The organism is Devosia sp. YR412 (assembly GCF_900110945.1).
GTDB lineage: Bacteria > Pseudomonadota > Alphaproteobacteria > Rhizobiales > Devosiaceae > Devosia.
In genome coordinates, this window is sequence record NZ_FOFL01000002.1 from 395,546 (window position 1) to 849,807 (window position 454,262).

The window sequence follows — 454,262 nt, forward strand, 5'->3', positions numbered from 1 at the left end:
CGACCGCGGCGTCAGCGTCGCCGTCCCGTCGGTCAACACCACCGTGGCCGTAGCGTCCGACGCAACACCCACCGTCCAATGCCCCTCTGGCAGGCGCGCCACTACCGGCTCGGTGCGGCGGTTGAACCAGACCAGCACTTCGTCGTCCTTGTTGCGCAAATGCATGCCCAGCACCGAGGCGGTCCAGTCGTTCCAGTCGCCCTCGGTCATCTCGCGACCATCGGGATGCAGCCAGACCACATCCCGCACGCCATTCTTGTCCTGGCCGGTGAGAAAGTGGTCATGCGTCAGCGCCGAATGATCCTTGCGGAATTTTGCCATGGCGGCGACGAAATCCACCATGTCGCCATCGGCATTTTCCCAGTCCAGCCAGGTGATCTCATTGTCCTGCGCATAGGCATTGTTATTGCCCTGCTGGGTGCGGAACATTTCGTCGCCCTGCTGCAGCAGCGGCACGCCACGCGACAGGAACAGTGTCGCCAGCAGCGCCCGCACGTCGCGCTTGCGCGCTGCGACAATACCCTCGTCGTCCGTATCGCCCTCGACGCCGCAATTCCACGAGGCATTATGGCCGTGGCCGTCGCGATTGCCTTCGCCATTGGCCTCATTGTGCTTGTCGACATAGCTGACCAGGTCGCGCAGCGTAAAACCGTCATGCACCGCCAGCATGTTGACGCCATGGCTCGGCTTGCGGCCCGAATTGTCGAAAATCTCCGCCGACCCAGCCACCTTGCCGGCCAGCGCACCGATCTTGCCGTTCTCACCGCGCCAGAATTCGCGGATCTCGTCGCGATAGGTGTCGTTATGTTCGCGGAATTCCTTGCCGAACTGCCCCAGCGCATAGCCGCCCGGGCCGGGATCCCATGGTTCGGCCACGAGGATGCACTGGCTCAGCACCGGGTCGGCCTTGATCTTCTGCAGCATTTCCGCATTGGCATTGAAGCCCGGATCGCGCCCCAGCACTGTCGCCAGGTCGAAACGGAAACCGGACACGCCCATTTCCTCGACCCAATAGCGCAGCGACTCGATCACGAGCCGCTGTACCGCCGGATGATCACAGCGCAGCGTATTGCCGGTGCCGGTATCATTGACCAGCACCTGCTTGCCGTCGATCTCGGCGAAGCGATAATAGGTCCGCGCATCGAGCCCCATCAGGCTCAGCATCGGCCCATTGTGATCGCTTTCGCCGGTGTGGTTATAGACCACATCGAGGATCACCGAGATGCCGTTCTTGCGATAGAGATCGGTCATGTTCCGCAATTCCTGCGGTCCACGCGGGGCGAGGCGCGGATCGATCGCCGAATAGGCCACCGGATTATAGCCCCAGGCATTGGTCAGCCCGAGCACCGGCAGATGACCCTCGTCGATCCAGGCCGCCGTCGGCATCAGCTGCAGCGTATCGACACCGATAAATTTGAGATGATCGATCACCCGCTGCGTGGTCAGCGCCGCAATCGTGCCGCGCAACGGCCCCTGCACGCTGGGATGGCGCATGGTGTAACCGCGCACATTCATCTCGTAGAACAGTCCCGGCGCCTTCTTGCGCGGCAGGATGTTCTCGGCGCTGTCGCTGGTGACGATCGCCTTGGGGATCAACGGCGCTGTATCCACCGCCTCGGCCCGGTCCAGCCGCAGCCGTGGCGAACGTACGAACACGCGGTCGAGCCGCTTGGCATAGGGGTCAACGAGCAGTTTCATCGGGTCGAAGAAATAGCCCTGGTCGGGGTCATACGGGCCATCCGCCCGCAGCCCATAGCGCGCGCCGGCCGCCAAGCCCGCAACCAGCCCGGCCCGGATGTGCTCGCGATGTACATCCAGCTCGAACCGATCGGTCTCCTGGTCCTGCTCGTCAAAGATCGACACCCAGATCGCGGTGGCGCTTTCCGAATAGACCGCAAAGTTCACGCCTTCCTCGGTCACGGTTGCGCCGAGCTTTTCGATACTGCCCCCATTGGGGACCAGCGTAACAGTCATAGGCGTTCCGATATCAGAGCGTTTTCAGGAAAAGTAGGCACCGGTTTTCCGTCCGGAAACGCGTCACTGCCTTAAGTGATGACGCTGGGTTCTGTGCGGCCGGTGCGCTGCTTGATGCCAGCCAACTGGTCGGCCAGTTCGATCAGCGGCTGCAGCGCCGATTGCGTTTCGAGATCATGGCTGCCACCCGCCGCCTCATAGCGTTCCAAGTACAGCCGCAGCGTTGCGCCCACCGTGCCGGTGCCGGAAAGGCGCAGCACAATCCGCGACCCATCGGTAAAGCCGATCCGGATGCCCTGCTTGGCGCTGGTCGAGCCGTCCACCGGGTCGTGATAGGTGAAATCATCGGCATAGGCGACCTGCAGGTCCTCGCCGAAATTCTGTCCCGGCAGCGCCGGCAATTGGGCCCGCAGGTCCTCTACCAGCTTGCCGGCAATCGCCGCATCGACCTCTTCATAGTCGTGGCGGGTATAATAGTTCCGCCCATAGGTCGCCCAATGCTCGCGCACGATCTGGTCGACGCTCTGCTTGCGCACGGCCAGGATGTTGAGCCAGAGCAAGACAGCCCAGAGACCATCCTTCTCGCGCACATGGTCCGAACCCGTTCCAGCGCTCTCTTCGCCGCAGATCGTCACCCGGCCCGCATCGAGCAGATTGCCGAAGAATTTCCAGCCAGTCGGCGTTTCGTGCATCTCGATGCCGAGCTTTTCCGCCACCCGGTCCGCCGCCGCACTGGTCGGCATCGACCGCGCAATGCCGGCGATGCCCTTCTTATAGCCCGGCGCCAGATGCGCATTGGCCGCCAGCAGCGCCAGCGAATCCGATGGCGTCACGAAGCGCCCCTTGCCGATGATCAGGTTGCGATCGCCATCGCCATCCGAAGCCGCGCCGAAATCCGGCCCGGCCTCCGTCATCAGCAGCTCGTACATATCCTTGCAATAGACCAGGTTTGGATCGGGATGCCCGTCATTGAAGGTCGGCGACGGCTCGCCATTCTTGACCGTCCCCTTGGGCGCGCCCAAAATGCCTTCGAGGATCGCATGGGCATAAGGCCCGGTTACCGCCGACATGGCATCGAAGGTCATGCTGAAGCCGCCGGCGAACAGCGCCTTGATGGCATCGAAGTCGAACAGCGTCTGCATCAGCGCCGCATAGTCGGTGACCGGATCGATCACCTCCACCACCATGTCGCCAACCGTCTGCATGCCGATGGCGCCCAAGTCGATATCGGCCGCATCGACCGTCTTGTAGCTGTCGATCACCTTGGTGCGTTCGAACACCGCATCGGTGTTCTTCTCCGGCGCCGGTCCACCATTGCCGATATTATACTTGATGCCGAAATCGCCCTCCGGCCCGCCCGGATTATGGCTCGCCGACAGCACCAGGCCACCAAACGCCTTGTAGTGCCGAATGACATGGCTGGCGGCCGGCGTCGACAGAATGCCACCTTGCCCGACCAGCACCTTGCCAAAGCCATTGGCCGCCGCAATGCGGATCGCCTTCTGGATGGCCACATCATTGTAGAAGCGCCCGTCGCCGCCGATCACCAGCGTCTGTCCCTCGAACCCTTCCAGGCTATCGAAGATCGCCTGGATATAGTTCTCGACATAATTGGGCTGGCTATAGACGGTCACCCGCTTGCGCAGGCCCGAGGTGCCGGGTTTCTGGTCGCCGTATGGCGTCGTCTTAATGGTCTGGATCGTCATTGGTCTTCAGCCCGGTAATGGTGGCGTAGAGATCGGCATAGCGCGCGGCGCTCGTCTCCCAGGAGACGTCCGATTTCATTCCCCGCCGTTGGATTTTTTTCCAGAGTTTTTCGTCGCTATAGAGCCGAACCGTCTTGCGGATCGCCTCGTAAACCGCATGCGCGCTATTGGCGTCGAACACCACGCCGGTCGCCACTTCCGCCGCGATCGCCGCCGGATTGGCATCGATCACCGTATCCGCCAGCCCGCCGATGCGGCTCACCACCGGCACGCAGCCATAGCGCAGCCCATAGAGCTGGGTCAGCCCGCAAGGCTCGAAGCGTGACGGAATGATGATGGCGTCACAGCCGCCCTGCATCAGATGGCTCAGCGCCTCGTTATAGCCATTGGCAATGGACACCTTGCCAGGATGCTTGGCCGCGACATGGCGGAACCCGTCTTCCAGGTAGGCCTCGCCCGAACCCAGCACCGCCAGCCGGCCACCCAGATCGACCAGCCCGTCGACGGCCTGCAACAACAGGTCCATGCCCTTCTGGTCGGTCAGCCGGCTGACCACGCAGAACAGCGGCCCATCCGTGCCATCCAGCTCGAATTTATCCACCACCGCCTGCTTGTTGGCCGCACGGCCCTGCATCGTATTGGCGGTGAAGGTCTTGGCCAGCGCCGGATCGGTTGCCGGGTCCCAGGCATCGGTGTCGATGCCATTGAGGATGCCCACCACCGTATCGGCGCGGCCGTTGAGCAGCCCTTCCAGCCCCATGCCGAATTCCGGCGTGCGGATTTCGTCGGCATAATTGGGGCTGACCGTCGTGACATAATCGGCGCATTCCATGCCCGACTTGAGATAGGAAATCCCGCCAAAATATTCGACGCCACCCACGCCAAAGGCATGCGGCGGGAGGCGCAATTGCCCGAAGATTTCCGCGCCGAAAAAGCCCTTGAAGGCCATGTTGTGGACGGTCATCACCGTCTTCACATGGGCCACCGGGCCAAACTTCAGATAGGCCGGTGCCAGCCCCGCCTGCCAGTCATGCGCATGGATCACCTGCGGATGATAGCCATCCACCAGCCCCATGCCCAGTTCCGCCGCCACCCAGCCCAACGCCGCAAAGCGCTTCCAATTGTCCGGCCAGTCCCAGCCATCCGGGCTGACATAGGGATTGCCCGGCCGGTCATAGAGCACCGGCGCATCGATCACGATGACATCCAGCCCCTCGACACGCGCCGCGATCAGCTTGGCCTGTATGCCGAACAGATCGTCGAGCTCCTTGACCACGCGGCCACCAGTCAGCTTGCCCATCACCGACGGATAGCCCGGCACCAGCGTCCGCATGGTCACGCCATGCGAACTCAATGCGCCCGGCAGGGCGCCCGCCACGTCGGCGAGCCCCCCGGTCTTGATCAGCGGATAGACCTCGGATGCAACCGAGAGAACTTCGATCATCGGCCTGCCAGATACTTGTTGATCATTGCCTGGGTGATCAGCGTCACCCCCTCGTCGCTGCGGCGGAACCACTTCGCGTCGAATTCTGGATCCTCGCCAACGACGAGCCCTTCTGGAATATTCACGCCGCGGTCGATCACCACTTTCTTCAGCCGCGCATTCCGCCCGATATCGCAATAGGGCAGTACCACCGCCTCATCCAGCACCGAATAGCTATGCACTCGCGAGCCGGTCGACAGCAGCGTCTTCTGCAGATGCCCGCCCGAAATGATGCAGTCGCCCGAGACCAGCGAATTCACCGCCGAGCCGCGCCGACCGTCGAAATCATGCACGAACTTGGCCGGCGGGGTGATCTCGGCATAGGTCCAGATCGGCCAGTCGCGATCATAAAGATCGAGCTGCGGCTTGATGTCGGTCAGATCAATGGAAGCTTTCCAATAAGCATCGATCGTGCCGACGTCGCGCCAATAGCTGACCTCTTCATTGCTCGAACGAACACACGAGCGTGGGAAACGATGCGCCCAGGCCGTGCCGTTCTTGACGATATAGGGAATGATGTCCTTGCCGAAGTCGCGGCTCGAGCCTTCGGTCGCTGCGTCGCGGCGCAGCTGTTCCATCAGGAAGCGCGTCTCGAACACATAAATACCCATCGAGGCCAAAGCCATTTCTGGCTTGTCCGGAATGCCCGGCGGATCCTTTGGCTTCTCGACGAAATCGACCACCCGGTCGCGCCCGTCGACATGCATCACTCCAAAGCCGGTGGCTTCCATGCGCGGCACTTCGAGGCACCCGATGGTCACATCGGCCCCGGTGTCCACATGCTGGCGCAGCATGATTTCATAGTCCATCTTGTAGATATGGTCGCCCGCCAGGATGACGATATAGCGCGCGCCCGAATCCTCGATGATGTCCATGTTCTGGTACACGGCGTCGGCCGTGCCGGCATACCACATGTCCTCACGCACGCGCTGCGAAGCGGGCAGCACGTCGAAACTTTCGTTACGCTCCGGCCGCAGGAAGTTCCAGCCGCGCGACAGGTGGCGGATCAGCGAATGCGCCTGGTATTGCGTCGCCACGGAAATGCGGCGAATGCCCGAATTGATGGCGTTGCTCAGCGCAAAGTCGATGATGCGCGACTTGCCGCCAAAATACACCGCCGGCTTGGCGCGGCGATCGGTCAATTCCATCAGGCGCGTACCGCGCCCACCGGCCAGCACATAAGCCATGGCCTCGCGGGCCAGCGGCGATGGTACTCTGTAGTCTGCCATTATTCTAACCCTCCACTACGCCCGTTGCCCGGGACTGATGCACCCTTCCGGCTCACGCCGGCTCATATTTCAAATACAGCGTCGATAGCGGCGGCAGATACAGCTCTGCCTCCGCCGGCCAATGCCCGCCCTCGATGGCATAGGCCGTCACGGCACCCTGGTTTCCGGTATTGGAACCGGCATACCAGCCCGCATCGGTATTGATGCGTTCCACCCATTTGCCGGCCAGCGGCATGGGGATCTTGTAGCCAGAGCGTGGCACTGGCGTGAAATTGGTGACCACCAGGATTGGATCGCTGCCCGGCGCCTTGCGCAGCCAGGCAAACACCGAATTGGCGTGATCATTGCCGATCACCCATTCGAACCCATCCGGCTCATTGTCCCGCGCATGCAGCGCCGGCAATTCGCGATAGGCGAGGTTGAGGTCTGCCACGAGGCGCCGCGTGCCCTCATGCATGCCGGCATCGAGCAGATACCAGTCCAGCGACTTGGCCTCGGCCCATTCCTCGCGCTGGGCAAATTCTTGGCCCATGAACAGCAGCTTCTTGCCGGGGAAACCCCACATGAAGGCGTAATAGGCCCGCAGGTTGGCAAATTTCTGCCAGTCGTCGCCCGGCATTTTTTCCACCAGCGACTTCTTGCCATGCACCACTTCGTCATGGCTCAGCGGCAGCACGAAATTCTCGCTGAAGGCGTAGACCGCGCCAAAGGTCATGTCATTGTGGTGATACTTGCGATGCACGGCCTCGCGGCTCATGAACCGCAAAGTGTCGTTCATGAAGCCCATGTTCCACTTGAAGCCGAAGCCCAGGCCACCCGCATCGGTGGGCGCGCTGACGCCCGGCCAGGATGTGGATTCCTCGGCAATCATGAAGGTGCCGGGATGCAGGCGATAGGTCTCGGAATTGACCCGCTTCAGAAACTCCACTGCTTCCAGGTTCTGGTTACCGCCGAATTTGTTGGGCACCCATTCGCCCTGCTGGCGCGAATAATCGAGGTAGAGCATCGAGGCCACGGCATCGACGCGCAGCCCGTCGATATGGAATTTCTCCAGCCAGTACAGCGCATTGTTGACGAGAAAGCTCACCACTTCCTTGCGCCCGAAATTGTATATCGCCGTGTTCCAGTCGGGGTGATAGCCCTGCCGCGGATCGGCGTGTTCATAGAGCGCTGTGCCGTCGAAATTGGATAGCCCATGCGCATCTGTCGGAAAATGCGCCGGTACCCAGTCGAGGATCACCCCAAGCCCGGCCTCATGTGCCGCATCGACAAATCGCGCGAATGCCGCCGGATCGCCATGCCGCGCCGTCGGCGCATACATGCCGGTCGGCTGATAGCCCCAGCTCGGATCAAACGGATGCTCGGTGATCGGCAGTAGCTCGATATGGGTATAGCCCATGTCCGCCGCATAGGGCACCAGCTGCTCGGCCAACTGGTCATAGCTCAAAAACCCGCCATCCGGCCGGCGCCGCCAGCTACCCAGATGCACTTCATAGATCGACATCGGCGTACGGCGCCAATCGCGCGTCGCGCGCTCCTCGATATACTTCTCGTCTGTCCAGACGAAGGGTGTCGGATCAGGCACCACCGATGCCGTCTTGGGCCGCATTTCCGCCTGCCTTGCAAACGGGTCGGCCTTCAGCGGTTGGACCACGCCATCGGGTCCAACGATCTCATATTTATACAGCGTTCCCGTGCCCAGCACCGGGATGAACACTTCCCAGATGCCGTTCTCGAAGCGGTTGCGCATCGGATTGCGCCGGCCGTCCCATTCGTTGAACGGCCCGACCACGCTGACGCGCTGCGCATTGGGCGCCCACACCGCAAAATGCGTGCCGTGGATGCCTTCGAATTCCATCTCATGGGCGCCGAGCTTGTCGAACAGCCGCAGGTGATTGCCTTCGCCGATGTAATAATCGTCCATCGGTCCCAGCACCGGGCCAAACGAATAGGCGTCATAGACATCCCATTCGCCGCCCGGATTTTTGGCGCGATAGCGGATCGGCTGGCGGCCAGAGATCGTGACCTTGCCTTCGAAGAACCCACCGGCATGACGCGGGATCAGGTGACCCAGTTCGACGCCATCCAGCGTGAAGGCGCTGACGCTGTCGGCATGCGGAATGAAGGCCCGCAGCACCCACTGCGCGCCAACCTCATGCAGGCCAAGAAAGGCGAATGGATTGGCATGGCGGCCATTGACCACCGCTTCCACTTCCCGCGAGTCTGCTTGCCAGTCTTCCTTGCTCACAGGCACGTCCCCCCGAAAGCGACACCGGCACTATGGCCGTGTCGCTTGAACCATAAAATACGCAGGGGACCGGTCTTGTGTGCCGATTGCCGCCCCCTGCCCGTCATCATTTGGCAGCTGTCGGTACGCCCCAGATTTCCTGGGCATATTGCCGGATCGTGCGATCCGACGAGAAGAACCCGACGCGCGCCGTATTGCGGATCGCCGTGGCGTTCCAGCGCTTCTTGTCGCGCCAGATCGCATCGACCTCGGCCTGTGCCGCGGCATAGGCATCGAAATCGCGCGCCACCATGAACCAGTCGTGGTCATATAGACCACCGATCAGGTCGCGATAGCGGTTCGGATCATCCGGCGAGAACACACCCGACGAAATGGACTCCAGCGCTTCCTTGAGCGCGGGCGAGTCTTCGATTGCCGAGAGCGGCACTTCGCTCTTGGCGCGCTTTTCGCCGACTTCTTCCGTGGTCAGGCCGAAGATCACGATGTTTTCCGGCCCCACTTCCTTGTGCATCTCGACATTGGCGCCATCCATCGTGCCGATGGTGATCGCGCCATTGGCCATGAACTTCATGTTGCCGGTGCCGGATGCTTCCATGCCGGCCGTCGAAATCTGCTCGCTGAGGTCGGCGGCGGGTACGATCACTTCGGCTAGGCTCACATTGTAATTGGGCAGGAACACCACCTTGAGCAGGCCACGCACCGCCGGGTCATTGTTGATGACCTTGGCGACGTCATTGATCAACTTGATGATGAGCTTGGCGTTCCAGTAGCCCGGAGCCGCCTTGCCTGCAAAAATCTTAACGCGCGGCACGTAATCGCGTTCCGGGTGGGCGCGAATTTCATCATACAGCGCAACGGCTTGGATAATGTTCAATAACTGGCGCTTGTACTCGTGGATGCGCTTGATCTGCACGTCGAACATGGCGTCCGCCGAGACCGTGATCCCCAGCCGGTCCTTGATCAGCTTGGCCAGCTTCTGCTTGTTGGCCTGCTTGACCGCCGCGAACTGACCCTGGAAGGTCGGGTCATCGGCATGGGCATCCAGCCCCTTGAGCAGATCGATATTATCGAGAAATTCCGGCCCGATCCGCTCGCTGATCAGCTTGGTCAGCTCGGGATTGCACTGCATCAGCCAGCGCCGCGGCGTAATGCCATTGGTCTTGTTGTTGATGCGATCCGGATAGAGCTTGTGCAGGTCGGAAAACACCGTCTGCTTCATAAGCTCGGTATGCAGCGCCGACACGCCATTGATCGAATGCGAACCGACGAACGCCAGCTGCCCCATGCGCACCCGGCGCCCGGCATTCTCGTCGATCAGCGACACATTGGCGATCTGCGCATCGGTGAACTTGGCCCGCACCCGCGCGTCGGTCAGCACCTCGGCATTGATCTGGTAAATGATCTGCATATGCCGCGGCAGCAGCCGCTCCATCAGCGACACCGGCCAGCTTTCCAAAGCCTCGGGCAGCAGCGTGTGATTGGTATATCCGAACGTGCCGCGGGTCAGCTTCCACGCCTCGGCCCAGGTCAGCCCATTGTCATCAACCAGGATGCGCATCAGCTCGGCGATGGAAATCGCCGGATGGGTATCATTGAGCTGGATCGCCACCTTGTCGGGCAGCGAGCCCAGGTCGCCATAGGCCTGCAGATGCCGGCGCACGATGTCCTGCAGCGAGGCCGACGAGAAGAAGAACTCTTGCCGCAAACGCAATTCCTGGCCCGCCGCCGTCGAATCCGCCGGATACAGCACCCGGGTAATCGCTTCCGCCCGCGAGCTTTCCTCCAGCGCGCCGATATGGTCGCCCGAGTTGAACTTGTCCAACAAGATCGGATCGATCGGCTGCGCGCTCCACAGCCGCAACGTGTTCACCCGCGCCCCGCGCCAGCCGACGATCGGCGTATCATAGGCCACCGCCAGCAGATGATCGTTCGGCCGCCATTCCTGCCGGCTCGTCCCGTCGGGATCGATCACCGGCTCGACATGGCCGCCAAAGCCGATTTCATAGGCACTTTCGCGCCGCTCGAATTCCCACGGATTGCCGTGCGCCAGCCATTCTTCCGGCAGTTCGACCTGCCAGCCCTCGCTCATTTCCTGGCGGAACAGGCCATGCACATAGCGAATGCCATAGCCATAGGCCGGGATCTGCACCGAGGACATGGATTCAAGGAAGCACGCCGCGAGGCGCCCCAGACCGCCATTGCCCAGCGCCGCATCGGGCTCGAGGTTGATCAGGTCGCCAAGGTCGACATTGAGGTTTTTTAGCGCCGCGCGCACCGGCTCCATCAGCCCGACATTGCTCATAGCGTCGCGCATCAGCCGGCCGATGAGGAATTCGAGGCTCAGGTAATAGACCCGCTTGCCCGAAGACCGCCACGTCTCGCGTGAGCTCTCCATCCAGCGGTCCATGACCCGGTCGCGCACGGCCAGAATGGTCGCCGCGAGCCAGTCATGCTGGCGGGCGACAATCGGGTCCTTGCCGACGGAATAGATCAGCCTCTCCAGGATTTCGGCCTGGATGGCCTCAACGGTGGTGGCGCGTGGCTCCGGCGTAGGGGCGTCGTAAACGATCGGCTGTTGCGGCATATCGCAATCCAGATTTCATGACGATGTATTCCCCTCGGAGATTTCAGTCTGGCACTTAATTCCACCAGACGAAAGCCCCTATGAGAGGCGTGACTAGGCAGGCTGCTTGGCTTGAGTACTCTTGGTTACCGCTTCCTCGACCGCCGCCTCGGGCAGGCTCACGCCACCCTCGCGCGCCTGTTCTTCGGCATTGCTGATCAGCAGGTGGCGGCCAGCAATCATCTTGTTGTCGCCTACCATCTGCAGGTCGAACCGCTGCTGGTCGCGATCCCGTACGCCCTCCACCACCTCTTCGGCCTCTTCGGCCGAGGCACCCAGGATCTGGATCACCTGGCCGCCAAATGTCAGCGCGGATTCGAACACTTCGCGCATCTGGTAATCGACGCCGGCCCGGATCAGCTCGATGGCATGCCCGCGGTCGAAGGCGCGCGCCATCACTCGCGCCAGCGGGAACTCGTCGCGCACCAACTCGGCAATCCGCGTCGTCTGCTCCTTCTTGTCGGTGCAGACCAGGATAATGTCGGCCTTGTCGGCCCCGGCAGCCCGCAGGATATCGAGCCGCGTGCCGTCACCGTAATAGACCTTGAAGCCGATCTGCGCCGCCGCACGGATCATGTCCGTGTCATTGTCGATGATCGACACCGAATGATGCATCGCCAGCAACGGTTGCGACGCGATCTGCCCGAACCGGCCGAAGCCGATCAGCAGCACCTTGGCCGACAGGTCCGCGACCTCTTCCACCCCGTCCATCGACTGCTCTTCCTTCTTGGGCAGCACGAAGCGCAGCCCGATGATGAAGAACGGCGTCAGCACCATCGAAACGATCACCGTGGCGGTGAAGATGGCATTGGTCGGCCCGTCGATGATCCCGGCCGATACGGCGGTGGTATAGAGCACGAAGGCGAATTCGCCGCCCTGCCCCATCAGTACCGCCCGCTCCAGCGCCTCGCGATGCGATGACTTCAGCAGCCGCGCAATGAGATAGATCGCCCCGGCCTTCACCAGCATATAGGCCACGACGCTCATCGCGATGATCTGCCAGTTCGCCCCGACGATCGTCAGGTCCAGCGACATGCCGACGGCGAGGAAAAACAGCCCCAGCAAGATGCCGCGGAACGGCTCCACATCCGCCTCCAGCTGATGCCGGAAGGTCGAAGTCGACAGCAGCACACCGGCGAGAAACGCGCCCATGGCCATCGACAAGCCGCTGGCCTGGAACAGCAGAGCGGCGCCCAGCACCACCAGCAGCGCCGCCGCCGTCATCACTTCGCGCAACTTCGTCGACGCCAGCAGCGCAAACAGCGGGTTCATGATCCGCCGCCCGACAAAGATCAACAGCAGCACCGCGCCGATCGGTATCAGCAGGCTGACCACCCGCGTGACCATATCCATATCCTCGCCCGAGGACGGCGCAAGGATCGCCACCACCGCCAAGAGCGGCACGATGGCCAGATCTTCCAGCAACAGGATCGACACCATGCGCTGCCCGCTATCGGTGGAGAGTTCGCCGCGCTCGCCCAGGATCTGCATGACGATAGCCGTCGAGGTCAAAACGAAGCCCATGCCGAAGATAAACGCTACCACCGGCGCAAAGCCCAGCAGCACGCCCACGCCCGTCAGCAAGGCGCCGGACGCCCCAACCTGGATGACGCCGAGCCCGAAAATCTGCTTGCGCAAGGCCCAGAGCTTGGCCGGCTCCATCTCGAGACCAATGATAAAGAGGAACATCACGACGCCCAGCTCGGCCGTGGTCAGCACCGATTCGGGATCATTGATCAGCCCGATGCCGGATGGCCCGAGCAGCAGTCCCGCCGCCAGATAGCCCAGCACCGAGCCCAGTCCCAGCCGTTTGAACAGCGGCACGCCAATGACGGCAGCCCCCAGCAGCGCCACAATCGGCACCAGGTCCACCCCATGCGCAGCCGCCTCAGCCGCATGTCCAACCACTTCACCCGCCACCAGAAACCCCGCACTCAAATCAAGCACGGAGTCTTTCGCCCCAACGTGACAGCGTCAAGTCACTCTCGCTGCAGGTCTACCCTACGAGCCTTTCTTCTCCCTCCTCCTTGTGGGGAGGGTTGCCCCGAAGGGGTCCGCTGGGGGTGGTTTTGCGCAAGACAGCAGCGAACCGCACTACGCGGTCTCCACACCACTTGGCGCGGTGCCTTCTGGAGGCTGCAATCTTTCCTCTTTGCGCTTCTCGTTCGGCTCTTTTTCCAGTTCCGCCTGCTCGCGAATGGCCTTAGCCGTATTCGCCAGCAATTCCTGCGCCGCCGTCATATTGCGTGTCCGCCGCACCGGCCGGCTCGGCACCATTGGCTTGCTCGGCAGCGCATGCGCCATGATCGAGGTCGCGATCAGCAGCGTCGGCACCGCCACCAGCCCGCCCATCGGACCCCAGGCCCACAGCCAGAAGGTAATCGACAGGAAAATGATGAACGGGTTGAGCGTCATCGTCCGGCCGATGAAATGCGGCGTGACGATCTGCCCCTCAATGAAATTGATGGCCACATAGCAGCCGACCGGCAGCAGGATATTTTCCAGCCCGGTTTGCGTGCCCAGCCCCACGGCGAGCAGCACCAGCACCATGACGCCTTGCCCAACATAGGGAATATAATTCAGCACAGCCGCCAGCGCGCCCCAGAGGATTGGCGACGGCATGCCGATCGCCCACATTGCCAGCGATACCGCACAGCCGACGCAGGCATTGATGAAGGTGATCGAGAGAAGAAACCGCGAAACCTTGGCCTCTACGTCCCGGAACACATGCGCCGTGCGCCAGCGCATCCGCCGGCTGACACAAAGCGACAGCACCGAAATGCGGATATGGTCGCGCGTCGCGAGGAAGAAATAGAGACTGGCAAGAAAGATCAGCACCTGCGCCAGGAACGCCGGCGCCAGCATGGCGACGCTGATCATCTGCCCGCCGTCTTCGACCGTAACCGCCATGGCATTGGTACTGCCAAAGATAGAGCTCAGCTGCGCTTGGAACGAACTGACCGCCTCAAGCGGCCCCTGCAGAGTGGCCAGCTGCACCTGCAGCTTTTCCCAGATCGTTGGCGCCCGCGCCACCCATTCGCTGAGCGGCACCGCAAACAGCGTGATCGCCGCCGCAATCAACCCGATCAGCATAAGCACCACGACGCCCGCCGACAGCGCTGGCGGTACGCCAAAGCGCTCCACCCGGTCCGCCACCGGACCGAACATCAGTCCGATGACGATGGCGAGGGTAATCGGCGCCAGGAAAACCTGGCCTTCCTTGAGCGCCACCAGAAGTGCCAGAAATCCGACGAAAACCAGCGCGATCCGGGCCGCATTGCCCATCACGCGCTCGAACTGGCTTTCGCTCATGTCGTCAGCTGCCGCCAGCTTGCTTACCGCGCGTGCCATGTCGATTCCGTGGTTGAGACCCCTCGCGGACCGGTAACGTGGAGCCAGTGCAAACGTTCCGTTACCGAAGTCTTCTGCGCCCCGTCGACCGCCCTCAAGTCCCCCGCTAGTCTGCCCACCAGAATCGCCCCTCCTGTTCAAGGCCCCTTCATGTCCCGCAAGATCATCATCGACACCGACCCCGGCCAGGACGACGCCGTCGCCATCCTACTGGCCCTCGCCTCCCCCGAAGAGCTGGACGTGCTGGGTGTCGTCGCCGTGGCCGGCAATATCGGCCTGCACCACAATGCCAATAATGCCCGCAAGATCGTCGAACTGGCCGGCAAGCGCGATGTGCCAGTCTATGCCGGCTGCGCCCGCCCGATGCGCCGTCACCTCGTCACCGCCGAGCACGTCCACGGCGATACCGGCATGAACGGCCCCGACTTGCCCGATCCTACCATTCCGCTACAGGCCCAGCACGGCGTCGATTACATCATCGACACGCTGATGGCCGCCGAGCCGGGCACCATCACTCTCTGCACCCTCGGGCCGCTGACCAATATCGGCATGGCGCTGATCAAGCAGCCGGCCATCGCCGAGCGCATCCAGGAAATCGTCATGATGGGCGGCGCCTATTTCGAGGTTGGCAACATCACGCCGGCCGCCGAATTCAACATCTATGTCGATCCCGAAGCCGCCGATGTCGTGCTGCGCTCGGGCGTGCCGATCACCATGCTGCCGCTCGACGTCACCCACCAGATCCAGTCGACCCCCGAACGCCTCGCCGCCATCAGGGCCATCGGCAACAAATCGGGCCAGGCGGTCTATGACATGCTGACCTTCTCCGAGAGCTTCGACCTCCAGAAATACGGCTGGGCCGGCGCCCCCCTGCACGATCCCACCGTCATCGCCTATCTGCTGCAGCCTGACCTGTTCGAAGGCCGCCACTGCAATGTCACCGTCGAAACCGCGAGCGAACTCACCGTCGGCATGACTGTTGCCGACTACTGGCACGTCACCGGCAAAGTCAAAAATGCCACCTACCTCCGCAACGGCAACGCCGAAGGGTTTTTCAAACTGCTGACGGAGCGTCTGGCGCGCCTGCCGTAAGACGCACCGCCGTCACCCTCGGGCCTGATCCGAAGGGTTTCATACTTGTCCGCTGGATGCCGCCCCGCCCACTGTGTCACCCCGGCCTTGAGCCGGGGCCCATCCTGAGATCTCGCAACACACCGCTAGATCGAACACCTTGCGGCCGTGGCATCATCTGGAGATGGATCCCGGCTCCAGGCCTGGATGACATCGCACCTGTGGCATGCGAGGGCGATCGTCTCTCACCACCGCATCCCCCTGCCGCATAAGCGAAAACCAAAATCTATCCACGCCCCTTCCACCTGCGCGCATACTCCACCCATTCCCGTCATCACGCGGCCCCGACGCAGGGCCGGGCGGGGAGGCTGAAGACGGGGGCGCCCGTTTGGCCGGGCAGAAAGTCGGCGACCACGTTTGCAATACTAGCGTTGGTCGAGTTCCGGACCCGGTGAGGAAACTTCAGATCGTGATGGGCGGCCTTTGGCTCGTTCTTGACTAGTCGTTTCGGGGCCAAAGGCCGCCCATTACTCGTGACAACCGCATACAGGCGGCGCTTCGGCGCGTCCCCACCTTGGCAAACCCCACCCGCAAGCCTAGTGTCCGCCTCCCAAACTGAAATGGCCGTCATGGAACCCTTCACCCTCCTCACCTTCACCATTGCCTATGCCATCGCGGTGCTGGTCCCCGGCCCCGGCGTTGCCGCGGTGGTGGCGCGCGCCCTGGGCGGCGGCTTCAAGGGCGCCTTCCCCATGGTGCTGGGCATTCTCGCCGGTGATCTGGTGTATTTCGTCTTCGCAGTGTTCGGCCTTGCCGCCATTGCCACTTGGTTCGGCCCGGTCTTCGTCTTGATCCGCTGGGCCGGCGCCGCCTACCTGCTCTACATTGCCTATAAGTTCTGGACCGCCAAGCCGGGCTCGGAACAGATGAAGCCCAAGAACGAAGGCTGGCTCAAAACCTTCCTTGCCGGCTTTTCCCTCACCATGGGCAATCCCAAGACCATTGTCTTCTACCTCGCCATCCTGCCGACGGTGATCCCGCTCGACCAGATGAACCCCATCGCCTTTGCCGAACTGACCTTCATCGTGGTGGTCGTCCTGCTCATCATCGGCTGCGGCTATGCCTGGCTGGCCTCGGCCGCTCGCGAGATGTTCAAGAGCCCGAAGGCCCTTGGCCGCCTCAACAAGACCGCCGGCGTCATGATGGCCACCGCCGCCGGCCTCGTCGTCTGGCAGCACTAGCGCGGGGCGTAAGCCTCCAGCAGCCAGGCGATGATCTTTGTCCGATCCAGCAACTCCGGCGCCTCGACCGGCCGCGCAAAGCCATGCCGCCCCAGCGCCGCCGTCAGCGCCAGCAGCCGGTTCTGGGGATTGACCAGCACCAGCGTGCGGTCGGCAATCTCGGCGGCCAATGTCTTCGACATGTATTTGGTCACGATTGCGCACCGGGAACATGGAGGGATGGTAGGCGCGTCCGGACTTGAACCGGAAACCAGTCCGTTATGAGCGGACGGCTCTAACCAATTGAGCTACACGCCCTCACCTGCCTCTTACCAGCCTCTGTGCCGCTGACAAGAGGGATGTCGTCCGGGCGCCCGGCGATTTTTGTTCGCAAGCCGCCCAGCCTGCGCTACACCGCTGCAGCGGGGGAGCCAGCATGCGTGAAGGCGATATCATCAACGGCCTGGTCAAGGGCCTCTCGGTCATCGAGTGTTTCGACGAGGAACACGCCAGCCAGTCGATCACCGACGTCGCCAATCGCACCGGCCTCGAACGCGCCACCGCTCGCCGCTGCCTCCTCACCCTCACCCACCTCGGCTACGCCAGCTACGACGGCAAATTCTTCCGCCTGACGCCGCGCGTCCTCAATCTCGGCCACTCATACCTCGCCGCCACGCCACTGCCGCGCCTGATCCAGCCCTTCCTCGAGGAACTCTCCGGCCAGATCAACGAAAGCTCCTCGGCCGCCGTGCTCGACAATACCGAAATCCTTTACATCGCCCGTGCCTCCTATCGCCGGGTGATGTCGATCAATCTCGGCGCCGGGGCCCGCATGCCGGCCTATTGCACCTCGATGGGCCGCATCCTCCTCGCCGCCATGCCCGCACCAACCGCCCGCGATATTCTCGACCGCTCCGACCTCGTCGCCTATACCGCCAAGACCAAGGCCGACCTCGCTTCGATCACCACCGAACTGGCCGTCGTCGCCGCCCAAGGCTTTGCCGTGATCGACGAAGAACTCGAACTCGGACTTTGCTCAATCGCCGTGCCGCTGTTCAATGCCCAGGGCCACACGGTCGCGGCCCTCAATATCGGTGCCCAGTCCGCCCGCGCCTCCACCTCGCAGATGATTGCCAATTTCCTCCCGCTGATGCGCAAGATCCAGGCCGAAGTCCGCCCACTGCTGCGCTAAGCGGCCAATGATGCACGCCTGTCATAATCGACCACTAAAGTCGCCTCAGACCCATTGAGTCCTAGCGCTGAGCCATTCGCGCCCGCCAACTGGATTCCGTACGAGCGATGTCACACAACGTGTCACATTCACCTTCGCGCAGGCACTTGTTCCAAAAATTATTTAGCTAAAACAGCGCATTAACCTGTCACAAACCCGTCACGCAATCGCAATAAAACTGTCGCGCAGCCCCCATATGGTCCCCCTCGTCAAAGGCGGGACCGGGGCAAGAAAACCCGAACGGCCAGCCAGGTTTGAACGAATTCGTAAAAGGGAACTCCCCATGAAGACCGCACTTTTCGCCAGCGCTGCCGTGATCGCGCTAGCCGCCTTCGGCACCACTGCTGCTTTCGCCCAGTCGCGCGACACCATCCAGATCGCCGGCTCGTCGACCGTCCTCCCCTTCGCTTCGATCGTTGCCGAAGAATTCAGCGCCGTATTCCCCGAATTCAACACGCCGGTCGTTGGCTCGGGCGGCACCGGTGGTGGCCTCAAGCAGTTCTGTGAAGGTGTTGGCGACAACACCATCGATATCGCCAACGCTTCGCGCAAGATCAAGGATAGCGAGCTCGAGGCTTGCACCGCCGCTGGCGTCACCGACGTCCGCGAAATCCAGTTCGGCTTCGACGGCATCGTCTTCGCTTCGGCTGCTGCCGGCCCAGACTTCGCCCTGACCCCGGTTCAGGTCTACAAGGCCATCGCTGCCAAGGTTCCAGTTGACGGCGTTCTCGTCGACAACCCCTACACCAAGTGGTCCGAGATCGACGCATCGCTGCCAGATCAGGCCATCTCGCTCGCCATCCCCGGCACCAACCATGGCACCCGTGAAGTATTCCAGCTTGAAGTGATCGATGCTGGCGCTGAAGAAGCCGGTCTACCCGAAGGCCTGAGCGAAGAAGAGCACACCGCCGCCCTGACCACCTTCCGTCAGGACGTCGTCATCGAGATCTCGGGCGACTACACCGAGACCCTGGCTCGCCTCACCTCGAACCCTGACACCGTCGGCGTGTTCGGTCTGTCGTTCTACGACCAGAACAAGGACACCCTCAAGGTTGCAACCGTGAACGGCGTTGTTCCTTCGAACGACACCGTCGCCGCTGGCGAATACCCCGTCTCGCGCCCGCTGTTCTTCTACGTCAAGGGCCAGCACATCGGCGTCGTCCCGGGCATCGAAGAATACGTCCAGTTCTTCCTGTCCGAGCAGATCTCGGGTGCCGGTGGCACTCTGGAAGCCGCTGGCCTGATCCCGCAGCCGGAAGCCACCACCGCTGAAGTCCTGGCTGCTTTCGAAGCCAAGTAAATCGACCCGGGCCGCGCCATCAAGGCGCGGCCCATCTTCTTTTTCCTGCGGGGCCGTTTCCCATGAATGCCTTGATCGTAGCCGCATTGCTTTTGGTGCTGCTGGGTGTTGCCTACCAGTCTGGCTGGTCTCGCAGCCGCAACCTCGTGACTGCCGAAGGCGTCAAGGTTCATTCCCGCCCGCAATACCACGGCTCCTACGTAGCCATCTGGGCCATGCTGCCCGCGCTGGTGATCCTGGGCCTCTGGGCCTGGTTCGGCGGCGGCATCACCCACAATTACACGGTCTCACAGATCCCGCAGGATACCCTGCTGGCGCTCGACCAGGTGCAGCTCAACGCCACCGTCAGCCGCATCAACGCCATCGCTTCAGGCTATGGAATCGCCGGCGAGATCCAGCCCTTCGAACAGTCCGCCGGCGATGCCCTGCGCTCGTTCCAGATGCTGACCTTCCTGGGCATGCTGCTGGCTGCCGCCGTCGCTGGCGGCGCTGCATTGCTCTATGCTCGCAGCCGCGTCACTGCCCGCCTCCGGGCCCGCAATGCGGTCGAGCGCTTCGTCAATATCGCGCTGCTCGCCTGCTCGGCGGTCGCCATCCTGACCACGGTCGGCATTGTCGCCTCGCTGGTCACCGAAGCCTACAAGTTCTTCACCTTCATCAACCCGCTCGACTTCTTCTTCGGCACCGTCTGGAACCCCAACAACGCTGGCACCGCCGGCAATTGGGGCAGCTACGGCCTGCTGCCGCTGCTCGTCGGCACGCTGATGATCACTGCTATCGCCATGCTGGTGGCCGTGCCGGTCGGCCTGATGGCCGCCATCTACCTCAGCCAATATGCACCGCGCCAGCTGCGCGCCGTCGCCAAGCCGCTGATCGAAATCCTCGCCGGCATCCCGACCATCGTCTTCGGCTTCTTCGCCCTGGTGACGGTCGGCCCCTTCCTGCGCGATGTCGGCGGCTTCTTCGGCCTCTCGATCAATGCCACCAGCGCGCTGACCGCCGGTGTGGTCATGGGCATCATGATCATCCCCTTCGTCTCCTCGCTCTCCGATGACATTCTCAACCAGGTGCCGCGCACACTGCGTGACGGTGCCTACGGCCTGGGTGCCACCAAGTCCGAGACCATCCGAAACGTGCTGCTGCCAGCCGCCCTGCCCGGCATCGTCGGCGCATTCCTCCTGGCCGTCAGCCGTGCCGTCGGCGAAACCATGATCGTGGTGCTCGCAGCTGGTAACAGTCCCGTGTTGCGCGGCAATCCCTTCGAGCCCGTCGCCACCATCACCGTGTCGATCGTCAACCAGCTCACCGGCGATACCGATTTCGCCGGTCCCCAGTCGCTGGTCGGCTTCGCCCTCGGCCTGACGCTCTTCGTCATCACCCTCTGCCTCAACGTCGTCGCCCTCTACATCGTCCGTCGCTTCCGGGAGCAGTACGAATAATCATGACCGATACGCTCTCCAACACGCACTCCGCGTCGCTCGAACGCACCAAGCTCATCCGTGCCGGCCTTCGTCGCCGCCACATGAGCGAGGCCATTTTCCGCGGCCTCGGCCTCGCCGCCATCATCCTGGCACTGGGCTTCGTTGCCCTGCTGTTCACCGACGTGTTCCGCAAGGGCATCCCGGCCTTCACGCAGTCCAACCTGCATCTGGCCGTGACATTCGATCCCACCGTGATCGACGTTGGCCCCGCCCCTGCCCGCGCCGACTTCACCTCGGAAGCCGAATACAACGCCGCCAGCCTCAAATGGCAGCGTGACGTCGCCCTGCTCAACTGGAACACCATCATCGAGCAGTCGATGCGCGCCGCAGCGCCCGCCGGCTACGAGATCGACACCCGTGCCCTGTTGACCATTCCCGAGACCGACGCCCGTCACCGCGTCCGCGCCATGTTCGTCGAAAATCCGGCCCTGCTTGGCCAGACCGTCGACGTCGACGTGCTCGCTTCGGCCAATGCCACCAACTGGATCAAGGGCAATATCAACCGCGACCTGAGCGATGCCCAGCAGCAGCTGAGCCCGCAGGCCCGTACGCTGATCGACACTTTTGAAGCCAATGGCACCGTCTCCAACGGCTTTGCCTGGTCGATCTTCACCAATGTAGATAGCCGTGCCGCTCCCGCTTCGGCCGGCCTGCTCGGCGCCTTCGTCGGCACCCTTTGGATGATGCTGATCGTCGTCATCCTGGCCGTACCGATCGGCGTCGCGGCCGCCGTCTACCTCGAAGAGTTTGCCCCCAAGTCGCGGCTGACCGACTTCATCGAGGTCAATATCAACAACCTCGCCGCCGTGCCCTCAATCGTCTTCGGTCTGCTCGGCGCCGCAGCCTTCATCAACTACATGCACCTGCCGATTTCGGCCCCCATCGTCGGTGGTCTGGTGCTGACCCTGATGACGCTGCCCACCATCATCATCGCCACCCGCGGTGCCCTGCTCGGCGTTTCCCCGGCTCTGCGCCAGGCCGCCCTCGGCATGGGTGCTTCCAAGACGCAGATGGTGTTCCACCACGTGCTGCCGGTGACCTTCCCCTCGATCCTGACCGCCACCATTCTCGGTGTCGCTCACGCCCTGGGTGAAACCGCACCGCTCCTGCTCATCGGCATGAAGGCCTTCGTCGCCTCCGTTCCTACAACGCCGTTCGATCAGGCCACCGCTCTCCCCGTCCAGATCTATCTCTGGCAGGGCAATGAAAACCGCAATTTCTTTGAACCCCGCACCGCCGCCGCCATCATGGTCCTTCTCGCCGTGATGATCCTGCTCAACGGCGTCGCCATCTACCTGCGCTCGCGCCTCGAAAAGCGCGCATAGCTAGGAAAAGGATGCTCCAAATGGATATGGTCGCCGGCAAGGTTAAGATGACTCAGCAATCAGTGAACTCCGCAATGAACCCGACCGACATGCTTGAACGCCCGATCCGCCTGACGGCCAAGGACGTTACCGTCCACTATGGCCAGAAGCAGGCCCTGCACGGCATCTCGATCCAGATCCCTGATCGGGCCGTCACCTCCTTCATCGGACCCTCGGGCTGTGGCAAGTCGACCTTCCTGCGCTGCATCAACCGCATGAACGACACGATCGAAGGCGCCAAGGTCGGCGGCACGATCAAGCTCGACGGCGAGGACATCTATGATCCCGCTCTCGACGTGGTCGAGCTGCGCGCCCGTATCGGCATGGTCTTCCAGAAGCCGAACCCCTTCCCCAAGTCGATCTATGAAAACGTCGCCTATGGTCCCAAGATCCATGGCCTGGCCCGTTCCAAGACCGACCTCGACGAAATCGTCGTCTCCTCGCTGCGCAAGGCTGGCCTCTTCGAAGAGGTAAAGGATCGCCTCAACGAGCCCGGCACCGGCCTCTCGGGCGGCCAGCAGCAGCGCCTCTGCATCGCCCGCGCCATCGCCGTCGGCCCTGAAGTCATCCTGATGGACGAGCCCTGCTCGGCTCTCGACCCTATCGCCACCGCCATCATCGAAGAGCTGATCGACGAGCTGCGCGAGAACTATACCATCGTCATCGTCACCCACTCGATGCAGCAGGCCGCCCGTGTCTCCCAGAAGACGGCCTTCTTCCACCTCGGCAACCTGATCGAAGAAGGCGTCACCGAAGACATCTTCACCAATCCGGTCAGCAAGCAGACCCAGGACTACATCATGGGCCGCATCGGTTAAGGCAGGCAAACATCATGGCAACTGAACATATCGTCTCGTCCTACAATGACGAACTCGTCGCCCTCGCCCAGCTGATCGCCGAAATGGGCGGTCAGGTCGAGGTCGCAATCGACAACGGCACCAAGAGCCTGCTCAAGCTCGACCGCGAACTGGCCGACCTTACCATCATCGCCGACCAGCGTATCGATGACATGCAGCGCCGCATCGACGACGTCGCCGTCTCGATGATCGCCCGCCGCCAGCCCATGGCCTCCGACCTCCGCGCCATCATCACGTCGATCCACGTCGCCTCCGACCTCGAGCGCGTTGGGGACATGGCCAAACAACTGGCCCGCCGCTCGCTCAAGCTCGAAGGCATGACGCTGCAACCCACCTTCTACAATGGCGTCAAAAACATGACAGCCCTGGTGCTGCGCCAGATCAAGGACGCGCTGGATGCCTATTCCAGCCGCAATGCTGCTGCCGCCGTCGAAGTCTGCAACCGCGACGACGAAGTCGACGCCATGCACACCTCGCTGTTCCGCGAACTCCTCACCTATATGATGGAAGATCCGCGCAACATCACCGCCTGCACCCACCTGCTGTTCTGTGCCAAGAGCCTGGAACGCATCGGCGACCATGCCACCAACATCGCCGAACGTGCCTATTACCTGCAGACCGGCAAGCAGCTCACCAGCGACGAGCAGGACCTGCACCGCACCCAGATCAAGGCTTAGGCCACTGGACTTTGACGACCCACGCTTGGCCATCGTCCCCCTCATGGGGCAACTGAAGGGGATGATGGCAATTCCGAAGCACTGACGGCAGCTTGCGGCTGCCGATCCACGGAGCACGCCTATGCCCGCGACCATTCTCGTTGTCGAAGACGAGGGCGATATCGCCATCCTGCTGCGCTACAATCTCGAAGCCGAAGGCTTCCGCGTCGTCACCGCCGAGACCGGCGACGAGGCCCAGCATGCCATCCAGGAAAAACTGCCGGACCTGATCCTGCTTGACTGGATGCTGCCCGAAATCTCCGGCATCGAACTGTGCCGCCGCTTGCGCGCCCGCGAGGAAACCGCCCGCGTGCCGATCATCATGCTTACCGCTCGCGGTGAGGAAGAAGAGCGCGTCCGTGGCCTGTCGACCGGCGCCGACGACTATATCGTCAAGCCCTTCTCGGTCCCCGAGCTGGTCGCCCGCATCCACGCCCTGCTGCGCCGCGCCAATCCTAATCTCGTCACCGCCGCCCTCAAGGTCGGCGATCTCGAGCTCGACCGCACCACCCACCGCGTCCGCCGCGCTGCCCGCGACGTGCATCTCGGCCCCACCGAATACCGCCTGCTCGAATATCTGATGCGCCACCCAGGTCGCGTCTATTCGCGAGAGCAGCTGCTTGATGGCGTCTGGGGAAATGACGTCTATGTCGACGAACGCACTGTCGACGTCCACATCGGCCGCCTCCGCCGCGCCATCAATCGCGGCAAGGAATCCGACCCCATCCGCACCGTCCGCGGCGCCGGCTACGCCTTCGACGAACGCTTCGCGGCAGTCGCCTAGGTTACCTTTCACAACCACAGAACTGAGGACTGGTCGAGATTCAGCTCAGGCTGAGCCGAAAGTGGCGGGCTTCGAGAACCGGAGCGCAGTGTACGTTTGGGTACGTGAGCACCGGAAGCGCAGAAAACCGGCATTTGCAGGCCAGCATCAGCTGAATATCGGCCGGTCCTAGACCTCTGGCACATCCCTGAGCGGCGTGTCGTCGCTCAGCGGTACCGTCTGCCGCTCGATCATCCGGTGCACCAAGGGCGGGTTGTCGCCACGATGCAGGGCGCGCAACTGCTCGGTATTGTCCGCATCTGCCTTGGTGCGCCGCAAATTGTGCCGCACATAATCGATCCAGGTCGGCACGTGATAGGTCTCGGTCCAGGTCTGCGGATGTTCGAGATCGCGCAACAATCCCCATTGCCGCGCCCCGTCGCGCAATCGGATGCGCCGCCGGTCCGCCATCAGCGCCAGGAATTTTGGAATGTCGGCATGGTCGATCTGGTAGTCGACCATCACCATGATCGGCCCGCTGCGCGGCCGCAGGTCGAGCTTCAGCACCGGTTCGTTGAACGTATTGAGCGGATTGAGATCGCGCGCATTGAACTCGGGTAGCGGCAGGCGAAACCCGACCAGCGCACAGGCCAGCATGGTCACTCCCGCCAGCGCCAGCACCTTGTCCGGTCCGATCACGTCGGCTGAAAGACCCCAGACCCAGCTGCCCAGCGCCATGCCGCCAAAGGTTGCCGTCTGATAGAGCGACAGGGCGCGCCCCACCACCCAACGCGGCGACGACAGCTGAATCGATACATTGAACAGTGACAGCGCCAGCACCCAGCAGGCGCCCGCGGGGATCAGCGCAAAATGACTCAGCAGCGGATCGCGGCTATAGCCCAGTGCCACGCTGCTGGCCGCAAAACCGATACAGGCCAGCCGCACGATTACTTCATTGCTGTAGCGCTCGCGAATCCGACCGTTAAGGAAGGCTCCGCCGATCGCCCCAAAGCCAAAGCAGCCCAGCAGCGTTCCATAAGCGAGCGCGCCACCGCCGACATAATCGGCCGCGACGGATGGCAATAGCGCCAGGATCGCCGTGGCCGAAAAGCCGAACAGGAAGCCGCGAAACAGCACGGTGGTGAGATTGGGCGAGATCGACACATAGCGAATGCCCGCCCACATGGCGCTGCCGAAATTCTCGCGCGGCAGCCGCGCCGGCGCCCGCTCCGGCTTCCACCGGCTCAACGCATAGATGAGCGGCAGGTATGACACCGCATTGACCGCGAACGCCGCCGCGGCCCCTGCCAGCGCCACGATTAACCCGCCGATCGCCGGGCCAACGCTGCGCATCATGTTGAAGCCCATTGAATTGAGCGTCACCGCCCCCGGCAGGTCGCTGCGCGGCACGATATCGCCCATCGACGCCTGCCAGGACGGGTTGAACAGCGCCGTCCCGCAGCCGATCAGGAAGGTGAATGTCAGCAGCAGCCATGGGTTGAGCAGGCCCAGCAGCGCCAGCACCGCAAGGGTAATCGACACCACCACCATGCCGATCTGCGCGATCAGCATGACCACGCGGCGATCAAAATTATCCGCCAGTGCACCCGCAGCAATGGAAAACACCATGATCGGCAGCGTCGTCGACGCCTGCACCAAGGCGACCATATTGTGTGACGGGGTCAGCGTGGTCATCATCCAGCCGGCACCTACCGACTGCACCAGACCACCAAGGTTCGACACCAGCGTCGCCAGCCACAACAGCCGGAATGTCTCATGCCGGAATGGCGCCAGCACTGACGGTCGCTCGCTCATCACACACCTTTTCGCTACTCGGTCTGTCTAGAACTCGATACCAGCCAAGGCAAGGGCACGATTGGGCACCAGCCGCGCACAAAAATGCCCCCGACGAACACATCGCGGGGGCATCATTTTGGATAACGAAATTCAGCGCGTGTTGTTGGCGATCAGCGCGCCAGCTGCAGCGCCGCCGGCGCCACCCACAATGGCGCCACCATAGCCACCGACGGCGCCGCCAACCAAGGCGCCACCTGCGCCGCCGATAGCCGCGCCGGAAACAGTGCGCTGTGTTGTCGTGCAAGCGGTCATCGAAAGCGCGCCGACCAAGACCAGCGCGACGGATGCAAATTTCTTCATTGTCGTCCTCCAGATTGAAATGGCTGAACGTATCAAAGCCCTGGCAGTTCCAAACGAAAACACCCCCGGGTCGGGACCCGAGGGTGTCGATCTTTTCGGCGCAGGAACAGCTTAGCCGGCTGCGGTATAGGCCGTCTTCACCACGGTGAAGAATTCGGCTGCATACTTGCCCTGCTCGCGCGAGCCATAGGACGAACCCTTGCGACCGCCAAACGGCACGTGGAAGTCGACGCCCGCGGTCGGCACATTGACCATTACCATGCCGGCTTCGGCATTGCGCTTGAAGTGAGTCGCATACTTGAGCGAGGTGGTGACGATACCGGCCGAGAGACCGAAGTCGGTGTCATTGGCGGTCGCGAGAGCTTCCTCATAGTCCTTGACGCGAATGACAGAGGCCACCGGCCCGAAGATCTCTTCACGGCTGATGCGCATCTGGTTTGTTGCTTCGGTAAACAGCGTCGGCTGCAGGAAGTAGCCTTCCGTTCCGGTTTTGACGCGTTCGCCACCGGCCACCAGCTTGGCGCCCTCTGCCTTGCCGATCTCGATATAGTCGGTGTCCTGCTTGAGCTGGCTCGGATCGACCACCGGGCCGATTTCCGTGTTCTTGTCCAGCGCATCGCCGACACGCAGGTTGCGAGTGCGCTCGGCCAGGGCCTCGACGAAAGCGTCGTGGATGCCTTCGGTCACGATCACGCGGCTCGACGCCGTGCAGCGCTGGCCGGTCGAGAAGAAGGCCGACTGGGCAACCGATTCAACAGCGACCTTGAGGTCGGCGTCGTCGAGCACGACGGTCGGGTTCTTGCCGCCCATTTCGAGCTGGAACTTGCGGCCGACTTCGATCGAGGCGGTAGCAACGCGCTTGCCGGTACCCACCGAGCCGGTGAACGAAATGGCGTTGACGTCCTTGCTGTCCAGCATGGTCTGGCCAACCACCGAACCCTTGCCCATGACCAGGTTCAGCACGCCCTTGGGCAGGCCGGCACGCACCAGAATATCAACGATCGCCCAGGTCGAGCCCGGCACCAGATCGGCCGGCTTGATCACGACGGTATTGCCATAGGCCAGAGCCGGAGCAATCTTCCAGCTCGGTATGGCGATCGGGAAGTTCCACGGCGTGATGATGCCGATGACGCCGATCGGCTCGCGGGTAATTTCGACGCCGACGCCCGGACGCACCGACGGCAGCACTTCGCCGGCCAGGCGCAGCACTTCACCGGCAAAGAAGTCGAAAATCTGCGCGGCGCGGGTCACTTCGCCAATGCCCTCGGGCAGGGTCTTGCCCTCTTCACGGCTCAGCAGCTCGCCGAGTTCAGCCTTGCGCGCCAGGATTTCCTGGCTGGTCTTGGACAGGATGGCATGGCGCTCGAGAATGCCCGAGCGCGACCAGGCCGGAAAGGCAGCCTTGGCAGCAGCAATCGCTAGCTTGGTTTCTTCAGCCGTGGCGCGGGCATAAACGCCCACCACTTCGGCGGTATTGGACGGGTTAATATTCTCGACCCCATCCGAGCCCACCCATTCCCCGTTGATGAGGTTCTTGTGCAGTTCAGCCATGTTGGAATGCCTTTCAGATGGGAAATTAAAGAAGGTCGGCCCGGGCCAGGTCACGCAGCAGGTGGCTGACGCCATAGGTCCAGGGCGGACATTGGGTAGAGAGGTTCACCCTGTTAGATAGGGTGCCAAGCTCGGATGTCGATATCGCGACCATATCGCCGAGCTTGTGGGTAAAGCCTTTGCCGGCGCCGTCGCGATCCTTCACCGGCGCAAACATGGTGCCGAGATAAAGTACCAGACCATCGGGGTATTGGTGATGTCCGCCAATCGTCGCAGCGACCAGCGATTCCGGCGTGCGGGAAATCTGATTCATCGAGGAGTGTCCCTCGAGCACGAAACCGTCTTGCCCTTCGACGCGCAACGACAGCTCGGACTGCTTGACGGTCTCCAGCGTAAAGTCGCCATGGAACAGCCGGATGAACGGCCCCAGCGATGCCGAAGCATTATTGTCCTTGGCCTTGCCCAAGAGCAGCGCCGAGCGGCCCTCGACGTCGCGCAGGTTGACGTCATTGCCTAGCGTGGCGCCAATGATCGCGCCTTGCGATGTCACCAGCAGCGCCACTTCCGGCTCGGGATTGTTCCAGCTCGACACCGGATGTAGGCCCACTTCGGCACCATAGCCCACCGAACTCATCGGCTGGCCCTTGGTGAAAATTTCCGCATCCGGGCCGATACCGACCTCGAGATACTGGCTCCACACGCCCTTCTCGATCAGCGCCGCCTTGACCTTCATGGCATTGTCGGAACCTGGCACCAGCTCGGACAGATCCGTGCCGATCAGCTGCAGAATCTCGCCACGCAGCGCATCGGCCCGCGACTTGTCGCCACGCGCCTGTTCCTCGATCACCCGCTCCAGCAGCGACACCACAAAGGTCACGCCCGACGCTTTGATCGCCTGCAGGTCGATCGGCGACAGCAGGCTCGGCTTGGAAAGATCGATATCCGCCGCAGCGGAATTGGCCAGCACCGCATCGGCATCGCCAAGGCTGACGCCCGGCGCCGTTCGCACATGCTCGGCTGCTTTGCCGCTCTCGGCAATGTCGCGCACGGTGGCAAAGCCGGCTGCGGTAATGTCGGTAATCTCGCCGTCCCGAACCGTGACGATGCGCGGGTGGTCAAAGCCCGCAACGCGGGCGCGGCCGAGCAAGATGCCGTCGGGATAATGCCTGTCGCCCATGGTCCGCCCCAGAATTGCTGAGGCAGTGAGTACCCCACCGGCGCCCCGCTGTGCAACCCTCAAAAGTCATACTTATGTCGATGAACCGATCTCCACAGCGCCGTTCAACTCCGGTTCATGCGCGCCGCAATACTGACGCAATGGATGGGGAGTAGTCCCCCACGAACTCAGGAGTATCTCATGCGTCGCTTTGCTGCCGCCCTTCCCTTCGCCCTTCTCGCCACCCTGGCCGTTCCGGCCTATGCTGGCTCGATCACCATCGAAGGCCACGGCGAAGTTCTGGCTGCGCCGGACATGGCGCAGATCAATTCCGGCGTCACCACCCAGGGCGCGACCGCCCGCGAAGCTCTCGACGCCAATTCCGCCGCCATGGCCGAGCTGATCGCCGAACTCAAGGCCTCGGGCATCGAAGCGCGCGACATCCAGACCTCGGGTTTCTCGGTCAATCCGAACTATGTCTATTCCGACGAGCGCGACGCCAATGGCTATTCGCTGCCGCCCAAGATCAACGGCTATCAGGTCGCCAACACCGTGACCGTCACCGTGCGCGCCCTCGATACGCTCGGCGCCATTCTCGACAAGTCGGTGACCATCGGCGCCAATACCGTCAATGGCGTGACCTTCTCGGTGGCCGATCCGTCGGCGCTCTATGATGAAGCCCGCAAGGCCGCTTTCGCCGATGCCCGCACCAAGGCTGAGCTCTATGCCACTGCCGCCGGCGGCACGCTGGAAGAAATCAACTCGATTTCCGAAAGCCAGTCCTTCAATTCGCCACAGCCCGTAGCCATGTACTCGATGCGCGCTGAAGCTGCTGCCGATGTTCCCGTGGAGGGCGGCGAGCTGGCCTTTGCCATCAACGTCAACGTCCAGTGGGAACTGGAAACCGGCGCAAAATAATACCCATACCCCTTTTTGAGGGGGCTTGGGCGGTGGGGGCGGACGGAAAACCGTAGTCACCCGTCCCCACCAACCAAATTCGAAAGCCCTCGCCAACGCGAGGGCTTTTGTTTCTTGCTTAGCCGAACAACACCTTCCACAGCATGTTCAGACCGACCGCCACGAGGAACGCAGCAAAGACGTACTTCAGCGTCTTCTGGTCGAGCTTATGGGCCAGCGCCGCGCCCAGCGGGGCAAACACCGCCGCCAGTACGGCCACCAGGACCAAAGCCACCAGATTGATATAGCCGAGGCTCAGCGGCGGCAGCCCGACGACGCCCCAGCCCGAGATCAAGAAGCCCAGCGTGCCTGAGATGGCGATGGCAACGCCAACGGCGGCCGACGTACCCACGGCCGAATGCATGGTTGCGCCAAACGCCACCAGCGTCGGCACGGTCAGCGACCCACCACCGATGCCCATCAGCGAGGAAATATAGCCCACCACCAGCGCCGAGATACGGTGCGTCAGTGACGAGCCATTGAGATGGCCCATCACCTTGGTCTGCCAGGCAAAGACGATATTGGCGGCGATCAGGAAGGCCATGACCGCAAACACAATGCGCAGCACGTCGCCCGAGAACATCCCGGCCATCAGCCCGCCAACAAAGGTGCCAACCACGATGAACGGCGCCCAGAGCTTCAGCACCCGCATGTCGAGCGAACCACGCTTGTAATGCGCCCGTGCGCTCATGAAGCCGGTGGGAATGATGATGGCCAGCGAGGTGCCGACCGCCACATGCTGTACCACATCGCTGTCATAGCCGAGCAGCGACAGCGCCGTGCTCAGCGCCGGCACTATGATGGCACCGCCACCAATGCCCAACAGCCCGGCCGCAATGCCCGACATCACGCCAGTCACCATCAACCCCAGCACAAAGGGCCAATAGCCCAGCAGTGTAGCCCAATCCATCAACGTTCCCCGATAATGTGCAGCACCACCTCGCGCCGATGTGGTTTGCGGCGGTGCTCGAAAAGATAAAGTCCCTGCCAGGTGCCCAGAACCGGCGCACCGTCAACCACTGGTATACCAATCGAGGTTTGCGTCAAAGCCGACTTGATATGCGCCGGCATGTCATCTGGCCCCTCGGTCGTATGCTCGAGCCAGTCCATGCCGTCGGGCACTAGGCGATTGAAGAAGCCGCCGAGGTCCGTCTGCACATCCGCGTCGGCATTTTCCTGGATCAGCAGCGAGCACGAGGTGTGCCGCACGAAAACCGTCACCAGGCCCGTCGAGATATCTGCCGTGGTGACGAAGTCCCGCAAGGCCCGGGTGAATTCATAGAACCCCTGCCCCTTGGTCGAAATACTCAGTGTCTCGATGGCCTGTTGCATGCCTCGGGCCTAGCATGATCGCCCCGGTCCGACCAGAGCGGGGACCGGCCCGATCGGTCCACTCGCCGCATTGGCGCCATCTTCTCTTTTCACCTGTCGCAGGCCGCGCGCACTGGAACCAACCAAGAGTCCGGGCGTTGCTGGGCTTGCGGGGAGAAAGCATCACCAAATGGCGTTCAGAATCCGTTCAGTCTCCGTTCAGACTGGCGCCGCGATGCTTGGCTCAAGTGTCAACCGACATAAAAGGAAAATAACAATGCGCCTTAGAAATTGGCTTCTGACCGGTACCAGTATCGGTCTCATGGCCCTGCTGCCCATGACCGTGCGCGCCCAGGATGGCGATCTGGTCGCAGCCTATCAGGCCTATGCCGCAGCGCAGGCGTCCGGCGACGCAGCAGCCCTCGAGGCTGCCCAGAGCGCCCTGACCGAGCTTTGCATCGTCAACGGTTACGCCAGCATCGACGAATGCATCGCGGCCGCCACCGGCGCAGCTGCTGCCCCAGCCGCCCCCGTCGAGCCCCCAGCCCCGGTCGCTGACCCACAGGCCGAAGCCGCTGCTGCCGCCGCAGCAGAAGCAGAAGCTCAGGCCGCTGCTGATGCCGAGGCAAAGGCAGCCGCTGACGCGCAGGCCGCAGCTGATGCACAAGCCGCTGCCGACGCACAGGCTGCAGCAGACGCCGCTGCTGCCGAGCAGGCAGCCACCGACGCTCAGGCCGCATCAGAGGCCCAGGCGGCCGCTGAGGCACAAGCTGCCGCCGATGCCCAGGCCGCTGCCGACGCCCAGGCCGCAACTGACGCCGCTGCCGCCCAGTCCGCTGCCGATGCAGAGGCTCAGGCTGCAGCAGCTGCTGCAGAAGCAGAAGCCGCCGCAGCAGCACAGGCCGCACCCGCCGCTCCGGCTGCTCCTGAAGCCGTTGCGCCAGCCGCACCACCTCCAGCCGCGTCCGCCGACATCTCGGCCGATCTGCAGACTCAGATCGACATCTACAACGGCGCCATTGCCGACATGATGTCCGGTGGCGACGCTGCCGCAGCCCAGGCCCAGCTTGCAGCCGCCCAGGCCCAGATCGATGCGCTCTGCGTTGGCGCCGGCTTTGCCGATACCGCCAGCTGCCTAGCCCAGTATGGCCTGAGCCTGCCCGCAGTTCCCACCCTGCCCGGCGCACCCGCTGCTCCGGTCGCCGTTGACCCTGCAGCCCCCGCTGCTCCAGTGGCCGTCGATCCTGCGGCACCCGTCGCCGATCCCGCCGCACCCGCTGCAGATGTCCCGGTGGAAATCATCGAAGAGCTGCCGGCTGGCATCACCCAGGAGCAGATCGCTCCGGTCTTCGACAGTGCCAAGGACTTTGACGCTGCTCCGCCAGCTGCGCCAGTTGATGGTGCCGCGGCAGTCCAGGTCGCTCCCGAGGCTCCTGCTGCTCCACCACCGGAAAGCGATGAGGCCGCCCAGTCGTCCGAAGTGTTCCGCGCTTTCGCTGCCGAGCCAGTGGTTTCTGCCGCTGCCGAAGAAGGCACGCAGGTCACGGCCACTGAAAACACCACCGTCAACCAGACGGTCAACAACACCTATATCAACAACATCACCAACATCACCAACAACACGACGACCACCAACAACACGCAGAACAACATCGGCCAGCAGAACAATGTCACTGTTGTCGAGCAAGCACCTGTTCAGCCTGCGAACGCTGGCGATGTCATCACGCAGGTTATCCTGCAGGTAGGCACCCAGCTGATCGTCAATTCGATCGGCCAGGATACCGACCGCTTCTACAATCCGCAGCAGGATGAGATCTTCTACGAAAATCTCAGCAATGGCCGCACCCGCGAAGTGATCACGCGTCCCGACGGCAGCCAGATCGTCACCGTGCGCAACCGCAATGGCGATATCCTCCGTCGTTCGCGCTTCGACCCATCGGGCCGCGAATATGTGCTGGCCACCTTCGATGATCGTTACGACGAGGATCTGGTGGTCTGGCGCGATCCGGGCCAGGACCTTCCGCCGCTGCGCCTCAATATCCCGGTGCAGGATTACGTCCTCGACGCCTCCTATGCCGACGAGGACGAGGTTGGCACCTTCTTCCGCCAGCCACCGGTGGAACAGGTCGCCCGCATCTATTCGATCGACGAGGTCAAGCGGTCGTCGCGTGTGCGTGACAGCGTGCGCAAGCTCGAGATCGGTGGCCTGACCTTCGATACGGGTGCCGCAACCATCAGCCGCGACCAGGTCGCTTCGCTCTCCAATGTTGCCAATGGCATGCTGCAGCTCCTGGCCAACAATCCAGGCGAAACCTTCCTGATCGAAGGTCATACCGATGCCGTGGGTTCGGACATCTCCAACCTACGCCTGTCGGACCTGCGTGCCGCTACCGTGGCCCGCATCCTGACCGACTTCTATAACGTGCCGCCGGAAAACCTGGCCACCCAGGGCTATGGCGAGCGTTACCTTAAGATCCGTACCGAAGCCGGCGAGCGCGAAAACCGTCGCGTCACCATCCGCCGCATCACGCCGCTGATCACCGTCGCGGCGAACTGATCGCCGCAAACACCGAACCGAGAAAGGCCGGGCCCAGTGCCCGGCCTTTCTTTTTGCCGCACCTGCTTTGCGGTCTGGCGCCTTGTCAGCCGCGCAGAACTTGCTATCTGACGCTCACTGAATGCTGGAGCACCCCATGAAGCGCCTGGAAATCTTTGTTGAAAGCGTCATCCTGGCGTCGCGCTGGCTGCTCGTGGTCTTCTACATCGGCCTCGGGCTGGCCCTGGCGCTCTACGCACTGAGCTTCGGCTTCAAGCTGTGGGATTTCGCCAGCCACCTCATCGGCATGGACGAGACCGAGACCATCCTCAAGATTCTCGGCCTGATCGACGCCGCCCTGATCGCCAGCCTCGTCGTCATGGTTATCATCTCGGGCTACGAAAATTTCGTCTCCCGCTTTGACAATGATGACGATGTTCATTGGCTCGGCCAGATCGATGCCGGCTCGCTCAAGATCAAGGTGGCCTCCACCATCGTGGCCATCTCCTCGATCCACCTGCTGCAGATCTTCCTCAATGTGCCGAAATACACCGACCAGCAGATCATGTGGTATACGATCCTGCATGTGACCTTCATCGCCTCGGCGCTTTTCCTCGCCCTGATCGACAAGATTTCCAAAAAACCGGGCAAGGACACAGCGCCCGACCTCTAGTTTTTTCGTCAAGGCGCCTGCGTCGTCGATTTTTCCTAACGGTCACGCCCCGCGCAATGGCTTGAATCAAAACGCAGAATTCACGCCGCTTCAATTTGCGAATAGCGTGATCACGCATTCGGGAACGAAAACAAAAAGCCCGCGTTTCTTTGTCATACGGTGAAACAAAGGAGCGAAATCATGGCTATCCCTGAACGCGATACCGTCTATACCAACGATGGCAACCGCACTGTCTATACGCGCGAAAGCAGCGGCACAGGCTGGTTCGTCGGCATTATTGTTGCCCTGGCCCTGCTGGCCATCGGCTACCTCGTTTTCTCGGCCAATTCTGGCCCATCGACTACGGTTGATGTGAACGCTGCCCCTGCTGGCATCGAAGCACCGGCTGATCCGGCTATTGCCCCGGCTCCGATGACGGAAGCTCCGGCCGCTCCAGCTGATGCGGCCCCAATGACCTCGGCTCCGGCGGTTGATGCAGCTCCCGCTGTGGAAGCCCCAGCTGTTGAGGCTCCGGCCGCTACGCCGGCTCCTGCTGCTGAACCAGCCGCCCCGGTTGCTCAGTAACAAGACTAGCCTGCCGATATCGTCAGCCCTCCCTCTGACGATATCGTTGAAGACCCCGGCCATCGCGCCGGGGTCTTTGCTTTGGTCGCGGCATTCCGCCACGCGCCTTGCGCTGGCCATAGTCGCTCCCCATTTCCAAAGCCAACAATAAAGGGAGCTCCCATGTTCAATATCGATCAGATCGTCAAAGCCCTCCAGACCGATAAGGGCACCCAGCGGAGCGCCATGACGGGCGCTGCCGGGCTCGCTGCAGGCATGCTGCTCAGCGGCGGTGGATTGGGCAAGCTGGCCGGCAATGCAGTCAAGGTTGGCGCCGTGGCTGCCGTGGGCGGTCTCGCCTATACCGCCTGGCAGAATTACCAGAAGAACCAGCAGGGTGCTCCCGCCAATGCCCCGCAGCAGGATGCCTTCATTCCCGCGCCAACCGATACCCACGCACAGGAAGAACTGGGCAAGACCCTGGTCCGCGCCATGATCGCCGCCGCCAAAGCCGACGGCCGCATCGACGCCGACGAAAAGGAAGCTATTTTCGGCAAACTCGAAACCATGAACCTTTCCTCCGAGGAAAAGGCTTGGGTGTTCGAAGAGCTTTCCACGCCGCTCGACATCAATGCTGTCGTCGCCCGCGCTGACACGCCCGAGCACGCCACTGAAATCTACGCCGCGTCGCTGGTCGCCATCACCGCCGATACGGCCGCGGAACGCGCCTATCTCGATGCCCTGGCTTCCAAGCTACGGCTCGATCCCGCCTTGGTCAGCGAAATCCACAAGGCCGCCGGCGAAAAGGCTCCCGAGCCGACGCCAGCGCCCGCACCATTCGCCTACACCCCATCCGGCAGCAACGTCTGATTGTGACCAACCGCGCGCCCAACAGGAGCGCGGTTACACCCATGTGCGTTCTTGATCGCATGGACCCTGCAAGCCATCTGTGAGCCAACAAGGAGCTTGCCAGATGGAACTTGGACTTTATTCCTTCGCCGAAAACGCCCCAGACGCGCTCAATGGCGGAGCGCTGCAAAGCCCCGCCGAACGGCTGCGCGACCTGCTTGAAGAGATCGAGCTGGCCGATCAACTGGGCCTCAGCTTCTACGGTCTGGGCGAACACCACCGCCCGGACTACGTTGCCTCGGCGCCCGTCACTATTCTTGCCGCCGCCTCTGCGCGCACCAAAAACATCCGCCTCTCCACCGCCGTCACCGTGCTGAGCTCGGAAGACCCGATCCGCGTCTGGCAGCAGTTTGCCACCGTAGACCTGCTCAGCAATGGCCGCGCCGAGATCATGGCCGGCCGCGGCTCCTTCATCGAGAGCTTCCCGCTGTTCGGATATGATCTGGAAGACTACGACACGCTGTTCGAGGAAAAGCTCGAACTGCTGCTCAAAATCCGCGAAGGGGGCAAGGTTGCCTGGCCCGGCAGCGCCAACACCAAGCCCATCCCCGGCATCGAGATTTTCTCCAAGCCGGTACAGAGCCCATTGCCCGTTTGGATCGCGGTGGGCGGCACGCCGAACTCGGTCGCCCGCGCCGCCTACTACGGCCTGCCATTGATGCTGGCCATCATCGGTGGCCAGCCGCGCCAGTTTGCGCCGCTTGTGGAATTCTATCGCGAAACCGCCATCAAGGTCGGCCGCGATCCCAAGTCATTGCCGGTTGGCGTCAGCTCGCACGGCTTCATCGCCGCCGATAGCCAGGACGCCCGCGACATCGCCTTCCCCGCCCATAGCGAAGCCATGAGCCGCATCGGCAAGGAACGCGGCTGGCCGCCAACGACGCGCGCCCAGTTCGAGGCCGGCGCAACGCCAAACGGCGCCTATTTCATGGGTTCGCCGCAAGAGATCGTGGACAAGATCCTAATGCAGCACGAATGGTTCAAGCACGATCGCTTCGGCCTGCAGCTCAGCGTCGGCACCCTGCCCCACGACAAGGTCATGCAGGCCATCGAGCTCTATGGCACGCTGGTCAAGCCGGCCGTGGACAAGGCGCTGGGGACTACTTCCCCGAGCGCTTGATCGTCTTGATCTGCAGGGGCGGCAGGCCGGATTTTTCCGAAATGGCACGATCCTGGTCCATGATGGCGGTGCGCGCAGGCTCATCGCCATCGAGACCACCCAGCAGATTGGCTTCGACCTTGCGGTTGGAGCGCTGGCTGCCGTCTTCATAGATCACGTCGAAAAATACATATTCGCTACGGGCGGTTGGCTTCTTGGCCATGGGGCTTCTCCTGTGCGGCAGGCCGGTCTCGCAGGACATTGGTCCGCGAGCCCGGCTGGCCAGAATTATTGGGTCGAGGCTTAGCGGAAAATCGCTTCGCCCTGCTCGTCGATGATCTGCTTGCCCTTGGACAATGCCAGGGCGATCAGGTCGTCGCGGGACGTCATGCGGTCGGCGCGCACGAAACGATAGGTCTTGAGCTCGCCGGCAATCTCTTTTTCAATTGTACCAGCCAGCTGCAGCTCGCTGCCGGCCTTCATCTCGATCGCCTTGATCAGAAAGCCCTTGTGGCTTTCCTCACCCAGCACCTTGTCACCGGCAGGCTCGGCATTCGACGAACCGCCACCGAACAAATTCTTCCAGAACGACATGGCTCGTCTCCTTAAGTTTGTGCCGAGCCGCGCAAGCGCCGCACCGGCAGGGGCAAGACCAGCTCGCCGCGTTTTTCCATTTCCTCGCGCAGCCAGGCCGCCGAGATATCGAAGTGGTTCGGCCAGGTCGGCACGCCGTTCTTGAGCTCAACAGAACCGAAGAACCGCCGGTCTCGCAGCGGCTCGGTGCCCTCGCCCCGCTCCCCGATCATCGACGCGGCATCGAATGTGCCGCTTGATCCATCGTTGAACGTCACCACCAGCTTGAACGGTACAATGGCTCGGACAGCGGTGAGCTTGAGGCGCTTCGGGGTATCCGCCATGTTGCAAACTCCCCAAAACGATCATCCCCGCTCTCGCGGGGATAACCCATTATCTAGTTATCCAGGAAGCTCCGCAGCTTCCGGCTTCGGCTCGGATGCTTGAGCTTGCGCAGGGCCTTGGCCTCGATCTGGCGAATACGCTCGCGCGTCACCGAGAACTGCTGGCCCACCTCTTCGAGCGTATGATCGGTGTTCATGCCGATGCCGAAGCGCATGCGCAGCACACGTTCCTCGCGCGGCGTCAGCGACGCCAGCACGCGGGTGGTGGTTTCGCGCAGGTTGGACTGGATCGCCGCATCAATCGGCTGGATCGCATTCACGTCCTGGATGAAATCGCCGAGGTTGGAATCTTCCTCGTCGCCGATCGGCGTTTCGAGCGAGATCGGCTCCTTGGCGATCTTGAGCACCTTGCGGACCTTGTCCAAAGGCATCTGCAGCTTTTCGCTGAGCTCCTCGGGGGTCGGTTCGCGGCCAATCTCATGCAGCATCTGGCGCGATGTGCGGACGATCTTGTTGATCGTTTCGATCATATGCACCGGAATACGAATGGTGCGTGCCTGGTCGGCGATCGAGCGCGTGATCGCCTGGCGAATCCACCAGGTCGCATAGGTCGAGAACTTGTAGCCGCGGCGATATTCGAACTTATCGACGGCCTTCATCAGGCCGATATTGCCTTCCTGGATCAGATCGAGGAACTGCAGACCGCGGTTAGTGTACTTCTTGGCAATGGAAATCACGAGGCGAAGGTTGGCTTCCACCATTTCCTTCTTGGCGATCGCAGCTTCGCGCTCGCCCTTCTGCACCTTGTGCACAATGCGGCGATATTCGCCGATGTTGAGGCCCGCTTCTGTCGCCAGGGTCGACACATCACCACGGATTTCGTGGATCGTATCGCCTTCGCGCTTGGCAAATTCCGCCCAGCCCTTGCCATCGAACGTTTCGAGCGAGGCTTCCCAGGTCGGATCGACCTCACGGCCATAATAGCTCTCGAGGAACTTCTCGCGCTTGACGCCATAGCTTTCGGCCAGGCGCAGCAGGCGCCCTTCCAGCTTCACCAGGCGCTTGTTGATGTCGTAGAGCTGCTCGACCAGATTTTCGATACGGCCGTTGTTGAGCGACAGCGACTTGACGTCCGCGATCACCTCGACGCGGAACGCCTCGATCTTCTTGCGGTCGCTCTCGGACACCGACGCCGAACGATCTTCGGCATGCTTGTCCTGCATTTCGCGCATCTGCCCATAGGCATTGGCGATGCGATCGAAGGTTTCCACGACCTGCGGCTTGAGCTCGGCTTCCATCGCCGACAGCGACAAAGCATTCTCGTATTCGTCGTCGTCCTCATCGGGCGCCGGGTCCTGCGGAGCTTGGGGCTCTTCGGGAACGTAATCGTCGTCCTCGCCGCCGGCAGCACGCTTCGGCGCGGGAGCAGCCTTGGGTTTTTCGGCGACAGCATCGACGCGCGGCGCCTGATAGGCGGCCGACATGTCGGGCGCTGCCTGCTTGGCATCGGGCCCGGCATAGGTGGCTTCGAGATCGATAATGTCGCGCAGCAGGATTTCACCCTGCGCCAGCTGGTCGCGCCAGATGATGATGGCCTGGAAGGTCAGCGGGCTTTCGCACAGGCCTTCGATCATGGTCTCGCGACCGGCCTCGATGCGCTTGGCGATGGCGATTTCGCCTTCGCGCGACAGCAGTTCGACCGAGCCCATTTCGCGCAGATACATCCGCACCGGGTCATCGGTACGATCCGAGCCCGACTTGGTATTGGAGGTCGACGCCACGGCGGTGCCTGTGGCCGGAGCTACTTCCTGGCCCTGGTCTTCCTCGTCCTTTTCGACTTCGGTCTCTTCAACCTCGTCTTCATCGACGACATTGATGCCCATGTCCGAGAACATGGACATGAAATCCTCGATCTGCTCGGACGAAACTTCGTCCGAAGGCATAACCGCGTTCAGCTCTTCATAGGTGACATAGCCACGCTTCTTGGCGACCTTGATGAGCTTTTTTACGGCGGCATCGGAAAGGTCGAGCAGCGGGGAGTCATTCGTCGCCTCGGGGGCGCCGGCTTCCGGCTTCTCGGTTTCCTTGGTGGTCTTGGGTGCTGCCTTGGTGGCCATCTGGTACTCCGTCGGATCCCGTGCGCCCGGGCCCGAATAAGGCTTTAAGTGGTGACACCTCAAGGCAAGGTAAAGGATGTGTCACTCAAGCGTTAACGCGTGAGCAGCTACCCGGTTCGCTTCGGATTAGTTTCGCATATCACCATATGCAAAATCGCGCGTACTCGCGGCTTTTCGGAGAAACACCCCTACAAGCTACGTGTCGCGCGTCCCGATAACGAACCAAATCCTTCGATCAATGCCTCTGTGCCATCGACAGTGGTAATCTGGTTCTTGATGTCCCGCAGCCTTTCAAAGGTTTCTTCGCTTGGGTCTTCGCCCAGCGCCGCTTCGGCTGCTTTGAGTTCCCTATTTAGTTGAACTTTCTTATTATGCAAGGCCAGTGCGTGACTCAATCCGATCTCGGCATCGGGCAGCGCGATCTCGGTGGCGATCTGCCACACGCCCTGACGCAGCAAAACATCGGCCATCCGGTCCAGCGTCGGCCCATGTCCGCGCACGCCCAATGCTGATTTCAAATCATCGGCCGAAATATCGTGATGCCGCACGCAAAGGCTGAGAATTTCGCTCATCACCTTTTGTGACAGCGGCGTATCGAAATCCAACGCCGCCAAAAGCTCGAACTTGTCTTCGACCAGTGCAGGGTGATTGACGAGACTGAGGATAATCGTCGCCTCGCGCGGCGTCGCCTCGGCCATCGAGCCAGGCTTCAACAATCGCGAATTGCGCAAAGTGTCCGAAACCACCAGCCGTGGCGTGCCACCCCGCGGATAGCCATAGGCCCCACTCTGACCATAGCGCTGCTGCCCGCCGCGCGGCTCGAAACGGTTCTGTCGCATCGGCGCCAGAAACGCCCGCAGCTTCTCATCGAACGCCTGCGAATAGTGAAACCGCACCGAACTGTCCTGAATGCCATTGGACCGCTCGCGCAGCCGCGCCTGTAGCGCCGCACGCGCCTCCGGCGTCTCGGGCACCAGCCCGCCCGTCTCCATGCTCCAGATCACATCCGACAGCGACCGCGCCCGGTCGATCACATCGGCAAAAGCGCCCCTGCCCTGGGCCTTGATCAGATCATCGGGATCAAGCCCATCGGGCAGCGTCGCGATCCGCACCGTATAGCCGGGTTTCAGATGCGGCATGACCAGATCCGCCGTCCGCTCGGCAGCCTTGAGGCCGGCCTTGTCGCCGTCAAAGCACAGCACCGGGTCCGGCGTCATTTGCCACAGCATCTGCAGATGCTCTTCGGTCATCGCCGTGCCCAGCGGCGCGACGGCCCCCTCGAAACCCGCCGAAACCGCCGCAATCACATCGAGATAGCCCTCAACCACGATAACCGTGCTGCCATCGCGCGCCGCCTGCCGCGCCGTCTGCCCGTTGTAGAGCGTCCGCCGCTTGCTGAAGAGTTCGGTCTCCGGCGAATTGAGATATTTTGCCGGCACATCCGCCGATAGGGCGCGACCGCCAAAGGCAATCACCCGGCCACGGAAATCCATGATCGGGAACATCACGCGATTGCGGAACCGGTCATAAGTCAGCGCATCGCCATCGCGGCTGGCGACTAGGCCGGTATCGACCATGTCCTGCGCCGAAACACCATTGCCGGCCAAGTGTTCCTTTAGCCCATTGCGACTATCCGGCGCAAAGCCGATGCGAAACCGCGTCTGGCTCTGTGAAGACACCCCGCGCTCGAGCAGATAGCCACGGGCCCGCGCCCCGATATTGTGCTGCAGCGCCGCCTCGAAATATTTTGTCGCCAGCTCCATGACGTCGATCAGGCTCTTGCGCTCAGCCTCGCGCTTTTCCTGCCGCTCATCGCGCGCCGGCATCGGTACGCCGGCCATGCCCGCCAGCTTTTCGACCGCCTCGGGAAAGCTCATCCCGGCCTTCTCAGTCATGAAGCGAAAGTGATCACCCGACACACCGCAGCCAAAGCAATGATAGATGCCGCGCCGGTCATCGGCGTGAAAGCTCGGGCTCTTCTCGCCATGAAACGGGCAGCATGCCCACATGTCGCCCTTGCCCGGCTGGCTCTTGCGCTTGTCCCAGATGACATGCTCACCCACCACCTGCGTGATCGACAGGCGTTGGCGGATCTCATCGAGAAACTGATCGGAAAAGCGCATGAGGTGCTAAGTAAGCACTCTGAGCCCCCGAGTCATCAACAGACGACTTATCCACAGCAGGTCTACACGTGTCCAAAATCCACAAATTCCCGCTCTCCACATTCCTGCTGCTGACCATTGTGCCGGCAATCCTCGTAGGAGCGGGCCTTTGGTACCTGTCCGGGCTGGCGCCGACCTGCTCCACCGAGATCGCCACCCGCCTCACCAGTCCCGACGGCCAGTTCGACCTCGTTACCTTCTCGCGCAGCTGCGGCGACGGAACCGGCCCCAATAGCCAGGCAGCGCTCATTCCGGCCGGCGAAGACCTGCCGGACGATGCCGCCAGCTTTGCGTCAGTGGCCGCTGAGACGAACCTCGATCCGCGCTGGGACGGTTTCGGCAATATCGAGCTCACCCTGCCGCAAGGCGCCGAAATCTATCGCCAGGACGAAACCGTCGCCGGCATAGCCGTGATCTATCGCTAGCCCCGCAACTTCGCAGCCTGCCCTGGCGTTGAGCGGCATGACCGACACTCTGCTGCGCGCCGCCACACAGCCTCTGCCCAAAACCCATCGCCGCCGCTGGTTCCGCGTCCTCTGGCGCACCGTCCGCGCCATGACGCAGATGGACACCTCCATGCGCTGCGCCGGCGTCGCCTATTTCGGCTTTCTATCGCTGTTCCCGGCCGTCACCAGCGCGGTGCTGCTGGTCGGTCTCTTTGCCAAACCGACTTTCCTCGCCGACATGGTCGATCGCATGGAAGGCCTCGTGCCCGAAGTCGCCCGCCAGACCCTCGCCAGCCAATTGGTCACCCTGCTGGAACAGCCCCGCACCGGCCTCGGTATCGGCCTCTTCATCGCTCTGACCATTGCCGCCTGGAGCGCGTCGCGCGGTGTCGCGGCGCTGATGTATGCCACTTCGCGAACCCATGCCGAGCCCGACAAGCGCAATTTCATCGCCGCCATTGCCATGTCGGTCTGGGTCACCTTCCTCTCCGGCATCGGCATGATCGTCGTGCTGACCCTTGTGGCCCTGGTCCCGGCCTATTTCGCCGCCCTGCCCTGGCTCGGCTCATGGCAAGTCCTGGTGCTCTGGCTGCGCTGGCCGATCCTTCTCGGCATGGGCGTGCTGGCCATCGCCGCCTTCTATCGCTTTGCCCCAGATCGCCGCTCCAAGAAAGCGCGCTGGATCTGGCCCGGCGCCATCATCGCCACCGTGCTCTGGCTGCTGACTTGCCTCGCCTTTTCATTCTATGTCGAGCGTCTGGGCCAGTTCGAGGCCACCTTCGGTTCGCTGGCCACCGCCATCGTCCTGCTGCTCTGGATGTATAATTCCGCGCTGATCGTCGTGCTCGGCGCCACCATCAACGCTGAGCTGCAACGCGAAAGTCTTCAGCACAAGGCTCAGACAGCCTTGCTGCGCTGATACAGCCGCCACGCCCAGCCAAACAGGCCAAAGGCAAAGACAATCAGCAGCACGCCACCAAAGATCACGCCAATGGAAGCGCTGAGCAGCGGGAAGAACAGGAACACCAGCCCGAGCAATATGTAGGAAATGCCCGAAAGCACCACCGGCCAGATGCGGGCATAGTGCTCGCGCTCACGGGTGATGACGACAATCTGCATTACGCCCACCACCAGCGCTGCAATACCAACGAGGCTGGCGAGGAAGGTCACTGTGAGAATGGTCGCCAGCAGCGGGCTGAGCAGGATGAGCACGCCGAGGATGAGCGACAGCGCGTTCGACACCACATCGAACCAGTAATTGCCGCTTTTGCCGCCGCCAAAGGTCAGGCTCCACAGTCCCAGCGCGCCGTCGATCACCAGCAATATGCCGCCCGCCAGCACCGCCACGGTCAGCGCATCTGCCGGCCAGATCACCGCATAGAGCCCCGCCAGCAGCATGAACACGCCGCGCAGCGCCGTCGCCAGTGCAAACCGCCTCTTCGTCTCAGCCGAAACCGCCATCTTCTGCCTCCAGTCAGCGCCAATCCGCCGATACGTCAGTCTATCGCAATCGCCGAAACTGCCAAGCGCCCACGGGTTTAGAATTTCTATAGCGCTGACCGTGATTTGTTGATTGCCACCACCTTCAGCCCATGGTTTGAGACCGCTTCAACCGGGTCCCGCCCTTGGCGGTTTGCTGTCATGTCGCTTCCGCTCATCGCACTTTTTCTCGCCGCCTTTGCCTTTGGCACCGCCGAATTCGTCATCGCCGGCGTCCTGCCCGATGTGGCGCTCGGACTGGGCGTATCGATCCCGGTGGCCGGCTATCTGGTCAGCGGCTATGCCGTCGGCATTGCCATCGGCGGGCCGCTTCTGGCGGTCGCCACCAAGAAAATGAGCCGCAAGACCCTGATCCTGCTGCTCGGCGGCGTCTTCACCCTCGGCCAGGTGCTCTGCGCCATGGCGCCCAATTTCGAACTGCTGATGGCCGCCCGCGTGCTGGTCGCTGTCGTGCACGGCACCTATTTCGGCATTGCCGCCATCGTCGCCGTCAATCTGGCCCCCGCCGACAAGCGCGGCTTTGCGGTGGCATTGATTCTCTCGGGCCTCACCGTTTCCAATATTCTGGGCGTCCCCGGCGGCACCGCCATCGGCAATGCGCTCGGCTGGCGCGCCACCTTCTGGGCCGTTGGCGCGCTGGGGCTAATCTCGACGCTCGCTGTTGCCCTGTTCCTGCCCGCCGCCACCGGCCAGTCGAGCACCAGCGGCAGCTTCCTGCGCGAATTCAAGGCGCTGGCTCGCCAGCAGATCGTCACCTCGCTGGCCATCGCCATTTTGGTGATGATCGGCCAATACAGCCTTTTCACCTATATCGCCCCGCTGCTGCTTGAAGTCAGCAACCTCGACGTCAACATCCTGCCCTGGGTGCTGCTGCTTTACGGCGTCGGCGCCACCATTGGCGTCTTCATCGGCGGCCGGCTCGCCGACTGGAAGCTGATGCCCTCGCTGATCGCCATCCTCTCCAGCCAGGCTCTGGCTTTCTTTGCGCTGTATCTGGCCGCGCCCTACCCGCTGATCATGGCTGTCGTCGTGGTCATCTGGGGCGGCGTCAACTTCGCCTTCGGCTCGCCATTGCAGTCCCGCATCCTCGCCTGGGCCGGCGACGCGCCCAATCTGGCTTCGGCACTGATTCCCACCGGCTTCAATGTTGGCATCGCCCTTGGCGCCGTGCTCGGTGCCAGCCTGCTCGACAGCGGCTTCGGCTATCGCAACCTGCCGCTGATCGGCACGGCAGCCCTGATCATCGCTGTTTTCATCGCCATTTTTTCCTACTGGCTTGAGCAACATAGCGACGACATCCTGCCCAGGCCGGCCGAATAGAAGCCAAGCCTTTGGCTAGGCTAACGGTTTGGTCATCTTCTCCGACTTCAATGCACTCGGGAACAAAGCCGCTCGCCGAGCGGTCGATTTTGCACGAGTGGACCGGGCGATGATCGACAATGCAACGCTGTTGATTGCCATTGCCTTTTCTAGCGCCGCCCTGATGGTCGCGCTGCTGATCGGCTGGCTGAATGCCAGGCGCGAGACCTATCTGGCCTATGGCTCGAGCGGCATCGGGTTTGTCGTCATTGCCATGACGGTCCTCGGCCTGCGCAATGGCTCGCTCGATTTCTGGCTGCTGTTTACCCCCTATGCCCTGCTGCTGACCGGCTTTGGCCTGATCTATGCCGCCTCGCGGCTGTTCCGCGACCGCTCCAACACCGTCTGGCCTGCCGCCGTGGTCTGGGCCCTCGCCATGTTGGCTCTAACGCTGCCACTGGCCTTCGGGCTGACCGGCGTTGGCGTCTTCAACCTCAATGCCGTCAGCGCCATCTTCATGCTCCTCTGCGCCTGGGAATATTGGCTGGGCCGCCGGGAATCGCCGGTCGCGCTGATCGCCAATGCCGTGCTCTACGTCCTGAGCGCCGCCTCCTTCGTCGCCTGCTGCGTGATGATCGCCATAGATGGCCAGCTGGTGCTCACCGCCATGCCGAACAATTGGGCAGAGCGCTTCAATTCCATCATGTCACTGGTCGGCCTGACCGGCATCGGCGCCATCACGCTGACACTGCACCATTCGCGCGCCGCCCGCATGCACCGGCTCGAAGCCAATACCGATTCCATGACCGGCCTGCTCAACCGCCGCGCCCTCTTCGACCGTTTCGAACGCCGCGAGCTGCCGCTCGGCACTGCGGTGCTGATGTTCGACATCGACCATTTCAAGCAGATCAACGACCGCCACGGCCATGCCATCGGCGACGCGGTGATCAGCCATCTCGGCGCTGTGCTACGCTCCAACATGCGCGACCAGGATGCCGTGGCCCGTATTGGCGGCGAGGAATTCTGCGCCGTGCTCCAGCCCATGTCGGTCGATCAGGCCAAGATCATCGCCGAGCGCATTCGCGGCGACTTCGAGCTGAGCCCCGCCCGGCTGGTGTCAGGGACTTTCCCGGCCACCGTCAGCGTCGGCGTCGCCACCAGCGGCACCGGAGAATCCTTCTCCTCGGTCCTCAACCGCGCCGACAACGCGCTCTATCGCGCCAAGGATGACGGCCGCAACCGCGTCACGACCGCCACCCTGCGCCTGATCGCCTAGCCAGCCGCCAGCAGCGCCCGTACCTTGCCGCTCGCCTTGCCGAAGTCGATCCGGCCCGGATAGTCCTGCTTGAGCTGGGCGATCACCTTGCCCATGTCCTTGGCGCCCTCGGCACCGCTGGTGACGATGGCGGCGCGAATGGCAGCCTCGACCTCTTCCTCGGTCAGCCCCTTGGGCAGGAACTCGTTGAGGATGTCGATCTCTTCCTTTTCCACCGTGGCGAGGTCGGCGCGGCCGGCCTGCGCATAGATGGCAAAGCTCTCTTCGCGCTGCTTCACCATCTTCTGGATGATGGTGAGGATTTCCTCATTGGTCGCCGGTCCGCGATTCTCCTGGCGGATCGCGATATCCTTGTCCTTGATAGCCGAGGTGATGGCCCGCAGCGTGCCGGTGCGCCGCTGATCACGGGCCTTGAGGGCCGTCTTGAGGCCTTCGCTGAACTGTTCGCGCATGGGTTTTCATCCTCTTGCTATGCATTTTCTTGGCCCCATATAGGCACAAACAGCTGTGCGCGCTACTTGCGCCGCTGCTTTGGGCCTTCTATGAGAAGCCCTCAACCGACATAACCCGAACCTTGGAGGCCCACCGTGACCGGCTGGCAGCAATCCCCCGCGACCGCCCTTCTGATCCTTGCAGACGGTACGCGCCTGGAAGGCCGCGGCATCGGCGCCATCGGCCATGCGGCCGGCGAAGTGTGCTTCAACACGGCGATGACCGGCTACCAGGAGGTGCTCACCGATCCGTCCTATGCCGGGCAGATCGTCACCTTCACCTTCCCCCATATCGGCAATGTCGGCACCAATGACGAGGATATCGAGACGGTCAACATGGCCGCCTTGTCCGGCGTCCGCGGTGTCGTGCTCAAGGCCGACATTACCAACCCGTCCAATTATCGCGCCGCTGAAAAGCTCGATGCCTGGCTCAAGAAGCGCAACATTGTCGGCATCACCGGCGTGGACACGCGCGCCCTGACCGCGCTGATCCGCGAAAACGGCATGCCCAATGGCGTGGTCGCCCATGAGCCGACCGGCCAGTTCGACGACGCCTCCATCAAGGCCGAGCTCAATGCCTTCCCAGGCCTTGAGGGTCTCGACCTCGCCAAGGAAGTCACCACCGCCCAGACCTATCACTGGGACCAGACCGGCTGGGCCTGGGACAAGGGCTATGCAACGGTCTACAAGCCCGATTTCCACATTGTTGCCATCGACTATGGCGCCAAGCGCAATATCCTGCGCTGCCTGTCCGACCAGGGCGCCCGCGTCACAGTCGTCCCGGCAACCGCGACCGCCGAGGAAGTGCTGTCGCACAATCCCGATGGCGTCTTCCTGTCTAACGGCCCCGGCGATCCGGCCGCGACCGGCAAATATGCCGTACCGACCATCCAGAAGCTGATGGAAACCGGCAAGCCGCTGTTCGGCATCTGCCTCGGCCACCAGCTGCTGGGCCTGTCGCTCGGTGCGACGACCTCCAAGATGCATCAGGGCCACCACGGCGCCAACCATCCGGTCAAGGACCTGACCACCGGCAAGGTGGAAATCACTTCGATGAACCACGGCTTTGCAGTCGATAAGGCGAGCCTCCCCGCCGGCGTCACCGAGACCCATATCTCGCTGTTCGACCAGTCCAACGCCGGTCTCTCCGTCGATGGCAAGCCGATCTTTTCGGTTCAGTACCACCCTGAAGCCAGCCCCGGCCCGCGCGACAGCCATTATCTGTTCACCCGCTTTCTCAACCATGTCCGCAAGCAGAAGGGCATGGAAGAACGTCCCGAGCATGCAGCGCCTGCAGCATAAACGCTGTTCGGCCAGCGGGGATAAGTCCCGCATCTGGAATACGAAAAGGCCCGGATCGCTCCGGGCCTTTTTTCACTGCCAATGCCGCGGGGCCTTAGGCCTTAAATATTGCCGCTGAACGTATCGCATTCACCCGGATCGCCGGACGTATAGCCACGCTCGAACCAGGTCTTGCGCTGCGCCGAAGTGCCATGATTGAAGGTCTTCGGCACGGCAAAGCCCTGCATGCGCTCCTGCAGCGTATCGTCGCCAATCTGCTCGGCGGCGTTCAGCGCCTCCTCGATATCGCCATTGTCGAGCAGGTCTTCCTGGCCGGCATAATTGGCCCACACGCCCGCATAGCAATCAGCCTGCAACTCGACGCGCACCGAATAGGCATTGGCCTCTTCCGTGCTCATCGACTGGCGACGCTGGTTGAACTCGGGCAAGACGCCGGTAATGTTCTGAATGTGGTGGCCCACTTCATGCGCCAGCACATAGGCCTGGGCGAAATCGCCCGGCGCGCCAAACTGGTCGCGTAGCTGGTCATAAAAGCTCAGGTCGATATAGACCTTCTCGTCGCCCGGGCAATAAAACGGCCCGGTGCTGGAATCTGCCGCGCCGCAGGCAGTATCGACGCCGCCCGAAAACAGCACCACGGTCGGTTCGGGATAGTCCTGCCCGCCCGATTGCTGGAACACGTCGGTCCACAGGTCCTCGGTTTCCTTGACCACCACGCCAACGAAATCGCGCAACTCTTCCTGGTCGCCGCTGGTCGGCACCTGGCTCGATGAATTGGCCGTCTGCGTGCTGCTGCCCGTACCGCTGGTCAGGATATCGATGGGATTGGTGCCGGTGACGGCCCAGATGATGCCCAGCACCACGACGATACCGATAATGCTGCCGATGCCGCCGCGCGAGCCACCACCACCACCGCCGGTCGGAATGCGGAAACCGCCGCCACCACCACGACCGAACGGGCTGCCGCCCAATCCGCCACCGCCCTGGCTCCGACGATCTTCGATATTCGAGCTCTGCTCGCGGCCGCGCCATTTCATCAGTGGATTCTCCGAATTGTCCCCAGCCTAGCGATAAGCCATGCCGATGCAATCGGTTCCGGCGGAGCATTACCGTCCTGCCATTCGGGCACAGCCCTCATGGCCTTCTCACCTAAAAGCGCGCCACCGGCGCGTTTTTGCGCTTCGCGCCGGTTCGAAGTTTGACCATCTAGTCAAACTTCCCTAGCCTGATCACGCCGTCGTCATCCCAGCGTCACCTGCGGGCGGCAAGACCATCGCGTTCCGGGTCAGCGGAGCGTGACGCAGCGGGCTTTGATCGCCCGTGTCCGGGAGCGCGGCGCCCCCGGCCTTTCGTTAGCCGATGAACAATCCAGGGAGAGACTGATGAATTTCCTGCCCAAGATTTCTCGACGCACATTCCTCGCGGGTTCCGCGAGCGTAGGAGCCATGGCCGCAATGCATCCCTTTGCCGCGATGGCACAGGCCAACCAGGCGCATCTGCGCATCCTAGAGACCACCGACCTGCACGTGGCTGTGTTCGGTTACGACTATTATGCCGATGCCCCCAATGACACCATGGGCCTGGCCCGTACCGCCTCGCTGATCGAAACCATCCGCGCCGAAGCCGGCAATTCCATGCTGGTCGACAATGGCGACATCATCCAGGGCAATCCGATGGGCGACTATATCGCCTATGAAAAGGGTCTCGACGGCAACGTCCACCCGGTGATCGCCGCGATGAACACGCTGGGCTATGAGGCCGCGACGCTCGGCAATCACGAATTCAACTATGGCCTCGACTATCTCGACAAGGCCCTGGCCGGCGCCGATTTCCCCTTCGTTTCGGCCAATCTGGTCAAGGGCGAACTGGCCGCCGATGTGCTGGGCGACACCACCTATATCCAGCCCTATCTGATCGTTGAAAAGCAGCTGACCGACGGTTCCGGCGCAACCAAGACCATCAAGATCGGCATGATCGGCTTCCTTCCGCCCCAGATCATGACCTGGGACGCAACGCACCTGACCGGCAAGGTCAATACGCGCGATATCGTCGAGACGGCTGAGGCCTATGTGCCCAAGATGAAAGAAGAAGGCGCCGACCTGATCGTCGCGCTCTGCCATTCCGGCATTGCCGTGGACCAGCCGACCGGCGGCGAAAACATGGCGTTGCAGCTGGCCGGCGTCGAGGGGATCGACGTGGTACTCTCCGGACACCAGCATCTGGTCTTCCCCGGCCCCGATTACGAGGGTGTCGAAGGCGCCGATATCGAGGCCGGCACGCTCAATGGCAAGCCTGCCGTCATGGCCGGCTTCTGGGGCTCGCATATGGGTCTGATCGACCTGCTGCTGGAGCAGAACGCCGACGGCAAGTGGGTCGTTGTTTCCCACACCGCCGAAGCCCGCCCGATCTTCGAGCGCGTCGATGGCAAGGTGAACGCCCTGGTCGAGGACGAAGCCGAGGTCGCCGCTGCGGCTGAAGAAGACCACAAAGAAACCCTCGACTATATCCGCCGTCCGGTGGGCGAGACCTCGGCGCCGCTCTATTCCTACTTCGCCCTTGTCGCCGATGATCCGTCGGTGCAGATCGTGAGCCAGGCCCAGACCTGGTATATCGAGCAGATGATGAAGGGCACCGAATGGGAAGCCCTGCCGATCCTGTCGGCAGCAGCTCCCTTCAAGGCCGGCGGCCGTGGCGGCCCGGACTATTACACCGACGTGCCCGTCGGTCCGGTCGCCATCAAGAACGTGGCTGACCTCTACCTCTATCCCAACACCATCCAGGCGGTGAAAATCACCGGCGCCGATGTGAAGAACTGGCTGGAACGCTCGGCCGGCATCTTCAACCAGGTCGAGGCTGGCGCCACGGATGCCGAACTGATCAACCCGGATTTCCCGTCCTATAATTACGACGTGATCGACGGGGTGACCTACAAGATCGATCTCACCCAGCCGTCGAAATATTCTTCGGACGGCAAGGAAGAGACCAATCCCGACGCCAATCGCATCGTCGAACTGATGTATGACGGCAAGCCGATCGATCCGGCGCAGGAATTCGTTGTGGCCACCAACAACTACCGCGCCGGCGGCGGCGGCACCTTCCCAGGCATCGGGGCCGACAAGATCATCTTCAAGGGTCCCGATACCAACCGCGACATCATCGTCCGCTTCATCGTCGAGAATGGCACGATCAGCCCATCCGCCGATGGCAACTGGTCGCTGGCCCCGATCGACGGCACCACGGTGCTGTTCACCACCGGCCCAAAGGCGGCCGACTTCGTCGACGAAGTCTCGGCCATCAAGATCGAGGCGACCGGCGAGACCAATGCAGACGGTTTCGGCGTCTATCGCATCACGCTATGAGTTTGCGGGGCGGCTCCAACGGGCCGCCCCGTTCATCTCCGGGGGATCTCATGCGTCTCGCTGCCACCGCCGCACTGCTGGCCCTGCTCGCCACGCCAGCCTTCGCTCAGCAGCGCACGCAATATGTACTGGCCATCAGCTGGCAGCCGGCCTTCTGCGAAACGCGACCCGACCGCTCCGAATGCACCTCGCAGACGCCCGACCGCTTCGACGCCGGCAATTTCTCGCTACATGGCCTCTGGCCACAGCCGCGCTCGCGCGACTATTGCGGCGTGGATGCCGAGACGGTGGCGCTCGACGAGGCCGGCGACTGGGACCTGCTGCCCGAACCCGATATTTCCGGCGCCTTGCGCGACGAACTGCTGGTGATGATGCCCGGCACCCAATCCGGGCTCGACCGCCACGAATGGATCACCCATGGCACTTGCTATGACGGCGATGCCGAAGCCTACTTCGGCGACTCGCTCGACCTGCTCGATGCCGTCAACGAAAGCGCCGTCGGCACCTTGTTCGCCAATTCCATCGGCAAACGTCTGACCCAGCGCCAGGTCCGCGAGGCGTTCGACCGCTCATTCGGCCCCGGCGCCGGCGACCGCGTGCGGCTCTCCTGCGTCAATGATGGCAATCGCCGGCTGATCGATGAGCTGACCATTGGCCTGACGGGGCGTCCGGAAGGTCCGGACAGTTTTGACAACCTCATCCTTGCAGCCCGACCGACCGATGGCGGGTGTGATGGTGGCGTCGTGGATACAGTGGGATTGCAGTAGCCCCTACTCCGCCGCATCCAGCCTTTCCCGCAACAGATGCAGCGCCTCACGGAGGCGCGCGCCATCTTCCGGCCTACCCCCTAGCGCCTTGCCAACCTCGAGCGGAATCGCCAGCGCCTCTTCGCGCAAGGCTCTTCCCGTATCCGTCAGGAAGACGCGCACCAGCCGCTCGTCCTCGGTGTCACGCTGGCGTCGCACCAATGCGCGAGCCTCCAGTCGCTTGATCAGCGGCGTGATGGTGCCGGAATCGAGGAACAATTTGTCCCCCAGCGCCTTTACCGTCAGACCATCCTGCTCCCAGAGCACGAGGAAGGCCAGATATTGCGGATAGGTCAGGCCCAGCGCGTCCAGTCGCGGCTTGTAGAAACGCGTGAAGGCATGGCCCGCCGCATAGACGGCGAAGCACAGCATGGAATCGAGCTGCAGCGGATCGGCGGATTTTGCCATTGGGCCATCCTCGTCAGAACCAGATCACGATAACATAGAATTATTCGATTGCACACAATCAAATTGCGCGCTATCAATCATCACATCAGATCACCTCAACCCCGACCAAGGAGCTTCCAATGTCTTCCATCAAGTCAGCCGTTTACACTGCCCACGCCCACACCACCGGTGGCCGCACCGGCACCAGCGCGACCGATGACGGCCGCCTGTCGGTCACCCTCGACACGCCTGCTGCCATGGGCGGCAATGACGGCCCGGGCACCAATCCTGAGCAGCTGTTTGCTGCCGGCTATTCGGCGTGCTTCCTCGGCGCCATCAAGGCCGTCGCCCGCGGCGAAAAGATCAAGGTGCCGGACGAAACCACTATCGACGCTTCGGTGTCCTTCGGTGAAAACGCCAACGAAGGCGCCAAGGGCTTCAATATCGCTGTCGAACTGAAGGTCACCCTGCCCGGCTTCTCCAAGGAAGACGCCGAAGCCCTGGTGCACAAAGCCCACGAAGTCTGCCCCTATTCCAACGCCACCCGCGGCAATGTCGACGTGAAGCTTTCCGTCGCCTGAGACTTGGGTCGTTACAAGCAAAGAGGGCGGGCACCTCGGTACCCGCCCATTTTGTATCTATTCAGCCGGTTGTGGCACGACGTCCAGCGGCTGCCAACGGCTCTGACGCTTGTCGAGCAGCGCCGAAATCACGAACAGCACCAGTCCGCCCAGCGCTAGCACCGCGCCGACGGGTCCTGTGGATGCCGGCCCCCAGCCCGCGCCAATCGCCATGCCGCCCAGCAGCGCACCCAGCGCATTGGCCGTGTTGAAAGCCGCATGCATCAGCGTTGCCGCCAGCGTCTGGCCGTCGGCTGCCACATCCATCAGCCGCGTCTGCAAGGCCGTGCCGATCGCCACGGTGAACCCGACCAGAAACACGCTCAGCGCAGCGGTGAGCCAGAGCTGCGCCGTCCAGGGAATGACGGCAAGACTGATGACATTGAACGCCAGCATGCCGCCAATGGTCGGCATCAGCGCCTTGTCGGCCATCGCTGCCCCCAAAATATTGCCCAGGGTCATACCAACGCCGAACAGCGCCAGCACCAGCGGCACCCAGACCTGCGGAATATGCGCCACATCGATCAGTAGCGGATCGACATAGGTGAACACCGAGAACATCCCTCCGCAGCCCACCGCGCAAATGCCCAACGTCAGCCACACCTGCGGGCGACGCAGGGCGCTGAGTTCGGTCAGCGGGCTCGCACCCTCGGCCAGCTTCAGGTCCGGCACAAAACGGAAAATCATCAGCACGGCCAAAGCGCCGACTACACCAACGCCGGCAAAGGTCGGGCGCCAGCCCATATATTGGCCCAGCCAGGTTGCCAGCGGCATGCCGATCAGCGTTGCAATGGTCAGGCCCAGCATAACGCGGCCCACGGCACGGGCGCGATAGCCAGTGTCGACCATCGAGGCGGCCACCAGTGCCGCAATGCCGAAATAAGCGCCATGTGGCAGACCGGACAGGAAGCGCAGGCCGAGCAGGGACCAATAATCCGGCGCCAGCGCGCTACCGATATTGCCGATCACGAAGAGGCCCATCAGCCAGATCATTAGCGGCTTGCGCGGCGTGCGGGCAAACAGGATCGCGAACAGCGGCGCGCCGACCACCACGCCCAGCGCATAGGCGCTGATGACATGCCCGGCGTCCTGAATGGAAATCTGCAGATCGCCGGCCAGGTTGCGCAGCAGGCCCATGATGGCGAATTCGCCGGTGCCGATGCCAAAGGAGCCGATGGCCATGGCCAGAATGGCCAGCTTGGTCTTGCTGTCGCCGAGGCCGGAAACGGGGGATGGGGTGGTCATGGTCGGCTCCGGGCACGAATCCGGCCGCCGGCCGCAGGGGCCGGTCAGCGGATGGCAATGTGGGATACCCCACTCGGGAGGAGTCTGGGCCGCTCAACCTAAAATGTCAGTCCCCGTTCGGGCAATTGCCCATTCTGCACGGCCGCCCTGCGCAAAAGTGAGCCTGATCAAAATCTTAACGCTTTCGATTCACCCGCGGGAAAGGCTGCCGGCCTAGTCTCGCCCAGCCGAATTCCGCCGGAGCGACGTCATGACCGTCCCTGCCCTCGCCGTCTCGCATCTCACCAAGAGCTTCGACCGCCCGGTGGTGCAGGACCTCGACCTCACCATCCGCGCCGGTGAATTCTACGCTTTGCTCGGCCCCAATGGCGCTGGCAAGACCACCATCCTGCGCATGGTGGCCGGCCTCTTGCAGCCCGATGCCGGCGATATTTCCATCTTCGGCGTGGACGCGCGGCGCGATCCCATCGCCGCCAAGCGCATGGTCGCCTGGGTCTCCGACGAGCCCATGGTCTATGACCGGCTGACCCCTTTGGAATATCTCGAATTCGTCGCCGGTCTCTGGCAGGTCGAGCCGAAACGCGCCCAGGCTCATGCTAATGAGCTGATCGACTGGCTCGGCCTCAGCCCGCATGCCAACCAGCTCTGCGGCGGCTTCTCCAAAGGCATGCTGCAAAAAGTCGCTTTGGCCGGCGCCCTGGTGCATGATCCCAAACTCATCATCCTCGACGAGCCGCTGACCGGCCTCGATGCCGGCTCGGCTCGCACCGTCAAGGACGTGCTGCTCGGCAAGGTGCGCGATGGCGTCACCGTCATCATGACCACCCACATCCTCGAAGTCGCCGAACGCATGGCCGAGCGCATCGGCGTCATCACCCAGGGCAAGCTGATCGCCGAGGGCACCTTGGCCGAACTACGCACCCGCATCGGCCGCGAATCCAGCCTCGAGGACATTTTCCTCGATCTCGTGGCGCAGGACAGCGAGGCCGCATGAGCGCCGCCCCCGCCTCGATCGGCTGGTTCGCCAGGCATGAGCTGAAGCTCGGCTGGCGCGACTGGGTCGCCATGATGACCGGTGGCCGCCGCTCGCGCAGCGTGGGCATCGTCGTCTTCCTCGCCGTGGTGACCGTCCTGTTGCACCTGATGGCCTATGGCTTGGTCAGCCGCTGGGCGGCCAATGGCGTGGCCGACAATGAAGCCACGCTGGTCATGCTGACCGGCACCGGCATCCTGTTCTGGACCATCATGCTGTCGCAGGCGCTCGAAGCCGTGACCCGCGTCTATTACGGCCGCTCCGACCTCGATCTGGTGCTCTCCTCCCCCGCCTCCTCGCGGCGCCTCTTCGCCGTCCGCACCGGCGCCGTGGCCCTCACCTCCATGCTGCTGCCCTCGCTCCTCGCCGGCCCTTTGATCAACATGCTGGCGCTGATCGATGGCCCACGCTGGCTCTATGCCTATTGCGTGGTGATCGCCATGGGCGCCATATCCACCGCCATTTCCGTGCTGATCACCCTGGCCCTGTTCCGCACCGTCGGCCCCAAGCAAACCCGCCTGATCGCCCAGATCGTTGCCGCCGTGGTCGGCGCCGGCTTCGTCATCGGCATCCAGGCCGCCGCCATCCTCTATTACGGCGACATGTCGCGCTTTGCCCTGTTCCAGTCACAGGCCCTGATCGATGCAGCGCCGGCGATCGACAGCACTTTCTGGCTCCCCGCCAAGGCCGCCATGGGCGACATCCCGGCATTGCTAATCATGTTGGGCATCGGCTTTGCCGCCCTCGTCCTGACCATCTTGCTTGCCGCCCCGAGCTATGGCCAGCACGCCACATCGGCTGCCGGCCTTACCCACATTCGCAGCCAGCGCCGCCCTGCCACTCGGGACTTCCATCTCGTCTCGCAACGCCACGCCCTGCGTCTCAAGGAATGGCGCCTGCTGCAGCGCGATCCTTGGCTGCTATCGCAAACGCTGATGCAGATCCTCTACCTGCTGCCGCCCGCCCTGTTGCTCTGGCTCAATTTCGGCCATGACGCCGGCGCCTTCGTGGTGGTCGTGCCAGTGCTGATCATGGCGGCCGGGCAACTGGCAGGCGGTCTCGCCTGGCTGGCCATCTCAGGCGAGGATGCGCATGACCTGGTGGTCACCGGCCCGGTCTCGCCGCGCACCGTACTCATTGCCAAGATCGAGGCGGTGCTCACCGTCATCGCATTGGTGATGGCACCGCTGCTCCTGCTTATGGCCCTGTCATCCCCGCAGATGGCGCTGATCACCGCATTCGGCGTCCTGCTCTCGGCCGGCTCGGCCACCGCCATCCAGCTGTGGTTCCGCGTCATCGGCAAGCGCTCGATGTTCCGCCGCCGCCAGACCGCCTCCCGCGCCGCCACATTGAGCGAGGCTTTCGCCTCGATCATGTGGGCCGGCATGGGCGCCCTGCTGGCCGGCGGCTCTCGACTGGCCATCGCGCCGGCCATCGTCGCACTTGTCGTCCTGGGCCTCGCCAAACTGCTCAGCCCGCGCCGCAGCTAGCCCATGCGAGCCAGGCTATCCTGCGGCGTGCGCTTCAGCAGCGCCGAGACGGCAATACCCAGCAGCGACAGCGCCGGAAACACTGCCCCGACCCAGCCGAGATCGCTCGGCGTACCATATTGCAGCACTAGACCACCGATCAGCGACCCGCTGGCAATGCCCAGATACAACGCCGAAGCATTGAGCGACAGCACCAGCGGCGCATTGCTCGGCGACAGGCTGAGCAGATAGCTCGACTGCGCTGGCGGAAAGGCCCAGCTGGTGCCGCCCCAGATAATGACGATTAGGAAGAACACCGGGATCACTGCTGCCGTTGGCAGATGCGCCGCCAGCGAAATCGCCAGCAGCATCACGCCATTCAGCACCGCCGCGCCGATCACCGTAGGCCGCGCCCCGATCCGGTCGGCCAACTGCCCGCCCACCGCATTGCCAAACGCCGCGCCGATACCAAAGGCCAGCAGCACGGCCGGTACCAGCTCGCGCGCCAGCCCGATCGACTGCGTCGTGATCACAGCGAGATAGATGATGACCGTGAAGGCCCCAGCCAAGTTGAACAAAGTGGTCAGCAGCGCACCGGGCACGCCCGGCAAAGCCACAGCCCCAATACGCTGCCGCAGGGTCAATGGCGCCCCACGCAGGCCCGATGGCAGCAGCAGCCAGATCGACAGCGCCGCAACCACGCCAAAGCCGGCCACCATGAAATAGCTACCGCGCCAGCTGACCAGACCTGCCACCAGCGCACCGAGCGGCGCGCCAAAGGCCACCGCCATCGTGGTGCCGCCGACGATCACCGAAATCGCCCGCGCCCGATGATCCACCGACGAAATCGCCACGCCCGTCGCCTGTGCCGTGGCCGTATAGAGCCCCGCCGCAAAGGCCATCAAAATACGCGCCGCCATCAGGTCGGCATAGCCCTGCGAAAAGCCGGCCCAGATCGCACCGGCCGAAAACACCAGCGCGGCAGTGGTCAGCGTGCGCCGGCGATCGGCGGTTCCGGTCAGCGCCGCCAGCACCGGCGAGCCAAAGGCATTGGCCAAAGCAAAGGCCAGCACCAGATAGCCGGCCTGGGTCAGCGATACCCCGGTCGACTCGGCGATCTGCGGTAGCAGGCTCGAAATGGCAAAGCTCTCGACGCCGATGGCGAAAGTCCCAACCGCCAGCCAGAGGAGACGGATATCCATGAAAATAGTCCTTGTTCAAAATTCATTGGACAATTGAACCCGACACACTGGCAAGTCAACCACCTTGTCCAACACTTATTGAACTAAGCCGCGAAAACCGCTAGATAGCAGCCATGACCCTACCGCATCCCGACACCGACCAGATCACCCTGCCCAATGTGCTCGCCGCACTCGGCGACGACACGCGCCTCGCCATCATCGGCTGCCTGGCGCGTACCGATCCGCTGGAAGGCCTGGTCTGCGGGCAGTTTTGCGGCCTGACCTCCAAGACCAACCTGACCTATCACGTCGCCAAGCTGCGCGAGGCCGGCGTGGTCAAGGTGCGCCCCGAAGGCACCAAGCGCCGCGTCACCCTGCGCCGCGAAGACCTCGACCGCCGCTTCCCCGGCTTTCTCGATACCGTCATCGCCACGGCGGTCGAACTGCCTCAGGTCGAAGCCACATTGCGCCAGCTGCATGAAGAGACCGCCTAAAGCATGACCCAGCTGACCTATCGCGACGCCACGCCCGCTGACATTCCCACCATGCTGCAGCTCAGCCACGCCGGCGACGCCCGCGGCAAGGAAACGCCGCCGCTCGATCCGGCCACGCTGGATGATCCGCGCTATCGCGCCGCCTTCGACGAAATTGCTGCGGACCCCAACCACCGCCTGATCGTCGCCGAGCGCCATGGCGAAGTCGTCGGCACGCTACAGCTGAGCTTCCTGCCCGGAATGCCCAATTTCGGCATGAAACGCGGCCTCCTGGAAAACGTCCACATCCGCGCCGACCAGCGCGGTTCGGGGCTGGGCACCGACATGGTCAAATGGGCCGTGGAACGCTGCCGCGAAGCCGGCTGCGGCCTCGTTCAGCTGACCTCCAACAAAGTCCGCCTCGACGCCCACCGCTTCTATGTCAAACTCGGCTTCCAGCAGAGCCACGAAGGCTTCAAGCTCAAGCTGTGATAGACTGAAGGCATCTTCTCGCCCCGGAGGCGAACATGGCCGATAGTGATACCAAAAACCGCACCGATACATCCTTGAAGACGGCCAAGCCGCCGCTCTACAAGGTCATCCTGCTCAATGATGACTATACGCCACGCGAATTCGTGGTGCGGCTGCTCAAGGCCGAATTCCGCGTGCCGGAAGCCCAGGCCGGGGTAATCATGCTGACCGCCCATACCAAGGGCGCCTGCGTCGTCGCCGTCTTCACCAAGGAAATCGCCGAGGAAAAGGCCACCCGTGCCACCGACTTCGCTCGCGACAATGGCTTTCCGCTACTCTTCACCACCGAGCCGGAAGAATAATCACCCGAACCGCAGCTTGCTCCGCTCGCGCTTCTTCTCCGCCTCTTCCTCACGATCCTTGGGCGGCGCGTGGGTTTCGAGCGACTTGAGCAGCTTGCGCACCACCTTCTCGATATCCTCCACCGCCTCGTGGAACGCCGCCTCATTGGCCTGCGAAGGCGTATTGTAGCCGGAAATCTTGCGCACGAATTGCAGCGCCGCATCATGCATTTCGTTGCGCGTGGCAGGCGGCTCGAAATTGAACAGCGGCTTGATATTACGGCACATGGCAGGTCCTCCGATCCGGCAAAGCTATACCGGGGCGCGCTTTCCCGCCAAGACTGCCTGACCCTTTCGTTAGCCAGCGAAAAGCTCTATCGCTGCGCCATGAGTGAACCTGCGCCCTTTGAAATCTACCTCGTCGCCACGCCCGGCCTCGAAGCCCCGCTATGTGAAGAGGCGATCGAGGCCGGCTTTGCCGAGGCCAAAGTGGTCGACGGTGGCGTCTCCTTCATGGGCACTTGGCCCGATGTCTGGCGCGCTAACCTGACCCTGCGCGGCGCCACGCGTGTGCTTGCCCGCGTTGCCAGCTTCCGCGCCATGCATCTGGCCCAGCTCGACAAGCGCGCCCGCAAGGTCGAATGGAGCACGCTCCTGCGCAAGGACGTGCCGGTTACCGTCGAGGCCAGCTGCAAGCGTTCGCGCATCTATCATGCCGGCGCCGCCAGCCAGCGCGTCGCCAAGGCCATCGAGGAGGAGTTCGGCGCTCCCGTCGCCGAGGATGCGGCTCTCCGCGTCATGCTGCGCATCGAGGACGATCTCGTCACCATCAGCCTCGATACCACCGGCGCCTCCCTGCACAAGCGCGGCTTCAAGGAAGGCGTCGCCAAGGCGCCAATGCGCGAGACCATGGCGGCGATGTTCCTGCGCCAATGCGGCTATGACGGCACCCAACCCGTGCTCGACCCGATGTGCGGCTCGGGCACTTTCGTGCTAGAGGCCGCGGAAATCGCGCTCGGTCTGAAACCCGGTCGTGAACGCGACTTTGCCTTCGAACAGCTTCCGAGCTTCGACCCGAAGGCCTGGGACAAGCTGCGTACCCCTGTCCCGACAAACACACCGGCCGTCCGCTTCTACGGCTCCGACCGCGACCCCGGCGCCATTCGCATGGCCACCGAAAATGCCGCACGGGCTGGCGTTTCCGACTGGGTCAGCTTCGAGCAGCAAAGCGTTGAAAAACTCGAGCCGCCCGAAGGCCCACCCGGCATCATCATCGTCAATCCACCCTATGGCACGCGCATCGGCAACAAGGCACCGCTGGTTGGGCTCTATCGCTCCCTGGGCACTGTCATTCGCGCCAAGTTCCCCGGCTGGCGCGTTGGCATCATCACCAGCGACAAGGATCTCGCCCGCGCCACCGGCCTCAACCTCGAACTGGTCGAGCCCACCGTCCTGCATGGCGGGCTGCGCGTCGGCCTGTGGCGGAGCAAGATCGTAAACAAGCCTTAAATTAGGTGTTCAGATCGACTTAAGGCTCTGGCATTACCCTTGGGCTTGAGGAGAGTGCCATGCAACCCGCCAGCGTCCTGGAAAGCATCCCGCAAATCGGTGACGAAGGCCGCCTTGCCGCACTCGACCGCTACGACATTCTCGACACCGGCCAGGAAGAAGCTTTCGACCGCATTTCCCGGCTGATCCGGCTGACGCTGAATGTCGATATCGGCCTTGTCTCGCTGATGGATGCCCATCGCCAATGGTACAAGTCGATCGAGGGACTCGACGGCGCGGAAGTGCCGCTCAATGTCGCCTTTTGCCGCTATATGCTTGATGACGGGCAGCCCTTCATCGTGCCCGATGCCGAGCAGGACCCGCGCTTTTCCGACAATCCCTTCGTCACCGGTCCGGCCCATATCCGCTCCTACGCCGGCGCCCCCCTGCGCACCCCAGATGGTTTCGTCATCGGCTCGGTCTGCGCCGTCGGCTCCACCGCGCGCGACTTTTCGCCGCGCGAACAGGCGATCCTCGCCGAACTCGCCGGTATCGCCATGGATCAGATCGAACTGCGCCAGATCGCCGCGGTCGATAGCCTGACCGGCATCTCCACCCGTCGCGCCTTCAAGGATGACGCCCAGAAATTCGTCACCCTGGCCAAGCGCCACCGCAGCGCTCTCAGTTGCGTCAGCTTCGATATCGACCACTTCAAATCCGTCAACGACGCCTATGGCCATGCCGGCGGCGACCAGGTGCTGAGCGCCGTCGCCAGGGCCGCCGCTGCGCAATTGCGCCAGAGCGACCTGCTCGGCCGATTGGGCGGCGAGGAGTTTGCCGTGCTGCTGCCCCATACCGATGGCGCGCGGGCTCTCGAAGTAGCCGACAAGCTGCGCTTGCTGTTCCGCAGCCTGACCTTTCCGGGCAGCCATCCGCCGATCTCGATCAGCGCCAGTTTCGGCGTCGCCATGCTCGACCCCAATAGCGACGACATCGACAGCCTGCTGCAAAAGGCCGACGAAGCCCTCTATGAAGCCAAGCGCTCCGGCCGCAACAAATGCACCGTCTGGCGCCCATCTGGCCGCCAACCCGAAGGCGACCGCCGCCGCGTGCTCAAGGCCGGCCAGATCATCTTCAACGACCGCCACTCCACCATGGACTGCACCATTCGCGCCCTCGGCGAAACCAGCGCCGAATTCACCGTGCCCGACGCCCACAATGTCCCAGAGACGTTCACCCTGCGCATCGTCTCCGACGGCCTCGAATGGCCCTGCCGCGTCACCGGCCGGACCGAGCAGCGCGTGACCGTCGCCTTCGGCTGACATAGCCCACATGCCAGACATGTGCCCTATCCGCTTTCCGCCCTTCCCATCGCGCGACTCTTCGGTTAGACAGCCCACCTAACCACCATGTCCGGTCTACTACCCCGTGCCGCAGCGCTCAGTTGCCGCGCGGGTTTCGCGCGGACAGGTGTGCCCGGGCGATTCTTCCCCTCGCTCGGTCCTGTAGAAAACAGTTGAGCGAGCGCCATGCCAAAACGTACCGACATCAAATCGATCCTCATCATCGGTGCGGGTCCGATCATCATCGGGCAGGCCTGCGAGTTCGACTATTCCGGCACCCAGGCGTGCAAGGCGCTCAAGGAAGAGGGCTACCGGATCATCCTGGTGAACTCCAATCCGGCGACGATCATGACCGATCCGGACCTGGCCGACGCCACCTATATGGAGCCGATCACCCCCGAAGTGGTCGCCCGCATCATCGAAAAGGAACGCCCCGACGCGCTGCTCCCTACCATGGGCGGCCAGACCGCGCTCAACTGCGCGCTCTCGCTGCGCAAGATGGGCGTGCTTGAAAAATTCGGCGTAGAGATGATCGGCGCCACCGCCGAGGCCATCGACAAGGCCGAGGACCGCGAGCTGTTCCGCGACGCCATGAAAAAGATTGGGCTGGAAACCCCGCGCTCCATGCTGGCGCACAACACCATCGAGGCGCTGCAGGCGCTCGAAGTCATCGGCCTGCCCTGCATCATCCGCCCCAGCTTTACCCTGGGCGGCACCGGCGGCGGCATTGCTTACAATCGCGAGGAATACCTCGCCATCGTCGAGAGCGGCGTCGATGCCTCCCCGACCAATGAAGTGCTGGTCGAGGAAAGCGTCCTTGGCTGGAAAGAATACGAAATGGAAGTTGTCCGCGACAAGAAGGACAACTGCATCATCGTCTGCTCGATCGAAAACATCGACCCGATGGGCGTCCATACCGGCGACAGCATCACCGTCGCCCCGGCCCTGACGCTGACCGACAAGGAATACCAGATCATGCGCGACGCCTCGCTGGCGGTGCTGCGCGAGATCGGCGTCGAGACCGGTGGCTCCAACGTGCAGTTCGGCATCAATCCCGCCGACGGCCGCATGGTGGTGATCGAGATGAACCCGCGCGTTTCGCGCTCCTCGGCCCTGGCGTCGAAGGCCACCGGCTTCCCCATCGCCAAGGTCGCGGCGCGCCTCGCCGTCGGCTATACGCTGGACGAGCTCGACAATGACATCACCGGCGGCATGACCCCGGCGTCGTTCGAGCCGACCATCGATTATGTCGTGGTGAAGATCCCGCGCTTTGCCTTCGAAAAATTCCCCGGCGCCGACAACCGCCTGACCACGTCCATGAAGTCGGTCGGCGAAGCCATGGCCATCGGCCGCACCTTCCAGGAGTCGCTGCAGAAGGCGCTCCGCTCGCTCGAAACCGGCCTCACCGGTCTCAACGAGATCGGCATTCCCGGCCTCGGCGAAGGCGAAGACAAGAATGCCATCAAGGCCGCGCTCGGCACCCCGACGCCCGACCGCCTGCTGCATGTCGCCGAAGCCATGCGCCTCGGCATGAGCCTCGAGGACATCCACGAGGCCTGCAAGATCGACCCCTGGTTCCTCGAGCAAATGCAGGGCATCGTCGACATGGAAGCCAAGGTCAAGCAGTTCGGCCTGCCGCAGGACGCCGAAAACCTGCGTGCCCTCAAGGCCATGGGCTTTTCCGACAAGCGCCTCGCCCAGCTCGCCAATCTCAAGCCGTCTGATGTGCGCAAGCTGCGTCATTCGCTCAGCGTCCGCCCGGTGTTCAAGCGCATCGATACGTCCGCGGCTGAATTCGCTTCGCCCACCGCCTATATGTACTCGACCTACGAGACGCCCTTCGCCGGCGCCGTGGCCGACGAAGCCCGCCCCTCCGACCGCAAGAAGGTCGTCATCCTCGGCGGCGGTCCCAACCGCATCGGCCAGGGCATCGAGTTCGACTATTGCTGCTGCCATGCCGCCTTCGCCCTGAGCGATGCCGGCTATGAAACCATCATGGTCAACTGCAATCCTGAGACCGTCTCCACCGACTATGACACCTCGGATCGCCTCTATTTCGAGCCGCTGACCGAAGAAGACGTCATCGAAATCCTCGAGACCGAAAAGCAGAACGGCACCCTGCATGGCGTCATCGTCCAGTTTGGCGGCCAGACCCCGCTGAACCTGGCCGAAGCCGTGCTCAAGGCCGGCGTGCCGATCCTGGGCACCCAGCCAGACGCTATCGACCTGGCCGAAGACCGTGACCTGTTCTCGAAACTCCTCAACAAGCTCGAACTGACTCAGCCCAAGAATGGCATTGCCTATTCGCTGGAGCAGGCGCGCCTTGTCGCCGAGCGCCTGGGCTATCCGCTGGTCATCCGCCCGTCCTACGTGCTGGGTGGGCGCGCCATGGCCATCGTTCACTCGGCCAATGAATTCGAGCGCTATGTGCAGGACACCCTGACCGGCCTCGTGCCGCCCGATATCCTGCAGCGCTACCCAAATGACAAGACCGGCCAGATCAACTCGGTCCTCTCCGACAATCCGCTGCTCTTCGACGGCTACCTGTCGGGCGCCATCGAGATCGACGTTGATGCCCTTTGCGACGGCAAGACGGTCTTCGTCGCCGGCATCATGGAGCATATCGAAGAGGCAGGCATTCATTCCGGCGACTCGGCCTGCTCGCTGCCGCCGCGCAACCTCTCCCCCGAGATCATCGCCGAGCTCAAGCGCCAGACCACCGAACTGGCCTTTGCCCTCAAGGTCGGCGGCTTGATGAACGTGCAATATGCCCTCAAGGATGGCGTGATCTACCTGCTCGAAGTCAATCCGCGCGCTTCGCGCACGGTCCCCTTCGTCGCCAAGGTGATCGGCGAGCCGATCGCCAAGATCGCCTCGCGCATCATGGCCGGCGAAAGCCTTGAGAGCTTTGGCCTCACCGAGCACAGCTACAAGCATATCGCGGTCAAGGAAGCCGTCTTCCCCTTCAACCGCTTCCCGGGCGTCGACACGGTGCTGGGGCCGGAAATGAAGTCGACCGGCGAGGTCATCGGCCTCGACGTCGATTTCGCCATGGCCTTCGCCAAGTCGCAGATGGGCGCCGGCCAGAAGGTCCCGACCTCCGGCAAGGCCTTCATCTCGGTGCGTGACGACGACAAGCAGTATATCGCCGACATGGCCCGCCATCTCGTCGAAGCCGGCTTCGAGATCCTCGCCACCGGCGGCACGCAGAAATACCTGGTCGAAAACGGCATCCCTGCCACCAAGATCAACAAGGTGCTCGAAGGCCGTCCGCATATCGTCGACAGCATGAAGAACGGCGGCGTGCAGCTGGTGATCAACACCACCGATGGCATGAAGTCGATTTCGGACAGCCGCGACATCCGCCGCACGGCCCTGCTTGCCAAGATCCCCTACTACACCACCATCGACGGCGCCCTGGCCGCCGTGGAAGGCATCGTCGCCCTCAAGAAGGGCAGCCTGACAGTACGCTCGCTGCAGAGCTATTTCGCAGCCTGATCGGTAGTTCATCGCATGAAGGCGGCCCGCGGATCCTATCCGCGGGCCGTCTTGTTTTGATCAGAACATGCCCGCGACCGGCGGCTGGTCCAGCATTGACAGTTCGGGCGGCGTCCGCATAATCGGCGGCACCATGATGATCCAGTCTCACAAGTTCGCCGTGTTCCTCGGCGCCTGAGGGCGCCCTTCCGGGCACACACCAAGCGGCACTGACTGCTTGCCCCCAGCCGCTGAAGCGGCTTCGCGAACTCATGGAATTTCAACATGCCTGGCACTTTGCCCGCGCTCTCTGCAGCGCAGATCGACCAATTCATCACCCAAGGCTTCGTCCGCCTCGACAATGCCTTCTCCGCCGACCTCGCCGAACGGGCCCGCGCTATCCTCTGGGCGGCCACCGGCTGCAATCAGAATGACCGCAGCACCTGGACCCGGCCTGTCGTCTGGCTCGGCGAATTCTCCCAGCCGCCCTTCCGCGAGGCGGCCAATACGCCGCTCCTGCAATCAGCCTATGACCAGCTGGTCGGCGAAAACCGCTGGCTGCCCCGCGGCGGGCTTGGCACCTTCCCGGTGCGCTTCCCCATCCCGCAGGACAATGGCGATACCGGCTGGCATGTTGATGCCAGCTTCGGTCACGACGCACCGGACTTCCTAGACTGGCGCGTCAATGTCAGCTCCAAAGGCCGGGCGCTGCTGATTCTGTTCCTCTTCTCCGACGTCGGCGAAGACGATGCCCCCACCCGCATCCGCGTCGGCTCACATCTTGAGGTCGCCCGCTACCTCGTCCCGGCCGGCGACGCAGGCAAGTCGCTGCGCGATATCCTCACCGAACGGCCAGACTGGTTCGACACCGGCAAGGAAGCGCTGGCGACGGGCAAAGCCGGCACGGTCTATCTGTGCCACCCGTTCCTGGTCCACGCCGCCCAGGTGCATCGGGGGCAGTCGGTCAAATTCATGGCCCAGCCCCCGCTACTCCCGCGCGTGCCATTGCAGATTGATCGGACTGACGGCGATTATTCGCCGGTGGAACTGGCGATCAGGGTGGGCCTCGATAGCCAGTAACGTCTAAACGGGCGGAAGAAATTCCGCCCGTCTTTTGTCAGCCGAAAAACGCCCTCACCGCCTCCAGCGCCCCATCCACCGCAGCATCATCCACATCCAGATGCGTTACCCAGCGCTGCTTGCCATAACTACCGGTGATCCCAACACCCTTGTCCGCCAGAAATGCCGTGAACCGCTCCTCCAGCCCCCGCTCCATCCCGACAAACACGATATTCGTATCCGGCGCGGTCACCGTCAGCCCGTCAAACCCCGCCAGCCCCTCGGCCAGCCGCTTCGCCCGAGCATGATCCTCCGCCAGCCGCGCCACATTATGCTCCAGCGCATAAAGCCCCGCCGCCGCCAGAATGCCGGACTGGCGCAGCCCGCCACCCAGCATCTTGCGATGCCGCCGCGCCGTGTCGATCAGATCCTGCCGCCCTATGAGAACTGACCCCACCGGCGCACCGAGCCCCTTGGAGAGGCAGATCGACACGCTGTCGAAAGGCGCTGTGAAACTCTTGATATCCGTGCCCAGCGCGGCGCAGGCATTGAAGGCCCGCGCACCATCGAGATGCAGGCCCAGTTCATGCCGCCTGGCGATCTCCGACACCGCCAGCATGTATTCGACCGGCAACACCTTGCCGCCAAAGGTATTTTCCAGCGCGATCACCGTGGTTCGCGCATAGTGATTATCGTCCGGCTTGATCGCCGCCTCGATCTCGCCGAGGTCCATTGTGCCATCGGCCTGATGGGCGATCGGCTGCGGCTGAATGGAACCCAGCACCGCCGCGCCGCCAGCCTCGTTGACATAGAGATGCGCCTTCTGGCCGGCGATGAATTCGTCGCCGCGCCCGCAATGGCTCATCAAAGCGAGCAGATTGGACTGCGTGCCCGAGGGCACGAAGATCGCGGCGTCCTTGCCCAGCAGCGCCGCCATGCGCTGTTCCAGCCGATTGACGGTGGGGTCGTCGCCGAACACGTCATCGCCCACCTCGGCCTCGGCCATGGCCTGGCGCATGCCGGCGCTTGGCCGCGTGACGGTATCGGAGCGGAAGTCATAGCGGATGGTGTTCATGGGTCACTCGGGAGTTGGTGCTCCCTTGTGCCAAGTCACGCCGGCTTTGCCTAGTCAGGCCGCGACATCGCCGCCGGTGCAGTCGCCGTCATTGGCGGCGCAGAGGTCCAGGAGCGGCTTGCGCACCACGATCAGCATGCCGGTGATCGGCGCGCCGCGGTCCTGGCGCAGGATCGCCGTCTCGAAGCGCAGGATGTCCAACCCCGCCAGCAGCAGCGCCGCGCGCGTCGCCTCGACGCCATGCGCATAGCGCAGCGACGGGCGCAGGAACAGGGATTCGGGACCGTCATGCGCCTCGAGCGAAAACGCTGCCAGGCCGCCCGGCTGCAAGGCCGGCAGCAGCGCGGTCAGGATCGGCTGGATTGCGCCGCAATAGATGAAAACGTCAGCTGCCGTCACCAGGTCCACATCGGCCCGGCGCGCATTGAGCACCGCAACCAGCTCGGCCTTTTGCAGCGCGTCGTAAATGCCCTTGCGAGCGGTCTCGGCGATCATCGCCGCCGAAATATCAACGCCTTCAAGATGCTCGCTCTTGGCCCGTAGCCGCTCGCCCATCAGCCCGGTGCCACAGCCGAGGTCCAGCGCCTTGGCAAAGCCGGTAATGCCCAGCCGCGCCATCTCCTCATTGACCATGGCGTCGAGCATATCGGGCACGCGATAACCCAGCTTGTCGACCAGCGCATGCTCGAACTGCGGCGCATATTGATCGAACAGCGCCTCGACATAGCTGACCGCCGTGCCGCTGGCGGCAACGCCCGCACCATGCGCGGCCAGTTTCAGTCCGGCGCCAAATACGCCCTCGTCGTCCAGCGCTTCGAGATGCCGCCAGGCCGAGATCGCCCCGGAAATATCGCCGGCCTTTTCGGCATAATTGCCGAGCAGGTCCCAGCCGGCTGCCCAGTCGGGGGTGATTTCGAGCGCCTGGCTCATCAGGTCGGCGGCAGCCGCATGCTCGCCGCCCTCCGCCAGCATTTTCGCATAGCCCGCACGACGGTCGGCGATCACGTCGCCGGAAGAGTGAAACGCCTTGGTCAAGACGATGGATCTCGGAGGGTCACCAGACCATTCGTCTGGCCGGCGGGATGTGACGCAAATCGCTGCAAAAAGCAAGCAGGCAGGCTTCAAACAGCAAGCAAGATGCCACGTTTCTTGCTGTTTGCTTGCGGCCAATTTGCGCTACTCTCACCCCATCGCGTTCGGCACTCCCTGCCGCTTCGCGATGCGGCGCAGCTTATTTTGCGTCAGCACCAGACCTTCACGGACTGGAGCAAATACTTGACGATGCTCTATTTTTTCCTGGCAGAACTGCTGTTCTCGCCGGGCGCTTTGTCATGGGTAAACAGATATTGAACAGGTGATTTTTTCGCGCTACGCTCCCCTGATCGAATATTGCGGCCGACCGATCTGATCCTGCGAATTCCATTCGCGCCTGCTGACGTCACTATCCGATATTTCGATTTATCAAGTCTTGGCCAATAGTGGCCCGGACTGCCTACAGCAGCGACTGCACGAGGGAACGCGCATCATGGCAACTGGCACCGTCAAATGGTTCAACGGTCAAAAGGGCTACGGCTTTATCCAGCCGGACGAAGGTGGAGCGGACGTTTTCGTCCATATCTCCGCCGTCCAACGCTCGGGCCTCAATGGTCTCGATGAGGGCCAGAAGGTCAATTACGAGATCGTCAAGGACAAGCGGACGGGCAAGTCCGCCGCGGATAATCTGACCGCCTCCTGATCGCATAGGGATCGACAAAAGAAGGGCGCGTCCACGAGGGGTGAGCGCGCCCTTTTCTTTTGCACGGCGCTCAGGCCGGATTTGACAATCCATATGTTGCCGCGGGCGGAATCAGCGTCTAATGAACGCAGTAACTTCCGGCGGATTTACCGAACAGATGGCGTGTCTCCTGTGAACCAGATGGTCGAAGCGCGCTCGGCAGATTTGCGTCGTGTCAATGATTTGGCGCGCGCCCGGAGACTCGTGGACGAGCAAGACTTCCAGTCGGCTGCTTTAATTTACCAGGACCTGCTGCTGTCCGAGCTGCCCGCCGACCTCCGCGTCGAAGTCCAGACCAATCTTGCGGCCGCTCTCTGTGCGGCAGGCCAGGATGAACTGGTGCCGAAGGACAAGGCAATCAGCCTGCTCGACGCCGCCCGCGTCGTGCTGGTGGATTTGCTGCAGCATTACAAGATCGGCGAGGAGCCAGCCTCCTGGGCCTCGGGCCGGGCCAATCTGGCGCTGGTGCATCTTGCCCGCTACCGGTTGACCGATGGCGACCAGGATGTGCTGTTTGCTCATCTGGCGCTCGACGGCACCGAAGAGGCGCTGCGTCGTGCCGGCGATCTGGAAATGCTCGGCTGGATTCAGTCGATCCGCGACTATCTGGTCGAATTGCGCGACCGTCGCAGCAGCAGCCGCTAGCCGCGACCTAACTCTTCGCTGCGCAGCCGAGCGGCCTCGACAGTGCGACCGACCAATTCGGTCAAACTATTGTCAGCCATCAAGACCGCAAGACCAGCCGCCGTCGTGCCATTGGGCGAGGTCACATTCTGGCGCAACACGGCCGGCGTTGCCGGGTCCGCTTCCAGCAGCGCGGCGGAACCGATAACCGTCTGACGCGCCAATTGCTCGGCAATGGCATCGGGCAGGCCCTGCGCCTTGGCCGCAGCGGCAAGCGCCTCGACCAGATGGAACACATAGGCGGGGCCGGAGCCAGACACGGCGGTCACCGCATCGAGCTGGCTTTCAGCATCGAGCCAAACCACCGGCCCGGCTGCCAAAAGCAGGGCTTCGGCAATCGCACGACCCTCGGCGCTCACATCGGGACCGGCCACCATGCCGGTGATGCCCTTGCCAATCTGGGCGGGCGTATTGGGCATGGTGCGAACAATCCGGCCCATACCAAGACCACGCGCCAAACGAGCAATGTCGATGCCGGCGGCGATGGAAATGGCCAGAGTCTGCGGCCCGATGACCGGCTGCAGGCTTTCCAGCACGCCATCGATGATCTGCGGTTTTACGGCCAGCACCAGCACGTTAGGCAAGAGCCCCACGGCCTCGGAACTGATGGTCAGCTCATAGTCTTCGGCAAGCTGCCTGGCAGCACCGCCCGGATTGGGATCGACGAGCACGAGATTGCTTGGCGGAAGGCCGGCATCGAGCCAGCCCTTGGCCAGCGCGAGCCCCATCTTGCCGGCACCAACCAGCATGACCGGGCCGATATCGCGCAGCGCCATGCTCATGCTTCGCCGACCGTCTCGAACATCACATGGCTCAGCGCATCGGCGGCGGTCTTGCCGGCCCATACGACGAACTGAAAGGCCTGGTAGTAGAGATCGCAGCTATCGGTGGCCGAGCGCAACAGCGCTTCGCATTGCTGCGGCGACACGTCGGCGCCGCCGGTCAGCAGGTGCGAATTGCGGAACAGGACAACGCCTTCCTTGTTCCAGATGTCGAAATGACCGATCCACAATTGCTCATTGATCAGCGAAATCAACTGCTTGATCTCGTTGCGACGGCCTTCGGGAACCTTCAGGTCGAAAGCCGAGGCAATATGCAGGCTTTCCAGGTCTTCCATCCAGTTAAAGGAGACATGGTAATCGCTCCAGCCGCCGCGGACCGAGATGGAAATCTCGTCGGTGTCCTGGCGCTCGAATGTCCAGTCATTGATCGAGGCGATGTGCTCGATAATGTCCACAGGATGGACATTGCGATCGGGCTCGACGTGCATAAGAGACATAGACGGTTCCGTCCGTTAACCGGCTGATTTTGGATACTCAGGAAACTGGCCGCACGCACAAGGGCTTACGAATCGTCCTGTTGATTGAACCTACACCCCCCATCTGATTCAGGGGACGCAGCAGAGGTCCGGGACGGCATTCTCTTGTGGATGAAGGTTGGCGCGCTTCGCGTTAACAGACTGTTAACATTGAGCCGGGGTTAACAGCGAATTCGTCTCAAAACAGGGCAGCCAAGAGGCGTCAGCGCAAGCTTTCCGGGCCGACCCAGCCACCGGTGAGCGAGGCCGCCCATTGTGGAAAACCATTACCCGCCGCCAGCCGCGCCGCCTCCTCGTGATCATAGGGCACCGACAGCAGCATGGTGTGCCAGCCGCCAGCGCGTCGCTCCATGATGGCATAGCGGGCATCGGGCGAGCCCTGCACCAATTGCATGCCGACGGCGCCTGGATTGACGATCAGCCGGCCATCGGCGAGGCGCACCGAACGGGGCACATGGGTATGGCCGCAGAGGAGGAGTTCGTAATCAAGCGAGCCGGTAGCCTCGGTGACTTCGGCCTCGCCAGGCAATGTGGTGCTGCGGCCGTTGTAGAATTCGTCTAGCCAGGGAGTTTCATCGTCAGCCGGCGTGCCATGGCAGAGGAAGACCTCGTCGCCGTAGGCGGCAGTGGCGGGCAAGGCGGCGAGCCAGGCGAGCTGGGTCTCATTAAGGGTCGAGCGGGCGAAGGCGTCGATCTTGCCGGAGCCCTTGACGGACAGGTCAACCGTCCAGCGATCGTGATTGCCGGCGATGCAGGTCGCGCTAAGGCCGATCAGCCGATCCAGCGCGCCGGATGGATCGACCGGACCGCTGACATGATCGCCAAGGCACAACACCGCCTCGACACCCTGCCGGGCAATATCGTCCAGCACCGCGTCGAGCGCCGGTAGATTGCCGTGGACGTCGGAAATGACGGCGACGCGCAAGCTCAGTTGGCCTTGGCGCCCTTGAGGGCGGCGAGTTCCTTGCGCAGCGTGTCGATTTCTTCGCCCTGCACCTGCACCAGCTCGCGCAGCGCATCGAAGTCTTCGCGCTTGACGAGGTCCATGTCGACCGCGAGGCGCTGGGCCTGCGACTTGACCACGGTCTCGACTTCGCGGCGCACACCATCGGCTACGCCGGCAGCTTCATTCATCAAACGGCCCAGATCGTCGAAGATCCTGTTGTTCTGGCTCATCGCATACCCACTTGGTTTGGCCTCTTCATCCAACTATCTAGGTCAAGCCACCCGACTTGACCAGAGAGGCCGAAGCGGCAATGGTCCGGCCGATTGCCGCAGGAGCCCTCTTTGCCCTTCCCCAATATCGATCCCATCGCCTTCGCCATCGGCCCCTTTGCGGTGCGCTGGTATGCCCTGGGCTATCTGTTCGGCGTGGGTCTCGGCGCCGGCTATGGCTACCTGCTGCTGGCCAATAGCCGCCTGTGGCACAAGGGCGAGCCGCCCTTTGCCGCCAAGGACATCTGGGATTTCGCCTTCTGGACTATGTTGGCCATCGTGATCGGTGGCCGCGTCGGCTATGTGCTGTTCTACAACCTGCCCTATTACCTGGCCAATCCGACCGAGATCATCAATACGCTCGACGGCGGCATGAGCTATCACGGCGGCATGCTGGGCCTTATGCTGGCCGTCGTGCTGTTCACCTGGAAGAAGGGCACCGGAAACTGGCTCAGTGGCCTCGACATGATCGCCTCGGTCGCCACTATCGGCATTTTCCTGGTCCGCATTGCCAATTTCATCAATGCCGAACTCTATGGCGCGCCGACCACCCTGCCCTGGGGCGTGATCTTCCCGACCGACGAGCTGGGCGTGCCGCGCCACCCCAGCCAGCTGTATGAAGCAGCGCTCGAAGGCTTCCTGCTGTTTGTCGTCATCCGCATCTTCACCCATGTCTTCTACGCACTGCGCCGCCCAGGCATGGTCGCGGGCATTTTCGGCATCGGCTATGGGTTGAGCCGCATCGCGGTGGAATTCGTCCGACTGCCAGATAGCCAGATTGGCTACCTTATGGGGACGACATGGCTCACCATGGGCATGGTGCTGTCGGTGCCGCTGGTGGTGGCTGGGCTGGGCCTGGTGATCTGGGCGATGACGCGCAAACAAAGCCTGTTGCGGACGCCAGCATGACTGAAACCACCCCCACCCTGCCCGAACTGATCGACATGCAGATCCGAACCAGCGGACCAATGTCGATCGCCTTCTATATGGGCCTCTGCCTGACCCACCCGTCCAAGGGTTATTACAAGGTGGCCGATCCCCTCGGCAAAGCCGGCGACTTCGTCACCGCGCCGGAAATCAGCCAGATGTTCGGCGAACTGGTCGGCTTCTTCCTGGTCAATCTCTGGCAGCAGATGGGCAGCCCCAAGGATTTCACCCTGCTCGAGCTCGGCCCCGGCCGCGGCACGCTGATGGCCGACGTGTTGCGCGTCGCCTGCCGTGCCGAAGGCCTTCGCGAAGGACTGGACCTGCGGCTGTTCGAAACCAATCCCGCGCTGATCGCCGAGCAGAATGCGCGGCTGGAAGCCTATGGCGCCAAGTGGATCGACAGTTTCGAAAAGGTCGGCCCCGGCCCGCTGGTCGTCATCTCCAATGAATTCTTCGATGCCCTGCCGATCCGCCAGTTCGTTCGGATGGGCGACGGCTGGCACGAGCGCATGGTCGGGCTGTCCGATGGCAAGCGCAGCTTCGGGCTCAATCCGACGCCGATCCCAACCAGCGCCATGCCGGAAGCCGTGGCCAAGGCCGAACCCAACAGCGTGTTCGAGATCGGCCTCGCCAGCGGCGAAGTGATGAAGCGGCTGGCCAATGTGGTCTCGACGCAGGGCGGCGCCATTCTCGCGGTGGACTATGGCTATGCCCGCACCCAGACCGGGGAAACCCTGCAGGGCGTGCGCAAGCATGCCTTTGCCGATGTGCTGGATGCGCCGGGCGAAACCGACCTGTCGGCGCATGTCGACTTCGAGGCCTTGGGCAATCTCGCGACCCAGGCCGGTCTGGCCTTGCAGCCGCTTGCAACGCAGGGCGAATGGCTGACGCGGATGGGCATCAATGATCGCGCCAAGGCGCTGAGCGTTGCCAATCCCGGTTCGGCCAGCGATATCGCCGCGGCCAGACAGCGCCTGGTCGATGCGGACCAGATGGGCAAACTGTTCAAGGTGTTCTGCGCCGCCAGCCCCGGCCTCGAGCCCCCCGGATTTGCCTGATGAGCACGCCCCACCTGCAATCTGGTCTTTTCAGCGACACCGGCGTGGTCCGCCACGGCTATTTTGGCCGGCAGGGCGGCGTCTCTGCTGGTGAGTTCGGCAGCCTCAATGTGTCGCTGACCACCGGCGACGACGTTGAAAACGTCACGGCCAACCGCGCCATCGTCGCCGATGCCATGGCCGGCGGACCGCTGGTTATCCTCAAGCAGGTGCATTCCAACCGCGTCGTCACCGTCGAAGCCGGCACCCTGCCCGATGCGAGCATCGAGGCTGACGCACTGGTCACCCGGCGCGCCGATGTGCTGCTGGGTGTGCTGACGGCAGATTGCGCGCCGCTGCTTTTCATCGACCATCATGCCGGCGTCATCGGCGCCGCCCATGCCGGTTGGAAGGGTGCCGTCACCGGCATCGTCGAAAACACCCTGCGCGCCATGGAAGCGCTGGGCGCCCAGTGCCGGCGCATTGCCATGGATATCGGCCCCACCATCAGCGGCGACAAATACGAAGTCGGCCCCGCTTTCATGGCTGAAGCCGTGGCCATCAATCCTGCCGCAGCCGAGGCCTTTTTCACCCCAGAGGGTGGCCGCGAACACTTCGACCTGCCGCGCTTTCTGCTCAATGACGCCCTACGGGCCGGGCTAACCCAGGTCGATATGCGCAAGGCTTGCACCTATGCCGACCCGGACCGTTTCTTCTCGCATCGCTATGCCACCCACCACGCCACGAGGACCGGCCGGCAGGTTGCGGTGATCGGACTGGCATAAAACTTTTACTGTTCATCCAATTGTCGCGTTGCGAGTCCCGAAATGACTCGCTAAAGCTGCCCGCGAAACTGAAGGGTCCCCTCCCCCGGGCCCGTTGAGACAGGATCGCGCCCATGAAGCTGGTGACCGGCAATTCGAACCGGGCCCTTGCCCAGGCTGTGGCCGCCTACCTCGAACTCCCGTTGAGTGATGCCACCGTCAAGCGCTTCGCCGACAAGGAAGTGTTTGTCGAGTTGCATGAGAATGTCCGCGGCGAGGATGTGTTCATCCTGCAGTCGACCAGTTTCCCGGCCAATGACAACCTGATGGAACTGCTGATCCTGACGGACGCGCTGCGTCGCTCCTCGGCCCGCCGCATCACCGCAGTGATCCCCTATTTCGGCTATGCCCGCCAGGATCGTCGCGCCACTGGCCGCACCCCGATCTCGGCCAAGCTGGTGGCCAATCTGATCGCCGAAGCCGGCGTCAACCGCGTCATCACGCTCGACCTGCATGCCGCCCAGATCCAGGGCTTTTTCGATATTCCGACCGACAACCTCTATGCTGCGCCGATCATCACCCGCGACATCCTGGATAACTACAAGCTCGACAACACCATGATCGTCTCGCCCGACGTCGGCGGCGTGGCCCGCGCCCGCGCCGTGGCGCAGCGTCTCGGCACCGATCTGGCCATCGTCGACAAGCGCCGCCCCAAGGCCGGCGTATCCGAAGTGATGAACATCATCGGCGATGTGTCCGGCCAGTCCTGTATCCTGATCGACGACATCGTCGACTCGGGCGGCACGCTGGTCAATGCGGCCGAGGCGCTGCTCAAGGCCGGCGCCAAGCAGGTTTCGGCCTATATCACCCATGGCGTGCTGTCCGAAGGCGCCGCCGAGCGCATCGCGGCAAGCAAGCTCAAGGAACTGGTGGTCACCGACTCGATCGAAGAAACCGCCGCCACTTTGGCAGCGCCGAACATCCGCCGCATCAACATCGCCCCGCTGATCGGCGAAGCGATCGCGCGGACCGCGAGCGAGCAGAGCGTATCAAGCTTATTCGACTAAGGGCCTGTCGAAATTGCCGCCTCTCGCGCGACATAGGGTTGAACCTCTATGTTGCCCTGAAGGAGAGACGCGATGAAATACCTGCTGATGCTCTACGCCGAAGAGAAAGCCGGGCTGGCCATTCCGCCCGAGCAGATGGCTGGCTTCATGGCCAAGATGGCCGCCTATCAAGAGACGCTGGAAAAAGCCGGCGCCTTTGTCGCCACAGCGGCGCTGCAGCCGACCTTCGAGGCCAAGACGATCTCCAATGCGGGTGAACTCAAGGTGCATGACGGCCCCTATGCCGACACGCGCGAGCAGTTCGGCGGCTATTTCATTATCGAAGCAGACGGCATGGACGAGGCAGTGGACTTCGCCGCGCAATGCCCGGCGGCCACCTGGGGCAAGATCGAAATCCGGCCCTATCATCCCGGCTACGCGCCCGGCTGACGAATTCTTTCGACCAAAAGTCGAAAGCCGCACCGGCCCGGCGACATTGCAGCATCGGAGCTAAGGCTCCCCAGCACGCAAGGAGAGCAAGATGCGCTACATGATGATCATCCACCACGATGCCGACGCCCTGGCCAAGGCGCCGCAGCAGGAGCTCTGGGCCGATTACGCCGCCTTCAACCAGGCGCTGGCCAAAGCCGGCGCAGGCTTTTCCAGCGGCTTGCGCCTGCACGAGGCCAAGGGCGCGACGGTGGTGCGCAGTAAGGCCGGCAAGACAGAGGTGCTGGACGGCCCTTATGCGGACACGCGCGAACAGCTCGCCGGCTACTATTTCATCGACGTGCCGACGCTGGAGCAGGCAGTGGAATGGGCCAATCGTTGCCCCAGCGCGAAATATGGTGCGGTGGAAATCCGGCCGATTGTCGAGCAGACCGCGTCGTGACCGCAGACGCCAGACAGGCTGCCGAGCAGGTCGCCCGCGACAGCTATGGGCGCCTGCTGGCCTTTCTCGCTGCCCGCACCCGCGACGTGGCGGGTGCTGAAGACGCGCTGGCGGAAGCCTTTGCCAGCGCGCTCAAATCCTGGCCGGAGACCGGCGTGCCAGCCAATCCCGACGCCTGGCTGCTGACCGTCGCCCGCCGCCGCCAGACCGATACGATCCGGCGCCGGCAGACCCGGGTGGCCGGGGAGGAGCATATCCAGCTGATGAGCGAAGAAATCGAAGCGGCCTCTGCCAGTCCCGATGTCATTCCCGACCGCCGCCTGGCGCTGATGTTCGCCTGCGCCCATCCCGACGTCGAGGCCGGCATGCGGGCGCCGCTGATCCTGCAGACCATTCTCGGCATGACGGCAGTGGACATTGCCGCCGCCTTCCTCATTCCGCCCGCCACCATGGGCCAGCGCCTGGTGCGCGCCAAGGCGCGCATTAGGGACAATGGCATTCCCTTTGCCATTCCCGAGCGCGAAGACCTCGCCGCCCGGCTCGACGCGGTGCTGGAGGCGATCTATGCCGCCTATGCCAAAGGCTGGACCGAGCTGGGCGATACCAGCGCCGACCGCATGGCCGATGAAGCGATCTGGCTTGGCCGGCTGGTCGTCTCGCTGCTGCCCGAGGAGCCCGAGGCCAAGGGCATGCTGGCGCTGATGCTTTATGCCGAAGCCCGCCGCGAGGCGCGTCGCGACCCGACCGGCGCCTATGTGCCGCTAGAAAGCCAGGACATTACGCTGTGGGACGAGCCGCAGATCCTTGCCGCAGAATCGCTGCTGCACCATGCCAATGCCGCCGGCCCGACCGGTCGCTACCAGATCGAAGCCGCCATCCAGTCTGCCCATATCGCCCGTTGCGTCAGCGGAAAGAACAATTGGCAATCGGTGGTCGCGCTCTACGACGTGCTGCTGGCGCTCACCCAATCCCCCGTCGTCACGCTCAACCGCGCTGCGGCTCTGGCCGAAACGCTTGGACCGAAGGCAGCATTGGCCAGCCTCGACAGCATAGCCGACGACAAGCGCATGGCCGACTACCAGCCTTATTGGGCGGCCCGTGGACACCTGGCGGCACGGGCCGGGCGGAAGGAAGACGCCCACGAAGCATTGACGCTGGCCATTGGCCTTTCGACAGACGATGCCGTGCGGCATTATCTGATGGCGCAGCGGGTCCGACTGCAGGACGGTTAGGCCCTTCCCGCTTGCCCCCCGCACGCCTTTCCGCTATAGCCCGCGCCATGAAGCGCTCGTCACCCCTGGAGGACGGGCGCGTATGCTGTTGTAGTGACGCATACACCAACCAGAATGGATATTTCCATGGCTGCGACGACTAAGGTGCTCAGTGCACAGGCGCGTGAAGGGGTAGGCAAGGGGGCCGCTCGTGAACTGCGTCGTCAGGGACTCGTTCCTGCTGTTATCTATGGTGACAAGAAAGAACCCGTCACCATCTCCCTCCCCTACAAGGACATCCACAAGGCGATCTACGCCGGTGGCTTCCTGTCGCACACCATCGAACTCGATGTTGACGGCACCAAGCACAAGGTGATCCCGCGCGATTACCAGCTCGACCCGGTGAAGGATTTCCCGATCCACGTCGACTTCCTGCGCATTGGCAAGGGCTCCAAGATCAACGTCCAGGTTCCGGTTCACTTCGAAAACGAAGAAGCCAGCCCGGGCCTGAAGCGCGGTGGTACGCTCAACATCGTGCACCACACGCTCGACCTGACCGTTTCGGCCGATAACATCCCCGAAGCCATCGTGGTCGACCTGACCGGTCTCGACATCGGCGATAGCGTCCACATCTCGGCGATCAAGCTGCCCAAGGGCACTGCTGATCACAGCCACGAAGACGACCTGACGATCGCAACCATCGTTGCTCCGTCGGCTCTGAAGTCGGCTGGCGATGCCGGTGAAGAAGGCGAAGAAGCCGCTGCTGAGGGCGAAGCCAAGGCCGAGTAATCTCGCCCGCTTGCATGCTAAAGTTTGAGGCGACCTTCGGGTCGCCTCTTTCGTTTCTGGAGATGCGTGATGAAACTGCTTGTGGGCCTGGGCAATCCCGGCGGCCAGTATGAGGGCAATCGCCACAATATCGGCTTCATGGCGCTCGACGCCATCGCCCGCGAATATTCCATTACCCAGTTTCGCGCCAAGCATTCGGGCCTTTTGGCCGAAGGCAGCATTGGCGGCGAGAAGGTGATCCTGCTCAAGCCGCAGACCTTCATGAACCGCTCGGGCGACAGCGTCCAGCAGGTCGCCAAATTCTTCAAGATCGAACCTGCGGACGTGATCGTCCTCTATGACGAGCTCGACCTCGTGGCCGGCAAGGTGCGCGTCAAGGTCGGCGGCGGCAATGGCGGGCACAATGGCCTGCGCTCGATCGATCCGCAGATCGGGCTCAACTACAAGCGCGTCCGCCTCGGCATCGGCCATCCCGGCAAGGAAAACGTCACCCACCATGTGCTGGGCGATTTTGCCAAGGCCGATCAGGTTTGGTTGGCGCCGCTGCTCGATGCGATCGCCAAAAACGTCGGCATGCTGCTGAGCGGCGATGATGCCGGCTTCATGAACAAGCTGGCGCTGGCCACCAAGCCGGAGGCCGAGGAAAAGCCGGCGCCCAAGGCGCAGAGCCATATCCGGCAGGCGCGGTAGACAAGTCCGAAGGTAGAAGTGCCCAAGAGCGGGCCGATGGCGGATATGCTCAAGAAGCTCTTGGGCGGAGAGTAGCGGCCGCGCCGGAGCGCAGCCGCCTGCTCAAATCACGCCGCGCTGACGCGCCACACCGCATCGCCGACATCGTCCACCGCAAGCAGCGCGCCGTCCTTGGCCACCGCAACGCCGACCGGGCGCCCATGTGAGGTCTTTTCATCGGGGGCGAGGAAGCCGCCGAGGATGTCGATCCCCTGCCCGCTAGGCTTGCCGTCGGTGAAGGGCACGAGGATCACCTTGTAGCCAGAGAGCTTGCTGCGGTTCCACGAACCATGCTGGCCGATGACCATGCCGCCGGGCAGGCCGGGGAGCGTTTTCTCGGGCAACCAGCAGAGGCCGAGCGAGGCCGTGTGGCCGCCGAGCGCGTAATCTGGCTGGATGGCCCGTGCCACCAGCGCTGTATCCTGCGGCACGCGATCGTCCACGGTCTGGCCCCAATAGCTGAACGGCCAGCCATAAAAGCCGCCATCCTTGACCGAGGTCAGGTAATCGGGCGGGGTTTCGTCGCCGAGGCCATCGCGCTCGTTGACCACGGTCCAGAGCTCCCTGGTCTGCGGCTGCCAGGCCATGCCGACCGGATTGCGAAGGCCGGTGGCGAAGGGGCGGTTCTGGCCGGTGGCGAGGTCGAGCTCATAAATGGCGGCGCGGCCTTCTTCGGCCTCGAGACCATCGTCGCCGATATTGCTGAGCGAGCCGATGGCGACATAGATCTTGCTGCCGTCTTCGCTGGCGATCAGATTGCGCGTCCAGTGCCCGCCGGGCTTCATATCCATCAGCTTGCGGCCGGGCGCAGTGATCTTGGTCTGGCCCGTCTCATAGGGGAAGGCCACAACGCTGTCGGTATTGCCGATGTAAAGCGTCGAGCCAATGAGCACCATGCCGAAGGGCTGGTTGAGGCCAGACATGAACACTTCGCGCAGCTCCGGCACGCCATCGCCATCGGCGTCGCGCAGGATGGTGATCTGGTTGGCGCTGGGGCGCGTCGCGCCGGCGCGGCTCATCACCCGGTTCATTGCATAGTCGCGAATGGTCGAGACCGTGCCCGGCAGCGAGGCGGATTCAGCGACCAGCACGTCGCCATTGGGCAGCACATAGGCCCAGCGCGGGTGCTTGAGGCCCAAGGCAAAAGGCGTGACCTTGAGGCCAGGTGCGACGGAAGGCTTTTCGCCGTCTTTCCAGCCCATTGCCGTTGGCATTTTCAGCATGGGCATGGCGCCCTGCGGCTTGGCGGCCGGAATGGCCGGCGTGGCGCCGAAGGCCTGGGCAAACGAACCCATGTGGCGGCCGCGATAATAATACCAGGCGGCAGCAGCAGCGGCGACCAGTACGACAAGAACAATAATGACGGCCACAGCGCGCCTCCCAAACACTTGAATGGCAGAGGTAATAGGATGCTGGGGCCCATCCGGCAAGGTGCCCATGCCCCGGCCAGCATTGACATCCGGCCCGATCCGAACCAAGTGGAGGCCAACAGTTTCCGGAGCATCCCCATGGGTTTCAAGATGGGCATTGTCGGCCTGCCGAATGTCGGCAAGTCGACCCTTTTCAACGCACTGACGCGCACCGCCGCGGCAGCAGCAGCCAATTTCCCCTTCTGCACTATCGAGCCCAATGTCGGCGACGTGCCGGTGCCCGATGCGCGGCTGCAAAATCTCGCCACCATCGGCAAGTCGGTCAACGTGCTGCCGGCCCGCATGAGCTTTGTCGATATCGCCGGTCTGGTGAAGGGCGCATCGAAGGGCGAAGGCCTGGGCAACCAATTCCTCGCCAATATCCGCGAATGCGACGCCATCGCCTATGTGCTGCGCTGCTTTGAAGACGGCAATATCATCCACGTCGCCAACAAGGTCGATCCGCTGGCAGATGCCGAAGTGGTCGAGACCGAACTGATGCTGGCCGACCTCGAAAGCCTCGAGAAGCGCCGCACCGGCGTCGAAAAGAAGGCCAAGGGCAATGACAAGGACGCCAAGATCACGCTCGACCTGATCGACCGTTCGCTGGTCCTGCTGCGCGAAGGCAAGTCGGCGCGCTTCGTCGAGCGCTCGGCCGAGGAAGAAAAGAGCTTCCAGGAACTGCAGCTGCTGACGTCGAAGCCCGTGCTCTATGTCTGCAATGTCGACGAAGGCTCGGCCGAAAACGGCAATGCCATGAGCAAGCTGGTCGAGAAATACGCTCACGACAATGGCGCCGGCGTGGTCATTATCTCCGCCGAGATCGAAAGCCAGCTGGCCCAGTTGCCCGATGCCGAACAGGCCGAATATCTTGAAAGCCTCGGCCTGCACGAAGCCGGCCTCAACCGGCTGATCCGCGAGGCCTATGACCTGTTGGGCCTGCAGACCTATTTCACCGTCGGCCCCAAAGAAACCCGCGCCTGGACCATCCACAAGGGCGACAAGGCTCCCGCCGCCGCCGGCGTCATCCACTCCGATTTCGAGCGCGGCTTCATCCGCGCCCAGACCATCGGCTATGAGGACTTCGTGAGCCTGGGTGGTGAAGTCGCCGCCAAGGAAGCCGGCAAGGCCCGCGACGAAGGCAAGGAATATGTCGTCAAGGACGGCGACGTGATGCTGTTCAAGTTTAATACTTAGCGTCGGCGGCCTGTGGCCGCAAATCCGCTCCAGTGGCGCGAATTTAGACCTCAAGGCCCGAAGAGCTATGCTCGCAGGTCCCGGACGTACCGCACACCCGATCTCCCCACCACCTTGCGGCCGTTGCGCAATCTCAAGATGGATCCCGGCTCAAGGCCGGGATGACACCGTGGGTGCGGCACCTTTGTGCCCACAAATATCCTCACCCGCCCTTCGGGCACCCTCTCCCGCAAGGGGAGAGGGGAGAAGCCTAGTGCGGCCCCATTGCCGCTTCCTGCAGCGTGCCACAGGGTCCACCGTCCATGTTGACCGCGATCTCCCGCGCTGCCCCGTCAAAGCTCATGGCTTCGTACCAGTGGCTGATCTCTTTCGTGCTCCCCGGGATATAGTGGAAAATCAGTGAGCGGCGGAAGCGGTCCTGGCTGGTATTGGGCGTCGAACCGTGGATGACGCTGCCGTTGAAGAATAGTACGTCGCCGGCCTTGAGCTGCATCATTTCGGGTTCAAGGCCTTCGGGCGGCTCGACATGTTCGGTGGTGAAGAACAGCGCCGGATCGGCCTGTTCGGGGCAGGCGATGTCGAGCATCGCCGTCTGCGGCACGCACATCATGCCGCCATTCTCCGCATCGGCATCGTCCACCGCGATCCAGGCCGCCATGCAGGTGCCCGGTTTCACCCGCAGGTAGAAATTGTCCTGGTGTAGGTCCTGCCCGCGGGCGCCCGGCGGCTTGAAATAGAACATCGACTGCACGGCAAACGGCTCCTCGCCGAAGAGATCCGCCAGGATGGGACGAAGGCGCGGATCCAGCATGAAGCGCATGGCCAATTGGCCGACCGCTTTGTCGGCATGCTTGTGCGGATGCATCATGCGCGGATAGCGCGCCAGCGGGTCATTGGCGGAGCCGCTCCTTGGCACGTCCGACAGACCGGGCACCGGACCATCGGCCGCTGCCGCCATGTAGGTCGCGCGGATTTCGGCGATCTCCTCGGGCGAGATCAGCCCGCGGATCGCCAGAAATCCGTCGCGCTCGAACTGGCTGGCTTGCGCCTGGTTGAGATAGTCATGTGTCATGTGAAAGCTCCCGTTTGATCGAAAGCTAGGCGGATTGTGGCGGCACGGCCATGGAACAAGCTGCCAAAGATATGTAATATCCTGCTATGCCTGAGATCACCGAAGCTCCGTATCAAGCCCTCCAGCGCCTGCTGACCGGACATTTCCGTGAGACATTGGGCTATCGCGCGCTGCGCAAACAGGGCGTCGACGACTGGCTACTAATTCACACGATCGAAGGCCGCGGCCGCTTCGGGCACCCAAAGGGCGACCTGATCGTCGGGCCGGGCGACTGGGTCCTGCTCAAACCCGGTACGGCGCATGACTATGGCGTCGAGGCCTCGCTTGAACGTTGGGAATTACTCTGGGCGCACTTCCAACCGCGCAGCGACTGGCTCGACTGGTTGAACTGGCCTGCCGTCGCCCCCGGCCTGCTGCATCTGCATATCGCGGACGATGGGGCGCTGGCGCAGCAGTTCGCAACCGTACACGCCCAGCTCAACAGTCCGCATCGTCGGAACGAGGCTTTGGCCATGCATGCGCTGGAAGCTGTGTTGCTGAGCTGCGACCAACACAATCCGCGCGCTGAAATCCGCCAAGGAGACGCTCGCATTCAGAGGGCGCTGGACCATATCGACCGGCACCTGTCGGAAAAACTGTTGATCGACGACATCGCCGCCGCGATCGGCCTCTCGCCGTCGCGGCTGGCGCATCTGTTCCGGGCGGAAACCGGACAGACCGTGCAGAGCCATACAGAAACCCGGCGCATGCAGCTTGCCACCGACCTGCTGCGCCGCACCGGTTTTCCCATCAAGCAGATCGCTGCCCAATGCGGCTTCGAGAGCCAGTTCTACTTCTCGCAGCGCTTCCGGCGTTTTGCCGGACTATCGCCGCTGGCCTTCAGACAGGCGCGAGACTAGCGGCTGGTCCCCGCGAGGATCGCCTCGACCACCTGCGTCAGGGGGCGCCTGGCGTCCACCCGCATTCCGACCGCCGGCGTGTCTTCCCCGCTGGCCTGGACGCGTAGCACGAGAGCCCGCTCTTCCGGCTGCGAGCCCCATTCATCCACCCGGCCGAGCAGCCGCCGTTCGAGCGTTGCAGGATCGACCTCCAGCACGAAGACGTCATCCAGCAGGTCGATGAAGCGGTGGAAATTCCGCGAGCCGCCGCAGAAGAAGGAGACCGGGTGGCTGTGATCGGCGATTACCGCCCTGACCTTGGCCAGGTCCCATATGTGATGCTGCTGCAGAAAGGCGAGGTCCCCGGCATAGCGCTGGGAGGTGTCGTTATCCAGCGGCGCGCCCGTTTCCGGATCGCCCTGATAGGCCAGCACGCGATCGCCATGCACGACATGATAGCCACGCCGTTCAAGCTCCTCGGCCACCGAGGTCTTGCCGGTTCCGGAAACGCCCTCGATGAGATAATTCCTGATCCCCACGCTGCCGCCCCTCCTTAGTCGCCGATCGTATCTCGCCGCATCTGGCTCGGCGTCATGCCATATGCATTGCGGAAGTGCTCGTAGAACTGCGTCTGGCTGACGAATCCGGCCTGGAAGGCCACATTGGCGATCGATAGCGAACCGTCAAACAGCAGCGATCGCGCACGGATCAGCCGCATCCGTGTGACGAATTTCTGCACCGAGATATGCATCACCTTGGTGAAGAGGTTGGTCGCGTAATTGGGATGGAGGCCCACCACTTTGGCGATGTCCTCGGCGCTGAGCGGATCAGTGATATTCTCAACGATGTGGCGCACCATGCGCACCACATAGCGCACCGGCGAGCCGGTTCGGGTGCGGGTCCCGGTCTTTTCCACCCACGCCGGCAGCAGCGTGTCCCAGCCGGTGATGGCGGCGCGGCGAAACATCGTGCCGATTTCGGAGCGCACGATATCGGTGCGCAGCGCATTGCCGCTGCGATAATCCTGGTGCCAGCGCTCCAGCGTTTCGAGACCGATACAGTCCGGATTGAGCTGGATGACGCCACCGCCCATCAGCGTTTCGGTCAACCGGCCCAGTTGTGGCATTTCGAGAAAGGCGTCCATCGGCAGGTAGATATTGATCTGCCGGCCGTCACCAATGTCACTGAGCCCCACGGTCTGATGCGGTATGCCGGCCCAGAAAGCCACCAGGCGGCCGGACCCCATGGTCGCCGGCCCGCCGTCAAACACATAATCCATGCTTCCGTCGGTGAGCCAATTGAACTCGATATGGCCGTGGCTATGCGGCGCCGCCATCAGCTGGGGCGGAAAGGAGCGAATGCCGAAGCGCCCGAAAGCCTTGCCCGACGAATAAAAACTGCGGTCCGGACGCGGCGTCGGGCGCGGCGCTTTTTCGCGCATCGGCAGCGCTATGGGCGCTTTTTCATCAATCATACTTATCCGTCAATTTCTTAGAAAACCGGAATAAGTCTCTATCATCCCGGATTGTATCAAATCTGGCAAGCGATAGGCTTTTGGCTTGAGCACGGGATGAAGCCGGGAGGAGTGTCCGGTTATGGCAAGCAATGCCGGCCCGCTGCCATGGGAGGTTTTATGAAACGACACACTTTTGCCCTTGGCGGGGCAGGATTGATGCTGGGCATTTCGCTGATTGCCGCGCAGGCACAGACCGTAGCGCCCACCACGCCGCCGGCGCCACCACAGTTTGACGCGCAGCAGACGCCGACCTTTGTCGGCATTGCCGACATTCTCGAATTCAAGGCGCTGCCGGAATATCACGAGCCCGATTATGTGAGGGCCTTCGTCGATGCCGGCAAGCTGCCGCCGGTTGCCGAGCGCCTGCCCAAGGAACCGCTGGTCTACAAGACTGGCAACATGCCTGACGGCACTGGCGTCTATGGCGACGTTATCCGCCACGTCATCGGCGGCCGTCCCGAAGGCTGGAACTATAGCGCCGGCCAGACGCAGGGCTGGGGCGGCATCGACATCGGCCTCTCCGAATGCCTGACGCGCACCGGCCCGCTGTTCCAGGTCAAGGCCGAGGAACTGGCGCCGCTGCCGAACCTCGCCAAGAGCTGGGAATGGTCCGAAGACGGCCATGAGCTGACCATGCACCTCATCGAAGGCGCCAAGTGGTCCGACGGCGACCCCTTCGATGCCGAAGACATCATGTTCTACTGGAACGATGTACTGATCGACCCGCAGGTCACCCCGCTCAACGGCGCCTCGCCCGAAACCTTCGGTGAAGGCACCACGCTCGAGCAGGTCGACGCCTACACCATCAAGTGGACCTTCAAGGAAGTCCGCCCGACGCAGTATCTCTACTCCATGGCCTATGGCAATTTCTGCCCCGGTCCGAGCCATATCCTCAAGGCCGAACACCCGGCCTACAAGGATGGCGCCACCTACGACCAGTTCAAGAACGCCTTCCCGCCCGAATATCTGAACATGCCGACCATGGGTGGCTGGGCGCCGGTGGAATATCGCGCCGACGACATCATCGTGCTACGTCGCAATCCCTACTACTGGAAGGTCGACGAGAACGGCAACCAGCTGCCATACCTCGACGAAATGCAGTACCGCCTGTCGACCTGGGCCGATCGTGACGTGCAGGCCGTGGCCGGCTCGGGCGATCTGTCCAACCTCGAACAGCCGGAAAGCTTCGTCGAAGCCCTGCGCCGTTCCGCCGAGGACAGCGCTCCGGCCCGTCTGGCCTTTGGTGCCCGCACTATTTCCTACTCGATCTATCCGAACCTGTCGGCCAATGGCTGGGGTGAGCCCGATGCCCGCGGCCAGGCCGTGCGCGAGCTGAACCGCAATCTCGACTTCCGCAAGGCCATCAGTTACGCGCTGGATCGCCAGTCCCTGGGCGAAGCCCTGGTCCGTGGCCCCTTCACTTCGCCCTATGCCGGCGGCCTGATGGTCCCAACCAGCTATTATGACGACGCATCGACGGTCTACTATCCCTACTCGCTCGAGGACGCCAAGGCGCTGCTCGAACAGGCAGGCCTCGTCGATACCGACGGCAATGGCTTCGTCAACTTCCCGGCCGATGTGCAGGGCGGTGCCGACGTCGAAATCACCATGCTGTCGACCATCGACTACCAGACCGACAAGAGCCTCGCCGAAGGCGTTATCGCCCAGATGGAACGGCTTGGCCTGCGCGTCATCTCGCAGTCCCAGGCGGGCAATCAGCGCGACGCCAATGAACAGGCCGGCAAGTTCGACTGGACCCTGCGCCGCAACGACTCCGAGCTGATCACCGTGGTGCAGAACACCCAGAACCTGGCCCCCACCGGCCCGCAGATCAGCCGTGGCCACCGCGCCGGCACCGACGGGACGCAGGATCTGCTGCCCTTCGAGCAGGAGATGGTCGATACAGTCAATGCCTTCGTCGGAACTGCCGATCCGGCTGAGCGCATCGAACTGATGAAGACCTACCAGCATCTCTTCACCGAGAATGTCTATGGTATCGGCCTGACCCAGTATCCGGGCGCCCTGATCATCAACAAGCGCTTTGCCAACGTTCCTGCCGGCACCCCGATCCTGCAGTTCAACTGGGCGGAAGATGGCCTGATCCGCGAACGTCTCTACGTTCCCGAAGATGCCCAGACCACCAACGAGCTGCATCCGGATACACTGCCGGGCGCACCGGGCAAGGGCAACGGCCCGATCGCCTCGAACTAGTCAAAGCGGCGGGGGACTTCGGTCCCCCGCCACCCCAAGCGACCTCAAGAGCTACATTCGGCGTCCGCCGCGCGGTCGCAGCAGAAGCGAGCCCTTTCTATGATCCGTTTTGTCCTCTCACGCGTGCTGTCAGCGATCCCGATCCTGCTGCTGCTCAGCGTGGTGACCTTTGCCATCATCCAGGCGCCACCCGGCGACTATGGTGACTATATTCGCTCCATGGCCATGAACCAGGGCGGCGCCAGTTTCGAGGCAGCCAACGCCCAGGCCGAGGCCTATCGCGCCGCCAACGGCCTCAACGATCCACTGCCGGTGCAGTATTTCCGCTGGCTCACAGGCATCGTGACGCGATTCGATTTCGGCCATTCGCTGTATTTCAACAAACCGGTCGGCGCGGTCGTCGCCGAGCGCCTGCCCGCCACCATCCTGCTGGCGCTGACCTGCCATATCCTGGCATCGGTCATCGGCATCACCATGGGCATCGTGGCGGCGACCCGCCAGTATTCCTGGGTCGATACGCTGTTCGGCATCATCTCCTTTTTAGGCATGACGATCCCGCGTTTCCTGCTGGCCATCGTCATCCTCTACATTCTGGTCTTCCGCATGGGAGTGCAGGATGTGGGGAATTTCTTCTCCGCCCGCTATGGCGGCGCGCCCTGGAGCTGGGACAAGTTCGTCGACCTGCTCAAGCATGTCTGGCCAGTCATCGCCATCGCGACCTTTGGTGGTCTAGCCTATAATATGCGGGTGATGCGGGCCAACCTCCTCGACGTGCTCAACGCACAATATGTCGAGACCGCCCGCGCCAAGGGCCTCAGCCATAGCGCCGTGGTGATGAAGCATGCCGTGCCCAATGCGCTGCATCCGCTCGTTGCCTATCAGGGCGTGGTGCTGCCCTATATGCTGACGGGTGAAATCGAAGTCGCCATCGTCTTCGGCCTCGCTACCGTCGGTCCGGCCATCACCGGCTCGATGGCCGTTGGCGACGTCTGGGTCACCGCGACCTTCATGCTGGTCCTCGCCACCACGCTGATCATCGGCAATATCATTTCCGACATCATGCTCGCCCTGCTCGATCCCCGTATCCGGTTGGGAGACGCGTGATGCCCCGCGATACCATTGATCAATCCATCCCCCTGCCCGTCGATGCCGGCACTGCCGCCCCGACGCCGTTCACCGAACATCACGACCCTGCGCCGCAGGTCATCAACCCTCGCTTTGCCCACAACGAGAGCTATCTCGGCCTAGTCTGGCGGCGTTTCCGCCGCTCGATCATGGGCATGATCGGCCTGGTGCTGGTCGTGCTGATGCTGGTCGTGGCGATCTTTGGCGACTTCTTCGCGCCGCTCGATCCCAAGCGCGCCGAAGTCGGCTTTGCCCCGCCCGATACCATCAGCTTCAGCCGTCCTGACGGCAGTTTCTCGCTGCTGCCCATCGTCTATCCGCTGAGCGAAGACGGCGAGCTCGACCCGATCACCTTCCAGCCCATCTCCGGGCCGGACTATGACAACCCGACCGAGCTGGGTTTTTTCGTCCAGGGCTATTCCTATCACGTGCTCTGGTTCATCCCGGCCAATGTCCATTTCTTCGGCGCCACCGACCCCACCAAGACGTTCCACCTGCTCGGCACCGACAAGTTTGGCCGCGACATTCTCTCGCGTGGCATCGTCGGCTCGCGCATCTCGCTGACCATCGCGCTGATCGTGACGGCTCTGACGACCATCGTCGGTACGCTGGTCGGCATTACCTCGGGCTATCTGGGCGGGCGCTTCGATCGCTGGACCCAGAAATTCGTCGAATTCGTGCTGGCCTTCCCGCAACTGCCGCTCTACCTGGCGCTGACCTCGCTGATCCCCATCACCGCCCCGTCTAACGTCTTCATCGCCTTCGTTATCGGCGTGATGGCGGTGCTGGGCTGGGCGCAGCTGAGCCGCGAAGTCCGGTCCAAGACGCTGTCGCTGGCCCGTATCGACTATGTGCGTGCCGCGATCGCCGTCGGCGCTGGCGACGGCCGCATCATCACGCGGCATATCCTGCCCAACGTCTTGAGCCACGTCATCGTCGCCGTGACCCTTTCGGTGCCGTCCGTCGTGCTGCTCGAAAGCTTCCTTGGCTTCCTTGGCTTTGCCGTCAAGCCGCCGCTGATCTCCTGGGGCCTGATGCTGCAGGATACCGGCGCCTTCTCCGTCATCGGCTCCTATCCCTGGATCCTCTCCCCTGTCATCTTCGTGCTGATCACCGTCTTTGCCTTCAATGCGCTGGGCGACGGATTGCGCGACGCCATCGACCCCTATTGAGGAGCGCCGCGATGATCTCCAATACCCGCCACGACCATGGCAGCCACAGCCGCGAACTGATCCTCGATGCCCGCAATATCGGGGTCGATTTCAAGGTCGAGGGCGGCGTGGTCAATGCCGTGCACGACGTCTCCTTCCAGCTGCACAAGGGCGAGACCATCGCCTTGGTGGGTGAGTCCGGCTCGGGTAAATCCGTGACGGCCCGCACGCTGATGAAGCTGCTGACCAAGCGCGCGACCATCTCCAAACAGTCCAGCATCACGCTGTCGGGCAAAGACATCATCGCCACCAGCGAAGCCAATATGCGCAAGCTGCGCGGCAATGACATTGCCATGATCTTTCAGGAGCCGATGAGCTCTCTGAACCCGGTCTACACCATCGGCCAGCAGCTCTGCGAAGTGCTGCACCTGCACAATCGCATCTCGCGCAAGGACGCCATGGCCAAGGCCGAGCAATTGCTGGAAGAGGTGCAGATCCCCGATCCCGGCGCCCGCCTGCGCCAGTATCCGCACCAGCTGTCGGGCGGCCAGCGCCAGCGCGTGATGATCGCCATGGCCCTAGCCAACCGGCCGGACGTGTTGATCGCCGACGAACCGACCACCGCGCTCGACGTGACGGTACAGGCCCAGATCCTCAACCTGATCAAGGATCTCAAGGACAAATACGGCATGGCGGTGATCCTGATCACCCATGACCTGACCGTGGTCCGCCAGTTCAGCGAATATGTCTATGTGATGCAGAACGGCCGGGTGCAGGAGCACAATGCCACCGAGGCGCTGTTCGCCAATCCGCAGCATGCTTATACCAAGCATCTCCTCGCCTCTGAGCCCAAGGGCGTCGCCCTGCCGCTCGCCGAAGGCCGCGAGACGGTGCTCGAAGGCCGCAACGTCAAGGTCAGCTTTACGCTGAAGCGTGGCGGTTTCTTCAATCCGGATTTCTTCGAGCTCAATGCCGTCGACAATCTCGACATCAAACTGCAGCGCCACGAAACCCTCGGCATCGTCGGCGAATCCGGCTCGGGCAAGACCACTTTCGGGCAGGCCTTGATCCGGCTGATCAACAACCAAGGCGGCGAGATCTTCTTCGACGGCGAGCCGATCCATGACAAGGATCGCCAGGCCATGCGGCCACTGCGATCCCGCATGCAGATCGTCTTCCAGGACCCGTTTGCGAGCCTTAATCCCCGCATGTCGATCCGCCAGATCATCGAGGAGGGCCTCGTGGTCAATGGCATCGGCGCCAATGGCCGTGAGCGGCTCGGCCGGGTGAAACAGGCGCTCAAGGATGCCGGCATGCCGGAGGGCATTCTCAACCGCTTCCCGCATGAATTTTCCGGCGGCCAGCGCCAGCGCATCGCCATCGCCCGGGCCATTGCGCTCGAGCCCGAATTCATCCTGCTCGACGAGCCCACTTCGGCGCTCGACCTTTCCGTGCAGGCCCAGATCATCGACCTGCTGCGCAAGCTGCAGGACGAAAAGGGCCTCAGCTATCTCTTCATCAGCCACGACCTGAAAGTCGTGCGCGCCCTCTGCCACCGGGTCATGGTCATGCAACATGGCAAGATCGTCGAGCAGGGGCCGGTGGCCGATGTCCTCACCAATCCCCAAACCGAATATACGGCCCGCCTGGTGCGCGCCGCATTCGACATTGCCGCCTAGGAGCATTCAGTTATGGCAAATCCAAAAATCACCTTCATCGGCGCCGGTTCGGCGGTGTTCATGAAGAATATCGTCGGCGACATCCTGCAGCGCCCGGCCCTTTCCGGCGCCACCATCCGGCTGATGGACATCAATCCGACCCGGCTGGAAGAGAGCGAGATCATCGCCAAGAAGCTGATCGCCACGCTTGGCGTTGCGGCGACCGTGGAGACCTTCTCAAACCAGCGCCAGGCGCTGGACGGCACCAATTTCGTCGTCGTCTGCTTCCAGATCGGCGGCTACGAGCCCTCGACGGTGATCGATTTCGACGTGCCGAAAAAGTACAACCTGCGCCAGACCATTGCCGATACGCTGGGCGTCGGCGGCATCATGCGCGGCTTGCGCACCGTGCCGCATCTGTGGAGCATCTGCGAGGACATGCTGCAGGTCGCCCCCGAGGCGATCATGCTGCAGTACGTCAATCCCATGGCGATAAACACCTGGGCCATTTCGGAAAAATACCCGACCATCAAGCAGGTCGGCCTCTGCCACTCGGTGCAGGGCACGGCCATGGAGTTGGCGCATGACCTCGAGATTCCCTACGAGGAAATCCGCTACAAGTCGGCCGGCATCAACCACATGGCCTTTTATCTGAAGTTCGAGCACCGCCAGCCCGACGGCAGCTATAAAGACCTCTATCCGGCCCTGCACCGCGCCTATGCCGAGGGCCGCGCCCCCAAGCCGACCTGGAACCCGCGCTGCCCCAACAAGGTGCGCTACGAGATGATGACGCGTCTGGGCTATTTCGTCACCGAAAGCTCCGAGCACTTCGCCGAATATACGCCCTATTTCATCAAGGAAGGCCGCGAGGACATCATCGAAAAGTTCGGCATCCCGCTGGATGAATATCCCAAGCGCTGCGTCGAGCAGATCGCCAAGTGGAAGAAGACCTCCGAGGACTATCGCAACGCCGACAAGATCGAGGTCAAGCAGTCCAAGGAATATGCCTCCTCCATCGTCAACTCGGTGTGGACCGGCGAGCCTTCGGTGATCTACGGCAACCTCCGCAACAATGGCGTCATCACCAACCTGCCCAACAACGCCGCTGTGGAAGTGGCGTGCCTGGTTGATGAAAACGGCCTTCAGCCGACCTTTGTTGGTGACCTGCCGCCCCAGCTGACCGCGCTGATCCGCACCAATATCAACGTGCAGGAACTGACCGTTGCGGCACTGATGACCGAGAACCGCGAGCATATCTATCATGCCGCGATGATGGACCCCCACACCGCCGCCGAGCTGGATCTGGAGCAGATCTGGAACCTCGTCGACGACCTCACCGAAGCCCATGGCAGCATGCTGCCCGAATGGGCACGCGGCTCCCGGAAGCAGCGCGTGGCGTAAGTTTCGCGGCGCATCGACCTCCCCTGCTTCCAAGGACGGCCCCGGCATCTCCCTGCCGGGGCCGTTTAGGTTTTGGGGCTTCAGCGACCGGGGGCGATGAGCGTCACATCGGGGAAATAGGTGGCGTAGCGCGAGCGATCACGCGTCAGCAGCGGCAGGCTGGCAGCGGCAGCGTGGGCGCCGATGAAGAAGTCCGGCAGGACACCGGTCTTCCGACCGCCTTGGCTTCGATAGCGACGAAAAGCTTGACCGGCCAGAAACAAACATTTGCGCGGCATGTCTTCCAGCGTTTCAGCAAGCTCATCCAGTTGGGCCATCGTATCGTAACGAGGAGCCAGCTCTGCGTAGATCGCTGCATTAATGATGAGCGGGCCCTTTAGCGACGCCTGACGCATCTGCAATTTCGACCAATCGTGCCAGACAGGGTCAGCCGTGACCAGATCGAGGATCACATTGGTGTCGACGAGGATCACTCCTCACCACGCGTCATTGCCATCATCTCATCTGTTGTAAGGCCCGGTCCGGCATGCCCGATCAGCCTGTCAAACCGGTCCGGCGGAAGTTCCTTACCTGCCGGAAGAATGACTATGTTGTTTCCATCCGCGGCAAGACTGAAGGTTACCTTGCTGCCAGGGACCAATGCCCAGATGATCCCTCACGGCCTTTGGAATGGTCACCTGTCCCTTGCTTGTCAGGGTAGCTGTCACAAGAGCCTCGGTATTACCTGCATCATGTAAGGTATTACTTCGATGACACAAGATCAAACAAGAAGGGCGCCCCGTGGGGCGCCCTTAGTCCGGGAGGACTTGCCTGAAATCGTCTAGTGGTGGCCGCCGACCACTTCGCGCAACTCTGCGACCGAGCGGACCTGCTTGCGGGCGGCGCCCTGCCAGTCGCTGGTCTTGACCGTCGACTTCGCCACGCGTTCCTTGGCGGCAGGGATGGCGTCGGCGTACTGCGGCAGCCACTGGGCCTGGGCGACGACCATTTCATCGACCATAGCCCAGACCTCGTCGGGCGTGCAGATGGCGCCGACCAGCGGGTCATGCAGCACGGCGAGCTTGAGCGTATCGAGATTGCCGGTCATCGCGGCTTCGACCGACAGGCGCTGTACCGAAATCGACACCGAGCAGGTGGCCGCAGCCGCGGTCGGCAGGGTGATGCCTTCGATCATATTGATGCCGAAGCGATCGACATAACCGGGGCTTTCGATGATGGCGTCATCGGGCAGATTGGTGATGATGCCATTGTTGCGGCGGTTGAAATGGCCGCGATAGGGCCGGCCGGTCTCGATCGCCTCGATGATGTAGCTGGCATGCTCGCTGGTCCGCTTGTGCTGGCTCAGCGGCTTGGTGGCCTGCTCCTTGAACATCGGGAAGTCGGTCTCGAACCAATTTCGGCGCTCGGTCGAATAGCGCAGATAACCGCCGGTTTCGCCGTGGATCCAGTCGCTCATGTCGATCCAGCGATTGATCTCGTTCGGACGCTTGCGATACCAGGGCAGGTATTCCGAAAGGTGGCCGTTGCTCTCGGTGGAATAGACGCCGAAGCGCTTCAGCACGTCGATGCGGACCTTTTCGGTCTTGGAATAGACCGGATGCGCCTCGAAGCCGGCGATCAGCTCTTCCTTCTCGATCTTCCGGCCTTTGGCGCGGATGTCGATATACCAGGTCTGGTGATTGATGCCCGAGCAGACATAGTCCAGCTCCTCATCCTTGACGCCAAGCACTTCGGCGATCTGATGCGCGCCATGCTGCACGCCATGGCACAGGCCGACGACATTGACGCCGCCGTACATTTCGGCCGCCCAGGTGTTCATCGCCATCGGGTTGGCATAGTTGAGGAACAGCGCGCCGGGCTCGGCCACTTCCTTGATATCCTTGCAGAAATCGAGGATCACCGGGATGTTGCGCTGGCCATAGAGAATGCCGCCGGCACAGATCGTATCGCCGACACACTGGTCGACACCGTATTTCAGCGGGATGGAAATGTCGGTCGAAAAGGCTTCGAGGCCACCGACGCGAACACAGCTCATGATGTAGCGCGCGCCAGTGATGGCCTCGCGGCGATCGGTGGTGGCCGTGACCTTGGCCGGCAGGTTGTTGGTCGAGACAATGGTCTCGATAACCTGTTTCACCATGTCGAGATTATGCGGGTTGATATCGGTCAGCGCGAATTCGCAGCCGACAAATTCGGGTACCTTGAGCAGGTCCGAAATCAGCGTCTTGGTAAAGCCGATCGAGCCTGCGCCGATCACCGTGACTTTGAATGGCATATGTTCCTCCGGGCTTCGCCTAGCGGGCGAATGCGTTAGCACATTGCTAGCGTTGAGCGCTTCGACCTGCTACAGAAAGCTTGTGCCAAACAGGGTAATTTTGTGCTCAACGACCTGCTCGACCACGGCCATGACGTCCGCGTGCTGAACCTGCCCAAGAGCGTCGTGCCGCTGCATTGCATGGCGATCAGCGCCGGCTATGAGCAGCGCAAGAACGAGGTCTATTCCTGGGACGGGCTGCAGCGCGGCATGGCGCCGTTTCTGGTTCTCCAGCATACCCTGGTCGGCGAGGGCCGGCTCGACTTTGCCGGGGTTCAACACCGACTGGTGCCGGGACAGACCATGGTGCTCTCCATGCCGCATGCCCATCGCTACTGGCTGGAGCGCGGCGGGCATTGGGAATATTTCTGGATGGTGCTCAATGGCCGCGAAGCGCTGCGGCTGGCCCGCGAGCTGATCGACGCCAATGGCCCGGTGGCCCGCCTGCCCGAGCCGGTGATCGACCGCATGGCGGCCGCTTGCCTGACGCTGATCGACAAAGCCGACATCACCTCCGGTGAAGCCTCGGCCATGGCCTATGCCACCATGGCGGCGCTGCATGATGGCGTGTTCGGCGTCAATGCGGCACCGGAAGCCAGCCTGCCCGCAGCGCTGGCCCGCGTCATCGCCCATATCGAAACCAACCTCGGCACGCCACTGCAGGTCGAACGTCTCGCCCAGATTGCCGAGATGAGCCGCGGCCATTTCGTTCGCCAGTTCAGCGCCGCCACCGGCACTGCCCCATCCGATTTCGTGCTAGAACGCCGGCTGGAGCGCATCGAGCGCCTATTGCTGGCAACCGATATGAGCGTGGTCACCATCGCCCGCGCCACCGGCTTTGCTGATGCCAACTACTTGGCCAAGGCCTTTCGCAGGAAGCGCGGCGTGGCGCCACTGGAGTTTCGCGCAGCGGGGCGGTTGGCAGCGGGGACGTGATGGCAATCTGCCTTGCCTTCCCCATCCAAAAAGCGCAAAACACCGCCGTTGACGTATAGGGCAAGCTGATGACCAATCCTGTCACCGAAAACCGTCGCCATTTCGAGGATCTTTCGGTCGGCGAGGTGATCGACCTGGGCCATGTCACCGTGAGCAAGGAGATGATCATCACCTTTGCCCGCGAGTTCGACCCATTCCCATTCCATCTCGATGAGGCCGCCGCAAAGGCGAGCCTGCTCGGCGGCCTCGCCTCGAGCGGCTGGCAGACCGGGGCGCTGAGCCTGCGCATGCTGGTCGACAGCTTTCTCAACACCGTCGCCTCGGCCGGCGGACTTGGATTTGAAAATCTCAAGTGGAAGAACCCGGTCATGGTCGGCGACACCATCGGCGGCACGGTCACCATTGCCGAGCTGCGCCGCTCGGGCAGCCATCGCCAATGGGGCATCATGACCCTCGATTTCGAAGTGCGGAACCAGAACAACGCTCCGGTGCTGACCATGCGGCTTGCCAATCTGATCGAGACGAGGGACGCGGCATGACCCGCTGGTTTGAAGACATCGTCCTGGACGAAGTGTTTGCTTTGGGCGACTACACCTTCAACGCCGACGAGATCATCCGTTTCGCCACGCTCTATGACCCGCAATATTTCCACATCGACCCGGAAGCGGCCAAGCACAGCCATTTTGGCGGCCTCGTCGCCAGCGGCTGGCATACGGTCAGCGTAGGCCATCGCAAGATGGTCGATACGCTGTTTGCCGAGGAACAACGCCTGCGCGGTCTCGGCGAGGAGCCCGGCGTTTCGGGCCCCTCCCCCGGCGTCAATTCCATGGCATTCAAGGTGCCGGTGCGGCCCGGCGATACGGTGACCTATGAGCTGGTGGTGACCGACAAGCGCGCCTCCAATTCCATTCCCGGCTGGGGCCTGCTGTTCAACAAGATCACGGCCGTCAATCAGCGCGGCGAGCTGGTCTATCGCGCCGACCTGGTCGGCTTCTCCAAGCGGCGCGACTACAAGATGCCTCTGAAGCTCAAACTGTTGCTTGCCCTCACCAAAGCGCCGCTGATCGGTCCTTTGCTCAAGCGCAGCACTTGAAAGCCCTTCGGCGCACCGGCACTCTCTGCCGCATGCGCCGAATCGCCCTCATAGCTGCAATCACCGCCCTCTCCGCCACGCCGAGCCTTGCTCAGGCCTATTCGGGCAATTGGGCTTGTCGTGACGCCACCACCGCCAAGGCGGGCATCCTGACCATTTATGGCCAGGTCTATGGCTTTGCCTCGACCGTTGTGGGCGACAAGAGCTCGGGCACCGGTACCATTACCCTCTATGATGACGGCGTCGGCTTCAACGATGGCGGGCTCAAAACCACCCGCACCATCCAGGCCGGCCGGCTGATTCCCGATCCCACCTATGGCACCGCGATCCAGTTGGAAACGCCGGATACCATCGTGATGCTCTGCACGCCGCGGTAGGCGATCCAACTTTCATTTCGCGACATTCCGCCGCGCGGGCTTGAACTTTCCGTCGTTTCAGGCATTTTGACCCTGCAGCGCCGGGCCCCTCTGGCGAGGATACCTATTGTCCTCGTGATGTCGGAGCTGCTCCAAACTTCATGGAGAAAGGTCCGGCTGATGGAACAGCTGCTTGCCGCCCTATCGGGCGATTTTTTGGGTACACCCGTCTATTTCTGGGTCGCGTTCATTGCGATCGTGATTGCTCTGCTGGTTTTCGATCTCGGCGTCCTGCACAAGGACGAACACGAGATTGGGGCCAAGGAAAGCCTGATCCTTTACGGCTTCTACGTGCTGATTGCCCTGGCCTTTGGTGGCTGGGTCTGGTGGCAGCGCGGCGCCGAAGCCGGCCTCGAATTCTATACCGGCTACCTGCTCGAACAGTCCCTTGCGATGGACAATATGTTCGTCATCGCCACGATTTTCGGCTTCCTCGCAATTCCGCGCATCTACCAGCACCGCGTGCTGTTCTGGGGCATTCTGGGCGTGATCCTGTTCCGGGCCGTGCTGATCGGTCTCGGCGCAGCACTGGTCAACGAGTTCAACTGGATCCTCTTCGGCTTCGGTGCATTCCTCGTCTTCACCGGCATTCGCATGTTCTCGCACAAGGACGAAGAGCCGAACCTTGAAGACAATAAGGTCTATCAGTTCATCTCCAAGCGCTTCCGGGTCACCAAGGAGCTCAATGGCCGCAATTTCACGGTCAGGGCTCCCGATCCAAAGACCGGCAAGATCGTCACCTGGCTGACCCCGCTGGCCGTGGCGCTGATCATGGTGGAAGTGGTCGACCTGGTGTTTGCCGTCGACTCCGTGCCGGCCGTCTTCGCCGTGACGCAGGACACCTTCATCGTCTACACCTCCAACATCTTCGCCATCCTTGGCCTGCGCTCGCTCTACTTCGCGCTTGCCGCCGCCATGAACCGCTTCCGTTACCTGCAGGTCTCGCTGGCGATCATCCTGGTGCTGGTGGGTATCAAGATCTTCCTCGTGCCGCTGCATATCCATATCGACACGCTGCTGTCGCTGGTCGTGACGCTGTCCATCCTGGCGGGCGGTATCATCTTCTCGCTCTACAAGACGCGCAACGAGCCTGATATCAGCGCTGTGGATCACCCGGAAACAGGGCAACTCGAACCCTGATCGGGAGGAGATCACGGGCCGGCGGAAACGCCGGCCCGTTTTTTATGGCAGAGCTGCTGCCAGACTCTGACAATACAGAGGACTAATCTCCCGCCATCACCAGCGAGGAGCCTTGCCATGTCCCTGACTGCCACCTGCCATTGCGGCGACACCAGCATCACCCTGCCCCACGCGCCCGAGAGTGCCGGCGAATGCAACTGTACCTTCTGCAGCCGCACCGGCGCCGTCTGGGGCTATTTCAAGCCAGGTGAGTTGACCATCACCGCCAAGGACCACGACCGCTTCTATTCAGCGACAGGCATGAACCAGCACCACTTCTGCGCGCAGTGCGGCATGCAGACCTGGGGCGTCTCGCCCGATTGGGCCTCAATGTACAATAGCGATGGCACGCCAAAGAACGGCGATCCCACCGCCATGCCGACGGGCCAGATCTTCGCCGTCAACCTGCGGCTGATCGATGATTTCGATTGGGAGAGTGTCGAGGTGGAGAAGATGGATGGGCGGAATAGTTGGTGAGGCAGCCCGGCTTCTAAAGGGCCCTGCCATCTCAAGAGCTTTCACACCCACGGTGTCATCCCGGCCTTGAGCCGGGATCCATCTCGAGATTTGCCACTACCGCAAGGTGGTTCGAGCGACCGATCTAGCGGCGCCTGGAGCGATCTCAGGATGGGCCCCGGCTCAAGGCCGGGGTGACACCGCGTGTGGGGCTCGTTCGATGCAAGATCCCCAAAGGCAAGCTTCTAAAATCTAGTGCCCCTCGAACGCCATCAGCGCCGACACCGCAATCTTCTCCGCCTTTAGCTTTTCCGCCCCACCCAGATCCGGCAGGTCGATCACAAACGCCGCATCGGCCACTTCCGCACCCGTGCGGCGCAGCAGGCCCACCGCCGCGACGGCCGTGCCCCCGGTGGCAATCAGGTCATCGACCACCAGCACCTTGTCACCGGCTTTGAGCACATCGGCATGAATCTCGATCGTGTCGACGCCATATTCCAGCGCATAATTCTGTCCGATGGTCTCGCCGGGCAGCTTGCCCTTCTTGCGGACCGGAATGAAGCCGACGCCCAGCGCAATGGCGACGCCCGCGCCGAAGATGAAGCCACGCGCTTCGATGCCGGCAACATGGGTAATGCCCTTGCCGCGATATTGGGCGGCGATGCGCTCGACGCTTTCCTTGAACCCTTCCGGGTTCTCGATCAGCGTGGTGATGTCACGAAACAGGATACCCTTCTTGGGATAGTCCGGAATCGTGCGCACGAGGGCCTTGAGGTCGAGCGACATGGCAAACCTTGATCGTCTGAAGAAAAATTAGCGGAGGCGCTTGCCCACCAGGTGCCGGGCGAGGACGCCGGCATTGTAGGCGGCGCTGCGCGTCACGGTGATGGCGGTTTCGCGCGCCCGGGGATTGGCGGCAACGGCCGCAATGCCGGCGCGGACGGCGGGATGACGGCTCATGGTGATGGCGGCGCCGACGACGGTCACGGCAATGCGGATGGCGGACATGACGGTCTCCCTCGACGCGTGATTTGCGCTAGCCGGAATATCGCGGCGCAGGGGGCGAATGGCAAGAGCCTGATGGGGAAGTGACCACACAAAGCGAAAGGGCCCCATGGGGCCCTTTCCTATTCCTGGCATTGAAGCCCGGTCTCTTAGTGCTCAATACCCTGCCAGATGCGGCGCTTGGTCAGGTACATCAGAGCGGAGAAGCCGATGAGGAACAGCAGGACCACGAAACCGGTCTGCTTGCGGCCGGCCAGGTGCGGCTCAGCCATCCACATCATATAGGCAGCAACGTCCTGCGAATACTGGTCCAGCGTCTGCGGCACTTCCGCTTCGCCTTCGGCCGCCACATAGGTCACGAGACCATCCGACAGCGGCGGTGCCATGCCGATGGCGTGGCCGGGGAAGTAGTCGTTGTAATGCTTGCCTTCGGCCAGGTCGAACGGGGTGCCGTCCGAATTGTGCGGTGCACTTTCCGGGACTTCCTCATGGTAGCCGTTGAGCAGCGCATGGATGTAATCCGGGCCGCCTTCCGAATAGCCGGTGAAGTAGTTGAACACCCAGAACGGGAAGGCATCGGTCACGCCGCGGGCCTTGGCCAGCACCGAGAAATCCGGTGGCAGCGCGCCGCCATTGGCGTCACGGGCATCCTGCTCGGTGGCGAAGGGCGACGGCCAGCGATCGGCCGGAACAGCCTTGCGACGGCCGCCATCGGCAGTTGCGTCGTCGACTTCATACTCGGCCGCCAGCGCCTTGACCTGCTCTTCGGAGAACGACGGGCCGCCCTCTTCCTGCAGGTTACGGAAGGCGATCAGGCGCGCACCGTGGCAGCTGGCACAGACTTCGCGGAACACCTGGAAGCCGCGCTGCAGCTGGTTCTGGTCATAGGTGCCGAAAATGCCGGCAAAGCTCCAGCTCTGCTTTTCGATATGCGGCGTCGAATGCGCATCGGCGGCGACGGCAACACCCGAGGTCCCGATAACCAGGGCCAGCGTGGTGAGGATGGTTTTAAAGTTCATCATGATGCTTTCCTCCCCCCTCACGCGTGCTTCTTGCTCAGGACGCTTTCCGAGATGCTGGTCGGCAGCGGCCGGGGCGTCTCGATGCGGCCGAGGATCGGCAGAATGAAGAGGAAGTGGAGGAAATAGTAAGCGGTGCTGATCTTCGCGAGGATCACGTAGATGCCTTCGGCCGGAGCCGCGCCAAGATAGGTCAGCGCGATGAAGTTCACCACGAAGATCCAATAGAACCACTTGAACATCGGGCGGAAGTTGCCCGAGCGGGTCTTTGCCGTATCCAGCCAAGGCAGGAAGAACAGGATGACGATCGAGCCGCCGAAGAAGATCACACCACCGAGCTTGGAGTCGATGAACAGGATGTTGAAGTCGATGGCGCGCAGGATCGCGTAGAACGGCAGGAAGTACCATTCCGGAACGATATGGGCCGGCGTTACCTGGCTGTTGAACTGGATGTAGTTATCCGGGTGACCCAGGATGTCCGGTGCAAAGAAGGCGAACCAGCAGAACGGGATCAGGAACAGCACCATGCCGAACGCGTCCTTCATCGTGTAATACGGATGGAAGGGAAGCGTATCGCGGCTGTCCTTGACGTCGACGCCGACCGGATTGTTGTTGCCCGGCACATGCAGGGCCCAGATGTGCAGCGCAACGACGGCCGCGATCACGAAGGGCAGCAGGTAATGCAGCGAGAAGAAGCGGTTGAGCGTCGGATTGCCGACCGAGAAACCGCCGCGCAGCAGCTCGAGCAGCGGGGTACCGATAACCGGGATGGCCGCGAAGATATTGGTGATCACGGTGGCAGCCCAGCCAGACATCTGGCCCCATGGCAGCACATAGCCCATGAAGGCGGTTGCCATCATCAGCACAAAGATCAGCACGCCGAGGATCCACAGGATCTCGCGTGGCGCCTTGTAGGAGCCGAAATACATGCCACGGAAAATGTGGATGTAGACGGCGGCAAAGAACATTGAAGCGCCCACGGCGTGGAACGACTGGATCATGCGGCCGCCATTGACGTCGCGGCGGATATGCTCGACCGAGTCGAAGGCCATGGCGACGTTTGGCGTATAATGCATCGCCAGGATCACGCCGGTGACGATCTGGATACCCAGGCACATCACGAGGATGGCGCCGAAAGTCCACCAGTAGTTGAGGTTCTTCGGCGTCGGGAAGTCCATCAGGTGCTCTTTGGAGAACCGGATGATCGGCAGGCGTTCATCGAGCCACTTCTCGATGCCAGTGCCGGGCGTATAAGTCGAATGTTCTGACATTGGTGCCCCCACTAACCGATCTGGACCAGCGTATCGCTGAGGAATTCATAAGGCGGCAGCACCAGATTGGCCGGTGCTGGCCCGCGACGGATGCGGCCGGCACTATCGTAGTGCGAGCCATGGCAGGGGCAGAACCAGCCGTCGAAATCACCCGAATCGCCCACCGGCACACAGCCGAGGTGGGTGCAGTTGGCGATCATGATCAGCCACTGGGCGTGGCCTTCCTTGGTGCGCTGCTCGTCCGTTGCCGGATCCTTGAGCTCGCTGAGCGGAACCGCCCGCGCCTCGTCGATCTCGGCCTGGGTGCGGTGACGCACGAAGACCGGCAGACCGCGCCAGGTAATGGTCACCGACTGCCCCTCGGGAATATTCGCGAGGTTGAATTCGATGCTGGCGAGTGCCAGCGTCGAAGCGTCGGGATTAAGCTGGTTGATCAGTGGCCAGACCGTTGCGGCAGCGCCGACGGCGGCCACAGAGCCAGTTGCGACGAAGATAAAATCCCGCCGAGTCGTTGAATGGTGAGCTTGCGTGGCCAAGGTCCGTATCCCCGTACAATCACATTTGACGCGGCCGGCAGCGGCTAAACCAAATCACGCATACGCAGAATCGGCAGCCGTCCGCCCTCAAGCGGCCCGTCAGTTGGGCTCTTTTTGCACTGTCCCAGACACTTGTCCAGTGCGCCTAAGAATGACACCGATCAACTGCGACACTATACCCGCACTATCGCGCACGCCGGCCCCGCCAGCCGCCCGCCAATGCTCTGTTTTGGGAAATTCGCAATGCCGGTCGACCTCGCCCTCTATCAACCCGATATTGCCAACAATACCGGCACGCTGATCCGCCTCGGCGCCTGTCTCGGCACCACGATCCACCTGATCCACCCGACCGGATTTCCCTTTTCGCCCAAGGCGCTGGCTCGGGCGGGGATGGATTATGTCGATCATGCCGCGGTGCAGGAGCATGTCAGCTGGACGGCCTTTGATCAGTGGCGGCGGGAGCAGGGCCGGCGGCTGGTGCTGTTGACCACCAAGGCGGAGACCTCGGCCTATGGCGTGGCTTACGAGGACCAAGATATCCTGATGGTCGGCCGCGAAAGCGCCGGCGTACCCGATACCGTGGCCGACCTATGCGACCTCAAAGTGCGCATTCCGATGCGGGACGGTTTGCGCTCGATCAATGTGGCGCTGGCCGCAACGCTTATCCTGGGCGAAGCAAAAAGGCAGACCGACGGGTTTACAGGGCTCACATGACGGTTCATTTCACACAAGACCGTTTGCAAACTCTGCTGCGACGGCCATCTGACGGCGCCTTCTGCGCTTCCGGTGCTCACGTACTCATGTACGCTCCGCTCCGGTTCTCGAACGCACCGTCATCTGACTCGTCACAGCGAGTTATCAAACGATCTTGGATACCATGACACTTCCACACGACATCGAGGCCAAGAAGGCCACAGCCCAGGCCTGGTTCCGCAGCCTGCGCGACCGGATCACCGCCGCTTTCGAGCAGATCGAGGCCGACGTCCAGGGCCCCAATGCCGATATGACGCCCGGCAAATTCGAAATTTCCCCCTGGGATCGCGCGGCCGGTGGCGGCGGCGAAATGGGCATGATCCATGGCCGGGTTTTCCAGAAAGCTGGCGTCCATATTTCCACGGTGCATGGCGAGTTTTCGGCGGACTTTGCCAAGCAGATGCCGGGCACCGAGGAAGGCGCCAAATTCTGGAGCTCGGGCATTTCGCTGATCGTGCATCCTTGGAACCCCAATGTTCCGGCCGTGCATATGAACACGCGCATGATCGTCACCGGCAAGCAGTGGTTCGGCGGCGGCGCCGACCTGACCCCGGTGCTGGATCGCCGCCGCACGCAGGATGACCAGGACACCGTGGATTTCCACGCCGCCATGAAGGCCGCCTGCGACCAGAACCTCGGCGTCGACTACCAGCGCTACAAGGCTTGGTGCGACGAGTATTTCTTCCTGCCACACCGCAACGAGCAACGCGGCACCGGCGGAATTTTCTACGACCACCACAACTCCGGCGACTGGGATGCCGACTTCGCATTCACCCAGAGCGTCGGCCAGGCCTTCCTCGGCATCTATCCCGAACTGGTCCGCCGCAATTTCGAGACACCCTGGACCGACGCCGACCGCCACGAACAGTTGGTGCGCCGCGGCCGTTACGTCGAGTTCAACCTGCTCTATGATCGCGGCACCACCTTCGGCCTCAAGACCGGTGGCAATGTGAATTCGATTCTCTCATCCATGCCGCCGGAAGTGCGCTGGCCCTGACATGACCCTCTCCGCCGTCGAGATCATCGGCTACCGTTCCGTCCGCAAGATCCGGTTTCCGGTGCGGCAGCTGACGGTGCTGGTCGGCGGCAATGGCGTGGGCAAGACTAATCTGTATCGGTCGCTGGAGCTGCTGCAGGCCGCAGCGCGCGGCACGCTGGCTCAGGAAATCGCTGCCGAGGGCGGGCTGGCTTCGATCTTCTGGGCCGGCGGCAAGAACCTTTCGCCCGACGGCAGCTTCGATCCGATGTACCGCACCGACGGCTATCGTAAGCACGAGGGCAATAGCCTCCGCCTCTCGGCCGACTTTGCCGATCTGGGCGATGGCAGTTTCGATCCGACCTATGCGCTAGAGGTCAGTTTTGCACCCGCCAAGGGCGTGGCCGCCTTTCCCAACGAGGCGCAGATCAAATCCGAAAGCCTCGACTGGCGCCAGCGCGGCAAAGCGGTCAGCCTGCTCGATCGCAAGGGCGGTTCAGCCTGGGCCCGCGATGCATCCGGGCGGCGCGAACTGGCCAATGACGACCTGCTGGCCAGCGAAACGGCCCTGGCGGTCTTATCCGGTCGCTCGGAAATCGCCCTGGTACGAGATTCCCTGATCGCCTGGCGCTTCTTTCACGGCTTCCGCACCGATGCCGAGTCGGCGCTGCGCAAGCCATCGCGGGCGGTGACCTCACCTATCCTCGCGTCGGATGGCAGCAATCTGGGCGCGGTCTTTGCCACCCTGCGCTATATCCGCGGCGACACGATCGACCTCGATCGCACCGTTGAGGATGCCTTTCCTGGCGCCGAACTGGTGATCCCGGAGGTCGGCGAATTTGCCAGTTTCGGCATGCGCTATGCCGAAATGCCCAAGCGGGTTTTCGGTCCGCATGAACTGTCCGACGGCACGCTGCAATTCCTGGCACTGGCCGGTGCCCTGCTCTCCTATCGCCTGCCGCCCTTCATCGCGCTCAACGAGCCCGAAAACAGCCTGCATCCGAGCCTTCTGCCCATGCTGGCGCGGCTGATCGTCAAGGCGGCCGAACGCAGCCAAGTCTGGGTCGTCACCCATGCCCGCGAGCTGGCCGATGCCATTGCCGCTGAAAGCGGTGTGCTGCCCCGCGAGGTCATCCGCAATGACGACGGCACCTGGATCGAAGGGCTCGGCCAGTTCGGCGACTTCACCGACGACTAAACTCGGAACCCCTGCCCCGCGAGCACGTTTCTCCCAACCCTAGAAAACGGGAGATGAGACAATGAAACGCTTTGAATCTGGCTCGCTGATCCCTGGTGCCACCTGGCACGCGGAGGCTGAAAGCGAAGCCGAAGTGGTTCGCCGCGCCGTGGAAAACCTGCGCGCCTATCATGGTGAGTCCGAAATCCGCCCCGACATGATCGAGCGGATCAAGGAACGCATCGTCGATACAGACGAAGGTCCCAAGACCAAGCACTAGACGCGGACCAGCGTCAGCAGTTCGGCCTTCCCCAGCGTAAAATCGCTGTCGATCCACAGCCGCTCAAGACGCGCCAGTTCCACACCCAGAGCCGGTCCCGGCGCCATGCCGAGGCCGGTCAAGTCATGTCCGCTGAGCGGAAACGGCGGTACGACCAATTTGGCCAGCACCCGCGCCGCCTCCGACAGTCGCGCCATGCCCCAATGGCCGAGGGAGGCCGCTGCCGCAAGCCCCTCCACTGCCGCTTCGCCATGGCGATAGGCGGCTTCGGCGAGTTTGTCGTCTGCCAGCAGAGACGCCGCTGCCATGACCGATTTGGCAACGCTAATCGTCTCATTGGACAGCCGCCAGGCGTCCTGCAGCGCATCGGTATCCTGTCCCGCCAACAGCGCCAGCCGCGTCGGTGACGCCTGCCCGCCAAGGCTCTCATACGCCACTAACGCGCGCAGGGCTTCGTCGCTCAACGGCAGCAGGCGGATTTCCGACATCACTGCCAGCGACAGCGCTACCTTGGGCAGCGCCAGCATGCGCATGACCTCATGGCCGACGCGCTCGCGCGACAGGTGATCGAGCCTGCCAACCGCTGCTGCACAGGCCGTCAGCCCATCGGGATCGAGTCGCTGTTCGCCATGGCTCGCCGAAAGACGGAAGAAGCGATAGGCGCGCAGCCCGTCCTCGGCGATGCGCTGGCTGGCATCGCCAATGAAGCGGACGACGCCGTTGCGGGCATCTTCGACACCGCCCAGCGGGTCATACAGGGTGCCGTCGGCTGCGCAGTACAGGGCGTTCAGCGTGAAATCGCGACGTTTGGCGTCCTCCACCCAATCGGTGCCGAAAGCCACCACGGCGTGTCGGCCATCGGTCTCGACGTCCTGGCGCAGAGTGGTGACCTCGGCCAGCACCTCGCCGAGTTTCAGCGTCACCGTGCCGTGGTCGATACCGGTCGGATAGACGGAAATACCCGCTGCCTTGGCCCGCGCCATCACCTCGTCTGGGACCAGCTCGGTCGCCATGTCGATATCGCCGCCATGCGCCCGGCCCATGATCGTATCGCGCACCACGCCGCCAACAGCGCGGGTGCGGCGCTTGTGGCCGTCCAGCGCGGCAAAGATCGCCTGGATTTCGGGACGATGCAGCCACCCCGCTTGCTCCAAGTCGTTCATGTGGCCGCCTCACTCATCGCCAGGTCGCGGAAGCGGCGGGTCAGGTTGGCGGTAATGCCCCAGATGCGATGGCCGTCATGATCGATCTGCCAGGTGCGATGTTCCTTGCCGTCGCGCCTGATGGAAAACTCGCCATAGGCCTCGGGCAGCATTATGCGCTGTAGCGGCACCTCGAACACCGAATGTACCTCGCCCGGATTGGGCACGAAGGGGCCACTCGGCTCGACCGTCGCGACGACGGGGGTGATGAGATAATTGGTGCCGGTGAAATAGGTCGGCATAAAGCCGATCACCGTCGCATCCGCCCGCTCCATGCCGACCTCCTCGAAGGCCTCGCGTAGAGCAGCCGCGGCAACATCCTCGTCCTCGGCATCGACCTTGCCACCCGGAAAAGCCACCTGCCCCGAATGGGCCCGCAGGTCCGGCGAGCGCTCGGTATAGAGCACGGTATGACCCTCGGGCCGCCGCACCAGCGCGATCAGCACCGCCGCCGGCACCGGCGGCCGGCTGAACGGCTTTTGCGGCGCCCAATCCGGCACCAGCGTCTCCGCAGCCGGCAAGGGCGGCGGCGCAGCAAGCAGGCGGGAAGCCAGGCGGGAGATGATGGTGTCGTCGGACGACAAGGGGATACCGGAAAATGAGTCTTGGAAGCGGGAGCTTAGTGCAGATGGAGGGATCGGAGTACCCCCACCTAACCTCCCCTTGATAGGAGGAGGAATCCGCGCTGTGGATTTGGCAAGATATTGCCCCAGACTGGATCAGTCCCTCCCCCTATCAGGGGGAGGCTAGGTGGGGGTATCCAACGAAAACTCCGTCTTCGCCGCTTATTCCTGCCAGGCCGCGATCGGCCCGCTCAGCGTCGTCGCCAGGCTCTTGTCCTCGGCATAGACCAGCACGCGGCTCGGATCGACCGGGCCGGGGAAGGCGATATTGCCCAAGGTGGTCGGCTCCCAGCCGAGCGGGCAATAATAATCGCGGTCACCAACCAGCATGACGAACTGGCCATCGCCGCGCGCCAAAGCGCGTTTGGTGACTTCGCGGGCCAGCAGCTTGCCGGCGCCGAGCTTGCGGAAATTGGGGTGGGTGGCCAGCGGGCCCAGCATCCAGCCGTTGAGGCCGCCGATGGAAATCGGCGTCATCCACACCGAACCGCAGGCCTCGCCTTCGACTTCGGCAATAAGGCTCAGGCTGGTGTCGATCTTGAAGCGCTCGCGAATGCGATAGGCCGTCTTGGCAAAGCGGCCCGGACCGAAGGCAATCGCCTGCAGCTCGTCGACAAAGGCGTCATCGGCCTCGGTGGCGTAACGAACAGTGGGAATGCGAGCGGGCGAAGCGGAGACAGCAGCAGGTGCAGCCGAGGGCGCGGAAGGGGTCATGACAATGATCCAGAATGGGGATGCGTAGGACAAACCGGGCACCCCTTGGGGCGCCACTTCAAAGACCGCTTACGGTCGTCGTGTGTCTCGCAAAACCTTTACCATCCTGGGCGCCTCCGACGCCTGATTTCGCATTAGCACCATGGGGGCCTCGCGTAAAACAAAAATCATGGCCAAAGGTCCATTTTCAAGAACTGCAGGGCGTCTGTGTTCAAAATGCACAACACTTCGTTATGGCAGAGCCGCCTTATCGCTCTCACGGCCCTGCTCTATGTGTCAGGCAATGCAAATCAATGCGCGGGATCAGACCCGCACATCGCGTCGACAACATGACGGAAAGGGCTTGATCGTGGGACAATTGATCGACGGAAAGTGGTCCACCCAGTGGTACGACACCAAGGCGACCGGTGGCGAGTTCAAGCGCAGCCAGGCCGGCTTCCGCAATTGGGTCACCGCCGACGGCAGCGCCGGCCCCTCCGGCGAGGGGGGCTTCAAGGCCGAGGCGGGCCGCTATCACCTCTATGTCTCGCTCGCCTGCCCCTGGGCGCATCGCACGCTGATCTTCCGCAAGCTGAAAAATCTGGAAGATCTGATCTCGGTTTCGGTGGTTTCCCCAAAGATGCCCGATGAAACCGGCTGGAGCTTCGACACAGCCACCGGCTCAACCGGAGATGCGCTGTTCGGCAAGGATACGCTCTGGCAGGTCTATACCAAGGCCCAGGCCGACTATACGGGCCGCGTCACCGTGCCGGTGCTATGGGATAAAAAGACCGGGACGATCGTTTCCAACGAGAGCTCGGAAATCATCCGCATGTTCAACTCGGCCTTTGACGAGCTGACCGGCAATACCGACGATTTCTATCCCGAAGAGCTGCGCGGCAAGATCGATGCGATCAATGCCCGCGTCTATGACGACATCAACAATGGCGTCTACAAGGCCGGCTTCGCCACCACGCAGGAGGCCTATGAAGGTGCCTTCGACAAGCTGTTCGCGGCGCTCGATTGGGTCGAAGGCCTGCTGGGCGAAACCGCCTACCTGACCGGCGACACCATCACCGAAGCCGACTGGCGCCTGTTCACCACTCTGGTGCGCTTCGATGCCGTCTATGTCGGCCACTTCAAGTGCAACCGCCAGCGCATCGCCGACTACGAGAATATCTCGCATTATCTAAAGGCACTCTACGAACAGCCCGGCGTCAAGGAAACGGTCGATCTCGACCACATAAAGACGCATTACTACTGGAGCCACATCACCATCAACCCGACCCGGGTGGTGCCAAAGGGTCCGGAGCTGGAATTCCTGAAGTAGACTAGTAGCCCCACTCGTCGCGGCGCGGCGCATTGTCGAAATATTCGTCGATGCGCTGCGACGTGGCCGGCGTCACCTTCTCGGGCAGCGCATGGCGGTCGAACCAGGCCACCTCGGCAATCTCCCGGTCGGGCCGCTTGTCGTGGTCCTTCTCGAAGGCCTTCGCCACATAGAAAACCACATGGTCGCGGTTCGTCACCGGGCTGGTATTGTGATAGATGCCGAAGAGCTGCATGGAACCGATCACGCGGTAGCCGGTTTCTTCCAGCGTCTCCCGAGCCCCAGCATGTTCCAGCGTTTCACCCGGACTGACCCCGCCACCGGGGAACTGCCATCCCGGCACATGCTGATGCCGGATCAGCAGCACCCGATCGCCATCGACCAGCATGACGCGCGACCCCATGGTCAGCCGATGCCACAGCCCCTTGGCGGTCAGAAACACCTTGGCGACAAGCTGCTGTGTGCGCGTCATCTGCATGAATGCTCTCCTAGCTCCGTCACCGGTAGCAGAGGTTTGATGACGACAAAATCGGTCCGTTGGGCGATTGACCGTTTTCTTGCCCCTCCCCTTCTGGCATTACGGCCGCGATGATTACTCTCGCTCATATTTCCGACATCCACCTGTCTCCCATGCCCGACGTGGTTTGGCGCGACCTATTGGGCAAGCGGCTCACCGGCTTCCTCAACTGGAAGCTCAAGCGCCATGGCGAGCTCAACAGCGCCACGCTGACCGATCTGGTCACGCATATGCAGGCACAGAATGCCGATTTCACGGCAGTGACTGGCGATCTGGTCAACCTGGCGCTGAAATTCGAAGTCGAGCGCGCCGGCGATTGGCTGAAAGCTCTCGGCCCGACCGACAAGGTGGCCGTCTGCCCCGGCAATCACGATGCCTATGTGCCCGGCGCACTGGAATCCGCGCAGGATATCTGGGGCGATTATATGAGCGGCGAAACGCTGGACGAGGCTATCTTCCCCTTCGTGCGCCGCGTCGGCGATGAACTGGCCATCATCTCCTGCTCCAGCGCCGTGCCGACGAGGCCATTCCTCGCCATTGGCCGCTTTGACGAAAAGCAGGCCGAGCGGCTGGGGCGCATTCTCAAGGTGATGGGAGAAGCCGGCTATTTCCGCACCGTGCTGATCCACCATCCGCCCAATCCGGAATTGCAGCACCCGTCGTTTGGCTTAAAGGGCCACAAGCTGTTCCGCCAGGTGATTGCCGAGCATGGCGCCGAACTTGTGCTGCACGGCCATACCCACCGCTCCTCGATCCATTCGATTCCCGGCAAGGGCAAGGAAGTCCCGGTGGTCGGCGTCGCCGCCGCCAGCGCCGCCCAAGGCGGCACGCTGGACGATCCGGCCCGCTACAACCTCTTCCGCATCGAACGCGTCGGCGAAGGCTGGACCTGCACGATGCGGGAGTACGGCTTTCAGCGGCTGGGGACGGATATTGTGATGCGGTTGCAGATGCGGATCTGCTGAGCGTGCCGCAGGCAAAATCGCGCCAGCGGCGCGATTTTAGCGATGCAGGCCCGAAGAGCTACGCTCGCAGGGCCCAGATGTGCCGCACACTCGATCTGCAACCAAATGCTGGCCCCGTGCGCAAACCTACCCCACTCGCCCCTTCGGGGCCACCCTCCCCACAAAGTGGAGGGATGAGAAGAGCCGCTAGCGCGGAGCGATGGCTTCCCTCCCCTGAATGGGGAGGGATTGAGGGTGGGGTGATGATTAGCCACAATAGCTCAACGCCCCGCCTTCTCCTTCTCCGCCACGCGCGCATGCACCGCCTCGGCCTCGGCCGTCATCACCTCGGCAAAATCACTCATCTCAAACACCGGCCGGATCTCGATCTCCGAATACCCCGGCATCGGGTTCGGGCAGCGTTTCACCCATTCCACCGCGTGATCCATGTCCCGCACCTCCCAAATCCAGAACCCGGCCACCAGTTCCTTGGTCTCGGCGAATGGCCCGTCGATCACTGTCCTGCCGACCCCATCGAAGCCAATCCGCTTGCCGGCCGATGACGGTTTCAGCCCGTCACCACCCTTCATGATGCCGGCATCGACCAGTTCCTCATTGTAGCGGCCCATTGCCTCGAGCAGTTCGCCCGGCGGGAGGACGCCCGCTTCGCTATCGGCCGTAGCCTTCACAAAAACCATGACACGCATTGCACTCTCCTCTGTTGCTATCGTGACGACGAATGAGTTTTGGCGATTTCGACAGGCAAACTGCCCCACTCCCGCCACGCCCGCAAATCACCTATATGGGGATGGAGCAACGAGTATCCGCCTTGACCGAACACTTCCGCATCGACCGCCCCACCTTCGATCCCGCCACTGGCCTGGCCAGCTTTGGCTACGCCTTGGGCGATCTGCATTTCGTGGAGAAACTCAGTTTTCCGGCCGGCGCCGATGCCGCTGCGGCCGAACGTGCCTCTTTCCGCAAGCTGCTCGACCTCACCGCCGTCGTCCTCGGCGTCAGCTATTTTAAGCTGCGCGCGCCCTTCGAAATCCATGCGCCGGAGATCGCGCTGAGCGAGGCCGAGCGTGCCTTTGCCATCGACGTCTATGAAAACGGCCTCGGCGAATTCTATGCCCGCAACAATCTGCAGCGCTTCGGCAAGCTGAGCATTCATGCCCCGCTCGACGCCGAAGCCACCCGCCCCGCCGTCACCCTGCCGAACCGCGCCCTGCTGCCAATCGGTGGTGGCAAGGATTCGCTGGTCAGCGTTGACCTCTTGACCCACACCGGCGTCGAGTTTTCGCCCTTCGCGGTCAATCCCAAGGGCCCGATCCTGACCTCGGTGGACAAGATCGGCACAGCCCCGGTCTATATCACCCGTACGCTGGATGCCGAGATGATCCGCCTCGGCAAGGAGCCCGGCTTTTACAATGGCCACGTGCCCTCCACCGCGATCAATTCCATGATCGCGGCGCTCTGCGCCCTGCTCTATGGCTATAACCAGATCGTGCTCAGCAACGAGCGCTCGGCCAGCGAGGGCAATGTCACCTTCGATGGCCGCGAGACCAATCACCAATATTCGAAATCGCTCGGCTTCGAACTGCTGATCGCCGCCATCCTCTCCGATGCCACCGGCGGATCGCTGAAATATTTCTCGCTGCTGCGCCCCTATTCCGAAGCCCGCATCGCCTCGCTCTTCACCCAGGAGAGCAAGTTCGACCGCGTCTTTTCGAGCTGCAATCGCAACTTCCGGCTGGCCGGGCATCAGGGCGACCTGTGGTGCGGCGAATGCCCGAAATGCCACTTCGTCTTCCTGATCTTCGCCCCCTTCATGGCCAAGGATCGTCTGCTGTCGATCTTTGGCAAGAATCTGCTCGACAATCCGGCCAATGAAGCCTCAGTCCGCGAGCTGGCGGGCCTGGCCGGGCAAAAGCCCTGGGAATGCGTCGGCGAAATCCTCGAGGCCGCGGCCTGCCTCTATACGCTGACCCGTCATGCCGATTGGCACGACGCGGCTGTGGTGAAAGCCGTCAAGGCGGACCTCCTTGCGCAATATGGCGAGCCGAAACTGCAGCTGGCCATGGCCGAATGCCTGACCGATGGCCACGACCACCACATTCCGCCGGCGCTCGCCGCCAAGGTGGCCGCCTATGCGGTTTGAAGAACCGGTCCTGCTCTATGGCGCCGGGCGCGAGGCACTTTCGACGCGGGCTTTCCTAAAGGCCCGCCAGCCGGACCTCCAGGTCTTCGTCACCGTCGATAGCGGCGCGGCCGATATTCCCGACACCGAGGTCATCACTCCAGACGACCTGCCCGAGGCCATTCGCGCGCATCGCTTTGGCCTGATCGTCAAGAGCCCCGGCGTCTCGCGCTACAAGCCGATTTTCGACATCGCCCGCGATGCCGGCATTCCCACCTCGTCCAATCTCAACCTCTGGGGTTCGGCCTACCGGCATGGCCGCACCGTCATTGCGATCACAGGCACCAAGGGCAAGTCCACGACGGCCACCCTCGTCCACCTGATGCTGACCCGCTCCGGCGTCGATGCGGGCCTCGCCGGCAATGTCGGCCTCGCGCCGCTAGAAATCGGCGACAAGCATGCCGTGGTGATCTTCGAGCTCTCGAGTTACCAGACTGCCGACATGAGCTTCCTGCCCGATATCGCGGCGGTGACCAATCTCTACCCCGAGCATGTCGACTGGCATGGCTCGGTGCAACGCTACTACAAGGACAAGCTGCATCTGATCGACCGCGACGGCGGCTTTCCGGTGGCGCTCGGCGCGGCAGCTGAGGGAAATGCCCTCGTCGCCATGGCGGTCCGCGACCACCGCCGGCTGATCCGCGACCTGGCGCCGGACGAACTCAGCGCGGTCGACAAGGCCGTCACCGGCTCGCGCCTCAAGGGCGCGCATAATCTCGACAACGCGCACCTGGCCGCCCGCATTGCTTTGGCCGCTGGCGCCAGGCTCGACGGCATCATTCGTGGCATTGCGGCTTTCGTCCCCTTGCCACACCGGCTGGAAGAACACCGCGTCGGCGGCACGCTGTTCATCAATGATTCCATCTCGACCACGCCCGAAGCCACCAAGGCGGCGCTCGCCGCCTATCGCGGTTATCGCCTGGCGCTGATCGGCGGCGGCCATGAGCGTGCGCAGGACTATACCGAACTGGCTGGTCTCCTCGCCGGCTATGGCGTCACCACGCTGGCCTGCCTGCCGGTCACCGGTGCGCGCCTTGCCGCCGCCACCCGCGCCGCGGCGCCGCATATCACCGTGCTGGCCGAGCGCGATCTCGAAGCGGCCATGCAGGCGCTCTACCGGCATCGCCACCAATTCGATGCGCTGGTGCTGTCGCCCGGCGCGCCCTCCTACAATCAGTTCAAGAATTTCGAGGAACGCGGCCGACGCTTTGTCGCGCTTGCCGAAGCGATCTTTGCCCCGGAGCGACCATGAACGGCTTTGCCTACCTGGCGATCGCCATTATCGGCGAAGTCATCGCCACCTCATTCCTGCGCGCCTCGGCCGGCTTTACCCAGCTCATTCCCACAATCGTCGTGGTGGTCGGCTATGGCATAACCTTCTACTTCTTCTCGCTGGCGCTGCAGACCATTCCGGTCGGCATCGGCTATGCCATCTGGTCAGGCGTCGGCATCGTCATCGTCTCGATCATCGCCTATTTCGCCTATGGCCAGACGCTCGACCTGCCGGCGCTGCTCGGCATCGGCCTGATCCTTGCGGGCGTGCTGGTGATCAACCTCTTCTCGCACTCATCGGCGCATTAGAACGGCCGCGTCAGCGTCGCCCAGGGCACACCGGCGCTGGATAGCGCCGTGCGGATGTCTTCGACCAGCCCATCGTCGCTGATCCGCTCGCGCAATCGCGGCAGCACACCCTTGGCATGGAAAGCTGGCGCCTCAAGCACCTGTGGCAGGTAGCGATTGACCACGGCGCTGTCGCCGGCCCGCTGAGCCGCCATGATGGCGAGGATTGGCCCCAGCTCCCGATCGGCCTGTGCATAAAGCTCGGCACTCTCGACCGCCCTGGCGAAATCACCATCGCGCAGCGCCAATAGCGCTGGCACGCCGAAATACCACGGCGGTGGGGCCGGCGAGCGCTCGGCTGCATCGCGCGCCATCTGCTCGGCCTCGTGCAAGCCGCCGGCCAGCGCCAGCAGCCGGGCGAAAGCTGCCAAGGCATCGGCATTGGCCGGATTGAGCTGCACGGCCGAGGCATAATCGGCCCGGGCCATATTGAGATCGCCCTGCCCCTCATGCAGCCGCGCCTGCTGCTCCCAGATGAAACCGCCGATCGGGTCTAGCCCGATGGCGTTGGCCATGTTGACCTCAGCGAGGCGGAAGCGCTCGGCCGCGCTGGCATCGTCGGGCGCCGGTGAACCGCCCTGCTCCGCGATCAGGCTGGCATTGGCCGCCAGCGCAAGCGCACTCTGCTTGTCGATTTCCGGCAAGGTGCCTAAGCAGGCGCCCGCCTCAGCCGCATCTGCGCTGGCCCCGGTTTCGCGATAGCGATCAAACATTACGCGGCAGAGATAGAGATTGGCATCCGCGCTACCCAGCGTGCCTGCCGCCAGCAATTGCCGCGCCGGCGCATGCAGCGGCCCGCGCGGGCTGCCCAGCACGAGGCCAAAGGCTTGCGATACCCGGTCGAGCACGCCGGGCGTCGCCGCCTCGCCCGCCGGCACCGACAGCGTCTGGTTCCACACCACCGTGCCGGTCCGGCTCTCGGTGAGAATGGCGCTATATTGCACCACATCGCCATCGAGCCGCACGATGCCGGTCAGGACGAAGTCATTGACCGGCAGGTCCTCGGTCGGCTGGACCTCGCTGCCGACCCGGTAATGCACATTGATGTTTTCGAACTGTTCCAGATCGGTCACCAGCTCGATGGCGAGGCCCGCCACCTGCGGCGGCGACTGCGTCGCCTGCGCCAGGTTCTGGAACTCGACTACGTTGATCGTGGGCGCCTGCAGCGCCCCAACCGAAGCCGCGGCAATCTGCTGGCGCGGCCCCCACGTACTGAGCGCATAGGCTCCCATGGCGGTGCCCAGGGCAATCACCACAAGAACATACCAGGACACGCCGGGCCGGTTGCGTACGGCGCGTGGCGGTACAATGGGCACACCGACCGGCGTGGCCCCTGCCACCGAGTCTGGCAGAGCTTCGGCATGGGCGGTGACAAATTCGGGAATATAGCGCCCCACCGGCAGACGAATCTGCACCGCGTCGTGTAGACCGGGACCACTATAGTAGTCGTCGAGCAGACTGCGCAGGCGCCGCGCCTGCACCCGAACGATCGGATCGGCCTGCGGATCGAAGTCCGGCGCGCGTCCGAATACATCAACGGCAATCGAATAGGCCTTGATCGACTGTTCCTGCCCGTCCAGCGTGCAGTTGACGATGTATTCGAGGAAGCGCGCAAGCTGAGACGAACGAGCAATTTCAGGCCACTCGAGCAAATGCTCAAGAGCCGCCACGATAATCTCGCGCTGCAGCACCGGGCTGGTCAAAATCCCTCTCCGACAGTAGTTTGGATACTGACGATTTACATGTAAAATACAAGGCCGGGTTACGCGACTTTACCCCGCATTGCCTAGCAGGAGTGAAACTTCTGCAGCATAGGCCGGTCGTTGCCGTCATCGACGCGACACAGTTCCGGCTCGGCTAGGCCCCGACCGGAACGCTTGACCACCCAGTTTCAGAGTACCGCCTGGCTTTGCACCCGTGCAGAACCCGGCTTGCGTTTCCTCTTGCGGCACTGTCCGGCATGCCACCGGACGTCAGGGTATCGATTGAACGAACATATGGAAAACGCGCCCTTCGTGGCGCTCATCGACGACGACCAGCATTCGGCGCATCTGTTGACGCGCATGCTGCTGGCCGAAGGGTCGCCACGCGTCCAGTGGTATGGCGATGCTGTCCGCGGCCACGCTCGCCTCGTCGATGTGCTGACCGACCCGAGCGCCCATTGGCCGAGCCTCGTCATCGTCGACCTCAAGTCGCATAGCTGCGCCAACATGGATTTCCTCCGCTCGATCCAGCCGCTGCCGCATCAGAAGGGGGTCAGCATGGTCGCCATGGTGCATGCCAGCGAAAGCGACCAGCGCGAGGCGCTCGAGGATTGCGGCGCTGCGGCAATCTTTTTCCGGCATGCCGACCGCGACGCCTATCGGCGCGAAGCGGCAAGCCTTGTCAGTTTCTGGGCGCGCAGTCAGCGTCCGGTTGCGGTTGGCATGTAACGCCTGCGTCCACAGGTTGCATGCCACGGTCTGGAGGGGCGCTGCAGGAAGGATCTTCGGATCGGCCCTGCATTCCCAAGCGTCCCTCCGGCCACTCCAATCTTCGTGCCGTTTGCCCCGGCATAGGAGACGCCGGCTTTCCCAAGAAAGCTGGCTCGGGCGCACGGTCGTGACACCTCCCGGTCGCGATCGCACGGGGGGAGAAGCAGATTGGCAGCGCGCCTTCCCTCGGCGCAGATGCCAGAGTTTCCGCTTCTCCCCGCGGCCTTTTCGGCAATTAGCTTCGCTTCGTCTTGTCCTTCTGCGGATCAATGACATTATGCGCCAGCGCCCGCAGTGCGGCGAGTACGATCACCGCCAGCACCGCGACACCAAAGGCGATGAAATAGTAGCCCAGTGCCGTCGACAGACCCACTGCACCGGCCAGCCACATGCCGGCCCCCGTCGTCAGCCCCTGCACATTGCCGCCTGCGCGAAAGATGGCGCCCGCGCCCAGAAAGGCGATGCCCGCCGTCACCGCCTCGACCGCACGGATCGGATCTGCCTGCGGTCCATTGGCCCCGCCCGGCTCGATGGTATGATAGATTTCAAAGGCCAGGATGGTGAACAGGGCCGCCGCTACCGAGATCAGGATATGCGTTCGCAGCCCCGCCTCTGCCGTATTGAACTCCCGCTCGAAACCGATCATCGCCCCGAGCACCGCCGCGATCAGCAGGCGGATGGCGATGATATGCTGGGGCAGATAGGTCTGCACGAAACCGAATTCGTTACCGACATCCATGGCTGGGATTCCGAGTTGTGACGCTTGTATAACAATCGGAATTGCCCGGAGTTAGTTCCAGTCCGCGACGAGCGGACGCGCCCAGTCGGCAATGAAGTCTGCGGGCGGCAGGATGATCCAGCCGTCGTCATCGCCGACGGTTGTATAGTCATTGCGCGCTACGCCCAGGGCGGTGATGGCACAGACCAGCGCAGCGCTATCGTCGTGATTTGTGACAGTTTCGAAGGACTGCTCTAGCTTCCGTCCTGGTAGATGGTGACCCAACAATCGGTCCAACACGCCATCAGCCACTGCCGCTTCGTAGTAACGATCTGACCGCCTCACTCTCAGCCCCTTCTCGGGATCGGGATGCAGCAGGCCAAGAAAGCTGGTGGGAAAGGCCTCGGCCAACGCCAGTGGATGGATGGCATGTGCATGCGATGCTGCGCGAAGTCGGCCGCTATCGATCACCAGCCGGGCAAACTCATTGGTGTGGTGATTGAGCAGCCGGCCAACCGGACTACGCGACGAACCAGGCTGGCTGATACGCCCTGCGATAGGCTTGACGCTCAACGCCTTTTCGCAGCCGCGATATCTATCGACCACCGCCAAATCGCCGCGCAACGGACCATCCAGCGCCGCAGCGAGGAGAGGGTGAGAGCCGATCACCTCGGCCATCGCCGCCTCCCGCAGTTCGGTCTGTCCGGTGAACCGCCGGATCGTCCATTGCACGCTCTCGCCATCCCAATCCAGCCGGCAGACAGCGCTCGAGCGCTGCTTCAGCGACCAGCCAACATCGACGCCAAGAACCGAACCGCTTTCGGGCAGCATCAAACCGTCTTCAGCCAACCGCCATCCACGAAATAGGTGCTGCCGGTGGAATAGCTCGCCTTGTCCGAACACATGAAGACGAAGAAATTCGCCAGCTCTTCCGGCGTCGCAAACCGCTTCATGCCGCCGGCCTCGTCGGCCACGCCCTGCAGATGCGCCTGCCAGCCGGCCTCGCCGGCAATCTGCTTGGCCGTCTTGATCCAGTCCGGCGTCAGCACCAGGCCCGGATTGACCGTGTTGACGCGGATATTGTCGCCAACCACCTCATTGGCCAAGGTCTTGGAAAACATCATCAGCGCAGCCTTGGTAGTATTATAGATCGGCTCGTACCACAGCGGCTGCACGGCACAGATCGACGCATTGTGCAGCACCACGCCGCCGCCGCGCTTCTTCATGCTCGGCACCAGTCCACGCGCCAGCCGCACGGCGGCCATCACATGCAGCTCCCAGTAATATTGCCACTTGGCGTCGTCTGCCTCGGCAATGGTCTCGTTGGAGCCGGTACCGGCATTATTGATCAATATATCGACTCCACCAAAGCCCTTGGTGGCGCCCTTGATCACCGCATCGCAGCCCTCGGCCGTCGCCACATCGGCGCTGATGCCCATGGCGATGACGCCGAACCTGTCGGCCACCCGCGCCACCTCGTCATCGGTCCGCTCCTTGTTGCGGCCGACCAGCACCAGATTGGCCCCCTCGGCTGCCAGGCCCTCGGCAATGGCGAGGCCAATGCCCACCGTGCCGCCGGTGATGACGGCGACCTTGTCGCGCAGGTTGAGGTCCATGCGTCTCTCCTACTTCGCCACGCGGATCTGCAGCTTCACATCGCTCGGCCGCGCTTCCACCGCCCGGTCGAACGCTGCCTTGGACTCTTCGAAGGCAAAGGTCTCCGAGATCAGCGGCCTGAGGTCCACCTTGCCCGAGGCAATCAGCGCGATGGCGCGGTCATATTGATGGGCATAGCGGAACACATTCTCGATGCGCAATTCCTTGACCGAGGCGCCGGCGATATCCACCGCCACCGGCTCGACCGGCAGGCCGACCACGACGATGGCGCCGCCAGGACGCGGCAGGTCCATGATGGTCTTCCAGGCATGCGGCGAACCCGAACATTCGAACACCACATCAGCGCCCCAGCCATCTGTGAGGCGCGACACTTCCTCGACCACACTCTTGTCGCGGATATTGAGCGGAATGACGCCCTGATACTGCGCCGCGATATCAAGCTTTGGTTGCGCCAGATCGGCGACGATCACCCGGGCACAGCCGCCGGCCAAGGCCGCCAGGGCCACCATGGTGCCGATCGGCCCGGCGCCCAGCACCACGGCGGTATCGCCGGGGGTGATTTTCGCCTTGGTCGCCGCCTGCATGCCCACCGCAAAAGGCTCGACCATGGCGCCTTCGGCAAAGCTCACGTGGTCGGGCAGCTTGAAGGTATAATTGGCCGGATGCACCACTTCGGGCGTCAGCACGCCATGCACCGGCGGCGTCGCCCAGAAGCTGACGGCCGGATCGACATTATACATGCCCAGCCGCGACGCCCGCGAATTGGCATCGGGAATGCCCGGCTCCATGCAAACGCGATCGCCGACCTGCAGATGGGTCACCCCGGCCCCGACCGCGATGACCGTGCCCGCCGCCTCATGCCCCAGCACCATGGGCGCATTGACCACGAAGGGGCCGATCTTGCCATGGGTATAGTAATGCACATCCGAGCCGCAGACGCCGACCGTGTGAATGGCGATCTTGACCATGCCCGGCCCGACCTCCATCGGCAGCTCGATATCGCGCAGGGCCAGCTCATGCTGGCGTTCAAGGACAAGGGCGCGGACTTTGGTCATCTAGGACATCCTGGGCAGTGGGCATTGCGATAGCATCTTGTATCCCAGTGCCCCTGCGTCGCGAAGGTCGGAATAGCGGTTTTGGTACGGCGATCAGGCCGGTGGGGGCATGGCGCCGGTCATAATCGCCACAGCGTCAGACATGGAATAATCCTTGGGTCGGATCACCGCGATGCGCTTGCCCAGCCGGTGGATATGGATGCGATCCGCCACCTCGAAGACATGCGGCATGTTATGCGAGATCAACACGATTGGCATGCCGCGGCGCTTGACGTCCAGCATCAGCTCCAGCACACGCCGGCTTTCCTTGACACCCAGCGCCGCCGTCGGCTCGTCCATGATCACTACTTTGGAGCCAAACGCCGCCGCTCGCGCCACGGCAACACCCTGTCGCTGCCCACCCGACAGCGTTTCCACCGACTGGTTGATATTCTGGATGGTCATCAAGCCCAATTCGCTGAGCTTTTCCCGCGCCAGCCTGTTCATCGCTGACCGATCGAGCAAGCGGAACAGGCTGCCCAGCGGCCCCGGCTTGCGCATCTCGCGGCCGAGAAACAGGTTGTCGGCAATCGACAGCGCCGGCGACAGGGCGAGGTTCTGATACACGGTCTCGATCCCGGCCAGCCGTGCATCCATCGGCGACTTGAAGCTGATCGGCGATCCATCGAGCTTGATGACCCCTGCATCGGGGATCATGGCGCCGCACAGTGCCTTGATGAGACTGGTCTTGCCGGCGCCATTATCGCCAATGACGGCGAGGATTTCGCCCGGCATCAGCTCAAAGTCGGCATTGTCCAGCGCCACCACCTTGCCATAGCGCTTCTGCAATCCGGTGGCCGACAGGATGGGCTGCACACCGGCAATCGGCGTGGCGGTGAGGGCGGCAAATTGATCCAAGCTCATGCCGAAATCTTCCTGATCCACTGGTCAGTGGTGACCGCGATGATGATGAGGGCGCCGACGGCAAATTCCTGCCACAACACGTCAACCCCGGCGAGCGCCAGCCCATTGCGGAACATGCCCACGATCAAGGCGCCGAGCAGCGTGCCAATGATCGAGCCGCGCCCGCCGAACAGCGAAGTGCCGCCGATCACCACGGCGGTGATGGAGTCGAGATTGGCGGTCTGGCTGCCAAGCGGAGAGACGGCGCCAACGCGGCCGATCAGAACCCAGCTCGCCAGCGCACAAATGAAACCGGCCAGCGTATAGACGCCGATCAGCGTCATGGTGGTGTTGATACCGGCCAGCCGCGCCGCTTCCGGATCATCGCCGGTGGCATAGATATGCCGGCCGAAGGCGGTGCGGTTGAGGATGTACCAGACCGAGGCGGCGATCAGGATCATCACCATCGAGCCGGCTGTGAGGATCGCCCCGCCGCCCAGCGCCACGCGGGCCCCCATCCATTGCAGCATGGGGGCAATGGCCGCGATATCCTGGCTGCGGATGGTCTCGGAATTTGAGATGAAGATCACCATGGCGCCATAAATCGACCAGGTGCCCAATGTCACGATAAAGGGCGGCAGCTTCACCAGCGCCACCAGCACGCCATTGATAAAACCGCACAAAATGCCGGTGCCGACACCCAGCACGAAGCTGATTTCCACCGGCACGCCAGCCACCACCGACAGCCTCCCCATGACGATTGACGAGAGGATCATGATGGCGCCGACCGAAAGATCGATGCCGGCGGTGAGGATAATCAGCGTCTGGGCAATGCCCAGCACGCCGATGATGGTCACCTGCTGCAGCACCAGCGACAGGTTGAATGGTGCGAAGAATTTGCTGCCAGCCGCCACCGAAAAGATGGCAATGCCGACGATCAGCACGATGAAGGGAATGGCGGTCGGATAGGTGTGCAGGAAGGCCTGCAAGCGCCGGATCGGGCTGGGCGAATCCTCGTCAAAACTGGCCACGCCATGAGAGCTGCCCGCCAGCCCCTTTTCCGCCGTCGCCGAACCGGCTGCATCATCGCTCATGCAAGAACTCCTCCCAAAGCCCCGTGCCCAACCCCACCCCCACCCTTGATCCCTCCCCACAAGGGGGAGGGAGACGATGAACACGGGCATTGAAGCTGGCGCCTCCCTCCCCTGAATGGGGAGGGATTGAGGGTGGGGTGATGCCCACCCTCTGAATGCTCAATATTGGCTTAGCCCCAGCAGAGCTCGGCGCCCTTAGCAGTGTCGATGGATTCCACCCCAGCCACCGGCTTGTCCGTCACCAGCGCAGCACCGGTGTCGAAGAAGTCCAGCCCTTCGGTCACCGCCGGCTTTTCTCCGGTCTCGGCGAACTTCTTGATCGCTTCCATCGCCATCGAAGCCATCAGCAGCGGATATTGCTGGCTGGTGGCGCCGATCACGCCGTCCTTGACGTTGGCGACGCCCGGGCAGCCGCCATCGACCGAGACGATCAGCACCGAGCCGTCATCGCGGCCGATCGCCTTGAGCGCTTCGTAGGCGCCGGCAGCCGAGGGTTCGTTGATCGTATAGACCACGTTGATATCCGGGCATTTCTGCAGCAGCGTTTCCATGCCGGTACGGCCACCGTCTTCGGCGCCGCCGGTCACTTCATGGCCGCAGATGCGGGCATCGTCTTCGTCGCCATATTTATTGGCATCCTTCACGTCGATGCCGAAGCCTTCCATGAAGCCCTGGTCGCGCAGGTAGTCGACGGTCGGCTGGTTCACCGCGAGGTCGAGGAAGGCGATCTTGGCATTGGCGGCGGCATCGCCCAGCGTGCCCTTGGCCCAGGAGCCGATCAGCCGGCCGGCCTGGCGATTGTCGGTGGCAAAGGTCGCGTCGGCCGCATCGATCGGATCGAGCGGCGTATCGAGCACGATGACCAGCAGCCCGGCGTCGCGCGCCTGCTGGATCGCCGGCACGATGGCGCTGGAATCCGATGGCACGATGGCAAAGCCCTTGGCGCCGGCGGCGGTCAGGTTTTCGATGGCTGCGATCTGGCTGTCATTGTCGCCGTCGAACTTGCCGGCAAAGGTGCGCAGCTCGATGCCGAGCTCGTCGGCCTTGGCCTGGGCGCCCTCGCGCATCTTGACGAAGAACGGATTGCCTTCGGTCTTGGTGATGAGACCGACGACGATCTCCTGCGCATAGGCGGCGGTACCGCACATCAAACCGAGCATCACGGCCGAGGCGGCCGCGACCTTCAAGAACTTACCCATGGATATCTCCTCCGAGATTTCAAATTGCGGATGGGCTGGTTGCCAGTCCTCGCTCCGCTTCAGGACACCGGATGAGTCTCCTCCCACCGGCTCCGTCGCCGCCATATCAGTGCATCATCCGCAGCCTGTCAATAGATCACTCCAATTGATTTATTAATTGACAGGCCTAACCCATTGGCTTTTGCTGCGACGCGGGGTCGCTTGATAAAGCTCTGAAAAGGATTGCCAATCAGCGTTCCATGCCGCCTATGACTGCTTCTGCCAGCAGTTTCATGGCGTTAACGGGGAGTGCCTTATGGTCAGGCGGGGCATGGCGCGCACAGGGCTGGACGATCTGAGCCGCGGCACCAACCAGACCGGCGTGCGGCTTTACAACGAGCGCCTGGTACTGTCGCTTATCCGCCGCCACGGCAGCCTGCCCAAGGCCGATATCGCCCGCCGCACCGGCCTATCGCCGCAGACCATTTCCACAATAGCCAATGGCCTTGAGGCTGACGGCATCATTACAAGGCTCGATCCGCTGCGCGGCAAGGTGGGCCAGCCCCTGGTGCCCTATGCGCTCAATGCGCGCGGGGCGTTTTTCCTCGGCCTCAAGATTGGCCGTCGCAGCTCGGACGTCGTGCTGATGGATTTTGCCGGCGCGGTGCTCGGCCGCATTCACCAGCCGCACCCCTATCCGACCCCTGACATCATCCGCATCCTGGCCAGGCGCGGCATCGACGAACTGACGCCGGTGCTCGATGCCGCCGAGCGCCGCCGCATCGCCGGTTTCGGCATCGCCTCACCCTTCGAACTGTGGAATTGGGAAAGCCAGCTCGGCGCGCCGCCCGATGTGCTCGAAGCCTGGCGCCAAGCCGACATCCGCGCCGATATCGCCGGTATCAGTCCCTGGCCGGTGTATTTCCACAATGACGGCACCGCCGCCTGTGCCGCCGAACTGGTGCTCGGCAATGGCCAGCATGGCGATGACTTCCTCTATATTTTCCTCGGCTCCTTCATCGGCGGCGGAGTGGTGCTCAATGGCCACCTGTTTCCCGGCCGCACCGGCTATGGCGGCGCCATCGGCCCCCTGCCCGTGCCCAATGGAGCCGGCGGCTTCCAGCAGTTGATCCGCAGCGCCTCGATCTACGTGCTGGCCGAAAGGCTTGAAGCCGCGGGCATCGACCCGCAAACCCTCTGGCGCGAGCCCGGCGCCTGGGGCGAACTGGGCCAGCCGCTGCTCGACTGGATCAACGAGGCAGCCCATAGCCTGGCTCTCGCCGCCGTCAGCGCCGTGTCCATCGTCGACTTCCGCAGCGTGGTGATCGATGGCGCCTTCCCCGCCTCGGTGCGCGCTGCACTGGTCGAGGCCACGCAAGCCGCCCTCAACGATTTCGACCTGCAGGGTCTTGCCCCGTTCAGCATCGCCGAGGGCACTATTGGCTTTGGCGCCCGCGAGATCGGCGGCGCCTGTCTGCCCCTGCTCGCCAATTTCACCCAGGACCGCGAAGTACTGTTCAAGGAAAGTCCTTGATCAACTTGGGCATTTTCTGAGTTAGACCCGGTAACTACTCCGCAATGCCCTGCCGCTATGCTCCGTGTACACACGTATGGCAGCGGTATGGGGATGCAGGCCAAAACATCGACGCTTCAGCGCTGGCAATTCTCTGCCGCCGTTCTGCTGCCTGTCGTGCTGGCCCTGGTCATCACGGCCGCGGCGGTGCTCGCCTTCGTGTTCTGGACCACCACCAATATTGACCAGCGCGCCGTCGAGCGGCAGCAGGCCATGTTGCAAGGCGTCATGGCCACCCGGCGCGGCCTGCTGGTGCAGCAATTGGGGACTGTCGCCACCCGCAACGATACCGTCGTCAATGCCGGCGTGATCCTCAACTTCCAGTGGGTCGACGCCAATCTCGGCAAATGGCTGCATGACGTCTATGGCCACGACCTGACCGTGGTTCTCGATGCCGCCGGCCACCCGCTCTACATCATGGAAAACGGCGTCACCGTCGAACAGCCGGCGTTCGAACAGCTGGCTGCACCGCTGCGTGCCTTGATCGACGATGTTCGCGCCATGCCGGTCCAGCCCACGACGGCGGGGCATTTTGCCCCGGCCCGCGCCCTGTCCGATCTCGCCGTGATCGACGGCATGCCCGCCATGATCGGCGTGATGGCCATCTCTTCTGCCACCGGCACCGTGGCGCAAAGCCCGGGCACCCAGACGCTGCTCGCCGGCATAAAACTGCTCGACCAGCAGGCATCGGACTATCTCAGCCGCGAGTTCATGTTCGAAAATGGTCACTTCAGCCTGACCCGGCCCGATGATGAGGCGCGCGCCGTGTTTCCGGTGTTCAGCAACTCGGGTCGCTTCGTCGCCTTCTTCGAATGGGACCGCGACCGGCCCGGCCTGATGATGCTGCGCCACATGGGGCCGGCCCTGCTCGCCGCCTTCATCATCGCCGCCGTGCTGGTTTTCCTGCTGCTGCGCCAGTTGCGGCAATCCTCTGCCGCCATTGAGGCCGGCCGGAAAAACGCTGAATACCAGGCCGCGCATGATCGGCTGACCGGCCTGCCCAATCGCGCCAGCCTCGATGGCGCACTGGCCCGCGCCCTCACCGAGCAGAGCGCCCCGAACAGCTACGTGGCCTTGTTGATGCTCGACCTCGATCGCTTCAAGCAAGTCAATGACACGCTGGGCCACCAGGCCGGCGACGAGCTGATCTGTGCCGTTGGCCGCCGCATCCGCACCATCGTCGGCCCCGATGTGCTGATCGCCCGGCTCGGCGGCGACGAATTCGTCGTGATGATCGAAGCCCAGGAATATGACGTCGACCCCACGGCCGTGGCCTCCCGCATCATCGACACCATCGGCAAGCCCTTCGACCTGCAGCAGTTCAAGGCCCATGTCGGCGCCAGCATCGGCATCGTCAGCGCCGTCGGCGGTAATGCCGAGCCGCGCGAGCTGATGCGCAAGGCCGATATCGCGCTTTACGAGGCCAAGTCCGGCGGCCGCAACCGTGCCGTGGTCTACGAAGAGCATATGAACGAGCTGGTCCAGCTCCAGCACACCATCGAAGGCGAATTGCGCGAAGCCCTGCAGCGCGAAGACCAGTTGAACGTGGTGTTCCAACCGCTGGTCGATCAGCACAGCCGCGAGGTGATCGGCGCCGAAGCCCTGGCCCGCTGGCATCATCCAAAATTCGGCCATATCTCTCCGGCCCGCTTCATTCCCGTCGCCGAGGCTACCGGCCTGATCGATGCCTTGGGCGAATTCGTGCTGCGCCGCGCTTGCGCGCTCGGCGCCACCGCGCCGGGCCGCACCATTGCCGTCAACATCTCGCCGACCCAATTGCGCAATCCGCGCTTTGCCAATCAGGTCTTCGACATCCTGCGCCAGAGCGGCATGCAGCCGGCCGATCTCGAGCTTGAAATCACTGAGTCCATCCTGCTCGACGATGAGCATGTCTCGGCCCAGCACCTCAAGACCTTCCGTGCGGCGGGCATCCACATCGCGCTGGATGACTTCGGCACAGGCTATTCTTCGCTCAGCTATCTCAAGCGCTATCCCGTTGATCGCATCAAGATCGACCGCTCCTTCGTCATGCAGCTCAGCGATGGCCATGTTTCGGTCGCCATCACCCAGGCGATCGTCACCCTGGCCCATGCCATGGACCTCGAAGTCACCGCCGAAGGCGTCGAGACCGAGGAACAGGCTTTCATCCTCAGCCAGCTCGGCTGCAATACCCTCCAGGGCTTCCTGTTCTCTGGCGGCGTGGCCGCTGAACGCATCAGCACGCTGTTTGCGGCGCAGGATACCCCGGCAAAACGCCGCTCAACTACGCATGCCGCGTGAAGACCCGATTAACTCCATTCCACATTGGCAGCGCAAATTCATCACTCGCTAAGGGGCGTTAAGCACACTCGGTGAATCCATCGGGGTATCCGAGCATGCCTGCGCCACGTCAATCGGGATGGGAGTTCTCGCGAAAGGTCCTCGTGCCGGTCGTGGTTGCGATTTTGACGACCATCGCTACGGTCACGGCCTTCATCGCCTGGTCGATCAGCCGCACCGATGCCGAGGCCCTGGCGCGTCAGGCGACTCTGGTCGAGCGCGCCATGCAGGACCAGATCGCCGCCGTGCCGCAGCGCCAGGCCGACCTCGCCATTGGTGACGAAGCGCTGACCGCTATCGCCAGTCACGACACCAACTGGCTCAACGACCATGTCGGCGCTCCCGCCTATGAGAAGCACGGCCAGAACCGTGTCTATCTGCTCGATGCCGATACCAACCCGGTCTATGCCATGCGCGACGGCGACGAGGCACCGGCCGCTTCCTTCGGCACCGTGCGCGCGTCGGTGCTGCCGCTGATCGCCCAGCTGCATTCGCCGGGCAACCTGGCCGTCATCGAGGCCTATAACAGCTTCATCCGCGGCCAGATGCCCTCGGTGGCCGATGTCGCCTTGCTCGACGACCAGCCCGCCATCGTCAGCGTCATGCCCATGCTGCCGGCCATGAGCATGGATTTCCCCCAGCTTGGCCGCGAACCGGTCTATGTCGCCGCCGTGCTGCTCGACCGGCAGATGGCCATGGCGCTGAGCAGCCAATATCTGTTCACCGACGCGCGCTTCGATATCACGCCAACCAACACCGGCTCGGAAGCCGCCCTCGCCATTCGCGGCATGAATGGCCGCCCGGTCGCCTGGTTCATCTGGCAGCCCGACCGCCCCGGCGCCCGCATGCTGGGCGATACCCTGCCCGCCCTGCTCGGCGCGCTGGCCGTCGCCGGCACCATCATCGTCCTTCTGATGCGCAACCTGCAGCGCGCCTCCGACGAATTGCAGGCCGAGCGCGCCGAAGCCCAGCACCGTGCCCTGCATGACCCGCTCACCGGCCTCGGCAATCGCTCGTTGTTCGAGGAGAGGCTAGCCGTGGCGCTGCAGGACCTGCCACGGGGCAAACCGGGCATTGCCGTGCTGGCGCTCGATCTCGACCGTTTCAAACAGGTCAATGACACATTGGGCCATGACGCCGGTGACGAATTGCTGCGCCAGGTCGGCGCCCGCATTACCGCGACATTGCGCGCGACGGATACCTTGGTCCGCTTCGGCGGCGACGAATTCGCCATCATCCAGATCGGCATCAACCTGCATTCCGACGCCGGCCGCCTTGCGCAGCGCGTCATCGACCGGCTGCATACCCCATTCCAGCTCTCCGGCACGCCCGTCGAAATCGGCGTCAGCATCGGCATTGCTACCGCCCCAGACCTCGCCGACAATCAGGCCGATCTGGTCAAGCTCGCCGACGAGGCGCTCTATCTCGCCAAATCCGGCGGGCGAAACCGCTATTGCTTCAATCCCGAAATTGTCCTGCCGGCCGGTCATCCCGTGCAGCTAAACCTCGCCGTGCAGCAGGCCTTCCAGCCGCGCAAAGCCTAGGCCATCGCGGCTAGCACAACGCCGAGCCGCTTCTCCCGCGCCAACAAACCCGCTCGACCATTGCCTGCACCATCCCACAGGGGCTTGAGCTTGCCCTTGTCGAAAAGCTTGAACAGGCAGGGCGCGATATAGCTCTTGCGGCAGATTGCCGGCGTATTGCGCAGCACTTCCGAGACCTGTTTGGCGACCTGAGCCATCTGCCGCCGCCGCGCCGTTTCCGACGTGCCCGGCACCAATTGTGCCAGCACCTCGCCGGCCAGCGAGCTGGCATGCAGCGTACGGAAATCCTTGGCGGAAATATCGACCCCCGCCAGTTCGCGCAGATAGTCATTGATCGCCGAGGTGTTGATCGGCCTCACTTTGCCCGCCTCGTCGCGATAGACCAGCAAGCGCTTGCCGGACAACGTCTTGATCCGCCCTACCGCATCGGCGAGCCGCGCATCTGTCAGGCAATACTCCGCCCGTTTGCCGCCCTTGGCATCGAAGGCCATGCAGACCTCGTCGCCGGCCACCCGCACATCACGCGCATACAGCGTACCCGCGCCGCGCGTGCCGTTGGCATCGAGATATTTCTCACGCCCCACCCGCATCGCCGTCTTGTCGATCAACGCTACGGCAATTGCCATGGCCAGCTCGCGACTGCCGGTTTCGGCGCCCAGCCCTTCGGCAATCTTCTTCCGCACCCGCGGCAAAACCGCCGTCAGCGCCGCCAGCCGCTTCTGCTTCTTGCCGTCGCGACGCAATTCCCAATCGGGATGATAGATATATTGCTCGCGGCCCGCCTCATCCACACCCAGCACCTGGATATGCGCCTTCTCGCTGGCCGCAATGCGCACCGTCTTCCATGCCGGCGGAATGCCCAGGGCCTTGATACGCGCCCGTGTGGCCGCATCGGCAATCAGCACACCCGCCCCATCCCGATAGGAAAAGCCCTTGCCGCTCTTGGCGCGGACAAGGGTCAGATCGCTGCGGTTCACCCGGACCAGGCGCATGATTATGCCGGTGCTGTCTGGGTCATCGAGAAGATCACATAGATGATGGCAAACAGCACCACCACGCCGATCAGCGAGGTGACCAGCACCCGCAGGTTCATCTTGCGCGGATTGGCCTGGCGCACATCGGTGGCACTCTTGTCGGGATCATAGGTGGGTTGGGGCATCGACGCTCTCCTTGCTGCTGTCTGCTCCAACGTAGCCCGCGCCTCGCGGTTCCGCTCGCGTCACCTGCGCCCTTGACGCAGTCCCCCGCACAGCCGACCCTTGCCCATGAGCAAATCGCAGGAAAACCCCATGACCGACGCCGAAACCCTCACCCGCATGATCATGGCCGGACAGGGCAAGGCGCCTGCAGATCTCGTCATCAAGAATGTGCGACTGCTCGATGTCATCGCCGGCGCGGTGACCGAGACCGACATCGCCATTGTCGGCGACAGGATCGTTGGCACCCACGCCAGCTACGACGGCAAGGTGACGATCGACGGCACGGGTCGCTATGCGGTGCCCGGATTTATCGACACCCATCTCCACATCGAATCCTCGCTCGTTACCCCTTACGAATTCGACCGTTGTGTGCTGCCGCATGGCGTCACCACGGTGATCTGCGATCCGCACGAGATCGCCAATGTGCTGGGCGCTGAGGGCATCAGATACTTCCTCGACTGCGCCGAACAGACCGTGATGGACGTGCGCGTCAACCTCTCCTCCTGCGTCCCGGCCACCGCCTTCGAGACCGCCGGTGCGGCATTGGAGATCGAGGATCTCGAACCCTTCCGCGCCCACCCCAAGGTCATCGGCCTCGCCGAAATGATGAATTTCCCTGGCGTGCTGAATGCCGATCCGGGCATCATCGCCAAGCTCGTGGCCTTCCAGACCGGCCATATCGATGGCCATGCGCCGCTGCTGCTCGGCGCGGCACTCAACGGCTACCTCGCCGCCGCCATCCGCACCGACCACGAAGCCACCAGCGCCGCCGAAGCGCGCGAAAAGCTTTCCAAGGGCATGGCCATCCTGATCCGCGAAGGTTCGGTCTCCAAGGACCTCAAGGCGCTGGCCGAGGTGCTGGATGAAAACACCTCGAGCTTCGTCGCCCTCTGCACCGATGACCGCAATCCGCTCGATATCGCCGAGGAGGGCCATCTCGATAGCTCCATCCGCCGCCTCATCGCCATGGGCCGCCCGCTGCACCATGTCTACCGCGCCGCCAGTCACTCGGCTGCCCGCATCTTCGGCCTCGCCGACCGCGGCCTCGTCGCCCCCGGCTGGCGCGCCGATATCGCGCTGCTCAACAGCCTCGAAGATTGCCGCGTCAGCGATGTCATCACCGCCGGCCGCCTCGTCGGCCCCGACCTCTTTGCGGCGCGCAAGCCGGTGGAGCCGGTGGGCCTCACCTCGATGAAAGCCAAGCCGGTCAGCGCCGATGACTTCATCGTCCCGGCGCGAGCCGACCGCAACCAGACCCCGGTGATCGGCGTCAAGCCGGGCCTGATCCTCACCTTCCGCGACAGCGCCACCCTGCCCAGCAGCGAGCGCGGCACGCTGCCTGATCTCGCCAATGACGTGCTCAAAGTCACCGTCATCGAGCGCCATGGCATCAACGGCAATATCGGCCGCGGCTTCGTGCGTGGCTTCGGCCTCAAGCGCGGCGCCATCGCTTCCTCGGTCGGCCACGACAGCCACAATATCACGGTGATCGGCGCCACCGACGAGGACATGGCCGTCGCCGTCAACCGGCTGATTGAGCTGAAAGGCGGCTTCGTTGTCTCCGATGGCGGCAAGGTCACCGCCGAACTGGCACTGCCGATTGCCGGCTTGATGAGCCCCAAGCCCTTCGAAGAGGTGACCCACGATCTCCATGCCCTGCGCGACGCGGCCTATGCGCTCGACTGCGTGCTGCCCGAACCCTTCCTTCAGGTCGCCTTCCTTGCCCTCCCCGTCATCCCGCATCTCAAGATGACCGACCGCGGCCTGTTCGACGTCGATCTGTTCGATTTCGTCGACTAAATTCGGACATTGAAATTCAACTTTGCTTGGGCTCTAGTGCGGCCAGTTTCCGCCCGCCCTATCGAGCCCAAAAATGACCGAAAAAGACTTCCTGCAGCCCGTCGATGATCAGGTCATCCGTCAGGTCAAGACCATTATCCGCACCGCCCGCTATGGCGCCCTCGCCGTGCTCGATCCGGTCAGTGGCGCGCCGCTGGTCAGCCGCGTCGGCATCACCACGGATTTTGACGGCGTGCCGGTCATCCTGATTTCGGGCCTTGCCGCCCATTTCCAGGCCCTGGTCCATGATCCGCGCGCGTCGCTGCTACTGGGCGAGCCCGGCAAGGGCGATCCACTGGCCTATCCGCGCATTTCCATCGCCACCAAAGCGGTGATGATCGAGCGCGACACGCCCGAAGCCGCCCGCATTGGCGCCCGCTACCTGGCGCACCAGCCCAAGGCCAAGCTCTATATCGGCCTCGGCGATTTCCGCCTGTTCCGGCTCGAACCGCAATCGGCAAGCTTCAATGGCGGCTTCGGCAAGGCCTTTGCCATGACCGCGGAGCACCTGCTGTCCAAGGCCGACCCGGCGCTGGCCGCGGCCGAAGCCCATGCCGTCGAACACATGAACGAAGATCACTTCGACGCCGTCAACAACTACGCCCGCCACTATTTGCAGGCCCCGACCGGCAATTGGGCGCTAGCCGGCATCGACGCCGAAGGCATCAACATCGCGCTGGGCGATGATATCCGGCGGATCTTCTTCGACGAGCAGCTCAGTGTGCCGGAAGATATGCACATGACTCTGGTGAAGATGGCCAAGACGGCACGGATGGCGCTGGGGGATTAGCTCAGGGCTCATTGCCCAATCATCACCCCACCCGACCCCTTCGGGGCCACCCTCCCCATTCAGGGGAGGCATGAGCAAGCCCGAATGCCCGTGTTCATCGTCTCCCTCCCCCTTGTGGGGAGGGATTGAGGGTGGGGTTGGGAGCCACAAAGCTTTGAATAGTCTGGTCCGGCCGTCCGGCACTCAATGCTTATCGCGCGCCTTCACCTTCCGCCGCGCCGCATGCAGCAGCGGTTCGGTATACCCGCTCGGCTGGTCCGCCCCATGCAGTGCCAGGTCCAGCGCCGCCTGAAATGCCACCGAGGCAAAATTCTCCGCCATCGGCCGATAGATCGGATCCCCGGCATTCTGCGCATCGACCACCGCGGCCATGCGCTCGAACACCGCCGTCACTTCGTCGCGGCTCACCAGCCCATGCCGCAGCCAGTTCGCCACCGCCTGCGATGAAATCCGGCAAGTGGCACGATCTTCCATCAGCCCGACATTGTTGATGTCCGGCACCTTGGAACAGCCGACGCCCTGCTGCACCCAGCGCACCACATAGCCGAGAATTCCCTGCGCATTGTTTTCCAGCTCGCGCGTGATCTCCTCGCGGCTCAGCGAGAATGGCGCCTGCACCGGCATGGAGAACAGATCGCTCAGCGGCGGTACATCCTGGTTATGCCGGCGTTGCTGCGCGGCAAACACGTCGATCTGGTGATAATGCAAAGCATGCAGCGTGGCTGCCGTCGGCGATGGCACCCAGGCCGTATTGGCGCCTGCGTTCGGATGGCCCGACTTGGCCTCCATCATCGCCGCCATATCGTCCGGCCGCGCCCACATGCCCTTGCCGATCTGCGCCCGGCCAGAGAGGCCACAGGCCAGCCCGATCAGCACATTGCGGTCTTCATAAGAGCTGATCCAGCGCTCGGACTTTATCTCGTCCTTGCACAACACGGCGCCGGCTTCCATGGAAGTATGGATTTCGTCGCCGGTGCGATCGAGGAAGCCGGTGTTGATGAAGAAAACCCGCGCCCGCGCCTCATAGATCGCCGCCTTGAGATTGGCCGAGGTGCGGCGCTCCTCATCCATAATGCCGATCTTGATGGTGTTCGGCGCCAGACCCAGAAACTGTTCCACCGAGGCAAAGATCGCACAGGCGAAGGCGACCTCTTCCGGCCCATGCATCTTCGGCTTGACGATATAGATGGCGCCCGTGGTGCTGTTGACCTTGTCGTGCATGGCGCAGAGCACGGTCAGCGCCGCATCCATCAGGCCCTCGCCGATCGGCTTGCCGTCAAACAGCACAGCATCCGTGGTCATCAGGTGGCCGACATTGCGCACCAGCAGCAGCGAGCGGCCCTTGAGGGTCAGCGGCTGGCCGTTGACGTCCTTGTAGGTCCGGTCCTCGTTGAGCTTGCGCGTAACGCTCTTGCCGCTTTTGTCGAACGTATCTTCCAGCGTGCCGTTCATCAGGCCCAGCCAGTTGCGATAGACGCCGACCTTGTCCTCGGCATCCACCGCCGCGACAGAATCCTCGCAATCCTGGATCGTCGTCAGCGCCGCCTCGACGATCACATCGCTTAAGCCTGCCGCATGCGTGCCGCCGATCACCGAGCCCGGCTCGATGACTAGGATGACATGCAGGCCATGGTGCTTGAGCACCAGTTGCCCGCTTTCCTGAGTGCCGCCATAGCCGACAAAGGCGCCCGGATCACGCAGCCCGGTGCGGCCCGCGGCGGTGTCTACCTGCAGATGCCGCGTTTCGCCATCCTTGACCACGTGATAACCGGTGACCTCGCGATGGCTGCCCGTGGCCAGCGGAAAATTCTCGTCGAGAAACTGCGCCGCCCGCTCGACCACGGCTGCGGCGCGAGAGGTGTTGAAGCCCTTGCCCGGCGCCAGATCGCCGTCGCGCGAAATCACATCGGTGCCATAGAGCGCATCATAGAGGCTGCCCCAGCGCGCATTGGCGGCGTTCAGGGCGTAACGGGCATTGCTGACCGGCACCACCAGCTGCGGCCCGCAGAGCGAGGTAATTTCCGGATCGAGCCCCGTGCTCTCGATGGTGAAATCGCCCGGCTCGGGCACGAGATAGCCGATCTCGCGCAGGAAGAATTCATAGCCCTGCGGATTGTTGGCGACGGGGCCATATTTGTGGTGCCACTCATCGATCTGGCTCTGCAGCGCGTCGCGCTTCTGCAAGAGCCGCGCATTGGTTGGGCCGTGTTCGGCCACCAGCGCGGCAAAGCCGGCCCAGAACTGCTCCGCCGTAACCGACAGCCCTGGGAGCGCTTCCCGTTCGACGAATTCGACCAGCAGTGGGTGAACTGAGAGGGCCGATTTCGTCAGGTAATCGCTCATAACTGCTTCCTTTTTGTGCGGACTGAACAGACTTAAGTCATGCGCAGAACCGTCACAACCCGCCTAAAGTAGACTTCGCCCTTGCACCAGCGACATAGACTTCGGCCACCGAACGGTCGTCGCCCATGGTCTGCAGCAGGAACAATTCCTCGGCCAGGCTGTTCACCGTTGCCATGCGCAGGGCCATGGCCGGCGTCGCCGCAGCATTGAGCACGACAAGGTCCGCCGCATTGCCCGGCGCCACCGCGCCAATGGTCCCGTCGAGTGACAGCGACCGCGCATTGCCCAGCGTCGCCATGTAAAACGAGGCAAATGGATTGAGCCTTTGCCCCCGCAATTGAAGGATCTTGTAGCCCTCGTCCATGGTGCGCAGCATGGAATAGCTGGTTCCCCCGCCGATATCGGTAGCCAGCCCGATCCGCACGCCATGCTTGACCAAGCGCTCGCGATCGAACAGGCCGGACCCGAGGAACAGGTTGGACGTCGGGCAGAACACCGCCACCGATCCGGTTTCCGCCAGGACGCCCGTCTCGCGGTGGTTGAGATGGATGCAGTGACCCAGCAGCGTCTTGGGCCCAAGCAGCCCATAATTCTCATAGATGCCGGTATAGTCCGGCGCGTCCGGATAGAGCTCCATCGAGTAGCTGATCTCGGCGTCATTCTCGCTGAGATGGGTCTGAACATAGGCTTCCGGATGCTCGGCCACCAAAGCCTGCGCCGCTTCCAGCTGCCCCGGCGTCGAGGTGATGGCAAAGCGCGGCGAGATGGCATAGAGCCCGCGGCCGCGACCGTGCCACCGCGCAATCAGCTCTTTCGTATCGTCATAGCTCGACTGCGCCGTATCGCAGAGCGCGTCCGGCGCATTGCGATCCATCATCACCTTGCCGCCCAGCATCAGCATGTTGCGCTGTTCCGCCTCGGCGAAATAGGCATCGACGCTGCGCGGATGGCTCGAGCAATAGGCCACCGCCGTGGTGGTCCCATTGCGGATCAGCTCGTCATAGAAGGCCGATGCCACCGATCCGGCATGGCCCTGCTGGCTGAACTTCTGCTCTTCCACAAAGGTATAGGTATTGAGCCATTCCAGCAGCGAGCCGGCATAGGAGGCGATCATTTGGCTCTGCACATAATGCAGATGCATGTCGATGAAACCCGGCAGGATCAGATGCGGCCGGTGGTCGATATAGTCCGCCCCGAGAGGCGCAATCGCCGACCAGGGCTCAACGGCAATGATCTTGCCATCGAGGATCACCACGCCGCCATCTTCGTAGTAGCGATAGCTGGCGACGTCGTCGATCGCCTGCGGTTCGCTGACGAATGTCAGCACCCGACCGCGCAAAATAGTCTGGCTCATTGTCCCGAACCCTCGCGGAACCATTCGACCAGCAGCGCACGCTCCTCGCTGGTCATTTCGCTGACATTGCCCGGCGGCATGGCATGGGCATAGCCGGCCTGCATGGCAATATCCTTGGCGTGGTTGGCGATGGCGATGTCATTGTCGAGGATGACATTCTTGGGCGGCTCGAAAATACCCGGCCAGGCCGGCTCGGCCGTATGGCACATGGCGCAGCGGGTCTGCACCGCTAGGCTGGCGGCAGGAAAGTGTGCTGCAGCGAGAAAGCTCTCGGCCGCCCGAGACGCCACCGCCTCTCCCGCCGAGCCGGCGAGCTTGGGGCCCGATGACAGCCAGGCGATGATGATGAACAGCACCACCGCGGCCAGCCAGGTCCAGTGCGGATTGCCCTTGCGCGCGTGACGGGTGTTGAAATAGTGCCGGATCACCACGCCGACGAGAAAGATCAGCGAGGCGATGATCCAGTTCCACTGCGTGGCGAAAGCCAGCGGATAGTGGCTGCTCAGCATGAAAAAGATCACCGGCAGCGTCAGGTAGTTGTTATGCAGGCTGCGCTGCTTGGCGATCTTGCCATATTTGGCATCCGGCACCTTGCCGGCCTTGAGGTCGGCGACGACGATCTTCTGGTTGGGGATGATGATCATCGCCACATTGGCCGCCATGATGGTCGCGGTAAACGCGCCCATATGCAGCATGGCCGCCCGGCCGGTGAACAGCTGCGTATAGCCCCAGCTCATCGCCACGAGGATCGCAAACAGCACCAGCATCAGCCCGGTCGTCGAATTGCCGATCGGTGACTTGCAGAGGCTGTCATAGACCACCCAGCCCAGCACAATGGAGCCGATGGAGAGCAGGATGCCCTGCCATTGCACCAGATCGAGCACATTGCGGTCGATCAGATAGATATCCGCGCCGACGTAGTAGATCAGCGCCAGCAGCATGAAGCCGCTTAGCCAGGTCCAATAGCTTTCCCATTTGAACCAAGTCAGGTGCTCGGGCAAAAACTTCGGCGCCACCAGGTATTTCTGGATGTGATAGAAACCGCCGCCATGCACCTGCCACTCTTCGCCATGCGCCAGCGGCGGCAGGCTCGGCGTCTTGCGCAGGCCAAGGTCGAGCGCGATGAAGTAAAACGACGAGCCGATCCAGGCAATAGCCGTGATGACATGCAGCCAGCGCACCGCAAACATCAGCCATTCATAGGCAATCGCATAATCGGGCATCGTCTTCTCCTGCAGTCAAGAAAAAGGGGCGGGCCGAAACCCGCCCCCTCGATTGAAGTCAGTCCAGCTTATGCCGGCGGGTTCACGCCTTCGACATACCAGTCCATGCTCAGCAGCTCGCCATCGGTCAGGGTCACGCCGGCAGCGACGCGCTCGGCGCCGGTGTGGTCGTTGATCGGGCCGGTGAAGATGTTGAACGAGCCATCGATCTGGCCGGCCTTGACGGCTTCGGCAGCAGCGACGACGTCGGCCGGGATCGAGGCGTTATACGGCCCGATCTGCACTTCGCCTTCCTTGAGGCCAGGCCAACGGTCGGCCGAAGCCCAAGTGCCGGCGATCACGGCTTCTGCAGACTCGACATAGGTCGGGCCCCAGTTGTCGATGATCGAGGTCAGCTGTGCCTTGGGGGCGAAAGCCACCATGTCGGCACCCTGGCCGAAGCCGCCGACAATGCCGCGCTCTTCGGCAACCTGCAGCGCAGCCGGACCGTCGGTATGCTGGGCAATGATGTCGATGCCCTGGTCGATCATGGCGCGGGCGGCATCGGCTTCCTTGGCCGGGTCGTTCCAGGTCGAGATATAGACCGGGGTGATTTCGAAGGCCGGGTTGACCTTGCGGGCGGCCAGCACGAAGGAGTTGATGCCGAGCACGACTTCCGGGATCGGGAAGGAGCCGATGTAGCCAGCCTTGCCGGTCTTCGACAGGTGACCGGCAATGGTGCCGCAGACGGCACGGCCTTCATGGAAGCGCGCATTATAGGTCGCGACATTGTCGCTGCGCTGGTAGCCGGTGGCATGCTCGAACTTGACGTCCGGGAACTGCTCGGCAACCTTGATGACATAGTCGCCATAGCCGAAGCTGGTGGCAAAGATCAGCTTGTGGCCGGATTGGGCCAGTTCGCGCAACACGCGCTCGCAATCGGGGCCTTCCGGCACGTTCTCGACAATGGTCGGCTCGGCGACCGCATCGCCCAGCGCTTCCTTCATGAACTTGGCGCCCTGCGCATGGCCGAAATTCCAGCCATTGTCATTGACGGTGCCGATCAGCATGAAGCCGACCTTGAGCGGCTCGGCCTGGGCAAAGGCCTTGCCACCAAGCAGCGGCAGGGCCGCGGCGGCAGCGCCGACCTTGAGGACATTACGACGAGTAAGGGTCATTGCGTTTCTCCTGGATGACTTTTCGTTGTGATCGAGAGGGTCATTGGTGCCCTCTCAATTGGCGGGCAAAAACGGCTTGCCGAGGCAGGCCGGTGCATTGGTTGAGGCGTCGCGCCGGATCGAAATCAACACCAGCACCACGACGGTGGCAAGATAGGGCAAGGCGGCCCAGAGCTCTGATGGAATGGCCGACAGCGGTCCGCCGCCAGCCTTGGCATAGAGCTCCATGGTGACCACGAGGCCGAAGAGATAAGCGCCAGCCAGCAACCGGAACGGCTTCCAGCTGGCGAACACCACCAGCGCCACGGCGATCCAGCCGCGGCCGGCCGTCATCCGCTCGGCCCATTGCGGCGTCAGCAGCAGCGGGAAACAGGCCCCGGCAATGCCGGCCATGGCACCGCCGAACATCACGGCGAGATAGCGCACGCCGATTACAGAATAGCCGATCGAATGGGCCGACAGGTCATTCTCGCCCACCGCGCGCAGGATCAGTCCAGCGCGGGTGCGCTTGAGGAAGAACCACACCGCAACGACCATGATCAGCGCAAAATACACCAGCGCCGAATAGCCGAACAGCACGCGCCACATTGGATGTGTCGCGATCTCGGCCGGGAACAGCGGCCCCAGCAGCGTCACCGGCCGCGCCGAATACCCCTGCCCGGCCAAGGCTGAAAAGCCGGTGCCGAAAATCGTCAGCGCCAAGCCGGTGGCGGTCTGGTTGGCCGAAAGGCTCAGCGTCAGAAAGCCGAAGATCAGCGAGGTGGCGACACCGGCAGCAGCAGCCAGCAGGATCGCCAGATAGTGGTTGCCGGTGACAAAGACGATGACAAAGGCGGTGATCGCCCCGACCAGCATCATGCCCTCGACGCCGAGGTTCAGCACGCCGGATTTTTCGACGATCAACTCGCCCAAAGCGGCGATCAGGATCGGCGTCGAAGCGCCGACCACGGTGACGATGATGGCGACCAGAAGTTCGGGCGTCATGCGCGTGCCTCCACGACCGGAACCACCCGTTTGATGCGGTAGCGGATCAAAATGTCCCCGGCGAGCAGGAAGAACAGCATCATCGCCTGGAACACGCCCGTGGCCGAACTCGACAGGCCAATGGTCGTTTGCGCCACCTCGCCACCGACAAAAGTAATGGCCATCACAATGCCGGCAAAGATCACGCCCAGCGGATTAAGCCGTCCGAGGAAGGCGACGATGATGGCGGTGAAACCGTAATTGGTCGGAAAGCCCGGCACCATGCGCTGGAACGGCCCGGCAACTTCCAGCATGCCCGCCATGCCGGCGAGACCGCCCGAAACCAGCATGGCTAGCCAGATCGTCTTGTTCTCAGAAAATCCGCCATAACGCGCAGCATGCGGCGCCGCGCCAACCACCTTCATCTGGTAGCCGAATACCGAGCGCGACATGACGAACCAGGCAATCAGCGCCACGATAATGGCGATCGGCACGCCGGCATGAACGATTGTGGTGGGGATGATATTGGGCAGCAGTGCATCGGCGGCAAAGCGCCTTGTCTGCGGAAAGCCCATGCCCATCGGGTCCTTCCACGGCGCGCGCACCAGATAATAGATCAACTGCACCGAGGCATAGGTCAGCATCAGCGAGGTCAGGATTTCATTGACGTTGAGCCGCGTCTTGAGCAGCGCCGGAATGGCGGCATAGGCCGCGCCACCCAGCATGCCGGCAACAAACATCAGCGGCAGGATCCACCAGCCGGTCATCGTATAGGTCGCCAGTGCCACGCCGGTGGCCGCCAGCCCACCCATTACATATTGCCCCTCGGCGCCGATGTTCCAGACATTGGCGCGATAGGCGATGGAGAGGCCGACGCCGATGATGATCAGCGGCGCGGCCTTGACCCCGAGGTCCTGCCATTTGAACGAATTGGTCAGCGGCGTCAGGAAGATTTCCCGCACCGCGCCGATGCCATCATAGCCGATCGCCGAAAAGATCACCGCGCCCACCACCATGGTCAGCACCACGGCCGCCACTGGCGTCAGATATGTCATCAGCTTCGATGGCTCGCGCCGTTTCTCAAGCCGGAATTGCATCATGCGCCTCCGCTCCGTGTACGCCGCCCATCAGCAGGCCAATTTCCTCGATCGTCACATCGCCCACCGGCCGCGCCTGCGAGAGATGCCCCATATTGATCACCGCCAGCGTGTCGCACAGCGCGCGCAGCTCATCTAGATCCTGGCTGATCACCACAATGGCCGAACCGGCGGCCGCCAGATCGACCAGCGCCTGGTGGATCGCCGCGGCCGCGCCCGCATCGACGCCCCATGTCGGCTGGCTGACCACCAGCACGCTTGGCTTCTGCAGGATTTCCCGGCCCATGATGTATTTCTGCAGGTTCCCGCCTGACAGCGACCCGGCGGTCGAAGCCGGCCCCAGCGCCTTGACGGCGAAGTCGGCGATCACCTTGCCGGTATAGGTCTTTGCCGCGCCCGAATTGATCAGGCCCATCATCACCATGCCGAGCCGGTCGCGGGCGGTCAGGATCGAATTGTCGCTCAGCGTGAAATCGCCCACCGCCGCATGGCCATTGCGCTCTTCCGGCACGGCACACAGCCCGCGCTTGCGCCGCCCGGTCGTATCCAGCAACCCGATGCCATAGCCATCGATGGTAATGGCATCCTTGTCGTCGCTGCGGATTTCGCCGGACAGCGCATCGAGCAAGGCATTCTGCCCATTGCCCGCCACCCCGGCGATGCCGAAGATTTCGCCCGCCTTGACGGTAAAGCTCACATCATCGACCGGCACATCGAAATGCCCGGCCTTTTCGGTCTTGAGCCGCGACACCACCAGCTTTGGCTTGCCCAGTGCCCTGCCCTCGGCCCGCACGATATCTTTCAGGCCCGCGCCGATCATCTTCTCGGCCATCGAGCGGGAAGTCTCCTGCTTGGGGTCGCAGGTATCGACCAGCTTGCCGCCGCGCAGGATCGTCGCTGTGTCGCACAGCGCCTTGATCTCATGCAGCTTGTGAGAAATGTAGAGAATGGAACAGCCCTGTGCCGCCAGCTTGCGCAGCACCTCGAACAGCTGTTCGACTTCCTGCGGCGTCAGCACCGAGGTTGGCTCGTCCATGATGAGAAGCTTGGGGTCGAGCAGCAGCGCCCGCACGATTTCGATGCGCTGGCGCTCGCCCACCGACAGCGTCGCCACCGTGCGATGCGGATCGAGCAGCAGCCCATATTGCGTCATCACCGCGCGAATGCGGGCTTCGAGCTCGCGCGAGGGGATTTTCGCATCCATGCCCAGCGCGATGTTTTCCAGCACGGTCAGCGCTTCGAACAGCGAAAAATGCTGGAACACCATGCCGACGCCGAGCTTGCGGGCGGCCTTGGGATTGGCAACCGTCACCACTTCGCCATCCCAGGCAATGCTGCCGGCGTCCGGTTGCATGATGCCATAGATCATCTTGACCAGGGTGGATTTGCCGGCGCCGTTTTCGCCGAGAAGCGCGTGAATTTCGCCCGGCTTCACCGAAAAAGAAACATTGTCGTTGGCGAGGACGCCCGGGAAAGCCTTGGTGATACCGGTCAATTCGAGCCGATGCGGCATACTAGCGTCCAATCACCGCCCCCAATTGCTCGGGGGTGCGCGCCTGCCCAGCAATGGCTTCCCGAGACCCAATGTGGACCATAATCTCCGCCGCCGCCAGTGCCGCAATAACCGCCGGACGCTTATCCCCAAGACCAATCTGTCCGATTGGTAAAACCAGCCGCGCCAAGGCCTTGGCGTCGCCGCCCTCGGCTCGATACCAGCTCGAAAACTTCGCCCGTTTTGTCAGGCTGCCAACCATTCCGACATAAGGCGCATCCGCTCGGGCCAGCGCTTCCTGCGCAATCAAAAAGTCCAGCGCATGGTCATGCGTGAGGATCACAAACGAACTCCCCACCGGCGCCGACCGCACCACCGCCTCCGGCATAGCCACCGCGCGGGAGGCAATCTCGGCCGGTAGCAGTTCCAGCTCCTCGCGCCGCGTGTCGATCACCTCCAACTGCACTGGCAAGATCGACAGTATCTGCGCCAGCGCCCGCCCGACATGCCCGGCACCAAAGATGAAAACATGCGGCAGCGCCGCATCTTCGTCGGCCACCAACGCCGCCAGTTCCGCCCGCCTGTCCGCATCGGCATAGGCCAGGCTCACCCCCACCCGGCCACCGCAGCACTGCCCGATCTCCGGCCCCAGGGGCACATCCATGGCTTCCTCGGCCTGCCCATTGGCGATCAGCCGCCGCGCATGCTCGATCACCATATATTCCAGCGCCCCGCCGCCGATGGTGCCGAACAGCGCAGACCGGCCCACCAGCATGAAGGTCCCCTGCTCGCGCGGCGACGAGCCACGGACGGAAGTCAGTTCGCAGACAATGGCGTCGGGTTCGGCCGAAAGGAATGCAGCGATCTCGGCACGCCGGCTGCTCACCCCAGCGCCCCTTGTTTCATCCGCTGAACGCCCATCAACACCCGCTCCGGCGTCACCGGCATATCCATGCGAGGCGCGACCTTATAGTCAGCGACCGATGCCACAGCCATCGACAGCGCTTCCACCACGCTCATCGCCAGCATGAACGGAGGCTCGCCGACTGCCTTCGAGCGCCCGATCGTCGGCTCGCGATTGACCGACCATTCGGCCAGTTTGACGTTGAAGATCGGCGGTACATCGGAAGCCAGCGGGATCTTGTAGGTCGACGGAGCCTTGGTGCGCAGCTGCCCCTTGGCGTCCCAGACCAGCTCTTCCGTAGTCAGCCAGCCCATGCCCTGCACGAAGCCGCCTTCCACCTGGCCGATATCGATGGCCGGATTGAGCGAGCGGCCGACGTCATGCAGGATATCGACCCGGTCGACGGTATATTCTCCGGTCAGCGTATCCACGGTGACCTCCGAAACCGAAGCCCCATAGGCGAAATAATAGAACGGATGCCCACGCCCGGTGGCCCGATCCCAATGAATTTTCGGCGTCTCATAAAAGCCTGCCGCCGACAGCTGCACCCGGTTGAGATAGGCCGAAGCCGCCAGCTCAGCGAATGGCACGAATTTTTGGCCCGCCTGGATGCCACCCGGCACCCATTCCACTTCGGCTTCGCTGACCTGATGCAGCTTGGCGGCATGAACAACCAGCCGCTCCTTGATCTGCCGTGCCGCATCCCAGGCCGCCATGCCATTGAGATCGGAGCCGGACGAGGCTGCCGTCGCCGAGGTGTTCGGCACCTTCCCCGTCGTCGTCGCCATGATCTTGACCACGTCGAGCCCGACGCCGAAGGCATCGGCCAGCACGGCCGCGACCTTGATATAAAGCCCCTGACCCATCTCGGTCCCGCCATGGCTGAGATGGATGGAGCCGTCCTTATAGACATGCACCAGCGCCCCGGCCTGATTGTACCAAGTGGCGGTGAAAGAGATGCCGAACTTGACCGGCGTCAGCGCAATACCCTTCTTGAGCACCGGACTGCCCGCATTGTATTTGAGGATCGCTTCGCGGCGCGCCTGATAGTCGGCCGAGGCCTCCAGCTCATCCACCACGCGATGAATGACATTGTCCTCCACCGTCTGGTGATAGGGCGTTACATTGTCGGTGTCGGTGCCGTAGAAATTAGCTTTGCGGATCTCCAGCGGATCCTTGCCCAGCGCATAGGCGATGTCCTCCACCCAGCGCTCCGCCGCCATCATGCCCTGCGGGCCACCAAAGCCTCGAAACGCCGTGTTGGAGACCGTATTGGTATAAAGCGGCTGCGACTGCACCCGCACCGCCGGATACCAATAGGCATTGTCGGCATGAAACAGCGCCCGGTCGGTGACCGGGCCGGAAAGGTCTGACGAGAAGCCCGCCCGCGCACCATAGGTGGCGTCGACCGCCAGTATCTTGCCGGCATCATCATAGCCGACATCATAATCAACCACGAAGTCGTGCCGCTTGCCGGTGGCCGTCATGTCGTCGTCGCGGTCCGGCCGGATCTTGCAGGCGCGGTTCCATTTCTTGGCCGCCAGCGCCGCCACCGCGGCAAACAGGTTCCCCTGCGTTTCCTTGCCGCCGAAGCCGCCACCCATGCGGCGGATCTGCACCGTCACCGCATGATGGCGGATGCCCAGCACGGCGGCGACCATCAACTGCACCTCACTCGGATGCTGCGTCGACGAGAACACCGTCACATCCTCGTCCTCTCCCGGCACCGCCATGGCGATCTGCCCTTCGAGGTAGAAATGATCCTGCCCGCCGATCTCGACGCTACCCTTGACCCGGCGTGGCGCCGCGGCAAAACCCGCCTCCACATCGCCGCGCTCAAGCTTGAGCGGATCGGTCACCAGCTTGCCGCCCGCCGTCTGCGCATCGCGCACATTGGTGACAAACGGCAGGTCGCGATACTCGACAACTGCCGCATGCGCGGCCCGCCGCGCCTGGTCGCGCGTCTCGGCGATCACCGCAAACAGCGGCTGGCCCCAGAAATGCACCTTGCCAATGGCAAACACCGGCTCGTCATGCTTGTGGCTCGGCGACACATCATTCTCGCCCGGAATATCCTCGGCGGTCAGCACGCCGATCACCCCCGGCGAGGCCTTCACCGCCGCAAAGTCGATGGAAACGATCTCCGCATGCGGCCGCGTCGACAGCGCCAGATAGGCATGCATCGTGCCGGCCGGCTCGATCATGTCGTCGATATACTCGGCCGTGCCCGACACATGCTTGGGCCCGCTGTCATGGCGGGTGGAGGTATGCAGCGAGGCGAGCGGAATGGGAGAGGAATGCTTGTTCACGCCACCTCCCGCCGGAGCCTTTGCCCCTGTCCCGTGGTTTCGAGATAGAACCGCTGCAGAAGGTTCTGCGCCGTCAACAGGCGATAGTCCGCCGAGGCCCGCATATCCGAAATCGGCTGATAATCCTCGCCAAACAGCGCCATCGCCGCTTCCACAGTCTCCTGCGTCCAAGGCTTGCCAACCAGCGCCGCTTCCACAGCCTTCGCGCGCTTCGGCGTTGCCGCCATGCCACCGAAGGCCACCCGCGCCATGCCGACCACGCCGGTATCATTGACGAACACCCGGAAGGCGCCGCACAGCGCCGAAATATCTTCCTCGCGCCGTTTGGAAATCTTGTAGCAGGCGAACTTTTCGCCCGCCGGCAGCAGCGGAATGGTCACGCTCTCGACGAATTCGCCCGGTCGGCGGTCCTGCTTTCCATAGGCGATGAAGTAATCTTCCAGCTTGATCTCACGGCGGTGCTCGCCCCGGCGCAGGCTGAGCTTGGCGCCCAGCGCAATGAAGGGCGGAGGCGTGTCGCCGATCGGCGAGCCATTGGCGATATTGCCGCCGATGGTGCCCATGTTGCGGATCTGCTCGCCGGCAATGCGGTTCCACAGCTCGGCCATGTCGGGGAAGGTCGCTGCCATCACCGGCAGCGCCTCGGAATAGCTCACCCCGGCATAGAAGCGCACTTCGCTGTCATTCTCGGCAATGCGTTTCAGCTCCTGCAGGTGATTGATGAAAATCACCGGCCCGATCGCCCGCATGAATTTGGTGACCCAGAGCCCCACATCGGTCGAGCCATTGACGATGGTCGCCGTCGGATTGGCCTCATACACGGCGGCAAAATCATCGAGGCTCGCCGGCACCACGATGCGTTCGGCGCCCTCGCCGATCTCGACCCGCTTCCCATCGCTGATCGACTTGATCTTGCCCTTGAGCGCAATGCGCTCGGCCCACAGCGGATCGCCCTGCGGCGCGCCATAGCTGGAAATCGCCTTGGCCGCCCGGATGATCGGCGCATAGCCGGTGCAGCGGCACAGGTTTCCCTGCAGCGCCCTTTCGATCGCCGGCTGGCTTGGCTGCGGATCGCGCATCCACAGCCCATAGAGCGACATCACAAAGCCCGGCGTACAAAACCCGCATTGCGACCCATGGTGATCCACCATCGCCTGCTGCACCGGATGCAAAACGCCATCCTTGCCGCGCAGGTGCTCCACCGTCACCACATGCGTACCATGCAGGCTGCCAACGAAACGGATGCAGGCGGTGACCGAGTCATAGATGATCTCGTCGCCCATCAGCCGGCCGACCAGCACGGTGCAGGCGCCGCAATCGCCCTCGGCGCAGCCTTCCTTGGAGCCGCGCAGCCGCCGCTCCAGGCGCAGCCAGTCGAGCAGCGTGGTATCAGGCTTCACATCGGCAAGGCTGATCTCCTCATCATTGAGGATAAAGCGGATGGCGCCCGAAACCTCGACCATGCCCTAGCTCCCCCGATAGGTCGAATAGGCGAAGGGGCTGACCAGCAGCGGCACGTGATAGTGTTTGTCTTCGGAAATGGTGAAGCGGATCGGCACCACGTTGAGGAAGGGCGTTTTGATCTCGACGCCCAGCCGCTCGAAATACTGCCCTACATGAAAGCGGATTTCGAACTCGCCCTTGTCGAACTGCTGTTCGTCGAGCAGCGGATTGTCCACGCGCCCGTCGGCATTGGTATAGCTGTCGGTCACGTGATGCGTGTGATCGCCATGCACATAGTGCAATTCGATCCGCATGCCACGCGCCGGCTTGCCGTGCATCGTGTCCAAAACATGCGTGGTGAGGCGTCCACTACCCGCCATGTGCTGCTCCGTCTATTTCCCCAAGGCCAAGATTATCCCATCGCAAGCGATGCGCAATGCTCATTTTTTACCAACTGGTCCATTTTTGTGCATCTTGTCAGGCGCGACGAGACTCGTGACTATCGCGCCATCCAGAGACGAGAGCACCACAATGCGTTATCCCCGCGACATGCATGGCTATGGCCAGACCCCGCCCCACGCCAACTGGCCCGGCGGCGCCCATGTCGCGGTGCAATTCGTGCTCAATTACGAAGAGGGCGGCGAGAACAATATCCTGCACGGCGACGCCGCTTCGGAAGCCTTTCTTGTCGATGTGCTCGGCTCCGTGCCTTGGCCCGGTCAGCGCCACGCCAATGTCGAGAGCATGTATGAATATGGCGCCCGCGCTGGCTTCTGGCGGCTGCATCGCCTGTTCACCCAGGCCAATCTCCCCGTCACCGTCTATGGCGTTGCCACCGCGCTGATGCGCGCCCCGGCCCAGCTTGCGGCCATGCAGGAGGCCGGCTGGGAAATCGCCAGCCATGGCCTCAAATGGGTGCAGCACAAGGACATGCCGGCGGAGGAAGAGCGCCAGCAGATCGCCGAAGCCATCCGCATCCACACCCTGGCCACCGGCGAGCGGCCCAAGGGCTGGTACACCGGCCGCTCCTCGCTGCAGACCGTGGATCTGGTCTCCGAAGCCGGCGGCTTCGCCTATATTTCCGATACCTATGACGACGACTTGCCCTATTGGCGCGTCTACGAGGGCCAGCCGCACCTCATCATCCCCTATTCGCTCTCGACCAATGACATGCGCTTCGTCACCGGCCCGGGCTTCGACAATGGCGAGGAATATTTCCAGTTTTTGAAGGACACATTAGATGTCCTCTATGCCGAGGGTCAGGCGGGCTCGCCCAAGATGATGTCGCTGGGCCTACACTGCCGGCTGGTCGGCCAGCCCGGCCGCTATCAGGGCCTCAAAAAATTCGTCGATTACATCCAGAGCTTCGACAAGGTCTGGATTCCCACCCGACTCGCCATCGCCGAACATTGGGCGGCCGAGCATCCCTATGTCGCGCCCGAGGTCATCCCCTCGCAGATCGGCCGCGACGAATTCATCACCCGCTACGGCTCGATCTTCGAACATTCCCCCTGGATCGCCGCCCGCGCCTGGGACAACGAAATGGGACCGGCAAATGACACCGCCATTGGCCTCCATTTCGCACTACGCACCCAGTTCCGCCTCGCCACGCCCGAACAGCGCATGGGCGTCCTCCGCGCGCACCCCGACCTCGCCGGCAAGCTGGCCGCTGCCAAGCAACTTACCGAATCCTCCACCGCCGAACAGGCCTCCGCCGGCCTCGACCACCTGACGGACGCCGAGCGCCAGCAGTTCAACGAACTCAACGACGCCTATGTGAAGAAATTCGCCTTCCCCTTCATCATCGCCGTCCGCGACAACACCAAAGCGAGCATTCTGGCGGCGTTTGAGCAGCGTCTTGCCAATAGCGCGGAAGAAGAATTCGCCACGGCGTGTGCACAGGTGGAGCGTATTGCGCTACTCAGGTTGAAGGCACTGCTGCCGTAAGGGCGCACCGGCCGTCACCCTCGGGCTTGACCGAGGGCTCTGCACTTAGGGCATTTCAACCGAGCCTAGGCCATCACCCCACCCTCAATCCCTCCCCATTCAGGGGAGGGAAGCCATGCTTCAGCGGCCTCGATCTTTCTTATCCCTCCCCCTTGTGGGGAGGGTGGCCCCGAAGGGGTCGGGTGGGGGTTGGTTTGGCCACCCCCCTATTTGTAAAACCCCAGCCGAAAATTGAACCCGTGCTCGAGGTAAATTTTCATCGCGCACAGCATTCCCGTCCAGCCTTCGCAATTGAAATAGGACGCCTTTTGCCCCGCCACGGTGTCGCGCCAGCCGCTTTCGGCAATGCTGACCAGCGTTCGTCCGTCCTCAAGACCTGAAAACGTCATCGTCACTGTCGTATCGTAACTGCCGCCCTGCTCCGGCGTGCCATCGGCCGCGGCCCAGCGCAGCACAATCTTTTCATCCTTCACCACTTCCACCACGGTCACCGGGAAAGCGCCGGGAAAATCGTGGAAATCCCAGGTCACTGTCGCGCCGGTTTCGAGCCGCCCCTTGGCGCCACCGGTGGTGAAATAGCCGCTCAGCTTTTGCGGGTCGGCCACCGCCTCGAACACTTCATGCACCGGCTTGGCGATCCGCCCCGACACGCGAAACTCCAGCGCCATCTGCTTTTCCTTGGTCACGACGTCACGCATCTCAACTCTCCTCGCTTGACTGACCATACGATATGTTATAAAAATATAACATGTCAACCGAAGATGAAAACGACCTGATTTTCAAGGCTCTCAGCCATCGCACGCGCCGCCACATCTGCGATCTGCTGCGCGTCGAGCCGCTGACCACCGGCATGCTCTGCGATCGCCTGCCCGAGATCGATCGCTGCACCGTCATGCAGCATCTCAAGGTCCTCGAAGAGGCTGGCCTCGTCGTCACTGAAAAGCGCGGCCGCGAGCGCTGGAACCATCTCGATGCCCTCCCCATCCACGCCATTCACGAGCGCTGGATCGGCCCCTACGCGGCCTATGCCACCAACATGTTGAGCCGCCTCAAGAGCCAGGTCGAAACCCCGGCGTGACATCGGGCTTGCCGAAGCAGTCACGCTCGCCGATGATCGGCGCAACCGTGACCACCCCGGAACCACAATGGCCGATACCACCTATGCCTCGCCTGCCGCCGGACTGCCGCCCCAGACGGCGCTGCACACCGGCCGCGCCACCTTCACCGAGGCCTATGCGCTCATTCCCCATGGCGTGATGCGCGACATCGTCACCAGCTATCTGCCGCATTGGAACCAGACCCGCGCCTGGGTCATCGCCCGGCCGCTCTCCGGCTTTTCCGAGACCTTCAGCCAATATATCGTCGAAGTCATGCCCGGTGGCGGCAGTACCCAGCCCGAGCCCAATCCGGAGGCAGAAGGCGTGCTCTTCGCCGTCGCGGGCGAGGCAAGCGTCAGCATCGAGGGCAAAACCCACCTGCTCAAGCCCGGCGGCTATGCCTTCCTGCCGCCCGGCACGGCCTGGTCCCTGACCAACAAGGGCAATGTCCCCGCCCGCTTCCACTGGGTGCGCAAGCGCTATGAAGCCGCCGCCGGCATCGACCTGCCGACCGCCTTCGTCGCCAATGAGCAGGATGAGCCGATCATCTGGATGCCCGGTACCAACAATACCTGGGGCACCACCCGCTTCGTCGATCCGGCTGACGTCCGCCACGACATGCATGTCAATATCGTCACGCTTGAGCCCGGCGCGGTCATTCCTTTCGAGGAAACCCATGTCATGGAACACGGCCTCTATGTGCTCGAGGGCAAGGCCGTCTATCGCCTAAACCGCGACTGGGTCGAGGTGGAAGCTGGCGATTTCATGTGGCTGCGCGCCTTCTGCCCGCAGGCCTGCTACGCCGGTCCCAACCGCTTCCGCTACCTGCTCTACAAGGACGTCAACCGCCACGCGAAGCTGCCGTTCTGATCATGGGCACGATCATCATCGAGGCTCTGACGGCCGACGCCTTCGCCCCCTTTGGCCAGGTCATCGAGCTCACCGGCGCCCATCACTATCCAATCAATGCCGGCATGACCGAGCGCTACCATGACCTCGCCCGCGTCGAGCTCGGAGGCGTGCATGCCCGTCCGCTGATCTCGATCTTCCGCGGCCAGCCCTATGCCCTGCCGCTCAGCCTCAAACTGGTTGAGCGCCACCCGCTCGGCAGTCAGGCCTTCTATCCGCTGTCGCAAAATCCATGGCTGGCCATTGTGGCCGAAGACGATAGCGGCACCCCCACCCGCCTCCGCGCCTTCCGCCCGTTACCCGGCCAGGGCGTCAATATCGCCATGAATACCTGGCACGGCGTACTGACCCCACTCGAAGTCGAAGCCGATTTCATCGTCGTCGATCGCGGCGGTGACGGCAACAACCTTGAAGAACATCATTTCGATGCGGCCTGGACCATCATCGACCGCTAGGGCAGAAAAATACCATGGATAATGCCGACCTGATCTCCCGCCTGCTTGACGTCATCGAGCGCGACATCGCCCCGGTGACCCGCAAGGGCGTCGCCCTTGGCAACAAGCTGTTCGGCGCCGCCATCCTGCGCAAGTCAGACCTCTCGGTCGTCGTCGCCGAGACCAATAACGAGATCGAAAACCCGCTCTGGCATGGCGAAATGCACGCCATCAAGCGCTTCTTCGAAATCCCGGTCGATCGGCGCCCGGACGTCAAGGACTGCATTTTCCTCGCCACGCACGAGCCCTGCTCGCTCTGCCTCTCCGGCATCACCTGGTGTGGCTTCGACAATTTCTATTATCTGTTCAGCCACGCGGACAGTCGCGACAGCTTCGCCATTCCCCACGATATCCAGATCCTGCAGGCCGTCTACGCCACGCCCGATCCCGACCGGGAGCAGGCTCATGCCGATCGCCCGCTCTACAACCGCACCAATCGCTACTGGACCAGCCACAACCTGTCGCAGATGATTGCTGCCCTCGACCGCAGCCACAAGGAAACGCTGTTGGCCCGCTTCGACCACCTCAACGCCCTCTATGGCGACCTCTCCGAGGTCTACCAGAGTGACAAGGGTAACAAGGGCATTCCGCTGGCTTAGGGCTGGCTGATCGCCACCGGCGCAAACTCGCTGCGCGGCACTTCGGCAAAGGAGGCGGCGAAAGTCAGAAAGCTCAGCGCGAGGGCAAACAGCGCTGTGAGAATGAGCTGGGACATTTTGTTCAGTCCGGACATGGGTGACGCTGTCTCTTCTCTAGTCTCGTGGCTTTGAACGGCTGACCAATGCGCCATTCATAATCCGTTCAGAATAGCCGCCGCCGCATGACAGCCATGTGGCGGCGAACCAAACGCGCCGCGGCGCGTTGCTTCACTGACTCCCAATCCCGGAAGGCTCAGTGATGTCCCAGATCAATGCCGTGCACACCGCCGTCCCCCAGCTTGCCATCTTCACCGATTTCGATGGCACCCTGGTCGAACTGGCGGAGACGCCCGATGCCATTGAAGTGGACGGCACCCTGGCCGACCAGTTGCAGCGCGCTATCACTGAGCTGGACAGCGCCTTCGCCGTGCTGACCGGCCGCGAAATTTCCGACATCGACAAGTATTTGGCGCCATTGCACCTGCCGATCGCCGGTGCCCATGGCACCCAGCGCCGCCGCGCCGATGGCTTCGTCGAAACCGTCGATCCCGCCGCCGTCCTCGGCGCCGAACAGATCGCCCAGGCCGTGCAGCCACTGATCATCGCCCACCCAAGCCTGCTGCTCGAAGCAAAGGAAGGCGCCGTCGCCCTGCACTATCGCCAGGCGCCAGAGCTGGAAGATGCGGTTCGCATCGCCATGGAAGAGGCCGTCCACAACGTGCCCGACTTCACCCTGGTGCCCGGCAAGATGGTGCTCGAAGCCCGTCCACGCGCCGCCAGCAAGGGCGAAGCGCTGCGTGCCTTCATGCGCGAAGAACCCTTCCTCGGCCGTACACCTATCTTTATCGGCGATGACACCACCGACGAAGACGCCTTCATTGCCGCCCAGGATCTCGGTGGCGTCGGCATCAAGCTTGGCGATGGCGACACCGCGGCCCGTATGCGCATTCCCAATGTCGCCTCGGTGCACGCCCTGATCCGCGGCCTCGGCGATATCGTCGCTCGCGACCGCGAAGCATTGCCGCATTGAGTTATTCTAGCCTGATCGGACGGGGGCGTTCATGAGCCGGATTATCGTGGTTTCCAACCGCACGCCGGGCAAGGGTCCGGCGGCGGGCGGCCTTGCTGTTGCCTTGCGCAAAACCCTCGCCGAGCGCGAGGGTTTCTGGTTTGGCTGGTCTGGCAAGCTGGTCGAAAGCCCATCCACAGAAGCGCGTTTCGAGGATATCGATGGCCTGACGGTCGCACAGATCGACCTCAACCGCGAGGATCATCACGCCTATTACGCTGGCTTTTCCAATTCGATCCTCTGGCCCAGCTTCCACCTGCGGCTCGACCTCGCCACCATCGAGGCGCATTGGTACGAGGGCTATCGTCGCGTCAACGCCCAGTTTGCCCGCGCGCTGCTTCCCCAGCTCAAGCCCGATGATGTCATCTGGGTGCATGACTATCACCTGATCCCGCTGGCCAGCGAACTGCGCAATCTCGGCGTGCGCAACCGCATCGGCTTTTACCTGCACATCCCCTTCCCCACCACCGACGCGCTCTATGCCATTCCCCATCATGGCGAGCTGATGCGCGACCTGTCGCGTTATGACCTTGTCGGCATGCAGGCCAACCGCGACGTCGCCGCCTTCACTGAATTCGCCGAACACCAGGCGCCCTCGACGCTATCCGGCTCTCCTCTTCAGTCCGTCGATTTTGGCCGCACCGAAGTCGCCGCCTTCCCGATCGGCTCCGACCCGGATGCATTCGCCAAATTGGCCGTCAGCCCCGCCGCCACCAAGATGGTCAAGCGCATGGAGCGCGCCATGGACGACCAGGCGCTGATCCTCGGCGTCGACCGGCTCGACTATTCCAAGGGCCTGCCGCAGCGCGTCGAAGCCTATGAAAAGCTCCTCGCCAACAATTCCCGCTTCCGCCGGCTGGTGCATATGCTGCAGGTCGCTCCGCCCTCGCGCGACACCATCAAGGAGTATCAGGAAACCAGCGATACGCTCGACGCCATGGTCGGCCGCGTCATGGGTCGCTTCGCCGAACCCGACTGGGCGCCGCTGACCTATGTGAAGCGCGCCTATGGCCAGCCCAGCCTCGCGGGACTCTACCGCCTGGCGCGCGTCGGTCTAGTCACCCCATTGCGCGACGGCATGAACCTCGTCGCCCATGAGTATGTCGGGTCGCAGGACCCGGAAGACCCCGGCGTTTTAGTGCTCTCCCGCTTCGCCGGCGCCGCCGAGATTTTCGACGACGCCATCATGGTCAATCCCTTCGACACCGACGAAACGGCCGAAGCCCTGCGCATGGCTCTCGACATGCCGCTTGACGAACGCAAGGCCCGCTGGCGGAGCCTGATGAGTGCCGCGCAAAAGCACAGCGTCGACAATTGGAGCAAAAGCTTCCTCGACCGCCTGGCCCCAACAGCCGCCAACACCGGCTCTGGCCTGCGGGATATCCTCTATCTGGCCTCGGTGGCGTGACGTCCCCTTACCAAACCGTCACCCACCTATCCCCCTTGTAACGCCCATTTTCTCCCGTCGCGCGTTATCAGACTGTCAGCACGCCAGTCCAACAAGGGGACAGTCCATGACCATGAACCGCCGCGACGCCTTCAAGGCTGTTGCAGTCACCGCCTCGGGCGGGTTGCTGATGAGCCAGCGCGCCTTCGCCCAGGAAGCCGGCGTCAGCGCCAGCCAGACCGCCGCCCTGCTCTCGGGCGCCGATGTCTGCGCCATCATTCCCGAGGTCACCGAAGGCCCATACTATTTCGACCCGGCCATGGAGCGCGTCGATATCACCGAGGGTCGCCCCGGCATCCCGACCCGCATCCGCCTGCAGGTGGTAGATGCCGCCTGCGTGCCCATGCCCGGCGCCCGCGTCGATATCTGGCATTGCGACGCCACGGGCGTCTATTCCGGCTATGCCAACCAGGGCGATGACGGCACCACCGACACCACTGGCGAAACCTTCATGCGCGGCACCCAGTTTGCCGACGACAATGGCATTGCCGAATTCGAAACCGTCTATCCGAGCTGGTATCGCGGCCGCACCACCCATGTGCATTTCAAGATCTTCCTCGACGAGACCAATGTGCTCACCGGCCAGATCTTCTTCCCCGATGCCCTCTCGGAATATATCTACCTCAACGTAGCGCCGTATAACGACCGCACCGCCACCCGCGACACGCTGAACTCCAATGACAGCATTGCCGCCCAGTCGACCCGCGCCGCCTTCGCCTTCATCAAGGAGCTGGAAGAAGAATATCTCGTCGCAATGATCATCGGCGTCGATCCTACGGCCAGCTCGGCCGTCGGCTTCTCCATGGGCGCTCCTGGCGGTGACCGCCCCGAACCACCTGCTGGCGGCATGGGCGGCCCACCGCCCGATGGTGCTCCCGGCGGCCCCACCGGCTCGGCCGATCGCACCACCATGACCCCACCGGTGACTGGGCTTTAGTTAGCTCACCCACGGACTCCCCGACGCCGCCAACAGGGTCACCAGCACCCTGTTCATCGGCGTCGGAATGCCGTGCTTTTCGCCCAGCCGCACGATCACCCCATTGCGTGCATCCACTTCCATCCGGTTGCCCGCCAGCCGGTCGGCATGGATGGAACTGGCCCGCGTCTCATCGGACATGGTGCGCATCATGGTCACCGTGCCCTCCACGACGTCCGCTCCGATCACCGCACCCTCAGCCCGCCCCACCGCCGCACATTCCTCAGCCACGCCGCGCACGATGGCTTCCAGTTCCGCGCTCCACACCGCCCCCGTCGCCCGCAGCGTCAGCGCCGGCACGATCGACCCGCAATTGCCGCACAGCTTGATCCAGGCGCGCGAGATGAAATCCGGCGCGACCACCGCCTCGATGTCGGTCTGATCAAACAACTCAACAAATGCCGCGCCATTGTCCCCGCTTGGCGCCCAGATGAAACCCTTGCGCTGCTGCACCATTCGCCCCGGCGCACTGCGCGCTGCCGGCAGGTTGATGATCACCGGCACCAGCTGCTCGGCCGGCACCAGATGCTCGAACAGCCGCACATGCTCGACGCCATTCTGGACCACCGCCACCCGCGTGCCCTGCCCCACCAATTGCTCGAGCCACGGCTTCGTCGCCTCGACATCATAAGTCTTGGTGCAGACCAGCACCCAGTCCACCACCGGCGCCTGCGCCGGATCGGTCAACACCACCGGCTTCGCGGTGATCGTGCCATCCGGCGTCTCGACAATGATGTCGTCCAGCGGCGTTCGCGCACAGACGGTCACCGTTAGCGCCGGATTCTGCGCCAGCCAGGCCGCCAGCGTGCCGCCGATGGCGCCCGGTCCGATCACCGCGATTGTCGTCATAGCAAAGGCTCCAAACAAAAAGGGCGGCCCGAGGGCCGCCCTTTTCTTATCTGATTCCGTAAGGCTTACGCGCGACCGCGCTGGCGATCCGCATTGGAACGACCGCCCGAACGGACGGCGTCCTTCTGAGACTTGCCCCAACGCTGCTTGGCAGCGGCGGGCTTGGCCGTCATCGGCTTGCCGGTTTCCATGTCGCGACGCACGCCACGCACCGGTGCGGCGCCTTCGGCAGCCGGACGGGTACGCGGAGCCGCATCGGGACGCGTGCGCGGCCCATTGTCGGGACGGGCAGCGCGCGGTGCATCGCCGGCCGGACGGCCACGTGGCGTATCCGAAGGCTGGTGATGCGGCTGGCTCTTGGCCGGACGGGCATCGGTCGAGAATTCGGCAAACGGACGACGCTCGGCCGGCGACCGGCGATCGGCATTGTCCTTGCGCGGGTTCTTGGCCGAACGCGGGCCAGGACGGCCACCGCTTGGCTTCTTGTAGGCCGAACGGGGAGCCTCCACGACACCGAACTCATTGCCGGTGTGCAGGTCGCCACTGGTCGGTAGCGTACGGCGGATCAGGCGTTCCACGTCGCGCAGCTTGCCGCGCTCGGTGCCATCGCACAGCGTGATGGCAATGCCCGAGGCGCCGTTACGGCCGGTGCGGCCGATACGGTGAACATAGTTTTCCGGATCGTCGGGCAGCTCGTAGTTCACCACATGGGTGATCCCGGGCACGTCGATGCCGCGCGCCGCGATATCGGTGGCGACGAGAATGCGCACGTCGCCCGAAGCAAAGCCCTTGAGGGCCGCCTGGCGGGCATTCTGGCTCTTGTTGCCATGGATGGCCGCAGCCTTGTGGCCGTCAATCTCGAGGTTCTTGGCAACGCGATCGGCGCCATGCTTGGTGCGCGAAAAGATGATTACGCGTTCCATATTCTCAGTTTCGCTCAGCAGCAGCTCGTTGAGCACGCCGCGCTTGGCCTTGGCACCGGACAGGATCACGCGCTGGTCGATCTTGACCACGGTGGAGCCGGCAACCGAAGCATCGACACGCACCGGATCATTGAGCAGGCTCTTGGCGAGGTCCGCGACTTCAGGCGCCATGGTAGCCGAGAACATCATGGTGTGACGCTTGATGCCGATGGCCTTGGCCACGGCACGCACCGGCGCGATAAAGCCCATGTCGAGCATCCGGTCGGCCTCGTCCAGCACCAGCCAGCGCGTTTCGTTGAGCTTGATCTTGCCGTCGTCCATCAGGTCCTTGAGGCGACCCGGGGTAGCAACGACCACGTCGACGCCGCGCTCAAGGCGCTTGACCTGATGGTAGCGCGACACGCCGCCGAGCAGCAGCACGGTATCGAGCTTCATCTTGGAGCCGGCGAACTTGCGCAGGTTCTCGTCGATCTGCACGGCCAGTTCACGCGTCGGCGCCAGGATCAGCGCGCGCGTGGTCAGCGGCCGCGGACGGCCGGTGAGAGTCAGGATGCCGGCCAGGATCGGCAGGCCAAAGGCGGCAGTCTTGCCCGAACCGGTCTGGGCAATGCCCATCATGTCCTTGCCTTCAAGCAGCTTCGGAATGGCCTGGGACTGGATCTTGGTCGGCTCGGTGAAGCCGGCAGCGGTCAGGCTGTCGGTCAGGATTTCGGGCAGGCCGAGAGAAATAAAATCGTTCAAGTGAACACGTCTTTCTGCGCCAACAGGCGCTTGCAGGCGCGCAGAACAATGCAGCGCGCATGTCGCCAAACGCACGGGCGTCGGCGGGCTAACAGATGCAATCGGGCGATAGGAGAGAGGTATCGCGCGGGTGCTGGCTCGAACCCGGACAGATTGTTTCCGGGCTGACTTCGCCGCTCACCGCAGGGGATAAGAAGTGAAGTCCGTCACAAAATTTGTGGCGCCAGCGGATCCATCGAAGGTCCATGCGCCAGTGACGATGCCGCTGATATGGGCCAGATACGCTGAAAGTGCAAGATTATTCGGGAAAGCGCGGCGCATGGCGGGGTTGCGTGTCGTCCAACCCTCGCATCGGGGCTCCCATCACCCCACCCTCAATCCCTCCCCATTCAGGGGAGGGAAGCCGACGTTCCGCGGACACGATGCCCCTAATCCCTCCCCCTTGTGGGGAGGGTGGCCCCGCAGGGGGGCCGGTGGGGGTGGGTTTAGGCAGGATGGAAAGAACGTGCCCTAAATCCCGCCGTACCAGTCATACCCCGTATCTTCCCAATAGCCGCCCCGACCCTTGCCGAACGTGCTGAGGTCATCCACCAGCTCGATCGTGTGCAGGTATTTCGGCTGCTTGTAGCCCAGCGCCCGCTCGATCCGCAGCCGCACCGGCGCGCCATTGGCCACCGGCAGCACCTGGTCGTTCAGCCCATAGCTCAGGATCGTCTGCGGGTGGTAGGCGTCGATCAGGTCAGAGCTCGTATAGTACAAGATGTCGCCCGACAGCGTCCGCTGGATATTGTCGAAGCAATGATAGACCGCATAGCGCGCCGTCGGCTTCACCCCGGCCATATCCAGCAGCGGCCCAAGCTGCGTCCCGGTCCACTTGGCGATGCAGCTCCAGCCTTCGACGCAGTCATGCCGCGTGATCTGGCTCCGCGCCGGCATATTGCGCAGCTGGTCGAGCGAAAAGCTCACCTCGCGCTCCACCATGCCCTTGATGGTCAGCCTGTAGCTGGCAAAATTCTGCATCTTGAGGAAAGTGTATTCCGGCGTCGTCGGATCGACCGAGCCATTCGGCCGCTGCCCCTGCCGGATTTCGCTGGCCGCATATTCCCGCGCCAAGGTTTGATCGCCGATCAGCGCCCGCTGCACCTTATAGGTCAGCACATTGGCGCGCTCCATGATCTGCCGGCCCGGCCCCGCCTTGTCGGCCAGGAAATCGAACTGGTTGCACCCAGCCAGAATCAACCCCGAACCAGCCACCGCCGATGAGCGCAGGAAATTGCGCCGCGTGATCAACCCGCTCATGGCTTGTCCTTTTCGGTAACCTGCGTGCCGGGGCTGGCGCGATACCAGCCGGTGATCATCGAGCGCAGCTCGTTGATCGGCCCCGCCGCAAACACCATGACGATGTGGATGACAAAAAAGGCCACAAGCAACAGCATGACGATGAAATGGATCGTCCGCGCCGTCTGCCGACCACCGAACAGGTCGAGCATCCAGGGCGCGATGGAATTCATCCCCGGGCTCATCGTCAGACCAGTCGCCACAATCAGTGGGAACAGCACGAAGAACACACCGAAATAGGCCAGCTTCTGCAGCGGCCCATAGGTCCGTCCATGCTTGAAGCGCAGCGTCGCGTGATCGGCAATGTCCTTCGGCACCCCGGCAATATCGGCCGGCCTTGGCACGATATCGCGCCTTATATGTCCATTGATGAAGCTGGCGACGAACCAGATGAAGATCGTCGCGACGAAGATCCAGCCAAAGAAGAAATGAACCACGCGCCCGGTGCCCAGGTCACGATAGGAGGGAATGGTCACTTCGCCCGGAAAAGCCGTATAGACCGGCCGCTCCGGATTGCCGCTCATCCCCAGCCCCAAGGCGGTGGAGTCAAACGTCTGCCCAAACACCGTGGTCTGTCCGCGAGGCCCGGCGTCGGTATTCACCGCGCCGATCTTGAAGATGGAGTTCTCGAACTCAAAGCCCGACTGCTGGCCGATATAAAGCGCGGGGTGAGCGTTGAAGATCTGCAGCCCCGTTAGCAGCAGAAAAAACAGGCAGATTGCCCAGATCCAGTGCGTCACTCGCGTCCAGATCGACTGGCGATAGATCAGTGGCCCCTTGTGGCCCGGTCCGTCGGCTTGGCTCATCGCATCCCCCTTGTACGAGCAGTAACGGACCCGGCCCGAACTTTGGTTTCATAGCATGTATTCGTTGAGGACCCTGATACGTTACGCTCTCACGCCGAGGTGATCATTGGGTGTAACCTCACACCGCTCCACAACGAATGGATGGGCAATGCAGGCTGACCCGACCGAGACGCGATTGCGAACCCTGATGCTCGCCGCACTCGACGGCGATGCCGCCGCCTATCGCACTTTGCTCGCCGAACTGGGCAAGCACTTGCGTCCCTATTTCACCCGGCGGCTCACCCCCGCCTTTGCGTCGCACGCGGAGGATCTCGTGCAGGAGACCCTTCTGGCCATTCACACCCGCCGCATGACCTATGACCGCAACCGGCCTTTCACCGCCTGGCTGCATGCCATTGCCCACCACAAATTCGTCGATCACGTCCGCCGCCAGTCGATCCGCCTGACCGTGCCGCTGGAAGACGACGCGCCCATCCTTGCCCATGACGACAATGCTGACGCGCTGGCCCGCCGCGACCTCACCACCGTGCTCGACACCATCCCTCCCCGCACCTCCGACCTGATCCGCCGCACCCGCATCGAGGGCGCTTCCGTCGCCGAAGCCGCTGCGGCCCACGGCATTACGGAAACCGCCGCCAAGGTCTCGATCCACCGCGGTCTCAAATCCCTCGCGGCCCGCTTTTCGGGAGGGTCCAAGCCATGACCGACGACCTGATCGCCCGCCTCGCTGCCGATCTCAAACCCGTCCGCCCCATGGCCATGCACCGCCTGCTGATTGGCGCCCTCCTAGCCAGCGGCGTGGTTGCCGTGCTCGCCATGCTGATGCTGCTCGGCATGCGCCCCGACATGGATGCCGCCCGGGTCACCATGATCTACTGGACCAAGTTCAGCTACACGCTGGCGCTGGCCCTGCTCGGCCTCGCCGCCACAACGGTCCTCGCCCGCCCCGGCGGCCGCAGCCGCTGGCCCTGGCTCACCGGCATCGCCCTCCTCGCGCTGCTCCTCGTCCTCGCCATCATCCAGCTCGCTCGCAGCGACGACATGATGCCCATGATCATGGGCTCCTCCATCATCCGCAGCCTGACCTATATCCCGATCTTCTCGCTGCCAGTCCTGCTCGCCGCCATGCTCGCCCTCCGCCGCATGGCCCCCACTCGCCCAGCCTTGGCCGGCTTTGCCGCCGGCATCACCGCCGGCAGCACCGGCGCCTGGATCTACGCCTTCGCCTGCACCGAGACGGGCATGATGTTCGTAGCGCTATGGTACACGCTGGCGATTGTGGTGGTGGGGGCGATAGGCGCGGTGCTGGGGCGGTTCCTGCTACGCTGGTAGTGGACTATTCTTCTCTTGCCGCCCAGTTCATCCCGCGCCGCAAAATCGTAGCCATCTCCAGCACATCGAACTCCTTGGCCTGATGCCCAAGCGTCGAGTGGAACACCCGGCCCTTGCCGTGCTGGCGCTTCCACGCCACCGGCATTTTCACGCCATTGATCCACGGCGCATGCTCGCCGGTAAACGTCGTCGTCGCCAGCACGTGGTTCGACGGATCGACATGCATGTAATATTGCTCGGACGTATAGGGAAACGCCTTGATCCCGGCCATCACCGGGTCGAGCGGATCGGCCACATCCACCGTATAGTCGATAATATTGCCCGGATGGGCCACCCACTGCCCGCCCACCATGAACTGATAGTCCACGGAATCGCGAAACGCGTCGCTCATCCCGCCATGATGGCCGGCCAGGCCCACGCCGCCCTCGACCGCCTTGACCAGGTTCTCCACCTCGGTCTTTTCGATCTTGCTCATGGTGAAGATCGGAATGATCAGGCTAAGATCGTGGATCGAAGGATCGGCGAAAGCGCTGGTCTCGGTCGCCATGCGCACCGAAAACCCATCCTCATGCAGCCATCGGCGATAGATGGCGGCACATTCTTCGGGTTCATGCCCCGACCAGCCGCCATAAACGATCAAAGCGCTCTTCATGCTGCAATTCCCCGCAAATCAAACGGGGCGGAGAATACCTGACTGGCCTGCTATTGAAACCCCGGCCTTACGCCGGAATGGCAAGCTCCAGTCGCGCCCGGGCAAAGGCCCAGCCGCGCAGCACCATGAAATTGACGCCCGAGGTCAGCCCGATCACCAGCACCGATGACAGGTGCGTCGGGAAGGCGAACACGCCATGGATCACATAGGAAAAGAGCGCCGTCAGCAGCACCGCCATGCCCTGCACCGCCATGTAGCGCGGCAATGCTTGCCGGTGTGACGCGTCCGACTGAAACGAAAACCGCCGGTGCAGCAGATAGACCGGCACGATCAGCACCGCATAGCAGGCGGAATTGACCAGCCATTCAGCAGCACCGCTATTGAGCCAAATCATCACCGTCGAGAGCAACACAAAGGCAACCGCACCCGCCCCGCCCACGGCCAGAAACGCGATCAGCCCGGCCAGCAGCGGCGCATCGCGCTGCCCCTCGGGCGCATCTCGCATCAGGCTTTCCAGGGCGGCGCTCATCGTCGCAGCAGTCCTCATTCATCGGATCACGATCTGCGCCCCGCAGCAGGGCCTTTTGCGCCATGCCGTCCACGCGGTGAAGACCCAATCCTGCATGGCGACCATGAAGGAAGCATGATCAGGCGTCAGCCCATTCAAAAGCATGGCTTTTCTCTGTCACAAAAGGCTGGTTAACTCCCTCCATCGCCGTGGCCAGCCACTGCCACGGAGTGGTCTTCCGTCAGAAACCAAAGGATACAGGGAATGAAACACCTTCTTCTCGGCGCTACAGCGCTCACCCTCTGCGCCGGATTTTCCAGCGCGGCGCATGCGGATTTCACGCTCAACATCCTGCACATCAACGATTTCCACTCCCGCTTCGACCCGATCACCGACAGCGATTCCAACTGCGATGCCGAGACCGATGCGGCCGGCGAATGCTTCGGCGGCATTGCCCGCCTCAAGACCATCATCGACGACACCCGCGCCAAATATGCCGACGGCAACTCCTTGCTGCTCTCGGCCGGCGACAATTTCCAGGGCTCGCTTTATTACACGACTTACAAGTCCAAGGTCGTCTCCGACTTCTTCAACCAAATGGGTTTTGACGTCGTCGCCACCGGCAACCACGAATTCGACGACGGTCCGGAAGAATTCCTCAAATTCATCGATGCCGCCGAATTCCCCATCATCGGCGGCAATTTCGACGTTTCCCGTGATCCCGGCCTCGCCGGCAAGATCAAGGGTTCCTATGTCATCGAAGTTGGCGGCGAAAAGATCGGCATCATCGGCGCCACCACCGAAGACACGCCCGACATCGCCTCGCCCGGCCCCAATGTCGAATTCACCGACGTGATACAGTATGTCCGCGGCGCCTCCGAGGCGCTCGATGCCGCCGGCGTCAACAAGATCATCCTGCTCAGCCACATCGGCTACACCATTGACCAGGAAGTTGCCGGAGCCCTGCCGCTGGTTGACGTCATCGTCGGCGGCCACAGCCACACGCTGCTCTCCAACACCGCCGAAGGCGCTGCCGGCCCCTACCCGACCATGGTCAAGAACCCCGACGGCGTGGAAGTGCCGGTGGTCCAGGCCAACCAGTACGGCAAATATCTCGGCGACATCGCCATCACCTGGGACGACAATGGCGTCGTCACCAAGGCCGAAGGCGAACCCTTCCTGATCGACGCCTCGGTCACCGCCAATGACGACTTCAAGACCCAGCTGGCCGAACTTGCTGGCCCGATCCTTGAAACCACCAGCCAGGTCATCGGCACCACCACCGCTCCGCTCGAAGGCTCGCGTGAGATCTGCCGTGCGGCCGAATGCACGATGGGCAACCTGCTTGCTGACGCCATCCTCGACCGCGTTGCCGACCAGGGGGCCACCATCGCCTTCCAGAATGGCGGCGGCATCCGCTCCTCGATCGACGCCGGTGAAATCACCGTCGGCGACGTGCTGACCGTGCTGCCCTTCTCCAACACCCTCGCCACCGTCCAGGTCAGCGGTGCCGATGTCATCGAAGCGCTTGAGAACGGCGTCAGCGATGTCGAAAACGGCGCCGGCCGCTTCTCGCAGGTCGCCGGTCTGAAATACTCGTTTGACCTCAAGCAGCCTGCCGGCAGCCGCGTCAGCGACGTGCTGGTCAAGGGCGAGGGCGACACCTGGGTGCCGATCGACGAAGCCGCCACCTATACCGTCGTCACCAACAACTATGTCCGCGGCGGCGGCGACGGCTTCGGCACCTTCGCCGAAGGCGACAATCCCTACGACTTCGGCCCACCGCTGGAGCAGGTCGTCGCCGAATACATCGCCAAGCTGGGCGGCGAATACACGCCTTACACCGACGGCCGCATCACCGAGATCAAATAGTCGGTCCTCGGCTCGAAAAACGAAGGGCGCCCACTGGGCGCCCTTTTTGTTTCTAGTCATGAAAATTGGATTTGTGACCAAACATCACCCCACCCGACCCCTCCGGGGCCACCCTCCCCATTCAGGGGAGGGATAGGAGAGCTCAGCGGACTCGATGGCTCTCATCCCTCCCCCCTTGTGGGGAGGGTGGCCCCCGAAGGGGGTGGAGTGGGGGTGGGTTGCGCACCGATAACTGAGAGAGAATTAAGCCCGGCGCCGCGCCAGCTGGTTCCAGATCAACAGAATGATCACCGCGCCGATAATCCCGCTGATAAAGCCGACACCCTCGCTCTGCGCGCCGCCGAAAATCTGCTGGCCCAGCCAGGTCGCCAGCACCGAGCCGACAATGCCCAGTACGGTGGTCAGAATGAACCCGCTCGGCTTGTTGTCGCCGGGAGTGATCCACTTGGCGATGAGGCCGGCGAGAAAGCCAATGATGATAGCCCAGATAATACCCATGTTTGACGCTCCATGTTGCATCCGGATAAGTCGGAACCCGTTGTTCGGGTTCCACAATCGCGGCGCCGCTAAACCGGGTCGTCCTTCATCGCCGCCAGAAATTCTGGCGATGCCACCTTCGTCGCCATCGCCCGCAGTTCGGCTCCCGTCCCCTCGCCCAGCACGCTGTCCAGTCGCAGGTTCATCGCCTGCCACAGCACATACATCTGCCGCGTCTGCTTCATGCCCTGCTCGGTGAGCACCGCCCGCTTGGTCCGCCCGTCCTTGGCGTCGGCATGCACTTCCACAACACCGTCGCGCACCAGCGGTCGCAGGGCGTGGGTCAGTGCCGAAATCTGGATCGACAGCCGCTTGGCCAGCGCCTGCAGCGACGGGCCGGTGCCACCCGGCGCGCCGCCCAGCTCATCGAGCCGCGTCACCAGCATGGCCTGCGACGAGGTCAGCCCGGATGGCGCGATCGCATCGTCATAGACCTGCGTCAGCTGCCGCGACGCATGGCGCAGCGCCGTATGCGTGCAATTCAACGGACTATATGGCTCGACATTGTCGACATCGGGCGGAACTTGCCTGGTCATGCTTGATCTCCTGCCCAAAAAATAGTTGAGTACATCACCATTGACAAGGGCAAGGTCCTCCACCAATTAGTTGAGCACTCAACTAAAGGAGCAAATCATGTCCTCATCCAAGACCGCCCTCATCACCGGCGCATCCTCCGGCATCGGCGCCGTCTATGCCCGCCGCCTCGCCGCCCGCGGCTACAATCTCGTCCTCGTCGCCCGCCGCACCGATCGCCTGGCGACCTTGGCCACCGAACTGGCAGCCACTGGCAACATCACGATCGAGACCGTCACCGCCGACCTGACCGCCGATGCCGATATCATCCGCATTGAACAGCTGCTGCGCGACGAGAGCATCGACATGCTGATCAACAATGCCGGCATGGGCCCAGCTGCCAGCACTGCCGACATGTCCGATGCCGACGCCGCTGCCACCCTCGCGCTCAATGTCACCGCGCTGATGCGCCTAACCCGCGCCGCTCTGCCCGGCATGCGCGCCCGCAAGTCCGGCACCGTGGTCAATGTCGGCTCGGTCCTCGCCTTCCACGCCCTGCCCCAGAGCACGCTCTACAGCGCCACCAAGGCTTTCGTCCTAACCTTCAGCCGCGGCATTGCCGACGAGGTCAAGGACGATGGTGTATTGGTCCAGGCCGTGCTGCCGGCCGGCACCGTCACCGAATTCTACGAAAGCGCCGGCATGTCGATCGACAATTTCGATCCGTCCATCTTCATGACCGCCGAACAGCTGGTCGATGCGGGTCTTGCCGGAATGGATCGTGGCGAACAGGTCACCCTACCCTCCGTCCACGACGAAAATCTCTGGACCAGCTACGACGCCGCCCGCGCCCAGCTGATGGGCGGCACCCAGAACGGCTCGCCGGCTGCGCGTTACTTCGAACCGGCCGCAGGCAAAATCACGCCAGTGGCGTGATTTTAGGTGAGAAGGCCATGAGGGCTATGCCCGAATGGCCCAGACGACCCGCATACGCGATGAGATTCCTCCCCCTATCAGGGGGAGGCTAGGTGGGGGTATCCGAACAAAGACCCTTAGGCCGCGTGCAGCTAAACCGAATGTTCCATCCGGTCGCGGTCCGTCGTCGTCGCCAAGTCCAGGACCTTCTGGATATTGGTGGCGTGGCGGAAGCTCGGCTCTTGGTTCTTGCCGGCCCGCACCGCATCGACGAAGCGCATGTAATTGGTCGGCACCACGTCAACCTCGACATCGGTCCAGGTCCCCGTCTCGGCATCGGCGCCAAGGCAGGTGACCAGCTTGCTCCAGTCGTGCCGGTGCTGCACTTCCACCGAACCCAGCTCGCCATAGACGCGCAGCCGTAGCTCGTTGAAATGCCCGGTCGCCCAGCGCGTTGCATGGATCACACCCAAGGCGCCATTTTCCAGCTGTGCGGTCATGGCAAAGCTGTCATTGGCGTCGAGGTCATATTCGCCAATCCTGTTGTTCTCGGCCTTTTCAAAAGTCTCCAGCCGGCAGAACACTTTCGAGAAATCGCTGCCCGCGCCATAGGCCGCAAAGTCCAGGATATGCACGCCGATATCGCCCAGCACGCCGTTGGAGCCGTGCTTCTTCGACAGGCGCCACAGCCACTGGCTCTCGGTGCGCCAGTCGCCCCAGGCCTTCGATACCAGCCAGCTCTGCAGATAGCTCGCCTCGAAATGCTTCACCTTGCCGATGGCGCCGGACTGGACGATTTCGCGCATCTTCTGCAGCTGGCTGACATTGCGATAGGTCAGGTTGACCATGTTCACGAGGCCGGCGGCTTCCGCCGCCTCGGTCATTTCCATCGCCTTGGCGTGGTCGGTGGCCAACGGCTTTTCGCAGAACACATGCTTGCCGGCCTTCAGCGCCGCCATGGTCGTCGGATAATGCACCGAGTCCGGCGTCACATTGGCAATAGCGTCGAATTCGCCCCAGGCGAGTGCCGCATCGAGCGAGCCAAAGCCACGCTCGATATTATGCGTGGTGCAAAACGCTTCCACCCGCGCCGGATCGACGTCGACGCCGCCCGCCAGGGTCACGCCCTCGATCGCCGCAAAATGCTTGGCATGTTGATTGGCCATGCCGCCGGTACCCAGAATAAGGATACGCATATTCATACTTCCTTGTGCGGTGCCCCACCGCCTGCGAGACAATAAAATGCCACCCCGGACTTGCCGGGGTGACAGGGATGGTCGGATTATTCTTTGACTTCGCCCGCGTGATCGGCGGAGCTGAGCTTGGCGCCGCGCTCCTCGATCTTTTCGATCGCCTCGCCCACCGGCGTGTTCGGCGCCTTCATCAGATGCGCATGGCGCGTGCCGTCATAGGCCCAGTTGACTGCATTGCGCAGCACCAGCCCGACATTGGCGTCGTGATAGGTCGGATAGGTTTCGTGACCGGGACGGAAGTAGAAGATATTGCCGGCGCCGCGGCGATAGGTCAGGCCCGAGCGGAACACTTCGCCGCCCTGGAACCACGAAACGAACACCGTTTCCAGGGGCTCCGGCACCGAGAAGGGCTCGCCATACATTTCTTCATATTCGAGCTCGAAATACGGCCCCAGGCCTTTGGCAATCGGGTGACCCGGATTGACCACCCAGAGCCGCTCGCGCTCACCGGCTTCGCGCCAGTGCAGGTTGGCCGGCGCGCCCATCAAGCCCTTGAAGACTTTCGAGTGGTGACCCGAATGCAAGACGATCAGGCCCATGCCCTGCCAGACATGCTCCATGACCTTCTTGACCACGGCATCGTCGACCTTGTCATGCGCCGCGTGGCCCCACCACAGCAGCACGTCGGTCTCGGCCAGCACGGCGTCGGTAAGCCCATGCTCGGGCTCCTGCAGCGTCGTCGTCTTGATCGAGAGATTGCTGTCTTCCGACAGTAGCTTGGCGATCTGGTTGTGCATGCCGTTGGGGTAATTCTCGGCAACAACCTTGTTCTTCTGCTCGTGGACGTTCTCGCCCCAGACCAGGGTACGGATAGCCATTGTAGTCTCCTAAAGGAAAAATGCCCGGCAAGGGGAGGCGCCGGACGTCAGCACATATTGGTAGTCCAAGGTGACGGCTCTGTGGCCGTCACCCATGTCGTGATCGCTCAGCGGATCGGCTTGCCGGCCGCGTCGAAGCGATGAACCTTGTCGGCCATCGGCGAGATTTCCACCGTGTCGCCGCTTTTGTAATTGTTCTGCCCGTCGAGGCGCACCACCACCGGCTCCTCGGTGCCCATCTCGAGATAGACGTAGCTATCAGCGCCCAGGTTTTCCGTATGGATCACCTTGCCGCTCCAGGTACCGCCGCTCGGCACGATAGTAATATGCTCGCCACGGATACCGACGGTATCAGCGTTGAACGGCGCAGCCTTATCGCCGGAGATGAAATTCATCTTGGGCGAACCAATAAACCCGGCGACGAACGTGGAATTGGGGTTTTCATAGAGCTCCATCGGTGTGCCGACCTGCTCCACCAGCCCGTCGCGCAGCACGCAAATGCGGTCTGCCAGCGTCATCGCCTCCACCTGGTCATGCGTCACGTAGATCATCGTGACATTGTCCATCTCCTCATGGAGCTTGGCGATCTCGATGCGCGTCGCCACGCGCAGCGCCGCATCGAGGTTAGACAGCGGCTCGTCGAACAGGAACACCTTGGGATCGCGGGTGATGGCCCGGCCGATGGCGACGCGCTGGCGCTGTCCGCCAGACAATTGCTTGGGCAGGCGATCGAGATACTGCCGGATCTGCAGCATGTCCGCCGCCCGCTCGACGCGCTTGCGGATCTCGTCCTTGCTATTGCCCTTTTCCAGCGTCAGCCCGAAGGCCATGTTCTCATAGACCGTCATATGCGGGTAGAGCGCATAGGACTGGAACACCATGGCGATGCCGCGCTTGCTCGGCGCCAGGGCATTGACCACCTTGCCGTCGAACAGCATTTCGCCCGAGGTAATGTCCTCCAGACCCGAGATCAGCCGCAGCAGCGTGGACTTGCCGCAGCCCGACGGGCCGACGAACACCATGAACTCGCCCTTGCGGACTTCCAGGTCCACACCCTTGATCACTTCCACCGCGCCAAAGGCCTTGCGGATATTGCGAAGCTCGATGCTTGCCATAGTCTTTCTCCCTAACCCTTGACGCCGCCGGCGGTCAGGCCGGACACAATTTTACGTTGGAAAATCAGCACCAGCACGACCAGCGGCACGGTGACGATCACCGATGCAGCCATGATGGCGCCCCACGGAATTTCATATTGCGAGCCGCCCGACAGCAGCGCGATGGCCACCGGAACCGTGCGGGTCATGTTCGATGAGGTAAACGTCAGCGCGAACAGGAACTCGTTCCACGCCCCGATGAAGGCGAGCAGCCCCGTCGTCACCAGCGCCGGCCACATCAGCGGCATGAACACGCGGGTGATGATCACCCAAGGCGTGGCCCCGTCGACAATCGCCGCTTCCTCGATCTCCACCGGCAGGTCGCGCATGAAGGTGGTCAGCACCCACACGGTGAACGGCAGCGTGAAGATCGTATAGCTGAAGATCAGCGCCCAGGGCGTGTTGTAGATGCCCAGGAACCGGATCACTTCGAACAGGCCCGCCAGCACGGCGATCTGCGGGAACATCGAGACCGCGAGGATCGTCATCAGCAGCAGCGAGCGCCCACGGAACCGCACCCGGCTCAGCGCGAAGGATGCGGTGATGGCCATGAACAGCGCCAGGATCACCGTCACCGAGGCGACGAACACCGAGTTGAGCAGGTTGCGCGGGAAGCTGCCGGTGTTGAGCACCGACTGGTAGTTAGCGAGGCTGAACGAGGTCGGCCAATAAGTGATGCGGAACAGGTCCGTACCGGATTTGAAGCTGGTCAGGATCGCGTAGTAGAACGGGAACACGCTCACCACGACAATGAACACCACCAGCGCATAAAACAGCACAGTCTTGGTCAGTTTCCAGAGATTGAATGTCGCGCCCATCAGCGGTCTCCCCCGTCGAAATTGACCTTGCCGAGCCAGATGTAGACGATGGTGAAAATGGCGATGATCAGGAACAGCAGCGTCGCCTGGGTCGAGCCTTCGGCGAAATTGTCGAACTGGAACAGGTTTTCCTGGCTCAACACCGACATGGTCTTGGTCGCATCGCTATTGGGCGTCAGCACATAGATCAGGTCGAAAATGCGCAGCGCATCGAGCACGCGGAAGATGATCGCGACCATGAGCGCCGGGCGCACCAGAGGCAACGTGATCTTGAAGAACTGCTTGATCGGATGCACGCCGTCGATTTCGGCGGCCTCGTAGATATCCTTGGGGATCATCTGCAGGCCGGCGAGGATCAGCAGCGCCATGAAGGGCGTGGTCTTCCAGATATCCACCACCAGCACGGCCTGCATGGCGGTATCGGCGCTAGCCGTCCAGGCCACCTTCTGGCTCAAAAGGCCGAGCCGCAGGCCGAGGTCATTGAGAATGCCGAACTGGTCGTTCAGCATCCAGCTCCACATGCGGGCCGAAACGATGGTCGGGATCGCCCAGGGGATCAGGATGGCGGCGCGCACCAGGCCGCGGCCCTTGAATTCGGCATTGAGCACCAGCGCCACGATCATGCCGAGCACGGTTTCCCACAGCACCGACCAGAAGGCGAAGCGCACCGTGTTCCACACGGCATTCCACCAGCCCGGATCGGCCAGCACACCGCGGTAACGCACCGTGCCGCTCTCCAGCACCGTCCAGCGCAGGTAATTGCCGAAGCCGATCCACTCGGCCCCATAAAGATTGTTCAGCGACGCATCGGTGAACGAAAACCAGATCGAGCGCAGCAGCGGCCATCCGGCCACCACCGCCAAAGCGATCAGCATCGGGAGGAGGAACCACCGCGCGGCGCGCACGCGCTGCTGCATCAGTTCCGATTTGATCTTCGGTCCGGTCACTGTGACCGGGGCCGCCATGGTATCCGTCGCCATTCTCGTCCCCTCCCGTTTTGTTGTGATTTTTTCGCGTGGCGGGCGACGGGAAAGCCCCGTCGTCCGCCGCGCTTGGGTCCTGGGAGGACTTACCAGGCGTCGCCCTTGAGGTCGGTCAGATCGGCCTCGAGCAGTTCGAGGTTTTCGGCAGCGGTGCCGTCACCCGAAAGCGTATTGTGCACGGCGCCCCAGAACAGCGAGGAGACCTCGTTGTAATTGGTCTTGGTCGGAGCAGACGGACGCGGCACGGCGTTCTGGAAGATTTCCTTCCAGTTGGCCATGAAGGGCGATGCGGCGAGAACGTCGGCATCGTCATACAGCGCCTGGATCGTCGGCAGGTTGGACTGCTTGATGGCGCGTTCCTTCTGCACTTCCGGGGAAGCGAGGAATAGGGCCAGCTCGATGGCGGCATCCGGATCCTTGGCATACTTGGACACGGCATAGTTCCAGCCGCCCAGCGTTGCAGCCGAACGCGCATCAGCGCCTTCACCGGCTGGCAGCGGAGCCACGTCGAACTTGCCCTTCACGGCCGAGTCGGCGCCTTCACCCAGTGCATAGGCATAAGGCCAGTTGCGGTGGAACACGGCATTGCCAAGCTGCCAGACGCCACGGCTTTCTTCTTCCATATAGGCCAGGTTGCCTTCCGGAGAGATCGTGCCAATCCAGCTGGCAGCCTGATCGATTGCAGCAGCGGCCTGCGGATTGTTGATCGAGATCGTGCCATCGGCTTCGATGATCTGGCCGCCGCCGAACGACTTGACCCATTCTAGGGCGTTGCAGGTCAGGCCTTCATAGGCATTGCCCTGGAACACGAAGCCCCACATGTCGGGATTACCGGCAGCGCGCTCGCCATCCATGATTTCCTGCGCGGTCGCAGTCAGCTCGGCCCAGGTGGTCGGCACTTCCTTGTTGTACTTTTCCAGAAGGTCCTTGCGGTAGAATAGGGCTGGCGCGTCGGTGAAGGCCGGCACGGCAACCAGCTTGCCGTCAACCGTCTGCGATTCAATGATCGACGGGAAATGCTGACCCACCACGTCCTTGGCCGCTTCGGTCAGGTCGAGGAACTGGTCGGCGAGCTGTGGCGCCCAGATCACGTCGGTGGTGTAGACGTCGATGTCGGTATTGCCGGCAGCGAGCCACAGGCGATACTGGCCGAACTGGTCGGTGGTCGAAGATGGCATTGGCACCACGGTCACGGTGTGGCCGGTCTGCGCTTCGAACTTGTCGAGCTGTTCCTGCAGGAATGCCAGGCCGTTGCCGGTGTCGCCCGACACCACGGACAGCTCGGCTGCCTGGGCTGCGCCCGCAATCAGCGTGACGCTCGTCAAAAGGCCTGCGAGCAGCGTGTTGAGTTTCATTAGATTTCCTCCCGAATGAAGCAACAGTCAGGGAGGCGCACATGTCCAGCAGGCGCAAAAGCGCCCTCGCCAGACAAACTCCTCCCAAAAGCACCGGCTTCGGCGGCTGTTCCGCCTGAATTTCCAAAGCGCTTTGAGTGAAAAAGAACCAGAGCGGCAGATTTCTGTCAAGCGCCTCTTGATTGCCTTGTTAGGAAATTTCGCTGCGATTGACAAATCTCGTAATGCAAACAGTGATTTATAGTTCCGCGTAACTTGCAAAACGTTAAATTCGGTCTTTGACGCTTGATGTACGCACCTCATCAAATTATCAAAAAATTCGGGTCTTGCATCAAAATTTGAAATCGCTTTGAATGATCCATGGAGGAGGAGGCAGGAACCGCTGTTCAAGGCGGCCTGCATGCCCTAAAGCACCGCAGACCAAGCTTCGCGCCGTTTTTCGCGCGCTGTTTTGAGCGTTGGTCACGCCGTGCCTGGGGCCAGTTGGCAGCGATGAGACTGAAAGATCTGGCCGAGCATCTCGGCCTGTCGCAAACCACTGTGAGCCGGGCACTCAATGGCTATCCCGAAGTCAATGAGGCCACCCGTCTGCGCGTTGCCGAAACCGCGGCGCGGCTGGGTTATCGCCCCAATGCCTCAGCGCTGCGCCTCGCAACCGGCCGCTCCGGCGCGGTTGGTCTGGTGCTGCGCGGCGCCGAGGAACTCGGCCCGCATATGAGCGAATTTCTGGCCGGCATGGGCGGCCGCATGGCGACCGAGGAAATCGACATTCTCGTCACCACCGTCGATTCCTATGCCGATGAACTGGCCGCCTATCGCCGCATAGCCGCCAGCCAGAAGGTCGATGCCATCGTGCTGCATTCGCCCAAGCTCGTCGACGAACGGGTCAAGCTGCTCAAGGACCTCGACATTCCCTTCGTGCTGCATGGCCGCACCAATATCGGCGAGACCGTCGCCTGGCTCGATATCGACAATACCGGCGCCATCGAGCGCGCCACGACCCACCTGCTTGACCTCGGCCACCGCCGCATCGCTCTGCTCAACGGCCTCAAGGGCCGCACCTTTGCCGAGCATCGCGAGATCGGCTATCTCGCCGCCCTCTCGGCCCGCGGCGTCGCCTTCGATCCCGCCCTGATGGGCAATTCCAATTTCACCGACGAAGTCGCCTTCCGCTACGCCCAGTCCATGCTCGAACTGCGGCCCCGCCCCACCGCCTTCATCGCCGGCTCGATGATGACCGCGCTCGGCGTCTTCCGCGCTATCCGCCAGGCCGGCCTTGTGCTGGGCAAGGACGTCTCGATGATCGCCCATGACGACGTCTTCCCCTATCTCAACGCCGACAACATGTACCCCACCATGTCGACCACCCGCTCCTCGATCCGCCAGGCCGGCACCCGCGTCGCCGAACTGATCCTGCAGATCCTCGGCGGCAAGAAGATCGAGGAAGTGCACGAGCTCTGGCCGGTCGAACTGGTGCTACGCGAAAGCACCGGACCGGCGCCAGCCAGTTGATTATACTGGCGCACCATCATCTTGCGGTCAAAATCCACGGCCTATTATCCCGTCACTGCTGACCGGGAGTTGTCTGATCGTCCGCGTCTATGGCGCCGATCAGGACAGCGTCGATAGCCTCGCCGCAACCACCTTCAAGGCTGCCGCACCGCTGACCTTCAGATAGGCCAGCTCTCCGGCGTAAACCATAGAGTGAGACAAGCCACACCAGCGCCGCGATCCGCGTTAAGGTTTCATCAACCATAAGCCGGAGCTCGTCATGCGCGTACCATCCATCGGCCTGCCCCTCGACGAGCGGCTTATCGTCCGCGAGGGCTATCGCCTGGCGGAACGCATGATGCGCAACTATCATGACAAGCCAACCGTCACCGATCTGCTGGTCAGCGCCTTTCAGGATGTGCGCCGCTCGCTCGCGACGCTGTTCCGCACCCTGACCTAGGCCGAAAGCCGCATCGGCTCAGTCGACGTCACGCGCGGCAGCTGTAGCGCCGCGACCAGGCTCCGATATTCCTGCCGCGCATTGACATGCGACATGCTCGGCGCCCCGCCCAATACGTCGGCTTCCAGCGGATCGAACACCGTCATCCCGATCGGGAACAACGAGCGGAAGATCACCCGCTCGGCAATCCCATCCGCAACGCGGCAGCCGAGGCGCGCCGCCAGCTTTTCCACCGCATCCTGCACCTGGCTGGCATTGCGCGAGCCGAGGTTGGAAATGCGGTTGCGCACCAGCACCCAGTCGATCCCCCTGCCCGTCGCCGCCATGCGTTCGGTCCGCGCCTTCTGCACATTGCGCGAATAGGGGCTGGTCTCGATCGGCTCGCCGCTGGCTAGGTCGATCTTGGCCAGCACGTCGAGATCGATCATGCTGTCATTGATCGGGGTGATCAGCGTATCGGCCGCGCCATGCGCCAGCCGCGCCAGATTGCCGTCAAAGCCCGGCGTGTCGATGACGATGTAGTCGACCTCACCACGAAGCCCGTCGATCGCCCTGTTGAAAATGTCCTGCTCGGCCTTCTGGTTCTCGCGGATCGAGTCCCCCCAGGCCGTCGGCAGATGCACATGCTTGGGCATCGGCACCTGCCGTCCGGTGCTCTCCACCGTGGTCCGCCGGTTGCGCACATAGCGCGTCAGCGTCTGCTGCCGGCTATCGACATCGATGGTTGCCACGCGATGACCCTGGTGCAGCAGATAGACCGCCAGATGCAGCGCCGTGGTCGATTTACCCGACCCGCCCTTTTCATTGCCCACCGCAATGATGCGCGCACCATTCTGCACCATGTCCGACTCTCCAAATCAGGGCCTCGATACCCCGACCCATCAAGTGCCCGCATGGTTAACAAAGGCCTAACGACCCCTGCCCTATCCGACCCGCAGCATGTGATTGTCGAACAGGAAGTCGAACCGTTTCGGCTCGCGCTCGGCCCCGGCAATACCGATCATCGCCCCCTCGCCGCTCGTCGCGACGAACCCATCGCCATCCGCGGCAAGCCCACAGCCATTGCGCAAAGTGTCGACTAGCACCGGTCGCTTGCCCTCGGTGTCGACCGTCACCAACAGGTCGCCTTCTGGTGACGATATGGCTAACCGATGGCTATTCGCCGACACAGCGACCGAGCCCACATAATTGCGAAGACTGCCAAGGGTTTCCGGCGGCAGTTCGATCAGTTTGATCTCGCCATCCATGGTCGCATAGCCAACCAACTGCGGTCGCTCTGTCGCCGCCCCGCGATACTGGCAACCGAACCACACCCGCTGCCGCGCATCTACCGCCATGTGCCGGATTGACAGCTGGTGCAGCCCGGCATCCAGCCGCAATTGCCCCACCAGCCGCCCATCGCGCCGGTCGATAAACACCACCGAAGGGTCCATGGTCTCGATGTTGAGCTCCGCCCGCCCATAGTCCGGATGCGTCTCGATCCCGCCATTGGCCACCACGAAAGTAACCCCATCGGCCATCAGCAGCATCTCATGCGGGCCGGTGCCATAGGTGGGAAATTCCCCGATCCGCCGATAGCCGTCCGTCGCGTCATAGACGCCGATAACCCCCTGAGCCGCCTCGAAATCGCTCTCCGTCGCATAGAGCAGGCGTCCATCCGGCGAGAACACCCCATGCCCGAAGAAATGCCGCCCTTCGACGCTGGTCAGCGTCACCGGCGCCGCGCGTCCGGAGGGGTCAAACACCACGGCAAAGGTCCCCGGCTGGCGCGCAAACACCACGCCCCGCCCCGCCTCACGGCTGATGGTAATGTCATGCCCGCGGTCCGGCAGATCGATCGAGGCAATGAGGTCGCCGCGCTCACCCAGCAGCACCGCGCCATAGCCACCCGAGGCCGTCTGCACGGAACTGGCAAATACCAACTCGCTCCGCTCCAGCGCTGCAAGCTGCTTAGGTAGCAAACTGGCTGCAAACCCCACGCCTGCAGCCTGCAAAAACGCCCTTCGCTGCCACATTGCTAGTCCCCATCCAGCGACGAAAAGCCCACGCTGAGACCCAGTGCGAAGGCCAGTTGCTCACCGATCTGCGCCTGCAGCGACTGCGTCAAGATCACCAGATAACTGAGCGCCGCCACCTGCTTCGGGTCCAACACGGCCTCCTCAACCGGCAGCGTGATCAGGTCCAACGCCCTGTGGGCATTGGAGAATTCAAACCCGATCGAATTATCCAGCCCCACATCCGCCTCGCCCACTGCCCGCGCCATCCCAGACACGGAAACCAGCGTCTCCATGCCTTCCAGATTGGCCCCGACCATCGCCATGGTCAGCCCCGACCGCCAGAACAGCGCCTGCTTCGGCTTCGCCGCCACCTCGCCCTGAGCAATGAATGGGTTGATCCTGGTGTCGCGCACAGCCTCGAGGCCATGCGACACCAAACCCACAAGTTCCTCCAGCGCCTCGGTTTCCGTGCGGTAATCCGCATTCTCCTGCACCGGCCGCGTCAGGTGTTCGGCAACCCCGCCCTTGCGATACCAGCCCATGGCCAGCTGGTCGGCAATGCTGCCGATATTGTGCGCAATCGCCTGGCCATAGCGGCAACGGAAAGATCCTTCCGCTGCAGCCAGCGCCTCTGCGCCCGTGCCATAGAGCACAAATTCCAGCGCCCCAAAGCCCTGCACGGCAACGCTTTTGCCATAAAGCCCCGCCGCATCTAGCACCGTAACATCCTGCTCCGCCAGGATCGCCTGCACTTGCCGCAGCCCGATGCCCTTGCGGTCGGGAAAAAACAGCAGCCGGTCGGCGCGATTGTCTTCCATCAGCGGCCCGATGCGGATGAATTCCACCCGTCCATAGGCCGTTGCTGCAAGGCCAAACTGCTGTCGCGCCACGCTTAACGTCGCCTCGGAGGGCACGGCGCAGAGTGCACCCATGGCGCTTTCCAGCCCGCTGGCCCGCCCCTTGAAACCCGCTATTTCCGGCCGGATCACCCCATTGACCGCCAGGCTCAAAACCTCGGCCCGCATCGGCGATTGGGCAAAGGCTGGCCCTGCGGCCAGCATCAGCAGGAGAGCGAGCACAAGACGCATCACAGCGATTCCAGAAAGGCGATGAGATCATCGCGGGTTGTTTGGGACATGTCGGCAAATCCGTCGCGCGCCGCCTGCGCCTCGCCGCCATGCCACAATATGGCCTCGGTGAGACTGCGCGCCCGCCCATCATGCAGGAAAAACGTGTGGCCTGATACCAGTTTGGTCAGCCCGATCCCCCACAGCGGCGGCGTCCGCCACTCATAACCATCGGCCAATCCCTCTGGTCGATGATCCGCCAGTCCCTCGCCCATGTCATGCAGCAAAAAGTCCGAATAGGGCCAGATCAACTGAAACCGATGCGCCGGATTCTCGGCATTCCGGCTGGTCACGAACTTGGGAACATGGCAGCTGGCGCAGCCCGCCCCGTAAAACGCCGCCTTGCCGCGCAGCACCGCCGGGTCATCGACATCACGCCGCTCCGGCACGCCCAGCGTCTGGGAATAGAAGGTCACGAGGTCGAGCACCGGATCCGGCGCTTCCGAGACACCCAGCCGCGCCTGCTCGCCCGTCGGCATAGCGAGGCACTCCGGCTGGTTTTCGGTGCAATCGCCATGCGGCAGGTCGAACAGTGGTGTCGAAATGCCGATATCGCCGGCGAAGGCCGAAGCCGACTGGCTGCGGATCGTCGCCATCCCCGCCTTCCAGCCAAACCGCCCGAGCATCACCGAATTGCTGACCGGCTCGACGGTAAAATTCGCCCGGCCGGAAATCCCGTCACCGTCACGATCTTCGGGATCGGTATGCGCCAGAATATCCTCGGCCGGTATCTGCTCCACCAGCCCCAGCCCGATCATCGGATTGGCCACCCGCGGCGAGATCATCACGTCATCAGCCAGCGGTCCATAATTGAGATCGGCCACGGAATAGCTGGGCGACCGCAGCGTCACCGCGGTGCCATCACGCAGCGTCACTAGCAGGTCGGCATAATCCACCACCATCCGCCCCTCGGCCTTTAGGCCCGGCACGGCAAAATCCTGCAATTGCGCCCCATAAGTGGGATCGCCGACCTCACCGGCAATCACCCCATCCATGGCCAGTCGTTTATCGTCCGCGCCCGGCGGCACCGAGAGCCGCAGGAACATCGAGACATTCTCAGCCTGCCCCTCGAACGGCGGATGCCCGCGCCCATCCTTGATATGGCAGCTCTGGCAACCCCGGGCATTGAACAGCGGTCCCAGCCCATCCGAGGCCTGCGTCGAGCTGGGCGACGACACCCAGATCTTGCGGAACAGGGCATTGCCCAGCTTGAACTGTTCTTCCTGCTCGAAGCTCAGATTATCGAGAAAGTGGCTGAACGAGTCCGCGTTGACGGCAAACTGCGTCGTGCCCTTGCCGGCCGAGCGCTTCTCCGATCCCTCCGCTTTGGAAAAATCCGTCGTCGGCCGCGTTACCGCCTGCACCCGCGCCAGGTCTTCGACACTGAGATCGCTGCGTACAACCGCGTCCTGCGCAAACACCATACCCCCGGCAAACAGGGCGATCAAAGCGATGGTGAGGCGGGGTTTCATCGAGCTGATCTACCAGCTTGGCCCAAGACTTCCAACAAAGCCGATGTCACCCGGCTCAAGGACGGGGTGACACCGTGCGTGTGGCTACGGCTATGCCCTATTCAAACACTGCATCCGGATTGCTCAGGCTGTCGCTATCTTCGATCGTCACCGCATCGCCCAGTTCCAGCAATGCCACCGCGCGTTCAATGCCGCGCGTCTGGGCGATCAGCCCATCGATCGCCGCCTGCACAACCGCGTTGCCCTCGGCATTACCCTCGCCGATCTGCTGGTCATAGGCCTCGCCGCCCTCGGCGCGCTCAGCCATCACATGCATCTTGGCGACGGTGTCGTCCAGCAGCGCCTTGATCTCGGTATCGAGAGCCGCATCCTTGGATGCAATTACATCCGAGAGCGACGGGCCTTCGATCACGCTGCCATCCACCCGGGTATATTTCCCCAGATAGACATTCTGGATGCCCACGGCGTCGTTGAGATGCGAGTTATGCGTATTGTCCGAGAAGCAGTCATGCTCTTCTTCCGGATCATGTAGCAGCAGGCCCAGCTTCATGCGCTCGCCGGCCACTTCGCCAAAGCTCAGTGAGCCCATGCCGGTGAGGATCGCCGAAATCCCCAGCTCGGGCAGCGCGGCGCGCGCCGCGCCATCCGCCGTCCAGTTACCGACCATTTCCTCAAGATCGCTGACCAGCAGGCTGGACGCTGCCTTGAGATAGGCGGCACGCCGATCGGCATGTTCCGCGTTCGAATAATCGGTGAACGGTCGCGCGCCGGCACCAGCCTCGGTGCCGTTCAGGTCCTGGCCCCACAGCAAAAACTCGATCGCGTGATAGCCCGTCGCCACATTGGACTCGACGCCCGCTGCCTCCTGCAGATTGTCCTGCAGCAGCGCCGGCGTAATCTCGGTCGCATCGAGCTCGACGCCATCGATCATGATCTTGGGATTGGCGATGACATTGGCCACATAGAGCGCATTGCTGTCGCTCTCGGTGCCATAACCCGCATCGACATAGTCGATCAGGCCTTCATCCAGCGGCCAGGCATTCACCCGGCCTTCCCATTCATCGACAATCGGATTGCCGAAGCGGAAGGCCTCGGTCTGCTGATAGGGCACGCGGGCGGCGAGCCAGGCATCCTTGGCCGCCTGCAGCGTCGCCTCGCTCGGCGTCGCGATCAGCGCGTCCACCGCCGCGTCCAGTGCCGTGGCGGTTGCCAGCGCGTCTTCATATCCGGCCAGTGCGATATCCGCATAATTGGCCAGCACATCCGTATCAGCCGGCGCCTGGGCAAAAGCGGCAACCGGTGCCACCGACAGCGTGAGAGCGATGGCGAAACTGCGCAGCGAGCGCCTGCCGAGAGAAAACATGGACGAAGCTCCTCAATGAGTTGCTCATCGGACTACGCCCGCCATCACGCAAAATCAATTCAATTTCAATAGTTTAGAAGCGATCTAAAGTAATGAAACTTGCCATTTGCTCCAGACTGAAATCCACAGTGCTTTCCACAACTTGCCCCCTGCTTGGCCGCATCTATCCTCCATTCCCGCCTCAAATTTTGACCATCTGGACGAAACTGTCACAAACGGGCACTGTCACAATTGCGACTGGGAGGGCGCATGGGGGCGACCAGCAAGACATAAGCGACTGAAATCATGGCGGTTGCGACTGTCATCTTCCAGCCTGCCTAGTGTCATTGCACTGTCACACAGCCTCTCTACTTCCCGCTCCAGTTCGCCCGGACGCCTTCAACGAGGCGCTCGCGAACGACTTTTCAGGGAGACTGAACATGTCCATCAAGAATCTGCTCGGCGCATCGGTTTCGGTGCTGACCGTTCTCGCCGTTTCTGCACCCGCTTTCGCCCAGGCCGACCTCGACGCGCTCTATGAAGCCGCCAAGACCGAAGGCCAGCTCACTGTCATCGCCCTGCCCCACTCCTGGTGCAACTATGGTGGCGTGATCGAAGGCTTCAAGGCCAAGTATCCCGGCATCACCATCAACGAACTCAACCCCGATGCCGGCTCTGCCGACGAGCTCGAAGCCGTCCGCGCCAACATCGGCAACACCGGCCCGCAGGCCCCAGACGTGCTCGACGTTGGCCTGGCCTTTGGCCCGCAGGCCAAGGAAGAAGGCCTGCTGCAGGCCTATAAGGTCTCGACCTGGGACGATATCCCGGCCGACGCCAAGGACGCAGAAGGCTTCTGGTACGGCGACTACTACGGCGTGCTGGCTTTCGGCATCAACAAGGACATCATCACCGGCGAAAACCCGGCGTCCTGGGCTGACCTGCAGAAGGACGAGTTCGCCAACTCCGTCGCTCTGGCTGGTGATCCGCGTACCGCCAACAACGCCATTCTCTCGGTCTATGCCGCTGGTCTGTCGACCGGTGCCGACGCCGCCACCGGCGCTCAGGCAGGTCTCGACTACTTCAAGGCTCTGAACGACAAGGGCAACTTCGTCCCGGTCGACGCCGAAGCCGCTGCCATCGCCCAGGGCACCACTCCGATCGCCATCAACTGGGACTACAACCTGCTCGCCGCTCGCGACAACCTCAACGGCAACCCCCCGATCGAAGTCGTCGTTCCGGCTGACGGCGTTGTGGCCGGCGTCTACGTCCAGGCCATCTCGGCTCACGCTCCGCACCCGAGCGCTGCCAAGCTCTGGATGGAATACCTCTATTCGGACGAAGGTCAGCTCGGCTGGCTGGCTGGCTACTGCCACCCGATCCGCTTCAACGCCATGGCTGAAGCCGGCACCCTGCCGGAAGAACTGATGGCCAAGCTCCCGGCTGCCGAGAACTACGCCAAGGCCGTGTTCCCGTCGATCGAAGAGCAGAACGCCAACAAGACCACGATCACCACCGGCTGGGACACCACCGTCGGCGCATCGGTTCAGTAAAGACAAACGTGGGAGCGGCGCCTTGCCGCTCCCGCACTTGCCGTTGCCAGCAGTCCCCGGGTCCGCCCGGGGATTTCGCGTGAATACACGTCACCGAGGCCGAGCCGGGTACCATGACCGACACCGCATCCCAACCGACGCAACGCCGCCGCATCCCCTGGGATGCGCTGGCCATTGCCCCCTTCGTCATCTTCGCGGTGATGTTCCTCGTCCTGCCCACCATTTCGTTGATCGGCGGTGCCTTTACCGACCGGGCCGGCAATTTCACCTTCGAGAATATTGGCGGCCTGTTCACGCCGCAGATTCTCAATGCCTACTGGATTTCCATCCGCGTCTCCGGCGCCTCGGCTATTCTCGGCGCCCTGATCGGTCTCGCCATTACCCTCGCCATCATCCGCGGCAAGCTGCCGGCGCCGCTGCGCTCCGCGGTGATGACCTTTTCCGGCGTCGCCAGCAATTTCGCCGGCGTGCCGCTGGCCTTTGCCTTCATCGCCTCGCTCGGCCGCATTGGTCTGGTCACCATCATCCTGCGCGATGTGTTCGGCCTCGATCTCTACCGCGCCGGTTTCAGCCTGTTCTCCTTCTGGGGCCTGACGCTGACCTATCTCTACTTCCAGATCCCCTTGATGATGCTGACCATTGCGCCGGCCATCGACGGGCTGAAGAAAGAGTGGAACGAAGCCGCCCAGATGCTGGGCGCATCGCAGTGGCAGTTCTGGCGCTATGTCGGCCTGCCCATCCTCTGGCCCTCGGTGCTCGGCACGCTCAGCCTGCTTTTCGCCAATGCCTTCGGCGCCATCGCTACCGCCTGGGCCCTCACCGGCTCCAACCTCAATATCGTGACCGTGCTGCTCTACAACCAGATCCGCGGCGACGCCCTGCAAAACCCGGGCCTCGGCGCTGCGCTGGCCCTGGGCATGATCGTCATCACCTCGCTGGCCAATATCATCTATCTCTTCGTGGCCCAGCGCGCCGAAAGGTGGATGAAATGAAGACCAATAAATTCTGGCCCTGGCTGATCTTCATCCTCGGCGCGGCCTATTTCATCATTCCGCTGCTGGCGACCTTCATCTTCTCGCTGCGCATGCGCCGCGATGCGCTCAGCTTTGACGCCTATGTCTCGGTGTTTTCCGATCCCAAATTTTTCGCCACCTTCGGCTATTCGCTGGTGGTCGGTGTATTCACCATTATCGTGGGCGTTCTCGTTGTCGTACCAGCGGTGTATTTCGTCCGCCTGCGCATGCCCTGGCTGAAGCCGATCATGGAATTCACCACGCTCCTGCCGCTGATGATCCCGGCGCTGGTGCTGGTCTATGGCTATATCCGCCTCTATGGCTCGAGCTCGCTGATCCCCTTCACTGGCTCTGTGCTGGGCACCGATATCCTGCTCACCTGCGCCTATGTGATGCTGGCGCTGCCCTATATGTATCGCGCCGTCGACAATGGCATGCGCACCATCGATATCGGCACGCTGACCGAGGCGGCACAGATCGCGGGCGCCAATCAGGTGCAGATCATCGGCCAGATCATCCTGCCCAATATCCTGGTCGCCATCCTCTCTGGCGCCTTCCTGACCTTCGCCATCGTCATCGGCGAATTCACCATCGCCAGCCTCCTCGCCCGCCCGGCCTTCGGCCCCTATCTCGTCGGCATCGGCACCAACCGCGCCTATGAGCCGGCAGCGCTGGCCATCATCTCCTTCGTCATCACTTGGGGCGCCATGGGCATGATCAACGTGCTCGGCCGCTTCGCCCCCCGCACTTCCGCCCGGAACACCTGACCATGGCTGCCTTTCTCGAAGTCAACAATCTCGTCAAATCCTTCGGCAGCAACACCGTGGTCAAGGGCGTCAACTTCGCCTTCGACAAGGGCGAGTTCATCTCCCTGCTCGGGCCTTCGGGCTGCGGCAAGACCACCATCCTGCGCATGATTGCCGGCTTTGAAAATCCGACTTCTGGGTCGATCAAGGTCGATGGCCAGGACATTACCGGTCTGAAACCCAACCAGCGCCAGCTCGGCATGGTGTTCCAGGCCTATGCGCTGTTCCCCAATCTCAACGTCGGCGACAATATCGGCTTCGGCCTCAAGATCGCCGGCATGCCGGCTGACGAGCGCCGCGCCCGCGTCGATGAAATGCTCAAGCTGATCGGCCTGCCCGGTTTTGAGAAGCGCTACCCCTATGAAATGTCCGGCGGCCAGCAGCAGCGCGTGGCGCTCGCCCGCGCCATCGCCCCGCGCCCGCGCATGCTGCTGCTCGACGAGCCGCTGTCGGCGCTCGACGCCAAGATCCGCGTTTCGCTGCGCGAGGAAATCCGCGCCATCCAGCTCGACCTCGGCATCACCACGGTCTTTGTCACCCATGACCAGGAAGAGGCGCTGTCGATCTCCGACCGTATCGTGGTGATGAACGCCGGCAATATCGACCAGCTCGGCGCGCCGCACGAAATCTACAACAAGCCCGCCACCCGCTTCGTCGCCACCTTCGTCGGCCATCTCAATACCATCGAAGCAACCGTCCTCGACGCCGCCGCCAAGACCGTCTCGATCGACGGCCAGACAGCTACGGTCCCGGCTCTGCCGACCACGGCCAACAATGGCTCTGCCGTCTCGCTGACGCTGCGCCCCGAAGTGCTCGCCGTCGGCGCCCGCGAAGGCAGCGACATCACGCTGACCGGCACCATTGCTGACGTCACCTTCCTCGGCTCGGTCATTCGCCTGCGCGTCCAGCTCGGCCAGAACGTCGTCAGCCTCGACACCTTCAACGACCAGCGCACCGCACCGCCCGCCCGCGGCGAACCGGTCACCATCAGCCTCGCCAGCAAGGACCTGCTGGTGCTCTGAGCCGACCCGACTTCGGCACAGCCGTGCAGAAGTGCCGCCCGGCCTTTCGGCTTACGGAGACACGAGTAACGGGCGGCCATTGGACCTCAAGAGTTTAGTAGAGTGGCCCAATGGCCGCCGTCACGATCCGCTTTTGCACAGGGTCCGGTTCAGGCGGTACCATTCTTGCAGGTCCGGCTGCCGAGTTTCCAACCCCACTGGAGAAGCGCCCCCATCCCACGGTCGCCCCGCCCGGCCCTGCGTCGGGGCCGCGTGTGTGGCGGGTATGGCAGCAGTATGCAGCCGTCCCACAGAGACGTGGATAGATTTTTTTGAACGCTGCCTGTGGACGGCCAAAACAAAGCGTTCGCACCCCGCCGAGGCCCCTAGACCGCCACGTTTCTGGCGCTCATTGTGGCGACCCAATCGAGGAGCGCACGCGTGGATAAGATTTTCGTCAGCACCGAATGGCTCGCCACCCATCTGAGCGATCCCAATGTCGTCGTGCTCGACGGCAGCTGGCACATGCCCAATGCCGCCCGCAACGCCCAGGCCGATTATCTCGACGGCCATATCCCCGGCGCGGTGTTTTTCGACATCGACGGCGTCGCCGACAACACCTCCGATCTGCCCCATATGCTGCCCGCCCCCAGCGACTTCGCCCGCATGGTCGGCGCCCTCGGCATATCCGACAGCATGACCATTGTCGTCTATGACGAATTGGGTCTGTTCTCCGCCCCCCGCGTCTGGTGGACCTTCAAGGCCATGGGCGCCAGGGATGTTCGCATCCTTTCCGGTGGCGGCCCGAAATGGCGCGCCGAAAAGCGCCCCACCGAGACCAGCCTGGTCACCCGCCCGCGCCAGACGTTCGAGACCGATTTCGACCCCACCCGCGTCGCCGATTTCGAAACCGTGCGCGACCGCAGCCGCGATGGTCGTGCCCAGATCGCCGACGCCCGCCCCGCGCCGCGCTTCCACGCCGAAGTCCCCGAACCCCGCGCCGGCCTCCGCTCCGGCCACATCCCCAATAGCCTCAACGTCCCGGTGAGCCTCCTTACCGAAGCCGGCCAGATCAAGCCGGTGGCGGACCTCCAGCAACTCTTCACCGACCGCGGCCTCGACCTGACAAAGCCGATCATCACCTCGTGCGGCTCGGGGATTACGGCGTCCACACTGGCGCTGGCGCTGCATCTCGCCGGGGCGGAACAGGTGGCGGTTTATGATGGGTCGTGGACGGAATGGGGTGGGCGAAAGGACGCGGATGTGGAGACGTGAGGGGGGCGCTGAGGTCAGCGAGTTCGACCCGATTGAGGTAACTCAGACTTTGGCAAGAAGTGTCTAAAAGCTCTCACCGGTAGTGTCAGCCGCGGGCGCTACTCAGTTCGACCAGCTGTTTCACTGTTCTCATTGCACGCGGCAATTGCGGGCCGCTGCTCTCGATGACCATCGGTCAAAAGCTATTATTCCGCTTTCGGTGTTCAGGTTTGTGATCGCATGGCGTCTGCTTTTCCTATCCACAAACCCAATGGGCCTGTCAGCCTTCGCCTACTGACATGTTACAAATAGAAGGCCCGCTTGACCACCCCGGCGGTCTCGCCATCCAACGCCCAAAACCTCAAGAACGGTTCTTGTTTTGGCGGTCAAAGAACACGGCAGGTCGCCCCACCCACCAGCCGTCACCCTCGGGCCCGACCGACGGCTCTGTACTTCAGCAAGGCTCGGCAAGTGTAGCGCCCTCGGGTCAAGCCCGAGGGTGACGATCGAGTTTGGAGCGGTAGACCACTCAAATTCCGCCGCCTGGCATCACTCAACAGTCTATTGTGGCTCTCAGACGTCTTCCTCGGAGCCGGCGTTACCGGGTCTAACGATAATCAGAAACTTCCAGCGTATCGACATCGATATGCCCAAGCCTAAAAGGCTCGTCGCCGCTGGAACCCGTTACAAACCCCATGCGTCGCGCATCAATCTTCCAAAGGGCCTGGACCCAGCGGATCGATGGTAGGTGAATGTCCCGTGCCCCATCGACAAGGCGTTGACCAGGTTGGGCAAGCCGTAGCCATAGTGTTGCGCCGCCAATGGCGCACCAGCTCTCGTCATCTGCGATGCACGCGGCGATCGGGTCGCCGTAAATCCCGGCAATTGGCGCGTCTACGACGCCGTCTGAAATGTAGCCATCCTCGTAAACCTTGAAGACGACGAAATTTTGCGAAATCGCCAGCAGAACCGCGATATGCCGGCAATACAGATCTGGAAACAGCACGGCTTTGCTCCGTCAAAAGTGCAACAGGTGCAAGCAATATAGTCGGTGCAATCGAGCTGTCGTGTTCCCCATGGAACAGCCTGACTCCCGGTAGATTATCCATGTCATTGGAGGAGCCGTTGCGGACAGGCGGCGTCCCACCCCGTATCGCCCCCAAACAAAAAGGCCGCCGGGTTTCCCCGGCGGCCTCGTCATTTCAACGCCCTGAAAACTCAGGAACGGTTCTTGTTGTAGAGATCGAAGAACACGGCTGCGAGCAGCACCACGCCCTTGATCATCTGCTGCAGGTCGATGTTGATGCCCATGATCGACATGCCGTTGTTCATCACGCCCAGGATGAAGGCGCCGATCACCGCACCGGCCACGGCGCCGACGCCGCCCAGCGCCGAGGCGCCGCCGATGAACACGGCCGCGATCACGTCGAGCTCGAGGCCCTGGCCGGCCTTCGGGGTCGCCGAATTGAGGCGGGCCGCATAGATCATGCCGGCGAGTGCCGCCAGTGCACCCATGATGGCGAAGACATAGAAGGTCATCCGCTCGGTCTTGATGCCCGAGAGCGCCGCAGCCTTGAGATTGCCGCCCAGTGCGTAGATGCGACGGCCGAAGGTCATGCGCTTGGTGATGAAGACGAAGGCGGCGATCAGGATGCCCATCACCACGAGGACGTTGGGCAGGCCCTTATAGGTGGCCAGCATATAGGCAAAGAACAGCACCAGCGCCGCGATGACCAGGTTCTTGGCCACGAACAGCACGAAGGGCTCGTTCTCATAGCCACGGGCCTGACGACGGGCGCGGCCACGAATGGCGAAGAACACCATGGCGACGACGGCGACGATGGCCAGGACCATGGTCGTGGTGTGCAGCGCGACGGCGGGCACAGCGGCGACAGCGGCAACGCCATCGCTGGCGGGTACGGCAACAACGGCGGGCGACAGCACGGTCGGCCCGATCACGTCGGGGATGAAACCGGCCGACAGCAGCTGGAATTCAGCCGGGAACGGACCAACCGACTTGCCGGCCAAAAGGGCCAGCGACAGGCCCTTGAAGATCAGCATGCCGGCCAGCGTCACGATGAACGAGGGGATGCGGTGATAGGCGATCAGATAGCCCTGCGCAGCGCCGATCGCTGCACCAACCACCAGACAGATGGCACCGGCCACGATCGGGTTGGCGAGGAAGGCGAATTCCGGCGGGAAGCGCCAGCCGACCATCAGCATGGCAGCGAGAGCGCCGACAAAGCCCGAGACCGAGCCGACCGACAGGTCGATATGGCCGGCCACGATGACCAGCAGCATGCCCAGCGCCATCACGATGATATAGCTGTTCTGCAGGATGATATTGGTCAGGTTGACCGGCTTGAACAGCACACCGGCGGTGAAATACTGGAAGAACAGCATGATCAGGATCAGCGCCAGCAGCAGGCCATAATCCCGCATATTGGCCTTGAGCGCACCGAGCACGGTGAGTTCCTGGTTCTGTACCTTGGTGCCCAACGGGGCGGTTTCGGTGGTCATGATGCCTTCCCTTCAGCGCGGACGATTGCGCGCATGATCTTTTCCTGGCTGGCGTCGCTGGTCGGCATTTCGCCAACGATGCGGCCTTCGTTCATTACATAGACGCGGTCGGTAATGCCGAGCAGCTCGGGCATCTCGGAGGAGATGACGAGCACGGCCTTACCCTGCGCCGCGAGTTGATTGATGATGGTGTAGATTTCGTACTTGGCGCCGACGTCGATACCGCGCGTCGGCTCGTCGAGGATCAGCACGTCCGGATTGCTGAACAGCCACTTGGAGAGCACGACCTTCTGCTGGTTGCCGCCCGAGAGATTGCCGGTGATCTGATAAACGCTCGACGAGCGGATATTGGTCTTCTTGCGGTAATCATTGGCGACGTCCATTTCGGTCATGTCGTCGATGACGCCAGCCCGCGAAATGCCGCCCAGATTGGCCAGCGTGGTATTGTGCTTGATATGGTCGATCAGGTTGAGACCATAGGTCTTGCGATCTTCCGTGGCATAGGCGAGGCCATTGGCGACGGCCTTTTCGACGGTGGCGGTGTCGATCTTTTTGCCGTTGAGGAAGACTTCGCCGGAGATTTTCTGGCCATAGGACTTGCCGAACACGCTCATGGCGAATTCGGTGCGGCCCGAGCCCATCAGCCCGGCAATGCCGACCACTTCGCCCTTGCGGATATTGATCGAGATATTCTTGATCACCTGGCGCTCGCGGTGCAGCGGGTGATAGACCGACCAGTCCTTGACCTCGAACACCACGTCGCCAATGTTGGGCTCGCGCGGCGGGTAACGGTCGTCAAGAGAACGACCCACCATCAGCGTGATGATGCGGTCTTCGGAAATCTCTTCCTTGTTCAGCGTCTCGATCGAGCGCCCGTCGCGGATCACCGTGATGCGGTCGGCGACCTTGGAAATCTCGTTCAGCTTGTGGCTGATCAAGATCGAGGTAATGCCCTGGCGGCGGAATTCCATCAGCAGGTCGAGCAGGGCCGCACTGTCCTTTTCCGACAGCGACGCGGTCGGCTCGTCGAGGATCAGGAGTTTGACTTCCTTGCTCAGCGCCTTGGCGATTTCCACCAGCTGCTGCTTGCCGACGCCGATATTGGTTACCAGCGTATCGGGGTCTTCGGTGAGCCCCACCATGCCGAGCAGCTTCCGCGCCCCGTCACGGGTCTCGTCCCAGTCGATCACGCCATTGCGGGCCTGCTCGTTGCCGAGGAAGATATTCTCGGCAATCGACAGCAGCGGCACCAGAGCCAGCTCCTGGTGGATGATGACGATGCCCTTGTGCTCGCTGTCGCGGATCGACTTGAAGTGCTGGACTTCGCCCTTGTAGACGATTTCGCCGTCATAGCTGCCGTCGGGATAGACCCCGCTCAGCACCTTCATCAGGGTCGACTTGCCGGCGCCGTTTTCACCCACGATGGCGTGGATTTCGGCCTCCCGCACGTCGAGGTTGACGTCCGACAGCGCTTTCACGCCGGGGAAAGTCTTGGTGATGCTGCGCATCTCCAGAATGGTATTGCTCATGCTTGCTTTCTCGCGGCTCACCCGGGCGTCGCCATCGGATGTCTTAGCGCCCAGCCCAGTGACGGGAAAGGGCCCCGCGTTGCCGCGGAGCCCCGATCTGTTGAATTTCCAGTTATTACTGGATGTCCGCTTCCGTCAGGTAACCCGAGTCGATCACGAGTTCCTTATAGTTGGATGCATCGACTTCATACGGGGTCAGCAGGATCGACGGCACAACCTTGACGCCATTGTCATAGGTAGTGGTGTCGAGGCCTTCCGGCGTGCCGCCCGAAACCAGCGTGTCGACGAGGTCGGCAGTGGTCTTGGCCAGTTCGCGGGTGTCCTTGTAGATGGTCGAATACTGTTCGCCGGCAATGATTGCCTTGACGGACGGTGCTTCGGCATCCTGGCCCGAGATCACTGGCCATGCCAGGTCAGCCGAACCATAGCCAACGCCGCGCAGCGACGAGATGATACCGCGGCTCAGGCCGTCATATGGCGAGAGAACGGCGTGAACGCGCGAACCGTCCGAGTAGTTGGCGGACAGGATGTTGTCCATGCGTGCCTGTGCGACTGCACCGTCCCAACGCAGGGTACCAACGGTGTCCATGCCAACCTGGCCGGACTTGATCACGACGTCGCCGGCATCGATCATGGGCTGCAGGACCGACATTGCGCCGTCATAGAAGAAGAAGGCGTTGTTGTCGTCCGGCGAACCGCCGAACAGCTCGACATTCCATGGCTTCTGGTCAGCAAAGTTGGCTTCGAGGCCCTTTACCAGCGAGTTGGCCTGCAGCACGCCGACCTGGAAGTTGTCGAAGGTGGTGTAGAGGTCAACATTGGCAGTGTCGCGGATCAGGCGGTCATAGGCGACAACCTTGATGCCGGCGTCAGCAGCCTGCTGCAGCACGGCAGACAGCGTGGTGCCGTCGATCGAGCCGATCACCAGTGCCTTGGCGCCCTTGGTGACCATGTTTTCGATCTGTGCGAGCTGGTTCGGCACGTCGTCTTCTGCGAACTGCAGGTCGACGGTGTAGCCCTTGGCTTCGAGAGCGGCCTTGAGTTCATTGCCGTCCGAAATCCAGCGCAGCGAGGACTGGGTCGGCATGGCAATGCCGATGGCGCCCTTGTCCTGTGCGAAGACAGCGGTGGAAGCGGTCAGCGCCATTGCGCCGACGGCCAGCACGGTGGCAAGCGTCTTGATAATCTTCACGTCTCGACTCCCTTTAGTATTTCGAGTTCAGAAGCTTTGGATGGTCGTCAGGGGAGAAGCCGGGGTGAACATGCGCGTTCCAGCGATCGCCCGAAAGCGTACGGCCAGTCTGTCTTGCATGAAGTCCTCCTTCTTGACGGCTGCTGCCGCCCGGGCCCTCCCAAGCCCACGGGCCGGAAACTAGGATAATCAGATAAGCCTGTAAAGCCGATTCCCGAGCCTGCTTGATTTTTTTCGATGATCGAATATTAACGATACCGCCTGTTTGCGGGCGATTGCGGTCAATGCAATCTCTGGCTAACATACAAGTACCCATTGAGGTACGTGCCCGGCAACGATCGCAAAGCGACACTGGCACGCTAAAGGTATCAGATACCTTGGAGGAGACGTGACGATTACCGAGGGGGACCTGCGCCCCGATCAGCCCACGGCAGCCATGGCCGTGGCCGAGGCTTTGGCGCGGATTATTCTGACCGAGATGAGCCCGGGCATCAGCCTGCCGAGCGAGGCGGAACTGGCCGCGCGCTATGATGTGAGCAGGCTCACCATCCGCGAAGCGGTCAAGCTTCTGGAGGGGCGCGGTCTGCTCGCCATCGCCCGTGGTCGCAAGGCCGTGGTGCGCGAGCCGGATGGCGCAGCCTTCGCCGACTTCCTGACCTCAGTCATCCGATATGATCCCAAGGGCCTGTTCGATCTTGTGGAGGTGCGCCTCTCGCTCGAAGTGCAGTCCGCCACCCTTGCCGCCAAGCGCGCCACCCGCGCCGGCATTGCCGCCATCGAAAGCGAATTGCAGGGCATGCGCGACACTGTGGGTGAACGCGGCGCCGAGATGAGCCACGACCAGGAACTGAGATTCCACACCCATGACGTGGGCTTCCACGAGGCAGTCGCGCTGGCCAGCGGCAATCGCGTGCTGGGCTTCTTGTTCGAGGCCATGGCGGTGCCCCTGCGCGAGGGCTTTTTCATCAGCCGTCGCGGCCATGAGCAGCGCGGCCACACTTTGCACGACACGATCGAGGCGCATCAGAAAGTGCTCGACTGCATCAAGGCCGGCAATAGCCGCGCCGCTGCCGACGCCATGCGCACCCATCTCAAGGACACCGAGCGCGACATCCGCGCCGCCCTCAGCCAGCTCGCCCTGCGCCCGGACCAGCCGAACTGACACACAAACGTCTTGCAGCCCGGCGCCGCATGGCCGAATAATCCGCGCCAAACGACAGGGCGGGCTATGGCGCAGCGCATCGACACTTCCGGAAATCGCCTCGACGACGCCGCCCGCGCCGGCTGGCTCTACTATGTCGCCGGCAATACCCAGGAAGAAATCGCCAGCAAGCTTGGCATTTCGCGCCAATCGGCCCAGCGCCTCGTCTCGCTCTCGGTCAGCGAGGGCCTGATCAAGGTGCGGCTCGATCATCCGATCGGTCGCTGCATGGATCTGGCCAGCCGGCTCAAGAGCCGCTTCGCGCTCGACCTCGTCGAAATCGTCCCCTCCGACCCTGCCAGTGATTCGACCATTGCCGGCGTGGCCCAGGCCACCGCCGCCGAAATCGAACGCTGGCTGAAGCGCCCCGACCCGGTGGTCATGGCCATCGGTACCGGCCGTACGCTCAAAGCCGCCGTCGAACAGCTGATGCCGATGGAAGCACCGCACCACAAGGTGGTTTCGCTCACCGGCAATATCGCGCCCGACGGCTCCGCCGCCTATTACAACGTGATCTTCAACATGGCGGATACGGTGAAGGCGCGCAGCTTTCCCATGCCGCTCCCGGTCATAGCCTCCTCGGCCAAGGAGCGCGAGCTGCTGCATGCCCAGCCGATGATTCGCGAAACCCTGACCCTGGCCGCCAAGGCCGACATCACCTTTGTCGGCGTCGGCCATATCGGCGCCGATGCACCGCTCTACCTCGACGGCTTCATCACCGATGCCGAGCTCAAAGCCCTGCAAAAGGCCGGCGCCGTCGGCGAAATCTGCGGCTGGAGCTTTGATGCCGAAGGCCGGCTGGTCGATGGCATCATCAATGACCGCGTCGCCTCGGCCCCCCTGCCCTCGCTTGAGGACGCTCTGGTCGTCGCTGTCGCCATGGGCAAGCGCAAATTGCCCGGCATTCGCGCCACGCTCAACCGGCACTTGGTGAACGGTTTGATAACAGACGAACGCACCGCCGAAGGCCTGCTCGAACTCTAGCAAGCCTTTGTTTTCGCTGACATAAATCCTTCTACATCGCAATCAATACCCACAGCGCGCCACCCGATCTGCGCATGGCACGCTTGACTCTGCCGCATAAGGTGTGAGTATTTGCCCATTGCCGGAACAATTGCTCGTTTCGGTTCAGGGAGGAATACCGATGAAACTGACACCCATTCTCGTGGGCGCGTTCACCCTTGCGCTGGCAGCTTCTGCCTCGGCGCAGACGCTCACCATCGCAACCGTCAACAATGGCGACATGGTCCGCATGCAGGGCCTCTCCTCGGCCTTCACCGAGGAAACCGGCATCGAACTCAACTGGGTCGTGCTCGAAGAAAATACGCTGCGCCAGAACGTCACCACCGACATCGCCACCAATGGCGGCCAGTATGACGTGATGACCATCGGCACTTACGAAGCCCCGATCTGGGCCAAGCAGGGCTGGCTGGCTCCTCTGGACGGTCTTTCGGCCGACGCCGCCTATGATGTCGACGACATCCTGCCCGCCATCCGCTCGGGCCTCTCGCTCGACGGCAAGCTCTATGCCGCGCCCTTCTACGGCGAGAGCTCCTTCATCATGTACCGCAAGGACCTGATGGAAAAGGCCGGCCTCACCATGCCGGAAGCCCCGACCTGGGAATTCATCGGTGAAGCCGCCCGCGCCATGACCGACCGCGCCAATGACATCAACGGCATCTGCCTGCGCGGCAAGGCCGGCTGGGGCGAGAACATGGCTTTCCTGACCGCCATGTCCAACTCCTTCGGCGCCAGCTGGTTCGACGAAAACTGGAAGCCCCAGTTCGACCAGCCGGAATGGAAGAACACCCTCGACACCTATCTGTCGCTGATGGCAGATGCCGGCCCGGCCGGTGCCTCGTCCAACGGCTTCAACGAAAACCTGACGCTGTTCCAGCAGGGCAAGTGCGGCATGTGGATCGACGCCACCGTCGCCGCATCCTTCGTGACCAATGCCGCTGACTCGACCGTTGCCGATCAGGTCGGTTTCGCTCTGGCTCCCGACAATGGTCTGGGCAAGCGCGGCAACTGGCTCTGGGCCTGGTCGCTGGCCATCCCGGCCTCGTCGCAGAATGCCGAAGCTGCCGAGAAGTTCATCAACTGGGCAACCAACAAGGACTATCTGGCAACCGTTGCTGCAGCCGAAGGCTGGGCCAACGTTCCCCCCGGCACCCGCACCTCGCTCTATGAGAATGCCGAGTACCAGGCTGCTGCGCCCTTCGCCAAGATGACGCTCGACTCGATCAACTCGGCCGATCCGTCGGCACCCTCGGTCAAGCCGGTTCCCTATGTTGGCGTGCAGTTCGTCGCCATCCCGGAATTTGCTGGTATCGGCACCAATGTCGGCCAGCTCTTCTCTGCCGCGCTTGCCGGCCAGATGTCGGCTGACGACGCCCTGGCACAGGCCCAGGAAGCAACCACCCGCGACATGACCCGCGCTGGTTACATCAAGTAGCTTCGAGCCGTCCCGTAGGGCAGTTCGCTCCAGTGGAGCGAACTGAGGCGAGAAGGCCATGAGGGCTATGCCCGAATGGCGGTTCCTCCCGAAGACTGCCCGCCCGGTCAACGAGTCCCCTTGGCGACCGGGCGGATTTCTAAAACGCAGGACATGGGCTGAGCTCCGACCACCTCTCCCCTGAGGGGAGAGGGGACGACGACCCCAAGCTCGGTTTCACCAACGGATCATCAGATGGCCACCGCACAGACCCGTACGCTCTCGCGCATCATGATGGCTCCGGCCGTCATCGTGCTTCTGATCTGGATGATCGTGCCACTGGTCATGACCCTGTGGTTCTCCTTCCAGAACTATTCGCTGATCAACCCGATGATGACCGGCTTTGCCGGCTGGGCGAATTACCTCTATGTCATCGGCGACCCCAGCTTCACCCAGTCGTTGGTCAACACGCTGATCCTCGTCGGCGGCGTGCTCGCCATCACCGTCATCGGCGGCACATTCCTCGCGCTGCTGCTCGACCAGCCGATCTGGGGCCAGGGCATCCTGCGTATCATCGTGATCTCGCCCTTCTTCGTCATGCCGCCGGTCGCAGCGCTGATCTGGAAGAATGGCTTCATGCATCCCGGCTACGGCATGCTCGGGCATTTGTGGAAATTCTTCGGCCTGCAACCGGTCGACTGGTTCAACCAGTATCCGCTGTTCTCGGTCATCGTCATCGTCGCCTGGCAATGGCTGCCCTTTGCGACGCTGATCCTGCTCACCGCCTTGCAGTCGCTCTCCGAAGAGCAGCGCGAGGCGGCCGAGATGGACGGCGCCAATGCCATCAACCGCTTCTACTATATTATCCTGCCGCATATGGCCCGCTCGATCACCATCGTGATCCTGATCCAGACCATCTTCCTGCTCGGCATTTTCGCTGAAATCCGCGTCACCACCGGTGGCGGCCCCGGCTATGCCTCGACCAATATCGCCTTCCTGGTGTTCCGCACCGGCATTCTCAGTAACGACATCGGCGCCGGCTCTGCCGGTGGCGTGGTTGCCGTCGTCATCGCCAACGTGGTCGCCTTCTTCCTGATGCGCGCCGTCGGCAAGAACCTGGACGCTTGAGGAACCATCATGGCACGCAACGTCTCCGTTCAGACCCGCATCGGCTTCACCATCGCCGCCTGGGCCATCGCGCTCCTGCTGTTCTCGCCCATCCTCTGGGTGCTGCTGACGGCCTTCAAGACCGAGGCCGAGGCGATTGCCTCGTCCCCGACCTTTTTCCCGCAGACCTTCACGCTGGAAAATTTCGGCGCCGTGCAGGATCGCTCAGACTATTTCAAGCACGCCTTCAATTCGATCGTCGTCTCGGTTGGCTCGACCCTGCTGGGCCTGATCATCGGCATTCCAGCCGCCTGGGCCATGGCCTTTGCGCCGACCAAGCGCACCAAGGATGTCCTGATGTGGATGCTCTCCACCAAGATGATGCCGGCGGTGGGCGTCTTGATCCCGATCTACCTGATCTTCCGCGACCTGCGCCTGCTGGACACCTTGCAGGGCCTGACCATCATCATGACGCTGATCAACCTGCCGATCATCATCTGGATGCTCTATACCTACTTCAAGGAAATCCCGGTCGACATCCTTGAAGCCGCACGCATGGACGGCGCCGAATTGTGGAACGAGATCGTCCACGTCCTCGTCCCCATGGCCGTACCCGGCATTGCCTCGACCCTGCTGCTCAATGTCATCCTGGCCTGGAACGAAGCCTTCTGGACCATCACGCTGACCTCGGGCCGCGCCGGAACGCTGACCGCCTTCATCTCCAGCTTCTCCAGTCCGCAGGGTCTGTTCCTCGCCAAGCTCTCGGCGGCATCCCTGCTGGCCATCGCGCCGATCCTGCTCATGGGCTGGTTCAGCCAAAAACAACTCGTCCGCGGCCTCACCTTCGGCGCTGTTAAGTAAGGACTTTTCGCCTAGCCCCAAAAAGTGGTCACCGGTTTTTGGACAAGGCTAGGCGAACAAAAGGAAACGTAAAAATGGGCTCCATTTCCCTCAAGAACGTCAAGAAGTCCTTCGGCGAAGTCCAGATCATTCCGGACATCAGCCTCGACATCAAGGATGGCGAATTCGTCGTCTTCGTCGGCCCCTCGGGCTGCGGCAAGTCCACTTTGCTGCGCCTGATCGCGGGCTTGGAAGACACCACGGCCGGGACCATCCTGCTCGATGGCGAGGACATGACCAAGGCGCCGCCGGCCCGGCGGGGCCTCGCCATGGTGTTCCAGTCCTATGCGCTCTATCCGCATATGACGGTGCGCGACAACATCGCCTTCCCGCTAAAGATGGCCAAGGCCAGCAAGGAAGAGATCGACAAGAAGGTCGAGTATGCCGCGCGCACGCTGAACCTCTCCTCCTATCTCGACCGCCGCCCGCGCGCCCTCTCCGGTGGCCAGCGCCAGCGCGTTGCCATCGGCCGCGCCATCGTGCGCGAACCCAAGGCATTCCTCTTCGACGAACCCTTGTCGAACCTCGACGCCGCACTGCGCGTCAACATGCGGCTCGAAATCACCGAGCTGCACCAGCAGCTCAAGACGACGATGATCTACGTCACCCACGACCAGGTCGAAGCCATGACCATGGCCGACCGTATCGTCGTGCTCAATGCCGGCAATGTGGAGCAGTTCGGCTCCCCGCTCGATCTCTACAAGAAGCCCGCCAACCGCTTTGTTGCCGGCTTCATCGGCTCGCCCAAGATGAACTTCGTCGATGGCCCGGAAGCTGCCAAACACAATGCCCATTCCATCGGTGTCCGGCCCGAGCACTTCAAGCTGTCCAAGACCGCCGAAGCCGGCACCTGGAAGGGCAAGGTCGGCGTCGCCGAACAGCTCGGCTCCGACACCTTCCTCCACGTCCATGTCGATGGACTAGGCCTGATGACAATCCGCACCGACGGGGACCAGACCTTCAGCCATGGCGATGACGTCTATCTGACGCCCGACCAGACGCGCATCTACCGCTTCGACGCTGCCGGCAAGGCAATCTAAGGACTATCCGGAATGACCACCAAGCTCTCGGCCCAGGCTCTCGGCTCGATTACCACCGCTGCGACCCCGGCCTATGACCGGAGCACTCTCAAAGCCGGCATCGTGCATTTCGGTGTCGGCAATTTCCACCGCGCGCACCAGGCCGTCTATCTCGACGACCTGTTTGCCACCGGCAGCGACCACGACTGGGCGCTGGTCGGCGCCGGCGTGCGCGAGGCCGACGAAGCCATGCGGCAAAAATTGAAAGCCCAGGACTGGCTGACCACCGTGGTGGAACAGGAAGCCGACAGCAGTGCCGCGCGCATTACCGGTGGCATGATCGATTATCTTAAGCCTGGTGAAAGCGCAGCGGTCATCGAGCGCTTGGCCGATCCGGCCATCCGCATCGTCTCGCTGACCATCACCGAGGGCGGCTATTATATCGACCCGGCGTCGCAAAAGTTCGACCCGACCCATCCCGACATCGCTTACGATGCCGCCAACATCGCCGCGCCGAAAACCACCTTTGGCCTGATCCTTGCCGGCCTGATCCGCCGCCGCGACGCCGGCATCCAGCCCTTCACCGTGATGAGCTGTGACAATATCCCCGGCAATGGCCATGTCACCGAAAACGCAGTGGTCGGCCTGGCCCAGCTTGTCGATCCGGCGCTGGCCACCTGGGTCCATGACAATGTCGCCTTCCCCAATGGCATGGTCGATCGCATCACCCCGGCCACCTCGCCGCGCGAGATTGCCCTCCTCGCCGATAATTTCGGCATCGACGACGCCTGGCCGGTGTTCTGCGAAAACTTCCGCCAATGGGTGCTGGAAGACAATTTCCCCGCCGGCCGTCCGGCGCTGGAAAAGGTCGGCGTGCAATTCGTCAAAGACGTCGCGCCCTACGAGCATATGAAGATCCGCATCCTCAATGGCGGCCATGCCACCATCGCCTATCCGGCCGGGCTGATGGACATCCACTTCGTGCACGAGGCGATGGAAAACAAGCTGGTCTCGGCCTTCCTCACCAAGGTCGAGCAGGATGAAATCATCCCCGTCGTGCCGCCGGTGCCCGACACCAATCTCGAAGACTACTACGCGCTCTGCCAGAGCCGTTTTGCCAATCCCAAGATCGGCGACACCATCCGCCGCCTGGCGCTGGATGGCTCCAATCGCCAGCCCAAGTTCATCATCCCATCCGCACTCGACCGCGTTCAACGTCAACAGTCTGTTAACGGATTGGCCCTGGTGAGTGCCCTCTGGTGCCGCTATTGCTATGGCGAAACCGATAGTGGCGCGGTGATCGAGCCCAACGATCCCAGCTGGTCCCGCCTCACCGCTCAGAGCAAGCTCGCCAAGGCCGACCCCAAGGCCTGGCTCGCCATGAGCGACATCTACGGCGCGCTGGCCAATGATCCGACATTCATCGCCGCTTTCTCCAAAGCCCTGACAACACTCTGGGAAATCGGCACCAAGGCGACGCTGGAGCGCTATCTGGCAGACAAGCTCTAGCCCGCCTTCGATCCATCCGCTAACGTCGCGCCCAATTGAGAGAGAGGGCGCCGATCCTTGACGCAAAGCCTCCTGGTGGCAGTGGATGTGGGTACGGGGAGTGCCCGGGCCGGTGTGCTGACGGCGCAGGGTGGCTTGCTCGCGCGCGCCGAGCATCCGATTGTCATGAACCGTACCGACGCCAATCATGCCGAGCATGACAGCGAGCAGATCTGGCTCGCCGTCTGCACCGCCGTGCGCGCGGCCATGAGCAAGGCCGGCGCCGATCCAAGCCATGTCCTCGGCCTCAGCTTTGACGCCACCTGCTCCCTCGTCGTCCGCGATGAACAAGGCAAGCCGGTCACCGTCTCGACCAATGGCGACGATCGCTGGGACACCATTGTCTGGCTCGACCACCGCGCCCTGGCTGAAGCCGACGAATGCACCTCAACCGGCCATGAAGTGCTCAAATATGCCGGTGGCGTCATGTCGCCGGAAATGGAAGCACCCAAACTCATGTGGCTGAAGCGCCATATGAAATCTTCCTGGGCCCGCGCCGGGATGTTGTTCGACCTGGCCGATTTCCTCTCCTGGAAAGCCACCGGGTCCCAAGCCCGCAGCCAGTCGACGCTGACCTGCAAATGGACCTACCTGGCCCATGACGAACAGAAGTGGCGGCATGATTTTCTGGCCATGGTCGGTCTCGATGACCTGCTGGAAAAAGCCGCGCTGCCCAGCGAAGCCAGCCCCGTCGGTGCCGATCTCGGTCCATTGACCGAGCAAGCCGCCGCCGACCTTGGCCTTACCATCAAATGCCGCGTCGGCGCCGGCCTGATCGACGCCCATGCCGGCGCGCTGGGTGTGCTCGGCGCCTTTGCCAATGACGTCCAGACCATCGACCGCCACTTGGCCCTCATCGCCGGCACCTCCAGCTGCGTCATGGCGCTCTCGGCGGAAGATCGCCCGACCAATGGCGTCTGGGGACCCTATTTCGGCGCCGTGCTGCCCGGCGTCTGGCTCAACGAGGGGGGCCAGTCGGCCACCGGCGCTTTGCTCGATCACATCATCCGCTGGCATGGCGCGGGCGGCGAACCGACCGCCGAAATGCACCAGGCCATCGCCCAGCGCATCATGGAACTGCGCCTGCGCGAGGGCCTGTCGCTGGCCGAACGCCTGCATGTGCTGCCCGATTTCCACGGCAATCGCTCGCCGCTCGGCGACCCCTTTGCGCTGGGCGTCATCTCGGGCCTGACGCTGGACAGCGATTTCGACAGCCTCTGCCGTCTCTACTGGCGCACCTCCGTCTCGATCGCGCTGGGCGTCCGTCACATCCTCGAAACCCTCAACACCCGCGGCTATGCCATCGACACGCTGCATGTCACCGGCGGCCACACCAAGAATGCCGTGCTAATGGAGCTTTATGCCGACGCCACCGGCTGCACCGTCGTCGAATCCTCGGCCAAGGACGCGACGCTTCTCGGCATGGCCATGGTCGCCGCCACGGCCGCCGGAATCTATCCCAGTCTCGACGCCGCCTGTGTCGCCATGCAGCAGGGCGGCAGCGAACGCGCGCACGATCCCGGCGCCCGCGCCCAGTTCGACAAGGACTACCGCATCTTCCTCGAAATGCTGCGCCAGCGGCAGGTTATCGACGCAATGGCCTGATGCGCCCTAGCGGCTGGGCGCAACACCCGCTAAGCTCCTCCCCGGGAAGTCAAATTCGTGGCCTGAAGCGAGCGACAACAACGCATGTCGATCAAAGCCGCCGTCTATCATCTGACGCATTACAAGTATGACCGACCGGTCGTCCTCCAGCCCCAGATCATCCGGCTGCAACCGGCGCCACAGTCCAAGACCAAGGTGCTGAGCTATTCGCTCAAGGTCTCGCCGTCGCTGCACTTCGTCAATGTGCAGCAGGACCCCTATGGTAATTTCCTGACGCGCTTCGTCTTTCCCGAGCCGGTCACCGAGCTCAAGATCGAAGTCGACCTCGTCGCCGACATGACGGTCTATAATCCCTTCGACTTCTTCGTCGAAGAGGTGGCCGAGACCTTTCCCTTCCAATATCCCGAAGAACTGCGCGACGACCTCTCCATCTATATGAAGCCCGAGCCGGTTGGCCCGCTGCTGCAGCAATTCCTCGACGGCATCGACAAACGGCCGATGAATACGGTCAATTTCGTCACCGGCCTCAACGCTTCCATACAGCAGCACATCGCCTATATCGTGCGCATGGAAACCGGCGTCTGGACGCCCGAGGAAACCCTCGGCAATGCGCGCGGCTCCTGCCGTGACTCGAGCTGGCTTTTGGTGCAAACGCTGCGCAACCTCGGCTTTGCCGCGCGCTTTGTCTCCGGCTACCTGATCCAGCTCAAGCCGGACCTGGTCTCGCTCGACGGCCCCGCCGGCACCGACCATGATTTCACCGATCTGCACGCCTGGTGCGAAGTTTATCTGCCCGGCGCCGGCTGGGTCGGCCTTGATCCAACATCGGGCCTGCTCACCGGCGAAAGCCACGTGCCGCTGGCCGCCACGCCGCATTTCCGCAACGCCGCCCCGATCTCGGGCTTTGCCTCCTATGCCGAGGTCGATTTCGCCTTCGACATGCGCGTCACCCGCGTCGCCGAACACCCGCGCATCACCAAGCCCTTTTCTGACGCCAGCTGGGACGAACTCAACGCCCTCGGCAAGCAGGTCGATAAGGTACTGGTCGAAAACGACGTCCGCCTCACCATGGGTGGCGAGCCGACCTTCGTCTCGGTGGACGATTTTGAAGCCGACGAATGGAACACCGGTGCCGTTGGCCCGACCAAGCGAACCCTGGCCGATGACCTGATCCGCCGCCTGCGCGAGCGTTTCGCCCCCGATGGCATGCTGCACTATGGTCAGGGCAAATGGTATCCCGGCGAGAGCCTGCCGCGCTGGACCTTTTCGCTCTATTGGCGCCTCGACGGCAAGCCGGTGTGGAGCGACGAGAAGCTGATCGCCCGCGAGGGTGTGAAGACTACGGCCACCCATGAGGATGCCCGCAAATTCCTTGCCGCCTTCTCACGGAATCTGGGGCTGACTGGCGACACCATCGCCGAGGCCTATGAAGACCCTGGCGAATGGCTGCTCAAGGAGGCCAACCTCCCGGCCAATGTCGATCCTGCCAATTCCGAACTGGCCGATCCTGAGGCCCGCTCGCGTATCGCGAAGGTCTTCGAACGCGGCCTGACCAATCCCACCGGCTATGTGCTGCCGGTGCAGCGCTGGAACGCGGCTGCGTCGAGCCCCTGGCTGACCGAGACCTGGAAGACCCGCCGTGGCAAGCTGTTCCTGGCGCCCGGCGACAGCCCGGCCGGCTATCGCCTGCCGCTGTCTTCGCTCAAGCATTTGAAGGCCACCGAATATCCCCATGTCGTGGCGCAGGACCCCGGCGCACCGCGTGGTCCGCTGCCCGATCCGGTGGAAGTCCTCGCCCGCCAGAAGACCGGCCTTGAAGCCGATCCGCGCGCCCAGGCCACCACGGATTTCACCGCCGCCAGCGAACAGCAGGACCGCACCGAACAGGTGATCAGCGAGATCGAGGGCCAGGTCCGCACCGCCGTCACCGCCGAAATCCGCGACCACCGGCTCTGCGTCTTCCTCCCCCCTGTGGAGAAGCTGGAAGACTATCTCGAACTCGTCGCTGCCACCGAAGCAGCGGCCAAGGAGATCGGCCAGCCGGTGCATCTGGAAGGCTATTCGCCGCCGCATGATCCGCGCCTGAATGTGATCCGCGTGGCGCCTGATCCGGGCGTCATCGAGGTCAATATCCATCCGGCCTCGAGCTGGGACGATTGCGTCGCCACAACTTCGGCGATCTACGAAGAGGCACGGTTGAGCCGCCTCGGCGCCGACAAGTTCATGATCGACGGCCGTCATACCGGCACCGGCGGCGGTAATCACGTCGTGGTCGGCGGCGCCACCCCGCATGATAGCCCCTTCCTGCGCCGGCCGGACCTGCTGAAATCCCTGGTCCTCCATTGGCAGCGCCATCCGGCGATGAGCTATCTGTTCTCGGGCCTGTTCATCGGTCCGACCAGCCAGGCGCCGCGCTTCGACGAGGCGCGTCACGACAGTCTCTACGAACTCGAAATCGCCATGGCGCAGGTGCCCCATCCCGCCTCGGGCGAGCCGGTGCCGCTGCCCTGGCTGGTCGATCGGCTGTTCCGCAACCTTCTCGTCGACGTCACCGGCAACACCCATCGCTCGGAAATTTGCATCGACAAGCTGTTCTCGCCCGATGGCCCGACGGGCCGGTTGGGCCTCGTCGAATTCCGCGGCTTTGAAATGCCACCCAATGCGCGCATGTCGCTGGCCCAGCAGGTGCTCATTCGCGCGCTGATCGCCCGCTACTGGACCGACCCGGCCGATGGCAGCTTCGCCCGCTGGGGCACCACTTTGCATGATCGCTTCATGCTGCCGCATTATGTCTGGCAGGATTTCCTCGACGTCTTGGCCGATCTCGAGCGCCACGGCTTCAAGCTGGATCCGGCCTGGTTCGCCGCCCAGCTCGAATTCCGCTTCCCCTTCTGCGGCGAGGTCGAATACGAGGGCGTCAAACTCGAACTGCGCCAGGCGCTGGAGCCCTGGAACGTCATGGGCGAGCAGGGCGCCATCGGGGGCACCGTGCGTTTCGTGGACTCGTCCGTCGAACGCCTGCAGGTCAAGCTGGAAGGCATCAACCCCGACCGCTATGCCGTCACCTGCAACCAGCGCCCCGTACCGCTGCGCAAGACCGATACCGCCGGCACCGCCGTCGCGGGCGTGCGCTACAAAGCTTGGCAGCCGGCCTCGGGCCTGCATCCGACGCTACCGGTCAACACGCCTTTGGTGTTTGACATCTACGATCGCTGGACCCAGCGACCGGTCGGCGGCTGCGTCTATCACGTCGCTCACCCCGGCGGGCGCAACTACGAGACCTTCCCGGTCAATGGCAATGAGGCCGAAGCCCGTCGTCTGGCGCGCTTCGTGCCGCAGAACTACACCGCTGGCGGTTACATGTTACGCGAGGAAAAGCCTGCGGACGAATTCCCGCTGACGCTTGACCTGCGACGGCCGCCACGATTTTGGTAGCGCATGGAAATGCGGAATCAGAAGCGCGGAAAGCCACCCGCCGGCCCCAGCATCATTGCTGACTACCGGCTGCAGCCCGGCATACCCGACGAGATGATCGACCCGGACGGCAATATCCGTCCGGGCTGGTCCCAGCTCATGGCCGAATTCGACAAGCTCGGCCCGGTGGAACTGGCGGCCCGCTTCGAACGCGCCGATCAATATCTGCGCGATGCCGGCGTGTTCTATCGCAAATATGATGGCGCCGAAGGTCGCGAGCGCGACTGGCCGCTGGCCCATGTGCCGCTGCTGATCGACGAGACGGACTGGGCCCATATCAGCGCCGGCCTGATCCAGCGCGCCGAACTGCTCGAGACCGTCATCGCCGATGTCTATGGCGATAATCGCCTGGTGCAGCAGGGCCTGCTGCCGCCCGAACTGGTGGCGCAGAACGGCGAATTCCTCCGCCCGCTGGTCGGCGTCAAACCCGTCAGCGGCCATTACCTGCATTTCTGCGCCTTCGAACTCGGCCGCGGCCCCGATGGTGCCTGGTGGGTGCTGGGCGATCGCGCCCAGGCCCCGTCCGGCGCCGGTTTTGCGCTGGAAAACCGCGTCGCCACGACGCGCGCGCTATCCGACATCTATGCCGACATGAACGTGCAGCGCCTCGCCGGCTTCTTTCGCGATTTCCGCGACAAGCTCTTCGATGACGCCAAGCGCGATGGCGGCCGCGTCGGTATTCTGACGCCGGGCCAGCTCAACGAAACCTATTTCGAACACGCCTATATTGCCCGCTATCTCGGCCTGATGCTGCTCGAGGGCGAGGACCTGATCGTCGAGGACGGTCAGGTCATGGTGCGAACCGTGGCCGGTCCCAAGCCGGTGAGCGTCTTGTGGCGGCGCATGGATGCCAGCTTCGTCGATCCGCTCGAATTGCGCTACGACAGCCGCATCGGCACCCCGGGCATGGTGGAAGCCCTGCGCCATGGCTCGATCTCGATGATCAATGCGCTGGGCACCGGGCTCCTCGAAACCCGCGCGCTGGCTGCCTTCATGCCGCGCCTGGCGCAGAAGCTGCTCGGCAAGGACCTGCTGCTGCCCGAAATCGCCACCTGGTGGTGCGGCCAGCCCGGTGAGCAACAGCATGTGCTCGACAATTTCGACAACCTGCTGATTGGCCCCGCCTTCGCCACCACGCTCCCCTTTGACGACCTGCGCGGCACCGCGCTCGGCTCGTCGATTCCAGCCGACCAGAAGGAAGCGCTGCTGGCTCGCATTCGCGCCAATGGCGCCGATTATGTCGGCCAGGAACAGGTGCAGCTCTCGACCGCCCCGGTCTATGTGGATGGCAAGCTGCAGCCACGCCCGATAACCCTCCGTGTCTTTGCGGCGCGGACCAAGGACGGCTGGACCATCATGCCCGGCGGCTTCGCCCGCGTTGGTTCGAACCTTGATACCTCGGCCATTGCCATGCAGCGCGGTGGCCAGGCGGCCGACGTCTGGGTGATGTCGTCCAAGCCGGTCGAACAGATCTCGCTGCTGCCGCAGGACGGCCAGAAGCTGGTGCGCAATTCGCCCGGCAGCCTGCCCAGCCGTGCTGCCGACAATCTGATTTGGCTCGGCCGCTATGCCGAACGCTGCGAAGCCACGGTCCGCATCCTGCGCGCTTACAATGCGCGTCTGGCCGAACTCAGCAAATCCGACTTGCCGATCCTCACCCATTGCGCCGCGTTCCTCGACAGCATCGATGTCGATGCGGACGAGGCCATGCCGCAGGGCCTGCTCGCCTCGATCGACAGCGCCGTGCACAGCGCCGGCCAGATCCGCGACCGCTTCTCGCCGGACGGCTGGCTGGCGCTCAACGACCTGCAGAAAACCGCGCAGCGTTTCGCCAGCCGGGTCAAGCCGGGCGATGACGCCACCCGCGCCATGACCGTCATCCTGCGCAAGCTGGCCGGCTTTTCCGGCCTCGTGCATGAAAACATGTATCGCTTCGCCGGCTGGCGTTTCCTCGAACTCGGCCGCCGCCTCGAACGCGCCATCCAGATCGCCCGCGTAGCGAGCCACCTGACCGCTGCCGATGCACCTGATGGATCGCTGGAGCTGTTCCTCGAGATTGGCGACAGCGTCATGTCGCATCGCCGCCGCTATTCGGTCAGCGCCGGCACGCAAAGCGCCGTCGACCTCCTGGTGCTCGACCCGCTCAATCCGCGCTCGGTGCAGTTCCAGATCACCGAATTACGCACCCAGATTGAAATGTTGCCCGGCGGTATCGACGACGGGATCATGTCGCCAGTCGCCAAGGCCGCGCTGCAGATCGAAACCGAGCTTCGGATTGCCGTCGCAGCCGACATGACGCCTGACCGCCTCGACAAGCTGGCCGCCGATATCGGCCTGCTGGCCGGCCTCGTGGCCGCGGCCTATTTCGTGTGACCACCATGCTCTATGACGTCCGCCTGGCGCTGAAATATGAATACGACGCCACCGTCTATGGCGGCCGCCACCTGATCCGCGTCGCGCCGATCTCGGTGCCCGGCGTGCAGCGCGTCGTCGCCTCGGGGCTATCCTTTGAGCCCCGCCCGCAGCGGGAGAGCACATTCACCGACTTCTTCGGCAATTCGGTCACCGAGCTGACCTATGCGACGCCGCATGACCATCTCGACATCAGGCTCACCGCCCGCGTCCAGGTCGAAGACCTCAATCCCCCCGCCGATCTGTCGCCATCGCGCGATGCCCTGCGCCAGGAGATTTCGCGTTACTGGTCGGTCGAGCCCGACAGCCCGCATCATTTCCTCGCCGCCTCGCCGCGCGTACCGCTGGTGCCGGCCATCACGCGATATGTAGAAGAGGTCACGGCAGACACGCCCTCGGTCATGGCCGCCGCCACCACGCTCTGCATGGCGATCCATCGCGACTTTGCCTATGATCCCAAAGCCACCGACGTCGAGACCAAGCCGGCCGAAGCTTTCGCTTTGCGCAAGGGCGTCTGCCAGGACTTCGCCCATGTGATGATTGCCGGCCTGCGCGGCGTGGGCATTCCGGCCGGCTATGTCTCGGGCTTCCTGCGCACCACGCCACCGCCCGGCAAGCCGCGGCTCGAAGGCGCTGACGCCATGCATGCCTGGGTCCGCGTCTGGTGCGGCCAGCACGTCGGCTGGGTCGAATTCGATCCGACCAATGCGATGATCGCCGGTGCCGACCACATCTCCATCGGCCACGGCCGCGATTATGCCGATATCTCGCCCATCGTCGGCGTGCTCAAGACGCATGGCTCGCACGAGACCACGCAATCGGTCGACGTCATCCGCGTCGAATAGATCGCTCAAACTGATTCAATCTGCCCGCGGGAACCAATAATGGCCGGGCCCCGTTACTTGGCCACGCGCAATAATTGCGCTGGACGAGCGGAGATTGTCATGACGCACATGGAAATCAAGGCGCTGGAAAATGCAGCCCGCCACACCATGGTGTGGACCGAAGGTTATGATGGCGAAACCCATTATGCCGGCGTGTTGAAGGCTCTGGCCCCTGCCCTGTTGATCCTGACCATCGCCGCTGGCCTGCTCGTCGCTATCCTTTAGCGACCTCCAAAGCGTCACAATAATAACAACGGAGAGCTACCATGGGTTTGGGTACAATTCTCATCATTCTGCTTATTCTGCTGTTGGTCGGCGCATTGCCCAGCTGGGGCTATTCGCGCGGCTTCGGCTACGGTCCCTCCGGTATTCTGGGTGTCGTCCTGGTTGTCGTGCTCATCCTCGTGTTGATGGGACGCATCTAGCCACCCGGTCAAACCAAACAGGCGCAGCCAGTTTCTGGTTCTCTGATTATGAGAAGCGCCCGCGGGTCGAAAGTCGCCCCCCTTTCGCCCGCCCCTTGCCACCCCAATGTGCCTCGCGCGCATTGGGGTGTCTTCTTTTGTACCGAGGGAACCGCTTGGTTTTCCGGGCGTTTGATGTGCACAACAACAGGAGCGTCACATGGCCACCACTTCCGATCTCGCCCCCGACCGCAAACCCGCTGCCGCCCGCGCCAGCCGTGCCAGCGCCAAGGTGCGCGAAGCGCAGCTCGAAGATCAGGTCGCGCAGCTGCAGAATGACCTCAAGGCCATCGCCGCCACGCTGACCCGCCTGAGCAATGACAAGGTCAACGAGGCCAAGGCTGTCGCCAAGAGCGAAGTGCATCACCTGCAGCGCCAGGCCGAGCATGTCGTCGAAGACGTGCAGGAAAAGGCCAGCGACATCGAACAGCAGCTCAAGGCGACCATCCGGGAAAAGCCGCTGACGGCGGTCGCCAGCGCAATCGGCATCGGCTTCGTCCTCGCGCTCCTGTCGCGTTAAGCGCCATGAACCTTCTGGTTCCCCTCGCAGCCCTGCTCGGCATCGAGTTCGACTCGATCACCGAGCGGGTCCGCAATGCCGTCATCCTCAATGCGGTAATGGCGCTGTTTGGCCTGCTCGGGCTGGTCTTCCTGCTCGTTGCCGGCTTTTTAGCCGTCGCCGAGCAATTGGGCGGCATCTATGCCGCGCTGATTTTCGGCGGTGGCTTCCTGCTACTGACGCTGGCTGTCTATCTGGGCAGCCTGATCGGCAAGGGACGGCGCCGGCATGAAGTGGCCGAAAAGCGCCGCTCCAGCGAGACCAGCGCCTTCGTGACGACGGCGGCCATCACCGCCCTGCCGGTGTTGCTGAAGTCGCCACTGGTTTTGAAATTGGGCCTGCCGGCTGCGGCGATTGCCGCATTCCTGCTGACGCGCGGCGGCAGCGACACCACTGACGAATAAGAAAAGGCCGCCGAAAGGCGGCCTTAAATCTGTTCGGTGGGCAGCGGCATCCAGATTTTTGCCGTGACGCCATCCGGCGCGAAATCCAGCTTCACTTCGCTGTCAAGCACCTTGGCGAGGCTGCGCTCGATCAGCCGTGTGCCCAGGCCAATTTCGTCCGGCTTACTGACCTCGGGGCCACCCTCTTCGCGCCAGGTCAGCGCCAACCCCCGCACGGGCGCCGTCTGGATGCGCCAGTCGATATTGACCACCCCCTGCTGACCCGACCAGGCGCCATAGCGATGCGCATTGGTGGTGAGCTCATGCAGGATCAGTCCCAGACCAACGGCATGATCGGCCGGCAGCATGACATCATCGCCATGCACTTCGGCCCGATCCGGCTGAGTGCGGAATTTTGGGCCAAGCTGCGAAGCGATCACTTCGAACAGTTGCACGCCGGTCCAGTCGCGATCGGCCAGCAGCACATGGGCATCGGAAATCGTCCGCAGGCGCCCGGAAAAGGCCTCGATGAAATCTTTCGGATCGGGGTTCTGCCGAATGGTCTGGCGCGCCACCGACTGGATCATCGCCAGGGTATTCTTGACCCGGTGATTGAGTTCACGCAGCAGCAGCCTCGTGTGCTCTGCGGTCTGCTTGCTCTCGGAAATATCGATACTGGCGCCCATCATCACCAGCGGCTTGCCATCGGCATCGCGCTGATAGACCCGGCCGCGCATGGTCAGCCAGCGGCCGGTATTGGCCGCCCGAGCCTCGGTGCTGAAATCGACACCGTCGCTGAAGCTGGCATCGATGCCGGCCTGCACCAGAGCGCGATCGGCTTCGTGGGTTGCGGCAAGAACGTCGCCAATATGGATGATCGCGGATTCGGGCAGGTCGTACATGCGGCGGAACATGTCATTGCAGGTGACTTCACCCGTCCGCACATCCCAGACCCAGCTGCCGACCTTGCCAGCTTCGAGCGTCAGCGCATGGCGCCACTCCTCGCGCATCAGCGCAGCGGCCGTCCGCGCGCGGACACGGGCTTCGTTCTTGAGTTCAAACAGGGTCGAGGCGAGACCGGCGAGGTCAACCAGTTGCACCTCAAGACCGGGGTCAAGCGACGCACGGGGCTTGGTGTCGATGACGCAGACCGATCCGAGCTTCTGGCCACCCACAACAATGGCAGCGCCGGCGTAGAAGCGGATGCCTGGCCAGCCGGTGACCAGCGGGTTCTCGGCAAAGCGCGGATCCTTGGTCGCATCGAGCACGACCAGAGTGTCCTCGTCACTCGGCAGGGCGATGGTGCGCGCACAAAAAGCAGACTCGGTGGATGTTTCGGTCAGGCCCTCAATGCCAAAGCAGGCGCGAAACCATTGCCGGTCCTTGTCGACCAGCGTGACCAGCGCAACTTCCGAACCAAAGATATGCGCAGCGACGCGGCTAAGCCGTTCGAAATCGGCGTCGGGCGCCGAATCCATCACATCGAGGGCTGCCAGTGCGTCCAGCCGCGCCGGATCATCCACAACCTTCCGAACATCTTCCGGAAGGGGAGGGTTTGAATCGTTCACTTGTCGTCCTGACGCTATGCTGGGCTTCCAGCCAGCACACCAAAGTACCGGCTAATCACGCCTAACGTTGCAATCCCCGTTCGGTTCCAAAGATTCTTACGGCTCTGGCGTTTCTGCAGTTTTGGGCAGCACGAGCTTCAACGCGCCGGGATGAACCTTGAGCGTCACCGAGCGATCAAGGTTGATCAATTCGCCATCGATCACCGCCTGCGCGCCACGCTTGCGCACCGGGAAATGTAGCGTAACTTCCTCCACTTCCTTCTCGGAAACCATCGGGCTATCGCGCCAGGTGCCGAGGAACACATCCACCGCCAGCTTGAACAGCGCCATGGTGGTGAGCGGCGCAGCGATATAGACGCCGAGAATACCCGAATGCGGGCCATCGGCATAAATCTGCCGGTCGCCCAGCGGGTTGTTGGAAATCGCAATGCCCGAGACACGCCGCTTCTCGACGCCCTTGCTGGTATGCAGCTCGGCCTCGAACTGCGGCGGGTTCATCGCCGCCGCACCGATGGCGCGCAGGCTGGCCAGCATCTTGCCCACCCGGCTGCTGTACGTCATGTTTTCGCGGATCCGCACCAGCCGCGCATGAATGCCGACGCTGAACTGGTGCACGAAAGTGCGGTCATTGGCCGTGGCGATATCCACCGCCACCACCGCACCATCGGCTATCGCCTCCAGTGCCTCCGGCAGGCCGAGCGGCATTTTGAGGGCACGGGCAAAGAGGTTCATGGTCCCCGCTGGCAACACGCCAAGCGGCCGCCCGGTTTCAAAGGCAATGCCGGCTGCCGCCGAAATCGTCCCGTCGCCACCGCCGGCCAAAACCGCATCGACGCCATCCGCGCTTGCTGCCTTGCGCAGGGCCGTCTCCACATCGCTGCCATCGACAATCCGACACTCCAGCGCATGGCCGTGCCGCTCGAAGACTTCCTGCGCCGTGCGGCAGAAGGCATCGAGGTCCATGGTGCGCAAGGTGCCGCCATCGCGGTTCAAGACGGCAATGAAACGCAAGCGAGCCTCCCTAGCCTGTCGATCGCGTCAGGCCCGGCATGGGCACGCTGACGCTGAGCCCGCCTTCGGGACGCCGCTCATATTGCGGTATGCCGCCAAACTGGTTGGCCAGCTGGCTAACGATCACCGAGCCCAGCCCGCCCTCGCCCGGCGTAACGCCGTCCGGCAGGCCAACCCCGTCATCCACTACCTTGAGCACCGGCACGCCGGCGTCACCGGGCTCAAGCGACACATGGATCGAGCCGGGCCGCCCTTCGGGAAAGGCATGCTTGAGCGCATTGGTCACCAGTTCCCCGACCAGGATGCCAATGGTCGTCGCATCGCGCGCGCCGACATGGATCGGGTGGAACTGCCCGAGCAATTCGACACTCTTGGTACCATCGGCCGTGAGCGCGATATCTTCCAGCACGGCGCCGAGAAATTCATCGGCGCTGGTGGTTTCAAAGTCATCGCCCAGCCGCAGCCGGCGATGCGCCGAAGCAATGGCATGCACGCGCGACCGCGCCGCTTCCAGCGCATTGCGCACCTCATCGGACTGGCTGCGGAGCACCTGCAGGCCGAGCAGCGAGGACACCGTCGCCAAGGAATTGCCGATCCGGTGGTTGGCATCCTGCAGCAGGGATTCGACCCGCTGCCGCTCCTGCTCGGCATGGGTCCGCGCCTCTTCCAGCGCCTGCGTGCGGTCGGCGACATGGGCTTCCAGCACTTCGTTTTCGCTATGCAGCCGCTCCCGGCTGCGGGCCAGTTCGCTCACCTGCTTCTGCGCCCGCAGGAACAGCGCATAGGCGAGGATCACCGCGCCAGCCAAGGCCGTGATGATCGCTCCGACCAGCCAGCGCCGGTAGTGGTCAATCTGCCGGTTGCGATCAAGCAGCTTGGTATTTTCTTCCTCGATGAAGCGCTCCAGCGACTCCTGCAGGCTGCCCATCAGGCGTTCGCCCACGCCGGTCTCGATCAGCCGCCGCGCATCGCCGGGGCGCTCTTCCTGCACCAGCGTCACCATGCGGTCCATTTCCGCCGATTTGACCACGATCTCGCCGGCAATATCGCGCACACGCACCGCTTGTTGCGGATCGTCCTTGGTGAGGCCGGTCAGGGCCAGCAGCCGGTTGCCGATCGACGATGAGGCCTGGTGGTAGGAATCGAGATAGCTGTCGTCGCGCGTCAGCAGATAGCCGCGCTGCGCACTTTCGGCGCCGCTGAGCGCATTGGTCAGCTCGCGCGCCTGGTTACGCACTTCATAGGTATGGCTTATATCGGTGATCTGCCGGTTGATGCCCTGCACCAGCCCCAGCGCCGAGATCGCGGCGAGGAGAACCAGGCCCAGGGACACCAGCACGGCGATATTGTGCAGAACCTGCCGATCTGGCCGGGCCGCGCTGCGCCGGCTGCTGATCCCATCCGCCATACTGATCGCCGTCATCGGCCGGCTGCTCCCGGCGTGTCACGCTCCGGCATGCCGCAAGGCGATGGCATATTTAGGGCCGGATTGGGGTTCATATCAGCGGTCGCTTCCGCTCCTGTGGGCCTTCCCACTCGGCCACCTGCATCAACCCTTCGATATCCAGCACCTCGCAGGAACGGTCGAGCCAGCGGATCAGCTTGCGATCGGCCAGCTTGCGCAGCGTCTTGTTGGTGTGAACGATCGACAGGCCCAAGGTATCGGCCACATGCATCTGGGTAATCGGCAAATAGAGCGTGCCGGTTCCGCTCAAGCCAACCGAAGCTGCACGCTGGTACAGAAAGGCAATGAGATAGGCTGCGCGTTCTACGGCATTGCGGCGGCCGAGGCTGAGCAAATGGTCATCGAGCATGCGCTCTTCCTGGGCCGCCAGCCAGGTGATGTCGAAGGCCAGCCCCGGATGATTGCCGAACAGCTCCGGCAGCCGGTTGCGCTGGAAAACACAGAGCACCAGCGGCGACAGCGCCTCCACCGAATGCTGCATCTCGCCGATCACCGAGCCCTGCAGGCCGACCAGATCGCCGGGAAGCATGTAGTTGAGGATCTGACGACGTCCATCCGGCAGCGTCTTGTAGCGGAAGGCCCAGCCTGACAGCAGCGTATAGAGATGCGCGCTATGGCTGCCCTCGGTCAGAATCGTCGCGCCGGTCTCGGCACTCAGTTCGCCCGTCTTGAACGACGAGACGAAGGACAGTTCCTGGTTTTCGAAGGCGCGGAAGCTGGGCATGGCGCGCAGCGGACATTGCTCACACGGCACCCGCCGTCCGGAACTGGGTAGGACAAGACTCAAGGTTCACCATCTGACGCTGGAGGAAGGCAAAACCGCAACGCCGTTACCGGTCTGCCGTTCCCGCACATGTCAAACTTAAATGACAGCTGGCGCAATTGGTCCCAAGAGAGGGCTTAACGCGCGGAAACACCATGCTCAACGGACGCACTGCCCTCATCGTCGAGGAAGAGTTCCTGATCGCCCTCGATATCCAGCGCATGCTGGAAGCACTGGGTGTCGGGCAGACGCTGTTCGCCCGCAATGTCGCCGAGGCCCGCCAATTGCGTCATCACTGGCCCGACGTCGCGCTGGCTGTCGTCGAACTGCGCCGCGGCGATTCCGAAGATCAGCCGCTGCATGATGACCTTGCGGGGGCGGGCATACCCATAGTGATTACAACGGGAGATTTCGCCCTGTCGCGCAAACTGGCGAGCAAAGCGCCGGTGATCGTCAAGCCGATCCCGGAAGAAGCCTTGGCGAGCGCCGTTGCACAAGCGCTCGCCGCTCGCTCCTAGAAGCTGTGGTTGGACGTGGTCACCTGGGCCGAGACGGCATCGGGACCATAATCGGCTTCGCCGGTGATCTTGAGAATATCCTGTAGGCGCGTGCGCGCCCGGCTCACGCGGCTCTTCATCGTGCCAACGGCGCAATCGCAGATCGCTGCGGCTTCTTCATAGGAAAAGCCCGAGGCGCCGATCAAAATGACCGCTTCGCGCTGGTCGTCCGGCAGCTGGGACAGGGCCTTCTTGAAGTCCTGCATATCCATCGAGCCATACTGGGCCGGATGCACCGACAGGCGCTCGGTGAAGGCACCATCGCTGTCCTGCACTTCACGGCCGCGCTTGCGCATCTGGCTGTAGAATTCATTGCGCAGAATAGTGAAGAGCCAGGCCTTGATATTGGTGCCCATCTCGAAGCTGGTCTGCTTGGCCCAGGCCTTCATGACGGTGTCCTGCACCAGATCATCGGCCTTGTCGTGCTTGCCGGTCAGAGACACGGCAAAAGCGCGCAGGCTGGGCAGGGTCGCGAGCATTTCGCGCTTGAATGACGTCGGTTCGGCGGTCATGCCGTTACTCTCCGTCACGAGGAGCATTTTTCGCTTTCTGCGCCTGCTCGGCGCTGTCCAGCTTTTCGAGCAGGTCGAGCAACTGGTCCGGTACGCCTTCCTCCTGTACGGCCCCGTAAAGCGCGCGCAAACGATTGCCGATGTCCGTATTTGGACCCAGCCCATCTTCTGCCCGCCCCGCCTGCGTCCGCATACGTTGCTGGGTCACCAATTTGTCCTTCATCATGCAGTATTGACCGTCTGGAATTTTATGAGATTGCCCACATTCGGGGTGAAAATGCACGTAGCTGAAAAAAGTTCCTGTGTGACCGGAACTTTGTTTGCGCTGCCGCCGTTTCCGGGTTTCGTGCTATCACGAGCCTCAAGCGTCACTGGGAGTTCAGATTAATGACTTTGTCCACGCGGATTGCTCCGCACCTGCCGTATTTGCGGCGGTTTTCGCGCGCCGTCACGGGGTCGCAGACATCTGGCGATGCCTATGTAGCCGCCACGTTGGAAGCCCTCATCGCGGACATTTCACTGTTCCCCGAAGCCTCCAACGATCGCATCGCGCTCTACAAGCTGTTTTCCGCCCTGTTCTCTTCGTCGGCCGTCAAGGTTCCAGAGCCAACTTCATCCTTTGCCTGGGAAAAGCGCGCGGCGAATAACCTCGCCAATCTCGCGCCGCGCCCGCGCCAGGCTTTCCTGCTGGTTGCCGTCGAAGGCTTCACCCATCCGCAGGCTGCTGAAATCCTCTCCGTCGCCGATAGCGAATTCGCTTCGCTGCTCGATGAAGCCTCGGTGGAAATTTCGCGCCAGGTGGCGACCGAGATCATGATCATCGAGGATGAACCGCTGATCGCCATGGATATCGAGCAGCTTGTCGAAAGCCTCGGCCACAAGGTGGTGAGCGTTGCCCGCACCCACAAGGAAGCGGTCAATCTGTTCAACCAGACCCATCCGCGCATGATCCTGGCCGATATCCAGCTCGCTGACGGCAGCTCAGGCATCGACGCGGTCAACGATATCCTCAATACGCATTCCGTGCCGGTGATCTTCATCACCGCCTTCCCGGAACGCCTGCTCACCGGCGAACGCCCCGAGCCGACTTTCCTGGTCACCAAGCCGTTCAATCCGGACATGGTCAAGGCGCTGATCAGCCAGGCGCTGTTCTTCGACGAAGGCTCGCGCGCCGCGGCCTGAGACGGCTCCAAAGCATCAGCCAATACCAACAAGGCCGGGTTTTCCCGGCCTTTTTTCATGGTCATCAGGAACCGCCACCCTCCCCGCCCGTTGCCTCTGCACGATTATGCAAGGAGAGTGACATGCTCTACTACGCTCTGGTCTTCCTCGTCATTGCCCTGATCGCAGGCGTGCTTGGATTTGGCGGCATCGCCGGCGCATCGGCTGGTATCGCCCAAATCCTGTTCTTCCTGTTCCTGGCCTTCCTGGTCATCTCGCTTCTTGTCGGCTTGTTTCGACGCGCGTGACCGCAGTTTTGTCCATGCCGGATAGAACCAGGGCTTCGCCACAGGCGGAGCCATTATTTTTCCAGCCTGGCGAACAATAACGAGTACCCATTATGCCGCCCCTTGTGCCAGACGACCATTCAGTGACAAGGCTGCGCGCCCTGTCAGCCGGGCTGCGCCAGCGGGGCATCTCCGTATTACACCAGTTGCCCGATCGTAGTTTCGACCTCGCCGAAAACCTTCCCGACATCTGGCCCGTACACGACATTCTTGGCATCACCGAAGCCGACGCCTTCCCTCCGCATATCGCCACCAGCTATCGCCAGGCCTTCGACGATACGCACCGCAATGGCCAAGACCAAAGCTTCGAGTTCGAACTCGGCGACGGCCTGCGCCGCCAGGTGTTCGAAGCCCGCCTGCAGCCCGACGAGACGGGCGTGCTCAGCATCATTGCCGATGTGACCGAAGCGCGCTCGCGCGACAATGCCGTGTCCGCCCTGCTGCGCGAAGTCAGCCACCGCTCCAAGAACCTCCTCGCCATCGTGCAATCGGTGGCCATGCAGACGGCCAATCACAGCACGACGATCCAGGACTTTCTCGACAAGTTCCGCGGCCGTCTGCATGCTCTGTCCAGCACGCAGGATCTTGTCACCGAGAGCAATTGGCGCGGCACTTATCTGCAGTCGCTGATCACCGCGCAGCTCACACGCGTCGGCTCCAGCCACCTCGCCCATGTCCGCATCACTGGCGAGAACCCGCTGCTCGGACCCAATGCCTCTCTGCATATCGGCCTCGCCATCCACGAGCTTGGTGCCAATGCCGTTTTGCATGGCGCTCTGGCCGAGGATCGCCCGGGCCAGGTCTGGGTCGATGCCCAGATCGTCGCCCATCCGGGCCAGCCCGCCGACCTGGTGATCGAATGGCAGGAAGCGGGTATCGAGGTCGGCGACGCCCAGCAGCAGCCGCGCTTCGGCACCCTGGTCCTCGAGCGCATTGTGCCCCTGTCCGTCGGCGGCAGCGCCCAGTTCCATGTCGAAGCCGACAGCGTGCGCTACCGCCTCGTCGTGCCTGCCGATCAGTTCGAGGTCTGAGCCGGCAGCACAGAGTCGATCCGTCCTGACCAGTGATAGACCAGGAGGCCGATCCATTCCTTGATGGCGATGCTGGCTATGCTGAGGCTGTTGACCGGATTGGCGAAGTCCAGCCCGAACCCCTCCTGCCCTGAACTGCGGTAATCCGTCGGCCAGGCGACGACATCGAGCCCGACACGCCGGAATAGTCCCATCGAGCGCGGCATGTGAAAGGCCGACGTCACCAGCAGCGCCGTGCCATTGGCGTCACCCAGCATAGCCGCGGTCAGCTCGGCATTCTCGTCGGTATTGCGGGACTCTGCCTCAAGCACCAGCCGCTCGGGCGCAATCCCCATCGCCAGGAAAAACCGCTCGGCCGTTTCAGCCTCTGGCTCACCCTGATCGAGAATGCCGGCACCGCCCGAATAGACGATCCGCGCCTCTGGATAGAGTCGCGCCAGGGCGACCGCATCACTCAGCCGGTCACCCGCATCATTGAGCTCAGCGACGCCCCGCGCCGTACTGACGCGCGCCAGCGTCGATCCGCCCAGCACGATGATCGTGCTGACGCTCTCGGGCATGGTACCCGGACGGACAAAGCGGTCCTCCAGCGGCTGGATGATCAGTGCTCCAAAGGTGGTGAAACCACACAACACGATCACCAGCAAGGCAAGCACATTGACACTGATCGCCAGACGTCGCCGGCCCCAGAACAGCAGTGCGACACCGAGGACGAGCAGCAAGACCACCATGCTCAACGGCTGGGCGACCACCCAGAAAATCTTCGCCACCACGTAGAACATCTGTCCTCCCACCATGCCGTGCCTCCTAGCACGACGCGTCACATCCTGTGCGACATAACCCAAATGAGTTATTTCCGCTTGCTATCTGTCCCCGTTTTGCTTTTCTAGAAAGCGGTCAAGGCTGCCAGCCTCAAAAAAAGGCAGCTAACCTGTCAGGAAGACGTCCGCCCTTCGCGGGCTCAAAGGTGAATATGGCGCAAGCTGCCGCCGCTGCTGCGGAAAAGTGGCCTGTCGTGGCGATCCGCGACTTGCACAAGTCGTTTGGCGAGCTCGAAGTGCTCAAGGGCATCAGCTTCTCGGCGCGCGAGGGCGAAGTCGTCTCGCTGATCGGCTCGTCCGGTTCGGGCAAGTCCACCCTGCTGCGCTGCATCAACATGCTCGAAGTGCCCGATAGCGGCACCGTCGCCATCGACGGCGAAGAAATCATCCTGCGCGGCGCCAAGCCGCACCGCCAGATCGGCGATGAACACCAGATCCGCCGCATCCGCTCGGAACTCGGCATGGTGTTTCAGAGCTTCAATCTCTGGGCGCATCTGACCATCCTCGAAAACGTCATGGAAGCCCCGCTCATCGTGCAGCGCCGCCCGCGCGGCGAGGTGCATGAGGAAGCGCTGGCCATGCTGGCCAAGGTGGGCATCCGCGAAAAGGCCAACAGCTATCCCAACCAGCTGTCTGGCGGCCAGCAGCAGCGTGCCGCCATCGCCCGCGCGCTCTGTATCAACCCGCGCGTCATGCTGTTTGACGAACCCACCTCGGCGCTTGATCCCGAGCTCGAAGTGGAAGTTCTCCGCGTCATCAAGGTTCTGGCCGACGAAGGCCGCACCATGGTGCTGGTCACCCATGACATGGAATTTGCCCGCTCGGTCAGCGACAGGGTGATCTTCCTGCATCAGGGGCTGATCGAGGAAGAGGGCACGCCAGACCAGGTGTTCGGCGCCACCAAATCCACTCGCCTCAAGCAATTCCTCAACGCTGCCCATCACCAGTAGCGTTGCCGACGAGCCCGGCTGGTCCGGGGATAACAAGAACAACCAATGGAGAAACCGATGAAGAAGCTCATCCTTACCGCGGCCGCGCTACTGGCCCTCGGGTCCGCCACCCAGGCCCAGGAAACCGTGCGCATCGCCACCGAAGGCGCCTATGCCCCCTGGAACTTCCTCAATGATGCCGGCGCCCCTGCCGGCTATGAAATCGACCTTGGCAATGCCATCTGCGAAAAGGCCGGCTTGACCTGCGAATTCGTCATCAATGACTGGGACTCCATCATCCCCAACCTGCTGGCCGGCAACTACGACCTGATCATGGCCGGCATGTCGATCACCGACGAACGTCGCGAAACCATCGACTTCAGCCAGAACTATTTCCCGCCCGATCCGTCGCTGTTCGTTGCAGCCGCCGGCGCCGGCGTTGATCCGCAGGCGCTTGAAGGCAAGCGCGTCGGCGTCCAGGGCGGCACCATCCAGGCCGCCTATGCCGAAGCTAACCTCGCTGGCGCCAATACCATCGTCGCCTTCACCACCGCCGACCAGGCCATGGCCGACCTTGCCGCCGGCAATCTCGACACCATCCTGGCCGATGGCGCCTATCTCGAGCCCGTCGTTGCCGCCTCGAGCGGTGCGCTGGAATTCGTGGGTGAAGACGTGCTGATCGGTGACGGCGTCGGCGCCGGCATCCGCAAGGACGAGACCGAGCTCAAGACCAAGTTCGACGACGCCCTGACCGCGCTCAAGGCCGACGGCACCGTCGACAAGCTGATCGCGCAGTGGTTCGAAGGCCGCGGCCCCTACTTCGCCGAATAATCGCATTCCGCCGGGGTGGGCCGCCCACCCCGGCACTTTGAAAGCCCATCCATGCCAATGTCTTCGGAAGCCAGTTCATGAGCGACAATATCGCCTTCTGGCTGAGCTATCTGACCAATGGCAAGCACCTGACCTGGTATGCGAGCTTCCAGTTCACCATTTTTGCCGCAGTCTTCGGCGGCACGCTGGCCGTAGTCTTCGGACTGATCGGCGCGACCTTCAAGAATTCCCGTTTCCTGCCGCTGCGCGTCATTGGCTCGATCTATTCCTCGATCGTCCGCGGCGTGCCGGACGTGCTGTTCTTTCTGTTCTTCCCGCTGGCTTTCGAGCAGGGCGTCGAATGGCTGGTCGCCAGCCAGGTCTGTTCCCCTGAAATGCTCGCAGCGCAATCGGCCGCCTGGCCGCCGTGCAAGGAGGCCAACTGGCTGCTCGGCACGCCCGAATATCTGGTGCTGGCCTCGGTCTCGCTGGGCCTGGTCTATGGCGCCTTCGCCACCAATGTCATCCATGGCGCGCTGCGATCGGTGCCCAAGGGGCAGCTTGAGGCCGCCCGCGCCTATGGCATGAGCGCCAGCCAGGTGCTGTGGCGCGTGCATATCCGCCAGATGTGGGTCTATGCCCTGCCCGGCCTCTCTAATGTCTGGATGCTGATCATCAAGGCGACCTCGCTGCTGTCGCTGCTGCAAATCGCCGATATCGTGCTCTGGGCCGACCGGCTCGGCGCGCCCAATTTCCTGCCCGCCGTGGGTCTCGTGCATGACGACTGGCGCTGGCGCTACTATCTGGTCCTCTTCGTCTTCTACATCCTCGTCACCTGGCTCTCCGAAAAGGGTTTTGACGCCATCATGAAGCGCGCCGGCCGCGGCATTCTGAGCGAGGCCCGCTGATGGACCGCTTTCTCACCGAACTGGGCCTCTTCGCCCCCGCCGTGGTGTTCAACCTCTATTTCGCCATTGCCTCCATTCCGCTCGGTTTCATCCTCGCCGTCTGTCTGGCGCTGGGCAAAGCCTCGGACAATGTGCTGATCAACCGCCTCAGCCGCGGCTATATCTACGCCTTCCGCGGCTCGCCGCTGTTCATCCAGTTTTTCATGATCTATTCGCTGGCGCTGTCCTTCAACGTCGGCGTGTGGAAGCCGATGGGCATATCCTGGTGGGTGCTGCATCCGCTGTTCATCGGCCCGCTGGTGCTGACACTCAACACCGGCGCCTATACCGCCGAGATCTTCTATGGCGCCCTGCGCGCCGTGCCGCGCGGCGAAATCGAGGCGGCGCGCGCCTATGGCATGAGCCGCAGCCAGCAGTTCCGCCAGGTGATCTGGCCCAACCTGATCCGCCTCGCTTGGCCCGCCTATACCAATGAAGTGGTCTTCCTGTTCCACGCCACGGCCATCGTCTATTTTGCCCTGCCGGTCATCGGCCAGCAGAAAGACCTGATGATCACCGCCAAGGAATTGTTCGAACGCGACTACAATGCCTTCCTGCATTTCTCGGTCGCGGCGCTCTACTTCCTGGCCGTATCGCTGGTGGTGTTCTTCCTGTTCGGGCTGGTCTATCGCCGCCTGATGCGGCATATGCCGGCCGGACCGCGCATGCGCTACGCGCCGAGCTGGTGGCGCTAAGGACTTTTCTGCCATGAAGATCATTGCCGACCTCTGCATCGTCCCGATGGGCGTAGGCCCATCCGTTTCGCGTTACATCCGCGAGGTGCGCGACATCATCGAGGCCTCAGGCCTCAGCCACACCATGCACGCCAATGGCACCAATATCGAAGGCGAAATGGCTGCAGTGACCGCCACCGTCGAAGCCTGCTGCGCCAAGCTGCATGACCTAGGCGTCGAGCGGATTTTCTGCACGATGAGCTTTTCGACGCGGAACGACAAAAACCAGACCATGGCGGACAAGCTCGCCAGCCTCGCCTGAGGAGATATCATGACCTTCCAGCTGCATCACACCGCCCTCTCCGGCGACACGCCCGGCACGTCCACCAATCTCTATTGGTACACGGCGGGGCCGGAAGACGCGGCGACCCGTGTGCATCTGCAGGCGGCGCTGCATGCCGACGAACAGCCCGGCACCATGGCGCTGCACCACCTGCTGCCGCGCCTGCGCGATACCGATGCCGCCGGCCAGCTCACAGCGCATTTCACCATCTACCCCTCGGTCAATCCGCTCGGCCTCGCCAATTTCTCGCTGCGCCATCACATCGGCCGCTACGACATCGAGACCGGCGTCAATTACAACCGCCGCTGGCCCGACCTTTACCCGCAGGTCGCCGATGCAATCGCCGGCAAGCTGACCCAGGATGGCTCGGAGAACATCGCCGTGATCCGCACGGCCGTGCTCGACTGGATCGACAGCCAGCAGCCGCGCACCGCCATCCAGCAGCTACGCCTGCATGTGCTGCGCTCGGCGGCTCGATCCGACATCGTGCTCGACCTCCATTGCGACGACGACAGCCTCAAACACATCTTCACCTCGCCCGAGCTGATGCCCGGCTTGCAGGATCTCGCCGACTGGATGAGCCTGGCCGCAACCCTCACCGCTGAGGACAGCGGCGGCGGCTCCTTCGATGAAGTCCTGCCCACGCTCTATCGCAAAGCACGCCTGGCCAATTCCGGCCACCCGATCCCCAATGGCGCCGAAACGGCGACGCTGGAATATCGCGGCCGCGCCGACAGTTTCGATCATATCGGCCAGGAAGACGCCGCCGGCCTGTTCGGATTTTTTGCCGGTCGTGGGTTGATTGAGGCTGACGCCGGAGCCAGGCCGGCCCCAGCACCCGGTCCCACGCCTTTCGAAGCCACCGAAGTGCTGCGCGCCGATGCGCCGGGCCTGCTCGCCTACCGCGTCGAGCTCGGCGAGCGCGTCACGAAGGGCCAGCCCATCGCCGACCTGATCGCCATGGACGGCCCCGAAGCCTTCCTCGCGCGCCGGCCGATCCTGGCCGGCACCGACGGCTTCGTGCTGTCGCGCGTCATGGGCAAATATGTCTCGAAGGGCTCGAGCATTGCCAAGATCGTGGGCACCGAGGTGCTGCCAACCCGCGCCGGAGCCTATTTGCTGGAGGACTGACGCTTAACGCGTCAGCCCATACACTCCATGCTCCAGCGCCGTCATCACGCCGCGTAGTTCGGCTAGGCCCTTCATCCGGCCGATGGTCGGATAGCCCGGTTGCGAGCGGCGGCCGAGGTCATCGAGAATGTCCTGGCCATGATCGGGGCGCATCGGGATCGTGTGATCTTTGCGGCCCGCAGCCTTGCGCCGGCTTTCCTCGCGCACCACGGCAGCAATCACCGCCACCATGTCGGTATCGCCCGCCAGATGTTCGGCCTCGTAGAATGAGCCGACAATGTCATCGGTGTCGCGCTTGACGTTGCGCAGGTGCAGGAAATGCACCTTCTCGGCAAAGCGCTCCAGCATGCCCGGCAGATCATTATCCGGGCGCGCGCCCAATGAACCGGTGCAAAAGGTCATCCCACTGGCCGGGCTATCGACGCTGTCGAGGATGTAGCGATAGTCTTCCTCGGTCGACATGACGCGCGGCAGGCCCAGCAGCGCAAACGGCGGATCATCCGGGTGGCAGCAGAGCCGAAGCCCGAGGTCTTCGGCCGTCGGCACCACGGCATCGAGGAAATCGACGAAATTGGCCCGCAGCCGGTCGCGGCTGATATTGCCGTACTCGGCCAGATGCGCCCGCACATCGTCCAGCGTCATCGACTCCGTCGAGCCGGGCAGGCCCATGGTGACATTGCGCGCCAACTGCTTTTTGCCGTCATCATCCAGCGCCGAAAAACGGTTGGCGGCCTCATCGGCAATGGCATTGGTGTAATCCGCCGCAGCGCCCTGGCGCTCGAGGATATGGATGTCGAAGGCCGCGAAATCATTGATATCGAAGCGCATGCAGGAGCCGCCATTGGGCACGTTCCAGCGCAGATCGGTGCGCGTCCAGTCCAGCACCGGCATGAAATTGTAGCAGATCACTTCCAAGCCGCTGTCGGCGAGGTGCTTCAGCGAAATCTTGTAATTCTCGATATGGGCGTGCCAGTCGCCCTTCTGCTTCTTGATATCTTCCGAAACCGGCAGGCTTTCCACCACATCCCAGGTCAAACCGGACGGAGTGCCGTCCTTGCGCGTGGCGATCTCTTGATGGCGCCTGGCGATCTCTTCGGGCGACCAAACGACGCCATTGGGCACATGGTGCAAAGCGCTGACCACGCCGGCCGCACCGACCTGGGTGATGTCATCAATGCTGCACAGGTCTTTGGGTCCGAACCACCGCCAGGTCTGTCGCAAGGCAAAACTCCCATTCTTGTATGGAAGTCATTGCCACAGGCGGACGAGCACGAAAAGCCCTATTCGTTGGCCAGCGGCAGCAGATTGTCGACGTGGCAGGGCGTCCCCTCGCGGCACCAGCAGGCGAGGTTCTTGCCGCCGAGGGCCGAGCGGATGCTCGCGCGATCCGGCGCCGGTTTTGGCCCATCGATCTCTCCACGCAGCCAGCGTCCATGCCGCGCCACCGCCTCGGCCTGCGCCGCGTCGCGATCGATCCCCAGCTCGGCCGCCACCGCATCGATGGTGAAGGGATTGCCCCACAGCCCCGGCCGCGCCACCGACTGCGCCGGCAGACCATTGAGCGCCATGGATACCGCCTGCAGGTCGAAGCCAGCCCGGCGCGACAGGACGATGCGCGCCGGCTTCATCGCAGGTCCTTGTCATAGACGAACTTGGGCATTTCCCACTTGTTGAGGATGGCAAAGACGCGCAGCGGGAAGCCGACGGCGATAGCGACGAGGATCACCAGGTCGTGCTGGATATTGGCGGCGAGGCCGAAATAATAGATCGCCCCGGTGACGATCGAGACCGTGGCGTAAAGCTCGCCGCGGAACACCAGCGGCACGTCATTGCACAGCACATCGCGCAGGATGCCGCCGAAGATGCCAGTGACCATGCCGGCCACCAGGACGATAACCGGATGCACGCCGGCCTCCATGCCGATCTCGCAGCCGATGATGGTGAAGACCACCAGGCCCAGCCCGTCGAGCAGCAGGAAGGGCCAGCGCAGCCGGTCGACAAACCGCGCAATGCCAATGGTCACCAGCGCCGCGCCGCAGACCAGCAGCAGGATATAGGGGTTTTCGACCCAGTAGAGCGGATAGTGGTCGAGAAACAGGTCGCGGATCGTGCCGCCACCCAGGGCGGTGACACAAGCCAGAAGGCACACCCCGAACCAGTCCATGTTGCGTCGCCCGGCCGCCAGCGCCGCCGTCATCGCCTCGGCGGTGATGGCGATATAGAAAATGACCTCGAGCATGAACCGTCCTGCAAAAACCGGGTTGTCGGGGTGACGTTACCTGATGAGATTGCTGCGTCCAGCCGGAGACCGCCATGCGCCAACCTAAATCCGTCAAATCGCTGGAAGATCTCGGCCGCGTTCAGCTCAGCGAGAACTTCTTCCTGCGCGATTTTCTCTATTCCGAGATCGCGGTGGTCCATGGCTTCCAGAACATCCCCGACGATCCCGACCTCGCCATCACCGCTGGCAAAGCGCTCTGCGAAAACCTGCTCGAACCGCTACAGGCGCGCTTCGGCAAGATCTCCATTCGCTCGGCCTATCGCTCCTCCGAGGTCAACCATTTCGGCAATGTGAACAAGCTCAACTGCGGCCGCAACGAGACCAATTTCGCCGGCCATATCTGGGACCGCCGCGACGCGGAGGGCCACATGGGCGCCACCGCCTGCGTCGTGGTCAACCGCTTCGTGCCCTATTACGAGCGCACCAGCGATTGGGAGGCCATGGCCTGGTGGGTGCATGACCACCTGCCCTATTCGGACATGGAGTTCTTTCCCAAGCTGGCAGCGTTCAACCTGCAGTGGCGGGAGGCGCCGGTTCGCGCCATCTACAGCTTCATCCCGCCGCGGCGGGGTCGCCTCACCGAACCTGGAAAGCCCAACTGGGCGGGCCGGCACGATGAGGCCTATGCGCAAATGCTGGCAGAGATCGGCTAGACGAAGTCCTGCCGCATCGGCGTGAACACGTCCACCAGCCGCCCACGCGTCAGCGCGACGACGCCGTGCTCTAGCCCGCTCGGCACGATGAAGCTGCCGCCCTGTTCCACCACCTGCGTATGCCCATCGATGGTCACCTCGAACCGCCCTTCGGCGACATAGCTGACCTGGATATGCGGATGGCTGTGCAGCGCCCCAACGGCACCCTGCTCGAAGCCGAACTCCACCTGCATCAATTCCGGCGTGTGGATCAGCACCCGCCGCGTATTGCCCGGCGCCAGTTCCACCCATTCGCTTTCATGCGGCTGTGCAAACAGCTTTTGCTTTGTCATCTGATCACCTCGCCAGCCAGCCGCCATCCACCGGGATGACGGCGCCATGCATATAGTTTGAAGCCTGCGACAGCAGGAACACCGCCGCGTCGCCAATGTCGGACGGCTCGCCCCAGCGCCCGGCCGGAATGCGGCCGAGGATCGAGGCCGAGCGATCCGGATCAGCCCGCAGCGCCTCGGTATTATTGGTCTCGATATAGCCCGGGGCGATGGAATTGACGTTGATGCCCTTGGCCGCCCACTCATTGGCGAGCAGCCGCGTGATCCCCAGCACGCCGGACTTCGATGCCGTATAGCTGGCCACCCGAATGCCGCCCTGAAAGCTCAGCATCGAGGAGATATTGACCACCTTGCCGGGTCGTCCCGCGTCGATCGCCCGCTTGCCCAGCGCTTGGCATAGGAAGAACATGGTTTTGAGGTTGATATCCATCACCTGGTCCCAGTCGGCCTCGGTGAAATCCACCGCATCGACACGCTTGATGATGCCGGCATTGTTGACCAGCCCATCGATCGGCCCATGCTGATCCCAGGCCGTAGCGAACATCGCCTGCGCCTCCGGGGTCGAGCCGAGGTCAGCGCGGACTTCGGCGAAATCCGCCCCCTGCCCCGCCATCAAGGACGCCGTCTCTTCCATGCTGGAGCGGCCGACACCGATCACCTTGCCGCCGGCCCGCCCGATGGACAGCGCAATGCCCTGCCCAATGCCGGTATTGGCGCCGGTGACCATGACCGTCTTGCCGGTCAATGAAAACGCAGAGAGATCCGTCACAGCAGCTCGTCCATGCCGATCTTTTCGGCGTCGGTATAGTCGACATTATCGCCGGCCATGGCCCAGATGAACGTATAGGCGCCGGTTCCAGCGCCGGAATGGATCGACCAGGGCGGCGAGATCACGGCCTGCTCGTTGCGCATGATGATGTGGCGGGTCTCGTCCGGCTCGCCCATCAGATGCACCACGAAGGCATCGGGCTTGAGGTCGAAATAGAGATAGGCCTCCATGCGCCGATCATGCAGATGCGCCGGCATGGTGTTCCACACCGAGCCGGGGGCGAAACTGGTCAGCCCCACCACCAGTTGGCAACTCTTGAGATCGTTCGTGTACTGGAAGATCGACCTCTCGTTGGCCGTTTCGGCGCTGCCGAGATCGAGACGCTTCGCGCCAGACTGCTTGAGCAGCGTCGTCGGATGGCTGGCATGGGCCGGCGCGCTGAGAAGATAGAACTTGGCGCCCTCGCCCGAGAAACTCACGGCCTTCGCGCCCATGCCGACATACAGCATGTCGCGCTCGCCAACGGCATAATCCGTGCCGTCTACGGTGATCGTTCCCGCCGTGCCGATATTGGCCGCAATCAGCTCGCGCCGGTCGAGGAAATTAGCCGTGCCCGTCGGCTTGATGGTTTCCAGAACCAGCGCGCTGCCCTGTGGCGTCGCGCTACCCACGGCCATGCGGTCGTAATGCGTATAGGTCCAGTTGACCGCGCCGGGAACGAACAGGTCGTCGATCAGGAAATGCTCGCGCAGTTCGGCCGTGTTCATGGTCGCAGCGCTGACCGGGTCGATGGCGAAGCGGATGTCGTAGTCGGTGCTCATAATCTAGTCCTGGTTGGAATGGGTCTGTTCGCGCAGCCGGTTGCGATAGCGCTCCTGGCTCAGCGACAGGTGCTGCCGCATCGCCTCGCGCGCGGCATCGGCATCCTGGGCCGAAATGGCCTTGATGATCTTGAGGTGTTCCTGTTGCAAGCCGGCTTGGTATTCGAAGGTCAGCACGCTTTCCGTGCCCCAGGGCGAGGCGACGTCGCAGGGAATGGTGCGGCTGCCCAGCCCATCCAGCACTTCGATATAGAAGGGATTGTTGGTCGCCGCCGCAATCGCCCGGTGAATGGCGAAATCCGTCTTGCCGGTCGGCGTGCCCAGCTTGAGCAGGCGTTCGAACTCGTTCCACGCCTCCTGAATCGCCGCCTCCTGGCTGGCGCTGCGGCGCTGGGCAGCAAGGCCCGCCGCCTCGATTTCGATGCCCATGCGCACTTCGAGCACATTGATGGCCACCGAAATCTTGTTGCTCTTCTCCGCCCCGATCTCGCTAAAGGGCGAAGCAGCGCTCCCGACCACAAACACCCCGGCGCCCTGCCGCGACTGCACCAATCCATCGGCCGCCAGCGCTGCAATCGCCTCGCGCACCACCGTTCGGCTGACGCCGAAAATCGTGGTCATCTGGCTCTCGGTCGGCAGCTTGCCGCCGGCCCGGTATTCGCCGGCGCGGATGCGCTTGCGCAGGGTGCCGATCACCAGATCCGCCAGTTTGGGCTTGCGGGCCGCCGCAAAGGCTTCGTCATGCAGCGACATTACTGACCCCGGAACAATGCTGGCAGCCATAGTGACAGGGCCGGAATATAGGTGACCAGCCCCAGAACGATCAGACCGGCCAGATAGAAGGGCCAGATGCTCTTCATCGCCTGCATCACCGTGATCTTGCCCACGGCGGCAGCGACGAACTGCACCGGCCCGAGCGGCGGCGTGTTGAGGCCAATGCCGAGGTTGAGGATCATGATGACGCCGAAATGCACCGGATCGACGCCAAAGGCTTTGACCATCGGCAAAAAGATCGGCGTGGTGATGATGATCAGCGGCCCCATATCCATGAAGGTGCCGAGCAGCAGCAGCAGCACATTGATCATCAGCAGCACCAGCAGTGGATCGCTGGAGATCGCCGCCATGCCGGCGGTGAGGATGGTGGCGACCTTGAGATAGGCCATCAGCCAGCCAAAGCTCGCAGCAGCGCCGATGATGAACAGCACCATGGCCGTGGTCCGCACCGCGCCCAGCACCGAATGGGCAAACTCGCCCCAGCTCAGCGAGCGATAGACCAGGAGCGTCACCAGCAGCGCGTAAAGCACGGCGATGCATGAGCTTTCCGTGGCAGTAAAAATGCCCGAGCGCACGCCGCCGAAGATGATGACGATCAGCATCAGGCCGGGAATGGAGACCAGGAAATAATAGCCGGCCTTGCGAAAGCCCGGAAAGGGCTCGGTCGGATAGCCGCGTTTCACCGCAACGATATAGGCCGTGACGCTGAGCACAGCGGCCAGCAGCAGGCCGGGAATGATGCCGGCGGTGAACAGGTCGGCGATGGAAATATTGCCACCGCCGGACAGTGAATAGATGATCATATTGTGGCTGGGCGGCAGCAGCAGTGCGATCAGCGCCGCCATCGAGGTGACGTTCACCGCATAATCGGCGCCATAGCCGCGCGCCTTCATCTGCGGGATCATGATACCGCCGACCGCTGCCGCTTCGGCCACCGCCGAGCCGGAAATGCCGCCAAACAGCGTCGAGGCTGCGATGTTCACCTGCCCCAGCCCGCCGCGCACATGGCCGATCAGCGAGCCGGCAAATGAGATGATCCGCGCCGCAATGCCGCCGCGCATCATCAGGTCGCCGGCAAAGATGAAGAAGGGAATGGCCAGCAGCGAAAAGGCCGAAACGCCCGAATTGAGCTGCTGGAACACCACCACGGCCGGACGGCCCAGATAGACGATGGTGGCAAAGCTGGCGATGCCGAGGCAGAAGGCGATCGGCGTGCCGATGACCATCAGCACGGTGAAGACGCCGAAGAGGATCCAATATTCCATAGGTCTCAGGCCTCGGTGATCGTCGGATCGGTGGGCAGGTCATCGACCGGCTCGCCCGCCGCGCGCAGCAGCAGGCGCTCCAGCGAGAACAGGCACATCAGAAAGCCCGAGATCACGATGGGGAAATAGGTGAAGGCGGTTGGCAGGCCGAGCACGGGAATGCGGGTCGACCAGTAGCGGATGACCAGCTCGCCGCCGAAAAACACCATGCCGAAGGCAAAGGCGAAGACGCAGAGATCGCTGATCGCCCGCAGCCACGGCTTGGCGCTGGGCGGCAGCACATAGAGCAGCACGTCAAAGCCCATGTGGAAATTCTCGCGCACACCGACGGCGGCGCCGAGAAAAATGAACCAGGTCATGATCATGATCGAACCGGCCTCGGTCCAGGCGGGCGAGGCATTGATCACGAAGCGCATGAAGACCTGATAGGCAACGATGGCAGTCATCGTCACCAACCCGATCCCAGCCAGCCACAGCACGGCATTGGAAAGCTGCCCCAGCGCACGGCTGATCGGCATGAGCCTGTCTTTCACGATAATCCCCTCCCCGCACGCAAACGGGCCGGCACAGGTGCCGACCCGCCTTTGGCTAAAGCCTTAGCCTTCAGTAGCCTGAATGCGGGCAACCAAGTCCTTCAGTGCGGCGTCGGTGACATACTTGTCGTAGACCGGGCCCATGGCGTCGATGAAGGGCTGCTTGTCGACTTCGTTGATCGTAGCGCCGAGCGCCTCGACAGCCGCCTTGGATTCCACTTCCTTGGCCGACCACAGCTCGCGCTGCTTGGCGACGGATTCCTTGGCGGCTTCGCGGAACAGAGCCTGGTCTTCCGGCGTCAGCCCGTCCCAGACGACCTTGGAGATCACCAGCACTTCCGGCACCATCAGGTGTTCGTCGAGCGAGTAATACTTGGCAACTTCGGCATGACCGGCGGTGTCATAGCTCGGGTAGTTGTTCTCGGCGCCGTCGATGACGCCGGTCTGGATGCCCGAATAGACTTCGCCATAGGGCATAGGCGTGGCGTTGCCGCCCAGCGCCGCGACCATGTCGACGAAAATGTCGGACTGCATGACGCGCAGCTTCATGCCGGCCAGATCAGCCGGGGAATTGATCGGCTTGCCGCTATTGTAGAACGAGCGCGCGCCACCGTCGTAGAAGGCCAGCGCCACCACGTCGACCTTGTCGAATGCGGCCAGAATTTCCTCGCCGATCGGACCATCCAGCACGGCGTGGAAATGGTCGGCCGAGCGGAAGATATAGGGCAGCTGGGTGACCGTGGCTTCCGGCACCTGGGTACCGAAGGCGCCGATCGAAATGCGGTTGAGATCGATCACGCCGAACTGCGTCTGCTCGATCGTGTCTTTCTCCTCACCGAGCTGGGCGGAGTGGAACACTTCGACCGAATAGCGGCCATCGGTCTTTTCGCTGAGCAATTCGCCGAAATGCTTGACCGCCTCGACGGTCGGATAGCCATCGGGATGGGTATCGGATGAGCGCAGCACGGTCTGGGCGCTGGCGGTCGAAACCATCAGGGATGCAGCGACAAGCGCGGTCGCCGCCAGTTTAGGCAGATGAAACATTGGTGTCCTCCCAAAGTGACACCGGTCCGGCTCGTCCTCCGCGCCGTTGGCAACCGGTGTCGATAACGGCATCAGGCTCCCCACCCATGCCGCTCAAGACTTGCCATCCTCCTCTGGACTTGGCGATGTCTTGGTGTTGAAACTGGTATGGAAGAACAAAACACAAGTCAACATACAATAGGCAACAGGTTGTATGATGACTTTAGTACAAACAAAAACACCGCCGGCAGAGCCAGCGGTGTTTGCAATAAATTCGTTATTTGACAGTAGTTTAGATGTGGATCGCACCGTCGCCCAGCGAGAGCGCGGCTTCGCGCACGGCTTCTGAGAGGGTCGGATGGGCATGGGTGGAACGCGCCAGATCTTCCGAAGAGCCGGAGAATTCCATCAGCACGACCAGCTCGTGGATCATCTCGCCGGCATTCTTGCCCACGATATGCGCACCCAGAACGCGGTCGGTGTTAACGTCGCTGAGGATCTTGACAAAGCCCTGCGTTGCCAGCATCGCCTTGGCGCGGCCATTGGCCGTGAAGGGGAACTTGCCGATCTTGTATTCGACGCCATCGGCTTTGAGCTCGTCCTCGGTCTTGCCGACCGAAGCGATTTCCGGATTGGTGTAAACCACGGCCGGGATGACCGCATAGTTCACATGGCCAGCCTGGCCATTGAGGATTTCGGCGACGGCAATGCCCTCGTCTTCAGCCTTGTGCGCCAGCATCGGGCCGGCAATCACGTCGCCAATGGCATAAATGCCGTCGACCGACGTCTTGTAGTGCTGGTCGACGCGGACGCGGCCGCGCTCATCCAGCGCCACGCCGACAATGTCGAGGCCCAGCCCTTCGGTGAAGGGCTTGCGGCCGATGGCGACCAGCGCCACGTCGGCATCGATGATTTCCATGTCGCCGCCCTTGGCGGGCTCGACGCGAAGCTTGAGCGAGCCATCGTCCTGCTTGTCGATGCCGGCAACCTTGCTCGACAGCTTGAACTCCATGCCCTGCTTCTGCAACATGCGCTGGAACTGACGCGCCACTTCGCTATCCATGCCCGGCAGGATGCGGTCGAGATATTCGACCACGGTGACCTTGGCGCCGAGACGCGCCCAGACCGAGCCCAGCTCGAGGCCGATGACGCCGGCGCCAATCACCAGCAGCCGGTTCGGCACCTTCTCTAGCGACAGCGCGCCGGTCGAGGTGACGATGGTCTTCTCGTCGATTTCGATGCCCGGCAGGTTGGCCGAGACCGAACCGGTGGCGATGACGATATTCTTGGTTTCGATTTCCGTGGCGGCGCCCGACTGCGGCGTCACCAGAACCTTGCCCGGCGCCACGATGGTGCCAATGCCGCGGATCGGGGTGATCTTGTTCTTCTTGAACAGATAATCGACGCCGCCGACATTACCGGCTACGACCTCGGTCTTGTGGTTCATCATCTGCGGCAGGTTCAGCACCGGCGCCGGAATGTCGATGCCCAGGGCCTTGAAGCCATGGCCGGCCTCTTCGAACAGCTCGGAAGCATGCAGCAGCGCCTTGGACGGAATGCAGCCGATGTTGAGGCAGGTGCCGCCATGGGTGGCCCATTTTTCGACAACCGCGACCTTCATCCCCAGCTGTGCTGCACGGATCGCGGCAACATAGCCGCCCGGACCCGAGCCGATGATGGTGAGATCGTACGCGTCTGCCATTTTTTGCCCCGAAGAAGGTTAGTGCTGCTGCGCCAGTGCGACACGCACGGCCAGCAGGATGAATGTAATGCCGGTGACTCGATTAAACCACCGGCCAAAGCGGAAAAAGCCTTGCCGAACAGAGGCTGTCGTAAAGAAAACCGAGACCAATGCGAACCAGGCAAAAAGCATTAGGCTCATGCAGCCAACATAAATGACCTTGATGTCATTTCCGGTACGCACCGAAACCAGCGTGGTGAACAGCGCGAGGAAGAACAGTACGGCCTTGGGATTGAGCAGATTGGTCAGAAAGCCCAGCGCAAAAGCGGCGAAATCACCGCGCCTGGCCCCGGCCAGATCGCTCTCGGCCGGGGGCTGCGGCGGCGGGCTGCGCAGCGCGGCAATCGCCAGCCAGACCAGGTAGGCGGCCCCGGCCCATTTTAGAATATTGAACAGCATCAGTGAATTGCCAACGATCACCCCAAGCCCGAGCAGCGTGTAGCTGCCATGGACCAGGATGGAGGTAGCAATACCGGCCGAGGTGAAAAGCGCAGCGCGGCGGTCATGGGCGATCGACTGGCGCAGCACCATGGCGAAATCGGCGCCGGGGATCACCGCATTGATGCCGAAGGCCAGCATCAGGCCGGCAAATTCAAGCCAGGGAAAACTCATCGGTACACCGCCGCTTTGTCGGGACTATCCGTTACACGAGCCTCGGAGTCGGGGCAACGCGTCAGTGTCACGGACAGCAGGATACACAGCTGGGACGCCAAGGGGATATCGCGCTATTGCGACGCGATATCCTGGGCTTTTTGAAGCGCAGCAGGGAGTTGCTTGTCGATATCGAGGGCGCCGCTCTGCACCTGCTCGAGAAAGGCCCGGCAGAAGGTGTCCTTGTCCTCGGCCTGGTTATAGGCGCTCATGATCTGGCTGCCGCCGTAATTCTCGGCCGCCTGCTTTTCGCCGGCTGCGGCGCCGCCCAGCCGCGCGATGACGCGATCGGCCAGGTCGAGGAAGCCGATATTGCGCAAGTACCAGTTATCATTGGCAGTTTTGTAGGCGGCGTCGAGCCCGGTGGTCTCGTAGCAATGCGTGGTCATGGCCGAAACGATGACTTTGGAGCCATGAAAAGCCATCAGCTCGCCGATTAGTTCGGGGTCGGAAGCATCCTGTGCGCTGGCGGGGAGAGATACAATCAGCCATGCCGCTGCAAGTAGGATGGGGAAACGCAAGACGACAAAACTCCGAAAATTGGGGCAGAACGCCTGCCCGACCAGACACCGCATAAGCCCTGAATTCGTTAACAGACTGCTAGCATCGAGTTCACCAACCCGTCACCAATTCACAGCCAACGCGAAACGAAAAGGGCCCGCCACTGGCGAGCCCTCGTATGCATCGGTAATGCGGCTTCTTAGAGGTCGAGCACCAGGCGCTCCGGTGCTTCAAGGCTTTCCTTGACGCGGACCAGGAAGGTCACGGCTTCCTTGCCGTCAACGATGCGGTGATCATAGGAGAGCGCGAGGTACATCATCGGGCGGATGACGACCTGACCGCCAATGGCGACCGGGCGTTCCTGGATCTTGTGCATGCCCAGAATACCGGACTGCGGCGCGTTGAGGATAGGCGTCGACATCAGCGAGCCATAGACACCACCATTGGAGATGGTGAAGGTGCCGCCCTGCATGTCGGCCATCGACAGCTGACCGTCGCGGGCCTTCTTGCCGAGACCATTGATCGACTTTTCGATATCGGCAATCGACATCTGGTCTGCATTGCGCACGACCGGCACCACGAGGCCCTTGTCGGTGCCGACAGCGACGCCAATGTGCGCATACTGCTTGTAGATCAGCTCATCGCCATCGATCTCGGCATTGACGGCCGGGATTTCCTTGAGGGCGTGCACGACAGCCTTGGTGAAGAAGCCCATGAAGCCGAGCTTGACGCCATGCTTCTTCTCGAACAGCTCCTTGTAGGAATTGCGCAGGTCCATCACCGGCTTCATGTCCACTTCGTTGAAAGTGGTCAGCATGGCGGCGGTGTTCTGCGCATCCTTAAGGCGACGGGCAATGGTCTGGCGCAGGCGGGTCATCTTGACCCGCTCTTCGCGCGACGCATCGTCGGCGGAAACCGGAGCGCGCGGTGCAGCGGGAGCCTTGGGGGCTTCGGCAGCAGCCGGGGCGGCAGCGGGAGCCGGCTTGGCCAGAGCGGCCAGCACGTCTTCCTTGAGCACCTGGCCATGCTTGCCCGAACCACCCAGCGTGCCTGCATCTAGGCCATTCTCGTTGATCAGCTTCTGCGCCGACGGCGCCGGAGCGCGATCGGTTGCAGCGGGCTTGACCGGCTCGGGACCAGCCGCATTGGCAGCCGGCACTTCAGCCTTGGCCGGGGTCGGCGCGGCAGCAGGGGCGGCCGAAGCGGCAGCGCCTGCAGCAGCGATGGCACCGAGCAGGGCGCCAACGTCCACCGTCTCGCCCGGCTGGGCAGCAATGGCTTCAAGCACGCCGCCAGCGGGAGCCGGCACTTCGATGGTGACCTTGTCGGTTTCGAGCTCGACGATGGGCTCATCGGCGGAAACGGTGTCCCCGACCTTCTTGAACCACTGGCCGATGGTGGCCTCGGTGACGCTTTCGCCAAGGGTGGGGACGCGGATTTCAGTCGACATTTTCTTGTCCTTTTAGCTGCCGAGGGCTTCGTCGAGGAAGGCCTGCAGTTGAGCGAGATGGGTCCGCATCAGACCCGTAGCAGTGGAGGCAGACGCCGGGCGGCCGGTATAGCGGACGCGCTGGCCGGTGCGGCCCATCTGGTCGAAGACCCATTCAACATAGGGCTGAATGAAGGCCCAGGCACCCATATTCTTGGGTTCTTCCTGGCACCAGATCACTTCGGCATTCTTGAACCGGTTGAGCTCGTCGAGCAGCGCCTTGGCCGGGAACGGATAGAGCTGTTCGATGCGCAGCAGATAGACATCGTCGATGCCCTTCTTCTCGCGATCTTCGAGCAGGTCGTAATAGACCTTGCCGGTGCAGAGCACGACGCGACGGATCTTTTCGTCGGCCACGAGCTTGGTGGTGGTCTTGGGTGCGCCCGGTGCCTCGGCATCGTCCCAGAGGAGACGGTGGAAGCAGCTATCCGGACCCATTTCGACCAGCCCCGAGGTGGCACGCTTGTGGCGCAGCAGGCTCTTGGGCGTCATCAGGATCAAAGGCTTGCGGAAGTCACGCTGCACCTGGCGGCGCAGGGCGTGGAAGTAATTGGCCGGGGTGGTGCAGTTGGCGACCTGCATATTGTCTTCGGCGCAGAGCTGGAGGAAGCGCTCTGGACGTGCGGAGGAATGCTCCGGGCCCTGCCCTTCATAGCCATGCGGCAGGAGCATCACGAGGCCCGACATGCGGAACCACTTGCGCTCGCCCGACGAGATGAACTGATCGATGACGACCTGCGCACCATTCACGAAATCGCCGAACTGGGCTTCCCAGATGGTCAGGGCCTTGGGCTCCGCCAGCGAGTAGCCATACTCGAAACCGAGCACAGCCTCTTCGGAGAGCATCGAGTTGATGACCTCATAGCGGCTCTGGTCGTCGCTCAGGTTGTTGAGCGGCGTATAGCTCTTGTTGTCGACCTGCTGGTCGTTGAGCACCGAGTGACGCTGGCTGAAAGTACCACGCTCGACGTCCTGGCCGCTGAGGCGCACCGGATGACCTTGGGTCACCAGCGTACCAAAGGCCAGGGCTTCGGCCGTCGCCCAGTCCACGCCTTCGCCGGATTCGATGGCGGCCAGACGGTTGTCCATGAAGCGCTTGACCGTCTTGTGGACGTTGAAGCCTTCCGGGATACGCGTCAGGGCCGTTCCGATCTTGGCCAGCTCATCGATCTCGACGCCAGTATTGCCGCGACGCGGACCTTCCTGGTCAGCCGGCTTGAAGTCCTTCCAGGCGCCATCCAGCCAGTCGGCCTTGTTGGGGCGATAGTCTTGGCCGGCCTCGAATTCGGCTTCGAGCTTGGCGCGCCAATCGGCCTTCATCTGGTCGACTTCGGCAGCGCTGATATTGCCTTCGGCAATCAGCTTTTCCGAATAGATCTCCAGCGTCGTCTTGTGGGCGCGGATGCGCGAATACATCAGCGGCTGGGTGAAGCTGGGCTCGTCGCCTTCGTTATGGCCGAAGCGGCGATAGCAGAACATGTCGATGACGACAGGCTTGCCGAACTTCTGGCGATATTCGACGGCGACCTTGGCGGCAAACACCACGGCTTCCGGATCGTCGCCATTCACATGCAGCACCGGTGCTTCGATCATCTTGGCCACATCGGTCGGATATGGGGACGAGCGCGAATACATCGGGCTGGTGGTGAAGCCGATCTGGTTGTTGATGACGAAGTGGATCGAACCACCCGTGCGGTGACCCTTGAGGCCGGAAAGACCGAGGCATTCGGCGATGACGCCCTGCCCGGCAAAGGCCGCATCGCCATGGATCAAGAGCGGCAGCACCATCGAGCGGTCGGGCTTGCCGTCCGTCGCGATATTGACCAGCTTGCCATCGGGCGAAATATGCTGGTCCTGCTTGGCGCGCGACTTGCCCAGCACCACGGGATCGACGATCTCGAGGTGGGAGGGGTTGGCGGTCAGCGACAGATGCACCTTGTTGCCGTCAAATTCGCGGTCCGACGAGGCACCGAGGTGGTACTTCACGTCGCCCGAACCCTCGACGTCGTCGGGGTAGAAAGCGCCGCCCTTGAACTCATGGAACAGCGCGCGATGCGGCTTTTGCATGACCTGGGTCAAAACGTTGAGGCGACCGCGGTGGGCCATGCCCAAAACGATATCCTTGATGCCCATGGCACCGCCGCGCTTGATGATCTGCTCGAGCGCCGGAATAGTCGATTCACTGCCATCAAGGCCGAAGCGCTTGGTGCCGGTATACTTGACGTCGATGAACTTCTCGAAGCCTTCGGCCTCGATCAGCTTGGAGAGGATCGCCTTCTTGCCTTCGGCCGTGAAGGTGATTTCCTTGTCCGGACCTTCGATGCGTTCCTGGATCCACTGCTTGGCTTCAGGATCGGAGATATGCATGAATTCGATGCCCATCGTGCCGCAATAGGTGCGCTGCAGGATGGCCAGCATTTCCGGAATGGTCGCATATTCGAGGCCGAGATAGCCGTCGACGAAGATCTTGCGGCTATAGTCGGCTTCGGTGAAGCCATAGCTCGTCGGATCGAGCTCGGGAGCCGGCTCGTCTTCCTTCATCTTGAGCGGGTCAAGATCGGCATGCAGATGACCGCGCATGCGATAGGCGCGGATCATCATGATGGCGCGAATCGAATCGCGCGTGGCCTGCAAGACGTCGGCTACCGACGACTTGGCGACACCCATGGCCTCGGCCTTCTTGGCGATGGCCTTTTCGGTCTTGATGGCGATCTCGCCCCAATTGCCGTCAAGGGCCGAGACCAGTTCGCCATTGGCGCTCTGCGGCCAGTCCTTGCGGGTCCAGCTTGGACCTTCGGCATTTTGCTGGGCGACACCCTCGCCATCGTCGAGCTTGGAGAAGAAGCTCTTCCAGGTCTCATCGACACTGGCAGGGTCTGTCTTGTAGCGGGAATACAGCTGCTCGATATAGTCGGCGTTCCCACCATAGAGGAACGAAGTCAGCAAGAACGTGTCGTTCTTTTCCTGTCGTGTCATCGCTTTTATGTGCGAGGCCCACGCCCCGCCATCCTTCTCAACAACCGGCAAAGCCGGTCCATGCGGTCCCTAATTTCGTGTCGGATACTGACCGCTTATCCTTAGTATCCTGTTAAGTGTAACAACCCCTGAGCAGGGTTGTGGCTCAATTCAAGTTTATCGTCTTGGACACAGTCTTGGCGTAACACCATTCTGTGTCCGAAGCGCGACCGACATCGGTCGCATTCGTGACGCCGCCCCCCTCTTTGCAAGGGAGGCGACAGATCAAATCCCAGACTAGCCTTTAAGCACTTCAGCAAGCGTGCGGCCGATACGGGCCGGCGACTTGCTCATGCGAATGCCGGCGGCTTCCATCGCGGCGATCTTGTCTTCTGCGCCGCCCTTGCCACCCGAAATCACGGCGCCAGCATGGCCCATGGTGCGGCCCGGAGGAGCGGTGAGACCGGCGATGAAACCAGCCATCGGCTTCTTGCGGCCGCGCTTGGCTTCGTCGATCAGGAACTGCGCGGCATCTTCTTCAGCCGAACCACCGATTTCACCGATCATGATGATCGACTTGGTGGCTTCGTCGGCGAGGAACATTTCGAGCATGTCGATGAATTCGGTGCCCTTGACCGGATCGCCACCGATGCCGACGGCGGTCGACTGGCCGAGGCCTTCATTGGTGGTCTGGAACACTGCTTCATAGGTAAGCGTGCCCGAGCGGGAAACAATGCCCACCGAACCCTTGGAGAAGATCGAGCCCGGCATGATGCCGATCTTGCATTCTTCCGGCGTCAGCACGCCCGGGCAGTTCGGACCGAGAAGCCGCGACTTGCTGTTGGCAAGGCGCGCCTTGACCCGCACCATGTCGAGCACCGGAATGCCCTCGGTGATGCAGACGATCAGCGGGATCTCGGCGTCGATCGCTTCGATGATGGCGGCAGCCGCGCCGGGAGGCGGCACATAGACCACCGATGCATTGGCGCCGGTGCGCTCCTTGCCTTCGGCAACCGATGCGAACACCGGCAGCGTGGCGGATGCGTCAACGCCCGAAGTCCAGGTTTCGCCGGCCTTCTTGGGGTTCACGCCGCCAACCATCTTGGTGCCGTAATAAGCCAGGGCCTGTTCGGTATGGAATGTACCGGTCTTGCCGGTGAGGCCCTGCACGAGAACCTTGGTGTCTTTATTGACGAGGATCGACATCGACTTGTGCTTCCGTTTTGGTCCGGCTTGCGCCGGCATCCAGCGCCTGGGCGCGGACAATGAAAATGGCGAGGGCGGCTTGCTTAGCCCTGCACGGCTTTCACGATTTTCTGTGCGGCGTCGTCGAGATCGTCGGCCGAGATCACATTGAGGCCCGACTGGTCGAGGATGGCCTTGCCTTCCTTGACATTGGTGCCTTCGAGGCGAACCACCAGCGGCACATCGAGGCCGACTTCCTTGACCGCGGCGATCACGCCCTCGGCAATGACGTCGCAGCGCATGATGCCGCCGAAGATGTTGACCAGAATGCCCTTCACCGCCGGATCGGCAGTGATGATCTTGAACGCTGCCGTCACCTTCTCCTTGGAAGCACCGCCGCCAACATCCAGAAAGTTTGCCGGCTCGGCGCCATAGAGCTTGATGATGTCCATGGTCGACATGGCCAGGCCCGCGCCGTTCACCATGCAGCCGATATTGCCGTCGAGGGCAACATAGGCGAGGTCGAACTTGGAGGCTTCGATTTCCTTGGCGTCTTCTTCGGAGAGATCGCGCAAGGGCTTGAGCTCTTCGTGGCGGAAGGCGGCGTTATTGTCGAAGCTCACCTTGGCATCGAGCACGCGCAGGTGACCGTCGGTCATGACGATCAGCGGGTTGACTTCGAGCAGGCTCATGTCGGTTTCGACAAAGGCCTTGTAAAGGATAGGGAACAGCTTGGCCGCGTCAGCCTTGGCATCGCCATCGAGCTGCAGCGTTGCAACGATCTCGGCAATATTGGCTTCGGTCACGCCGGCAGTCGGGTCGATATCGACGGCGACGATCTTTTCCGGGGTATCATGGGCAACGGCTTCGATGTCCATGCCGCCTTCGGTCGAGATGACGAAGGAAACGCGGCCGGTGGAGCGATCGACCAGCAGCGAGGTATAGAGCTCGCGGGCGATATCGGCGCCGTCTTCGATATAGAGGCGGTTGACCTGCTTGCCGGCATCGCCGGTCTGCTTGGTCACGAGGGTATTGCCGAGCATTTCCTTGGAGAAGGCGACCACGTCTTCAATGGTCTTGGCCAGGCGCACGCCGCCCTTGGCATCAGGACCCAGTTCCTTGAACTTGCCCTTGCCGCGACCGCCGGCATGAATCTGCGACTTGACCACATAGAGCGGGCCCGGCAGCGACTTGGCGGCAGCTTCGGCTTCGTCGGCCGAGAAGATCGCGACGCCGGCAGCAACCGGTGCGCCATAGCCCTTCAGCAGCTCTTTGGCCTGATGTTCATGGATGTTCATTTGATATCCCCTTGGATGGGTAGCGGCGCAGGGTGACCTCAACGCGCCGATGGGCTGAAGCGGTCATCCCCGCTGGCGCGGGGATGACATCGGATCGGCTAGGCGAGTTTAGGCTGGATTTTCTTGCAAGCTTCGATTAGGCCTTCGACCGAGGCGACCGACTTGTCGAAAGCCTTCTGCTCGGCGGAGTTCAGCGAGATTTCGACGATCTTTTCGGCGCCACCGGCACCGATCACCACGGGCACGCCAACGTAAGTGCCTTTGACGCCATACTGGCCATCGAGATAGGCAGCCGACGGCAGCACGCGCTTCTTGTCCTTGAGATAGCTCTCGGCCATGGCAATGGCGGAAGCCGCTGGAGCATAGAAGGCCGAACCGGTCTTGAGCAGGCCGACGATCTCGGCGCCGCCATCACGGGTGCGCTGCACGATCTCCTCGAGGCGTTCCTTGGTGAGCCAGCCCATCTTGACGATGTCGGTCAGCGGAATGCCGGCAACGGTGGAATAGCGGGTCAGCGGCACCATGGTGTCGCCATGGCCGCCCAGCACGAAGGCCGAGACGTCTTCGACGGAAACCTTGAGCTCGTCGGCGATGAAATGCACGAAGCGCGAGCTATCGAGCACGCCGGCCATGCCGATCACCTTGCTGGTGGGCAGGCCTGAGAACTTCTGCAGCGCCCAGACCATGGCATCGAGCGGGTTGGTGATGCAGATGACGAAAGCGTTGGGGGCATACTTGGCAATGCCAGCGCCGACCTGTTCCATCACCTTGAGGTTGATTTCGAGCAGGTCATCTCGGCTCATGCCGGGCTTGCGCGGCACGCCGGCGGTGACGATCACCACGTCGGAGCCTTCGATGTCCTTGTATTCCGACGTGCCCTTCATGGCGGCGTCGAAACCCTGGCTCGGTGCAGACTGGGCGATATCGAGCGCCTTGCCGGGGCCGATGCCCTCTGCAACGTCGAACAGGACCACGTCGCCGAGTTCCTTCTGCGCTGCAAGAAGGGCGAGCGTGCCGCCGATCTGTCCCGAGCCGATAAGAGCGATCTTTTTGCGCGCCATTCGTCGTCCATCCCAGACTGCGTTGAATTGGCGCACGTCTTAACCCTACCGGCCATGTGGGGCAAGTGAACCCTTCGTCGTAAATGGTCTTTAGCCCTTGCCGATGAACGAAGGGGGCATGCCGATGCGGCAACCGGGCCGATCAGCGCGACGCTGGCGTCGGACGATTGAGGGTCAGCCGCGTCAGGAAGTAATCCACCTGCGCCGTCCGCTGATGGGCCTGCGGATGTTACCGCAGCCAGAAATCGAGAGCCATCCCGATTTCACTCATGTCTTGCTTCGGCGCCGGACACTGCTGTCCAGAAGTCATGCGACAGGATGGTCACCGAGGTCAGGAAATAATCGATCTCGAAGCGGCTTTCATATTTCGCCTTGAACACCTGGAGATTGAATGTCGCCTCGATTGTGCCCGTCTTGCCCGGCGCCTCGAACCTCAGCCATTTGTCATACCCCATTGCCTGGAGCGTGAAGCGCAGGCCGCGCTCCGAAAGCATGCCGATGAAATTGGGCATGGCCACATAGCCTCTCATCCCCACGCCATTGAGCAACAGCCGGAGACGCCCGGCAACGACATCGTCTTCCTCTGCGGGCTCATGCTCCCCCAGCGCACCCCACGATATCAGAGCGGAAGCGACGTCCGGGTGCCAGTTCAATCCCTGCCAACGCGCTTCCGCGTCGAAGTACAGATACAGCTGCTCAAACTGGGCATAGGGCCAGTTTTCGGCATCGGGAAAATGGTCGGAGCTGCGCTGATGCCAGATAAGCTTTTTGGGCTTGATCCCGCAGAACGCGAAGACCTCGTCACGATGGCTCTGACCCAGAACCAGGCTTTCCGGCGGGCTATATTGCTTGCCGATCTGGAGCGTACCGGAGTGTCGCGCCGCCTGATCCTCGGCATTGAGTTGCTGCCCGCCATTGATTTGCGACCACAGGTCGATCGTCGTCAGCTTGACCGTCCTGGCCATTCATCCCTCGCTGGTCGATGCCTCCCGAAGACCTTTGGCGAGGTATTCTTCCGACTGCATCTCATCCAGCCGGGAGATGGTGCGCTGGAATTCGAAGGCGGTCCGCTCGTCCTTGCCCAATTGCTCGAGCGGCACTGCAAAACTGGCGCCCAGCTTGACGCCCCGATCGTAGAGATTGTCGACGAGCAGGATGAAGCGCTTGGCCGCATCGGATTTGGTGCGGTCCATCTGTGGCACGTCGTCGAGAACCATGGCATCGAACACATGTGCGATGCGCACGAAGTCGCGCGAACCGAGCGGCTTTTCACACAGATCGGCAAAGCCGAACCGCGCCGCGCCCATGGCAATCGCCGGGACCGCAATCTCGCGGCCGATGCTTTCCACCACGCCCGGTTCGCCCGCGACGCCGCCGGTAATGCGCAGCCAAAGCGCATCCATTTCGGCGCGCACGGCGGGACCAGTGCCAAAGGCATAGACATTCTGGCCGGCAAATTTCATCCGCCGATAATCGCGCTCGGCATGCAGCGACGCGACGATGCAATGCTGCTTGAGCAGTTCGATAAACGGCAGGAACAGCTGGCGGTTGAGCCCGTCCTTGTAAAGCTCATCCGGCACCACATTGGAGGTGGCGACCAGCGTCACGCCGTGGGCGAAGAGCTTTTCGAACAGCCGATACAGCAGCATGGCATTGGTAATGTCATGCACATGGAATTCATCGAGGCAGAGCAGCCGCAGCCCGGAGCGCAGGATCGGCCTGACCACGGCTTCGACAGGATCGGCATCCTTGCCCTTGGCGCTCTTGCGGAACGCCGCCATGCCGGCATGGATCTCGTCCATGAACTCATGGAAATGCACGCGCCGCTTTTGCCTGATCGGCACGGCCGCAAAGAACAAGTCCATCAGCATGGTCTTGCCACGCCCGACCTCGCCATGGAGATACAGTCCGCGCACCGGCTCGGGCCTGTCGAACAGCTTGCCGAAGAAGCCCTTGGGCTGTTCGGCGACAACGCCAGCCAGCACCTGGTCCAGCAGGCCCGCGGCCTCGCGCTGCGCCAGATCAGCCGTGAGCACGCCGCGCCTAGCCAGATCGGCATAGGCGGCGGTGACGGGACCGGAGCTATTGGATGGGGCAGTCGCCACTGACACTTGGCTGAACTCGGTGTGTTTTCGGTCAAGCCGAGTCGAAAATGGTCGGATTCAAGCACCGGAGCGGAGCGTACATCAGTACGTGAGCACCGGAAGCGCAGAAGCCGGCCATTTGCAGGCCGGCTTCACCGAAAACCCTTAGCGGGACATCGAGATGGCCTGGCCACCCGAGATGGTGCCGATATAGCGGCCGCTGCTCGGCGCGAGGAAAGCAGCGATATTGCCGTTGTCATCATAGAGCTGCAGCTGACTGCCGACCTGCTGCCAGCCGGTCACCGAAGCGATCTGCGGCACAGCGCAGCCCGGGGCCGAAGCGCGGTAATAGCTGGTGCCGGTCTTGGCGGTCAGCGGCAGGTTGATATTGCAGGTCGCAGCGCCGGCCGTCACGTTCCACACGCCTTCCGGACCGCTGCTGACTCCAGTCGCCATCGGCTGGTTCAGCGAAACGATCGAACCGTTCGGCGCCATTGGCGTCGTGGTTGCCGGATAGCCGGTCATGCCGGGCGAGGTCATGCCCGGATTGACCATGGCGGTCTGGGTCGGCATGCCGCCCAGAACGGGCTGGCCTGACAGGCCTGGCGCCGGGGTGCCGGTCGCACCGATGGCCGGCAGGGTGCCCTGCTGCACCGTCGACGTCTGCACCGGCTGCAACTGCGCCGGCGCGCCGATCGTGTTGAGATTGGCCGTATTGGAACCGGTCGACTGGCACGCTGCCAGCACAACGGCCAGTGCCGCCACGCCTAATGCGGACGATCCGCGCATCCAAACCGTCATGGGTTCGCTCCTGCCCTAGGGCTTAATAAAGGTTAACAGCTTGGCTGGCTTATAGCCAATGCCATGCTGACGTTCAACCGCCCGGTCCGCAACAATCCAAAGGCATATGAATATGGCTCTTTATTGATCGGTGGCTGCCATTTCCTTCAACAGCTCGGCAGCCAGAACAGTTGCATCGGCGGCTTCTTCTTCCGGCACCTGCACCGGAACGCCCTCCGGCCCGAACAGATTCGGCATGCCCGGCAACCCGCCCTCGCCCTGTTCGAGTGGATGAAAGCCATAGGCCCGCAAGGCCACTTCGAGCGCCCGGGCCATGGAAGCATTCTTGGCTTGGGCAATGATTTCGTAGGCCATGAGGGCTCCTGTGTTGGCGCAATCCTGACCTGCATCGGTCAGCCGGGCAAGAGTTGCGGCACATTTCTCGCTGCTGCAGGGCGCTCCGGCTATAGCGCGTCTTGCAAAGCCGTCACGAAGATGTTGCACTTGGCGCCAAGGGGTTCTCACCGCTTGGTGATTTGCCAGCCGTTCCGCGCAGGCGCTGAACTCGACATGTAACCGCCGGCCGGAGACCCGATGGGCGCCTATATCCTTCGCCGCATCCTGCTGATGATCCCGACCGTGTTCGGCATCATGGCCATATCCTTTGTTATCACGCAGTTCGCTCCGGGCGGCCCCGTCGAGCAGGCGCTGGCCAATCTCAGCGGCCAGAATGTGTCGATGACCGAACGCATCAGCGGCGGTGGTGGTGGCGATCTGGCCGGCCAAACGCCCCCGCCCCGCCAGGCCGGCGCCAATGGCGGCTATCGTGGCAGCCAGGGCCTGCCGCCCGAACTGGTGGAGCGCATCGAAAAACAGTTCGGCTTCGACAAGCCACCGCTCGAACGCTTCGGCATGATGCTGTGGAACTACCTGCGCTTCGATTTCGGCGACAGCTATTATCGCGATGCCTCGGTGATCGAACTGATCGTCGAGAAAATGCCGGTCTCCATCTCGCTCGGCCTCTGGATGACGCTGATCGCCTATGGCGTTTCCATCCCCCTCGGCATCAAGAAGGCCGTGACAGACGGCTCGCGTTTTGACGTCTGGACCTCGACCATTGTCATCATCGGCTATGCCATTCCCGGCTTCCTGATCGCCATCGCGCTCATCATCCTGTTTGCCGGCGGCAGTTTCTGGTCGATCTTCCCCCTCCGCGGCCTCACCTCGCCCGGCTTCGACAGCTTCCCCTGGTGGCGGCAGGTGCTCGACTATTTCTGGCATCTGGTGCTGCCCATCGTGGCAATGGGCCTGGGCGCCTTTGCCACCACGACGCTGCTGACCAAGAATTCGTTCATCGACGAAATCGGCAAGCAATATGTCACCACGGCCCGTGCCAAGGGGCTGACGGAAAATCAGGTGCTCTATCGCCACGTCTTCCGCAACGCCATGATGCTGATCATCGCCAGCTTCCCCGGAGCCTTCGTCGGCGCCTTTTTTGGCGGGTCGCTCTTGATCGAAACCATCTTCTCGCTCGATGGCCTGGGTCTGCTCGGCTTCCAGTCGGTGGCAAGTCGAGACTATCCGGTAGTCTTTGCCACGCTCTATATCTTCAGCCTGCTCGGCCTCGTCATCGCGCTGATTTCCGACTTGGCCTATATGTGGGTCGATCCGCGGCTCGATTTTGAAAGCCGCGAAGTATGAGCGAAATGTCGGAACAGGCGGCCATTCTCGAAGCGCCCCTAAACAAGTACCTCAGCCCGCTGAGCCAGCGCCGGCTCGACAATTTCCGCGCCAATCGCCGTGGCTACTGGTCCTTGTGGATTTTCCTCGCGCTGTTTGTCGCCACGCTGGGCTCGGAATTTCTCGCCAATGATCGGCCGATCATCGCCTCCTACAAGGGCGAACTGCTGTTTCCGGCCTTTGTCGATTACCCCGAATCCAAATTCGGCGGCTTCCTCGCCGTCACCAATTATCGCGACGAGTTCAATGCCCAGGAAATCGCCGCCAATGGCTGGATGATCTGGCCGCCGGTGCGCTTTAACTACCAGACCGTCGATACTTTCCTGCCCAAGTCCGGCGCCAGTCCACCCAGCTGGACCATGACCCAGGCCGAAAACTGCGCCGGCTATCCACTCGGAGAAGCCGATCCCAATTGCCACTGGGGCAATTTCCATTGGCTGGGCACGGACGACAGCGGCCGCGACGTGCTGGCCCGCCTGCTTTATGGCTTCCGCATTTCCATCCTGTTTGGGCTGACGCTGACCGTGATCTCCTCGGTGATCGGTGTCTTCGCCGGCGCCGTGCAGGGCTATTTCGGCGGCTGGACCGACCTGATCTTCCAGCGCGTCATCGAAATCTGGACCTCCATTCCGGCGCTCTACCTGCTGCTGATCATCTCCTCGGTCATCACCCCCAGTTTCTGGGTGCTGCTCGGCATCTTGCTGCTGTTTTCCTGGGTCTCGCTGGTCGGCATCGTCCGCGCCGAATTTTTGCGCGGCCGCAATTTCGAATATATCGCCGCCGCCCGCGCGCTGGGCGTCTCCAACCTGACCATCATGCTGCGGCATCTGCTGCCCAATGCCATGGTGGCGACGCTGACCTTCATGCCCTTCATCCTCTCCGGCTCGGTGGTGACGCTGACCTCGCTCGACCTGCTCGGCTTCGGCCTGCCCCCCGGCTCGCCCTCGCTGGGCGAACTGCTGGCCCAGGGCAAGAACAACCTCGAAGCCCCCTGGCTCGGCCTCACCGGCTTTTTCACCATCGCCATCATGATGACCCTGCTGGTCTTCATCGGCGAGGCGGTGCGCGACGCGTTTGATCCCCGGAAGTCGCTGGCATGAAATGTGCTATGATACCGGCGGAAGGAGTGCCGAGATGAACAAGGTCGTACGCGAACACTATCCGGTCGAGAAGCTGCCCGAAGATTTGCGGGCTGAATTTCCCAACGCGACATTTGTCACTGTCGAAGTTGCAGTCGATGACGAGGTTTCTTTCGCCCCACCGGCCAGTCCCATGACTGGACCGGAGACCGCGGACTATATTCGCAAATTGCATGCTGGCCGTACTGATAAGGGCCGCAGCATGGAAGATATTGTCGCGGAGGTTCGTCAACTACGGGACGAGTGGGATAGCTAGGTGGCATTCCGGAGGGTATACCTAGACAGCAATATTTTGATCGCTTTCCTGGGTCACGACTCGAACCACGACCTTGCCCGGAAACTGTCAGGTGTCGTCGACGCTGTGGTCGAGCAGCCCAACCCACCTTACGTCACCAGCGAACTCAGTTTCGCTGAGGTTCTCGTTCATCCCATGCGCGCGGGAATGAACCTTTTCGGTATAGAAAACGTCCTGACCACGAGCCCATGGCTGGAGGTAGCGCCGGTTAGTCGCAATATCCTTTGGGGCGCTGCAAATTTACGAAGCCAGCACACGAGCCTGAAATTGCCTGATGCGATCCATATTGCGACCGCTCTGGCCAAACGCTGCTCGCACATTCTGACCGCAGATACAGCCATTCGGAACTCGTATCGCGTTGATATCTACGAGGATAGCCAACGTCGTGTAGGCGAAAGCGTCGAAACCATCCGCCCCACCAGCGACGTGCTGGAAGCACTAGTGCATTGGCAACAACCTTGACCACCCCCCTCCTCTCCATCCGCGACCTGACCATTGCCTTCGGCGCCAATGAGGCGACGCGGAAGATTTCCTTTGATATCGCGCCGGGCGAGACCGTGGCTTTGGTGGGTGAAAGCGGTTCGGGCAAGTCGGTGACGGCGCTGTCGGTGCTGAAACTCCTGCCACCGTCCGCGAAGCTCTCCGGGCGAATCCTGTTCAAGGGCCAGGACCTCGTCACCGCGCCGCCGGCGGAACTGCGCGCCGTGCGCGGCAATGACATTTCGATGATTTTCCAGGAGCCGATGAGTTCGCTCAATCCGGTCCACACGGTGGAAAAGCAGATCGGCGAGGTGCTGGCGATCCATCGCGGGTTGCGCGCCACGGCAGCGCGGAAACGGACGCTGGAACTGCTCGATGCCGTGGGTATTCCCGATCCGGCGAGCCGATTGGCCGCCTATCCGCATCAGCTGTCGGGCGGGCAGCGCCAGCGCGTGATGATCGCCATGGCTTTGGCCAATGAGCCGGATCTTCTCATCGCCGACGAACCGACCACGGCGCTCGATGTCACCGTGCAGGCGCAGATCCTGACGCTGCTCAAGGAGTTGCAGGGCCGGCTGGGCATGGCCATGCTGTTCATTACCCATGACCTCGGCGTGGTCAAAAAGATCGCCGACCGGGTCTGCGTCATGACCAAGGGCGAGATCGTGGAGACTGGCAAGGTTGAGACCGTTTTCGCCAATCCACAGCACGCCTATACCAGCCACTTGCTGGCGGCCGAGCCCAAGGGCAGCCCGCCGGCCTCTGATCCAGCCGCCGCCAGCATTGTCGATGTTGCCGACCTCAAGGTCTGGTTCCCGATCAAGCGCGGCCTGCTGCGCCGCACGGTGGGGCATATCAAGGCCGTCGATGGCGTGGACCTCTCCATTCGCCGCGGCGAGACCCTGGGCGTGGTGGGTGAAAGCGGTTCGGGCAAGTCGACCCTGGGCTATGCGGTGCTGCGGTTGATCCCGTCCGATGGCAAGATCGTCGTGCTCGGCAATGCTGTGCAATCGCGCTCGTGGAAAGCCATGCGGCCGCTGCGGGCCGACATGCAGATCGTCTTCCAGGACCCCTATGGCTCGCTGAGCCCACGTCTTTCGGTCGACCAGATCATCGGCGAGGGCCTTGCGGTGCACATGCCGCGCCTGACGGCGGCCGAGCGCGACGACCGCGTGGTCAAGGCGCTGGAAGAAGTCGGCCTGCCCCCGGCCAGCCGCTTCCGCTATCCGCATGAATTCTCCGGTGGCCAGCGCCAACGCATCGCCATCGCCCGGGCCATGGTGCTGGAGCCAAAATTCGTCGTACTGGACGAGCCGACCTCGGCGCTGGACGTGTCGATCCAGGCGCAAGTGGTGGACCTGTTGCGCGACATTCAGCAAAGGCGCGGGCTGACCTACCTGTTCATTTCGCATGACCTGAAGGTTGTGCGCGCGCTGGCCAACCAGCTCATCGTCATGCGCAATGGCAAGATCGTCGAACAGGGCGCCGCCAAGGATATCTTTGCCGCGCCGCAGTCGGATTATACCAAGGCCCTGATGGCGGCGGCATTCAACACCGACGTGATTGCATCCGCCCAGTTGCCCCCTGTCACGCCTTGACGTTTGCGCCTAGTCTGCTGTCATCAAACCATTATTCCGGAGCCGTCCGATGAAATTCGCACCCCTCCTCGCCGCTGCCCTGCTGTTCGGCATGTCGGCCCCGGCCTTCGCCCAGACTCAGCCTGGAGAATGGGTCCATGCCTTTGCCATGGAGGGTCAGCCCAAATACGGCCCCGACTTCACCCACTTCGACTATGTCAATGTCGACGCGCCCAAGGCGGGCACCGTGCGCATGGGGACGATGGGCGGTTTCGACACCTTCAACCCCATCCTGCCCAAGGGTGATCCGGCGAGCGGCATCGGCTTGCTTTACGAGACGCTGCTCACCCCCTCGCTGGACGAGCAGAGCGTCTATTACGGCTCGCTCGCAGAGGCGCTCAAGATCGGCCCCGACTATGGCTCGGTGACCTTCCGCATGAACCCCGCTGCGAAGTGGCATGATGGCGAGCCGGTAACCGCCGAGGACGTGGTCTGGAGCTTCAACACGGCGGTGGAAATCAATCCCGACCAGGCCCAGTATTATCATAATGTGACCAAGGCCGAGGTCACGGCGCCGGGCGAAGTGACCTTCACTTTCGACCAGACCGGCAATCGCGAACTGCCGCTGATCCTCGGTCAGGTCATGGTGCTGCCCCAGCATTGGTGGGAGGGCGAGGACGCCAGCGGCAAGAAACGCAATATCGCTGAATCCACCCTCGAGCCACCGCTCGGCTCAGGTCCCTATGAACTCGACAGCTTCGACGCCGGCCGCACTATTACCTACAAGCGGGTGGAAGACTATTGGGGCAAGGACCAGCCGACCCAGGTCGGCAGCAATAATTTCGACGAATACCGCATCGAGAGCTTCCTCGACGAAACGGTGTGGTTCGAGGCCTTCAAGGGCGACCAGTTCGACTATTGGAGCGAATATACCGCCCGCCGCTGGGCCACCGGCTTCGACTTCCCCGCCGTGCGCGAGGGCCGCGTCGTACAGGAGGAATTCGCCCAGGACTATAATGGCAGCGGCTTGATGACCGGCTTCATCCCCAACCTGCGCCGCGAGAAATTCCAGGACGAGCGGGTCCGCGAGGCGATCAACTTGGCCTTCGACTTCGAGTCGCTGAACAAGACGCTGTTCTATGGCCAGTATGAGCGCATCGACAGCTACTTCTACGGCCTGCCCTTCAAATCCTCCGGCCTGCCCGAGGGCGAGGAGCTGGACATCCTCAATTCGGTCAAGGACCTGGTCCCGCCCAGCGTCTTCACTGAACCCTATGTCAATCCGGTCAATGGCGATGCCGGCAAGCTGCGCGGCAACCTGCGCCAGGCGCTCTCGCTGCTCACCGAAGCCGGCTATACGCTCAATGGCAATCAGCTGGTCGATGCCAATGGCCAGCAGCTGACCATTGAAATCCTGACCCAGCAGCCCTCGCTCGAGCCGGTGTTCCAGAACCTCGTTACCAATCTCGGCACCATCGGCGTGCTGGCGACCATCCGCAATGTCGACAGCCCGCAATATATCAACCGCATCCGCAGCTTTGACTATGACATGCTCTATACCCAATGGGCCCAGTCGTGGTCGCCGGGCAATGAGCAGCGCTTCTTCTTCGGCTCGGAAAGCGCCACGGAAGAAGGCTCGCGCAACTATGCCGGTATTGCCGATCCGGGGATCGACGCCCTGATCGAAAAGCTGATCGCTGCCGACGACCGCGCCACTCAGGAAGCTGCCGTCAAGGCGCTCGACCGCGTGCTGCTGCACCACCACTATGTGGCGCCCGGCTACACTCTGCGCCACTCCCGCACCGCCCGCTGGGACCGCTTCAGCCGGCCGGAAGTGCTGCCGGAATTCTCCTCGGGCTTCCCGACGATCTGGTGGTGGGATGCGGAGAAGGCGGCAAAGACCGGTGGGGCGCAGTAAGGAAGAATACCCCACCCGACCGCCTTCGGCGGCCACCCTCCCCACAAAGGGGGAGGGATAAGGGGCATCGAGTTCGCTGAGCCATCCAGTCCCTCCCCTGAATGGGGAGGGTGGCCCCGGAGGTCGGGTGGGGTGATGGCTGGACTGGGCGTCGGAGGACAGCGCCTGCCCTCAGTAGTCCTTCTCGTAGAACACGCCGAGGGAGGAATTCCCGTCCTGCCCGGCCGCACCCGTGACCTTCAGGTCATTCGTCACATCGAGATTGATCGTCACCTTGCTCTGCCCGCCCGCGCCGGCCTGGACGCCGAGATAGACATTGTCCTGGATATAGGTGCCGGCCTGTACCGCCACATTGCCCTGGTCGTCGGTGACCACGTCAAGATCGGCCAGGCCCGCGGCGCCACGCAGGCTGTCGACGAGGCCATTGCCGCCACCGCCACCCACCAGTTCGGCGGCCGCGCCGGCCAGCTTGGCCAATTGCAGCGGCGACAGCTCGCCCATCGAGCGCTTGAAGATCAGCCGGCTCAGCACCTCGTCCTGCGGCAGCATGGGGCTGGAGGTAAAGCTGACGTCGATATCCGAGGCACGGCCCGAGACGGTGACGAAGACCGTAATGCCCTCACCCTCGGTGCGGGCGACGAAATTGAGCTGCGGGTCGAGATCGCCGACCAAAGTGACGCTGCCGCTTTCGAAGGTGACGCGCTGGCCGAGAATGGCGAGGCGCCCGCGGTTGAGCTGGAAGCTGCCGACCGGCTGGATATTGTTGATCGGGCCGGTGATCCGCACCGAACCACCCACTTCCGCATCGAGACCGCGGCCACGGATGAAGATCTGGTTGGGCGCGTTGAGGTTGATGTCGAGCAGCAGGCCCGCCGGCCGCGTCTGCGGAATCGGCCGACCAGTGCGATCGTCGATCTTGGCGCGGATCAGTGTCTGCTCCACCGCGGAGGGCGTGTTGATGTGATCGACATCGATCAGCTGCGCCCCACCGCCGAAATTCTCCGGCACGGTGATATTGGCCTCTTCCACCAGCACATCGCCCGACAGAAGCGGCGAGCCGGTGAGATTGCCGGTCAGCGCCAGATTGCCGGCGACGGTGGCGACGAACAGATTGCCATCGGCATAGCGGGCGGAATTGAGCGCCACGCGGATATCGGCCGGGAAGCCGCCGCTGAGGCCAACCGTGCCCGAGGCCGAGACTGAGCCGCCGGTGGAGAGGCCTGCCGAGAGCGAGTCGATGACGAGGTTTTGCCCCGTGAGGCTGGCGGAACCGCTGATATTGGTCAGGCGCAGGTTGAGTTCGGGATCGACATAGCCGGAGCCGCTGGTCGAGACGCGGCCACCGAATTGCGGACTGCCGAGCGAACCGGAGACCCGCGCATCCAGCGTCACCATACCGCTGAGCTGGCCACCGCGATCGGCGACAAATTGATTGCCCAGCGCCAGCGGGGCCGAACCCTGCAACGCGAGATTGAGCCCATTGCCCTCCAGCGGCACCGTGCCGGAACCAGAAATGGTCAGCCCGCCGGCCCCATTGGCGCGCAGCGCGGCCAGCGTCACCGTGCCGTTGCGGAAACTGCCGTTGGCCGAGGCGCTGAGCGGGGCGATGCCGAAACTGCCGATGGCCGCCGCATTGACGCCGGCCACCTGGGCCTCGAAATTCACCTGCGGATCGCTGCCGGTGCCGCTGACATTGACCCGGCCATTGAGCGTGCCGGCGAGGCCCAAATCGGGCGCCACGGCATTGGCGATGGAGAGCGGCAGGGCATTGATATCGAGCGCGATGGACAGCGCCTCGCCGGCCGAACCGGAGGCGGTGATCGAGCCGGAGCCGACATCGAAGCGCACGGCGTCCAGCGTGATATCGGAACCGGCTACCTGCAAGACGGTCGGCTGGGCCAGCCGCGCTGATAGGGTGCCCTGCTGCAATTGCGCGCGATCCACCGCGAGACGATAGCCGCCATCGACCGGGGTGAGCGATCCGGCCACATCGACGTCGGTGCCGGTGGTCAAAGCTGCCTGTGCGTCGAAAGAGGTCGTTGTGCCACTCTGCGTGGCGCGGGCGGTCAGCGTCTTGATGTCGACACCGGCTGCCGAAACATTGCTGGCATTGGCCGAACCATCCACCGAGGGCACGCCGAACAGGTCGCCGATCGTGGCGCTGATGTCAGCAGCGCCGACGGTAATGTCCTTGACCACGAGGCTGCGCACATCGCCGCGAACGGTGGCGCCCTGCTTGCCATCGACCGGCGCCAGGGTAATCGCAGCATTGACCGCGCCCTGCGCTTCGAGCAGCGCCAGGGCGGCGGGAACGGAGACGTCGGGCGATACCAGCTCCAGCCCGCCATTGATCATGCCGGTCAGCAATTCGCGAGTCAGCCCGCCGGTGATGCGCGTGCCGGCCGCCTGGAAATCGAGATTGGCCAAGGCCTGTTCGCTCGGCGTGACGCTGAGATCAGCCGCAAGCGTGGTGCGATGGCCATCGAGCGATGCCGCGCCGGAGATGGCGCCGGTCAGCGTATCGACATTGTACTGGCCATCAAAACCGACCGTGGCATCGCGCAAGGCGCGCCCAGCCAACTGGCCTGAAAAAACATTGGCATCGAGATTGAGGTCGATGACATTCTCGGCCCCCTTGGCGGTGCCGACAACCTTGAGTGCACCGCTGGCCTGGTCGGACAGCAGGGCGAGGTCGCTGAGGTCGAGGTTGAAGGCGAAATCGGCCACGGCGCTGGAATAGGTTCCATCGGCAAGGATCTGCACCTGGTCATTGCTGATGCTGAACTTTTCGGCCAGCAGACCGGCCTCGGTACGAGCCAAACGGCCGGTGAGAGATACCGCGCCAGCAAGCAAGCCATCGGCCACCTCGTCGCCAATCGACAGGTTGGTGCCGGTGCCATCCAGTGCCACGTCGAAGCCACCGCTCAGCGGCTGCAGGTCGCCGGTGATGCGCAGCGCCAGCCCGCCGTCTAGATCGCGCCCGGCCAGGCCCGAGAAGGGCGCGATGCTGGCGGTTTCGAGATTGATGTCGCCACCGAAATCCAGCCCGTTGAGCCGACCAGTCAGCGCCAGCACCAGCGCCTGCCCGACCACCCGCAATTCAGCGATTTCCACCGGCTGTCCGGCTTCCCAGAGACCCGCAAGGCCGAGGCCGATACTGTCACCCAGCGCCGCCTCGATCTCGGGCGAACCGGCAATGCCGGCCAAAGTGCCATCGCCATTGAAGGTCACGCGACGCGTTGCCGGATCGCTGAGATTGGCGGCGACACCGCCCAGATTCAAAGCCAGCGTATCGGCGGCAAAGCCGTCGGTGGCAAAGCCCGCGATATTGAGCGTCGAGGTCCAATCCTCGCCGGTCTCGCCAAAGGAGACGGCCAGTTGCGCCGAACCGACGCGGGTAGCGCTGCCGGGCACCGGCAGGGTCACCGTGCCGCCGGATGGGTCGGCGACCACGGCATTGAGGGTCAACCGGCGCAGGAAATTGTCGGCCGTCGTATCGGCAGCGGCTTCCAGCGACAGCTGGCCACCGGAGAGGCGCAGGCCGGAGATGGAAATGCCGCCTTCCGAGCGGATCAGCGCATTGGCGGTGAGCACCGTTTCGGCGCCGAAGAACGGGCGATAGGGTTCGGCAATCAACGTCGCCAGTGGCCCGCGCAGATCGGCGGCCACGGCAATGCCCTCAGCCTGCTGGTTGATCGTCGCCACACCCGACAGCGCCGTCTGCCCATTGGCCTGCAACTGCAACTCGGTACGCAGGTCGGTCACCGGACCGGACCCGGCCAGCGTCAGCGTAACCGCGGGGCGGCCGTCGATGTTGAGCAGGTTGGCGATGACGCCATTCTCGGGCTCGACCAGCGACAGGCCGAGATCAATGGAATTGTCCGCATTGCGATAGGCCACGTCGAGATCGAGCGTACCGCCCGGACCATCGAGACGGACAATATCGAGATTGGTGGTGAGATTGCCGCCTTCCAGCGTCAGCGCGCCGGCCAGCGAAATCTCCGAGCCCAGGCCAAACACATTCTCGCCAAAGGTCACTGAGGGAACCGAGAGCTCCTGCAGGATGATCGCCACCGGGAATTCCGGCACCTGGAAACCACCGGCTTCCGGCGCCGGCAGGTCCACCGCGCCTTCGACCGGCACGGCATTGCGGATATACTCGATGGAGTCTGCCTTGAGCGACTGCACATCCAGCCGGCCGAGGAACAGCGCCGCCTGGTTCCAGGTCAGCGTGGCATTGTTGACGCGCAGCCAGACGCCCTCGGCATCGGAAATGGTGATTTCGCGGATCGAGACATTGGAGCCCAGCGCCCCGTCGATATTGGAGAGCTGGATCTTGCGCTCAGGAGTCGACAGCCGGTCCTGCACGAAATTGGTCAGCCAGTCCTTCTGTTGCTCATTGTTCATCGTGAGAACTTCGCCCATGTCCTGCGCCACGACGGGCGCGACAAGGCCGAGGCCGAACAGGCAGAACAGGGCAAGGGTGAGGCGCTGCAACAGGGACATGATCATCAGAACGACTGCCCTATGCCGACATAGATTGCATAATCGGGATCGCTGGCACGCTTGTTAAGCGGCACGGCGAAATCGAGCCGCAACGGCCCGAGCCCGGTGTAGTAGCGCACGCCGAGGCCCGCGCCGATGCGCAGGTCTTCCAGCGCTGGGAAGCGATCGGCCGCGACATAGCCGGCATCCACGAAGCCGACCACGCCGATATCCTGCGTTACCTTGGCCCGCGCTTCGAGCGAGCCTTCCAGCAGATAGCGCCCGCCTGTGACGATCCCGGCGCCATTATCGACACCGATCGACTTGAAGGCATAGCCGCGCACCGAGCCGCCGCCGCCGGCAAAGAACAGCTTGTCGGGCGGAATTTCGGAAAGCTCCGGTCCGACCAGCGCCCCGGCCTTCAGCCGGCCGGCCAAAACGAACGGATCGTCCTCGCCAAAGCCGAAGTAGGTGCGGCCTTCGACGGTGAAACGCGCCGCGGCATTCTCGTAGTTGAGCTCATAGAAAGGCTCGACATTGACCGCCGCATACCAGCCCTCGGTCGCATTGACCTTGTCATTGCGGAAGTCCAGCACCGCCCCGCCATAAAGACCGACGGTCTTGAAGTCGCGCGTGCCGAAGGCGTCGTCGAAGCGGTTGATCTCGAACTGCGCGCCGCCTTCGAGCGTAATCTGGTCGGAGAGGATATGCGTCAGGCCACCCCGGCCCGAGGCCGAGGTCTCGGTATAGGTCGGATAGATGGTGCGCTCGGCCGAGACCGAGGCAACGAAATCGGTGTCCGGCGTGAAGACGCCTGGCTTGGTGAAGGTGCCGCCGAACATGTAGTCGAATTCGCGCGTGTCGATCGGAAAGGCAATGCTGGCCACGCGGGCATCGAGCCGCAACCGCTCGGCCTGGCCAAACAGATTGCGCCACAGGTGGAAGCCCTCCACACCCAGGCCGTCGACCGTGGAAAACGTCGCGCCGGCACCAAAGCGGCGACCAGGCAATTCCTGGACGATCAATTGGTACGGCAGCAACCCATCGGCGCCGATACTCTCGGCCGCCTCCAGCCGCGCCGCCTGGAACACTTCCAGCCGGTCGAGACGCTTCTGCGCTAGCGCCACCTCGTCGGGATCGAATTCCTCGCCCACCGTGAGGCCGGTCTGTCGCCGCACGAATTCGGGATCCATCCGCTCGGTGCCGGTCACGGTCACATCGCCGAACGCCGCCTTGCGGCCCGGGTCGACGGTGATGGTCACATCCACCAGATTGGTGGCGTGATCGGCCACCACGTCGCGGTTTTCAATCACCGCCTTGGCATAGCCCTGCTGCCGCCAGGCCTCGAGCGCCAGCTGTTCAGCGCGCAGGATGACTGAGGATTTTGCCACAAGGCCCGCGCCAAAACCCACATTGGACGGCAGCTCGACCTGATCCCAGGGATCATCGGTCGGCGGCGCCTCATTGGCGAGGGTCACGCGGTTGAAATGGAATTCCGGGCCCGGATTGACGACGAGTGCCACATCGACGGGGTCGGGCAGATTGACGTCCGGCGCCAGTTTCGAGGCTTCGACACCGCCGACCAGGATCGAAACCGTGCCGCCGTAATAGCCTTCATTATAGAGCGCAGCGACCACGCGCCGATAGTCGCCCCGCGCCTTGGCCAGCAGACCCGCCGCGCCGGAAGCCGGCTCATTCTGGTCGGCCACCAGCGCCGAGGCATTGCGCACCACGCCCTCGAGCGGGCCGGTGGCACCGACCGTAACGGTCACTGAATAGGGCTGTGGATCGGTGATGACTGATTCTGCGTCGGCCTCGTCCTCGAAGAACTTCATGCCGAACAATTCAAAGGCGTAGGCCGGCGCTGTCGCCATGCCGAAACCGGCCAGGGCAACGCACAAGGCGCTCATACTCGTTACTAACCGCGCGATATGCAGTGGACCAGTTCCCGCCCGTTACGCTTCAACCAGATAGGCAGAAGCTGAGATTGCCCTTGGGGAGAGAAGATTCCGTTAAGGATGCCCCACCCCGCTGCTCCGCCCAACAGACGGTCTTTTAGGGGCGAGTTTAGGGCGAGGCGGCGGCAAGAGACAACCTCTGCTGGCATTTGCTGCAAATTGCATGGGGGATCGTGGCCGATGGGCAACGGCTGATCCAAGGTTGACCGCGGCCCCTTAGCCGGTCCACTTTGCGGCTCTCCCCCCGACCGTTCAGGACTTTCCGCATGTATCAGCTGCTCGATCCCAGCCGCTTCGTCGTCTTCATCACCGGCGCCACCTCGGGCTTTGGCGCCGCCGCTGCCCGTCGCTATGTCGCCGCCGGTGGCAAGGTGATCGCAACCGGCCGTCGCAAGGAGCGTCTGGTCGAGCTGCAGAACGAACTCGGGGCCGAGAACGTCCATATCGCCGAGCTCGATGTACAGGACCGCAAGGCCATCGACGCGGTGATCGCCGCCCTGCCCCCAGAATTTGCCAATATCAATATCGTTCTCGCCAACGCCGGCCTGGCGCTCGGCCTGCAACCCGCCGCAGAGACCGATATCACTGACTGGGAGACGATGATCGCGACCAACATCACCGGCCTCGCCTATACCGTCCGCGCCCTGCTGCCTGGCCTGATCGCGCGCGGCGGTGGTCATATCGTGACGCTGGGCTCGGTGGCCGGCGACTACCCCTATCCGGGCGGCTCGGTCTATGGCGCGACCAAGGCTTTCGTAAAGCAGCTGGCGCTGAACCTGCGCTCGGACGTGCAGGGCAAGAATGTCCGCGTCACCAATATCGAGCCGGGCCTCACCGAAACCGAATTCTCGCTCGTCCGCTTCAAGGGCGACGAGGGCAAGGCCGCCAAGCCCTATGAAGGCACCAAGGCTATGAATGCCGAGGACATTGCCGAGACCATCTTCTGGTCCACCACCCTGCCCGCCCATGTCAACGTCAACCGCCTGCAGGTGATGGCCACGACCCAGGCCTTTGGCCCCTTTGATATCTATCGCGAAAGCTGATCCATGAGCTTGGCGCATGACCCCTGTCGGCAGGTTCCTGCTGACAGGGTTCTGTCATGCGCCTATGCTCGCCGCCAAATGTTGAGAGCCGCTATGTCCGCCATCGATCCCATCACCCGCGACCTCTGGCAGGTTATTGCCGCCACCGAGGAAATTCCCGTCGGCGTGGTCGAAACCACGCTGCTGCTCGATACCCGTCTGGCCCTGACCCGCGACCGCGACGGCAATCCCGTCGTCTGGCTGCGCAGCGATGAGGAACAGGGCGACGAGATCGACCCCGAGAGCATTCTCGACCGCCTGCCGGTCCTCACCGGCTATGGCTATATCTGGACCAGCCTCGGCAATCCGCCCAAGGAACTGTTCCCGATCCCCGAATATGCCGAGAGCGACCGCGTCAACATGAGCTGCGGCTCGATCGGCATCCATGTCTCGGCCCCGCGGGCCGTCGAAAACTTCCTCGACATGGGGCACTTCCCTTACGTCCACACCGATATCCTCGGCTCCGAACCCCATACCGAGGTCAAGGAATATGACGTCGAGGTGTCCGAAGAACGCGACGAGGTGCTGGCCACCAGGTGCAAGTTCATCCAGCCGCGTGCCGCCAAATCGGCCACCGAGCCGATGGAAGTCGAATATGTCTATCGCGTGCCGCATCCCTTCTGCTCGGTGCTCTATAAATCCTGCCCGGAAGACGAGGGCCGCCGCGACGTCATCGCCATCTTCCTGCAGCCGATGACCAAGGAGCGCTGCCGCGCCCATCTGCTGCAGTCGATGATTGACAGCACATCCACTATCACCGACCTGCGCCGCTTCCAGCAGACCATTTTTGGCCAGGACAAGCCGATCCTCGAAAACCAGTTTCCCAAGCGTCTGCCTCTGGATCCGCGCTCGGAAACCCCGATCCGCGCCGACAAATCCGCCATCGCCTATCGCCGCTGGCTATCGCAGAAGGGCATTACTTACGGCACGATTCCCGTCGCGAGCTGATCCAGACCGCAAGCCTCGTACGCCAGGGCTTGCCGAAGACGACCTCATCCGATCGTGGCGCGATCTCGAACATTTCGGATGACCGCATGACGCTCAGCCTTTCCGATCCCACCTGGTACCCGATCGCCTCCAGCGACGACCTGCCCTTCCGCCATGTCTATCAGGGCCAATTGCTGGGCCGCGAACTGGCGGTCTGGCGCGCCGATGATGGCAATGTCAACGTCTGGGAAAACCGCTGCCTGCATCGTGGTGTGCGCCTCTCGATCGGCGTCAACGAGGGCGGCGAGCTGAAATGCCAGTACCACGGCTGGCGCTATGCCAACCGCTCGGCCGGCTGCACCTATATCCCCGCCCATCCCGCCGATGCCCCGGCCCGCCGTATCCAGAACCGCACCTATCCGGTACGCGAGGCCTATGGCCTGATCTGGTCGGCCGCCAATGACGACCAGCCCTTCCGTCCCTTCCCGGGCGCAGAAGGCCATGACTGGTTCCCGCTCCGCCCCATGCCGGTCAATGCCGCGCCCGAGGATGTGCTGGCCGCGCTTTCGGCCCTCGCGCCGGACGACCAGCCGGCCGACCTGATGCCCGGCCTGAGCCTCCGCTTCGGCGGCACCTATTATTTCGTTCAGCCGGTCGATGCCGGCCGCGCCGTGATCCGTGGCCTGCTGGCGACCCAGCCCGACGCGACCACCCTGCGCCACTACAACGAACTGCTCTCCAAGCTCCGCGACCGCCTCGAACGCGCTGCCGCCAAGAAACCGGCGCCGGAGCCCTTAAAGCCCGCCTTCGAAAAGGTCTCGGCCGAACTCTCGACCATGCCCGAGATCGCCGTGCCGCGCGGCAATACGATCACCGTGGTGGTCAAGCGCAAATGGACCAGCGCCGATGGCGTCATTGGCTTCGAGCTGGCCGCCCGCGACGGTCACCTGCCCACCTTCCAGCCCGGCGCCCATATCGACCTGCACCTGCCCAATGGCATGACGCGGCAATATTCCATCACCAATGGCCCCGGCGACCTGATGAGCTATGTCATCGGCGTCAAGCAGGAGAGCGCCAGCAAGGGCGGTTCCAAGGTGCTGGTCGAAACCGTGCGCGAGGGCGATCTGCTCGCCATTTCCGAACCGCGCAACAATTTCCCGCTGCGCCGCGACGCCACCCGCACCGTGCTGATTGCCGGCGGCATCGGCATCACGCCGCTGCTGTCGATGGCCCGCTTCCTCGACAAGTCGAGCCTCAATTACGAACTGCATTATTTCACCCGCGCCGGCGACGTCGCCTTCCGCAGCGAGTTGGAAGCCCTGCATGGCAAGGTGATCTTCCACACCGGCCTGCCGCGCGCCGAGATCGGCCTGACCATCGCCTCGGCGCTGGGCCAGTGGTCCATGGCCCAGCATGTCTATGTCTGCGGCCCCTCGGCCATGCTGGAAACCGTGCGCAGCACGGCGGCTGCGCAAGGCTGGCCGGACGAGGCGATCCACTTCGAATATTTCAAGAATGACAAGGTCATCGACGACAGCTCGGCCTTCGAGGTGGAACTGGCGCGCTCGGCCATGACCCTGCATGTTCCCTCGGGCAAGACCATATTAGAAGTCATGCGCGACAATGGCCTGACCGTCCCCAGCTCCTGCGAACAGGGCGCCTGCGGCACGTGTTTGACCACCGTCATCGAGGGCGAGGTCGATCATCAGGACGTCTATCTCAACGACAGCGAAAAACGCTCCAACTCCTGCATGATGACCTGCGTCAGCCGTGCCAAATCCCCACGCCTCGTGCTGGATATCTGACCCATGGCCATCACCCTTTACGACTTCGAACTCTCCGGCAATTGCTACAAGCTGCGGCTGCTGATGAATATTCTCGGCCTGCCCTTCGACATCGTGCCGGTGGATTTCTTCCCCGGACGCCAGCACAAGGCCGACTGGTTCCTGCGCATGAACCCCTTCGGGCAATTGCCGGTGCTCAAGGACGACGGCCTGACCCTGTCGGACTCAGGCGCCATCCTCGCCTATCTGGCCAAGACATACGACACGACGGGCCAATGGTTTCCCGATGCCCCCGCGATCACCGCCGAAGTGCTGCGCTGGCATGTCGTCGCCGATGACATCACCGCCAGCTCATCCGCCGCCCGCCTGGCGCTGGGCTATGGCTATGACTTCGATATCCCAAAGGTGCAGAAGCAGGCCCATCGCATCTTCCGCCTGATGGACGAGCATCTGTGGTTCGGCGAGCGCGAGGGTCGCGACTGGCTCTGCTCACCCGCTCATCCCACCACTGCCGATATCGCCTGCTTCCCCTATGTGATGCTGAGCGAAGAAGGCGGTATCGGCCGCGAGGATTACCCGGCGCTCCGCCGCTGGACCGATCGCGTGCGGCGGATACCGGGCTTTACGGTGATGTCCGGCATCTTTCCGGCCGGACGGGCTTTGCAGACCGCCTAGTTCTTGGTCTTGCTGGCGGCGACTTTCCAGCTGGTAAAGTCCTCCGCCACGCAGCCATAAGGCGCACGTTCATCGCCGAAACGCTCATAAAGCTGGGTACAGGCCCAGCTGTTGAGCGGCTCGGGCATCAGGTTGTTGATCTCGATCCCGACCGAGTCAAAGGCATCGCCGGCACTGGTCGCATAATAGATCCAATAGCCGAAAATGCCGATCACCATCAGCACCAGCACGCTGCCACCGGCCAGCAACCCACGCAGCGCGCGCTTGCCCGCGGACGGCTTGGCCTTCTCGACCACGGCTGCCGCGCCGCGGCCCTCCTGCTGCGTGTCGAAACTGGCCAGCGCCAATTGCCGCTCGGCATCGCTCAGTTCCAGCCGGTCCAGATTGCTGTCGAGCAGCACCGGCAAGGCGATGTTTTCCGATTTGACGGCCACGCCATAGAGTCTGCCCTTCTCATCCACCGCCATCAGCGGCGCCTGACCATCCTCGAACTTGGTGCGGGTAATGTGGCCCTTGCGCTTGCCATCCTTGACGGCAAAATAGCCGACAAACTGCGCATTGCGCTTCTTGTCGACGCCCGCCACATCGACCGGCACCACGGTCAGCCGGCCCGGCACCGCGGCAGTGCGATTAGCCCGCGAGGCCTGATACGCGCCCCAGAACATGGCCAGCGGACCACCGACGAACAGCGCCATGAACACGGCAAACACCGCCAGCCGGTTCCACAGCATGTCGAGACCGAGGCTCACCGTCGCCAGCTCAGGCTTGTCGCGCGAAATCACCAGATCGACCTCATAGTCGCCGCTGGAGAAATCAACGAAGGCCAGCGAGACATGGGTGTCATAGCTCTGCCCGCCATAGTCATAGACCAGCCGTGCCTCGCAATCGGTCAGCCCGCGCCGCGTACTGCATTCGCCATCAAGGATTTCGCCGGTCGGCATGGTCAGCGGATTCTGGCTGATCTGCCAGTCGCGCCACAGGCCAGGCCCCTGCCAGATGGCAAGGCCAATTGCCATCGCACTCAGCAGCACCACGGTAAACAGCATGGCCGCGGGCGCCGCGACCGGACGACCGGTCAGCGCGATCGTCCTGTTGGGCAGGGGAAGGTCGACAAAGCTCATGGGATGGACTCGCGCCAAGGGAATAATATCCGGACTTGTACGTAATCCGCCGCGATCACGCAAACGCGAGCCCGGCTCACAGCCAGGTCTGCAAACGCGGCACCATGAAATCGAGGAAAAGCCGGATCCGGTGCGGCACATGCCGGCCACCAAGATAGAGCGCATGCACCTCATCCATGTCGCCATCGCCAAAGCCGGGCAACACTTCCACGAGGCGCCCACTGGCCAGATCGTCGCGCACGTGGAAATCGCCGAGCCGCGCCAGCCCCACGCCGGCCAACGCCATGCGCCGCACCGTCTCGCCATTATTGGCCAAGAGGCTGCCCGAAATGGCGCGATCCACCGTGCGGCCGCCATGGTTGAGCGGCCACACCGGCCCGGCGCGGCGGAAGTTGAAGCCGAGGCAATTGTGCCGGTCGAGATCGTCGATCGTGGCCGGCGTGCCGTACTGCTCGAAGTAGGCCGGTGTCGCCACGATGCGGCGCTTTGCCGAGCCGATGCGGCGGGCCACCAGGCTGGAATCGGCCAGCGGCCCGATGCGGAAGGCAATGTCGGTGCGGTCGAGATAGAGGTCGACGATCTCGTCCGACAGCGACAGGTCGACCACGATATTGGGATGGGCCTGCCAGAAAGCCGGTAGCAGCGGCTCGACTCCATGCACGCCAAAACCCACCGAAGCATTGACCCGCACAATGCCGCTGGTGCTGGAGGCCCCCGAGGTCAGCTCGCGCTCGAAATCGTCGAACTCCCCCACCATGGCCTTGCCGCGCTCATAATACAGCCGCCCCTCATTGGTCAGCGACAGCCGCCGGGTCGAGCGCTCCATCAGCCGCACGCCCAGCCGCGCCTCGATCCGCCCGATCAGCTTGCTGACCGTGGACGGCGTCATGCCCATCAGGCGGGCGGCTTCCGAAAAGCTGCCCGTCTCTACCACGCGCAGGAAAACCTGCAATTCGCCGATGCGATTATCCATCGCCGCCTCCAAAGTCCGGCTAAAACACTACGCACCAGCGCGCAATCTGTGAACTGGTTTCACGAGTGATGCGACCTTTCGGGGCATTATCGCTGCCGGCAATCGGTGGCATCTATGCAGCATCGCAGATTGACCTCGCTTCGGCCGCCCCTCCCCGGCTCTGCCGCGCCTGGCTTTTCAGGACCTAGACCTATGAAATCCTCCTGGCCCCTTCTGGCGCTGGCTATTGGCGCTTTTGGCATTGGCACCACCGAATTTGCTCCCATGGGGCTGCTGCCCACCATCGCCACTGGCGTTGGCGTCGATATCCCCACCGCGGGCCTTTTGGTCAGCGCCTATGCCATTGGCGTCATGCTCGGTGCGCCCGTCATGACGCTGCTGTTCGGCCGCCTGCGCACGCGCACGGCGCTGATCACGCTGATGGCCATCTTCACCCTGGGCAACCTGCTCTCGGCCATGGCGCCCGACTACTGGACGCTTTTGGCGGCCCGCCTCGTCACCAGCCTCAACCACGGCGCCTTTTTCGGCCTCGGCTCGATGGTTGCCGCCAGCCTCGTGCCCAAGGAAAAACAGGCGGCTGCCATTGCCACCATGTTCATGGGCCTGACCATCGCCAATATCGGCGGCGTGCCGGCCGCCACCTGGATCGGCCAGCAGATCGGCTGGCGCGCCGCCTTCGGTGGCACGGCTGTGCTGGGCGTCGTCGCCATGCTGGCGCTTCTGGCTGCCCTGCCCAAGGGCGCCGTCGCGGCCCCGACCAATGTGCGCTCCGAGCTGACCGTCATCACCCGCACGCCGGTGCTGCTGGCCCTGCTGACCACCGTGCTCGGTGCCGGCGCCATGTTCACGCTCTACACCTATGTCGTGCCCATGCTCGAAACGCTGACCGCCGCGTCGCCGACTTTCATCACGCTGGCTCTGGTTTTGGTCGGTGTCGGCTTCACCATCGGCAATGGCCTGGGCGGCAGGCTGGCCGAATGGTCGCTCGATGGCAGCATCAAGCTGTTCCTCGCCGCCATCACCGTGACGCTGATCGCCCTGCCCTTCCTGATGACCACTCAGGTCGGCGCGCTGATCGGCCTCTTCGCCTTCGGCATCGCCACCTTCGGCATCGTGCCACCGGTGCAGACCAAGGTCATGCAGGCGGCGAGCGCCGCGCCGGGTCTTGCGTCGTCGGTCAATATCGGCGCCTTCAACTTGGGCAATGCGCTGGGTGCAGCCGTCGGCGGCGTGGTGATTGCGCTCGACATCGGTCTGCCGGCCGTCTCCTTCGCCGGTGCCGCCGTCGCCGCCCTGGGCCTGCTGGTGGTCTTCATCAGCGCCCGCCGCCCGGCACTGGTCGCCCAGCCGGCTGAATAACAGAAAGGGCGGGCTTCGGTCCGCCCTAGTCCTTTGGCGGATACTGGTGGGTAACGCCCTGCCAATCGCGCACGGTAAAGCAGCCGTCGCTGCCCGAGATGACGCTGGCGCCAATCTCGGCCTTGCCGTGGCCACCGGGGATATCGAGGATATAGGTCGGCTGGGCGAGGCCGGAGATCCGCCCGCGCAACGCCGTCACCAACGCCTGCCCCTCGTCAATACTGACGCGGAAATGGCTGGTGCCGGGGGCAAGGTCGGGGTGATGCAGGTAATAGGGCTGCACCCGATTTTCGACGAAGAGCTTCATCAGCGCCGCCAGCGTCTCGACATCATTATTGACACCCTTGAGCAACACCGACTGGCTGATCAGTGCCACGCCGCTGTCAGCCAGCAAGGCTATCGCCCTGCGAGACTCCGGCGTGAATTCGCGCGGATGATTGGCATGCACCGCCAGATAGGTAGTCTTGCCGCTGGCCTTCAGCGCCGCGACCATATCCGCATCCACCCGCTCCGGCTCGACCACCGGCACGCGGGTATGAAAACGTACAATCTTGACGTGCTCGATCCCGGCCAGCCGCTGCATGATCTGCATCAGCCGCCGTGGCGACAGCACCAGCGGATCGCCACCGGTGAGGATGACCTCCCAGATCTCGTCATGCTCGGCGATATAGGCAATCGCCGCATCGAGCTCGACCCCGGTCAGCGTCCCCAGCCCCTGCGGCCCGACCATTTCGCGGCGGAAACAGAAGCGGCAATAGACCGGGCAGACATGCACCGCCTTGAGCAGCACGCGGTCGGGATAGCGATGCACGATCCCTTCCACGGGCGAATGCGTCAGGTCGCCGATCGGATCGGCCCGCTCATCCGGAGTAGTCACCAACTCCGCCAATGTGGGGACAAATTGGTGAGCCATTGGGTCATCGGGATTTGTCGGATCGATCAGCGCTGCCACGGCCGGCGTAATGCCGATGGCATATTTCGCCGCCACGGCCCCGAGGCCGGTCGCATCACTCACGAGACCCGATGCCACCAGCTCAGCAACGCTCTTGATAGGCCGGTGTGCGGTCATTCCGCCACCGGCGCCCACAGCACCGCCTCGATGCGCGGCGCGGCTGTCGCCAGCATGACCAGCCGGTCGAAGCCCAGCGCCACGCCACTCGCCTCGGGCATCAGCGCAAGCGCGGCGAGAAAGTCCTCATCCAGCGGGTAGCGCTCGTTATAAATCCGTTGTTTTTCGTTCATCTCGGCGGCAAAACGGCGGCGCTGCTCGTCGGCATCGGTCAATTCGCCAAAGCCATTGGCCAGTTCCACACCGCAGGCGTAAAGCTCGAAACGCTCCGACACCCGAGGATCATCCGCCGTCCGCCGCGCCAGCGCCGCCTCCGCCGCCGGATAACGATCCAGCACCGTCACACGGCCGATGCCGAGGTTGGGTTCGACCTTCTCGGTGAGGATCAGGCTGAACAGATACGACCAGCTGCGATCCTCCGGAACCTGCATGCCCAGCGCCAGCATCTGCTCGGCCAGCTGTTCACCATCGGTGACGCCATCAGCGTCCATGCTATCTGCAAGATTTATGCCTGCAAACTGGACGAAAGCTTCCTGCAAACTGACCTTTGCCGGTGCGGCAAACGGGTCGCATTCGCGGTCGCGATAGCGCAGGGTTGTGACCCGCGCGGCCTTGGCCGCCACCTGCAGCAGCGCCAGGCAATCGCGGATCACCGCCTCATAGGGCTCGCCCGCGCGATACCATTCCAGCATGGTGAACTCGGGATGATGCAGCGCGCTGCGCTCCCGGTTGCGCCAGACATGCTGCAGGCTGGCGATCCGCCGCTCGCCGGCCGCCAGCAGCTTTTTCATCGTAAACTCCGGCGACGTATGGAGAAACATCTGCTGTCCCTCCCCGTCATTGCCGATCATCACGGTGCCAAAGGCATGCAGATGCGTTTCGTTGCCCGGCGAGCGCTGCAGGCCCGGCGGATCGACCATCAGGAAATCGCGATCAGCCAGATAGCTGCGCACACCGGCCTCGATCCGGGTCCGCGCGAGCAGGATCGGCCGCCGATCGGCATGCACCGTCGGCGTCCACCAGGGCGATTGCTGTATATCCTGCGTGCTCATCTGACCTTTGTGACGGCCGGGCTGGCGAATTTGCCCAAGATAGGGTAGTTGGCGCACGAAAGCATATTCCGGCGCCCGGGATGCCTGCCTCTACGACGCGCCAAGAAGTTGAACAAGGAAGAATAATGGTCAAGGTCATCGCCTCTTCGCTGCGCAAGGGCAACGTCGTCGAACAGGACGGCGCTCTGCACGTCGTGCTCACCGCCGAAAACGTCCACCCCGGCAAGGGCAATTCCATCACCAACGTCAACATGCGTCGCATTTCGGACGGCGTGAAGGTGGTTGGCCGCTGGCGCACCGTCGAAATGGTCGAAAAGGCCGATGTCGACGATCGCGAATATGACTATCTCTATTCCGATGGCGAAGGGCACCACTTCATGGAGCCCGCCACCTATGAGCAGATCACCGTCTCCGAAGACGTCATCGGCGACCAGAAGGCCTATCTGGTCGATGGCATGAAGGTGCATCTCAAGACCTTCGAGGGCACGGCCCTCTCCATGGAACTGCCGCAGCGCCTGAGCTTCGAGATTGTCGAGACCGAGCCGGTCGTCAAGGGCCAGACGGCCTCGTCCTCCTACAAGCCGGCCGTGCTCAACAATGGTCTCAAGGTCATGGTCCCGCCCCATATCGGCGTCGGCACCCGCATCGTCATCCTGACGGACGACAATTCCTATGTTGAGCGTGCGAAGGACTGAAGTCCGGCGCCGCGCTGCGGCGTAAAAACCCTCCGGTGGAGGGTTTTTAGGACTTCAGGCCCGGAGAGCTATGCTCGGAGGGCCCAGGCGTTTCGCCGGCGCGATCCTACCTTAACCAAACTAGAACGGGCCCTTGCGGGCCCGTTTTCATTTATCCTCGATCTCGCCAGCCGCGTCGCGCCAATGCTTGTCGGCGCTGTCGATCGGCGTGCCTTCGGACAGCCATTTGTCATAGGCCAGTTCGCGCAGCAGGCTTTCCTTGGCCCTCAGCCAGTATTCGAAAGCGCGACCTTCCGGACAGCCATCATGCTCCCAGAGGAAATAGGCCGTTTGCCGAATGCGTTCGGCGACTTCAGAATTCTTCCGCATTTAGCTACCGCACGAAACAGCACCGCGTTAGGCGGCCTTCTGGTTCACATTAGCTGCAGCGACCTGGCTGAGCTTCTTGTCGGTCGCCACTTCTTCCTGCAGCGTCGCATCGAGCAGGGCCACGGCTTCCTTCATGCCCAGCTGGGTTGCCCAGGATTTGAGCGTGCCATAACGGGCGATCTCGTAATGTTCTACGGCCTGGCCGGCAGCCACGAGGCCCGCGTCCAGGGCGGCAGTGCCCTTGTAGTCTTCGATGATCGACTTGCCTTCCTCGATAATGCCGAGGATGGCGTCGCAGGTCTTGCCGCGCGCCGGCTTGCCGAGCAGTTCAAAGATCTGCTCGAGGCGTTCGACATGGCCCTGAGTTTCTTCCAGATGCTGTTCGAAACCGGCCTTGAGCTCGGGGGAGACGGCCGCTTTGGCCATCTTGGGCAGGGTCTTCACGATCTGACGTTCGGCGTAATAAATGTCCTTGAGCGTATCGAGGAACAGGTCGTCCAGGGTCTTTTCGGCAGCCATGGTCATTCTCCAACAGTGGGTGTGACGATGGCCTGAGAACGGCTCCCCCTGATCAAGGTTCCGGTGCGATTAACTTTCCAGCGACCACGATTCACCTATGTGAATCTCTGTCCCAGCCACAGCATTTGCGCCCGATCCTGAAAGGCCTGGCCGCCCTCGTGGTTATTATACTCATACTCCTCAATTCTTTTGTCGACTCCGGCATAGGCATTGAAGGCGCCATAGACCGTCGAGGACGGGCAGATGTCATCCATCAGCGCCACCGAGAACAGCGCCGCCGCCTTTGACTGCCGGGCAAAATTGACGCCGTCGAAGTAGTTGAGCGTCTCGAACACGGCTTCCTTCTTATCGCGATGTTGGGCGAGGAAGCGGACAATCTCGCCGTAGGGATCACGTCCTGCCTTGGCCAGGGCGCGGCGATAATCGCAGAGGAAGGGCACGTCGGGCATCACGGCTTTGACGCGCGGATCCACGCCCGCCACGGCCAGGGAAATCCCACCGCCCTGGCTGCCACCACAGACGGCGATGCGCTCGGCATCGACAAAATCCTGCGCCAGCATGGCATCGATGGCGCGCACCGCATCGGTAAAGACGCGGCGATAGTAGTAGTCGTTCTTGTCGAGGATGCCCTTGGTCATCATGCCGGGGATGGAGGGCGTCGTGCCGACAGGATCGGGCGTGCCGCCGGTTGACCAGCTGCTACCCTGCCCGCGCGTGTCCATGCGGAAATAGGCATAGCCCGAGGCCGCCCAATGCAATTGCTCATGCGGAAAGCCGCGTCCGCCGCCATAGCCGAGATATTGCACCAAGAGCGGCAGCTTGCCGGTCCGGTTGGCCGGCAGTACCAGCCAGCCCTTGATCGGATGGCCGCCAAAGCCCGGAAAGGTGACGTCGAAGACTTCCACCGCCTTGAGCGTCGTCTCCGCCGGCACGATGCTGATGTCGCCACCAATGGCTCGCGCCTCGGCAATCGTCGCCTCCCAGAAGGAAGCGAAATCGGCGGGCATCTCGACATTGCTCTGATAGGCGCCCAGTTCGGGCTGGGTCAGATCGGGAAACGGCACGGCATTCTCCTCGTTTGCGCCGAGCATGCACTGCCGGTGGCTGCCATACCAGATGGACTATCCAGCCACGCACAAAAAAGCCCCGCTCACGCGGGGCTCTGCATTTATGGCTTGAGGTCGGACGGAACCGGCGGGGTTTCATAGAGCAGCGTAATCTCGATCCGCTCATTGGCCGCCATATAGGGGTCATTAGGAAAGAAGGGTTCGGCCGAGGAGCGGCCGATGACGGAGTCGATCTTGTCGTCCTTGAGGCCGAATTCGCCCATGATCTGGCGCACGGTATTGGCGCGATCGGCCGACAGTTCCCACGAGCCGTAACGCGGATTGGCATAAACGCCACCGGCGGCGGTATGGCCTTCGATGCGGACCGGATTGGACAGCTTCTGCAGGATCGGCGCGATAGCGGCGATGGCCTGGCGGGTGGCCTCGTTGGGGTATTTCGACCCCTCAGGGAACATCGGGCTGCCTTCCTGGTCGATGATGCGGATGTTGAGACCTTCCTCGGTCTGCTCGACAAGGAGGTTGTCCGAAATACTCGTGATATCGGGCAGTGCCTGCCAGGCCTGCTTGATGCTGGCGGCGGCGCTGTGGAAGCCTTGGTCGTCCTTGGCCTTGAGGTCATAGGAGGAGGCCTTGGCGGCATCGAACTGATTGCCGCTCTTCTGCTCGCTGCCGGTCATGGCACCTTCATTGGTGCCGAATTCGACGCCCTTGGGCGTGACCGAAGCGTCGGTTCGCTCCTGCGGCGTCGAACCCGCCATCAGCGAGCCGTCGTCGTCGAGCGCCGTGCCGCCCAGCGCGCCGCCGGAACCCGAGGTGGTCGGAGCGATATTGGGTGGGGCGAAATAGGTGGCGAGACCCTCCTTCTGCTCGGGCGTCGTCATCGAGATCAGCCAGAGCAGCAGGAAGAAGGCCATCATGGCGGTCACGAAGTCGGCGTAAGCGATCTTCCAGGCGCCGCCATGGTGGGCGTGCTTGTTCTTCTTGACCTTCTTGATGATGATCGGCTGGTCGTAATTGGCCATTCTGGCCTCCCGGTATTCTAGGTCGCCGCAGTCAGGTTGGCCGTCGCTTCATCGACTTCGGCAAAGGTCGGACGATCTTCCGAGAGCAATGCCTTGCGGGCGAACTCGATGGCCATCACCGGCACCTGGCCGGAGATATGGGCCAGCATGCCGACCTTGAGCGAAAGGAAATACTTGGACTCGGCCTCGTAGATATTTTTCAGCGACTGAGCGAAGGGGGCAAAGAAGCCATAGGCCACGAACACGCCGAAGAAGGTACCAACCAGAGCGCCACCGATCATGTGACCGAGCACTTCGGGCGGCTCACTGATGGCGCCCATGGTATGGATAACGCCCAGAACGGCGGCCACAATGCCCAGAGCCGGCGTACCGTCGGCCAGCGCCTGCACGGCACCAACGATGCGCTCCTGCTCCTGGTGATGGGTTTCCAGCTCTTCGTCCATCAACGCTTCCATCTCATGGACGTTGTTGGAGCCCAGCGTCACCATGCGCAGGTAATCGCAGACGAATTCCACGGCGTGATGATTGGCGGCAAACTTGGGGAAGCGGTTGAACAGCGCCGAGTCATGCGGATTTTCGATATGCTGCTCGAGCGCCAGAATGCCCTTGGACTGCACCAGCTTATAGAGCGTGAACTGCATGCCGAGCAGCTCGACATAGGACGCCTTGTTGTATTTCGGGCCCTTGAGCAGCGTGCCGAACGCGCCCAGCGTGCCCTTGATGATCGGGCCGGTATTGCCGATCACGAAGGCGCCGATGGCGGCGCCCAGAATGATGACGAATTCGAAGGGCTGCCACAGCACTTCCATATGCCCGCCAACGCCCAGATAGCCGCCGACGACGCAGGCAATAACGATGACGATGCCGATAATAAGACGCATTAGACCTGAAACCCACTATGAGGACGACATCGCTTGCAGGTCCGCATTATGGGTTGGTTTACCTTAACAGCCGGTTAGCCACAGGAGGGCGCTACCGGCACCATGGCCGACAGGTGTGCGGCCAATGCTAATGGCAATACAGACAGTTAAATCGAATTGCGTGGTACGGGCCGTTGACCACATGCCATGCTGGTCCTATTGCAGACCCAAGAACGCCGCTCCCGGCCTGTGCCGGTCCAGCCCCGTTTTTATGATCTCCTCCCGGCGCCAGCCGCCACAACCCGCTGACTGTTCATGACTTTGCAGGATGGCCTGCCCAATCCGCAACGGCTGCTGGCCTTTGCCACCGTAGCGATCGTGCTGTTCCTGGCGGTGTTGGACGAGGCGGTGGTCAACGTGGCCCTGCCCCTGATGGCGGCCGATCTCAACGCTGCTCCGGGCGACGCCCTCTGGATCATCAACGCCTATCGGCTCGCCGTGGTCATGGTGCTATTGCCGGTGGCCGCGCTGGGCGACAGCCTGGGCTATCGGCGGGTCTACCTCGGCGGCATCGCGCTCTTCACCGCAGCCTCGCTGATCTGTGCCCTCGCGCCATCCCTCGAAATTCTCGTGGCCGCGCGGGTTTTGCAGGGGATCGGCGCCGCTGGGATCATGGGCATCAATATTGCCCTAGTGCGCTTCATCTTCCCGCAAGCCATGCTCGGCCGGGCGGTCGGCAATGTAGCCGTGGTGGTTGCCGTATCATCGGCCGCCGGGCCTTCGCTGGCTGGCGTTATCCTCTCCATCGCGCCCTGGCCAGCGCTGTTCCTCGTCAACCTGCCCATCGGCGTCGTGGCCATCATCGTTGGTTTGAAGACGCTGCCAGTGACGCAGGGCTCTGGCCGGCGCATCGACATCAGAAGTGCGCTATTTGCCGCCGCGACTTTTGCCCTGTTGATCATTGGCGTGAACACCCTGGCCGATGGCGGCGGGCTGGTGTGGGGACTGGCGCTGATCGCACTCGCCATTGCCCTGGGTGCGCTGTTTGCCCGCAGCCAGCTGAAACTGGCCGTGCCCATGCTGCCGGTCGATCTGCTGCAAAAGCCGGTCTTCGCCCTGTCGGCCACCACATCCATGCTGGCCTTTGCCGCTTACGCGCTGGCGCTAGCCAGCCTGCCCTTCTACCTGCATGACGTGTTGTCGCTCAGCCCGGCCGAGACCGGCCTGCTGATGACACCCCTGCCCATCGCCACCGCCATTGCCGCCACCATTTCCGGCCGATTGGCCGATCGGCTGCCGCCCGGCAAGCTGGCAGCCGTCGGCCTGACGATCTTTGCGCTAGGACTTGCCCTGCTGGCCTTTTTGCCGGTCGATGCGACACATCCGGACATTATCTGGCGCATGGCACTGACCGGCTTTGGTTTCGGGATTTTTCAGGCACCCAATAACAAGGTCATGATCGGCAGTGCACCACGGGCCCGCAGCGGCGGCGCCGGAGCCATTCAGTCGACGGCGCGGCTGCTCGGTCAATCGATCGGCGTCGCCCTCCTGGCGATCGTGCTCGGCACGGGCATTAACGGCGCCTTCTCGATTGGCCTGGGCATCGCCGCAGGCCTCGCCGTCGCCGGCATCCTGCCAAGCGCGCTGCGAACCTTTCAGCCTGCTGAAACGCCAGCAACGCCAGTGTCTAGCGACTAAGTCCCTTGCTCTGTGCGGCGGGCCGCTCCGACGAAGTCCTCCTTGCCTTGGCCGGCGACACCATTGTCTAAGCGGAGCCTTACAGGCTCGAAAGGTCGACAACCCTGTTCTCGCGTGCGCTGATGACGACAGCGTCTAGCACCGCCAGTACGGCAACAGCGTCCTCTGCGCTAACCGGGGGCGCCCGCCGGTTTGGACTGCTTGCGCAAAGGCTTCGTAATAGCCGTGCAGCGCGTGGTTGCTGCGCGACAGGCCTATGACCAAGCCGCCGGAACCTGACCTCGAGTGGCAGGGCTGGGCTCCGACGATCTCGGAGACGGGTCATAATGGGTAAATCTTGGGGGCAGACAGACCAGCGCGGCACTGCCCCGGGATAGCGCAGCCTAACGGGTGAGCTTAACCTGCTCGGCGATACGATCATCCCAGACGCTCAGCGACTGGGTGAGGAATTCGCTGCCAGCCTCCGGCGTCGGACCGGCAGACCAGGCTGCATCGTCGATGGACTCGTCATTGCGCAGCACAGTCCCGCTGCCGCTGGAGGTGAGTTCCCAGACGTGTACAGCTCCGCCAGACCCATTCCAGACCAGCAGTTTGTCCGTCTCGACCGCAACGAGACGCGATTCCACATATTGCCCCTGCGGTTCCCAAAGCAACATGGTGCCGGGCTGCATCGGCCCATCCAGGCGGGCCGAGGCAAATTCGGGCATGTAGCTGGTCCAGCTGTCGATGTCAGCCAGCACGGACCACACGGCAGCGAGTGCTGCATCGATATAGATTTCACTGTGCGCAACAATCGGCGCCTGCTTGTTGATTTCAATCCGCGGAGATTCTTGGGCGATTGCGGCCGGAACCAGCAGGCTAAGCAGGGCAGCGGCGATGAGGGTCTTGGGCATGTCGTGGTCTCCTGTGAGGTTGCACACGAAAGCTAGGGGCTGGCGAACAGATAAGCGATTGACAGGTTTCCAACACTCGCATGCAATAAAGTTGCAGGGGCAAGGGGAACCGCTGTCTTGCTCTGGAATACGCCGAAGGCCTCAGCCAACTGCTCCATTACCGCGCGCACATGCGGGGCCATTGGCTGGGTTTTTCCTGCGTCACCAACCAGTCATGGAGTACATCGAGGGCGTGGTCGGGCAGCACCCGGACAAGCCTGGCATCAATGTAGTGGGTATCTCATGGTATGATCCCGCAGCTGCAGGAAGGCCTGCCTAGAATGCCGGCAGGCAGGTTGGCGATCGATAGCAAGATTCGGCGTGCGACCTGGCCAAGATCGACACGCTTGTTGGCGGACCAGCTATCGGCTCAAGGTCCTTGGTGGTGCAGCAGAGGAGAAAAAAGTGGCATTTTGCGCGTGCCGGAGGCCTTTGCGATGCGGCCGTTGCCCCTAGACTTCGCCGATCAATGGATGACGGGCAACACTTCGTCTTCGATACCGCGCTGTCGGGACAGCAGCTCTTCGGCGCAGGCGCCTAGCCACTCGAGATGGATGCAGAGAATTTCCCAGCGCTCATCCTCATGGCCTCCAACAGCAGGCATGCTTTCCAGGCTTTTGACCGTGTCCTGCATTTGCAGAAGTTGATCCTTCAAGTCGACGAGTGCACGATCCAGAGGCGATTGGTTTTGAGGGTATCTGCCGGTCATCTGGCTTCTCCAATTGACGATGCGGTTCTATCTGAGGGAATGCGCGACTAATCGTTCGGGAAGATGGCGCGCAGGTTCAGTATGGCGATCAGCCCATCGTCGCTCCTGAACATGCCGCTCACCATGGAATAGCCACGGTCGCCTCCCGACGGCACCGGCCGAAGGTCTTCCGGCTGCGGGAAGATGATGTCGGATACGCTGTCGACGAGCAGACCAACATCGATGCGATCCAGCGACACCACGAGGACGACCTGGCCTGATCCGGTGTCGCGACCATAGCCGCCGAGCACCACAGCCAGGTCATAGACCTGCACCACCGAACCGCGGATATCGAGCACGCCCTTGGCTCCGTGTGGCTGTCCGGGCAGTTCGGTCGTCGGAGTCCAGGATCGGATCTCGCGCACCGACATGATGTCGATGCCGAAAGCCCGCTCGCCGCAGTTGAAGGTGACGAACTGATCCAGCGTCTTGGCCTCGACCGGCGCCGATGCTGTCATCCGGCCGTCGTGGAGTGCGGTTGACGCCATCAGAATTCGCTCCAGTCCGACTTGATCGCCGCGTTGCCGTTGCTGAGGTAGGACTTGGCAGCCTTGGTGACCCGGGCCTGCAAGGCCCTGACGCCATGCCGTTCCGGCTGCGCAGCCTGGCGCTGGACAGGGGCGGCAGTGTCGAGCACGAAGACCTCAACGATGCGGTCAAGGTCGTTGGCCTGACCTTCGGTCTGCTCGATGGCGGCATTGGTCTGCTCGACCAGCGCCGCGTTGTGCTGGGTCATTTCGTCCATCTGACGGATCGCGGTAGTTACCTCGGCAATCGAGCTCGACTGTTCCTGGCTTGCCGATGAAATTTCGCGGATCAGGGTTGCGCTTTCGCGCACGCCATCCAGCATCGAGCTGAGCTTGATGGTTGCCTCGGCCACCAGCTTGCTGCCGCCCGCCACCTCGTCGGCCGATTGTTCGATCAACAGCTTGACCTCGGAAGATGCACTGGCGGCCGATTGTGCCAGGCGCCGGACCTCGACGGCGACCACGGCAAAGCCCTTGCCGGCGTCCCCGGCGCGGGCCGCCTCGACAGAGGCATTGAGTGCCAGCAGGTTGGTCTGGAAGGCAATATCGTCGATCAGGCCGATGATGTTGGAAATCTTGGCAGACGAGGTGGAGATGCGCTCCATCGCCTCGTTGGACTTGCGCATGACATCGCCGGTTTCTTCTGCCGTATGGGACACTGCGCTCGCCTTGGAACTGGCAGAGCCGGCCCGCTTGGCGTTGTCGACCACGGTGGCAGCAAGCTGCTCCATGGCTGCCGAGGTTTCCTCGATGGCAGCAGCCTGCTTGGTCGTCCGCTCGGCCAGATCATTGGCGCCGGCCAGGATTTCCCCGGTTGCAGACTTCAGGGCGCCGGAGGTGGTGCGCAACTGCCCGACGATTTCGCTGAGCTTGTCGGCCATGGCGTTGGTGTCATGCTGCAGGCCGGCAAAGGCGCCGTGATAGGTGCCTTCCATCCGCTGCGTCAGGTCGGCATTGGCGAGGGCTCCAAGCACCCGGCCGGCCTCGCTGAGGGCGCCATTGGTCGCCTCGAGCATGGCGTTGAAATTGAGCGAGATGCGGTCGATATCTGCATCATTGAACTTGGCGTCGATCCGGCGGGTGAAGTCACCGGCAGCAGTGGCGTCGATGACGCCGTCGAAGGCCTGCTGGAAGGATTCCATCATCCTGGCGCGGGCATTGGTCATGACCAGGCGTGCGTCCTTGTCCGCTTCCGCCGTGCGAACAGCGTGGGCGTTGGTCTGGAACACCTGCAGTGCCCGAGCCATTTGCCCCAGTTCGTGCGTCGGTTCGGTACCGGCGATTTCGAGATCGATGTCGCCGCCGGCCAGGGCCTGCATTGTGGCTGTCATGCGGCTGATGACGCCCGACAACCAGCGTCCGGTAACATAGGCGGCCGCCAGGCCCAGCAAGACGCCAAGCCCGCTGATCGACAGCACCAGCATAACCTGAAATTGCGCCGCCTTGGCTGCCTCGGGCCCGACTATGTTCTGAACCTCTTCAGCGCGGTCGGCCATGCCGTTGTAGATTTCGTACATCTGTGGACCAAGAGCCCGCAGCTCGTCAGTGCGCGCTGCCACGGAAACTGCGTCACCCGCATTGCGAGCCGCAACCAGTTCCTCGAAGCCAGCCAGGTAGCTATTGGCCAGTTCCGTCACCTGGGCAATTGCCTCCAGGTCATCGGAATTGTCGGAGAACACAGCCAGGCCGTCGGCATCGGTGCTGGCTACGTCCTTGATCCATTCGACCACGTTGGCTTCCTCTTCAGCGCTCGGGTCGACGAGATAGTTGAGAAATGCAATGCGCGTGCTGGACACATCGGCCAGGTAATCGTGGATTTCCGAGGTTTCCCGCGCCGCCGTGCGAAAGGTGTCGAACAGCCCGGCCGTCGTCTGGACGCCGGCATAGCCTATCGCTCCCACGAGGCCGAGCAGGACCACCAAGGTCCCAAATGCGCCATAGATGCGAGCGGCAAGGCTCAGATTCGACAATTTCATTTTTATCTCCAGAAGCGGTCCGAAACTCACCACCAGCAGGTCAATGCTCCTGGCCACGGCGGTGCAAAGCTATTCCCACCCATTTTATTCCATCTAGGAATTAAAGGGCCGTTAATGGCCATGATGGCATTGCGAACTTCGGCAAAATGACCAAATCCGCACCACATCACAATTTTATTGAAGAGCTTGATTTATAATCACTATTCGGCATTATCACTGATGAAATCGGGCCAGCTTTCAATTACGTCGTCCAGGGCTACGTGATCCGGGTGGGGCTGGCGCTGCTGAGCTCTTTATTTCCACCATAGAATATGGATTTGCGAGATTACCGTGTCACAGGACGACTTCTTTGAATCCGGCTTCAAGCGCATGGCGTCCGCCGGGCTGCGGGAAAACAACGCCCGTGCTGTCCTGATGGCCGTGGCGTTGACGCCGGGCGCCCCAGGCGCCCAGCTGGCCCGCATTACCGGCCTCGGTCCGCAATCGGTTTCCCGTATCCTGGTCGAGCTTGAGGAAGCGGGTCTGGTGCTGCGCGGCGAGGTGGTGCGCGGCCAGCGCGGCAAGCCAGCCACACCGATCCATATCGATCCCAACGGCGCCTACTGCATTGGTTGCGAGATTGGCTGGCGGCACCTCAACGTCGTCCTGCTCGACCTCGGCGGGGCGGTGTTGGGTGAGCATCGCCGCGACTACCCCTATCCCGACTCCGCCACCATTTTTGAGGAAATTGCCTCGATAACGCGGCTGCTGACGCAGCTCATTGCCGTCGACCGGCGCTCCAACATGCTCGGCATGGGGGTCGCCGTGCCATCGGGCATTGCCCGCAATGTGCAATTGGTTGGCGCCCCGTCCCAGGTCGCCGATATCTGGAAGACAATCGATGTCGCGGCGCGCGTTGCAACAGCCACCGGACTGGAAGTCTTTCCCTATAACGACGGAAATGCCGGATGCTGGGCGGAGTTAATCGCCCATCCAGCGCCACGGCCGCAGAATTTCGCCTATCTTTTTGTCGGTACCTTTGTCGGCGCCGGCATCGTCGCTGAAGGCCAGCTGTGGCAGGGACCGACCGGCAATTCGGCAAATCTGGGCTCGATGCTGGTGACGGATGAGCATGGCGAGCAACAGTTCGTGCACCTCATCGCTTCCTTCACCGCCCTGGAACGACGCCTGAAAGAGGCCGGCATGGTCCTGCCCAGCGGCGACCCCACCCTTTGGGACTGGACATCACTGGAACCGGTCGCCGGCCAGTGGCTTGAGGCGTCGGCCAAGGCGCTGGCAAAGGTCATCGCCAACAGTGCCTCGGCCTCCGAACTCAACGTCGCCATCGTTGACGGGGCCATGCCGCGGGCCATCGTGGCGCAACTCGTGGAGCGCGTACGCTTCTACATCAGGGAGCTCCCCACGCTGACCAACGACACGCCCGATATCGAAACGGGGCGCCTGGGCAGTAGAGCGGCGGCGTATGGCGCGGCGATGAAGCCGATCTATTCCCGGCTGTTCTCTCGCAACTTCAATGACGTAATGCGCGGCCTCTAGCGCCTGGAATCAGCTGGTAAGACGTCATTAAGTCCAATCCCACTCGGCGCGATACATCCTGCAAGATCTGCCCTATTTGTTCCACCAAGGTACTAATTGGTATGGGTGGTCGGGGATTTCTGATATGCGCATAATGATCGTTGAAGATAATTCCACTCTACTTGCCCTGATGCTGAAGTTCCTCGGCAAGATGGAGGGAGTTGACGTCGAGGGACTGATCGACCCGGTCGAAGCGCTGCAAAGCGTCTCGCAACAGACCGATCTCATCCTGGTCGATTACATGATGCCCGGGATGCACGGCATCGCTTTCATCAAGGCCATTCGGGCAAATCCGCTGCTGAGCAGCATCCCCATCATCATGATCACGGTCGACTGCGACCAGGCTGTTCGCCTCGAGGCCATAGAAGCAGGCGCCACGGACTTCCTGACCAAGCCGGTAAGCCCGGTCGAGCTTCGGGCCCGCGCCGGCAACCTGCTGGCCCTGCGGCAGGCACAGAACAGCTTGATCGAACGCGCAAGATCGCTCGAGCTCGATATTGCCGCAGCGACCAGCAACCTGCTGGAGCGCGAAGAGGAAGTGCTTGGGCGTCTGGCCCGGGCCATCGAGTACCGCGATTCCGACACCGGAGATCACGTTGGCCGCGTCGGCGCGATCGCCCGCATTATCGGCGAGGAACTGGGCCTCGATCCCGTAGCACTGCGCAATCTCCGGCTGGCAGCGCCGTTGCATGACGTTGGCAAGATCGGTGTGCCGGACGCGATCCTCAACAAGCCGGGGCGTCTTGATGACGAGGAAATGGCTCTGGTACGCCGCCATGTCGATGTCGGTGCCGCCATCCTGAAGGACAGCAAGACGGACATGGTGCAAATGGCCTGCGAGATTGCAGCCAACCACCATGAAAAATGGGATGGCACCGGCTATCCGAGGGGTCTGCGGGGCGTCGCGATTCCGCTTTCGGCCCGCATCACCGCAATCGCCGATGTCTTCGACGCGCTATGCAGCGATCGGCCTTACAAGCGGGCCTGGTCGCCGCAGGACGCCTACGACGAAATCATCCGCGGGGCTGGCGGGCATTTCGACCCCCTCTGCGTCAGTGCCTTTGCGCGCGGACAGGAGCGGATCCTGGACGTGATGCAGCATCGTGACGTCGACCTGGCAGCCTAGGTCAGCAAGGACAGCCATATGCTCAAGTTCGCCTTCACTGCAATTGCACTGTGCCTTCTGGTTCCCGGCGTTGAGGCCGGACAGCTGGCCAAGCCCACGGGTCAGGTCATCCTCGCCGTGTCCGGGACAATCACCAATTTCAACGCCGACGGTGTGGCCGAATTCGACCTTGCCATGCTCGATGCGCTGCAGCAGCGCACCACCGTCACCGAGACGCCCTGGTACGATGGCCAGCAGAGCTTCAGCGGCCCGGTCATTTCAGACCTGCTGGCGATGCTGGGGAGCACGGGGGACAGCGTCACGGTCACGGCGCTCAATGAGTATTCCTCCATGATCCCGATGAGCGATGTGCAGGACAATCCGGTGATCCTGGCGACACGCCGGAACGGCGACGTCATGTCGGTCCGGGACAAGGGCCCGCTGTTTGTGATCTACCCCTTCGATCTGGACCCCGGCCTCTACAACGAGGTCTATTTCGGGCGCTCCGTCTGGCAAGTTAAATCCGTGCAGGTGGAATAGTCGTGCGGCGCACGACCATCAAAACCAGAAGGCTCGTATCAGGGCGCATCGGACTGGGGATCATCGGGCTGACCGTCGCATCCGTGGTCCTGGTCATCTCCATCGTTTCCATCTTCGCCGGATTGGTGGAGCGACAGAACAGTGCGGCCCAAAGTGTTCGGGAAGATGCCATCTGGGCCGCGTACCAGGCCGACCGGGAAGCCTCACGGTTGGTGGAAGCGATCTATTCGAGAGACACGACCAAGGTTTTGCTGGGGTTCGACCTGCTCTATAGCCGCATCGACCTGATCGGTTCGGGCAAATATTCCATCACCTTTGGAGAGCACTCGGACGTCAGTGGCCCAGCACATCAGGTCGTCGCGACATCGCGGGCACTGCTCTCCTCTATCGAACAACTCGAACGGTCGCCCGGCGCCTTCGAAGTCGTGTCCGACGCGCTGTTGGCGGCAGCTCACCGGGTCAGAATGGCCACCAACGACCTGGTCGTCGCCGCCAATGCCGCGGTCAACGCCGCGCGGGTGGAGGAGCGCAGCCAGTCGGAGCGCACCTATTGGCAGCTCGGCTATGCGGTCCTGCTGCTGGCTGCAGCGCTGACCCTGATGGTTTTTCTCCTGGCGCTGCAACTCATGCACATCTCCCGTACAGGCCGGGAGCTGGCTCTGCTCAGCGAACGCAGCAGCCGCGTTGCCGAGAAGGCGGAAGCAGCCAACCGCGCCAAATCGACCTTCCTGGCGACGATGAGCCACGAGATCCGGACACCGCTCAACGGCATAATCGGCATGACCGAACTGCTCGCTGACAGCGAGTTGACGCCTTGGCAGCGTCACAACCTTTCCATCATCCGCAAGTCCGGCGACGCCCTGCTGGACGTGATCAGCGATGTGCTCGACTATTCCAAGCTGGAAGCTGGTGCCATGCAGATCGAACGGGCAGCTTATGATCTGTACGACCTCAATGAGGCGGTGACCGATCTGCTGGGGCCGCGCGCCAAACTGGCGGGTTTGAGCCTTGCCATCGCGCTGCCGGCAAACCGCGTGACCGTCGATGCCGGACGACTGCGCCAGGTTCTCTTCAACCTGGTCTCCAATGCCATAAAATTCACGCCCTCGGGGCGGATCAGCGTCTCGGGATCGCTTGCCGGCAACCGCCTGCGGATCGAGGTCGCCGATACCGGGGTCGGCATTTCACAGAACGCCCAGGCGGTGCTGTTTCGCGACTTCACGCAAGTCGACAGTTCCAATACGCGGGTCCATGGTGGCACTGGCCTTGGCCTTGCCATCTGCAAGCGCCTGGTGGAAGCCATGGGGGGACAGATCGGCGTCACCAGCGTCGAACGCTGCGGCAGCACCTTCTGGTTCGAAGTGCCGGCCGACCCGATCGAAGACAGCAGGACGTCGGCAACGGGTTCCGAGCCGAGCACAGCATCGACGCAGCTCAGGGGCCGGGTGCTGCTGGTCGAGGACAATTCCGTCAACCAGCAGGTGGCGGGCGGGCTGCTTCGACGCCTGGGCCTGACGGTTGAAATCGCCGAGAATGGCCAGATCGGCGTCGATATGGCCCTGGCCGAGCCACCTGATCTGGTGATGATGGACATGCAGATGCCCGTCATGGACGGCATCGATGCCACGCGATTGCTGCGCAGCAAGGGCTTCTCGAAGCCGATCGTCGGGCTCACCGCCAATGCCTTCCTGAGCGATCGCGACAGCTGTCTCAGCGCCGGCATGGATGCCTTCCTGACCAAGCCCATCTCGATGGACAAGCTGATTGCCGCGCTGTCGCCGTTGCTGCCATCTGTCGACGAGCAGGACTGGCACGCCGAAGTGGTGACGGCCTTCCCCACCGTGGACCGCGCCTATCAGGACATGCTGATCGCCGAGCTTGGCCGCGACACCTTCCAGGGCGTGATGGACAAGTTCATGGCCGACGCCCCGAGCATGCTGGCCCAGGCCGAGCGCGCCCTGGCGGAAGGGGACATCGCCAGGCACAATGCCTTACGCCACACGCTCAAGGGCGCTGCCTTGGCGGTGGGGCTCACAGGATTTGCCGCCCAGTATGGTGGAGCGCCGACTGTTTGGTGAAGCAGGCTTGAACATAGCCTTCCTTAAAGCTGTCGATTGCCAAGTCGTCGCGTGTTGGTCATGAAGGCGATTTAACTGCGTTGATCTCGGAGGCAGCTAAGCAACCCGTTGTTCTCAGTCGCCACAAGCCACAAAACCGTCGAGAATGACTTACGCCGTCGTCGGCTCCGTGCCGCATATTGTGGAAGGAGCCAAATCATGAAGCTAAGCCTAACCATGTTCCTGCCTCGATGGTGTCTATCAAGCGCCAGGAGACAGAAATGAGGATCGAGAAGGTGGCTTTGCCCTAGGCGGCTGGAACGTACCCTTTGTCGACGAAGACATGATGTCGATACTATTCCCTCGAATCGCTTAAGCAGACGCCTTCCTCTTTGGCCGCAAGACCTACGATATCTTTGCGGGTTATTGGCCACACGTGACGGATCCGAACAATTTGGTCGCATCGCAGTTTAACGAACTCCCGAAGTACGTCGCAACTCGGAAGGCGCTGCCTTCGAGCTGGACGGGAACGCAAGCGTTAAAAGGAGATGCAGTCGATGCCGTTCGCCGCATCAAGAGCCAGTCAGATGGCGAACTACAGATGCACGGTTGCGGCGATTTTGCTGCACAATTATTGAAACATGACCTATTCGACGAACTGTGTCTCATGTTTCATCCCGTTGTGCTGGGTGCCGGAAAACAATTCTTCAAACGCACTGATCTTGGAACCAGTTTTCAGCTCTTAGATTTGACTGTAACCAAAGCAGGGATAATAATCGCCCGCTACAAGCCTGCGGGAGATCTCAAAACTTGTGACTTTGGTATTGAAGAAATTGAAAAGCGGAACGTTGAATCGTTCGCGGAATCCCTTCTTGATATTGCTTCGAGAGTTCGCAAGTCTTAACGCTACCCAAAATTTCCTTTCAATATTTGGACGCCGTGGTGGAGGTCATAGACCTCCGCCACCATTTGATAATGCGTTCTTACAGCTCACAGCTGCGCGTAATCCAATGATTGGCTTATTGTGCGCTGCTGGTCGTCCGCCCTCTTTAGCGACAAAGCTAGTTGCGGGCGCCAATCTTTTATCAACCGAAGGACCGAAGCACGCCGACTGAACTTGGCCAACTGAATATGCTGCAGAATGCGGTGGTCTCCGAGCATGGCAGCTTTTGGAAAATGGCACTGGCTAGCGAACGACAAGAATGGGGTCGCCAGCTGCCTGGCAGCATCGGGGTGAGATGCGGACGGTCTCCTTCAGAAAAGCACCTCAAAATGGAGACGATCGGCGATCATTCGACCGTTGGTGGAACGAGATCGCCTAATGCCATTGCAGACAATCAGGTGCCCGTTCATTAGTGTGAAGATCGTACATGTCGGTTCGAAGTGAAGCTGGTTGCGTCGTCACCCATTTGAAGACGTCGTTCGACACCACGGTCTTTGGTGACTTGAGAACCTTACCCAGATCACCGAATACGCTGGGCTTCCGATATTTGGAGTCTGATCGCGCAGGCCTTTGAGGATCCTTTGTCTAGGGGTTGATTGTCACTTCCACCTCGGAGGCATCCGGCCTAGGTTTCGATGCACTCAAGGCCGGATACCATTTCCGTGACTATCGGTTGAAATGGTCCACGCGACTATCGCGAAGCTTTGTAGAGCTTGGATGCGATTTCGTAGAATTCTTCCGGAGCGTAATCTGGCGTGAAAGCCGCGGGCACGCCCTGCAATTGCTGCATCTTGCCACCGTCCGGAATGCCTTCGACAACCTCCAGTGGGCCGGGGGGATCGCCCGGCAATGCCACTTCGTCATTGGACCAGATGCCAGAGATTTCCTTGTAGTCGTCCTGACTCCACGTGTAGAGGCGGCGGTGCGAGCCCTCGTCGAGATACTTCTGGCTTTCAGGAATCTTCGAAAGATTGATGTTGGGCGTTGGCAGCATCTTCTTGATATCGACGCCCGTCAGTTTTTCCAGCGCCAGTGCATAGGAATGGGCGTGCACCGAGCCGCGAACCAAGAGGTATCCACACACTTCCCGGCCAGTGGCATTATCGGAACTCAGGCTTTCATAAACCCGCAGCTTGTGCAGGCGAGCCCCGCATTCGAGATGGAAGTTGTGGAGCAGGTCGAAGATGACATTGCCGGTCGTGGTGATGAAGTCATTGTTCCATGACACCCCATTGGCATTGACCGGCGTAGCGCCGCCGCCATTGGCAAAGAATGCGGACGCCAACCTAATGTCTTCCATGGCTTCGAACGGTGACTTCGAAATGTCGCCGCCATCACCCCGATCGCCCTTGGGTTTTTCCGGCCCGCTGTTGATCATAGCGACACCATTGCTCACCAGCTCGACATGGGCAAGTTCTTCGGCAGTGATGGAAGCGACCAGGGAGTAGAACGGACGAAGCTTGTCCTTGCTGCGGAAATTGAAGCTCTGGAACATATAGTTCCCGAGCGTAGACATTTCCCCATATTTTCCTCCCAGCAGTTCCTGAAGCGCAGCGGCTCCATTGGGATCCTGCCGTTTAGGAGGCGGCAATTCAGTTATCAGTCTGTCGACGCGCATGAACATTGCTCGGCACTCCTTGTGTTGGCCAAGCGCGCCCAACGGCTGCAAGTTCGGTTCGTTCCTGCCGTGTACAGCCCTTAAGCCTTAATTTCGCTGCCCGGCGCCAAATAAGGCTGCCGACATAACTTTAGTTAATCCGCATGCGTTGCGCGCGAAGAGTTACGGCCTCAAGCTTTCGCAGGGGTGGCCAGAAAAGAACCCAAGACCGGCTGTTCGATCAAATGTGCATTGGCGGACATGTGGCGCTGCATTTGGCGAATGCGCTACGCAGGCTTGCGCTGACAAGCACGGACATTCTTTGGCCAATCGGGCCGGTCGCTATATTCCGCTGGCTTGCGGGATGATATGTCCGTGCCCAAAGCGTCATCAGGATCGGACGGAACAGCGCATGGCACTCGTTAAGACGACCGCTCTGGCCAATCGCAAGAGTGGTCATGTTGCTCCATCGGCTTCGCCGGCCCCGAAGGATCCAAGGGCGTCAGCCAAGGCGCGCATGCCGGTATCCCGCGAGCAGGCTGCAGAACGGGTGGCTGCCGCCACAATGGAACTGGCCAGCGGCCTGGCTGAATCCTCGGCAGCCGCCGAAGAACTGCGGCGGACGCTTGAGCAGATCGCCAGTGGTGCCGAGGAGGCGGCAGGCGCTGCTCATGAGTCACTGGCGACGGTTGGCGAGTTGTCACGGCAGTTTGCCAGCGCCCGTACCGACGCAGAGGCCTCGCGCCGACAGGCGGAAATCCTGCAGGCGGCCGTCGTCGAATCCGCGACCACGATCGAAGGCTCGCTATTGGCCATCGAAAGCAATGCCTCGCGACAGCTGGCCGCGGTCGACCTGATCCAGCGGCTGCAAAGCCAAGCCGGCAGTATCGGCGACACGACACTGGTCGTTGCCGATGTGTCGGACCAGACCAACCTGCTGGCGCTCAACGCAGCTATCGAAGCGGCGCGGGCGGGCGACAAGGGAGCCGGGTTTGCCGTAGTGGCCGACGAGGTGCGGGCGCTGGCCGAAAGCGCGGAGCGCAGCGCTCGCGACGTCAAGCAGCTCTCCCAATCGATCGGGGATGGGGTGGCCGAAGTCGCCTCGCGTATCGCGGCAGCCGCACAGTCGGCCCGGGCACAGACTAATGTCGGCCAAGCCATCGCCGCAGATCTGGCGACGATCCGGGGCGATCTGCTCAACCTGCTGGATGGCAGCACCGCTATCCTCACCGCGGCCGTTGAGGCCGACCTTGCGGCGCGGGAAGCGCAGAAGGGCGCTGAGAATGTCGCCACGGCGGCAGAGGAACAGGCGGCTGCAGCCGCCGAAGCCCAGCGCGCCGTACAGCAGCAGAGCGTAGCGCTGGAACAAAGCCAACAGGCCGCCCAGAGCCTTTCCCAGATTGCCGAGGGTCTCAATGGCAGCGACGACACGGAAAGCGGCCCCGCTGCCATGGGCGCTGCAGCCGAAGAGCTTTCGGCCACAGTGCAGGAACTGTCGAGCGCTGCAGCAGAAATCCTCATTGCGGTGGACCAGATCAGCCGCGGCGCCGAGGAACAGGCGGCAGCAACCCAGGAATCCAATGCCGCCATGGCCCAGATCGAGACTAGCGTGGGGCTCAGCGCGCAAAATGCCCAGGATGCGTTGCAGAGAGTGCAGGCGATCGCCGACCGCCTGTCAAGCAACCGCACCAGTGTTCTCGGCATCGGCAGCGAACTCGAGAACGGGCTCAATGACACCAGGGCTGCCATCGAGACCCTGTCGTCGCTTGACGAGGTGGCCCGCCGCATCGAGCGCGCCGTGGACCGCATCATCCTCGTCGGCGTGCAGACCAGTATGCTGGCCGTCAGCGGTTCGGTCGAAGCAGCCCGTGCGGGCAGCGAAGGGCGCGGCTTTGCCATCGTCTCCAGCGATATCCGCAAGCTGGCCGACGATGCATCCGAAACCATCGAGGGCGCAAAGGAAGGTGTGCGATCGATCCAGAGCACCATCGGCTCGGCGCGCCGCGATCTCGAAATGACAGTGCAGACCTCGGAAGCCGAACTGGCTCGCAACAGGGTGATCGTGGAACGGCTCGACCAGGTGCAGCGCGATTGCGAGACGATCAGCACCGGCAATGGCGCGATCATGGCGAGTACGGACGCCGTGCTGATTGCCGTGCGCGAAATCCTCGCCGGGACCGAACAGATTGCCACTGTGGCCCAGGAGGCCGGTGCTGCGGCCGGGCAGGCAGCCGCTTCGGCGCGCGAGCAGTCGAGTGCCGCCGAGGACCTGGCGGCAGCCATCGAGGAGATCGCCCTGCTATCTGATGAACTCCAGGCAACGAGCGGCGCGTGAGGAGCGGAGCGCCGGTCGTGTCCAGCGTTCAACGCCAGCTGACGGTCGTCGTGGGCGGGCAGACCTATACCTTGGCCGGCGATCAGTTGGTCGAAGTCCTGCGACGTAGCCGCATAACCCGCGTGCCGCATGGTCCACCTGCCCTGCTCGGCGTTAGCAATCTGCGCGGTGCTGTTCTGCCGATAGTGTCGCTGGCGCGACTCATGGGCAGCGCCCCGGGCAGCGAAGAGCGTGTCGTGGTGCTCGACCATTCTGGGGCGGTGGGCCTCCTGGTCGATGCTGTGCTGCGGCTCGACGAGAGCGACGTCGGCCCGACCGGCCAGCCAATCGATATTGCGGCCCTGCTCGAAAGCGGCTTCAAGCGCCAGGCTGCCGGCACGGCCAACCGACAGCAACATAACGCGGTCAGCGCGCCTGCCGAGACCGTCGCGGCGCAGCGCGTCCTCATCGCCTTTGTGGTCAGCGGGCAGACCTTTGCCCTGCCGCTCGATGCGGTGATCGCAGTGCTGCGCCTGCCCGAAACGCTGACCCTGGTTGCAGATGCTGACGCAGCGGTGCTGGGCCTGGCTAATGTGCGCGACAGGGCGCTGCCAGTCATCTCGCTGGCAGCCCTGCTGGGATTTGCGAACGCTGGGAACAATAGCGCGGGCCGCCGGGTTCTGGTCGTCGAACACGAGGGGGCGCAGGTCGGACTGGTCGCTGATGCGATCGAAACCATCCTGCGGCTGGATGAAGCGGCCATCGATATGGTGCCGCCTATCCTGCAGCGCGGTCGTGGACAGGCAGAACTCGATGCCATCGGTCGCCAGGGTGGCGGCCGGCCCCTGGTATCCATCCTCTCGGTGCCGCGGCTCTTCGCCAATGCCGCGGTGGAAGCAACGGTGATGGCAACCAGCAATGAGGCGAACAGAGTGGCCGACGCGCATATAACCCAGAGGCAGGAGCAGTTCGTCGTGTTCGACCTGGGGGAAGAACGTTACGGGCTGCCGATCGCTGCCGTCCAGGAAGTGCTGCGCCTGCCCGAAAGCGTGACCCGCCTGCCCAATGGGCCGAGCTTTGTCTCCGGCATCATCAACCTGCGTGGCCGGCCAGTGCCGATCATCGACCAGCGCCAGCGCTTTGACGCGCCCGCTGCGGCCGATGCGGTGCAGCCCCGCGTCATCGTCGTCACCGTCGGCACGCTAACGGCCGGCTTTGTCGTCGATGCCGTCTCGGAAATCCTCTCGGTTGCGGCCGATAGCCTGGCGGTGACGCCGTCGCTGTCCAGCGAGGGTTCGGCGGTGTTCAACCGGGTGGCCAATCTGGGTGCGGACGGCGGGCTGATCCTGCTGATCGATCCGCAAGAGCTGCTCAGCCGTGCCGAGCAGGATGTCATCGCCGACATTGCCGCCCGGCAGGACGCGGCGGGCACAGCGTGATCCGCATCCTCATCGCCGAAGATTCAGCGCTGATGCGCAAGCTGCTGAGCGGCATCTTCACGGCGGCCGGCGATTTCGAAATCGCCGTGGCCCGGGATGGCCTCGATGCGCTGCAAAAGGTGGCCAGCTTCCGGCCCGATGTAGTGACGCTCGACATCAACATGCCCAAGCTCGATGGCCTCGCCTGTCTCGACCGCATCATGCTGGAGCACCCGGTACCGGTGGTGATGGTCTCGGCCCTGACCGAGGATGGGGCCAGCGAAACGCTGACGGCGCTCGAAATGGGCGCAGTGGATTTCATTGCCAAGCCGGAAGGCGTGGTGTCGCTGCATATGGATGCACTGGCCGAGGAACTGGTCGCCAAGGTGCGGGCCGCAGCGGCGGTCCAGCTGCCGCGCGCCCGGCGGCTGGCCGAGCGCATGCGGCTGCGCCGCACGGATGGTGCAGCTGCTGCGGTGCCGCCGACCAAGCCCATGCACACACCGATGGGTAGCGCCGGACTGGTCGTGGTCGGCACGTCGACGGGCGGCCCTCCAGCGCTGGACATCCTGCTGTCGGCTTTGCCCGCAGACCTACGCTGGCCGATCGTCATTGCCCAGCACATGCCGCAGGCTTTCACCGGTCCTCTCGCCCGCAGGCTCGATCGGCTGTCGCCACTTGCCGTCAGCGAAGTGACCGGACCGACACCGCTGCTGCCGGGTGGTGTCTACATTGCCCGCGGCGGCACCGACATGGTCATTGCCATGCGCACCGGGCAGCTGGTCGCCAATTCGGCGCCGATGCAGGACGGTTACCCCTGGCACCCCAGCGTCGACCGGCTGATGCGCAGCGCCATGCAGCATGTGCCACCGGCCAATCTGCTCGGCATTCTGCTGACCGGGATGGGCGCAGACGGGTCCGCCGCCATGGCCGAGTTGCGCGCGGCAGGCGGCCACACCATTGCCGAGGCCAAGGATACCGCCGTTGTCTGGGGCATGCCAGGCGAGCTGGTCAGCCGCGGCGGCGCGGTGGACACCCTGCCAATGGACGAAATCCCGCAGCGGCTGGCGGAGCTGCTCGCATGACCCGCCGCAGCGCCGACCTGCTGGCGCGCGCCAACGCGCTGTCGCCCCTGTCCGGCGCGGACCTCACGCGGCTCTGTGATTTCCTCTATGCCCGTACCGGCATGCAGTTCGGCGAGTCCAAGCGGTACTACATCGATAGGCGCGTCGCCGACCGCATGGCACAAAAGCATCTGTCGGTTTTTGCCGATTACTACGCCCTGCTGCGGGCCGAGCCGGGCGAGGCCGAACAGCTGATCAACAGCTTCACCATCAACGAGACCTATTTCTACCGTGAGGACCACCAGCTCGCCTGCCTCAGCCAGTCGATCCTGCCCGAGCTCATCCGGTCCAAGAAGCCGGGCGACAAGATCCGCATCTGGTCGGTGCCCTGTTCGAGCGGTGAAGAGCCCTATTCGATCGCCATCTGGCTGCTGGAAAACTGGGCACTGGTGGATGCCTATAATGTCGAGATCGTCGGCTCCGACATCGATACCGCCATCGTCGCCGAAGCCCTCGAAGCCAACTACGGCCGCCGCGCGGTGATGCGCCTGTCACCCGAACTGGTGGAACGGTATTTCGCGCCGGTCGAGGATGGCCGGGTGCGATTGATCGACGACCTGCGGGAATCGGTCAGCTTTACTGCTTGCAATATTACCGATGTCGCCTCGGTGGCCCGGCAGGGGCGGTTCGATGTCATCTTTTGCCGCAACCTGTTGATCTATTTCGATGGCGCGGCGCGGGTGCGCTGCATGCAGAACCTGTTCAACGGCCTGTTGCCGGGCGGCTACATGTTGCTGGGGCATTCGGAGTCCATGTCGCGTATTTCCGAGCGCTTCGTCACCCGCCGCTTCCCCGATGCCATCGTCTACCAGCGGCCGGAGCTGTGCTGATGGACGAGTTGATGGAGCAGTTCATCGTCGAGGCGCGCGAACTGGTCCAAGCCGCCATCGATGACCTGTTCGCCCTCGAAACCGACCCGGCAGACGCTGCGCGGCTCGATAGTGCCTTCCGCGCCGTGCACACGCTCAAGGGGTCTACCGGCCTGTTTGACCTGCCGTCGCTGAATGCCACGCTGCACAAGGCCGAGGACAACCTCGGCCGGGTCCGCGCCGGCACGGCCAGCCTGGACACGGTGCAAATCGACGCCATCGTCGCCGTGCTCGAATGGATCGATCAATGCGTCGATGACCTGGAAAAACAGGGTGAGGTTAGCCCGCAGCGGCTGGCGCAGGCGTCCACGCTGGCGGCAGCGCTTGGCGGCGAGAGCGAAGCGGACACTGAGGGTGCGGTGCCGGCCGTGTCGGGCTCGATCGCCTGGGCGCTGGCGCTGGCGGAAAAAATCGGCGGCGCGGCGACCGTCGCCCTGCGCTATCTTCCGCATGCCGAATGCTTTTTCAGCGGCGACGATCCTGTCGCGCTGCTGTCGCGCATACCGGAGCTCACACATCTGGCGATCGCGCCGCGCGATCCTTGGCCGGCCGCGGCGATGTTCGATCCCTTCCGCTCCAACCTGGCTTTCGAAGCGCTCAGCACCGCGCCGCTCGGGGAGGTGGAAGCCGTGTTCCGCCTGGTGCCGGACCAAGTCGAGATCGTCCCGCTTGGCGCCCCCATCGTTGTGCCGGTCGACGACGTAGTGGCCGATGAAACCAGGACCGAGGCGATGCGGGAGCTGCGCGTCGACCCGGCCCGCATCGATGCCCTGCTCGACCTCGTCGGCGAGCTGATGACCAGCAAGAACGGCATGGCCGGGCTTGCCGCCATGGCCGGCGCCCTGCCGGGCGGAACCGAGATCGCCCGACGCATTGCCGCAGTGCAGAAAGATCTCGATCGGCTGACCGGCGCCCTCCATGGCGGCGTGCTGCAGACGCGCATGGTGCCGGTGGGCCAGGCGTTCCGCCGCTTGCCGCGCCTGGTGCGCGACCTGTCCCGGCGGTTGGGCAAGCCCACAGAGCTGTTGATCGAGGGGGACGCCATCGAGGCCGACAAGACCATTGTCGACGAGTTGTTCGAGCCGCTGCTGCACCTGGTGCGCAATGCCATGGACCATGGCATCGAGAGTGCCGCCGAACGCTTTGCTGCGGGCAAGCCGGCGTCGGCGACGATCACCCTGCGGGTGGTGGCCGAAGGCGACCATATCCTCGTCAGCCTCTCTGACGACGGGCGCGGAATCGATCCGGGGCGCATTCGCACGGCGGCTGTCGGCAAGGGTTTAGTCAGCGCCGAACGGGCCGCGGCGCTCAGTGATCGCGATGTACTCGATCTGCTGTTCGCCGCGGGATTTTCGACGGCTGCGGCGGTCAGCGACCTGTCCGGCCGTGGGGTCGGCCTCGACGCCGTCCGGGCGGATGCCACCCGGCTCGGCGGCACCGTGGCCATCGACAGCCGCCTGGGCCACGTCACCAGCACGACGCTGCGCCTGCCGGTCGGTTTTGCCATGACACAATTGCTGATCGTCTCGGTCGGCACCGAGCGCTATGGCGTGCCGATGCAGGCAGTGCTCGAAACCGTGCGCGTCGCCCAGCAGGCGGTGACGCCAATCCGGACCAATCGCGCCTTCGTGCTGCGCGACTCGACCGTGCCGCTGCTGTCGCTATCAGACCTGCTTGGACTGCCGGCAGCACCGAGCCCCGATGAAACGACCGTCCTCGTCATGTCGCTCGCCAACCAGCGTGTTGGCGTGGTGGTGGACGCCATTGCCGAGCGCATGGAGACCATCACTCGGCCGCTCGGCGGTCTGCTGAGTGGCATGCCCGGCATGGCCGGAACCACCGTGCTCGGCAATGGGCAGGTCCTGCTGGTGCTCGATATGGCGGAGCTGATCGGATGAGCGTGTCGTTCGACGGCCGGGCTATTACTATCACGGGCGATTGCGGGGTCGAAGAGGCTGAGACGCTGATGACCCTGCTGCAGGGCCATCCATCGGCGCCCGTCGACCTCAGCGCCGCCGGCTCGGTGCATACGGCGCTCTGGCAGGTGTTGATGGTCCTGTTGCCCACCATAATCGGCGAACCGGCCGATCCGTTCACCCGCCGATGGATCATGCCTTTGCTGACTTAACTTGCCGCGGACCCACCATCCGCATAGAGATGAGATATTGGTCCGCTGGATCGACGGAATGACGGAGTTTTCTTGATGGTCAAGGTGTTGCTCGTGGACGATAGCAAGCTGGCGCGGATCGTCGCCGGCAAGACCATCGCCGCTCTGCATCCCGACTGGCAGCGGGTCGAGGCGAGCAATGCCGACGAGGCCATCGAGCTGGTCAAGACACAGGCCATTGACCTGGCCGTGCTGGACTTCAACATGCCGGGCAAGGACGGTCTGGAACTGGCCGCCGAATTGCGCGAAGCCTATCCGCAAATGCCGATCGCCATCATCACCGCCAATGTGCAAAACGAAATCATCGCCCGAGCCCGCGAACTCAACGCCACGTTTGTCGGCAAGCCGGTGACCGAAGATACCATCAAGGGCTTTCTGAGCGGCGCTGCCTTGCGCCTGCGCCAGGCCAGCGCATGACCCTGATCGATGTCACTCTCGACGAGCTCGAGCGCGATGCGCTGACCGAGCTGGTCAATATCGGCGTCAGCCGCGCCGCCGCTAGCCTGCGCAAGATGGTGGGCAAGCAGGTGCTGCTGTCGGTGCCCTCTGTGGAAGTCGTCACCAAAGAAGCCGCCGCTGCCCTGATCGGCCAGCGCGAAAGCGACGACCTGGTGGCGATCCGGCAGGAATTCGGCGGCGCCTTTTCCGGCAAGGCACTGCTGATCTTTCCCGAAGACAACAGCCTCGAACTGGTGCGCGCCATAGTCGGCGACGAGGTCGACGCCACCGAGGTCGCATCGCTCAAGGACGAGGCCCTGGCCGAGACCGGCAATGTGATCCTCAACGGCTGCCTGGGCACCATTGCCAACATGCTCAACCAGTCGCTGCAGATGTCGCTGCCGAAGGTGATGTATGGCGACGGCAAGGTCCTGTTCGACGTCGGCCTCGAGCCGGATACCGATGGCCTGGTGCTGTTCCTCTACATCAATTTTTCCGTGCGCGACCGCAACATACGCGGCTATATCGCGATGATCATGGATCTCCCCTCGCTGGGCATGCTGAAGCAGCTGCTCGGCGACTTCATCAGCCGCGTGACGGCTGACAGCAATTGGGCCGTGGGTGCCTGACCAGCCTGCCCTAACGATGAAAGCCGTGCCCCAAGTGCCGACTGACCAACACATGGATGAAACCGGCTCGGCCCGACGCGAGCTCGCGGACCTGCAACGCCAGATCGGCGAGGCCCGGCAGCGGCTTGACCTGACGCTGGAAGCAGCCGGCGCCGCCGGCAGCTGGGAATGGGACATTGTCCAGCAGCGACTCGTGGCCGATGCGCGCTTTGCCGGCCTCACCGGGCAGGATCCGCTCGAACTGGCCAATGGCGTGCCCACCACGCAATTTTTTGCCGGCATTCATCCTGACGATGTGCGCCGCATCCGCATTGCCGTCGCCGGCATCCTGGCCGGCGCGGAAGTGTTCTCCAAAGACTACCGCCTTCTCAAGGACGACGGCGGCATTCGCTGGGTGCATGCCGATGGGCGCACGGTGCTGGACGACTCCGACCAGCCGGTCCGCTTCCATGGCACCCTGGTCGACGTCACCGACCGCAAGCGCACCGAAGAGCAGCTGCGCGTCGCCCAGACGGCTGGCCAGGTCGGCACCTTCGAACATACCGATGGCTATGGCACGGTGGCGGTGTCGCGCCAGTTCTGCCGCCTGCTGGGCCTGCATCCGACCCATGTGCTGCCGGTGCGGACCATCAACCTGCTGGTGCATCCGGACGATCGCCCGATCATCGATCCAAAGCTGCCGACCGAGCCGCAGCCAGAGCGCAATATCGAATTCCGCATTACCCGCGCCGATGACGGCGAGACGCGCTGGCTGGCGCGGCGGGGCGAGTATCTGCAGGACATCGATGCCAACGGGCTGCGTTATATCGGCGTCATCTATGACATCACCGATTCCAAGCGCATCGAGGAGCAGCTGCGTCTCGCCAATGAAACCTTGTCGGAAAGCGTTCGGGAGCGGACCAGGGAGCGCAATCAGGTCTGGCAAAATTCGCGCGACCTGCTGACGGTGATCGGCTTGGACGGCAACATCCGTGACGTCAACCCGGCCTGGAGCGCCATTCTGGGGTACCAGCAGGCGGCGTTGATCGGACGGTCTTTCGTCGACATGGCCGCGCCTGGCGACACGGACGCCGCCCGCAAACTGGTCGAGTTCGATCCACGGCGGCCACCGACATCAACCGAACTGGGCTTGCTGGCCGCGGACGGGTCACCGTACTGGTTTTCCTGGGATGCCGCTGCAGAAGGCGAGCTGATCTATCTCTACGGCCACAACGTCACCGCGGAGCGCAAGCAGGCCGAAGTGCTGCGCGAAACCGAGGCGCTGCTGCGCCAATCGCAGAAGATGGAAGCCGTGGGCCAGCTGACCGGCGGTATCGCGCATGACTTCAACAATATGCTGACCGGCGTCATCGGCTCGCTCGACGTGATGAAGCGCCGCATCGCCAACCAGCGTTATGACGATCTCGACCGCTTCATGAATGCCGCCATCACCTCGGCGCAGCGCGCGGCTGCGCTCACCCATCGCCTGCTGGCCTTCTCGCGACGGCAATCGCTCGACCGCAAGCCCACCGATGTGGTGCCGCTGATCGAATCCATGCGGGATCTACTCAACCGCACGCTGGGCGAGCAGATCACTCTCGAGATCACCCAGCCCGCAGATGCCTGGGAGGCGATCACCGATGCCAACCAGCTCGAAAGCGCGGTGCTTAACCTCGCGATCAATGCCCGCGATGCAATGCCGGAAGGCGGTCGGCTGGTCATTGCCGTCTCCAACACTGCCCTGAGCGAGCGCGATGCCCGCAACGTTGATGGCGCGACGGCCGGCGACTATGTCAGGATTTCAGTGATCGATACCGGCGAAGGCATGTCGCCCGAAGTCATCGACAAGGCGTTTGATCCGTTCTTTACCACCAAGCCGATTGGACAGGGAACCGGGCTTGGCCTCTCTATGATCTACGGCTTTGCACGCCAGTCGGGCGGCCATGTCGAGCTGGCGAGTGCGCTGGGCAAAGGAACGACCGTGTCGCTCTACCTGCCGCGCAATAACGCGGCGGCCGTGGCAGCCAGCCCGGCAGCGGGGTCGACAACGCCCCTGGGCAGCGGCGAGACCGTCCTCATCGTCGAGGACGATGCGTCGGTGCGCCTCCTGGTCGTGGATGTGCTCGAGGAACTTGGCTATGTCGCGATCGAAGCCGGCGACAGCAGCGAGGCGCTACCGATCCTGCAGTCCGCAAGCCGCATCGATCTGCTGATCTCGGACGTGGGCCTGCCCGGCCTCAACGGCCGCCAACTAGCCGAGATTGCCCGCCAGACCCGCCCGGAACTGCGCGTCCTGTTCATCACCGGTTATGCCGCCATGGCTGCGTCCCGGGCGGATTTCCTGGCGCCCGGCATGGACATGATCACCAAGCCCTTCGCCATGGATGACCTGGCGAACAAAATCCGCAGCATGCTGGCCTAAGCAGTCAGATAGTTCCAGCGCATTGCTATGCACAAGCTGTAGGCGAGCCTCTGCAGACGTTTGGCCCACAACCGCTGTTAGCGACGAACCCCAACGCCTATTGATGGCTGCTTTCCGGGAAGTCAGCGAAAGCCAGGAACGACAGAGATGGGGTCGGCACTCGCCACTGGTCGGCCTGCCAAAATCGTTTCCCCCACGGCCGCTTTGGCCAATGGAGAAATGTAATGGGTATCTCACAGTATGACCCTGCTGCAGCGGGGAGACCTGCGTGGAACGCCGGCAGGCAGGTTGGCGCCAAACGCGCGTTCAAAATCAGACAGATCTGGTCAATCCGCTTCTTCCTTGACCGGGAAGGCCGAATGAGGGATCGGGCCCTCTTCGACCTCGCCATCGATAGTAAGCTTCGAGGTTGTGACCTCGTAAAGATCAAGATCGGCACACTCGTGGCTGGTCGCACGATCCGAACACGATCGATGGTGGTTCAGCAAAAGGCGGGGAGGCCAGTCCAATTCGAGATAACTTCTGACACCAAGGCAAGCCTGCTTGCCTGGCTGGAGCGTCGAGGTGGCAGTGTCGATGACTTCGCATTTCCAAGCCGTGTCACAGTGGGTGGACACCTAAGCACCCGCCAAAATGCAAGTTTGGTCGACGAGTGGGTGACAGCCATAGGCCTAACGCCAGAAGAGTACGGCACACACTCTTTGCGCCGAACCAAGGCATCGCTCATCTACAAGGCCACAGGAAATTTGCGGGCGATCCAGATCCTGCTTGGTCATAGCAAGATCGAAAATGCAGTCCGGTACCTAGGGGTAGACGTTGACGACGCTCTGTCGCTGTCAGAGGCCACAGAAATCTAAAACTATGGTCTTCGCCGACGATTATCCCGATCTCGTAGGCGAAGCGCCCCATTTCGGTCATCACGATGCACTCTGCGATCTCCCGAAAGCGGCCGTCGAAAATGGGAGGGGGACTTGACTTGGAGACGTGGGCTGCCATGCAATTTGGCCGGTAGGGGCAGCACGCTAAGGAGCCTTTGGCAACTGAAAATTTGTCGATCCACTGGGCCTCCGATCCGCACATTTTCGACGTACGGCTTTGGCAAATGTATTTTCCGCAAGTCCGTTCGCATACGGTGAGGATTGCGCAATGTCGGATGTTGACCTCGCTCAACGGCGCGGGCCTTTTCTAACTTTGCTCTCACTGGGATCGCAGGGTGCATTTAACCTAGCAACTGCGCACCCATAGCTCCACCAGGTGCTCAAGATGTGCCCGGTCAGTTTTGTTGAAGCGGCCCGGTGAAGGACTGTCGAGATCGAGCACGCCAATGATTTTGTCGTCCCGCCAGATGGGGACGACAATCTCAGAGCGCGAGGCCGCGTCGCAGGCGATGTGGCCGGGGAAAGCGTGCACATCGGGGACGATGATCGTTTCCCGGCGCTCAACAGCGCTGCCACACACGCCTCTGCCTACGGCAATGGACGCAGGCTGGTTTGCCCTGGAAAGGGCCAACGACAAGTTCGTCGCCGGAATCGTTGAGGAAGTAGAAGCCCGCCCAGTTGAGATCGGGCAGCCGGTCGAAGAGCAGAGCCGAGAGGTTTGCAGCATTGGCAATACGGTCGGTCTCGCCCGCGAGAAGGCCGCCCAGTTGCAGCCGCACGTCTTCGTAGAGCTGGTCTTTGGTGAGGTCGTGATGCTCGAGACTGGATGGCTGGTACATGGCTTTCTCCGAACGTCAGGCCGATCTGCTAAAGCTTGGGAATAAAGCCTGTCCAGTCGGTCAGCACTTCGTGGCCCGTCTCATTGATGAGCACCATGTCGGACTGGGTCACGCCGTAGTCGGGCTTGAATATCGCCGGCTCGAAGGCCAGCGCCATGCCGGGCGCAAGGACGGTTTTGGTGCCGGGCACCATTTGCGGCCGCTCATGATGGCCGAGGCCCAGCCCGTGGCCAAGAAAGCCGGGGCCGGTCTCGAAGCCATGGCGCCGCATTGTCTCATTTGCGGCGGCGACCAAATCCTCGCAGACGGCGCCGGGTTTGAGCAGCGGCAATACCTCTTCGCGAGCCGCCATCATGGCCTCCCAAGCCTTCGCGGCTTCGCCGGTCAGAGGCTTGCGCGAGAAGGTGCGCTCGAACTCGGCGCCATAGCCATTGATCGTCGCCCAGATGATGGTGAGACACGGTGCATCATCGGCAATTGGCTCGTGCGTCGAGGCAGGCAGCGACATGGCGATATGCTTGCCCGCACGGGTCCAGCACCAGAGGGCGGAGATAACCCCGTCTTCCTCGTCGCCATAGCCGGTGACGTCGTCCCCGGGGAAGAGCTTTGACCATTCGGTCATCATGCGCGCTTCGGCGGCAACGTTGGAATCGATCTCCGTGCCGCCATTCATCACCACATCATAGCTGGTCTGCATGCCCAGCCCGGCCAGATGGCTGGCCTTGCGGATATTGTCGATCTCCCACGGATCCTTGACCATGCGCAGATCTCGGCAGCTTCTGGGTCATGTTCATTGTAGTACGCCCACATTCGGTCCTCGAGCCTTGTTCTACTCTTGGTTGCCTTGGACTTGATGAAAACTCAATCGGCTTCAGGGGCCGAGATTAACCGAAAGTTGACCCGCTTTAGTTGGGCACCATTTGATAGGGCGCGCCCGGCAATCACAGGAACAAATAGTCGGCCTCCGCTAGGCAGAAGTGTAGCGATAGGTGCCAAGCAGCAAAAGCGCGTGGCAAACAGCGCGAATTTGCCAACGGCTGCGCTTACAGTTGGTGCTGGAAAGTTTATTGTATGGCACGGCAACTACGCGCCCCATTCCGGACGTCATAGGAGCAATCGCAAACTCCCGAAAGCAGCCGTTCAGATACAGTTTGGCAAAAGTATTCGAATACGTGCCGGGCGTCGGCATGTCTGTCGGTCCGGCTGCAGCGCGAGGCTATGAGGCCTGCGCGACGGACGTCTCAACAGTCGCTGTTTTTTTTGCGCGGGTCAGTACGTCGCCAACCATGATCAGCACCGGGCCCTTTGGCTGTGTGCCTTCGCCCAGTGTGGCGGCCATGTCCTTGAGAGACGTATAAGTGACAGTCTCGTTCGGGCTGCTGATGTCGCTGGCAATGGCCACGCCGGTGTGTGGTGGCATGCCGTGCGCGATCAGCTGTTCGGCAATACCGGCGCCATTCTGGCAGGCCATGTAATAGACATGGGTGGTCGAGGGATCGCTCAGGGCGCGCCAGTCGAGTGTGTCCGGCAGGCCGCCGTAGCGGGAATGGCCGGTCACAAAGCGCACCGACTGGGCGCAGTCGCGATGGGTGAGCGAAATATTGAGGCTCGCTGCCAGAGCCATTGCCGCGCTGATGCCGGGCACGACCTGTACCGGGATATTCTCGGCCTCGAGCGCCGCGATCTCCTCCCCTGCCCGGCCGAAGATCATCGGATCCCCGGACTTGAGGCGGACGACATGTCGCCCCTGTTTGGCTAGTGAAACCATCATGGCGTTGATATCGGCCTGCTTGCAGCTGGGGCGGCCGCTGCGCTTGCCGACGAGAATGCGCTTCGCCTCGCGGCGGGCGAGTTCGAGCACCTGGTCGGAGACGAGGTCGTCGAACAGGATGACATCTGCAGCCTGCAGGGCACGTACAGCTTTGATGGTGAGATATTCGGCATCGCCGGGACCCGCTCCGACAAGGGTGACCTTGCCGGACTTGGCCTGTTTCGCCATGCCGAGCCAGCGCGTGATGGTATTGTCGCTGGGCTGTTCGACAAAGGCGGCATCGGCCAGTTTTTCCCAGAAGGCGCGGCGTTCGGCGCCGTGATCGAGCAGCGCCGTGACCTTGTCGCGCATGGTGCGGGCAATCTCGGCCCAGCCGGCCAGCGCTTGCGGCAGCAGCATTTCAATACGGCGGCGCACGGCCTGGCCGAGGATGGGTGCGGCGCCGGTGGTTGAAATGCCGACCACCAAGGGCGAGCGGTTGACAATGGAGCCGAACTGGAAGCTGCAGAACGCGGGCTTATCGATGACATTGACGGGCACGCCATTGGCCCTTCCATGGGCTGCAAAGGCTGGCGCTTCGTTTTCCTCGCAATCGCCGACGGCCATTACGAGACCGCTCCAATCCGCCTCCTCCCAGGATGCTTGAACAAGCATGAGGCGGCCTTCATCAGCTAGCGCCAGCATTTCGGGCGCGCAGGTGCCCGGGGCATGGACGGTGACCCGGGCACCTGCGGCGACCAGCAATTCCGCTTTCCAGGCGGCGGCATCGGAGCCGCCGGCAATGAGAACGGGCTTGTTGGTGAGCATATAGAAGACCGGCAGCGTGGCCAGATCGGCCATGCGGGGCGCTGCTATTGCGGCACGGCTGTGGGGCACGATATGCATCTGCCAATCTCCTGAATGTCGGGACTATTCGGCCGGGACGGCGACCACGTCATTAGCGCCGCGCGTCGTGGCAACCGGAACGCGACGCGGCGCAGTGCGCGAATGGGTGACGTAGAGGGTGAGGCCGACAAAGGTCAGGCCGCCGACGAGATTGCCGATGACGGTGGGGATCTCGTTCCAGACCAGATAGTCCATGATCGAGAAATTGCCGCCCAGCATGAGCCCCGAGGGGAACAGGAACATGTTCACGATGGAATGCTCGAAGCCCATGTAGAAGAACAGCATAATGGGCATCCACATGCCGATGACCTTTCCCGAGACCGAAGTGGACATCATGGCGGCGACGACGCCGGTGGAGACCATCCAGTTGCAGAGCACGCCACGAATGAACAGCGTCAGCATGCCGGCGGCGCCATGGGCGGCATAGCCGACGGTGCGGCCTTCGCCGATATGACCGATCTTTTCGCCCACGGCGTCAGGTGCCTGACTGAAGCCGAAGGTGACGATGATGGCCATCATCAGCGCGACCATGAGGGCACCGGCGAAATTGCCTGAGAACACCAGGCCCCAGTTGCGCAGTACGCCTTTGAGGGTGACGCCGGGGCGCTTGTCGATCAGTGCCAGCGGGACCAGAGTGAAGACGCCGGTGAGCAGATCAAAGCCCATGAGATAGAGCAGGATGAAGCCGACCGGGAACAGCACGGCGCCGAGCAGCGGCTGGCCGGTCTGGGTGGTGATGGTGATGGCAAAGGCCGCTGCCAGCGCCAGGATGGCGCCGGCCATGAAGGAGCGGATCAGCGTGTCGCGCGTCGACATGAAGACCTTGGCCTCGCCGGCGTCGATCATCTTGGTGACGAAATCCTTGGGGGCTACATAGTCCATTGGGTCTCTCCGGGGTTGGGTGGCTTGCTGAAGGCGGATCAGGCGGCCGTGGTGGCCGCGAGGATTGAGGCGTCGATGAAGAGGCGGCCGTTTTCGGCGCGCATGGGATAGGTGCGGACGGCGCCGTCGTCGGCGCCCTGAGCCTCGCCGCTTTGCAGCGAAAAGACCCAATTGTGCAGCGGACAGGTGACCTGAGCGCCATGGACGATGCCCTGGCTAAGGGGCCCGCCCTTGTGCGGGCACTTGTCGTCGATGGCGTAGACGTCGTCGGTTGCGGTGCGGAATACGGCGACCTTGCCCAAGGGCGTGGTAATGCAGCGGGCGCCTCGGCGGGGCACATCGGCCAAGGCGCCGATCTCGATCCAGGTGGTGGGGGACATATGGGTCATAGCGCTCACTCCGCCGCCTGCAGCATGGCGAACTCGGCCATGGCGGCAAATTCGTGGGCGTCCTTGCCGTTGACGCGCTCTTCCCACGGATCCACTTGCGCGAATTGCTGGGAGAAGACGAAGCGGTCGAAGAGGGTCTTGCGCTTGTTGGTATCCTCGACGATTGCGTCCTTGATCGAGGGGATACCGACGCGCTTCATCCATTTGTAGATGCGCTCGAGATAGCGCCCCTGCTCGCGATACAGCTGGGTCAGGGCAGCGATGATCTCGATGGCTTCGTCTTCGGACCTGGCGTGGCAGAGCACTTCGGTGCCGCGGATATCGAGGCCAGCAGCGCCGCCGAAATGGATTTCGTAGCCAGAATCGACGCAGATGACGCCGATGTCCTTGCAGGTGGCTTCGGCACAATTGCGCGGACAGCCGGAGACGGCGAGCTTGAGTTTGGCCGGCGTCCACGAGCCCCACATGAACTTTTCGATGCGGATGCCGAGGCCGGTGGAATCCTGGGTGCCGAAGCGGCACCAGTCTGAACCGACACAGGTCTTGACCGTGCGTAACCCCTTGGCATAGGCGGCGCCCGAGACCATGCCGGCGGCATTGAGAGCAGCCCAGACGGCGGGCAGATCCTCCTTTTTCACCCCGAGTAGGTCGATGCGCTGGCCGCCCGTGACCTTGATGGTGGGGACATCGAACTTTTCGGCGACATCGGCGATGGCGCGCAATTCCTTGACATTGGTGATGCCGCCGAACATGCGCGGCACCACCGAATAGGTGCCGTCCTTCTGGATATTGGCGTGGACCCGCTCGTTGATATAGCGGGACTGGCCATCGTCCTCATATTCGCCGGGCCAGGTAGCGATGAGGTAGTAATTGAGAGCCGGCCGGCATTTGGGGCAACCGCAGGAGGTCTTCCAGGCCAGCTCCTGCATGACGGCTGGAATAGACTTCAAATCCTGGGCGACGATCAGGCGGCGGACTTCGTCGTGGCCGAGGTCGGTGCAATTGCACATGGGCTGGATGGCACTGGGATTATAGGCGTCGCCGATCGTCGCCATCAGCAGCTTTTCGACCAGCCCGGTGCAGGTGCCGCAGGAGGCCGAGGCCTTGGTATGGGCGCGGACATCGTCGAGCGAGGTCAGGCCCCGGGCGGTGATGGTCTCGGTGATCTTGCCCTTGCAGACGCCATTGCAGCCGCAGATTTCAGCATCGGCTGGCAATGCGGCCACGGCGGCCAGCGGATCGGCGACGGCGCCGCCGCCATAGGACTGGCCATAGATCAAGGTGTCGCGCAGCTGGGTGATGTCGGTGCCGCGTTTGATGAGGTCGAAGAACCAGGCGCCGTCGCCGGTATCGCCATAGAGGACGGTGCCGATGACCTTGTTGCCGGCGAGGACGACACGCTTGTAGATGCCGGAAGCCGCATTGCGCAGGACGACCTCTTCGCGGCCCTCGCCCTCGGCGAAGTCGCCGGCTGAGTAGAGGCTGACGCCAGTCACCTTGAGCTGGGTGGCGGTCTTGGGCGCGGTAAAGGCGGCGGCTTGGCCGACGAGGGTCTTCGCCGCGACCTTGGCCATGTCATAGAGCGGCGCGACGAGGCCATAGACGGCGCCGTCGCGCTCGACGCATTCGCCCAGGGCCAGGATATCGAGGTCGGAGGTGCGCATGGCGGCATCGACAACCACGCCGCGCTGGACCTCGATGCCGGCATCGGTGGCGAGGCGCGTTTCGGGGCGAATGCCGGCGGCCATGATGACGAGGTCGGCCTCATAAATCGTGCCGTCTTCGAGCAGCACGGCCTCGACGCGGTCGGTGCCGAGCACTGCCTTGGTCTGGGCGCGGCAATGGACCTTGATTCCGCGGCTAGTAAGTTCGCGTTCGAGTAGGTAGCCAGCGGCGGGATCGAGCTGGCGATCCATCAGATGGCCAGCCAAGTGCAGCACGGTGACGCTCATGCCACGTCCGCTCAGCGCTGCAGCCGCTTCGAGGCCAAGCAGGCCACCGCCAATGACCACGGCGCGACTGCCGGGGCGGCCGGCGACGTCCAGCATGGCATTGACGTCGTCGAGATCGCGGAAGGCGCGCACGCCCGGCAGGTCGCGGCCGGCAATGGGCAGGATGAAGGGGGCGGAACCGGTGGCGATGACTAGCTTGTCGTAAGGGGTCTCGACGCCATTGGCGAAGACGGTCTTGCCCTGGCGGTCGATCTTGGTGACGGCGTGGCCGAAGCGGGTGTCGATGCCATTGGCGGCGTACCAAGCCGCATCGTGGGTGACGATGTCGGCATAGGCCTTTTCGCCCGAGAGGACGGGCGAGAGCATTATGCGGTTGTAATTGCCGCGCGGTTCAGCGCCGAACAAGGTGACGTCATAGTCGTGGTCGGTCTCGAACAGATGCTCAAGCATGCGGCCCGAGGCCATGCCGGCGCCAATGATGACGAGTTTTTGAGCCATTGGGTCGTCTGCTTTCCTGCTGGCGGATGCTTGCTGATCCGCGGGCCAAAAACGAAAACGCCGCCAACCGTCACGACCAGTCTCCGATAAGGAGACCGCTCTTGATGGTTGGCGGCGTTGCCAGATGTGTCGGCGCCCGTCATTGGACGCCACTGCGCCGAAGCGCTTGCTACAGACACTGCAGGAACCGTGCCAGATTGCGGGCGTAGCTAAAATGCCAGCAATATCAGATCAATGGCCGGTTCTGGATCAGAGGGCGCAGTCGAACAAGAATGACCATTTCGCCCAAGGCTGCGGCAAAATGCTCAATTCCTGAGCAATCAGCGCTTCTGGCTCGCTATGTATTCATCGAGGTGATCGAGATCGAATTGCATGCCGTCAAAGAACCCGTCGGGGCCCAGGGTGAGCGTCGCGCCGGCGGCACCAACCATGGTTGGCTCGGTCAGTGCGCCCTCGATCTTCGCATTGGCCGAGGGGACGGCGATCCCCTGCCCGGCCATGGCCGCGCGGAACAGATCGGGGCGATAACTGGCACGGGCCTTGGCGGCATTTTCGGGCGTGTGTTCCACCTGCCCCCAGCGCACCATCTGGGAATAGAACCACATGGCGTGGCTGATCCAGGGGAAATTGGCTGCACGGAGGAAGGGCACGAAGAACTCGTCGACTTGATGCTCGTCTTCCGGCCCGAATAGCAGCTTTCCCGAGAGCGGGCGCAGCAGCAGCTCGGACGGCAGGCCGAGCCGGTCGTCGCGCGACATGATTTTGGCAAGGGCGGGCATGTTGTCGGGATCGCCGCACCAGCGGGCCGCACGGGTCAGCGTGCGAATGAGGGCGGCCAGTTGCTCGGGATAGCGATTGGCCCATTGCACCCGCGTGCCCAGCACCTTTTCCGGGCTGAGGCGCCAGATGGCGGACTTGGTGGTGACGATACGGCCGATGCCACGGGCCACGGCCACCGAGCCCCAGGGCTCGCCGACGCAATAGGCATCGGTGCGGCGCGAGGCCAGCGCATCGGGCTGGAAGGATGGCGGCACGACCATGATTTCGATATCGCGATCGGGGTCGACGCCCGAGGCCGCCAGCCAATAGCGCAGTTCGTAATTGTGCCCGCTTTCGCGATGCACCACGCCAAAGCGCAGCCGGGGCAGGCCCTTTTCGGCCCGATCGGCAATGACCCGCTGCATGGCGAGGCCGGTGCCCTTCGCCGAACCACCTGCAGGCGCTCCGAAGGCGACCATCGCGGCCCAGAGGTCATTGGAGACCGTGATGGCATTGCCGCCGAGCCCCAGCGCCATAGGCGCTATCAGCGGCGCATCGAGCGGGGTGAGGCCGAGATTGGCGCTGAGCGGCATGGGGCCCAGCATATGGGCGGCGTCGAAATGGCCGATGGCGACGCGATCGCGAATATTGGCCCAGGAGGTTTCGCGCACCAGTTTGAGCACGAGGCCCTCAGCCTCGGCAAAACCCTGTTCCTGCGCGGCAATCAGCACCGCGCTGTCAAGCAGCGGCGCGAAGCCCAGCGTGATCTGTGTCAGCCCCATGTGCCCTCCTATGGTCCCAAAAGCTCGGCCGCGGTCACGACGCTTTGCGCGATTTCGGCGATCTTGCGGTTCTGGTTCATGGCGGTGGTCCGCAACAGGGCATAGGCCTCGTCTTCAGATATGCCGCGCGACTGCATGAGAATGCCCTTGGCCTTGTCCACGACCTTGCGTCCCTGCAGTTCGGAGCGCGCAGCCTCCAGCTCGTCCTGCATACGCGAAAAAGCGCGGAAGCGCAGGATGGCCATGTCGAGAATGGGTTTGACCCGATCTTTGCGCAGCCCGTCCACGACATAGGCGGAAACTCCGGCGTCGACCGCCGCCTCAATCGAACTGAGGTCCGCCTTGTCGACAAACATGGCGATGGGCCGCTTTAGGCTGCGGGAGAGGGAGAAGAAATGCTCGAGGACGTCCCGATTGGGATTTTCGAGATCGATGATAACCACATCGGGGCCTATAGCACCGATCTGGGCGTCAACATCCTCGACGTCCACGATCACCCGGACCCGGTCATGCCCGGCCTCGCGCAATCCAGCCTCAATGATCGAAGCGCGGATGGCGTTATCATCGATGACAAGGATCGAGAGAGCGTCGGGCATGCGGCTTTATCGCTGGGAAAGTGCGGCTGGGCAATCGGGTATGCGTGGGCGACCTTCAGCCCGGTTGGCGATCGGACTAACGATTGTCCAAGATGCGCCCCATTTCGGCCGTTAGGCAAAGGCTCGCCCGTTCCTAAAAGCGGACATCGCCGAACCGGCAGATTAACGACCGGGTTTTGGGTGAGGAGCTGACTGTCCGGTTTTGGCAACTTGACCAGTATTGCAGACTTGGGCGGCACATGGTGCACTCGGAGCGATGTTTCACGCGGAATGGAAATTATGCCCCCAAACTGCCCATTCTGCCAAGATAACCGAACCGGCAAAGATCCAGCTCTGTTGGCGAACCGTAGTTGCTACTTGCTTCGCACTCCTGACCCGGTGCTTTCGTGCGGGGGTATGATCATCCCCTACCGACACATCGCCACCCCTTTTGAATTAGATCCAGAAGAGTGGAACGATGCATTCGAACTTCTGCTTCGGGCCAAGCTTCTTTTTGATGAGGAAGGTGCTCAAGGTTACAACGTCGGATGGAATGTAGGTGACGTTGCGGGACAGACGGTGCCCCATGTTCATTTGCACATCGTTGGCCGTTTCGCAGACGAGCCGTTAGTAGGGCACGGAATACGGCACCATCTCAAACAAAAGGAAAACATTCGTCCGGCGAGACCTTGAGCCATGACTGCTTTTGGCTTTTCCTAGCTTACTCTCAACGGCCGAAACGGGGTCGTGAGCCGTCGATCAGCAACGCGCCCCATTTCGGCCGTTCCGCGCCCCTCGATCCCTTCCCGAGAGCGGACATGCGCCGGCAACGGCTCACATTTTGGTCAGATCAATCCAAGCCGACCCGGCCCCCTATTCGCCATTCTGGATCAAACCCGTCTTTCCATGACACGATGACTTCGTTGGCGTAGTGGGCAGTGCGCCTATTTAGTGCAGCGACGGTCGCCGGACTGGCCCCAACGTAACGGATGGGCTTTTCGAGGGGGGGTTTTGGGTGATGCAAGATGATCGTGTGCCGCGGCGAAAGCGGCATCACCACCTCGATGCCCGGATCCGCCAGCGAAATCTTTTGTGTCAGGAACCTCTGCCTAGGCACTGTTGGGTCGAACCAAGTTACGGGGCTGTCTGACGTAATGAAGCCAGGCTCCTCGGAGCACATAATGGTCATCGTCATTTCGCTGAGCATGGGCAGCCCATCCATCATGGCTCCCGGCAACAAAAACTGCATGGGGGACGCTACCGCTTTACGAAGGCTGTGTAGTTGTGCGTCAGAGTTCGCGGGGTTGCCTTGGGCAACGGCCTTTTTCTCGGTCGCTTCCAAGGTTTGTTGCCAAAGTGTCCGCTGGAGCTCTCTCGCTTGAGGCGTGCGCCCGTGCATGGCCGTGATGAAGGCGATCAGCTGCGATTGCCGAAGCCTAGGCAACTGACGGTGGCTGGCCAAGAAATCTGTGACGAGTTTCTTGAGCCCCTGCTCAAGTTGCGACAGTTCGTACTCTATCGTCAGATCCCGAGAACCGCCCGGCCCGAAGACGGTGTAGATGTCGGTCTCGGTGAACAGGTTTTGGGGAGCTCGCTTCCGGCCGACGCCGCCACTTGGATCAAAGATCCACACGAAGGGCTGCATTCCAGTAGGCGTGTGAGGATCGCACCAGGCGGAAAGGTAGCTCCGTGGGATATAGTGCTGCGATTTGTGGCTACCGGACTTAGGCACGGGGAATAACTTCTCCTAACAGGGCGCTGTCTATGACATGTGAAAGGCCAAGTAGCCTGTACGACATTCGCGCACTCCGCTCATTCCAGTTTCAATCGCTCCCACTCGGCAATAAGCGTCTTGTACTTTTCATGAAAGATCGCCTCCTCGTTGCCCTGCAGGGGCGTCGTCTGTGGAGAGAAAAATGTACGACGCAGGGCATCTATGACACGCATGTCGGCAGGATCTGCTTCAGTTAAAACTTGTTGCATTACCCAGAGCCCAAGCCTCCCTCCTTCTTCCGGGAGCGCCGGCTCCTCACTGAAGTACGGGTACACGACGCGTGTATATTCTCCTCGGACGCGCGCATGGAGTGCGTCCCTTACCCGAACTGTGGCGGACAAGCTTTCGATACGCAGGTTACCATGCATGCTTCTAGGAACGATCTCGACAGGCTCATTTGACCAACGGAGCTTTGCACTAAGCAGTTCGAGAATTCCGTCGGTCAGTAGCGGATAAAGTCGTTTGAAATTCCTGTTTGACAGGACGCGGTCCTGGGTCAGCTGTGTGAGGTCGCTCCGGCCAGCGATGTGCGCCTTAACATCTGACCAAAAGGGTAGGTAGAAGTCGCCGCCTCGACTTCTTGTGCCACCCGCTTCCTTTTTACGATCAAGTCGGACGTCCTCTTTCAAAATAGATCGCCGCAATGAATTGGGCGCATAGAACAACTGCAGCGCCTTTCTGAGAGGAATATCTAGAACAGACATACGTGCCCTACTCTGTGATTGAGTGACAACCATCTTCTTGTCGTCTCTTCGGCACAACGGGCAAAGGCCAAGTTTTCACCTATTTGGAGGCGTCGAGCTAGCGCCCCATCACGGTCATTCAAGATCAACGAGCGATTTCCGAAAGCCGACATCGCCTGGATCAACTCCCCGAGGAGACGACCAGCACCGGCAGTTTTTGGGCGCAAGTCAGATATACCCATCCGTGATACACTATCTCCGGAGGGGTCGATGGCGAACAAGGTCAAGACGACGGCAGCACGTGAGGGCCGCAACCCATCCACCGGCGCTACGATCAAGATTGCAGCAGCTAATAAGCTGACCTTCACGCCCGCCAAAGCTCTGAAAGATAGCCTGAACAAGTAGACTGCGGCTCAGAACGCCGCCCACGATATCGCCAATCACGCGGGCGGCGGTTCCTCAAGAAACATTACGCGAACCACGGTTGTGGCCACGAAGTAGAATGGTCGCCATAAATGAGCTGCCGTTAATCTGGTAACCCTAGGCATAGGCCAGGTCCTGATCTTCAAGCGAGCCCCTAGGGCAGCATTGCCCGAGCCCCAATCGCTCAGAAGGCCGCCTCGCATGTGAGCCTGAGATACATCATCGATCCCCGCAGCAAGGCCAGTGGATCCGGCGCATCGCATACAGCCGGTAGCGTAGCCTCGAAGGAGAATGCACCCGCATAGCCATGGCGCCGGAGTTCACGGATCTGCTCTATCACCCTAGTGCCGTCGGCATTGTCCACCAGCAAGCGCATGGCGTCGTGGGCCTCGGTCAGATCTTTTATATTCGCGGCGACACCGGAGATATGGACGAGGCCTGTGTGCGGCACGATGAAGTCGGTATCGGCTGCCAAGGCATGCTGAAAGGTGTCGTGCAGAATGCCGAAACCGGAGGGATCCTGCATCCTTTCAATCGCCGCCACCACCTCGGACTGTCGGCGGATCGAGCAGGCGTCGAAGCCAATGGGCTCAACAAGAACGGTGACGCCCTGTGGCCGGCGAGAGGCAATCGCCTCAAGAACCCGACGGTGATGTTCGACCTTCCCGGTGCCTTTGGGACCACGACCGTCAACCCGCGGAATCAGGCTGACCGTCTCGGCCCTGGCTTCCTCGGCTATATCAAGCAAGCGGGCGACCTCACCCAGGCGCCCTTCCGACCAATCGTCGAATGGATAGATCTCGCTCAATCCGACGAACCGCAGGCCCTTCGATCTGGCGAGCTCGCCGGCGGCCCAGGGAGACAGACCGTCGAATAAGGGCCGCCCCAGGTCGTTCCGGGGTTCGACCCCCACGCAACCCAACTCGGCGGCGAGGTCTAGAAAAGCCTCGAAGGGCAAATTCCGAGCGGTTTTCTGATTGATAGCAAATTGGATCGGGGTCCAGTCGGTCATTGGCGCATCTACTGTTCGCGGATCGGGTCGGGAGAATCCGCGCCGAGTTCGCCAGTCAGGAATTGGGGATGTCCATGCGCGAAACTCTAGTCGATGTCGGTATTCTCCACGAAGGCTATCATCACATCCTCCGAGTGCATGTTCAGGCGCTCGACGAGGTGGCTGGCTGCCAGCGCGTAGAACATGCGCTTGCTCTCGTTGGAGCGGGGTCGTGTGGTGACCTGGACCAAAACACGCCGATCGCTGCGCTCGAAGCCCAACCCCGTGTCCTGCATGATCAGACGACCGGGCCGATGGCTCGTCAGCACCTGATAGCGATCCCGATCGGGCACCTCGAAGGCCGAGACCATGGCCTCGTGCAATGCCTGCATGAGGAGGTCGAGCTCGTCTTCGGACCATATGTCCACGACTTCGATGCGGATCAGGGGCATCTTTTGTCTCGCAGAAAAACCTCAGTCCCCAAGCCATGCCCCAACGAATGCGTCATCGGTCGCGCTCCCCGATCCAGACGTGATCCGGATCGGGTTGGAAGCGCCATGCGCGACGCGTACCTGCCATGACGTTGAGATAGTACAGCTCGTAGCCATTAACCGCGCCGCAGGGGTGATGGCCGCGCGGAACGCAGACCACGTCATGGACCTTGCCGTGCTCCCCGAAGGGCTTCTTCTGCAGATGGCTCATTGGATACTCAATTGATACGCTGCAGAAGGGCATTGCGTTCGTAAGTCTCGCGAGCCTTTGCCAGACGCTCTCCGTCGCCGACCTCGGGCACTACTACGTCCCACCAAGATCCGCCGATACCGGGACCGGTCAGCGCTTCGGTGTCGATCACGATGACAGTCGGCACGTTGCGGGCGCGCGCGGAAACGATCTCCGTCTCCAGTTGGGCGACATCGGCTGCCTTCACGGAGAAGGCGCCCAAAGCACGCGCATGCATCACGAAGTCGATCTCGGGCTGAACTGCGACGTTGGAATCCTTGTACATGTTGTTGAACTCGGCGCCGCCGGCCTCCTGTTGAAGCCGGTTGATGCAGCCGTACCCGCGATTGTCCGTGAGGATGATCGTGTAGGGGATCCGCATCATCGCCGCCGTGGCCAGTTCGGAATTGGCCATCATATAGCTGCCGTCACCGACGAAGCAGACAACTTCCTTATGGGGGGCCGCCATCTTGATGCCCATGGCGCCGGCGACTTCGTATCCCATGCAGGAGTAGCCGTATTCCATGTGGTAGCCGGTGACGGCCGAACGCCACAGAATCTGCAAGGCGCCGGGCATGGTGCCCGCGGCGCACATCACGACCGTGTCGTCACCCGCCTGACGCTGCATCGCGCCGATGACTTCCGCGTCGGACGGTAGGTGGTTCACGGCTCCCGCAGCCGGGGCCTTTGTCACCTCGCCGGAATCCGCGAACCATTTCTGGCGCAGAGAGAAATCCGGGTCGTTGAACTTCCGGTCGCCCAGCAGGGCAGAAAGCTGGACTATTGTCGCCTTGGCGTCGCCGACGACCGGAAGGGCGCCGTGCTTGACCGCATCGTAGCCGGCCAAGTTGATCGAGACCAGCTTCCGTTCAGGATTGCGGAATGCCGTCCAACTACCCGTGGTAAAGTCCTGGAAGCGGGTGCCGATGCCCAGGATGAGGTCGGCATCGGCGGCCAGTGCGTTCGCGCAGTTGGAACCGGTGACGCCGGTCGAGCCGAAGTTCAGCGGCTCCTTCCAGTCGACGGCGCCCTTGCCGGCCTGGGTCTCGGTCACGGGGATGTTGTGCTTTTTGGCGAAGGCCAGGAGCTCGTTTTCCGCGAGGGAATAAAGCACCCCGCCACCCGACACGATCAGCGGACGCTGGGCGTCGAGCAGCGCATTCGCAGCTTCGGCCAGCTCGTGGGGATCGGCCTGCGGACGGCGGATCACCCAGGTGCGTGCTTCGAAGAACTCGACGGGAAAGTCAAACGCTTCGGACTGGACGTCCTGGCAGAAGGCCAAGGTGGCCGGACCGCAATTGGCCGGGTCGGTCATTGCCGCAAAGGCCCGGGGCAATGCCGTGAGCAGCTGCTCGGGGCGCGTGATGCGGTCGAAGTACTTGCTGACCGCACGAAAGCAGTCATTGGCGCTCAAGGTACCGTCCTCGAAATCCTCGATCTGCTGCAGGACCGGGTCGGGGCGCCGATTGGCAAAGACGTCACCGGGTATCAGCAGGACGGGCAATCGATTGACATGGGCAAGGGCTGCGGCAGTGATCAGGTTGGTCGCGCCGGGTCCGATCGACGAGGTCACCGCCATCGCCCGGCGACGGCGGTTGGTCTTGGCGAAGGCGATCGCCGCGTGCGCCATGGTCTGCTCGTTCTGACCGCGGAACGTGGGAAGCTTCTTGCCGATGCCATGCAGCGCCTCGCCGATGCCGGCGACGTTGCCGTGCCCGAAGATTGCCCACACACCTTCGATGAAGCGCTCACCGTCGGCAGTCATCTGCACGGACAGCCAACGCATCATGGCCTGAGCCGCAGTGAGACAGATGGTGTTGGTCATTCAGGCCTCCAAAAGGCGATGATTGATATGGTCGTCGTTCTGGGCACCAGCACGGGCGCCGTCCCAAATCGAGCAGAGGCGTGTGAACCGCTCGGCCATCTGATCGACTGCAGCTCGGTCAGACATTTTGCCGGCGAGCCAAGCGCGTGCCGCGTCGCCGAATATCGTCCGGCCCACTGCGAAGCCCTTGACCAGTTCGTGACGGGCGGCGACCGCGAAGCTTGCAGCAAGGATGTCCTCCGGAGCGTCCAGTCCCAGCACAACGATCCCGCGCGTGTTGGCATCATTGTCGGTGATCGCTTCGCAGGCCAGCGACCATGCACGCTCGCTCGCCAAGGGCTCAAGTTTCCACCAGTCGGGATAGACCCCGATCTCGTAAAACCGACGAATAAGGGTAGCGGTTGTCTCGTCGTCGACAGCGCCGACCTTCGACGGGATGATCTCCAGCAGGAACTCCAGGCGGTTGCGACGGGCTGCGGCAAACAGGCGGATGACCGTCGCTTCCTGTTCGGCGCGCATCTCGGCGGTGTCGGCGGGATGGCAGAAGCACAGAACCTTGACCACCTGGTTGAGCGGCCATTCCGCAAGGCCACCGAAGTCGGCGCCCAATTCCGGCTCGAGTGTGAGCGGACGCGATGCCGGCCATTCGGTCGGGCGGCCGATCCAAAGTCCGCTGTCGGCAGCGGCATGAAGGGCATCCCGACCTAATCGGTCATCGCACAGAATGCCGTAGCCATGGCGGCCCGACTGCACACGAACGGCAGCCTCAAGGCATAGCAGCTTGAAGGCACCGATCTTGTCGGGTGTGGCACCGTCCATGGCTTCGAGTTGCATGCGATGGTCGAAAGCGAACACATGCATGTCCGGCCATTGGACATGGCGGTTCGTGGACCAATGCAGCTGTTCCAGCGCGGCATCCTTGCGCAGGGCCGGTTCAACGACGCCACGCTCCAGGAAGAATTGGAGTTCGGCCAGTGAAGGATAGGCTGGTGTGCAGCCGTGTCGGCTGACGGCAAATGCGCCGCAGGCATTGGCCAGCTTCAACGCATCGCGCCATGGCAGTTCTTCCAGCCAGCCCTTTATCAAGCCAGACATAAAGCCGTCGCCTGCTCCGAGGACGTTGAACACTTCCACCGGAAAACCCGGACCGGCCTCACCCGCGTCGAGGTCATCCGGAATGTCGCCGGTGAAGGCCACGGCCCCGGCGGCCCCCCGCTTGCAGACGAGTGTTGCGGGCGAACACTTCCGAACTGCCCGCAGCGCCGCGATGGTATCGGTCGACCCGCCGGCGATGTGGAATTCTTCCTCGGTCCCCACGATCAAATCGAAGAGATGGAGATGCGTCTGCAGCTTGGCAGTGACCTTCCCGCTCTCAACGAAACGGCTCTCGCCATCGCCATGGCCAGCCACACCCCAAAGGTTCGGGCGATAGTCGATATCTAGCGCGGTCTTGGCGCTGCCGGCCTTTGCGAGCCCCAAAGCCTTGAGCACGGCCGACTCGGTCTTTGGGTGGCTAAGATGCGTTCCCGTCGCGACAACCGACCGGGCCTCGGAGATGAAACCCTCGTTGATGTCCGCCTCCGACAGCGCCATGTCGGCGCAATTCTCGCGATAGAAGATCAACGGAAAGCTGTGCTCGTCTCGGATACCTAGAAGAACGAGCGCGGTCAGGCGTTCCTTATCGGTGACAACGCCACGCACATCGACGCCTTCCCGCGTCAATTCCTCACGGATGAAACGCCCCATGTGCTCATCGCCTACGCGGGTGATCACAGCCGACTTGAGGCCGAGGCGGGCCGTGCCGGTCGCCATATTGGTCGGCGATCCCCCGACATACTTGTCGAACGAACTCATGTCCTCGAGCCGGCCGCCGATTTGGCTGCCGTACAGGTCGACCGAAGAGCGGCCTATGGTGATCACGTCCAGAGTTTTCATAAGTCTCACTCGGTGTAGGCGAACCCGATATCCGCCAGGTATTGGTGGCTCGACCGCAGATCGGCGAGCACGCCGTCGGCGTTGCGCGGATCTCGTTCCTGTTCGATGGTGATGAAGCCGGCATAACCCCGTTCCCGCAGGAAACCGTAGATCGCCTTGTAGTCGATGGAGCCGCGGCCGATCGGGCACATGACCCCTTCGGCGCAGGCATCGAAGAAGCGGATGCGGCGCCCCATGACATCGGCGAACACGACGGGATCGATATCCTTGAAATGGAGGTAGTCGATCCTGGACCAGTACCGTTCGAGCGTCGCGACGGGATCCATGCCGGCATATGCGGTATGGCCGGTGTCGATGCAGAGGCCCGCAACCTTCTCCGGCACATCCTCGACGATTCGCTCGATCTCGTCTGCGAACTCGATATGTCCGCCGGCATGCGGATGGATCACCGCTCGCACGCCGAACTCGTCCCGCGCCAGTTCGGCAATGGCGGTGATGTTGCCGACCATGTCGGCCCAGCGCTCATCATTCAGCCGCTCGGCCTTCTCGGAATGACCGGCCGCGTAGTCACGCTCGTCGTGCCCCCAGTCCATGACCGTGAGGTATGGTGCACGAAACCGCTGACCGGGTGCGTAACCCGGCTCGGGCAAGGCGGTCACCAGGGCGCATATCTCCCTCGTCTGCCGCAGCAGGTTCTCGCGGTTGGCGGGATCGACGAGGTCGTCGAAGATCGTTCCCGCCACGACCCGAAGGTTGTGGCGGTCCAAGACGGGGGCGACCTGTGCGACGTCGAGCGGCAGGTAGCCATATGGCCCCAATTCCAGACCGCGGAACCTAGCGGCGTCAGCCTCCTCCAAAACCTTCTTCCATGGGGGAAGGTTCGGATTGCGGACGTCGTCGACGCCCCAGCAGCAGGGTGCCGTCGTGATGGTGATCGCGTCGGTCATGGCAAGGTCCCGGTCGGTCAGCGGCTGATCGTGGCCTTGAGGGCGTCGACCGATGACTGGATGCCGGCGTCCGTGGACATGGTGAAATCCTCCATCTCGAGGCTCACCCAGTCATTGTAGCCAACCATGCGGACGACGGAGAAGAACTCCTTCCACCACTGGAGGTCATGACCGGCGCCGACGGCGACATAGTTCCAGGTGCGATTTGCGACATCGGTCACGTCACGCAGTTCCAGAAGACCATCGATATCGACCAGGCCGCGCTCGAGACGCGTGTCCTTGCCATGGCAATGATGGATGGCGTCGCCCAGTGCGCGGGCCGAAGCGATCGGGTCGGCGCCCATCCAGAACAGGTGGCTCGGATCGAGGTTCATGCCGACCTTAGGACCGACTTCGTTCCGGAGACGGAACAGGGTCGACGGGTTCCAGACGAGCATCGCCGAGAAGTTTTCGAGGGCGATCTTGTCGACGCCTGCTTCGTCCGAAAGCTTCACCAGATCGTGCCACAGCGGGAAGGCGCGGTCCTCCCACTGGTAGCGATCGCGTTCCGGCATCTCATCAGGCCAAGACTTGGTGTAGACTAACCAGTTCGGCACGGTGTCTCCGGGAGCCGCTTCCGGCAGGCCCGACATGGTGACGATCTTCTTGACGCCAATCTCGCCGGCAAGGCGGATGGTCTCCTCCATTTCCTTACGGTGACGCTGGCCCATCGGACCGGGATCGAGCGGATTGGCCGAGCAATTGAGCGCGGCGATCTCGAGGCCACGCGCCTTGATCTCGGCGAGCTTTGACTTGAGCAGGACCTTGTCGGCCAGTAGTTCGTCGGCGCGGAAATGAGGTCCCTTGGACCAACCGCCACCCGTCATCTCGATACCCTCGACGCCCAGGGTAACGCATTTGTCGAGCATGTCAGTGAAGGAGAGATTGCCCATCACGTCGGTGCAGATAGAGAGCTTCATGATCTGTCTCGAATATCGGAATTACTGGAAATCGACCCAGGCGGAGCCGGCGTCGGCGGAACGCACGCAGTTCTCCAGCCAGCGCACACCGTCGGTGCCGGCCTTGATGCCCGGGTAGTGGTGGGTCGAAAGGAATGCCTCGTCGCCACGGCGCTTGGAGTCGATTGCCTGGGCGATCCACAGGTAGATGTTGGCCCAGCTGTCGCCGAGCCCTTCGGTGTGAAGTCCGCCCATGCGATCGATGGCTAGGCTTTCGTCTTCGAGGTAGGGCATGCCGTGGTGCATGACCTGGTTGGGCTGGCCTTGGACTTCGTAGATCAACTGGTCCGGGTGGCTGTCCGACCATTCCACCGACGCCTTGCTGCCGACGAAACGGAAGCGCTGACTACCCATGTTGCCGGCGTTGACCGACGACACCCAAAGGCGGCCCACCGCACCGTTATCATAGTGCGAGAGGACGTATGCATTGTCCTCGAGCGGCGCGCGCGACTTGATGAAGGATTGGCGATCGCACAGCAGACGGGCGACCTGCATGTGCGGCAGCACGACCTGCGACATGTAGTAGATGTGCGTGCCGATATCGCCGAGCACAAAGGTCGGGCCCGAGCGCTTGGGATCGGTGCGCCACTGCTGGGCTTCCGATGCGTTGGTATCGTCGCCGGAATTGAAGCCGTGGGTGTATTGGATATCGACAATGCGGATATCGCCGAGCATGCCCTTCTTGACCATGGCCGCCATCTGGTGGAGCAGCGGATGGCCGGAGAAGCCGTAGGTGACGCCGACGATCAGGCCCTTCGACTCGGCCAGCTTCTCGATCTCGAGGCATTCGGCGACGGTGAAGAACAGGGGTTTCTCGCAGATCACGTGGAGGCCGGCCTCGAGACATGCCCTGGTGATCTCGAAATGGGTGAAGTTGGGCGTGGCGACCGAAACGACCTCGACGCCGTCCTCGCGCTTGGCCTCTTCCGCGATCAGGGTCTTGTAATCGGCGTAGCAGCGGTCTGCGGGCACGCCGATATTGGTGCCGAAGTCACGACCGCGCGCGGCGTCGACGTCGAAGGCGCCGGCAACCAGGCGGTAGTTCGTGTTGTCCCTAAGGGCGCCGGTGCGGTGCTTGTAACCGACCTGGCCGGTGCGGCCGCCGCCGATCATGCCCCAGCGAAGCGGGCGTTCGATCTTCTTTTCGCCGTTGATCATTTGAATTGCCTTTCAGGCATGGTGTGCGACTCGGTCGCTGGTTGGCTGGTTTCGGCACGTCAAGCGCCGTGGAATGGGCGCCGGCAGCGCATGGGAGTTGGCTGCCGGCCATCGCTCTCTTTGGAGGAGGGAGGAGCGGTGTTTTCCGGCTCAGGTCTTGGGCCAGTATTTGTCGATGTAGCGCTGCATCTCGGCGCGCATGAACTTGCCGGAGTGGTCGGCCTTGTCCTCCCAGGCGAAGACGCAGGCCGTCATGATGCCGTCGAAGCCGATCTCAGCCAGGGTGCCGAAGAAATCGTCCCACGGCACCTCGCCTTGGCCGATGTTGAGATGCTGGTGCACACGTGCCTGGGTGCCCGGCGGGTTGAGGATGTAGCGAAGGCCGGACGACGCCTTATGGTTGAACGTGTCGCCTACGTGGACGTGGGCCAGGACGTCCTTACTCTCGCGCAGCATGGTCTTGGTGTCGTCGCCGAAATAGAACGTGTGCGGCGCGCAGTAGAGGAACTTCACGCTCTTGGAGTTGACCGTGCGGATGATGTCCAACGCCGGCTGGAGCGTCTCGCACCAGTCTTCGGGATGGGGCTCGATATTGAGTTGGATGCCTTCCTTCTCAAGGAGGGGCACGAGTTCCTCCATGGACCGCCACCATGCATCCTCGCAGGTTTCGATCATTGATCCGGTGTGGCAGCAGTAGCAGGAACCCTTGTCCGGATGCGGGCCGCGACCGAACTCGGAATTCATGGTGTCCACTTCAAGTTCGACGGCGATCTGGATCGCCTTCTTCCAGTGGCGCACCGCGGCCTGGCGTTCCGCCTCGTCGTTCGAAGCCCAGCGGTACATCGGCAACAGCGACGCGATGCCTACGCCCTCGTCCTTAAGGGCCTTCTTGACGCTACGGATGCGCTGCGGGAACACGCGGGGCGCCTTGAACCATTCGAGGAAGTCGCCGCGCGGGGACAGCTCGATCCATTCGTAACCGAGTTCGCGTACCTTGCCGGGGATCTCCTCCAAAGGAAGGTGACGATGCATGAAAGGGTCGATTGCAATCTTCATTTTCGTTCTCGCTTGGATTTAGACGGCAGCCGCGTCGATCTGGGCTTCGAGGTCGGCCATGGTTTCCCCGCCGGCCATCAGGTCGGTGATCTCTTCACGCGTGCGTTCGCCCTTGGCGAAGTCCGCCGCGACGGCACCGCGGATCAGCACCGCGAACTGGTCTCCCACCGCCATGGCGTGCATCACCTGATGGGTGATGAACACAACTGCCAGGCCGCGCTTCTTGGCTTCATTGACGATGCGCAAGACGTGGGTCGCCTGCTTGACTCCCAAGGCCGCCGTCGGCTCGTCCAGGATCAGAACCTTGGCGCCGAAATGGACGGCACGCGCGATGGCGAGAGACTGGCGTTCGCCGCCCGACAGGCCGCCGACCAAGCGGTCACCGTCGTCGATGCGCGTGATGCCAAAGTCGCGGACGGCCTTAACGGCAACCGCGTTGGCCCGTTTACGGTCGTAAATCTTGAACGGCCCCCAGCCGATGGTCGGCTCCACGCCCACGAAGAACGAGCGGCCGATCGTCATCAGAGGAAACGTACCGCCGAACTGGTGGACGGTAGCGATGCCACGGCTGGCGGCGTCGCGCGGACCGGTGAACTCGACCGGCTGGCCGTCCATCTCGATCGTGCCGGAGGTCGGCTTGTGAACGCCTGCCAGCGTCTTGATCAGGGTAGATTTGCCGGCACCGTTGTCGCCCAGCAGGCATAGGACCTTGCCGGCATGAACTTCGAGGCAGATGTCGTGGAGGACATCGATAGGCCCGAAGGATTTGTTGACGTTGGTGAGTTTGAGGATGGGTCTGCTCATGGCGCCCTCACTTCTTCTTCGGAGAGTAGGTCAGGGCGATCTGGCGGAACGTGTTGTTCATCAGCACGGCCAACAGAAGCATCACGCCAATGATCAGGCTCGACCAATTTCGGTCGAAGGCGGTGAAGTAGATGCCCTGGTTGACCACCGCGAAGGTGATGGTCCCCAGGAAGATGCCGACGACGGAACCGAAGCCGCCGGTCAGGAGCACGCCGCCTACGACCACCGCGATGATGGAGTTGAAGATGTAGGTCATGCCGGCCGAAACCTGGGCAGAGTTGAACAGAATGGCCTGGCACATGCCGACGAAGCTGGCGCTGACGGACGAAACCACGAAGAGAGAGATTGTCAGGCGTTGCGTCGGGATGCCGGCGTTGCGGGCGCTGACCTTGTCGCCGCCGAGTGCGAAGATCCAGTTGCCGTAGGGAGAGAAGTGGATGACGAAGATATAGGCTGCCGCCAGCAGCACCCACCATACGATGATGACCTGGAAGGTGTTGCCCAGGAACTGGCCGAAGAGGAACTTCGAAATGGGATCGGCGGTGATGGCGACACTGGTCGTGCCTGTAATGAGGACCGACAGGCCGAGAACCAGACCCTGCACCGCGAAAAGCGTGCCGAGGGTCACGATAAGCGAGGGCACTGCTGTCCTGACGACGAGGATACCGTTGATCAGTCCGATCGTGAGGCCGACGCCGACCGCCGCAAGAATGCCGACCCATGTCGGCAGGTCGTAGTGGCCCGTCAGGATGGCGACAGTCATAGAGCCGGCGGGGATCATGGCGCCAACCGAAATGTCGAGTTCGCCCGCGATCATAAGAAGTCCGACAGGGATGGCGATGATGCCGAGGTTCGCTGCGACGTTGAGCCAGCTCGCGGCGCCAGCGGGCTCCAGGAACTTCGAGCTGCCGAAGACTACGAAGAAGGCGAGCACTGCGGCGAGGCCCAGGAAGGCGCCAGCCTCGGGCCGCCTCAGCAGCCCCCCGATGGACAGATTGTTCATGACGAGTTTCCACGATTGCGCGCGCGGTCAACCGCGGCACAGGATCAGCTAGGCTCGCGGGACATGCCCGCGAGCCGATGAGGATGATGATTTAGCGGGCGCCCTTGCCGACGCCTTCAATGGTGGCGTCGATATTGGAATCATCCACGATCCCGGGACCGGTCAGGATCGGCGCGGTCGGCAGATCGGTGCCGAAGTCGATGGCGGAAGCGAGAAGCGTCACACCCAAGAAAGACTGCAGGTAGGGCTGCTGGTCGATCGCAAACGACTGCGTACCGGCCTGGATGCGGTCGAGGCCGGACTGGTTGAGGTCGAAGGTGCCGAGCTTGACGGTCTCGGTCTTACCAGCCTGAGAGATGCCGGTTGCGGCGGCATCGGCATCTGTAGCCGAAATCGTGATCACGCCGTCGATGGTGTCGTCCTGGATGAGCGTCGCCTTGATGGCTTCAGCGACGGCCGTCGGATCACCAAAGCTGGTGGCAGGTAGCGGAAGCTGCTTGGCGGCGCCACCCTTTGCGGTGATTCCGTCGATGACGCCCTGGCAGCGTGTTTCCTGGTTGGTCGAACCGGGGACGGTGTTGACGCAGATGACGTTCTTCTGGCCTTCGTTGGCAAAGTATTCGCCGCCGGCGACCCCTGCCACGTGTTCATCCGAACCGACGTAGTTCAAGGCACCGAGCTCGTCGGCCTTCTCCAAGCTACCGGCATTGATCAGGAACACCTTGATTCCGGCATCGATCGCGGCCTTGATCGCTTCGTCCTCTGCTTCCGGAACCCAATTGGGAACGGCGATGCCATCGACGCCCTGGCTCATCGCGGTGCGGACGAGCTGCGCCGCATCCGGGCCCAGGTTGTCGTAGGTCTGCAGCTGCAGGTAGTTCACTGTACCGCCATTGGCTTCGACGACGACGCGTGCGTCGTCGACACCCTTCTTGATGCGGTTCCAGAATTCGTCGTCGGTCTTGCCACCGACTACGGCAATGTTGGCAGCCATGGCGCTCGATGCGAGCGCGGCGAGTGTCATGCCGGCGAGCAGAAGCCGTTTCAGTCCGTTCATTGTCATCCTCCCTGACCGCCTTATGCGACGGCGTATTGCGACGACACGGACTATATCTTTTGCTGCGAGCGAGAAAAGAATGTACGTTCCATTTTCGAGGCGAATATATCTTTTCGTATCTTTCAAAAAAGAAACAATTTGGCGGGAGCTATATGAAGCGGCCTACAATAGTTGACCTCTCAGAGGCTTCGGGCCTCAGCATTTCCACGATCAACCGACTTCTTCACGGAACCGGAAGCGTGAAGGCGCAGAACGTCGACCTCATCGTGGAAACGGCTGAAAGGATCGGGTTCTACGGTCTTGGTGCGCTCAAGGAGAGGACCAGGACCAATCTTCCTCACCGGAGGTTGAGTTTTCTGCTGCAGCAATCACACAGACCGATCTATCAGCTATGGGCCGAACGTATCGAGGCGGCGGCCGAACGCAGCAGATCAGCCATTATTGATGCGAACATCCTTTTCGAGGATGATCTGACCCCCGAAGCGGTAGCCGCCAACCTGCTTGCGCTGGGTGAGGAATCCGATGCTATAGCTGTCGTCGCCGCGGACCACCCGCTCGTGGCGCAGGCAATCGACGAACTCCGAGGCAGAAGTGTGCCTGTCGTCGCCTTTATCACGGACCTCTCGGCAGCCAGCCGCGCCGGTTTCGTGGGAACCGATAACTGGAAGGCCGGGAGAACGGCCGCTTGGTTCATAAACCAGACCGTCAGTGAGCCGGGTAAAGTCTACCCGTTCATCGGCAGCCATCGCTACCAATGCCAGGACATTTCCGACGCTAGCTTCCGCTCGTATATGCGCGAGCACTCGCCTCATCTGCAGGTTTGCGATACCCAGCTCACCCAGGAAGAACCGGAAAACGCCTATGAGATTGTAAGTGGACTGCTTGCGGCAGAACCGGATCTCCGTGGCCTCTTCATCAACGGCGGCGGCATTTCCGGAGTTCTGAAAGCATTGCGGGAATTGCCGGACGAACGTCGTCGGACCATCAAACTTGTTTGTCGCGATATAGGTCCGGAAACTCGTCGCGGGCTAAACGAGGGCCTGATTACGGCATCCCTCTGCCATGCGCCCGAGCGCATGCCCCTTGAGCTTATCGACGTGATGCTTCATCTCGTGGAGAAAAGAGACAGTTCGTCCATCGAGCAAAGGATCGTTCCCTTCGAGATCCTCACTCAAGAGAGCGTGTGGACTTAGCGACAGCTCAGCGACGGGATCTTGATCCGATATCTCGTGTGAGGGCTAGGTCAAGTCGATAGTGGCCAGCAGATGGGTTGGCAGGGAGACCTCGCAGAATTGGGGTGTTGGCTGATGGACCACTTTGGAAAAACTGAGCTTCAACGCGGATACTGCGTAAGCGTCTCCATCAACTTCACCTCGAATGATACTTATGTCCGGTGTCAGAAGGCTCGAGCGTTTTTAGCCGGGCCTTATCCGCCCGGCAGCCTGGGATTCGAGTATGTTCATATAGTCGCGTAACAATGTGGCTCGCCTCGGTCGGAAGCTTTCTTCAAGCCAGGTGACTTGCGACATTCGATCGAGCCGGAACATCCTGAATTCCTTTCTCAGGCAGCACCAGGCCAATAGAGTTTGCGTGCGTTCGGTATACATCAGCGCCAGTGGATAGATTTTCCGCTCCGAGAAGGCCGACGTGTGATCGGCGTATGCGATGTGAAGCGCGTTTTCATGCCAGCACGCCTCCCTAACCAGTTCAGACGCCGGAGCCGGCGCTAGCCGGGCGTCGGGCCGGTAGACATGCGAAATCGCATGTAACAGCTGCTGATCCAAATTGTCGGGGAGCGTAGCGATCACCTTCGCCAACACCGATGCAGCTTCCTTCGCAAGATATGGGTCACCCATGCTGCGCACCTCAGCCAAACCCAGGGCAATCGCTTCCAACTCTCCCCTCGTAAAAGCTTGCGGTCTCAGCGCATTGTCTTCCCGCAGCGTGTAGCCGTAACCCCGCTCCCCTTCGATCCGCGCACCCGCCGATCGTAAGGCTTCAATATCGCGGTACAGAGACCTCCGAGAGACGCCGGTTTCCTTGGCCAGACGAGCGGCAGTGATAGGCGGCGTCATCATCCGCATGGCCTGTAGCAACCTCAAAAGGCGATCGGTGCGTGGCATATATCCAACTGCCGTAAACTGTCACTTGGGTGAGAGTAAAACATACTCATCAACGCAACAAAGGAAATCGCAATGACCATCAAAACCGTCACCCACCTAAACTTTCGTGGCGATGCCCGCGGCGCGCTCGAATTCTACCAGTCGGTATTCGGCGGCGAGCTGACCGTCGTCACGCACGCCCAGAGCTATGGGACGACCGATCCGAAAGAAGCTGATTTGGTCGGATACGGCAGCGTATTCTCTGAGGACGGCTTTGCCATTATGGCATTCGATGTGCCAGCGGCCCGCCCGTACAACCCGGGTGAATCTGCCCTGTTCGTTTCGGTCCGCGGCCCGAAGTCAGAAGAAATCACCGCCTATTGGGACAGGCTCAAGGTCGGCGGCGAGGTAATCGTCGATCTGGCGCCTGCTGGTTGGGTTGCACTTTACGGCATGCTCAAAGACAAGTTCGGCATCACCTGGGTGCTCGACGTTCTCGCCTGACATTTCGATCCCACTGCGGGCGGACGCCAGGTCCGCTCGCAGTTGTCACGCCCAATGAATACGCAGGAAATACCCGATGAAATATAGAAAACTTGGTCGTTCTGGCCTGTTCGTCTCCGAGATTTGCCTCGGGACGATGAACTTTGGCGCTAACCCTGGACGTTATGCGGCTGCTGGCTGGCTTCTGCAGGACGATGCTGAAAGGATCGTCGCCCGGGCGCTCGACGCCGGCGTGAATTTTTTTGACACGGCGAATGTCTATGGCGGCCAGGGCGGCTCAGAGACAATCTTAGGTCAGTCGCTCAAGAACCTGGGCGTCTCTCGCGATCAGGTCGTCATATCGACCAAGGTCGAAGGGGCCATGGGCTCGGGTGCCAACGACGGCGGTGCATCACGCTTTCATATCATGGACCAGGCCAAGGCCAGTCTTCGTCGTTTGAACACCGACCACATCGACCTTTACCAGATCCATGCGTTTGATCAGGCAACACCGATCGAAGAAACGCTACGCGCATTGGATGATCTGGTACGCCAAGGCCACGTGCGCTACCTTGGCATATCGAACTGGGCCGCATGGCAGGTTAGTCGGGCCTTGGGGGTGGCTGACAACATTAATGTCGACCGGTTCGTCGGTTTTCAGGGGCAATACTCGCTTGTCGGCCGTGACATCGAGCGCGATATCGTCCCGATGTTGGATGCAGAAGGCCTTGGGCTGATTGTATGGGGGCCATTGGCCGGCGGCTATCTGACAGGGAAATACCGCCTGGAGGGCGCTGAAGGCCGGCGCAAAGTGTTCAACTTCCCGCCAGTTGACGAAGATCGAGGGGCCGAACTGCTCACGACACTCGATCGGTTGGCCGAAACACGCAACACCACCGTTGCGGCAGTTGCACTCTCATGGCTGCTGCACAAACGGACCGTTGCATCGGTCATTGTCGGCGCAAGAAACACTGCCCAGCTCGATGACAATCTTGCCAGCAGCGGCCTGAGCCTGACGTCCGACGATATGAACACACTCGACGGTGCTTTTGAACTTGTGCTGGAATATCCCGGTAACATGGCTCTGATGCACGGTATCGAGCGCAGAAAACTCCTCGAAACGGGCCAGCTACCATCAGGCAACTGACGATCACCTTGTTTCCAACATGAAGTCAGGCCGGGTAGCCAGCCTGACCCCGGCGGCATCGAAACGACGATGTCGATATTGCCAGCATGGAGCTAGCGCGAAATTCATGTTGCTGTCAGTCAGGATCTGCTGTGATGTCAGTGACACGGGCATGGAACATGCGGCGATCGTGATCGATCGATCGACTTTATCCTTGTGCCTCAAAACAGCCTCAGCCGCCGCGTGTGCTGCGCGCTCACGGTGGCCAAAGAAATGTCGAACACCAACCCTTCGCGGCGCTGACACACGCTTGGTGAGCCAGCGCCGTCGAGCGATCAGTTGTTTATGATGATGCGTTCTTCCGAAGGGAACACCAAGTAGTTGCCTTGGACCATAAAGTTATACTCATCGAGATGGACCTTAGTTTTGTAATTTTCAGACCCAAAATAGCTTTCATAGTCTGCCCACGTATCGAAATAAATCTCGGTCAGGGTATCGTATTCTGGCTCTGGGAAACCCGGTGCCGCAATGGGATGCGATATGACGTACTTGCGGACCAGTTTCGCTTCCGGGATTGAGGCGAACAGCGGCGCGTGAGTATTGCGATGGTATTCAATGAACTCTTCGCGGCTCATCCCTTCGATACGCTTCACCAAAAACGCTAGCTTGATCAATTTCTTGTCCTGTCTGGCTTCAGATTTGGCATTTGCCAGAGCAGAAGGTATATAATTTATCCTTAGGTTCAATTACGCACTTTCAGTGGACTAGGTATGGCCGACTATACTCCCAGCGATCACTCAGTGTCGGAGCTTCAAAGCCCTAGGGGAAGGCTAGTTTTGTCTCAGATTGCCGACAAATGGTCGTTCCTGATTTTGACCGTTCTTTGCACCAGCCCGTGTCGGTTTAACGAGCTTAAACGTCGGCTCGACGGCATAACGCAGAAGTCTCTGACCGACTCCTTGAAGCGCCTGGAACGAAGCGGCCTGATCCAGCGTCACGTGCTGCCGACCCGCCCCGTCGGGGTGGAATATCACATAACGCCCTTGGGCAAGTCGCTCAGCGAGCCGTTCCTAGCGATCGCGCACTGGATTGCAAAAAATTCAGAGGCAGTCGTTAGCGCTCAGTCCGAGTACGATCGGGAGCAAACTTGACCTGATGCGCATGCCGAAACATCAGGTCGCGATCTTGGCCTTGGTTCACCAGCTAATCAGCGGCGAGCGATGAAGCCATGTGCTTGTCTCGAGTTCGTCGACGACAAAATTGGCGACGTCGGAACGAGCAATGGTGCCGCCATGGAACTGCGACAGGTCTTCGAGTGCCCGCAGGGCGCCTTTGCCGGGCTTGTCGTTGAGCACTGCAGGGCGCACCAGCGTCCAGTCGAGACCGCTTTGGCGGATGATCGCCTCCTGGCGGTTCTTGTCGGCATAGACATGGCGCAGCAGCAGCGGCAGGATCAGGTGGTCGAAGGCGAAGCCACCGTGGCCCGCACTGTCGCCGGCGCCGATGCCGGTGATGGCGACAAGGCGCGACACGCCTTCAGCCTGCATGGCATTCACCACGGCACGGGTGGCGGTCGACAGCAGCGTCACTTCCTTGAACGGGCTTGGCGGCGTGCCAAGCGCGCTGACCACGGCGTCATGACCCTTGAGCGCCTGGCGCAGGGCGGCTTCGTCGCGGGCGTCGCCGATGGCGAGTTTGATGCCTGTCAGACCGGCGCCCTTTTCCGGCGACCGCACCAGGGCGGTGACGTCATAGCCCTTTGCGAGGGCCTGGCGAATGATGAGCTGGCCGGTGCCGCCGGTGGCGCCCAGGACGAGAATCTTCTTTGCGGGCGAGAGAGTGGTCATTGTTGTTCTCCAATGCGGGATGCCCATCCGGGTCATGCCGTGTTGATGACTGCCGTCGAATGAGTGGGGGTCAGAGCGTGGCGGCGACTTCGCTGGCGAAGTCGCGATAGGAGCGCAGCGGGCGGCCGAGCAACGCGACCAGGCGCTCGACGTCGCCGGCCTCAGGCAGCATGCCGTCAGTCAGGAAGCGTTCGCTCATCAGGCGCATGTCATAGGCCATCCAGCTGGGCATGAAGGCGCGGAGATCCTGCTCGAAGCCGGCGGTGTCGTCGCCGCCATAGGCGATCTCGCGACCAAGGGCGTCTGACCAAATGGCAGCAACCGCCGTGCCGGTCAAATTGTCGGGGCCGGTCAGGTTGATGGTCTGGAGAGGGAGAGCTTCAGCAGCGTTTTCGCGGCGGATCAGTTCGATAGCGGCAATCTCGCCGATGTCGCGGGCGTCGATCATGGCGAGGCCCTTGTTGCCGATCGGCATGGCATAGACGCCATAGGTGACGATGACATCGCGCACGCTCAGGTCGTTGTTGATGAAATAGGCCGGGCGCAGGATGGTCGCCTCAAAACCCATCTGTTCGATCATGCGCTCGACGCCGAACTTTCCGGCAAAGTGGGGCACGTTGACATAAAGGTCGGCATGGATGACCGAGAGGTAGACGATCTTGTTCACGCCGGCGGCACGCGCCAGGTTGAGGGTGATCAGCGCCTGGGTGAATTCGTCGGGCGTTACGGCATTGAGCAGGAAGAGGGTGGAAACGCCCTCAAGGGCAGCCCGCAGGCTGTCGACATCGAGCAGGTCGCCCTGAACGATGGATACGCTTTGCGGGAAGTCGGCCTTGGCGGGATCGCGAACGAGAGCGCGCACATCGGCGCCGCGGAGACTGAGCTGCTGAACGACGTTGTGGCCGACTGTGCCATTGGCACCGGTAACGAGGATGGTCATTTGGATCATTTGGGGTTGGTGAGAGAACACACCCAACTTAACGATCCACATCGAAGCCAATAGTCGGTATATCTGGACGCAATGTCTCGCAGGTGGAACGCATGGATCTTCTCGCTCTCGCCGATTTCAACCTCGTTGCCCGCCATGGCGGCTTTGGCAAAGCGGCCCGCGAAACTGGCAGGCCCAAGGCGACGCTGTCGCGCCGGGTGAGCGAGCTCGAGGCCAGCCTGGAACTCCGGCTTTTCGAGCGAGGTGGCCGAGCGTTGAAGCTGACGGAGGAAGGTCGAGCGCTTTATGAGCGTACTGGCGCCTTGCTGACTGAGCTTGACGAAGCAGCAGCTGCCATTGCCTCGGGCGGCGAGAAGCCGCGCGGCCGCCTGCGCATCAGCGCGCCGCTGCTGTTCTCGCAGACGGCCATGGGCAGGCTGGCGGCCGAATTTGCCATGAAATATCCCGAGGTGCGGCTGGAGGTGACATCGGAGGATCGCGCGGTGGACATGATCGAGGATGCCTATGACTTGGTCATCCGGGTCAATCCGGCTCCCGATGAGAGCCTCGTCGGTCGCGCTTTCCTGCGAGACCGACTTGTCGCCGTTGCGAGCCCCGCTCTCGCACGGCCGGCTGACGGGACACCCGTGCCCGCCATTGCGCGAGGCGGCAACGACCGCGCGACCGTGTGGAATCTGCGATCGGACGCCGGTGTGGTCCGGCTGGCCGTCGACCCGATCCTGCACCTGGCATCTATGCCCATGCTCCGCGATGCGGCGCGAGCTGGTGTCGGTGTGGCGCGCCTGCCGATATCGCTTGTCAGCCACGATCTGGCTGCCGGCCGGCTGGTGCATTGGGGCGATGTCGATGTTCCCGAGATCGCCCTGTGGACGCTCTACCCGTCGCGGCGCCTGCTGAGCGCGCGCGTATCGGCCTTCCTGGACCATCTGCGGCAAGCATTTCCCAAGGGCACGCCGGACGAATTGGCCGCCTATGTCGACTGGTGATCAGACACACGAGGCAGCCGCTGCAGATGTTGCAGCGGCCGCATTTCTCAGTGCTTCAGGAAGATCAAACACCTTAGCCAAGAGGCATGCCCATGAGCTTTGCGAAGGCCACGGGGTTGGTGAATTCGCTGACATGCGAGATCCGACCATGCTGGATCGTGAACTTGAAGACATAGACATTGCGGTAGCTGGCGCCGGTATTACGCTGAATCAAGTCACCCTTGGTTTCGACAAAAGCGGTCTTGCCATCGTCGGCGAGGTAGGTCGTGCGGTCGTTGAGCTTCACCTGGCTGAAGTTCTGGAAGATTGTGCCGATATATCCGAGCGCCTTTTCCTTGCCATTGAATTCAAACCAGGGGGCGGTATCGCCCGAGCTTGAGAACGGAATTTCGATCACGGGGGAGTCGGTCATCAGGATGGTGATCTTCTCCAGATCTTGCGCCTCGAGCGCATCGAGATAGGCAGCAGTCATTTCTTTGAAAGTCATTCTCAGTCCTTTTTGAGATTTGCGCCACAGCAGGGATTTGTTGCTGGAATAATCCTGATCTGTCCCGTCTCCAGAGATTCAGGCCGCCTTGGGTGGCAGGAACTCGCTGTGGAAGCGGGCGGCATTGGCCAGCATGATCTCGCGGCGCTCGGCCATCACTTCAGGGGTTGGCGGCGTCGGTGGGGTGGTACGGCTCGGCAGCACCTCGCCGACGAGCTTGAAGAACTCTTCCTGACCGGCCGGCAGGCAGATGCACAGGAACCGGGCTGGCGTCGCCGAGGCGACGCGGAAGCCATGCGGGGCATTGGCCGGGATATTGATCGTGTGTCCCGGCCCGACACGATGGACCTCGCCGCGGAAGGTGATGTCGAGCTCTCCTTCGAGGACGTAGAAGATTTCCTCGAAATCATGACGGTGTGGCGGGGGGCCACCGGCGGGGACCAGCATGTCGATCATGGTATAGCGGCCTGCGGTCTGCTCGCCCGAAACGAGAATGGTATAGGTGCCGGCGCCGACGCCGAGGTGGACAAGGCCGGCGTCGTCGGCATGGACGACGGTGGCGGCGCGCAAGAGGTCGTCGGCGGGAAGTGCGGCTGTCGGTGCGGTAGCGGCGGTGTTCATGTCAGTGCTCCTTTGAACATGACGAACACTAACCCGCATAAAATGCGGTCGGGAGACGATCAATTTGGACAGTCCGTCTCATTGGCGAGACGACCGCCAAGCTTCAAAAACGCGCCTCCAAACGTCGTCTTCGATGATGTGAGTTTCGAAAAGACAGGTGGGTCCAAAATGACCCGCTCACTGCAACCAGTGCATGCGCGCGGTCAAACATCCGTTTTGCGGGCGACGGCAAAAATTCTGGGGCACCGTGCTAGACGCCCCAGAGTTCGAAGTTGGAACGCTACTTCTTCAGAGCTACGAACGGGCGCGTTGCAATCTGCGCCACCATAATTTCCAGATTGCTCCGCAAGGCCTGGAAAGTGATGGAGCGCGCTTCTTCGCGATTGAGCAGGAAATGCTGCCCGTACTTGCCGAAATGCAGGTATTCGCGCCAGCCCGGAAGCTGCTTGTCCCAAGCAGCGTATTTGGTCACGGCCGTATCGCCCTCGGCGGTCCAATAGGTATCGATCATGAAGTCCGCATTGATTTCAGGCGCGAATTCAGGGCTGATATCTGTCTGGCCCTCGACCTGGGCAGCGACCAAAGCCGGCGTTGTGAAACCGATGTCTCGGATAACGCGTGAAACTGCCATCAAGTCGCGATACGTCCGAATGCCGCCATCGTCCACCTTGGTTACGACAATGGAGACATCGGCAGGATTGCCGACCACGGCTTCGATAGCGATGCGCGCGTATTTCAGGCGGTCTTCATAGTGTCCCTTGAGTAGCTCGAACCGGTCCAGACGGCCGGAGGCGTCGGCGATGGTCTTGTACATGTCCAGCATGTCCTGACCCCAGACCTGGACAACGACGGTCGGCGCAATCATCGACAGCTGATCGTAGTTGTCGGCGCGGTTGTCGGGCACAATGATGAGATCGGGCTCAAGCTTGGCAATGGCTTCAAGATCGGGGGCGTTGGAGTCGCCGACATAGGTAATGTCGTGCTCGCCGAAGCGGAAATCGAGCGAGTCATACGCGCCGCGAACATAGGGTGCGCCATCTTCAATCGTACCGCCGATAACACCAGTACTACCGATCATGTTGGCACCGAGTTCGAACAGCGGCGCGGTGATGAACTCGTCCCTCAGGCTAACGATGCGCTGCGGATCGACCGGGATTTGCAGTTCGTTGCCGACGTTGTCGGTGAAGCTGCGCATCTCCTGGGCAGCAACGCCGGTAGCTAGTGTCATCACCGCGACAGTAGCCGCAGCCAATCGCCTAAGAGTTGTCATGGATAGTCCTTTCGCTTGAGAAATCATGTCTGGGCGCTGCGACCGGAGCGGAACAAAAGCCAGACGAAAAATGGGACACCGACAAACGCGGTAACCAGGCCCGCCGGGATTTGCAGCGGGGCAAATAGGGTACGACCGGCGAGGTCGGCGGCCAGCACCATGACAGCGCCAAGCAGGCCAGTGATCACCAGGGCAAGACCCACGCCCGCATGCGCCAGCCTCCGTGCAGCATGGGGCGCGATGAGGCCGATGAAGCCCAGCGGGCCGACCACCGAGGTCGCGACTGCGGCCAGGGCCACTGACGTCGAGATCAGGGCGTAATTGTGCCGACGGACCGGCGCACCGAGGCCCGTAGCGGTGGCCTCGCCCAGCCGCATGACCGCCATGGCCCGGCTTTGAACGAGCAAAATCGGAAACAGCACGGCCATCCACCACGACAAAGTCGATACATCGATCCAGCTGGCCGCGCCGATGCTGCCGGAGAGCCAGGTAAGAGCCGACATGGCGCGATCGAGCGCGCCATATGTCATCAAGGCCGAAGTGACAGACGACATAAGTGCGGCGACGCCGATCCCCATCAGGATGAAGCGGACAGAACTGACGCCCTGACGGGTAATCGAGAGCGACTGGATCAGAGCTGCAACAGCGATGGATCCTCCGAAGGCCATCCACGGGCGCCATCCCGGGCCTAGATCGGGAAAGGCCACGGTCAGTGTGACCACGGCCAGGGCCGCCCCCTGGCTAACGCCGACAAGGGACGGATCGGCGAGGCTATTGCGTGTGACATTCTGCAAACTTGCGCCGGACAGCGCCATCATCGCGCCGGCCAATGCTGCAACGCAAGTGCGGGGCAATCGTAGTTGCCATACAACATTGTCGATCATCGCGCTCAACGTCGTGCCATGCAGCGTCTGGATCACCTGTTCAACGCTTAGGCCATAACTACCTAGGCCCAGGCTTACGGCGACGAGTGCCAGGAGCAGAACGACGAGCACCAGCACAATCAACAGCGCGCGCACCGGCAGACGCAGGGCAAGACGATCGCCCGCGGCGCGCAACACGACGTGTCGTGCGGGATGAATTGACCTCATCGCGACCGCTGCCGGACGAGGTAAATGAACAGCGGCGCGCCGATCATGGCAGTGATGATGCCGGTCGAAAGCTCCTGTGGGCGGATGACTATCCGTGCGAAGATATCGACCCCCAGCAGATAGGCGGCACCGAGCAGGGCCGAATAAGGGACGATCCATCGATAATCCGACCCGACAAACAGTCGGACGGCATGAGGAATGACCAGCCCGATGAAACCCATAGGGCCAGCAAGAGCCACCGAGCATGCGGTCAGCATGACCACCAAGGCGAGGGTGACGAGCTTGAGCCTGCCGGTTTCGACGCCGAGACCCTTTGCAACTTCGTCGCCCATGGCAAGCGCCGTAACCTGACGCGCGAGACCAAGGCTGACGATCAGCGAGCCGATGAGCCAGGGTGCGGCAAAATACAGTACGGCAATGTCGCGACCGGCCAGAGTGCCGGTAAGCCAGACGCGCAGGTCGTCAAAGCCTTCCTCGTTGAGCAGGTGGCCGATGGAAACGCATGTTCCCAAAAAGGCACTGACGGCAGCGCCGGAAAGCGTCAGCGTCAGCGGCGTGGCACCGCCCGGGGCGAAGCGGGCGATGCCGAAGACCAGCACAGCGGCACCCAGCGCGCCAAGAGCAGCCACCAGCGGAATGACAGCCAGATGTGCCAGTCCTGCGGTGTTGGAAACGATGACGACGGCAAAGGATGCGCCAGCCATAAGGCCCAACAGACCTGGTTCGGCAAGCGGATTCCGGGTGACCCCCTGCATCAACGCTCCGGCGACCGCCAGTGCCGAGCCGACGGCGATAGCCATGACGGCACGCGGCAGGCGCATGTCTCTGATGATGCGGTGTTCGAATACGCTGGGGTCCGGGAAAAAGATTGCGTCGACGACCTGGCGGAGAGGCAGGTCCTTCGCCCCGATGGCAATATGGAGCAGGAAGAACAGCGCCAGCACACCGAGCAACACCGGCACGCCAGACCATGCCGCGAAACGTTTTGTCGAAGAAACGGGAGCAGTCATATCGCAGTAACCAGCTAGGATGACTTGGGATTGGCGTAAGGCACACACACGCGCCGGCCTGTCGCTGGGTCAGTCAGGATATTGGCATCGAGGTCAAACACTTCCTTGAGCCAGGCCGAAGTGAACACCTTGCTAGGCTCACCGGCACAGACAACCTTGCCCTCCTTGAGCATCACCAGATGGTCGGCATAGGCGGCGGCAAGACTGAGTTCGTGCAGCACGATGACAAGGGTGCGGCCAGCGTCGTGGGCCAAGCTGCGCAGCAGTTCCATGAGCTCGACCTGGACCTTCAGATCCAGGAAGGTCGTAGGCTCATCGAGCAGAATGAGATCAGTCTCCTGCGCCAGCGCCATTGCGACCCAGCAGCGCTGCCGTTGCCCTCCCGACAGGCTATCCACCGGCCGCTCCGCAAAGGAAGTAACATCGGCCACCTGCATGGCGCGTTCCACTGCCGCCTGATCCTGTGTTGACCATTGGCTCAGCAAGGACTGATGCGGAAAACGACCTTGTGCCACCAGCTCGCGCACGGTGAGCCCCTCTGGCGCTAGCGGACCTTGCGGCAGAAGCCCCATGGTTCGGGCAACCGCCTTTGAGGTCTGGCTGTGAATGGCCTTGCCATCCAGCAACACCGTACCGCGCTCAGGCGACAGGATTCGAGCCAGCGTCTTCAACAAGGTAGATTTGCCGCTGCCATTCGGGCCAATCAACGCTGTGACCAAGCCATCTGGAAAGGCGATATTGATATCGGCAAGCACGGGGGCTTTCAGATAGCCAGCCGACAAATCGTGGGTCTGCAGTCGGGTCACCGCGTATCCTCTCGAATGACCATGCATGCGAAGCTGGGTGGATGCTTGTTTGAGGCCGACACTTGGAGCGTTCCGAATTCACTTGGCCGAGCAGCCATTTGCAGTGCAAAGCCAGATCGCCGTCGGCATGGCTGATTGCACTAAGTTGACATTTGATGCAATCAAATTTGACGAATTTTGTCAGATTACCTCGCTGCTTTGGATCTTTTATGGTTATCGACCTGTCCAGCCCGCCACCTCTGCGCAAAAACGGTTCATGGCGTCATTTCCTCTCGTCACGCGTGCTCTCTGCGTTGGGATTTCAGGCCATCGGGGTTGCTGTGGGGTGGTTGGTTTATGACCAGACCCGCAGTGCCTTCGCCCTTGGTCTGGTCGGTCTCTTCCAGTTTATCCCCGTGTTGATATTGACCTTCATCGTTGGTCACGTCGCTGACCGCTATGATCGCAGGATCATCGGGCTCGTCTGCCAGATCGTGCAGGCCGTGACCGCGGGGGTGATGGCATTGGGGGTCTGGCAGGGGTGGCTGGACACGACCGGCATCTTCATAGGCATCACGGTTTTGGGCACTGCGGTCGCATTCGAACGCCCAACCATGGCGGCCTTGCTACCCGGCATCGTGGCGCCAAGCCAATTGCAACCGGCCATAGCCACGTCCACTTCGTTTATGCAAACAGCTATAATCGTTGGCCCAGCGCTTGGCGGCCTGCTCTACGGATTTGGCCCTGTCGTGCCCTTCACTCTTGTGGCCGTCTTCTATTTTCTGGCTGCGATAAACGTGATCCGCATAACCCGACCCACGACACGTCCTGAGCGTCAGAAAACCTCGCTGTCTACCATATTTGCCGGCGTGTCCTTCATCGCGAAGCGTCCCGTCATGCTGGGATCCCTGTCCCTCGACATGGTTGCCGTGCTGCTCGGTGGCGTCACCGCTCTGCTGCCGATGTTTGCGCGTGATATCCTCGAAGCAGGGCCTTGGGCGCTAGGTTTTCTCCGTGCCGCCCCAGCCATGGGCGCCTTGCTCATGGCCATATGGGTCGCGTGGCATCCTTTCACCCGCCATACCGGCCGGATCATGTTCTCGGCGGTCGCGATTTTTGGCATCGTCACCATAGTGTTCGCCCTGTCGACGAACATCGTAATATCGGTACTGGCCCTCTTGATATTGGGCGCCGCAGACACGATTAGCGTGGTGATCCGGTCCTCGCTGGTGCAATTGATGACGCCGCCAGACATGCGAGGTCGGGTTAACGCCGTCAACAATCTGTTCATCGGCGCGTCCAATCAGCTGGGCGACTTCGAATCCGGAGTGATCGCGGGGTTCGCCGGCCCGGTGCTGGCTGGGGTGATCGGAGGCGTAGGCACAATAGCCGCCGTTGTCGTATGGCTCGTCGTATTTCCGCAGCTGCGCCGGGTGCAGAACCTGAGCGATTACGACTATACCCGCATTGGCTAGAGCACTGCGCCGTCCGCCCATGCCTGCATGGCAGGGACTCGCTGACTGAGAGAGCCCCGAAGATGGTCACTCATGGCACGGGATGCTTCCTCATTTTCGCGTCGCTGCAGCAGGTCCAGGATATGGAGATGATCCAGGCATTGCCGCTCTAGTCGGGCGCGATCGACCGGAGTTCGATACTCCAGAAGACGACGCATGCGATTAAGACGCTGGATCGTCTGATAGAAAAATGGATTGCCTGAAATGCGTGCCAATTCTTCGTGGAATTGGGCTCCGTTTTGCAAAAGGCGTTCCACTGGCACGCGCTTGAGGTCGGCCTCGAGCATCCAGTGCTGAAGGCGTCGCTGTTGGTCGATGACTTTAAGATCGCGCTCAAATGTGGGCTCAAGCATGGCTGCGGGCTCGACAAGCAATCGGTAGCGGTAGATTTGCTCGAATGCCTGCGGTGTTTTGGCGACCGGTAGAAGGGTCCAGCCTTTGCCACGTTTGCGCTCCGCCCAACCTTCGCGGCTGGCGCGCATCAGCGCGGAAGTGACCTGTGCCTTGGTGAGTTCGTAGCGATCACGTAACATTTTCTCGCCGACATCAGCCTGCAGACGATCCGTCAGCCAATCGTCGGCCATGCGTTGGTAGGAATTGGTGCCGCCGTATGTCTCGGGCTCTTCTGGAACGATCTCGACGTGAGGATCGCCGTTCTCTGCAACAAAGAAGCCCCTGTTGCGCTTCTGTCTGACCAAACCCTGTTCGCTAAGAATATGCAGCGCGGCCTGAACCGGCGAACGGGACACTCCCAGCCCAGCCCCAAGCATCAATGCATTGAGATGACTGCCGGCAGGTAGCTCCTCAGACGCGATGCGTAACCTGATCTGATCGGCAATCTCGAGGACCAGCGCGCTCGCTCTCATTGTCGGCACCTCACAGAATCCAGTTCACGGCAGCCATATTCCGTCATTCCGACCAGGCGCAAGCCGATGTCGCGTCGAGCCCCTGCCAGATCGTCGCCGACGGTCGCGGCGTTTTCCTGCAAAACCGTTGTCTGGCTAGGCGTTACGGTCACGGGTGAAGACGTTGACATCGATGCGGCTGACGCCGGCATTTAATGGCCTTCACAAGAATACACTCAATCCTTCCGTCAGCCGAGGCCATTTTGGCCTCTAGCTGAGAGACACGCGTTTTCGCACCCGGTTGTGGTGGGGGTGGGGTGCAACCCAGGTAGTATCGCCCTCCTTGGGACCAGATCGTCTAGTCAATCAAAGGATCAGGCGCTCGATGGCGAGGTAACTTGCAATCACAATCATTGAAACCCCAGAGACCCGTCCGACGACCCGTGCAGTATGTGGACGGCTCTTCAGAACTGATCGCGAGCTGAAAGAAGCAGCCAGATAAACGATGGCGCAGTTCACGACATGCACCACGCCAAGCACGGACATTTGCAGCCATTCCGGCCACGCGTCGCCGGGCCGGACAAACTGGGGAAGAACAGCCACAAAAAGCAGGAACACCTTCGGATTAAGCCCGCTGATGCCGAAGCCCTTTAATGTCCAGCCTATTGAGGACGACTGTCCATTATTGCCGGACGCGGGCATTGGAGGGTTGATGACAAGGCCAATGCCAAGCCAGACAAGGTAAAATGCCCCAGCGAGTGAGATGACCGTTATTGCGTAAGGCACGTTCGCTATGAACACGCCGGCTCCGGCAGCCACGACAAGTGTCGCCAGGAGATGGCCGGACAACAGACCGGTCACTGCTGGCACAGTGGCGCGATCGCTTAACCCAGCCGTTATCGCATAGGCCCAATCGGCGCCTGGCGTGATTACGAACAGCATCGAGACTGTCCAAAATGCTGCTAACTGACCAAATTCCATCACAACCTCGCCCGTAGGAGGGAAGAATAGATTGCGAGTTGCGGGAACAATTTCCTATTTCTTGCGGAGAAGGCATTTTTTGAGGCAGGATCAGGTCAATGGATGAGTACGATCGAAAAATTCTTGCGCAACTGCAGGCTGACGGCCGATTGTCGCTGACTGACCTGTCAGAACGTATCGGACTTAGCCTGTCGCCCTGTCATCGAAGGGTGAAGGCGTTGGAGGATGCAGGTGTAATCCGGGCATATCAGGCCCAAGTTGATCCGGGCAAAGTTGGCCTGGAATTCTCGGCGATCGTGTTCGTCACCCTAAAGGAGGCGAATAAGCAAACTGTATCGGCGTTCGAACGATCCGTCCTGAACGTGGCTGAGGTGATCCAGGCCCAACGCCTGTTCGGAGACCCGGACTACATACTGCGCGTCGTCACGAGCGATTTGCGGACCTACCAAGACCTTTATGACGAACAGCTGTCTTCTCTCCCCGGTGTCCTTCGCCTGAATTCAACATTGGTAATGAAAACCGTGATCCAGGATCGGCCGCTTCCGATTTGATCCAACAGGCAACCCACTGGTATCAGACGTTGTATAGCTACGGACGAACCTCTCGAGGCACCGCGACCCCGATGCCGTCCCCGTTCAGGCCGAGTGCTTGCCCACCGACAATCAGGCCGGGGTAGTCATCTGCCACGCCAAGGCGCTTTTCAAATCGCGTTGGGCACCATCGAGATCCATGCGGCGACCCGAGATCGCCGCTCGGAGTTCGTTAAGCTGAATGCTGGCAGCCTCCATGCGGGGCCGATCGATGGCGCTGAGACCTGCTACCAGCAGGTCGAGAAGGACCAGATTGGCGGACCGGGTGAGCACGCCAGAGACTAGGTCCGTGACAACTATGGTCCGGGCGCCGCGTGATTTTGCGTGCGCCAGCGCCACGTCGATTTCACGATGGTCTTCGGCTCTGGATGTGACCAGAAGAACATCATTCTCCCCGATCGGCATCAGGAAGTCGGCCAGCCGCACACCTGTCATGTTCGAGGACGATGCCGGCCGACCACGCCGAACCAGACGGATGGCCATGTATTCCGCCATCGAGCCGGACGTTCCTATGCCCTGGCAGTACACGTGGTGGGCAGCGTTAAGGGCTTCAAAGGCTCCCAACAGCAAATCCTTACGCAGGCTCTGGTGTAGCGCAATAACGCTGTCAGCTTCCGATGCTATGGTGAAGTCGATAACTGCTGCCAGGTCCGCATTGGAGGTGAGGTCGCTCGCTTTGATCGTGGTCATTGTTTTCCGTCGAATGCCGAGTGTGGGATGGCGGCCGCTCGCGGGCCGTTGATAAAAGCTAGGTGGCCACCGACTGTGGCAGGTGTCGTGCAAAGAAGTCTTTTGAGGCCGGCACGAGGTCGGCCAGGACGTGGCCCTTGCGCGGCATGACCGAGAACTCCACCTCCACGCCTTGAGCCCTCAGCGATGCTTCGAGCGACCTCAATCGTTCCATCGCCGTTTCCCCCGCGTCCCTGCCACCGGGCATCCATACATGGCTCTGGTCGTTGGTGCCGGGATCAACGTCGGCGTCGCCAACCACGAGGTGAATTGGCAAACGCGCCAGCGCCTCGCGATCGATTTCCATGCCAAGCACTTCGTTGACGTCCTTGATACCTACCCACCACTTCTTCGAATCATCGAGAAGGGTGACGGACCCTGGCGCGGCGATCGAGGCGGCCCAGAGCCGGTGTGGGTGGAGGAGAGCGAAACGGTGCGCGAACTGCCCCCCGCCGGCGAACCCGAACAGCGCGAACTTTCGCGCGCGAAGGCCACAATGCTGCTTTGCCTGTTCCACTATCTCGAGCAACAAGTCGTCGTAGCGAATGCTGCCCTCTTTGATGAACTTGAAGCCATCCTTGTTGTCGTCGCCCAGCACGCCGTGCGGGAACAGCGGCGCCACGACGACCACGTTCTTCCAGCGAGCCAAATCGGCAAAAGCATCACGGGTGGCAATCAGGTTGCGCATGTTGCCGTGGATGGCCACCAGGATCGGAGTGTCCGCGTGGAGTTCCGGGGGCACATAGAGGGTGAAGCTGAAGCGAGGATCGCTTTTGAGGGCGACGATAGGGGAGGCCTCTCTCCGAACCCGCGCATGGTCGAAGGTGCCTGGAACAAGCTCGTTCATTTCTCAGTCTCCAGAATGCTCTGATTTGGGCGTCCTTCGACGCCACGCAATTCCTGCCAGTAGTGGCATGCAACTTCCTGTCCCGGCGCAACCGCCACGAGGGCCGGCACCTCCTCGCGGCACCGGTCGGTGGCGAATGGACATCGGGTATGGAAGCGGCAGCCCAAAGGAGGATTGAGCGGGCTGGGAAGCTCGCCTCGAAGGAGGATGCGCCGACGCTGCTGCTCGACATCGGGATCGGGCACGGGGATCGCTGAAAGCAAAGCCTTCGTGTACGGGTGCAGTGGGTCCGCGTAGAGACGATCCCGGTCCGCTATCTCAACGATTCCTCCCAGGTACATGACCGCCACGCGATCGGAGAAATGCCGGACGACACCCAAATCGTGGGCGATGAAGAGATAAGTTAGGCCCAGTTCGTCCTGCAGGCGCTGCAGTAAGTTGATCACCTGAGCCTGGATGGAGACGTCGAGCGCCGAAATAGGCTCGTCGCAGACGAGCACCTTCGGTTCCACCGCGAGAGCTCGCGCGATGCCGATGCGCTGACGCTGCCCCCCCGAGAACTCCTTGGGTCTACGATTGGCCACGACAGGGTCCAGACCGACGAGCGACAGCAATTCCTTGACCCGCGAGGCGTGCGACTGCCCCTTCGGCAACCCGTGGATTTCCAACGCTTCCGAGATGATGCGACCGACCGTCATCTGCGGATCGAGGCTTGCATAGGGGTCCTGGAAGATCATCTGCAAACTTCGGCGCACATCGCGCATCGCCTTCGGCTTGAGGGCACTGATCTCCTGATCCAGCACCCTGATGCTGCCTTCGGTGGGGTTATAAAGCCTAAGGATGGTCTTCCCTACTGTGCTCTTGCCGCAGCCGGATTCTCCGACGAGACCGAGCGTCTTCCCAGCGCCGATGGCGAAGCTGACGCCATCGACGGCCTTCAGCTTGGTCAGGGGCTTGCCTCCGAAAAAGCTCTTGCCGATGACGAAGTGCTTCTTGAGGTTGGCAACCTCGAGGACGGGCCGGTTGCTCGCCGAGTTATTGTGCATGAGGTGGACATTCATCATGATAGCCCCCGAGAATCTGCCGTGTTCACGCCGGCCTCGAGCAGCCAGCATTCTGCGGCATGGGCAGGTTCCGGACTGCTGCGTGGAGGCGGCTCTGCGCATTTGTCGAAGGCATGTGAGCAGCGGGGAGTGAATGGGCAGCCGGGCGGGGGATTGGCAAGATCGGGCGGCGTCCCTTTGATCGACTGCAGTTTGCTGCCGCGTATGCTGTCGAGCTTCGGTATCGAGCCCAGTAGTCCGGCGGTGTAGGGGTGCGAGGCGTTCTTAAATATCTGCCTGACCATGCCCGTCTCGACGACATGGCCTGCATACATGACGTTCACTCGATCCGCGATCCCGGCCACCACGCCGAGATCGTGCGTGATCATGATCAACGCCATGCTCAGCTCCTTCCGAAGCCGTTGCAGGAGTTCGAGGATTTGTGCCTGGATCGTCACGTCCAGCGCCGTCGTCGGTTCGTCAGCAATAAGAAGCCTCGGTCCGCACACCAAAGCCATGGCGATCATCACGCGCTGGCGCATCCCGCCCGAGAACTGGTGGGGGTAATCAGAGATACGCTTGTCCGGAGCCGGGATGCCGACTAGGTCGAGAAACTCGATGGCACGGCGTCTGGCCGCTGCCGGTGACAGTCCAAGATGCCGACGCGCGGCCTCCGTTATCTGCCGCTCGATCGTCAACACGGGATTCAGCGAAGTGAGCGCGTCCTGGAAGATAAGGGCGATATCCTTGCCACGCACCGCCTCCATTTCGCGGTCGCTCAACTTCGTCAGATCGACGCCGTTGAAGAGGATCTCGCCTGAGACGATGCGCCCCGCTGGCTGAGGCAACAGGCCCATAATACTGAGCGCCGTCACGCTCTTGCCGCAACCCGACTCGCCAACCAGGCCCAGAGCCTCGCCTTCGCCCAGTCCGAAAGACACAGAGTGCAGCGAGCGCACCGTCCCGCGTTCGGTACGGAACTCGGTGGTGAGATTCTTGACCTCGAGCAGTGACGATGCCGGGCGGGCGGCTTCGCTGGCCTCGGTTCGGACATGTGCGTTCATCATTCGACTTTCCAAAGCTGGCGCAGTCCATCGCCGAGTAGGTTGGCGCAGAAAACCACGGTGGCGATGGCCGCGGCGGGGCACACCGAGATCCACCAGGCGACCTGCAGGCGCTGCTGACCATCGGCGACCATGCGTCCCCACGATGGCCAGGGCCGCTGCACGCCGAGGCCCAGATAGCTCAGGGCGCTCTCGCTCAGGATCACGCCGCCGAGCGAGATCATCGACACAACGAGAATGGTGGGCAGCACGTTGGGCCAGAGGTGATTGAAGATGATGCGGCCATGGCCGGCACCCAGCACTTTTGCAGCGGCCACATAGTCGCGCGCGCGTTCGACCATTGTGCGGGCCCGGACCATGCGGGCGTAGAGGACCCAGTCCGACAGCGCCAGCACCAGTGCGATCGTGATGATGTTCGGGCCGATCACTGCAAGGAAGAAGAAGATGATCAGCATCGAGGGCAGTGCGAGCTGGATTTCGGCGGCGATGGTGATCACCGCATCGAAGAACCGACCGAAGTACCCGGCGACGAGGCCCATGAGCGATCCGATCGCGGTACTGACAACGACTGCAAGCACACCGATCGAGAGAGAAGTGCTCCCGCCCATCATGACGCGGCTGAGGATGTCTCGACCTACCTCGTCGGTGCCAAGGAGGTGCTCGAACGATCCCCCAGCAAATACGGGCGGCATGAGACGCGCACTCAGCTTCACGGCATTGGGCGGATACGGCGTGATCCACGGCGACAGGAAGCAGGCGACGACGATGATCAGAAGCACGGCGCCGCCGCCGATGGCCTTGCCGGCACCCCGGGGAATGCGGAACGGGCGGCGAGCTTGCTGCGTGCTGGTGGCAGGTTGAACGAAGGTCATGTCGTTGCCCCTTCACGAGCTCGCGGATCGACAGCGCCATAGACCAGGTCGACCGCGATGTTGACGGCAACGAAGACAAAGGCGGCGAGTGGGATCACGACCTGGACCACAGGGTAGTCGCGGGCGACGATGGAATCGATCATCAGGCGGCCAATGCCTGGCCAGCGGAACAACGTTTCGACGACAACCGCCCCGGCGAGGAGGTCGCCCAGACGGAGGCCGATGACCGTGATCAAAGGAATAACGGCGTTCTTGAACGCATGCACCCAGACCACGGTACCGCGGCGGAGGCCCTTGGCCCTTGCAGTCACGACGTACTCGCTCGCCATGACGCGGCCCATCTCTGTCCGCGTGACGCGCAGCAGCACGGCGGCGAAAGTCAGCGACAGCGCAAGACCGGGCAGGATGACGGATTGAGGGAGCTCGCTGCCGCCAGTTGGCAGGATGCGCAGATTCAAGGCGAAGAAGACGATCAGCAGGATGCCCGAGAAGAATGCTGGGATGGAGGACAGAACGCTTGCCACCAGAAGCACAGCCTTGTCGAGGATGCTGTCCTTCCACAAGGCCGCCAGAACGCCGAGCGGAACGGCGATGAGAATGGAGAACGACAACGCCACCACCGCGAGCCAGGCCGTCGCCGGTAGACGCGACATAACGAGGCCGAAAGCGGGTGTTCCGGGAAGGCCCGCGACGCGCTGATACTGGTAGGAGTCTCCGGCATTGCCCTGCAGGAGGTTGCTCACATAGATGAAGAACTGGGTCGGGATCGGCTGATCCAATCCCCACAGCTTCCTCAGAGCCGCCAATTGCTCGGGCGTGGCATCGGCCAGCAGCAGCATCGACGCCGGGTCCGAGGGAACCAGACGGATGATAACGAAGACCAGAGCCAACGTTGCGAAGATGGTGCAGAGACCTAGTAGGACTCGGCGCGCGAGAAGTTGAAACGGCAAGGCCGTTCTCCTGTACCTATGGGGGAGCCGGCGCACAGGGCGCCGGCCTTTGCTTGGCTTAGACGAGCTTGGCGTGGCGCATCAGCGTCCAGTTGTTCGGGATCAGCTCGACGCCTTCCAGTTCCTTGACGCTGGCGTGCATCAACGGGCTCTCGAAGCTCCACAGCCATGGCACCAATTCCCACCAGGCTTTCATGGCCTGCGCCATCAGCTCTTCGCGCTCCGGCGTGTCTCCGGCCTCGTTGGCCTGTGCCAGTAGGGTGTCTGCAGCTTCGGATTCGAAGCCCATGTTCCGCTTGGCAGTGTTGTAGAAGTAGACCGCCTCGCCTGTCGCACCCGTGGTGCCATCGGTGCGGATGTCCCAAGTATCGGTGTCGGCCCGCTCGTTCATCTGGCCCTGGTCGAGTTCCTCGTAGTTCAGAGTGACGCCGATCTCGGCGAAATCCGCCTGCAGCGTCTCGACGATCGAAGTCAGGTTGGTGAAGCTGGCCGGCTGAGCGATCAGGGTGAGGGTAAAGCCATCGGGATAGCCCGCCTCCGCCAGCAATGTCTTGGCCTTTTCTATATCGCGGTCGGGATAGCCCGGACCATCGTAGGCACCGTAGGCCGCGCTAGGAGTAGGGCCGGTGCCCGCGACGGCCAGACCGCCGAGCAGAGCCTCGATGATCAGCTTCCCGTCGAAGGCGTACTTAAGGGCTTCGCGGACCTGAACGTTCGCGACAGGGGAGTTTGGAGCGTTGAAGTTGAAGGCGATAAGATTGTTCGTGAGGGGGCGATCGACCCGGAGGATGTTGAAGTTGCCTTCGAGCTCCGCGATGCGGTCCAAGGGCACATTCCAGATGTAGTCCACTTCGCCGGCTTGAAGAGCGGCCATGCGGGCCGAAGCATCCTCGATCGGAATGAATCGCAACTCCGCCACTTCGGGCGCGCCATCCCAGTAGTTGGGGTTGGCGGCGAGCGTCAGGCTTTCGCCCGGGCGCCACTCGGCGAGCATGAACGGTCCGGTTCCCACGGGTTTCTCGCCGAACGTCGGCTCGAGAGTGGCGACTGGCGGCAGCATGCCGATGCGCATGAGCAGGCGCGGAAGGTTAGGCAATGGCGCCGGGGTACGAATGAGGACCACCAATTCGCTTTCGACCTCCGCAGACGGCGGCCAGCCCGGCTCCCAGTTGCTGATGTAGAGGTATGGCGGATCCAGCTCGGCATACTGCTCGATCGAGAACTTGACTGCTTCGGCGTTGAAGGCTTCGCCGTTATGGAAGGTCACGCCTTCGCGCAAGGTGAAGCGCCAGGTCAGCGGGTCCACTTGTTCCCACTCGGTCGCCAGACGCGGGCGAATGTTGAGCTCCTCATCGAAATCGACGAGGCCGTCGTAGAGCTGCATGAATACGTTCTGCTCGATGGTCGAGCGGTGCACGCGAGCGTCGATCACGCGGGGGATGACGTGCGGGGCCCAGCGCAACTGCTTCCCACCTTGAGCGAAAGCGCGGGACTGCAGGCCCGTCGCAGCCAGTGCAACCAATGCCGTGCCAGCGTAAAGGAATGTGCGGCGCGACAAGGTCGGGCCCAACTTGATGTCCATCGTCCTACTCCCGTTCTATGCGACGGCGTCTCGCCGCCTCCTCACCCGGTCATCAAAAATTGTTTGATTGATTGTCCGGTGTGTGTATAATGATTGAATGTTTGCTGAGCGTCAATGGAGCACTACGTGGAGCTGATCGAGATTTTGCGCGAAGCGGCCCTCTCGGCGGAGCCGGGCAGTCGCTTCCCCACACTCCGGGAGCTCATGTCGCGCTATGGAGCCACGCAGTACGCTGTACATACTGCCCTGAAAGCCTTGAATGCCGAGGGCGTGCTGATCTCGCAGGTGGGTAGCGGCTCCATCGTCGCCGACCACCAGGCGCAGGGTGCAGGCAAACCGGCGAAGCAGCCTCGAATATTGCTCCTTCATCACCGCGGGCGCAGTGAGAAAGGCGATATGATCGGCGACGCGCTGCATCAGGACCTGCTTGATCATGGATATCGGATGGTCTCGATCGCGTACGGGAACGGCGAGGATCTTACGTCGCTGGTCGGTGACGGCTCTTTCGATGTGTGCGTGCTGCAGCCACGATCGTCTTTGATCTCCACCAAGATGCTCGAAATCGCGCGTCGATGCGCTCGCTTCGTCGTCGTCGAGGGGCGAAACCTCGACGGCATGGAATTCGACGTGGTAGCCAGGGATCGACGAGCCAGCTTGCGGCTCGCCTTGCGTCACCTCTGGAGTCTCGGCCATCACCGCGTGGGCCTCCTGAGCGACATCAAGGACGATGGGAGCGAGCCCAACGACTACGAGCAGATGTTCGACTTCTGGTCCGAGTTCGCAGCGCCTTCGCAGAACCCACCGTTCATCCACCGAATGGCCAACGACGATACGCAGAAGGAAACTCTGTCGCGGGTGTTCCATGCGTGGAAGGCGATGGCGGAGAGTGCTCGACCGACAGCGCTTGTCGTCTATGGTCGCATCCCCGCGACGACCCTGCTCGAGGTCTCCAAGGATGCCGGCGTTTCGATCCCGAATGACCTCGGGGTCTTGCGGATCTGTTCCACAAGTATCGAGAGCCTGCACGGCGACTTCTTCACGACAGCAGGTCGATCGGCTGAGAGCGTCGCCGCGACGATCGCGGAGCTGGTGGATTGGCGCCTGGCCAATCCCAACGCTGGACCCAGGACGACGCGTGTCAGACCCCATCTCGTCACTCGGAGCAGTATTGCGGCACGACTGTGATAATGGCCGGCGCGAGGAAGCGACCGATCAATGATGATCCAACTCCGGCATCTCTTCGAAATGAGGGCCGGCGCGACGACACGGTTCGAGGAAGTCAGCCGAGCTTCGTAAGCGCACCATGTGGTCCTCGAGCACGTCCCAGGAACGTCGTGATCAAGTGCATTCCGGTGACTCTCAGAGCTCACCGCCCGAGTTAGCGAGCTCTGAGTTATCCTCGATATCAGTAGGTCATGCCGTTTCCCGGTACCGCGTACGGGTCTTGGTGTTCCGCAACCTGGGATCAGCGATGGGCACTGCCGACAGCAGGGACTGCGTGTATGCATGCTGCGGATCGTTGCAGATGGTCTCCGTCTCGCCTTGTTCGACTATCTTGCCGCGATACATCACCACCATGCGGTCGCAGAAGTAGCGGACTAGCCCGACGTCATGGCTGATGAACAGGTAGCTCAGGTCGAGCTTCTCCTGCAGGTCCAGCAGCAGGTCCATGATCTGCGTGCGAATGCTGACGTCGAGGGCCGAGGTGGCCTCGTCGGCGATGATTAGGCGAGGCTCCGGAGCGATGGCTCTAGCGATGCTGATGCGCTGTCGTTGGCCGCCGGAAAAGGCGTGCGGATATCGCTCCATTGAGCTGCTTGGCAGCCCCACCAGATCCAGCAGTTCAGCGACCCGGTCGCGCCGGGATCTGCTCGTCCCCAGTCCGTTGTTGACGAGCGGCTCTGCGATGATCTGCCCGACAGTCATCCGCGGATTGAGACTGCCAAACGGATCTTGGAAGACGATGCGCATCTCGCGCCAGACCTCTCGCAACTGGCTGTCTGACAGAGGTGCAATGTCCTGCTCGTCGCTGCCGCCGAGCTTGTAGAGGATTTTTCCAGAACTGACAGAATGGATGCGCTGGATGCAGCGGGCCAAGGTCGTCTTGCCCGAGCCGCTCTCGCCGACAATGCCGATGTTCTCGCCAGCGCGCAGCTCGATGTCCGCGTCGTGCACGGCGACGAGCTTGCGAGCGCCCCGACCGAAGAAGCCCGGAGACAGCTGATACTCTTTTCGAAGGGACTGCGTCCGAAGGATCGGCTCGCCCAACGGGCGCACCTGGCGCATGGCAAGACGACGATCCGATGGTGCCTCCGCATTCTTGGCCGCGCGCAACAGGGTGCGCGTGTATTCGTGCTGCGGATTGGCGAAGACGTCGAAGACATTGCCCCTTTCGAGCAGGCGACCATGGCGCATCACGGCGACCTCATCGGCAATCTCAGCAACAACCCCCATGTCGTGAGTGATGAACAAAATCGCCATGCCATTGGTCTTCTGGATGGTCTTGAGCAGCTGCAGGATCTCGGCCTGGATTGTCACGTCGAGCGCTGTCGTAGGCTCGTCGGCAATGAGAATGTCCGGATTGCATGCCAGTGCCATGCCGATCATGGCGCGCTGGCGCATGCCGCCTGAGAACTCGAACGGATATCGGTCGACCGCGCTCTCTGGATCGGGGATCTCGACTTTGGCCAGCAGCTCTATTGCGCGAGCGCGGGCGGCCCGCCTGTCGAGACCATCGTGCACGCGAGCCGACTCAGCAACCTGATCGCCGATCTTGTGAACGGGCGACAGCGAACTCATGGGCTCCTGGAAGATCATGGCAATCTCTCGTCCCCGGATCGATTTGATTTCGGGGCCGCGGGGTTTGAGCTTGGCAAGGTCGATCACGCCCCGTCGCCCGGAACGGCCGGGATGGAGAAGGATGGAACCGGAAACGATCCGGCCCGGTTCATCGACGATCTGCAGGATCGAGCGAGACATCACGCTCTTACCGCTGCCGCTCTCCCCCACGACGCAGAGAGTTTCGCCGGGATAGAGATCGAGGGACACATCGTCCACCGCCCTAAATTCTCCGTTGGCGGTGGCGAAGGACGTGACGAGGTTCTTGATCTCGAGACTGGGACTGCGCGTATCGGACATCATCCACGCTCCTGAGCATAGGGGTCGGCGGCATCGCGAAGGCCATCGCCGAGGAAGTTAAGGGACAACACGGCAAGTGCCACGAAGATGCCGGGTATGAAGAGCCACGGCGCCGTTGCGATGGCGCGGATGTTCTGCGCTTCCTTCAGCAGCACGCCCCAGGAAACGCTGGGTGGGAGCAACCCCAGACCAAGGAACGACAACGACGTTTCCGCCAGGATCATCACCGGGATCGCGAGCGAAACCGACGCGATGATGTGGCTGGCAAGCGAGGGCATCATGTGCCGGAAGATCACGCGGAGCGGGCGTGCTCCGTCGAGGCGTGCAGCAACGACGAAGTCCTCGGTCTTGAGGGCAAAGAAACGCCCGCGGACGACGCGCGCCAGCTCGGTCCAGCCTACCAGGGACAAAATGACCGTAATGGCAAAGTATCTCGTCATCGGGTCCCAGTTGGCAGGTATGGCCGCGCTCAGTCCAAGCCAGATCGGGATGGTCGGCATGGCCATGATCAGCTCGATGACTCGGGAGGACACCCGGTCGAACCAGCCGGCGAAATAGCCCGCGACCCCGCCCACAAGCATGCCGAGAACAAGGCTCATCGCCACGCCAATCAGGCCAATCGACATTGAAATGCGGGTTCCTGATACCGTGCGGCTGAACAGGTCTCGCCCCATGCGGTCGGCACCGAAGAGATAGAAGCGTCCATCGCCTTCCGCTGCGATAAGCTTGTGCTGCATAGGGATTAGGCCAGCGAGCCGATAGGGCTCCCCGTAACCTAGGACGTGGATGTAGGTCTTTGCATCCGGGTCTTCAGCGTAGCTGGCGGTTAGTGTCAGCGGATCTCGCGTAAGAACCATGTCAATCACGTGGGGCCGGAACGACCAGTTACCCGCGCCATCGGCCTCGAAGAAGCGGATCGCCTGGGGCGGATGGTAGACGTCCTGGGATGCTGTGCTGTTCGGATCGAAAGGTTGAAAGAATTCCGCGAAGGCCGCGACGAGGTAGAGCAACGTCACGATGACGAGCCCCGCCATGGCAAGCTTGTGCTTGCGGAAGCGCCCCCAGATGAGGCGCCATTGCGATGCGCTAGCGGTTATGCGTGGGTCGAGAACTTTTGCTTCAGTTTGCATGTCAGTTGTACCGAATACGCGGATCGACGACCGCAAGCAGGATGTCCGAGACGAGCATGCCCACGATGGAAAGGATGCAGAGCAGCAGGATGAATGCGCCGGCCAGATACATATCCTGGGACATGAGCGCCTGAAGCATCAATGGGTCTGCAGTGGGCAGCGACAGGACGAACGCCACGATGGTCGAGCCCGAGATGATCTGCGGGAAAGCCCATCCGATCGTCGAGACGAAAGGATTGAGCGCGAGGCGCACAGGATATTTGAGCAGCAGCTTCAACTCGCCCAGGCCCTTGGCCCGCGCAGTCGTGACGTAGGGCTTGTAGAGCTCGTCCAACAGATTAGCGCGCATGATGCGGATCAGGCTCGCCGTCGAGGACATGCCAATGATCACGACTGGTATTACGAGGTGGGAAAGAAGATCGAGGAGCTTGGCCCAAGACCATGGCGCAGTGGCGTATTGGGGCGAGAACAGTCCCGTCACATCAGCGCCCAAATAAACCACACCGAAATACATCAGGGTGAGAGCGACCAGGAAATTAGGCGTGGCGAGCCCGATGAAGCCGATTACCGTGACGACATAGTCGCCCGCCGTGTATTTGCGGATGGCGGAGTAGACACCGACCGGCAAAGCGACGGCCCATGTGAAAAGGATCGTCGAGAGAGCCAGAATTATCGAGAACAGCATCCGTTCGCCGACGAGGTCCGCCACCGGTTGCTGCCACTCGAAGGACATACCGAAGTCCCCACGGAGAATGTTGGTGATCCACTTCCAGTACTGGGCGATGAAGGGTTCATCGAGCCCGAACCTGTCCCTCAACGAATTCAGCCGGGCGGTGTCTACCGATTGACCCGCGGCCTCAAGCTTGGCGGCATAGGTCGTCAGGTAGTCGCCGGGCGGCGCCTGAATGATAACAAACGCCAGGAACGACGCGCCGATCAGGAACGGTATGGACCATAGCGTGCGTCTCAGAATATATGCTAGCATTGAACCTCCCAGATGACTTGAGCTGAGCTCGTCGTCACTCGCTCCTCCCAACACCAGCTGCTCCCCGTTTTGGTTTTTTGCACCCAAAAATGCAAATAAGGGTAGTTTGACCGATGTTTCTGCATTTCATTGTGCATTTATCCATTGTTAAATCCAGTCTTTTGTGGAAGCAATCGACCACGGAGCGATACAAATGGCTTTTGCGCTGCATAAAAGCTAACCGCTCCTCAAAGGAGGAAACATGAACAATAGGCTGATGAGGACAGCTCGTTTGATGCTGGCATCGACGGCTGCCTTGATACCGGTCTCGGTCTACGCACAGGCGACGGGAGAAGCGCCCGCTCTAGCAGAACTCGTGGCCAGTGGTGTTTTGCCGCCGGTGGCCGAACGCGCTTCAGCGGAACCCGAGGTCATTGATGCAGGTGCGGTCGGAACCTACGGTGGCGCCATTCGCTTCGGCATCGCTGGCACGTCGGACGACGGTAGCGTCTCGCAGATGGTAGGGTCCTATGGGCTCGTCCGCTGGGCTATAAGCCTCACCGAAGTCGTTCCAAACGTCGCCTCCTCCTTCGAGGTCTCGGACGACGCTCGCGAATTCACTTTTCATCTACGGGAGGGAGCAAAGTGGTCGGACGGCAAAGCATTCACCGTCAATGACGTGGAATTCGCAGTGAACGAGGTCATGCTCAATGCAGACCTTGGAGAACTGTCCACGCGATTCATGTCAAATGGTGAACCTCTGCAATTCGAAAGGGTCGACGATACGACCTTCAAGATCAGGTTCAATCACGCCAACGGCGACTTCCTTGGCAATCTCGCCCGCGAAGAAGGTCAGGCCCTGGTTCTGTACCAGAAGGAATACTGCTCGCAGTTTCTTCCCGCCTCCAACCCCGACCTCGACGCCTTGGTCCAGTCCGAGGGCGCTGCCGACTGGCAAACCCTGTTCATGCAGAAGTGCGGCAACACCGACGACGGCCTCCGTTGGGGCAATGCCGAGCGCCCCACTCTCGATCCGTGGGTTGTGACCACACCCTACGAGGGCGGTGCCACGAACGTGGTCTTCGAGCGCAATCCATATTTCTGGCAGGTCGACGCCCAAGGCAATCAGCTGCCTTACATCGATCGTCTCGAGGGGCGTATCTTCCAGGACCCGGAGGCTATGGTGCTCGCGGCAATCGCCGGCCAGTTCGATTTCCAGTTCCGGCACATCGATGCACCCGGCAATCGCCCCGTGCTGGCCGAGAACCGTGAAAAGGGTGGATATCAACTCTACGAGGTGATCGCGGCGGGTGGCAACTACAACTGGATCATGCCCAACCTCAACCACCAGGACTCGGTAATCAACGAGCTGATAAACCAGAAGGACTTTCGGGTCGCGCTCTCCATCGGCATCGACCGCGGCGATGTCATCAACACCGCCTTGCTGGGCGTCGGCACGCCATGGCAAACCGGGCCTTTCGAGACCAGCCCCCTCTATCATGAAGGGGTTTCAACACAGCATCTCGAATACGACGTGGACAGGGCAAATGCGCTGCTCGACGGTCTGGGCCTGACGGAACGAGACGCGAATGGCATTCGACTGATGAAGGATGGCCGGCCCGCGCGGTTCCTTGTCGATATTCGGTCGTCCTATGGCTATATCATCGACGTGATGTCGCTCGTCGATCAGCACTGGCACCGGATCGGCATCGACATCGATCTCAACGTCATCGACACTTCGCTCTACCGACTTCGCGCAGAGTCGGCCGAGCACGACTTCACCACCGATAGCGGCAACGCGACCTGGATGCCTGGGCAGCTTCCCTCCGCCCTTCTCCCGATCGACAACAGCTCGCGCCAGGCGCCGCTCTGGACCTTGTGGTACGAGACCGATGGCGCGGAAGGTGTCGAGCCGCCGAAGCATGTGAAAGATCGCTACGAGATCTGGGAGCAGATCTCGGCCACAGCCGATCCTGACCAGCGCAAGACGCTGTACCATCAGTTGGCTGACATCGCCGCCGAGCAGTTCGAGGCGTTCGGCATAACGAAGAATGCCTCTACCTATGGTGTCATCAAGAACGGTCTGACGAACGTGCCGCCAGGCATGGCCGCGACATCACAGTTCCCAAGCCCCGGCGACATCTTCCTGTCTCCGGCCTGGTTCTGGGCGCCGTAGCAGCTCTTGAATGGGGCCGGACCACGCGTCCGGCCCAACTCCAAACACCCATTCCCTAATCCCCCTGTCGCGCCGCCGCGGCGGGCGGACCACCACGTCAATCGGCGGCATAATTCGAGGACATCGATGACTGTAAATGGAAGCGGCTACCTCTTCGTCTATCTCGGCACAAGTAAGTCTGGTCGCAAGATCATTGCGGGAAACGCCGCCGAGAAGTTCGGACTGAACAAGATCGTGAAGTATGCGTCGCGGGACCGCAAGGCGGGGGACGAGGATGGGTCGACCCAACACTTCATGTCCAAGGAGGAGTTTCAGGACGCCCAGGCTGCGGGCAAGTTTATCGCGGTTACCAAAAATGACGACGGCGATCTGTTCGGTGTCACCCGCGAGCAAATCGAGAATGCGATTGCCGACGGGCAGTCGGCCTATCTGACGATTCCAAATCCAATGGATGATCTGCTCGAGACTTTCAACGGGCGCGTCATCCGGATTTTCACGTACACGACGCGCGAGGATTTTATCCGGCTGCTTAAGGACGCCGGCGAGACCGAGGAGAAAATTGCAAAGAAACTAGAGTTCTACGACCGGAAACTGGAACTCCTCCCAACTTGCGACCACGCGTTCCAGAACGACAACCTCGACGAGACGCTAGTGGCTTCCAACGCAGCCGTTGGCGGCTACGTAGCCCGATAGATTTCCGGGCTGCTGGCCCCAAGGACCAGCAGCCCACTCACCGCGCCGGATGTCGCCCATGCATTTTATCATCTCGCCTCAAGTGTTGCCGATCCTCCTGTTGGTCGTGTCCAACATCTTCATGACCTTCGCTTGGTATGGGCATCTGAAGTTCCCCGGCCATTCTCTGTGGCTGGTCGTGATGATCTCATGGGGCATTGCTTTCTTCGAATATTGGCTAGCCATTCCTGCGAACCGCATAGGACATGCCGTATATAGTGCAGCCGAGTTGAAGACTATTCAGGAGGTAATTACCTTATCCATATTTGTCATCTTCTCCGTGGCCTATCTTCGCGAACCGCTTACCGCCAATCACCTGGCGGGATTTGCTTGTATCGCCATCGGTGCATTTTTTATCTTCCGCGGTCCGCTTCCGAGCTAAAAAACTGACCTGCACTAGGACTGTCGCCCACCGCCTCCGACAGCTGTTCTGCGGCGGCAACGACTTGCGGCAGCGGCGTCCCGCAAAACTCGAATTCTCCACAACGCTTAGCGCAGACTACTGGCTGAACAACTGCCAGCGACGTTCCAGCGCTGGTTTCGCTTTCGAAGTATGGCCGACTGGGCCGAGACCGGTCGGACGACTTGCACCATCGATGCGCTCGGCGATCGTGTCCGCCAATTGCTTTGCCCCAGCAAGGTCAAGAAAATATCCCAGCCGCTGCAACACCGATACAGGTGTAAAGCCCAGGAGCAGTGGCACCTCGGCAACATCCATGCAGCCGGCCATTTCGCCAAGCATGGTCCTCACCAGGTCGTGGGAGGCCATGTGACGGCGGTACCTGAGAAGGTCTACTGCTGTTAGCAACGCCGATGACAGCCTCAACTGCGCGACGTCTCCGCGGCGGCGCTGGAGCATATCCAAGGGCGGCATGTTCTTTCGGTGAAAGAACTCCACATGCTGCGCGGACAGTCTGAAGGACCGCAAAATCTTGCTCGATACGACCTGAAAGGGTGTGCCAGCCGGCACCCGGGCACCATGCGCTTTGGCTGCGGAGAGCAATCCCACATAGTATGGCGCCCTGTCGTGAGTCATGATGTCATCGATGATATCCTGCATCGGCGGAGCGCGCAGCGGACCGTCTCGATGCGAGGGAATGACGTAAAGCCCCTGGCGAGGCTTGAACAGCGCCTGCCGCCGGATCGCCATCTGAGATGCATCGGCGAAAGCGGAGGAGGTCATCCCGAATAGATTTTGGGCCTCTGCCAGCGTGAAGGTGAGACATCCCCCAGAGCGCAAGGCACGAAGCCTCTGGTTGAAACGCTCGCTCATGAAGTCGAGTACGGCGGACCGTCGAGGCGCCGGCGAGTGATTGTACCGAAGAGTGCCGGCCCTATCATCAGGACCCCCAGAACCCGCGCAAGGTGGTGAAGCGCGACGAAGCCGACGTTGCTGCCCAAAGCGATCGCGATGAGGCTCATTTCCGTCAACCCACCAGGGGAGTAGGCGAGCACTAGAGTGACGAGGTCGTAGTCGCTGACTGCCGCCACTACAGCGGCCGTGGAGACAGCCAGTACGAGGTGTCCGATCAAGGTCAGGAACGAAGTCGCGCCGATCCTTGCCAAGACCCGGAGATCGGCACCGATAAAGCGCGCACCAACATTCACCCCAAGGACCACCTGAGCGGCAGCGATGAGAGCATCCGGGATCACGAAGGTGGTGAGCCCCAGCAGGTGGGCGCCTCCACTAAGCAGCAAAGGTCCTAACATGGGGCCGGAAGGCAGCCTGAGGCCACGGCCAATGGCCATGCCTACGATGAGGCATCCGAGGAACCACGCCACGGAATTGGAGTCGATCATTCCGAGCCCGCCGCCACTCGTATCGCGGGAGGATCGGTCATAGCCGATGAAGAATTGCAATAGGAGCGGCAGGAGCATTACTACGGAGAAGACGCGTACGGTGTGCACCAATGCGATGGCCTTCTGATCCCCGCCCTTCTCCTCACCGATCAGTGACATTTCCAGCAACCCGCCAGGAAGCGCGCTGAAATAGGCCGTAACCTGATCCAACCGAGCGACGCGACGAAGGATGGTGTAGGCGACCACGGTACCGATCACGCTGGTCACCAGCAGCCCGGTCAGCGGCAGCCACCAGCCGACCGCCCCACGAATGAGTTCGAGGCTGAGGCTGGCGCCGAGCATCGTACCAACGATGCCTTTCATCGCGGGGCGCAACCGGGCGGGTGCAGCAATCGGCAGGCGGGTGACCGCCGCGATTGCAGTCGCCAGCATGGCGCCAAGCATCCATGCCAGTGGAAGATGGAAGTAGCTGAGCAATATCCCGCCGGCTGCACCAATGGTGAGACTGAGCAGGACCTTAGCGAATGCGACCCAGCCGGACCTCATTCAGCATAGTTTTCCTGCGAAACAAGGACACCATCGGCGTCGCAGTAGATGTAATCGCCCGGTCGAAACGTCGCTCCGCCGAAGTTCACCGTGCCGCCGGTCCGACCCGCACCATCCTTGCTGGACTTCATGGGCGAGGTACCAAGGCAAAATACGCCAACGTCCATGGCGGCGATTTCTTCGGCGTCCCGAACTGCGCCGTTGATCACGATGCCCGCCCAGCCATTGTCGCGCAGGATGATTGCGATCTGGTCGCCCAGCAGAGCGAAGCGTGTAGAGCTACCGCCATCGACGACCAATACTCGCCCATTGCCCGGCTTCTGTAGCTCAGCCTTCAGCAGGACATTGTCCTCATGGCATTTGACCGTCGCAATAGGTCCGTTGAAAGCCTTGCGCTGACCTAGCTTGAGGAAAGGCAGGTGGCAGAGGGTGAGTGCGTCGGCATGCGCGTCGACGAGGTCGGCAGTCTTCAATTCCATTCTCCGCTCAATAGGCCGCGAAAATGCGGTTGAGTTCATCCACCTGCTCGCTGTTGAGCAAACGCGTTGGACTGTTTCGCAGGAGGACGATCAATTTCGCCGTCTCCTCGAGCTCCTCAGCGGCAAAGACGGTGGACCGCAAGTCTTTGCCGCTGACGACCGGACCGTGATTGGCCAACAGGACCGCAGCGTGGGCACCTCGCAGATCGCGAATGAGGTCGCCTGCTTTTGCGTCGCCCGGCCTTACGTATGGCACTAGCTTGACCCTGCCGACCCGCATGACGACGTAGGGCGTCAGCGGGGGGATGCAATCCTCCGCATCGACGTCGGTCAGACAGGACAGGGCCGTAGCAAACGTCGAGTGGAGATGGACCACCGCTCCAGTTCCCGGACGCGTCTCGTAGAACGCCCGGTGCAGGAAAATCTCCTTGGATGGGGCATCGCCGCTGACGTGATTGCCATCCGCATCCAACTTTGTAATGCGATCCGGGTCCAGAAAGCCGAGGCATGAGTTGGTGGGCGTGATGAGAAGCCCATCAGGCACCGCAACACTGATGTTGCCGGCAGAACCGACCGAGAAGCCGCGATCGAACAGCGACTTCGAGAGCCGCGCCAGTTCAAGTCTTGTTTCGCCTTCAGCACTCATTGACCTGCGAGCCTTTCCAAGGCTTTGGAGAAGAAGTCGGGAGCGCCGAAATTGCCCGACTTCAGGGCCAGCGCAACGGGTCGGTCACCGGTCGAACGCAGGACCGGCACGCCAGGATCGATTTCGGGTCCAATGGTGAGCGCACCGAGGTCCAGCGCCGAGACGACCGCTCCTGAAGTCTCGCCGCCTGCCACAACCAACCGAGTTATGCCGCGATCGAGCAGGAGCCGAGCCGCCTGAGCGAAAAGATCGTCGAGATTATGGGCGACTTTCTCTCGACCATACTGAGCCTGCAGAGCTCCAACCTGTTCTGGTGTCCCGGAAGAATAGGCGAGCGGGGCTTCGCCGGGATGGGCGAGTATGAAATCGACGATGTCCTGCGGCCCGAACCGACCGGCCATCACCTCGTGGACGTCGATCGCCAGCGTGGGATGATCCTTCGCGTGCAGGTCCACTTGTTGCCGAGTGGCACCCGAACAGCTTCCCGCCAGGATGCCCTCTTGGCCCGGAACCCCGACCACTTCGGCCGAGCTGCCCTTTGCTTCTCCGGAACGAATGAAATTACGGGGCAGACCCAACGCAATTCCGGAGCCGCCCACTAGGAGCGGCGCGGTGCGGGCGGCCTCTGCAATGGTCAGCAGATCGGCGTCATGGATCGCGTCGACGATGACGAGTTGCTGGCCAAGCATGGCCGCATAGTCGATGTCTTCGGCGACCGCAGCAGCGCCCGCGTGAACGACCGGCCAGGCCACGAGGCCGACCTCGCCCTTCGACTGCAGCTTGAGCCAACGCCGAATGTCCGCATCTGTCATGGGATTGAGGGGATGGTTCTGCAGGCCGGACTCGTTGAGCAGCCGGTCGCCGACGAAGAGGTGACCTTGGTAGACGGTGCGCTTCATCGTGGGAAACGCCGGACACACCACGACGCCGCGGGTGTTCAGCCTATCCGCCAGTGCTTCCGCTACGGGGCCGATGTTGCCCGCCGTGGTGGAATCGAAGGTGGAGCAGACCTTGAACACGATCTGCCGGCAGCCTTGGGCGAGGAGCCATTCCAGCGCCCCAAGCGAGTGAGCCACAGCGTCCTCGGCGGCGATCGACCGGCTCTTTAGCGCGATCACGCCCGCTTCGACGTCGGTCGGAGCGGGAGCTTTTGGCACTCCAAGGAATTGGGCGGTTCGCAGGCCTCCCTCGCCCGCCACGCCTTTGGCCAGCGTGTTGGCGATGTCGCTGGCGCCGGTGAAGTCGTCTGCAATCACTCCGATGAGCACGAATTCGCTCCTTACGCCAAAATCGCTTTGAGTTTCTTCACTGCAGCTTCAGGGCTGGAGTGCACTGGAACGGGTGTGACAGCCCGCACGGCCTCGATGGCCCGCGCTGTCGAGAAGTGGGCGAGCACGACCGATGCGTATCCCTTCAACTGCGCCGCGGCCTCTGCCACGAGCCGGTTGTGGGTCTGAGCATCGCCGGCCCTGATGGCCTCGATGGCGCCGGGCACGAACACGCTGTCGATCTCGGCACCCGAGCCGAGCCGGGCTGCCTCTTCCCGGAATTCCTCTTCCATGCCCTCGCGGGCTGGCGGGAAAGTATAGATCATGGCAGTGCGACCGCCCGCTCGAATGGCGTCGCCGAACATCGCCTCATTGGGCTTGAGAACGGGGACGTCTAACTCCTTGGCCGCTTGCTCGATGGCCGATCCGAAGGAGGAGCAGGTGAAGAGAATTCCTTGGCTGCCGATGCTGCGCGCGTAGTGGGCGAGCTCTCGGATACGACGTGTGAGATCCGTGCTGACCATGCCTGCAGATGCGCGGTCAGGGGAGAGACTGTCGTCGAGGATGTTGATGGCCTCGCAGGCCGGCCAATCGCGATCCAACGCTTCGCGGATGGGGTCCACGGCGATCGTAGTCGCATGGATGAGAGCTATACGTACCTTGGGGCTCATGGGTCACTTTTGTGCAAAATAAGGGATCGGCGACGCGGGGGAGGACATCCGCGCCGCCGAGTGCGGCAGAGTCTACGCGCCGTTCGGGAACACCCAAACGCTCTCGGCAGGAATGCGTGCGTAGACCTTGCCGGGTTCCATCTTGCGGGTGCCATGGGCCCTGGCAGCGAAGTCACCGCGGCGTAGGCGGTACTCCCACTTGTCGCCGAGATAAATACTGTCATCGAGTTCCATCTCGATGGCATCGGGTGCGGGTTGATCGGACACCGCGATCTGCTCCACGCGGATGACGGCACGAGCATCTGAACCAGCGCTGACCGGCCCGCCTCCGCGAACGGTGCCGCCTAGCGTCCAGCCATTGCCGCCGAAAACGGCAATACCGCCATCGACCCGCTCGATCTTTCCGTTGACGATGTTGTTGGCGCCAAGGAAATCGGCCGAGTAGAAGCTGTTCGGGTTTGTGTAGATCTCGTGCGGAGCGCCTTCCTGAACGATGCGACCGTCCTGCAGCAGGAGGATGTTGTCCGCAGCAGCGAGAGCCTCGCCTTGATCGTGGGTCACGAGGATTGCGCAGATTTCGAGGTCTAAAATCAGCTTGCGGATCCAATACCGAGCTTCTTCGCGCAGCTTGGCATCGAGATTGGATAGCGGTTCGTCAAGGAGCAGCACTCGTGGTTCGTAAACCAGTGCACGGCAGATGGCGACGCGCTGCTGTTGGCCGCCCGACAACTGTGACGGGAATCGGTCAGCCAAGTGCCCCAAACCCATGCGGTCAAGGATGGCTTGAACCCGCTTGGCGGTCTCGTCGCCGTTGACGCCGCGAAGCTTGAGGCCGTAGCCCACGTTGTCGCGTACAGTACGGTGCGGCCACAGAGCGTAGGACTGGAACACCAGACCGATATTGCGCTGCTCGGGCGGCAGAGCCAGCTTGGCCTCGCCATTGAGCACGGTCTTGCCGCCAATGACAATCTTGCCGATTTCGGGCTGTTCGAGGCCCGCGATGCAACGCAACAAAGTGGTCTTGCCGCTGCCCGATGCCCCGAGAAGGGCAACGATGGAGCCTCGTGTGGCGGTGAAGGAAGCGCCTTTGAGGATTTGGAGGCCGCCCAGCCACTTCTGGACGTTTTCGACGATGAGTTCAGTCATGGATGCGTGCTCCGAGGCGGAGGGCCAGCGCGAGACCGGCGCCGGTCATGATGATGGAAATCAAGGCGAGTGCAGCGATGGTGCTCATGGCGCCGGTCTGCAGCAGCGAGACCATCAGCGAACCGATGACTTCGGTGCCAGCACCCATGAGGTAGACGCCCGTTGCGTATTCACGAAGGAAGATGATCATGATGAGCGCCCAGGCACCCGCCAGACCAGGTCGGACGATCGGGATGACGACGTCGCGCCAAGTGCGGCCGATGGTTGCACCGGTGGTGCGGGCCGACTCTTCGAGTTCCGGAGCAACCTGGATCAGCGTGCCCTGGAGGAGGCGCAGGCCATATGAGAGACCGACCACAACATAGGCTACGAAGAGGCTGATCAGTGTTGGCCGAAGCGGCGTGAGCAGCGGGATGAAGAGGAAGACCCAGAAAAAGGCCAGGCCAACGATCAGACCGGGCAGAGCGCGCGGCAACAGGACGATGTAGTCTAGCACGGTATTGGAGATGCCGTTGTTCCTGTGGCCAGCAAGGCCGATCAGCAAATAGATGCCGACCGCCAATGCGCCGCCGACGACGGAAAGGATCATGGTGTTGATCATGCCGCGAACGAGGCTTGGCACTTCGAGCAGACCGTCGAAGTTGGCGAATGTCAGCTGGGAGAAGAGATTGACCCCCTCACCCCATGCATTGACGAAGGCGCGGACCGTGATGCCGCCAACGGGCAAGCCGACCGAGACGAAGAGCCAAAGAGCGATGACCGAAAGTGCGGTGATCTGACCACCACGTCCGAGCTTCAGGGTCGAGACGCGGGCGCCCTTGCCGCCGAGCGCGGCATATCGACGACTATTGCGCAGCAGGCGGCGCTGCATCCAGACCAGCGGGATGGTGATCAGAACCAGCACCATGGCGACCACGGCCATCAGCTGATAAGTCGGCGTACCGAACAGGGTCGTGAGCTTGTAGATATAGGTGGTCAGCACCATGATGCCATTCGGATCGCCAAGGACGAGCGGAATGCCGAAGGTCTCGAAGCCCAGCAGGATATTCAGTGACGCAGCGAAGATCAGCGAAGGCAGAACCATTGGCAGCGTCACGTCGCGCGAGACCTGCCAGATGTTGGCACCACTCGTGCGGGCAGCCTCCTCGAGGTCGGACGGCAGGTTCTTCATCGCCGCGGACACATAGAGATAGACGTGGGGCACATGGCTGAGACCGGCGATCACGATCATGCCCGGCAGGTTGTAAATGTTCCAGGGAACGAAACCGATGATGTCGCGGACGAAGAGCGACAGGAACCCGGTCGGGCCGATTGAGACGGTATAGCCGAAAGCCAGCACGATCGACGAAATGAACATCGGCACGAGGACGAGGACTTCGAGCGTACGCTTGAAGCGGATGTCGGTTCGAGTGATGAGGAAGGCGAGGATGCCGCCAAGCGGAACGGCGACGGCAACCATGCCGAAGGCGAACATCGCGGTCGTGCCGAGCGCCTTGTAGAAGCTGGGGTCGTTCAGGACATAGGCGTATGCGTCGAGGCTGAGCTTCGCGCGAGCACTGAAGAAGGGTGCGTTCAGGAAGCTCTGGTAGACGATCAGACCGACAGGGGCGAGAACGGCAATGGCCAGAAGCCCGATGACTATGACGCGGAACAGACCGGCGTTGGCGACCTTTGGGGTCTTCGGCGCGGGAACGAACGCGTGGGAAGGTGGCGCCACTGCGACGCGCGCAGCTGCCTGGTTATCTGGGGACATGACTTTGCCTCTCGCAATGACGGGTCCGGCTGCGACGCCCAAGGACGAACGCCGCAGCCTAGGTGACTACAGGCCGATTGCGGCTTTCCACTCGTTGAAGAAGCCGACGCGCTTTGTCGGGTCCATGTATTCCAGCAGGCCTTCGTCCACGAAGATCGGGCGGAGACCGCCACCGACGCGCTCATTGAGCGAGTTGATGTTTAGGCCCGTGGTGGTGTCTTCACGTACGGACGGCAGGCCGCCACTTGCGAGAGCTTCCTGGCCTTCCTTGGACAGCATGAAGTCCACAAACAGCTTGGCAGCATTGGGGTGCGGGGCGCCCTTTGTGATCAAAGCAAGCCGGGAGAAAGCCGGCGTGTAGTCGGTGGCGAATGCGACGCCGAGGTTCGGGCTCTCCTCGACCCACTGCAGGCCATAAGAGCCGATGATGTTGACGGCGATGACGTTCTCGCCGGAAACGACCGTCTCCTTCATCGAACCGGAGCTCGAATAGGTCTTCACATGGTTTGCGCCCATGGCTCGAGCGAGGTCCCACCAATCGGTGGTCTGTCGCGCGTCGTTGGTATGATGCAAGAAGCCGGTGCCGCTCTTCTCAGGATCGAAAGTCGCGACCTTGCCGTCCAGCTCAGCCTGATTGTCGTTAAAGAAGGCGATCAGCTCGGCGCGGGTCTTGGGGATACGATCTTCGCTGAGCGCATTGGTGTTGTAGATGAGACCGATGGGTTCGACGGTCGTCGCCCACAACTGGTTGTCGTAAAGCGCCCAGCTCGGAATGCTCTCCCATTCCGGGGTCTGGTACTTGTCCGAGTACCCGTCCATGATCAGCGTCATCTGCAGGTCCATGGCCGAGCTCCAGACGACGTCGGCGGTAACCTGACCAGCCGCAGCCTCGGAAATGACCTGGTTGTAGGCGCCGTTGGTGCCCAGATCGTTATAAGCGACCTGGATGCCGTACTTGGCCGTGAAGGCGTCGAGCATCGCCTGCGAGTTGGCGCTGTCGGTCGAGGTATAAACGTTGACGGTTCCTTCGGCTTTGGCGGCCTCGATGAGTGCTGCATAGTCGGCGGGATAGTATGGCGGCAGCTCCTGGGCCACCGAGGTGGTCGCAGCCATAGCGAGCACGAGCAGGCTCGATGCGTAAGCTAGTTTCATTTCCTTCTCCCTTATTCCTCTATCGGTCTTCGACCGGGTCGCGGACCGGGGACGCCCTTGTCGTCCTCGGGCCACCTTGCGTTCATTTTTTGGCTTTTACAAGTCCAAAAACCAATCAATCACGAAAATAGGACTATGCGGATGCGACCTTCGCGGTCTGCTCGGCCCCCACTGCGGCGGCAACGAGGCTGCCGAATGCGTCGGTGTTGACGTTGCCGCCAAGATCGCGGGTGCGCTGCGTGGAGTTCGCCAGGACCGTGTCGACAGCCTGTTCGATCGCGGCGCCGGCAGCCTCGAAATTCGGCAGCTTGCGCTGTTCGCCGAGCCAGCTCAGCATCATCGCGACGGACAGAATCAGCGAAGTCGGATTGGCGATGTTCTTGCCCTGGATGTCTGGCGCCGAGCCGTGCTGGGCCTGCGCGCAGACCAAGTTGGCTTCCTTGTTCGCATTGATCGAGCCGGCCAGGCCAAGGCTACCAGACAGTTCACTTGCCAGGTCCGAGAGGATGTCGGCGTAGAAGTTGGTCGTCACGATCACGTCGAACCGCGACGGATCGCGCACTAGGTGAGCGGCCATGGCGTCGATGATGTAGTCGTTGAGCTTAACCTCGGGGAATTCCTCGGCAACCTTGCGAACCTGCTGCATGAACAGGCCATCGGTGAGGATAAAATTGTTGGCCTTGTGAACTGCAGTCACACGCTTGTCGCGCTTCATCGCAAGAACGAAGGCAGCGCGAGCGATGCGCTCGCAAGCGCCCGCAGTGATCTTGCGGACCGACAGCGCGACGTCCGGGGTCGGCATGAATTCTCCGGTACCGGCGAACATGTTCCGATCGGGATAGAAGCCTTCGGTGGCCTCGCGCATGATCACGAGATCCATCTTCTTGGACCCGTTGCCCAGGAAGTCGCGCGAACGTGCCGGGCGTACATTTGCATACAGGTCGAGCTTGACGCGGAAGCCGGCGGATACGTTGACGCCGCCCTGATCGCGGGGGGGATAGTCCATGTGGGACTGCGGCCCAAGGATGATCCCGTCGTACGTCTTCGCGCGCTCTATAACTTCCGGGCGCAGCGTAGTGCCGTACTTCTCGAGACTGACGAAGCCCGTGTCCTCATAGTCGTAGGTCAGGCCGAGATCGAAACGGCTATTGGCCGCCTCCAGCACTTCCATCGTGGCGGCGGTGATCTCTGGTCCGATGCCGTCGCAAGGCGTGACCATAATGCGCATTGATAACTCTCCCATAAATCCGGCCGCCAGCGACCGGTCTCTTGATGGTGAGAGTTATTGGCTTTTTGCACGCTTAAATGCAAGTGTTAATTTTCGGCTTGGTTGGTTTGGGCCCAGGACCATGCAATCGGCGACTTGCGGCTGAGGGCGCCACCGAGGTGCCGCCGCATGGCATAAGATGCTTCCACCACTTCACCTTTCTCTAGCAGTGAGATGATCTCGATGTGATCCTTGCACTGCTCCACCAGGCGAGCGCGATCGACGCGTGACCTGTATTCGAGCAGGCGCCGCATGCGGTTCACCCGCACCAGGGAAATGTGGAAGAATGGATTGTTCGACATTCTGATCAGCTCTTCGTGGAAGAGCGACCCATTGTGGAGGAGCCGCTCCGCGGGAAGCCTTTCGATATCCGACTCGAGCATGCGCATTTGAATACTGCGCTGTTCCTTGAGCACCTGCTTGTCGAGCGCGAAGCCAGGCTCCAGCATTGCGGCTGGCTCGATGAGCATGCGAAATCGATAGATCTGCTCGAAGGCTTCGGCAGTCTTGGCCACCGGCAGGAACCGCCAACCATAGCCTTGCTTGCGCTCTGCCCATCCCTCTCGTGTCGCCCGCATGAGGATGTCGTTGAGCTGCGCCTTGGTCAGGTCATAGCGCTCTCGCAACATGCCTTCTGTGACGTCCGCAGGAATGCGATCCGTGAGCCAATCCTCCGCTATCCGCTGGTAGTCGTTGATCGTGGAAAACGGAGTGGCTTCGTCATCCAGCGGTTCCGACAAAGTCGGAGGCTCCTTGTCGCTGACGAAAAAGCCACGATTTGGCTTCTGCTCCAGCACGCCCTGCTCCGCTAGCAGCTGCATGGCCTCACGCACTGGCGATCTGGACACCCCGAACTTGTCCGCCAAATTCTGGGTGCTGAGATGCGCTTGCTTCTCCAGTTGCCCGGATGAGATCAACTGGGAGATTTCGTTGGCGATGTTAAGAGCAAGGGGGCTGGCCGGCATGTGTTCAATCGTTTCCGCTGAGATGCCTCACCATAACGATCAGAACTGCATCTGTCTCCAAGATTGCACGAGTTGCCACGAAAAAACCAATCAACGGGTGGCTACGATGAAAATGCGGGGAAACGCGAGAAGCACAGATCCGTCTTGGGCAGTCGGGTAGTTCGACTTTATTTGCTCCTCATATGCACCAAGAAAGTCAGTGTGCTGCGCAGTCGGAAGCGCATCCAGATACGGGCGCAGGCCCGAGCCCTCGAACCATTCCACCACGGCCCGAGGGCTCGCCAACGGATGATGATACGTCGTTCTCCAGACGTCGACGCGCTGGCACGACGGCTTGAGCATGCGGTAGTAGTCACCCGCAGTCATGATCTCGGTGCGGCTGCCTGACGCCGCGCCCATCAGCTCACGCCAGCGTGCGTCGCTGGCAATCTCTCTCATTGACGAATGACTCGGCTCATCCAGATTGTCTGGCATCTGAATCGCCAACGAGCCTCCAGGTGCAAGCATCCCAACAAGTCGAGGAAAGAGCGCTCCATGGTCGGGCAGCCACTGCAAGACAGCGTTGGCAAAGATGAGGTCTTGGGGGACCGCAGCGACCCAGGTCTCAACATCGGCATTTTCGAACTGCAAGGCTGGCAGGCGCTGATGCGCCTTCTCAAGCATCTTGGCAGAGTTGTCCACGCCAACAACACTTGCGGTTGGGTATCTCTCAAGCACGAGCTCCGTCGAATTCCCGGGGCCGCAACCGAGGTCGCTCGCATGATCGACCATGGTAGTCGGGACAGCTGCAATTAGATCGCGAGCTGGCCGTGTGCGCTCGTCCTCGAATTTGAGATACTGGGTGGGGGACCAGGTTGGTGATGTCAAAGCATAGCCTCCGAAAGCCATCTAATCATTGCATTTATCGACTGCAAAATCCATACAGGAGAGCAGACGCAGCCACAGCGGGAGGTTTGAATGCGAGGTCGTCTCTTCGCATACATCGGAACCAGCAAGTCATCACGAAAGGACATAGCGCACACCGTTGCTCGCGACCTGGGCCTCCAGAAGATCGTCAAGTACTCCTCCCGTCGGCCGAGGGTAGGAGAGGTCGAAGGCCTAGACCAGCACTTCGTATCGCCGGGCGAACTCGAACGGCTCCACCAGGCCGGAATTCTGACAGACATCATGATGAACGATCGAGGCGAGAGCTTCGGTGTGTCGCGACTCGAAGTTGAAGCTGCCATAGCGGACGAACGCTCAGCCTATATCACGATCCCAGATCCCACGCCCGGTTTGGTTGCGCTGTTCGGTGACCGCGTCGTCAGGATCTTCACCTACACCGACCGAGACGCCTATCGGCATAAATTGGCTTCTGCTGGCGCCACCGCGGCCGAACTCGAACAAAGATTGGCTATCTACGATCGGAAGTTCACCTTCGCCAAAGACTGCGAACACGTCGTCCGCAATGACCTGACGCTGGATACAATCCTTCAGGTGCGGAACATTGTAGCTGCGTACCTATAGAGTGCACGGCCGGCGTGCATCTTTTGGCGGCAGCAGCTCAGACAAAGTTGTTTAGCGCATCGAGGAGGTGAGACATGATGCCGTTAAGGAGCGCCTCTGCGTTGGTCTTGGTCGCGGGCGCCATGGGCACAGCAAGCTTCGCCGCGGAGGTCTATCCTGAAAGCTTCGCCCTTCTGGAGCACTACGCCTTTCCCGTGGTCGCCGAGAATATCGCCGACCCGATGGGCACCGAACCTGAAACGGTCGAGATCTACAAGCGCGCCGCTCATGCACTTTCCGAGAAGTGGGGCATCATGTTCGTCTACGACGACCGATGCGCACCCCGCAGCTCGGAGTCCTCTGCCCGAAGAAGGTGCCGCCCCAGCGCCGACCAAGGTGTTCAACAACGTCTATTACTTGGGGCTCGACGACATCGCCTCCTGGGCGTTCGTGGAGAAAAGCGGCGAGGAAATCTACATTCTCGACGCACTCAACAATGCCGAAGAGGCTGAGCAGTACATTGCCGGAGGGCTGACCGAGCTCGGTTTCGACCCGGCCAACATCAAGGAGGTGTTCATAGGCCACGGCCATGGCGACCACTATGGCGGCGCGGTATCTGCAGGAGACCTATGGCGCAGACATCTATATAAGAACGAACGACTGGGGCTTCCACGATGCGGCTTACCGTGACACGCTTCAGTAGCTCTGAGACAGGTAAGCGCCCAAGCTTGGCAGGTCGCGTCGGTTACGAACAGGCGGATCCTATTGCTATTCGATAAATTTGGATATCCTTACTAACCACAGTGCGGTCGAGCTTGCCGCCAGCTGTGGCACCTAGTTTTGGGCGGTGTGGAAGGTGATGGCGTAGCCGTCAGGATCGCTTGCCACGAAGAACCGGCCGAACGGGCCATCATTTATGGCGGCCAACACTTTCCCACCACGTTCAATAATGCGGTCGTGGAAGGCGTCAGCATCGTTGCAGGCGACCCATAAGACCATGCCGGTTCCTAGGGGGGCGGTTTCGGGAAGCGGGCGCAGCGGCTCGCGCAGGGCCAGGGGGATCGGCTTTGTGGCGAAGATGACAGCACCTGGAGGGTTTCTCTCCTGAGCCATGAAGCCAAAAACTTCACAGTAGAATTTGGTGGACGCATCGAGGTTGCGAACCTGCAGCGCAATGAAGGATGGGCCGATTGGCATTGTCATGATGGGCGTTCCAAGATATCATCAGGTTCCTTACATAGATATCAGGCTCCTGATATGTCAACACGCAAGATGGCTCTTTCGAGTGAGGGAGGTTGGATCGGATATGGTTTAAAGATCGTCCAGCATCGTTTGCGCCAGCGGCTGGAGGCGGAGCTGTCGGAAGCTGGCGTCTCGGCAGCACAGAACGCGGTACTGCTCGCAATTCGCGACAATCCTCGCATCTCCAACGCTGCCTTAGCACGCGCAGCGTTTGTGACACCTCAGTCTATGCAAGGCATGCTGGTCACCCTTGAGCGCGACGGATTTATAGTGCGGACGCCGCATCCCGGGCATGGACGCATCATCATGACGGAATTGACCGAGAAGGGTCTGACGGCAGCGCATGCCGGCATGATCGCTGCAGAGACAGTTGAGCGACAGATGCTTGCCGGACTGACGACGGAGGAAGCAGAATTACTGGGTGAGCTATTGCAGAGGTGCGCTAAAGCGCTCGAACCTGGAAATTGACGACTGAAGGACAATGTCCGATGTCAGGCTGCCGGGCGTTAGCATTGATGTCCGCAACGGGGTCGCGCCTTATCGGCGATATTAAACTCCAGCATACCGGCGGTGTCCGCGCGGATGACGGTCTAGCGCTTCCGGGGTGGTTTTCCGACAGGCAGCTTTGCGGTGCCGTCTCGGGTCGACGGACTGTGACCATGACGTATCCGCTGCCAAGGCGCCTGCCACGGCATAGGCACCTTGGGCCGCCGGTAGGGCTTGTTGCGTGCCCATCATATTGGCCTATGGTCAACCTGGCTTTGGCAAGGGCCACGGTCCAGACAACACAAGGCTTGGCGCCGATGGCCAGCAACAAAGACAATTCTCCCGAGGCCCTAGAGACGGTTCAGCTTGCCGAGGACCTGCGTCGTGTAACCGGCAAATTCGTTCGGGCGATCCGGTCGCAAGCGCAATCGCCTACGACGGCACAATCGGAAACACTCGGACTTCTAGGTCGGAATGGGCTCATGACGGTCGCTGACCTCGCCGAGCGTCGCGATGTCAGGCACCAGAGCATGCGGGTGACAATTGCCCAGTTGGAAGCCGCACAGTTGGTTGCCAAAACACCAAACCCCGCTGATGGCCGCAGCGCGCTTTTGGCCATCACCGATAAAGGTCGGCAGGCGCTGGTGCGATCACGGGAAGCCAGAGCATTGCAGATCGCCGGCCTGATTGAGGACCGGTTGTCTGCAACGGAGCGGGCCACCCTCCGGGCCGCCATTGCCGTTCTTGACCGCCTGGCGGGCTGAGGGGCTATGGTTTGCGCAGTTCGGTCAGCACCTGGGACATGGTGTTTAGTCCCCAATGCTCAGCGTATCGACCGTCGAGGATGCGGACGATATCGATAATGTCGATTGCGACCGGTCTGCCGGTAGCCGGAATGCCCAGCAGGGTGCCAGAATGTACCCCGGTGATCGTCTTGCGCGTCGTGACCCGTTCTCCCTCGGCGATCTGCTCATGAATAATGACGGTCAGGTTCGACAGCGCCGGTCGCAGAATGTTCTGAAACGTGTTCCACATGCTTTCTGGTCCGTTCGGCGCGCCCTGCGGGGCAGCATGATTGATGAAGCCAGGCGCCATCAAAGCGTCGAACGCGTCGACACTACCCTGCTCGATGACTTCGGAATTGAAGCGGCGAACGACCGCCTTATTGTCGTCTACGGACACGACAGTCCTCCAGATATATACAGCTAAACTGTATATATCTGGAGGACTTGGCGACGAACTTCTCGGCCGACCGGTGACGCAATCCGCTAATCGGAAGAAGTGCATCACTGGTTGGGCGAACAGGCACCCAATGGCGCGCAGCTGTCTGCAAAATGCTTGCGAAGCTTTCCCAAAGCCACGAAAAGGTATTGCTTGCCTGAACGTTCGCGTACAGCTCCCGGCACTCGGCATATCGGAGTAGACCGCACTTGCCGCAAAAGCAATTTTGGGCTGGTCGGAGATCGCTTCATCACCACGCGGCCGAGGTCGTGGAGCCGCGCCAAGGCAACAGTGTAATGCGCACCAAGCACCGCGTGTTAACTTTCGATTAACACGCAGTGATTTCGCACCCGGTCAGAGAGTTGCCAGAAACCGAAGTTAAGGAGAGTTAGCTTCCGAAACAGTGCCGGAAACCGAGGGATTATTTTTAGCTTCCTTGTCACGGACGCTGCCAGCCCAGGGCCCGCCAGAAATCCGTTTATCCGGTCTGCGGGTCTATATCCTGCTGGTCTGCCGGCAATGTCGCCCGCGCCGCGTGATAGGCGTGCAGGCCCATGAGCAGCCGGCTCACATCGCTCGTCGTCATGGCCGTGTGGAAACCGGTTCGGTCTTGCCACCAACGTTGGCGCCACGTTGACAGCCAGTCGAGATAGATGCCCTCGGCAGAAGGGTCGCACTCGCAGGTGTGCCGGAATACCCGACGTTCGGTTTCCATTGCCCGATCGGGATCGAGGCCCTCGCTGCGCGCCTTGTCGTAAACGACTTGGAGCTGAACGGCGGTAACTTGATCGATGCAGTGTGATGTCGGAGCCATGCCGGCAGCCTCCCGGACGGAGACCGATTCGTCCGGGGGACTTCGACGGATTTCCCCGGAAGAAATGGGGTGAACATTCTTATGCCAGATACGCCCTGACTGGCATAAAAATGTTCACTTGGCTGCCTATGTACCAATTCCGCAAGATCGGTACATAGATGGCCATCCGTGCACCAGTCTCAGGAATGTGGTGTACTGGTGGCCACCGGCGCCGAGTAGAGCTCGCCCCGCCAAAGCTGGATCTTCCTCACGCCAGCTGGCCGCCTGACTGTCAACATGCCGACGTCGCTGTCCCAGGTATAGCGTTCGTTCACGTGCCAGAGGTCGCTCTTGCCGCATTTCGGGCAGCGGCCATCAAGCAAATCCTCGTGGAAAGTGTTGCCGGAGAGCTGGAGCAGGTCCGCGCTCAGAAATATGCGCGTGCGCCGTCAGAAGTTGCACTTGCACACGATAACAGGAAACCGCGAAATCCGGTTAACCAGACTACATGAATCGGTCCGTTTGTCCCAGACTTGTCCCAGATGCCGATTTTGTGGGGGTCTATCGTTGACGTTCCTGACACGATACATGTCAAAAACATCAACGATTTCAAGATGGTAGCGAAGCCCAGATTTGAACTGGGGACACACGGATTATGATTCCGCTGCTCTAACCAACTGAGCTACTCCGCTTCAAGAAGTGCGCGGGTTGCCCCGCCGAAGCACTTACTAGTTTTAGCACACCGCCCTGTCAAGACGCTAGCGCGCTGGTTTCAATGTTGCGTGCGCAGGACGTCGATGGCGTCGCGCACGAGGATCAGGTCGGCCTCGAATTTGGCCTGTTCGCGCGCCTTGCCCTCGGCATCGGGAATGCGGAGCAGGTAGGAGGGATGGTTGGTCACGAACAGGGTAGTGCCATTGGACAAAGCGATCGGCGCACCGCGTAACTTACTGATGGTGGCTGTTTTTCCGAGCAGGCTCGTCGCAGCCGTGGCGCCCAGCGCGACGATGACTTTCGGTCTCACGAGGTCTTGCTCCAGGTTGAGCCAGAACTTGCAGGCCTGAACTTCGCCGCCATCGGGACTTTGGTGGATGCGACGCTTGCCGCGCGGCTCGAACTTGAAGTGTTTCACGGCATTGGTGACATAGACCCGCGAGCGGTCGATGCCGACCTTTTCGACAGCCTTATTAAGTACTTGACCGGCGGGGCCGATGAAGGGTTTACCAGCCAGATCCTCCTGGTCCCCGGGCTGTTCGCCGACGAACATGACGTCGGCATGTTCGGGGCCTTCGCCAAACACCGCCTGGGTGGCGTGTTCGCAGAGACGACAGCGGCGGCAGTCCTGCACGGCGGTGCGGGCGTCGGCCAGGGTGGTGATTTCTTGTGTGCCAAGAGGTTCGGGCAGCCGTTCCTGCTGGCGCAGATGCCGCGAGGGCGGCAGGCTGGCCACGCGCTCGATCATCTCGCTCTCCATCTGCCGGGCATTGCGGATCAGCGGAGCGATCAGTTCGGCTTCGGGCAGGTTTTTCCAGTATTTGACCGGCATTTCCGACTTCATCATCGAAACCTTCAACCGCGCCGGATTGAAGATCGAGGCGAAATAGGTCTTCCAGTCATCCTCGACCGCATCATCCTGGGGCACATCGCTTTTTTGCCCGCCCGGGCCGAAAGCCAGGCTCTCGCCATACCAATAGGCGCTGCGATAGGGGGTGATGATGGCCCACATCATGCCGTCGAAGCGGCGTGCGAAGAAGGGCGCGGTCATCTCCAATGTGTAGTGATCGGGCTCGAACCAGGCGGCATAGCGCTCGAGCCCGCTATCATCCAGGATGGACTTGAAGCGGACGAAGGCCTTCATCTTGTGGCTGTCGCGCCGCACCGCCGAGGTCCATTTCGTTAACAGACTGTTAGCATCGAGCGTCGCATCACCGAGCATTTGGTTGTTGCTCTGCAGCGCCCACAACAGCTTATACAGCACGGAAAACCGCGCCGGATCGGCGTGGCAAATGGCTTGTTGAGCCATATCAAGGAATTGACGCGGCACCGATCCGACGGGACGGTCCACTGGCGGCAGCGCAATCGCGTCGACATCGTCGAGCAGCCCGCCGGCATCGCCCAGCATACGCCAGTCTACCTGATTGGGGGATATCCCCGCCGCCAAAAGGCGTCGCGCATGGCCACGCCATTCCGCAAAGTCATTGGGCGCGGTGAGGCGAACCACCTGCATCAGAACAGGCTCAACTGTTCCGGCTGCGGCGTCAGCCGGGCGCGCAGCTTGCTGTCGTCGGTCAGCCCGCCGGGGGTCCAGTCGGCCGCCTCGATGAAGGGGCGCACCTTGTCGATGGTGCCGGCAATAGTCGCCACATCGGACAGCCGCAAGCGGTGATGCCGGCGCGTCGAAATGATCCGCTCGACGCTGCGGGTGCCCAGCCCCGGGACGCGCAGCAGCATTTCCTTGTCGGCGCGGTTGACGTCGACCGGAAAGCGCTGCCGGCTCTTGAGCGCCCAGGCGAGTTTTGGATCGATGGAAAGGTCAAGCAACCCGTCCTCGCCACCCGAAACGATCTCGGGCACGTCGAAGCCATAAAAGCGGATCAGCCAGTCGGCCTGATACAGCCGATGCTCGCGCATCAGCGGCGGCGCCTTTAGCGGCAGCCGGGAGGAGCTGTCGGGGATGGGCGAAAAGGCCGAATAATAGACCCGGCGCAGCTTGTAGCCGGAATAGAGTCCGGCGGCGCGATTGAGGATGGCGCCATCATCGGCCGCATCGGCGCCGACGATCATCTGCGTCGATTGCCCGGCCGGAGCGAATTTCGGCTTCAGCGCCCGCGCCTTCTTGTCGGGTCCGGCTTCGTCGAGCTTGCCCCGCACATTGGCCATGGCAGTGCGGATTTCGCTGGGCTTTTTCTCCGGCGCCAGTTGTTCCAGCCCGACATCGGTCGGCATTTCGATATTGGTCGAGAGCCGGTCGGCCCAGCGCCCGGCTTCGACGAGAAGCTCGGGCGTGGCATTGGGAATAACCTTGAGATGGATATAGCCGGCGAACTGGTGGTCCTCGCGCAGCGAGCGGGCCACGCGGACAAGTTCTTCCATCGTATAATCGGGCGAGCGGATGACGCCTGAGGAGAGGAACAGGCCTTCGATGTAATTGCGCTTGTAGAAATCCAGCGTCAGCTTCACCACTTCCTCGACGCTGAACCGAGCGCGGGTGACGTTGGAGGACGAGCGGTTGACGCAATAGATGCAGTCGTAGACGCAGAAATTGGTCAGCAGGATTTTCAGCAGCGAAATGCAGCGCCCGTCCGGCGCATAGGAATGGCAAATCCCGCTGCCCTCGGTCGAGCCGATACCGCCCGTGCCAGCAGAATTACGCTTTTCCGAACCGGAGGAAGCGCAGGACGCGTCGTATTTGGCCGCATCTGAGAGGATGGCGAGCTTTCGGCGAAGTGTCAGCGCGGCCATTTTTGTTCCCTTTATGTTCATGACAGGGATACCGCATGTCGGGCTCGGGCGCATGTCAAAAAGACAGCTGTGAGGGAATTGTGATCGGCTGCTGATACCTCTGGGAGGTCACGAGCGATCGTTCAGGAAAAGACACCAGTGCGTTGCAATTGTCCATCTGCACAAACCGGCCGGCGTCCTTTACATCTATCGCAACGACGGCGAACTGGCCGCCCATCAGGAGATTGCAGAAATGACGCTCGAACTCGGAGGCATCCATCACCTCACGGCGGTCACCGCCGAGGCCAAGAAAAACCTGGCCTTCTATACCCAGGTTCTTGGCATGCGGCTGATCAAGAAGACGGTCAACCAGGACGACACCACCGCCTATCACCTGTTCTATGGCGACGGCGTGGCCTCCCCCGGTGCCGACCTGACCTTTTTCGATTTCGACGCGCCCAAGGAAAGCCGTGGCAATCACACGGTTGGCCGCACCGGCTTGCGCGTCGCCAGCGAGGATAGCCTGAACTGGTGGAAAGCCCATCTGCAGACCAATAATGTCGGCACCTCAGCCATCAAGGAGCGCAACGGCCAGCTGTCGCTCGATTTCGAGGATTTCGAAGGCCAGCGCTTCCGCATGGTGATCGATGCCGCCAACAAGGCTGTACCCTGGGCCAAGTCGCCCGTGCCGGCCGAGCAGCAGATTATCGGTCTGGGGCCCATCACCCTGTCGGTCCCGCGGCTCGACCGCACCGAGGCCGTGCTGACCCAGGTGATGAACATGCGCAAGACCCGCGAATATTCCGCCACCAGCCACACGCCGGAAACCCATGTCTTTGAAATGGGCCGTGGCGGTCCGGGCGCCGAGCTGCATGTCGCGGTCGACCCCAGCCTGCCCATGGCCCGTCCCGGCGCTGGCGGCGTGCACCACGTCGCCTTCCGCACCCCGGACCAGGATAGCTTGCGCCAGTGGATCGAACGCGTCACCAAGGCCGGCATCCGCTCCAGCGGCGAAGTGGAGCGCTTCTACTTCACCTCGCTCTACTTCCGCGAGCCGAACGGCATCCTGTTCGAGATCGCCACCGACGTGCCGGGATTTGCGGCGGATGAGCCGATGGAAACGCTTGGTGAAAGCCTCGCCTTGCCGCCATTCCTAGAAGGTCGCCGGGCCAGTATCGAGGCAAATCTCAAGCCGCTGGTTTAATCGACTCACATCTCGCCACACCCACCGCGCCCCCCTCCCCCTTGAGGGGAGGGAAGCGAGATAGGACTTTAGCCCTTCGCTAAGTCCGTCATCGAGCAGGAAGGGGATCGTTCCATAAGCTCAGTGCCTGTGGCCTACCCCCTCCCTTGATCCCTCCCCTCAAGGGGGAGGGTGTGGACTGGACGTTCTGCGCCAACTATCGCGGCCTTATTCGCAGTCCCCACTCGTGCTCAAATCACACGGATCGCTATCCGTGTCCGGCTTCAGCAGGCTGGCCGTCTTGATCAGGTTGATGAATTCCACGCGATAGCCGCTGTCGTCGGCACCGCGCCCCGAGCGCGCCAGGGCCTCGATCTCGGCCCAGCCCATTTCACCGCCGTAGTTGGAGCCCTTGAGCTTTTGCCCAAAGGCGGCGACGGCGGCGGCGAAGCGCATGTCGTTGCTGGCGTCGGTGATATCGCGATAGACCACCTCGGGCGTCACCGGCACTTCGATCAGCTGGCTGACGTCGCTCTCCGGCAGCTTGTAACGCATGCGCAGGAAAGCGATCTCGTCGCCGGCGACCGGCGGCTCCGTGGTCTGGCCATAGCGCAACGAGTCGATCATTTCGGCGCCCGACCCGACCGGGGTAATTTCGTAAAGCGCCGTCACCGTGTGACCCGCGCCGATGTCGCCGGCATCGACCTTGTCATTGTTGAAATCCTCGCGGTTGAGTGCGCGGGTTTCGTAGCCGATCAGGCGATATTCGTTGACCACGGCCGGGTTGAACTCGACCTGGAATTTGACGTCCTTGGCGATCATGTCGAGCGTGCCACCGATCTCCTCGACCAGAATTTTTTGCGCTTCGCGGAAGCTGGAAATGTAGCTGGCATTGCCATTGCCGTTCTGGGCCAGGGCCTGCATGGTTGCGTCATCGAGATTGCCGCGGCCGAAGCCCAGCACAGAGAGGGTGGTGCCGGATTGTCGCTTGCCCTTGATGAAATCTTCCAGCTTTTCCGGATCGTCGATGCCGACATTGAAATCGCCATCGGTGGCGAGGATGACGCGATTGGTGCCACCCGAAACCTTGTGGCTTTCGGCGAGGCGATAGGCCAGTTCGATCCCCTCGGCACCGGCTGTGCTGCCGCCGGCGCTGAGATCGTCCAGCGCGGCGAGGATTTTCGCCTTGTCGGTCGCGACGGTCGGCTCCAGCACCACGCCGGCCGAGCCGGCATAGACCACGATGGAGACTGTATCATTGGCGGAGAGCTGATCGACCAAGAGGACAAAGGCGCGCTTGAGCAGGGGCAGCTTGTCCGACTCGTCCATCGAGCCGGACGTGTCGATCAGGAAGACCAGATTGGCTGGCTTGCCTTCTTCGACCGTCGGCACATAGCCCTTGATGCCGATCTGCAGCAGTTGGGTTTTCGAATTCCATGGCGTCGGAAACACGCCGATCGTAGGCTGGAACGGCACCGCGGCGCTTGTCGCAGTGGGATAGTCATAGGGGAAATAGTTGATCAGTTCCTCAATGCGCACCGCATCGGGCTCGGGGACGAAACCGTCCTCGAGCATGCGGCGCGTATAGGCATAGCTGGCCGTATCGACATCCACCGAAAAGGTCGAGACCGGCTCGTCGGCCGCGGTCTTGAGGCGCTGTTCGTCGAAGCTGGTGAAGGTATCGCCGCTTGGTTCGGTCGGCAGGGCAATGAGCGACGGCATGGGGGCCGGCATGGCCATTTCTCTCTCGAACATCGCGTCGGCCGATGCACCGATGGCGCTCTGCTGCACCACGGCGCCGGCGGGGGCAGCTTGACGGGTCAAGGCGCTGGGCGCCGCTATGTCCTGCATCGGCGCCGGCGCAACAGGCTCGGCGGTGACGACTGGTGCCGGCTCTTCGGCCTTGGCCAGATTTTCGGCCTGCGGCGCCACGATGGCAGGACGCTGCACGGCCACCTCGGCCGGGGTCATCGAGGTGGTCGAATAGAGCTGATAGCCGAGCGGCAGCACGATCAGCGCCAGGGCCGCCGTACCAATGGGAAGACGCATGTCCATGATCTTGATCCCTTTCAAGGATGCGATGATGGACGTGAGACGCTGGCCCCAGGGATTTCCTTGGGGTGTTGCTTCGGATTTCTTCTGCGCCGCCTCGAAAGCGGCCATGCCGGCGGCCAGCGCGCGCTGCTTGGCGTCGGCGCGCGGGTCGGGCGCCTGGGTGGCTTTGAGGCTGTCGAAGGGATCGGGCATCTGGTCGTCGCTCATAGCAGCCCCCTCAGGGTCTTGCGGGCTTCATGCACATGGAAGGACACGGTGGCCTCCTTGATGCCCATGATCTCGGCCGCCGCCGCGTGGCTCAATTCTTCCGCATAGACCAGCAGCACCGCATTGCGCTGCTTATCCGGCAGTTCGCGCACCGCCGCCCAGAGCTGGCGGCTGGTGGCGGCCGCTTCCTGCTCGGGTGGCTGTTCGTCGGGCGTCACCTCGGCATAGGCGTCGGCATATTGGCCGCGCCGCTTGCCGGCCCGCTGCATGTCGCGCACGGCATTGAGCGTGATGCGATAGACCCAGCTTGAAAACGCCGATCGGTGGTCGAATCCGGCAAGCGCTGCGCCGAGCTTGATGCAGACATCCTGCGCCACATCCTCGGCATCGGCGCGATTGCCGCACCATTTCCAGGCCGTACGGTGGATCAGGTCATAATGATCCTCGATCAGCTCGCCGAAAGCCGCGGCATCGCCGTTTTGCGCACGGGTCACCAGCGCCCGCGTCAGCGCGTGCCTCGCCTCGATCGGGGATGCGGCCGTCAGTCCCAGCATGGGTCCGTGCACTCGCCAAGCCTTACTTTGGTGGCCATTCTAGTGCTAAGACGCCCCTGCCCGCCCAGACCTTGGGCGCTTATGCAGATTTATTTTGGAGGCCCCGCCATGGACGAGCCCAAGCAAAGCCCCTTCGCGCTGAACCCCGGCCGCGTGCTGATCCTGTGCCTCGGCGTGCTGATCGTCATCATCGCCATTTCCACCTCGCTGGGCGGCATCAATGCCTACCAGTCGCTGCGCGAGGCCAATGCCGAAGCGACAACGGCCGCTCCGATCGATCCCGCTGTCGAATAATCAGGCAGCAAACACCTGCGGCACGGCTTCGGCGATGAAGCCGCCGCCCCAGACTTCCGAGGTCGCCGTATCGTCGGCATAGAAGACGCAGGCCTGGCCGGGCGAGATGCCATATTCACCGGAGACCAGCGTCACATAGACGCTGTCGCCCTGCATCTGGATCACTGCCGGCTGCGGGCCGCGCGTCGAGCGGACCTTGACCTCGACCGGCGCACCATTGCCGGCCGATAGCTGCGCCAAAGGCGTGGCGCCGAGCCAGTTGACGTCGCGCAGGCGCACGGTGTGGGTCTTGAGCGCTTCGCGAGGGCCGACGATGACGCGGCCGGTCTTGTGCTCGAGCTTGATCACATAGAGCGGCTCGCCCGAGGCAATGCCGAGCCCCTTGCGCTGGCCTACGGTGTAATTGACGATGCCTTCATGGCTGCCCAGCACGCGGCCGTCGAGATGCACGATCTCGCCCGTTGCTACCGCCTCGGGATGCATCTTGCGGATGATGTCGGCATACTTGCCCTGCGGCACGAAGCAGATGTCCTGGCTGTCGTGCTTTTCGGCGATTTCGAGCCCCATTTCGCGTGCCATTTCGCGCACCGCCGCCTTGCTCATGCCGCCGAGCGGAAAGCGCAGGAAATCGAGCTGGGCTTGCGTGGTGGCAAACAGGAAATAGGTCTGGTCGCGCTCGGCATCAACCGGGCGGAACAACTGGCGCCGGCCGTCGTCGCCGAGGCGGCTCTGCACATAATGGCCGGTGGCCAAAACATCGGCGCCTAGGTCGCGGGCGACCTCCATCAGGTCGACGAATTTGACCGACTGGTTGCAGGCGATGCAGGGCACCGGGGTTTCGCCCTGCTGATAGGCATTGGCAAAGGGCGCGATCACCGAGTGCTTGAAGCGCTCTTCATAGTCGAGCACGTAATGGGGAATATTTAGCGTTGCGGCCACCCGGCGGGCATCGTGGATGTCCTGCCCGGCGCAGCAGGCGCCCTTGCGATGGGTGGCTTCGCCATGATCGTAGAGCTGGAGGGTGACGCCGACGACGTCATAGCCCTGGCTAGCCAAGAGGCCCGCCACGACCGAGGAATCCACGCCCCCCGACATCGCGACGACGACGCGCGTGTCTTCGGGACGCTTGGCAATATCAAGCGAGTTCAACATCTTTCTTCCATCCGGTTGGGTTCAAGGGCCAGCGGACAAACTGTGACGGGGCTCATATCCCTTTCGGACAAAAGCCGCAACATTTGCCCGGCAGCTTTTGCCGCCTCAGCCATGATTGCCGACAACACAGCATGCATGTGCCGCCATCACCGCCTTGAAATCACATGATATTCGCCGGTCGCGAGGACTTGGCACGGCGCCTGCATTGACTGGCTTGGATTAGTCTCATTCGCGGGGCCGCTTTCGTGGCATCACATCTGACCGTTACGACCAGCACTGCCGGCGTCTCCAGCACCAAGAGTTTTGGCAATTCCACTGCCGATGCCGGTAGCGAAGACGTGTTTGCCGCCCTGCTGGGCGCATCCGGCGCTGAAAAGCCCGAGCCGACGCCTGCTGCCGCCGCACCGGCCAAGCCGGCCACCAATGACGACGTCAACATGTCGACCGGCTTCACGCCCGACGAAGACGAGACCATCGATCCCGTCGCTGCAGCGATCGACGCGCAGATCGCCATCGTGCCAGCCGAAACCGCCCAGCCCAAGCTGACCGAACTGGTGGAAGGCCTGGCCGATCTCAAGGCGAAACTGGCGGCTGGCGAACCGATCGATCCAAAGGCGCTGAAAGAACTCGATGCGCTGCTGACCAGCCTTGCGCAACAGCTCAACATCGACCTGACCGACCTGCCCTCGACCGACGAACTGGCCGCCCTGATGGCTGCGCCGACCGCAGGTGATGAGAGCCTCACGGGCAAGCTGGTGCAAGCCTTCGGCCCGATGGTCAGCGAACTGCTCGGCCAGACCGACGCATCAGCCAGTGCCGAGCTGTCGGCCCAGATGAAGGCCGTCGGCGACAAGCTGGCCGCGCTGCTCACCACCCTCAACCAGGGCGAAACAGATGGCGACGCGCTGGCCGCGCTGCAGGCCAATTTCAACACGGACACCGAGCTGAAAACCGCGCTCGACAATGCGCTGAAGCCGACCATTGCGGCCGATGCTGCGCCTGCTCTGGCCACACCGGCACTCAAGCTGCCGGACTCGTCGCTGACCAGCAAGACCGAGGCAGCCGCCCCGGCACTTGAGGTCAAAGCCGAAAAGCCCGAGACGGCCGACCCCAGTCTCGAGGTCAAGCCGACCGTCAAGGATGGCGACAAGCCGGTCGAAGCCAGTGCCGAGAAGAAATCCGGCGACGACAAGCCGGCGGACACCAAGCCGACCGCTGTCGCCGCCACCGCCGACAAACAGCCCGATGCACAGGTCGCGACGCAGACCATTCCTACCGCCCGCGTCGATGCCGTGGCGGCGCTCCGCGTGGTGCAGGTCGGCTACCAGACCAGCCAGCAGCAGCTCAACCTGCCGCAACTGGCCTTCGAAATGGCGCGCCAGGTCGGCGACGGCAATTCCCGCTTCCAGATCCGCCTCGATCCGGCCGAACTGGGCAAGATCGACGTGCGGCTCGATATCGACGCCTCTGGCCAGGTCAATGCGCGCCTGACCGTCGAAAAGGCCGAAACGCTTGACCTGATGCAGCGCGACCAGAAGGCGCTGGAACGCGCCCTGCAGCAGGCTGGCCTCGATAGCAGCAAGACCAATCTGGAGTTCTCGCTCAAGGACAATCCCTTCAGCGGCGGCCAGCAGGGCAAGAATGCCAATGGCGGCAGCCTGTTCGGCACTGACCTCGCCGAAGTGGACGACGCCCCCCTGCCCACCGTCAACCTTTACCGCGGCAATCTCAGTGCCAGCGGCGTCAACATCATCGCGTAAGGAGTAGGTGTCATGGCAACACTCGATAGCGTTTCGGCAGCCGCCGCAACCACATCCAAGACCGCGGCGTCGCGCGCCACCATTGCGGATAATTTCGACACCTTCCTGAGCATCCTGACCACCCAGCTCAAGAACCAGAACCCGCTCGACCCGATGGACACCAACCAGTTCACCCAGCAGCTGGTGCAGTTCACCGGCGTTGAGCAGCAGCTCAAGACCAATGAATTCCTCGAAACCTTGATGCTGTCGGGCCAGAACACGGCAAAATCCGATGCCGTCTCCTATATCGGCAAGGAAGTGACCTCGTCGGGCAAGACCGGCGAGCTGACCGATTCCAGCGCCGCCTTCTGGGCTTATAGTGCCGATGCCGCAGCGGCCAATGCCTCGATCACCATCAAGAATGCCAGCGGCCAGGTGGTCTACAACCAGACCGGACCGCTCGGCTCCGGCCCTGGCACCTTCCGCTGGGACGGCAAGGGCAGCGATGGCGCGATGAAGCCGAATGGCGTCTATACGATCGACATCACCGGCAAGGACAGCAACGGCAAGGACGTCAAGATCAGCACCGCCTCGATCGGCATCGTCACCGCCGTGGACTTCACCGGCGACGTGCCCGTGCTGACCGTCGGCTCGCGCAAGGTCACAATCACCGACGTCACCGACGTCCGCATTCCCGACGTCACCAAGCCGGTGACAGCGACGACGGAAGAGAAGACCGACACGACGGCCTAAAGCGGCGTCCCTAAATTCCCCACATACACGATGTCACCCCGGCCTTGAGCCGGGGCCAATCCTGAGATGTCACCGCATGCCGCTAGATCGAGCCACCTTGCGGCCGTGGCACGATCTCGAGATGGATCCCGGCTCAAGGCCGGGATGACATCGTGGGTGCGCAGGCGCTTGAGATAAACCGTATGGCTCCGGCTTATCTCTGCGGACGCCCCTCAAGTCATTCCACTGCCGGGCAAATCGCTCCGCGATCAACTTGAATCAAGGCCTTGAAATCCAAGACCATTCTTAACCTGTTGTAAGTTTCCCCTTAGTCGAATTTTAAGGCCGTTAGCCTAGTCTCTCGTCATATGGTCAGGTTTGAGTAGAGAGTAAAATGACCGTACAAATGCGTCCTCGCGTTAAGTACGTTATCGGACCGGACGGTAGTCCGCTCACGATCGCAGATCTTCCCCCGGCCAATACCCGGAGGTGGGTCATCCGCCGCAAAGCCGAAGTCGTCGCAGCTGTGCGCGGCGGGTTGCTCAGCCTCGAAGAGGCCTGCGACCGCTATACACTGAGCGTCGATGAATTCCTCAACTGGCAGGCCGCCATCGATAAGCATGGCCTTGCCGGACTGCGGACCACCTGGATCCAGCATTACCGTGAAGGCTAAGGCCTTAGCGCGCTGAAACAACAGGTATGAATCTCAAAGCCCGCCAGAGTGATCTGGCGGGCTTTGTATTTCTCAGCGCAGGCCGTTCCGCTCGACGATGCGATTGCCGTGCCGGACCGTCTGCAGATGGCCCCGGCGAACGAACTTGCCGATCTTGCTGGAGAACTGGCTGGCGCTAAAGGCTGCCGCGACGCGGACGGTGTAGCCTTCGCTGCGATCCCAGTCTGTCGACTTGTACAGGCCCTCGATGAGCTTGCTGTCGAAGATGCCATCATAGAGCACCGGGACCGGCGTGATGCCGAACAGCTCGAACCACTCCATGGTCTCGTCCCAGGATTGGCAGATGTTCTGGTCGCTCCACACCGAAAACCCCATGAAATAGGACGCGAGGTCCTGATAGGCGATCGAGTGTTTGGCGAAGAGGTTTTCGCCGCAGATCCGCCAGCCGGGCGGAATGTCACCGGCGATCGTCGACCAATATTGCTTGACCCAGTCGCGTGACGGGTGATGCCTCCCGTCAACGCTGCGCGCATGGATGTGGTCGAGATACATGGTGGTGTTTTCGCCATCCATCTTCTCGGTGACGATGACGCGTTCACCCACGAGGCCATCGAGGGATGCCATGACACGGTCGTCGTCATTGATCCCCTCGGACCACGGCAGGTGATGGGTGCGGGGATATTTCACCCAGTGGGTGAACATTTCCAGCACGCCACCGCGCTCCAGGATCTTCTGCACGCTCTCATCGAAAAACAGCTCGCCGCGCACACGCTGCCCATTGGGCAGCACGGGATTGCCCCATTTGTCATAGGGCTGGTCGTCATAAAGATGCGGCGGCAGGACAATGCGGGTAATACCGGCGGCAGCCCGGATGTCCTCGACCGAGATCTGCGTGCTCTCGCAGGCGATATGGTGTTCCTGGCAGACCGATGCGCCGTTTTCGAGATAGTAGCCGCCATCCGGCCACAGCCGCCGTTCCATGATGTGATGGGCGTCCACCGCCGGGCCGCTGCAGATGACGCATTGGTGGTTGTCGCGGGCAAAGACCCCTTCGCGGAAAGCGTCGCGGCTAAGCAGGATTGCCGGTTTCATCGTAGTAGCCCCTCTGGATCCAGATCATCTGCCTCACCTCTAGGGTGATGCCCCGGCCGGCGCTGTTCCTGCGGGAACAAGGGCCGGCCAGGATCTGAAAGCGAGCAGAGACCGCGACCGCTGCTGGCCTGGGCTAGGGCGTTTCTTGCCCCATCCAGCGCGCACCGGCGGGCCGCTGCAGTAACCGCTGATAGTAATCCGCCACCGCCGGAAATTGCGGCTTCTCCGCCGGGATCGACATCCAGCGATGCACCGACAGGCCGAGCGCGATATCAGCAATGCTGACATCATCGCCGGCCACAAAGCCATTGCCGGAATCGTGCCCGAGCCGAGCCTCGAGGATTTCCATCCTCGTCGCCCACTTGGCGATCGACTCGGCCACCTTTGCCGGATCATCATAGCCGGGCGTCTTGCGGATCAGCGCGTTAACCGCATAGCCCCAGGGTGGATTGAGTTCGGCCGCCTGCCAGCCCAGCCATTGCAGTGCCAGCGCCCGCTGTTCCAGCGGACCGGGCAGCAGCTTGCCCTCCCGCTCGGCCAGATAGATCAGGATGGCATTGCTTTCCCACAGGACGAAGCCGCCCTCGAGCAGCACCGGCACCTGTCCATTGGGGTTGAGCGCCAGAAATTCGGGCACCTTGGGATCGCGCCCGGGCATGCCCCAGTCCTCCCGTTCATAGACGAGCCCCAGTTCGTCGAGCGCCCACAGCACTTTGCGTACGTTGATCGAGGTGATCCGGCCTAAAACCTTCAGCATCAGACTCATCCTTTTGAAACTCTCCCCGGCATTTTGTGCCGGAATTTGCAAACTGCAACGGGGAGTTAAGACATTGTTTACCATCAGGTAGGTAATTTTTGCCCAGCGGCCTCCACGTGCGTTTGCGTCGGCATGGGTCATCCTCGAATTGAGTACCGGCGTGGAAAACTTCACACAGCTGATCAACCGCATAGGCCTGCCGCGTCTGGCAGCGATGGCGGTCGTCGCCGTACTGATGCTGGGCTTTTTCGGCTTTCTCATCACCCGCGCCCAGACCCCGAATCTCGCGCCGCTCTATACCGGCCTCAGTCTTGAGGATTCCTCGGCCATCGTCACCGAGCTACAGACGCTCAACATTCCCTATGAGCTGCGCGGCGAAGGCGACACGATTCTCATCCCGCGCGATGACATCACCACCACCCGCATGACGCTGGCCGGCTCGGGCCTGCCGACGCGCGGCCAAGTCGGCTATGAAATCTTCGACCAGCAGTCGACGCTGGGCGCAACGAGCTTTGTGCAGAACATCAACAATGTCCGCGCGCTCGAAGGCGAACTGGCCCGCACCATCGGCTCGCTCAACCGTATCAAATCGGCCCGTGTCCATCTGGTGCTGCCCGAGCGTGAACTGTTCCGCCGCGAAAAGACTGCGCCGTCGGCCTCGATCGTGCTCTCGGTGCGCGGTGAACTGGCCAATGGCGAAATCCGCGCCATCCAGCACATGGTCGCCTCGGCCATCGAGGGCATGACCCCGTCGCGCGTCTCGATCGTCGACGACCAGGGCAACCTGCTCGCCTCCGGCACTGGCGACGATGCCGAAGGTGCCATGGCTGGTGATGCTGCTGAACGCACCCTCGGCTATGAAAACCGCCTGCGCACCCGCGTCGAGGACATGCTGGCCAATGTGGTCGGCCCGGGCCGTGCCCGCGTCGAAGTCTCCGCCGAGATCGACTTCAACCGCTCGACTACAACCGAAGAGCGCTTCGACCCGGAATCCCAGGTCGTCCGCTCCAGCCAGCTGCGCGAGACCGAAAACCTCACCAATGGCGCCAATGGCCAGGTAACCGTGGCCAACGAACTGCCCGGCGCATCGCAGAACACTGGCGGCGCGGGCCCGAGCGAACAGGGTACGTCGTCCGAAGAAGTCACCAATTACGAGATTTCCAAGACCACCCAGACCGCCGTCACCGAAGCCGGTTCGGTCAAGCGTCTATCGGTCGCCGTGGTGGTCGATGGCGTCTATGCCACCGACGCCGCCGGCACGCAGACCTATACGCCGCGCACCGCCGATGAAGTCGCGCAGATCCTGACCCTGGTGCGCTCCGCCGTCGGCTATTCGGAAACCCGCGGCGACAGCGTCGAAGTCGTCAACATGCAGTTTGCCGAGCGGCCCGATCTGGCCGTGCCGGGCACCGATGCGGCCGGTGGCCTGCTCGACTTCACCCGCGACGACCTGATGAACGGCGCCGAAATGGCCGTGACCCTGTTGATCGCCCTGGCGCTGGTGTTCTTCGTGATGCGCCCGCTGCTGAAGAAAGCCCTTTCGCCCGAAACCCAGCCGCTCGCCCTGCCCCCGGCCGCCGAACTCGGTCACCACGGCGTGCTGAGCGCGGATGGCCAGGTCATCGCCGAAGCAGAGCAGGAGATCGAACGGGACAAGACGCCGGCCTGGGTAGCCAATGCCAAGTCGATGGGCGAGACCCAGCTGCAGACGCTCAAGACCGTCGGCAGCCTCGTCGAAGAAAATCCCCGCCAGGCCGCGCTGATCGTGCGCGACTGGCTGGGTAGTGCAGCGGCGTAACCCCGATGGCCCTGGTTTCCCAATCCGCAGCTCCCGAAGCCTCTGGCGCCAAGCAGCTCATCGTCGGCGCTGGCGCAGCCAACCGTGTGCTGACCGGCGACGAAAAGGCTGCCGCCCTGCTGCTGGCGCTTGGCCCCGATTACGGCAAGCCGATCTTTGACGAGCTCGACGAGCTCGAAGTCAAACAGCTCAGCCGGGCCATGGTGCGCCTCGGCCCGATTACCCAGGAAATGCTCGACGACCTGATGGTCGAATTCGTCACCACGATTTCGTCCAATGGCTCGCTGTCGGGCAATACCGATTCAACCGAGCGCTTGCTGCTCAGCTTCCTGCCGCCCGACAAGGTCGATTCCATCATGGAAGAGATCCGCGGTCCGGCCGGTCGCAACATGTGGGAGAAACTATCCAACGTGCAGGCCGACGTGCTGGCCGCCTATCTCAAGAACGAATACCCCCAGACCATTGCCGTGGTTCTGAGCAAGATTGCCACCGAGCACGCCTCGCAGGTGCTGGCCGTTTTGCCCGAGGAACTCGCCATGGATGTGGTGCAGCGCATGCTCGGGCTGGACCCCGTGCAGAAGGAGATTCTCGAAAAGATCGAGTCGACCCTGCGCACCGAATTCATGTCGACCCTCAACCACAGCAAACGCCGCGATAGCCATGAGCAGATGGCCGAGATCTTCAACAGCTTCGATCGTCAGACCGAAGCCCGCTTCATCACCACCCTCGAAGAGCACAACCGCGACGATGCCGAACGCATCAAGTCGCTGATGTTCACCTTCGAGGATCTGGCGAAGCTCGAATCCTCGGCCATCCAGACCCTGCTCACCAAGATGGACAAGAAGGAACTGGCGATGGCGCTCAAAGGCGCCAACGACCAGGTCAAGGAAAGCTTCTTCAACAATATGTCGGGCCGCACGGCAAAGCTGCTGCGCGACGACATGGAAGCCATGGGCCCGGTCCGCCTCAAGGATGTCGACGAGGCCCAGGGCCGCATGGTTTCCACCGCCAAGGATCTCGCCGCCAAGGGTGACATCGTCATCCTCAAGTCCAAATCCGACGATCAGATGGTGGCGTAACCATGGCCGCAACCCACGCCCGCTTTACCTTCGGCCTCGACCTCAGCAAGGGCCCTGCTGCGACGCCTGCCGCCGCACCGGCCATTCCGATGATGCCCGAGGATCTGGTCGCCCAGCTCATCGCCCAGGCGCGCGAAGAAGCCTATGCCGAAGGCATGCAGGCCGGCGAGCGCAATGCGGCCGCCGTTGCCGCCCAGACCCTGGCTGCTGCGGCCGCCACGCTGGCTACCCAGTCGGCCGAAATGGCAGCGGCGCTGGATGATGCCAGCGCCGAGATGCGCCGTGAGGCGGTTGAACTGGCAGCCAGCGTTGGCCGCAAGCTGGCGCTGCACCTTTTGGCGCGTTACCCGACGCTCGAACTCGACGCGCTGATCGGCGAATGCATGCAAAGCCTTTCCGGCGTGCCGCATCTCGTGGTGCGCTGCAATCCCTCCATCGCCGACGCCATCCGCGACATCGCCACTGCCCACATGCAGACCTCGGGCTTTGCCGGGCGTCTAGTGGTGATGGGCGATCCCGACCTGCGCCTCGGCGACGGCCGGCTCGAATGGGTCGATGGCGGGTTGGTGCGCGACATTGGCGCCGTCTCCAAAGACATCGACAGCAAGATTTCGGCCTATCTCACCGCCAAGAGCGGCCAGGCCCAGCAACAGGAGAGCAGCCATTGAGCGCTTCCGATCCCAATGACGTCGCCGGCGATGAAATCTCCTTCGAGGAAATGCTCGCCACCGTGCAGCCGACAGCGCCCGAAGCCCATGTTGAACGCAGCGCCTCCGATCTCGAGGCAGTGTTCGACGTGCCGGTCCGCGTCTCGGTGGTGCTCGGCCGCACCAAGATGCCGGTTTCCGCGCTGCTCAAGCTTGATACCGGCACCGTCATCGAACTCGATCGCCAGGTTGGCGAAGCCGTCGAAATCTTCATCAACGAACGCCTCGTGGCGCGCGGCGAAATCGTCCTCGTCGAGAACAAGCTCGGCGTGACCATGACCGAAATCATCAAACCACAGTAAGGGAGGCCAGGATGCGTCTGCTCATCATCGGAGCCCTCGAGGGCCAACTCAGCGAAGCCACCAAGATGGCGATGAATGGCGGGGCCAAGGTCGCCCACGCGCCATCCGTCGAGATCGCGCTGGCGGCTCTCCGCGCCGGCCGTGGCGCCGACCTGCTGCTGGTCGACGTGGTGATGGATATCGCCCATCTGATCGCCGGCCTTGAAGCCGAGCGCATCGCCATTCCCGTTGTCGCCTGCGGCGTCGAAGCCAATGCCGCAGCCGCCGTCAACGCCATCCGCGCCGGCGCCAAGGAATATATCCCCCTGCCCCCCGACGCCGAGCTGATCGCTGCGGTCATCGCCGCCGTGACCCGCGAAAGCACCGATTTCCTGTTCCGCGACCCGGCCATGGAACGCGTCGTCAAGATGGCCGACCAGATCGCCGGCTCCGACGCTTCCATTCTGATCACCGGCGAAAGCGGCACCGGCAAGGAAGTCATCGCCAAATACGTCCACGCCAAGTCCAAGCGCGCCGCCAAGCCGTTCATTTCGGTGAACTGCGCCGCCATTCCCGAAGCCCTGCTCGAAAGCGAGCTGTTCGGCCACGAAAAGGGTGCCTTTACCGGCGCCATCGCCCGCCGCATCGGCAAGTTCGAGGAAGCCTCGGGTGGCACGCTACTGCTCGACGAAATTTCCGAAATGGACGTGCGCCTGCAGGCCAAGCTGTTGCGCGCCATCCAGGAGCGCCTGATCGACCGCGTCGGCGGCGGCAAGCCGGTGCCGGTGGATATCCGCATCCTCGCCACCTCCAACCGCAATCTCAACGAGGCGGTTCGCGAAGGCAGCTTCCGCGAAGACCTGCTGTTCCGCCTCAATGTGGTAAACCTCAAACTCCCCGCCCTGCGCGATCGCCCCGGCGATATCGCGGCGCTGTCGGAACATTTCGTCGCCAAATATGCCAAGGCCAATGGCCTGCCGCCGCGCGAACTCTCGCTCGACGCCCGCGCGGCCCTGCTGCAGGCGCCCTGGCCGGGCAATGTCCGCGAGCTGGAAAACACTTTGCATCGCGCCGTGCTGCTGTCCTCGGGCGATATCATCGGCCCCGAAGCCATCGTCCTGCCCGACGGCATGGGCCTGACCGAGGCGGCCTCGGCCAACTCGCTGTCGGCCCAGCTGGCGCAGACCGCCCAGACCATGTCGGCGGCCCTCGTTGGCCGCACCGTTGCCGATGTCGAGCGCGACCTGATCCTCGATACGCTGGATCACACCCTGGGCAATCGCACCCATGCCGCGAATATCCTGGGCATTTCCATCCGCACGCTCAGAAACAAGCTGAACCAATATTCCGACGAGGGTACCCATGTGCCCGAGCCGGGCGAACGCCGTTCCGTAGCGTGACCCGATTCTCTAGTCTCCGGACCTCTCAATGACCGACTTGCCCAACGGCCGCGCGCGTCCTGCCTTCAAGGTGCCAACGGCTGCGTCGGTTCTCGACATCATGCGCTCGGGCGATATCGCCCTGGCCATTGGCGTCATGGGCCTTATCGTCATCCTCATCGTGCCTCTGCCGCCGCTGCTGGTGGACGGGCTGCTGGCGATCTCAATCGTCTTTTCGGTGATGATCCTGATGACGGCGCTGTTCATTCAGAAGCCGCTCGAATTCTCGTCCTTCCCGACAGTTCTGCTGATCGCCACCATGCTTCGGCTGGGCCTGAACCTCGCCACCACGCGCCTGATCCTCTCCGAGGGCCATAACGGCACCGCCGCCGCCGGTCACGTCATCGAGGCCTTCGGCAATTTCGTGACGCGCGGCAACTTCGTCATCGGTACGGTGATCTTCATTATCCTCGTGATCGTGAACTTCATCGTCATCACCAAGGGTTCCGGCCGTATCGCCGAAGTGGCCGCCCGCTTCAGCCTCGACGCCATGCCCGGCAAGCAGATGGCTATCGACGCCGATCTATCGGCTGGCCTGATCGACGAAGATACCGCCAAACGCCGCCGGGCCGAACTGGAAGGCGAAAGCGCCTTTTTCGGTAACATGGATGGTGCGTCCAAGTTCGTGCGCGGCGACGCCATTGCCGGCCTGATCATCACCTTCATCAACGTTGCCGCCGGCATGCTGATCGGCATGATGCAGGAAGGCCTGAGCTTTCAGGAAGCCGGCAGCGTCTATACGCTGCTGACCATCGGTGATGGCCTCGTCTCGCAGATCCCGGCGCTGATCGTCTCGACCGCCGCGGGTATTCTGGTCTCCAAGTCCGGCGTCACCGGTTCGGCCGACAAGGCCCTGTCGGCCCAGTTCACCGGCTATCCGCGTGCGCTCGGCATGTCCTCGGCCGTCATGGCCGGTCTGGCCCTGCTGCCCGGCATGCCGATCCTGCCCTTTCTCGCCCTTTCGGGCGGCGTCGGCTACATGGCCTGGCGCGCCGCGCAGGCCAAGGATGAGCGCAAGGCGGACGAAGCCATCCTGCAGGCCACCAAGGCCGCCTCGCAGCCAGGCGCGCCGGGCGCAGCTGCAGCCAATTCGGAAGTGCCGATCAGCGACAGCCTCAAGATCGATGAGCTCAAGCTCGAGCTTGGCTATGGCCTGCTCGCGCTGGTCAAGGAAGACGAGAACGGCTCCGATCGCCTGACCGAACAGATCAAGGCGCTGCGCCGCCAGCTGGCCGTGGAACTCGGCTTCGTCATGCCGCCCGTCCGCATCCTCGACAACATGCAGCTCGAGCCGAACGTCTACAAGGTTCGCATCAAGGAAGTCGAAGCGGGTGCCGGCGAGATCTATGCCAATCAGCTGATGGTCATGGATCCCTACGGCAACCAGATCGACCTGCCGGGCACGCACACCACCGAACCGACCTTCGGCCTGCCCGCCACCTGGATCGAGCCGGCGCTGCGCGACGAGGCCGAATTGCGCGGCCTGTCGATCATCGATCCCTCGACGGTCATTTCCACCCACCTGACCGAAGTGCTCAAGTCCAATGTCTCGGACCTGTTGAGCTATGCCAATGTGCAGTCGCTGCTCTCGGGCCTGCCCAAGGAACAGCAGAAACTGGTAGAAGACATTGTCCCCGGCCTGATTTCGGTTTCCGGCGTGCAGCGCGTGCTGCAGGCGCTGCTGGGCGAACGCATTTCCATTCGCGATCTATCGACCATTCTCGAAGGCATTGCCGAAGTCGCCGGCCCCGGCCGCACCGTGCAGATGATCGCCGAGCATGTGCGCTCACGCCTCGCGCGCCAGATCTGCGCGGCAAACCTCGGCCCCGATGGCAACCTGCCGCTGCTGACCCTGTCCCCCACCTGGGAGCGCGACTTTGCCGAAGCCATGGTCGGCGACGGCGAGCATCGCCATCTCGCGATGGCGCCGAGCAAGCTGCAGCAGTTCATCGCCGGCATCCAGCAAGGCTATGAGCGCGCCGCCCAGCAGGGCGAACTGCCGGTGCTGATCACCTCGCCCTCGATCCGCCCGCATGTCCGCTCGATCATTGAACGCTTCCGCCCGCAGACCGTTGTGATGAGTCAGAACGAAGTCCATCCACGCATCCGCCTCAAGACGGTGGGGAGTATCTGATCATGAGCGAGGGCAGGTTTGCTGTCCCCGAAGCTGTCCGGCGCCGCGCCCAGTCCGAAGGACCGCGTGGCGACCTCTGGCTTGCCGATCTCGACCAGACCCTGACCAGCCTCGAACAGGACTGGGACCTCACCATCGGCGAAGCCATGGACGGCGGCACGACCGCCTATGTCTCCGAAGCCAGCGACTCTACAGGCGACGTCTTGGTCATCAAGGTAGCCACGCCCGACAGCGCCATTGGCCGGCACGAAGCCGACATGTTGCAACGCGCTGGCGGCAAGGGTTATGCCCGGCTGCTGAAACATGACCCCATCCGCAATGCCATGCTGCTGGAAAAGCTCGGGCCGCGCCTCGATACGCTGGAGCTGCCCTATAGCCAGCAGGTCGACATCATGTGCGCCACCCTGCTCGAAGCCTGGATGCCGGTGCCTTTCGAGCACGACTATCCGACCGGCGCTGACAAGGCCAATAGCCTCGCCACCGACATTCTCGCCATGTGGCAGCGGGGCGGCCAGCCGTGCAGCGCCGAGGTGATCGAGACCGCCCTGCGCTATTGCAAGGAACGCGCCGCGCTGTATCGCCCCGAGGCGACTGTGCTGGCGCATGGCGATCCGCATCCCGCCAATACGCTGGTCATCGCCGGCACCGATCCGGTGCGTTTCAAATTCGTCGATCCCGACGGGCTGGCCATCGACCCAGCCTATGACCTTGGCGTGCTGCTGCGCGCCTGGAACGAGGGCCTCGAAGGCAAGAACGCGCATAACATCGCCCGCGCCCGAGTGCGCCTCCTCACCCAATATACCCAGGTGCCAGCCGAGCCGATCTGGCAATGGGCCTATATCGAGCGGGTTTCGACCGGCCTGCTGATGCTGGAAATCGGCAATGCCGAAGGGGGACGCGAATTTCTCCGCGTCTCCGAAGCGCTGCTGGTGCTCTGAGAAGCCTAGCTCTGGCCCCAGGACGTCGGCGACCGGGCGTTGGGATTGGCCTGGCCGTGATCTTCGGCCTCGATCAGGCTGCTGTCATCGCCTTCGGCGGCGAGGCTGCGCTCGGCCTCCAGCCAGAATTCCAGATCCTGGCCCTCGGGCGAACCTGCCTGCTTCCACAGCCAGTGTGCGCGTTCGCGAATGCTGTTCTCGTTGATATCCATGCTCATGCGCTCCAGTGCGGACAAAGGCTAACGCGGCGACACATCAGCTACACGACAGCGATCAATGCGTCGGCAGGCCGGCGGGCGGTGTCGGCTGGGTGATCCCGCTGGCGGCTTCCGAACTGTCGAGATTGGCTTCTTCGCTCAGCTGGCGCTCGGCGCGGTGCCAGAATTCGTCGTCTCGGCCAACCGGTGAGCCGGATTCGACCCAGAGCGCATAGGCGCGGTCGCGGATGTCGTTTTCGTTTGGTGTGTGCATGGCAAATCCTCCTTTTGCCCGACTCCAATGCGGAGCCGGGCCGAGGAGTTGCCTAGCCGCGAGCGGGAATATCCAGCCCACGCTGCACGGCCGGACGGGCGACGCAGCGCTCGAGCCAGGCCGGGACATTGCTGAGGCTGCCATAGTCGAGGATTTCCTCGGCGCCGTAGAACACGGTCAGGGCGCGTACCCAGCCGATCAGGGCGATATCGGCGATCGAATAGTCGTCCATGATATAGTCGCGCCCGCTGAGGCGGGTTTCCAGCACGCCGAGCAGGCGCTTGGACTCGGCGACGAAACGGTCGCGCGGACGCTTGTCCTCGAAATCCTTGCCGGCGAACTTATGGAAGAAGCCGAGCTGGCCGAACATCGGGCCGACCGCGGCCATCTGGAACATCACCCAGGAAATGGTCTCGTAGCGCTTGGCTGGGTCGGCGGAGATGAACTGGCCGGTCTTTTCGGCGAGGTAGATCAGGATGGCGCCCGATTCGAACAGCGCCAGCGGCTTGCCGCCCGGGCCATTGGGATCGATGATCGCCGGGATCTTGCCATTCGGATTGAGCGACAGGAAAGGTGCGTCCCAGGTCTCGTTCTTCATGATGTTGACGGCATGCGGCTCGTAGGCCAGCCCCGTCTCTTCCAGCATGATCGACACCTTGACGCCGTTCGGCGTCGGGAAGGAATAGAGCTGAATCACCTCTGGATTGGCCGCCGGCCAGGTCTTGGTGATGGGAAAGCTCGAGAGGTCAGCCATGGTCGATATGCTCCGTTGAAGTCCCCTATCTAGGCACGCCTCTGCGGTTGCGCCAGCCGTGCCGCGTGACAACTTGCGTAACGCTGGAACCAGTGCCCTTTCCGCCCATTGTTCGATCGCTGGTACCGGGGCCTTTCATGAAACTCTTCGTCTGCGATCATTGCGGCAATACCGTCTATTTCGAAAATGCCTCCTGCGAGCGCTGCGGGCATAAGCTGGGCTACCTGCCGGAAAAAAACGCGCTGGTGTCGCTGGTTGAGAGCAGCGGGCTGTGGTCGACGCCGGCTTTCCCCGACGATGCTTATGTGTTTTGCGAGAATGCCCATCATGGCGCCTGCAACTGGCTGATCCGTGCCGAGCCAGGTGGCGACATCTATTGCGCGGCCTGTCGCCACAACGAGACCATTCCCGACATTACCAACTCGCTCAACCTGACGCGCTGGCAGGTGATCGAACGCGCCAAGAAGCGCCTGTTCTATTCGCTGTTGCGCCTGCGGCTACCGGTCGAAACCCGTAACGAAGACCCGGTACACGGGCTGTCCTTCCGCTTTCTGGCCGACATGCCGGTGGCCGGCCTGCCGGTGATGACCGGGCATGACAGCGGCATTATCACCATCGCTCTGGCCGAAGCCGACGACGCCGAACGCGAGTCGCGCCGCGCCGCCATGGGTGAACCATATCGTACCCTGTTGGGGCATTTCCGTCACGAGATCGGTCACCATTATTGGGACCTGCTGGTCGAGGGCCAGCCGGCCGCGCAGCGCTTCACCCAATTGTTCGGCGATGCCTCGGCCGACTATGGCCGGGCGCTGGAAGTCTATTATGCCAATGGCGCCCCGATGGGCTGGCCGCAGACCCATATCAGCGCCTATGCCACCGCTCACCCCTGGGAGGACTTTGCGGAGACCTTCGCGCATTACCTCCACATCACCGATACGGTGGAAATGGCCGGGGCCTTTGGCGTGCGCGCCCGGCCGCGCAACCAGGACGAGCATATCGTCGTCGATCAGGTCCGCTTCGATCCCTATATGGAGCCCGACTTCGATGTGATCATCGACCATTGGGTGCCGCTGGCCTCGATGCTCAACAACCTCAATCGCGCCATGGGCCACCCCGACGCCTATCCTTTCATCCTGACCCCGCAGGTGATCGAGAAGCTGGCCTTCGTCAATTCGCTGGTGCATGGCGCGCCGGTGCAGGAACAGCTGGCGCGGCTCGACGCGGTGGGATGACAGGTTGGCGTCGACTGGGCTAATGATCGCCCATGCACATCACCACGCTGATCGTTCCGACCTTCTCTACGCTCTGCAACGCCGCCTTCGCGCTGCGCCGCGAAGTCTTCGTCTGGGAACAAAAGGTCCCCGAGGAAGAGGAGAATGACGCCGACGACCTGACGGCCACCCATTTCGTCGCCGTGGCCCAGGGCGAAGTTGTCGGCACGCTGCGGCTGATCGACAAGCCTGAGCACGGCAAGATCGGCCGCGTCGCCGTTCGGGCCAGTTTCCGCGGCCATGGCATTGCCAAGACCATGATCCTCGCTGCCATGGAGCATGCGCGGACCAAGGGCCAGGATCGCTTCTATCTCACCGCGCAATCCGACAAGCTCGGCATGTATGAAAAGCTCGGCTTTGCCGCCTTTGGTCCGGAATTCGAGGACGGCGGCATGCCGCATCGCGCCATGCGGACATATGATCTGGATACGGCGCAATTAACCAATTAGCGGTGGCTTAAGCGTCTTCACCGAGACCGAGTCCACCGTCATCGGCTTTGCGCTATTGTGGGCGATGTCAGGGAGCTTGCGCGTCATAAACTGCGCGCTCTTCGGATCAAAAACCGCCAGGGAGGCGGACAGGGCCGGCCTCGCTTGCGAGAGCCGGCCTTTTCAATGGTGCGGCAAATAGGCTCGGAACGTCTGCGCAAGTCGCAACGTTGTCGAAACATCAAATGGGCCGCACGGTACTCTACCGGCAAGTTTTGCACCGCACGGCCCGTTCACTTTTAACGATGAACGTATGGAGCTTACTATGATCCGCACACTTCTGGCTACGACCGCCCTTGCAGCCCTGCTCACCACTGGCGCCATTGCTCAGGAAGCGGCACCGGCCGCTCCTGCCGCTCCCGCGACCACTGAAGCGCCAGCCGCACCTGCTGCAACCACCACTGAGGCTGCTCCGGTTGAATCCGGTGCTATGGAAGAAACCGATGTCAATGAGCCATGGGACATGGCTGCAGGCTACACCGCCGCTGATACCGACAATCTCGGTTCGCGCCTGATTGGCCAGCCGGTGTTCTCTACCGCCGGCGATGACGCCGAAGAAATCGGCAATATCTCCGACCTGGTCTTCTCGGAAGACGGTCAGATCACCGCCGTGGTGATCGGCGTTGGCGGTTTCCTCGGCATTGGCGAAAAGGCTGTTGCGGTCGATTTCGGCGCGCTGGAATTCACCCTGGCCGCCGACAACACCGAACGTTGGGTCCTGCCCACCACGGCTGAAGCCCTGACTGCGGCACCAGATTTCGTCTGGGCTGAAGACGAGCCCGTCGATGGCGCTGCTGATGGCACCGCTGCTCCTGCCGACGCAATGGCCCCGGCCGCGCCGGCTGATGGTGGCGCCATGGCACCGGCTGCGCCCGCAACCAACTAATCCCTCGCGGATTGTCATAGCGAAGGGCCGGCCCGAGGGCCGGCCCTTTTGCGTCACAAGGAGATTGCCATGCTGCGCCCGATTCTCACTGCCTCTGCCCTGACCCTGCTGTTGGCATCCGCCTCTCTCGCCCAGGCACCGGTTATCGCCCCCGCACCCACCGAGTTGCAGCAAAGCGGCCTGACCCCGCCGACCCTGATGTCGCAGGGCTACGCCACGGGCGGCGAGGATGTGCTGGTCACCCAATTGCTCGGCCAGACCGTGTTCTCCTCCACCGCTGACGATGCAGAAGAGATCGGCACGATCAACGACATGGTGGTGACCTCCGGCCAGGGCATTTCTGCCGTGGTGATCAGCGTCGGAGGCTTTCTAGGCGTTGGCGAAAAGGATGTGGCGGTCGATTTCGCCCAGCTGGTCTGGGCCGCGCGTGACGATGGCTCACGCCGCTGGGTGCTGGAAACCACGGCCGAAACGCTGACAGAAGCGCCGGCCTTCATCTGGGGCGACAGCGAAGAGACCACAGGCGAACCGGCCCTCACCACGCAAGAGGAAGAGGACCAGCTGGTCGACGGCGATCCTAATGCGGCGCCGGTCGATCCTGCCCTCACCACCGACCAGCCCAATCGCACGCCGATCACCACCCCAGTCGATCGCAGCAGCTTTTCGGACTTCGACGAGAGCGAACTGACCGCCGACGACCTGCGCGGCATTGGCGTCTATGGCATCAATGACGAACAGATCGGCACCATCGGCGACATCGTCACCAATGCCGACGGCAGCTTCGATGCGGTCATCGTCGATGTCGGCGGGTTCCTGGGCCTTGGCGCCAAGCCGGTCGCCGTGGGTTTCGATAACCTCAGCTTTTCGTCCGATACCTTTGGCAACCGCTACCTGTTCATCAACGCCAGCCGCGAACAGCTGGAGACCCAGCCGGCATTCGATCCGGCGACTTATGATGCTGATCGGGCGGCACAGCGCATGGTGATTATGCCCTAAAGCCCGCGGCCTCTCCTGCGATTGAAAGACTCCCGCACCTACGGTGTCATCCCGGCCTTGAGCCGGGGCCCATCCTGAGATCGCGCCACCTCCGCAAGGTCGATCGAACGAACCACCTTGCGGCTGCGCAATCATCTCGAGATGGATCCCGGCTCAAGGCCGGGATGACACCGTGGGTGGGAGAGCATTTTAGTTACGCGGTCCCTCAGGGGTGATGACGGGCAATTACCCCCCATAAGCCACCGCGACATCCATCACCCAGGTCACGCCGAATTTGTCCTTGAGCATGCCGTAGAGCGACGACCATGCCGCCGGGCCGATGGGCTGGATCATCGTGCCGCCTTCAGCCAGGCCATTCCAGAAGCGCGTCAGCTCGTCCGCATTATCGCCGCGCACCGAAAGGAACAGTGGGATCGTGCCGGCGTCGTAGTCCGTGCGGCTCGGCACATCATAAGCCATGACGCGGAAGCCCTCCGGCGACTCCACCTGCCCCCACATGATCTGGTCGGCCTCGGCCGGGTCTTGCACTGCATTGGCGTCGCGGTAGCTGAGCAGCATGATCTCCCCGCCGAACACGCTCTGGTAAAATTCCAGCGCCGCCTTGGCGTCACCGCGGAAATTGAGATGGGTCGTAGTTTTGATGGTCATGGCGAAACTCCGTTTGCCTGTTTGATGACCAATTGTATAACCCTACCCAACTGCCAGTTTTCGACAGTTGGATAATGGCCCGCTCCGATCGCCTGTTTCGCCTGCTGCAAGCCATGCGGGTCATGCCCGCGCCGATCACCGCTGCGCGGCTGGCCGAGGAGATGGACGTCTCGCTCCGCTCGCTCTATCGCGACATGGATAGCCTGCGCGCCGCTGGTGCCCGCATCGAGGGCGAACGCGGCTATGGCTATCGGCTGGTGGAAGATTACGCCCTGCCGCCGCAGACCTTCGACCGCACCGAAATCGAGGCTCTGGTGCTCGGCCTCGCCGAAGTGCGCGCCATGGGCGATCCGACGCTGGCCAAGGCCGCCGCCTCGGTTCTGGCCAAGGTCGCCGCCACCCTGCCCGACGATCGCGAACAGCACCTGCTGCATGCCATTTCGCAGGTCTATCGCCCCAACCAGCGCGTCACCCCCGCCAATATCGACGCCATCCGCGAGGCCTGCTGGCAGGAGCGCGCGCTGTTCTTCCACTATGCCGACCAGACCGGCGCATCGACACAGCGCAGGGTGCTGCCGCTGGCGGTGGTCTATACCCAGGGCACGCTGACCCTGCTGGCCTGGTGCTGCCTGCGCGAGGCCTTCCGCATGTTCCGCCTCGAGCGGATCAGCCAGCTCGAAACCACGGGCACCAGCTTCCGCCCGCGCCGCGCCGGCCTGCTGCGCGACTATCTGGCTGAACTCGGCCAAAGACCGGTCACATCATCGTAAAATCGGCAAAATCGGGCTGCCGGCGCTGGTAGTTTTCGCCCCACAATGGCAGTGAAACTACTGGCACAATTGTGCGTTTCCCGATCTGACTTTTCTGGTGGAGCCCGTCCCGTTGCATACCGAATCCAACGTCACGCTAATCCTCACCCAGATGTTCGAGCAGGCGCCCACCTTCATGGCGCTGCTCACCGGCCCGGATCACCGCTACGAACTGACCAATCCGAGCTATCTGCGGCTGATCGGCGGCCGTGAGGTGATCGGCAAGACGGTGGCGGAATCGCTGCCCGATGCGGCCGCCCAGGGCTTTGTGCGCATCCTCGACGAGGTCTATCGCAGCGGCACGCCCTATACAGCCACCAGCGCGCTGTTTGCCATGCAGGTCGAGCCGGGCGGCCCGGTCACCAATCGCTATCTCGATTTCGTCTACCAGCCGCTGCGCGACAAGGCTGGCGCGGTCAACGCCATCTTTGTCGAAGGCGTCGACGTCACCGATCGGACCTTGGCCGAGCGCAAGCGCCGCGACAGCGAAGAGCTCTACAAGGGCCTGTTCGACGCCATCGACGAGGGCTTCTGCATCATCGAATTCCTCGACGGCCCGCATGGCCCGGACAGCGACTATATCCATATCGAGGCCAACGCTGCTTATGCCCGCCATGCCGGCATTCCCAATGTCGTCGGGCAGAAGCTGCGCGAAATGGTGCCCGACGAGGCCGACGCCTGGATCGCGCGCTATGGCGGCGTGCTTCACACCGGAATTCCCATCCGCTTCCAGCAGGAGCTGGTGGCCACCGGTCGTTATCTCGATCTGGCCGCCGTCAAACTAGAAGGCACCGACCGCAAGCTGGTCGCCGTGATCTTCCAGGACATCACCGCGCGCCGCCAGGCCGAGCTCGGCCTGGAAAAGCTCAATGCCACGCTGGAGCAGCAGGTTTCCGAACGCACCGCCGAGCTGATGGCGGTGGAAGAGACCCTGCGCCAGGCGCAGAAGATGGAAGCCGTCGGCCAGCTCACCGGCGGTCTGGCGCATGACTTCAACAATATCCTAGCCGGCATTTCCGGCAGCCTCGAAGTCATGTCGACCCGCCTGGCTCAGGGCCGCGTCGGCGAACTCGACCGCTATCTCAATGGCGCCATGTCGGCCTCGCGCCGCGCCGCCAGCCTGACCCAGCGCCTGCTTGCCTTCTCGCGCCGCCAGACGCTTGATCCCAAGCCGACCAATATCAATGCGCTGGTCAATTCCATGCTGGATTTCATCACCCGCACCGTCGGCCCGTCCATCGAGGTCGAAATGGCGGGCGCTGCCGGCCTCTGGACCACCTTCGTCGATGCCGGCCAGCTCGAAAACGCGCTGCTCAACCTCTGCATCAACGCGCGCGACGCCATGCCCCATGGCGGCAAGCTGACCGTTGAAACCTCCAACCGCTGGATGGATGAGCGCGCCGCCCGCCAGCGCGGGCTGGAGCCGGGCCAGTATATCTCGCTCTGCGTCTCCGATAGCGGCACCGGCATGTCGCCGGAAACCGTGGCGCGGGCTTTCGACCCGTTCTTCACCACCAAGCCGATCGGCCAGGGCACTGGCCTTGGCCTCTCCATGGTCTATGGCTTTGCCGGCCAGTCGGGCGGCGCGGCGCGCATCTACTCGGAAATCGACAAGGGCACGATGATCTGCATCTACCTGCCCCGCCATGCCGGCGAGGCTTTCGACGACGAGCCGATGACCAGCCCGTCGATCCACCCGCCGCGCGCCGAAGGCGGCGACACGGTGCTGGTGGTCGATGACGAAGCGCTGATCCGCATGCTGGCGGTCGAGGAATTGCAGGATCTGGGCTATGACGTGCTGGAGGCGGCCGATGGCCCATCGGCGCTCAAAATCCTCAATTCATCGCGTGAGATCAGCCTGCTGATCACCGATGTTGGCCTGCCCGGCGGCATGAACGGCCGCCAGGTCGCCGACGCGGCGCGGGTCGGCCGGCCGGAGCTGGAGGTGCTGTTCATCACCGGCTATGCCGAAAACGCTGTGCTCAACCACGGCCATCTCGATCAGGGCATGCACGTGATGACCAAGCCGTTCCAGATGGACGCCTTCGCCACCCGCGTCAAAAGCCTGATCGCCAAGACCAAGGGCTGAGATGCCTTGACCTGAACCGCTGGCCGGCCCAGCTTGCGGGTAAACGGGGGCGTTTGATGCAAGGGCCGGATCTTCCCTATTACAACGGCCAGCCGGTGGCGATGACGCCGGCCGGTTGGCTGACCGTGCTGGCATCCACGGCGCTGGCCTTCGCCTTGCTTGTCACCCTGCCGTTTACAACATTCCCGCTCAACCTGCTGCCGGCCATCGGCTATACGGCCCTGCCACTGCTGACGCTTTTTGCCGTCACGCATGGCCTCCCGATTGCCCTGTTCCGCCGTGTTGGACTGCGCGAAATCGCCATGGCATTCGGCTTTGGCATCCTCACCATTGCCGCCTCCTTCGCCGTGGGCGCGCTGCTGCTGCGCTTTATCTCGATGGCGAGCAACCCTGAAGCCGGCCTGCTTGGCAATCTGGGCCTCGTGGGCACGTTGGTGTTTTTGCTCCGCACCATGATCCAGCTGATCGGTGAGGAGGTGATGACCGTGCTGCCCCTGCTGGCGGTGCTGTGGTTTTGCGTGGAGCGCGTCGGCCTGTCGCGCCGCACCGGGCTGGTTATCGCCGTCCTGGTGTCGACCGCCCTGTTCGCTGCCGCGCACCTGCCGACTTATCAGTGGAATTTTGTCCAGTGTTTCGCCGGCATTGGCACGGCCCGGCTGGTGTTGACGGCAGCATTCCTCATCAGCCGCAACCTCTGGGTGTCCGCCGGCGCCCATGTCGTCAATGACTGGACCGAGTTCTTCCTGCCCACCATCCTGTTAGGCCATACCCCGATCTGAGCGGGCCTAATGCGCCAGCGGCAACATGTCGGTCGGAAATTTCGCCACATAATCCATGATAACATGGGGCGTCAGCGGCTTGGCGATGAACTGGGCCTTGAGCGGCAATTGGCCGACGACCGGCCTGGTGACGCCCGAGGTCACAAGAATACGGATATGCGGCCAGACGAAGCTGACGTGATTAGCCAGCTTCACGCCATTGCGCGAACCCGGCATCTGCAAATCGGTGAGCAAGAAGCTCACGCGCTCGCCATTGTCCTGCAGATAACTCAACGCCGCCGCAACGCTGTCGGCCTCCGCCGCCTCGAAGCCGAGATCGTCCAGCATATCGACCATGTCGATGCGGATCAGAGGATCGTCATCGACGACAAGTGCTAAAGGTCTGGTGTCACAGTTGAATGAATTGCCCATGCAGAGTGAACGGGGGAGCGCTGACTCGGTTGCATGGGCCCTGACCGTACTGCGCGGGCAGCACGCTCAGGGCAAGGCGGCAGTCCTAGAAAGGCGACGACAGCTTCACACGTCCGCCCACGGCATGGGCGCCGCGGTCAGTGACATTGAGCTGGGCGCTGCCGTCCAGCAGCCAGTGCTTGTCGCCCGCCAGAGCCAGCCCGGCGCTCAGCGTACCGAAAGCGCTGCCGCTACCGAGACCCGACAGACCGACGGTGCTGCCAAGCCGCGGGGTCAGGCTTAACCCATTCGCCAGGTCGACGCGTCGCTGCAGTTCGGCACCTGTGCTGACCTGGAGCTGTTCACTGGCCTGACCGACGATGCCAAAAGCAAACCCGCCGGCATTGGCCACCACATAGTCGGACACCTGCTCGCGCAGATAGACGGCGCGCAGCTGCGGCGTGATCTGCAGCCCGTCCTCGAACAGCCACTGCCCGCTCAGCGCCACATCCGCCATCCAGCGCGAGGTGGCGAATTGCCCGTCGAAAAACGCCGTGTCCACGATGTTCTGCGAGCCGCCATAGAGGAGGCTGGCATCGAGAAAGACGCTTTCGCCCAGCTCGAGCGACAGATAGGGACCCGCCAGCCAACCCGTACCGTCGAGCAGGCTGCTGGTTCCCGATGGATCGTTGATGCGGTCGATATGCAGCGCCAGGCCGACCAGGAACTGCTCATTGACCAGATAATCGGCGCCCAGCGATAACAACGCAAAACTGCCCCAGCGATTGCCATTGGCCGCCCTGTTGTGCAGCGCCACCGAAGCCTTGATCCAGGCGTTGAAGGCCTTGCTCTGCGCCGGTGAGGCCGCGACCAGCCCCGCCGCCTGAGCTTCCGCTTCGGACTGGATCAGGCTGCTGGCAAAATTGAGCAGCAGGCCATCGCTCTGTGGCGACACGCCGCCCGAGACTGCGCTGGTGGCACCGGCCATGCCACGCCGCTGCACCAGACCCGGCATATCGATCATCGATGCGATGAGGTTCTGCCGCGTGCTAACGAGGCTGTTGACCTGAGCATCGATCTGCGCCGCCACTGCGGCAGGTCATAGCCCAGATTGTAGACAATGGTGGCTTCAGTCGAACCCAGCGGACTGGTCAGCCGGTAGCCGACCGTCGCTGCCCGGAAAACCCGGGATCGGGCGTGAACTTGACATACCAGGCCAGCGGGACCGGACCCGCGGCGGCCACTTCGCCCTGCACCACCGTGGCGCTGCCGGCGTTGGCCGGCCGGTAGTCGCGGCAGGCTCGAATGTCGTCGAAGCCGAGCCCCCGACCCAGAAGTGCTGGGGCGCCGCATAGCGGCTGAGATAATAGACGTAAACATTGGCCCCAACGATATGCAGGGTCCCCTGGCGCGCCGCGTTATACGGCACCGTATTGTCGGTGACGACGAAGGAGACGATCTCGCCGGGATTGAAGTTTGACTGCCGAAGTCGACGCTCTTGTAAGACACGGCCTGCCCAGCCCAATTATCGGCATTGAGCGCTGCGCAACCCGCCGACATGGCATGGGCCGCGCTGGTCATGGCGACCATCAAGAGCGCAACATTCGCGACCTTTCGCGAGAGCTTGCGTGCGTATTCGAACCGCGGCAGGAGATTTTGCCCCGCAGACATGCGACCTATCGGCATTCTCATAGTTAGTCTTCCTAGTCGCCCCTGACGCGGGCGGCGTACCAATCAGTGAATCAGCACAACACCTTGATGCCACACGCTAATCGCCCCAGAAGACTTCCCGATAAGAATCTATTAACCATGACAATGGTTTGCCGGCTCGGCCAAATGGAAAAGGGCCTGCCTGAGCGAGCCCTTCTGAAAATCTGGGTCGAGAACCCTACTGCCGCGAAAAGCGCAGGCGGCCGATCTCGTCATATTCCTGCTGCTCGACCTTGAGCTGCTCGGCGGCTTCGCGCTGGTGCTCGCGCTGGTCGAGCAATTCGACCTTCTTGAGGTCTTCAAGCGCCTCGGCCAGGGCATCCTGGGCGGCTTCGAGCTTGCCCTTCATGTCATTGGCGGAATTGAGCAGGTTGTCGCGGCGCGTCAGCGCGGCCTTGGCAAAGGTCGAATAGGCGAAATGCGCCACATCGGAAATACCGGTCTTGGTCTGCTCGATTTCGATCTGCTGGTCGAGTTCGGACGCCATGCGCTCGAAATCGTTGATCATCATCTCGATCTGCGCGACCTGACGGCGCTTCTCGTCCACCTGGAACTTTTTGAGCCGAATGAGGCTCTCGCTGCGCGATTTCAAGACCTGTACTCCTTACACACCAAGTCAGTTCCGGGATGCAAACACCACCCCATCAGCCTGCCGCGCCCACCTGATCGACGATGGCCCTGAGCATGTCATAGCCCTCGGCAATCGACGTCGTTTCTTCCCGGCTCTGCCCCAAAAAGGCCTCGAGTTCCGGGTTGATGGCAATCGCGCGGTCCACTTTCGGATCTGACCCTTTCCGGTAAGCCCCCAGCCGGATCAGTTCCTCCATGTCCGAATAGATGGACATGAGCTCGCGCGCCTTTTGCAGGACCGGCCGAACATCGGCCGGAACACACCCTGGCATGGTGCGCGAGATGGACCGGAGCACGTTGACGGCGGGGTAACGTCCCCGCTCAGCAATCCCGCGCTCCATCACGATGTGCCCATCAAGAATGCCGCGAACGGCATCCGCAATGGGCTCATTGTGATCATCACCTTCCACTAAAACGGTAAATAGACCGGTAATAGAACCTGTCGTGGGCGTGCCTGGACCGGCTCTTTCGAGCAATCGTGGCAATTCCGTGAAAACCGTCGGTGGATAACCCTTGGCGGTTGGCGGTTCGCCGATGGCCAGACCGATCTCGCGCTGCGCCATGGCAAAGCGGGTAAGACTGTCCATCATGCAGAGCACGCGCTTGCCCTGGTCGCGGAAGAACTCGCTGAGCGCCAGAGACATATAGGCCGCCTGCCGCCGCATCAGCGCCGCCTCGTCGGAGGTTGCCACAACCACCACGGCGCGGCGCAGGCCTTCCTCGCCCAGATATTCCTGGATGAACTCATGCACCTCGCGGCCGCGTTCGCCGATCAGCCCTATCACCGAGACATCGACATCGGTATTGCGCGCCAGCATCGACATCAGCACCGACTTGCCGACGCCAGAGCCGGCAAAGATGCCCATGCGCTGGCCTTCGCAGAGGGTGGTAAAGGTATTGAGGCAGCGCACGCCGAGATTGAGCGGGTCGCCCACCCGCACGCGGTCATGCGCCAGCAGCGGATCCTGCCGCAGCGCAAAGGGCTTCGCGCCCCGGGGCAGCGGCCCCTTGCCATCCATCGGCTCGCCATTGGCGGTGATCACCCGGCCGAGCCAACCTTCGGACGGAAACACCGCCCCATCATGGCGCTGGAACACCGCCTTGCAGCCCATGCGCACGCCGCCGAGCTGGCCGAAGGGCAGGCACAAAGCGTGGCCGCTCTTGAAACCAATTATCTCGGCGGCCAGTTGCTCATTATTGACGGTCTCGATCTGCACCCGTCCGCCGACGCGCAACTCGCGCACCGGTCCGACGATCTCGATAAGGAGCCCCTGCACCGATTTGACTCGGCCGAACACTTCCACATCGTCGATGGCGTCAATAGCGGAGATCAGTGCCTTCATGGTTGTTCAGCATCCGTTCATCGGCAGGGTCGGCTTATGGTTTCCACGATGCTCGATTCGAGGACAACTTCGAATCACACCGTAACCCATTGTTAAGCAAATGGCGCTATTTGAGGGGTTGGCCCGGTCTGTCCGCTGCAATGCGTCGATACCCCGCCAAACCCCTGATACAGCCACAATTGCACGAGTCGAAAGAGTCGCTTAGAGCGCCTACTTAAACCATTTTCTTAAGAAAAATTGATAGAATTAACCCTTAAATTTCAATGACTTAAACTTAATTCATCCTAACGTCATTTGCGTATTGCCGAACCGAATTAAACTTTGTTAACTATTTGGGCTTAGGGTTCAGTCATATCCAGTAGGGTTGGCGTGGGCGGTCCAGATCCCACGGTTCCAGCAGGAACGACATGACAAGGGGAATATAATGCGGGTACTCCTTATTGAGGACGACAGCGCGACAGCGCAGAGCATCGAACTGATGCTGAAGTCCGAAAGCTTCAACGTCTATACCACCGACCTCGGTGAAGAAGGCGTCGATCTCGGCAAGCTGTATGATTACGACATCATCCTGCTCGATCTGAATTTGCCTGACATGAGCGGCTATGAGGTGCTTCGCACCCTGCGCGTCGCCAAGGTGCAGACGCCAATCCTGATCCTCTCCGGCCTGGCCGGCATCGAGGACAAGGTCCGGGGTCTCGGCTTTGGTGCCGACGACTACATGACCAAGCCGTTCCACAAGGACGAGCTCGTGGCCCGCATCCACGCCATCGTCCGCCGTTCCAAGGGCCATGCCCAGTCGGTCATCTCGACCGGCGAGCTGACCGTCAACCTGGACACCAAGACCGTCGAAGTGCAGACCCAGCGGGTGCACCTCACCGGCAAGGAATACCAGATGCTCGAGCTGCTCTCCCTCCGCAAGGGGACCACGCTCACCAAGGAAATGTTCCTCAACCACCTCTATGGCGGCATGGACGAACCCGAACTCAAGATCATCGACGTGTTCATCTGCAAGCTGCGCAAGAAGCTTTCGGTTGCGACCGGCGGCAAGAACTACATCGAAACCGTCTGGGGCCGCGGCTATGTGCTGCGCGAGCCCGATGCCGACGAAGGCTACAACGAGAACGTTGCCTAAGTTCTGACCTCCCTTGTCAAACTTCACCCCGCGTGACGCAAGTCGCGCGGGGTTTTCGTTTGCGCGGGCAAAATCGGTCCATACGCTGTCGAACCGGGCCGGCCCCATTCGTGGTCAGGTCAGAAGCGCAGTCGGGAACCGCGCATTGGGAGAACACCATGATCCGAACAGCCATCGTCGCGAGCGTCCTGCTGCTGACCACCACAGCCTTTGCCCAGTCCGAGCCGGTGGGCGACACTGTCGCGGTTAATGGCATGGACATGTATTACGAGGTGTCCGGCACCGGCGATCCGCTCGTCGTGCTGCACGGCGCCTATATGAACATCCCCGCCATGGGCGAGATCATTCCCCGCCTGGCGGAGGAGCACACGGTCTATGCCCTCGAATTCCAGGGCCACGGCCGCACCGGGGATATCGACCGGCCCATAACCTATCCCAATCTTGCCGATGACGTCGCCAAGTTCATGGATGCCGTCGGCATCGAGAAGGCCGACGTGCTGGGCTATTCCATGGGCGCCGCCACCGGGCTGAAACTGGCCATCGATCATCCCGACAAGGTCGACCAACTGGTCGCCATATCGGTCGCCTATGACATGGCCGGCTCCCAGCCCGAATTCCTCGCGATGATCCCCACCATGACGCCCGAAATGTTCGTCGGCACGCCCATGGAGGACGCCTGGAAGGAACTGGCGCCCGATCCGGACGGTTTCCGGCCGTTTGTCGAACGCATGATCGCCCTCGAACACGAGCCCCTCGCCTGGGAGGAGGACGTCAAGCAGCTCAAGACCCCGATGCTGATCATTGCCGGCGACGCCGACATGATGACGCTCGAGCATGTCACCAGCCTGTTCCGCCTGATGGGCGGCGGTGCGCCCGGCGACATGGGCAAGCCTTTGGCCGCGTCGCGCCTTGCCATCCTGCCGGCGACCTCCCATACCGCCGTCATCGATCAGGTCGATCTGCTGCTCGGTTTCATCGAGCCCTTCTTCAAGGGCGAGACGCCCAAGGGCATGTTCGAGCAATGAAGCGATTGCCCGCGGCGGCGGATGCTGGTTTCATCCGCCGCCATGAGCACAGAGTCCGAAACCCATCGCGTCATTGCCACGGTCTGGAAGGTCGAGCAGCCACGGCTGATCGCCAGCCTGACCCGCATGATGCGCGACATTTCGCTGGCCGAGGAGCTGGCGCAGGATGCGCTGCTGGTGGCGCTGAGGAAGTGGCCGGAAACCGGCATTCCCAGCAATCCCGGCGCCTGGCTGATGCAGACGGCCAAGCGCCGCGCCATCGACTATTTCCGCCACCGCAAGATGGCCTCGAGCAAGCTCGAAGAGGTCGGCCGCATCATCGAGGATGATGCGCCGGATCATGAAGCGGCAATTATAGAAAGCCTGGACGACGAGGTCGGTGACGATCTGCTGCGGCTGATCTTCACCTCCTGCCATCCCATCCTGCCGGCGGAATCCCGGGTTGCGCTGACCCTGCGGCTATTGGGTGGTCTCACCACCGAGGAAATCGCCCGCGCCTTCCTCGCCGCCGAGCCGACCATCGGCCAACGTATTGTCCGCGCCAAGAAAACCATCGCCGAGGCCGGCATTCCCTTCGAAGTGCCGCGCGGCGCCGAGCGAACCGAGCGCCTGAGTTCGGTGCTGGGCGTGCTCTATCTGATCTTCAACGAAGGCTATTCCGCCACCGCCGGCGACGACCTGATACGGCCCCAGCTCTGCGATGAAGCCATAAGGCTCGGCCGCGTGCTGGCGCGGATATCGCCCGAGGATTCCGAGGTGCATGCCCTGTTGGCGCTGATGGAAATCCAGGCCTCGCGCACTATCGCCCGGACCGATACCAAGGGGCAGCCGGTGCTGCTGCTCGACCAGGATCGCACGCGCTGGGATGCGCAACTGATCCGCACTGGTCTGGCATCGCTACAGCAAGCCATTGATCTAGGTGGCGAAAATGCGCCCTACGCGCTGCAGGCGGCGATTGCCGCCTGCCATGCCCGGGCCAGCAAGGCGGTTGACACCGACTGGGCCCGCATCGCTGCGCTTTATGCCGCGCTGGCGCAACTGACGCCATCGCCGGTGATCGAGCTCAACCGCGCCGTGGCCATCTCCATGGCCGAAGGTCCGGCGGCCGCGCTGGTTTTGATCGACAGCATCAAGGACAGCCCGGCCCTCAAGAGCTATCACCTGCTCTATGGGGTGCGGGGCGATATGCTGAGCAAGCTGGGCCGGCATACCGAGGCCATGCTGGAGTTCCGCCGGGCAGCCGAGCTGACCCGCAATGAGCGCGAGAAGGCCTATCTGCTGGGCCGGGCTGACGAAACCGCCTGAGCCTTACGGCTTTTCCTTGGCCGTGCGGCGGCAGCGGTCGGAGCAATATTTGATTTCGTCCCAGACCCTTGCCCACTTCTTGCGCCAGTCGAAGGGTCGGCCGCAGGTGACGCAGATCTTGTGGGGCAGCGTGGCTTTCTTGTGCATGTCGACCGGCTAGGCCGCTTCGTCGCGGATCTCGAATTTGGCTTCGAGGATGTGGCGATCGAAAGGCTTCATCATATAGTCGCTGGCGCCGGCCTTGAGCGCCATGGCGATGGCGCCGATGTCGTTTTCGACCGTGCAATAGACGATATGCGGACGGTCGCCGCCAACGTAAGCCCTGAGCAGCTTAAGAAATTCCAGCCCGCTCATGATCGGCATGTTCCAGTCGAGCAGGATGGCGTCGGGCATTTCCTGACGGCATTTGTCGAAGGCATCCTGGCCGTCTTCGGCCTCTTCGACGATGTAATCCATGTCTTCGAGAATGCGGCGCGCCACTTTGCGCACCACGCTCGAGTCATCGACGATGAGACAGGATTTCATGCCGAAAAGGCTCCGCAGAGGCTGACGCGTGCCGCTATTATGGGCAGCACATCCTAGGAATTGGTTAGCACACTGCTATCATTGATCGACTGAACTGGTTAAGCGGTCGGCTGTTCCAGCGCGCCCTCGACCTTGGCCTTGGGGATAGCGGTCAGGAAGAACATGTCGTTTTCGATGCCGATATTGACCTCCATGTCGGTCATCCGGGCGAGCAGGCCCGTATAGAACGGCTGGATGCCCCGCGCATCGACAAAGCCTTCATCGGGCGTACCGGCCAAGAGGCCAGCGGCGCCGGACGGCACCAGGGTCTTCTGGCGCTTTTCCGGATCGCTCTTCGAGGTAAACTCGAAGCGCTCATTGCCAGCATCGCCGAGAATGGCGGCGGTGACTTGGCCACCGCGCGGCACCGACATGGCGGCGATCAGCAGCAGGTTCATAAACAGCTTGGCCTTGTGCTTGGGCAGAAGGATCAGCGGCACATTCCATTCGAGGTCGGCTTTTTCGATCTCGAACTGGATACGGGCGACGCGTTCGCATTCGCGGGTGTCGATATCGGTGCCCGAGGTCGAGGAGGCGCCATAGGCGAGCCGGGCGAACTCGAGCTTGGCGCGGCTCTGCTTGGCAGCGCTGGCGATCAGGTCGCGCGCGCCTTCCGCCATTTCGCCCTGGTTCGGATCGGCCAGCACTTCGAGCCCATTGCCGATCGCACCGATCGGGTTGATCAGGTCATGGCAAACCCGGGAGCACAGCATGGCCGCGAGGTCGGTTGCCTTGAGCTCGATGATGTCCATGCCTGCACGCTCCGTAAGAATCAGTTGGGCTGACTTTAGAGGCTGCATGGTAAATTGGACATGAAGGTGGGCGGATTTCTCGCTGAAACCGGCGGGAAATCTACTTGATCGAGAGGGCTTTCGAGAGATCGACCCAGCGCTTTTCCGCCTCGATCGCCATCTCGTCGGGTGCCAAAAGAAACGCCTCGCGGCTGGCGGCGGAATAGAACAGATAAAGCCGCTGCTTGAACACGGCATACATGGCCGGATCGCTGTCCGAGACATAACCGCGGGCAATGCCCGTCGCGCTATGACCGCCAAATTGCGGGGCATAGATTTCCGGCGCCGATTTGAAGATGTCGCGATTGGCGGCGGTGGCGAAATGCCAGGGCACATTCTGCCAGACATATTCGTAATCACCCCGGCCCTGCAGCGGTTTCGGCTCGGTGAAATAGCTCACCGCATCCCAGCCATAGATGCCGACGCCGGTCAGCGGATCGGTGACGTAATAGGTCACCATGGACTGCGCGCGCGCCGGCATGGCGCAGGCAAAAACCATGCCCAATAGCGGCAAAACAAAGGCAAGCATGGTTAAGATTTGTTTAGAGGTTTGCTTCATCATCGACCTAACGATCGGCACGCCAGCGACCAATGTTCGCCACGAAGGTACGGTTCAAGCCTTAACGACGTCGTAACCGCCGGCCCGCCAATCTCTGGGAGATCTAGATGTTCAAGCGCCTCGCCCTTCTCTTCGCCCTTTTGGCGGCTTTCGCCGCCCCCATGCCGGCCGCCTTTGCGCAGGGCTCGCTCAGCGACACCTATTCGGGCGAAGACCTGCTCGACAATGGCCGCGCCTTCTTCGGCTCGACATCGCAGGGCCTCGCCTCGCTGGTCGAACGCGCCGTCAGCCAGTTCGGCCTGCCCAATGGCTATATCCTCGGCGAAGACGCCGGTGGCGCGCTGTTTGCCGGCGCCCGCTATGGCGAAGGGATCCTGCACACCCGCAATGCCGGTGAGTTCAACGTCTATTGGCAGGGCCCGTCCATTGGCTTCGACATCGGCGGCGACGGCTCCAAGGTGATGATGCTCGTCTATAACCTCACCCAGATCCAGGACGTGCTCGGTCGCTTTGCCGGCGTCGACGGCTCGGCCTATGTGCTGGGCGGCTTCGGCATGACGGCGATCAAGCGTGGCGACGTGGTGATGGTGCCGATCCGCTCGGGCGTTGGCGCCCGGCTGGGGATCAATATCGGGTATCTGAACTTCACCAATGCGCCGACTTGGAACCCGTTCTGATCGATACTTTCTGATCTCCAGACGCCCCACAGATACGATGTCATCCCGGCCTTGAGCCGGGATCCATCTCGAGATCGCGCCACAGCCGCAAGGTCGTTCGTTCGACTATCGCATACGCCCAACCATCTCAGGATGGACCCCGGCTCAAGGCCGGGGTGACACCGTGGGTGGGGGGAGTTGCGTGGTCACGTTGACAACCCCTACAATTTTACCCAACCCACGCATCTCGCCACCTCCTCCCGCGTTACCCGCTGCGGAGGTGCGCCATGTCGAGCCATCATTTTGTTGTCGCGGCCAAGGACACTGCTTGGCACTATAGTTTCAAGGGCGCCATGACCGGCCCCTTTGCCTCGCGCCAGGAGGCCGTCCAGGCCGCCATCGAACAGGCTGGCGAAGAGGCCGAGCCGGGTGTGGAAGTGGTCGTGCTGAACACCGACCTCAAGCCCGAAACCGTCTGGCCGCAGCCGGAAGCCAGCTGAGCTATTTGCTCCACATGCCGCGCATCTGGGCGGTGATATCCATGCGCACAGGGGCCGGCGACAGGCCCTCGATATAGGCCGGGGTCACCGGCGGCCAGAGAATGTCTTCGAACAGCGGCACCATGGCGCGCGGAATGAACCTACTGCGCTGGGCATAGAGGTGCCGGTCGCCATGCTTGTGCTGCTGGGTAACGAAAAAGCGCTGCGGCGTGATGACATTGAGCTCATCCCTGGCCCGCGTCATCGCCACATAGAGCAGCCGCCGCTCCTCCTCCAACTCATGCGTCGAACCGGTGCCGAGGTCAGACGGAATGCAGCCATCCACGACGTTCAGCACATGCACCGCCTTCCACTCCTGCCCTTTGGCCGAATGGATGGTGGAGAGGATCAGATAATCCTCGTCGAGCAGCGGCACGCCGGACTGGTCGGAGGTGGCATCGGGCGGATCGAGCGTCAGCTCAGTCAGGAATTTTTCGCGGGAGGGATAGCCAGCGGCGATCCGCTCCAGTTGCAGGATATCCGCCTGGCGGATCAGCGCATCCTCATAGACTGCTTCCATCAGCGGCTCATACCAGAGCCGCGCATAGCCCAGCTCCAGCGGCCAGCCGGCTTCCCTGCGCGACAGCCGGGTGAACATTTCCACCAGCCCGGCCCAGCCTTCGGCCGCACGGGACGGCGCGGGGATTTCGCCCAGCGCCCAGACTGGATCAGGACCGGTTGCCATGGCGTCGAGCACCTTGCCGGCCGAGGCGGGGCCGACGCCGGGCAGCAATTGCAGCACGCGGAAGCCGGCCACCCGGTCACGCGGATTTTCGACCCAGCGCAGGATTGCCAAGAGGTCCTTGATATGGGCGGCGTCGAGGAATTTCAGTCCGCCAAATTTAACGAAGGGAATATTGCGCCGCGTCAGCTCGATTTCCAGCGGCCCGGAATGCGAAGAGGTGCGGAACAGCACGGCCTGGTTCTTGAGCCTCATGCCGCCCTCGCGGGCTTCCAGCACCTTATGCACGACGTAACGAGCCTGGTCGGCCTCATCGCGCACGGTGACGAGATAGGGCTTGGCGTCGGACAGCCGCTCGGTCCATAGGTTCTTGGTGAAGCGCTCGCTGGCCAGATCGATCACCGCATTGGCGGCAGCGAGGATCGGCTGGGTCGAGCGATAGTTGCGATCCAGCGTCACGATATCGGCCGGTGGCGAAAAGCTCTGCGGGAAGTCGAGGATGTTGCGCACCGTGGCGGCGCGGAAGGAATAGATCGACTGGGCATCGTCGCCCACCACGGTCAGCCCCTGCCCGCCCGGACGCAGCGCCAGCAACACGGACGATTGGAGCTTGTTGGTATCCTGATATTCATCGACCAGCACATGATCGAAGCGCGCCGAGACTTCGGCGGCAATCGCCGGCTCAGCCATCATGCCGGCCCAGTAGAGCAGCAGGTCGTCGTAATCGAGCACATTCTGGTTCTGCTTGGCCGCCACATAGGCGCCGAACAGGGTGCGCAATTGCTCGGGCCACATGGCGCACCAGGGGAAGTGATCCTTCAGCACCGCTTCGAGATCGCCCTGCGCATTGACCACACGCGAATAGATGGCGAGGCAGGTCCCCTTGGTCGGAAAGCGGCTCTTGGCATCCGACAAGCCCAGCTCGTGCCGCACGAGATTCATCAGGTCGGCGGAATCCTCGCGGTCGTGGATGGTGAAGGCCGGATCGAGCCCGATCTGGGTGGCATGCTCGCGCAGCAGCCGGGCTCCGATACCGTGGAAAGTGCCGGCCCAGCTCAGGGCATCGGTGACAGCGCCCGACGAGGTGCCCATCACCCGGGCCGCGATACGCTCGACGCGGCGGCTCATCTCGCTGGCGGCGCGGCGCGAAAAGGTCATCAGCAGGATGCGGCGGGGATCGGCCCCCTTGACGATGAGATGGGCGACGCGATGCGCCAGCGTATTGGTCTTGCCCGAGCCGGCCCCTGCAATGACCAGCAAAGGTCCGGGCGTTGCAGAGCCGGCGCCATGCTCGACGGCACGGCGCTGCTCGGGATTGAGGATGTCGAGATAGTCGCTGGCAGTCTGCACGAATCGATCCGGTCGGAGGCCCGCGCAGCGGAACACGTTTCCTGTTTTGTTCGCAACTGTCTCACCGATCACAGATTCCCGCGGCATCGTGACGGCGCCCGGACAAAGCGTTAGGGTTAACCACTGGCAAATCTGGCGAGGCTATCGTCCGGCTGTCAGAAGAGAATTCACCCGCATTGCGTATTGATGCGGGCGCCGGAGTTGGACCGATGGTCATCGAAAACATCATGTATTTTGCGCTCGGCCTTTTGGTCGCGGGGCTGGTGTCGCTGATCATCCTGCCGGCGGTGTGGAAACGCGCCGTACGGCTGACCAAGCGCCGCATCGAAGCCGCCACGCCGATCACCATGGCCGAATTCCGCGCCGACAAGGACCAGCTGCGCGCCGAATTCGCGCTGTCGACCCGCCGGCTGGAAATGAATGTCGAGACACTGCGCAAGCGGCTCGCCGAACAGCTGGGCGACGTCAACCAGAAGCGCAGTGATCTCGGGGCGCTCAAGGCCGAGCGCGATCAGCATCTGTCGATCGTCAAGGAGCTGGAAGAGCGCGAGGCCGAGCTGCGCGCCCGCACCACCGAGCTCGAGCGCGAAAGCACCGACCTGGCCCAGCGGCTGCGCATGCGCGACCGCGAACTCGACAGCCGCAATGACGAGGACGCCAGCCGGCTGACCGCAGCGCTGGCCGTCGAGCAGAAGCGCGCCACCTTCCTCGAAGATCAGGCCCGCAGCCTGATCGCCCGGTTGGAAAGCTCGGATCGCCGCAGCGCCGAAGCCACCGCCATCATCGGCCAATTGCGCAACGCGCTGGCCAATCAGAGCGACGACCGGGCCGCCACGGCTGACGATCTGACCGCCGCCGAAGCCCGCATCGCCAGCGCCGAAAGCCGGCTCAATGCCCTGCTGGCCGAAACCACCGAGACGGTGGAAAAGGCCAGCAGCCGTAACGAACAATTGCTGGCCGACAAGCTGGGCCTCGAAGCCGAGGTCGAACAACTGCGCAAGAAGGTGGCGGGCGTGGAATCCTCGATCCTGGAGGATTGGGACACCGAACGGCTGGAAGAAGCCCATCTGCGCGAGCGGCTCAACGATATCGCCGCCAGCGTCAGCCGGCTGGTCTATGCCGTGGATACCGAGAACCCGCCAGCCCGCCCGGAAGAGGAAAGCCTGTTCGACCGCGTGCAGCGCTTTGCCGATGACGGGGTGAGCAGTGATGTGCTGCCGGTGAAACCAGCCAAGGGCGAGCGCAAGGGTGGCTCGGTCAGCGACCGCATGGCGGCGCTGCGGGAGATTCAGGGACGGTAGGCTTGCCTACTCCCCCAGCACCAATTCCCGCGTCTTCTCTCCACTGCCTTGATCGAACAGCGCCAGCCTGGTCACGCCATCCACCACATAGGTCACATTGATCTGCCCATCGCTCAGCAGCGCCGAAATCACCTCGGCGCCGGCCGGCAGGCTGACCTCGGCGGCAATGGTGGGCGCCGGGCGGTCGCGCAACACGCGATAGACAAGGGCGAAGGCAATCGCCATAAAGCCCAGCAACAGGATGCCGATCGAGAAAGCGAACGACCGGCGCGCCTTTGCCAATGCGGCAAGAGCCTCCGCCGATAGAGGCGCATCGGGCTTTTGCTCAGTCTCATTAGGATCAATCATGGCCGAAAATACCGTTGGAGATTTCGAGGGCGACGAAGTCGAGGTCGTGGTCGAAGCCGAGATGGCTGGCGGGCGGCTCGACGCCACCCTTGCCAAGGTCCATACCGTATTGAGCCGCAACCGCATCAAGGACCTCATCCTCGAAGGCGCCGTGACCATCAATGGCAAACCCGTCAGCGAGCCCAAATACCGGCTAACGTCGGGCGAGACAATCGTCCTTCTCGCCCCGCCCCCCGAAGATGCCGATCCGCAGCCGCAGGATATCCCGCTCGACATCCTGTTCGAGGACGACCAGCTCATCGTCATCAACAAGCCGGTCGGCATGGTAGTTCACCCTGCCCCGGGCTCGCCCGATGGCACGCTGGTCAATGCGCTGCTGTTCCATTGCGGCGACAGCCTGCAGGGCATTGGCGGCGTCAAGCGCCCGGGCATTGTGCATCGGCTCGATCGCGATACGTCCGGCGTCATGGTCGCGGCCAAGACCGAGACGGCGCACAAGCATCTGTCGGCCCAGTTTGCCGACCACGGCCGCACCGGCCCGCTGCACCGCGCCTATATCGCCTATGTCTGGGGCGTGACCGAGACCGGCAAGGGTACGGTGGAAGCCCCGCTCGGCCGCGACCAGAACAATCGCCTGAAGCAAACCGTGCGCAAGGATGGCCGCGAGGCGATCACCCATTATTTCGTTGAAGCGCGTTTCGGCGACGAGGGCTGGGACATTACCCGCGTGCAATGCCATCTCGAGACCGGCCGCACCCACCAGATCCGCGTCCACATGGCCCATATCGGCCATCCGCTGGTGTCCGACCTGGTCTATGCCTCGGGCTATATCACCAAGATCAACAAGCTGCCGCCCGACGTTGCCGGCCCGATCCAGGCCCTCGGCCGGCAGGCGCTGCATGCCGCCGAACTCGGCTTCGAGCACCCGACGACCGGCGAGGAACTATTTTTCGAAGCCGACCTGCCGCCCGATCTGCAGGCGCTGGATGACGCGCTGCAGGACTATGACAAGGCGTTCGCGCGCTAAATCCCTGCCGCATCCGCAAAAGAGTCACGCCGAGGTGAATGAACCTTCGGCATGGCTCGCGCGTAATAGCTGTGCCTGCCGATGCAAGGGATGGAACCCTTTCGCATTTGTAACGTTTTCGCGCGTTCTCGCCCTTACATTCGCCAGAATGCCGCTTATATATCCATCGTAGTTTGGCGATGGGCCGTTCACGGACATCGCGCCAAACCATTTTCCGCCCTTAAAGGGCGCGCCGGATCGGGCAATCTTGCCGCAATCTGGCGCTGCTACTGAGGGGGAACCAGAAAGGGGTGCGTTCATGGCCCAGACTAATTTGCCGGTGCTTTCAGCCGAAGGTGGCTTGAGCCGTTATCTTCAGGAAATCCGCAAGTTCCCTATGCTGGAACCGGATGAAGAATACATGCTGGCCAAGCGTTACAAGGAACACGCCGATCCCGGCGCCGCCCAGAAGCTGATCACCAGCCATCTGCGTCTGGTCGCCAAGATCGCCATGGGCTATCGCGGCTACGGTCTGCCGATTTCCGAAGTGATTTCGGAAGGCAATGTCGGCCTGATGCATGCGGTCAAGCGCTTCGAGCCTGAAAAGGGCTTCCGCCTGGCGACTTACGCCATGTGGTGGATCCGTGCCGCCATCCAGGAATATGTCCTGCGCAGCTGGAGCCTGGTCAAGATCGGCACCACCGCCGCGCAGAAGCGTCTGTTCTTCAACCTGCGAAAGGTGAAGGGACAGATCGCAGCTTTGGACGATGGTTCGCTGCATCCCGACCAGATCGCCCAGATCGCCACCACGCTCAAGGTCACCGAGGCGGACGTCGTGTCGATGAACGCGCGCCTCTCCGGCGACGCCTCGCTCAACTCGCCGATGCGGGCTGACGAAGGCACGTCGGAATGGCAGGACTGGCTGGTCGACGACACCCCGAGTGCCGAAACCACCCTGGGCGAGAGCGAGGAATATTCCGAGCGCATGGGCCTGCTCAACAATGCGATGAGCGTGCTCAACGAGCGCGAAAAGGCCATTTTCCACGCCCGCCGCCTGCAGGAAAACCCGTCGACGCTCGAAGAGCTGGCCCAGCAGTATGACGTCAGCCGCGAGCGTATCCGCCAGATCGAAGTGCGGGCGTTTGAAAAGGTGCAGGACGCGGTCAAGGTTGCGGCTGCGGCGCACTAGGTTGGTTTGAATGGAATGCGGAAGGCGGGCTTGGGCCCGCCTTTTTTGTTTGGTACTAAAGCGCCATCAAATCCCACAGCCGCTCCTTGCCCAGGATCAGCAGCCATGGCGTGTCATCTGCCGGGATGATCTCGACCACGCCACCGGTGCCTTCATTGCTCGTCCCGATCAGCCCGCCCGGCTCCAGCGTCAGCCCGTCCATCGGATAGAACAGGCCGGTCGATTGTTCGAAACGGATCGGCAGCAGCGGGTGGATCGAGACGCGCTCGCGCGGGCCGGCGGTAAAGCGGATCGGCCCGACCACGGCCAGCGCCACATCGACCTCGTCGACCAGCAGCAGCTTTCGCGACGGTGCAAATTGTAGCACGGCGCTGAGGGCGGCCAGCGTGTGGTCCAGCCGCTTGCCGGTCATGCCCAGCGCCAGCGTCACCGGTGCCTGCGTGGAATAGAGCGCCTTCTGGAAATCGGTGGTGACCTGCTCGGGGATATGGATCACCCGCGTGCGCTGCGCCCAGCCAGCCCGATCCTGCAGCGAATCGAGGTCGCCGATGATCGCGGCAGGCGTGAGGCCGGCATCCCCGATCGCATCGCCACCGCCATCGGCGCCAACCAAGGTGACGCCACGCTCGGCCAGTTCGACGAGGAGCGCCGCATCGACGGCGCCGCCGCCGACAATGGCCAGCGGGCCTTGGGATACGACTATTGGCGCATCCGCCGCGGGTACGGAAGTGTCTTGCACTGTCACAAAGCTCTCATTAAGTGTGGGGTGTCTCGCTGGGGTGTTCCGGAAGAAATTCCGGAGCTGAGAGTTACCCATTGAACCTGAACCAGGTCATGCTGGCGGAGGAAGTTCGAGATGGCAAGGGCCTCTCGACGGCCGTGCCATTGACACCATCCCTTCACACATGGCCGCAAACCAACTGAAGGGATGACCCCATGGTCAAATCTGCTCTTGCGCTTGCGGTCCTAACCGGACTGTTCGCCTCACCTGCCCTCGCGCAGGATCTGCCCAAGCTCACCATCTACACCTATGACGGCTTTGCCGCCGAATGGGGCCCCGGCCCCGGCCTCAAGGCCGGCTTCGAAGCCACCTGCGGCTGTGAGGTCAGCTGGGTCGCGGCCGATAGCTCCATCGGCACATTACGCCGCGTTCAGCTCGAGGGCGATGCCACCGAAGCCGATATCATCGTCGGTCTCGACACCGCCATTGCCGGCGAAGCCCGCGCCACTGGCCTATTTGCCGATCACGGCCTGACGCTGACCGATCTGGCACTACCCGGCGAATGGACCGACACGCAATTCGTGCCCTTCGATTATGCGCATTTCGCCATGATGTACGATACCGACACCATGACGACACCGCCGACCTCGTTCGAAGAGCTGATCGCGCTGCCGGAGGACATCAAGATCACCATCCAGGACCCGCGCTCATCGACGCCGGGCTTTGGCCTGGTGCTGTGGATCAAGGCCGCCTATGGCGACCGCGCCAAGGACATCTGGGCCGGACTCAAGCCTCATATCCTCACCGTCACGCGCGACTGGAGCGAGAGCTATGACCTCTTCCTCTCGGGCGAAGCCGACATGACGCTGAGCTACACCACCTCGCCCTCCTATCACATCATCGAAGACGGCGATGACACCATCAAGGCGGCGCTGTTCACCGAAGGCCATTACCCGCAGATCGAAGTCGCCGGCGTGCTGAAATCCTCGGACCAGCAGGAACTGGCCAAGCAGTTTCTGGCCTATCTGGTGTCGGCCGATGGCCAGCAGATCATCCCGCATACCAATTGGATGTTCCCGGTAACCGATCTCGGCGACAAGCTGGACCCAGCCTTTGCCGCGCTGCCGCAGCCGGAGAAGACGTTGGGGTTTAGCGATGACGAGATCGCAGCGCATGGGCGGGAGTGGATCGACGAGATGCTGGCGGCGATTCAGTAGAGGCTGAACGAGAGATAGCGTTCGTGAACACCCCCACCCCCACTCCCTCCGCACAAGGGGGAGGGAAGCTTGTCCTGTGGTCGTTCGAAGTGCGTGCCTCGATGGCTCGTCTGGCGTCTCCCTCCCCCTTGTGGGGAGGGATCAAGGGTGGGGGTAAGCCACACGCAGAAACCTTGGGATCGGCCCCATGTTGACCCTGCCCAACCGCCGCATCCGCATCGCCGCGGCCATCACCTTGGCCGCGGCCATCGCAATCCTCATCGCCCTCGTCTTCTGGGCCATCCTCGCCGCCGCCACGGAGGGCAGCGTGGGTTCGCGCGTGGATATCCCGCATCTGCTGCGCATGACGTCCATCCAGGCGGGCCTGACCACAATCCTCTCCCTGCTCGTCGGTGCGGCCCTGGCTTGGGCGATGAACCGGCTGCGTTTCCCAGGCCGCGACCTTGTCGTCGGCCTGTTCGCCTCGGCCATCGTCACACCCGGCATGGTGGTGGCCTTTGGGCTGCTGTCGATCTGGGGCCGCAATGGCTGGATCAACCGGGCCAGCGAGGCGCTGTTCGGCTTTCCCTTGGGCAATCCGGCCTTTGGCCTCTCCGGCATCTTGCTTGCCCACGTCGTGCTCGATGGCGCCTTTGCCGCCCGCATCATGCTGGCGCGGCTCGACGCCATCCCCAGCGCCCGGCTCAAGACCGGGCAGTCGCTCGGCCTCTCGCCCTGGCAGCGCTTTACCCTGCTTGACTGGCCGGCCCTGCGCGGCACGGTGCCGGGCCTTGCGGCGATCATCTTTCTCCTCGCCTTCACCAGCTTCCCGATCGTTTTGATGCTCGGCGGCGGCCCGGCCAACCAGACACTGGAAGTGGCCATCTATGCCGCCGTGCTGCAAGACTTCGACCTTGTCGGCGCAGTCTATCTGGCGGCCACGCAGATCACGGTCTGCTCGCTGGTCATCCTTGCGGCCTCGGCGCTGGCACCCATTCCCACCAGCTTCGGCGCCTCTGTGGCGCCCCGCTGGCGCGATGCAGGTCTCGCCAGAGCGCTGCAGATCGTGGTGCTGGGCCTGGGTCTGATCGGCTTCGTGCTGCCGCTACTATCGGTGCTGCTGGACGGCTTCAGCTCGGGCATGGACCGTATCATTGCGCGACCCGAATTCTGGTGGGCAGCAGCCAGCAGCCTGCTGATCGGATCGGCCAGTGCCCTGCTCACCCTGGCTCTCGCCCTGACGCTGGCGCTGGGTCGTGGTGCCACCGGCAGCGGCCCACTGCGCACATTGCTCGGCATGCCGGCCTTTGCCTATCTCGCCGTGCCAGCGGTCGTCTTGTCTCTCGGATTTTTCCTGCTGGTTCGGCAAGTGGGGCTGGCACCATCCGCAGCCGCGCCCTTCGTCGTCGTCATCGCCAATAGCCTCCTCGCCCTGCCCTTCGCCATGGCGACGTTGGGTCCCCCGCTTGAGGCGATTGCCCGCACCCGCGGCAAGCTGATCCGCTCGCTCGGCCTCTCTGGCTGGCGGCAGTTTATCTCGGTGGAATATCCCCTGCTCGGCCGCGACGTGGGCGTCATGCTGGCGCTGGCCTTCTGCTTTTCGCTCGGCGACCTCGGCGTCATTGCGCTGTTCGGCACGCAGGATTTCCAGACCCTGCCGCTGATGATGTTCCGGGCGCTCGGCTCCTATCGCGGCAATGACGCGGCGGCCATAGCCGCCATCCTGCTGCTCGGGACGATCGTCGCCTTTCTGGCACTGCCGAAACTGTTTGAAAGACTTGCCCATGCTGCGCGTTGAAGACCTGCGCTTCGCCCATCCCGGCCAGGCCGTGCCCTACCAGTTTTCGCTATTGGCCCATGCCGGCGAGGTAACGTCCGTGTCGGGCGCCAGTGGCTCGGGCAAGTCGACATTGCTCGACCTGTTGGGCGGCTTTCTCCTGCCGATCTCGGGCGAAATCACCCTCGACCACGAAAACCTGGTGCCGCTGCCGCCCGAGCAGCGTCCGCTGTCGCTGCTGCTGCAGTCGGACAGCCTGTTCGACCACCTGAGCGCGGCCAGCAATATCGCGCTCGGCCTGCCGCGTCAGACGTCCAAGGCCCAGGCGCGGGAGCAGATTGCTGCGGCGCTGGCGGAAGTAGGGCTGGATGGACTGAGTGGCCAGCAGGCGGCAACGCTGTCCGGCGGGCAAAAACAGCGAGTGGCGCTGGCCCGGACGCTGCTGCGGGCGCGGCCGATCCTTTTGCTTGATGAGCCCTTCTCGGCGCTGGATGACGAGACCCGCGGGGTGATCCGCGATCTGGTGCGGACGCTGACCATCCGCCATCGCTGGCACACGGTGCTGGTCAGTCATCATGCCGATGATGTCGAGGCCTTGGCGAGCCGGAGATATGTGCTGCGGGATGGGGTGTTGATGGCGGGGTAGGACGCACGCGCCCGGTGTCATCCCGGCGAAGGCCGGGATCCATCCTGAGATGGGTCAACGAACCACCTTGCGGCTGTGGTGAAATCTCGAGATGGGCCCCGGCCTTCGCCGGGGTGACATCGTGGGTGGGGGCAGATTACTGCCACGAGAACAGAGAAAACCAGTCCTGCGCTACTGCGCCCAGGTCGCGAAAACCTTGTCGAACAGGGCCTGCGCCGTATCATCCTTTTCGAGGGTGATGATGGCATTGCGACCGGTGCCATAGACCACGGCCAGATCCATCCAGCGGCGGTTTTCCAAGAGGTTTGTATTGGCCGTCGCATCGGCTGGCGTGGCGCTGAGCGCGAAGAGGAACGAATTCCCGACGACGCGAGCCGAAGCGCCGACCAGGGCAGTGCCCGGCACCAGCTCTTCGTCCTTAAGCAGGATGCCGGGCAGGTTGGCGATGGTGCCGCCGATGAAGGTGTCGCTGACGTCGAAATCGACTTCCATCAGATGGCTGGCCGGCAGGCTGGGGTCGGAATTTTTGCGAATGGTAATGTCAACGCCCAGGTTACGCGCCGGGATGCTGGCCGCGCCCTTGAGTGTCGGCAGGCCAAGCTCGTCGACACCCTCGGTCCATTCGACAGTTCCCGAGAAGGGAACGGCGCCGGTGGTGCCATCCTGGCTGGCTTCGAGCAGCAGCGACTGGCTGCCGGCCAGAACCGCGGGATCCACCGAAGCGGCCGGATCATTGGCCGCTGTCGTCGTGCTTTCCGTGCCCGGCAGGCGATCTTCGCTCTTGATTTCGCCCGTGCCGATATCGGGCAATACGGTCTCGCTGCCGGTCGGCTGCACGGCCTGCGGCGTGGGCTCGAGGCGCTCGTCAGCTTCAAGACCGCTAAGTTCGGAATCGACCGTCTCGGTGCTCGCGGTGCCCGAGGTATTGCCCGGACCTTCCGTTGGCTGCACCGGGTCCAGCGTCGGCGTGGTGATGGGCGTGGTTTCGGCCGTCTCGGTCACCGGCGCCTGCGCCTGGCCGAACATCTGGTCGAGATCGACATAGCCTTCGCGCCAGGCCCAGAAGCCCGCACCGCCGACACCGGCCAGGAGGATGGCAAAAACCACGAGGAAAATGGTGAGGCCCGCGCCACCGCGCTGCGGCTGGGCGGTGTCGGCAAAACCGGCATCGTCTGGCGCCTTGGCAACGTTGAACGCGGCATAATTGTCGAGCGAACGCTCGGGCAAGGGCTCGGTCTTTTCGCCGCGCGCTTCGCGGTCCAGTGTCTCGATGGCGCGTTCGATGGCGCCTTCGGCTTCGCTCGGATCGGGTTCGAGCTCGACTTCGCGCACGGTGGAGAGAGCCTTCTCGACCGGCTGCGGTTCGAGCACGGCGATGGGGGCGATCACCTGCTGGCGCGCCACGGCCTGGTTGCCCAGAGCGGGCTCGAGACGGGCAGTGGAGCGCACCGGCTCGACCAGCGTATTGGCGGCCAGGGGGGCAGCATCACGACGGGGTTCGAAATTCGGCGCCTTCAGCGCCGTTTCCATCACCCGCACATTGGACGGCGGGATCAATGGCGAGGTCGGACCGGTCTTGGCGGCTTCGGCCCGGGCTACAATGGATGGGATCGAGCGCTGTTCGGGCTCGTCCAAGGGTTTGGGTGATTCGTCCTTGACCAGCTTGACCGGCGCACCAACCGTGTCGGCGGCCTGGGAGATGATGTCCTCGATCGACATCGCATCGCGGGCTGCCGCCGGTGTTTCAACCGGCTTGGGCGCCTCGACGGGCTTTGGCGTTTCCACCGCGCGCGGCACGTCCACCGGCTTCGGCGGTTCGACAGGCCGGGGCGGCTCTGCCGGCTGCACGGCTTCAGGTCCGGGACGCGGGGCGGGTGGGGGCGGCGAAGAAGGCCGCGCTGACAGCACGTTATCGCGCCCCAGCGTGATCACCGCCTCGCTGGCTTCCTGCTCGACCTGGCGAATGCAATCTTCGAGCTGCAGGCGATGCTGGGTGATTTCGCGGGCCGGCAGGGGCGGCGTGATCGCGCGCAGCTGTCCGACAAGGGCCGAACGCGCCTTCTCGTACACAGCCCGGCGGGCCGACCCATTATTCTCCGGAAGCGCCGAGACGGCCCGGCGCAACAGCTCCTTGTAGTCCGCCATTGGTTAGTTGGTACTCACAATTGCAGCGACACGTTGTAACAAAAATTATCAGTCTTGGAATGGGTCTACGACAAGGATCGTATCGAGCCGTTCCGGGCTTGTGGACAGCATCGCCACCGGAGCGCCGATCTGCTCTTCGATATAGCGGACATATTTGATCGCCTGTGCCGGCAGATCCGCCCAGCTGCGCGCGCCAGCCGTGGTCTCGGACCAGCCTTCGAGGGTCTCGTAGATCGGCTTAACGCGGGCCTGTGCCCCCATTGAGGCAGGCAAGTAATCAATGCGTGATCCGTCCAGCTCATAGCCGACGCAGACCTTGATCTCCTTGAGACCATCGAGCACGTCGAGCTTGGTCAGCGCGATGCCGGTAATGCCCGAGGTCTTGACGGTCTGGCGGACCAGCACGGCATCGAACCAGCCGCAGCGGCGCGGACGGCCGGTGTTGACGCCCACTTCCTTGCCAACGGTCGCCAGATGCTTGCCGATCTCGTCATCCAGCTCGCAGGGGAACGGGCCTTCGCCGACGCGGGTCGTATAGGCCTTGGTGATACCCAGCACATAGTGGATCGCCGTCGGGCCAAGGCCCGAACCGGCGGCAGCCTGGCCGGCCACCGTGTTGGACGAGGTGACGAAGGGATAGGTGCCATGGTCATTGTCGAGCAATGCGCCCTGTGCGCCCTCGAACAGGATGCGGGCGCCAGCCTTGCGCTTGTCGTCCAGCACCTGCCAGACCTGGTCCATGAAGGGCAGGATTTCCGCAGCGACCGAGGTCAGCTCGTCATAGATCTTCTGCGCTTCGATCTCGACCAGGCCCATACCGCGGCGCAGCGCATTGTGGTGGCCGAGCAGGCGCTCGATCTTGACCATCAGCGTCTCGGGCTCGGCCAGGTCGATCAGGCGGATGGCGCGGCGGCCGACCTTGTCTTCATAGGCCGGGCCGATGCCGCGCTTGGTGGTGCCGATCTTGAGGCCCGAATTGGAATCTTCGCGGATCGCATCAAGCTCGCGATGCAGCGACAGGATCAGCGGAGCATTGTCAGCAATACGCAGGATTTCCGGCGTGATCTCGACACCCTGGCCGCGCAGCTTGGCCATTTCCTGCACAAAGTGATGCGGATCAACGACCACGCCATTGCCGATGACCGAGAGCTTGCCCTGCACGAGACCGGAGGGCAGCAAAGCCAGCTTGTAGCTGACGCCATCGATGACCAGAGTGTGGCCGGCATTGTGGCCGCCATGGTAGCGCACCACCACATCGGCGCGCTCCGAGAGCCAGTCAACGATCTTGCCCTTGCCCTCGTCACCCCATTGCGAGCCGACGACAACCACATTAGCCATGAAACTACCTTCTCCGGATAGGCGCAACACAAAGGGCCCGGCCGACATGGCCGCACCCTTCTCACTTTGGACGTCTGTATCCCCAGCCACCTTGGGTATAAGTTTGAAGGCGGCCGAATAACTGCTAAGTCCGACTGTCCATACATCACCCGGGCGACGATGACAAAGCCGCTAGAGAACGAAAATCGCGGCATATCGGCCCGAATGCTCGACCAGCCCTATCTGCTGCTGATCCTTGCGCCGCTGTTCTGGGGCGGCAATGTCGTCGCGGCCAAGCTGGTGGTGGGCGAAATCGACCCGTTTCTGCTGCTTTCCGCCCGCTGCGTCGGGGCGACGCTGTTCATCCTGCCCTTCTCCTGGCGCTTCCTTGCTGCCGACTGGCCGGTGATCCGCCGCACCTGGCCGCTGCTGATGGGCTTCGGCGCACTGGGCTATGCGCTATACAATGTGCTGCTCTATGTCGGCCTGACCACCACCACGGCGGTCAATTCCTCGATCGAAACCGGCGCCCTGCCGATGATGATTCTCGCCGCCAATTTCATCGTGTTTCGTGTGCGGGCCCGGGCGCTGCAGATCCTCGGCGTGCTGATCGCCATCACCGGCGTCATGCTGACCGCGACGCATGGCGATCTCAGCCGCATCCTGACTCTCGATATCAATATCGGCGACGGCTTCGTGCTGCTGGCCTGCCTGACCTATACCGCGTATACGCTTGCGCTGAAATTTCGCCCGCCAGTTCATATGATGAGCTTCATGGCCGTGGCCTTCACGGGCGCCGCCATCACCGGGCTGGTCATGCTGCAAGTGTTCGGGCCCGGCATTGGCAGCTATGCCGAAATCCCGGCCATGTCGCCGACCGTCTGGCTGGTGCTGGCCTATGTGATGGTCTTTCCATCCATGTTCAGCCAGATCGCCTATGCCCGCGGCGTCGACCTCGTCGGCCCCAACCGCGCCGCGCCCAGCCACAATCTGATCCCGGTGTTCGGCACCCTGGGCTCGGTGCTGATCCTCGGCGAACGGCTCGAGCCCTACCACTATCTCGCCGCCGCCATCATTATCGGTGGCATCGTGCTGGCCGAATGGTCGGCACGGCGGCAACGCTAACGAGACGAACCACCATGCCGAAAGAGCAGCATTTCCCCGCCGATCTCGCCGCCGTGGTGCAGGATTACCTGCAGCACACCGCCGGCCCGCGCGAAATGCTGTCGCTGCTGCAATGGCAGATCAGTGAGGGCCACAGTCTCAACCTGCGCACCACCATGCCTGGCCACCTGACCACCAGCGCCATCGTGCTGTCGCCCGATCACGCGCAGGTGCTGTTGATCGACCATGTCACCATTGGCCGCTGGCTGCAGCCGGGCGGACATTACGAGCTGGCGGAGTATTTCTGGCAGTCCGCCGAACGCGAAGCGGTGGAGGAGACGGCGGTTACGGGCCTGACGCTACACGCTTGGCACGACGGCAAGGATCGGCCTTTCGTCATCGACAGCCATGACGTGCCCGGCAAGCCATCGCGCAACGAGGTGCCGCATGTGCATCACGACCTGCAATATCTCTTCGTCGCCGATCCCGCGACGCCGCTGCTGCATCAGGCCGAAGAAGTGCACGCGGCCAAATGGGCGCCAGTGACGGAGCTGGCCGGGATTGCTCCCAAGGCATGGGCGCGGTTGGGGACGATCGATCGTGACGAAAATTAAGTCCTAGTCACGATAGCCTCCCTGGACTTGATCCGAGGGTCATTCGCCGCTTGTGCCGAATTGAAAGTGACCCGCGGATCAAGTCCGCGGGAGGCGCCGGTGGACTGGAAGTAATCCTACCCTCTCCCTCAAGGGGAGAGGGGTAAGTCAGTAACTAGAACCGCAGGGCTTTCGCCTGCTTGACGCCTTCCAGCTTGGCGATTTCGCCGAGCTGGGCTTCGGTCAGCGTGCCGTCGATGGAGACCAGCGCAATGGCACCGCCGCCGACGTCTTCACGGCCGAGGTTGAAGTTGGCGATGTTGATGCCGAGTGTCCCGAGCAGCGTGCCCAGGCGGCCGATATGGCCCGGCTTGTCCTCATTGGTCACATAGAGCATGGACGGCGACAGCTCGGCTTCCATGTTGATATCCTTGACCTGGATGATGCGCGGCTTGCCATTGGCAAACAGCGTACCGGCCACGCTGCGCTCCTGCGCATCGGTGGTGATGGTGAGGCGGATATAGCCTTCATAGGCGCCCTGGCGGTCGCGATTGGTGGTTTCCACCACGATGCCACGATCCTTGGCGATCTGCGGCGCCGAAACCATGTTGATGTCGCCCAGCGAGGGCTTCAGCACGCCATTGATGGCGGCCGCGATCATTGGCTTGGTGTTGAGTTCGGCGACATTGCCTTCGAACTCGATCTTGATGCCGGTGATGGCCGTTTCGGTCAGCTGGCCGCCGAAGGAGCCCAGCGTTTCCGCCAGCTTGACCCAGGGGGTTAGCAGCGGGGCTTCTTCGGCCGAGATCGACGGGAAGTTGAGCGCATTGGTGATTTCGCCGCTCATCAGATAGGCCGAAATCTGCTCGGCAACCTGCAGCGCCACGTTCTCCTGCGCTTCAGTGGTCGAGGCGCCAAGGTGCGGGGTGCAGATGACATTGGGCAGCTCGAACAGCGGGTTCTGTTCGGCGGGCTCCACCAGGAACACGTCGAGCGCCGCGCCAGCCACCTGGCCGGACTTCAGCGCGTCATAGAGCGCGGCTTCATCGATCAGACCACCGCGGGCGCAGTTGATGATGCGGACGCCCTTCTTGGTCTTGGCCAGGGCCTCGGCATTGAGGATGTTGCGGGTTGCGTCGATCAGCGGCGTATGCAGCGTGATGAAATCGGCACGAGCCAGCAGCTCGTCCAGCTCGACCTTTTCGACGCCCATGGTCTGGGCGCGCTCGGGGGTCAGGAACGGGTCGAAAGCCACGACCTTCATCTTGAGGCCAATGGCGCGGTCGGCGACGATGGAGCCGATATTGCCGGCGCCGATCAGGCCCAGCGTCTTGTGGGTGACTTCGACACCCATGAAGCGGTTCTTTTCCCACTTGCTGGCACGCGTCGAGGCGTCGGCCTCGGGCAGCTGGCGGGCCAGGGCGAACATCATGGCAATGGCATGCTCGGCCGTGGTGATGGAATTGCCGAAGGGCGTGTTCATCACGATGATGCCCTTCTTGGTCGCGGCCGGAATGTCGACATTGTCGACGCCGATGCCGGCGCGGCCGATCACCTTGAGATTGGTCGCGGCAGCAATAATCTTTTCGGTCACCTTCGAGGCCGAACGGATGGCCAGGCCATCATACTGGCCGATGGCTTCAAGGAACTTGTCCTTGTCCTTGCCGAGATCGGGGAGGTAGTCGACCTCGACGCCATTGTCCTTGAAGATCTGGACGGCGGTCGGGCTGAGCTTGTCGGAAACGAGAACCTTGGGCATGAAAGCCCTCCTGCATTTTGACTGCGGCAGAGCCGCATGAATGGGGAAAGGGCCTCGCCCGTGGCGAGGCCGAAAAAGCTTAGGCAGCAGCCTTGGCGAGCGCAGCCTTTTCTTCGGCGAAGGCGAAGTCCAGCCATGGCACGAGGGCGGCCAGGTCGGAGGCTTCCACGGTCGAGCCGGCCCAGATGCGCAGGCCCGAGGGGGCGTCCTTGTAGGCGCCGATGTCATAGGCCACGCCGGCCTTGTCGAGGCGCGACACGATCGCCTTGGCGAAAGCTGCCTGCTTGTCGGCATCGAGCTCGGTAACGGCGGGATCGACGATTGAGAAGCAGACCGAAGTGTTCGAGCGGTTGGCCGGGGTCTTGGCCAGGAAATCGACCCAGTCGGTCCTCGCGACCCAGTCGGCCAGCACCTTGAAATTGGCATCGGCACGCGCCTGCAGCGCGGTCAGGCCGCCGAGGCCGAGGCCCCACTGCATGGCGTCGATCGCGTCTTCGATGCAGATCATCGAGGGCGTGTTGATGGTCGCGGCCTCGAACACTTCCTGCAGCAGCTTGCCGCCCTTGGTCAGGCGGAAAATCTTGGGCAGCGGGCGATCCGGCTTGAAGGTTTCCAGACGCTCGACGGCGCGCGGCGACAGGATCAGCACGCCATGGGCAGCTTCGCCACCCAAAGCCTTCTGCCAGGAGAAGGTCACCACATCGAGCTTGGCGAAATCGAGGTTCTGCGCGAAGGCAGCCGAGGTGGCATCGCAGATGGTCAGGCCCTGGCGATCGGCAGCGATCCAGTCGGCATTCTCGACGCGGACACCCGAGGTCGTGCCGTTCCAGGTGAACACCACGTCGCGGTTGAAGTCGACTTCGGCAAGGTTCGGCAGGTCGCCGTAGCCTGCCTTGAGGATGCGGACATCATCGAGCTTGAGCTGCTTCGAAACGTCGGTGACCCAGCCCTCGCCGAAGCTTTCCCAGGCCAGCATGTCAACGCCGCGAGCGCCGAGCATGGACCACAGCGCCATTTCGACGGCGCCGGTGTCGGAAGCGGGGACGATGCCGATGCGATAGTCGGCGGGAACCTTAAGAAGCTCGCGCGTCAGGTCGATGGCCTGCTGGATGCGCGCCTTGCCGGGCTTGGAGCGGTGCGAACGACCGACCAGCGCATTGGCAAGCGCTTCAACCGTCCAGCCAGGACGCTTGGCACAGGGGCCCGACGAAAAATTGGGGTTTGCCGGTTTAACCGTCGGCGCGGTGTGGGGCGTATCAGCCATCTTCAGCGACCCTCCCAGGTCTATGCGTCTCGCGTTAGGGCGAGATGTCCTGAGGCGGGAGATACGCCCTCTGCCGGGCCGGCGTCAATGAGTCTTTTTGCGCAGGGCGATTGAGCTCAGCGTTTCGGGTAGCGCTGCTTGAGAACGCCATAGACCGCGCGGATGCCGTGGTCGGTGCCGCCGAACGGGCGGCCGGCGCGGGCTTCAGGGGCCCAGGCCATGATGTCGAGATGCACCCAGGCCCTGGCCTTCTCGACGAACCGCCGCATGAAGAGGGCAGCAGTGATCGAGCCGGCAAAGCCGCCGCTGCCGGCATTGTTCACATCGGCAATCTTGGAGCTCATCATGGCGTCATAGGGCGACCACAGCGGCATCTGCCACAGCGGGTCATCGGCAAGCAGCCCTTCGGCCATCAGATCGCGAGCCAGCGCATCATCGGTCGAATAGAGCGCCGGCAGTTCGGGGCCCAAAGCCACGCGCGCCGCGCCTGTCAGGGTCGCCATGTCGAGCAGAAGATCTGGGCTTTCCTCGTCGGCCAGCGCCAGGGCATCGGCGAGGATCAGCCGCCCTTCCGCATCTGTATTGCCGATTTCGACGGTCAGTCCCTTACGCGAGGTCAGCACATCGCCAGGGCGGAAGCTGTCGCTGGCAATGGCATTTTCGACGACCGGAATCAGCACGCGCAGGCGCAGTGCAAGGCCAGCCGAGACAATCGCATGGGTCAGCCCCAGCACATTGGCGGCACCGCCCATGTCCTTTTTCATCAGCAGCATGCCGGCCGAGGTCTTGATGTCTAGCCCGCCAGTGTCGAAGGTCACGCCCTTGCCGACCAGCGTCACCTTGGGATCGCTTTCCTTGCCCCAGCGCAGGTCGAGCAGGCGCGGTGGCTGGTTGCCGGCCCGGCCCACCGCATGGATCATCGGGAAATTGCCGGCGAGCAATTCGTCGCCAACGATTGCGGTTACCGCCATGCTACGCTTGGTCGCGAATGCGCGGATGGCCTCATCGAAGGCATCAGGACCCAGATCATTGGTCGGCGTATTGACCAGGTCACGCGCCAGCACGGCCGCCTCGACCAGCCGGTCGATCTCGGCGCTATCGGCGCCGTCCGGGGCCACCAGGCGCGGCGCAGGCTTGGCCTTGCGGTAGCGGTCGAACCGATAGGCGCCGAGCCGGAAGCCAACCGTCGCCAGCACCGGATCACCATAGGCGCCGGCGAGGTGGTAATCGCCCTCGGCCAGCGCCGCACCGGCCAGTCCCAGCACCAGCGCCGACCGGCCGCTTTCGGGCCCGATGCCGAACAGATGCCCATCCACGGCCCCGTCCGCTCCCGGCAAAGCCAGCAGACGGCCACGCTGACCGGAAAAGCCGTTGGCCGTTGCCCATGCCGCATTGCTCGGCGACAGCCCGGCTTGCTCGAGCTTGCCCTCCTCAACGACGATGATCGGGAGGGTTTTCGTAGAATGTGCCATGGGAGCTCCGCAGATTTGGCAGCAAACTATGCGCCCTCACCGCGCCTCGCAACGCCGCAGTGCTATCGATCCGGCTCTAACCGATGCGGCCGCCCAACTCGTCCTCGATATGGATGCGGATGATGTCGTCGAAACTGGTTTCGCCGACAAAGCCCAGTGCCTTGGCCCGGCTAGCCTCAAAGGCCTGCGGCCAACCGGCGACGATATTGGCGGTGGTCGCGTCTGGCTGGCGACGGATCAGCGCCACGGCGTTTGGTCCGGCCACGCGCTCCAGCGCCGCGATCTGCTCGCCGACTGTCGCCGCAAGGCCCGGCATGGTGAGGTTACGCTGATTGCCCAGCAAGGCTGTATCCATCGCCGCCGCATGCAGCAGGAAACCCACCGCGGCCCGCGGGCTGGCGAACCAGTGCCGCACGGTGTCGGCCACCGGCAACAGCGCCTCCTGCCCGGCCAGCGGTTCGCGGATGATGCCGGAGAAAAACCCCGATGCCGCCTTGTTGGGTCTGCCCGGCCGCACGGCAATGGTCGGCAGGCGAATGCCGACACCATCGACGAAACCGCGCCGGGAATAGTCGGCTAGCAGCAATTCACAGATCGCCTTCTGCGTGCCGTAGCTGGTGAGCGGGGTGTGGTCATGGCTGTCGCCGATCACCGGCGGCAGGGGCTCGCCAAACACCGCGATCGACGAGGTAAAGACCAGCCGAGGCCGATAGGGCTGAGCTATTCCGGCGAGACGGATCGCCTCCAGCAGGTGCCGGGTGCCGTCGAGATTGATGCGATAGCCCTTCTCGAAATCGGCTTCGGCTTCACCGGAGACGATAGCGGCAAGATGAAAGATCAGGTCGGGCCGATCGGCGACCAGTTTCGCCGCGACGTCGGCGTCCGAGAGATCGACCGCAGCGGTCTCGATTGGGATGGATGCTTCGGGCGCCTCTGGCGCGATCACGTCGGCCAGCATCAGGCTTTCGATGGCCGTACCACCCACCTGCCCTGCTGCCAGCAGCTGCTTCACCAGCTTGCGCCCGACCATGCCGGCTGCGCCGATCACCAAGGCCTTCATCCGTTTCCCCTCCAGGCTTTTGCAGCAGCTTAGCGCGGCTATCGTCAGGCGGGGAAATAGAAATCGGCGCCCCTTTGCAGGAGCGCCGATGATTTTCGAACTGGCGATCGCTTAGTTGAAGCGGTAGCGCAGCGAGCCGCGCACTTCATGGATGAAGTTGCTGTCGGCATAGATCAGGTCGGGAACGGCGGCGCCGTTGCTGATCTGGTTGATGTAGATACCGCGGTAGCCGACATCGGCCACAACCGCGCCGAAATCATAGCCAACGCCGACCATGCCGGCAGCGGCAAAGCTGGTGTTGTTGCCCGAGGGGGCTGGCGACGTGCTGGCTGGTGGCGAGGTCAGGTCGACACGGTTGAAGGCCACACCGGCGCCGCCGCCGACATAGGCGAAGGCACCGCCGGCCGCGCCATAGCCCTGGCCGCCAAACGAGAAGTCATAATAGACGTTGGCGAGCGCCAGCGTCGAACGCAGGCGCGCCGTATAGGTACCAGCGCGGGTGCCGAAGGCTGGGCCCTTGATGACGGTCACGCCGTTGTTGTCGAGGTAATCGACAGTGGCGTCGACGCGCAGGCCGGTACCGGTTTCGTAACCAAAGCCAGCGCCGACGCTATAGCCGTAGCCCAAGGTCTGAAACGGGAAGGCGACGGGAACGGTGCCTGCGCCGCCGAACGCGCAGCTGGCGCACTCATAGGCAATCGCGTCGCGGCCGGTCCAGATATTGGCGGCAGCACTGCCGCGCAGATAGAACGAGCCTTCGACGCCATAGTCGACGTCGGGAATTTCAATCACGGGCGGGTAATAGGGGAAATCGGCGGCCAGTGCCGAACCGGCGACAAATGTGGCTCCTGCCACCATGATCGCTGCAAAAAGCTTGCGCATGAAAAACGTCCTTAGGGTTCCACGACACTAGTCGGTTGAGCCCAATATCGAACATTTTCCTTAAAACCTACTTAACCTAACAACTTAACCCTACCAATATCCGAACGCAGTTCTATCCGTTAAGACTTGGTAAACTGCAAGTCACCAGCACGCTGAACTATGCAACGTCTCTGATCGCTGCTTCGATCTGCGAGACGACGATGGAAACCAGGCCAGCATCGTCGGCTTCGCCCATGACGCGAATAACCGGTTCTGTGCCCGAAGCGCGCACCACGAGGCGTCCGCCATTGCCCAGCATGGCTTGGCCATCGGCAATCGCCTGAATGACCTGCTTGTGTTCCAGCGGCTTGCCCGACTTGAACTTGACGCTGCGCAGCAGCTGCGGGACCTTTTCGAAGCGGGCGCAGATTTCCGAAACGCTGCGCTCTTCACTTTTCAGCACGGCCAGCAATTGCAGCGCCGCCACAAGGCCATCGCCCGTGGTGGTGAAATCGGAGAGGATGATGTGCCCGGATTGCTCGCCGCCGACATTGAAGCCCTTGGCCCGCATGGCTTCGAGCACATAGCGATCGCCCACCTGGGTGCGCTCCAGCGTCAGGCCCAGCGAACCAAGGTAGCGCTCGAGGCCGAGGTTGGACATGACGGTGGCGACGATGCCACCACCCTGCAGCATTTCGCGCTCGAGCCAGCTCTGGGCGATCACCGCCATGAACTGGTCGCCATCGACCACTTCGCCCTTTTCATCGACGATGATGACGCGGTCGGCGTCGCCATCCAGCGCAATGCCGATATCGGCGCGCACTTCCTTGACCTTGGCCGACACGGCCTCGGGCGCGGTCGAGCCGACCTTGTCATTGATATTGAAGCCATCGGGCTTGTCGCCAATGGTGAACACCTCAGCGCCAAGCTCCCAAAGGGCCAGCGGCGCAACCTTGTAAGCGGCGCCATTGGCGCAATCGAGCACCACGCGCAGGCCGGCCAGGTCGGCATTCCGCGGCAGGGTGCGCTTGGCATATTCGATGTAGCGGGTGCGCGCTTCCTCGTCGCGGTGCGCCCGGCCAATGCCGCGGCCATGCGCCAGCGAGCCCGACATGTCGCTGTCGATCAGCGCCTCGATCTCTTTTTCGACCTCGTCGCTGAGCTTGTAGCCATCGGGGCGGAACAGCTTGATGCCATTGTCTTCATAGGGATTATGCGAGGCCGAGATCATCACGCCCAGATCTGCGCGCAGCGAACGGGTCAGCATGGCCACGGCCGGGGTTGGCATCGGCCCGAGCAGATAGACATCCATGCCCACGGCGGTGAAGCCGGCGGTCAGCGCCTGCTCCAGCATATAGCCGGAGCGGCGCGTATCCTTGCCGATGACCACGCGGTTGCGGTGATCGCCACGCACGAATTTCTGCCCCGCGGCCATGCCGACCTTGAGCGCCAGTTCGGGGGTCAGCTTGTCGCCATTGGCGAGGCCACGAATGCCGTCGGTGCCGAAATACTTGCGTACCATTGCTGGATGTCCCCTCGTCTGCGCCTGATTTGCCGGCGCGCCGGATAATACCACTTTTGCGCGGCATAACGGAAATTGCGGATAAGCAAAAGGGCCGCCTCGCGGCGACCCTTCAAATCTGTGAATGCCCTAGCTGTTGGGCTGTGGCTCGAGGCCCGGCTCTGGTGGCGCGTCAGGGCGCTTCTTGCCCGACTTGCCGGCCGATGGAACGCCAGTCGCCTTGTTGGACGGGCCGCTGTCATCCGGACGGGTCGGCTGGATGCCGTCCATCAGGGCGCGCAGCTCGTCGCCGGTAAGTGTTTCATATTCGAGCAGTGCCTGGGCAATGGCTTCCCACTGGTCGTGGTAGGCGGTGAGGATATCCTTGGCCGAAGCCTCGCCATCCTCGATCAGCTTGCGCACTTCCTGGTCGATGATGCGAGCGGTGTCATCGCTCATATTGGTCGACTGCGTCACCGAATGGCCCAGGAACACCTCCTGGTCGCTCGACTTGTAGCGGACGCGGCCAAGCTTTTCGCTCATGCCCCATTCCATCACCATCGATCGGGCAAGGCTCGTCGCCATCTGGATATCGCCCGAAGCACCGGAGGTAACCTTTTCCGGACCGAACTTGATGATCTCGGCCTCACGACCACCGAACAGCATGGTGAGGCGCGCCAGCGCCTTTTCGCGGCTGAACGAATAGCTGTCGCTTTCCGGCAGCGTCATCACCATGCCCAGCGCACGACCGCGCGGGATGATGGTGGCCTTGTGGATCGGATCGATGCCGGCAACCTTGAGCGCGATGATGGCATGGCCAGCTTCGTGATAGGCGGTCAGCTTCTTTTCGTCCTGCGACATGGCCATGGTGCGGCGCTCGGCGCCCATCATGATCTTGTCCTTGGCGTCTTCGAACTCGGCATGGGTAACGAAGCGCTTGTTGCGCCGCGCCGCCATCAGGGCCGCCTCGTTGACGAGGTTCATCAGGTCGGCGCCGGAGAAACCGGGCGTACCACGGGCCAGCACCTTGAGATCCACATCTGGCGCCAGCGGCACCTTGCGGACATGAACCTTGAGCACCTTTTCACGGCCCGAGACGTCGGGGTTTGGCACCACGACCTGGCGGTCGAAACGGCCGGGACGCAGCAGGGCGGGATCCAGCACGTCGGGACGGTTGGTGGCGGCGATCAGGATGATGCCTTCATTGGCTTCAAAGCCGTCCATCTCGACGAGGAGCTGGTTGAGGGTCTGTTCGCGTTCGTCGTTACCGCCACCGAGACCGGCGCCACGCTGGCGACCGACGGCGTCGATTTCGTCGATGAAGATGATGCAGGGGGCGTTCTTCTTGGCCTGCTCGAACATGTCGCGAACGCGCGATGCGCCCACGCCGACGAACATTTCCACAAAGTCAGAACCCGAGATGGTGAAGAACGGCACATTGGCCTCGCCGGCAACCGAACGGGCCAGCAGCGTCTTGCCGGTACCCGGAGGGCCGACCAGCAGCACGCCGCGCGGAATACGACCGCCGAGACGCTGGAACTTGCCGGGGTCACGCAGGAATTCAACGATTTCCTCGAGGTCCTGCTTGGCTTCATCCACGCCGGCGACGTCCTCGAACGTCACCTTGCCATGCGACTCGGTCAGCAGCTTGGCGCGCGACTTGCCAAAGCCCATCGCGCCGCCACGGCCACCGCCCTGCATCTGGCGTATGAAGAAGAACCACACGCCGATGATGACGATAAAGGGCAGCCAGGAGCTGAGCAGGATCGACCAGAACGGGCTCGATTCCGGCGCCTGGGCGGTGATCGAAACATTCTTGGCCTCAAGGCGCGAGACGATATCTGTGCCCTGCGGCAGCATGGTCTCGAAGCGCGTAGTGTCGCGCATCGTGCCCGTGACGAGATCGTCGCTGATGATGACGCTGGTGACGCTGCCGGCTTCGACGTCATTGACGAACTGGCTGTAGCTCTTGTCGGCTACGGAGATCGAGCGGGTCGATGACTGGAAGACCTGGAACAGGCCCATCAGCATAAAGAGTATGACCAGCCAGATGGCGAAGTTGCGGAAATTTCCGTTCATCAATCCTGTCCCGGAGAAGGCGGCGCAAGCAGGCGCGGCGCGTGTGCCGAATGTATGTCCGGCATTGGGGCGTTACAAGGGCAAGACCTGCGGCCCTTTGGGCCCTGCGTAAAGGCACAATGTCGCGATTGGGTTAATACGCGGTGGCGAGTCGGAAGGTTCCGCCTGCCCTCAATCGATCAGCAATTGCACCGTGATCCGCTCATCAAACGACCAGCCGCCGAGCGACAGCACGCCGCCGGATGCATCCCGCACGATCGGCGCCGTGCGGATGGCTTCGGCCGGGGCTGTAACCTTGAAGCCGAGGAATTCTTCGAGGCGATGCCGCGGCAGGTAGTCAGCGACGCTGGCGGTGAGGCCGGGATCGTCCGACCCGTTGACGATGCGGAAGCGTTCGTCCCAGACCAGGGTGCCGTGCGGCAAGAGGATCGCATCGGGCGGCAGCGAGCGGCCCGGTTCGCGGGCAATGGCGATGGCGCCGTCCTTGAGGCGGATGACGCAGCCCAGCACCGTCGTCGCCTTGGCGAGGTCGCCGCTGGCAATGCTCTGGCGCAAACGCTCGACCTGCCCCAGCGCGCGCGGCTTCTGCCGTCCGCCGACGATATTGAGCACGCGGCCGAGCAGGCGCGTGGAAATGGCGGGGCTCAAGCCCACAAAGGGCGCCAGCTCGATCCGCGCGGCACCAAAGCCGTCGAGCCGGACGATTTCGGCGAAACAGCCATCGGCCATCTGGGCGATGGCGGCGTCGGCATCAGCAGCGCGTTCGGCGAATTGTGCCAGTGCGGCCGCATCGAGGCCCAGCGCGGCAAGCGCCGGCATGGCCTGCCGCCAGCGGACGCGCTCGTAGTGCGGATCATTATTTGATGGATCTTCGGCGGGCACGAGACCGGCGGCGAGCACAATCTCGCGCAAGGCACTAGGATCAACGCCCAGCAGTGGCCGATGCACCGTCACGCCATGGATGTCAGACACGGCGCTCATGCCCTTGAGACCTTCGAGCCCGCTACCATGCGCCATGCGCATCAGCACGGTTTCGGCCTGATCCTGCCGGTGATGGGCGGTGAGCAGCACCGTCGCGCCATCCTCGGCCATTGCCGACGCCATCAGCCGATAGCGCGCCAGCCGCGCCGCTTCCTGCACGCCGCTGACCGGTTTGGGGCCGGTCCACGCCAAGCCACGCGCCGACAGGCCAAGCGCCTTAGCGGCTTCGAGCACCATGGCGACTTCACCAGCCGCTTCGGGCCGCAAGCCGTGATCGACCGAATAGATATAAATCTGCGGGGGATTGGCGAGGCTTACTGCCCAGCGATGAACCAGCAGCAGCAGCGCCAGGCTATCGGCGCCACCGGAGACGGCGAGGGCGATGGCGGGTTCATCCGCCACCGCCGCGAACAGAGCCTGCAGCTCTGTTGGCGTTTCAAGACCTGGCGTCATGCCGGCGGGCACTCGGCCTTGGTCTTTTCGGCGGCGAGGCGCGCCGCGACGTCCTGCGTCAGGTTAGGATAGTTGGCCGTCACCTGATTGAAGGTGCGGCAGGCCACTTCCCGCTCCCCGGCGCCGGAAATCGAAGCGCCGAGCTTGACCAGCAGTTCAGGCGCCCGATCGCTCTGCGGATCCTTCTGATAGGCATCCAACAAAACATCGGCCGCCTCGTTATAGGCGCCGCGCTGCAGCAGCGCATCGCCAAGGAAATTTGCGGCGTCGGCAGTCTGCGGATTGTCGGGATAAAGCTCGATGAACTGGCTGAACTGATCCTCGGCAAAGGCATAATCGCCCGAGGCCAGAGCTTCATAACCGGCGTTGAACTGCGCATCGGCGTCGGGATTGCCGGTATTGGTCTGGGCGGGATCGTAATTGAGATTGAGCGGCTGGCCGGTCGTCAGGTCAACGCCACCGGTGGAACCAGTGCCCACCAGCGGATCGCCGGAATTGCCGACCTGGTCCATTGGCGCGGCGCTGCCATCGTCAAATGTCGGATCGAATTCCACTTCGCCGGGCAGCGGTTGCACGCCCTGCGCGGGAATATCGGTCATCGGCGGCTCGGTGCTGGTTGTCTGCGGCGCTGCGGCGGGGGCCGCTGCTGCGCCGGAAGTCTGCAGGCGATTCAGGATTTCCTGCAATTGCGTGAGCTGGAAGGTCAGCCCTTCGATCTGCCCATTCTGCACCCGCATCTGCTCTTCGAGCTGCTGGATGCGCACCATCAGCTGCGCACCGTCCTGCGCCTGGGCGACGCGAATGCGCTCGGGCTGCGTATTGGTAAAGGTCAGCCCACCCAGCTCGGCCGGCGGCAGCGGATTGGGGGCAGCCATGCCCGGAATTGTGATCCCGAGTGCCACGGCCAGGGTGCACAACGTCACCCTGCCTGCTCGTGCGATGGACGATAGCTTCAAAGTGACGCCTCCGGTGCCAGACTATGTGGCCCCAACATGGTGCCGATGACGCTGCGGATAAAGGCCAATTTGGTCAAAAAGAAAGCGCCCGGGCCAAATAATGGCTCCGGGCGCTCTTGCCTCCAGTTTGCACTGGATCGCTTCGGTCCCGCCGCAAGGCAGGACCGGTTTTTGATTACTGCACCACGGTGACGGCGCGGCGGTTCTGCGACCAGCAGGAAATGTCATTGCAGATGGCGACAGGACGTTCCTTGCCGAAGCTCTGCGACGTGATGCGCTGCTGGTTGACGCCCTTCGAGACGAGGTAGTTGACCACGATCGAGGCGCGGCGGGCGCCCAGGGCAATGTTGTATTCGCGGGTACCGCGCTCGTCGGCATGGCCTTCGATCATGATGCGGTAGTTCTGGTACTGGTTCAGCCAGGCCGCTTGCTTGTCCAGGGTGGCCGAGGCTTCCGAGGTCAGCGAGCTGGAATCGGTTTCGAAGAACACGCGATCGCCGACCGAGACGAGGAATTCCTGCTGGCTGCCGGGGGCGCCGCCGCCGGGGCCGACATTGCCAACGCCGGTCAGCCCGACATTGTCATTGGGATTGCGGGCACAGGCCGCAATGACCACGACGAAGAACAGCATCGCGGCCGCGCGCAGTGCAGTGTTGATTTGTGCGGTATAGACCACGGTGAGCTCCTGAAAGGCATCAATCTTAAGCACGGCATTTACCGCGCTTAGTCTTAAGACCGGGTTTGTCGGGATGGTTAATGTTGTTCTATCGCGGCGCCAATGTGGCGGAAATCCGGGCTTTTTCGCGGTGATGCAATTGCGCCACAGCGCGGATGACGATCACGTTAAGGTTAAAGGGCGAGGCTGATGCCTCGCCCTTTGGGTCGCGATTAGCTGCGCAGGCCGGACCACGCCGGATCGGATGCATAGCTCTCGGTCGGGATAGTGAGGAGGTTTCGGCCCCAGATATCGACGCTCATCAGTTTCGGGCCGTCATTGCCGCCCGGATCCTGGAAGAACATGATGACTCGGCCGTTCGGCGCCCAGGTCGGGCCCTCGGCATGGAAGCTGGTGTAGAGCATGCGCTCGCCGGTGCCGTCGGGGTTCATCACGCCAATATTGAACTGGCCGCCCGACGCGCGCGTGAAGGCGATGAGATCGCCTTGCGGCGACCAGACCGGAGTGGAATAGCTGCCCTGACCGAAGCTGATGCGCTGGGCATTGCCGCCGCCGGCGCCCATCACGTAAATCTGCGGTGAGCCGCCGCGATCGCTCTCGAACGCGATGCGCGAGCCATCGGGCGAGAAGCTCGGGCCGGTGTCGATAGCCGCGCCCGACGTCAGCTGCACCGGCGAACCGCCGCCTGTGCCGACGGAATAGATATTGGTCGCGCCGCCCTGCTCCACCGAAAAGGCCACGGTGCCGCCATCAGGCGAGAAGCGCGGGGCGAAGGTCATGGCGCCGACATTGGCCAGCTTCTGCTGGCGGCCGGTCGAGAGCTGCAGCAGGTAGACCTGCGGATTGCCCTCGGCAAAGTTCATATAGACCACCATGTCGCCATTGGGCGAGAAGCGTGGGGTCAGCGCCATGGTCGAGCCATCGGTCAGATACTGCGCGTTGGCGCCGTCCTGGTCCATGATGGCGAGACGGCGCACGCGATTGGCCTTGGGGCCGCTTTCGGCGGTGTAGATGACGCGGGTATCGAAATAGCCCGTGCCGCCGGCCAGCGCCACATAGATGGCGTCGGAAATGATATGGCCGACGCGGCGCGAGGAATTGGGATCGGTATTATAGCTCTGGCCGACCACCTGGGCGCCTTGGCGTGTATCCCAGACGCGGACGGAAGAGGAAATGGTGCCGCCGCGCTCGACGGCGCCCATCACCAGCGCATCGACATTGGCGGTGCGCCAGACGTTGAAATCAGGCGTCGCATTGACGTCGCCAACCTGCAGCGGCAGCGAGGCGGGTTCGAGCGGCAGGAACAGGCCGGAGCGGCGCAGGTTGTTGCGCACGATATCGGCGATCTCGCGCCCGAAGGTCGGGTCGGACGACGCAAAGTCCGGCACCGCGATGGGCAGCGGCTGGAAATTGGCGCCTTCCACGGTGATGTTGAGCTGCGCCTGGGCCTGCGATGCGGCCACCAGAGCTGCGCCGCCGGCAAGACCGAGCTTGAGGGCATTGCGCCGGGTGAAAAGGGTCATTTCAGTCTCCAATCCTGCCATTCGCCGGCATTCTGCCATGCAAAGGCGCTGCCAATAAGGTCACGGACGCAACGTGACGTTGATATTCTGCCATTGGTCATAGCTGGCCGCCGACAACATGGTGTAGGGCCCGCAACCGGCCACCGCGCTCACCGCCTTCTGGGCAATGGCGATAGCTTCAACCTGCTGGCTGACCGAAACGATCCGCGGCACATCGGCCAAAGATCCATTCTGGTTGAGGCGCATATTGATGACCACTTCGACGCCACTGGTCTGCTCGTTGGGCAGCAGGTTCCAGCATTGCTTGATCTTGGCCACCAGCGCGCCGATTTCCGTCGTGCTCAGCGTCGCCGAAGTACCGCCCGTATCGCCAAGGGTCGGCGAGCCGCCCTGCCCGGTGGTACCACCAGTGGTCTGGTCGCGATTGATCAGCGCCGAAATATCGTCGGCCAGCTGCGCATCGAGCTGCGGCGTCGGCTGCGGCCGCGTGGTGGGCGTTGGCGTTGGGGTCGGCGTGGGCTGCTGGGCAGCGGCGGCTTGACGCGCCTTCTCTTCTTCTTCGCGCTTTTTGCGCTCGGCTTCAGCGGCGGCGAACTGCTGACGCAGCTGCGTCAGATTGCTCGGGCGCGACGCGGGCGTCGGCGCAGCGACAGTCGGCTCTGCCGGCTCGGGCGCAGGTTCCGGGGTCGGCGTCGGGGTAGGCACCGGCGTTGGCTCGGGTGTCAGTACCGGCTCGGGCGTCGGCTCCGGTTCAGGAGCTGGTTCGGGCTCTGGTGTTGGCGCAGGCGTCGGCCGGGTCGCCGGGGTCGGTGCGACCACAGGCTCTGGCGTCGGCTCGGGGACTGGAGCGGGCTCGGGTTCCGGTTCTGGCGTTGGCTCGGGCTGCACTTCGGGCAGGGCCTGCGGCTCGGGCGCCGAATTGGTCACCGGGGCGGGCGTCGGTATATCGGCAGGCGACGGCGTCGGCTGGTCCTGCTCGGTATTGCCGGTCGGCTGTGCGATTTCGGCCGGCTGGTCATCCTCGACGATCGACGGCGTATCGGTTTCGACCACTTCGCTGTCGAGCTGGCCGGCGCGCAGGCTGGCCACATCGCTGACCGGCACCAGGTCCACGGCAATGGCATTCTCCACCGTCACCATCGGCTCGGCAAAACCGAGGTTGATGAGGCCGATGCAGAGGATCGCGATATGGGCCAGGACCGAGACGATGACGCCGATACGCATGGGCTTGCGCTACTGCTCCGGCTGCGTGATGAGGCCGATCTTGGTGAAGCCTCCAGCCGACAACAGGCCCATGACGCGCATCACCGCGCCATAATTGGCACTGGTATCGCCGCGCAGGAAAATCCGGTCTTCGGCGCCGTTGACGCCGCGGGCGGTCAGTTCAGGAATGAGCTGGCCTTCGGCCACCGGCTCCTGGTCGATATAGACCGCGCCATCCGGCGTGACGCCGACGGTGATCGGATCGGCCTGGTTGGGCAGGGCCGCAGCAGCAGAGCTGGGTAGGTCGAGCGGCACGCCGGCCGTCATCATCGGCGCGGCCACCATGAAGATGATCAGCAGCACCAGCATCACGTCCACCATGGGCGTGATGTTGATTTCACTCATCACCGCTTTCTTGCGGCCGCGACGACGGCGTCCGCCGCCCCCGCCACCCGATGCGACACCCATGCCCATATCAGTGGCTCCGGGCTTCGAGCTGGCGGCTCAGAATGGTCGAGAACTCGTCGGCAAAGCCTTCAAGGCGCCCGGTCAGCTTGCCGGCATCCGCGCTCAGCTTGTTATAGGCGATAACCGCGGGAATAGCCGCGACAAGGCCGATGGCCGTGGCGAACAGGGCTTCGGCGATCGGGCCGGCGACCACGGCAAGGCTGGTATTGGACGAGGCGGCAATGGCGGTAAAGGCATTCATGATGCCCCAGACCGTGCCGAACAGGCCGATGAACGGGCCGGCCGAGCCGACCGTGGCAAGGAAGCCGAGGCGCTTCTCGAGAATGTCGCTTTCACGGGAGATCGCGACATCGAGCACCTTGTCGAGACGCTGCTGCATGCCGGCAAAGCTGGCGGCATTCTGCTCGTGGCTGCGCTTCCATTCCTTCATCGCCGCGACGAAGACGGCGCCGAGGCCACCGGTCGGCTTCTCGGCCTGCTGCTGATACAGCTCTTCCAGCGACTGGCCGGACCAGAATGTGCGCTCGAACTTGTTCATCTCGCTCGTCGTGCGGCGATAGGTGATGGACTTGTCGATAATGATGGCCCAGCACCAGACTGACGCTGCAACCAGGCCGAGCATGACCGACTTGACGATCCAGTCCGCGGCCCAGAACAGGCCCCAGATGGACAAGTCGGCATGAGGGGCGGCTGCCACCGCAGCATCCATGGCTTCCATGTAGTGATCCTTTTCGGCCCGGTCTTTCGCAACCCGACCCCATGCTGAGCCGATGGGGTCGAAATCTGTCAAAATTAAGAGAAATGCCCGGTTGACCGGCCCTTTGCGGACGGACTGACGGACACGTGTTCGCTTTGCCGCAATTATGGTCAAGGAGTGGTTAACAAAGAGAGTCGGTGGAGGTGTGGCGCGATCACGCTTTGTCGAAGGCTGTAAGGCTCAACCGACCTTGAACCGCTCCACGATCACCTTCGGCATCCGCGCCGGGCCGCCGCTGGTCTTGATGGCGACGACTATGACCGTGGCGCGGGTCAGGACCACCTCGCCCCGCAGGATGACCTGATTCAGCGTTAGCCGTGCGCCGGTGATAGCGGCAACCTCAGTGGTGACCGTTAGCAAGTCATCGATATGCGCCGCGCCGTCGAAACTGATCTCCATCGAGCGCACGGCAAAGGCAATGCCCTGTCCGGCGAGTTCAGAATGATGGATACCCTCGTCGCGCAGAAATTCCGTGCGGCCACGCTCGAAGAACTTGAGATAGGCCGCATGATAGACATTGCCGGAAAAATCGGTGTCTTCGTAATAGATGCGGACGGGAAATTGATGCTGGGTCATGCCCGGCCTCCCAGTTCGAGCAGCACGATCTCGGGCGTGGTACCGAAGCGGATCGGCCAGCCGGAATAGCCGAGCCCGGAGGTCACCAACAGGTGGCGTTCGTCCTCGACGATATGGCCATGCACATAGCGGCTGCCAAATTTGGACGGCACCACCGGCGTTCTGCCGAACAGTTTGACCTGCCCGCCATGGGTATGGCCCGACAGCGTCAGCGCCACCCGCGCCGGAACCTGCGGAAAAATATCCGGCTCATGCGCCATCAGCAGGATGGGTTCGTCGGTGCTCACCTGCGCCAAGGTGCCGGCGAGATCCTCGATGCCGAGATCATCGCGATCATAGGACATGCCTTCCCGATGGAAGGCGCGCTGGTCGCCAAGTCCGGCCAGCCAGAAGGCGTGTTCGCCATGGCTGATGCGCTGGCTGCGATTGACATAGGTCTCGACACCCGCCTCCCGCAAAGCCGCCACGGCCACGACCTGCCCGGCGAGTACCTGCTCGCGCGTGTAATGATCATAGTCATGGTTGCCGAACACCGCATGCACACCCAACGGCGCCGACAGCGTTGCGAAGGCGCTGGTCAGTTCACTTGCACTCAGCTCGCGGCTAAAGCGCGGACCGCCGACGTAGTCGCCGAGCAGCAGAATGATATCCGGCGCCAGCGCCTTCGCCTCTTCGCAAATGCTGCGGATTTTCGCCCCATCCATGAACGGACTGCAGGCGTGGAAATCGCTGAGCACCGCTACGCGCAGCGCGAAATCCTGCGGCCAGGCTGGCAGGCTTGGCGCATATGTCGAAACCAGCGTCACGGCGTGTCTTCGCGGAAGATCACATGCTCCGGCACGCCCGACAGCTGGCGCAGCTTTTCGGGCAACCACGCCGGCAGCAGCCGCGCCGCGCTCAGCGCATCGCCCTCAAGATTCAGCCAGGAGAACTGCAGCAGATGGCCCTCATCCTCGCGCACGAGAAAAGGCTGCGGACCACCGGGGCGCACATCGTCGGGCAGCTCGATCGCATAAATGAAACCCAGCTCGTGGAAGCGCTCGCCTTCGCGGCCATAAAAGCTTTCCGAGGTGAACAGCAGCGTGTCGATCTCGGCCACCATCACCATTTCCTCGGCGATCTCGCGCACAAGCGACACATCGCTGGCCTCGCCCATTTCGACGCGCCCGCCCGGCAGCATGCAATAGTCGTCGCCATCCTCTCGGCAGACCAGCACATGGCCATCGCGAATGGCGGCGCCGGCCACGCGATAATTGAACCGCGTGCCGCCGACCGGAAAGCTTAGCATCACCCGTTCAGTCACTTTCCGGCTCCTCGAACAGGCTGGCTTGCAGGCCGACAAAGCCCTGCGGCACGATCCGGCCGAGATGCTGGAACGCCCCGCCGGTCAGCATGCGGCCGCGCGGCGTGCGCTGGATGAAGCCCTGCTGGATCAGATAGGGCTCGACGATTTCCTCGATCGCATCGCGCGGCTCGGACAGCGCCGCGGCAATGGTTTCGATGCCCACCGGCCCGCCATTGTAGAAATCGGCAATCGTCGTCAGATAGCGCCGGTCGAGCTGGTCGAGCCCGCGCGCATCGACATCGAGCCGCAGCAGCGCCTTGTCGGCAATCGCCCGGGTGATTTCGCCCGAACCATCGACAAGCGCAAAATCGGTCACCCGGCGCAAAAGCCGCCCGGCAATACGCGGCGTGCCCCGCGAGCGCCGGGCAATTTCCATCGCCCCATCGGGCGCCATCGGCATGCCGAGCAATCGTGCACCGCGCTGCACGATGAGCACCAGTTCTTCAGGCGTATAGAAATTGAGCCGCACAGGAATGCCGAAGCGGTCGCGCAGAGGCGTCGTCAGCAGGCCCGCCCGCGTCGTCGCCCCGACCAGCGTAAACCGCGCCAGATCGATCCGCACCGAGCGCGCGGCAGGACCTTCGCCGATGATCAGGTCGAGTTGGAAATCCTCCATCGCCGGATAGAGCACTTCCTCGATCGCCGGATTGAGCCGGTGGATCTCGTCGATGAACAGCACGTCGCGATCTTCGAGATTGGTCAGCAGCGCCGCGAGATCACCCGCCTTGGCGATCACCGGGCCGGAGGTGGCGCGAAATCCGACACCCAGCTCCTTGGAGATGATCTGCGCCAGCGTGGTCTTGCCCAGGCCCGGCGGGCCGACGAACAGCACATGGTCCAGCGCGGCCCCACGCTGCTTGGCTGCCTGGATGAAGACCTCCAGATTGGCTCGCGCCGCGGCCTGGCCGACAAATTCGGAAAAGCCGGACGGGCGCAGCGCCACATCCAGCGGCTCATCGCGTCCGGCGGCAGGAGAAGTCAGGTCGGTCACGCGAGCAATTCCATTCCGGGTATGCGTTTAGCGGCGTCTTTGTCAAACGTGACGGTGGTAGTGCAGCCGCTTCTTCGGTTGATTTCCGCGATCAACAGATCGGCCAGATCGACCTTGCTATTGGCGTAATGCGGCAGCGCCTCCCTCACCACGTCATGCGCCTCGACAACGATATCCGCTGTATCCAGCATACGTTCAAGCACAAGGCTAATGCGATCTCGACCATACTTGTAAGCCTGGCCCAGAGCCCAAACCAGTTCGACAATCACCACCAGCGAAATATGCGCAGGGTCACCTGTCGAACGATTGGCGAAGAATT

Annotated in this window: 429 protein-coding genes, 2 tRNA genes, 6 pseudogenes and 1 riboswitch (2 of these 438 running past the window's edge); of the genes and pseudogenes, 193 read left to right on the forward strand and 244 right to left on the reverse strand. The window is 62.4% G+C overall.

The window, feature by feature from the left end; all coding sequences use genetic code 11:
• From glgX to BM045_RS08260, 8 genes are all read right to left on the reverse strand, one after another.
• On the reverse strand, positions 1–1,974 hold the 5' portion of the coding sequence (gene glgX, locus BM045_RS08225; protein ID WP_092182043.1) for a glycogen debranching protein GlgX. 30 nt of this gene lie to the left of the window's left edge; only the first 1,974 of its 2,004 coding nucleotides appear in the window; the start codon lies at positions 1,972–1,974; its stop codon lies beyond the left edge, outside the window.
• A gap of 71 nt (positions 1,975–2,045) precedes the next feature.
• On the reverse strand, positions 2,046–3,680 hold the full coding sequence (locus tag BM045_RS08230) for an alpha-D-glucose phosphate-specific phosphoglucomutase (protein WP_092182046.1): 1,635 nt from the start codon (positions 3,678–3,680) through the stop codon (positions 2,046–2,048).
• Positions 3,661–5,121, reverse strand: a complete 1,461-nt coding sequence (gene glgA, locus BM045_RS08235) for a glycogen synthase GlgA (protein ID WP_092183154.1) — start codon at positions 5,119–5,121, stop codon at positions 3,661–3,663. The genes BM045_RS08230 and glgA overlap by 20 nt, the downstream gene beginning before the upstream one ends.
• Positions 5,121–6,392 (reverse strand): glucose-1-phosphate adenylyltransferase, encoded by a 1,272-nt coding sequence (glgC, locus tag BM045_RS08240; RefSeq protein WP_092182049.1) that lies wholly within the window; start codon positions 6,390–6,392, stop codon positions 5,121–5,123. Before glgC ends, glgA begins: the two co-directional genes overlap by 1 nt.
• A gap of 52 nt (positions 6,393–6,444) precedes the next feature.
• Positions 6,445–8,640, reverse strand: a complete 2,196-nt coding sequence (glgB, locus tag BM045_RS08245; RefSeq protein WP_244522928.1) for a 1,4-alpha-glucan branching protein GlgB — start codon at positions 8,638–8,640, stop codon at positions 6,445–6,447.
• Positions 8,641–8,746: 106 nt separating this feature from the next.
• Positions 8,747–11,224 (reverse strand): glycogen/starch/alpha-glucan phosphorylase, encoded by a 2,478-nt coding sequence (locus BM045_RS08250; RefSeq protein WP_092182055.1) that lies wholly within the window; start codon positions 11,222–11,224, stop codon positions 8,747–8,749.
• A gap of 93 nt (positions 11,225–11,317) precedes the next feature.
• A complete protein-coding gene (locus BM045_RS08255) occupies positions 11,318–13,171 on the reverse strand; it encodes a monovalent cation:proton antiporter-2 (CPA2) family protein (protein ID WP_244522963.1) in 1,854 nt (617 codons plus the stop codon).
• A 186-nt stretch (positions 13,172–13,357) separates the two neighbouring features.
• On the reverse strand, positions 13,358–14,614 hold the full coding sequence (locus BM045_RS08260) for an AI-2E family transporter (protein WP_092182058.1): 1,257 nt from the start codon (positions 14,612–14,614) through the stop codon (positions 13,358–13,360).
• Between the two features lie 150 nt (positions 14,615–14,764).
• Between BM045_RS08260 and BM045_RS08265 the strand changes: the two genes are divergently transcribed.
• Together BM045_RS08265 and BM045_RS08275 are read left to right on the forward strand one after the other, a co-directional pair.
• A complete protein-coding gene (locus tag BM045_RS08265) occupies positions 14,765–15,706 on the forward strand; it encodes a nucleoside hydrolase (protein WP_092182061.1) in 942 nt (313 codons plus the stop codon).
• A gap of 608 nt (positions 15,707–16,314) precedes the next feature.
• Positions 16,315–16,926, forward strand: a complete 612-nt coding sequence (locus tag BM045_RS08275) for a LysE family translocator (RefSeq protein ID WP_170848440.1) — start codon at positions 16,315–16,317, stop codon at positions 16,924–16,926.
• On the opposite strand, the gene BM045_RS08280 is transcribed toward BM045_RS08275, so the two are convergent.
• On the reverse strand, positions 16,923–17,108 hold the full coding sequence (locus tag BM045_RS08280; protein ID WP_092182070.1) for a hypothetical protein: 186 nt from the start codon (positions 17,106–17,108) through the stop codon (positions 16,923–16,925). The genes BM045_RS08275 and BM045_RS08280 overlap by 4 nt on opposite strands.
• A gap of 38 nt (positions 17,109–17,146) precedes the next feature.
• Positions 17,147–17,223 (reverse strand) — tRNA-Ile (locus BM045_RS08285).
• A 118-nt stretch (positions 17,224–17,341) separates the two neighbouring features.
• On the opposite strand from BM045_RS08285, the gene BM045_RS08290 reads away from it, so the two are divergent.
• From BM045_RS08290 to phoB, 7 genes are all read left to right on the forward strand, one after another.
• A complete protein-coding gene (locus tag BM045_RS08290) occupies positions 17,342–18,097 on the forward strand; it encodes an IclR family transcriptional regulator domain-containing protein (RefSeq protein WP_092182073.1) in 756 nt (251 codons plus the stop codon).
• Positions 18,098–18,419: 322 nt separating this feature from the next.
• On the forward strand, positions 18,420–19,436 hold the full coding sequence (locus BM045_RS08295; protein ID WP_092182076.1) for a PstS family phosphate ABC transporter substrate-binding protein: 1,017 nt from the start codon (positions 18,420–18,422) through the stop codon (positions 19,434–19,436).
• A gap of 62 nt (positions 19,437–19,498) precedes the next feature.
• Positions 19,499–20,875: a phosphate ABC transporter permease subunit PstC gene (gene pstC, locus BM045_RS08300; RefSeq protein ID WP_092182079.1), complete on the forward strand. Its 1,377-nt coding sequence runs from the start codon at positions 19,499–19,501 to the stop codon at positions 20,873–20,875.
• 2 nt (positions 20,876–20,877) lie between these two features.
• Complete coding sequence (gene pstA / locus BM045_RS08305; protein ID WP_092182082.1) at positions 20,878–22,242, forward strand: phosphate ABC transporter permease PstA; 1,365 nt, start codon at positions 20,878–20,880, stop codon at positions 22,240–22,242.
• 74 nt (positions 22,243–22,316) lie between these two features.
• Positions 22,317–23,099, forward strand: a complete 783-nt coding sequence (gene pstB / locus BM045_RS08310; RefSeq protein WP_244522964.1) for a phosphate ABC transporter ATP-binding protein PstB — start codon at positions 22,317–22,319, stop codon at positions 23,097–23,099.
• Between the two features lie 14 nt (positions 23,100–23,113).
• A complete protein-coding gene (gene phoU / locus BM045_RS08315; protein WP_092182084.1) occupies positions 23,114–23,815 on the forward strand; it encodes a phosphate signaling complex protein PhoU in 702 nt (233 codons plus the stop codon).
• 121 nt (positions 23,816–23,936) lie between these two features.
• Entirely contained in the window at positions 23,937–24,638 is a 702-nt protein-coding gene (phoB, locus tag BM045_RS08320; RefSeq protein WP_092182087.1) for a phosphate regulon transcriptional regulator PhoB, read from the forward strand.
• A gap of 168 nt (positions 24,639–24,806) precedes the next feature.
• Here the strand turns inward: phoB and BM045_RS08325 are convergent, their stop codons facing one another.
• The 4 genes from BM045_RS08325 to BM045_RS08340 all read right to left on the reverse strand — a co-directional run bounded on the left by BM045_RS08325 (position 24,807) and on the right by BM045_RS08340 (position 29,502).
• The gene (locus BM045_RS08325; protein ID WP_092182090.1) at positions 24,807–26,432 is read right to left on the reverse strand and encodes an MFS transporter; all 1,626 of its coding nucleotides are present in this window, start codon (positions 26,430–26,432) and stop codon (positions 24,807–24,809) included.
• 132 nt (positions 26,433–26,564) lie between these two features.
• Positions 26,565–26,774, reverse strand: a complete 210-nt coding sequence (locus BM045_RS08330; protein WP_092182093.1) for a hypothetical protein — start codon at positions 26,772–26,774, stop codon at positions 26,565–26,567.
• Between the two features lie 111 nt (positions 26,775–26,885).
• Positions 26,886–28,325: an aldehyde dehydrogenase family protein gene (locus BM045_RS08335; protein WP_092182096.1), complete on the reverse strand. Its 1,440-nt coding sequence runs from the start codon at positions 28,323–28,325 to the stop codon at positions 26,886–26,888.
• Between the two features lie 25 nt (positions 28,326–28,350).
• Positions 28,351–29,502: a fumarylacetoacetate hydrolase family protein gene (locus tag BM045_RS08340; RefSeq protein WP_092182099.1), complete on the reverse strand. Its 1,152-nt coding sequence runs from the start codon at positions 29,500–29,502 to the stop codon at positions 28,351–28,353.
• 180 nt (positions 29,503–29,682) lie between these two features.
• On the opposite strand from BM045_RS08340, the gene BM045_RS08345 reads away from it, so the two are divergent.
• Positions 29,683–30,399: an SIMPL domain-containing protein gene (locus BM045_RS08345; protein ID WP_092182101.1), complete on the forward strand. Its 717-nt coding sequence runs from the start codon at positions 29,683–29,685 to the stop codon at positions 30,397–30,399.
• Between the two features lie 118 nt (positions 30,400–30,517).
• On the opposite strand, the gene BM045_RS08350 is transcribed toward BM045_RS08345, so the two are convergent.
• Together BM045_RS08350 and BM045_RS08355 are read right to left on the reverse strand one after the other, a co-directional pair.
• Entirely contained in the window at positions 30,518–31,348 is an 831-nt protein-coding gene (locus tag BM045_RS08350; RefSeq protein ID WP_092182104.1) for a sulfite exporter TauE/SafE family protein, read from the reverse strand.
• Positions 31,348–31,770 (reverse strand): secondary thiamine-phosphate synthase enzyme YjbQ, encoded by a 423-nt coding sequence (locus BM045_RS08355; RefSeq protein ID WP_092182107.1) that lies wholly within the window; start codon positions 31,768–31,770, stop codon positions 31,348–31,350. Before BM045_RS08355 ends, BM045_RS08350 begins: the two co-directional genes overlap by 1 nt.
• A 256-nt stretch (positions 31,771–32,026) precedes the next feature.
• Here BM045_RS08355 and BM045_RS08360 point away from each other — a divergent pair, with 256 nt between their 5' ends.
• The 5 genes from BM045_RS08360 to BM045_RS08380 all read left to right on the forward strand — a co-directional run bounded on the left by BM045_RS08360 (position 32,027) and on the right by BM045_RS08380 (position 37,530).
• Positions 32,027–34,306, forward strand: a complete 2,280-nt coding sequence (locus BM045_RS08360; RefSeq protein ID WP_139198757.1) for an OmpA family protein — start codon at positions 32,027–32,029, stop codon at positions 34,304–34,306.
• 136 nt (positions 34,307–34,442) lie between these two features.
• Positions 34,443–34,958, forward strand: a complete 516-nt coding sequence (locus BM045_RS08365; RefSeq protein ID WP_092182112.1) for a TIGR00645 family protein — start codon at positions 34,443–34,445, stop codon at positions 34,956–34,958.
• 180 nt (positions 34,959–35,138) lie between these two features.
• Positions 35,139–35,522: a hypothetical protein gene (locus BM045_RS08370; protein WP_092182115.1), complete on the forward strand. Its 384-nt coding sequence runs from the start codon at positions 35,139–35,141 to the stop codon at positions 35,520–35,522.
• A gap of 162 nt (positions 35,523–35,684) precedes the next feature.
• The gene (locus BM045_RS08375; RefSeq protein ID WP_092182118.1) at positions 35,685–36,371 is read left to right on the forward strand and encodes a tellurite resistance TerB family protein; all 687 of its coding nucleotides are present in this window, start codon (positions 35,685–35,687) and stop codon (positions 36,369–36,371) included.
• A gap of 103 nt (positions 36,372–36,474) precedes the next feature.
• Positions 36,475–37,530 (forward strand): LLM class flavin-dependent oxidoreductase, encoded by a 1,056-nt coding sequence (locus BM045_RS08380; protein WP_092182121.1) that lies wholly within the window; start codon positions 36,475–36,477, stop codon positions 37,528–37,530.
• Here BM045_RS08380 and BM045_RS08385 read toward each other — a convergent pair.
• The 5 genes from BM045_RS08385 to dnaG all read right to left on the reverse strand — a co-directional run bounded on the left by BM045_RS08385 (position 37,511) and on the right by dnaG (position 42,666).
• Positions 37,511–37,732, reverse strand: a complete 222-nt coding sequence (locus BM045_RS08385; protein WP_092182124.1) for a hypothetical protein — start codon at positions 37,730–37,732, stop codon at positions 37,511–37,513. The two genes, BM045_RS08380 and BM045_RS08385, sit on opposite strands and share 20 nt — an antisense overlap.
• Positions 37,733–37,812: 80 nt before the next feature.
• Entirely contained in the window at positions 37,813–38,103 is a 291-nt protein-coding gene (locus BM045_RS08390; protein ID WP_092182126.1) for an HlyU family transcriptional regulator, read from the reverse strand.
• A gap of 11 nt (positions 38,104–38,114) precedes the next feature.
• Positions 38,115–38,426, reverse strand: coding sequence for a DUF2442 domain-containing protein (locus BM045_RS08395; RefSeq protein ID WP_092182129.1), 312 nt, complete (start codon positions 38,424–38,426; stop codon positions 38,115–38,117).
• A 53-nt stretch (positions 38,427–38,479) separates the two neighbouring features.
• Complete coding sequence (gene rpoD, locus BM045_RS08400) at positions 38,480–40,543, reverse strand: RNA polymerase sigma factor RpoD (protein WP_092182132.1); 2,064 nt, start codon at positions 40,541–40,543, stop codon at positions 38,480–38,482.
• Positions 40,544–40,731: 188 nt separating this feature from the next.
• Positions 40,732–42,666 (reverse strand): DNA primase, encoded by a 1,935-nt coding sequence (gene dnaG, locus BM045_RS08405; RefSeq protein WP_092182135.1) that lies wholly within the window; start codon positions 42,664–42,666, stop codon positions 40,732–40,734.
• Between the two features lie 68 nt (positions 42,667–42,734).
• Here dnaG and BM045_RS08410 point away from each other — a divergent pair, with 68 nt between their 5' ends.
• Positions 42,735–43,130: a hypothetical protein gene (locus BM045_RS08410; RefSeq protein WP_092182138.1), complete on the forward strand. Its 396-nt coding sequence runs from the start codon at positions 42,735–42,737 to the stop codon at positions 43,128–43,130.
• Between the two features lie 37 nt (positions 43,131–43,167).
• Positions 43,168–44,070: a YihY/virulence factor BrkB family protein gene (locus tag BM045_RS08415; protein WP_092182141.1), complete on the forward strand. Its 903-nt coding sequence runs from the start codon at positions 43,168–43,170 to the stop codon at positions 44,068–44,070.
• Here the strand turns inward: BM045_RS08415 and BM045_RS08420 are convergent.
• Positions 44,049–44,612: an HdeD family acid-resistance protein gene (locus BM045_RS08420; protein ID WP_092182144.1), complete on the reverse strand. Its 564-nt coding sequence runs from the start codon at positions 44,610–44,612 to the stop codon at positions 44,049–44,051. The two genes, BM045_RS08415 and BM045_RS08420, sit on opposite strands and share 22 nt — an antisense overlap.
• A gap of 180 nt (positions 44,613–44,792) precedes the next feature.
• On the opposite strand from BM045_RS08420, the gene BM045_RS08425 reads away from it, so the two are divergent.
• Entirely contained in the window at positions 44,793–45,971 is a 1,179-nt protein-coding gene (locus tag BM045_RS08425; RefSeq protein ID WP_092182147.1) for an MFS transporter, read from the forward strand.
• Between the two features lie 109 nt (positions 45,972–46,080).
• The gene (locus BM045_RS08430; protein WP_092182150.1) at positions 46,081–47,226 is read left to right on the forward strand and encodes a GGDEF domain-containing protein; all 1,146 of its coding nucleotides are present in this window, start codon (positions 46,081–46,083) and stop codon (positions 47,224–47,226) included.
• On the opposite strand, the gene BM045_RS08435 is transcribed toward BM045_RS08430, so the two are convergent.
• Positions 47,223–47,678 carry a GatB/YqeY domain-containing protein gene (locus BM045_RS08435; RefSeq protein WP_092182153.1) on the reverse strand — a complete coding sequence of 152 codons (456 nt, stop codon included), beginning with the start codon at positions 47,676–47,678 and terminating at the stop codon, positions 47,223–47,225. The two genes, BM045_RS08430 and BM045_RS08435, sit on opposite strands and share 4 nt — an antisense overlap.
• A 135-nt stretch (positions 47,679–47,813) precedes the next feature.
• Here BM045_RS08435 and carA point away from each other — a divergent pair, with 135 nt between their 5' ends.
• Positions 47,814–49,019, forward strand: coding sequence for a glutamine-hydrolyzing carbamoyl-phosphate synthase small subunit (gene carA / locus BM045_RS08440; RefSeq protein ID WP_092182155.1), 1,206 nt, complete (start codon positions 47,814–47,816; stop codon positions 49,017–49,019).
• Positions 49,020–49,120: 101 nt separating this feature from the next.
• Here carA and BM045_RS08445 read toward each other — a convergent pair whose 3' ends face one another.
• On the reverse strand, positions 49,121–50,056 hold the full coding sequence (locus tag BM045_RS08445; protein WP_092182158.1) for a KPN_02809 family neutral zinc metallopeptidase: 936 nt from the start codon (positions 50,054–50,056) through the stop codon (positions 49,121–49,123).
• 345 nt (positions 50,057–50,401) lie between these two features.
• On the opposite strand from BM045_RS08445, the gene BM045_RS08450 reads away from it, so the two are divergent.
• Positions 50,402–52,378 (forward strand): bifunctional 2',3'-cyclic-nucleotide 2'-phosphodiesterase/3'-nucleotidase, encoded by a 1,977-nt coding sequence (locus BM045_RS08450; RefSeq protein WP_092182161.1) that lies wholly within the window; start codon positions 50,402–50,404, stop codon positions 52,376–52,378.
• Positions 52,379–52,428: 50 nt separating this feature from the next.
• A complete protein-coding gene (locus tag BM045_RS08455; RefSeq protein ID WP_170848441.1) occupies positions 52,429–53,145 on the forward strand; it encodes a ribonuclease T2 family protein in 717 nt (238 codons plus the stop codon).
• A 3-nt stretch (positions 53,146–53,148) separates the two neighbouring features.
• On the opposite strand, the gene BM045_RS08460 is transcribed toward BM045_RS08455, so the two are convergent.
• Positions 53,149–53,592, reverse strand: coding sequence for a MarR family winged helix-turn-helix transcriptional regulator (locus BM045_RS08460; RefSeq protein ID WP_092182166.1), 444 nt, complete (start codon positions 53,590–53,592; stop codon positions 53,149–53,151).
• 119 nt (positions 53,593–53,711) lie between these two features.
• Between BM045_RS08460 and BM045_RS08465 the strand changes: the two genes are divergently transcribed.
• Positions 53,712–54,152, forward strand: coding sequence for an organic hydroperoxide resistance protein (locus BM045_RS08465; protein WP_092182169.1), 441 nt, complete (start codon positions 53,712–53,714; stop codon positions 54,150–54,152).
• Between the two features lie 57 nt (positions 54,153–54,209).
• On the opposite strand, the gene BM045_RS08470 is transcribed toward BM045_RS08465, so the two are convergent.
• Positions 54,210–55,436 carry an MFS transporter gene (locus BM045_RS08470; protein ID WP_092182172.1) on the reverse strand — a complete coding sequence of 409 codons (1,227 nt, stop codon included), beginning with the start codon at positions 55,434–55,436 and terminating at the stop codon, positions 54,210–54,212.
• A gap of 250 nt (positions 55,437–55,686) precedes the next feature.
• Here BM045_RS08470 and BM045_RS08475 point away from each other — a divergent pair, with 250 nt between their 5' ends.
• Together BM045_RS08475 and BM045_RS08480 are read left to right on the forward strand one after the other, a co-directional pair.
• Positions 55,687–56,430 (forward strand): ABC transporter ATP-binding protein, encoded by a 744-nt coding sequence (locus BM045_RS08475; protein WP_092182175.1) that lies wholly within the window; start codon positions 55,687–55,689, stop codon positions 56,428–56,430.
• Positions 56,427–57,959: a hypothetical protein gene (locus BM045_RS08480; RefSeq protein WP_092182177.1), complete on the forward strand. Its 1,533-nt coding sequence runs from the start codon at positions 56,427–56,429 to the stop codon at positions 57,957–57,959. Before BM045_RS08475 ends, BM045_RS08480 begins: the two co-directional genes overlap by 4 nt.
• Here BM045_RS08480 and BM045_RS08485 read toward each other — a convergent pair.
• Entirely contained in the window at positions 57,956–59,140 is a 1,185-nt protein-coding gene (locus BM045_RS08485; protein WP_092182179.1) for an MFS transporter, read from the reverse strand. The two genes, BM045_RS08480 and BM045_RS08485, sit on opposite strands and share 4 nt — an antisense overlap.
• Before the next feature lie 113 nt (positions 59,141–59,253).
• Here BM045_RS08485 and BM045_RS08490 point away from each other — a divergent pair, with 113 nt between their 5' ends.
• Genes BM045_RS08490 through clpS form a run of 3 tightly spaced genes read left to right on the forward strand, consistent with a single transcriptional unit; the run spans position 59,254 to position 60,425 of the window.
• Positions 59,254–59,613: an ArsR/SmtB family transcription factor gene (locus BM045_RS08490; protein WP_092182181.1), complete on the forward strand. Its 360-nt coding sequence runs from the start codon at positions 59,254–59,256 to the stop codon at positions 59,611–59,613.
• 3 nt (positions 59,614–59,616) lie between these two features.
• A complete protein-coding gene (locus BM045_RS08495) occupies positions 59,617–60,084 on the forward strand; it encodes a GNAT family N-acetyltransferase (protein ID WP_092182183.1) in 468 nt (155 codons plus the stop codon).
• A gap of 35 nt (positions 60,085–60,119) precedes the next feature.
• Complete coding sequence (gene clpS / locus BM045_RS08500) at positions 60,120–60,425, forward strand: ATP-dependent Clp protease adapter ClpS (RefSeq protein WP_092182184.1); 306 nt, start codon at positions 60,120–60,122, stop codon at positions 60,423–60,425.
• Here the strand turns inward: clpS and BM045_RS08505 are convergent, their stop codons facing one another.
• Positions 60,426–60,692 carry a DUF2277 domain-containing protein gene (locus tag BM045_RS08505; RefSeq protein WP_092182186.1) on the reverse strand — a complete coding sequence of 89 codons (267 nt, stop codon included), beginning with the start codon at positions 60,690–60,692 and terminating at the stop codon, positions 60,426–60,428.
• A 99-nt stretch (positions 60,693–60,791) separates the two neighbouring features.
• On the opposite strand from BM045_RS08505, the gene BM045_RS08510 reads away from it, so the two are divergent.
• From BM045_RS08510 to BM045_RS08525, 4 genes are all read left to right on the forward strand, one after another.
• The gene (locus tag BM045_RS08510; RefSeq protein ID WP_092182188.1) at positions 60,792–61,913 is read left to right on the forward strand and encodes a THUMP domain-containing class I SAM-dependent RNA methyltransferase; all 1,122 of its coding nucleotides are present in this window, start codon (positions 60,792–60,794) and stop codon (positions 61,911–61,913) included.
• A gap of 59 nt (positions 61,914–61,972) precedes the next feature.
• Entirely contained in the window at positions 61,973–63,214 is a 1,242-nt protein-coding gene (locus tag BM045_RS08515) for a sensor domain-containing diguanylate cyclase (protein WP_092182190.1), read from the forward strand.
• Positions 63,215–63,421: 207 nt separating this feature from the next.
• Positions 63,422–66,733 carry a carbamoyl-phosphate synthase large subunit gene (carB, locus tag BM045_RS08520; protein WP_092182192.1) on the forward strand — a complete coding sequence of 1,104 codons (3,312 nt, stop codon included), beginning with the start codon at positions 63,422–63,424 and terminating at the stop codon, positions 66,731–66,733.
• 264 nt (positions 66,734–66,997) lie between these two features.
• Entirely contained in the window at positions 66,998–67,792 is a 795-nt protein-coding gene (locus BM045_RS08525) for a phytanoyl-CoA dioxygenase family protein (protein WP_092182194.1), read from the forward strand.
• A 37-nt stretch (positions 67,793–67,829) separates the two neighbouring features.
• Here the strand turns inward: BM045_RS08525 and ltaE are convergent, their stop codons facing one another.
• Both ltaE and BM045_RS08535 read right to left on the reverse strand, forming a co-directional pair.
• The gene (gene ltaE, locus BM045_RS08530; RefSeq protein ID WP_092182196.1) at positions 67,830–68,846 is read right to left on the reverse strand and encodes a low-specificity L-threonine aldolase; all 1,017 of its coding nucleotides are present in this window, start codon (positions 68,844–68,846) and stop codon (positions 67,830–67,832) included.
• Between the two features lie 54 nt (positions 68,847–68,900).
• A complete protein-coding gene (locus BM045_RS08535; RefSeq protein WP_244522929.1) occupies positions 68,901–69,881 on the reverse strand; it encodes a methyltransferase in 981 nt (326 codons plus the stop codon).
• A 490-nt stretch (positions 69,882–70,371) separates the two neighbouring features.
• On the opposite strand from BM045_RS08535, the gene BM045_RS08540 reads away from it, so the two are divergent.
• Both BM045_RS08540 and BM045_RS08545 read left to right on the forward strand, forming a co-directional pair.
• Positions 70,372–70,581 carry a cold-shock protein gene (locus tag BM045_RS08540; RefSeq protein ID WP_086470158.1) on the forward strand — a complete coding sequence of 70 codons (210 nt, stop codon included), beginning with the start codon at positions 70,372–70,374 and terminating at the stop codon, positions 70,579–70,581.
• A gap of 243 nt (positions 70,582–70,824) precedes the next feature.
• Complete coding sequence (locus BM045_RS08545) at positions 70,825–71,265, forward strand: hypothetical protein (RefSeq protein ID WP_139198758.1); 441 nt, start codon at positions 70,825–70,827, stop codon at positions 71,263–71,265.
• Here BM045_RS08545 and proC read toward each other — a convergent pair.
• The 4 genes from proC to BM045_RS08565 form a co-directional block, all read right to left on the reverse strand.
• A complete protein-coding gene (gene proC / locus BM045_RS08550) occupies positions 71,262–72,080 on the reverse strand; it encodes a pyrroline-5-carboxylate reductase (RefSeq protein WP_092182200.1) in 819 nt (272 codons plus the stop codon). The two genes, BM045_RS08545 and proC, sit on opposite strands and share 4 nt — an antisense overlap.
• 2 nt (positions 72,081–72,082) lie before the next feature.
• The gene (locus tag BM045_RS08555) at positions 72,083–72,583 is read right to left on the reverse strand and encodes a type III secretion system chaperone family protein (protein ID WP_092182202.1); all 501 of its coding nucleotides are present in this window, start codon (positions 72,581–72,583) and stop codon (positions 72,083–72,085) included.
• A gap of 241 nt (positions 72,584–72,824) precedes the next feature.
• Positions 72,825–73,547: a metallophosphoesterase family protein gene (locus tag BM045_RS08560; RefSeq protein WP_092182204.1), complete on the reverse strand. Its 723-nt coding sequence runs from the start codon at positions 73,545–73,547 to the stop codon at positions 72,825–72,827.
• A gap of 2 nt (positions 73,548–73,549) precedes the next feature.
• A complete protein-coding gene (locus tag BM045_RS08565; RefSeq protein WP_092182206.1) occupies positions 73,550–73,798 on the reverse strand; it encodes an accessory factor UbiK family protein in 249 nt (82 codons plus the stop codon).
• Between the two features lie 111 nt (positions 73,799–73,909).
• Between BM045_RS08565 and lgt the strand changes: the two genes are divergently transcribed.
• The 9 genes and pseudogenes from lgt (at position 73,910) to pth (ending at position 81,268) form a co-directional block, all read left to right on the forward strand.
• A complete protein-coding gene (gene lgt / locus BM045_RS08570; RefSeq protein ID WP_244522930.1) occupies positions 73,910–74,746 on the forward strand; it encodes a prolipoprotein diacylglyceryl transferase in 837 nt (278 codons plus the stop codon).
• Positions 74,743–75,822, forward strand: a complete 1,080-nt coding sequence (locus BM045_RS08575) for a class I SAM-dependent methyltransferase (RefSeq protein ID WP_092182210.1) — start codon at positions 74,743–74,745, stop codon at positions 75,820–75,822. The genes lgt and BM045_RS08575 overlap by 4 nt, the downstream gene beginning before the upstream one ends.
• On the forward strand, positions 75,822–76,586 hold the full coding sequence (pgeF, locus tag BM045_RS08580) for a peptidoglycan editing factor PgeF (RefSeq protein ID WP_092182212.1): 765 nt from the start codon (positions 75,822–75,824) through the stop codon (positions 76,584–76,586). The genes BM045_RS08575 and pgeF overlap by 1 nt, the downstream gene beginning before the upstream one ends.
• A 113-nt stretch (positions 76,587–76,699) precedes the next feature.
• On the forward strand, positions 76,700–77,632 hold the full coding sequence (locus tag BM045_RS08585; RefSeq protein ID WP_092182214.1) for a ribose-phosphate pyrophosphokinase: 933 nt from the start codon (positions 76,700–76,702) through the stop codon (positions 77,630–77,632).
• Between the two features lie 72 nt (positions 77,633–77,704).
• Positions 77,705–78,061, forward strand: coding sequence for a YciI family protein (locus BM045_RS08590; RefSeq protein ID WP_092182216.1), 357 nt, complete (start codon positions 77,705–77,707; stop codon positions 78,059–78,061).
• 91 nt (positions 78,062–78,152) lie between these two features.
• Positions 78,153–78,503: a YciI family protein gene (locus BM045_RS08595; protein ID WP_092182218.1), complete on the forward strand. Its 351-nt coding sequence runs from the start codon at positions 78,153–78,155 to the stop codon at positions 78,501–78,503.
• Positions 78,500–79,735, forward strand: a complete 1,236-nt coding sequence (locus tag BM045_RS08600; RefSeq protein ID WP_244522931.1) for an RNA polymerase sigma factor — start codon at positions 78,500–78,502, stop codon at positions 79,733–79,735. The genes BM045_RS08595 and BM045_RS08600 overlap by 4 nt, the downstream gene beginning before the upstream one ends.
• Positions 79,736–79,861: 126 nt before the next feature.
• The gene (locus BM045_RS08605; RefSeq protein WP_092183162.1) at positions 79,862–80,503 is read left to right on the forward strand and encodes a 50S ribosomal protein L25/general stress protein Ctc; all 642 of its coding nucleotides are present in this window, start codon (positions 79,862–79,864) and stop codon (positions 80,501–80,503) included.
• Between the two features lie 69 nt (positions 80,504–80,572).
• A pseudogene (gene pth / locus BM045_RS08610) lies at positions 80,573–81,268 on the forward strand (aminoacyl-tRNA hydrolase).
• A gap of 32 nt (positions 81,269–81,300) precedes the next feature.
• Here the strand turns inward: pth and BM045_RS08615 are convergent.
• Positions 81,301–82,602, reverse strand: a complete 1,302-nt coding sequence (locus tag BM045_RS08615; RefSeq protein ID WP_092182222.1) for a PQQ-dependent sugar dehydrogenase — start codon at positions 82,600–82,602, stop codon at positions 81,301–81,303.
• A 138-nt stretch (positions 82,603–82,740) separates the two neighbouring features.
• Between BM045_RS08615 and ychF the strand changes: the two genes are divergently transcribed.
• Positions 82,741–83,838 (forward strand): redox-regulated ATPase YchF, encoded by a 1,098-nt coding sequence (gene ychF / locus BM045_RS08620; protein ID WP_092183164.1) that lies wholly within the window; start codon positions 82,741–82,743, stop codon positions 83,836–83,838.
• 250 nt (positions 83,839–84,088) lie between these two features.
• Here the strand turns inward: ychF and BM045_RS08625 are convergent, their stop codons facing one another.
• A complete protein-coding gene (locus BM045_RS08625; RefSeq protein ID WP_092182224.1) occupies positions 84,089–84,910 on the reverse strand; it encodes a phytanoyl-CoA dioxygenase family protein in 822 nt (273 codons plus the stop codon).
• A gap of 86 nt (positions 84,911–84,996) precedes the next feature.
• Here BM045_RS08625 and BM045_RS08630 point away from each other — a divergent pair, with 86 nt between their 5' ends.
• On the forward strand, positions 84,997–85,809 hold the full coding sequence (locus tag BM045_RS08630; RefSeq protein ID WP_092182226.1) for a helix-turn-helix domain-containing protein: 813 nt from the start codon (positions 84,997–84,999) through the stop codon (positions 85,807–85,809).
• Here BM045_RS08630 and BM045_RS08635 read toward each other — a convergent pair.
• Complete coding sequence (locus tag BM045_RS08635; protein WP_092182228.1) at positions 85,806–86,327, reverse strand: AAA family ATPase; 522 nt, start codon at positions 86,325–86,327, stop codon at positions 85,806–85,808. The genes BM045_RS08630 and BM045_RS08635 overlap by 4 nt on opposite strands.
• Positions 86,328–86,341: 14 nt before the next feature.
• On the reverse strand, positions 86,342–87,262 hold the full coding sequence (locus BM045_RS08640) for a helix-turn-helix domain-containing protein (protein WP_092182230.1): 921 nt from the start codon (positions 87,260–87,262) through the stop codon (positions 86,342–86,344).
• A 159-nt stretch (positions 87,263–87,421) separates the two neighbouring features.
• On the opposite strand from BM045_RS08640, the gene BM045_RS08645 reads away from it, so the two are divergent.
• From BM045_RS08645 to BM045_RS08665, 5 genes are all read left to right on the forward strand, one after another.
• A complete protein-coding gene (locus BM045_RS08645; RefSeq protein ID WP_092182232.1) occupies positions 87,422–89,515 on the forward strand; it encodes an ABC transporter substrate-binding protein in 2,094 nt (697 codons plus the stop codon).
• 99 nt (positions 89,516–89,614) lie between these two features.
• Complete coding sequence (locus BM045_RS08650; protein ID WP_092182234.1) at positions 89,615–90,619, forward strand: ABC transporter permease; 1,005 nt, start codon at positions 89,615–89,617, stop codon at positions 90,617–90,619.
• Entirely contained in the window at positions 90,619–91,812 is a 1,194-nt protein-coding gene (locus tag BM045_RS08655; RefSeq protein ID WP_092182236.1) for an ABC transporter permease, read from the forward strand. Before BM045_RS08650 ends, BM045_RS08655 begins: the two co-directional genes overlap by 1 nt.
• Positions 91,813–91,823: 11 nt before the next feature.
• Complete coding sequence (locus BM045_RS08660) at positions 91,824–93,470, forward strand: ABC transporter ATP-binding protein (protein WP_092182238.1); 1,647 nt, start codon at positions 91,824–91,826, stop codon at positions 93,468–93,470.
• A gap of 12 nt (positions 93,471–93,482) precedes the next feature.
• A complete protein-coding gene (locus BM045_RS08665; protein WP_092182240.1) occupies positions 93,483–94,850 on the forward strand; it encodes an alpha-glucosidase/alpha-galactosidase in 1,368 nt (455 codons plus the stop codon).
• A gap of 80 nt (positions 94,851–94,930) precedes the next feature.
• On the opposite strand, the gene BM045_RS08670 is transcribed toward BM045_RS08665, so the two are convergent.
• The 3 genes and pseudogenes from BM045_RS08670 to BM045_RS08680 all read right to left on the reverse strand — a co-directional run bounded on the left by BM045_RS08670 (position 94,931) and on the right by BM045_RS08680 (position 97,125).
• Positions 94,931–95,323: a type II toxin-antitoxin system VapC family toxin gene (locus BM045_RS08670; RefSeq protein WP_092182242.1), complete on the reverse strand. Its 393-nt coding sequence runs from the start codon at positions 95,321–95,323 to the stop codon at positions 94,931–94,933.
• Positions 95,320–95,557, reverse strand: a pseudogene (locus BM045_RS08675) (AbrB/MazE/SpoVT family DNA-binding domain-containing protein). Before BM045_RS08675 ends, BM045_RS08670 begins: the two are co-directional and overlap by 4 nt.
• 113 nt (positions 95,558–95,670) lie before the next feature.
• The gene (locus BM045_RS08680) at positions 95,671–97,125 is read right to left on the reverse strand and encodes an alpha-glucosidase/alpha-galactosidase (RefSeq protein WP_092182244.1); all 1,455 of its coding nucleotides are present in this window, start codon (positions 97,123–97,125) and stop codon (positions 95,671–95,673) included.
• A 102-nt stretch (positions 97,126–97,227) separates the two neighbouring features.
• On the opposite strand from BM045_RS08680, the gene BM045_RS08685 reads away from it, so the two are divergent.
• From BM045_RS08685 to BM045_RS08710, 6 genes are all read left to right on the forward strand, one after another.
• Entirely contained in the window at positions 97,228–98,100 is an 873-nt protein-coding gene (locus BM045_RS08685; protein ID WP_092182246.1) for an AraC family transcriptional regulator, read from the forward strand.
• 68 nt (positions 98,101–98,168) lie between these two features.
• Positions 98,169–98,639 carry a MaoC family dehydratase gene (locus tag BM045_RS08690; protein WP_092182248.1) on the forward strand — a complete coding sequence of 157 codons (471 nt, stop codon included), beginning with the start codon at positions 98,169–98,171 and terminating at the stop codon, positions 98,637–98,639.
• On the forward strand, positions 98,636–99,193 hold the full coding sequence (locus BM045_RS08695) for a MaoC family dehydratase (protein ID WP_092182249.1): 558 nt from the start codon (positions 98,636–98,638) through the stop codon (positions 99,191–99,193). The genes BM045_RS08690 and BM045_RS08695 overlap by 4 nt, the downstream gene beginning before the upstream one ends.
• Before the next feature lie 32 nt (positions 99,194–99,225).
• Complete coding sequence (locus tag BM045_RS08700; protein ID WP_092182251.1) at positions 99,226–99,570, forward strand: hypothetical protein; 345 nt, start codon at positions 99,226–99,228, stop codon at positions 99,568–99,570.
• Positions 99,571–99,729: 159 nt separating this feature from the next.
• Positions 99,730–100,749, forward strand: coding sequence for a TerC family protein (locus BM045_RS08705; RefSeq protein WP_092182253.1), 1,020 nt, complete (start codon positions 99,730–99,732; stop codon positions 100,747–100,749).
• A 117-nt stretch (positions 100,750–100,866) separates the two neighbouring features.
• Positions 100,867–101,265 carry a GFA family protein gene (locus BM045_RS08710; protein WP_092182255.1) on the forward strand — a complete coding sequence of 133 codons (399 nt, stop codon included), beginning with the start codon at positions 100,867–100,869 and terminating at the stop codon, positions 101,263–101,265.
• Between the two features lie 231 nt (positions 101,266–101,496).
• Here BM045_RS08710 and apt read toward each other — a convergent pair whose 3' ends face one another.
• The 5 genes from apt to petA all read right to left on the reverse strand — a co-directional run bounded on the left by apt (position 101,497) and on the right by petA (position 105,075).
• On the reverse strand, positions 101,497–102,030 hold the full coding sequence (apt, locus tag BM045_RS08715; protein ID WP_092182257.1) for an adenine phosphoribosyltransferase: 534 nt from the start codon (positions 102,028–102,030) through the stop codon (positions 101,497–101,499).
• 27 nt (positions 102,031–102,057) lie between these two features.
• Positions 102,058–102,252: a hypothetical protein gene (locus tag BM045_RS08720; RefSeq protein WP_092182259.1), complete on the reverse strand. Its 195-nt coding sequence runs from the start codon at positions 102,250–102,252 to the stop codon at positions 102,058–102,060.
• A gap of 146 nt (positions 102,253–102,398) precedes the next feature.
• Complete coding sequence (locus BM045_RS08725; protein ID WP_092182261.1) at positions 102,399–103,271, reverse strand: cytochrome c1; 873 nt, start codon at positions 103,269–103,271, stop codon at positions 102,399–102,401.
• 17 nt (positions 103,272–103,288) lie between these two features.
• Positions 103,289–104,539, reverse strand: a complete 1,251-nt coding sequence (locus BM045_RS08730; RefSeq protein ID WP_092182263.1) for a cytochrome b — start codon at positions 104,537–104,539, stop codon at positions 103,289–103,291.
• A gap of 11 nt (positions 104,540–104,550) precedes the next feature.
• The gene (gene petA / locus BM045_RS08735) at positions 104,551–105,075 is read right to left on the reverse strand and encodes a ubiquinol-cytochrome c reductase iron-sulfur subunit (protein WP_092182265.1); all 525 of its coding nucleotides are present in this window, start codon (positions 105,073–105,075) and stop codon (positions 104,551–104,553) included.
• A gap of 243 nt (positions 105,076–105,318) precedes the next feature.
• Between petA and BM045_RS08740 the strand changes: the two genes are divergently transcribed.
• The 4 genes from BM045_RS08740 to BM045_RS08755 all read left to right on the forward strand — a co-directional run bounded on the left by BM045_RS08740 (position 105,319) and on the right by BM045_RS08755 (position 108,261).
• Positions 105,319–105,789, forward strand: a complete 471-nt coding sequence (locus tag BM045_RS08740; protein ID WP_092182267.1) for a tRNA (cytidine(34)-2'-O)-methyltransferase — start codon at positions 105,319–105,321, stop codon at positions 105,787–105,789.
• A gap of 163 nt (positions 105,790–105,952) precedes the next feature.
• On the forward strand, positions 105,953–106,825 hold the full coding sequence (gene hemF, locus BM045_RS08745; protein ID WP_092182269.1) for an oxygen-dependent coproporphyrinogen oxidase: 873 nt from the start codon (positions 105,953–105,955) through the stop codon (positions 106,823–106,825).
• A gap of 1 nt (position 106,826) precedes the next feature.
• Complete coding sequence (locus BM045_RS08750) at positions 106,827–108,002, forward strand: AAA family ATPase (RefSeq protein ID WP_092182271.1); 1,176 nt, start codon at positions 106,827–106,829, stop codon at positions 108,000–108,002.
• A gap of 61 nt (positions 108,003–108,063) precedes the next feature.
• Positions 108,064–108,261 (forward strand): DUF1059 domain-containing protein, encoded by a 198-nt coding sequence (locus BM045_RS08755; protein WP_092182273.1) that lies wholly within the window; start codon positions 108,064–108,066, stop codon positions 108,259–108,261.
• Here the strand turns inward: BM045_RS08755 and BM045_RS08760 are convergent.
• The 3 genes from BM045_RS08760 to BM045_RS08770 form a co-directional block, all read right to left on the reverse strand.
• Complete coding sequence (locus BM045_RS08760) at positions 108,258–109,424, reverse strand: CCA tRNA nucleotidyltransferase (protein WP_092182275.1); 1,167 nt, start codon at positions 109,422–109,424, stop codon at positions 108,258–108,260. The two genes, BM045_RS08755 and BM045_RS08760, sit on opposite strands and share 4 nt — an antisense overlap.
• A complete protein-coding gene (locus tag BM045_RS08765; RefSeq protein WP_170848442.1) occupies positions 109,421–110,047 on the reverse strand; it encodes a CoA pyrophosphatase in 627 nt (208 codons plus the stop codon). Before BM045_RS08765 ends, BM045_RS08760 begins: the two co-directional genes overlap by 4 nt.
• 201 nt (positions 110,048–110,248) lie before the next feature.
• Positions 110,249–110,800 carry a GNAT family N-acetyltransferase gene (locus tag BM045_RS08770; protein WP_092182279.1) on the reverse strand — a complete coding sequence of 184 codons (552 nt, stop codon included), beginning with the start codon at positions 110,798–110,800 and terminating at the stop codon, positions 110,249–110,251.
• Positions 110,801–111,149: 349 nt separating this feature from the next.
• Between BM045_RS08770 and BM045_RS08775 the strand changes: the two genes are divergently transcribed.
• Positions 111,150–112,109, forward strand: a complete 960-nt coding sequence (locus tag BM045_RS08775) for a glutathione S-transferase family protein (protein WP_092183166.1) — start codon at positions 111,150–111,152, stop codon at positions 112,107–112,109.
• A 1-nt stretch (position 112,110) separates the two neighbouring features.
• Here the strand turns inward: BM045_RS08775 and BM045_RS08780 are convergent, their stop codons facing one another.
• On the reverse strand, positions 112,111–112,587 hold the full coding sequence (locus BM045_RS08780; protein WP_092182281.1) for an NUDIX domain-containing protein: 477 nt from the start codon (positions 112,585–112,587) through the stop codon (positions 112,111–112,113).
• A gap of 110 nt (positions 112,588–112,697) precedes the next feature.
• On the opposite strand from BM045_RS08780, the gene BM045_RS08785 reads away from it, so the two are divergent.
• Entirely contained in the window at positions 112,698–113,591 is an 894-nt protein-coding gene (locus BM045_RS08785; RefSeq protein ID WP_092182283.1) for a metallophosphoesterase family protein, read from the forward strand.
• A 260-nt stretch (positions 113,592–113,851) separates the two neighbouring features.
• Here the strand turns inward: BM045_RS08785 and BM045_RS08790 are convergent, their stop codons facing one another.
• A complete protein-coding gene (locus BM045_RS08790) occupies positions 113,852–114,277 on the reverse strand; it encodes a YciI family protein (RefSeq protein WP_092182285.1) in 426 nt (141 codons plus the stop codon).
• 122 nt (positions 114,278–114,399) lie between these two features.
• Here BM045_RS08790 and BM045_RS08795 point away from each other — a divergent pair, with 122 nt between their 5' ends.
• From BM045_RS08795 to BM045_RS08805, 3 genes are read left to right on the forward strand one after another with little or no spacing between them, the layout of a single operon-like run.
• The gene (locus tag BM045_RS08795; RefSeq protein WP_092182287.1) at positions 114,400–115,731 is read left to right on the forward strand and encodes a MurL-like N-terminal domain-containing; all 1,332 of its coding nucleotides are present in this window, start codon (positions 114,400–114,402) and stop codon (positions 115,729–115,731) included.
• Positions 115,721–117,022 carry a UDP-N-acetylmuramoyl-L-alanine--D-glutamate ligase gene (murD, locus tag BM045_RS08800; RefSeq protein WP_170848443.1) on the forward strand — a complete coding sequence of 434 codons (1,302 nt, stop codon included), beginning with the start codon at positions 115,721–115,723 and terminating at the stop codon, positions 117,020–117,022. Before BM045_RS08795 ends, murD begins: the two co-directional genes overlap by 11 nt.
• Complete coding sequence (locus BM045_RS08805) at positions 117,019–117,351, forward strand: DMT family transporter (RefSeq protein WP_092182293.1); 333 nt, start codon at positions 117,019–117,021, stop codon at positions 117,349–117,351. Before murD ends, BM045_RS08805 begins: the two co-directional genes overlap by 4 nt.
• Here the strand turns inward: BM045_RS08805 and BM045_RS08810 are convergent.
• On the reverse strand, positions 117,348–119,093 hold the full coding sequence (locus BM045_RS08810; RefSeq protein WP_092182295.1) for a hypothetical protein: 1,746 nt from the start codon (positions 119,091–119,093) through the stop codon (positions 117,348–117,350). The two genes, BM045_RS08805 and BM045_RS08810, sit on opposite strands and share 4 nt — an antisense overlap.
• A 282-nt stretch (positions 119,094–119,375) precedes the next feature.
• Between BM045_RS08810 and BM045_RS08815 the strand changes: the two genes are divergently transcribed.
• The gene (locus BM045_RS08815; protein ID WP_139198759.1) at positions 119,376–119,822 is read left to right on the forward strand and encodes an ANTAR domain-containing protein; all 447 of its coding nucleotides are present in this window, start codon (positions 119,376–119,378) and stop codon (positions 119,820–119,822) included.
• 277 nt (positions 119,823–120,099) lie between these two features.
• Here the strand turns inward: BM045_RS08815 and BM045_RS08820 are convergent, their stop codons facing one another.
• From BM045_RS08820 to BM045_RS08850, 7 genes are all read right to left on the reverse strand, one after another.
• Positions 120,100–120,603, reverse strand: a complete 504-nt coding sequence (locus tag BM045_RS08820; RefSeq protein ID WP_092182299.1) for an MgtC/SapB family protein — start codon at positions 120,601–120,603, stop codon at positions 120,100–120,102.
• A 51-nt stretch (positions 120,604–120,654) separates the two neighbouring features.
• On the reverse strand, positions 120,655–121,431 hold the full coding sequence (locus BM045_RS08825; RefSeq protein ID WP_139198760.1) for a hypothetical protein: 777 nt from the start codon (positions 121,429–121,431) through the stop codon (positions 120,655–120,657).
• Positions 121,413–122,198 carry an SDR family NAD(P)-dependent oxidoreductase gene (locus tag BM045_RS08830; RefSeq protein WP_092182303.1) on the reverse strand — a complete coding sequence of 262 codons (786 nt, stop codon included), beginning with the start codon at positions 122,196–122,198 and terminating at the stop codon, positions 121,413–121,415. The genes BM045_RS08825 and BM045_RS08830 overlap by 19 nt, the downstream gene beginning before the upstream one ends.
• Positions 122,199–122,207: 9 nt before the next feature.
• Complete coding sequence (locus BM045_RS08835; RefSeq protein ID WP_092182305.1) at positions 122,208–123,254, reverse strand: NAD(P)-dependent alcohol dehydrogenase; 1,047 nt, start codon at positions 123,252–123,254, stop codon at positions 122,208–122,210.
• A 93-nt stretch (positions 123,255–123,347) separates the two neighbouring features.
• On the reverse strand, positions 123,348–124,157 hold the full coding sequence (locus BM045_RS08840; RefSeq protein WP_092182307.1) for an ATP-binding cassette domain-containing protein: 810 nt from the start codon (positions 124,155–124,157) through the stop codon (positions 123,348–123,350).
• Positions 124,154–125,230, reverse strand: coding sequence for an ABC transporter permease (locus BM045_RS08845; RefSeq protein ID WP_092182309.1), 1,077 nt, complete (start codon positions 125,228–125,230; stop codon positions 124,154–124,156). The genes BM045_RS08840 and BM045_RS08845 overlap by 4 nt, the downstream gene beginning before the upstream one ends.
• Before the next feature lie 170 nt (positions 125,231–125,400).
• Positions 125,401–126,429: a sugar ABC transporter substrate-binding protein gene (locus BM045_RS08850; protein ID WP_092182311.1), complete on the reverse strand. Its 1,029-nt coding sequence runs from the start codon at positions 126,427–126,429 to the stop codon at positions 125,401–125,403.
• A gap of 295 nt (positions 126,430–126,724) precedes the next feature.
• Between BM045_RS08850 and BM045_RS08855 the strand changes: the two genes are divergently transcribed.
• From BM045_RS08855 to BM045_RS08865, 3 genes are all read left to right on the forward strand, one after another.
• Entirely contained in the window at positions 126,725–127,942 is a 1,218-nt protein-coding gene (locus BM045_RS08855; protein WP_092182313.1) for an ROK family transcriptional regulator, read from the forward strand.
• Between the two features lie 93 nt (positions 127,943–128,035).
• The gene (locus BM045_RS08860) at positions 128,036–130,261 is read left to right on the forward strand and encodes a putative bifunctional diguanylate cyclase/phosphodiesterase (protein ID WP_170848444.1); all 2,226 of its coding nucleotides are present in this window, start codon (positions 128,036–128,038) and stop codon (positions 130,259–130,261) included.
• 164 nt (positions 130,262–130,425) lie between these two features.
• Positions 130,426–131,844: a diguanylate cyclase domain-containing protein gene (locus tag BM045_RS08865; protein WP_170848445.1), complete on the forward strand. Its 1,419-nt coding sequence runs from the start codon at positions 130,426–130,428 to the stop codon at positions 131,842–131,844.
• Here BM045_RS08865 and BM045_RS08870 read toward each other — a convergent pair.
• Both BM045_RS08870 and BM045_RS18890 read right to left on the reverse strand, forming a co-directional pair.
• Positions 131,841–132,836 carry a DNA topoisomerase IB gene (locus BM045_RS08870; protein WP_092182319.1) on the reverse strand — a complete coding sequence of 332 codons (996 nt, stop codon included), beginning with the start codon at positions 132,834–132,836 and terminating at the stop codon, positions 131,841–131,843. The genes BM045_RS08865 and BM045_RS08870 overlap by 4 nt on opposite strands.
• Before the next feature lie 2 nt (positions 132,837–132,838).
• Positions 132,839–133,003: a hypothetical protein gene (locus BM045_RS18890; RefSeq protein ID WP_170848446.1), complete on the reverse strand. Its 165-nt coding sequence runs from the start codon at positions 133,001–133,003 to the stop codon at positions 132,839–132,841.
• Between the two features lie 130 nt (positions 133,004–133,133).
• Between BM045_RS18890 and ade the strand changes: the two genes are divergently transcribed.
• Both ade and BM045_RS08880 read left to right on the forward strand, forming a co-directional pair.
• Complete coding sequence (ade, locus tag BM045_RS08875; RefSeq protein ID WP_092183167.1) at positions 133,134–134,843, forward strand: adenine deaminase; 1,710 nt, start codon at positions 133,134–133,136, stop codon at positions 134,841–134,843.
• A 73-nt stretch (positions 134,844–134,916) separates the two neighbouring features.
• Complete coding sequence (locus BM045_RS08880; RefSeq protein WP_092182321.1) at positions 134,917–135,672, forward strand: HugZ family pyridoxamine 5'-phosphate oxidase; 756 nt, start codon at positions 134,917–134,919, stop codon at positions 135,670–135,672.
• A gap of 183 nt (positions 135,673–135,855) precedes the next feature.
• Here BM045_RS08880 and BM045_RS08885 read toward each other — a convergent pair whose 3' ends face one another.
• From BM045_RS08885 to uraH, 11 genes are all read right to left on the reverse strand, one after another.
• Positions 135,856–138,015 carry a malate synthase G gene (locus BM045_RS08885; RefSeq protein ID WP_092182323.1) on the reverse strand — a complete coding sequence of 720 codons (2,160 nt, stop codon included), beginning with the start codon at positions 138,013–138,015 and terminating at the stop codon, positions 135,856–135,858.
• Positions 138,016–138,067: 52 nt separating this feature from the next.
• Complete coding sequence (gene guaD / locus BM045_RS08890) at positions 138,068–139,369, reverse strand: guanine deaminase (protein ID WP_092182325.1); 1,302 nt, start codon at positions 139,367–139,369, stop codon at positions 138,068–138,070.
• Positions 139,366–140,592, reverse strand: a complete 1,227-nt coding sequence (locus BM045_RS08895; protein WP_092182327.1) for a urate hydroxylase PuuD — start codon at positions 140,590–140,592, stop codon at positions 139,366–139,368. Before BM045_RS08895 ends, guaD begins: the two co-directional genes overlap by 4 nt.
• A 68-nt stretch (positions 140,593–140,660) precedes the next feature.
• Entirely contained in the window at positions 140,661–141,749 is a 1,089-nt protein-coding gene (locus tag BM045_RS08900; protein WP_092182329.1) for a BMP family ABC transporter substrate-binding protein, read from the reverse strand.
• 54 nt (positions 141,750–141,803) lie between these two features.
• Positions 141,804–142,733 carry an ABC transporter permease gene (locus tag BM045_RS08905; protein ID WP_092182331.1) on the reverse strand — a complete coding sequence of 310 codons (930 nt, stop codon included), beginning with the start codon at positions 142,731–142,733 and terminating at the stop codon, positions 141,804–141,806.
• Positions 142,730–143,767, reverse strand: a complete 1,038-nt coding sequence (locus BM045_RS08910) for an ABC transporter permease (protein ID WP_244522932.1) — start codon at positions 143,765–143,767, stop codon at positions 142,730–142,732. Before BM045_RS08910 ends, BM045_RS08905 begins: the two co-directional genes overlap by 4 nt.
• Before the next feature lie 25 nt (positions 143,768–143,792).
• Positions 143,793–145,322, reverse strand: a complete 1,530-nt coding sequence (locus BM045_RS08915; protein ID WP_092182333.1) for an ABC transporter ATP-binding protein — start codon at positions 145,320–145,322, stop codon at positions 143,793–143,795.
• A gap of 1 nt (position 145,323) precedes the next feature.
• The gene (gene xdhC, locus BM045_RS08920; protein WP_092182335.1) at positions 145,324–146,187 is read right to left on the reverse strand and encodes a xanthine dehydrogenase accessory protein XdhC; all 864 of its coding nucleotides are present in this window, start codon (positions 146,185–146,187) and stop codon (positions 145,324–145,326) included.
• Positions 146,184–148,514 carry a xanthine dehydrogenase molybdopterin binding subunit gene (gene xdhB / locus BM045_RS08925; RefSeq protein WP_092182337.1) on the reverse strand — a complete coding sequence of 777 codons (2,331 nt, stop codon included), beginning with the start codon at positions 148,512–148,514 and terminating at the stop codon, positions 146,184–146,186. Before xdhB ends, xdhC begins: the two co-directional genes overlap by 4 nt.
• Entirely contained in the window at positions 148,511–149,977 is a 1,467-nt protein-coding gene (gene xdhA / locus BM045_RS08930; protein ID WP_092182339.1) for a xanthine dehydrogenase small subunit, read from the reverse strand. The genes xdhB and xdhA overlap by 4 nt, the downstream gene beginning before the upstream one ends.
• 3 nt (positions 149,978–149,980) lie before the next feature.
• Positions 149,981–150,337, reverse strand: coding sequence for a hydroxyisourate hydrolase (gene uraH, locus BM045_RS08935; protein ID WP_092182341.1), 357 nt, complete (start codon positions 150,335–150,337; stop codon positions 149,981–149,983).
• 151 nt (positions 150,338–150,488) lie between these two features.
• On the opposite strand from uraH, the gene puuE reads away from it, so the two are divergent.
• Positions 150,489–151,904 (forward strand): allantoinase PuuE, encoded by a 1,416-nt coding sequence (gene puuE / locus BM045_RS08940; RefSeq protein ID WP_092182343.1) that lies wholly within the window; start codon positions 150,489–150,491, stop codon positions 151,902–151,904.
• Between the two features lie 206 nt (positions 151,905–152,110).
• Here puuE and BM045_RS08945 read toward each other — a convergent pair whose 3' ends face one another.
• Positions 152,111–152,572 carry an SRPBCC family protein gene (locus BM045_RS08945; RefSeq protein ID WP_092183171.1) on the reverse strand — a complete coding sequence of 154 codons (462 nt, stop codon included), beginning with the start codon at positions 152,570–152,572 and terminating at the stop codon, positions 152,111–152,113.
• A gap of 80 nt (positions 152,573–152,652) precedes the next feature.
• Between BM045_RS08945 and BM045_RS08950 the strand changes: the two genes are divergently transcribed.
• The 7 genes from BM045_RS08950 to BM045_RS08980 all read left to right on the forward strand — a co-directional run bounded on the left by BM045_RS08950 (position 152,653) and on the right by BM045_RS08980 (position 158,495).
• A complete protein-coding gene (locus BM045_RS08950) occupies positions 152,653–152,982 on the forward strand; it encodes an ArsR/SmtB family transcription factor (protein ID WP_092182344.1) in 330 nt (109 codons plus the stop codon).
• A 67-nt stretch (positions 152,983–153,049) separates the two neighbouring features.
• Entirely contained in the window at positions 153,050–153,871 is an 822-nt protein-coding gene (locus BM045_RS08955; protein WP_092182346.1) for a bifunctional allantoicase/(S)-ureidoglycine aminohydrolase, read from the forward strand.
• 2 nt (positions 153,872–153,873) lie between these two features.
• Positions 153,874–154,365, forward strand: a complete 492-nt coding sequence (locus tag BM045_RS08960) for an ureidoglycolate lyase (protein WP_092182348.1) — start codon at positions 153,874–153,876, stop codon at positions 154,363–154,365.
• A gap of 14 nt (positions 154,366–154,379) precedes the next feature.
• On the forward strand, positions 154,380–155,003 hold the full coding sequence (locus tag BM045_RS08965; RefSeq protein ID WP_092182350.1) for a nucleoside deaminase: 624 nt from the start codon (positions 154,380–154,382) through the stop codon (positions 155,001–155,003).
• Positions 155,004–155,301: 298 nt separating this feature from the next.
• Positions 155,302–156,072, forward strand: coding sequence for a trehalose-phosphatase (gene otsB / locus BM045_RS08970; protein WP_092182352.1), 771 nt, complete (start codon positions 155,302–155,304; stop codon positions 156,070–156,072).
• Between the two features lie 31 nt (positions 156,073–156,103).
• Positions 156,104–157,519 carry an alpha,alpha-trehalose-phosphate synthase (UDP-forming) gene (locus BM045_RS08975; protein WP_092182353.1) on the forward strand — a complete coding sequence of 472 codons (1,416 nt, stop codon included), beginning with the start codon at positions 156,104–156,106 and terminating at the stop codon, positions 157,517–157,519.
• 106 nt (positions 157,520–157,625) lie between these two features.
• Complete coding sequence (locus tag BM045_RS08980; RefSeq protein WP_092182355.1) at positions 157,626–158,495, forward strand: intradiol ring-cleavage dioxygenase; 870 nt, start codon at positions 157,626–157,628, stop codon at positions 158,493–158,495.
• On the opposite strand, the gene BM045_RS08985 is transcribed toward BM045_RS08980, so the two are convergent.
• The 4 genes from BM045_RS08985 to BM045_RS09000 all read right to left on the reverse strand — a co-directional run bounded on the left by BM045_RS08985 (position 158,496) and on the right by BM045_RS09000 (position 163,191).
• A complete protein-coding gene (locus BM045_RS08985) occupies positions 158,496–159,383 on the reverse strand; it encodes a 2-dehydropantoate 2-reductase (protein ID WP_092182356.1) in 888 nt (295 codons plus the stop codon).
• A 65-nt stretch (positions 159,384–159,448) separates the two neighbouring features.
• Positions 159,449–161,047, reverse strand: a complete 1,599-nt coding sequence (locus tag BM045_RS08990) for a DEAD/DEAH box helicase (RefSeq protein ID WP_244522933.1) — start codon at positions 161,045–161,047, stop codon at positions 159,449–159,451.
• A gap of 510 nt (positions 161,048–161,557) precedes the next feature.
• The gene (locus tag BM045_RS08995; RefSeq protein ID WP_092182358.1) at positions 161,558–162,346 is read right to left on the reverse strand and encodes a molybdopterin-dependent oxidoreductase; all 789 of its coding nucleotides are present in this window, start codon (positions 162,344–162,346) and stop codon (positions 161,558–161,560) included.
• Positions 162,343–163,191: a cytochrome b/b6 domain-containing protein gene (locus tag BM045_RS09000; RefSeq protein ID WP_092182360.1), complete on the reverse strand. Its 849-nt coding sequence runs from the start codon at positions 163,189–163,191 to the stop codon at positions 162,343–162,345. Before BM045_RS09000 ends, BM045_RS08995 begins: the two co-directional genes overlap by 4 nt.
• 175 nt (positions 163,192–163,366) lie before the next feature.
• Here BM045_RS09000 and BM045_RS09005 point away from each other — a divergent pair, with 175 nt between their 5' ends.
• Together BM045_RS09005 and BM045_RS09010 are read left to right on the forward strand one after the other, a co-directional pair.
• Positions 163,367–163,894 carry a sigma-70 family RNA polymerase sigma factor gene (locus BM045_RS09005; protein WP_170848472.1) on the forward strand — a complete coding sequence of 176 codons (528 nt, stop codon included), beginning with the start codon at positions 163,367–163,369 and terminating at the stop codon, positions 163,892–163,894.
• On the forward strand, positions 163,891–164,523 hold the full coding sequence (locus tag BM045_RS09010) for a DUF1109 domain-containing protein (protein WP_092182364.1): 633 nt from the start codon (positions 163,891–163,893) through the stop codon (positions 164,521–164,523). The genes BM045_RS09005 and BM045_RS09010 overlap by 4 nt, the downstream gene beginning before the upstream one ends.
• 4 nt (positions 164,524–164,527) lie before the next feature.
• Here the strand turns inward: BM045_RS09010 and BM045_RS09015 are convergent, their stop codons facing one another.
• A complete protein-coding gene (locus BM045_RS09015) occupies positions 164,528–165,175 on the reverse strand; it encodes a ThuA domain-containing protein (RefSeq protein ID WP_092182366.1) in 648 nt (215 codons plus the stop codon).
• Positions 165,176–165,242: 67 nt separating this feature from the next.
• On the reverse strand, positions 165,243–165,704 hold the full coding sequence (locus BM045_RS09020; protein ID WP_170848447.1) for a GtrA family protein: 462 nt from the start codon (positions 165,702–165,704) through the stop codon (positions 165,243–165,245).
• A 243-nt stretch (positions 165,705–165,947) separates the two neighbouring features.
• On the opposite strand from BM045_RS09020, the gene BM045_RS09025 reads away from it, so the two are divergent.
• The gene (locus BM045_RS09025) at positions 165,948–167,555 is read left to right on the forward strand and encodes a bifunctional metallophosphatase/5'-nucleotidase (protein ID WP_092182368.1); all 1,608 of its coding nucleotides are present in this window, start codon (positions 165,948–165,950) and stop codon (positions 167,553–167,555) included.
• Between the two features lie 243 nt (positions 167,556–167,798).
• On the opposite strand, the gene BM045_RS09030 is transcribed toward BM045_RS09025, so the two are convergent.
• A complete protein-coding gene (locus tag BM045_RS09030) occupies positions 167,799–168,053 on the reverse strand; it encodes a GlsB/YeaQ/YmgE family stress response membrane protein (RefSeq protein WP_092182370.1) in 255 nt (84 codons plus the stop codon).
• A gap of 68 nt (positions 168,054–168,121) precedes the next feature.
• Positions 168,122–168,628 carry a MarR family winged helix-turn-helix transcriptional regulator gene (locus BM045_RS09035; RefSeq protein ID WP_092182372.1) on the reverse strand — a complete coding sequence of 169 codons (507 nt, stop codon included), beginning with the start codon at positions 168,626–168,628 and terminating at the stop codon, positions 168,122–168,124.
• Positions 168,629–168,725: 97 nt separating this feature from the next.
• Here BM045_RS09035 and BM045_RS09040 point away from each other — a divergent pair, with 97 nt between their 5' ends.
• Positions 168,726–169,541: an SDR family NAD(P)-dependent oxidoreductase gene (locus tag BM045_RS09040; RefSeq protein ID WP_092182374.1), complete on the forward strand. Its 816-nt coding sequence runs from the start codon at positions 168,726–168,728 to the stop codon at positions 169,539–169,541.
• A 131-nt stretch (positions 169,542–169,672) separates the two neighbouring features.
• Here the strand turns inward: BM045_RS09040 and BM045_RS09045 are convergent, their stop codons facing one another.
• The 6 genes from BM045_RS09045 to BM045_RS09070 form a co-directional block, all read right to left on the reverse strand.
• Positions 169,673–170,716, reverse strand: a complete 1,044-nt coding sequence (locus BM045_RS09045; protein ID WP_092183177.1) for a Gfo/Idh/MocA family protein — start codon at positions 170,714–170,716, stop codon at positions 169,673–169,675.
• A gap of 86 nt (positions 170,717–170,802) precedes the next feature.
• A complete protein-coding gene (locus BM045_RS09050; RefSeq protein ID WP_092182376.1) occupies positions 170,803–171,591 on the reverse strand; it encodes a ThuA domain-containing protein in 789 nt (262 codons plus the stop codon).
• Positions 171,592–171,698: 107 nt separating this feature from the next.
• Positions 171,699–172,706 carry an ABC transporter ATP-binding protein gene (locus BM045_RS09055; protein ID WP_092182378.1) on the reverse strand — a complete coding sequence of 336 codons (1,008 nt, stop codon included), beginning with the start codon at positions 172,704–172,706 and terminating at the stop codon, positions 171,699–171,701.
• An 11-nt stretch (positions 172,707–172,717) separates the two neighbouring features.
• Positions 172,718–173,563 (reverse strand): carbohydrate ABC transporter permease, encoded by an 846-nt coding sequence (locus BM045_RS09060; RefSeq protein ID WP_092182380.1) that lies wholly within the window; start codon positions 173,561–173,563, stop codon positions 172,718–172,720.
• On the reverse strand, positions 173,563–174,543 hold the full coding sequence (locus BM045_RS09065) for a carbohydrate ABC transporter permease (RefSeq protein WP_244522934.1): 981 nt from the start codon (positions 174,541–174,543) through the stop codon (positions 173,563–173,565). The genes BM045_RS09060 and BM045_RS09065 overlap by 1 nt, the downstream gene beginning before the upstream one ends.
• 89 nt (positions 174,544–174,632) lie before the next feature.
• Positions 174,633–175,901 carry an ABC transporter substrate-binding protein gene (locus BM045_RS09070; RefSeq protein ID WP_092182382.1) on the reverse strand — a complete coding sequence of 423 codons (1,269 nt, stop codon included), beginning with the start codon at positions 175,899–175,901 and terminating at the stop codon, positions 174,633–174,635.
• Positions 175,902–176,393: 492 nt separating this feature from the next.
• Here BM045_RS09070 and BM045_RS09075 point away from each other — a divergent pair, with 492 nt between their 5' ends.
• Positions 176,394–177,413, forward strand: coding sequence for a substrate-binding domain-containing protein (locus BM045_RS09075; protein ID WP_092182384.1), 1,020 nt, complete (start codon positions 176,394–176,396; stop codon positions 177,411–177,413).
• Positions 177,414–177,672: 259 nt separating this feature from the next.
• The gene (locus BM045_RS09080; protein ID WP_092182386.1) at positions 177,673–177,852 is read left to right on the forward strand and encodes a hypothetical protein; all 180 of its coding nucleotides are present in this window, start codon (positions 177,673–177,675) and stop codon (positions 177,850–177,852) included.
• On the opposite strand, the gene BM045_RS09085 is transcribed toward BM045_RS09080, so the two are convergent.
• From BM045_RS09085 to BM045_RS09105, 5 genes are all read right to left on the reverse strand, one after another.
• A complete protein-coding gene (locus BM045_RS09085) occupies positions 177,849–178,694 on the reverse strand; it encodes a division plane positioning ATPase MipZ (protein WP_092182388.1) in 846 nt (281 codons plus the stop codon). The genes BM045_RS09080 and BM045_RS09085 overlap by 4 nt on opposite strands.
• A gap of 81 nt (positions 178,695–178,775) precedes the next feature.
• Positions 178,776–179,774: a DUF1513 domain-containing protein gene (locus tag BM045_RS09090; RefSeq protein ID WP_244522935.1), complete on the reverse strand. Its 999-nt coding sequence runs from the start codon at positions 179,772–179,774 to the stop codon at positions 178,776–178,778.
• 95 nt (positions 179,775–179,869) lie between these two features.
• The gene (locus BM045_RS09095; RefSeq protein ID WP_092182392.1) at positions 179,870–180,937 is read right to left on the reverse strand and encodes an imelysin family protein; all 1,068 of its coding nucleotides are present in this window, start codon (positions 180,935–180,937) and stop codon (positions 179,870–179,872) included.
• Complete coding sequence (locus tag BM045_RS09100) at positions 180,937–182,400, reverse strand: di-heme oxidoreductase family protein (protein ID WP_244522965.1); 1,464 nt, start codon at positions 182,398–182,400, stop codon at positions 180,937–180,939. Before BM045_RS09100 ends, BM045_RS09095 begins: the two co-directional genes overlap by 1 nt.
• A 145-nt stretch (positions 182,401–182,545) precedes the next feature.
• Positions 182,546–183,811, reverse strand: a complete 1,266-nt coding sequence (locus BM045_RS09105) for an imelysin family protein (RefSeq protein WP_092182396.1) — start codon at positions 183,809–183,811, stop codon at positions 182,546–182,548.
• Between the two features lie 419 nt (positions 183,812–184,230).
• Between BM045_RS09105 and BM045_RS09110 the strand changes: the two genes are divergently transcribed.
• The 5 genes from BM045_RS09110 to sseA all read left to right on the forward strand — a co-directional run bounded on the left by BM045_RS09110 (position 184,231) and on the right by sseA (position 189,435).
• Positions 184,231–185,340 (forward strand): ABC transporter substrate-binding protein, encoded by a 1,110-nt coding sequence (locus BM045_RS09110; protein ID WP_092182398.1) that lies wholly within the window; start codon positions 184,231–184,233, stop codon positions 185,338–185,340.
• Between the two features lie 113 nt (positions 185,341–185,453).
• On the forward strand, positions 185,454–186,332 hold the full coding sequence (locus BM045_RS09115; RefSeq protein ID WP_092182401.1) for an ABC transporter permease: 879 nt from the start codon (positions 185,454–185,456) through the stop codon (positions 186,330–186,332).
• Positions 186,329–187,120 (forward strand): ABC transporter permease, encoded by a 792-nt coding sequence (locus BM045_RS09120; RefSeq protein WP_092182403.1) that lies wholly within the window; start codon positions 186,329–186,331, stop codon positions 187,118–187,120. Before BM045_RS09115 ends, BM045_RS09120 begins: the two co-directional genes overlap by 4 nt.
• Positions 187,121–187,122: 2 nt before the next feature.
• Positions 187,123–188,181 (forward strand): ABC transporter ATP-binding protein, encoded by a 1,059-nt coding sequence (locus BM045_RS09125; RefSeq protein ID WP_092182405.1) that lies wholly within the window; start codon positions 187,123–187,125, stop codon positions 188,179–188,181.
• A gap of 420 nt (positions 188,182–188,601) precedes the next feature.
• Positions 188,602–189,435, forward strand: a complete 834-nt coding sequence (gene sseA, locus BM045_RS09130) for a 3-mercaptopyruvate sulfurtransferase (RefSeq protein WP_092182407.1) — start codon at positions 188,602–188,604, stop codon at positions 189,433–189,435.
• Positions 189,436–190,021: 586 nt separating this feature from the next.
• Here sseA and BM045_RS09135 read toward each other — a convergent pair.
• From BM045_RS09135 to chvE, 4 genes are all read right to left on the reverse strand, one after another.
• Positions 190,022–190,420 (reverse strand): hypothetical protein, encoded by a 399-nt coding sequence (locus tag BM045_RS09135; protein WP_092182409.1) that lies wholly within the window; start codon positions 190,418–190,420, stop codon positions 190,022–190,024.
• A gap of 212 nt (positions 190,421–190,632) precedes the next feature.
• A complete protein-coding gene (gene mmsB / locus BM045_RS09140) occupies positions 190,633–191,934 on the reverse strand; it encodes a multiple monosaccharide ABC transporter permease (RefSeq protein ID WP_092182411.1) in 1,302 nt (433 codons plus the stop codon).
• Positions 191,931–193,463, reverse strand: a complete 1,533-nt coding sequence (gene mmsA, locus BM045_RS09145) for a multiple monosaccharide ABC transporter ATP-binding protein (RefSeq protein ID WP_092182413.1) — start codon at positions 193,461–193,463, stop codon at positions 191,931–191,933. Before mmsA ends, mmsB begins: the two co-directional genes overlap by 4 nt.
• 115 nt (positions 193,464–193,578) lie before the next feature.
• Positions 193,579–194,655 (reverse strand): multiple monosaccharide ABC transporter substrate-binding protein, encoded by a 1,077-nt coding sequence (chvE, locus tag BM045_RS09150; protein ID WP_092182415.1) that lies wholly within the window; start codon positions 194,653–194,655, stop codon positions 193,579–193,581.
• Positions 194,656–195,043: 388 nt separating this feature from the next.
• On the opposite strand from chvE, the gene BM045_RS09155 reads away from it, so the two are divergent.
• From BM045_RS09155 to BM045_RS09220, 15 genes are all read left to right on the forward strand, one after another.
• Entirely contained in the window at positions 195,044–195,817 is a 774-nt protein-coding gene (locus BM045_RS09155; protein WP_092182417.1) for a FadR/GntR family transcriptional regulator, read from the forward strand.
• A 66-nt stretch (positions 195,818–195,883) separates the two neighbouring features.
• A complete protein-coding gene (locus tag BM045_RS09160; protein WP_092182419.1) occupies positions 195,884–196,840 on the forward strand; it encodes a sugar-binding transcriptional regulator in 957 nt (318 codons plus the stop codon).
• Positions 196,841–197,000: 160 nt separating this feature from the next.
• The gene (locus BM045_RS09165) at positions 197,001–198,311 is read left to right on the forward strand and encodes an ABC transporter substrate-binding protein (protein ID WP_092182421.1); all 1,311 of its coding nucleotides are present in this window, start codon (positions 197,001–197,003) and stop codon (positions 198,309–198,311) included.
• A 234-nt stretch (positions 198,312–198,545) separates the two neighbouring features.
• Positions 198,546–199,418: a carbohydrate ABC transporter permease gene (locus tag BM045_RS09170; RefSeq protein ID WP_092182424.1), complete on the forward strand. Its 873-nt coding sequence runs from the start codon at positions 198,546–198,548 to the stop codon at positions 199,416–199,418.
• 9 nt (positions 199,419–199,427) lie between these two features.
• On the forward strand, positions 199,428–200,258 hold the full coding sequence (locus tag BM045_RS09175; RefSeq protein ID WP_092182426.1) for a carbohydrate ABC transporter permease: 831 nt from the start codon (positions 199,428–199,430) through the stop codon (positions 200,256–200,258).
• 74 nt (positions 200,259–200,332) lie between these two features.
• The gene (locus BM045_RS09180; RefSeq protein ID WP_092182428.1) at positions 200,333–201,337 is read left to right on the forward strand and encodes an ABC transporter ATP-binding protein; all 1,005 of its coding nucleotides are present in this window, start codon (positions 200,333–200,335) and stop codon (positions 201,335–201,337) included.
• 12 nt (positions 201,338–201,349) lie between these two features.
• Positions 201,350–202,825, forward strand: a complete 1,476-nt coding sequence (locus BM045_RS09185; RefSeq protein WP_092182430.1) for a mannitol dehydrogenase family protein — start codon at positions 201,350–201,352, stop codon at positions 202,823–202,825.
• Between the two features lie 57 nt (positions 202,826–202,882).
• Positions 202,883–204,469 (forward strand): FGGY-family carbohydrate kinase, encoded by a 1,587-nt coding sequence (locus BM045_RS09190; RefSeq protein WP_092182432.1) that lies wholly within the window; start codon positions 202,883–202,885, stop codon positions 204,467–204,469.
• An 84-nt stretch (positions 204,470–204,553) separates the two neighbouring features.
• The gene (locus BM045_RS09195; RefSeq protein WP_092182434.1) at positions 204,554–207,904 is read left to right on the forward strand and encodes a transglutaminase family protein; all 3,351 of its coding nucleotides are present in this window, start codon (positions 204,554–204,556) and stop codon (positions 207,902–207,904) included.
• A gap of 3 nt (positions 207,905–207,907) precedes the next feature.
• Positions 207,908–210,316: a circularly permuted type 2 ATP-grasp protein gene (locus tag BM045_RS09200; RefSeq protein ID WP_092182436.1), complete on the forward strand. Its 2,409-nt coding sequence runs from the start codon at positions 207,908–207,910 to the stop codon at positions 210,314–210,316.
• A gap of 5 nt (positions 210,317–210,321) precedes the next feature.
• Entirely contained in the window at positions 210,322–211,200 is an 879-nt protein-coding gene (locus BM045_RS09205) for a transglutaminase family protein (RefSeq protein ID WP_092183181.1), read from the forward strand.
• Positions 211,201–211,299: 99 nt separating this feature from the next.
• A complete protein-coding gene (locus tag BM045_RS18895; RefSeq protein WP_170848448.1) occupies positions 211,300–211,464 on the forward strand; it encodes a hypothetical protein in 165 nt (54 codons plus the stop codon).
• Positions 211,465–211,505: 41 nt separating this feature from the next.
• Complete coding sequence (locus BM045_RS09210; protein WP_092182438.1) at positions 211,506–211,664, forward strand: DUF3309 family protein; 159 nt, start codon at positions 211,506–211,508, stop codon at positions 211,662–211,664.
• 199 nt (positions 211,665–211,863) lie between these two features.
• Positions 211,864–212,223, forward strand: a complete 360-nt coding sequence (locus tag BM045_RS09215; RefSeq protein WP_092182439.1) for an ElaB/YgaM/YqjD family protein — start codon at positions 211,864–211,866, stop codon at positions 212,221–212,223.
• A 5-nt stretch (positions 212,224–212,228) separates the two neighbouring features.
• On the forward strand, positions 212,229–212,666 hold the full coding sequence (locus tag BM045_RS09220) for a hypothetical protein (protein ID WP_092182441.1): 438 nt from the start codon (positions 212,229–212,231) through the stop codon (positions 212,664–212,666).
• A 23-nt stretch (positions 212,667–212,689) separates the two neighbouring features.
• On the opposite strand, the gene BM045_RS09225 is transcribed toward BM045_RS09220, so the two are convergent.
• The 4 genes from BM045_RS09225 to BM045_RS09240 form a co-directional block, all read right to left on the reverse strand.
• Positions 212,690–214,213, reverse strand: coding sequence for a sensor histidine kinase (locus BM045_RS09225; RefSeq protein ID WP_139198762.1), 1,524 nt, complete (start codon positions 214,211–214,213; stop codon positions 212,690–212,692).
• Positions 214,214–214,309: 96 nt separating this feature from the next.
• Positions 214,310–215,224: a diacylglycerol/lipid kinase family protein gene (locus BM045_RS09230; protein ID WP_092182445.1), complete on the reverse strand. Its 915-nt coding sequence runs from the start codon at positions 215,222–215,224 to the stop codon at positions 214,310–214,312.
• A gap of 10 nt (positions 215,225–215,234) precedes the next feature.
• Positions 215,235–216,647, reverse strand: a complete 1,413-nt coding sequence (locus BM045_RS09235) for a sensor histidine kinase (protein ID WP_092182447.1) — start codon at positions 216,645–216,647, stop codon at positions 215,235–215,237.
• 73 nt (positions 216,648–216,720) lie between these two features.
• Positions 216,721–217,413, reverse strand: coding sequence for a Crp/Fnr family transcriptional regulator (locus tag BM045_RS09240; protein WP_092182449.1), 693 nt, complete (start codon positions 217,411–217,413; stop codon positions 216,721–216,723).
• A 194-nt stretch (positions 217,414–217,607) separates the two neighbouring features.
• On the opposite strand from BM045_RS09240, the gene BM045_RS09245 reads away from it, so the two are divergent.
• Complete coding sequence (locus tag BM045_RS09245) at positions 217,608–217,970, forward strand: response regulator (RefSeq protein WP_092182451.1); 363 nt, start codon at positions 217,608–217,610, stop codon at positions 217,968–217,970.
• On the opposite strand, the gene BM045_RS09250 is transcribed toward BM045_RS09245, so the two are convergent.
• Positions 217,967–218,521 carry an RNA polymerase sigma factor gene (locus BM045_RS09250; RefSeq protein WP_092182453.1) on the reverse strand — a complete coding sequence of 185 codons (555 nt, stop codon included), beginning with the start codon at positions 218,519–218,521 and terminating at the stop codon, positions 217,967–217,969. The two genes, BM045_RS09245 and BM045_RS09250, sit on opposite strands and share 4 nt — an antisense overlap.
• A 4-nt stretch (positions 218,522–218,525) precedes the next feature.
• The gene (locus BM045_RS09255) at positions 218,526–218,744 is read right to left on the reverse strand and encodes a NepR family anti-sigma factor (RefSeq protein ID WP_092183183.1); all 219 of its coding nucleotides are present in this window, start codon (positions 218,742–218,744) and stop codon (positions 218,526–218,528) included.
• 164 nt (positions 218,745–218,908) lie between these two features.
• On the opposite strand from BM045_RS09255, the gene BM045_RS09260 reads away from it, so the two are divergent.
• The 3 genes from BM045_RS09260 (at position 218,909) to BM045_RS09270 (ending at position 221,060) form a co-directional block, all read left to right on the forward strand.
• Positions 218,909–219,703 (forward strand): response regulator, encoded by a 795-nt coding sequence (locus tag BM045_RS09260; protein ID WP_092182455.1) that lies wholly within the window; start codon positions 218,909–218,911, stop codon positions 219,701–219,703.
• Between the two features lie 122 nt (positions 219,704–219,825).
• A complete protein-coding gene (locus BM045_RS09265; RefSeq protein ID WP_092182456.1) occupies positions 219,826–219,990 on the forward strand; it encodes a DUF1328 domain-containing protein in 165 nt (54 codons plus the stop codon).
• A gap of 122 nt (positions 219,991–220,112) precedes the next feature.
• A complete protein-coding gene (locus BM045_RS09270) occupies positions 220,113–221,060 on the forward strand; it encodes a sensor histidine kinase (protein WP_170848449.1) in 948 nt (315 codons plus the stop codon).
• Here the strand turns inward: BM045_RS09270 and BM045_RS09275 are convergent.
• Positions 221,045–221,857, reverse strand: a complete 813-nt coding sequence (locus tag BM045_RS09275) for a YdcF family protein (RefSeq protein ID WP_244522936.1) — start codon at positions 221,855–221,857, stop codon at positions 221,045–221,047. The genes BM045_RS09270 and BM045_RS09275 overlap by 16 nt on opposite strands.
• A 176-nt stretch (positions 221,858–222,033) precedes the next feature.
• Here BM045_RS09275 and BM045_RS09280 point away from each other — a divergent pair, with 176 nt between their 5' ends.
• The 6 genes from BM045_RS09280 to BM045_RS09305 all read left to right on the forward strand — a co-directional run bounded on the left by BM045_RS09280 (position 222,034) and on the right by BM045_RS09305 (position 226,715).
• Positions 222,034–222,831, forward strand: coding sequence for an ABC transporter ATP-binding protein (locus BM045_RS09280; RefSeq protein WP_092182461.1), 798 nt, complete (start codon positions 222,034–222,036; stop codon positions 222,829–222,831).
• 57 nt (positions 222,832–222,888) lie between these two features.
• Complete coding sequence (locus tag BM045_RS09285; RefSeq protein ID WP_092182463.1) at positions 222,889–223,641, forward strand: transporter substrate-binding domain-containing protein; 753 nt, start codon at positions 222,889–222,891, stop codon at positions 223,639–223,641.
• Positions 223,642–223,718: 77 nt separating this feature from the next.
• Positions 223,719–224,528, forward strand: a complete 810-nt coding sequence (locus tag BM045_RS09290; RefSeq protein ID WP_092182466.1) for an ABC transporter permease subunit — start codon at positions 223,719–223,721, stop codon at positions 224,526–224,528.
• Entirely contained in the window at positions 224,528–225,262 is a 735-nt protein-coding gene (locus BM045_RS09295; RefSeq protein ID WP_092182468.1) for an ABC transporter permease, read from the forward strand. Before BM045_RS09290 ends, BM045_RS09295 begins: the two co-directional genes overlap by 1 nt.
• Before the next feature lie 13 nt (positions 225,263–225,275).
• Positions 225,276–225,563 (forward strand): MTH1187 family thiamine-binding protein, encoded by a 288-nt coding sequence (locus tag BM045_RS09300; RefSeq protein ID WP_092182470.1) that lies wholly within the window; start codon positions 225,276–225,278, stop codon positions 225,561–225,563.
• 9 nt (positions 225,564–225,572) lie between these two features.
• Complete coding sequence (locus BM045_RS09305) at positions 225,573–226,715, forward strand: succinylglutamate desuccinylase/aspartoacylase family protein (RefSeq protein WP_092182472.1); 1,143 nt, start codon at positions 225,573–225,575, stop codon at positions 226,713–226,715.
• A gap of 3 nt (positions 226,716–226,718) precedes the next feature.
• Here the strand turns inward: BM045_RS09305 and uxuA are convergent, their stop codons facing one another.
• Genes uxuA through BM045_RS09320 form a run of 3 tightly spaced genes read right to left on the reverse strand, consistent with a single transcriptional unit; the run spans position 226,719 to position 228,954 of the window.
• A complete protein-coding gene (gene uxuA / locus BM045_RS09310; protein ID WP_092182473.1) occupies positions 226,719–227,936 on the reverse strand; it encodes a mannonate dehydratase in 1,218 nt (405 codons plus the stop codon).
• 59 nt (positions 227,937–227,995) lie between these two features.
• Entirely contained in the window at positions 227,996–228,343 is a 348-nt protein-coding gene (locus BM045_RS09315; RefSeq protein ID WP_092182475.1) for a DUF4326 domain-containing protein, read from the reverse strand.
• Entirely contained in the window at positions 228,340–228,954 is a 615-nt protein-coding gene (locus BM045_RS09320; protein ID WP_092182477.1) for a trimeric intracellular cation channel family protein, read from the reverse strand. The genes BM045_RS09315 and BM045_RS09320 overlap by 4 nt, the downstream gene beginning before the upstream one ends.
• Positions 228,955–229,028: 74 nt before the next feature.
• Between BM045_RS09320 and BM045_RS09325 the strand changes: the two genes are divergently transcribed.
• Entirely contained in the window at positions 229,029–229,649 is a 621-nt protein-coding gene (locus tag BM045_RS09325) for a hypothetical protein (protein ID WP_092182479.1), read from the forward strand.
• Here the strand turns inward: BM045_RS09325 and BM045_RS09330 are convergent.
• The 19 genes from BM045_RS09330 to BM045_RS09420 form a co-directional block, all read right to left on the reverse strand.
• Entirely contained in the window at positions 229,646–229,981 is a 336-nt protein-coding gene (locus BM045_RS09330) for a cupin domain-containing protein (RefSeq protein WP_092183185.1), read from the reverse strand. The genes BM045_RS09325 and BM045_RS09330 overlap by 4 nt on opposite strands.
• Before the next feature lie 4 nt (positions 229,982–229,985).
• Complete coding sequence (kduD, locus tag BM045_RS09335; protein ID WP_092182481.1) at positions 229,986–230,750, reverse strand: 2-dehydro-3-deoxy-D-gluconate 5-dehydrogenase KduD; 765 nt, start codon at positions 230,748–230,750, stop codon at positions 229,986–229,988.
• Positions 230,747–231,571, reverse strand: a complete 825-nt coding sequence (kduI, locus tag BM045_RS09340; protein WP_092182483.1) for a 5-dehydro-4-deoxy-D-glucuronate isomerase — start codon at positions 231,569–231,571, stop codon at positions 230,747–230,749. The genes kduD and kduI overlap by 4 nt, the downstream gene beginning before the upstream one ends.
• 3 nt (positions 231,572–231,574) lie before the next feature.
• Positions 231,575–232,324 (reverse strand): FadR/GntR family transcriptional regulator, encoded by a 750-nt coding sequence (locus tag BM045_RS09345; protein ID WP_092182485.1) that lies wholly within the window; start codon positions 232,322–232,324, stop codon positions 231,575–231,577.
• Positions 232,324–233,610 (reverse strand): TRAP transporter large permease, encoded by a 1,287-nt coding sequence (locus BM045_RS09350; RefSeq protein ID WP_092182487.1) that lies wholly within the window; start codon positions 233,608–233,610, stop codon positions 232,324–232,326. The genes BM045_RS09345 and BM045_RS09350 overlap by 1 nt, the downstream gene beginning before the upstream one ends.
• A gap of 5 nt (positions 233,611–233,615) precedes the next feature.
• Positions 233,616–234,128: a TRAP transporter small permease gene (locus BM045_RS09355; protein WP_092182489.1), complete on the reverse strand. Its 513-nt coding sequence runs from the start codon at positions 234,126–234,128 to the stop codon at positions 233,616–233,618.
• A gap of 78 nt (positions 234,129–234,206) precedes the next feature.
• Positions 234,207–235,187: a TRAP transporter substrate-binding protein gene (locus BM045_RS09360; protein WP_092182491.1), complete on the reverse strand. Its 981-nt coding sequence runs from the start codon at positions 235,185–235,187 to the stop codon at positions 234,207–234,209.
• A gap of 271 nt (positions 235,188–235,458) precedes the next feature.
• Positions 235,459–236,868: a dihydrolipoyl dehydrogenase gene (lpdA, locus tag BM045_RS09365; protein WP_092182493.1), complete on the reverse strand. Its 1,410-nt coding sequence runs from the start codon at positions 236,866–236,868 to the stop codon at positions 235,459–235,461.
• Between the two features lie 18 nt (positions 236,869–236,886).
• Complete coding sequence (locus BM045_RS09370; RefSeq protein ID WP_092182495.1) at positions 236,887–237,519, reverse strand: LysE family transporter; 633 nt, start codon at positions 237,517–237,519, stop codon at positions 236,887–236,889.
• A 113-nt stretch (positions 237,520–237,632) separates the two neighbouring features.
• Positions 237,633–237,983 (reverse strand): hypothetical protein, encoded by a 351-nt coding sequence (locus tag BM045_RS09375; protein WP_092182496.1) that lies wholly within the window; start codon positions 237,981–237,983, stop codon positions 237,633–237,635.
• Positions 237,984–238,258: 275 nt separating this feature from the next.
• Entirely contained in the window at positions 238,259–239,509 is a 1,251-nt protein-coding gene (gene odhB, locus BM045_RS09380) for a 2-oxoglutarate dehydrogenase complex dihydrolipoyllysine-residue succinyltransferase (RefSeq protein ID WP_092182498.1), read from the reverse strand.
• Between the two features lie 12 nt (positions 239,510–239,521).
• Positions 239,522–242,524, reverse strand: coding sequence for a 2-oxoglutarate dehydrogenase E1 component (locus tag BM045_RS09385; protein ID WP_092182500.1), 3,003 nt, complete (start codon positions 242,522–242,524; stop codon positions 239,522–239,524).
• A gap of 276 nt (positions 242,525–242,800) precedes the next feature.
• The gene (sucD, locus tag BM045_RS09390; RefSeq protein WP_092183187.1) at positions 242,801–243,709 is read right to left on the reverse strand and encodes a succinate--CoA ligase subunit alpha; all 909 of its coding nucleotides are present in this window, start codon (positions 243,707–243,709) and stop codon (positions 242,801–242,803) included.
• 83 nt (positions 243,710–243,792) lie between these two features.
• The gene (gene sucC, locus BM045_RS09395; protein WP_092182502.1) at positions 243,793–244,986 is read right to left on the reverse strand and encodes an ADP-forming succinate--CoA ligase subunit beta; all 1,194 of its coding nucleotides are present in this window, start codon (positions 244,984–244,986) and stop codon (positions 243,793–243,795) included.
• 98 nt (positions 244,987–245,084) lie between these two features.
• A complete protein-coding gene (gene mdh, locus BM045_RS09400) occupies positions 245,085–246,047 on the reverse strand; it encodes a malate dehydrogenase (RefSeq protein ID WP_092182504.1) in 963 nt (320 codons plus the stop codon).
• Positions 246,048–246,310: 263 nt separating this feature from the next.
• Positions 246,311–247,012: a hypothetical protein gene (locus BM045_RS09405; protein ID WP_092182506.1), complete on the reverse strand. Its 702-nt coding sequence runs from the start codon at positions 247,010–247,012 to the stop codon at positions 246,311–246,313.
• Positions 247,013–248,158, reverse strand: a complete 1,146-nt coding sequence (gene zapE, locus BM045_RS09410) for a cell division protein ZapE (RefSeq protein WP_244522937.1) — start codon at positions 248,156–248,158, stop codon at positions 247,013–247,015.
• Positions 248,159–248,296: 138 nt separating this feature from the next.
• On the reverse strand, positions 248,297–248,932 hold the full coding sequence (locus tag BM045_RS09415; RefSeq protein ID WP_092182509.1) for an AprI/Inh family metalloprotease inhibitor: 636 nt from the start codon (positions 248,930–248,932) through the stop codon (positions 248,297–248,299).
• Positions 248,933–249,052: 120 nt separating this feature from the next.
• Positions 249,053–249,286, reverse strand: a complete 234-nt coding sequence (locus tag BM045_RS09420; protein ID WP_092182511.1) for a hypothetical protein — start codon at positions 249,284–249,286, stop codon at positions 249,053–249,055.
• A gap of 219 nt (positions 249,287–249,505) precedes the next feature.
• Between BM045_RS09420 and BM045_RS09425 the strand changes: the two genes are divergently transcribed.
• The 6 genes from BM045_RS09425 to BM045_RS09450 are packed head-to-tail and all read left to right on the forward strand — an operon-like array spanning position 249,506 to position 256,060.
• A complete protein-coding gene (locus tag BM045_RS09425; RefSeq protein ID WP_092182513.1) occupies positions 249,506–250,612 on the forward strand; it encodes a microcin C ABC transporter permease YejB in 1,107 nt (368 codons plus the stop codon).
• Positions 250,609–251,751 carry an ABC transporter permease gene (locus BM045_RS09430; protein ID WP_092182515.1) on the forward strand — a complete coding sequence of 381 codons (1,143 nt, stop codon included), beginning with the start codon at positions 250,609–250,611 and terminating at the stop codon, positions 251,749–251,751. Before BM045_RS09425 ends, BM045_RS09430 begins: the two co-directional genes overlap by 4 nt.
• Positions 251,752–251,785: 34 nt before the next feature.
• The gene (locus BM045_RS09435) at positions 251,786–252,046 is read left to right on the forward strand and encodes a hypothetical protein (protein ID WP_244522938.1); all 261 of its coding nucleotides are present in this window, start codon (positions 251,786–251,788) and stop codon (positions 252,044–252,046) included.
• A complete protein-coding gene (locus BM045_RS09440) occupies positions 252,047–252,547 on the forward strand; it encodes a type II toxin-antitoxin system VapC family toxin (RefSeq protein WP_092182519.1) in 501 nt (166 codons plus the stop codon).
• Positions 252,544–254,163 carry an ABC transporter ATP-binding protein gene (locus tag BM045_RS09445; protein WP_210184997.1) on the forward strand — a complete coding sequence of 540 codons (1,620 nt, stop codon included), beginning with the start codon at positions 252,544–252,546 and terminating at the stop codon, positions 254,161–254,163. Before BM045_RS09440 ends, BM045_RS09445 begins: the two co-directional genes overlap by 4 nt.
• Positions 254,164–254,212: 49 nt before the next feature.
• A complete protein-coding gene (locus BM045_RS09450) occupies positions 254,213–256,060 on the forward strand; it encodes an extracellular solute-binding protein (protein ID WP_092182523.1) in 1,848 nt (615 codons plus the stop codon).
• 171 nt (positions 256,061–256,231) lie between these two features.
• Here BM045_RS09450 and BM045_RS09455 read toward each other — a convergent pair whose 3' ends face one another.
• Both BM045_RS09455 and BM045_RS09460 read right to left on the reverse strand, forming a co-directional pair.
• Entirely contained in the window at positions 256,232–260,572 is a 4,341-nt protein-coding gene (locus BM045_RS09455; RefSeq protein WP_092182525.1) for a translocation/assembly module TamB domain-containing protein, read from the reverse strand.
• Positions 260,572–262,455 (reverse strand): autotransporter assembly complex protein TamA, encoded by a 1,884-nt coding sequence (locus tag BM045_RS09460; RefSeq protein ID WP_092182527.1) that lies wholly within the window; start codon positions 262,453–262,455, stop codon positions 260,572–260,574. Before BM045_RS09460 ends, BM045_RS09455 begins: the two co-directional genes overlap by 1 nt.
• A 314-nt stretch (positions 262,456–262,769) precedes the next feature.
• Between BM045_RS09460 and BM045_RS09465 the strand changes: the two genes are divergently transcribed.
• From BM045_RS09465 to BM045_RS09480, 4 genes are all read left to right on the forward strand, one after another.
• Positions 262,770–263,546 (forward strand): SDR family NAD(P)-dependent oxidoreductase, encoded by a 777-nt coding sequence (locus BM045_RS09465; RefSeq protein ID WP_092182529.1) that lies wholly within the window; start codon positions 262,770–262,772, stop codon positions 263,544–263,546.
• 93 nt (positions 263,547–263,639) lie between these two features.
• Positions 263,640–264,533, forward strand: coding sequence for an aromatic ring-hydroxylating oxygenase subunit alpha (locus tag BM045_RS09470; RefSeq protein WP_092182531.1), 894 nt, complete (start codon positions 263,640–263,642; stop codon positions 264,531–264,533).
• 86 nt (positions 264,534–264,619) lie between these two features.
• A complete protein-coding gene (locus tag BM045_RS09475) occupies positions 264,620–266,317 on the forward strand; it encodes a Rieske 2Fe-2S domain-containing protein (RefSeq protein WP_092182533.1) in 1,698 nt (565 codons plus the stop codon).
• A 3-nt stretch (positions 266,318–266,320) separates the two neighbouring features.
• On the forward strand, positions 266,321–266,971 hold the full coding sequence (locus BM045_RS09480) for a glutathione S-transferase family protein (protein ID WP_092182535.1): 651 nt from the start codon (positions 266,321–266,323) through the stop codon (positions 266,969–266,971).
• On the opposite strand, the gene BM045_RS09485 is transcribed toward BM045_RS09480, so the two are convergent.
• Together BM045_RS09485 and BM045_RS09490 are read right to left on the reverse strand one after the other, a co-directional pair.
• Positions 266,968–268,092, reverse strand: coding sequence for a hypothetical protein (locus BM045_RS09485; RefSeq protein ID WP_092182537.1), 1,125 nt, complete (start codon positions 268,090–268,092; stop codon positions 266,968–266,970). The two genes, BM045_RS09480 and BM045_RS09485, sit on opposite strands and share 4 nt — an antisense overlap.
• 76 nt (positions 268,093–268,168) lie before the next feature.
• The gene (locus BM045_RS09490; RefSeq protein ID WP_092182539.1) at positions 268,169–269,065 is read right to left on the reverse strand and encodes a LysR family transcriptional regulator; all 897 of its coding nucleotides are present in this window, start codon (positions 269,063–269,065) and stop codon (positions 268,169–268,171) included.
• Between the two features lie 192 nt (positions 269,066–269,257).
• Between BM045_RS09490 and BM045_RS09495 the strand changes: the two genes are divergently transcribed.
• Positions 269,258–270,424 carry an MFS transporter gene (locus tag BM045_RS09495; RefSeq protein ID WP_092182541.1) on the forward strand — a complete coding sequence of 389 codons (1,167 nt, stop codon included), beginning with the start codon at positions 269,258–269,260 and terminating at the stop codon, positions 270,422–270,424.
• 25 nt (positions 270,425–270,449) lie between these two features.
• Here the strand turns inward: BM045_RS09495 and BM045_RS09500 are convergent, their stop codons facing one another.
• Complete coding sequence (locus BM045_RS09500) at positions 270,450–271,493, reverse strand: lysine-2,3-aminomutase-like protein (protein ID WP_092182543.1); 1,044 nt, start codon at positions 271,491–271,493, stop codon at positions 270,450–270,452.
• Positions 271,490–272,545, reverse strand: a complete 1,056-nt coding sequence (gene epmA / locus BM045_RS09505) for an EF-P lysine aminoacylase EpmA (protein ID WP_092182545.1) — start codon at positions 272,543–272,545, stop codon at positions 271,490–271,492. Before epmA ends, BM045_RS09500 begins: the two co-directional genes overlap by 4 nt.
• A gap of 125 nt (positions 272,546–272,670) precedes the next feature.
• On the opposite strand from epmA, the gene efp reads away from it, so the two are divergent.
• The gene (gene efp, locus BM045_RS09510) at positions 272,671–273,240 is read left to right on the forward strand and encodes an elongation factor P (protein WP_092182547.1); all 570 of its coding nucleotides are present in this window, start codon (positions 272,671–272,673) and stop codon (positions 273,238–273,240) included.
• Positions 273,241–273,387: 147 nt separating this feature from the next.
• Here efp and BM045_RS09515 read toward each other — a convergent pair whose 3' ends face one another.
• From BM045_RS09515 to motA, 5 genes are all read right to left on the reverse strand, one after another.
• Positions 273,388–273,609: a DUF2934 domain-containing protein gene (locus BM045_RS09515; RefSeq protein ID WP_092182548.1), complete on the reverse strand. Its 222-nt coding sequence runs from the start codon at positions 273,607–273,609 to the stop codon at positions 273,388–273,390.
• Positions 273,610–273,636: 27 nt separating this feature from the next.
• Positions 273,637–274,128, reverse strand: a complete 492-nt coding sequence (locus tag BM045_RS09520; protein ID WP_092183189.1) for a YciE/YciF ferroxidase family protein — start codon at positions 274,126–274,128, stop codon at positions 273,637–273,639.
• Between the two features lie 95 nt (positions 274,129–274,223).
• A complete protein-coding gene (locus tag BM045_RS09525; RefSeq protein WP_092183191.1) occupies positions 274,224–275,192 on the reverse strand; it encodes an acetylxylan esterase in 969 nt (322 codons plus the stop codon).
• Positions 275,193–275,296: 104 nt separating this feature from the next.
• On the reverse strand, positions 275,297–276,217 hold the full coding sequence (locus BM045_RS09530; RefSeq protein ID WP_092182550.1) for a flagellar motor protein MotB: 921 nt from the start codon (positions 276,215–276,217) through the stop codon (positions 275,297–275,299).
• Between the two features lie 17 nt (positions 276,218–276,234).
• The gene (gene motA, locus BM045_RS09535) at positions 276,235–277,098 is read right to left on the reverse strand and encodes a flagellar motor stator protein MotA (RefSeq protein ID WP_092182552.1); all 864 of its coding nucleotides are present in this window, start codon (positions 277,096–277,098) and stop codon (positions 276,235–276,237) included.
• A gap of 294 nt (positions 277,099–277,392) precedes the next feature.
• Here motA and BM045_RS09540 point away from each other — a divergent pair, with 294 nt between their 5' ends.
• On the forward strand, positions 277,393–278,775 hold the full coding sequence (locus tag BM045_RS09540; protein ID WP_092182554.1) for an MFS transporter: 1,383 nt from the start codon (positions 277,393–277,395) through the stop codon (positions 278,773–278,775).
• Positions 278,776–279,158: 383 nt separating this feature from the next.
• Here BM045_RS09540 and BM045_RS09545 read toward each other — a convergent pair whose 3' ends face one another.
• The 4 genes from BM045_RS09545 to BM045_RS09560 form a co-directional block, all read right to left on the reverse strand.
• Complete coding sequence (locus tag BM045_RS09545) at positions 279,159–279,668, reverse strand: SRPBCC family protein (RefSeq protein ID WP_092182556.1); 510 nt, start codon at positions 279,666–279,668, stop codon at positions 279,159–279,161.
• 505 nt (positions 279,669–280,173) lie between these two features.
• A complete protein-coding gene (locus BM045_RS09550) occupies positions 280,174–280,416 on the reverse strand; it encodes a hypothetical protein (RefSeq protein ID WP_092182558.1) in 243 nt (80 codons plus the stop codon).
• Between the two features lie 47 nt (positions 280,417–280,463).
• Entirely contained in the window at positions 280,464–280,943 is a 480-nt protein-coding gene (locus BM045_RS09555) for a chemotaxis protein CheW (protein ID WP_092182560.1), read from the reverse strand.
• Positions 280,943–282,958, reverse strand: a complete 2,016-nt coding sequence (locus BM045_RS09560; protein ID WP_170848451.1) for a methyl-accepting chemotaxis protein — start codon at positions 282,956–282,958, stop codon at positions 280,943–280,945. The genes BM045_RS09555 and BM045_RS09560 overlap by 1 nt, the downstream gene beginning before the upstream one ends.
• A gap of 330 nt (positions 282,959–283,288) precedes the next feature.
• Between BM045_RS09560 and BM045_RS09565 the strand changes: the two genes are divergently transcribed.
• The 5 genes and pseudogenes from BM045_RS09565 to BM045_RS09585 form a co-directional block, all read left to right on the forward strand.
• A complete protein-coding gene (locus BM045_RS09565) occupies positions 283,289–284,494 on the forward strand; it encodes an ROK family transcriptional regulator (RefSeq protein ID WP_092182562.1) in 1,206 nt (401 codons plus the stop codon).
• 133 nt (positions 284,495–284,627) lie between these two features.
• The gene (locus BM045_RS09570) at positions 284,628–285,659 is read left to right on the forward strand and encodes an HD domain-containing phosphohydrolase (RefSeq protein ID WP_170848452.1); all 1,032 of its coding nucleotides are present in this window, start codon (positions 284,628–284,630) and stop codon (positions 285,657–285,659) included.
• An 18-nt stretch (positions 285,660–285,677) separates the two neighbouring features.
• Positions 285,678–286,178 carry a putative pterin-binding protein gene (locus tag BM045_RS09575; protein ID WP_092182566.1) on the forward strand — a complete coding sequence of 167 codons (501 nt, stop codon included), beginning with the start codon at positions 285,678–285,680 and terminating at the stop codon, positions 286,176–286,178.
• A gap of 2 nt (positions 286,179–286,180) precedes the next feature.
• Positions 286,181–288,256: a hybrid sensor histidine kinase/response regulator gene (locus BM045_RS09580; RefSeq protein WP_092182568.1), complete on the forward strand. Its 2,076-nt coding sequence runs from the start codon at positions 286,181–286,183 to the stop codon at positions 288,254–288,256.
• 367 nt (positions 288,257–288,623) lie between these two features.
• Positions 288,624–289,139, forward strand: a pseudogene (locus BM045_RS09585) (dihydrofolate reductase family protein); the annotation flags it as partial.
• Positions 289,140–289,869: 730 nt separating this feature from the next.
• Here the strand turns inward: BM045_RS09585 and BM045_RS09590 are convergent.
• A complete protein-coding gene (locus tag BM045_RS09590; protein WP_092182571.1) occupies positions 289,870–290,802 on the reverse strand; it encodes a manganese catalase family protein in 933 nt (310 codons plus the stop codon).
• 385 nt (positions 290,803–291,187) lie between these two features.
• Between BM045_RS09590 and BM045_RS09595 the strand changes: the two genes are divergently transcribed.
• From BM045_RS09595 to BM045_RS09640, 10 genes are all read left to right on the forward strand, one after another.
• Complete coding sequence (locus BM045_RS09595; protein WP_092182573.1) at positions 291,188–293,110, forward strand: methyl-accepting chemotaxis protein; 1,923 nt, start codon at positions 291,188–291,190, stop codon at positions 293,108–293,110.
• A gap of 17 nt (positions 293,111–293,127) precedes the next feature.
• Positions 293,128–294,528, forward strand: coding sequence for a chemotaxis protein CheW (locus tag BM045_RS09600; protein WP_170848453.1), 1,401 nt, complete (start codon positions 293,128–293,130; stop codon positions 294,526–294,528).
• The gene (gene cheB, locus BM045_RS09605; RefSeq protein WP_092182577.1) at positions 294,525–295,592 is read left to right on the forward strand and encodes a chemotaxis-specific protein-glutamate methyltransferase CheB; all 1,068 of its coding nucleotides are present in this window, start codon (positions 294,525–294,527) and stop codon (positions 295,590–295,592) included. Before BM045_RS09600 ends, cheB begins: the two co-directional genes overlap by 4 nt.
• Complete coding sequence (locus tag BM045_RS09610) at positions 295,589–296,461, forward strand: CheR family methyltransferase (protein WP_092182579.1); 873 nt, start codon at positions 295,589–295,591, stop codon at positions 296,459–296,461. Before cheB ends, BM045_RS09610 begins: the two co-directional genes overlap by 4 nt.
• Positions 296,461–298,398, forward strand: coding sequence for a chemotaxis protein CheA (locus BM045_RS09615; protein WP_092182581.1), 1,938 nt, complete (start codon positions 296,461–296,463; stop codon positions 298,396–298,398). The genes BM045_RS09610 and BM045_RS09615 overlap by 1 nt, the downstream gene beginning before the upstream one ends.
• Positions 298,395–298,628, forward strand: a complete 234-nt coding sequence (locus BM045_RS09620) for a hypothetical protein (RefSeq protein ID WP_092182583.1) — start codon at positions 298,395–298,397, stop codon at positions 298,626–298,628. The genes BM045_RS09615 and BM045_RS09620 overlap by 4 nt, the downstream gene beginning before the upstream one ends.
• A gap of 75 nt (positions 298,629–298,703) precedes the next feature.
• A complete protein-coding gene (locus tag BM045_RS09625) occupies positions 298,704–299,084 on the forward strand; it encodes a response regulator transcription factor (protein WP_348271242.1) in 381 nt (126 codons plus the stop codon).
• Entirely contained in the window at positions 299,081–299,734 is a 654-nt protein-coding gene (locus BM045_RS09630; RefSeq protein ID WP_092182587.1) for a chemotaxis protein CheC, read from the forward strand. The genes BM045_RS09625 and BM045_RS09630 overlap by 4 nt, the downstream gene beginning before the upstream one ends.
• 52 nt (positions 299,735–299,786) lie before the next feature.
• A complete protein-coding gene (locus tag BM045_RS09635; protein ID WP_092183195.1) occupies positions 299,787–302,135 on the forward strand; it encodes a hybrid sensor histidine kinase/response regulator in 2,349 nt (782 codons plus the stop codon).
• A 224-nt stretch (positions 302,136–302,359) separates the two neighbouring features.
• Entirely contained in the window at positions 302,360–302,992 is a 633-nt protein-coding gene (locus BM045_RS09640) for a tyrosine-type recombinase/integrase (protein WP_092182589.1), read from the forward strand.
• A 367-nt stretch (positions 302,993–303,359) separates the two neighbouring features.
• On the opposite strand, the pseudogene BM045_RS09645 reads toward BM045_RS09640, so the two are convergent.
• The 8 genes and pseudogenes from BM045_RS09645 to BM045_RS09680 all read right to left on the reverse strand — a co-directional run bounded on the left by BM045_RS09645 (position 303,360) and on the right by BM045_RS09680 (position 312,366).
• Positions 303,360–303,852, reverse strand: a pseudogene (locus BM045_RS09645) (GAF domain-containing protein).
• 28 nt (positions 303,853–303,880) lie between these two features.
• On the reverse strand, positions 303,881–304,612 hold the full coding sequence (locus BM045_RS09650; RefSeq protein ID WP_092182591.1) for a M24 family metallopeptidase: 732 nt from the start codon (positions 304,610–304,612) through the stop codon (positions 303,881–303,883).
• 456 nt (positions 304,613–305,068) lie between these two features.
• Entirely contained in the window at positions 305,069–306,508 is a 1,440-nt protein-coding gene (gene cysG / locus BM045_RS09655) for a siroheme synthase CysG (RefSeq protein WP_170848454.1), read from the reverse strand.
• A 24-nt stretch (positions 306,509–306,532) separates the two neighbouring features.
• Positions 306,533–307,390: a formate/nitrite transporter family protein gene (locus BM045_RS09660; protein ID WP_092182593.1), complete on the reverse strand. Its 858-nt coding sequence runs from the start codon at positions 307,388–307,390 to the stop codon at positions 306,533–306,535.
• Between the two features lie 38 nt (positions 307,391–307,428).
• Positions 307,429–307,770: a nitrite reductase small subunit NirD gene (gene nirD, locus BM045_RS09665; protein ID WP_092183199.1), complete on the reverse strand. Its 342-nt coding sequence runs from the start codon at positions 307,768–307,770 to the stop codon at positions 307,429–307,431.
• A 14-nt stretch (positions 307,771–307,784) separates the two neighbouring features.
• A complete protein-coding gene (gene nirB, locus BM045_RS09670) occupies positions 307,785–310,229 on the reverse strand; it encodes a nitrite reductase large subunit NirB (protein ID WP_092182595.1) in 2,445 nt (814 codons plus the stop codon).
• Positions 310,230–310,549: 320 nt separating this feature from the next.
• On the reverse strand, positions 310,550–311,770 hold the full coding sequence (locus tag BM045_RS09675) for a CmpA/NrtA family ABC transporter substrate-binding protein (RefSeq protein WP_092182597.1): 1,221 nt from the start codon (positions 311,768–311,770) through the stop codon (positions 310,550–310,552).
• An 8-nt stretch (positions 311,771–311,778) separates the two neighbouring features.
• Complete coding sequence (locus tag BM045_RS09680) at positions 311,779–312,366, reverse strand: ANTAR domain-containing response regulator (RefSeq protein ID WP_092182599.1); 588 nt, start codon at positions 312,364–312,366, stop codon at positions 311,779–311,781.
• 279 nt (positions 312,367–312,645) lie between these two features.
• Between BM045_RS09680 and BM045_RS09685 the strand changes: the two genes are divergently transcribed.
• Positions 312,646–313,038, forward strand: coding sequence for an HIT family protein (locus tag BM045_RS09685; protein WP_092183201.1), 393 nt, complete (start codon positions 312,646–312,648; stop codon positions 313,036–313,038).
• A 157-nt stretch (positions 313,039–313,195) separates the two neighbouring features.
• On the opposite strand, the gene BM045_RS09690 is transcribed toward BM045_RS09685, so the two are convergent.
• Positions 313,196–314,077, reverse strand: coding sequence for a DUF4238 domain-containing protein (locus BM045_RS09690; protein ID WP_092182601.1), 882 nt, complete (start codon positions 314,075–314,077; stop codon positions 313,196–313,198).
• 80 nt (positions 314,078–314,157) lie between these two features.
• Positions 314,158–314,823, reverse strand: coding sequence for a hypothetical protein (locus tag BM045_RS09695; protein WP_139198763.1), 666 nt, complete (start codon positions 314,821–314,823; stop codon positions 314,158–314,160).
• Between the two features lie 258 nt (positions 314,824–315,081).
• Here BM045_RS09695 and BM045_RS09700 point away from each other — a divergent pair.
• Positions 315,082–315,207: pseudogene (locus BM045_RS09700) on the forward strand (HU family DNA-binding protein); the annotation flags it as partial.
• A 202-nt stretch (positions 315,208–315,409) separates the two neighbouring features.
• On the opposite strand, the gene BM045_RS09705 reads toward BM045_RS09700, so the two are convergent.
• The 12 genes and pseudogenes from BM045_RS09705 to BM045_RS09760 all read right to left on the reverse strand — a co-directional run bounded on the left by BM045_RS09705 (position 315,410) and on the right by BM045_RS09760 (position 327,719).
• Entirely contained in the window at positions 315,410–316,237 is an 828-nt protein-coding gene (locus BM045_RS09705; protein WP_210184998.1) for a TIM barrel protein, read from the reverse strand.
• Positions 316,238–316,323: 86 nt separating this feature from the next.
• Positions 316,324–316,668: a tautomerase family protein gene (locus tag BM045_RS09710; RefSeq protein WP_092182607.1), complete on the reverse strand. Its 345-nt coding sequence runs from the start codon at positions 316,666–316,668 to the stop codon at positions 316,324–316,326.
• Between the two features lie 52 nt (positions 316,669–316,720).
• A pseudogene (locus tag BM045_RS09715) lies at positions 316,721–316,873 on the reverse strand (5-deoxy-glucuronate isomerase); the annotation flags it as partial.
• Positions 316,874–316,925: 52 nt separating this feature from the next.
• Entirely contained in the window at positions 316,926–318,761 is a 1,836-nt protein-coding gene (gene iolD, locus BM045_RS09720; protein ID WP_092182611.1) for a 3D-(3,5/4)-trihydroxycyclohexane-1,2-dione acylhydrolase (decyclizing), read from the reverse strand.
• Entirely contained in the window at positions 318,762–320,696 is a 1,935-nt protein-coding gene (gene iolC, locus BM045_RS09725; protein WP_092182613.1) for a bifunctional 5-dehydro-2-deoxygluconokinase/5-dehydro-2-deoxyphosphogluconate aldolase, read from the reverse strand.
• Between the two features lie 5 nt (positions 320,697–320,701).
• A complete protein-coding gene (locus BM045_RS09730; protein WP_092182615.1) occupies positions 320,702–321,643 on the reverse strand; it encodes a TIM barrel protein in 942 nt (313 codons plus the stop codon).
• Between the two features lie 17 nt (positions 321,644–321,660).
• Positions 321,661–322,602, reverse strand: a complete 942-nt coding sequence (locus BM045_RS09735; RefSeq protein ID WP_092182616.1) for a sugar phosphate isomerase/epimerase family protein — start codon at positions 322,600–322,602, stop codon at positions 321,661–321,663.
• A 21-nt stretch (positions 322,603–322,623) separates the two neighbouring features.
• Positions 322,624–323,799 carry a Gfo/Idh/MocA family protein gene (locus BM045_RS09740; RefSeq protein WP_092182618.1) on the reverse strand — a complete coding sequence of 392 codons (1,176 nt, stop codon included), beginning with the start codon at positions 323,797–323,799 and terminating at the stop codon, positions 322,624–322,626.
• A 150-nt stretch (positions 323,800–323,949) separates the two neighbouring features.
• Entirely contained in the window at positions 323,950–324,855 is a 906-nt protein-coding gene (locus tag BM045_RS09745) for a sugar phosphate isomerase/epimerase family protein (protein ID WP_092182620.1), read from the reverse strand.
• Positions 324,856–324,873: 18 nt separating this feature from the next.
• Positions 324,874–325,659, reverse strand: a complete 786-nt coding sequence (locus tag BM045_RS09750; RefSeq protein ID WP_092182622.1) for an ATP-binding cassette domain-containing protein — start codon at positions 325,657–325,659, stop codon at positions 324,874–324,876.
• Positions 325,660–325,666: 7 nt separating this feature from the next.
• Entirely contained in the window at positions 325,667–326,662 is a 996-nt protein-coding gene (locus tag BM045_RS09755; protein ID WP_092182624.1) for an ABC transporter permease, read from the reverse strand.
• Between the two features lie 91 nt (positions 326,663–326,753).
• Entirely contained in the window at positions 326,754–327,719 is a 966-nt protein-coding gene (locus BM045_RS09760) for a substrate-binding domain-containing protein (protein WP_092182626.1), read from the reverse strand.
• A gap of 152 nt (positions 327,720–327,871) precedes the next feature.
• On the opposite strand from BM045_RS09760, the gene BM045_RS09765 reads away from it, so the two are divergent.
• Positions 327,872–328,912, forward strand: a complete 1,041-nt coding sequence (locus BM045_RS09765) for a substrate-binding domain-containing protein (RefSeq protein ID WP_092182628.1) — start codon at positions 327,872–327,874, stop codon at positions 328,910–328,912.
• Positions 328,913–329,134: 222 nt separating this feature from the next.
• Here BM045_RS09765 and BM045_RS09770 read toward each other — a convergent pair whose 3' ends face one another.
• The gene (locus tag BM045_RS09770) at positions 329,135–329,842 is read right to left on the reverse strand and encodes a helix-turn-helix transcriptional regulator (protein WP_092182630.1); all 708 of its coding nucleotides are present in this window, start codon (positions 329,840–329,842) and stop codon (positions 329,135–329,137) included.
• 72 nt (positions 329,843–329,914) lie between these two features.
• On the opposite strand from BM045_RS09770, the gene BM045_RS09775 reads away from it, so the two are divergent.
• A complete protein-coding gene (locus BM045_RS09775) occupies positions 329,915–330,325 on the forward strand; it encodes a VOC family protein (RefSeq protein ID WP_092182632.1) in 411 nt (136 codons plus the stop codon).
• 76 nt (positions 330,326–330,401) lie between these two features.
• Positions 330,402–331,451: an aldo/keto reductase gene (locus BM045_RS09780; RefSeq protein WP_092182634.1), complete on the forward strand. Its 1,050-nt coding sequence runs from the start codon at positions 330,402–330,404 to the stop codon at positions 331,449–331,451.
• 314 nt (positions 331,452–331,765) lie between these two features.
• On the opposite strand, the gene BM045_RS09785 is transcribed toward BM045_RS09780, so the two are convergent.
• Positions 331,766–332,104, reverse strand: coding sequence for an EthD domain-containing protein (locus tag BM045_RS09785; RefSeq protein WP_092182636.1), 339 nt, complete (start codon positions 332,102–332,104; stop codon positions 331,766–331,768).
• A gap of 96 nt (positions 332,105–332,200) precedes the next feature.
• Here BM045_RS09785 and BM045_RS09790 point away from each other — a divergent pair, with 96 nt between their 5' ends.
• Positions 332,201–332,581: a winged helix-turn-helix transcriptional regulator gene (locus BM045_RS09790; protein ID WP_092182638.1), complete on the forward strand. Its 381-nt coding sequence runs from the start codon at positions 332,201–332,203 to the stop codon at positions 332,579–332,581.
• A 45-nt stretch (positions 332,582–332,626) separates the two neighbouring features.
• Here the strand turns inward: BM045_RS09790 and BM045_RS09795 are convergent, their stop codons facing one another.
• Positions 332,627–333,277, reverse strand: coding sequence for an NAD(P)-dependent oxidoreductase (locus BM045_RS09795; RefSeq protein ID WP_092182641.1), 651 nt, complete (start codon positions 333,275–333,277; stop codon positions 332,627–332,629).
• 70 nt (positions 333,278–333,347) lie between these two features.
• Positions 333,348–334,217: an SDR family oxidoreductase gene (locus BM045_RS09800; protein WP_092183203.1), complete on the reverse strand. Its 870-nt coding sequence runs from the start codon at positions 334,215–334,217 to the stop codon at positions 333,348–333,350.
• A 101-nt stretch (positions 334,218–334,318) separates the two neighbouring features.
• On the opposite strand from BM045_RS09800, the gene BM045_RS09805 reads away from it, so the two are divergent.
• Positions 334,319–335,212: a LysR family transcriptional regulator gene (locus tag BM045_RS09805; RefSeq protein ID WP_092182643.1), complete on the forward strand. Its 894-nt coding sequence runs from the start codon at positions 334,319–334,321 to the stop codon at positions 335,210–335,212.
• A gap of 73 nt (positions 335,213–335,285) precedes the next feature.
• Here the strand turns inward: BM045_RS09805 and BM045_RS09810 are convergent, their stop codons facing one another.
• The 6 genes from BM045_RS09810 to BM045_RS09835 all read right to left on the reverse strand — a co-directional run bounded on the left by BM045_RS09810 (position 335,286) and on the right by BM045_RS09835 (position 340,497).
• Complete coding sequence (locus tag BM045_RS09810; protein WP_092182645.1) at positions 335,286–335,699, reverse strand: nuclear transport factor 2 family protein; 414 nt, start codon at positions 335,697–335,699, stop codon at positions 335,286–335,288.
• Positions 335,700–335,777: 78 nt separating this feature from the next.
• Positions 335,778–336,320 carry a cupin domain-containing protein gene (locus BM045_RS09815; protein WP_092182647.1) on the reverse strand — a complete coding sequence of 181 codons (543 nt, stop codon included), beginning with the start codon at positions 336,318–336,320 and terminating at the stop codon, positions 335,778–335,780.
• Positions 336,321–336,600: 280 nt separating this feature from the next.
• Complete coding sequence (locus BM045_RS09820; protein WP_170848455.1) at positions 336,601–337,590, reverse strand: ABC transporter substrate-binding protein; 990 nt, start codon at positions 337,588–337,590, stop codon at positions 336,601–336,603.
• Positions 337,591–337,613: 23 nt separating this feature from the next.
• The gene (locus tag BM045_RS09825; RefSeq protein ID WP_244522941.1) at positions 337,614–338,651 is read right to left on the reverse strand and encodes a FecCD family ABC transporter permease; all 1,038 of its coding nucleotides are present in this window, start codon (positions 338,649–338,651) and stop codon (positions 337,614–337,616) included.
• A 26-nt stretch (positions 338,652–338,677) separates the two neighbouring features.
• Positions 338,678–339,691 (reverse strand): FecCD family ABC transporter permease, encoded by a 1,014-nt coding sequence (locus BM045_RS09830; RefSeq protein ID WP_092182653.1) that lies wholly within the window; start codon positions 339,689–339,691, stop codon positions 338,678–338,680.
• A 14-nt stretch (positions 339,692–339,705) separates the two neighbouring features.
• Positions 339,706–340,497 (reverse strand): ABC transporter ATP-binding protein, encoded by a 792-nt coding sequence (locus BM045_RS09835; protein ID WP_244522942.1) that lies wholly within the window; start codon positions 340,495–340,497, stop codon positions 339,706–339,708.
• A gap of 215 nt (positions 340,498–340,712) precedes the next feature.
• On the opposite strand from BM045_RS09835, the gene BM045_RS09840 reads away from it, so the two are divergent.
• Entirely contained in the window at positions 340,713–341,951 is a 1,239-nt protein-coding gene (locus BM045_RS09840) for an MFS transporter (RefSeq protein WP_092183205.1), read from the forward strand.
• Here the strand turns inward: BM045_RS09840 and BM045_RS09845 are convergent.
• Positions 341,948–342,856, reverse strand: a complete 909-nt coding sequence (locus BM045_RS09845; RefSeq protein WP_092182657.1) for a GntR family transcriptional regulator — start codon at positions 342,854–342,856, stop codon at positions 341,948–341,950. The genes BM045_RS09840 and BM045_RS09845 overlap by 4 nt on opposite strands.
• Positions 342,857–343,201: 345 nt before the next feature.
• Positions 343,202–343,777 (reverse strand): LysE family translocator, encoded by a 576-nt coding sequence (locus BM045_RS09850; RefSeq protein ID WP_210184999.1) that lies wholly within the window; start codon positions 343,775–343,777, stop codon positions 343,202–343,204.
• Positions 343,778–343,914: 137 nt separating this feature from the next.
• Between BM045_RS09850 and BM045_RS09855 the strand changes: the two genes are divergently transcribed.
• Positions 343,915–344,367: an Lrp/AsnC family transcriptional regulator gene (locus BM045_RS09855; protein WP_092182661.1), complete on the forward strand. Its 453-nt coding sequence runs from the start codon at positions 343,915–343,917 to the stop codon at positions 344,365–344,367.
• Positions 344,368–344,478: 111 nt separating this feature from the next.
• On the opposite strand, the gene BM045_RS09860 is transcribed toward BM045_RS09855, so the two are convergent.
• Genes BM045_RS09860 through BM045_RS09890 form a run of 7 tightly spaced genes read right to left on the reverse strand, consistent with a single transcriptional unit; the run spans position 344,479 to position 351,493 of the window.
• The gene (locus BM045_RS09860; protein WP_092182662.1) at positions 344,479–345,096 is read right to left on the reverse strand and encodes a MurR/RpiR family transcriptional regulator; all 618 of its coding nucleotides are present in this window, start codon (positions 345,094–345,096) and stop codon (positions 344,479–344,481) included.
• 58 nt (positions 345,097–345,154) lie between these two features.
• Positions 345,155–345,982 carry an alpha/beta hydrolase gene (locus tag BM045_RS09865; protein ID WP_092182664.1) on the reverse strand — a complete coding sequence of 276 codons (828 nt, stop codon included), beginning with the start codon at positions 345,980–345,982 and terminating at the stop codon, positions 345,155–345,157.
• On the reverse strand, positions 345,979–347,043 hold the full coding sequence (locus tag BM045_RS09870) for an ABC transporter ATP-binding protein (RefSeq protein WP_210185011.1): 1,065 nt from the start codon (positions 347,041–347,043) through the stop codon (positions 345,979–345,981). Before BM045_RS09870 ends, BM045_RS09865 begins: the two co-directional genes overlap by 4 nt.
• Positions 347,043–348,092, reverse strand: coding sequence for an ABC transporter ATP-binding protein (locus BM045_RS09875; RefSeq protein WP_244522943.1), 1,050 nt, complete (start codon positions 348,090–348,092; stop codon positions 347,043–347,045). The genes BM045_RS09870 and BM045_RS09875 overlap by 1 nt, the downstream gene beginning before the upstream one ends.
• Positions 348,089–348,961, reverse strand: coding sequence for an ABC transporter permease (locus BM045_RS09880; protein WP_092182666.1), 873 nt, complete (start codon positions 348,959–348,961; stop codon positions 348,089–348,091). The genes BM045_RS09875 and BM045_RS09880 overlap by 4 nt, the downstream gene beginning before the upstream one ends.
• Complete coding sequence (locus BM045_RS09885) at positions 348,958–349,911, reverse strand: ABC transporter permease (protein ID WP_139198764.1); 954 nt, start codon at positions 349,909–349,911, stop codon at positions 348,958–348,960. Before BM045_RS09885 ends, BM045_RS09880 begins: the two co-directional genes overlap by 4 nt.
• Before the next feature lie 58 nt (positions 349,912–349,969).
• On the reverse strand, positions 349,970–351,493 hold the full coding sequence (locus BM045_RS09890; protein ID WP_092182670.1) for an ABC transporter substrate-binding protein: 1,524 nt from the start codon (positions 351,491–351,493) through the stop codon (positions 349,970–349,972).
• 126 nt (positions 351,494–351,619) lie between these two features.
• On the opposite strand from BM045_RS09890, the gene BM045_RS09895 reads away from it, so the two are divergent.
• Complete coding sequence (locus BM045_RS09895) at positions 351,620–352,678, forward strand: substrate-binding domain-containing protein (RefSeq protein ID WP_170848456.1); 1,059 nt, start codon at positions 351,620–351,622, stop codon at positions 352,676–352,678.
• A gap of 228 nt (positions 352,679–352,906) precedes the next feature.
• Here the strand turns inward: BM045_RS09895 and BM045_RS09900 are convergent, their stop codons facing one another.
• Genes BM045_RS09900 through BM045_RS09910 form a run of 3 tightly spaced genes read right to left on the reverse strand, consistent with a single transcriptional unit; the run spans position 352,907 to position 356,746 of the window.
• Complete coding sequence (locus tag BM045_RS09900; protein WP_092183211.1) at positions 352,907–354,631, reverse strand: ABC transporter ATP-binding protein; 1,725 nt, start codon at positions 354,629–354,631, stop codon at positions 352,907–352,909.
• The gene (locus BM045_RS09905) at positions 354,631–355,761 is read right to left on the reverse strand and encodes an ABC transporter permease (RefSeq protein WP_092182674.1); all 1,131 of its coding nucleotides are present in this window, start codon (positions 355,759–355,761) and stop codon (positions 354,631–354,633) included. The genes BM045_RS09900 and BM045_RS09905 overlap by 1 nt, the downstream gene beginning before the upstream one ends.
• Position 355,762: 1 nt before the next feature.
• Positions 355,763–356,746, reverse strand: coding sequence for an ABC transporter permease (locus tag BM045_RS09910; protein ID WP_092182676.1), 984 nt, complete (start codon positions 356,744–356,746; stop codon positions 355,763–355,765).
• A gap of 241 nt (positions 356,747–356,987) precedes the next feature.
• Here BM045_RS09910 and BM045_RS09915 point away from each other — a divergent pair, with 241 nt between their 5' ends.
• The 3 genes from BM045_RS09915 (at position 356,988) to BM045_RS09925 (ending at position 360,015) form a co-directional block, all read left to right on the forward strand.
• Positions 356,988–358,901, forward strand: coding sequence for an ABC transporter substrate-binding protein (locus BM045_RS09915; protein ID WP_092182678.1), 1,914 nt, complete (start codon positions 356,988–356,990; stop codon positions 358,899–358,901).
• 126 nt (positions 358,902–359,027) lie between these two features.
• Positions 359,028–359,594 (forward strand): nucleoside/nucleotide kinase family protein, encoded by a 567-nt coding sequence (locus tag BM045_RS09920; protein WP_092182680.1) that lies wholly within the window; start codon positions 359,028–359,030, stop codon positions 359,592–359,594.
• A 58-nt stretch (positions 359,595–359,652) separates the two neighbouring features.
• Positions 359,653–360,015 (forward strand): DMT family protein, encoded by a 363-nt coding sequence (locus tag BM045_RS09925; RefSeq protein ID WP_170848457.1) that lies wholly within the window; start codon positions 359,653–359,655, stop codon positions 360,013–360,015.
• Positions 360,016–360,132: 117 nt separating this feature from the next.
• Here the strand turns inward: BM045_RS09925 and BM045_RS09930 are convergent, their stop codons facing one another.
• The 12 genes from BM045_RS09930 to tam all read right to left on the reverse strand — a co-directional run bounded on the left by BM045_RS09930 (position 360,133) and on the right by tam (position 372,214).
• Positions 360,133–360,906 carry a type IV toxin-antitoxin system AbiEi family antitoxin domain-containing protein gene (locus BM045_RS09930; protein ID WP_092182684.1) on the reverse strand — a complete coding sequence of 258 codons (774 nt, stop codon included), beginning with the start codon at positions 360,904–360,906 and terminating at the stop codon, positions 360,133–360,135.
• Positions 360,903–361,979 (reverse strand): AbrB family transcriptional regulator, encoded by a 1,077-nt coding sequence (locus BM045_RS09935; RefSeq protein ID WP_092182686.1) that lies wholly within the window; start codon positions 361,977–361,979, stop codon positions 360,903–360,905. Before BM045_RS09935 ends, BM045_RS09930 begins: the two co-directional genes overlap by 4 nt.
• On the reverse strand, positions 361,976–362,458 hold the full coding sequence (rraA, locus tag BM045_RS09940; RefSeq protein WP_092182688.1) for a ribonuclease E activity regulator RraA: 483 nt from the start codon (positions 362,456–362,458) through the stop codon (positions 361,976–361,978). The genes BM045_RS09935 and rraA overlap by 4 nt, the downstream gene beginning before the upstream one ends.
• A 7-nt stretch (positions 362,459–362,465) precedes the next feature.
• On the reverse strand, positions 362,466–363,104 hold the full coding sequence (otnC, locus tag BM045_RS09945; protein WP_092182690.1) for a 3-oxo-tetronate 4-phosphate decarboxylase: 639 nt from the start codon (positions 363,102–363,104) through the stop codon (positions 362,466–362,468).
• Positions 363,101–364,372, reverse strand: a complete 1,272-nt coding sequence (gene otnK / locus BM045_RS09950) for a 3-oxo-tetronate kinase (protein ID WP_092182692.1) — start codon at positions 364,370–364,372, stop codon at positions 363,101–363,103. The genes otnC and otnK overlap by 4 nt, the downstream gene beginning before the upstream one ends.
• An 11-nt stretch (positions 364,373–364,383) precedes the next feature.
• A complete protein-coding gene (locus tag BM045_RS09955; protein ID WP_092182694.1) occupies positions 364,384–365,043 on the reverse strand; it encodes an arylsulfatase in 660 nt (219 codons plus the stop codon).
• Positions 365,044–365,115: 72 nt separating this feature from the next.
• Positions 365,116–366,189, reverse strand: a complete 1,074-nt coding sequence (locus BM045_RS09960; RefSeq protein WP_092182696.1) for an ABC transporter ATP-binding protein — start codon at positions 366,187–366,189, stop codon at positions 365,116–365,118.
• The gene (locus BM045_RS09965; protein WP_092182698.1) at positions 366,182–367,942 is read right to left on the reverse strand and encodes an ABC transporter permease; all 1,761 of its coding nucleotides are present in this window, start codon (positions 367,940–367,942) and stop codon (positions 366,182–366,184) included. The genes BM045_RS09960 and BM045_RS09965 overlap by 8 nt, the downstream gene beginning before the upstream one ends.
• A gap of 66 nt (positions 367,943–368,008) precedes the next feature.
• Entirely contained in the window at positions 368,009–369,094 is a 1,086-nt protein-coding gene (locus BM045_RS09970) for an ABC transporter substrate-binding protein (protein ID WP_092182700.1), read from the reverse strand.
• A 133-nt stretch (positions 369,095–369,227) separates the two neighbouring features.
• Positions 369,228–370,322: an isocitrate/isopropylmalate dehydrogenase family protein gene (locus BM045_RS09975; RefSeq protein ID WP_092182702.1), complete on the reverse strand. Its 1,095-nt coding sequence runs from the start codon at positions 370,320–370,322 to the stop codon at positions 369,228–369,230.
• 86 nt (positions 370,323–370,408) lie between these two features.
• Positions 370,409–371,326, reverse strand: a complete 918-nt coding sequence (locus tag BM045_RS09980; RefSeq protein ID WP_092182704.1) for a GntR family transcriptional regulator — start codon at positions 371,324–371,326, stop codon at positions 370,409–370,411.
• Positions 371,327–371,416: 90 nt separating this feature from the next.
• Positions 371,417–372,214 carry a trans-aconitate 2-methyltransferase gene (tam, locus tag BM045_RS09985; protein ID WP_092182706.1) on the reverse strand — a complete coding sequence of 266 codons (798 nt, stop codon included), beginning with the start codon at positions 372,212–372,214 and terminating at the stop codon, positions 371,417–371,419.
• Positions 372,215–372,283: 69 nt separating this feature from the next.
• Here tam and BM045_RS09990 point away from each other — a divergent pair, with 69 nt between their 5' ends.
• Entirely contained in the window at positions 372,284–372,832 is a 549-nt protein-coding gene (locus BM045_RS09990) for a hypothetical protein (RefSeq protein ID WP_092182708.1), read from the forward strand.
• Positions 372,833–373,207: 375 nt separating this feature from the next.
• Positions 373,208–373,501, forward strand: coding sequence for an MBL fold metallo-hydrolase (locus BM045_RS10000; protein WP_170848458.1), 294 nt, complete (start codon positions 373,208–373,210; stop codon positions 373,499–373,501).
• A 144-nt stretch (positions 373,502–373,645) separates the two neighbouring features.
• Here the strand turns inward: BM045_RS10000 and BM045_RS10005 are convergent, their stop codons facing one another.
• A complete protein-coding gene (locus BM045_RS10005; protein WP_092182714.1) occupies positions 373,646–374,014 on the reverse strand; it encodes a VOC family protein in 369 nt (122 codons plus the stop codon).
• Positions 374,015–374,068: 54 nt separating this feature from the next.
• On the opposite strand from BM045_RS10005, the gene BM045_RS10010 reads away from it, so the two are divergent.
• On the forward strand, positions 374,069–374,521 hold the full coding sequence (locus BM045_RS10010) for a MarR family winged helix-turn-helix transcriptional regulator (protein WP_092182716.1): 453 nt from the start codon (positions 374,069–374,071) through the stop codon (positions 374,519–374,521).
• A 335-nt stretch (positions 374,522–374,856) separates the two neighbouring features.
• On the forward strand, positions 374,857–375,303 hold the full coding sequence (locus BM045_RS19310) for a MarR family winged helix-turn-helix transcriptional regulator (protein WP_092183213.1): 447 nt from the start codon (positions 374,857–374,859) through the stop codon (positions 375,301–375,303).
• Positions 375,304–375,307: 4 nt separating this feature from the next.
• Here BM045_RS19310 and BM045_RS10020 read toward each other — a convergent pair whose 3' ends face one another.
• The 5 genes from BM045_RS10020 to BM045_RS10040 form a co-directional block, all read right to left on the reverse strand.
• Positions 375,308–375,721 carry an ester cyclase gene (locus BM045_RS10020; protein ID WP_170848459.1) on the reverse strand — a complete coding sequence of 138 codons (414 nt, stop codon included), beginning with the start codon at positions 375,719–375,721 and terminating at the stop codon, positions 375,308–375,310.
• Positions 375,722–376,238: 517 nt separating this feature from the next.
• Positions 376,239–376,574 (reverse strand): hypothetical protein, encoded by a 336-nt coding sequence (locus BM045_RS10025; RefSeq protein ID WP_092182720.1) that lies wholly within the window; start codon positions 376,572–376,574, stop codon positions 376,239–376,241.
• A 594-nt stretch (positions 376,575–377,168) separates the two neighbouring features.
• Positions 377,169–377,245, reverse strand: a tRNA-Met gene (locus tag BM045_RS10030).
• An 80-nt stretch (positions 377,246–377,325) separates the two neighbouring features.
• The gene (locus BM045_RS10035) at positions 377,326–378,780 is read right to left on the reverse strand and encodes a UdgX family uracil-DNA binding protein (protein WP_092182722.1); all 1,455 of its coding nucleotides are present in this window, start codon (positions 378,778–378,780) and stop codon (positions 377,326–377,328) included.
• Positions 378,780–380,015: a putative DNA modification/repair radical SAM protein gene (locus BM045_RS10040; protein WP_092182724.1), complete on the reverse strand. Its 1,236-nt coding sequence runs from the start codon at positions 380,013–380,015 to the stop codon at positions 378,780–378,782. Before BM045_RS10040 ends, BM045_RS10035 begins: the two co-directional genes overlap by 1 nt.
• Before the next feature lie 232 nt (positions 380,016–380,247).
• Between BM045_RS10040 and BM045_RS10045 the strand changes: the two genes are divergently transcribed.
• Positions 380,248–381,198 carry a ring-cleaving dioxygenase gene (locus BM045_RS10045; protein WP_092182726.1) on the forward strand — a complete coding sequence of 317 codons (951 nt, stop codon included), beginning with the start codon at positions 380,248–380,250 and terminating at the stop codon, positions 381,196–381,198.
• Positions 381,199–381,405: 207 nt separating this feature from the next.
• On the opposite strand, the gene BM045_RS10050 is transcribed toward BM045_RS10045, so the two are convergent.
• Positions 381,406–383,439 carry a vWA domain-containing protein gene (locus BM045_RS10050; protein ID WP_092182728.1) on the reverse strand — a complete coding sequence of 678 codons (2,034 nt, stop codon included), beginning with the start codon at positions 383,437–383,439 and terminating at the stop codon, positions 381,406–381,408.
• A complete protein-coding gene (locus tag BM045_RS10055; RefSeq protein WP_170848473.1) occupies positions 383,436–383,948 on the reverse strand; it encodes an RNA polymerase sigma factor in 513 nt (170 codons plus the stop codon). The genes BM045_RS10050 and BM045_RS10055 overlap by 4 nt, the downstream gene beginning before the upstream one ends.
• 153 nt (positions 383,949–384,101) lie before the next feature.
• On the opposite strand from BM045_RS10055, the gene BM045_RS10060 reads away from it, so the two are divergent.
• On the forward strand, positions 384,102–384,287 hold the full coding sequence (locus BM045_RS10060) for a hypothetical protein (RefSeq protein WP_139198765.1): 186 nt from the start codon (positions 384,102–384,104) through the stop codon (positions 384,285–384,287).
• On the opposite strand, the gene mnmA is transcribed toward BM045_RS10060, so the two are convergent.
• Positions 384,288–385,439 (reverse strand): tRNA 2-thiouridine(34) synthase MnmA, encoded by a 1,152-nt coding sequence (gene mnmA / locus BM045_RS10065; RefSeq protein WP_092182734.1) that lies wholly within the window; start codon positions 385,437–385,439, stop codon positions 384,288–384,290.
• 245 nt (positions 385,440–385,684) lie between these two features.
• Here mnmA and BM045_RS10070 point away from each other — a divergent pair, with 245 nt between their 5' ends.
• From BM045_RS10070 to BM045_RS10080, 3 genes are all read left to right on the forward strand, one after another.
• A complete protein-coding gene (locus BM045_RS10070) occupies positions 385,685–387,199 on the forward strand; it encodes a flagellar hook-length control protein FliK (RefSeq protein ID WP_092182736.1) in 1,515 nt (504 codons plus the stop codon).
• 12 nt (positions 387,200–387,211) lie between these two features.
• Positions 387,212–387,931, forward strand: coding sequence for a flagellar hook assembly protein FlgD (locus BM045_RS10075; RefSeq protein ID WP_092182738.1), 720 nt, complete (start codon positions 387,212–387,214; stop codon positions 387,929–387,931).
• Between the two features lie 373 nt (positions 387,932–388,304).
• Positions 388,305–388,583, forward strand: coding sequence for a CtrA inhibitor SciP (locus tag BM045_RS10080; protein WP_035102845.1), 279 nt, complete (start codon positions 388,305–388,307; stop codon positions 388,581–388,583).
• Between the two features lie 72 nt (positions 388,584–388,655).
• Here the strand turns inward: BM045_RS10080 and BM045_RS19170 are convergent, their stop codons facing one another.
• Together BM045_RS19170 and BM045_RS10090 are read right to left on the reverse strand one after the other, a co-directional pair.
• Complete coding sequence (locus BM045_RS19170) at positions 388,656–389,675, reverse strand: RNA ligase family protein (protein ID WP_244522945.1); 1,020 nt, start codon at positions 389,673–389,675, stop codon at positions 388,656–388,658.
• A 133-nt stretch (positions 389,676–389,808) separates the two neighbouring features.
• A complete protein-coding gene (locus BM045_RS10090) occupies positions 389,809–390,573 on the reverse strand; it encodes a glutathione S-transferase family protein (protein WP_210185000.1) in 765 nt (254 codons plus the stop codon).
• A gap of 19 nt (positions 390,574–390,592) precedes the next feature.
• Between BM045_RS10090 and fliF the strand changes: the two genes are divergently transcribed.
• The 7 genes from fliF to BM045_RS10125 are packed head-to-tail and all read left to right on the forward strand — an operon-like array spanning position 390,593 to position 398,808.
• Complete coding sequence (fliF, locus tag BM045_RS10095) at positions 390,593–392,230, forward strand: flagellar basal-body MS-ring/collar protein FliF (protein ID WP_092182740.1); 1,638 nt, start codon at positions 390,593–390,595, stop codon at positions 392,228–392,230.
• Between the two features lie 5 nt (positions 392,231–392,235).
• Complete coding sequence (gene fliG / locus BM045_RS10100; protein ID WP_092182742.1) at positions 392,236–393,309, forward strand: flagellar motor switch protein FliG; 1,074 nt, start codon at positions 392,236–392,238, stop codon at positions 393,307–393,309.
• Positions 393,310–393,311: 2 nt separating this feature from the next.
• A complete protein-coding gene (locus BM045_RS10105) occupies positions 393,312–393,977 on the forward strand; it encodes a FliH/SctL family protein (protein ID WP_092182744.1) in 666 nt (221 codons plus the stop codon).
• Positions 393,978–394,027: 50 nt separating this feature from the next.
• Positions 394,028–394,318: a flagellar motor switch protein FliN gene (gene fliN, locus BM045_RS10110; protein WP_092183219.1), complete on the forward strand. Its 291-nt coding sequence runs from the start codon at positions 394,028–394,030 to the stop codon at positions 394,316–394,318.
• An 11-nt stretch (positions 394,319–394,329) separates the two neighbouring features.
• Positions 394,330–395,697: a sigma-54-dependent transcriptional regulator FlbD gene (locus BM045_RS10115; protein WP_092182746.1), complete on the forward strand. Its 1,368-nt coding sequence runs from the start codon at positions 394,330–394,332 to the stop codon at positions 395,695–395,697.
• 28 nt (positions 395,698–395,725) lie between these two features.
• A complete protein-coding gene (gene flhA, locus BM045_RS10120) occupies positions 395,726–397,870 on the forward strand; it encodes a flagellar biosynthesis protein FlhA (RefSeq protein ID WP_092182748.1) in 2,145 nt (714 codons plus the stop codon).
• Positions 397,871–397,872: 2 nt separating this feature from the next.
• Complete coding sequence (locus tag BM045_RS10125; RefSeq protein WP_092182750.1) at positions 397,873–398,808, forward strand: aminoglycoside phosphotransferase family protein; 936 nt, start codon at positions 397,873–397,875, stop codon at positions 398,806–398,808.
• A 5-nt stretch (positions 398,809–398,813) separates the two neighbouring features.
• Here BM045_RS10125 and BM045_RS10130 read toward each other — a convergent pair whose 3' ends face one another.
• The 3 genes from BM045_RS10130 to BM045_RS10140 all read right to left on the reverse strand — a co-directional run bounded on the left by BM045_RS10130 (position 398,814) and on the right by BM045_RS10140 (position 400,033).
• Entirely contained in the window at positions 398,814–399,020 is a 207-nt protein-coding gene (locus BM045_RS10130; RefSeq protein ID WP_092183221.1) for a DUF2934 domain-containing protein, read from the reverse strand.
• 61 nt (positions 399,021–399,081) lie between these two features.
• On the reverse strand, positions 399,082–399,279 hold the full coding sequence (locus tag BM045_RS10135) for a DUF2934 domain-containing protein (protein WP_092182752.1): 198 nt from the start codon (positions 399,277–399,279) through the stop codon (positions 399,082–399,084).
• A 52-nt stretch (positions 399,280–399,331) separates the two neighbouring features.
• Complete coding sequence (locus BM045_RS10140) at positions 399,332–400,033, reverse strand: glutathione S-transferase N-terminal domain-containing protein (RefSeq protein WP_092182754.1); 702 nt, start codon at positions 400,031–400,033, stop codon at positions 399,332–399,334.
• Positions 400,034–400,170: 137 nt separating this feature from the next.
• Between BM045_RS10140 and BM045_RS10145 the strand changes: the two genes are divergently transcribed.
• From BM045_RS10145 to BM045_RS10160, 4 genes are all read left to right on the forward strand, one after another.
• Positions 400,171–401,265: a zinc-binding metallopeptidase family protein gene (locus tag BM045_RS10145; RefSeq protein WP_092182756.1), complete on the forward strand. Its 1,095-nt coding sequence runs from the start codon at positions 400,171–400,173 to the stop codon at positions 401,263–401,265.
• A gap of 32 nt (positions 401,266–401,297) precedes the next feature.
• Complete coding sequence (locus BM045_RS10150; RefSeq protein ID WP_092182758.1) at positions 401,298–401,753, forward strand: GNAT family N-acetyltransferase; 456 nt, start codon at positions 401,298–401,300, stop codon at positions 401,751–401,753.
• A gap of 304 nt (positions 401,754–402,057) precedes the next feature.
• Positions 402,058–402,678 (forward strand): PRC-barrel domain-containing protein, encoded by a 621-nt coding sequence (locus tag BM045_RS10155; RefSeq protein ID WP_170848460.1) that lies wholly within the window; start codon positions 402,058–402,060, stop codon positions 402,676–402,678.
• Between the two features lie 69 nt (positions 402,679–402,747).
• The gene (locus tag BM045_RS10160) at positions 402,748–403,674 is read left to right on the forward strand and encodes a PRC-barrel domain-containing protein (protein ID WP_092182762.1); all 927 of its coding nucleotides are present in this window, start codon (positions 402,748–402,750) and stop codon (positions 403,672–403,674) included.
• Positions 403,675–403,899: 225 nt separating this feature from the next.
• On the opposite strand, the gene BM045_RS10165 is transcribed toward BM045_RS10160, so the two are convergent.
• On the reverse strand, positions 403,900–404,322 hold the full coding sequence (locus BM045_RS10165) for a VOC family protein (protein ID WP_092182764.1): 423 nt from the start codon (positions 404,320–404,322) through the stop codon (positions 403,900–403,902).
• Between the two features lie 74 nt (positions 404,323–404,396).
• On the opposite strand from BM045_RS10165, the gene BM045_RS10170 reads away from it, so the two are divergent.
• From BM045_RS10170 to BM045_RS10180, 3 genes are all read left to right on the forward strand, one after another.
• On the forward strand, positions 404,397–405,092 hold the full coding sequence (locus BM045_RS10170; RefSeq protein ID WP_092182766.1) for a helix-turn-helix transcriptional regulator: 696 nt from the start codon (positions 404,397–404,399) through the stop codon (positions 405,090–405,092).
• Positions 405,093–405,204: 112 nt separating this feature from the next.
• Complete coding sequence (locus BM045_RS10175; RefSeq protein ID WP_139198767.1) at positions 405,205–407,220, forward strand: hybrid sensor histidine kinase/response regulator; 2,016 nt, start codon at positions 405,205–405,207, stop codon at positions 407,218–407,220.
• Positions 407,221–407,276: 56 nt separating this feature from the next.
• Entirely contained in the window at positions 407,277–407,999 is a 723-nt protein-coding gene (locus tag BM045_RS10180) for a CPBP family intramembrane glutamic endopeptidase (protein WP_092182768.1), read from the forward strand.
• Positions 408,000–408,005: 6 nt separating this feature from the next.
• Here BM045_RS10180 and BM045_RS10185 read toward each other — a convergent pair whose 3' ends face one another.
• From BM045_RS10185 to fliI, 4 genes are all read right to left on the reverse strand, one after another.
• A complete protein-coding gene (locus BM045_RS10185) occupies positions 408,006–408,410 on the reverse strand; it encodes a response regulator (RefSeq protein ID WP_092182770.1) in 405 nt (134 codons plus the stop codon).
• 85 nt (positions 408,411–408,495) lie between these two features.
• Positions 408,496–409,479, reverse strand: coding sequence for an autotransporter outer membrane beta-barrel domain-containing protein (locus BM045_RS10190; RefSeq protein WP_092182772.1), 984 nt, complete (start codon positions 409,477–409,479; stop codon positions 408,496–408,498).
• A gap of 798 nt (positions 409,480–410,277) precedes the next feature.
• The gene (gene fliJ, locus BM045_RS10195) at positions 410,278–410,691 is read right to left on the reverse strand and encodes a flagellar export protein FliJ (protein ID WP_092182774.1); all 414 of its coding nucleotides are present in this window, start codon (positions 410,689–410,691) and stop codon (positions 410,278–410,280) included.
• Positions 410,692–410,743: 52 nt separating this feature from the next.
• Positions 410,744–412,072 carry a flagellar protein export ATPase FliI gene (gene fliI / locus BM045_RS10200; RefSeq protein WP_092182776.1) on the reverse strand — a complete coding sequence of 443 codons (1,329 nt, stop codon included), beginning with the start codon at positions 412,070–412,072 and terminating at the stop codon, positions 410,744–410,746.
• Positions 412,073–412,496: 424 nt separating this feature from the next.
• Between fliI and BM045_RS10205 the strand changes: the two genes are divergently transcribed.
• The 3 genes from BM045_RS10205 (at position 412,497) to BM045_RS10215 (ending at position 415,534) form a co-directional block, all read left to right on the forward strand.
• A complete protein-coding gene (locus tag BM045_RS10205) occupies positions 412,497–413,204 on the forward strand; it encodes a response regulator transcription factor CtrA (protein ID WP_092182778.1) in 708 nt (235 codons plus the stop codon).
• Between the two features lie 158 nt (positions 413,205–413,362).
• Entirely contained in the window at positions 413,363–414,229 is an 867-nt protein-coding gene (locus tag BM045_RS10210) for an alpha/beta fold hydrolase (RefSeq protein WP_092182780.1), read from the forward strand.
• A 42-nt stretch (positions 414,230–414,271) separates the two neighbouring features.
• A complete protein-coding gene (locus BM045_RS10215; protein ID WP_092183225.1) occupies positions 414,272–415,534 on the forward strand; it encodes an RNA polymerase sigma factor in 1,263 nt (420 codons plus the stop codon).
• A 3-nt stretch (positions 415,535–415,537) separates the two neighbouring features.
• Here the strand turns inward: BM045_RS10215 and BM045_RS10220 are convergent, their stop codons facing one another.
• The 4 genes from BM045_RS10220 to BM045_RS10235 all read right to left on the reverse strand — a co-directional run bounded on the left by BM045_RS10220 (position 415,538) and on the right by BM045_RS10235 (position 417,418).
• Positions 415,538–415,681 (reverse strand): DUF2256 domain-containing protein, encoded by a 144-nt coding sequence (locus tag BM045_RS10220; protein ID WP_092182782.1) that lies wholly within the window; start codon positions 415,679–415,681, stop codon positions 415,538–415,540.
• Between the two features lie 9 nt (positions 415,682–415,690).
• Positions 415,691–416,059, reverse strand: coding sequence for a response regulator (locus tag BM045_RS10225; protein WP_092182784.1), 369 nt, complete (start codon positions 416,057–416,059; stop codon positions 415,691–415,693).
• Between the two features lie 98 nt (positions 416,060–416,157).
• Positions 416,158–416,850, reverse strand: coding sequence for a histidine phosphotransferase ChpT (locus BM045_RS10230; protein ID WP_092182786.1), 693 nt, complete (start codon positions 416,848–416,850; stop codon positions 416,158–416,160).
• Positions 416,851–416,950: 100 nt separating this feature from the next.
• Positions 416,951–417,418, reverse strand: a complete 468-nt coding sequence (locus tag BM045_RS10235) for a YHS domain-containing (seleno)protein (RefSeq protein ID WP_139198768.1) — start codon at positions 417,416–417,418, stop codon at positions 416,951–416,953.
• Positions 417,419–417,555: 137 nt separating this feature from the next.
• On the opposite strand from BM045_RS10235, the gene BM045_RS10240 reads away from it, so the two are divergent.
• Together BM045_RS10240 and BM045_RS10245 are read left to right on the forward strand one after the other, a co-directional pair.
• Complete coding sequence (locus tag BM045_RS10240) at positions 417,556–418,125, forward strand: DUF1134 domain-containing protein (RefSeq protein ID WP_092182790.1); 570 nt, start codon at positions 417,556–417,558, stop codon at positions 418,123–418,125.
• Between the two features lie 266 nt (positions 418,126–418,391).
• Positions 418,392–418,604, forward strand: coding sequence for a DUF2188 domain-containing protein (locus tag BM045_RS10245; RefSeq protein ID WP_092182792.1), 213 nt, complete (start codon positions 418,392–418,394; stop codon positions 418,602–418,604).
• A 1-nt stretch (position 418,605) separates the two neighbouring features.
• On the opposite strand, the gene BM045_RS10250 is transcribed toward BM045_RS10245, so the two are convergent.
• A complete protein-coding gene (locus tag BM045_RS10250) occupies positions 418,606–420,675 on the reverse strand; it encodes an ATP-dependent helicase (RefSeq protein WP_244522946.1) in 2,070 nt (689 codons plus the stop codon).
• A gap of 209 nt (positions 420,676–420,884) precedes the next feature.
• Here BM045_RS10250 and BM045_RS10255 point away from each other — a divergent pair, with 209 nt between their 5' ends.
• Positions 420,885–421,976 (forward strand): coiled-coil domain-containing protein, encoded by a 1,092-nt coding sequence (locus tag BM045_RS10255; protein WP_092182796.1) that lies wholly within the window; start codon positions 420,885–420,887, stop codon positions 421,974–421,976.
• Positions 421,977–421,982: 6 nt separating this feature from the next.
• Here the strand turns inward: BM045_RS10255 and BM045_RS10260 are convergent, their stop codons facing one another.
• Positions 421,983–422,324: a hypothetical protein gene (locus BM045_RS10260; protein WP_092182798.1), complete on the reverse strand. Its 342-nt coding sequence runs from the start codon at positions 422,322–422,324 to the stop codon at positions 421,983–421,985.
• Between BM045_RS10260 and BM045_RS10265 the strand changes: the two genes are divergently transcribed.
• Together BM045_RS10265 and rpoH are read left to right on the forward strand one after the other, a co-directional pair.
• Complete coding sequence (locus BM045_RS10265) at positions 422,323–423,351, forward strand: RluA family pseudouridine synthase (RefSeq protein ID WP_092182800.1); 1,029 nt, start codon at positions 422,323–422,325, stop codon at positions 423,349–423,351. The two genes, BM045_RS10260 and BM045_RS10265, sit on opposite strands and share 2 nt — an antisense overlap.
• Positions 423,352–423,649: 298 nt before the next feature.
• The gene (rpoH, locus tag BM045_RS10270; protein ID WP_092182802.1) at positions 423,650–424,519 is read left to right on the forward strand and encodes an RNA polymerase sigma factor RpoH; all 870 of its coding nucleotides are present in this window, start codon (positions 423,650–423,652) and stop codon (positions 424,517–424,519) included.
• Between the two features lie 55 nt (positions 424,520–424,574).
• On the opposite strand, the gene BM045_RS10275 is transcribed toward rpoH, so the two are convergent.
• Positions 424,575–425,264: a thiamine diphosphokinase gene (locus tag BM045_RS10275; protein ID WP_092182804.1), complete on the reverse strand. Its 690-nt coding sequence runs from the start codon at positions 425,262–425,264 to the stop codon at positions 424,575–424,577.
• Positions 425,265–425,284: 20 nt separating this feature from the next.
• Positions 425,285–425,385, forward strand: a riboswitch (TPP riboswitch).
• Positions 425,386–425,455: 70 nt separating this feature from the next.
• On the opposite strand from BM045_RS10275, the gene thiB reads away from it, so the two are divergent.
• The 3 genes from thiB to BM045_RS10290 all read left to right on the forward strand — a co-directional run bounded on the left by thiB (position 425,456) and on the right by BM045_RS10290 (position 428,859).
• A complete protein-coding gene (gene thiB, locus BM045_RS10280) occupies positions 425,456–426,457 on the forward strand; it encodes a thiamine ABC transporter substrate binding subunit (RefSeq protein WP_092182806.1) in 1,002 nt (333 codons plus the stop codon).
• 187 nt (positions 426,458–426,644) lie between these two features.
• Entirely contained in the window at positions 426,645–428,234 is a 1,590-nt protein-coding gene (locus BM045_RS10285) for an ABC transporter permease family protein (protein ID WP_092182808.1), read from the forward strand.
• The gene (locus BM045_RS10290) at positions 428,221–428,859 is read left to right on the forward strand and encodes an ATP-binding cassette domain-containing protein (protein WP_092182810.1); all 639 of its coding nucleotides are present in this window, start codon (positions 428,221–428,223) and stop codon (positions 428,857–428,859) included. The genes BM045_RS10285 and BM045_RS10290 overlap by 14 nt, the downstream gene beginning before the upstream one ends.
• A 171-nt stretch (positions 428,860–429,030) precedes the next feature.
• On the opposite strand, the gene BM045_RS10295 is transcribed toward BM045_RS10290, so the two are convergent.
• Together BM045_RS10295 and BM045_RS10300 are read right to left on the reverse strand one after the other, a co-directional pair.
• Entirely contained in the window at positions 429,031–431,004 is a 1,974-nt protein-coding gene (locus tag BM045_RS10295) for a hypothetical protein (RefSeq protein ID WP_092182812.1), read from the reverse strand.
• 48 nt (positions 431,005–431,052) lie between these two features.
• Positions 431,053–432,342 (reverse strand): adenylosuccinate synthase, encoded by a 1,290-nt coding sequence (locus BM045_RS10300; RefSeq protein WP_092182814.1) that lies wholly within the window; start codon positions 432,340–432,342, stop codon positions 431,053–431,055.
• Positions 432,343–432,501: 159 nt separating this feature from the next.
• Between BM045_RS10300 and BM045_RS10305 the strand changes: the two genes are divergently transcribed.
• Both BM045_RS10305 and BM045_RS10310 read left to right on the forward strand, forming a co-directional pair.
• Complete coding sequence (locus BM045_RS10305; protein ID WP_092182816.1) at positions 432,502–433,446, forward strand: DMT family transporter; 945 nt, start codon at positions 432,502–432,504, stop codon at positions 433,444–433,446.
• A 14-nt stretch (positions 433,447–433,460) separates the two neighbouring features.
• Positions 433,461–434,039 carry an NUDIX hydrolase gene (locus BM045_RS10310; RefSeq protein WP_170848461.1) on the forward strand — a complete coding sequence of 193 codons (579 nt, stop codon included), beginning with the start codon at positions 433,461–433,463 and terminating at the stop codon, positions 434,037–434,039.
• A 154-nt stretch (positions 434,040–434,193) separates the two neighbouring features.
• Here the strand turns inward: BM045_RS10310 and serA are convergent, their stop codons facing one another.
• The 19 genes from serA to BM045_RS10405 form a co-directional block, all read right to left on the reverse strand.
• Positions 434,194–435,777 carry a phosphoglycerate dehydrogenase gene (gene serA / locus BM045_RS10315; RefSeq protein ID WP_092182820.1) on the reverse strand — a complete coding sequence of 528 codons (1,584 nt, stop codon included), beginning with the start codon at positions 435,775–435,777 and terminating at the stop codon, positions 434,194–434,196.
• Between the two features lie 79 nt (positions 435,778–435,856).
• The gene (locus BM045_RS10320; protein ID WP_092182822.1) at positions 435,857–437,041 is read right to left on the reverse strand and encodes a phosphoserine transaminase; all 1,185 of its coding nucleotides are present in this window, start codon (positions 437,039–437,041) and stop codon (positions 435,857–435,859) included.
• A gap of 116 nt (positions 437,042–437,157) precedes the next feature.
• Positions 437,158–438,513, reverse strand: coding sequence for a leucyl aminopeptidase family protein (locus BM045_RS10325; protein WP_092182824.1), 1,356 nt, complete (start codon positions 438,511–438,513; stop codon positions 437,158–437,160).
• Positions 438,514–438,589: 76 nt separating this feature from the next.
• Positions 438,590–439,573, reverse strand: a complete 984-nt coding sequence (gene denD, locus BM045_RS10330; protein WP_092182826.1) for a D-erythronate dehydrogenase — start codon at positions 439,571–439,573, stop codon at positions 438,590–438,592.
• Between the two features lie 111 nt (positions 439,574–439,684).
• Positions 439,685–440,455: a hypothetical protein gene (locus BM045_RS10335; protein ID WP_092182828.1), complete on the reverse strand. Its 771-nt coding sequence runs from the start codon at positions 440,453–440,455 to the stop codon at positions 439,685–439,687.
• Positions 440,456–440,612: 157 nt separating this feature from the next.
• Positions 440,613–441,956, reverse strand: coding sequence for a phosphoglucosamine mutase (gene glmM / locus BM045_RS10340; protein WP_092182830.1), 1,344 nt, complete (start codon positions 441,954–441,956; stop codon positions 440,613–440,615).
• Between the two features lie 129 nt (positions 441,957–442,085).
• Complete coding sequence (ftsH, locus tag BM045_RS10345; RefSeq protein WP_092182832.1) at positions 442,086–444,014, reverse strand: ATP-dependent zinc metalloprotease FtsH; 1,929 nt, start codon at positions 444,012–444,014, stop codon at positions 442,086–442,088.
• A 171-nt stretch (positions 444,015–444,185) separates the two neighbouring features.
• Positions 444,186–445,448: a tRNA lysidine(34) synthetase TilS gene (tilS, locus tag BM045_RS10350; RefSeq protein WP_139198769.1), complete on the reverse strand. Its 1,263-nt coding sequence runs from the start codon at positions 445,446–445,448 to the stop codon at positions 444,186–444,188.
• The gene (gene ybgF, locus BM045_RS10355; protein ID WP_092182836.1) at positions 445,445–446,323 is read right to left on the reverse strand and encodes a tol-pal system protein YbgF; all 879 of its coding nucleotides are present in this window, start codon (positions 446,321–446,323) and stop codon (positions 445,445–445,447) included. The genes tilS and ybgF overlap by 4 nt, the downstream gene beginning before the upstream one ends.
• A 256-nt stretch (positions 446,324–446,579) precedes the next feature.
• Positions 446,580–447,035 carry a peptidoglycan-associated lipoprotein Pal gene (gene pal, locus BM045_RS10360; RefSeq protein WP_092183227.1) on the reverse strand — a complete coding sequence of 152 codons (456 nt, stop codon included), beginning with the start codon at positions 447,033–447,035 and terminating at the stop codon, positions 446,580–446,582.
• 257 nt (positions 447,036–447,292) lie between these two features.
• The gene (tolB, locus tag BM045_RS10365) at positions 447,293–448,603 is read right to left on the reverse strand and encodes a Tol-Pal system beta propeller repeat protein TolB (RefSeq protein ID WP_092182838.1); all 1,311 of its coding nucleotides are present in this window, start codon (positions 448,601–448,603) and stop codon (positions 447,293–447,295) included.
• 60 nt (positions 448,604–448,663) lie between these two features.
• The gene (locus BM045_RS10370) at positions 448,664–449,827 is read right to left on the reverse strand and encodes a hypothetical protein (RefSeq protein ID WP_092182840.1); all 1,164 of its coding nucleotides are present in this window, start codon (positions 449,825–449,827) and stop codon (positions 448,664–448,666) included.
• A gap of 9 nt (positions 449,828–449,836) precedes the next feature.
• On the reverse strand, positions 449,837–450,280 hold the full coding sequence (locus tag BM045_RS10375) for an ExbD/TolR family protein (RefSeq protein ID WP_092182842.1): 444 nt from the start codon (positions 450,278–450,280) through the stop codon (positions 449,837–449,839).
• 1 nt (position 450,281) lies between these two features.
• Positions 450,282–450,983: a protein TolQ gene (gene tolQ / locus BM045_RS10380; RefSeq protein ID WP_092183229.1), complete on the reverse strand. Its 702-nt coding sequence runs from the start codon at positions 450,981–450,983 to the stop codon at positions 450,282–450,284.
• Between the two features lie 228 nt (positions 450,984–451,211).
• A complete protein-coding gene (gene ybgC, locus BM045_RS10385) occupies positions 451,212–451,607 on the reverse strand; it encodes a tol-pal system-associated acyl-CoA thioesterase (RefSeq protein WP_092182844.1) in 396 nt (131 codons plus the stop codon).
• A complete protein-coding gene (locus BM045_RS10390; protein ID WP_092182845.1) occupies positions 451,604–452,413 on the reverse strand; it encodes a metallophosphoesterase in 810 nt (269 codons plus the stop codon). Before BM045_RS10390 ends, ybgC begins: the two co-directional genes overlap by 4 nt.
• Complete coding sequence (locus tag BM045_RS10395) at positions 452,410–452,910, reverse strand: NUDIX hydrolase (protein ID WP_139198770.1); 501 nt, start codon at positions 452,908–452,910, stop codon at positions 452,410–452,412. Before BM045_RS10395 ends, BM045_RS10390 begins: the two co-directional genes overlap by 4 nt.
• Positions 452,903–453,943, reverse strand: a complete 1,041-nt coding sequence (ruvB, locus tag BM045_RS10400) for a Holliday junction branch migration DNA helicase RuvB (protein ID WP_092182849.1) — start codon at positions 453,941–453,943, stop codon at positions 452,903–452,905. The genes BM045_RS10395 and ruvB overlap by 8 nt, the downstream gene beginning before the upstream one ends.
• Positions 453,940–454,262, reverse strand: the 3' portion of a protein-coding gene (locus BM045_RS10405) for a PIN domain-containing protein (RefSeq protein ID WP_092182851.1). Its footprint extends 76 nt past the window's final position; 323 of the gene's 399 nt are visible here — the last part of the coding sequence; the start codon falls outside the window, past its right edge — the gene reads right to left on this strand; the stop codon is at positions 453,940–453,942. The genes ruvB and BM045_RS10405 overlap by 4 nt, the downstream gene beginning before the upstream one ends.

Excerpts from the sequence above, each read along its gene's own strand:
- puuE (WP_092182343.1), top strand. The coding sequence starts at position 150,489 with ATGCGTTATCCCCGCGACATGCATGGCTATGGCCAGACCCCGCCCCAC.
- BM045_RS09935 (WP_092182686.1), bottom strand. The coding sequence starts at position 361,979 with ATGAGGTCCGGCTGGGTCGCATTCGCTAAGGTCCTGCTCAGTCTCACC.
- rpoH (WP_092182802.1), top strand. The coding sequence starts at position 423,650 with ATGGCCCAGACTAATTTGCCGGTGCTTTCAGCCGAAGGTGGCTTGAGC.
- BM045_RS08510 (WP_092182188.1), top strand. The coding sequence starts at position 60,792 with ATGAGTGAACCTGCGCCCTTTGAAATCTACCTCGTCGCCACGCCCGGC.
- BM045_RS10105 (WP_092182744.1), top strand. The coding sequence starts at position 393,312 with ATGGCCGCAACCCACGCCCGCTTTACCTTCGGCCTCGACCTCAGCAAG.
- BM045_RS09490 (WP_092182539.1), bottom strand. The coding sequence starts at position 269,065 with ATGGATAATCGCATCGGCGAATTGCAGGTTTTCCTGCGCGTGGTAGAG.
- BM045_RS10145 (WP_092182756.1), top strand. The coding sequence starts at position 400,171 with ATGAAACTCTTCGTCTGCGATCATTGCGGCAATACCGTCTATTTCGAA.
- BM045_RS08565 (WP_092182206.1), bottom strand. The coding sequence starts at position 73,798 with ATGAGCCAGAACAACAGGATCTTCGACGATCTGGGCCGTTTGATGAAT.
- BM045_RS10295 (WP_092182812.1), bottom strand. The coding sequence starts at position 431,004 with ATGGCGGACTACAAGGAGCTGTTGCGCCGGGCCGTCTCGGCGCTTCCG.
- BM045_RS09420 (WP_092182511.1), bottom strand. The coding sequence starts at position 249,286 with ATGGCCTACGAAATCATTGCCCAAGCCAAGAATGCTTCCATGGCCCGG.
- cysG (WP_170848454.1), bottom strand. The coding sequence starts at position 306,508 with ATGCATATCGTGCCCCACAGCCGTGCCGCAATAGCAGCGCCCCGCATG.
- BM045_RS08755 (WP_092182273.1), top strand. The coding sequence starts at position 108,064 with ATGAAACGCTTTGAATCTGGCTCGCTGATCCCTGGTGCCACCTGGCAC.
- BM045_RS10285 (WP_092182808.1), top strand. The coding sequence starts at position 426,645 with ATGTTGACCCTGCCCAACCGCCGCATCCGCATCGCCGCGGCCATCACC.
- BM045_RS08435 (WP_092182153.1), bottom strand. The coding sequence starts at position 47,678 with ATGCGCGAACAGTTCAGCGAAGGCCTCAAGACGGCCCTCAAGGCCCGT.
- BM045_RS08340 (WP_092182099.1), bottom strand. The coding sequence starts at position 29,502 with ATGGGCGACAGGCATTATCCCGACGGCATCTTGCTCGGCCGCGCCCGC.
- BM045_RS08740 (WP_092182267.1), top strand. The coding sequence starts at position 105,319 with ATGCCGGTCGACCTCGCCCTCTATCAACCCGATATTGCCAACAATACC.
- BM045_RS09680 (WP_092182599.1), bottom strand. The coding sequence starts at position 312,366 with ATGCCCGACGCTCTCTCGATCCTTGTCATCGATGATAACGCCATCCGC.
- BM045_RS09455 (WP_092182525.1), bottom strand. The coding sequence starts at position 260,572 with ATGATCATGTCCCTGTTGCAGCGCCTCACCCTTGCCCTGTTCTGCCTG.
- BM045_RS08915 (WP_092182333.1), bottom strand. The coding sequence starts at position 145,322 with ATGCCGCATCGGCTCGAATTGACCGGTATCACCAAGGCTTTCCCGGGC.
- BM045_RS09025 (WP_092182368.1), top strand. The coding sequence starts at position 165,948 with ATGAAACACCTTCTTCTCGGCGCTACAGCGCTCACCCTCTGCGCCGGA.
- ltaE (WP_092182196.1), bottom strand. The coding sequence starts at position 68,846 with ATGAACACCATCCGCTATGACTTCCGCTCCGATACCGTCACGCGGCCA.
- BM045_RS09955 (WP_092182694.1), bottom strand. The coding sequence starts at position 365,043 with ATGAGCCCCAAGGTACGTATAGCTCTCATCCATGCGACTACGATCGCC.
- BM045_RS09850 (WP_210184999.1), bottom strand. The coding sequence starts at position 343,777 with ATGCTGTTCGTAATCACGCCAGGCGCCGATTGGGCCTATGCGATAACG.
- BM045_RS10090 (WP_210185000.1), bottom strand. The coding sequence starts at position 390,573 with ATGACCCATGCCGACGCAAACGCACGTGGAGGCCGCTGGGCAAAAATT.
- BM045_RS09695 (WP_139198763.1), bottom strand. The coding sequence starts at position 314,823 with ATGTCTGTTCTAGATATTCCTCTCAGAAAGGCGCTGCAGTTGTTCTAT.
- BM045_RS10025 (WP_092182720.1), bottom strand. The coding sequence starts at position 376,574 with ATGGCTCCGACATCACACTGCATCGATCAAGTTACCGCCGTTCAGCTC.
- BM045_RS09000 (WP_092182360.1), bottom strand. The coding sequence starts at position 163,191 with ATGAGCCAAGCCGACGGACCGGGCCACAAGGGGCCACTGATCTATCGC.
- BM045_RS09750 (WP_092182622.1), bottom strand. The coding sequence starts at position 325,659 with ATGAGCAGACCCATCCTCAAACTCACCAACGTCAACAAATCCTTCGGG.
- BM045_RS09170 (WP_092182424.1), top strand. The coding sequence starts at position 198,546 with ATGGCCACCGCACAGACCCGTACGCTCTCGCGCATCATGATGGCTCCG.
- BM045_RS09435 (WP_244522938.1), top strand. The coding sequence starts at position 251,786 with ATGAACAAGGTCGTACGCGAACACTATCCGGTCGAGAAGCTGCCCGAA.
- fliI (WP_092182776.1), bottom strand. The coding sequence starts at position 412,072 with ATGAAGGCACTGATCTCCGCTATTGACGCCATCGACGATGTGGAAGTG.
- BM045_RS08370 (WP_092182115.1), top strand. The coding sequence starts at position 35,139 with ATGGCTATCCCTGAACGCGATACCGTCTATACCAACGATGGCAACCGC.
- BM045_RS09650 (WP_092182591.1), bottom strand. The coding sequence starts at position 304,612 with ATGGTCAAGGATCCGTGGGAGATCGACAATATCCGCAAGGCCAGCCAT.
- BM045_RS08780 (WP_092182281.1), bottom strand. The coding sequence starts at position 112,587 with ATGCAGATGACGCGCACACAGCAGCTTGTCGCCAAGGTGTTTCTGACC.
- BM045_RS09055 (WP_092182378.1), bottom strand. The coding sequence starts at position 172,706 with ATGGCAAGCATCGAGCTTCGCAATATCCGCAAGGCCTTTGGCGCGGTG.
- BM045_RS10210 (WP_092182780.1), top strand. The coding sequence starts at position 413,363 with ATGATCCGAACAGCCATCGTCGCGAGCGTCCTGCTGCTGACCACCACA.
- BM045_RS08295 (WP_092182076.1), top strand. The coding sequence starts at position 18,420 with ATGAAGACCGCACTTTTCGCCAGCGCTGCCGTGATCGCGCTAGCCGCC.
- BM045_RS08350 (WP_092182104.1), bottom strand. The coding sequence starts at position 31,348 with ATGGATTGGGCTACACTGCTGGGCTATTGGCCCTTTGTGCTGGGGTTG.
- BM045_RS10375 (WP_092182842.1), bottom strand. The coding sequence starts at position 450,280 with ATGGGCATGGGTGTCGCATCGGGTGGCGGGGGCGGCGGACGCCGTCGT.
- BM045_RS09480 (WP_092182535.1), top strand. The coding sequence starts at position 266,321 with ATGGCCATCACCCTTTACGACTTCGAACTCTCCGGCAATTGCTACAAG.
- BM045_RS09855 (WP_092182661.1), top strand. The coding sequence starts at position 343,915 with ATGGATGAGTACGATCGAAAAATTCTTGCGCAACTGCAGGCTGACGGC.
- rraA (WP_092182688.1), bottom strand. The coding sequence starts at position 362,458 with ATGGAATTGAAGACTGCCGACCTCGTCGACGCGCATGCCGACGCACTC.
- BM045_RS08855 (WP_092182313.1), top strand. The coding sequence starts at position 126,725 with ATGGTCAGGCGGGGCATGGCGCGCACAGGGCTGGACGATCTGAGCCGC.
- BM045_RS08785 (WP_092182283.1), top strand. The coding sequence starts at position 112,698 with ATGATTACTCTCGCTCATATTTCCGACATCCACCTGTCTCCCATGCCC.
- BM045_RS09100 (WP_244522965.1), bottom strand. The coding sequence starts at position 182,400 with ATGGTGTTTGCGCAGGACGCGGTTGTACGCAGCGATCTCAGTGTCGAA.
- BM045_RS09550 (WP_092182558.1), bottom strand. The coding sequence starts at position 280,416 with ATGACCGGCAGATACCCTCAAAACCAATCGCCTCTGGATCGTGCACTC.
- BM045_RS08275 (WP_170848440.1), top strand. The coding sequence starts at position 16,315 with ATGGAACCCTTCACCCTCCTCACCTTCACCATTGCCTATGCCATCGCG.
- BM045_RS09325 (WP_092182479.1), top strand. The coding sequence starts at position 229,029 with ATGCGCCAACCTAAATCCGTCAAATCGCTGGAAGATCTCGGCCGCGTT.
- BM045_RS08630 (WP_092182226.1), top strand. The coding sequence starts at position 84,997 with ATGCCTGAGATCACCGAAGCTCCGTATCAAGCCCTCCAGCGCCTGCTG.
- BM045_RS08355 (WP_092182107.1), bottom strand. The coding sequence starts at position 31,770 with ATGCAACAGGCCATCGAGACACTGAGTATTTCGACCAAGGGGCAGGGG.
- BM045_RS08950 (WP_092182344.1), top strand. The coding sequence starts at position 152,653 with ATGTCAACCGAAGATGAAAACGACCTGATTTTCAAGGCTCTCAGCCAT.
- BM045_RS09260 (WP_092182455.1), top strand. The coding sequence starts at position 218,909 with ATGACTTTGTCCACGCGGATTGCTCCGCACCTGCCGTATTTGCGGCGG.
- BM045_RS09115 (WP_092182401.1), top strand. The coding sequence starts at position 185,454 with ATGACCGACACCGCATCCCAACCGACGCAACGCCGCCGCATCCCCTGG.
- BM045_RS09300 (WP_092182470.1), top strand. The coding sequence starts at position 225,276 with ATGAAGATCATTGCCGACCTCTGCATCGTCCCGATGGGCGTAGGCCCA.
- BM045_RS10335 (WP_092182828.1), bottom strand. The coding sequence starts at position 440,455 with ATGCGCAAGCTTTTTGCAGCGATCATGGTGGCAGGAGCCACATTTGTC.
- BM045_RS08995 (WP_092182358.1), bottom strand. The coding sequence starts at position 162,346 with ATGAGCGGGTTGATCACGCGGCGCAATTTCCTGCGCTCATCGGCGGTG.
- BM045_RS08695 (WP_092182249.1), top strand. The coding sequence starts at position 98,636 with ATGACCCGCTGGTTTGAAGACATCGTCCTGGACGAAGTGTTTGCTTTG.
- ybgC (WP_092182844.1), bottom strand. The coding sequence starts at position 451,607 with ATGACCCAGCATCAATTTCCCGTCCGCATCTATTACGAAGACACCGAT.
- BM045_RS19310 (WP_092183213.1), top strand. The coding sequence starts at position 374,857 with ATGGCCAGCAACAAAGACAATTCTCCCGAGGCCCTAGAGACGGTTCAG.
- BM045_RS09075 (WP_092182384.1), top strand. The coding sequence starts at position 176,394 with ATGAGACTGAAAGATCTGGCCGAGCATCTCGGCCTGTCGCAAACCACT.
- pstA (WP_092182082.1), top strand. The coding sequence starts at position 20,878 with ATGACCGATACGCTCTCCAACACGCACTCCGCGTCGCTCGAACGCACC.
- kduI (WP_092182483.1), bottom strand. The coding sequence starts at position 231,571 with ATGAGCACCGACTACGACATCCGCTTCGCCATCGACCCGGTCAGCGCT.
- guaD (WP_092182325.1), bottom strand. The coding sequence starts at position 139,369 with ATGAGCCAGACTATTTTGCGCGGTCGGGTGCTGACATTCGTCAGCGAA.
- BM045_RS09185 (WP_092182430.1), top strand. The coding sequence starts at position 201,350 with ATGACCACCAAGCTCTCGGCCCAGGCTCTCGGCTCGATTACCACCGCT.
- BM045_RS09930 (WP_092182684.1), bottom strand. The coding sequence starts at position 360,906 with ATGAGCGAGCGTTTCAACCAGAGGCTTCGTGCCTTGCGCTCTGGGGGA.
- BM045_RS08385 (WP_092182124.1), bottom strand. The coding sequence starts at position 37,732 with ATGGCCAAGAAGCCAACCGCCCGTAGCGAATATGTATTTTTCGACGTG.
- BM045_RS08770 (WP_092182279.1), bottom strand. The coding sequence starts at position 110,800 with ATGACCCCTTCCGCGCCCTCGGCTGCACCTGCTGCTGTCTCCGCTTCG.
- BM045_RS09660 (WP_092182593.1), bottom strand. The coding sequence starts at position 307,390 with ATGGACTATGTAGCCCCCAAGGATTTCGTCACCAAGATGATCGACGCC.
- BM045_RS09350 (WP_092182487.1), bottom strand. The coding sequence starts at position 233,610 with ATGGAATATTGGATCCTCTTCGGCGTCTTCACCGTGCTGATGGTCATC.
- BM045_RS09990 (WP_092182708.1), top strand. The coding sequence starts at position 372,284 with ATGCGAGGTCGTCTCTTCGCATACATCGGAACCAGCAAGTCATCACGA.
- BM045_RS08515 (WP_092182190.1), top strand. The coding sequence starts at position 61,973 with ATGCAACCCGCCAGCGTCCTGGAAAGCATCCCGCAAATCGGTGACGAA.
- BM045_RS09575 (WP_092182566.1), top strand. The coding sequence starts at position 285,678 with ATGCTCAAGTTCGCCTTCACTGCAATTGCACTGTGCCTTCTGGTTCCC.
- BM045_RS09880 (WP_092182666.1), bottom strand. The coding sequence starts at position 348,961 with ATGACCTTCGTTCAACCTGCCACCAGCACGCAGCAAGCTCGCCGCCCG.
- BM045_RS09520 (WP_092183189.1), bottom strand. The coding sequence starts at position 274,128 with ATGGCTGCCGAAAAGACCCTGGACGACCTGTTCCTCGATACGCTCAAG.
- dnaG (WP_092182135.1), bottom strand. The coding sequence starts at position 42,666 with ATGCGCTTTTCCGATCAGTTTCTCGATGAGATCCGCCAACGCCTGTCG.
- BM045_RS09210 (WP_092182438.1), top strand. The coding sequence starts at position 211,506 with ATGGGTTTGGGTACAATTCTCATCATTCTGCTTATTCTGCTGTTGGTC.
- BM045_RS09745 (WP_092182620.1), bottom strand. The coding sequence starts at position 324,855 with ATGAAGATTGCAATCGACCCTTTCATGCATCGTCACCTTCCTTTGGAG.
- BM045_RS10115 (WP_092182746.1), top strand. The coding sequence starts at position 394,330 with ATGCGTCTGCTCATCATCGGAGCCCTCGAGGGCCAACTCAGCGAAGCC.
- BM045_RS09120 (WP_092182403.1), top strand. The coding sequence starts at position 186,329 with ATGAAGACCAATAAATTCTGGCCCTGGCTGATCTTCATCCTCGGCGCG.
- BM045_RS09675 (WP_092182597.1), bottom strand. The coding sequence starts at position 311,770 with ATGGGGCTGACACAGATCACGCTGGGCTTCGCGCCGCTGCTTGACAGC.
- BM045_RS09010 (WP_092182364.1), top strand. The coding sequence starts at position 163,891 with ATGACCGACGACCTGATCGCCCGCCTCGCTGCCGATCTCAAACCCGTC.
- BM045_RS08250 (WP_092182055.1), bottom strand. The coding sequence starts at position 11,224 with ATGCCGCAACAGCCGATCGTTTACGACGCCCCTACGCCGGAGCCACGC.
- BM045_RS10005 (WP_092182714.1), bottom strand. The coding sequence starts at position 374,014 with ATGACAATGCCAATCGGCCCATCCTTCATTGCGCTGCAGGTTCGCAAC.
- tam (WP_092182706.1), bottom strand. The coding sequence starts at position 372,214 with ATGGCTTTCGGAGGCTATGCTTTGACATCACCAACCTGGTCCCCCACC.
- carB (WP_092182192.1), top strand. The coding sequence starts at position 63,422 with ATGCCAAAACGTACCGACATCAAATCGATCCTCATCATCGGTGCGGGT.
- BM045_RS09275 (WP_244522936.1), bottom strand. The coding sequence starts at position 221,857 with ATGGTGGGAGGACAGATGTTCTACGTGGTGGCGAAGATTTTCTGGGTG.
- BM045_RS09790 (WP_092182638.1), top strand. The coding sequence starts at position 332,201 with ATGGCCGACTATACTCCCAGCGATCACTCAGTGTCGGAGCTTCAAAGC.
- BM045_RS08750 (WP_092182271.1), top strand. The coding sequence starts at position 106,827 with ATGACCCTCTCCGCCGTCGAGATCATCGGCTACCGTTCCGTCCGCAAG.
- BM045_RS08460 (WP_092182166.1), bottom strand. The coding sequence starts at position 53,592 with ATGGCAAAATCCGCCGATCCGCTGCAGCTCGATTCCATGCTGTGCTTC.
- BM045_RS08605 (WP_092183162.1), top strand. The coding sequence starts at position 79,862 with ATGGCTGCGACGACTAAGGTGCTCAGTGCACAGGCGCGTGAAGGGGTA.
- BM045_RS09925 (WP_170848457.1), top strand. The coding sequence starts at position 359,653 with ATGCATTTTATCATCTCGCCTCAAGTGTTGCCGATCCTCCTGTTGGTC.
- efp (WP_092182547.1), top strand. The coding sequence starts at position 272,671 with ATGGTCAAGGTCATCGCCTCTTCGCTGCGCAAGGGCAACGTCGTCGAA.
- BM045_RS09810 (WP_092182645.1), bottom strand. The coding sequence starts at position 335,699 with ATGACTTTCAAAGAAATGACTGCTGCCTATCTCGATGCGCTCGAGGCG.
- BM045_RS09295 (WP_092182468.1), top strand. The coding sequence starts at position 224,528 with ATGGACCGCTTTCTCACCGAACTGGGCCTCTTCGCCCCCGCCGTGGTG.
- sucD (WP_092183187.1), bottom strand. The coding sequence starts at position 243,709 with ATGTCGATCCTCGTCAATAAAGACACCAAGGTTCTCGTGCAGGGCCTC.
- BM045_RS09890 (WP_092182670.1), bottom strand. The coding sequence starts at position 351,493 with ATGGACATCAAGTTGGGCCCGACCTTGTCGCGCCGCACATTCCTTTAC.
- glgC (WP_092182049.1), bottom strand. The coding sequence starts at position 6,392 with ATGGCAGACTACAGAGTACCATCGCCGCTGGCCCGCGAGGCCATGGCT.
- phoU (WP_092182084.1), top strand. The coding sequence starts at position 23,114 with ATGGCAACTGAACATATCGTCTCGTCCTACAATGACGAACTCGTCGCC.
- BM045_RS09530 (WP_092182550.1), bottom strand. The coding sequence starts at position 276,217 with ATGGCCAATTACGACCAGCCGATCATCATCAAGAAGGTCAAGAAGAAC.
- BM045_RS09970 (WP_092182700.1), bottom strand. The coding sequence starts at position 369,094 with ATGAAACTAGCTTACGCATCGAGCCTGCTCGTGCTCGCTATGGCTGCG.
- BM045_RS10300 (WP_092182814.1), bottom strand. The coding sequence starts at position 432,342 with ATGGCTAATGTGGTTGTCGTCGGCTCGCAATGGGGTGACGAGGGCAAG.
- glmM (WP_092182830.1), bottom strand. The coding sequence starts at position 441,956 with ATGGTACGCAAGTATTTCGGCACCGACGGCATTCGTGGCCTCGCCAAT.
- BM045_RS09740 (WP_092182618.1), bottom strand. The coding sequence starts at position 323,799 with ATGATCAACGGCGAAAAGAAGATCGAACGCCCGCTTCGCTGGGGCATG.
- BM045_RS10040 (WP_092182724.1), bottom strand. The coding sequence starts at position 380,015 with ATGGCCGCGCTGACACTTCGCCGAAAGCTCGCCATCCTCTCAGATGCG.
- tolB (WP_092182838.1), bottom strand. The coding sequence starts at position 448,603 with ATGACCCTTTTCACCCGGCGCAATGCCCTCAAGCTCGGTCTTGCCGGC.
- BM045_RS09735 (WP_092182616.1), bottom strand. The coding sequence starts at position 322,602 with ATGAAGCTCTCTATCTGCACCGACGTGATGGGCAATCTCTCCTTCACT.
- BM045_RS10150 (WP_092182758.1), top strand. The coding sequence starts at position 401,298 with ATGCACATCACCACGCTGATCGTTCCGACCTTCTCTACGCTCTGCAAC.
- BM045_RS09360 (WP_092182491.1), bottom strand. The coding sequence starts at position 235,187 with ATGTTTCATCTGCCTAAACTGGCGGCGACCGCGCTTGTCGCTGCATCC.
- BM045_RS08860 (WP_170848444.1), top strand. The coding sequence starts at position 128,036 with ATGCAGGCCAAAACATCGACGCTTCAGCGCTGGCAATTCTCTGCCGCC.
- BM045_RS09620 (WP_092182583.1), top strand. The coding sequence starts at position 298,395 with ATGAGCGTGTCGTTCGACGGCCGGGCTATTACTATCACGGGCGATTGC.
- BM045_RS09980 (WP_092182704.1), bottom strand. The coding sequence starts at position 371,326 with ATGCCGGCCAGCCCCCTTGCTCTTAACATCGCCAACGAAATCTCCCAG.
- BM045_RS10050 (WP_092182728.1), bottom strand. The coding sequence starts at position 383,439 with ATGAGCGACGACCAGATGCCCGATCCCTTCGACAGCCTCAAAGCCACC.
- mmsB (WP_092182411.1), bottom strand. The coding sequence starts at position 191,934 with ATGACCACCGAAACCGCCCCGTTGGGCACCAAGGTACAGAACCAGGAA.
- BM045_RS08485 (WP_092182179.1), bottom strand. The coding sequence starts at position 59,140 with ATGGATATCCGTCTCCTCTGGCTGGCGGTTGGGACTTTCGCCATCGGC.
- BM045_RS09375 (WP_092182496.1), bottom strand. The coding sequence starts at position 237,983 with ATGGCTTTTCATGGCTCCAAAGTCATCGTTTCGGCCATGACCACGCAT.
- BM045_RS09920 (WP_092182680.1), top strand. The coding sequence starts at position 359,028 with ATGACTGTAAATGGAAGCGGCTACCTCTTCGTCTATCTCGGCACAAGT.
- BM045_RS09290 (WP_092182466.1), top strand. The coding sequence starts at position 223,719 with ATGAGCGACAATATCGCCTTCTGGCTGAGCTATCTGACCAATGGCAAG.
- ybgF (WP_092182836.1), bottom strand. The coding sequence starts at position 446,323 with ATGGCTGCCCCCAATCCGCTGCCGCCGGCCGAGCTGGGTGGGCTGACC.
- BM045_RS09385 (WP_092182500.1), bottom strand. The coding sequence starts at position 242,524 with ATGACACGACAGGAAAAGAACGACACGTTCTTGCTGACTTCGTTCCTC.
- BM045_RS08540 (WP_086470158.1), top strand. The coding sequence starts at position 70,372 with ATGGCAACTGGCACCGTCAAATGGTTCAACGGTCAAAAGGGCTACGGC.
- BM045_RS09540 (WP_092182554.1), top strand. The coding sequence starts at position 277,393 with ATGACTTTGCAGGATGGCCTGCCCAATCCGCAACGGCTGCTGGCCTTT.
- BM045_RS08705 (WP_092182253.1), top strand. The coding sequence starts at position 99,730 with ATGGAACAGCTGCTTGCCGCCCTATCGGGCGATTTTTTGGGTACACCC.
- BM045_RS09305 (WP_092182472.1), top strand. The coding sequence starts at position 225,573 with ATGACCTTCCAGCTGCATCACACCGCCCTCTCCGGCGACACGCCCGGC.
- BM045_RS10325 (WP_092182824.1), bottom strand. The coding sequence starts at position 438,513 with ATGGCACATTCTACGAAAACCCTCCCGATCATCGTCGTTGAGGAGGGC.
- BM045_RS09110 (WP_092182398.1), top strand. The coding sequence starts at position 184,231 with ATGTCCATCAAGAATCTGCTCGGCGCATCGGTTTCGGTGCTGACCGTT.
- BM045_RS18890 (WP_170848446.1), bottom strand. The coding sequence starts at position 133,003 with ATGCCCCAACCCACCTATGATCCCGACAAGAGTGCCACCGATGTGCGC.
- BM045_RS09615 (WP_092182581.1), top strand. The coding sequence starts at position 296,461 with ATGGACGAGTTGATGGAGCAGTTCATCGTCGAGGCGCGCGAACTGGTC.
- fliN (WP_092183219.1), top strand. The coding sequence starts at position 394,028 with ATGCTCGCCACCGTGCAGCCGACAGCGCCCGAAGCCCATGTTGAACGC.
- pal (WP_092183227.1), bottom strand. The coding sequence starts at position 447,035 with ATGCTGTTCTTCGTCGTGGTCATTGCGGCCTGTGCCCGCAATCCCAAT.
- BM045_RS09065 (WP_244522934.1), bottom strand. The coding sequence starts at position 174,543 with ATGGCGACGGATACCATGGCGGCCCCGGTCACAGTGACCGGACCGAAG.
- BM045_RS09905 (WP_092182674.1), bottom strand. The coding sequence starts at position 355,761 with ATGCAAACTGAAGCAAAAGTTCTCGACCCACGCATAACCGCTAGCGCA.
- BM045_RS08790 (WP_092182285.1), bottom strand. The coding sequence starts at position 114,277 with ATGCGTGTCATGGTTTTTGTGAAGGCTACGGCCGATAGCGAAGCGGGC.
- BM045_RS08595 (WP_092182218.1), top strand. The coding sequence starts at position 78,153 with ATGCGCTACATGATGATCATCCACCACGATGCCGACGCCCTGGCCAAG.
- BM045_RS08345 (WP_092182101.1), top strand. The coding sequence starts at position 29,683 with ATGCGTCGCTTTGCTGCCGCCCTTCCCTTCGCCCTTCTCGCCACCCTG.
- BM045_RS09960 (WP_092182696.1), bottom strand. The coding sequence starts at position 366,189 with ATGACTGAACTCATCGTCGAAAACGTCCAGAAGTGGCTGGGCGGCCTC.
- BM045_RS08840 (WP_092182307.1), bottom strand. The coding sequence starts at position 124,157 with ATGAGCTTGGATCAATTTGCCGCCCTCACCGCCACGCCGATTGCCGGT.
- BM045_RS08845 (WP_092182309.1), bottom strand. The coding sequence starts at position 125,230 with ATGAGCGATGATGCAGCCGGTTCGGCGACGGCGGAAAAGGGGCTGGCG.
- BM045_RS09865 (WP_092182664.1), bottom strand. The coding sequence starts at position 345,982 with ATGAACGAGCTTGTTCCAGGCACCTTCGACCATGCGCGGGTTCGGAGA.
- BM045_RS09165 (WP_092182421.1), top strand. The coding sequence starts at position 197,001 with ATGAAACTGACACCCATTCTCGTGGGCGCGTTCACCCTTGCGCTGGCA.
- BM045_RS08660 (WP_092182238.1), top strand. The coding sequence starts at position 91,824 with ATGATCTCCAATACCCGCCACGACCATGGCAGCCACAGCCGCGAACTG.
- pgeF (WP_092182212.1), top strand. The coding sequence starts at position 75,822 with ATGAGCACGCCCCACCTGCAATCTGGTCTTTTCAGCGACACCGGCGTG.
- BM045_RS08465 (WP_092182169.1), top strand. The coding sequence starts at position 53,712 with ATGTCTTCCATCAAGTCAGCCGTTTACACTGCCCACGCCCACACCACC.
- BM045_RS09180 (WP_092182428.1), top strand. The coding sequence starts at position 200,333 with ATGGGCTCCATTTCCCTCAAGAACGTCAAGAAGTCCTTCGGCGAAGTC.
- iolC (WP_092182613.1), bottom strand. The coding sequence starts at position 320,696 with ATGAAAACTCTGGACGTGATCACCATAGGCCGCTCTTCGGTCGACCTG.
- BM045_RS08680 (WP_092182244.1), bottom strand. The coding sequence starts at position 97,125 with ATGCCATTCAAAGTCACGGTGATCGGCGCAGGCTCGATCGGCTTTACC.
- BM045_RS09040 (WP_092182374.1), top strand. The coding sequence starts at position 168,726 with ATGTCCTCATCCAAGACCGCCCTCATCACCGGCGCATCCTCCGGCATC.
- BM045_RS09730 (WP_092182615.1), bottom strand. The coding sequence starts at position 321,643 with ATGACCGACGCGATCACCATCACGACGGCACCCTGCTGCTGGGGCGTC.
- BM045_RS09760 (WP_092182626.1), bottom strand. The coding sequence starts at position 327,719 with ATGAACGGACTGAAACGGCTTCTGCTCGCCGGCATGACACTCGCCGCG.
- BM045_RS08960 (WP_092182348.1), top strand. The coding sequence starts at position 153,874 with ATGGGCACGATCATCATCGAGGCTCTGACGGCCGACGCCTTCGCCCCC.
- BM045_RS09770 (WP_092182630.1), bottom strand. The coding sequence starts at position 329,842 with ATGCCACGCACCGATCGCCTTTTGAGGTTGCTACAGGCCATGCGGATG.
- BM045_RS09460 (WP_092182527.1), bottom strand. The coding sequence starts at position 262,455 with ATGAGCGCCTTGTGCGTTGCCCTGGCCGGTTTCGGCATGGCGACAGCG.
- BM045_RS08900 (WP_092182329.1), bottom strand. The coding sequence starts at position 141,749 with ATGACCCTTACTCGTCGTAATGTCCTCAAGGTCGGCGCTGCCGCCGCG.
- tolQ (WP_092183229.1), bottom strand. The coding sequence starts at position 450,983 with ATGGATGCTGCGGTGGCAGCCGCCCCTCATGCCGACTTGTCCATCTGG.
- BM045_RS08720 (WP_092182259.1), bottom strand. The coding sequence starts at position 102,252 with ATGTCCGCCATCCGCATTGCCGTGACCGTCGTCGGCGCCGCCATCACC.
- sucC (WP_092182502.1), bottom strand. The coding sequence starts at position 244,986 with ATGAACATCCATGAACATCAGGCCAAAGAGCTGCTGAAGGGCTATGGC.
- BM045_RS09820 (WP_170848455.1), bottom strand. The coding sequence starts at position 337,590 with ATGACAACTCTTAGGCGATTGGCTGCGGCTACTGTCGCGGTGATGACA.
- flhA (WP_092182748.1), top strand. The coding sequence starts at position 395,726 with ATGACCGACTTGCCCAACGGCCGCGCGCGTCCTGCCTTCAAGGTGCCA.
- BM045_RS09775 (WP_092182632.1), top strand. The coding sequence starts at position 329,915 with ATGACCATCAAAACCGTCACCCACCTAAACTTTCGTGGCGATGCCCGC.
- BM045_RS09500 (WP_092182543.1), bottom strand. The coding sequence starts at position 271,493 with ATGACCGCACACCGGCCTATCAAGAGCGTTGCTGAGCTGGTGGCATCG.
- serA (WP_092182820.1), bottom strand. The coding sequence starts at position 435,777 with ATGCCCAAGGTTCTCGTTTCCGACAAGCTCAGCCCGACCGCCGTCCAG.
- BM045_RS08585 (WP_092182214.1), top strand. The coding sequence starts at position 76,700 with ATGAAGCTGGTGACCGGCAATTCGAACCGGGCCCTTGCCCAGGCTGTG.
- BM045_RS08690 (WP_092182248.1), top strand. The coding sequence starts at position 98,169 with ATGACCAATCCTGTCACCGAAAACCGTCGCCATTTCGAGGATCTTTCG.
- BM045_RS09125 (WP_092182405.1), top strand. The coding sequence starts at position 187,123 with ATGGCTGCCTTTCTCGAAGTCAACAATCTCGTCAAATCCTTCGGCAGC.
- BM045_RS08360 (WP_139198757.1), top strand. The coding sequence starts at position 32,027 with ATGCGCCTTAGAAATTGGCTTCTGACCGGTACCAGTATCGGTCTCATG.
- BM045_RS08955 (WP_092182346.1), top strand. The coding sequence starts at position 153,050 with ATGGCCGATACCACCTATGCCTCGCCTGCCGCCGGACTGCCGCCCCAG.
- BM045_RS09900 (WP_092183211.1), bottom strand. The coding sequence starts at position 354,631 with ATGTCCGATACGCGCAGTCCCAGTCTCGAGATCAAGAACCTCGTCACG.
- BM045_RS09475 (WP_092182533.1), top strand. The coding sequence starts at position 264,620 with ATGACGCTCAGCCTTTCCGATCCCACCTGGTACCCGATCGCCTCCAGC.
- BM045_RS08820 (WP_092182299.1), bottom strand. The coding sequence starts at position 120,603 with ATGGATGTCGGTAACGAATTCGGTTTCGTGCAGACCTATCTGCCCCAG.
- BM045_RS10320 (WP_092182822.1), bottom strand. The coding sequence starts at position 437,041 with ATGGCTGATACGCCCCACACCGCGCCGACGGTTAAACCGGCAAACCCC.
- BM045_RS10205 (WP_092182778.1), top strand. The coding sequence starts at position 412,497 with ATGCGGGTACTCCTTATTGAGGACGACAGCGCGACAGCGCAGAGCATC.
- BM045_RS10265 (WP_092182800.1), top strand. The coding sequence starts at position 422,323 with ATGGCCGAAAATACCGTTGGAGATTTCGAGGGCGACGAAGTCGAGGTC.
- BM045_RS09285 (WP_092182463.1), top strand. The coding sequence starts at position 222,889 with ATGAAGAAGCTCATCCTTACCGCGGCCGCGCTACTGGCCCTCGGGTCC.
- mmsA (WP_092182413.1), bottom strand. The coding sequence starts at position 193,463 with ATGAGCAATACCATTCTGGAGATGCGCAGCATCACCAAGACTTTCCCC.
- nirB (WP_092182595.1), bottom strand. The coding sequence starts at position 310,229 with ATGGCTCAAAAACTCGTCATCATTGGCGCCGGCATGGCCTCGGGCCGC.
- mdh (WP_092182504.1), bottom strand. The coding sequence starts at position 246,047 with ATGGCGCGCAAAAAGATCGCTCTTATCGGCTCGGGACAGATCGGCGGC.
- BM045_RS08260 (WP_092182058.1), bottom strand. The coding sequence starts at position 14,614 with ATGGCACGCGCGGTAAGCAAGCTGGCGGCAGCTGACGACATGAGCGAA.
- BM045_RS09685 (WP_092183201.1), top strand. The coding sequence starts at position 312,646 with ATGCCCCCAAACTGCCCATTCTGCCAAGATAACCGAACCGGCAAAGAT.
- BM045_RS09590 (WP_092182571.1), bottom strand. The coding sequence starts at position 290,802 with ATGTTCATGCGCGTCGACAGACTGATAACTGAATTGCCGCCTCCTAAA.
- proC (WP_092182200.1), bottom strand. The coding sequence starts at position 72,080 with ATGGCGCTGCGCGATATCGGCCCGGTCATGCTGGTTGGTGCCGGCAAG.
- BM045_RS09085 (WP_092182388.1), bottom strand. The coding sequence starts at position 178,694 with ATGGTGCAGAATGGTGCGCGCATCATTGCGGTGGGCAATGAAAAGGGC.
- BM045_RS09640 (WP_092182589.1), top strand. The coding sequence starts at position 302,360 with ATGGGTATCTCACAGTATGACCCTGCTGCAGCGGGGAGACCTGCGTGG.
- BM045_RS10045 (WP_092182726.1), top strand. The coding sequence starts at position 380,248 with ATGACGCTCGAACTCGGAGGCATCCATCACCTCACGGCGGTCACCGCC.
- BM045_RS09915 (WP_092182678.1), top strand. The coding sequence starts at position 356,988 with ATGAACAATAGGCTGATGAGGACAGCTCGTTTGATGCTGGCATCGACG.
- BM045_RS10305 (WP_092182816.1), top strand. The coding sequence starts at position 432,502 with ATGACAAAGCCGCTAGAGAACGAAAATCGCGGCATATCGGCCCGAATG.
- BM045_RS09030 (WP_092182370.1), bottom strand. The coding sequence starts at position 168,053 with ATGGGTATTATCTGGGCTATCATCATTGGCTTTCTCGCCGGCCTCATC.
- BM045_RS08380 (WP_092182121.1), top strand. The coding sequence starts at position 36,475 with ATGGAACTTGGACTTTATTCCTTCGCCGAAAACGCCCCAGACGCGCTC.
- BM045_RS08880 (WP_092182321.1), top strand. The coding sequence starts at position 134,917 with ATGACCGAAAAAGACTTCCTGCAGCCCGTCGATGATCAGGTCATCCGT.
- murD (WP_170848443.1), top strand. The coding sequence starts at position 115,721 with ATGCGGTTTGAAGAACCGGTCCTGCTCTATGGCGCCGGGCGCGAGGCA.
- BM045_RS10130 (WP_092183221.1), bottom strand. The coding sequence starts at position 399,020 with ATGGATATCAACGAGAACAGCATTCGCGAACGCGCACACTGGCTGTGG.
- BM045_RS09635 (WP_092183195.1), top strand. The coding sequence starts at position 299,787 with ATGGATGAAACCGGCTCGGCCCGACGCGAGCTCGCGGACCTGCAACGC.
- BM045_RS09370 (WP_092182495.1), bottom strand. The coding sequence starts at position 237,519 with ATGAGTTTTCCCTGGCTTGAATTTGCCGGCCTGATGCTGGCCTTCGGC.
- BM045_RS09330 (WP_092183185.1), bottom strand. The coding sequence starts at position 229,981 with ATGACAAAGCAAAAGCTGTTTGCACAGCCGCATGAAAGCGAATGGGTG.
- BM045_RS09815 (WP_092182647.1), bottom strand. The coding sequence starts at position 336,320 with ATGAACACCGCCGCTACCGCACCGACAGCCGCACTTCCCGCCGACGAC.
- BM045_RS08335 (WP_092182096.1), bottom strand. The coding sequence starts at position 28,325 with ATGGCTGAACTGCACAAGAACCTCATCAACGGGGAATGGGTGGGCTCG.
- BM045_RS09215 (WP_092182439.1), top strand. The coding sequence starts at position 211,864 with ATGGCCACCACTTCCGATCTCGCCCCCGACCGCAAACCCGCTGCCGCC.
- BM045_RS08870 (WP_092182319.1), bottom strand. The coding sequence starts at position 132,836 with ATGCGCCTGGTCCGGGTGAACCGCAGCGATCTGACCCTTGTCCGCGCC.
- BM045_RS09200 (WP_092182436.1), top strand. The coding sequence starts at position 207,908 with ATGGAAATGCGGAATCAGAAGCGCGGAAAGCCACCCGCCGGCCCCAGC.
- BM045_RS08760 (WP_092182275.1), bottom strand. The coding sequence starts at position 109,424 with ATGAACGACTTGGAGCAAGCGGGGTGGCTGCATCGTCCCGAAATCCAG.
- BM045_RS08640 (WP_092182230.1), bottom strand. The coding sequence starts at position 87,262 with ATGATTGATGAAAAAGCGCCCATAGCGCTGCCGATGCGCGAAAAAGCG.
- BM045_RS09415 (WP_092182509.1), bottom strand. The coding sequence starts at position 248,932 with ATGACGGTTTGGATGCGCGGATCGTCCGCATTAGGCGTGGCGGCACTG.
- BM045_RS09345 (WP_092182485.1), bottom strand. The coding sequence starts at position 232,324 with ATGTCGCTGCATGACGAAGCCTTTGCGGCGGCCCGCAAGCCCAAACTG.
- BM045_RS10180 (WP_092182768.1), top strand. The coding sequence starts at position 407,277 with ATGCAAGGGCCGGATCTTCCCTATTACAACGGCCAGCCGGTGGCGATG.
- BM045_RS08835 (WP_092182305.1), bottom strand. The coding sequence starts at position 123,254 with ATGACCAAAGTCCGCGCCCTTGTCCTTGAACGCCAGCATGAGCTGGCC.
- BM045_RS09175 (WP_092182426.1), top strand. The coding sequence starts at position 199,428 with ATGGCACGCAACGTCTCCGTTCAGACCCGCATCGGCTTCACCATCGCC.
- BM045_RS09545 (WP_092182556.1), bottom strand. The coding sequence starts at position 279,668 with ATGCCCAAGACCCTCATCGCCGCTGCCCTGCTTAGCCTGCTGGTTCCG.
- odhB (WP_092182498.1), bottom strand. The coding sequence starts at position 239,509 with ATGTCGACTGAAATCCGCGTCCCCACCCTTGGCGAAAGCGTCACCGAG.
- BM045_RS08700 (WP_092182251.1), top strand. The coding sequence starts at position 99,226 with ATGCGCCGAATCGCCCTCATAGCTGCAATCACCGCCCTCTCCGCCACG.
- BM045_RS10010 (WP_092182716.1), top strand. The coding sequence starts at position 374,069 with ATGTCAACACGCAAGATGGCTCTTTCGAGTGAGGGAGGTTGGATCGGA.
- BM045_RS08975 (WP_092182353.1), top strand. The coding sequence starts at position 156,104 with ATGAGCCGGATTATCGTGGTTTCCAACCGCACGCCGGGCAAGGGTCCG.
- BM045_RS10135 (WP_092182752.1), bottom strand. The coding sequence starts at position 399,279 with ATGCACACACCAAACGAAAACGACATCCGCGACCGCGCCTATGCGCTC.
- BM045_RS09910 (WP_092182676.1), bottom strand. The coding sequence starts at position 356,746 with ATGCTAGCATATATTCTGAGACGCACGCTATGGTCCATACCGTTCCTG.
- BM045_RS08710 (WP_092182255.1), top strand. The coding sequence starts at position 100,867 with ATGTCCCTGACTGCCACCTGCCATTGCGGCGACACCAGCATCACCCTG.
- BM045_RS10165 (WP_092182764.1), bottom strand. The coding sequence starts at position 404,322 with ATGACCATCAAAACTACGACCCATCTCAATTTCCGCGGTGACGCCAAG.
- BM045_RS08330 (WP_092182093.1), bottom strand. The coding sequence starts at position 26,774 with ATGAAGAAATTTGCATCCGTCGCGCTGGTCTTGGTCGGCGCGCTTTCG.
- clpS (WP_092182184.1), top strand. The coding sequence starts at position 60,120 with ATGGCCGATAGTGATACCAAAAACCGCACCGATACATCCTTGAAGACG.
- otnC (WP_092182690.1), bottom strand. The coding sequence starts at position 363,104 with ATGAGTGCTGAAGGCGAAACAAGACTTGAACTGGCGCGGCTCTCGAAG.
- BM045_RS09050 (WP_092182376.1), bottom strand. The coding sequence starts at position 171,591 with ATGGCTATCCGTACCCTGGTCTGGGGCGAGAACGTCCACGAGCAGAAG.
- tilS (WP_139198769.1), bottom strand. The coding sequence starts at position 445,448 with ATGACGCCAGGTCTTGAAACGCCAACAGAGCTGCAGGCTCTGTTCGCG.
- BM045_RS09265 (WP_092182456.1), top strand. The coding sequence starts at position 219,826 with ATGCTCTACTACGCTCTGGTCTTCCTCGTCATTGCCCTGATCGCAGGC.
- BM045_RS08555 (WP_092182202.1), bottom strand. The coding sequence starts at position 72,583 with ATGTCTCTTATGCACGTCGAGCCCGATCGCAATGTCCATCCTGTGGAC.
- BM045_RS09595 (WP_092182573.1), top strand. The coding sequence starts at position 291,188 with ATGGCACTCGTTAAGACGACCGCTCTGGCCAATCGCAAGAGTGGTCAT.
- BM045_RS09515 (WP_092182548.1), bottom strand. The coding sequence starts at position 273,609 with ATGCGGAAGAATTCTGAAGTCGCCGAACGCATTCGGCAAACGGCCTAT.
- ychF (WP_092183164.1), top strand. The coding sequence starts at position 82,741 with ATGGGTTTCAAGATGGGCATTGTCGGCCTGCCGAATGTCGGCAAGTCG.
- otsB (WP_092182352.1), top strand. The coding sequence starts at position 155,302 with ATGTCCCAGATCAATGCCGTGCACACCGCCGTCCCCCAGCTTGCCATC.
- BM045_RS09755 (WP_092182624.1), bottom strand. The coding sequence starts at position 326,662 with ATGAACAATCTGTCCATCGGGGGGCTGCTGAGGCGGCCCGAGGCTGGC.
- BM045_RS08505 (WP_092182186.1), bottom strand. The coding sequence starts at position 60,692 with ATGTGCCGTAATATCAAGCCGCTGTTCAATTTCGAGCCGCCTGCCACG.
- BM045_RS08525 (WP_092182194.1), top strand. The coding sequence starts at position 66,998 with ATGCCTGGCACTTTGCCCGCGCTCTCTGCAGCGCAGATCGACCAATTC.
- BM045_RS09425 (WP_092182513.1), top strand. The coding sequence starts at position 249,506 with ATGGGCGCCTATATCCTTCGCCGCATCCTGCTGATGATCCCGACCGTG.
- BM045_RS08290 (WP_092182073.1), top strand. The coding sequence starts at position 17,342 with ATGCGTGAAGGCGATATCATCAACGGCCTGGTCAAGGGCCTCTCGGTC.
- BM045_RS10215 (WP_092183225.1), top strand. The coding sequence starts at position 414,272 with ATGAGCACAGAGTCCGAAACCCATCGCGTCATTGCCACGGTCTGGAAG.
- BM045_RS19170 (WP_244522945.1), bottom strand. The coding sequence starts at position 389,675 with ATGAAACCGGCAATCCTGCTTAGCCGCGACGCTTTCCGCGAAGGGGTC.
- BM045_RS09795 (WP_092182641.1), bottom strand. The coding sequence starts at position 333,277 with ATGACCACTCTCTCGCCCGCAAAGAAGATTCTCGTCCTGGGCGCCACC.
- BM045_RS08450 (WP_092182161.1), top strand. The coding sequence starts at position 50,402 with ATGAATTTCCTGCCCAAGATTTCTCGACGCACATTCCTCGCGGGTTCC.
- epmA (WP_092182545.1), bottom strand. The coding sequence starts at position 272,545 with ATGAGCACGCAGGATATACAGCAATCGCCCTGGTGGACGCCGACGGTG.
- BM045_RS08905 (WP_092182331.1), bottom strand. The coding sequence starts at position 142,733 with ATGACGCCCGAACTTCTGGTCGCCATCATCGTCACCGTGGTCGGCGCT.
- BM045_RS09450 (WP_092182523.1), top strand. The coding sequence starts at position 254,213 with ATGAAATTCGCACCCCTCCTCGCCGCTGCCCTGCTGTTCGGCATGTCG.
- BM045_RS09250 (WP_092182453.1), bottom strand. The coding sequence starts at position 218,521 with ATGACCGCCGAACCGACGTCATTCAAGCGCGAAATGCTCGCGACCCTG.
- nirD (WP_092183199.1), bottom strand. The coding sequence starts at position 307,770 with ATGTCCCCCACCACCTGGATCGAGATCGGCGCCTTGGCCGATGTGCCC.
- BM045_RS08895 (WP_092182327.1), bottom strand. The coding sequence starts at position 140,592 with ATGCCCGATTATGCGATTGCCTATGAATGGCTGATGTTTGCGGTGCGC.
- thiB (WP_092182806.1), top strand. The coding sequence starts at position 425,456 with ATGGTCAAATCTGCTCTTGCGCTTGCGGTCCTAACCGGACTGTTCGCC.
- BM045_RS09630 (WP_092182587.1), top strand. The coding sequence starts at position 299,081 with ATGACCCTGATCGATGTCACTCTCGACGAGCTCGAGCGCGATGCGCTG.
- BM045_RS09830 (WP_092182653.1), bottom strand. The coding sequence starts at position 339,691 with ATGACTGCTCCCGTTTCTTCGACAAAACGTTTCGCGGCATGGTCTGGC.
- BM045_RS09800 (WP_092183203.1), bottom strand. The coding sequence starts at position 334,217 with ATGACCATCCTCGTTACCGGTGCCAATGGCACAGTCGGCCACAACGTC.
- denD (WP_092182826.1), bottom strand. The coding sequence starts at position 439,573 with ATGAAGGCCTTGGTGATCGGCGCAGCCGGCATGGTCGGGCGCAAGCTG.
- BM045_RS08430 (WP_092182150.1), top strand. The coding sequence starts at position 46,081 with ATGATCGACAATGCAACGCTGTTGATTGCCATTGCCTTTTCTAGCGCC.
- BM045_RS10155 (WP_170848460.1), top strand. The coding sequence starts at position 402,058 with ATGATCCGCACACTTCTGGCTACGACCGCCCTTGCAGCCCTGCTCACC.
- BM045_RS09195 (WP_092182434.1), top strand. The coding sequence starts at position 204,554 with ATGTCGATCAAAGCCGCCGTCTATCATCTGACGCATTACAAGTATGAC.
- apt (WP_092182257.1), bottom strand. The coding sequence starts at position 102,030 with ATGTCGCTCGACCTCAAGGCCCTCGTGCGCACGATTCCGGACTATCCC.
- BM045_RS09860 (WP_092182662.1), bottom strand. The coding sequence starts at position 345,096 with ATGACCACGATCAAAGCGAGCGACCTCACCTCCAATGCGGACCTGGCA.
- BM045_RS08470 (WP_092182172.1), bottom strand. The coding sequence starts at position 55,436 with ATGACCACCCCATCCCCCGTTTCCGGCCTCGGCGACAGCAAGACCAAG.
- BM045_RS08280 (WP_092182070.1), bottom strand. The coding sequence starts at position 17,108 with ATGTCGAAGACATTGGCCGCCGAGATTGCCGACCGCACGCTGGTGCTG.
- BM045_RS09765 (WP_092182628.1), top strand. The coding sequence starts at position 327,872 with ATGAAGCGGCCTACAATAGTTGACCTCTCAGAGGCTTCGGGCCTCAGC.
- rpoD (WP_092182132.1), bottom strand. The coding sequence starts at position 40,543 with ATGGCCACCAAGGCAGCACCCAAGACCACCAAGGAAACCGAGAAGCCG.
- BM045_RS08885 (WP_092182323.1), bottom strand. The coding sequence starts at position 138,015 with ATGAGCGATTACCTGACGAAATCGGCCCTCTCAGTTCACCCACTGCTG.
- BM045_RS10240 (WP_092182790.1), top strand. The coding sequence starts at position 417,556 with ATGTTCAAGCGCCTCGCCCTTCTCTTCGCCCTTTTGGCGGCTTTCGCC.
- BM045_RS08390 (WP_092182126.1), bottom strand. The coding sequence starts at position 38,103 with ATGTCGTTCTGGAAGAATTTGTTCGGTGGCGGTTCGTCGAATGCCGAG.
- BM045_RS09610 (WP_092182579.1), top strand. The coding sequence starts at position 295,589 with ATGACCCGCCGCAGCGCCGACCTGCTGGCGCGCGCCAACGCGCTGTCG.
- BM045_RS08910 (WP_244522932.1), bottom strand. The coding sequence starts at position 143,767 with ATGACATATCTGACGCCAGTGGCGGCCGTGGTGCTGACCATGGTGGTG.
- BM045_RS10225 (WP_092182784.1), bottom strand. The coding sequence starts at position 416,059 with ATGAAATCCTGTCTCATCGTCGATGACTCGAGCGTGGTGCGCAAAGTG.
- BM045_RS09555 (WP_092182560.1), bottom strand. The coding sequence starts at position 280,943 with ATGGCGTCAACCGCACTCCACGACGGCCGGATGACAGCATCGGCGCCG.
- BM045_RS10160 (WP_092182762.1), top strand. The coding sequence starts at position 402,748 with ATGCTGCGCCCGATTCTCACTGCCTCTGCCCTGACCCTGCTGTTGGCA.
- BM045_RS09965 (WP_092182698.1), bottom strand. The coding sequence starts at position 367,942 with ATGTCCCCAGATAACCAGGCAGCTGCGCGCGTCGCAGTGGCGCCACCT.
- ftsH (WP_092182832.1), bottom strand. The coding sequence starts at position 444,014 with ATGAACGGAAATTTCCGCAACTTCGCCATCTGGCTGGTCATACTCTTT.
- BM045_RS09870 (WP_210185011.1), bottom strand. The coding sequence starts at position 347,043 with ATGAATGTCCACCTCATGCACAATAACTCGGCGAGCAACCGGCCCGTC.
- BM045_RS08725 (WP_092182261.1), bottom strand. The coding sequence starts at position 103,271 with ATGATGAACTTTAAAACCATCCTCACCACGCTGGCCCTGGTTATCGGG.
- BM045_RS09805 (WP_092182643.1), top strand. The coding sequence starts at position 334,319 with ATGGATCTTCTCGCTCTCGCCGATTTCAACCTCGTTGCCCGCCATGGC.
- BM045_RS08645 (WP_092182232.1), top strand. The coding sequence starts at position 87,422 with ATGAAACGACACACTTTTGCCCTTGGCGGGGCAGGATTGATGCTGGGC.
- hemF (WP_092182269.1), top strand. The coding sequence starts at position 105,953 with ATGACACTTCCACACGACATCGAGGCCAAGAAGGCCACAGCCCAGGCC.
- BM045_RS08655 (WP_092182236.1), top strand. The coding sequence starts at position 90,619 with ATGCCCCGCGATACCATTGATCAATCCATCCCCCTGCCCGTCGATGCC.
- BM045_RS09355 (WP_092182489.1), bottom strand. The coding sequence starts at position 234,128 with ATGCCGATCAGCCGTGCGCTGGGGCAGCTTTCCAATGCCGTGCTGTGG.
- BM045_RS08575 (WP_092182210.1), top strand. The coding sequence starts at position 74,743 with ATGACTGAAACCACCCCCACCCTGCCCGAACTGATCGACATGCAGATC.
- BM045_RS10170 (WP_092182766.1), top strand. The coding sequence starts at position 404,397 with ATGGCCCGCTCCGATCGCCTGTTTCGCCTGCTGCAAGCCATGCGGGTC.
- mnmA (WP_092182734.1), bottom strand. The coding sequence starts at position 385,439 with ATGTTGAACTCGCTTGATATTGCCAAGCGTCCCGAAGACACGCGCGTC.
- BM045_RS09095 (WP_092182392.1), bottom strand. The coding sequence starts at position 180,937 with ATGCGTCTTGTGCTCGCTCTCCTGCTGATGCTGGCCGCAGGGCCAGCC.
- BM045_RS08730 (WP_092182263.1), bottom strand. The coding sequence starts at position 104,539 with ATGTCAGAACATTCGACTTATACGCCCGGCACTGGCATCGAGAAGTGG.
- ade (WP_092183167.1), top strand. The coding sequence starts at position 133,134 with ATGACCGACGCCGAAACCCTCACCCGCATGATCATGGCCGGACAGGGC.
- BM045_RS08985 (WP_092182356.1), bottom strand. The coding sequence starts at position 159,383 with ATGACGACAATCGCGGTGATCGGACCGGGCGCCATCGGCGGCACGCTG.
- xdhA (WP_092182339.1), bottom strand. The coding sequence starts at position 149,977 with ATGGTCGAGGTTTCGGGCGCCATCCGCTTTATCCTCAATGATGAGGAG.
- BM045_RS10255 (WP_092182796.1), top strand. The coding sequence starts at position 420,885 with ATGGTCATCGAAAACATCATGTATTTTGCGCTCGGCCTTTTGGTCGCG.
- BM045_RS18895 (WP_170848448.1), top strand. The coding sequence starts at position 211,300 with ATGACGCACATGGAAATCAAGGCGCTGGAAAATGCAGCCCGCCACACC.
- BM045_RS08325 (WP_092182090.1), bottom strand. The coding sequence starts at position 26,432 with ATGAGCGAGCGACCGTCAGTGCTGGCGCCATTCCGGCATGAGACATTC.
- BM045_RS09625 (WP_348271242.1), top strand. The coding sequence starts at position 298,704 with ATGGTCAAGGTGTTGCTCGTGGACGATAGCAAGCTGGCGCGGATCGTC.
- BM045_RS10080 (WP_035102845.1), top strand. The coding sequence starts at position 388,305 with ATGACCGTACAAATGCGTCCTCGCGTTAAGTACGTTATCGGACCGGAC.
- BM045_RS09465 (WP_092182529.1), top strand. The coding sequence starts at position 262,770 with ATGTATCAGCTGCTCGATCCCAGCCGCTTCGTCGTCTTCATCACCGGC.
- BM045_RS09280 (WP_092182461.1), top strand. The coding sequence starts at position 222,034 with ATGGCGCAAGCTGCCGCCGCTGCTGCGGAAAAGTGGCCTGTCGTGGCG.
- BM045_RS08650 (WP_092182234.1), top strand. The coding sequence starts at position 89,615 with ATGATCCGTTTTGTCCTCTCACGCGTGCTGTCAGCGATCCCGATCCTG.
- BM045_RS09710 (WP_092182607.1), bottom strand. The coding sequence starts at position 316,668 with ATGCCCCTGATCCGCATCGAAGTCGTGGACATATGGTCCGAAGACGAG.
- BM045_RS10245 (WP_092182792.1), top strand. The coding sequence starts at position 418,392 with ATGTCGAGCCATCATTTTGTTGTCGCGGCCAAGGACACTGCTTGGCAC.
- BM045_RS10290 (WP_092182810.1), top strand. The coding sequence starts at position 428,221 with ATGCTGCGCGTTGAAGACCTGCGCTTCGCCCATCCCGGCCAGGCCGTG.
- BM045_RS09015 (WP_092182366.1), bottom strand. The coding sequence starts at position 165,175 with ATGAAGAGCGCTTTGATCGTTTATGGCGGCTGGTCGGGGCATGAACCC.
- BM045_RS10370 (WP_092182840.1), bottom strand. The coding sequence starts at position 449,827 with ATGCGTATCGGCGTCATCGTCTCGGTCCTGGCCCATATCGCGATCCTC.
- BM045_RS08230 (WP_092182046.1), bottom strand. The coding sequence starts at position 3,680 with ATGACGATCCAGACCATTAAGACGACGCCATACGGCGACCAGAAACCC.
- BM045_RS10235 (WP_139198768.1), bottom strand. The coding sequence starts at position 417,418 with ATGCTTGCCTTTGTTTTGCCGCTATTGGGCATGGTTTTTGCCTGCGCC.
- BM045_RS09705 (WP_210184998.1), bottom strand. The coding sequence starts at position 316,237 with ATGACCGACTGGACCCCGATCCAATTTGCTATCAATCAGAAAACCGCT.
- BM045_RS09220 (WP_092182441.1), top strand. The coding sequence starts at position 212,229 with ATGAACCTTCTGGTTCCCCTCGCAGCCCTGCTCGGCATCGAGTTCGAC.
- BM045_RS09495 (WP_092182541.1), top strand. The coding sequence starts at position 269,258 with ATGAAATCCTCCTGGCCCCTTCTGGCGCTGGCTATTGGCGCTTTTGGC.
- BM045_RS10260 (WP_092182798.1), bottom strand. The coding sequence starts at position 422,324 with ATGATTGATCCTAATGAGACTGAGCAAAAGCCCGATGCGCCTCTATCG.
- iolD (WP_092182611.1), bottom strand. The coding sequence starts at position 318,761 with ATGACCAACACCATCTGTCTCACTGCGGCTCAGGCCATGATGCGTTGG.
- BM045_RS09570 (WP_170848452.1), top strand. The coding sequence starts at position 284,628 with ATGATCGTTGAAGATAATTCCACTCTACTTGCCCTGATGCTGAAGTTC.
- BM045_RS08475 (WP_092182175.1), top strand. The coding sequence starts at position 55,687 with ATGACCGTCCCTGCCCTCGCCGTCTCGCATCTCACCAAGAGCTTCGAC.
- BM045_RS09430 (WP_092182515.1), top strand. The coding sequence starts at position 250,609 with ATGAGCGAAATGTCGGAACAGGCGGCCATTCTCGAAGCGCCCCTAAAC.
- BM045_RS09045 (WP_092183177.1), bottom strand. The coding sequence starts at position 170,716 with ATGCGTATCCTTATTCTGGGTACCGGCGGCATGGCCAATCAACATGCC.
- BM045_RS09845 (WP_092182657.1), bottom strand. The coding sequence starts at position 342,856 with ATGAGAGCGAGCGCGCTGGTCCTCGAGATTGCCGATCAGATCAGGTTA.
- BM045_RS08365 (WP_092182112.1), top strand. The coding sequence starts at position 34,443 with ATGAAGCGCCTGGAAATCTTTGTTGAAAGCGTCATCCTGGCGTCGCGC.
- BM045_RS09105 (WP_092182396.1), bottom strand. The coding sequence starts at position 183,811 with ATGTTTTCTCTCGGCAGGCGCTCGCTGCGCAGTTTCGCCATCGCTCTC.
- BM045_RS09315 (WP_092182475.1), bottom strand. The coding sequence starts at position 228,343 with ATGAAGCCGGCGCGCATCGTCCTGTCGCGCCGGGCTGGCTTCGACCTG.
- BM045_RS09320 (WP_092182477.1), bottom strand. The coding sequence starts at position 228,954 with ATGCTCGAGGTCATTTTCTATATCGCCATCACCGCCGAGGCGATGACG.
- BM045_RS08415 (WP_092182141.1), top strand. The coding sequence starts at position 43,168 with ATGACCGACACTCTGCTGCGCGCCGCCACACAGCCTCTGCCCAAAACC.
- BM045_RS08965 (WP_092182350.1), top strand. The coding sequence starts at position 154,380 with ATGGATAATGCCGACCTGATCTCCCGCCTGCTTGACGTCATCGAGCGC.
- BM045_RS10075 (WP_092182738.1), top strand. The coding sequence starts at position 387,212 with ATGGCAACACTCGATAGCGTTTCGGCAGCCGCCGCAACCACATCCAAG.
- BM045_RS09240 (WP_092182449.1), bottom strand. The coding sequence starts at position 217,413 with ATGCCCAGCTTCCGCGCCTTCGAAAACCAGGAACTGTCCTTCGTCTCG.
- BM045_RS10185 (WP_092182770.1), bottom strand. The coding sequence starts at position 408,410 with ATGGGCAATTCATTCAACTGTGACACCAGACCTTTAGCACTTGTCGTC.
- pstB (WP_244522964.1), top strand. The coding sequence starts at position 22,317 with ATGAACCCGACCGACATGCTTGAACGCCCGATCCGCCTGACGGCCAAG.
- BM045_RS09205 (WP_092183181.1), top strand. The coding sequence starts at position 210,322 with ATGCTCTATGACGTCCGCCTGGCGCTGAAATATGAATACGACGCCACC.
- BM045_RS08395 (WP_092182129.1), bottom strand. The coding sequence starts at position 38,426 with ATGGCGGATACCCCGAAGCGCCTCAAGCTCACCGCTGTCCGAGCCATT.
- BM045_RS08455 (WP_170848441.1), top strand. The coding sequence starts at position 52,429 with ATGCGTCTCGCTGCCACCGCCGCACTGCTGGCCCTGCTCGCCACGCCA.
- BM045_RS09035 (WP_092182372.1), bottom strand. The coding sequence starts at position 168,628 with ATGACCAGGCAAGTTCCGCCCGATGTCGACAATGTCGAGCCATATAGT.
- BM045_RS08830 (WP_092182303.1), bottom strand. The coding sequence starts at position 122,198 with ATGGACCTCAACCTGCGCGACAAGGTCGCCGTCATCACCGGCGGCACG.
- BM045_RS08980 (WP_092182355.1), top strand. The coding sequence starts at position 157,626 with ATGACCATGAACCGCCGCGACGCCTTCAAGGCTGTTGCAGTCACCGCC.
- motA (WP_092182552.1), bottom strand. The coding sequence starts at position 277,098 with ATGCGTCTTATTATCGGCATCGTCATCGTTATTGCCTGCGTCGTCGGC.
- pstC (WP_092182079.1), top strand. The coding sequence starts at position 19,499 with ATGAATGCCTTGATCGTAGCCGCATTGCTTTTGGTGCTGCTGGGTGTT.
- lpdA (WP_092182493.1), bottom strand. The coding sequence starts at position 236,868 with ATGGCAGACGCGTACGATCTCACCATCATCGGCTCGGGTCCGGGCGGC.
- BM045_RS08665 (WP_092182240.1), top strand. The coding sequence starts at position 93,483 with ATGGCAAATCCAAAAATCACCTTCATCGGCGCCGGTTCGGCGGTGTTC.
- BM045_RS09975 (WP_092182702.1), bottom strand. The coding sequence starts at position 370,322 with ATGCGCATTATGGTCACGCCTTGCGACGGCATCGGACCAGAGATCACC.
- BM045_RS09160 (WP_092182419.1), top strand. The coding sequence starts at position 195,884 with ATGGCGCAGCGCATCGACACTTCCGGAAATCGCCTCGACGACGCCGCC.
- BM045_RS08445 (WP_092182158.1), bottom strand. The coding sequence starts at position 50,056 with ATGAAATGGCGCGGCCGCGAGCAGAGCTCGAATATCGAAGATCGTCGG.
- fliG (WP_092182742.1), top strand. The coding sequence starts at position 392,236 with ATGGCCCTGGTTTCCCAATCCGCAGCTCCCGAAGCCTCTGGCGCCAAG.
- phoB (WP_092182087.1), top strand. The coding sequence starts at position 23,937 with ATGCCCGCGACCATTCTCGTTGTCGAAGACGAGGGCGATATCGCCATC.
- BM045_RS09875 (WP_244522943.1), bottom strand. The coding sequence starts at position 348,092 with ATGATGAACGCACATGTCCGAACCGAGGCCAGCGAAGCCGCCCGCCCG.
- BM045_RS09020 (WP_170848447.1), bottom strand. The coding sequence starts at position 165,704 with ATGAGCGCCGCCCTGGAAAGCCTGATGCGAGATGCGCCCGAGGGGCAG.
- BM045_RS09470 (WP_092182531.1), top strand. The coding sequence starts at position 263,640 with ATGTCCGCCATCGATCCCATCACCCGCGACCTCTGGCAGGTTATTGCC.
- BM045_RS09080 (WP_092182386.1), top strand. The coding sequence starts at position 177,673 with ATGCGCGTACCATCCATCGGCCTGCCCCTCGACGAGCGGCTTATCGTC.
- BM045_RS09255 (WP_092183183.1), bottom strand. The coding sequence starts at position 218,744 with ATGAAGGACAAATTGGTGACCCAGCAACGTATGCGGACGCAGGCGGGG.
- BM045_RS09070 (WP_092182382.1), bottom strand. The coding sequence starts at position 175,901 with ATGAAACTCAACACGCTGCTCGCAGGCCTTTTGACGAGCGTCACGCTG.
- BM045_RS08805 (WP_092182293.1), top strand. The coding sequence starts at position 117,019 with ATGAACGGCTTTGCCTACCTGGCGATCGCCATTATCGGCGAAGTCATC.
- BM045_RS09245 (WP_092182451.1), top strand. The coding sequence starts at position 217,608 with ATGCTCAACGGACGCACTGCCCTCATCGTCGAGGAAGAGTTCCTGATC.
- BM045_RS08850 (WP_092182311.1), bottom strand. The coding sequence starts at position 126,429 with ATGGGTAAGTTCTTGAAGGTCGCGGCCGCCTCGGCCGTGATGCTCGGT.
- BM045_RS10140 (WP_092182754.1), bottom strand. The coding sequence starts at position 400,033 with ATGGCTGACCTCTCGAGCTTTCCCATCACCAAGACCTGGCCGGCGGCC.
- BM045_RS08480 (WP_092182177.1), top strand. The coding sequence starts at position 56,427 with ATGAGCGCCGCCCCCGCCTCGATCGGCTGGTTCGCCAGGCATGAGCTG.
- BM045_RS10035 (WP_092182722.1), bottom strand. The coding sequence starts at position 378,780 with ATGCAGGTGGTTCGCCTCACCGCGCCCAATGACTTTGCGGAATGGCGT.
- BM045_RS08375 (WP_092182118.1), top strand. The coding sequence starts at position 35,685 with ATGTTCAATATCGATCAGATCGTCAAAGCCCTCCAGACCGATAAGGGC.
- BM045_RS10060 (WP_139198765.1), top strand. The coding sequence starts at position 384,102 with ATGGACGAGCCCAAGCAAAGCCCCTTCGCGCTGAACCCCGGCCGCGTG.
- BM045_RS08425 (WP_092182147.1), top strand. The coding sequence starts at position 44,793 with ATGTCGCTTCCGCTCATCGCACTTTTTCTCGCCGCCTTTGCCTTTGGC.
- BM045_RS09780 (WP_092182634.1), top strand. The coding sequence starts at position 330,402 with ATGAAATATAGAAAACTTGGTCGTTCTGGCCTGTTCGTCTCCGAGATT.
- BM045_RS08945 (WP_092183171.1), bottom strand. The coding sequence starts at position 152,572 with ATGGCGCTGGAGTTTCGCGTGTCGGGGCGGATCGCCAAGCCGGTGCAT.
- BM045_RS08490 (WP_092182181.1), top strand. The coding sequence starts at position 59,254 with ATGACCCTACCGCATCCCGACACCGACCAGATCACCCTGCCCAATGTG.
- BM045_RS10125 (WP_092182750.1), top strand. The coding sequence starts at position 397,873 with ATGAGCGAGGGCAGGTTTGCTGTCCCCGAAGCTGTCCGGCGCCGCGCC.
- BM045_RS09485 (WP_092182537.1), bottom strand. The coding sequence starts at position 268,092 with ATGAGCTTTGTCGACCTTCCCCTGCCCAACAGGACGATCGCGCTGACC.
- BM045_RS08625 (WP_092182224.1), bottom strand. The coding sequence starts at position 84,910 with ATGACACATGACTATCTCAACCAGGCGCAAGCCAGCCAGTTCGAGCGC.
- BM045_RS09405 (WP_092182506.1), bottom strand. The coding sequence starts at position 247,012 with ATGGCCAGGACGGTCAAGCTGACGACGATCGACCTGTGGTCGCAAATC.
- BM045_RS10220 (WP_092182782.1), bottom strand. The coding sequence starts at position 415,681 with ATGCACAAGAAAGCCACGCTGCCCCACAAGATCTGCGTCACCTGCGGC.
- BM045_RS10230 (WP_092182786.1), bottom strand. The coding sequence starts at position 416,850 with ATGGACATCATCGAGCTCAAGGCAACCGACCTCGCGGCCATGCTGTGC.
- BM045_RS10310 (WP_170848461.1), top strand. The coding sequence starts at position 433,461 with ATGCCGAAAGAGCAGCATTTCCCCGCCGATCTCGCCGCCGTGGTGCAG.
- BM045_RS09560 (WP_170848451.1), bottom strand. The coding sequence starts at position 282,958 with ATGAAATTGTCGAATCTGAGCCTTGCCGCTCGCATCTATGGCGCATTT.
- BM045_RS09235 (WP_092182447.1), bottom strand. The coding sequence starts at position 216,647 with ATGACGGCGATCAGTATGGCGGATGGGATCAGCAGCCGGCGCAGCGCG.
- BM045_RS08265 (WP_092182061.1), top strand. The coding sequence starts at position 14,765 with ATGTCCCGCAAGATCATCATCGACACCGACCCCGGCCAGGACGACGCC.
- BM045_RS08590 (WP_092182216.1), top strand. The coding sequence starts at position 77,705 with ATGAAATACCTGCTGATGCTCTACGCCGAAGAGAAAGCCGGGCTGGCC.
- BM045_RS08420 (WP_092182144.1), bottom strand. The coding sequence starts at position 44,612 with ATGGCGGTTTCGGCTGAGACGAAGAGGCGGTTTGCACTGGCGACGGCG.
- BM045_RS09060 (WP_092182380.1), bottom strand. The coding sequence starts at position 173,563 with ATGGGCGCGACATTCAATCTCTGGAAACTGACCAAGACTGTGCTGTTT.
- uraH (WP_092182341.1), bottom strand. The coding sequence starts at position 150,337 with ATGGCGGGTAGTGGACGCCTCACCACGCATGTTTTGGACACGATGCAC.
- BM045_RS08495 (WP_092182183.1), top strand. The coding sequence starts at position 59,617 with ATGACCCAGCTGACCTATCGCGACGCCACGCCCGCTGACATTCCCACC.